The sequence below is a fragment of the Pseudomonas sp. E102 genome (genome assembly GCF_052660185.1).
This window is the reverse complement of record NZ_CP084025.1, coordinates 2634680-3081869: the sequence shown is the minus strand read 5'-3', so window position 1 is coordinate 3081869 and position 447190 is coordinate 2634680. Positions and strand designations below refer to the sequence as shown.

The window sequence follows — 447190 nt, the reverse complement described above, 5'->3', positions numbered from 1 at the left end:
GATGGACTCGAACAATTGCTCGCTGCGCGCATGGCCCAATTGCTTGGGCTCGAACGGTTGGGCATCGATCGCGACTTCTTCGCGGCCGGCGGTCACTCGCTGCTGGTGATCAAGTTGGTGGCCGGCATTCGCAAGCTGTTGCAGTGCGACATCCATCCGGGACTGGTCTTCGATCATCCGACCGTGGCGTCGCTGGCGACGGCCTTGCGGGCGGAGGAGAACAGCCCGGGACAACTGGAGAAAATCGCCCAGGCCCGCCTGCGCTTGGAGGCGATGAGTCCCGAAGAAAAGGCTCGACTGACCGAACAGGCTCGGCAACAGCAGGCGGCCAAAGCGGCGCAGGGTCGTTGATCTGAGAGAAACGCAGTGCAGAGGGTCCCTGGCGGCGTTCCCACGCGAAAGCCTGGGAACGATGCTCAACCAACAAAAGGCCGACGCCAGCACGCGTCGGCCTTTTTTGTAACTTTCGTGCAAATGATAAATAAACTCATTCCGGTTTTTCCCAGGTGCTTCGTCTTACTAAGGAATGCGGGCGAATCGGCTCGGGCAAGGCAGCCCAGGCGCCGGTTGTGTCCAGAAAACATGTCGCTGTCGTACAGCCGGATGACCGTGCCCGGGGAGGGGTCGGTCAGCAGGTAATCCGCGCTGGCGAACGGCAGGCCCTTCGGCCCCATGGACTTTTCACTTCTATCAATAAGAGAGCACGATGTCGGCAATTCATGAGTTGAAACCGCTGTTCAAGGCACTTGTCATGTCCCGCGGCCTGCGTTCGCGGCGGGTGTTGACGGGCTTGGGTCTGGTCTGTGTGTTGCCGTTGAGCACCCAGGTGATGGCCGAAGACGTCAGTGTCAACATCCCAGCGCAACCGCTGCCGCAGGCGCTGCAAGCGTTCGGCCAGCAAACCAACCAACAAATGATCTACAACGTCGACGAGTTGGCCGGCCTGAAAAGCAACCGCGTCAGCGGCAAGATGAGCCCGCAGGCGGCCATCACCGAATTGCTCAAGGGCACCGGCGTGCGCTACAGCCTCGAGGGCAACACCCTGATATTGGTGAAGGGCTCCCCCGCGGGCCTGGAACTGGGCGCAACGACCATCAACGCCGAACAGTTGGCTGCAACGACCGAAGGCAGCAACTCGTACACCAGCAACGCCGTAACGATCGGCAAGGGCACCCACACCCTCAAGGAAATTCCCCAGTCGATCACCGTGATGACGCGCAAGCAGATGGATGACCAGAACCTGGTCAACCTCAAGGACGCTGTCAACCAGACCACCGGCATCGTTGGCCTCCAGGGCGTGGGGCAGGGCATGATCCTGTCGTCGCGCGGTTTCCAGATCGACGATTGGCAGTACGACGGTGTGCCGATCCCGCGTAATACCTACTCGCTGGGCAACTGGGCGACCCAAGACCTGATTTTCTACGACCGCCTGGAGATCCTTCGTGGTGCGTCCGGCTTGCTGCAAGGCACCGGCAGCCCCGGCGGCGCTGTCAACCTGGTGCGCAAGCGTGGCCAGAACACACCGACCGTGACCCTGAGGGGCAAGGCCGGTTCCTGGGACCACTACGGCTTGCAGCTGGACGCTGGCGGTCCGCTGAACGACGCTGGCAACATCCGCGGCCGTATCGTTGCCGACGAAGACCAGAGCAACTCATTCATCGACCACGCGTGGACCAAAACCCACTCGCTGTACGGCTCGTTGGACATCGACTTGAGCGAAGACACCACCTTGGGCTTGGCGGTCAGCCAATCCAATGGCGAATCGCGCGGCAACATCCGTGGTTTGCCGCGCTACGCCGATGGCTCGATGCCGGACGTGTCGCGCTCCACCTACACCGGCGCGCGCTGGAACCGGTCGGAAATCGATGTCACCACCTACTATGCCGATCTGGAGCATCGCTTCAATGAGGATTGGGCGTTCAAGGTGGGGGGCGTGTACATGACTGAGGACAACCAGGCGAAGAACCAGCGCGTCCAAAGAGTCGGTGGTCTCTTGCCCGATGGCAGTGGCGTGCAATATGCCGACTTCCTGACCGACTTCCAGTCTACCAAGGCCGGTCTCGACATGAACCTGACCGGCAAGTTCGAAGCCTTGTCGATGGAACAGGAGGTCATGCTGGGTGGCAACTTCTCCCAATTGGAGACGGATGATAAATATGCCCGTACCTTCAACAGCACCAGCGACTCGATCTTCGACCTTGACAATGACCGCCCGGACATCAGCTACGACAGTTTGATCGCTGCGGGTGGCATGGGCGTCCTCACCAAGTACGACGTGCGCCAGAAAGGCATATACGGCACCTGGCGCGTCAAGCCGGTGGATGACCTGACACTGATCCTGGGTTCCCGGGTCAGCTGGTACGACTTCAGCTACAAGTCGAAAAATGAACTCGCAGCCGGAATTACACGCAACACGCCAAGCTACTCAACCGAAACCGGCGTGGTCACGCCCTATGCCGGTGTCGTCTATGACCTGAGCCGTGAGTGGGCGGTTTACGCCAGCTATACCGACGTGTTCCAACCGCAGACCAACGTCGATCCCAGTGGTTCGGTACTCAAGCCCATTGTTGGCAAAAACTACGAAGTCGGCCTCAAGGGCGAGTTGATGGATGGACGGGTCAATACCTCCTTGGCTGTGTTCCGCTACGACCACGAAAACCGCGCCGTCAACATCCCTAGCTGCACTGGGGTGAACTGCTCTTCTGCCTCCGGGAAAGTGCGCAGCCAAGGCATCGAGGCCGAAATCAGCGGTGAAGTGGTAGACAACTTGCAGTTGTTCGCGGGCTACACCTATAACACGACGAAGTACCTGGAAGACACGGACGGTATCGACAGTAAGGAAGGCAAGGTTTTTAGCACCTGGACGCCAAAACACATGTTGCGCGTGTGGGGCAACTACCAGTTCACCGGCGATTGGAGCCGTGTCAGCACCGGCCTGGGCTTCACCACCCAAAGCCACACGCTGGTTTACGACTATGACCGTGAAATCCCGGGCTACACCGTATGGAACGCCCGTGTCGGCTACAAGTTGACGTCTGAGATCGATCTGGCGGTCAATGCCAACAACCTGTTCGACAAGACCTACATAACGCCGGCTTACAACCAACTCAATGGCAACAACAACTTTGGCGATCCGCGTAATTTGATGTTCACAGTGAAGTACACGCCGCAGTTCTGATTGCCTGCAAAGAAAAAAAACCGACCCACTTACGCGGGTCGGTTTTTTTATGGGATTAATTTCGCTGAAAACGCAAACCCCCGTGGCGAGGGAGCTTGCTCCCGCTGGGCCGCGAAGCGACCCCAGAGTTCCTGAACTGAAAAGCGGCGTCTGCTGCGCAGCCGAGCGGGAGCAAGCTCCCTCGCCACAGGAACCTGTGTCCTACAAAAAATGTGGCGAGCCGGACATTTCTGACGAGTCGTGTCGGTTGGTGGTTCGGAAGCGATGGGGATAGGCTTTGTCCGTCGCTGCAAAATCAGCGACCGGGTTTGGTCACCTGTTCGAAGTCAGGCGCACATGCGCAACTCAGCATCTCGGCGCTTTTGCCGTTATGCTTTGCGGCGGGCTGTGCGCGGGGCACTCTCGAGTGCGCCGGGTGCCTGACTTCCCGGTTGACCAACCTGCGTATAGCCCACCACCCTCGTTTGGTCACGAGGTGGTTAAGCTCACTATCAAGTCAGGAGTTTCAAGATGGTCAAGAACACCCCCAACCCTCCAAAAAAAGCCAAAGATCTCTCCGCCTACACCAGCCTCGACTCAGCAGAGCGTCGCGAAGCGGCCGATCGAGCACTAGACATCCACTTATCGCCCAACAAGCCAGCCAAGCCCGACACCCAGGACGGCCAGATCTTTACCGTGGTCAAAGGGCTCAACACCGAATCCATACTGACCACCCTCAGCGAGACCCTGGCTTGCGCTAATGCCATGGCCAACGACCTGGCCTTCGACCTGGAAGGCTCGCGGCGGCATGTGGCGTTGGGGCTCCAGCAATTGATCGAGCTAGGAACGCTACTGGCCAATCGGGCACTGGATGACATCGAGCTGCCCCAGCCTCCACGCTAGCCGCAGCACCGCAGCCCCCCGTGGCGAGGGAGCTTGCTCCCGCTGGGCCGCGAAGCGACCCCAGAGTTCCTGAACTGAAAAGCGGCGTCTGCTGCGCAGCCGAGCGGGAGCAAGCTCCCTCGCCACAGGTTCATTTTTTGCTCAAGAAAGCTTCTCTACCGTACTGGCCAGAAAAACCTCGACCAGCTCCCCAAGCAACCCCTCATCAAAAATCATGCTGCGATGACCCAGCGGAGAATGCACCGAACACCGCAACGCCCCCGTCAAGCTATGCTCTCGAACCAGTGCCTCGCAAAAAGCCAGCTCTTGCGGGGTTTTCTCCGCCTGTGTCCACCAGCAGCTCGGTCGAACCCTCACAGGCTTGAAAGTGAATCCCTCAAACGCCTCCAGCAACCGATCATGCACCGAGAACGCTTGGGCATTCATGACCTCTTCCTTGACGCTCTGCACGATCGAAAGCAAGTCGCCTCGCTCAGGCTCGATCTGTCCGGCTGCCCACTCATGGAACGCCTTGACCGAACTGTCCGGTCGCTCCCGTCGATAAGCCGCCGTGCGCTCCGTCAGCGAAGGGAACAGCAAGTCGAAGTATTCAATTGCTTCAAGTAGATCCTGGGAGGCCGCATCGTCTTTTTCATTACCCGCCAGATGCCGATGGCGCGGTAGCCCTGAGGGATACAGGTGTTCTGGAATCGTGCTGTCCACCAACCCGAGGAAATCAACCGTGTGCCCCTGGCTTTCCAGCATCGCCGCGATGTCGAACGCGATCGCGCCGCCGAGGGACCAGCCCATCAAGTAATACGGACCTTCAGGTTGGGCCCTGACGATTTCCTTGCCGTAGTCGGCAATCATCTCCTGCCAGGCCTCGGGGCCTGCATGGGGTTCGCTGAAGCCGCGGTGCATGATGCCGACAGTGCGCGCCCGGTTTTGCAGTCTGCGCGCCAGCGGTTGGTAGCAGAACACGATGCCGCCGCTGGGGTGCAGGCAAAACAGCTGCGGTGCGCTGGCGGGCGCGTTATTCAGGGCAACGAGGCATTGCGTCTGTTCACGGTGTTTCTGTGAGATGAACAGGGCCAACTCGGCGATGGTCGGGTTGGCCAGCAACTCTTGCAGACGCACGGTGATGTTCAGGTTCGCCTTGAGCTTGGCGATCAGCTCGATCGCCAGGATCGAATGCCCGCCCAGTTCAAAGAAACTGTCGCTGATACCCACGCGCTCGGCTTTGAGGGACTGCCGCCAGAGTTGCGCCAACGCCTGCTCCAACGGCGTGCGGGGCGCCACGTGGTTCGAATGCCGAAGCGTGAGGTCGGGTTCGGGCAAGGCCTTGCGGTCGAGCTTGCCGTTGGCGTTGAGCGGCAGGTGATCGATGAACAACAGATGGCTGGGCACCATGTAATCCGGCAGATGCGCCTTGAGCGCGATCAGCAGGTTATCCCGCAGTTCGACCGTGGCCGGTTGTGTCGGGATGACGTAAGCGATCATTTGCAGGCCTCCCGGGCCGTCGTGGGTCAGCACCACGCCCTCGCGCACGCCCGGCAGTACTTGCAGGCGCGCCTGGATCTCGCCCAGTTCAATGCGGAAGCCGCGGATCTTGACCTGGTGATCCAGGCGCCCGATGTATTCAATGCTGCCGTCGCTGAGGTAGCGGGCCAGGTCCCCGGTGCGGTACAGGCGTCCACCTGGCGATGGGTCGAACGGGTCGGGAATGAAACGGCTGGCGGTGAGGTCGGCACGCTGGTGATAACCACGGGCCAGGCCGGCGCGACCAATATACAGCTCACCGCTGCACCCCTTGGGCACCGGGTTCAGGTGCGCATCGAGCAGATACCAGGACAGGTCGACGATGGGCTCGCCGATGGGGCTCGCGGCCTCGCCGTGCAAGTCCGCCATCGACAGTGGTCGCCAGGTGACATGAACGGTGGTTTCGGTGATGCCATACATGTTGATCAATTGTGGCGCCTGATCGCCGAAACGTTCGAACCAAGGACGCAGACTGTGCACATCAACTGCTTCGCCGCCGAAAATCACCTGCCGCAACCGGTGGCTGAGGGGCTGTCCAGGCTCAGATGCAACTCGCAGCAACGACTTGAACGCCGAAGGCGTCTGGTTGAGCACCGTGACCTTTTCCTGGCAGAGCAGGGCGTAGAAATCCTCGGGCGACCGGCTCACGGCGTGGGACACGATGATCAGCCGCCCCCCGTGCAGCAGCGCGCCGAAAATCTCCCACACGGAAAAATCGAAGGCATAGGAATGAAACAGGCACCATACGTCCCGGTGGTCGAAACCGAACCACTGTTCAGTGGCCTGGAACAGGCGGTTGACGTTGTGGTGCGCGAGCAGCGCGCCTTTGGGCTTGCCGGTCGAACCGGAGGTGTAGATCACGTACGCCAGGTTGTCCGGATCCATTGGCACATCGGGATTGTGCTCAGGCCAGGCGTTGTCGGCATCGCTCGTATCCAACAGCAGGCAGTCGATGTCGGCCGGCAACGCCAGCGATTCAAGCAGATGGGCCTGAGTCAGGATCTGCCTGACGCCGCTGTCCTGGATCATGTAGGTCAGTCGGTCGGCCGGGTAGGCCGGGTCCAGCGGCACGTAGGCGCCACCGGCCTTGAGAATCGCCAGCAGGCCGATGATCATTTGCGGTGTCCGCTCGACGGCGATGCCCACCAGCACATCGGGGCCGACGCCTTGCTCGATCAATCGATGGGCCAATCGGTTAGCGTGGCGGTTAAGCTCGGCATAGCTCATGTGCTGCCCGTCGAACGTTAGCGCTATCGCCTCACCTGTGTTGGCGGCATGGGTTTCGATCATGCGATGCAGGCATTCTTCGCTATGCAGCCGGGTGGGTTGGCGGTTCCAGTCGTCCAGGGTCAGCCGCCGTTCTTCGGCGCTCAATAATTGCAATTCGCCGAGGGCGCGTTCGGGCGTCTCGATCAGCCCCCGCAACAGGTTCTGCCAATGCTCGGCCATGCGCTCGATGGTGTCCGCGCGGTACAGGTCACGGCTGTACTCGAACGTCGCGAGTATCTGCTGCTGTGAATAGTCGACATCCAGTGACACATCGAACTTGGCCTGGCCTTCACCGGTGTCGAGGAACTCCAGCGTCAGTAGATCCAGGCTTGGCAGCGATGCCGTCTGTGACCCGGTGCGCCAGTTGAACAGGACCTTGAACAACGGGTTGGCGCCCAATTGATCCTGGATCAGTTCGAGCGGGTAATCGGCATGCTCCAGCGCGGCGAGGGATTGGCCGCGCAGCGCTCGTAGGTAATCCAATGCGCTGCGGCTCGAGTCGATCCGCGCCCGGTACACCTGGCTGCTGACGAAAAATCCCACCAACGCCTGGCTTTCATGGCTGTTGCGATTGGCGTTGGGGACACCGACGGCAAAATCGTCCTGGCGGCTGTAGCGGGCCAGCAGCAATTGCCACGCACCCAGCGCCACCACGAACGGCGTGAGCCCCTGGCGTTGGCAAAAAGCGTCCAGCGCTCGCGCCAACGACGGCGCCAGCGATACGTGCACGCGACCGGCCCCGTGTTGTTGGCTTGTGTTGCGTGGAAAGTCCTGGGGCAACTCCAGGGTGGCCAAGTCGCGGCCCAGGTACTCGCTCCAGTATTCGCCACTGCGCAGGCGGGCAGCGCTTTGCAGATAGTCGCCGCGCTGGTGGATCGCGTAATCGGCGTATTGCATCGGTAACGGTGGCAGCGCAGACGAATCACCCAGCACCGCCCGGCGGTACGCCTGGGTCATGTCCTGCATGAGGATGGTATTGGACCACGCATCGGAAACGATGTGATGCATGTTGAGCAGCAGCACATGTTCGGCACGGCTCAATCTCAGCAACGTGGCCCGTATCAGCGGCGCCTGGGTGAGATCGAACGGTTGCCGGGCGTGTTGCTCGATGCGCTGCGAAAGTGCCGGCTGGCCGAGCCCGGCAAGGTCTTCGCGATGCAGGGTCAGGCAGGCGCTGCGCTCGATTACCTGAGTGGCGGCGCCGTCGATTTCAATGAACGCGGTGCGCAGGATGTCGTGTCGGTCAATGACGCGGTTCAGGGCGTCTTCCAAGGCATCGGCGTTCAGTTCGCCGCTCAGGCGCAAGGCCCGTGGCAGGTTGTAGGCCGAACGGGTCGGGTCCCGCTGCTGCTCCAGCCACAAGCGTTGCTGGGCGAAAGACAGGGGCGCGCGATCCAGCCTGCCGCGGCTGGCCAGGGCGTGCCTGTCATCGGCGACCTCATCGAGCAACAGCGCCAACAGATCATCATCTAGCAGTTCGTTCATGGTGTTCTCGCGGTAAAACAGCATTGGCGTCGGGCAGGCTCAGGCAAAGGCTGCCGGGACCTTCTCACTCACCACCCGGCCGGCCTGCATTCGCACCAGTTGATCGGCGATGTCGAAGTAACGATCGTCGTGGGAAATGACGATGATGGTTTTGCCCAGGGCCTTCAGCTCCGGCAGCAGTTCGGTGTAGAACACGCGCCGGAACACCGGGTCCTGGTCGGCGGCCCATTCGTCGAAGACCAGCACGGGACGTTCTTCCAGCCAGGCATTGAGCAGGGCCAGGCGCTTGCGCTGCCCGGTGGAAAGATCGGTGGTGCTGAAAGCGCCGTCGCGAATGCTGACTTTATGGGCGATCTCCAGGCGATCCAGGTAGCGGTTGGCATCCCCGGGTACGTTTTGATCGCCCTGCACCAGTTCATCGAACAAGTAATAGTCGGCGAAGATGGTGGTGAAAAGCTGGCGATAATCGTCACGTCGCGCCGCCGATACCGGCTCGCCATCCAGGAGAATTTCGCCGCCCTGGGGCGCATAAAGGCCCAGCAGCAATTTGATCAGCGTGGTCTTGCCGCCGCCGTTCTCACCGACGATAAACACAATGTCGCCCTGGGCGATGGTCAGGTTGACCGGTCCAAGGGCGAAGGGCTGGGTGCCGTCGACCGCGGGGAAGGCATAATGCACGTCACGCAATTCGAGCCGCTGAATTGTCGGCTTGGGGGCGCTTTTGTCGTTGAGCAGCAGGTGCGGTTCCGGCGAGGAAAACTGCTCGGCCAATTCCGCAATGCGCTTGAAGGCGATGTTGGCGCGGCTGATCACCGGCAACGTCATCACCAGGTATTCCAACGGCCCCTTCATGTACAGCAACACCAGCACGAAACCGCTGAGCACCGCTTTGTCGGTGCCCAGCCACAGCGATTGCAGCGCCAGGACCAAGCCGATGACCACGAAAAAAAGCATCGAGCCGAAGGTCTTGGCGACCACGAAGGTATTGACCGCGCGGATGTTGGTGTCGCAGATCTGCTCGGCGGTGGCTTCGATGCGCTGGCTGAACATGCGCTGGCGGCGCGGGCGATGGATGCGCAGTTCCTTGGCGCCCGCGGCGATGGCGCTGTAATGCTTTTGCAGGGCGTCTTCGGCCTCGCGGGCGGCTTCGAAACCACGAATGCCACGAGCGCGCGCCACGTACTGGATGACCGTGCCGATTACCAGCGCCACCAACAGCAGCGCAAACATCGGCAACGACAGGTAGGCCAGGTAGCCCAGGCAACCGAGGGTGACGGTAAAGGCAATCGCCAGCGGTGCGAAGGAAAACGCGAAGTTGCTGACCATGTTGACGTCGTGGGTCAGGATCGGGATCAGCCGATGACTGCGGAACCGCTCGATCTGCTCGATGGGCGCCAGCAGGACTTTCTGGCCGAGAGATTTGCGCAGGCTGGCGATGATGTTCTGGCCGACGTGGTTGGTGCCGATGTCCGACAGGATCGAGGTCAGCAGCGCTGCCACGCACAGGCCGGCGAAGGTCGCCAACACTTGGGGGGTGGGCCCCGTATCGGCGTTCAAGGCCCCGTTGATGGTTGCCAGCAGGGCCGTGATGCTCAAGCCACCCAGCATGCCCAGGAGAATGGAGCCTGCGACAATCAGCCGGAAGGGTTTGAGCAGAATGAACAGCTCAGCGATCACCCCGCGTTTTGGTTGGCTCATGAGGTTTCCCTGCTAGATGAAAAAAAGGCAAAGGCCATCGCGGGCTTTCACCGCAAGGGCTGGAGGACAGCGGCACGCCGGTTGGGGCGCGCCCACCTATGGAACGATTGGAGGGGAAGGGGATTTAACATGGAACCATCTAACCCACATCATTTGTGGCGAGGGGATTTATCCCCGCTGGGCTGCAAAGCAGCCCCAATGGAATCGCCGCGTTATCTCTGGCTGATCGGTGTTGCCTGCTTGGGGGCCGCTTCGCGACCCAGCGGGGATAAATCCCCTCGCCACAGAGCCACCATGTCCAAAGAGGTATTTGGGTGGACCTGTTGAGCTACATATCCCGGGCGACCCGAAACCCCAGCCAGTCACCGCGGGCATCGGAAAACACCGCATTGCGATTGCCCGAACGGGAAAAAACCGGCGCTTCGCCCCAGTCGTTGCCGCGGATGCGTCGCACCTTGCAGTTGCCCATCAGCGCGGCGCTGCCGTCGCTCGGCGCATCGGTGTAGTTTTCGTTGAAACAATCGGCGGTCCATTCGTAGACGTTACCGTGCATGTCGTACACGCCAAAGGCGTTGGGCGCGAAGCTGCCCGCCGGCGCTGTGAAGTTGAAGCCGTCGGCGGCGCCATAGGTATTGGCGTGCTGGGCGATGCTGTAGTCCTTGCCTTCGTCGAACGGGAAGGGGAATGGGCCGGTGCTGCCACCACGTGCGGCGTATTCGCGCAGGGATTCGCTGACGAGTCGGTACGGCTTACCGGTCTTCTTCGAAAGCCACGCCACGTAGGCAGTAGCCTCTTGGAGGTTCATGCACACCGCCGGGTGCCGGTCGGTGTATTGCTTGCGCGGGTCGCTGCCCTGGTAGTCCGGCACGCCGGCCTGGCACGCGCGGCCGGGGCGCTTGTCGCCGTCGGGCATCACGTAGCCGGTATCGCGCAGGTAGGCGAACCATTCACCCTTGAGCACCTGGAAACGGCTGATCGCAACGGGCCTGGCGAACGTCACCGGGTGCAGCGGGCCTTCGTCGGGCTCGCGGCCCACTTCGTCTTCCGGGGTGCCCATCTGGAAGGTGCCGGTGGGCAGCACGACCATTTCCGGGCAGTCCTTGCAGTCGCGAAACACCTGGCCCGGTTGCGAGGCCTGGGCATCGGAGGGCAGCAGGGCGGCGAGGGCCAACGCCGGGAGTGTCTTCAATAAAAAGCGGTTCATCGATTGCTCTCGATCAGTCATCAGAGTGTTTTGCCCAACAGCGCCAGGAAGCGATCAATCTCGGCTTCGGTGTTGAGCAGCCCCGGCGCGGTGCGGATCACCGGTCCGGCATCGCGGTGCACGGCATCGGCGACCACACGGTTTTGCATCAGGTAGGCGGCGATCTCGTCGCTCTTGCGATCCTTGACCCGGAAGAAGGTGAAGCCGGCGGACAGTTCTGGGCTCAGCGGCGTCACCAGCTCGATCTGCGGCAACGCGAGCAGGTGTTTTTTCAGGTAAGTGTTGAGCGCGCGGATACGCGCCTGCACCTCGGCCTTGCCCAGTTGCAGGTGCAGCTTGAACGCTTCGTCCGCCGCCCAGCGATGCTCGAAGGCGTGGTAGCCGCCCGGGGTCATGGTGGTGGAAAACGCCGTGGCTTCGGAGAAGGTCGGGATGATCGGCGTGACGTACCTGACCTCTTCGCTGCGGCTGCACACCACGCCGGTGCCCCGTGGGCCGAACATCCACTTGTGGGTGCCGGCGATGAAAAAGTCGCAATTCATCGCCGGGAAACTCAAATCCTCGACGCCGAAACCGTGCACGCCGTCCACCACGTACACGATGCGCTGTTCATCGCTGCGGCCCTGGTTGTGCTTGTCCACCAGGGCGCCGATCTTGCCGATGGGCAGCTTGACGCCGCTGCCTGAGTGCACCCAGGTCATGCCCAGCACGCGGGTTTCGGGACGGATGTTGCGGTCGATGGCCGTGAGGATTTGCGCCTCGCTGACGCCATGGGCGTTCTCGAACAGCTTGATCTTGCGCACCCGTGTTCCGTCCCGTTGCTTGCGCAGATCGAGAATGGTGTGGGTGGCGTAGTGTTCGTGGGCGGTGGTGAGGATTTCCTGGTCGGGCCGGACATGGACCCCGCCGTAAATCATCGCCAGGCCTTCGGTGGTGCTGCCGGTGAGGGCGATCTGCTTCGGGTTCGCTTGCAGGTAGCGACCGGCCCAGGTCCGCACGTTTTCTTCGCACGCTTCGGTGACGCCCAAGTCCCAGTCCATCAACAGCCCGGGGTTTTTATCCAGGGCGGCGCGGTGCCGCTCGATGGCCTCGCGCACCGGGCGCGGGTGGGTGGTGACCAGGAAATTGGAGAAGTGCAGGTAGTTCGGGTCCTGGTTGAACAGCGAGCGCAGCTGTGCCCATTTGTCCCGGGACAGCGGCGGCGGAGAGTCGGCCGCGGCACTCGAAGGCAGGTTTGCGGCCAATGGCAGGCCGGCGGCGACAATCCCGGCGTGCTTGAGGAAGGCGCGGCGCTCGATCATGGCTGAGCGGCCTTCTGCGCCGAGGCGATGGCAGGGCGGGCGGCCTTCTGCACCTGATCCCAGACCCGCAGGAAATTGCCGCCCCACAGCTTGGCGATGTCGGCTTCGGAGTAACCGCGGGTCAGCAGTTCGGCGGTGACGTTGCGGATGTCGCTGACGTTCTGCCAGCCTTTCACGCCGCCACCTTCGTTGAAGTCCGAACTGATGCCGACGTGGTCGATGCCGATCTTGCGCACGGCATAGTCGATGGCATCGCCCAGGTCCTTGAGGCTGGCCTTGGGTTCCTCGTCGAGAATGCCGTAGAGCTGGCCGGCGTATTCGCCGAACTTCTGTTCCGGCCATGCGGCGATGATCGGGTCGCCGGGCATCAAGGCCATCGCCAGGTTGGGCAGTGGCGGCAGGTCGAAGCGCTCGCGCAGGGCATTGAGTTTGTCCTGGGTTTTTTGCGTCAGCGGGCGCAGGTACTGGGAAAAACCAACGATCTGCACGACGCCGCCGCTGGCCTTGATCAGCTGCATTTCCTTGTCGCTGAGGTTACGCGGGATGTCCACCATCGCCCGTGGCGCGGAGTGGGACGCCACCAGCGGCGTGCGGCTCAGTTGCGCGACTTGCTCCAAAGCCTGGGTCGACATCTGCGACACATCGATGATCACGCCCAGGTCGTTCAGTCGTGTCACTGCTTGCTTGCCGATGTCCGATAGGCCGCCGAGGGCGTCGGGCGAGTCGTTGAAGAACGGCAGCGGGCGCGAGGAGTCGGCCCAGTCGTTGTTGCCGATGTAGCTGAAGCCGAACATACGCATGCCCCGCGCCGTCCACAGGTCCAGCAGGTTCAGATCGTGGCCCAGGGGATACGCGTTGAGCATGCTGATGAAAATCGCAAACTTGCCTTCGCCATGCAGGCGCCGGAAATCGTCCGGGGTGTAGGCGATGGCGACCTGGTTGGGAAAGTCCCGGACCATGCCGGTGATGATCTTGTAGCGCACCTCTTGCTGGTTGCGCGCTTCCTCGACGAACCCGGCGGTGGGCTTGTGTGGCGCGTTGGGCCCGTTCCACAGTTCGGGCCAGCCGAAGATCGTCAGCGCGGCGCCGGAGAGGCGGCCGCGATTGGCTTTCACCAGGTCGAACTGGCCCTCGCCGTCCTTGTCCGCTTCGTTGCCGGCGGTGCCGAAATCCAGCGGCACGGTGATGTGGCTGTCGAAGGACAGCAGGCGTTCGTGCAGCTCGCGCGCTTCTTTCATCACCTTGACCGAGTAGCCGGGGTTGTCCCGCCACCAATGGTCCCAGGCCGCGACGCCAGCCCCGACGACCAGCGCCAGGGCCAGGGGCACGCCGGTGAAAAGAGCCTTTTTCGAACGTGGTGTTGTCATTGCCGATCTCAGTCTGGTTCGCCTTGGAAGGACAGGCGCGGGGGCCTTTGCTATCTGGGGGGAACGAGTGATCGGGCAGGAAATTTAGATGTTCTCAGCGCCGCCATCGCGAGCAAGCTCGCTCGCACATTTGGAATGCGATCCCTGTGGGAGCGAGCTTGCTCGCGATGAGGCCCTTACAGCCTCTATAAATTTGTCAGGCCGCCCATCGTTCTAGCTTGGATAAAGCCCACCAGGGCGAATACAGGTAAGGCAATGACGATTTCTCGACGATGGTTCATGGCAGGCCTGGCGCTGACCGGTGCCGCCGTGCCTGCGGTGTATTACGGGCATCGCGAACTGACCCGGCCGGACCCGACCATCACACCCGGCGAAGCTTCCTTCGATGTGGCGGACGTCGCCGGACAGCGGCGGGCGAACACGTTGCGGGGAATCTGGACGATCCGTTTCAGCGGGCGCGATGCCGGCCTCGACGGCTTGCCGGGCGACAATCTGGAGATGTTTCTCGACATCGCCCACAAGGGCCGTGGCCTGGTGGGTTACCTCGACACCGCCGAACGGCTGCGCGGTGGAGATGAGCCGCGTTATCGGGTGCTGGGCGACCTGGCCGGCAGCGACCCGAAGCAATTGAGCTGGCGATTGATCGGTGCCGGGCATGGCACGCCAGACTACGAATTCATCATGACCCTGGACGAAGTCTGGGCCGGTTTCGGCAACGCCGGCACGGCCACCCTCAGCGGCCGGGTGTTGCGGTTGGATCGCCCGTTGGCGTTGCCGGAGCTCGACAATCAGTTCGTCGCCGTCAAACAGCGGTTCCCCGAAGCCCGGGAACGTACGCCGCTGAGCCTGAAGTTGCTGGACTGGCTGGTGTCGCCCGAGCACCGGCTGTTCCATCAACTCTGGCATGCCACGCGAGACAAATGGCACACCCTCGACGAAGACAAGCGCGACGCCCTGCGTGGCATCGGCTGGCAACCCGGGCCGCGGGACAACGAACGTGATGCTCGCGGGCCGCGCAAAGATCGCAACGGCTCGGGCGTGGATTTCTTCTTCATGCACCGGCATATGCTCGGCACGGCGCGTTCTTTCCAGCCGTTGCCGTCATGGCCACGTTTTCCATTGCCGCAACCCGAGTTGGAGCGTGATCGCCTGGGCTTTGCCCGGTATTTCGACAACGTCGACGGGACGGCACTGCCACCAACGTGGCTCGCCCGTGGTGACGAGCAATACGCCCAATGGGTCAGCGACATCAAGACCGCCGAGACCTATCACAGCAATTTCCAGGTCTGGGAATCCCGTTACCGCGACCCGCGGTATTTATCCAAACTGACCCTGGGCCAGTTCGGTTCGGAAGTGGAATTGGGGCTGCATGACTGGCTGCATATGCGCTGGGCCTCGGTGCCGCGAGATCCGTCTAACGGCCATCCGGTGCCATTCGCCCGTGATCAGGCCGACTTCGCCCAGCGCTGGTTCGAACCGGAAAACGACTTTTTAGGCGATCCGTTTTCCTCCCATGTAAACCCGGTGTTCTGGGCCTTTCACGGCTGGATCGACGATCGCCTCGAAGACTGGTTTCGCGCCCACGAACGTTTTCATCCGGGAGAAGTGAGCCGGCTCGAAGTCAACGGCGTGCCCTGGTTCGCCCCGGGCCGCTGGGTCGAAATCGCCGACCCCTGGCTCGGCCCGGACACCCATGGCTGCAGCACCACGCCGGGGCTGCAGGTCGGGCGCTCGGTGGAGATGGATCCGGAAACCATGAAGTTGGCGTTGCGTATTACGTTTGGCAGTGATGACGACAAGCTGGCGCGACTGTTTCGCCGCGTACCGCAGAGGCCTTGGTATGCACGCAATCTCAAGGTCAAGGTGGTGTGAGCCCAGGCTCGAACCGACCGAACCTGGGGCCGTGTGCAATGACTGCTTATGTGGCGAGGGAGCTTGCTCCCTCGCCACGATGGTGCTCCTCTTCAGATTTGCTTCACCCGCCAACCCCCACCCAACGCCTTGTACAACGTCACGCTCGCCTGCACCCGCGCCAGTCGCAACTGCACGTTCATGTCCTGGGCGGCGAAGAGGGTACGTTGGGTTTCCAGCACGGTGAGCATGTCTTCGGCGCCGGCCTAGTGACGCCCTGCGCCATTGCCTACAGCTACGCCAGAATCTGCCGGCTTGTGCGTCTCGGATCTCGTCGGTAGGTTGAGCTTTATCGCTGCTCATCGCATTGGCCTGTATTTCCATGCTGATCTATACTGAGCATGCATGAGCATGGTTTGTATTAAAAAATAGTTATAAAACAGTGGCTTGTGTGTTTTTTAGACGCAGGTGCTGTTTGAGGTGAGAAATGATTGTCGAGGAGCGTATCAAGAGATCAATCGCCTTGCGAAAGGACGACGTGTTTCTGCGCTCTGAATTTTCCAAGTTCGGCAGCTCCGCACAGGTATCCCGAGCATTGCGTCATCTTGTAGCTAGCGGTGTGTTGGTCAGACTTGGCGTTGGCGTCTTCGCAAAGGCTAAAACCAGTGTGCTCACCGGTAAGCCAATCCCGATACGTCCGCTTGAAGTTCTGGCTCCTCTGGCCCTGCAAAAACTTGGCGTTAAGATCACGGCGGGGCGCGCGTTGCGTGAATACAATGCCAGCGACAGTTTGCAGCTACCCGCCGGCATTGTTTTTGATACAGGCTCACGCCGTATCAACCGAAAGCTCGGCTTTGGTGGGCGCTACGTAATCTATGAAAACCATCACGCCTGAGCAGGTTGAGTTGATTGATGCGGTACTGGCTGAGGTCGACGTCGGTTTTCTGACCGCCAGCATCCTGGAAAAAGACATCCATGTAACCGATGCCTTGCAGCATCTGATTGGAATGCAGTTCCCGGGCATTCGATTAGTGTTTTGTGGCGGGACGAGCCTGTCCAAGGCCTATCGATTGATCGAGCGTATGTCAGAAGATGTCGACTTGAAGATCGTATGGGATGAGTCGAACACCTTCAGTGCTTCGGCTAAAAAGCGACACCTCAGCCAATTTAAGGCTGAGATCGCCCAAGTCCTCGCTAGGCTTGGTTTCGAAGAAACTGTGGATGCGCGTATTGCCCGGAATGAAAACCGATATTTCTCCAGTCGTTGGCAATATGCCCCCCAATACCCGCACGACGTGAGTTTGCGACCTTATCTGAGCCTCGAATTGACCGTACGAACTCCCGAGTTCGAAGTGACTCTGCGACCGCTGGAAAACTTGGTGGATAGACTTGCCGCAAGGCCTGGGTACATGGGGAGTATCCTCTGTGTCGCGGTCGAGGAAACGCTTGCAGAAAAAGTAATTTCATTCCTTCGGCGTTATGCCCAACACCAGGCCGGGGCTATGCTTCAGCCGTGGGACGAGGCATTGGTGCGTCATATCTACGATGTTTATTGCATCAGCCGTGACGATCCGGCAGTCAGCAAACGAGCCGCCAGCGGTTTCAAAACGCTGGTTGAATTCGACGCCGCTGAGTTTGGTCGACAGTTTCCTCCGTTCGCTGCCAATCCAGGAAACGTCATGCAGAGAGCCTTGGATCAAACAAGCTCGGACGCGGCGATTCGTGGCCAATATGACGCGAGGCTGATGCCGCTGATTTTTGGTTCCGTCCGCCCAAGTTTCGATGAAGCTTTTACAGTGTTTCGAGAGCACGCCGAGGCGTTAATTCGGACGCTTTGAGTTCCTGGTCAAAGTCGTTGGCCCGCTGCTTTGGATGTCATTTGGCTTCATCTTCATCCCCCGCCAACCCCCACCCAACGCCTTGTACAACGCCACGCTCGCCTGCACCCGCGCCAGTCGCAACTGCACGTTCATGTCCTGGGCGGCGAAGAGGGTACGTTGGGTTTCCAGTACCGTGAGTAAATCTTCAGCGCCGGCCTGGTAGCGGCGTTGGGCAATGTCGAAGGCGGTCTGGGCCTGGTGCAGTTCTTCGCTTTGCCATTGCCGTTGGCGGTCCAGGCCGTGGATGCCGTTCAGGGCTTTTTCGACGTCGGCGAAGCCGTTGATGATGGCGGCGCGGTAGGCCTCCAGCAGTTCTTCCTGGCGCGCGGTAGCCCGGGCTCGCTCAGCCTTCAGGCGACCATTGTTGAAGATTGGCGCGGCCAGCCCGGCGCCGAGGTTGTAGACGTTGTTGCGCAGCAACTGGTCGGCGATGTCGGCGCCGGTGGCCAGGCTCAGGCCGAGGGTGGCGGAGGGCAGCATGGCGGCGCGGGCGACAGTGATGTCGGCCTGGGCGGCGGCAAGGCGCGCTTCGGCGGCGGCGATGTCGGGGCGGCGCAGCAGCAGGTCGCTGGGCACGCCGGCATCGATGGCGGGCCAGCGAAATGCGTCGAATGGTTCATCGTCGAGTTGCAGCGATTGCACCGGTTCGCCCAACAATGCCGCGAGGGTGATCAACGCCTCGCGGGCCTGTTGCTGCACTTGCGGCAGGCGGCGTTCCTGGGCCGCCACCAGGCTCTTCTGTTGAGACAGTTCCAGGGCCGTGGCGCTGCCCGCGTCGTAGCGAGTCTGCACCAGGTCCAGCACATTGCGGGCGTTGCCCAGGTTCAATTTGGCGATGCGCTGTTGCTCGCGCAGGGACAACGCCTGGGTGTAGCTGTTGGCGACGCCGCTGAGCAGGGTCAGCTCCACGGTCGCGCGGTCGGATTGGCTGGCCGACAGCGTGCTCAGCGCACTGTCCCGGGCCGCCCGTTTACCGCCCCAGAAATCCAGCTCATAAGTGGCGCTGAGGTTGGCGTCGTAGTAATCGATGGTGCGGTTGTCCCGATCCACGTCTAGCTGGCTATAGCCCTGGCCCCGCAGCAATTCCTGGCGATTGCCGTTGAGCCCGGCGGTGATTTCCGGCAGCAACGGCGCGCCGGCGATCACCGCGCTGGCCTGGGCCTGGCGAACCCGAGCCATCGCGGCGGCCAGGTCGTGGCTGTCCCGACGCGCCTGTTCGATCAAGCGGTTCAATGACGGGCTGCCGAACTGCGTCCACCATTGTTGGTTATCCGCTCGGACACCGGGCGTATCGAGGCTCTGCCAGGCTGCGGGCGGTTGGATGCCGCTGTCCGGTGCCGACACCGGCGTGGCGCAGGCCACCAGCATCAGGCTGGCGGCCAGGAGAGTCAGGTGCGCTTTCATAAGGAGGGGTTCATTCACTGGTGAGGGCCGCGACCGGGTCGAGGCGGGCGGCCTTGCGGGCGGGCATGAAACCGAAGACGACGCCGGTGACCAGGGCGCAGCCGAAGGCGCCGAACACCGCCAGCCATTCGAAGGCCACGGCGATCTTGCCCAGCAGCAGGCCGCCGCCCACCAGCAGGGCCAGGCCGATACCGGCCAGCCCGCCGACCACCGAGAGCATCACCGCTTCGGTGAGAAACTGGCGCAGGATGTCCCGCTGGCGGGCGCCGGTGGCCATGCGGATGCCGATCTCCCGGGTCCGTTCGCGCACGGTCATGAGCATGATGTTCATCACGCCAATGCCACCCACCAACAGCGAAATCGCCGCAATGGCCCCAAGCATCAAAGACAGCGTGCCTTGGGTGCGAGCTTCGGCCTGGATCATCGCGGCGTTGTTGGTCAGCTCGAAATCCCGCTTGCCGTCGTGCAGGCGCGACAGGGTACGGGAGACCGCCTGCTCGGCCTCCTTGACCTTGCCCGCATCCCGGGCGGCGATCACCACGTATTCGGGATGACGGGTGCCGAACAGCCGAACGCTGGCGGCGGAATAAGGGATGGCGATGCGATTGTCGGCATCCGAATCCCCGGAGCTGGCGCCTTTTTCCGCGAGTACGCCGACCACCTGGAACGGCACGTTCTCGATCAGGATGTAACGGCCGATGGGGTCGGCGACGTCCTTGAGCAGTTTTTGCCGGACCTTGTGGCCGATCACCGCCACTGCCGCGGCGCCTCGTTCATCGGCGTCGCTAAAGTAGGCGCCCTCGGCCACTGGCCAATTGAAGATGATCGGGAAGTGGGTGTCGTTGCCGCCCACGTAGCTGGTGTGGTCGAGGTTGCCGAACCGCACGCTGGCGTTCTTGCCGTTGACCGGCATGATGCGTTGCACTTCGGGCAGGGCAGCGAGGGCGGCAATGTCCTGTTCGCTGATGATGCCCTTGGCGGCGCGCGGGTTGGGGGCCGTGCCGTTGAGGTAGATGATGTTCGAGCCGAAGGCGCCCATCTGGGCCATGACCTGGCGCTTGCTGCCTTCGCCCACGGCCAGCATGACCACCACCGAGGCCACGCCGATGACGATGCCGAGTAGGGTCAGGGCGGTGCGAAAGCGATTGATCCACATCACCCGCCACGCGGCCTGCACCGCGTCCACCAGCTCGCCTTTCCAGGCGCCGTTGTGTTCGCTGCCGGCACTCAGGCGTTGGCGCAGGTCCACGGCGTGCAAGGCGTTCGGATTGGCCTGCGGTGCGGCCGTAGCGGTGTCGCTGATGATCAAACCGTCGCGGATCTCGATGATGCGCTTGGCCCGGGCCGCCACTTCACGGTCGTGGGTGATCAGGATCACCACGTGCCCCTGGCTCGCCAGTTCGTCGAGCAACGCCATCACCTCAATCCCGCTCTGGCTGTCGAGGGCGCCGGTGGGCTCGTCGGCGAGGATGATGTGGCCGCCGTTCATCAAGGCCCGGGCAATCGACACTCGTTGCTGCTGCCCGCCGGAGAGTTGATGGGGGCGGTTGCCGGTGCGGCTGGCCAGGCCGAGGCGGTCGAGCAGGGCGCTGGCCCGGGCGTGGCGCTCGGCGGCGGAGGTGCCGGCATAGATTGCGGGCATCTCGACGTTTTCCTGGGCGGTGCCGGAAGCAATCAAATGGTAGCCCTGGAACACGAAGCCAAATGCTTCGCGCCGCAGCCAGGCCAGTTCGTCGCTGCCCAGGCCGGCGACGTCTTCGCCGGCGAAGCGGTACTCGCCACTGGTAGGACGGTCGAGGCAGCCGAGGATGTTCATCAAGGTCGATTTGCCGGAGCCGGACGCCCCGACAATCGCCAGGAACTCACCGGCATGAATGGACAGGTCGATGCCGCGCAGCACTTCCACCCGGGGGCTGTCGCCGCCGCCATAGGCCTTGCGAATGTCCCGCAGTTCGATCAGGGGCGTGTCCACTCAGCCTCCGCTTGCGCTGGATGGGCCGATCAGCACGCGCTCGCCTTCGCTCAAGCCGTCGAGGACCTGGGTGCGCAGGCGATCGCTGACGCCGGTACGGACGGTGCGCGGCTGGACATCACCATTGTCGGCGAGCACGCGTACCTGGTCGGCCTCTTGCAAGGCGGCGATGGGCACGGTCAGCACGTCCTTGGCCTGGGCGGCGACAAAAAACACTTGTGCGGTCATGTCGGCCATCAAGGCGCGGTCGGCGTTGTCCACGTCGAGTAGCACGGTATAGAGCACCACCCGCTCGCTGCCGCTGCGGCCGCCAGTGGGGCTGCCGCCCTGGCTGGCTTCCAATGGGCGCGGCGGCACGGGAAGGATCTGGCGAACGGTGCTGCTCCAGCGGCGACTGCCGCCGGCCAGGGTGGTGAAGTACGCGGTCATGCCCGGCTTGACGTGGCCGATGTCGGCTTCCGAGACTTCGGCCCAGACCGTCATCGGCGACAACCGGGCGATGCGCAGGATCAACGGCGTCTGCTGCTGGGCGTTGAGGGTCTGACCTTCCCGGGCGCCGACCGCGACCACGGTGCCGCCCATGGGCGCATAAATGCGCGTATAGCCCAGTTCCGCCTCGTCGCTACGCAGGCTGGCCTGGGCCTGGCGGATCTGGGCCTGCAACATGTCGATGCGCGCCTGGGTCGCGCGCACCTCGGCCTGGGCAGTCTGCACATCTTCTTCGCGGGTGGCGCCGCCGGCCTTGAGCTGTTGCTGGCGACGGAATTTCTGCTGCGCCAGGTCGTGCTGGGCGCGCTGTTCCTGAAGCTGGGCCTTGAGGTTCTCGATGGAAAATCGCCCGGCGTCGAGCCTGGCTTTTTGCGTGGAGGGGTCGATTTCCACCAGTAGCTGGCCTTCAGTCACTTCGTCGCCGGCTTCGACGTGGATCTTCTGGATCTGCCCGGACGCCTGGGCGCCGACGTCCACGTAGCGCCGGGGCTGCAAGGTGCCCAGGGCCGTTACGCTGTTTTCGATGTCGCCACGGGTGACCGGGACGGTGTCGAGCGGCGCGCGGTCCGGCACAACCACTTGCCACGCAGCGAAAGCCACGGCCGGAAGCAGGGCGAAGGTGAGAAGCCAGGCGCGTCGGGTAGGGCGGGGACGTTTCATGCAGGGTTCCGGCCGGTGATATCGGGCCCATCGCACGGAAGGCCGGGACGGGTGGCTGTTCTGGTAAACGAGCGTTGTGGGCGGGAATTTAACGAGGGGAACACCTGGTAGCGCTTGAACGACACCCACCCCGTGGCGAGGGAGCTTGCTCCCGCTGGGCCGCGAAGCGGCCAAAAACCTGAGTTCTCCCCCTGAAATGTGTCGCCTGCCCTGGGCCTGCTGCTCAGGCCAGCGGGAGCAAGCTCCCTCGCCACAAATGCAGGTTCCGATGCCCGATGACCTGAACGATTGAGCCCCGATACAAACCAAAGCTTTAAATCTATATGAGAATTACTATAAATTACGCAATTGAATCTGCCACCATCGTGCCATGTCCGTTTCAGGCATGCCGGGGGGGCACAGGGATAGCTGTCGCAGTCATTGCGCACGGGAGTCATGTTGGAAAACTACTATCGCGAACTGGTGTGTTTCCTGAACGCCAGGCTAGGCAACCGCCAGGCGGCCGAAGACGTGGTGCATGACGCTTATGTGCGGGTGCTGGAGCGCGCCAGCGATACGCCCATCGAGCAACCCCGTGCGTTCCTTTATCGCACCGCGTTGAACCTGGTGATCGACGGGCATCGGCGCAACACCTTGCGCCAGGTCGAGTCCCTCGATGTCCTGGACAGTGAAGAACGCTTCTTCACGCCATCGCCCCACACCAGCCTCGACCATGGCCAGCGCCTGGACATGCTGCAACGCGCCCTGGCCGAGCTGCCACCGATGTGCCGCGAGAGCTTTCTGCTGCGCAAGCTCGAAGGCCTGTCCCACCCGCAAATCGCCGAGCGCCTGGGCATTTCCAGGGCGTTGGTGGAGAAACACATCGTCAACGCCATGAAGCATTGCCGCGTTCGTGTGCGGCAGTGGGACGCGACCTGATTCGTCCCTCGCCGGTCGCACGGCGGTAAATTTTTTTTCATTGTCCTCGTTCCACTCAACAGACGACTCGCCGGCGCTTGAAATGCCGGCCGGTTCCCCAGGCTTTCCGCGCCCTGTTGAGGGACTTTTCCAGAGGACACTGGACATGACACAGGCAATTGCATCGCCCATCGTTCACGACTTGATCGGCATTGGCTTCGGCCCTTCGAACCTGGCGCTGGCCATCGCGCTACAGGAACGAGGGCCGGTCCAGGGTGAACTGGACGTGCTGTTCCTCGACAAACAGGCCGATTATCGTTGGCACGGCAACACCCTGGTGACCCAGAGCGAACTGCAGATTTCCTTCCTCAAGGACCTGGTGACCCTGCGCAATCCCACCAGCCCGTACTCGTTCGTCAACTACCTCAAGCACCACGGCCGCCTGGTGGATTTCATCAACCTCGGCACCTTCTATCCGTGCCGCATGGAGTTCAACGACTACCTGCGCTGGGTGGCCGGGCACTTCACCGAGCAGAGCCGCTATGGCGAAGAAGTGCTGCGCATCGAGCCGGTGCTGCGTGACCAGCAGGTCGAAGCACTGCGGGTAATTTCCCGCGGTGCCCAGGGCGAAGAGCTGGTCCGCGCCACGCGCTCTTTGGTGGTCAGTGCCGGTGGCACGCCGCGCATCCCCGATGCGTTCAAGTCGTTCAAGAACGACGCCCGGGTATTTCATCATTCGCAGTACCTGGCGCGCATGGCGAACCAGGCCTGCGTGAGCGGTCAGCCGATGAAGGTCGCCATCATCGGCGGCGGACAGAGCGCGGCGGAGGCTTTCATCGACCTCAACGACAGCTTCCCGTCGGTGCAGGTCGACATGATTCTGCGGGGCTCGGCCCTCAAGCCGGCGGATGACAGCCCGTTCGTCAACGAAGTGTTCTCGCCGGAGTTCACCGACCTGGTGTTCCAGCAACCCCACAGCGAGCGCGAGCGCCTGGTCAACGAGTACCACAACACCAACTATTCGGTGGTGGACATCGATTTGATCGAACGCATCTACGGGATTTTTTACCGCCAGAAAGTCTCTGGCATCGCCCGTCATGCGTTCCGCACCCTCACCACCATTGAGAAAGCCACGGCCACCGACGCGGGCGTGGAGCTGGCGGTGCGCAACAACGCCACCGGCGAGCTGACGGTACGCTGCTATGACGCGGTGGTGCTCGCCACCGGCTACGAACGCCAGATGCATCGCACCTTGCTGGAGCCGCTGGCGCAATACCTGGGGGATTTCGAGGTGGATCGTAACTACAAGCTGATCACCGATGAGCGCTGCAAGGCCGCGATCTATATGCAGGGCTTCTGCCAGGCCAGCCATGGCCTGAGCGACACATTGCTTTCGATCCTGCCGGTGCGCGCCGATGAGATCGCCGGCTCGCTCTATGAGCACGCAAGGCATCGTGGCCAGGGGCATTCGGTGCGAGACCTGAAGCTGGCCACGGCTTAAGTCTCACCGAGCTTGCACATTCCTCAGGAAATTCTTGAGAAACTTCCTACACTCATCTTACGTCCCTCTCGGTAGCCCCGGGAGGAACGTAAACGGTTCGCTGTTCCCTCGCATTGGCAGTCCGAACCGATCAGCCGGTCGCTGAAGTAGCGTTCCGGGCCGATTTCGCCAAGCGAAACCTGATCGAATGATCCTGTTGCTGCGCACGGGCCTGGCGGCGATATGGCTGGGTCTATCCTGTATGGCGCCACAGGTGGGCGCTAAACCCGAGTCGCTGCAGGTGCTCGGACGATCCACTGTGAGCGATTATTCGGTGAGCCTGGACGAAGCCGACTGGGCCTGGCTGCGGCGCAAGGGCACGTTGCTGCTGGGCACCTCGGCACCGGATTATCCGCCGTTCAGCATCACCGGCAATGGCAACGATTACGAAGGCTTGACCGCTGACTACGCCCGGTTGATGGGGCAGTTGTTGCACGTCGAGGTGCGGGTGCAGCGGTACGCCTCGCGGGATGCATCGCTCCAGGCCCTGCGCAGCGGGGAAATCGATATGCTCGGCACCGCCAATGGCTTCGAGGCCAGCGATCCGGGGCTGGCGATGTCCCAGGCCTATGCCGATGACATTCCTACGCTGGTGGCCAGGGTCGATGCCGGCGAGGAACTGCCCGCGGACCTGGCGGGCAAACGGGTGGCGATGCTGTATCACTACTTGCCCCCGGATAAGGTCGAGGCTTTTTATCCCGACGCCACTTTGCAGTTGTTTCCCTCGACCTTGAGCGCCATCGGCGCCGTGGCGTTCGGCCAGGCCGACGTCTACCTGGGGGATTCGATCAGCGCCCACTACCTGATCAGCAAGAACTACCTGAACAATGTCCAGTTGGTGGATCTTTCCCGCATGGAAGTGCAACCGTTCGCCTTCGCGGTCAGTCGTGGCAACAAGCAGCTGTTGCGCATCGTCAATGCCGCGTTACAGGCCATCCCCATCGGCGAATGCATGGGCATCCTGCGGCGTTGGAATGCCGGCGGGGCAAGCGTGCCGGGCCAGCAGGCGTTGCATTTCAGTGTGAATGAACAGCGCTGGCTCGATGCCCATCCGCGAATCAAGGTGGCTGTCAGCGAAAATTTCCTGCCGTTGACGTTTTTCGATGAGCACGGCCAACTCCGCGGCATCGGGGCCGATGTGCTGGCCAGGATCAGCTTGCGCACCGGCCTGAAATTCGACATCCAGCATGGCGATTCGGTGGATGACCTGGTCGGCAGGATCACCAGCGGCAAGGCCGACGTTCTGGCAACCGCGATTCCCAGCGCGGAACTCGAAGATGAGTTGCGCTTTACCCGTCCGTACCTGACGAACCCCTTCGTGCTGGTGGTGCCGGTCAAGGCGAATGACTCGCTGACGATGGATCGGATGGCCGGCAAACGGCTGGCGCTGGTGCGCGGGAACATGCTGCGCGAATACCTGCTGGAGCAGTTTCCCACGGTGCAGTTGGTGCCGGCGCAGAACCTGGCCGAGGCCATGTCCATGGTCGCCACAGGCGCGGCGGACGGCGCGATCAGTTCGCTGATCAGCGCTCGCTACATGATCTCTCGCCAGTACCGCGAGAAGCTGAAAGTCACCAGCACCGTCGGCACGGTGCCCGCCCGCGTCGCGCTGGCGACCAGTCATGACGCAGCGCAGCTCTATTCGATCCTGGACAAGGGGCTGCTGAGTATTTCCCCCGAGGAAATGGATGAGCTGACCAACCGTTGGCGCAGTGAAGTGGTAATCGATGACAGCTACTGGCTGCGCCATCGCACCGCGATTGTCCAGGGTTTCGCCATCGCCGCCTTGCTGTTGCTGCTGGCATTGGGCTGGGTTGTCTACCTGCGGCGCCTGCTCGAGCAATTGCGCGTGGCCAAGGCGAGCGCCGATGATGCCAACCGGGCCAAGACCACGTTCCTGGCGACCATGAGCCACGAAATCCGCACGCCGATGAACGCCGTGATCGGCATGCTGGAAATGGCGCTGAAAAAAGCCGAGCAAGGCGTCATGGACCGGGCCGCCCTTGAAGTCGCGTCGAGCGCCGCCCAAGGCTTGTTGGATTTGATCGGCGACATTCTCGACATCGCCCGCATCGAATCGGGGCGGCTGTCGCTGACACCTGAGCGCGCCAACCTGCGCACGATGGTCGAGGCCGTGGCGAGGATGTTCGAGGGCCTGGCCCGGCAAAAACAATTGAACCTGCGACTGGATGTGGACGCGGCGAGCAATCAGGACGTATTGATCGACCCGATGCGCTTCAAGCAGGTGCTCTCGAACTTGCTGAGCAATGCCATCAAATTCACCGAGCAGGGCCACGTGCGCCTGGTGCTGCGAGCCGAACCGGGAAAGGGAGGGCAGCGCCTGGCCATCCGTCTGCGGGTCGAAGACACCGGCCGCGGAATTTCAGTCCACGACCAGCAACGCTTGTTCAGCCCCTTCGCTCAAGTCGGCGACAGCACCCAGGCGGCGCGCAGCGGTTCGGGGTTGGGGCTGGTCATCAGCCGCACCTTATGCGGCATGATGGGCGGCACATTGCTGCTCGATAGCGTGCCAGGACAAGGTACGCAGGTCGAGATCCGCCTGGAGTTGCCATTGCTTGAAACGGTGGGCGAAGCGCCGGTGGTGCAGACCGAGCCGGTGATGCCCGCACGGCCGTTGAACATCCTGGTGGTCGATGATTACCCGGCCAACCGGTTGTTGCTGGTCCAGCAAATAAACTACCTGGGCCACCGGCTGCGGGAGGCCGAAGACGGTGCCGAGGGGTTGCGGGCGTGGCGCGCCGGGCAGTTCGACGCCGTCATCACCGATTGCAACATGCCGCGGATGAGCGGTTATGAATTGGCCCGCGCCATTCGCGACGACGAGCGGGACCGAGGCCTGGCGCCGACCACGATTCTCGGCTTCACGGCCAATGCCCAGCCCGAGGAAAAGGCCCGTTGCCTTGCGGCGGGAATGGACGATTGTCTGTTCAAACCCATCGGCTTGAACCAATTGAACGCGCGTCTGGCATCGGTCGTGCCCAACGGTGCGGTGGAACCGCGTGTTGCTGACGCAGACTTCGACCTGACCAGCCTGGAACAACTGACTGGCGGCGACTGGGTTTCCACCCAGGGCCTGTTGCTGGAACTGATCGACAGCAATGGACAGGACAAGGCGCGGTTGCAGACATTGTTTTCGCGCCATGACGTGTCCGGGCTGTCCGATCTGGCGCATCGGATCAAGGGCGGGGCCAGGTTGATCCAGGCACAGCGCTTGATTGCCGCTTGCGAAATACTGGAAAACGCCTGCCGCGCGGGCGAAACGTCATCGCTCGCTGCTGCGGCGGATGAGTTGCACGAGGCGATGGAGCACCTGACTGGGCGGCTCCAGGCTTACATGACAAGCAAGCCCGTTGCGCAAGGCAACGCCGGCGCCATCGACCCTACGCGCGACCGGCATTGATAGAAAACGCACACTGCCGCAGGTCGACAGGCGATTTTTCTTCCTGTTTTTGAGATTTGTCCTACAGCGTGCCTAAAGACCTTCCTCTAGCCTGACGCGACTTAACGTTCCCGAGCCGGTTCGTACCTGCCGCGTTGCCATTGGAATGCCTGCCATGCCAAATAAAGCTCTACGCATCATGATTGCCGATCCTGAGCATTATCATCGACTGCAACTAGAACGCCTGTTTAATCACCAAGGCTATTTCCGCATCGCTCCGGTGAGCGACGTGCATGAACTCCTGACGTTGGTGGACTGCGGCTGTGAGCCGTTCGACCTGGTCATCGTCAATGCCAGCGTGGCGGATGACGCCTTGGACCTGCCCGGATTCTTCCTCGACAACCCTCTGGTTCGTCATGCTTTGATCTACAACGCCCAGCAGGGTACCCCGGCGACTCGCCAGCCTTTTCTCCAGGTAAGCAACGCCCGACTGCCCGATGCGATTTCCGTGCAGCGCCTGATGAAAAGCGTCGATCCAGCGGCCAACGAGCCGGTTCCGTCCTGGGCTCGCACCGTCGGACAGCGTCACGGAACCTGACGGCACCGCTGGTCCGCACTGTCAGATCTTACAGGTGGCTGGGTCAGCCATTTGTGTCACCGTCGATGCGGTCATGGCGTCGGCGCCGTTTGCATTGTCCCCGGGGAGTTGCCTTGAAAAACGTATTGATTGTGGACGATCACCCCGTCATCCGGGGGGCGCTGCGGCTTGTATGCCAGAACGAGGGATTCAGCCAGGTCACTGATGTCAGCGGCGTGGCCGATGCGCGGGCATGTATCAAGCAGGATATCCCGGACGTGGTGATCCTGGACCTGGTCATGAATGGTTTCGATGGCTTGGACCTGCTTGTCTGGATCACCGGCCAATTTCCCGGTTGCGCTGTGCTGGTGTTCACCTCCCAGGATGCCCAGCATTTCTGCAACCGCTGCATTTCTGCCGGGGCCAGGGGGTTCGTGACCAAGAAAAGTGACCTGAAGGAGCTGATAAAGGCCATCCACGCCTTGAAGTCCGGCTATTCCTATTTTCCGCAGATGTCCGTCAGGCTGGACTTTCAACAACGTTCCGAGCAGAAAGCACTCGAGAGTCTTTCCACCCGGGAGCTATCCATCCTGCGGATGCTGGCGATGGGCATGCGTGGCAAGGACATCGCCGAGACTTTGTTCCTCAGCCCGAAGACAGTCAGCACCTACAAGACCCGTTTGCTGGAAAAGCTCGGCTTGAGTTCCCTGGTGGGCCTGTCGGAATTTGCCAAGCGTAATCAGCTTTGAGCGTCAGAACCGAGTTCGCCCTTGCAGTGTCGATCGTCGTTCCATAGGTAGAACGCTAAGGCCGGTTTTTGCAGTCTGGTGCGTTATTGGTATGGGTTTTAAGCTGTGTCCATCAAATCTCAACCTTTGATTTGGAGACGCAGCTTGAAAAAGATCATAGGCCTCTATACCAGTCCAAGGCCGCATTGGGTTGGCGACGGCTTCCCGGTCCGTACGCTGTTTTCCTACGACAACCTGGGCAAGCACATCAGCCCGTTCCTGCTGCTGGACCACGCCGGCCCCAGCGAATTCACGCCCACCACCGAGCGCCGTGGCGTCGGCCAGCATCCTCATCGGGGTTTCGAAACCGTGACCATCGTCTACCAGGGCGAACTGGAGCACCGCGACTCTACCGGCAGTGGCGGCAAGATCGGCCCCGGCGACGTGCAGTGGATGACCGCTGCCTCAGGAATCATCCATGAGGAATTTCACTCCGAAGCGTTCGCCCGGCAGGGTGGCTTCATGGAGATGGTCCAGTTATGGGTCAACCTGCCAGCCAAGGACAAGATGGCGCCGGCCGGCTACCAGACCCTTCTCAAGCAGGACATTCCGAACATCACGCTAGAAGACGCGGCCGGCAGCGTGCGGGTAATCGCCGGGCGCTTCGAGGGGCACCAAGGCCCGGCGAAAACCTTTACACCCATCGACCTCTGGGATATCCGCCTGAACGCCGGAAAAGAGCTGACCCTGGACCTGCATGACGGCCACAGCAGCGCGTTGGTCGTGCTGCGAGGTTCGATCCAGGCCAACGGCCGCGAACGGGTCGAAGCCGGGCAACTGGCACTGTTTGATCGGGTAGGCGACCAGTTGAGGGTGCAAGCCAACAACGACGCGGTACTGCTGTTGCTCAGTGGCGAGCCGATCGATGAGCCCATCGTCGGCCATGGTCCGTTCGTGATGAACAGTGAGCAGGAAATCCACCGGGCCTTCGAGGATTTCCATTCCGGGCGCTTCGGCCGGATGGATGGCTAGTCAAGCAGCAACGCGAATCCATTGTGGGGGTGATCTCTACAGCCGCTTGAATCTGTGCCAATCTTCGCCAATCGCCTTCCTGGAGCTGTCCCGATGCTCGCCCCGATCACCGACCATCCGCTGCTGTGTGCCCTGGCATTGCTCGTGCTCGATTTGCTGGCGTGGCGGCTGGTCAGTGCCGAACGGACCTACTGGAAAATCGGCGTGCGGCTGGCGATTTTCATGTTGTTCAGCATGCTGCTGTTCAACGAAGGCCTCAACCCCATGCAGACCGCACAGTGGGTCGACGACGTACCTCGGCACCTGGCGGCGACCGGCCTGCAGATTGCGTGGTGGTTGTTCGCCGCGCGAACCCTGACGGTGATGATCGGCGCGGTCATGATGCAACGGGTCGGCCATACGGGACGGCTGTTGCAGGATCTACTGGGGGCGGTGATTTTCCTGGTCGCTGTCATCGCGGCGCTGGCTTATGTGTTGGATCTGCCGGTCAAGGGCGTGCTCGCGACGTCCGGCGCAATGGCGATCATCGTCGGCCTGGCCTTGCAGAGCACCCTCAGCGATGTGTTTTCCGGCATCGTGCTCAACACCACCAAGCCCTATCAAGTCGATGACTGGATTTCCATCGACGGCACCGAGGGCCGGGTCACCGACATCGACTGGCGGGCCACGCGATTGCAGACCTCCCAGGGCAGCATGGCGGTGATTCCCAATTCCTTGGCGGCGAAAGCCAAGATCGTCAACTTCAGCCGTCCCAGCGACATGCATGGCTTGTCCATCAGCCTCCAGATCAGCCCGCATGCCCGCCCACAAAAAGTGATCGAAGCGCTGGAGCGGGCAATGATCGGCTGCCGGGCGCTGCTCGCCAGCCCGGCGCCCAGCGTCACGCTCAAGAGCGCCGGCAGCGCCGGAGCGGAATACGAGATCAGCGGTTTTGTGGCCTCGATGGGGCAAAAACGCGAAGTCCGCAATCAACTGTTCGATCTGGCGTTCCGGCATCTGCATGCATCGGGCGTGAGCCTGCTGTCTACTGGCGAAAGCGCGGCGGCCGTGGCGGTGTCGCGTCCTCGGGCATTGCTGGAAAGCTCCAGCATCTTTTCCACGCTGCGCCCGGACGAGAAAGACACGTTCAGCCAGAACATGACCCTGCAGACGTTCCGCGCCGGCGACGTGATCCTGGCAGCCGGAGAGGTCAGCGACCACCTGTTCATCATTGAGTCCGGCGTGGTCAGCGCGAGCCTCATGCGTAATGGCCAGCCCATCGAGGGCGGGCGCATGGGGCCGGGTGAAGTCATCGGCGAAGCCGGGGTCGTCGCCGAGCAAGCGGCGTTGGCGAGTTTCACCGCGAAGACGTTCTGCACCCTGTATCGCATCGAGAACAGTTACCTCAAACCCTGTCTCGAGGCCCGTCGCGACATCGGCGACGCCATGAAAAACCTGTTGGACGTACGCATCCACCTGGCTCAGAACCTGACCCGTGACATACCCAAGCCGGTCGCCAAGAAGCGCTTTCTGCAATGGTTGCGCAGCCGGGCCTGACCTATCTCCACCGGCAGGCAACGACGCTTCATTGGTCACTCGAACTTCCCCACAATTGGCTATTTGTCCTGCGCCAGTGCAGGGCTAACGTAGCGCCACACCCAATTGTTCAGGAGTTCCCCCATGCAACCGCGTATCGATTTTTATGCCGCTTCCCCTGATGCCTACAAAGCCATGCTGGCCCTGGAGAACGCGGTCTCCAGATTGGGCCTTGAAAAGTCCCTGATCGAGCTGGTGAAGCTGCGCGCTTCGCAAATCAATGGCTGCGCGTTCTGCATCGATATGCACACCGCCGATGCGCGCAAGGACGGCGAGACCGAGCGGCGCCTGTATGCCGTGACCGCCTGGCGCGAGGCGCCGTTTTTCACCGGCCGTGAACGCGCCGCGCTGGCTTGGACCGAAGCCCTGACGCGCCTGAGCGAGACCCATGCGCCCGACGCCGACTACGAGCTGCTGAACGAGCACTTTACGCCCAAGGAAATGGTCGACCTGACCGTGGCGATCAACGCCATCAACGGTTGGAACCGCTTGGCGGTGGGCTTCCGAAAAATGCCGGAGGTCTGAAAGGCGAGGTAATGCTCCCACAAAGGGTATCAACAGCCTCTCAGGCTCCAGTCATCCCGCGCCGGGAACTTCGCCCGTTTGATCTTCTTCTACCTACAACAGGCGGCGTCAGCCGTCTTTTGCAAAGGAGTCGATCATGCAAGTTCAAGTCAACAGCAACCATATTGAAGGCAGTGCCCGTTTGCAGGAATGGGTTGGCAGTACGGTGGTGGACGCGTTGCAGCGTTTCGAAGATCAGCTGGCCCGCGTCGAGATTCACGTCAGTGATGAAAATGCCCAGAAGGGCGGTGCCGCCGACAAGCGTTGCCAGATCGAGGCACGCGTACAGGGCCACTCATCGTTGTCGGTCAGTCACAAGGCCGAGAGCCTGGAGCTGGCCGTGGAGGGCGCTGCCGAGAAAATGCTGCACGCGCTCGATCATCAGATCGGCAAGCTCAACCCCGCCGTCGAATCGATGGGCCGCGTAACCGCACCCGTCGATGAGGCGCCGCCGGAGATGGTGGACGCCATGCTGGAGGAGGACTTCCTCGAAAACCAAGAGGCTCGTGGTAAAGAATAAAGGAGACGATCATGACCGCTCATCAACCCTTCAGCCGGCAGGTGCTGGCCGAGCTCCTGGCGTTCGACGAACAGCCGAGCCTTTCGTTGTACATGCCCACCCATCGCACATTCCCCGAGCGTAGCCAGGACCCGATCCGCTACAAGAACCTGGTGCGTGACCTGCAAACCCAACTTGAACAACAGCACCCTGACATGGACTGCGCGCCGTTGCTGGCTCCGTTCCTGGCCTTGGTGGAGGACCAGGGTTTCTGGAATTCCAACCGCGACGGCATCGCGGTGTTCGGTGCCCGTGACTATTTCAAAGTCGTTTCGGTGAGCCAGCGCTTGCCGGAATGCGCGTTCGCCAACAGCCATCCTTATCTCAAGCCGTTGTTGCGCCTGGTGCAGTCCACCGAGCGTTACCAGGCGTTGTGCCTGACCCGCAACGAGATCTGGTTGTATGAAGGTTCCAGCGAGCAGTTGGAGAAAATCGAGCTGGCCGATCCGGTCCCGCGCAACCAGAACGAGGCGTTGGGCGATGAGCTGACGTCGGGTGACCAGCAGGGCTTCCCCAATGGTTTCAGCCGCAGCGGCGAGCGTGGCGATGCGATGATGCATGAGTCCGCCGGTGGCGGTAAGCAGGACGAAATCAACCTGGATCGCGAACGGTTTTTCCGCGCGGTGGACAAAGCCATCCTGCAACATCACTCGCAGCCTTCGGGCCTGCCGATGATCCTGGTGGCCTTGCCGGAAAACCAGGCAGTGTTCCGTGCCGTCAGTCATAACCAGCACCTGCTGACGCAGGGTATCGAGGGCGATCCTTCGCGGTTGAGCGTCGAAGAGTTGCGGGTCCAATGCGCCAAGCTCATGGCCCACAGTCACGCCGACCAAGTGGTCGATAGCCTGAATCGCTATGGCGTCGCGGTCGGCCAGGGACGCGCCCTGGACAAGCTGGCCGACATCGCCAAGGCCGCTTGGGAGGGCCGTGTCGCGATGTTGCTGGTGGAGGCGGAGCGCCAGGTGCCCGGCCAGCTGGACCCGGACAAAGGCCGGTTGATCATCGACGAGACGGGCGATGAACAGGCTCCAGATGTGCTGGACGAACTGATCCTCGCGGTGACGCGTCAAGGCGGTGAAGTGGTCGTGGTGCCGCCCGAGCATGTCATGCCGACCGACACCGGGGCAGCCGCGGTGTGCCGGTTCTGACCGATACGTGATGTAAGCCGAGCCCTGTGAGAGCTTGGTCGCGATGGCAGATTGTCAGTCATCCCTCGATGTCGACTGACCCGACGCCATCGCGAGCAGGCTCGTTCGAATGCGAAGCCTCTGGCACAGCGCATTCACCGGTTTACGACTGCTTCGCAGCCGAGCGGGAGCAAGCTCCCTCGCCACGGGGACGTCTCAAGGCTTCAGACTTTCAATACCTTACCGCTAAACGCCACCGCCACCAGCGATAGCGCAATCAAGCCGAACGCGATGCCCAGGCTGCTGCCATGGGCGACGAAGCCGATCAATGCCGGCCCCGCGAGAATGCCGGCATAACCGATGGTGGTAATGGCCGGCACGGCGATGGCTTCGGGCATCAGCGTCTGTTTGCCAACGGCGGTGTACAGCACCGGCACGATGTTGGAACACCCGGCACCGACCAATGCATAACCCAGCAGCGCGGCTTGCCACATGGGCGCGACGGTCGCCATCAGAAATCCCGCGGCGGCCATCGTTGCGCCGTAAATGATCACCCGCTTGGCCCCCAGTCGATGCACCACCGAATCGCCCGTCAGCCGGCCAATGGTCATGGTCAAGGCAAACGCGGCGTAACCCAGCCCGGCATAGGCGCTATCCACTGCGCGTTCAGCGGTCAGGAACACGGCGCTCCAATCCAGCACCGCGCCTTCGGCCAGGAACACGATAAAGCACAGGATGCCGATAAACAGCACCACGCCGTGAGGAATGGCAAACGCCGGCCCAGCACTTTCACTGCCATAGGGCAGCAGGTGCGGCGCTGCCTTGAACAGCGCCACCAACAGCACGCCATTGACGACAAGCGTCGCCGCCAGCGGCGAAAGTCCCAGGCCGAGCAGGGCGCTCACACCGGCGGCGCCAATGATCCCGCCGAGGCTGAACATGCCGTGGAAACCCGACATCATGGTCTTGCCGCTGGCGCGCTCGACGATGACCGCTTGCAGGTTCACCGTCGAGTCCACGGTGCCGAGCCCGGCGCCAAACAGGAACAACGCCGCCACCAGCCACGGCAAGGAACTCATGGTCGCCAGCAATGGCAGCGCCAGGCAGACCAGAAGCGTGCCGCCACTGAGTACTCGACGGCAACCGAACCGTGTCGCCAGCGCGCCGGAAATCGGCATCGCCAGGATCGATCCGACTCCAAGGCATAGCAGCAGCAACCCGAGGGTGCCTTCATCGAGGTTCGCCCGCACCTTGGCATAAGGCACCAGCGGTGCCCACGCGGCGATGCCGATTCCGGCGATGAGGTAGGCGACACGGGTGGACATCTGCTCCAGGCGCCCTGGAACAAAGGTAGGTGGAGGGGTGATAGCGGTCATGAATCGTCCTTGGCGTTCGTGCGGTGCGGTCAAGCGGGCAGGGAGGCGCCTATGCTTGCATATCCACTGACCGCACCGCGACCCCAACGTGCCAAGGCACTGGACGTGTCCTGTCGGAACCCGCGCGAGTCATCGCGCGTGATACAACCTGAGGCTGATCACATGGTCAGCCTCCACCTCGAAATACACCAGGGCGGTGGGGAAGTCGGATTCTGCATCGAAGCATTCGACGACCACATTCCGGGCCGACGTTCCATGAACCGACAAGCGTAGGGCTTTGCGCAGCAACCGCTTGATCTGAGGTTGGACCGGGATGGGCGGACGGCCCTTGCGCACCCGCTCGCAAAAGTCCAGCGTCACTTCCCGGGGCGTGGGCGGCGGTGGCGAGGCGAGGCCCGCTTCTGCAAACAACCGATTGAGCTGATCGGCCGCGGAGACGGCTCGCGGAAAACCCGCGAACGCCGAGGCCTGTACCACCAGTTCAATCATCTCTCCCGGCGCCAACCCTGATGCGAGCCCGGTTTTCAAATGCACGCTAAGGGGAGGACCGACCATTCCGGCCGCCACGATGGCGGCCAGCGTTGCGCCTTCTCGCAGGCGCGGGTCAAGGCCGGGACGACTCTGCAAATGACCGTACACCACACCGACGGCGAGTTCGCCAAGCGCCGGAGCAGTGTGGAACAACGCGTCGAGGCGCGCGCCGCCGTCGGGTACCAGTTCGATGAAGTGTTTTCGGCCTTCGCTGTAGAGCTCTGCCATGGGCGTTGAGGTGCGCTTGTTTTTCATGATGAGTCCTTGTCCGGGCGTGACTTGCCTACGTTACGAGCTAGCCAGCCAAGTCGCACCTGTCGGACCTTACAGGTGACGCCCCGGTGTTTTGCGTGTACCAAACCGGCGTTGCAGCATTTCCATCGGCAGATCCGATTGACGCTGGAGGATGTGCAGAACCGATGACAGGGTTATTGATACTGTATCCGTGTGTGCTCGGGCGGTGGATTGGCCTAGAGTAGCGACTTCCCCAGGCTTATTCCGGACCGACGCATGGCACAGTTCTACGACGCACGCGGCAATGTTTATGGAGTCGTTTCCCCGCAGCAAATCCGTGCCGAGGGGATCGATCTTCCGCCGTCTGCCGTCCAGGCAGCGCGAACGCGCCAAGCCTGGAGTTGTGCCGCGGTGCAGGCTTTTTGCGCATGGGCGCCGGGCGAAGCGCCGCCGGATGCCAAGGCCCATCGCAGTGATGGCCTGCTGATTGGCCCGTTCCAGGACGAGCCGTCATTCGATGTGTTGATCGTTAATACCGATGGAACGCTGGCCGAGCGCAGTGGCAATGGCTTGACGATTTTTTCCCTGGCCCTGCAAGAGCGAGGTCTGCTGCCGGAGGACATGGACTTTTTGCTAAGGGTCCATCACGACAAACCCGAAGGTGTCTCACCGCTGCAAACGACGGTTCGCGCCGCCGAGTTCGAAGGCGTGCAAGGGTTCTGGCTGGATCTGGGCAAACCGCTGTTCGGACCCCGTGCCGTCGCTGCCCAAGGGGTGGAAAAAGTGACGTCCGGCCGGTGCGAAACAAGCCGGGTGCCTGCGCTTCATGCGTTGGATCCGGCGTGGGGCAATAGCCAGTTCGTGCGTATCGGCAACCCCCACTGCGTGACGTTGGTCGATGACGTGGAGGCATTGCCGAGTCTTTCACAGATGCGCGCGCCGTTGCTGTCGCAGAGCCTGACCGCCATTGCCTATGCCACCCCCGGCGGGGCGGGCGATCCTTGTCCGGCGGGGATCAATCTGCAATGGGCGTGGCGCGCGGGCGAAGGGCAAGTCGCGGCGCGGGTGTTCGAGCGGGGCGAAGGCCCTACCGCGTCATCAGGCACCAGCGCCAGCGCCGTGGCCAGTGCCGCCTGGCGGTTGGGGTGGGTGAGGGCGGGGGTGGTGAGGGTGGTGATGCCCGGCGGTACGGCGCCGATCCTGCTGGAGGAAGAGGCAGGCGAGCTGGTGCGGGTCAGGTTGTTTGGCGCGGCGCGGCCGATGACGTCTTCGCGAGCAAGCTCGCTCCCACAGTAGATCTCCAGCGGGCGCAGATTTCAGGTATCACACCAATCCACTGTGGGAGCGAGCCTGCTCGCGATGGCGTCAGCTCAGTCGCATAGATATCAACTGACAGACCCCTATCGCGAGCAAGCTCGCTCCCACAGTAGATCTCCAGCGGGCGCAGATCTCAGGTATCACACCAATCCCCTGTGGGAGCGAGCCTGAACTGGTCAAGTAATCTTGGACACCGATTAAGGTTCACGCCGCCAACCTTTCCTTCGCGACCGGCGACCGGTAGTCGTTGTAGCTGTGAGGCCTGCTGATGTTGTAGCGCGAGACATAGCGCTGCACGTCTGCCCGGGCCTCATGTTCCAGTTTGTAGCCCGTTTCAGGAACCCACTCTGATTTCAAACTACCAAAGAAACGCTCCATGGGGGCGTTGTCCCAGCACTCGCCTTTACGGCTCATACTTTGCCTAAACCCGTGTTTCACAAGCTCGTTTCGGAATTTATGACTGGTGTACTGACAACCTTGGTCTGAATGAAACAACACATCCTGGGGGTGGCCGCGTAGCTCAACCGCCATGCGTAGCGCTTCGCAGGTCAGGTTGGCATCAGAAATCATCGAGAACGACCAACCCACGATCCTCCGAGCGTACAGATCCAGAACGGCGGCGAAGTACATCCACCGCTTGCCGACCTTGATGTAAGTCACGTCGCCACACCACACCTGGTTAACCGCCGTTACATCAAATTTTCGCTTGAGCACGTGCGGCGCCACCAATGCCTCAACGCCCGGCGACTTGTACTTATGGCGCCTGCGCTGACGACTAGCGATGCCAGCTTCGCGCATCAAACTGCGAGCCATATAACGTCCGATACGATGCCCTTTGGCTTTTAGCTCCTTGGACAAAGTACGTGCGCCGGCCGACTCTCTGGACGCCCTGTGGTGCCTGACCAGCGCGGCTTTGAGCTTGTCCCGTTCAGGATTTGCTCTGCCTTGGCGCTGGCGCCAGGCGTAGAAACTACTGCGGTTGATCCCAAACGCCCGGCAACACCTTTTAACGCCGTATTGCTCGTCCAGCTCATCGATCAGCGTGAATGATCTTTGGCGTCCAAAAGCAGGAGAGCACTGGCCTTTTTTAGGATTTCAATGTCCAGGTCTTTCTCCCTGAGTAGGGCTTTGAGCCTCTGGATTTCTCGCTGATCAGCGGTAATCGCCTTGGCCCCTACCGGGGTCGAACCCAGGCGTTCTTTTTGCACTTGATCGACCCAGCGGCGCAGAGCAGTGGGGCCGATATCTAGGCTGGCACAGACCTCGGTAACCGGCTGGCCTTCATCCAGCACCATGCTGGCAGCCTTGAGCTTGAACTCACTCGAATAAGATTTACGCATATCCAAACACCTCAGATTTGGGCGCTATCATAGCGCCCGATTGAAGTGTCCAAAATCATTAGGCCAGTTCAGCCTGCTCGCGATGGCGTCAGCTCAGTCGCATAGATATCAACTGACAGACCCCTATCGCGAGCAAGCTCGCTTCCACAGTAGATCTCCAGCGGGCGCAGATTTCAGGTATCACACCAAGCCACTGTGGGAGCGAGCCTGCTCGCGATGGCGTCAGCTCAGCCGCATAGATATCAACCGACAGCCCCCTATCGCGAGCAGGCTCGCTTCCACAGGTATAGGGGATTTCAGGTCAACTGCGGCCCGAACTCTACCACCGGCATCTGCCGCTTCATCAGCACTTCGCCTTTGCGAATCGAGTAAAGCGGCAGGCCCTGGCTGCGGATCACTTCGTAATCGCTGTCGGCCGAAAGGACCAGCAGGTTCGCCGGACGCCCAGGCTCCAGCCCGTAGCGCTCGCCCAGGGCCATGGCCTTGGCACTGTTGTCGGTGACCAGGTCCAGGGCGCTTTGCAGGTTGCGATAGCCGAGCATATGGCAGATGTGTAGCCCGGCTTCGAGCACGCGCAAGATGTTGCCATTGCCCAGCGGGTACCATGGATCGACGATCGAATCCTGGCCGAAACACACATTCATTCCGGCTTCGAGCAGTTCATTGACCCGGGTGACGCCGCGACGCTTGGGGAAGTTGTCGAAGCGTCCTTGCAAATGGATGCTTTCAGTCGGGCACGATACGAAGCTGATTCCAGAGTGGCCGAGCAGGCGGAACAGCTTGGCGCAGTAGGCGTTGTCGTAGGAGCCCATCGCCGTGGTATGGCTGGCGGTCACCCGCGCGCCCATGTCGCGACTGCGCGCTTCTTCGGCGAGCACTTCGAGGAAGCGCGAGTGTGGGTCGTCGGTTTCATCACAATGCACGTCCACCAGGCAGCCGGTGCGCTCGGCCAGGTCCATCAGGAACTTCACCGAACTGACACCCTGGTCGCGGGTGTATTCGAAATGCGGAATGCCCCCCACCACGTCGGCGCCCATGCGGATCGCTTCTTCCATCAGCTCGCGGCCGTTGCGGTAGGACTCGATGCCCTCCTGGGGGAACGCGACGATTTGCATGTCGACCAGATGGCGGCTTTCCTCGCGCACTTCGAGCATTGCCTTGAGCGCCGTGAGCGCCGGATCGGTCACGTCGACGTGGGTGCGCACGTGTTGGATGCCATGGGCGGCCAGGGCCTGGAGAGTCTTCTTGGCGCGGGTCTTGGTGTCTTCTTGGGTGATGGTGGCCTTGCGTTCGCCCCAGCATTCGATGCCCTCGAACAGCGTGCCGCTCATGTTCCAGCGCGGTTCACCGGCGGTCAGTGTGGCGTCCAGGTGTATGTGCGGCTCGACGAAAGGCGGCACCACCAGGTTGCCTCCGGCATCGATGTCTTCGGGGCCCAGGCTGGGGGCTTCGGTCTGGCGGGCGATGCTGGCGATCAGGCCGTTTTCCAGGTGCAATTCATGCAAGCCTTCGCGGTTGCGCAGGCGGGCGTTGATGATGTGCATCAGGCGAATCCTTTAGAGGTCTTGTAGGGGCGCGTCAGCGGTGCGAGTGCCTGTCACGCCGATCAATAGCACATACGTTAGCGCGCCGGTGGCGATTCCTACCAGCGGTGCGATCCATGGCGAGTTGAACGCCGCAACGGTGCCGACGGCATAGGCACCCAGCCCAGGCCAATTGAACGCAGGCAGTTGCGCCTGCGCCAAGCGAGGATAGCGCCCACGCCAGCGGAAGAAGAAGTCGGCCATGATGACCCCGCCAATCGGTGGAATCACGGTGCCGAGCAGGATCAGGTAAGGCACCAGCAAATCGTACATGCCCAGCAACGCCAACAGGGTGCCGATCGCGGCGCCGACCAGCGTGACCGCCCTGCGTCGGCGAGTGCGCAGCAGGTTGCAACCGGCCACGGCGAAGTTGTAGATGGTGTTGTCCTGGGTGCTCCAGATATTGAGCAGCAGCATTGCCATCGCGGCCATGGCGAAGCCCTGCAACAACAGGACTTCGACGACGTCGGGCTGCTGGTAGACGATGGCACCGTATGCGCCGATCAACACCATCAGGCCATTGCCCAGGAAAAAGCCGATCAGGCTCGCCAGCACCGCGACCTTCGCCGAGCGGGAAAAACGTGTCCAGTTGGTCGCCTGCGTGGCGCCGCTGACGAACGTGCCGAAAACCAGGGTGATTGCCGTAGACCAATCCAGATTACCCGTTGGCACAACCGCCAGCAGGCCATCGAGGCCGCCGACCTTCTGCGTCGCGACCCACATCGAGAGCATCAGCAACAACAGCATGGCCGGTACGGCGATGTACGACAGGATCTCCAGCCCGCGATAGCCGATATAAGCCGTGGCGCAGAATCCCAGGCCGAACAGTACCATCAGCCCCAGCACCGTGCCCTGGCCCAACTCGAAGTACTTGCCCAGCACCACCGCAGCGGTGGCCGTGCCCCAGGCGTACCAACCGATCTGGGTAAAGCCCAGGATCAGATCGCTGAGCTTGCTGCCTACTTCGCCAAAACAGAGGCGGCCCATCAACACTGAATTGAGCCCGCTCTTGAACGCGATGTAACCCAGGCCCGCGGCATAAAGGCCCAGCAACAGATTGCCGATGACGATGACGCCGAGCATGTCCGCGAAACCGAACGCCACGCCCAGCTTGCCACCGGCAAACATGGTGGCGGTGAAAAACGTAAAGCCCAGCAGCACCATGGCCGTCGAAGCCAGGCCCTTGCGTGCGCTCATCGGGACTTCACTCAAGGGGTAGTCATTACCGGGATCGTTCTGGGTCATGTGGCGGGTCCTTGCGGAGAGAGAAAAAGCGCAAGCGTGCAGCGGCCGTGCCAAGCGAGCGATCGCCGGTTATTTATAGACAATCCCGTTGGGTTGGGTGGGTTTCGAGGAACAAAAGTGGTGCAGGGATGGTTCACGTTGGAACACGGAGGGGCCGTGTGGGAGCGAGCTTGCTCGCGATAGCGTCAGGTCAGCCACATTCCCATCAACTGACGAATCGCTATCGCGAGCAAGCTCGCTCCCACACCATAAAGATTTCAGGTAGGGGAAAGCGGCCCTAAGAACCGCAACACCGCCGCAACGATGGCTTCCGGCGCATCCTCCTGAACCAGATGTCCAGCGTTCGGCACGGCCTGAAACAGCGCCCCCGGAATCATCTTGTGCAGCGCGCGGCCACGCTCGATGGGGATCCACTGGTCATCTTCACCCCACAATATCTGGGTCGGGCAGCGTACGCTGGGGTACAGCCCTTCGACCTCACGGGTGTAGCGCTCGTCCATCTGCGCAATCTGCCGGTAGAAGGCCGCCTGGCCCGGATCGCCAAGCCACGGCTTCACGTAGGGCGCCAGTTCTGCGTCGCAGATGTCTCGTTTCATCGCGCCGCGGACATAGGTCGGCACGATAGCGCGCTGGATGTAATCGGGCAGGCCGCTGAACGCCGCTTCATGCTGGCGCACATGCTGGACGAAAGGCGAACCCCAGGGCGACAGGGCCACCGGGTCGATCAGGGTCAGGCTTCGGTAATCCTTGCCATCGAGCAGATGTGTACGCAGCGCGGTGGCGCCGCCAAAGTCATGGGCCACTACGTCTGGACGCTCCAGGTTCCAGTGTTCCAGCAATTGGGCAAGCAGTGTGTTCTGCACGCCCAGGGACACGTCGGCGTCCGGTTGCGCAGATTGGCCATAACCCAGCAGGTCGAAGTAATGCACTTTGTGCGTGGCGAAGAAGAGCGGGGCGATGCGGTGCCACACATGGGAAGAAAAGGGCGTGCCGTGGACAAACACCAGCGGCGGGCCGTCGCCGTGGATGGCGTAGCGGACGGGGTGTCCGTTGAACTGGTAGACCTGATCCAGCGGCCAATGGGTCATGATCGTATCCTCTTGGCATGTTTAAGCCAGAGAGCATAGACACAAAAGCTGCAGCTCCCTCGCCACAGCAGGTTTGGTTACTCTCCGTGATAGATGCAGCCGCTGGTGCAGGTCTCGTGGATGCGAATGGCGCTGAGTTCCGGCAGCAGCGGCTTCAACTCATTCCAGATCCACTTGGCCAGGACTTCGCTGGTCGGGTTTTCCAGGCCAGGAATGTCGTTGAGGTAGTTGTGGTCCAGGCGCTCGTAGAGCGGCTTGAAGATCGCCTTGATTTCCGAGAAGTCGCGAATCCATCCCGTGTGCGGGTCGATGTCACCGCTGAGGTGGATAGCCACCTTGAACGAGTGACCGTGAAGACGGCCGCACTTGTGGCCTTCGGGTACGTGGGGCAGGCGGTGGGCGGATTCGAAGGTGAATTCTTTGAAGATTTCCACAGGTTCAGGCTCTTTAAGGTAGCGGTCGCGAGGCAGGCGGCGGAGTTTATCAGGTTGATCCGTGTGATGCGCGAGCATGCTGACTAAAGGGTCAGCAAACGCTCGCCCCATCCACCGTTGGCTGTCAGTTCAAGGAACTCATCGCCGAGCCGGCGGCTTTCGTCCATCGCCGTGCGCCAGTATTTACGGCGGCTCGGGTCATCGCCCATGAAGCGCTTGAAGTCGTTGCGATCCGGCAGTTTGCCGTAGGGCAGGCGAGCCAGGTATTCGCGCGATGGCGCGAGCAACAGCACGTTCTGGAGGCGTTCGGCGTTGCCCCTGCGCCATGGCAGGCCCTTGTCGAACCAGCCGGGAATGACCCGATCGGTGAAGTGTGGATAGAGGACTATGTCGTCGCCGCTGTAGGGCAGGTCGAGGTGATAGTCCAGCAGACCGCCGTCGCGGTAGGTGCCGGCGCCGGCGCCGGGGAGGTCGCGCACGCCTTCCATTACCATCGGGATCGAGCCCGACGCCAGCAACGCCTGGCGCAGGTTATCGGCGGCCAGCGGCACGAAGCGCGACGGGAAGTCTGTCAGCGGATTCAGCGGAGGCGCCAACCGAGGATCGTGTACGATCAGCCGCTCAAAATGCCGCGACAAGCGTGCGCGGCCCCGCAAGTTGTCGGCAATCACCGACGACAAGCCCAGGCCCAGCCGGCCACGGTGGTCCAGTGCCAGCAAGCCGTGGCTCTTGACCACCATGATATTGAGCCGGTAGAGCGGGTTGTCGAGGATCGTCAGGTCCCGGCCTTCCAGCAGGTCGTCGAGCATGCGCTGGGAGCTTTGGCTGACGCCGGCCATGGTCACGCCTTTGGCGAAGCTCTGTTCGTTATACAAAGTGCCCAGGCGCCGGATACCCTCGGCGGCGTTCGGCAGACAGGCGCTGGCAAAGCGCCAGGAGCCAACCGAAGCGCCGATCAGCGACCGCTCTCGCGGCGCGGCGGGGAGCCATTCGCCGAACAGGGCCAGGTCCAATCCCTGGATGCCCAAGGCTTTCGGGCCACCGGCGGCACCCGGCAGGATGCCAACATCGGCGGCCTTGAGGCCCGCCTCGCGGATACGCTTGAAGGCGCGGGAGCCGGCCTTGACGGTGAGGGCTGGGAATTTGATATGGATGGCGGTCATACCGGTCTCTGATACTGGCAAGCGATGAATTATAACGACACAAAACCCCGTAGGAACGAGCTTGCTCACGATAGCGTCAGCCCAGTTGCATCGATGGCAACGCAAAAACCGCTGTTGCCAGCAAGCTCGCTCTCAATTGATGTGTGTCCAATGATGGCAATTCAGTTTCAGTTAAGTTCATCCCGATAAAGTTTCCCGGTGAAGATTATAAGAAGGAGATAATCCGTGAACCGCCTGACTGCCTTTATTCTCGTGACGCTCATGGCCTTTGGCGCTGGCCTGGCTCAAGCACGAGATCTCCATCGCCATGAGATCAAAAAGCTGGTGGACGCTGGTACCATCCTGCCTTTTGACAAGCTCAACGAAGCGGCCCTGGCCGAACACCCTGACGGCACCGTGATTGATTCAGAGCTGGAAGATGAATACGGCAAGTACCGTTACAAGGTGGACCTGCGCGATGCGGATGGCATCGAATGGGAACTGGAACTCGACGCCGTCAGCGGCAAGGTGCTCAAGAATCATCAGGATACGTAATGAAGCTTAGTTTACGCGCCCGCAGCCGCTGGGCGCTGGCGCTGCTGGCGTTCTGTTCACTCGCCATGGCCCGGGACCTGGACCAGGACGAGGCCCTGCAACTGCGCCAACAGGGCGTGATCCTGCCGCTGGAGCAATTGCTCCAACAAGCGCTGGACCGCCATCCTGGCGCCAAGTTGCTGGAGGCCGAGCTGGAGGAAAAGCACGGCGTCTATATTTATGAGGTCGAGCTGCTGGATACCGACGGCGTAGTGCGCGAACTGGACCTGGAGGCCGCTACCGGCCGTTTACTCAAAGATAAGGAAGACTGATGCGCCTGCTCCTGGTGGAAGACCACGTTCCCCTGGCCGATGAGCTGATGGCCGGGCTTGCGCGGCAGGGTTATGCGGTGGATTGGCTGGCCGATGGTCGTGATGCGATCTACCAGGGCAGCAGCGAGCCCTACGACCTGATCATTCTGGACCTGGGCCTGCCGGGCGTTCCTGGGCTTGAGGTGCTGACGCAATGGCGAGCCGGTGGCCTGGCCACGCCGGTGTTGATCCTCACCGCCCGCGGCTCCTGGGCCGAGCGCATCGAAGGGCTCAAGGCCGGGGCCGATGATTACCTGACCAAGCCCTTTCACCCCGAAGAACTGCACTTGCGCATCCAGGCGCTGCTGCGTCGTTCCCACGGCCAGGCCAATCAACCGACGCTCCAGGCGGCCGGGTTGCACCTGGATGAAGGGCGCCAGTGCGTGATTCGTGACGGAGCGGAGATCCAGCTGACCGCCGCCGAGTTCCGCTTGTTGCGCTATTTCATGTTGCACCCCGAGCAAATCCTCTCCAAGAGTCATCTCGCCGAGCACCTGTATGACGGAGAAACCGAGCGCGATTCCAATGTGCTGGAAGTCCATGTCAACCACTTGCGGCGCAAGCTGGGGCGCAGCGTGATCGAAACCCGTCGCGGCCAGGGATACCTGTTCGGCGGGCAGACGCAGTGAGATCCATCCAACGGCGCCTGAGCCTTGGGCTGATCGGTGTGATGGTCGTGGTCGGCCTCGTCCTGGCGCAGACCAGCCTGTGGCTGTTCGAACTAGGCTTGCAGCGTTATCTGGAAGCGGGGCTGCGTAACGACAGCGAGAACCTGTTGGTAGCTTTGGTCCGTGGCCCGCAAGGTTTGCAGTTGGACGAGCGGCGCTTGTCACCGGCGTATCTGCGGCCGTTTTCCGGGCACTATTTCCGCATCGATTTCGCCAACGAGCATTGGCGCTCCCGCTCCCTGTGGGACCAGGAACTGCCCCGGCTCGACCATCCGGGCCTGCACAGCAATCTGCAACTGGGCCCCGAAGGCCAGAGGCTGCTGGTACTGCGCACCGACTATCGGCGCTTGGGCCAGGCAATTTCCATCAGCGTGGCCCAGGACTACACGCCCGTGCGCGACAGCTTCCTGAGGATGCAGCAGGTCGGCTTGGGGCTCGGCCTGGCCGGGTTGCTGCTGATCCTGTTACTCCAGCGCCTCACGGTACATCGCGCGTTGCGTCCGTTGGAAAAGGCTCGGGAGCAGATTGCCCAGTTGCAACGCGGGCAGCGCTCGCAGCTCGATGAGCAAGTGCCCAGGGAGCTGGAGCCACTGGTGGCGCAGATCAACCATCTGCTGGCCCACACCGAAGACAGCCTCAAGCGCTCACGCAACGCCCTGGGCAACCTGGGCCATGCCTTGAAGACCCCGCTGGCGGTGCTGCAAAGCCTGGCGTCGAACGAAAAGCTCGACCCTTATCCGGAACTGCGCAAGTTGCTGCTCGAACAACTGGAGCAGGTTCGCCAGCGCTTGAACCGCGAACTCAATCGCGCCCGGTTGTCCGGTGATGCGTTGCCCGGGGCGCACCTGGACTGCGACGCCGAACTGCCGGGATTGCTGGCGACGCTGAACATGATCCATGGCGAGCATCTGCATCTGGCCTACGTCGGGCCGCCCGGCTTGCACCTGCCTTGGGATCGTGAAGACCTGCTGGAACTGCTGGGCAACCTGCTGGACAACGCGTGCAAATGGGCTGACGCCGAAGTGCGCCTGAGCGTGAGCGAGACGGTCGAGGGCTTCAGCCTGGTGGTGGAAGACGATGGGCCGGGCATCCCCGCGGAGCGCCGCGACCAGGTATTCAGCCGAGGCACGCGGTTGGATGAGCAAACCGACGGCCACGGCCTGGGGCTGGGCATCGTGCGCGACATCGTCGACACCTGGGGCGGGACGCTGGCGCTGGGTGACAGCGAGTGGGGCGGCTTGAAGGTCGTGATCGACTTGCCCAAGCGCTGAAACACGCTAATGGTGCCGCTGAGCCCTGGGGGAGCGAGCTTGCTCGCGATAGCGTCAGTTCAGCCAAATGAATATCAACTGACCCACCGCCATCGCGAGCAAGCTCGCTCCCACACTGGATCGGCAGTGAATGCGAAACCCGCCGCATGACCCTTGCAGCTTGCCGCCGCTTCCTGCAAAGTCGCGACCTTTTTGTCCGGTGGCTTTCCATCGCTGTGCTTTGAGGTAACGATGATAAATGCAGTAATTGCGGCGGTTGGCGTCATGCTGGTGCTCAGCCTGTCCCGCGTGCATGTGGTGATCGCGCTGATCGTCGGCGCATTGGTGGGCGGCCTGACGGGCGGCCTGGGGATCGAGGCGACGCTCAAGGCGTTCAATGCAGGCCTGGGCGGCGGCGCTACGGTGGCGTTGTCCTACGCATTGCTGGGTGCTTTCGCCGTGGCGATCGCCAAGTCCGGCATGGCTCACGCCTTGGCCGACAAAGCCCTGGCCATGGTCGACCGCCAGGACGCCGCCGGCGGCACGGGCGTCAAGTGGGTGCTGATCGGCCTGCTGGGTACCGTCGCGGTCGCTTCACAGAATATCCTGCCGATCCACATCGCCTTCATCCCGCTGCTGGTGCCGCCACTTTTATATGTACTGACCAAGTTGCAGATGGACCGCCGGTTGATCGCCTGCGTCATGACCTTCGGCCTGATCACGCCCTATATGTTCCTGCCGGTGGGCTTCGGCAATATTTTCCTTAACGAGATCCTGTTGGCCAACGTCGCGAGAAGTGGCGTGGACGTCAGCGGCATCAACATCACCCACGCCATGGGCATCCCGGCGCTGGGCATGGTGTTTGGCCTGGCGCTGTCGTTTATCACCTATCGCAAGAAACGCGTCTATGACCTGAAGAAAATCGCTCGCGCCGAGCAGGTGGCGGTGCGCTATAACCCGCTCAGCCTGTTGGTGGCGGGGTTGGCGATCGCGGCGGCCTTTGCCATCCAGCTGCTGCTCGACTCGATGATCATCGGCGCCCTGGCCGGCTTCCTGATCTTTTCTGTCTCGGGTGTGGTGCGTTGGCGCGAGACCGATGACCTGTTCACCGAAGGCATGAAGATGATGGCGATGATCGGCTTCATCATGATCGCCGCGTCGGGGTTCGCCGAGGTGATGAAAGCCACCGGTGAAGTCCAGAGCCTGGTTGAAACCTCGGCGGCCTGGATCGGCCACAACAAGGGCGTCGGCGCATTGCTGATGTTGCTGGTGGGATTGTTGGTGACCATGGGCATCGGCTCGTCGTTCTCCACGGTGCCGATCCTGGCGACTATCTTTGTGCCGCTGTGCCTGCAACTGGGTTTCAGCCCGCTGGCGATCGTCTGCATCGTCGGCACCGCCGGCGCCTTGGGCGATGCCGGCTCGCCTGCCTCGGACTCGACGCTGGGCCCGACCTCCGGCCTGAACATCGACGGCCAGCATCACCACATCTGGGACACCGTGGTTCCGACCTTCATCCATTACAACCTGCCGTTGCTGGTGTTTGGTTGGGTGGCGGCGATGGTGTTGTAGGCCAAGACCGCGTTGCGTTCATCGCGAGCAGGCTCGCTCCCACATTGGATCGCATTTTCCTGTGGAAGCGAGCTTGCTCGCGATGGGGCCCTTGAATTCAGCGACCCTGCCAACTGACTGTTCACCTTGTCCTACAGTTTTGCCGTGGGCTGCCGTTAACCCAGCTAACCACACCATAAAACCTACAAGAGTGAACAGCATGCGCCTGAGCTTGAAGGCTAAAGTCCTGTCCCTGGCAATACTGCCGGTATTGCTGTCCGCCGTGATCATCAGCCTGACCACTGCGTTCATCTTGAAGGAACAGGCCAGCAAAGAAGTCCAGCAAACCCGCGAGCGCCTGCTCAGCGAGGCCAAGGCCACCCTACAGAATTATGTCGCGGTCGGGCTGACGGCCATCAAGCCGCTCTACGATGCCGCCGCGCCCGGCGATAACGAGGCGCGTGCCCAGGCGATCAAGTTGCTGTCCAATATCAGCTACGGCAAGGACGGCTATTTCTTCGGCTACGACTCCGAGACCATTCGTCTGTTCAAGGCCAACAGCCCTGATGGTGTGGGCAAGAGTTTCAAGGACAACCGCGATCCGAACGGTGTCTACGTCAACCGTGACCTGGTGAAAGTCGCCAAGGACGGCACGCATTACCTCGAATACAGCTCGCCGCTGCCGGGCAGCAAAGACCTGGTGCCGAAGCTCGGCTACACCGAATACTTGTCCAAGTGGGACCTGGCGGTGGGCAGCTCGGTGAATCTGGATGGCATCGAAGGTCAGGTGGCGTTGGTGGAAGCCAAGGTCCACGATCGGCTGCAAGGCGTGATCCTCAGCATCGTCGGGATTGCCGCCGTGGTGTTGCTGGTGATCGCGGTGGTGGGCCTGGTGCTCGCCAACACCATCCTGCGTCCGTTGCACCTGATGAAGGACAACCTCGACGACATCGCGGCGGGAGAGGGCGATCTGACCCGGCGCCTGGCGATTACCAGCCAGGATGAACTGGGCCAACTGGCCGGTTCGTTCAACCGTTTCGTCGACAAGATCCACGGCCTGGTGCGGCAGATCACCGACATGACCTCGCAGCTGACCGGGCTGGTGACGCAAGTCTCCGAGCAAGCCCAGCGTTCAGAGCAGGCCATGGAACGCCAGCGCCACGAAACCGACCAGGTCGCCACCGCGATCAACGAGATGTCCTCCGCCGCCCAGGAAGTCGCCCGCAGTGCCCAGGGCGCCGCCGTCGCGGCCCAGCAGACCGACGAAGAAGGCCAGTCGGCCAAGCGCGTGGTGGCCGGCAGTATCCAGCAGATCCATGCGTTGGTGAACGATATCCGCAGCAGCGGCGTGTCCTTGGACAGTCTGCAACAGGACGTGGCCTCGATCGTCAGTGTCCTGGGAGTGATTCGTTCGATCGCCGAGCAGACAAACCTGCTGGCCCTTAACGCCGCCATCGAGGCCGCGCGGGCCGGCGAAGCGGGACGCGGTTTCGCGGTGGTCGCCGATGAAGTCCGTGCCCTGGCCAGCCGGACCCAGCAAAGCACCCAGGAAATTCAAGGGATGATCGACCGGTTGCAGTCCGGCACCCATGCGGCGGTGGAAGCGATGCGCCGTTCCAGTGAGGCCGGCGACGGCACGTCGGAACGGGCCAATGAGGCCGGCGCTTCACTGGACACCATGGCGCAGCTGATCGGCACCATCAACTCGATGAACGCCCAGATCGCCAGTGCCGCCGAAGAACAGACCGCGGTAGCCGAAGAAATCAACCGCAGCGTTCACCAGATCGCCGTGGCCGTGGACAGCGTTGCCGACGAAACCCAACTCGGCGCCCAGACCTCCCGCAGCCTGGCCGACCTGGGCCAGCGCCTGGGCAAGCTGGTGGGGCAGTTCCGGATCTGATTCGGGCAGCAGGAGCTGCCGAAGGCTGCGATCTTTCGCTTTCGATCCAGATGTGCCGCCTGGCTTGCCAGGCCCTATCGGAAGCGGAGGATCGCAGCCTTCGGCAGTTTCTGTCGGTCATCCTGTGGGAGCGAGCAAGCGCGCTCCCACAGTTGTTCTTCGCCGCCTGCATTGCCGGATCAGTGCCTGGGCTATGGCTCGCGCACCCTGTATCAACACGCCGAACGGCACATCCACCGCAATGTCGGGTCGAAAAGCGGCGGGGTAGGCCACGTCCGGCCAGGCGGTATTGATTTGTGTTCATGGCGCGCAGCAGACGCGACGGCACTCCGGCGAGTCCTGGCGGACTAATGTGTATCTGCCAAGGACATGGAAAGCAAATGAACCGCAAGAACCTCCAAAACAAATCGCAGATGTTGCTGCTGATCCTGGTCAGCATCGCCTTCGTCTGGATCCTGCTGCCGTTCTACGGAGCGGTGTTCTGGGCCGTCATCCTGGGCATCGTCTTCGCGCCGCTGCAGCGGCGGCTGCAATTGAAACTCAACTGGCCGCGCAACCTCACGACGCTGCTGACCCTGACCAGTTGCATGCTGATCGCTGTCTTGCCGGTCATCGTCATCAGCACCTTGCTGGTCCAGGAAGGCGCGGCACTCTACAAGAGCCTGGAAAGTGGCGAGCTGGACGTTGCCGATTACCTGGCCCGCTTCAAGGAAGCATTGCCCCCGTACTTCCAGCACCTGCTGGACCGTTTTGGCCTGGGCAACCTGAGCGGGTTGCGGGACAAGATCGTCAAGAGCGCGATGCAGGGCAGCGAATTCTTCGCCACCCAGGCGTTCAGTTTCGGCCAGGGGACGTTCCAATTCCTGGTGAGCTTTTTCGTGATGCTCTACCTGCTGTTCTTTTTCCTGCGCGACGGTCCGGAACTGGTGCGCAAGGTTCGCTTTGCCGTGCCATTGGCGGAGCACCAGAAGCGCCGCCTGCAGTTGAAATTCAACCGGGTGGTGCGGGCGACGGTGAAAGGCAACCTGTTGGTAGCGATTACCCAGGGCGCACTGGGCGGCTTGATCTTTTGGGTGCTTGGCATTCCGACAGTGCTGCCCTGGGCGGTGCTGATGGCGTTCCTGTCGCTGCTGCCAGCCGTGGGAGCGGGCATCGTCTGGGCGCCGGTGGCGGTGTATTTCCTGCTGTCCGGGGCGATCTGGCAGGGCGTCGTGCTGACCCTGTTCGGTGTATTCGTGATCGGCCTGGTGGATAACTTCCTGCGGCCGATCCTGGTGGGCAAGGACACCAAGATGCCCGACTACATGGTCCTGGTCTCGACACTGGGCGGGCTGGCGGTGTTTGGCCTGAACGGCTTCGTCATCGGCCCGTTGATCGCGGCACTGTTCCTGTCGTGCTGGGCGTTGTTCGTCGAAAATACGCCTCGGGTGCAATTGCCTTAGGCGCGCAGCAGATAGGGACCGATGCGTTGCGACATGGCCTGGGCAGCGGGCAGTGAAGTCAGCGGACCGCTGATGGTCACGCCGTCCTGCACCAGATACCAGCAAGCCAGCAGGCCTCGTTCCCTGAGCGGGGCGGGGACGGCGCTGCCAATGACAGACATGATTTGAACCTTGGGCATGGGAAACCTCCATCAATCGATGGGGCTACCTTACGTCTCATGAAGGATGGGGAAAAATCAACGGCTTCAATAGTAGGAATCGATGCCGCTCAATCGACCACCAGGTCCAGCATATGCACCACTTCCTGCTCGTTGAGCAGGCCCTTGCGGACCAGGCTCTCCGCGAGCAGGGAGAGGAACTTGGCGCTGCGGTGGCCTTCCAGGTGCTTGAGCTCGGTCAGTGCGTTGTACACCTTGCTCGAGGTGCACAGTCCCACGATGCGGTGAGGGTTTTGTGTTGGCATGGTTTCGTCCTTGTTGTTATGAAGCTGCAATGGCGGACCGGGACAGTTTGCGGCACGGCCATGACGCTCAGGTGACAGCTTGGGATTGGGAAAAACAAAGCAGGATTCAGACCATGATGCCGCATTGGCGCCAAATTATTGTTCTGGTAGCGACCTCAGACAGGCGCTCTACGGCCTTCAGCGGGCTCTGACCGCCGAAAGGCGCCCATAAAAAAGCCCCTGAATCTTTCGATTCAAGGGCTTTGATTTTTGCTGTCTGGCTCCACGACCTGGACTCGAACCAGGGACCCAGTGATTAACAGTCACTTGCTCTACCAACTGAGCTATCGCGGAATGACGCGTATGTTACTGATTGGAAAAGAGAAGTCAAGCTTGGGTTGATGACTGGGCGGGATTTTCCTGGTTGAGGTGTTCAGGTAGCAAATGTTACTGCTCCACACATTACCGGCCGGACGCTGACCATTGTGGCGAGGGGATAAATCCCTGGCCACAGGGGGCACCCAAAAAAAACGGGAAGCTCGATGGCTTCCCGCTTTTCATCCAGCGCCGGGGTGTCAGATCACCTGGACGATGGCCTTGGTTACCGCATCGATGTTGTTCTGGTTCAGCGCGGCCACGCAGATGCGGCCGGTGTCCAGGGCATAGATGCCGAACTCGTTGCGCAGGCGCGTCACTTGTTCAACGGTCAGGCCGGAGTAGGAGAACATCCCGCTCTGGCGTGCGACGAAGCTGAAGTCGTGGTGCGGCGCGGCCTTGGCCAGCATGTCCACCATCTGGTCGCGCATGCCGCGGATGCGCAGGCGCATCTCGGCCAGTTCTTCTTCCCACTGGGCCCGCAACTCAGGGCTGTTGAGCACGGCGGCGACGATGCTGGCGCCGTGGGTTGGCGGGTTGGAGTAGTTGGTGCGGATCACGCGCTTGACCTGGGACAGGACGCGGGCACTTTCTTCCTTCGACTCGCTGACGATCGACAAGGCGCCGACGCGCTCGCCATACAGCGAGAACGACTTGGAGAACGAACTGGAGGCGAAGAAGGTCAGGCCCGACTCGGCGAACAGGCGCACCGCCGCGGCGTCTTCATCAATACTCTTGCCAAAGCCCTGGTAGGCCATGTCCAGGAACGGCACGTGGTTCTTGGCCTTGACCACGGCCAGCACGTTTTTCCAGTCTTCGGGGCTCAGGTCCACGCCGGTCGGGTTGTGGCAGCAGGCGTGCAGCACAACGATCGAGCGGTCGGGCAGGGCGTTGAGGTCTTCCAGCAGGCCGCTGCGGTTCACGTCGTGGGTGGCGGCGTCGTAGTAGCGATAGTTCTGTACTGGGAAACCGGCGGTTTCGAACAGGGCGCGGTGGTTTTCCCAGCTTGGGTCGCTAATGGCCACGACCGCGTCTGGCAGCAGTTGCTTGAGGAAGTCGGCGCCGATCTTCAGCGCGCCAGTGCCGCCCACGGCCTGGGTAGTGATGACGCGGCCCGAAGCGATCAGCGGGGAGTCCTTGCCAAACAGCAGGGTCTGGACCGCCTGGTCATAGGCGGCGATGCCGTCGATCGGCAGGTAGCCACGGGACACGTGCTGAGCCACGCGAATCGTCTCGGCTTCAACCACGGCGCGCAGCAATGGAATGCGCCCTTCCTCGTTGCAGTAAACACCTACGCCCAGGTTGACCTTGTTGGTACGGGTGTCGGCGTTGAAAGCTTCGTTGAGGCCCAGGATGGGGTCGCGTGGTGCCAATTCGACAGCGGAAAACAGGCTCATTAGTGCGCGGCTCTGAATGGAGAGTGAGGGGACGTGTCGCGCTCCAGCCGGATGCACTAGAGCGGTGCACAAACGGGGAGCTAGTATAGAGGCCATCACCGGGCAGGGCGACAGGCTAATCGGTCTTTACCGTAAGTATTTTCGTTTTTTTTCGACCGTTAGTCCCTTCGCCGCGTCAAAGTCTGCAAGGCGTGTAGGACGCTCGTCTTGAAAGCGAAGGCATTCACCTCCACATTGTGTGAATTCCAGCTTTTTCATCGGCCGACGTCAGTCAATTCGGTCTTCCTCGTTCCCGTCGGCTGGCCGACAGGAGTGAACCCAGGGGTTATGTTATGTCTGAATTCCAGCTAGTCACCCGCTTCCAGCCCGCCGGCGATCAGCCGGAAGCCATCCGCCTGATGGTCGAAGGCATCGAGGCCGGGCTGGCGCACCAGACGTTGCTGGGTGTGACCGGCTCGGGCAAGACTTTCAGCATCGCCAACGTGATCGCCCAGGTGCAGCGCCCGACGCTGGTGCTGGCGCCGAACAAGACGCTGGCGGCGCAGTTGTACGGCGAGTTCAAGGCATTTTTTCCGAACAACGCGGTGGAATACTTCGTTTCCTACTACGACTACTACCAGCCCGAAGCGTATGTGCCGTCGTCGGACACCTTCATCGAAAAGGACGCCTCGATCAACGACCACATCGAGCAGATGCGGCTGTCGGCGACCAAGGCGTTGCTCGAGCGCAAGGACGCGATCATCGTCACCACGGTGTCGTGCATCTATGGCTTGGGCAGCCCGGAAACGTACTTGAAGATGGTGCTGCACGTGGATCGGGGCGATAAGCTCGACCAGCGCGCCTTGCTCCGGCGCCTGGCGGATTTGCAGTACACCCGCAACGACATGGATTTTGCCCGGGCGACGTTCCGGGTGCGGGGTGATGTGATCGACATCTACCCGGCAGAGTCGGACCTGGAAGCGATCCGCATCGAGCTGTTCGACGACGAAGTGGAAAGCATCTCGGCCTTCGATCCGCTGACCGGCGAAGTGATCCGCAAGATGCCGCGCTTCACCTTCTATCCCAAGAGCCACTACGTAACGCCACGGGAAACCTTGCTGGGCGCCATCGAGGGGATCAAGGCCGAGCTGCAAGAACGCCTGGAATACCTGCGTTCGAACAACAAGCTGGTGGAGGCCCAACGCCTGGAGCAGCGGACCCGCTTCGACCTGGAAATGATCCTGGAATTGGGTTACTGCAACGGCATCGAGAACTACTCGCGCTACCTCTCGGGCCGTCCGGCGGGCGCGCCGCCGCCCACTTTGTACGACTACCTGCCGCCTGACGCCCTGCTGGTGATCGACGAGTCCCACGTCAGCGTGCCGCAAGTTGGCGCCATGTACAAAGGCGACCGTTCGCGCAAGGAAACCCTGGTGGAATATGGTTTCCGCCTGCCCTCGGCACTGGATAACCGGCCGATGCGTTTCGACGAATGGGAAAGCGTCAGCCCGCAGACGATTTTCGTCTCGGCCACTCCTGGCAATTACGAGGCCGAGCATGCCGGTCGCGTGGTCGAGCAAGTAGTGCGGCCGACGGGGCTGGTGGACCCGCAGGTCGAGGTGCGCCCGGCACTGACCCAGGTCGATGATTTGCTGTCGGAAATCACGAAACGCGTGGCCTTGGAAGAGCGGGTGCTGGTCACCACGCTCACCAAGCGCATGGCCGAAGACCTCACCGATTACCTGGCAGACCATGGCGTGCGGGTGCGTTACCTGCACTCGGACATCGACACGGTGGAGCGGGTCGAGATCATCCGCGACCTGCGCCTGGGCACTTTCGACGTGTTGGTGGGCATCAACCTGCTGCGCGAGGGCCTGGACATGCCGGAGGTGTCGCTGGTGGCGATCCTCGACGCTGACAAGGAAGGTTTCCTGCGCTCCGAGCGCTCGTTGATCCAGACCATCGGTCGCGCGGCGCGAAACCTCAACGGTCGCGCGATTTTGTATGCCGATCGCATCACCGGGTCCATGGAGCGGGCTATCGGCGAGACCGAGCGCCGCCGCGACAAGCAGATCGCCTTCAACCTGGCCAATGGCATTACGCCTAAAGGCGTGTTCAAGGACGTCGCCGATATCATGGAAGGCGCCACGGTGCCTGGCTCGCGCAGCAAGAAACGCAAGGGCATGGCCAAAGCCGCCGAGGAAAGCGCCCGCTACGAAGCCGAACTGCGCTCGCCGAGCGAAATCACCAAGCGTATCCGGCAATTGGAAGAGAAGATGTACCAACTGGCCCGTGACCTGGAGTTCGAGGCCGCGGCGCAGTTGCGCGATGAGATTGGCAAGTTGCGCGAGCGGTTGCTGACTGTCTGACTCTTGCAGTGGCTTCGAAGGCCTCATCGTCGGAACGCCGCCCGGAGCAGGCTCGCTCCCACAGTGGACCGCATCCAGTCCAGACAACTCGGTTTCCTGTGGGAGCGAGCCTGCTCGCGATGAGGGCGACTCGGTCTGGCAGGCTTTACTCAAATCGGCCTCTCACTGGAGCCTGCCCACCATCGCCTGTTACCATTCACCCCCTGTTTGATCTTCGCTTTTATCTTCTTTCCGAGACATGCCATGACCACCGTCCGTACCCGCATCGCGCCTTCGCCCACTGGCGATCCCCATGTCGGCACCGCTTACATCGCCTTGTTCAACTATTGCTTTGCCAAGCAGCACGGTGGTGAGTTCATCCTGCGGATCGAGGACACCGATCAGTTGCGCTCGACCCGCGAGTCGGAACAGCAGATTTTCGACGCCCTTCGCTGGCTCGGCATCGACTGGAGCGAAGGCCCGGATGTTGGCGGCCCGCATGGCCCGTATCGCCAGAGCGAGCGCGGCGAGATCTACAAGCAGTACTGTCAGCAACTGGTGGACATGGGGCACGCATTCCCTTGTTTCTGCACCGCCGAAGAGCTCGACCAGATGCGCGCCGAGCAGATCGCCCGTGGCGAAACCCCGCGCTATGACGGTCGCGCGCTGCTGCTGTCCAAGGAAGAAGTCGCCCGTCGCCTGGCCGCTGGCGAGCCCCATGTGATCCGCATGAAGGTGCCGACCGAGGGCGTCTGCGTGGTGCCGGACATGCTGCGTGGCGATGTCGAGATCCCATGGGACCGCATGGACATGCAAGTGCTGATGAAGACCGACGGCCTGCCGACGTACTTCCTGGCCAACGTGGTCGACGACCACCTGATGGGCATCACCCACGTCCTGCGCGGTGAGGAGTGGCTGCCGTCGGCGCCGAAACTGATCCTGCTTTACGAGTACTTCGGCTGGGAGCAACCGCAGTTGTGCTACATGCCGCTGCTACGCAATCCGGACAAGAGCAAGCTGTCCAAGCGCAAGAACCCGACCTCGGTGACCTTCTACGAGCGCATGGGCTTCATGCCCGAGGCGATGCTCAACTACCTGGGGCGCATGGGCTGGTCGATGCCCGACGAGCGCGAGAAGTTCTCGCTGCAGGAAATGGTCGAACACTTCGACCTTTCGCGTGTTTCCCTGGGCGGGCCGATCTTCGACGTCGAGAAATTGTCCTGGCTCAACGGCCAATGGCTGCGCGACCTGCCTGTGGAAGAGTTCGCCGCGCGCGTGCAGAAGTGGGCGTTCAACCCTGAATACATGATGAAGATTGCCCCGCACGTGCAGGGCAGGGTCGAGACGTTCAGCCAGATCGCGCCATTGGCCGGGTTCTTCTTTGCCGGTGGCGTGACCCCCGATGCGAAGCTGTTCGAATCCAAGAAGCTTTCGGGCGACCAGGTGCGGCAGTTGATGCAATTGATCCTCTGGAAGCTCGAAAGCCTGCGCCAGTGGGAAAAGGACAGCATCACCGCGACGATTCAGGCAGTGGTCGAATCCCTGGAGTTGAAACTGCGCGACGCGATGCCGCTGATGTTTGCCGCCATTACTGGCCAGGCGAGCTCGGTGTCGGTGCTCGATGCCATGGAAATCCTCGGGCCGGACCTGACCCGTTTCCGCCTGCGCCAGGCCATCGATCTGCTCGGTGGCGTGTCCAAGAAGGAGAACAAGGAGTGGGAAAAGCTGCTGGGCGCGATCGCTTAAGCGGCTGATGGAGGAGGGCGTGCCCCGGTTTTCCGGGGTTTGTCGGTAAGTGATTGTTATCCCGGCAAAAAATTTTCAAATTCTTTGAAAATAAATTTGACAGCCCTCCGATACGCCCTTAAGATTCGCCCCGTCCTCAGCGATGAGGGGCTATAGCTCAGCTGGGAGAGCGCTTGCATGGCATGCAAGAGGTCGACGGTTCGATCCCGTCTAGCTCCACCAATTTACACTTCAAGGCCTGGCCACACCGGCCTTGAAGCGATCAACTCTCAGCGTTGATCAGTTGTATAGAAGGGTTTGCGTCCCCTTCGTCTAGTGGCCTAGGACACCGCCCTTTCACGGCGGTAACAGGGGTTCGAGTCCCCTAGGGGACGCCAGTTTTACAGAAGCGATGTTGCAAGATGTCGCTCCGCCGCGAGGCGAAAAATCCGGGGCTATAGCTCAGCTGGGAGAGCGCTTGCATGGCATGCAAGAGGTCGACGGTTCGATCCCGTCTAGCTCCACCAATCTCAGGTTCAAGGTCTGGCCACTCCGGCCTTGAATCGATCAGTTCTCAGCGCTGATCAAGTAAGAAGGTTTGTGTCCCCTTCGTCTAGTGGCCTAGGACACCGCCCTTTCACGGCGGTAACAGGGGTTCGAGTCCCCTAGGGGACGCCACGATTACCCGCTCTGCGGGATTTTATAAGGGTCATTCAATTCTTGAATGGCCCTTTTGTTTGCCTGGCGTTCAGCCAATTTCCTATTCTCCTGAAAATACTTCTGACCGGCGGTCAACATTTCGCTTGCGAAAATTTATTATGAGAATAATATTTCAATCGTAATATTCGGAGGCAACGATGAGCGATAAAAAAGCACAGACCCGCGAACGCATTCTCAAGGCCGCCAGCGATGCGCTGATCCAGCGCGGGCCGGCCGAGCCGAGCGTGGGCGAGGTGATGGGGGCGGCCGGGCTGACGGTGGGTGGTTTCTACGCTCATTTCGAAAGCAAGGACGCCTTGATGCTGGAGGCGTTCAAGCAGTTGCTGAACCGCCGCCGTGGCTTGATCGCTGACATGGATGCCGAGCTGACGGGTGAAGAACGGCGCGCCTTGGTCGCGGCCTTCTACTTGTCGCGCAAGCACCGCGATTCAACCGAGCAGGCGTGTCCGATTCCGGCATCGGTCGGCGAGCTCGGGCGGCTGCCGGATGCATTTCGTGAGGTGCTCAATGAGCATATCGAGCTGATGGTCGCGCAATTGGCCGCCAGCCCCGAAGACGCGGACAAAGCCCTGGCTGACATTGCCTTGATGGTCGGCGGCCTGGCGCTGGCACGGGCATTGGGCCCGGGTGAGTTATCGGATCGTTTGCTGCGCGCCGCCAAGTCGGCGGTGCGCTGAGCTAAGGCGCAAGCCCTGGAGATGAGCATGGACAGGTTGAGCTGGATTCGTGGCGTCAATGGCACCCTTGGTTGGATAGCACCGCGCCTGGTGGCGAAGAAAATGCGCAGGGTCTTCATGAGTCCACGCAACCTGCCACCGAGGGCCTGGGAGTTGCCATTGCTTGCCTCGTCCGAGCGCATCACCTTGCGCTTCGGCCTGTCTGCCTTGCGCTGGGGCAAAGGCCCGGCGGTCCTGCTGATGCATGGCTGGGAAGGACGGCCGACGCAGTTCGCGGCCTTGATAACCGCGCTGGTGGATGCCGGTTATACCGTGGTGGCGCTGGACGGACCGGCCCATGGTCGCTCGCCGGGCCACGAAGCCAACGTCCTGTTGTTTGCCCGGGCGATGCTCGAAGCCGCAGCTGAGTTGCCACCGCTGCAAGCGGTGATCGGTCACTCCATGGGTGGCGCCAGTGCCATGCTGGCGGTCCAGTTGGGCTTGCGGACCGAGACGCTGGTCAGCATCGCCGCGCCTGCGCGGATCCTCGGCGTGCTGCGTGGGTTCGCCCGGATGATGGGAATGCCCGCCAGGGCCCGCTCGGCGTTCATTCGCCAGGTGGAGCAGGATGTGGGCATGCAGGCTTCGAAGATGGATGTTGCGCAATACCAACTGGATATTCCAGGGTTGATTGTCCATGCCGAGGACGATACGTCGGTTTCGGTCAGGGAATCGCAACTGATCCATGAAGCCTGGTTCGACAGTCGCTTGCTGCGGTTGTCCGAGGGTGGACACCAGCGAGTCCTGGCCGATCCCCGTGTCATTGATGGCGTGTTATCACTGCTGGCGGGGCGCAGCTTGCAAGCGCGGCAATCGGCTTGAGCTTCCGTTACACTGCCCCGATCCAAATTCGACCGGGAGAGGGGCATGGGCTGGGATCGGGCAACGCCGTTCATTATTGATCTTCAGGTCAATCCAGAAGATATCGATGGGCTAGGCCACGCCAACAACGCGGTGTACGTCACCTGGCTGGAGCGTTGCGCGTGGCGGCATTCCCAGCGCCTGGGCCTGGATCTGGTGGAATACCGGCGACTGGATCGGGCCATGGCGGTGGTGCGGCATGAAATCGATTATCTGGCGGCCGCCTACGAGGGCGACGAATTGCAGTTGGCGACCTGGATCGTCGACTGGGACCAGCGCCTGAAAATGACCCGGCATTTCCAGCTGGTCCGTCCCAGTGATAACACCACATTGCTGCGGGCCCAGACCACTTTCGTTTGCATCGAACTGTCTACCGGCCGGCCCAAGCGCATGCCGCCGGAGTTCATCGAAGGTTATGGCGTGGCGCTGAATTCATCTGACCTCTTTATAGACTGACCCACCGCCATCGCGAGCAGGCTCGCTCCCACAGGGTTTGGTGGTGGATTCCGGTTTTGTGGGCGCCTTGGAGTCGGTGTGGGAGCGAGCTTGCTCGCGATGGCGGCGGCACATCCAGCATCTTCCCAAGCTGATACACCGCCATCGCGAGCAGGCTCGCTCCCACAGTGATTCGTGGTGGATTCCGATTTTGTGAAGGAAATCCGCTAAACTGCTGCACGTTTTTTCGTTGAGTGTGTTTCCCATGCAAATTGCCTTGGCGCCCATGGAGGGGTTGGTCGACAACATCCTGCGGGACGTCCTGACCCGTGTTGGCGGCATCGATTGGTGCGTCACCGAGTTCATTCGCGTCAACGACCGTCTGCTCACGCCGGCCTATTTCCATAAGCTTGCCCCTGAACTGTTGACCGGTGCCCAAACAGCGGCGGGTGTGCCCCTGCGTGTGCAGTTGCTCGGTTCCGACCCGGTATGCCTGGCGGAAAACGCGGCGCTGGCCTGCGAGCTGGGCTCCGAGGTGATCGATTTGAATTTCGGGTGCCCGGCCAAGACAGTGAACAAGTCACGGGGCGGGGCGGTGTTGCTCAAGGAGCCAGAGCTGCTCAACGAAATCGTGGAACATGTCCGTCGTGCGGTGCCCAAGCACATTCCGGTTACGGCGAAGATGCGCCTGGGTTTCGACAGCCCGGACGGCGCGCTGGTCTGCGCCACGGCGCTGGCCGAGGGCGGCGCGGCGCACATCGTCGTGCATGCGCGGACCAAGGTCGACGGCTATAAGCCACCGGCCCACTGGGAGTGGATTCCCCGCGTCCAGGAAGTGGTCAAGGTGCCGGTGTTCGCCAACGGCGATATCTGGTGCGTCGATGACTGGCGTCGGTGCCGGGAAATCAGCGGTGTCGCAGACATAATGCTCGGCCGTGGACTGGTCTCCCGTCCCGACCTGGCGCGGCAGATCGCCGCCGCCCGGGCGGGTGAAGAGGTTATCGAGATGTCTTGGGCCGACCTGCAACCGATGCTCCAGGATTTCTGGGTACAGGTAGTGGAGCAATTGACCCCTCGCCAGGCGCCGGGTCGCTTGAAGCAATGGCTGGCCATGCTGACCCGCAATTACCCCGAAGCCGTGGAGTTGTTCGGCGCGCTACGGCGGGAAACGGAACTGGATGCGGTGGGCCATTTATTGGGTGTGCAGCGCACCGAAGCGGCCTGAAAAAAATCTCAGGAAAAGCTCTTGAAAAGTTTTTGGCGGACCCTAGATAGGGGGTACGCGATGCCGAATTCGGGTCGCGGAGACAAAAAACCTTGCTGAACTTTCAGGAGATTTGAATCATGAGTACTGCATTTTCGCTGGCCCCTCTGTTCCGTTCCTCGGTGGGCTTCGACCGTTTCAACGACCTGTTCGAAACCGCACTGCGCAACGAACCGGGCAGCAGTTATCCACCTTACAACGTGGAAAAACACGGCGATGACGAATACCGCATCGTAGTCGCCGCTGCCGGGTTCCGGGAAGAAGACCTGGACCTGCAAGTGGAAAAAGGTGTGCTGACCATCAGCGGCGGCAAGCGCGAGGCCAGCAACGACAGCGTGACCTACCTGCACCAAGGCATCGCCCAGCGGGCGTTCAAGCTGTCCTTCCGGTTGGCGGATCATATCGAGATCAAGGCCGCCGGCCTGAGCAACGGTCTGTTGAGCATCGACCTGTTGCGCGTGGTACCGGAAGAGGCGAAAGCCAAGCGCATCCCGATCAACGGTGCGCAGCAAAAACCCGCGCTGGAGAATTGATCCATCGCAATTGAAGAAGGGCGCCGAATGGCGCCCTTCTTCGTTTTTGAGATCGGTGGAAGATTAATCGTGGCGAGGGGATTTATCCCCGCTGGGCTGCGAAGCAGCCCTAAAAGCCGTCGCCTCGGCGTGTCAGGCTAAACAGCGTCGTCTGTTCTTTTTTGGGGCTGCTTCGCAACCCAGCGGGGATAAATCCCCTCGCCACAAAAGCCCGTCTTGTATTGCGGTTCAGAATTAGGGCAACAACCGCTCAAACGCCTCCAGCGGCAACGGCCGGCTGTGCAGGTAACCCTGGTACAAATGACAATCGAGCCCCTGCAGGAACTGCAATTGTTCCAGCGTTTCCACCCCTTCGGCGATCATTTCCAGGTTCAGGCTACGGGCCATGGCCACGATGGCGCGGATGATTTCGGCGTCGTTGGGGTCGCTGGTGGCGTCCCGCACGAAGGATTGATCGATTTTCAACGTGTCGACCGGTAGGCGTTTGAGGTACGTCAGCGACGAGTATCCCGTGCCGAAATCATCCATGGCGAAGCTCACGCCCAGTTTCTTGAGGCGACGCATCTTGCCGATGGTGTCGTCCAGGTTCTGGATTACGATGCCTTCGGTGATTTCCAGTTTGAGCACGCAATAGGGCAGGCCGTGACGGGAGAGGCTGCTTTCGATGCGTTCGACGAAATCACTCTGGCGAAACTGCCGTGGGCTGATGTTGACGCACAATTTGAAGCGCTGCGGATCGACCTTGCCCTTGGCGATCAAGTGCTTGAAGCCGTTGCAGGCTTCATCAAGGATCCAGGTCCCGACCTCCAGGATCAAGCCGCTGTCTTCCAGTACCTTGATGAACTCGTTGGGCGACTGCGCACCCAGGTCCGGATGATTCCAACGGACCAGGGCTTCGGCGCCGATGATGCGGTTGTCCCGGGCATCGATCTGGGGCTGGAAATGCAAACTGAACTCGTTGCGAGCCAGGGCCTGGCGCAAGTCGGTTTCCATGCGCAGTCGCTCGCTCGCGGCTTTTTGCATGGTGGCGTGGAACATCTGCGAGGTGTTGCGCCCCGAGTCCTTGGCGCGGTAGAGGGCAATGTCGGCGCGCTTGAGCAGGTCGGTCGGGGTGGAGCCGTGGTCCGGAATCAGCGCCATGCCAATGCTGGGGGTAACTTGAAGCCGTTGGCCGTCCAGGAACATCGGTTCCGAGAGCAGGTCACGCAGGGTGTCGGCCAGGTTCTGTACCTGTTCGCTGACCGCGGCCCGTGTGCCTTCGAGGCCGCTGAGCAGTACCACGAACTCGTCGCCACCCAGCCGCGCCACGGTGTCTTCGAGGCGCACGCTGGCTTCGAGGCGTGCGGTGATGATCTTCAGCACCGTATCGCCCACCGGATGGCCGAGGGAGTCATTGATGTGCTTGAAGTGGTCCAGGTCGAGGAACAGCAGGGCTCCGCGAAGGCTGTGGCGCTTGAGCAAGGCGATCTGCTGGCTCAAGCGGTCCATCAACAACGCCCGGTTGGGCAGGTTGGTGAGTGGGTCGTGATAGGCCAGGTGGCGGATCTGCGCTTCGGCGTTGCGCAGCAGGCTGACGTCCCGGGCTGTCAGCAGCAGACAGGCGGTCTCGTTGAGCGTGATGGGTTCCACCGACACTTCCACCGTGAGGATTTCCCCACGCTTGTTGCGCCCGAGCATTTCCTGATGCACGACCCGGCCCTTGAGCTGTAGCTCTGCCAGCAGCGCCGTGCGTTGTTTTTCCTCGGCCCAGATGCCGACTTCGTACACTGTGTGGCCGACCACTTCGTCGGCGCGATAGCCGGTGAGGCGGCAGAAACCGTCGTTGACCTCAAGGTAGCGGCCGCTTTCGCATTCAGTGATGGTGATGGCGTCAGGGCTGGAGTGGAAAGCCTTGGCGAATTTTTCCTCGCTGGCCTTGAGCGCCACCTCGGAACGCTGCTGCTGGGTGATGTCCCGCAGGGTGGTGACGATGCAGGGCTGGTTGCCGACGTGGATCTGCCGGCTGGAAATCACGCAGGTCAGCGGCTGGCCGTTCTTGTGGTGGACGACGATGGCAACATTGCTCAGCGATTGCTCGCGGATCACCCGTTCGATGCGTTGCAGGCTGCTGCCGGACGCATCCCAAAGACCAATCTCGTCGGCGCTGCGGCCGATGACGTCGCTGGCCGCCCAGCCGAAGGTCTGGGTGAAGCTGGAGTTGATTTCCAGGAATCTGCCATCGTCCTGGTGGGTCACGCAGATCGGGTCGGGGCTGACCTGGAACAGTGTGGCGAATTTTTCTTCCGATGCCGCCAGGCTCTGTTCGCGCTCCACCTGATCGGTGATGTCGAGCAAAGTGCCGGCCATGCGCAAGGGGCTGCCGTCGTCGTCGCGGTAGAGGCGGGCGCGGCTCTCAAGATAGCGTGAGCTGCCGTCCGGCAGCTGCACGCGATAGGTCAATTGATAGTTGCCCGCCGGGCCTTCGCGCAGGCTGCGGTAGGCGTTGCGCATGTTGTTGCGTTCTTCGGTGGGTACGCCCTCGAAAAACGCGTCGAACGATTCATGAAAGGCTTTGGGCTCCAGGCCATGGAGCTGCGCGGCCCGGGCCGAACCGTAGAGCATGCCGCTGGGAATGTGCCAGTCCCAAGTGCCCAGTTGCGCCGAGTCGAGGGCCAGGTCCAGGCGTTCCTGGCTGTCCTTGAGGGCCTGTTCGGCGAGTTTGCGCTCGGTGGTGTCCAGGAACGTGCTCAGCAGGTACGGTTGGCCTTCGAGTTCGACTTTCTGCGCGCTGAGGATGCCGTTGTGGACCTGGCCGTTACTGGCCCGGAACTCCACTTCCATGCTCACCAGTTCGCCTTTGGCCTTGGTCGCCTCCACCAGCTTCGCCCGTTGCCTGGGGTCGACCCACAGGCCCAGTTCCAGAGTGGTGCGGCCAATCACATCGTGAACCGGCCAGCCGAACAGGCTTTCGAAATACTGGTTGGCTTCGCTGATCAGGCCGTCCTCCTGGCGGGTCAGCAAGACCATGTTCGGGCAAAGATGAAAAAGCGTGGCGAAGCGTTTTTCCGAGCTGCGCAGCGCCTGTTCCCGTTCGCGCTGGTGAGTGATCTCGCGAATGACCCCGATCATGCGTGGACGGCCATGTTTGTCGGGCAATACGCTGCCGCTGATTTCCAGCCAATGCAGGCTGCCGTCGGGCCAGACGATTCGGTGGTGCATGGCCTGCTCGAGCGGTGCGCCGGCCACCGCCGCGTGAAACGCGCGCATGGCCCGGGCCCGGTCCTCGGGCAGCAACAGATCGAGGTAGTCCACGTCGGCGGGTAACGGTTGGCGCGGATCGAAGCCGAACAGTGCCTGGGTGCCTCGGGACCAACTGATCTGCCCGGTATCGATGTCCCACGACCAGGCCCCCAGCCGCGCTCCGTTCAGGGCGGCCAGCAGCTGTGGCGCGCTGTCCCAGCTTTGCTCGGACCGCTTCGGGTCGAGCGCCTGGATACGCGGCAGGGGCGGAAGATGGTCGGCGGGTTTGGGCATTCTCTAGCGGGCCTTGGGCGGGTGGGTGTGATGCACAGGCGTAGTGGCCCTATAGGAGTAGCACAACTTATGCCCTTGTCCCTGGCAGATCGATTTGTGCGTCCAGTAGAGCCATGAAAGCCCGTGCTGCATTCGACAGCGTCCGTTCGGTGTGCACGATATAGCCTAGCTGGCGACTGAGCTGTATGCCCGGCAAAGGAATGCGCGCCACCTGTTCGTCGAGCATGGTGCGCGGCAGGACGCTCCAGGCCAGGCCGATGGAGACCATCATCTTTATGGTTTCCAGATAATTCGTGCTCATGGCGATGTTCGGTGTCAGGCCTTGGGCTTCGAACAGTCGCTGGACGATGTGATGGGTGAAGGTATTGCCGCCAGGGAACACCGCCGGATGCAAGGCGATGTCCGCCAGGCTCACTGCGCCGTTTTCCAGCAGCGCGTGTTCCGGCGCTACGACGAAATCCAGCGGGTCGTCCCACACCGGCTTGGCCCTTACCAGTGCGTGGGGCTCGGGGGCGAGGGTGATGACGGCGAGTTCCGCGCGACCGTGAAGGATTTCCTCGTAGGCCACTTCCGAATCAAGGAACTGAATATCCAATGCCACCTGTGGGTAGCGTCGGGTGAATTCCCTTAATAAGGAGGGCAGGCGATGCAAGCCGATGTGGTGACTGGTGGCGAGGGTCAGCCGCCCGGTCACTTCGCCGGTCAGATTGGTCAGCGCGCGGCGGGTGTCGTCGAGCACGTTGAGAATCTGATAGGCCCGGGGCAGCAGCGCCCGGCCGGCTTCGGTCAGGCCAATTTCACGGCCCAGCCGGTCGAAGAGGCGCACATTGAGCTGTTGTTCCAGCCCGGCAATACGCTTGCTGATAGCGGGCTGGGTGAGGTGCAGGCGCTCGCCGGCTCCGGAGAAACTGCCGGTCTCGGCGATGGCAATAAAGGCGTTGAGGTTGGCTAAGTCCATGGCCGTACCGGTCGAATTCCTGTTGGTTATGCAAAGCATGAAAAATATGAATTTGAGTTATTTAATGTAGCCTCATAACATCAGCCTCACAAGCCAAGGGGTCATTTACTCACTCAAGACCCAGGGCATAGAAACAAGCTGATGAGGAAACCGTGTGATGGCCGGCAAAACGCTCTACGACAAGCTCTGGGATTCGCATTTGGTCAAGCAGCGCGACGATGGCTCGGCGCTGATCTACATCGATCGTCACATCATCCATGAAGTGACTTCGCCGCAAGCCTTCGAAGGCCTGCGCCTGGCTGGGCGCAAGCCTTGGCGCATCGATGCCAACATCGCCACCCCGGACCACAACGTACCGACCACCCCGGAGCGCAAGGGCGGCATCGAAGCCATTGCCGACCAGGTCTCGCGTCTTCAAGTCCAGACCCTCGACGACAACTGTGATGAATACGGCATCGTTGAATTCAAGATGAACGACGTGCGCCAGGGCATCGTCCACGTCATCGGCCCGGAGCAAGGCGCGACCTTGCCTGGCATGACCGTGGTCTGCGGTGACTCCCATACCTCGACCCACGGCGCATTCGGCGCCTTGGCCCACGGCATCGGCACTTCCGAGGTCGAGCACGTGCTGGCCACCCAGTGCCTGGTCGCCAAGAAAATGAAAAACATGCTGGTGCGCGTCGAGGGCAAGTTGCCGTTCGGCGTGACCGCCAAGGACATCGTCCTGGCCGTGATCGGCAAGATCGGTACCGCTGGCGGTAACGGCCATGCCATCGAGTTCGCCGGCAGCGCGATCCGTGACTTGTCCGTCGAGGGCCGCATGACCATCTGCAACATGTCCATCGAAGCCGGCGCGCGCGTCGGGTTGGTGGCCGCCGATGAAAAAACCGTCGAATACGTCAAGGGCCGTCCGTTCTCGCCCAAAGGCGCGGAGTGGGACATGGCGGTCGAAGCCTGGAAAGACCTGGTCTCTGACCCGGACGCCAAATTCGACACCGTGGTCGAGCTCGATGCGACGCAGATCAAGCCGCAAGTCAGCTGGGGCACTTCGCCGGAAATGGTCCTGGCAGTGGACCAGAACGTGCCGGATCCGGCCAAGGAAACGGACCTGGTCAAGCGCGACTCCATTGTCCGTGCCTTGAAGTACATGGGCTTGAGCGCCAACCAGGCGATCACCGACATTCAGCTCGACCGTGTTTTCATCGGCTCCTGCACCAACTCGCGGATTGAGGACCTGCGCGCCGCGGCGGTCATCGCCAAGGGCCGCAAGGTCGCCTCGACCATCAAACAGGCCATCGTGGTGCCGGGCTCGGGCCTGGTGAAGGCCCAGGCCGAAGCGGAAGGGCTGGACAAGATTTTCCTCGAAGCCGGTTTCGAATGGCGTGAGCCGGGTTGCTCGATGTGCCTGGCAATGAACCCGGACCGCCTGGAGTCGGGCGAGCATTGCGCCTCGACGTCCAACCGAAATTTCGAAGGCCGTCAGGGTGCCGGTGGTCGTACGCACCTGGTTAGCCCGGCGATGGCCGCTGCGGCAGCTGTCAACGGCCGTTTCGTCGACGTCCGCGAATTGATCTGAAGGAGCGCAGCATGAAAGCTTTTACCCAGCACACCGGTCTTGTCGCGCCTTTGGATCGTGCCAATGTCGACACCGACCAGATCATCCCCAAGCAATTCTTGAAATCCATCAAGCGCACCGGCTTCGGCCCGAACCTGTTCGACGAATGGCGCTACCTGGATGTCGGCCAGCCGTACCAGGACAACTCCAAGCGTCCGCTGAACAAGGACTTCGTGCTCAACGCCGAGCGCTACCAAGGCGCCAGCGTGTTGCTGGCCCGTGAGAACTTCGGCTGCGGCTCGAGCCGCGAGCACGCGCCGTGGGCCCTGGAAGAGTACGGTTTCCGCAGCATCATCGCGCCGAGTTACGCCGACATTTTCTTCAACAACAGCTTCAAGAACGGCCTGCTGCCGATCATCCTCAGCGATGCCGAAGTGGACGAGCTGTTCCAGCAGGTCGAGGCCAATCCTGGTTATCAATTGCAGATCGACCTGGCCGCGCAGACGGTGACCCGCCCCGACGGCAAGGTGTTGGGTTTCGAGATCGATGCGTTTCGCAAGCATTGCCTGCTCAATGGCCTGGATGACATCGGCCTGACCTTGCAGGACGGCGAGGCAATTGCCACGTTCGAGGCCAAGCATCGGGCGAGCCAGCCTTGGTTGTTTCGCGATGCTTGATGGATTGATGTAGGCAGTACCGGCCTCATCGCGAGCAAGCTCGCTCCCACAGGTGTTTGTGAACACCCAAAATCCCTGTGGGAGCGAGCCTGCTCGCGAAGACGGCGGCACTGACACCACAAGGCTATACCCAAAAAGGAAGTCCCCATGACCAGCACCGCCCACAGCCAAGTCGTCCAAAAGCAATTCGGTGAACAGGCCTCGGCCTACCTGAGCAGTGCCGTGCACGCCCAGGGCGCCGAGTTCGCCCTGCTACAGGCCGAGCTGGCCGGTCGTGGCGATGCCCGTGTGCTGGACCTGGGTTGCGGCGCCGGCCATGTGAGTTTCCACGTGGCGCCGCTGGCCGGTGAGGTGGTGGCCTACGATCTGTCCCAGCAGATGCTCGACGTGGTGACGGCGGCGGCTGCCGAGCGTGGCCTGGGCAATATCAGCACGGTCCGTGGCGCCGCCGAGCGGTTGCCGTTCGCCGACGCTGAGTTCGACTTCGTGTTCAGCCGCTATTCGGCGCATCATTGGAGCGACCTCGGCCTGGCATTGCGGGAAGTGCGCCGGGTGCTCAAGCCGGGCGGGGTGGTAGCGTTCATCGATATCCTGTCGCCTGGCACGCCGTTACTGGACACCTACCTGCAAAGCATCGAAGTGCTGCGCGACACCAGCCATGTGCGCGACTATTCGGCCGCCGAATGGTTGCGCCAGGTCGGCGAAGCGGGCCTGCACACTCGCAGCACGTCGCGCCAGCGCCTGCGCCTGGAGTACCAGTCCTGGGTCGAGCGCATGCGCACCCCCGAGGTGATGCGTGCGGCGATTCTTGAGCTGCAGCGTTCGATGGGCGACGAAGTGCGTGAATATTTTCAGATTGAGGCCGATGGTTCGTTCAGTACAGATGTGCTGGTGCTGTGGGCCGAGCGATAGGATTTTTACCGGTCGGCCCCAGGGGTTGTGCCGAAAACCGAACAAACGAGGAAAGCATGAGCAAACAGATTCTGATTCTCCCAGGTGACGGCATCGGCCCGGAAATCATGGCCGAGGCGGTCAAGGTCCTGGAGTTGGCGAACGACAAGTACGGCCTGGGCTTCGAACTCAGCCACGACGTCATCGGTGGCGCGGCCATCGACAAGCACGGCGTACCCCTGGCCGATGAAACCCTGGACCGTGCCCGTGCCGCCGATGCCGTGCTGCTGGGCGCCGTGGGCGGCCCGAAATGGGACAAGATCGAACGCGACATCCGCCCGGAGCGCGGCCTTCTGAAGATTCGTGCGCAACTGGGTCTGTTTGGCAACCTGCGTCCGGCGATCCTTTATCCGCAACTGGCTGACGCGTCGAGCCTGAAGCCGGAAATCGTCTCGGGCCTGGACATCCTCATCGTCCGCGAACTGACCGGCGGTATCTACTTCGGCGCCCCGCGCGGCACCCGTGAGCTGGAAAATGGCGAGCGCCAGGCCTACGACACCCTGCCATACAGCGAAAGCGAAATCCGCCGTATCGCCCGGGTCGGCTTCGACATGGCTCGCGTGCGGGGCAAGAAACTGTGCTCGGTGGACAAGGCCAACGTGCTGGCTTCCAGCCAACTGTGGCGCGAAGTGGTCGAGCAGGTGGCCAAGGATTACCCGGACATCGAACTGAGCCACATGTACGTCGACAACGCGGCGATGCAACTAGTGCGTGCGCCGAAGCAGTTCGACGTGATCGTCACCGACAACATGTTCGGCGACATCCTGTCCGACGAAGCGTCAATGCTCACCGGTTCCATCGGCATGCTGCCGTCGGCTTCCCTGGACGCCAACAACAAGGGCATGTACGAGCCGTGCCACGGTTCGGCGCCGGACATCGCCGGGCAGGGCATTGCCAACCCGTTGGCGACCATCCTGTCGGTGTCGATGATGCTGCGCTACAGCTTCAACTTGAACGATGCCGCCGACGCGATCGAAAAAGCCGTCAGCGTGGTCCTGGACCAAGGCTTGCGCACCGGTGATATCTGGTCGCAAGGCTGTACCAAAGTCGGTACGCAGCAAATGGGCGATGCAGTAGTCGCCGCGCTGCGGAATCTGTAATCTTTCGGGCCCACCGCCTCGACGGTGGCCCACTTTTGTATAGGTGTAGTTGCGATGAAACGTGTAGGTCTGATCGGTTGGCGCGGCATGGTCGGTTCCGTGCTCATGCAGCGAATGCTGGAAGAGCAGGATTTCGATCTCATTGAGCCGGTGTTCTTCACCACTTCCAACGTGGGTGGCCAGGGCCCGTCCGTGGGCAAGGACACCGGTGCGCTCAAGGATGCCTACAGCATCGACGAGCTCAAGACCCTCGACGTGATTTTGACCTGCCAGGGCGGCGACTACACCAGCGAAGTCTTCCCGAAACTGCGTGAAGCCGGCTGGCAGGGTTACTGGATCGATGCCGCTTCCAGCCTGCGCATGCAGGACGACGCGGTGATCATCCTCGACCCGGTCAACCGCAAGGTCATCGACCAGCAGCTGGATGCGGGCACCAAGAACTACATCGGCGGCAACTGCACCGTCAGCCTGATGCTGATGGGTCTGGGTGGCCTGTTCGAAGCGGGCCTGGTGGAGTGGATGAGCGCCATGACCTATCAGGCAGCCTCCGGTGGCGGCGCCCAGCACATGCGCGAGCTGATCAAGCAAATGGGCGTGACCCACGGCGCCGTGGCTGACGAGCTGGCGAACCCGGCCAGTGCCATCCTGGACATCGACCGCAAGGTCGCCGAAGCGATGCGTAGCGATGCCTACCCGACCGAGAATTTCGGCGTGCCGCTGGCCGGCAGCCTGATCCCTTGGATCGACAAGGAACTGCCGAACGGCCAGAGCCGTGAAGAATGGAAGGCCCAAGCCGAGACCAACAAGATCCTGGGCCGCTTCAAGAGCCCGATCCCGGTGGACGGCATCTGCGTGCGCATCGGCGCCATGCGTTGCCACAGCCAGGCGCTGACCATCAAGCTGAACAAAGACGTGCCGATCGCCGACATCGAAGGCTTGATCAGCCAGCACAACCCGTGGGTCAAGCTGGTGCCGAACAACCGTGAAACCAGCATGCAGGAGCTGAGCCCGACCAAGGTCAACGGCACCCTGAACGTGCCAGTGGGCCGCTTGCGCAAACTGAACATGGGCTCGCAGTTCGTCGGTGCCTTCACCGTTGGCGACCAACTGTTGTGGGGCGCGGCCGAACCGCTGCGCCGCATGCTGCGGATTTTGCTCGAGCGTTGATCGATTGTCGCTGTGAAAGAACCCGCGCCTTGTAAGAGGTGCGGGTTTTTTATTGGGGCAGTTTTTGGGTGTCTGGACCGGCCCCTTCACGAGCAGGCTCGCTTCCACAGGTTTTGTGTTCACTGAAGATCCAATGTGGGAGCGAGCCTGCTCGCGAAGGGGCCGCCACAGTCACCACAAACTTCCCGCCAATTGCCTGCCCACCCACCACCCGGTAAAGTGCCGCTCCCCACGTTTTACCTGAGGTAGACCCATGAGCCAGTCCTTTGATATTGCCGTGATCGGCGCCACCGGTACTGTCGGCGAAACCCTCGTCCAGATTCTTGAAGAGCGCGACTTCCCGATCGGCAACCTGCACCTGTTGGCCAGCAGCGAGTCAGCGGGCAGCTCGGTGATGTTCCGGAGTAAAAACGTGCGGGTGCGCGAGGTCGATGAGTTCGATTTCAGCAAAGTCCAACTGGCGTTTTTCGCGGCGGGGCCGGCGGTCACTCTGAGCTTCGCTCCGCGCGCCACGGCGGCCGGCTGCGCGCTGATCGACCTGTCCGGTGCGCTGCTGGCCGAACAGGCACCGCAGATCGTACCGGAGGCCAACCCGCACGTGCTGGCGAACCTGTCCAGGCCCGTGCAGGTCAGCAGCCCCAGCCCCTCGGCGACGGTCCTGGCCGTTGCCTTGGCACCGTTGCGCCAATGCCTGGATATCCAGCGCGTGAGCCTGACTGCCAGCCTCGCCGTATCGGCCCAAGGCCGCGTCGCGGTCACTGAACTGGCGCGCCAGACGGCGGAATTGCTCAACGCCCGTCCGCTCGAACCGACGTTCTTCGACCGGCAGATGGCGTTCAACCTGTTGGCCCAAGTGGGTAGTCCCGATGCGCAGGGCCATACCCCACTGGAAAAGCGACTGGTGAGTGAGCTGCGCCAAGTGCTGGAGCAACCTTTGTTAAAGATTTCCGCGACTTGCATTCAAGCCCCGGTGTTTTTTGGCGATAGCTTTAGCGTGACCGTGGAGTCTGCCGGTCCCGTCGACCTGGCGAAGGTCAACGCCGCCCTGGAAGCGGCCCCCGGCATCGAGCTGGTGGAGGCGGGTGATTATCCGACGCCGGTGGGTGATGCGGTGGGGCAGGATGTGGTCTATATCGGCCGCGTGCGCGGCGGCATCGATGATCCGTCGGAGCTGAATATGTGGCTGACGTCGGATAACGTGCGCAAGGGCGCGGCGCTCAACGCGGTGCAGGTGGCTGAGTTGTTGATAAAAGACCTGCTGTAAAAGATACTTGGCAACAATTTGTCGAATGGTTCTAGCTGGGCGCTATGCTTGGCCAGAGTGCTGAAGGCGAACCTCCCTCCCGGGGACTGCCTCGGGCATGAGTGAAACGATCGCGCGCACCGTCGCTTGGGGCTGCGCGCAATGCCTTACGGCAGCGGCATTAACACCTTCTCGCTGGCCGAGGAATGTTCAAACAAAGGAAGAGGCTATGGTTCAAGTTCGCAAACTGGTGTTAGCAATAGCGGCCGCCTCGGCGCTGTCCTCCGGTATGGCGCAAGCGCTCGGGCTGGGGGAATTGACCCTCAAGTCGCCGCCGAACCAGCCTCTGGTGGCCGAGATCGAACTGCTCGATGTCCAGCAACTGACCGCCGCCGAGGTGGTGCCGAGCCTGGCCCCACCTGAAGAATTCGCCAAGGCGGGCATTGACCGCCAAGCCTTTCTCAATGAATTGAGCTTCACACCGGTGATCAACGCCAACGGCAAGAGTGTCCTGCGGGTGACTTCCAGCCGGCCGCTGACCGAACCGATGGTCAAATTCCTCGTGCAGGTGATGTGGCCCAACGGCCGCTTGCTGCGCGACTACAGCGTACTGCTCGATCCGTCTAAGTTCTCGCCGCAGGCCGCTGACGCCGCTCGGGCGAAGCCGTCCCAGGTGGTGTCTTCGCCGGTCACCGGGGCTACCAAGCCGTCCCAATACACCACGACGCCGCGCGATACCCTATGGGAAATCGCCGCCAAGGTGCGCAACGGTGGTTCGGTGCAGCAAACGATGCTGGCGATCCAGGCGTTGAACCCGAACGCATTCATCGACAGCAACATCAACCTGCTCAAGACCGGCCAGGTGTTGCGCCTGCCCGATCCGGTGCAAAGCACGGCATTGCCGCAGCCCCAGGCCATTGCCGAAGTGGCCGCTCAAAACGCCGCCTGGCGCCAGGGGCGTCGGAGCGGGGCGGGTAACGGACGCCAGCAGGTGGACGCCACCCGGCGTGGCGGTGGCGATAACGCACCGGCCCAGGGCGCGGCTCGCGATAACCTGAGCCTGGTTTCCGCCGAGTCGGCGAAAGCGGGTGCCAAAGGCAAAGGCGCAGCCGGTGATGCCCAGGCCCTGAGTAACCAACTTGCCGTGACTCAGGAAAGCCTCGATTCGGCTCGTCGCGACAATGAAGAACTGAAGAGCCGCATGGCCGATCTTCAGAGCCAGCTGGACAAACTGCAGCGCCTGATCGAGCTGAAGAACAACCAATTGGCGAAAATGCAGGCCGAAGGCGTCGCGGTCCCGCCCACTGGCGAAGCCACCCCGGCGATGTCGGCGGAACTGACCCCCGCGCCAGCGGCACAAGCACCGTCCGCCGCCCCGGCACCCCAGGCCACCCCAGAAGCGACCCCGCCGGTTGAACCGGCGCCGGCCGCAGCCGACGAGAAAAAATACAACGACCTGCTGACCAATCCGATCCTGCTGGGCCTGATTGGCGGCGGTGCGTTGCTCCTCTTGCTGCTGCTCCTGCTGCTCGCTCGTCGCCGCAAGGCCCAGCAGGAAGCCGAGAAACATCTGCGCATGGCCCGAGCCCTCGAGGAGGAGGCCGACTTCTCCCCGGAGCTCGATCTGCCCCCGAGCAGCTTCGAGGGCATTGAAGTACCACCACCCAGCGTAAAGCTCGAACCCAAGCCAGCCCCCGCGCCAGCCCCTTGGCCTGCCCCGGTGGTTGCGCCCGTGGTCGTCACGCCCCCCATAGCCGCACCGCTGGTAGCACCGGCCGCGGAGCGTTCGGACGACGTGCTGCCCCAGGCTCAGTCGCACATCGATCGTGGTCGCTTGAATCAGGCCGCCGACCTGCTTGAACAAGGCATCAAGGCCGAGCCCCAGCGCAGCGACCTGCGCTTGAAGCTGATGGAAGTCTACGGCCAGCAGGGCGACCGCGACGCCTTTGTCGCCCAGGAGCGGCAGTTGGTCGCCAATGGCGACAATTACGCCCAGGTCGAACAGCTCAAGAGCCGTTTCCCGGCCATGGCGGTCGCCGCCGGTGCAGGCCTGGCTGCGGCAGCCGTAGCCGCTGAGTTGGATGCCCAGTACGTCAAGGAGCTGTTGGAAGACAAATCGCCGACCGACGACCAGCTCGACAGCGCTTTTGATCTGAGCCTGGAGGACATGGACACCGCTCCGGTCGCGCCAGCCCCCGAGCCGCTTGCCGAACTGGATGCGTTTCCGCAAGACGATGACCTGAGTTTTGAATCGGTGCTCAAGCAACAGACCGAGGCCAACGAAAGCCTCGACGATCTGTCGGAGTTCGATCTGGACCTGGGCGCGGATGCTCCGGCACCCGCCTTGGCGGATGAAGACTTCCTGCTGGACCTGGACGACGATCTCAAGGGGTTGGACATTCCAGCGGCCGAAACGCCCGCGTTGGATGACACGCCGGCCGACGATCTTGAACTGCCGGCGGATTTCGATCTGTCCCTGGCCGACGAGATGGACGCCCACGATCAGCCTAAGGATGCCTTCGAGTCCGAGCTGGACGATGTCAACGCCGAGCTGGATCGTCTGTCCGACAGCATAGGCCAGCCAACCTTCACTTCTGAAGACGCCTTGGCGACTGCCGACGACGAGCCGGACTTCGATTTCCTCAGCGGCACCGACGAAGTGGCAACCAAGCTCGATCTGGCCCAGGCCTACATCGACATGGGCGACAATGACGGCGCCCGGGATATCCTCGGCGAAGTGCTCAGTGAAGGCGATGCCACGCAGAAGAGCGAAGCGAAGGAGATGTTGTCGCGCCTGGCGTGAGTCAGCGGTTAAACAAAAAACGGCAGCCGGGGAGGGCTGCCGTTTTTGTTTGCAGGCCTTTTGTAACGTCTGGGCTGGCGCCATCGCGAGCAAGCTCGCTCCCACAAGGATTCGCGGTGAGCGCAGAATCCATGAGCACCCGAGAACCCTGTGGGAGCGAGCTTGCTCGCGATGGCGCCAGTCCATTCCCCACAGTGCCCACCTGTTGCACTAGCATCCCGCCCAGCCGGCTTTATAATGCCCGCCTTTGCGTACCTCAGCAGGCTGTAATTCCTTGGCAAACATAGACAACCCGGCCGCCGAAATGGCGGCCGACGGCTTTTTCCGAATCGCCTTGGGCGTTGAATACAAAGGCTCGCGCTATCGCGGCTGGCAGCGTCAGGCCTCCGGCGTATTAACGGTGCAGGAAACCCTTGAAGACGCGCTGTCCAAAGTCGCCGATTCCCCCGTGTCGCTGCATTGCGCCGGACGAACCGACGCCGGCGTGCATGCCTGCGGCCAGGTGGTGCATTTTGACACCCAAGTCGAGCGCTCGATGAAGGCTTGGGTGATGGGGGCCAATATCAACCTGCCGCACGATGTCAGCGTCAGTTGGGCAAAGGCGATGCCCGCGCATTTCCATGCGCGCTTCAAGGCCATCGCCCGGCGCTATCGCTACGTGATCTACAACGATCAGATCCGCCCAGCGCACCTGAATGAAGAAATCACCTGGAACCACCGTCCGCTGGATGTCGAGCGTATGGCCGAGGCCGCGCAATACCTGGTCGGCGTCCATGATTTCAGCGCTTTTCGCGCGGGGCAGTGCCAGGCCAAGTCGCCGATCAAGGAACTGCATCACCTGCGCGTGACCCGTCACGGCAAGATGATCGTGCTTGATATCCGCGCCAGCGCCTTTCTGCACCACATGGTGCGCAACATCGCCGGTGTGCTGATGACCATCGGCGCGGGTGAACGGCCGGTGGAATGGGTCAAGGAAGTGCTCGAAAGCCGCATTCGCCGCTCGGGAGGCGTGACCGCGCACCCGTTTGGCCTGTACCTGGTCCAGGTTGAATATCACGACGAATTCGAGTTGCCTGAGCGTTACATCGGGCCACATTTCCTCACGGGGTTCTCGGAACTCGACGGCTGACGCCCTCCGCTGCATTTGTTACCATCCGGGACTTCCACGGATTTGCCTGAGGTTTTATCCACCATGTCGGTCGTTCGCAGCAAGATATGCGGAATCACCCGAGTCGAAGACGCCTTGGCGGCGGTCGACGCCGGTGCGGACGCCATCGGGCTCGTGTTCTACGCCAAGAGCCCGCGGGCGGTGACGGTGCAGCAGGCACGAGCGATCATTCAGGCGCTGCCACCCTTCGTCACGCCGGTCGGCCTGTTCGTCAATGCGAGTCGTTGCGAGCTGGGCGAAATCCTCGATGCGGTGCCGCTGGCCTTCCTGCAGTTCCATGGCGACGAGACACCCGCCGATTGCGAGGGTTGGCATCGACCGTACATCAAGGCGTTGCGGGTCAAGGCCGGCGACGACATCGCCGCCAGTTGCAAAGCCTTTTCCGGGGCCAGCGGTATCTTGCTGGACACCTACGTGGAGGGCGTTCCGGGAGGGACCGGTGAAGCGTTCGACTGGACGTTGGTGCCGCAGGGCCTGGACAAGCCGATCATCCTTGCCGGCGGCCTGACGGCGGACAACGTGGCTGACGCCATCGCCCAGGTTCGACCCTACGCGGTGGACGTCAGTGGCGGGGTGGAGCAGGCCAGGGGCATCAAGGACCCGGCGAAGATCCGGGCGTTCATGGCGGCTGTGCGCAGCAGCCAGTCGTCAATGTGACGGCTGGCAGACTGCCGCCGTCCATACCTGCACTGTTCAAAGCAGGCAGGCGCCGCCTACGGGTGGGCCGATAGCGTAGTGGCAATCGCAGTGCAGCGGTTGCCGGGATGGCGGGGGATGGTTGGGCTGGGCGCAGGTCATGTTTCGCACTGACCGCGACGATCCTCGTTCCTCGCCGCACAATGAATTTGAGCTCAAGGGCATACGCGGGGCCGCGAACCAGAGCGTTCGGGCCGCCGGTACTGGAGAAAGAAGCATGAGCAACTGGTTGGTAGACAAACTGATCCCTTCGATCATGCGTTCCGAGGTGAAGAAAAGCTCGGTGCCTGAAGGTCTGTGGCACAAATGTCCATCCTGCGAAGCGGTGCTGTACCGTCCCGAGCTGGAAAAGACCCTGGACGTTTGCCCCAAGTGCAACCACCACATGCGCATCGGCGCGCGTGCCCGTATCGATATCTTCCTGGACGCCGAAGGCCGTGTTGAGCTGGGTGCCGACCTGGAGCCCGTGGACCGCCTTAAATTCCGCGACGGCAAGAAATACAAGGATCGCCTGACCGCTGCCCAGAAGCAGACCGGTGAAAAAGACGCCCTGGTTTCCATGAGCGGCACCCTGTTGGGCATGCCGGTGGTGGTGTCGGCCTTTGAGTTCTCGTTCATGGGCGGTTCCATGGGCGCCATCGTCGGCGAGCGCTTCGTTCGCGCCGCCAACTACGCTCTGGAAAACCGGTGCCCGATGATCTGCTTCGCCGCCTCCGGTGGCGCGCGGATGCAGGAGGCCCTGATCTCGCTGATGCAAATGGCCAAGACCTCCGCGGTACTGGCGCGCTTGCGTGAAGAAGGCATTCCGTTCATCTCGGTGCTGACCGATCCGGTCTACGGCGGTGTGTCCGCCAGTCTGGCGATGCTGGGCGACGTCATCGTCGGCGAGCCGAAAGCCCTGATCGGCTTCGCCGGTCCGCGTGTGATCGAGCAGACTGTGCGTGAAAAGCTGCCGGAAGGTTTCCAGCGCAGCGAATTCCTGCTGGAACATGGCGCGATCGACATGATCATTCACCGCCAGGAGCTGCGTCCACGCCTGGGTAATCTGCTGGCGCAACTGATGGGCCTGCCGACGCCGACCTTCGTCGCCACGCCAATCGAGCCGATCGTGGTTCCGCCGGCGCCTGCTGGCCTATGACCGAACGTACCCTGGGCGACTGGCTTGCCTACCTCGAGCAGTTGCATCCATCGGCCATCGACATGGGGCTGGAGCGCTCGCAAGCGGTAGCGTCCCGCATGGGACTGGCCAAGCCGGCGCCTCGGGTCATCACGGTTACCGGCACCAACGGCAAGGGGTCGACCTGCGCCTTTCTGGCCTCGCTGCTGCGGGCCCAGGGATTAAGTGTCGGCGTCTACAGTTCGCCGCACCTGCTGCGCTACAACGAGCGGGTGCAGGTCAACGGTGTCGAAGCTTCCGACGCCGATCTGTGTGAAGCCTTCGCGGCGGTGGAAGCCGGGCGGGGCGAGACTTCCCTGACCTATTTCGAGATGGGCACGCTCGCGGCGTTCTGGCTGTTCGCCCGTGCCGGCCTGGATGCGGTCGTGCTGGAAGTCGGCCTGGGTGGTCGCCTGGATACCGTCAATCTCGTGGACGCGGACATCGCGCTGGTCACCAGTATTGGCGTGGATCACGCCGATTACCTGGGCGATACCCGCGAGTCCGTGGCTTTCGAGAAGGCCGGCATTTTTCGCCAGGGCGCGCCGGCACTCTGCGGCGACCTCGATCCGCCGCAACCGTTGCTGGATAAAGTGCGCGAGCTGGGCTGCCCGTTCTTCCTGCGTGGGCGGGACTTCGACCTGGCCATGACGGAGCGGCACTGGCAATGGCGTGGCAGCGATGCTCGGGGCAACCCGGTCGAGCTGCGTGACCTGCCGCAGCTGGACTTGCCAATGGAGAACGCCGCGCTGGCACTGCAGGCCTACCTGCTGCTCGGGCTGCCGTGGGACACCGGACGGATTATCCAGGCACTGCAGGCGACTCGCGTTGTCGGTCGTCTTGATCGCCGCTCGATCGATTGGCAAGGCAAGCGCCTCGACGTGCTCTTGGATGTCGGTCACAACCCCCACGCGGCGCAGTACCTGGCTGAACGCCTGGCGCGTCGACCCGTGGCGGGCAAGCGGCTGGCGGTGTTTGGCCTGCTGTCGGACAAGGACCTGGATGGCGTTGTCGATGCGTTGGATGCTAGTGTCCAGCACTGGGCCGTGACGCCACTGGATTCGCCGCGTTCGCGTCCGGCCAGCGAGTTGCAGGCGGTGTTGCAGCATCGTGGCGCTTCGGTGGAAGCTTATGGCAGCGTGGCCGACGCGCTGGAAGGGCAGTGCGCCCTGGCGACGGCAGACGACGAGATTCTGTTGTTCGGATCATTTTATTGCGTTGCCGAGGCCCTTCAATGGTTGGCCCGGCGCTCCACGGAGGAAGCTGCAGATGGCATTGCTGGATAAGGCTTACAAGCAGCGCATGGTTGGGGCCCTGGTGTTGGTGGCCCTGGCGGTGATCTTCCTGCCGATGCTGTTTTCCCGGCAGGACGAGCAGCGCCAGGTCACGGTTGATGCGCCGGCCGCGCCCCAAGCGCCTGCGGTGCCGCCCGTGCAAGTCGAGCCCGTGCCAGTGCCCGAGCCGCAGGCACTGCCCCAGGAGCCGGTGCCGAGCGACGCGGAATTGGCTGAACAATCCGCCGCGCCTACCGCGCCGGTCGGGTCCACGCCCACAGCGCCCGCATCTGCCGCTGTCGCGCCTGCCCCGGCGGCACCCGCCAAGCCTGCTGTAGCGCCAACGCCCATCCCGGCGACGCCGGCGATCAAACCGGCGCCAAGCCAGCCGATCACCGCTGCCCCCAAGCCAGACACCACCCAGAGCCGCGTCGATGCCAACGGCCTGTCGGTGAGCTGGTCGGTGCAACTGGCCAGCCTGACCAGTCGAGAAAGCGCGGAAAAACTGCAGAAAAGCCTGCGCAGCCAGGGCTACAACGCCTATATCCGTTCCGCCGATGGCAAGAATCGGGTCTTTGTCGGTCCGTTGATCGAGCGTGCCGAGGCCGACCGCCTGCGCGACTTGCTCAATCGCCAGCAGAACCTCAAGGGTTTTGTGGTTCGCTTCCAGCCAGAGCGCGGTTGACAGCCATTTAGCCGATTTGAATCACGCAGCTTACCGACAGCCCTGTGCTCTGCTAAAATGCGCCGCCTTATCCGTCTGTAGGCTGCACCGTGCCATTTACCTGGGTTGACTGGGCGATCGTTGCGATCGTCGCCATCTCCGCATTGATCAGTCTGAGTCGCGGCTTCGTCAAGGAAGCGCTCTCGCTGCTGACCTGGATCATCGCGGGAGTCGTGGCCTGGATGTTTGGTGGCTCGCTGTCCCAGTACCTCGCCGGATACATCGAAACACCCTCGGCCCGCGTGATCGCGGGCTGTGCCATCTTGTTTATCGCCACCTTGCTGGTGGGCGCAATGATCAATTATCTGATCGGCGAACTGATTCGCGTCACCGGGCTTTCCGGGACGGACCGGTTCCTGGGCATGGCTTTCGGCGCGGCGCGTGGCGCCTTGCTGGTGGTCGTGGCCGTCGGGCTGTTGAGCCTGGGGCCGGTACAGCAGGATACGTGGTGGCAGGAGTCCCGGCTCGTGCCACAATTTCTATTGGTCGCAGACTGGTCCAAGAACCTGATCCTGGGTTGGAGCAGTCAGTGGCTTGCCAGCGGTATCAGCGTACCCGCTGAAATACCGTTCAAGGAACAGCTCTTGCCGATGGCCAAAACGCCGCAGTGAGTGTTGTTCAGTTCAGATCCATTAAGTAGGGGTTGCGTCGCATGTGTGGCATCGTCGGTATCGTCGGTAAGTCGAACGTCAATCAGGCGCTGTATGACGCGCTAACCGTGCTCCAGCACCGCGGCCAGGACGCTGCCGGTATCGTGACCAGCCATGACGGCCGGTTATTCCTGCGCAAGGACAATGGCCTGGTGCGCGACGTGTTCCATCAGCGTCACATGCAGCGCCTCGTCGGGCATATGGGTATCGGCCATGTGCGTTACCCGACAGCGGGTAGCTCGACTTCGGCCGAAGCCCAGCCGTTCTATGTCAACTCGCCGTACGGCATCACGTTGGCGCACAACGGCAACCTGACCAATGTCGAGCAACTGGCCAAGGAGATCTACGAATCTGACTTGCGCCACGTCAACACCAGTTCCGACTCGGAAGTGATGCTCAACGTCTTCGCTCACGAGCTGGCCCAGCGCGGCAAGCTGCAGCCGACCGAAGAAGACGTGTTCGCCGCCGTGACCGACGTGCACAACCGTTGCGTGGGTGGCTACTCGGTGGTGGCGATGATCACCGGCTACGGCATCGTCGGTTTCCGCGACCCGCACGGTATTCGTCCGATCGTGTTCGGCCAGCGTCACACCGACGAAGGCGTCGAGTACATGATCGCCTCCGAGAGCGTGTCCCTGGACGTGCTTGGTTTCACCCTGATTCGCGACCTGGCCCCGGGCGAAGCGGTCTACATCACTGAAGACGGCAAGTTGTTCACCCGCCAGTGCGCGACCAACCCGAGCCTGACGCCGTGTATCTTCGAGCACGTCTACCTGGCCCGTCCGGACTCGATCATTGACGGTATCTCAGTCTACAAGGCGCGCCTGCGCATGGGCGAGAAGCTGGCCGACAAGATCCTGCGCGAGCGTCCGGACCATGACATCGACGTGGTCATCCCGATCCCGGACACCAGCCGCACCGCGGCCCTGGAGCTGGCGAACCATTTGGGCGTGAAGTTCCGCGAAGGCTTCGTGAAGAACCGCTACATTGGCCGCACCTTCATCATGCCGGGCCAGGCTGCACGGAAAAAATCCGTACGCCAGAAGCTCAACGCCATTGAACTGGAATTCCGCGGCAAGAACGTGATGCTGGTGGACGATTCCATCGTGCGCGGTACCACCTGCAAGCAGATCATCCAGATGGCCCGCGAAGCCGGCGCCAAGAATGTCTACTTCTGCTCGGCGGCCCCGGCCGTGCGCTACCCGAACGTCTACGGCATCGATATGCCGAGTGCCCATGAGCTGATCGCTCATAACCGCACGACCCAGGAAGTGGCCGACCTGATCGGCGCCGACTGGCTGATCTACCAGGACTTGCCGGACCTCATCGAAGCGGTGGGTGGCGGCAAGATCAAGATCGAGCAGTTCGATTGTGCGGTATTCGACGGCAAGTACGTCACCGGCGACATCGACGAGGCCTACCTGAATCGGATCGAGAACGCGCGTAACGATGCGTCCAAGGCCAAGACGCAGGCGGTCAGCGCGATCATCGATCTGTACAACAACTGAGTCACGAACCGGCCCCGAGGGGCCGGTTTGCGTTTAACCGATTACAGGAGTGGCAGCATGAGTCAGGATTGGGATGCCGGTCGGCTGGACAGCGACCTTGAAGGCGTAGCGTTCGATACCCTGGCGGTTCGCGCGGGCCAGCACCGTACACCGGAAGCCGAACATGGCGATCCGATGTTCTTCACCTCCAGCTACGTGTTCCGCACGGCCGCCGATGCCGCGGCGCGCTTTGCCGGGGAAGTGCCGGGCAACGTCTACTCGCGTTACACCAACCCGACCGTGCGGGCTTTCGAGGAGCGTATCGCCGCCCTGGAAGGCGCCGAGCAGGCCGTGGCGACCGCCACCGGCATGGCCGCGATCATGGCGGTGGTGATGAGCCTGTGCAGCGCTGGCGACCATGTACTGGTGTCGCGCAGCGTCTTCGGCTCGACCATCAGCCTGTTCGAAAAATACTTCAAGCGTTTCGGCGTGGAAGTCGATTACGTGCCCCTGGCGGACCTGTCCGGTTGGGATGCCGCGATCAAGGCCAATACCAAGCTGCTTTTCGTCGAGTCGCCGTCCAATCCGCTGGCCGAACTGGTGGACATCACCGCGCTGGCGGAAATCGCCCATGCCAAGGGCGCCATGCTGGTGGTCGACAACTGCTTCTGCACACCGGCGCTGCAACAGCCGCTCAAGCTGGGCGCGGACGTGGTGGTGCATTCGGCCACCAAGTTCATTGACGGCCAAGGTCGTTGCATGGGCGGTGTCGTTGCTGGTCGTGGCGAGCAAATGAAAGAGGTCGTGGGCTTCTTGCGCACCGCTGGGCCGACCCTCAGCCCGTTCAATGCCTGGATCTTCCTCAAAGGCCTGGAAACCCTCGGCCTACGGATGAAGGCTCATTGCGCCAATGCCCAGGCCCTGGCCGAGTGGCTGGAGCAGCAGGACGGTATCGAGAAAGTGCATTACGCCGGCCTCAAGAGCCATCCGCAGCACGAACTGGCCTTGCGTCAGCAGCGCGGTTTCGGCGCGGTGGTGAGCTTCGAGGTCAAGGGCGGCAAGGAGGGCGCCTGGCGTTTCATCGACGCGACCCGGTTGATCTCCATCACCGCCAACCTCGGTGACAGCAAAACCACCATTACCCACCCGAGCACCACCTCCCACGGTCGCCTGTCGCCCCAGGAGCGTGAATCGGCGGGTATCCGTGACAGCCTGATCCGCGTGGCGGTCGGCCTGGAAGACGTGGCGGACCTGCAAGCCGACCTGGCCCGCGGGTTGGCGGCCTTGTGATCGAGCTGGCTACGCCGCCGAGCGGTACTCATGGCCGGGTAGCCCTGGTGACGGGCGCCGCGCGGGGTATCGGCCTTGGGATTGCCGCCTGGCTGATCTGTGAAGGTTGGCAGGTGGTTCTCACCGACCTGGACCGCGAGCGCGGTTCCAAGGTGGCGAAAACCTTGGGTGACAATGCCTGGTTCATCGCCATGGATGTGTCGGACGAGGCCCAGGTTGCCACCGCTATCGCTGAAGTGCTCGGCCAGTTCGGGCGGCTCGACGCGCTGGTGTGCAACGCCGCCATCGCCGACCCGCACAACATCACCCTGGAAAGCCTGGACCTGGCGCATTGGAACCGGGTCTTGGCGGTGAACCTGGGTGGGCCGATGCTGCTGGCCAAGCACTGCGCGCCTTACCTGCGTGCCCACAACGGGGCCATCGTCAACCTGGCCTCGACCCGCGCCGCGCAGTCGGAACCGGACACCGAGGCCTATGCGGCCAGCAAAGGAGGCTTGCTGGCCCTGACTCATGCCCTGGCGATCAGTCTAGGGCCGGAGATTCGGGTCAACGCCGTCAGCCCTGGTTGGATCGACGCGCGAGACCCATCGCAACGTCGAGCGCAGCCGCTCACCGATGCCGATCACGCCCAGCATCCGGCGGGCAGGGTGGGTACGGTGGAGGACGTGGCGGCGATGGTGGCATGGCTGCTTTCGCGCAACGCCGGTTTTGTCACGGGGCAGGAGTTCGTGGTGGATGGCGGCATGACCAAGAAAATGATTTATGAGTAAGGAGCAGCTGCAAGCGGCAAGTTCAAGCTGCAAGCAGCGTGGTGCGGGTCCGGTGCTTTTTACTTGTAGCTTGGCGCTTGTCGCTTGAAACTGTTTCTGAAAAAAATCCAACCCTGCTATTGACTTAGCTTCGGTACCTGCGTAAATTTCGCGGCCTCAACGCAGCAAAGGGTGATTAGCTCAGCCGGGAGAGCGTCTGCCTTACAAGCAGAATGTCGGCGGTTCGATCCCGTCATCACCCACCATGTTTCTTGAGAGTCTTGCGAAAGCAAGATGGAAGCTGTCAAAAGCATCCACCGACGCGCAGCGGTAGTTCAGTCGGTTAGAATACCGGCCTGTCACGCCGGGGGTCGCGGGTTCGAGTCCCGTCCGCTGCGCCATATTTTCCGAAGCAGGTTCGCCTGGTTCGAGATCCAAGCCCGCGGGTTTGGATCAGACGAGTTTAATGGACGCAAGTCCACAGCGATACGCAGCGGTAGTTCAGTCGGTTAGAATACCGGCCTGTCACGCCGGGGGTCGCGGGTTCGAGTCCCGTCCGCTGCGCCATATCTGCTTCGAGGCCCACTGAACGCCTTGAAGCTAAGAAGAAAGCTGAAGAGCTTCTTCCAATCGATAGCAAAGACCCTGGTCGAAAGACCGGGGTTTTTTGTGTCTGGCTGAACAGTATTGGGCCTACAACCGTGGCGAGGGAGCTTGCTCCCGCTGGGCTGCAAAGCAGCCCTGTGTCGGCCGCTTCAGAACCCCAACCGATCCCGCAACCCGTAATACCAAGCCCCCATCGCCGCAAATGGCGTGCGCAGCAATTGACCGCCGGGGAAGGGGTAGTGCGGCAGGTCCGCAAACGCGTCAAAACGCTCTGCTTGCCCTCGCAATGCCTCTGCCAGTACCTTGCCCGCCAAATGCGTATACGTCACGCCATGACCACTGCAGCCTTGGGAATAATAAATGTTATCCCCCAGCCGCCCGACTTGCGGAAGACGCGACAGAGTCAGTAGGAAATTTCCGGTCCAGGCGTAATCGATCTTCACATCCTTGAGCTGCGGGAACGCTTTGAGCATCTTCGGCCGAATGATCGCTTCAATGTTGGCCGGATCCCTTGCGCCATACACCACGCCACCACCGAAAATCAGGCGCTTGTCACCCGTCAGCCGGTAGTAGTCGAGCAGGTAGTTGCAATCTTCGACGCAGTAATCCTGAGGCAGCAGGCGATGGGCCAACTCGTCCCCCAGCGGCTCAGTGGCGATCACTTGCGTACCGCAAGGCATCGACTTGGCCGCCAACTCCGGCACCAGATTGCCCAGGTAAGCATTGCCCGCCACGATAATGAATTTGGCCCTGACCTTGCCCTGCGGCGTATGCACGACCGGACTGGCACCGCGCTCGATGCGCACCGCCGGCGACTGCTCGTAGATCACACCACCCAGTGACTCCACCGCCGCCGCTTCGCCCAGCGCCAGATTGAGAGGGTGGATATGCCCACCGCTCATATCCAACATGCCGCCGACATACTCCTCGCAAGCCACTACCTCGCGAATACGCCGCTGATCCAGCAACTCCAGCTGTGTATGACCGAAACGCTCCCATAAACGCTTCTGCGACTCCAGATGACCCATCTGTTTAGCGGTGAGGGCCGCGAATACACCGCCTTCCTTCAGATCGCACTGAATCTGATACTTAGCCACCCGCTCACGGATGATCCGCCCACCCTCGAACGCCATGTTGCCGAGCAACTGCGCTTGCTGTGGACCGACGCTGCGTTCGATCACATCAATGTCGCGGCTGTAGCTGTTGACGATCTGCCCACCGTTGCGACCCGAAGCGCCGAAGCCGACCTTCGCCGCCTCGACGATCGTCACTTTAAAACCGTGCTCCAGCAGAAACAGCGCGGAAGACAACCCCGTGTAACCCGCACCGATCACGCAGACATCGGTTTCGACATCATCCTGCAGGGCAGGGCGCGACGGCGTCGCATTGGCCGATGCGGCGTAATAGGACGCTGGGTAGGATGTGTTCGCCATTCTGGAACCTCTGTTTTATATTTTTTACGAATGCAGCGATCCTACCCGAGATAAAAATCCGCCGCCAGCCACCACAAAATCCTTGTCGCTTCGGCGCAATTAAATATTTTGCATATTCATAGGCTTAGGTGAAAAAAAGGTGTTGACACCCCTTTGGAATTCCGTAGAATGCCGCCTCACAGCAGGCACGTAGCTCAGTTGGTTAGAGCACCACCTTGACATGGTGGGGGTCGTTGGTTCGAGTCCAATCGCGCCTACCAAACAAAATCCGCTCTGCTGGGCGGTCTAGAAGGGCTCACCGAAAGGTGGGCCCTTTTTTGTTGGCTGCGATTTTCAAAACTTTTTCAAAATTTTTGCAAAACCCCACCTCACAACGCCAATTCGGCACCCACCTCGACGTATTCAATCGTCTGCTCGCCGTGTCCCTTCTGGTAGTGCTTCGTCATCTTTTCGTCTGCATGACCAAGCAGCGCCTGGATGTATTCCTGGGGGAAGTTCTGCTGCTCATAGAGCCACGCGCCTAAAGCGCGAATCTCGTGAAAAGTGGGGCGCTCTCCTGCTGGCATATAGTCATAGGCGTGCGCCTCGTCCCTGGCCTTGCTGAATTCCTTGGTCAGGTAATCCGGCGTCACAGAGGTCCAGTGATCCTTCGCATTGATCTGCTCTCTGCGCCTCGCCTTGGGCTTGTAATGGATCAGGTAGGGGGAAGCGACGGGTGAGCGTAGGCACTCTCCTACAACCTCGCGTAGGGCGGCCCCCATCTTGATTTTGAGGTGAACCGGATTGCTGTAACCCTGAGTTTTTCCGGGCGAAACGGTCAGCGTGTTTTCATCCATGTTGGCGGCTGATTTCTGCCAGGTCACGATGTCCTCGCGCCGCTGGAGGCTAGTCAGCGCTAGGCGGATGGCGCGCTTTAACCATGGAGGTGTAGTTGCGGCGTTGATTATGGTTTTCAGCCCTTCGAGGGTGTGACGTTGTCGCTTCTTCTCCGCCTCCTTTTTCACCAGGGTTAGCTCGGCCACATTTCGCTCTGCGAGGCCTTTCGCCACGGCAAAAGCGAATATCTGTACCCAGAGACCGCGGTGCTTCGTGTAGGCGTTGTTGCTGAACTGGTCCAGGTATTCAGCCATGGCAAGCACGTCCAATTGCCCAATCAGGCGTTCGCCAAGGTCTCGCTGATACCGCTGAAGCTTGAACTTGATCTCCTCTAGTGTGCGAGCTGCGTAGCCTTTGTCCTTAAGCCATTCGTCCTGAAAACGCTGCAATAGGATGTTGATCGTCGGCAGACGCTCGCCAGTCAACACGGTGAGTAGCGCGCCGTCGTCGACAACCAGCGCCGACAGTTTCAGATTCGCCGCCCGCGCTAGCTTTATTGCTTCTTCCAAAGGACGGTTGATGCTCGTCACCAATCCGGTGATGGGATTGCGGTACCGCCAATATTTTCCGTTGGGGTAGAGGTTCGGCGGCAACTTTCTATTTTTCAATATGCGTGGCCGAGCCGCCATCAACCAATCTCCATCATTTGTGCGAGCAGCGGGTCGTTTGCTCCCATGACTGCTGCTTGCAGGTCTACAAAGTACATCCCGCCCTTGATCTCCCCGATCACTTCCCCCTCCTCGATCCATCTTTTGAGCTGCTGGACGCTAGGTTTGCCGCCTGCGTACCGTAGTTTTCTGTACTCGCTCACCTCCATGAGGCGAGGGAGCTTTACTGTCATTTGGGCAATGATTTTTGCCATGATGATGCTCCATGCCGCGCGCAGCGGCGGAAGGTTGTGATGATATGGAGTGATGTTCGGGAAGGAGAGCAGGCAGCCAAAAAGACCGTTTCGGCTGGTAACAGATTGCCTTTGGCGGAATACTGGTGGCATTCTGCTGCTAGACGAATTGGGCCATGCGAGAGGATTGTAAAATGACAACTAACGCAAACGAAGCAATGCTTGAACAACTGAAAAATGAAGCCACCAAAATGGGCATTGACCCAGATTTGGTTCGTTTGGAAGACATCAGCGTCATGAAGCGTGCCGAAAAAATACGTGTCAAATGGCGCGACATTGAAATTGAAGCCCCCGCGCCATCCCAGGAAACATTTGATTCCTGGTTTGAAGAAAATGGGAAGGTAATAGCCGGTGCTGTTGTTGCTTTAGCCGGTGTTACGATTGGGCTTATAGGGGCTGCAGCGCTTAAGCGATAAGTCGACTATTGAAAGCGGACGAGGTATCGCCTACAGAAAAATGCCCCAGCTCAATTTGAGTGGGTTTTACAGGTGGTTTGTGAGTATGAGAAGTGCTGATGTGGAACGTATTCGTAGCAGATCAGCATATACAGAATGAGCAGCATGGACGCGGAATAATGGACGTGCAGATGACGGCAGCATCAAACACAACACAGAGACCTACCATTCTACAATACAGTTATAAGAGCTTTGAGGTCTCAATTCGATTCGATTGGACCGAGGAGCTTCCATTTCCTAAAGCCTTTTACGTCACTCTCCAGCAGTCACATACGGCCTCCATAGAGGAGACAAGAGAGGATGGCGCTTGGGTCAATTATGAGGAGGCTGCCGAGCAAGGTAAGCGGCTTGCAGAAGGTTGGGCGGACCAAATAGAGCGTGAGGGACTAGCGGGTAACAGATCTTGTTGAGCTGCTCTTGGTGGTGGAAATTGGATGCTCGATGGGGCTGATGGTAATCATCTTCCTGTACGAGCTCACTGATCTGGCAACTTACAACGAACCTTTGAATCTCTTGCCAACGGGCTTGATCTCGACTGATCCGATGCGCTCCGTGGTGAAAGCGCTATGCTGGCAATTTTATAAAGGGTGGAGTTGAATAGCCGATTCACGAATGGAATACGGGACGGTTTATGCAGTTCAAGCGCGGCTTCAGCATCCTCGGTTTCGCTATGATTATCGTTATGGCGGCTGGGTGTAAGTCCTACACTGAGAAAGCAGCGGAGGGGCTACCTAACTCCGAAACCGCAGGTATTCGGGCGATAGAGAAGACGCTCACGATTGCCAGCGTAGATGGAGCAGACACTCTGTATGCGTTGTACACGCAGCGTACAGAATATCGCTTGTCGCCGGGAAAACACCGTCTGGAAGTGAAGAAGTGGACGGGAACACGAGCGACGAGGCCAATTTTTCGGGACGTTTACCTAAAAGCCGGGCGTGAGTACGGTCTCAAATCGATGCCAAGCGAAGACTGGTGGGACTTTAAGATCGAGGATATGGAATCCGGTGAACGGATAGATAAACCGATCACCCCTTAAGGATGGGGCGACGATGGACCCCTACGACCTCCTAGAAGAAGTCAACGACGACCAATCTTTTCTTAGATTTGCCCATGCTCTGATGGCAGATAGAGCGGCAGCCTCGGCAGATAGCACAGATTGGGAAAACGATACGATAGATGGTTTCTTGGAATCTGCCGTTGCGTGGGCAAAAGCCAGCGACTTTGGTATCAGGCAGGGGCTTGATCCGTCTAACCCTTGGCGTCAGTTTGCGGTTTTTCTGTACTGCGGAAAGATCTGTGAATGACCCGTGCGTTTGAGGGCTGTTGGAAAAAAAGCTCCTATTTAGCGTTAAGTGCCAAGTCTCTAAGCCTTCTCTCCGTCGCGTGGTCGAACCGGTCCAGAATTAGGTCGGCTTGATCCCCGGTGATGGCTCCCGCGCAGGTTAGGCCGATCACAAATCCGTGAGCTTTTGCACCGCTTTTGACGGCCAGGATCATCGATCCAGCGGTCTCGATGTCTTTTAGTATCTTCTCAGCGGCGCGCATCGCCCCGGCTGGTAGGTTGAAAGGTTCGTTAGACATTTGGTACTCCGCACACGCAAGTTTGCCCTTCGCCGGGCCGGGGCGTCGTCGCCCTCTGATGCCATCGACCAATTCGACGAAGTAGGGTTTCAGAAATCCTTAGCTTTTGGCGCCTGACGGGGTCGCGTTTCCGATAGGCTGCCCATCTGCCGGCTGGCACGACAAACGGCTCGCCAGCGACCTCATCCTAGGAGGAACCCAACCCGTTTGCCTAGAATCCAATTTGGAAACGGGAGGTGGAAGTGGAATGAAGTGCAGTTGCTGGATTTGTTGGGGCGACGCGTATCGCAAGGGTCTATGCGGTGACTGGGATGATGTCACTTGCCTAGAGTGTGGACATTACATAATTAGTCGCCGTTTGTTGAAGGATTACCTAGGTAGTAAATTTGACGTAGAGCGCATGCGAGACACTTTCGCTTTCGTTAGCGCTCAGGGTTGCATTCCGCTGGTGCACAGGTACAGCGCCGTATTTGCCAACAAAATGCCGCCACTAAAGCCTTCTGGGAAATTGATCGGCTGGCCTATCACCTTAAACAAGCTGGCAGTACAGCGGGGTGAATAGATGATCTGTCATGGCGAGCCCAAATAGGTATCAAGCGGCTAATCTGACCTGATTCCAGGCGCCGACGGCAGAGAATAGCTTCGCGACTTGTCCCTCTCCCAGACACACATCGTCGGGTATCGCAATCCAGCCAGACGCCACCAGATGGTTCGGATTGCAGCTCTTGCGGAGCTCCAGGTAGTAATGCTCGATAGCATGCGTAAGACTTTCCACCTTGTAGACGCCTTGTGGCGATATCTCCACTGACTTGATGTACTCGGCTCCGCGGTCGTCTCGGCACATGCCGGCGATATAGATTGTCCAGTTGTAGGCGAAATCGAAGATTGCGTTTGCGATTTCAAGCGTTCGGATCTGGCGGCAACTTTTCCAGTTCATCATGACCTGCGTGCCGCTCGGGTCAATGTTTACCACTGCGACATGGTTGGTCCTGAGCAATGCCCGGCATTTTCGTTCGGCGCGGGCGACGTTGTTATTCGCTTTACGTTTGCTCATGGCGTGTCCACCGCTTTGCGCCTCGTACTCCGCTTGGCGTGAGGCCGCGATTTGCGTCTCCGCTTCAGGATTGTTTCCGGGTCTATACGGGTGGAGCGGGGCGGTCGTATCGGATTGAAAGGCGGTGCCTCCAATTGAACGACTCGTCCGCCCTCCTGGAGATATTTGGTGATCTGATCATCGATCGATTCTGCATTCCGCCGCTGCAGCTCGATCAGGCTGAGGTGATTGCTAATCATCTTTGCCTCACTTAATTCGGATGGAGCTATCTCCACGTTCCAGGTGCGCCCAGGACGGTTCGGGCAGAAGTTCATGCTCGACGTCTTCACCAGCTTCGATCCGTTTCCGGACGGCGTCGTTGTGATCGCGGATTTCTTTGAGTTTGGCGGCGATAGCGTTCTTATCGGGCGCAATGCTGGTTTTCACGGCAATGAGCTCATCCGGCACGGCGTCCTCGTTGTCCACGATTACCTTCTCTTTGCCGAGGGCCAGGGTAATGGTGAAAAGGGGACGCTTAATGGTTTTGAGATCTGCCGCTTCCATGTTTCGGCGAAGGTAGTCGGTGATCTCGGCCACGCTGTTGTTCTTGATGCGCTTGAGCTCGGTGAGACGCTCAATCTCGTTTTCAATCGCGGCCACATCGCTTTCAATGTTCCGGCGCAGCATGACGACATTGTCGGCCTTCACTTCGAACTCGCCTTGGATCTCTTCCAGGGCGTGCTGTAGGGCCTCTTTAAGTCCCTCATCATCGACGTCGGCCATCGCTTGGATCTCGGCGAGCTTGCCGGAGAGTGCGTATAGCTGGGTCATGCAGCTGACTCCTCTTCGAATTTCGCAGAAAGGTCTTTCAGTTCTTTGGCGATGCGCCGGACCGCCGTATCGTCTTTACGCGCGGTCAGGCGTCGAACTGCGTGGTCATGGATCTTTTTGAGTTCTTGCAGCGACTGGGCACCTTGCATCGTCTCGACAACCGACCTGATGTAATCCAGCCGTTCTTGCTTCTGGCGTTCCTCTTCCGCGACCTTGTCTTCAGCTTTGATCATCGCTACCTCATCGCGCACCGCATCGACATAGGCGGCGTCCTCATAGAGGCCCATGTGGATGTCGGCTGCAAACCCGAGGGGTTGGAGGCACTTGCCGATAGCATCGGTCAGCGACTTTTTCGCAGCCTCCCAATCAGTGACGATCTTCCCCTGTTGGAGATGGACGAAAGGGGTGTGGCCGTAATGCTCGACGGTGCATTTCTTACCATCTTTGCCCACGTACCAGAGCTGAATTTTCAAAGTATGCAGCTTGGCGTTAATACGTGGAGCGTCCGGCCATTCCTTGGTGGGAGCCTGAAGAGGGCCGCCTTCGTCGAAGCGATCCTCAAGGACGGTCCAACCCCAACCCTCGCCGCACGGGCCGAACACTTCCGTGGCCTTGCGCATCAGGTAGGTGGGTTTAATGGCGGTGCCTTTGAAACCGCCCAGGCCAGTGAAATTCTTTGTTGCGCTGGGATCGGTTACGTTGACCTGATCCCAGATGCGGGTATTGGACATAACTATTCTCCGCGCGACCGACGAGGGGCGCTGCGTACAGAGCTGAAGTTATTGGGCGACGCGATCAGCCAGAGCGCTGAGCAACATCAAGAAGAAGCAGAAGGCGATGGTTGAGAAGGATCCACGCCAGATGAGAATGCGCCGGGCGCGCTGACGGCTGGTCATCTTGGCCGAACCCTCACAGCGATTCGCCGGCCCTGCATGGTTGCTGTGAGGCGCCGTGGGAGATCTGCGACGCGTTCGTCACGACTCCGTCCGATCACCTCATTGAACGGCATGCCATAGCCGATGATGGCTATCCTGCGCTGGATGTCATCCAACTGTTCATCGATCAGTGTTTTTACTGGTGCAGTGCTCATCGCGCCTCCTTGCGCTTCCGGCTGATCTTCAGCAGGCGTGCGCTGTAGTGATGGAATTCCTCGGGTGTAATCCCGCCTGACGTGAAGTGGCGGACAATCAGGCCCTCGGCGAGCGTGTCGTCTAAATCTTTGCTTTGAGACTCTTCGAGCGCTGCTAGGGCTTGGTCGATTGCGATGTGAGGACTCACAGTTCGTTGTCCTCTGCTTGAGCAATCAATGCGTCATCAGCCAGGGGCTCAAGTAGCGTTTGAGCGATCTCGCCGCGCTTGCCCAACGGGTGATCGCTCGGGCCAAGGAGCTCAGCGATCGCGTTCTTGTCGGGTCTGCCATTGTCCAAAGAGAGCATCAACCAACCCAGCGCCGGAGAATGCACCTCGCAGTCTGCGAGCCGGTTGTTCACGTGCTCATCGATAGCCAGAGCGAGCTGAGCCCTGGTTACCGTCCGAGGCCGGCGCATACGGCGTTGGACTTTAACGTCCACTCCAGCCAGCAGACTTTCGACGGCGTTGTACAGCCACTCGGCTCGTGCATTTTCCCAGCTGTCCTCGCTAATCATCGAAGGCGACTGGACGATTTTTAATGGTTGGCTGATTTTCAATGCAGCGGTCATAGAGGCCTCCGTCTGGCGAGGTGTTGAACTGAAACCTGGCTGCGGGTTGGCAGCGCGAGGAGTAGCTAGGAGCGCGCTGTAGAGGGCGCGCCGGATGACTTTTCAGTTGTTTTCCCAATGCACCCGGAGGTCCAGGTGCATCAGTGAAAAAGCTGTATCGCTCGCGCCTCCTACCGGGTCATTCGCCAGTTCGGTCAACACCTCGTCCGCCGTCGCAGTTCTGCGCGTTGGTAGCCTTTCAGGGCTATCGGATCGCCGGTCGCCAGTAGTCGCGGCGCGATTTTGTTCACCTGACTTCCTCTCGCCCCACAGGTGTGGCCGGGGCTGACCTCCCAGCGTTGGCTGGGTAATCGTTTATGGCGCGCGTTATTAAAGAGCGGCGGGTCTGTTGAGGCCCTTCGCGGCCGTGAACAGCTGCGATGGGATAAATATGAACCAAATGTTCATATGCGGTCAAGTACCAAAAGTACATATTTTGCGCGACGGACGCCGCACCGTTGAAAAGCGCGAGCTGACCGCTCCAACCGTTTACGCGCTAAACCACCTTCGTTATAGTTTTTTACTGGTTGAATATACAGTGCTTTGGAGCGACGATGACGGAAGTGACTAATCTGTGCAATGCGGAAGGGCGGCGGCTGAATGGGATGGAACGGCTGGGGTTGCGAGTGTCTTCGATGATCAACCACCCGGTCGCACAAATTCGGCGGTGGGTGACGATCCATCGTTTGGACCGAGATAGTGAGCAAGATTGGGATGAAATAATGGGTTTGCTATCCGAAACGGACGGCATAGACATGACGTATAACGATGACGGGTCGGTGACGTTGAGGTGGGAACCTAGCTGCGAAGGCGACAGCTCGGTCGTTATCGAAACGGAAGAGGATCTGGCTCCCTTTTAACGGGGAAGGAAAAGCCCGCTCAAGGCGGGCTTTTTTAAGCCTCGGTGATGAAGAGGCGGTGTAATTCTCCATCCTTGAAAACCGGTCTGGCTCTAACCTTCAATTTGTCGTGGCGGTTCAAAGCTTGGGTGTAAGGGTTGTTTGGCTGAGTGAGCGCCACATCATCAATTTTTCCATGAAACGTACCGAGATAACCTTCAATCTCCACCCGACACACACCGCTATCAACACTTAATGAGTAAATGCGAGTTAGTAGATAGTCCCCGGGGCCTCCGACAACTACGTCACCATCCGAGCGGATTGCCAATGCTTCGGGTTCTGAAATGATCACCGGATGGTCTGAGTCGGAGAACTGGGTGATCTGATTGCAGCTTTTTCCCACTGGTGCTAAGGCTGCTCGCATCGGCGATTTCGCCGCCTCAGTTAGACCCGGGATAGATAGCATCATCTTTTCGTGAAGAAGGCTAAGATTGTCGTTTGCCTTGATCAGTCCATTTGCGAGAAGCGTGTTCAATTCCGAAGACGCTTTCGCCTGATCCTTGATGACGTCGACCAGTTCCTTCACGTTTGATGTTCCCGACAGCGCTTCTTTGATGTGCCCCATCACTTTTGCCACAAGCCAGTCGAAGGCTTTTTTATATACATCGTTGAATGCCGGATATTGATGGGTAAGTGCTGTAAGTATAACCAGTGTTGAGTCGAATGAGCCCTCCCTAGGCGGGGCTGAAAAGCACCGTAGGTCAGATTGTTGCCTGCCGGAAAGTACCTCACCATGGAGGCAATAATGACTTACTAGCCGGTACAGACGGGCTGAACCGTCTACGGAGCGTGCGTACTGCGTCGAGTCCAGGAGATGCCTATCCGCATCGCCGCCGTCGTATTTAACATCCATGTGTCCGGCGATGCCGGTCATAGAACCCCATTTCATCTTGTCGTCCCTGGGTTTTCTTAGTAGTTCGCTAAACGAGATGGGCGTTCCATACCAACAGAACGCGAGCCTGAATGTAGGTGTCCTCCGCTCTAATCGTTTCAGGAGGGTGGAGCGCGTTGTCAGAAATCATCTTTAACCGACCTTCGCCCATCCATTGGAGCCGCTTTATGTACAGGTGCCCATCCCAAGAGAACATATAGATCCCGTCCCCTATGAACTCACGGATGCTTATGTCTACTAAAAGCGGGTCGCGGTGCTTGATGGTGGGAGCCATCGATTGGCCCCAGCCGGTCACTATTTTCAGATGAAAGTGTTCTTTGAACTCAACGCCCATTTCGCGCAAATGCTGAGGACTGACGCGCACATCCTGTAGCAATTCTGGATAGTCGTGCGGAATCTGTCCGCCACCCATTGCTGCGCGAACGTCGTAATGTGCAATCCAGACTTCGTCACCGACGGCGCCCGGACGGTAATAGTCGATTTCGAGCGCGCCGCCATCGTACCCCTCAGCTACCGCAAGAAGGCGCCGCCGTGCATCATCCGAGAGCCCTTTTCCCTGCTTGGCGAGCATGTTGCGAACGACCTCCGCAGCAGAGGCTGCGGGCGCGTGAGTTTCATGGGAATTAGCGTCTAGCGTTTGCCGTATGAGCGGGTCGTCACCCACGCCATGTTGCAGCCACTCGATCTTCACACCCAGGGCCGTCGCAATCGCGCTCATCTTGGCGGGCCCGGGTAACGACTCGCCGTTGAGCCATTTGCTTGAAGCTTTGGGCGTCACTTTCGCAATCTCTGCCAGGCGAGCGCCAGCCCCCCATTGGTCAATACCATGAGCGGATAACGCCTTTTTTAGGCGAGCAACAAATGCAGCGCGGATTTCTTCTATATGAACCATCGGTTCAGCATCGCATGCTCTTGCTTGTACTTTCAGTTCCGACATAATATGTACTATAAGTTCATAACTGCTCGGAGGCTTTATGCGGCCACTCAGAAGATCAATTGACGCCGCTGGCGGTGTTTCAGCGGTTGCTCTGGCTTGCGGTAAGACCCCGCGCGCTATTTACAAGTGGCTCGTTGCGGACGCATTACCGCGCACCGAATACACCGGTGAGACCCAATACGCCGAGAAAATTGCCGAGCTGGCCGCGTCCAACGGCAAGCCGTTCCCGTCCGCCTGGCTGCTTGCCGAGGCGCACCCAAACAAATCTGCTGCATAACTTTTCGATAGCCAAGGAGGAATTCCCGTATGGGCTTTAAAGACCCCCTCAACCAACGCAGAGACATCGCTCGCAAGATTCGTCTCTATCCGCTCCTGGATCGGCAACTGCAACGTGCCGCCGACAAGAGCCGCCGCGAGTACGCAACCTACCTATTCGAGATGCTTGAGTGGGCCGCCGTAAACGGCGCCATCGAAGCACTGATGCCGGAGGAACTGAAGGATATCGCGGGCTAGAGGCCCTCAGGAGGGCACGATGCAATTTACTGAAGAGAACGTGCCGCCCGAGATCCGAGCCAAGGTTCATCGACTCATGGAAGCAAGAGGGTGGACGTTCGAGGAGGCGGTGAACGAGATCCTGCTTGAGGCAATCGCCTCAGGCGCAACGGCCATCGTTGGAAGGCGTAAAGCACCGATTTTGACCCTGGTGGGACTGAAGAGGCCCTCAACTGGATAGTTTGAGGCCCTCACTTAGGGCCTGAAGAGGGACTCACTTTCCTCCAGACGTAAAAAAACCACCGGGCAGGGTGGTTTTTCACAGCGGTACAACAAGAAGCAGAGCAAATGATGCGCTATCCAAATCACTCGATCAATACCCCGGCCAATGTCGCGACACATATTGGCGGTGACGAAAAGGTGTCGCGTAGAACCCTGAACAGTGGCTTGCGTCCGGTTACCCAACGCCGGGCATTGCGAGGTGCAGCGTGAGCATGGGACTTATGGTTGCCGCGATGAAGATTCGTGTTGGCAATCCGTTGCGCAAACTGGTGCTTATCAAACTGGCCGACAACGCCAGTGACCTGGGGGAGTGCTGGCCTTCGTACCAGCATATTGCTGATCAGTGCGAGATCAGCAAGCGCTCTGTCATGAACCACATAGCCGCGCTCTGTGCTTGTGGTTTGCTGCGCAAGGAAGTCAGAAAGGGTGGCCCAAAGGGTAACTCTTCAAACGTCTACTACCTCACCCTAGGTGGTGAACCTCCTGCACCAGGGGTAGTGCAAGAAATTCACCAGGGTAGTGCAGCAGATGCACCCCCTAGTGAATTTGCTGCACCAGGGGGTAGTGCAGGAGCTGCACCCAGAACCAGTCACTCTTTTGAACCAGTCAATGAACCGGTCATTGAACCAATTGCGACCCAGGCTGCGGCCAAGGTCGCGAAGGGCCAAATCGTTCCGTTCACTCCCCAGCAACCGCGGTGCGAGATTCCCGCCGACATGCCAGGGCCAAAAGACCAGTCCTGCAAAACCTTCAAGGCTTGGGCGAACTACGCCATGGCCTACCGTAAGCGGTACGACGCATGGCCGGTGTGGAACGCCAGAGTCGCAGGGCAGGTCGGCAAGCTGGTTGATCGCCTTGGGGGCGATGTCGCTCACCACGTCGCCGCGTACTTTCTGACCATCGATGACTCGCGGTTGATCAACGGCTGCCACGGCATCGGTGACCTGCTCACCAAGGCTGAGGCCTACCACACCCAGTGGACAACCAATCGCCGGATGAACCTGACCACGGCTCAGCAGATCGAGCGCAAGCAAGCCAACCTCGCCGCCGGCCAGGACGCTGCTCGCCGGATCATGGATCGCGAAAGGAGGAAAGCCAATGAGTTCATGTGAGCGCATGACCTCCGACCAGATCGCGCAGCTGGCCCTGGCAATCACCGCCACTGCCGAAGTGCTTGGTCAGGCCCTGACCGCAGACGCGGCTGAAATGATGGCTGACGATCTTTCGGAATACCCCGTCCCGGTGGTCGCCAGTGCTCTGAAATCCTGCCGACGGGAGCTGAGCGGAAAGCTGACCTTGGCCGCCATTCTCCAACGCGTCCAGGCTGCCGACGGTCGTCCTGGCAAGGACGAAGCCTGGGCCATCGCGATAGCCACCAGTGATGAGTTTGAGACCGTGGTGCTTACCGATGAGATCCAGCTCGCCCTGGCCGCTGCGAAGCCTGTCCTCGACGCCGGGGACAAGATCGGTGCCCGGATGGCGTTCATCAGCGCTTACGAGCGTTTGGTAAGCCAGGCCCGTGAAGAGGCCAAGCCGGTTAACTGGCATGTCTCTGTGGGATTTGACGCGAGCCGTCGAATCCAGGCAATCACCAAGGCGATGCAGATGCAGCGCATACCGCAGGAACGGGGACAGAGGTATCTCGCTGACCTGAGCGTTGAACCGATTACCGAGGACGGACGCGCCTTGGCCGGGTTGATCACTGGAGCAGTAGCCGGACCGGCGCCGAAGCTGCGCGAAAAGCTAGGAATGGTGAAGAAGTCGATGTTGAAAATGCGGGCGGCAAACGCCGAGAAGCAGGATGAAATGCGGATTGAGGCAGCAAGTGAGTTGGCGGATCGCCGGGCATTGTTGATGCAGCAAGTCCAGGAGTTGGAAGCGAGGAGGGCGGCTCAATGACCGACAGAATCAGCGTAAATTGCCAATCCAAACTCACCGAGGCAATCACCAGCCTGACCACTATGTACCGTGAGAAGAAGTATGTGGTCGTGTCCCTCCGCCCAGGAAAGGACCGGACGTTGGACCAGAACGCCCTTTGGTTCGCGATGTACAAGCGGATTGCAGAAATGACCGAGATCGGCGATGCGGCAGACGCTCGTCGTTACTGCAAGCTGCATTTTGGCGTGCAAATCCTGCTCAACGAAGACGCCGGCTTTCAAGCGGCGTGGTACCGGGTTATGCGTCACCTGCCTTACGAGGAAAAGCTCGCAATGATGGGCGACCACAAGTTGTTCGGTCCTGACGGCTTTCCAGTGACAAGCCTGTTCAACCGTGCCCAGGGCATCGCCTACACGGATCGCATCGCCTCGTATTTCACGCGCCAAGGCGTGGTGTTCTCCGATTTGCTGAGCGAGGAGGCGGCATGACGACTTTCGAGGAAATCGGCCACTGCCCAACTGCCAACCACCGATTCTGGTCGGAAAGGGCTCGCTTGAATCTTGCCTGCTATCGATACACCGGAGCGAGCTCGGCAGATCGCCGATTGGAGCGCGCCGGGTTCCTCAGGAATATGGCTCATCGCCGCGCGCAGACATACCTGATGCGGATGGAGGCGCCGATGGACCTATTCGAGGTGGTTGCATGATTGCAAAGCAGCCCAAGCCGAAGAAGTGCAAGAACCCTGCATGCGGCGTCAGCTTTCCGCCAAGACGTTTAGGCCAAGTGGTTTGCAGCCCGGCATGTGCAGTCTCTTTGGTCCAGGTCAAACGGGAGCAGGAACGTAAGTCACTGGCCCAGCTAGAGCGCCGAGCGATCAAAGCCGCCAAGGAGCGAATCAAGTCACGCTCTCAGCACATGAAGGAAGCACAGGTTGCGTTCAATGCCTGGGTTCGACTGCGCGATGCAGGGCTTCCTTGTGTGAGCTGTGGCCGGCACCACAACGGGCAATGGCATGCAGGTCATTACCGCACAGTTGGAGGCAGCCCCGAGCTTCGCTTTGAGCCGCTGAACGTCTGGCGTCAGTGTGCGCCGTGCAACAACCACCAGTCCGGCAACATCGTGAACTACCGAATCGAGCTGGTGAAACGGATTGGTGAAGAAAAGGTGGCTTGGTTAGAAGGGCCTCATCAGCCCCGCAAGTACACCATCGAAGAGTTGAAGACCATCAAGGCCAAGTATCGAGCAAAGGCCAGAGAACTGAAGAGGGCCGCAGCATGACCTATCGCAACGTTATTTCTGCAGTCGTCCGGGCGCTGGCCGCCGAAACCATCAGCTCAGCAGGGGGATGCGACTTTGAACCTAAGGTGCAAAGCGGCAAGCATGTCGGCGAGATGGTGGGGAGGGATGCTGCGTTTCTCACGGACTGTTGGGTATTCGGGCGGCTGCATAGATCTCTTTCTCCCGCGCAATGGCGTGTGTTAGTGGCGAAGTACTCCACCCACACCGAGCGCAAACACACCGCCATCGCTGAGCTGACAAAGACTGTGCGCTCACCAGCGCCTGAGCGATTTAGACATTGTGCGATCGTTACATGGGCGTTACCCAAGCCAGCTGGAGTCAGTGGCAAACGTTCGACAACCGTGCTGCCAGCAGCGTGGTACGAGATGGATAATTGGTCCGAAGAGCCTCATCCGATCAAGACGCAGGAGCGGTGGCGGAGGGATATACGTAAGGCGCTGGAACGCGAAGTTGATGAGGCTTTAGTTGCTGCCCAAACGCTGTTGGATGCAGAGGGACTTATTGAAACAAAAGCCGCTTGACTTGATTTGAGCCAATGAGCCATTATTTACCCATCCTGCCGTTCCTGCGTATTGATAGGGATGATAGAAAGAGCCCAGCCATAGATGCTGGGCTTTTTGTTTTTATGATTTACTGGTTGATAGGTTGGACTGCTAAAATCTGGCGCCGATACTATGGTTCGGCCGAAACATAGCCGGTTAGCGGGAGAAAATGAGAGAAGAGTTTGAAGCTGTACGTAAGCCCCATGAGCTCGCTAGATCCAAGCATGGCTATTTAGACGCAGCAACTGAGCGTGGGTGGGTCCTCTGGCAGAGGGCTTGGCATGCAGCAATGTCAATTAGATGCCCAATACTCACGCAACAACCAGATACTGCGAATTTGACTGAAAAAGAAATTGATTTTCGTCAAAAAGCTATTCCAATAGTTTACTGAACCTCCTCTTTAAAGCAGGTCGAGCACTATCGAGGATCTCTGCATCCGCAGAGGCCTTTTCGTTTCCGGCTCCACCACACCCATTGCCCTGGTGGGTACCGTTGGGGCTGACTTACACAGAGTCCCTATGGCTTTTGCTTCGGCAATGCGCAAATTGCGGGGGCTCATTCGTACCTGTATCCCGCTGGCCGTCTCCAAAAGGCTTGTATATTTCTGAAGTAACACTGGACTCAGTCGAGCTCGCCATAGGCTCAGCCACTTGGTTGACCGGTGCTGGGAACGTGGCGCTCGGTAGTTCCATATGGTTAAGCTTGGCGCCTGCAGAAATTGTATCGAAGTCAGTTACGCTACGCGGCTGAAATCGACAGCGGTCTGAAACTTCCGCGGGAGTTGTACTGGCCGGCTGACCATGAGACGTTCTCGCATCAGCTTCGGAACGTTCACTAGAGGCCGGGACACCAGCCGTGTAATTCTCGTCTAGCCACGCTACCAACTGCACTGCGCGATAGGGTGGTCGCCCTGGAGCCGCTTCCAACCGGAGCGCAATGCGTTCCCTGTTCATGTCGTTGACCTGGAATCCACGCAGAACAAGATATTGATCAATAAAGTCTTCGACATCCCACGCCTCGGTGATCGAGGCGAAGATGCCCTCGATCTTTCCGGAGTAGCGCTTTTTATCTGAACGTTCCCAAGGCATGATGTAGACCTTTAATATCAGAATGATACTGTGGTGGCATGCGGTGTGCTTGGCAATATGTCATTCCCGCGAGCAATTACTGGCCAATGACGGCTGAAGAAAGATCACCTGTCCTCCTCATTCCCTGCGCAGCTAATGTGTTGGGTTTTGCGTACCGAGGGGAAAGATTCCAGCGGACATTTGAGACTCCATGGCTCCGTGCTACTGTTCTGACAGCTGACAATAGTTGAGCGTGCAACATCACGCTGAAAGATACTCCACATGCTATCGCTGCGAGTGTCCAGGCATCGCCGTCACTCATCTGGCTTGCAGTGTGAAGCGTGACCCTTTTTACGCCGCCGAACACATAGTGGATCTCGTAAGTGTTAAGAGTTTGCACCTTCAGCTGGCTCCTATTAGGCAGTCGCTAGCCATGCTTAAGTTTCTGACCCATTAGGGGTTTTACCGCTCGACCGCTTAGGGGCCGACGCGCTCAGAAATAGATTGCGCAAACTTAAAAAAATTCAGTGCGGCCGCCTTTCCGCATAATCATTAGTCCCTGATCACCTCGGCCTTCGCCGAGTTTCGTATATATCCCCCCGAAAGGGAGGAAGCTGAGATACCGAAGATGCCAGACAAACCAGACACTTGGGCGATAGCGCTTGCGTGGTTGAGCCAGCATTCGCCAATCCTCTATGCGGCTGCGTTGTCCTGCGCTATGGCCGTCCTGCGAATCACGTACGGTGGTGGCACAAGGCGCCAGATGATCGTAGAGGGCGCCATCTGTGGCGGCCTGGCCCTGACGATCATCAGCGGACTTGAGTTCTTCTCGCTGCCCCAGAGCATGGCGACATTCGTTGGTGGCTGGGTTGGTTTCCTTGGGGTGGAGAAGATTCGCTCCATTGCTGACCGGGTGACTGATTTCAAGCTCCCTGGCCGCAAGGCCGAGTAGCGCGATACACGTTTCGCGCATCAGCAAACTGTGTCGCGATATGGGGCAAAACCACTACCACCTGGTGTATTGATCATGAAGCTGCTTGAGAGCGCCCTGATATACGGAGGCAGTGAGTTTAGACCTGAGCCTTCGCATGACGTCCTGAGCGGTAGAGCTTACCTTCTCGGTGTTTCTCCCGGTTCGCTCCGCCCATGCAGATGCTGCCTTCAATACAGCTTTTTCATCAATGCGCTGGGACACCTGTTCATTTCCTTTTTGAACACAGCTGATCTTAGTTGAACGGGCGGGATGGGGAGAAATGAATCGACCAATGCCGCCAGCAGCTTTACTCGACCTGTCCGATCTTCCCGGCCTAGGCATGCGCCTGGTCCCTGCGCCAGAAGTGTGGGAATGGCTCCAGGCCGAGATCCTTGCCGACACCGGTAGCATTCACAGTTTAGACCATGCTCACCTACTGGATGCAGACGTCCGGGTCATGTGGGCGTCGGCGAGCTTCAACAAGCAGGGCCGCACAGTCCTGGGCCAGGCCGAGCAAGTGGCGTTCCGTGCCGGTGGCTGGCAGAAGGCCCGGATGGAGCAGCAGATGCGTGATTGGTTCGGCGATGTGCCGAGCTTCATCATCACCCTGGCCGCCGATTACTGCGCCCAATGCAGCGACCTAGAGTTCTGCGCACTCATTGAACACGAGCTGTATCACCTAGCTCACGCGACCGACAAGTACGGTCAACCAGCATTCACCCAAGACGGTAAGCCGAAGATAAAGCTTCGAGGCCACGACGTGGAAGAGTTCGTCGGTGTGGTCCGCCGCTACGGCGCTACGCCTGACGTTCAAGCTCTGGTGGATGCTGCAAACAGCCCTGCTGAGGTGGGGAAACTGAACATAGCGAGGGCCTGCGGAACCTGTCTCCTCAAGTCGGCCTGACACTTGACCAGACTTTGACGGAATAAACCCATATGGCAGCCCTGAAAGATGAGGTAAAGCGCTTCATTGTGCAGTCCCTTGCCTGTTTCGATACGCCAAGCCAAGTGGCGCAAGCAGTCAAGGACACCTTCGGCCTCGAAGTCAGTCGGCAGCAATGCGAGTTCTACGACCCCACGAAATACGCAGGGCGCGACTTAGCGCTGAAGTGGCGGACGGTGTTTGAGGACACTCGCAAGCGCTTCAGAGAAGAAACGGCAGAGATCCCCATCGCCAACCGAGCGTTTCGCCTTCGCGCCTTGAACCGCTTCGTGGAGAAGGCCGAGAGCATGAAGAACATCAGCCTCGCGATGCAGATCCTGGAGCAGGCGGCGAAAGAGACGGGCGATATGTACGTCAACCGCTCGCGCAAGGAAGAGCCGGACGACGAGCCGGCGGTTCCCACTCGTATCCAGGTGGACGTAGTGGATGCGAGGAAGCCGAATGCCGAGCCTTAACGTTCCCCAGGCTCAGTTCCTCACGTTGCCCAACAAGTTTCGCGCTTTCGTTGCTGGATTCGGTTCCGGCAAGACCTGGGTGGGTTGCTCTGCACTGAGCAAGCACTTCATGGAATGGCCGAGCGTAAACGCTGGCTACTTCGCACCGACCTATCCGCAGATCCGAGACATCTTCTATCCGACCATGGATGAGGTGGCCTATGACTGGGGACTGAAGACCAAGATCAACCAGGCGAACCATGAGGTTCTCATCTATAGCGGTCGGCAGTACCGGGGAACGGTGATTTGCCGGTCGATGGAGAAGCCTCAAACCATCGTGGGCTTCAAGATCGGCCATGCGCTAGTGGATGAGCTGGATGTGCTGTCGTCCGTTAAGGCGCAGCAGGCTTGGCGAAAGATCATCGCGCGGATGCGGTATAGCGTTCCTGGGCTGAAGAACGGGGTAGACGTCACCACGACGCCTGAGGGCTTCAAATTCGTCTATCAGCAGTTCGTAAAGCAGCTTCGCGAGAAGCCGGCGCTGAGCGGCATGTACGGCTTGGTCCAGGCGAGCACATTCGACAATGAGTTGAATCTGCCAGACGACTACATCCCGTCGCTGATGGAGTCGTATCCCGAGCAACTGATCAGGGCCTACCTGAACGGCCAGTTCGTAAACCTGACATCCGGCTCGGTGTACCACGCTTACGACCGGAAGCTGAACCAATGCTTCGACACCGTACAGCCTGGAGAGCCTCTGTTCATCGGTATGGACTTCAACGTCGGCAAGATGGCGGCGATTACTCACGTCAAACGCGACCAGGGCCTGCCCAGAGCAGTCGATGAGCTGATAGATGGCTACGACACGCCGGACATGATCCGCCGCATCAAGGAGCGGTACTGGGAGCACAACGGTAACGACTTCAGGAAGACCTGCGAGATCCGTATCTACCCGGACGCCTCCGGTGATTCTCGCAAGTCGGTCAATGCCAGCATGACGGATATCGCCATGCTCAAACAGGCCGGCTTCACGGTCATTGCTCCCGCCGCTAATCCACCAGTGAAAGACCGGATCAACGCCATGAACGCCATGTTCTGCAACGCCCAAGGCGAGCGGCGCTACTTGGTTAATCCATTCAAATGCCCGACCTATGCCGACGGCCTGGAACAACAGGTTTGGGCAGCCAATGGTGAGCCTGACAAAACACAAGGAAACGACCACGCCAACGACGGCGGCGGTTACTTCATTCACCGCGAATACCCGATCGTTAAACCGGTCACTTCAATGAAAATGGGATACGCCCGATGAGCAACGACGTCTCCTTCAAACGTGCGGATTATCTGGAGGCTTTGGACCGCTGGGCGACCGTACGCGACGTCTGCGCCGGTCAGCACCGAGTAGTGGATCGTTTGCCGTATATCAACGCTCACGACAAGTCGCCGGAGAACGTGGACCGAAACAAGGCTTATCGCGAGAGAGCCGTGTTCAAGAACGCGACCGGGCACACGCGCAATGGGCTACTCGGTTTGGCGTTCCACAAAGACCCGACACTGACCGTTGCGCAGAAGCTTGAGTACCTTCAGGACAATGCCAACGGCTCCGGCGTCAGCATCTATCAGCACTCCCAAGGCACGCTAGAAAAGGTGCTTGAGGCTGGCCGGCATGGTCTGTACGTCGATTACCACCCCGATGATGGCATCGGCGGTCGGGCGGTCATTCTGTCGTACTGCGCCGAGGACATCATCAACTGGCGTACCGGCATGGTGAACGGTCGCAGTGTGCTCACTTTGGTTGTGCTGCGGGAGTGGCCCGAGATCGAAGATGGTTTCGGCTTCAAGGTGATCGAGCAATATCGAGAGCTGGCCCTTGAGGGGGACGGTTTCGTCTGTCGTGTATGGCGAAGATCCGGGCCAAAGGGCGGCGGGCCGCTGGTTGTGATTGAGGAGTTCAAGCCTGCGGGCGGTAACGGACGCCTGAAGGAAATCCCGTTCACCTTTGTTGGTGCGCAGAACAACGACCCGAGCATTGATGAGTCGCCCCTGTACGACATCGCCATGATCAACCTTGGCCACTATCGGAACAGCGCTGACTACGAAGACAGCGTCTTCTGGTGTGGACAAGCTCAGCCCTGGATTTCCGGCCTGGATGAGCAGTGGCGCGATTGGATGGAGACGAGCGGCGTCTATGTCGGTTCCCGCGCTCCGATGATGCTGCCAGTTGGTGGTGCCTTCGGCTATGCGCAGCCACAGCCGAACACGCTGGTGAAAGAGGCGATGGCCGACAAGAACCAGATGATGATCGAGCTCGGTGCTCGCATGGTTGTGGCGTCGCTCACAGCCAAAACAGCGACTGAATCCCGGGGCGACCAGTCTGCATCGACGTCGGTCCTAGCCGGTTGCGTGGCAAACGTCAGCGAAGCCTATACCCAGGCGATTATGTGGTGTTGCCAGTACATGGGGGTAAGTGATGCGAAGGTCAGCTATCAGATCAACCAAGAGTTCGTCGAGCTGACGGCTGATCCTCAGATGATCACCGCGCTGGTTGGGCTATGGCAGAACGGCGGCTTCGCCAAATCCGACCTACGAGCCTATCTCCGCAAATTGGGCCTTATCGCACCAGAGCGCACCGATCAGCAGATTGACGGGGAGTTGCTGGAGCAGGCCGATGGCCTGGGCTTGGATGACGAGGAACAAATAGATGGCGGCAAACCAAGCGATCCTTGATGCCACGGTTAGGCACGCTGTCTTTCTCGAAAAGCTCAAGGCCGGAGAAGTCGGCAAATTCGCTCCGTTCCTCAAGGAGATCGACCGATCGATCCGCGACCGACTCACGCGTAGCGACCTCTCCGAATACAACGTCAGGCGTCTGGAGGCGCTGCTCAAGGAGGTTGATAGCCTGTTGCTGGGCATATTCGATCGCTTCAGCAATCAGCTGAACCTCGACTTGGTGGATATCTCCAATTACGAAGCCGAGTTCGAGGTGACAAGCCTTGCCAGATCGGCACCGGTCGGCGTGGCGTTAGACGTGGTTGCTCCGACGGCGGCTGCGATTCGTACAGCAGTGCTGACAAACCCTCTCAGCGTGCGCGGCACGGGTGGCGGAAAGCTGTTGAAAGCCTTCATCAAGGGTTGGACTGCGGCTGAGCGAGAGCGCGTCACTGGCGCGATACGCCAGGGCTTCTTCGAAGGGCTTACGAACTTCCAGATCATCCGCAACATTCGCGGTACCAAGGCGACGGACTACAAAGACGGCATTCTCGCAATCACCAATCGAAACGCGAGCACAGTGGTGCGCACAGCGATCCAGCATGTCTCGTCGCAGGCGCGCATGGAGGTGGCACGGGCCAATACGGACGTCGTGACGGAAGTCGAAATGGTTGCCACTCTGGATAGCAAGACAAGTCAGCAATGCCGATCCATGGATAAGCGGCGTTTCCCGGTCGATTCTGGGCCGCGTCCGCCGTTCCACCCGAACTGCCGAACCACATTCATCCTGCTGACCAAGCTCAGCGAAACCTTCGGTAAGGGCGCTACACGGGCCGCTGTGGGTGCGGACGGAGCAGGGCAGGTCAGTGCAAGCCTCGACTATTACCATTGGCTCCAGCAGCAGCCCGCTTCGTTTCAGGACGTGGCGTTAGGTCCGACGCGAGGCAAGCTCTTTCGTGAGGGCGGTCTGACAATCAAGCGTTTTGCGGAGTTGCAGCTAGATCGCAACTTCGCGCCTATGACCCTGGCGCGCATGAAGGAGTTGGAGCCGTTAGCATTCGAGTTGGCAGGGATCTGATCGTATTTTCAGCACCCTTTCCTCTGGGTATCCAGATCTGCCATGTGTTGGTAATACGCATCTTTCCAATCAGTGACGAGTTTTTCGTATTCCTCAACTACAAAAACAGGTTTTACAAATGATTTGTAATCTGACACCCGGACCGTCATCCAATCAGCTAGCTCCCCGGATTTCTTCCCCAGTTCTGTGTCGTCGAGCAACATCAGTGAGTACCCAGCTTTAGAAAACGTCTCCACGTAAGCAGGTTTTTTCTCTTGGAAGTCTGGTGAAGCGCTGCCGCTTGCGAGCGCGGCTAATGAGGAAATAAAAGCGTCACTTTTTGCCCTGGCATATTCCTCTCTTTTGTCCAGTCGGCTTATGCAGCTGAGCCTTTCACTTGACCTAGTGGTTTGTGCGCTGCTGATCCAAGAGGTGACGTTTGTCGCTACTACCCCAGCGAGAGTGAGCGCAGATGACAGAACTGCAATCTTTAACGCGTTCTTTAGGTCTTTCTCTTCCCGACTGTTTGACTCTTTTGATGCCATTCCAGTTGTCCCTTTAAAAGGCGGCATTGAAGACCTTCTGAATTCGAAACGCAACGTAACCCGCATCGGCGGGTTTTTTTATGCCTGCAAAGCGGGCTACACATACCCAAGGGGCCTAAACGTGGCAGAAGAAAACGAAATCGACCTGGAAAATCCGGCAATCAAGGCCGCTATCGCGACTGCCGTGGAAGCCTCTGTGACCGGGTTGAAAACCAAGAACACCGAGTTACTGGGCAAGCTGAAGGAAACCACCAAAAAACTCAGCCAGTTCGAAACTCAGTTCGAAGGCCTGGACATCAACGCGGTGAAGGGGCTGTTGACCAAAGCCGGCGAGGATGAAGAAACGAAACTCCTCACCGAAGGCAAGATCGACGAAGTGTTTTCCAGGCGCACAGAGCGCTTGCGTGGCGACTTCGAAAAGCAACTAAAGGCGGAAAAGGAACGTGCTGACAAAGCCGAATCCTTCGCGAGCAAGTTCCGGGACAAGGTCCTGGGCGACTCCATCCGTTCTGCGGCCATCAAGGCTGGAGCGCTTCCTGAGGCAGCGGAGGATCTGATTCTGCGCGCCAAAGGGCAGTTCACGCTCAATGAAGAGGGCGAAGCAGTTGCGATCGACAAGGAAGGCCAGGCCATCCTTGGCAAAGACGGTAAGACCCCTCTGACGCCGCTCGAATGGGCGGAATCCTTGCGCGAAAGCGCACCTCATCTGTGGCCTAGGGCTTCAGGAACCAATGCCCCGGGCGGGGGTAGCGGTAATGCCGCGCTGAAACGCTCCGAAATGACGCCTTCGGCCAAGCGTGAGTTCATCACGAAGCACGGCCAGGACGCCTACCTGAAATTGCCTAAATAATGGAGTAACCCATGCCGACTACCGTCAACACGGACATGATCGTTTACAACGATCTTGCCCAGACCGCCTACCTGGAGCGCATCCAGGATGTGATCGATGTGTTCAACGCTTCTTCCAATGGCGCTCTGGTGCTGGATAACGAGCTGATCGAAGGTGACTTGCGCAAGCGTGCTTTCTACAAGCTCGGCGGCTCCATCGCACACCGTGACGTCAATTCGACTGCAACGGTGGCCGGCCAGAAGATCGGCTCTGGTGAGATGGTCGGTGTGAAGGTGCCGTTCAAGTACGGTCCTTACGAAACCACTGAAGAGGCGTTTAAGCGCCGAGCGCGTTCCCCGGAGGAGTTTTCCGAACTGGTGGGGATTGACTACGCCGATGCGGTTCTCGAAGGATACATCCAGTACGCGATGGCAGCCCTGAAGGCAGCTATCGGTGCAAATCCGAACATGGTTGCCACTGCCAGCTTCGCCACCGATGGCAAGAAGGCGCTGACCAAAGGCATGCGCAAGTTTGGCGATCGCTTCGGTCGTATTGCGCTGTGGACCATGGACTCGGCGACCTACTTCGACATGGTCGATCAGGCCATTACCGAAAAGGTCTACGAAGAGGCGGGTGTGGTCATCTACGGCGGCCAACCTGGAACCATGGGCAAGCCCGTTCTGGTCTCGGACACGATCCCAGCGGAAACCATCTTCGGCCTGCAAGCCGGCGCGATCAAAATCACCGAGTCTCAAGCTCCGGGCTTCCGTTCGTACCCGATCAACACCCAGGAAAACTTGGCGATGGGCTTCCGCGCCGAAGGGACATTCAACCTGGACCTTCTGGGTTACAGCTGGAATGACTCTACCGGTGGTGTGAACCCTAACCTGGCTGCTATCGGAACCGGCGCTAACTGGACCAAGTACGCAACCAGCGACAAGGTTACTGCAGGCGTCTTGATCGACCTGTCCGCGCCTTAAAGGCGTTCACCTTTAGCCAGCGGCCTGTAACGGGCCGCTTTTGGAGAGCGGCATGGAGCTTACTTATTCGGCGCAAACCAGGGACTTCGATCCGGACAAGCGTTATCGCAACCCCGTTTATTTCGAGAAGCCGGAGTCGGGCGTAACGAAGGTCACAGTAATCGGCGATTGGCCGGTCGTCGTCGATGCCTACAGGACCGCCAAGGTTCAAGTGGATGTTGTCGAAGCCGGTGGCGCAGTGGAAAAAGATCCGGCCAAAATGGGAGTGGCGGATCTGAGGAATTGGCTCACTGCCCAGGGCATTGAGTTCGATCCGAAGGCGCCGAAGGCTGAAATCGTAAAACTCATTCCTGCGAGCTGATTCCATGACACTCATCATCGAGGACGGCACTGGTAAGCCTGATGCCGAAAGCTTTTCGAGCGCTGAGGATTTAGTCCGTTACGCCGCGAAATTCGGCGTCGCCATCCCTGCGGATACCCCCGCGCAAGAAGCACTGCTTCGCCGGGCCGCCTTGGCGATGAATGGCATGGCCTGGAAAGGGCAGAAGATGTCTAGCGATCAGGCCCTGGCGTGGCCGCGCCGGGGTATTCAACTGGATTGTGAGATCAAGCCAAACGACTACCTTCCGGCGCGCATTCCTTACGGCCAAATGGCTCTCGCAGCGGAGATTCATCGCGACGACATCGATCCTATCGAGACGCGCAAGGGCGCGGTTATTCGGGAGCGGGTCGAAGGCGCCGTCGAGACTGAGTACGCGACGATTTCTAATACCAGCGGCAGGCTGCTTCCGGCTGCTCCGGATAGGCCAAGCCGCACGCAGTTTGCCGACTACCTGCTCAAACGTGGGTTGTTCGCCGTAAGGGCTTAGCCGATGAGCGAGTTTTACGACCGGATGGCAGCAACGGCCTTACGGCTGATCACACAGTACGGCCAAGCAGTTACGCTGCGCGATGTTCAGCCTGGGGGATACGATCCTGACAATCCGGAAGGCGCGGAGGTCATCCTCGAGCAAATAGCCCAGGGCATCCTGCTCGATTTCACCGGCTTCGAGTTTCAAGCCGACACCCTGATAGTGCGTGGCGACAAGAAGCTGAAGATTGCGGCGTTGGGCTTGGATTGGAAGCCGAAGCCAATGATCACTGCCGAGATCCAGGGGAATACCTGGACGGTGATCAACGTTAAGGAGGTCAACCCAGCCGGCACGCCGCTGATATACGAATTGCAGGTCCGTTCATGAACACTTACGCAGGCCGGCAAGGCAGCTTTTCGCTCCAACTGGCCGAGTTTGCCAAACAGGCCCAAGAGGCGGTGGACGCTAGCCTTCGCGAGATCATCATTGAAATCGGTAACTCGCTGATTCGAATGTCTCCGGTAGATACCGGGCGATTCCGTGGCAATTGGCAGATGTCCATCGATGCGCCGCCGGAAGGGACGCTTGGAGTGGTTGATCCGACCGGAGCGGCAGCAACAGCACGCATCGCAGAAGGGTCGATTTTCTTCCGGGCAGGAACCACGGCATTCATCGTGAATAATTTGCCTTATGCGATACCGCTAGAGTACGGCCATTCCGATCAAGCTCCGGGGGGCATGGTGCGAATCACTCAGGCGCGTTTCCAGCAAATTGTCCTGGAGGCCATCAGGAACCATAAAGTATGAGCCACAACATCATCGCTGCAGCGTTCGAGTCGCGCCTGCTTGCCTGGGCCAAGGCTAGAGCCAAGCCACTGAAGGTTGTGGTTGAGAACGAGGCATATACGCCAGGCGCCGCCGAGACGTATCTCCGAGCCTTCACGCTGCCGTCAGTCACGGCCAGCAATACGCTAAGCGGCGATCACCGCCTCTATACCGGCATGTTTCAGGTGAATATCGTGACGCCGTCCGGGAAGTATAGGACCGAGGCAAGCGGCATCGTGGATGAGTTGGCGGCTTTGTTCCCCTTGAATCTGCGCGTTGCTAGCACCGGATTGATCGTGTCAGTGATGACGCCGGTTGCGCCCGGCCCAGGAATTCCAGACGGCAACAGTTTCACGGTATCTGCTTCGTTCCAATATCGGTCCGACACCAACTGAGCGACGTCGCGCTAGAATCGATTCCTGAACAGACGTAATCGGACTCCTCGATGGATGATGCAACGAAGGCGCGCTTACAGTGGCTGGATGAGTCAGCCGACGATCATGGTTGGAACAACCGTGAGGAGATCAACGCTAGCGAAAAATGTATTTGCAGCGCCTGCGGTCAATGGTTGAAACCGGACCAAATCACGAAGTGGCACAACGAAAAACACGCCTGTTGTCCTCATTGTGGGCTGACCGGGGTTGTCGTTGGCTCCGCATCAGGGCTGCCCCTTGAGGAATACGAGAGCTGTCGAATTCCTGAGTAGCAGTCCATCCAAAATTCGCCCGTTGGGCAAACCCTGAACCCGCCATTGAGCGGGTTTTGTCATTTCTAAACAGAGGGAAATACATGAGCGCCATTCTCCCCAACGGCTCCATCCTTGAAATTGCTGCCACATTCAGCCCACCGACTCCAGTGACCGCCATCAGTAACGCTAACCCTGCGGTGGCAAATGCCGCTGCGCACGGCCTGTCGAATGGCGACATTCTGGTGGTTACTTCGGGTTGGACTCGCCTGAACGACAAGGTTGTTCGTGTCGCCGGTTCTGATGCAGGCTCGTTCGAACTGGAAGGCATCAACACCACCAACACCACGGTCTATACCGCTGGAGCGGGGGCAGGAGCTGTCCGTGCTGCGAGTGGTTGGGCGCAAATCAGCCAAGTCACCGACAGCAACAGCTCTGGCGGTGAACAGCAGTTCACCACCTTCGGCTTCCTTGAAGAGTCGGACGACCGTCAACTGCCGACGACGAAGTCTCCGATCAGCATGGCTATCACCGTTGCTGATGACCCATCGCTTCCTTACGTTGCGGTTTGTGAGGCGGCTGATGAAGATCGCGAGCCTCGCGTTGTGCGGCTGACTTTGCCCAATGGCTCCGTCATCTACTACCACGCATACGTGTCGATCACGTCTACTCCGACGTTGTCCCGGAACAGCATCATGACCCGGACTGTCACGCTGTCTCTGGCCGCTCGCCCAACCCGATACGCTGCGGCGGTGTAAGTCATGGCAAAGATCAAGATTGCTCAAAACCCGACCTTCAAAACGAAGGTCGCCATCCCGCGCGTGGGCGCTGATCCGGTCAGCGTTGAGTTCGAATTTAAGTATCTGGATCGCCTGGCCCTGGCTGCTCACTTCGACAAGTGGAACGCCGTCCGTGAGGATCATGCGAAGAAGGTCCAGGAGGACGGTCTCTCTTGGCATGAGGCCACGGTGGCAGAAATAGACATCCAGGTCGGCCAGCTCAAGGACATCATTGCCGATTGGGCCTTTGACGAGAAGCTGTCGGATGAGTCGCTGACAGCGCTTGTCACCACCTGCGTTGGCGCACCGCAGGCGGTGCTTTCTGCCTACCAAAACGCCTATCAGTCGGCCCGCTTGGGAAACTGACCGGCGCCGCTCGCGTCATGTACGAGCCGGGGCCATCCGAGGCAGCCCTAGCAGCCTTCGGCATGACGTTAGACGACATTCCCGAGACTGAATACGAGGTTTGGCCGGACAACTGGCGGGCTTTCCTGCTGTTCGAGGCAATGTCGACTCAGTGGCGAACGGGAATGGGCGGAGCCTCTGGCTTGGACTACAGCGCACTCCCGCCAGTGGCAAGCATGCTGGGCATAACGCGGCGCGAATTATCAGAAGCCTTCCACGACATCCGTGTCATGGAAGCAGAAGCCATGCTCGTGATGAGCGAATCGAAATAACGGAGCCTGAATGACTTCTATTGCTGAACTCGGCATCAAGGTTGATTCGACTGATGCTGCGCAAGCGCGCTCCGATCTCGATAAGCTCACCGCTGCGGGTGCCCGCGCAGAAAAAGCCGCTGAGGGTGTTGCCAAGGGCGCGGACAAGGCATCGGAATCGATCAAGAAGCAGAAGGATGAGCTGAGCGAGCTCCTCGGCGAGATTGATCCGACGGTGAAGGCCCTAGGGCGGCTTGACGAGCTTGAAAGCAGGCTAGCGAAGCAGAAGAAGCTCGGCGCGCTCGATGCAGCTACCTTTAGCGAGTATCAGGCCAAAATTGAGCAGTCTCGGGCGAGCCTCGGGGGCTTCGACGACTCGCTGACTCGCACCGGTAACACGGCTAAGCAGACGGCTGCTGCGTTGCGTGGAGTCCCTGCTCAATTCACTGATATCGTCGTGTCGCTCCAGGGCGGTCAGTCTCCGATGACTGTTCTGCTCCAGCAAGGCGGCCAACTCAAGGATATGTTCGGCGGCATTGGTCCCGCCGCGCGAGCCCTAGGCGGATATGTCCTTGGCCTTGTTAATCCCTTTACGGTTGCCGCTGCGGCTGTTGCTACCCTCGGATACGCCTTCGTTTCAGGCAGTGAAGAGGCGGTCGAGTTTCAGAAATCGATCATCCTTACCGGAAACGCTGCGGGCACTTCGGCTGACGCTCTGTCCAACATGGCGCAACAGGTGGCCGCAACCGTCGGCACAACTGGCGCAGCGTCGGAGGTACTGGCAAATCTTGCTAGCAGCGGCAAGATTGCGAGCAGCAGTTTTGAAGGGGTTGCGACCGCGGCGCTGGAAATGGAAAAGGCCACTGGCCGGGCCGTGGAGGAAACGATCGCCGAGTTCGTGAAGATCGGAAAAGACCCAGTCGCAGCCGCGAAAGAGCTCAACGATCAATACAACTTCCTGACGGCAACGACGTATGCGCAAATCGTCGCGCTGAAAGAGCAGGGCGACACTATCGGCGCGGCCAAACTGCTGACCGACACCTATGTCGATACCATCAAGAGTCGTAGCAGTGAGGTCACGGAAAACCTCTCAATCTGGGAGCGTGGATGGAAAAGCCTAAAGGGAGAAATCTCGGCCACGGCTGATGCCATAAAAAACATCGGACGTGATCAGACCCTGGCTAGCCAGATCACCGAGGCGCAGCAACGTGTGGCAGCGGCCCAGAGTGCCCTAAATGGCATGCCGGACGACACCGATGCCCAGGCCAAGCTGACCAATTCAAAGCTGGAACTGGATTTTCTCATCCAGCAGAAGAACACCCAGGACGCCATCGCCAAAGCTCAGGGGTTGAGCGCACAGAGACAGCGTGAAGGCATCGACGCGAGAATCCGCGTGAAGGCCATCAGCGACTCCAGCCTTTCCAGCGAGGAGAAGCGCAACGACCTTATCAAGGAGTACAAGCGGGAGGTCGAGGCGCTGCGCAGGGCAAACCCCGACGATCCGCTGGTTCAGGAAGCTGTCGTCGCGAAGACGATCCAGAACATTCGGGACCGGAACAAAGACCCGAAAACCGCGACGTCGTCCATCAACCTCACCGACTTCAACGACTCGAAAAATCAGCTAACGCTGATCCTCAGCGAATACAAGAGCGCTCAGAGGGAGCTGGAAGCAGCGCAGAAAGCCGGCCTGCTCACACAGGAAGACTATCTCCTCAAACGTAGAGCCCTTATCGGCAATGAGCGGGATGAGGTAACCGCAGCTTACCAGGCGGAGATCGCAGCTCTCGAGGCATCGAAGAGCCAAGCCAGCACCACAGCCGCCCAGCGCATTCAGTTGGACCAAAAAATCGCCGATGCCAAAGCCAGCATGATCAAGGCGCAAAAGGAGGCTGACAGCGAGCTTGAGGTGATCGCAACGAATGAGCAGGGGAGGCTTGCGAAGCAGGCCCAGGCCGTCAAATCCTATACCGACGCGTTGGATCAGCAGAACGCTGCCCTGCGCCGTGCTGGAAGCCGTGCCGCAGACGGAGTCGGGCTTGGCGACCGCCAAAATGCGATCAATAGCGAGCTGAACGGCATCGCTGATCGTGCGAATCAGCAACGGTTAGATCTGGCTCGAGACAAGGCCGACCAGGCGCGGAACATGAGCGCTGAGGAATACAGAGCCAAGCTGGACGCGATCAACCGAAGCGAACGGGAGATGAGCGAAACCGTGCTCAGCAACTACGAGCAGTTGTCTGAAGCTCAGGGAAACTGGAGAAACGGCGCAACGTCTGCGTTCAGCAACTATCTGGACAGCGCGCGTGATGTGGCTGGACAAACCAAAAGCCTATTCACCAATGCTTTTAGCTCCATGGAAGATGCTTTGGTCAGCTTCGCCATGACTGGGAAGCTGTCATTCTCGGACTTTGCAAAGTCGGTATTGGCAGACATGGCTCGTATGGCTGCCAGAGCGGCTACGTCCTCTGCGCTCAGTTCGTTGTTTGGCATCGCTGCATCCGCTGTTGGCTCCTATTTCGGCGGCTCTGCTTCCGCCGGCTCGACGCAGGCTGGTTACTCCGGTGATCTGTCGGGCTTCACTCCGGGAAGCATTCAGGCCAAGGGTGGTGCGTGGTCTGGGGGCGTGCAGATGTTTGCCGACGGTGGGGCTTTCACCAATTCGGTAGTCAGCAAGCCTACCGCCTTCGGTATGGCTGGCGGCGAGACCGGAATCATGGGGGAGGCCGGGCCGGAGGCAATCATGCCGCTGACCAGGACAGCAGGTGGCAAGCTCGCCGTGATGGCGGTAGGTCGCGGCCAGAACTCCAGCACCAACCAGGTGGTAATTCAGCAAAACATCGCCGTGCCGGATGGGCAGGGTGCTGGAGGCGCTGATGAGACCACCAGTCAGGCCGTTGCCCAAGCTTACGCCCGGGCGGCCAAGCAGGGCGCTCAAGAGCAAATTGCTCGCGACTTGAGGCCTGGCGGCCAAATCTGGCAAGCCATCAACAAACGGTAATCCCCGCTTCGACGGGGTTGTGTTTTAGGAACATACAGCATGGAAACTTTCACCTGGGCTCCGGATAAAGAGCCTTCCGGTACGGTGAGTTTTCGCCGCAAGTCAGCAAAATTTGGCGACGGATACGAGCAGGTCGCTGAGGACGGGATGAACAATAAAACCCAGTCTTGGCCGCTGACATTCACTGGACCAAAGTTACGGATCGCTGAGATCAAGGCATTCCTGGATGCGCATAAAGGCGCTATGGCTTTTAGCTGGACGGAGCCTTTCGGGGAATCATTGCTGGTCCGGTGCAGCGAGTATCAACCTCGGCATGCAGGCGGTGGTGTTTACCGGTTGGCCGCAACTTTTGAACAGGCATTTCACCCATGAGCATTGTCCCGATCAACATCGGTGGAGGCGCTAACGACGGGACAGGTCAGAGTCTCCGCTCGGGTGGGGAGACCATCAATTCCAATTTTGCAGAACTCGATGTTCGGACAACTGCTGCACAGCTGGCCGCTGATAAAGCGGGTGAGACAGCCTCGCTCGCTGGGGAAGCAGCAACGGACGCCAGAGCCAGAGCTGACGCAGCCCAGGCGAAGGCTGACGCAGTCGCTGCCGAAAAAGGACAACCCAATGGGATTGCCACTTTGGATGACAGCGGCACCGTCCCTGCCAGTCAGTTGCCCAGTTACGTCGATGATGTACTGGAGTTCGAAAGCGAGTCCGCTTTTCCAGCTACAGGCGAAACAGGGAAAATCTATGTCGCCGCTGACTCCAATGATCAGTACCGCTGGAGCGGCACCCAATACATTCTCCTCTCCGCATCGCCCGGCTCGACTGATGCAGTCCCGGAGGGTAGCGTCAATAAATATTGGACCAATGCCAGAACCGTTGCGAGCGTGCTCACCGGACTCCTCACGACAAACCCGGCTGTGGTGGCTGCAACAGACACTATCCTTGCGGCCATAGGAAAGCTGCAACGGCAAATCAGCGATGCAGTAGCCTCGCTCGGGAATAAGGCCGCGAAAGGGGCCAATAGCGATATCACCTCGTTATCAGGACTAACCACGGCGCTTTCGATTGCCCAGGGCGGTACCGGGGCGACTACGCTCGCAGCCGCTCAAGCTGCACTTGGGATTAACTCAGCGATCAACCTTCCTACCGGGACGAACCTTAACAATATTCAGGCCACAGGCTTCTACATGCAGCAGGCGAACGCTAACGCGACGTTGGCCCTGAATTACCCTGTCGCAGCCGCAGGATCACTTATCAGCGTGCAGCTCGGAAGCAGCATCACCACTCAGACGTACACCGTGTACAACACAGGTGAGCAATACGTGCGATCCAGGTATGTAGCTGCCTGGAGCGATTGGAGATTGACCATCACTGACGCGACTGTGGGATTTGCCTATGCCTACCCGAACGGCGGAACAGAAGCAGCTCCCGCAACGGTGACGATCAACAGCCGTTACACGGTAGCCAACCCGTTCCCTGGGCACGAGGTGATTGTACAGGCGGAGATCCTGATCGGAGGCAAGTGGGGCGATGCTGGTTGGTTCTACAGCTCTGGCGGCTACGGCACCAAGGGCTCACAACTGGACTTGAACACCTTGGTCGTTCAGACGGGGGCGAGCCGAGTTAGCTACACATCCAACGCCAGTGGCGACCCCTTTGGACAAACAGCCACAGGACTGACGTCCGCAACTTGTCGCTTAAAAGTCTGGAGAGTCCATGCATGACCTTGTGCGTTTACGCTGAGATTGGCAGCAATTTTCAACAGGTGGGTGGGGACTGCCCTAATGGTTGGATTCAAATGAATGGTCAGCGTCCCGATGATGAGAAGACCCTGCTTTACACCGCATCGGAGAAAGGCGAGTGGGTAATCTCCGATAGAACGTTGCTGGAGATCCAGATGAAAAGGGAAGCGGATTGGGCATCCTCTGAGATGGTCGTCGTGGCCGAACAGCTCGTGATGCTTGAAGACTCTGACCCTGCCGCCTTGCCTGGGACAGAGCGGCAATGGCGGGACTATCGAATCGCGCTCAGAGCCTGGAATGAAGGGCACCCTGATTTCCCAGACGAAGCAAAGCGCCCAAAACGGCCCATCTGATCTCCACTCGCCTGATTTTAATTTTTTCTGAGGACACTCCATGCCGATTACGGCTGATATCCAGACGCTGGAGCCTGGCGCTTGGGTGGAGCTTTTTGAGCTCGATGCAACGATGCTGGGCGCCGAGCTGTACCGCTTCCATGGTTACCCACAGCAATCCTCAATATTTTGGCAGGGCAAAGAGTATTCGCCTTGGCCGATTAAAGCTGAAGGCTTCGAGATGACGGGGCAGGGGACGCAACCGACGCCGACTCTTTCCGTGGGCAACGTTGACGGCTTTATCACTGCGCTGGTTTTGTATTTCGAAGATCTCGTCGGCGCGAAACTGATTCGCCATCGAACCCTGGGCAAGTATCTCGATGGGCAGCCCGAAGCGGACCCAGAGGAAGAACTTCCACCAGATATTTGGTATGTCGAGCGCAAGGCTGCCGAGGACAACGAAGTTGTCCAGTTCGAACTGGCGACGGCCCTGGATTTCGCTGGAGTCCAACTACCTCGTAGACAGATCGTAGCCAACGTGTGCTGGTGGCTTTCCTGTGGCGGCTACCGAGGTCCGTATTGCGGCTACAACGGGTCACCCGTTGCCGACGAGAACGATGTCATCGTCACTGACGCAGCCAAGGATAAGTGCGGCGGTCGCTTGACTAGCTGCAAGCTACGTTTCGGCGAAAATAACCCCCTCCCATATGGCTCTTTCCCCGCTGCGGGGCTGCTCCGGACATGATCTATGAACAAAGCAAACAGAGCGGCAATCGAGGCACACGCCATCGACGAGTATCCGCGCGAGGCGTGTGGGCTGTTGGTGAGGGTAGGTCGGAAAGAGATCTACGTTCCATGCCGCAACATCGCCTCGACGCCGAACGAGCATTTCCGCTTGGCGCCTGAGGATTACGCAGCCGCTGAAGACAGGGGCGACATTTCCGCGGTGGTACACAGCCATCCCGATTATCCTGCCACACCGAGTGAGGCTGATCGCGTCTGCTGCGAAGCGTCGGGCTTGCCCTGGCACATTCTCGAAGTGCGAAAAGGCGATGACGGTGTAGTGCGAGCTGGGAATTTGATGAGCTTCGCGCCGGTTGGGTATCAGGCACCTCTGATTGGCCGCAAGTTTGTCCACGGTGTGCATGATTGTCTCAGCATCATCCTGGATTTTTACCGTCGTGAGATGGGTATCGATCTTGGCAGCTATGAGCGGGAAGACGGTTGGTGGGATAAGGGCGGCAATCTCTACCTCGAAAATTTGCCCGCGGCTGGCTTCGAAAAGGTATCCGCACCACAGCACGGCGACATCGTGCTGATGCAGATCCGTTCACCGGTGCCCAACCATGCGGGGATATACCTGGCCGACGGTGTGCTGAGGAGTGAGCCAGAGCACTACCCGGCGCCCGGATCGATTCTTCATCACCTCTACAACCGCGACAGCAAGCGGGATGTGTACGGCGGGTACTGGTCTGAAGTCACCGTTGGTTACTGGCGTCACCGGGACGCAAAACCTTTGCTAAAACAGCCCTGAAATCCTAACGAGGTCATCGTTTATGGTGGGCCATGGCAGGACATGGTTAAAGGTCATCGACCCACCTGCCCGGGTTGATTGCAAATTTTTCGTGAGCTGTCAAATAGCTTGGCATTTCGCTTCATCTTCCAATCATGTGAGCGAAGCATCGCGTTACTACATCGCGATTCGTTGCGGTGCTGGGATTCGTACACCGGCCAACCGGTGATATCTTGGTGCCATCTTTCACAGGAGTGGTATTGATGAACAGAGGCGCAACGTTGCTGTCGGTTATTTTGGGGTTGGGGTCGATGATTGCATCTCTTGCCCATGCGGAATGGATGAAGTCAGAAATCAAAGACGAAATGCGCGGCACAAGCACTATAGTCTTCAGCCAAACATCATCCCCTCTGGCTGGCGACGGACCTAGCGTTACTTTAATGGTTTTAGATGATAAAGATGGAAAGCCGGGTGTAGTGTTTAACTTGAATAGTGGTCGAACTGAGGGGTGCCCCGCCGCCGACAACTCCTTTTGTAACGTGAATGTCAAATTTGACGAGGGAAAAATCACCGAGGAGCTTTTCGCGACGACAGATGGCAAACAACTGATCCCATCACAGGTAGTGGCGTTCGCCGGGTCAGTTTCGATCGCAAAAAAATTGTTTATAGAAGTGGAGTTGCAGGGAGTTGGGACTCGTCAATACAAATTCATTGTCGGCGATCTTGATATCCCCGTAGATCGGGCTCCTTCGGTAAAGCTGCTAGGGTACGAGTTGGGCCGCAAATATTCTGACGTTCCATCGCCGCTGAAAAAAGTTAAGGCGAACGGTCTAGACGTATGCTACGAAGGAGAGGGCCTTACTGGCTTATTCAGCGCGGAACCGGTAAATAAGGCAACCCTCTGTTTCTTTAACGGCGTTTTCTACAGTGCGGTCATCATTCCCGGAACTAAGGCTAGTTATGTTTCTGGAGAAAAATATCTGACCAAAATTTTTGGAAAACCTGACCCTGAGGCCCTCTATCCTTCTTGGCCTAACAAAGGTGACACTCTCTTAAATAAAAATACTAAGCGTGCAGCTTATTTCACGTTCAGTCCGAATTCCTATTACGACCCTCTAGTAATCACCGATGAGATTGTTTCTCCGCTCGTGCCATAGTGCTAGGGCGTGTCTTTCTATGAAGGAGAAATGAAATTAGCCCTAATGCTCCGTTAGGTCGTCTTGTCTGCCTGCGCTAGCAGGCAGACTCCGATCAACCGAAGCCGATCCGGTGCCGCCGTCTAAGCTTTTTCGCATTTCAGGACGCCCTTTGGTGGTAAATCTGTGTTGGTAGTGACGCACGGTGAGGGCTGCGTTAGCACTGGCTGTAAGACTCCTGTGAACATCAACGGACGCCGAGCTGCAGAAACCGGCTCAGGCGAGACCGCGTAATTCCGTGTGGCTCTAGGTGACCATATATTGTCTCGGCATCGTCCTGCGGAAGCGGCCTGAATGAACTTGACTCCACCATAAGGAGCGGCAGTTCAGGATATTCAAAGACTAAATGATGAGCATGGATGTATCACTCACCACGCAATAATAAAAGCCGCCTTGGGCTGTTTTTTTCGTTCGGAGGAAAAATGTCGCAGTTGCTTGAGAAGATGCAAACGGTGATTGTGTCCAAGCAGTTAGCTGAAATCACTGGCAAGCGCGAGCACCGTATTACGACCGGAGCAGGCTGGCGCGACATCATCGGTTATTTCAAGCAGTTTGCTGGTTTCGAAAAATTTATGCTTGAGAGCAAGGATAAGGGCCTTCGTTTTGCCATTTTTAATGGCAATAGGAACATTGGAGAGGACGACCTCGGAAAGCCTACGGGGAGGGATGTCATCCGAATCGTTCCAGTTATTGAGGGTTCAAAGCGTGCCGGGGCGCTACAAACCATAATCGGTGCCGTACTTATCGTGGTTGGCCTCGTCTACAGCCCGCTTCTGCCGGTCGGCATTGCCATGGTTGCCGGTGGGGTGATGCAAATGCTCAGTCCCCAGGCAAAAGGTCTGGGCACCCAAGACAGCCCAAACAACCGACCCAGTTATAGCTTCAACGGCCCGGTTAATACCAGCGTCCAAGGCAACCCTGTCCCGCTGCTGTATGGCCGCATGATTGTCGGCAGCGCCGTGATCAGCGCGGGTATTTACTCCGAAGACCAGATGTAACCGAAGCATCCATCACGAGGCCCGCCATTGAGCGGGCTTTTTTTCGCCCAAAGGAAAGTCATGACCCAGCTAGCCATAGCCGGACGCAAGGGTGGTGAGTCGAAGCCGCGTCCTTCCGTTGAGGCTCCGGACAACCTGCAAAGCACCGCTTTCGCGCGAATTCTCGACCTGGTGAGTGAAGGTGAGATTCGAGGCTTGGCGAACGGCATGCAGTCCATTTTTCTTGATGAAACACCGCTGGCAAACCCGGATGGAACGCTGAACTTCAGCGGCGTCAGCCAAGAGGTGCGAACCGGCAGTCAAGATCAACTACACATCTCGGGCTTCCCCGCGGTGGAGAGCGAAATTGCCGTCGGTGTTGAGCTCCGCTCCGACCAGCCTTGGGTGCGCGCGGTAACCAATCTTCAACTCTCGGCAGTCCGGATCAGACTTTCCACTCCACGTCTTGCACGGACAAACACCACAAACGGCGACACCAACGGATACACGGTCCGATACAGGATTGAGCTGTCCACCGACGGCGGTCCCTTTGTGTCCGTGCTAGACGCGGCTTTCAGCGGAAAGACATCGACAAAATACGAACGATCACACCGCGTCGACCTTCCTAGCGCGACCAGAGGCTGGACCGTGCGCGTGATCCGTCTGACGGCCAATGCCACCAGCTCCGCGATATCAGACACCACCAACGTTGAGGCAATTACAGAGATTATCGACGCGAAGCTGAGATACCCAGGTTCGGCCATCGTCGGCCTGCAATTCGATGCGTCGCAGTTTCAATCGATTCCGACTCGCTCGTTCGATTTGTATGGCCGCATCATCAAGGTTCCAAGCAACTATGACCCAGAGACGCGCACCTACACGGGAGTCTGGGATGGCACCTTTAAAAGCGCCTGGACAGATAATCCTGCCTGGATTTTTTACGACTTACTGCTGCATTTCCGCTATGGGCTCGGCCATCTGCTGAACGCGGGGCAGGTGGATAAATGGGAGCTGTATCGGATCGGTCAGTATTGCGATCAGCCAGTCCCCGACGGAAAGGGCGGCACCGAGCCGCGTTTCACCTGCAATCTGTACCTTTCGGTCCGCGCTGATGCGCTGCGCGTGCTCCAGGATCTGGCGACAGCGTTCCGTGGGATGGCGTACTGGGCTGCCGGTTCCGTCATGGCCGTGGCCGATATACCAGAGGATCCTGTTTATACCTACTCGAATGCCAACGTCATCGACGGGAAATTCAACTACACCGGATCTGCCAAGAAGACGCGCTATACCGTTGCCCTGGTGAGCTGGAACGATCCTTCGGATTTTTACCGGCAGAAGGTTGAGTACGTAGACGACCAGCCCGGAATCGCTCGTTACGGCATCCAGCAAACCGAAATCACAGCTACAGGATGCACGTCTCAGGCTCAGGCGCAGCGCGTTGGTAAATGGGCATTGCTTACCAGTCGTCTGGAGACAGAGAGCGTCAGCTTTTCCGTTGGCTTGGATGGCACCTTGGCGCGGCCTGGTCAGATCATCCGGATCGCGGATAACGACAGGGCTGGGCGCCGAATTGGTGGCCGGCTGCGTTCTTCAACGCTCGACACTCTCGTCCTCGACGCGGATGTGACGGCCTTTCCGGGCGACACCATCACCCTGATTATGCCCAACGGTAAGGCTGTGTCTCGAGCCATCAAGTCTGTGGGTTATCCGCTGACTTGGGACAGCTCCGGCATCACGTGGGACAACGGCAACATCACTTTTGATACCACGGGTTTTCCGGCTGAGGTACAACAAGTTGTGCTGTCGGAAAGCCTCGAGGCGTTGCCACCGCTTCACTCCATGTGGGCAATCGACTCACCTGCCTTGGCGGTGCAACAGTTTCGGGTGATGTCCGTAGCGGAAGATTTTTCGGACACGGAAATCAAGTTCACCATCAATGCTGTACGGCACAACTCGAGCAAATACGGTGCAATCGACAACGGCAGCCGTATCGAGCGTCCACCAATCAGCGTCGTTCCCCCAAGCGTTCAGAAGCCGCCAACGAACGTGACACTCAGTAACGACCATTTCGTCGATCAGGGTAGCGCGATCAGCGTCATGACAATTACCTGGGAGAGGCCAGAAGCGGCAATCGCTTATGAGGTGTATTGGCGCAAGGATGAAGGTGATTGGATCTTTGCAGGCCGTACCGGGACGACATCAATTGACGTCAGCGGGATCTATGCCGGGAGGTACACGGCGAAGGTGCGAGCGATCAACTCGCTCGATATCGGCTCTGTTTTCGCAACCTCTGCGGAGACGGTGCTGAACGGAAAAACTACGCCTCCGCCTGAAGTCTCCTCGTTCATTGCCGAGTCGATCGTGTTCGGTATCAAACTGAAGTGGGAGATTCCTCAGGGCGTAAGCACTGCGGATCTGCAACGGACGGAGATCTGGTATAGCGAAACCAACCAGATCGTAGATGCCACCAAATTCGGTGACTACACCTACCCACAAACTGACTTGACCATCATGGGACTCGCTCCCGGAAAAACCTATTTCTTCTGGGCACGCCTGGTTGATCGGGTCGGAAATATGGGCGCTTTCTTCGGCCCAGTCTTTGGACAGTCGTCGGCTGACGCAGGGCCAATCCTGGACTACCTGAACGATAAGATCACGGAAACCCAGCTCAGCAAGCACTTGCTCGAGAAAATCGATTCCGGCGGCGCCCAGATAGAGATCGACGCTCTCAAGAGCGAGCTTGCCGCGATGTACAGCATCAAGACCCAGCTTACTGTTGATGGGAAACCCTACCTTGCCGGGATCGGGGTTGGAGTAGAAAACGACGAAGGAATCATCACCAGCCAAGTCCTCATCGCAGCCAGCCGCTTCGCGATAGTCGATCCCAACGCTTCGGAGGTCTTCTATCCGTTCGTGGTGCAGAACAACACCGCTTACATCAAGGCGGCGTTTATTCAAGACGGATCAATCACCAATGCGAAGATCGGCGACACCATTCAATCAACCAACTATGTCCCTGGGGTGTCGGGTTGGAGGCTCAGCAAGACGGGGGGAATTGAGTTCAATGGAGCGGTCTCGGGTGGAGGCAAGCTCACGATCAATAACCAAGTTGTTCAGGTCTTCGATCAGGCAGGGCAGCTTCGAGTGCGTCTGGGGATCTGGTGATGCCAGCAGGATTAGAGGTTTACAATGCTGACGGCTCGGTGTCCTTCACAACCGACACGATCACGGGGCGATACCTAGGATCGTTTTTCACCGGAACGGCAAATGGTTCTGTTTTTGTGCCTGGGTTTGCAGGGGGAAGCCCATGGTTTTTCTCTGCAAAAGGGGTAGGTGGAGGTGACACCACGGTTGTTTGCGTGCCATTCATCACCATTAATGGGACCACCATTTCGTGGAGCTTTTCCGACTTCAGGGGGCAGGGCACCACTGCGAATGCCCCTAGGGTCGGGTGCCAGGTTTTCTATGGAGTTAGGTAGATGCCAATAGGGCTTCAGGTATTCAGGGACACCAACACCCTTCAGATCGATTCAGATGTCCTGACGGTTTCGTTTTTGGGCAAATTCACTATATATGGTTGGACCCGTGGCTCGACCATTTATAGGGCTGCTTTAAGCCTGCCCAAGGCAACCAAGTTTGTCCTCTTCGGTGAGACGGCGGCTTCATCGTCCATTGCAGTTAGGAGCGTTGTTCTTACTGCCAGCAGCGCTGATTACGAGTTCTGGTCGAATACTGCCGACAGCGTCGTGTGCTACTGCTTTGGCGATGCTCCTGTTGTCCCGTCGCGTTGTGGCTTGCAGCTTTTTGACTCGGCAGGAAACCTCACCTTCGACTCGAACAACAAAATCCTCAGGATTTCCGCAGTGTATGAAACCAGTTCGGACACGCAGTCGTTCTCATTGCCGGTCGTGATTGGCCGTACCTACGCCTGTGGGATCAGCAACTATGACACGCGATATCGCCAGAATCAGGTAGGACAAAATCTCGCGTTCATGGTGATGATTCGGTCGGTCAGGGTGTCAGGTGGAACTGTCACGTCGGGGCTTCTAGCGAATCAAGGGCCGCCGACAACCAGCCCGCCTGCCAATTCACCGATTGGGCCAATGCCCGTGATTATGGTCGCAGACGTTACCGGCTTCTAACTCGTTCATCTCGCTCAACCCAATTCCAAGCCCGCCGAGAGCGGGATTTTTTTTGCCTGGAGAAATGTAAATGACTACAACAGAAAAGGATCGCGACATCCTCGCGCGCACGCTGTGGGCCGAAGCCCGCGGGGAGGGGCTGGCCGGCCAGGTTGCCGTGGGCTGCGTAATCCGCAATCGCGTGAATGATCGCAAGGACCGCTCCTGGTGGGGAGAGGGCTATGCAGGGGTTTGCCTGAAACCCTACCAGTTCAGTTGCTGGAACAAGAACGACCCGAACTATCCCTATTTGAGCGGAGCCAAGCCAATCCCGCCGAAGCAGTTCGCCCAGGCACAGCGGGCGGCGGATCTGGTGATCTCCGGCGCGGAGCCTGATATCACCAATGGCGCGACCCACTATTACGCGACCACGTTGCCGAATCCTCCGATCTGGGCCAAGGACGCCACCCAGACTTTCCGCCTCCGGCACCACATCTTTTTCAAGGATGTGCCATGAGTCCCGCCACGCTGAAGTTGTTGGTCCTGGGCGCGCTGGCGTTGCTGCTGTTCTCCGTAGGAGCGGGGTTCGGTGGGTGGCTGGCTGCTGCCCACTATAGGCCACTGCTGGACGCATCGAACAAAGACCTATCCCGGGCCACTCTGGCCCGTGACAACCTAGAGTCGTTGGCCGACGAGCAAGGCCGGAAGCTGGGCGAGCTTGTTCTGGCGGGTGAGTTGCGGGAGCGAAATGCCGCATTGGCGCAGGATAAGGCCAGGGAAGAGGCCCAGCCAGACTACGCGGTAGCCAATCGCCTCCTGCAGGAGCGAACCGGCGGCGCCCAGTGCACCGCGGCTGAATCCATCATCGATCGGGAGCTTGGCTTATGAAGGCGATGCTGCTGATTGGTGTGCTGGCGCTGGCGGGATGCGCCGGTCGTGAGCCTGAGATTCGAACGGTCCGGGTGGAGATTCCCGTGCAGGTGCCATGCAAGACCGAGGAGGTGGCGGCACCGCTCTGGGCAACTGATGGGCTTAAGAAGTCCGACTCGCTCGAGGTGAAAGTCCGGGCGCTGCTGGCTGAGCGCCGGCAGCGCATGGGCTATGAGCGGGAGCTTGTCGCAGCAGTTTTAGCATGTCGGTAACAGGTTAATATCACTGACGACTAGGTGGGACCTATTCGGCAGGTAGGTTTGTTAAGTGTTCCTCCGTCATAGGTGAGCTTCTGCACAGCACCGCGTGTACTTTGTGGGCAAGCATTCCCTCGATAAAGCGGCTGTGAAGGTCGTACTTAGCAGCTTGAGCACCTACAACGCTGCTGTGGTATCCCATTTGGCGTACGTACCTAGTAGTGCAGTCGATCTCGATCATGGTGTAGGAGGTAAAGTAAGAGCCTACGCGGCGAATAACTGCCTGGACGGTAGGCCCGGTCTCAACAGAGGAAATGATGGAATACTCTGAATCATCATCATACGACCATTTGTAATCCAGCTGCATACCTGCAGCTGAAGGGAACGATAGGCAAGAAGTTAGAATAAAGGTGGCGACTCTCATTTTGATCTTCCTTGAAATAGGCTGCAGGCCATCAAGCCTTTTGTAGCGTAGGCGCTGCTAGAGCCAAGGTTGATCGATTGGGTGTTTTGGCGACGAGTGTCAGATGGGTAAACCGGCGACAGGGCGAGCTAGCTCGGCCCCCTTGGTTGCGCGCGTTGCCGATAACGTGGCTAACCTTGAGCCACTCGAAGGCATCGGCCGGTTCGCCCTTCTGCAGCACAATCTGCTCCGCGCCCTCCTGCGGCTTGGCTGGGTCAGCCACCGCGGGCGGTTTCTGCGGATTCATGGAGGAAAAGAGCCCAATTCGAGCCAGCGCATGCTCAACGAATTATCGCCATCACCGACGACGGTGATCGGGCCGTAATTAACTTGCGCGCTTGTCACGCAATATGCGGGAGCTGATGCCCAGACATCGATTAGCCCACCCATCCACAGCATGGAACATTTTGGTGATGATAGGCTCCACCGCAGGACGACGTTGAGGAAGAGAGGATGGCTGGATTGAATAAGGAACAGGCGCTTAATGTGTGGAGAGAGCTCCTTCGAAGGCCGGAAGGCCGAGCAGACGCCGAAAGACAGTACGGCCTTCTCCTCCGAATTGCTGACGAATATAGGCAGAAGGGGATAATCGATAACGCTGAATGGCGCAGGCTTGCTGAGGAAGCTGTAGCGTTCTACGCCTGGTCCATCAAGGATGAATCGAACAAGGGTTAGCAACAAAAAAAACAGAAACCCGCCTAGTGGCGGGCTTTGTATTGCGCTGGGGCGGTGGTGCTGGATTGATTACCAATATTGCACAACGGTTTCGCTCTGTGGGTTTTCAATCCCTGTCGAGCTAGCTGAATGTCCTCAAATATATGCTTAGCGAGGCTTTTCAATCCAGCTCCCCCTCGATAGTCACTTCGGACCAGTCCCACTACCGCAAATGATTCCCCGGTCTCACCTGTTACCGTAAGTGAGGCGGAACCGTCACCCCATAAAACACATTTGACCATGCTACCTGGTAGCAAGCGTCCCAAGGCATCCTCAATTTCCGCCCTACTTAGTCTATCCATGGCGCAGCCTCGGTTCGTAGGGACCAGAGGATAAGCCAGAAATACAGTTAGTAATATGGTGGCGCGGTGCCTCTCTGGGGTCAGCCGGTGCCGCCGGGAATCCGCCCGATCATCGGCCAGCGGTCGTGTATGAATGCATATTCCGGAGGAGGGGAAGTGGTGACTATGTACACGCGCCGAGCATCGCCTTCACCTAATATTAGGCATTCAAGCCCAAAGCCCTCGTTCATATCGAACCAGTGCGACACGCGATCCGCATCTTTCTCCATGTATCGCTGCACAAGTCCCAGCGCTCGCTGCGGGTGATACTTTTCCCATCCCCCTCGTTCCACCGTCTCTAGTTTTGCCCACCCACCTGATGGGCCTGTGCCTTTCTCCTCTCGACGGCGCCCCCATCGCACCCACCCAAGATCCGTCCCGTCCTGCAGTACCACGGGAATTGCTGCCTTGGGGTTCGGGAAATACACCCTGACCCGTTCATAGGCTCTATTTTTGTCCGCTGCCTCAACTCCGCCGCACATCTTGCACCCCGGGTTCGCTGGTTATTTCCAATGGACCTCGACGCTCCAAGGGAAGTTTACCTGGGCATTTCGGTCTTTCGACGAACCCTAAGCCGTTGCAAGATAGGCAGTCGTCACGCTCGCCAAACCGGTCCGAGCACGACGAACACAGGACGAACCTCGCCAGCTCCGCAAATGGCCTGAGCTTTTCCATCAGCACCAAATTTCGATTTTCGCGTGCGACTTGCAGGGCATCGACAAGCCAACGGTAGACGTCTGGATCTTCAATGGGGGTGTAAACCACTCCCAGGATCATTCTGGCTGTCTCGACCAGATCAAACTGGCGACCATCATCCAAAGTGAGGACAAGCCCCTCAATCACGCCCGTAGTTGGCGACGCGCTGTAGATCAGCTTTAGCTCTTCACCTTGGCGATACACTTTTCCGTCGTAGGGACGGATGCGGCGGCCCTCGCTTTTCTCTGAAAACGTTGATTGACGAATCGTGCCCAGGTTTGAGATGCCGTCTCGCGCGACAAGGTCGTAGTGAGACGCGCTGTGATAAAGGACCGTCGTCGATTGCAGCTCTTCCACTGCGAGCCAGTATGCGGAGTTCGCTAGTTCGTCCATGCCAAACTGTTCGTCTGGATCAATCAACCGCTCCTCGGCGAGCCTCGCGCTTGCCGAGAGCAGGCTGGATCGATACGCCTCAGGGTTCTGTAACTGGAAGTCCTGATCGTCGAGCGTATCGCGCCATTGCTTGATTCTCAGGGCTTTGGCTTGTTCAAGATTCATGGGGGGCGCTTGCTTAATGCTGTATGTGTATACAGTATCCGAGGCAGGGCAATATCTGCGAGGGCTAGGCGACGAGCTGCATCGGCCTGCAGCTGTCGGCCAAAAACGGTCACTCGAACGTTGACTGACATGAAATATTCGATATTCGAATAAATGTCATGCATTGGCCGCCACTTCTGCCTCAAAACACTCGGACGTACCTTTAGTTGCGAGTGACGCACGGTGACGTCAAATCCGTTTAATAACCTACCTGCGAAAATACTATGACGATTAAAATCCACGGCGACTTGGGCTCGGGCAGTCTTCGTCGTGTCACGACTGCGGCAAAGCTCATGGGTATCGAGATCGAGCGAATCAATGTCGACCTCTTCAAAGGCGAAAGCCATACACCTGAGTTTCTGAAGCTCAACCCGCATGGTCTGACTCCGGTTCTTCAGGAGGGCGAAACGATCCTCTGGGAGTCTTCGGCAATTAATATCTACCTCGCTGAAAAGGCCAACTCCCCCCTGCTTGGGAAAACGGCGAAAGAGCGCTCGGAAGTCTTGCAGTGGATGTTCTGGTCAGGCGAGCAGTGGCGTGTCTTCTTCGTGCTGCTCTTTGATGAGCGTGTGGGTGCCCGGGCGATGGGCAAACCCCAGAACATTGCTGTGATCAATCTTGCCTTGAGCAAGATTCGCGCGGCGGCTCAGGTTCTTGATACGCACCTCGCAGATCGGCAGTTCATTGTCGGCGATGAACTCACCTTGGCTGACATCGATATCGCCGCGCCGTTCTCCCAGATCAACCGATCCAAGCCGCCACTTGAGGAGTTCCCTAACCTTTATGCATGGCAACAGCGCCTTCTGGATACGGTACCGGCGTGGGCGGAAACCAAGGGGGAGCTAGACGGCCGAATGGATGCATTCTTCAGCGCCGTTGGCCTTACGTTTTGATTGAATCTGGAGGCGGGAGGGGATCAGTCCTCTCTCGCATCCCTTACCGGCTAATGAAACGCTCCTGCGTATATGCAGGACTTCGCTATCGTAAATGGTTGTGATCGAAGAACGTCTTAAATACATGGAGTGCCTGCGGGAGTAACACCTTCAACTCACGCCGTATCGCGTAGCTGCAAGTTGATCTTCGACGAAGGCAATGAAAGCGCGGGCGTTGGAGCTCGCGTGGCGAGCCCCGTTTGGCAGCACCATCCACAAATCGAGGCTTTGCATAGTCCAGTCGCTAACTACTTCAACGACCTGTCCGCTCTCCAGCTCATCCTGAACGATCCATTCACTTGCCACTGCCAAGCCCATACCGGCCAGTACCGCAGCCCTCAGCCCCTCCAGCGCACTAACGCGCATCCTGGGCTGGAGCACCACCTCAATCGAAAGGTCATCCTTGGAAAATGCAATATGTTCGCCGCCTTCGCCCCGAGACAAGACGATGGCTGCATGCGTCTCGAGGTCGCTCGGCTTTTTAGGCCTGCCATGCTTTTCCAGATAGCTGGGAGACGCAATGACGACACGACGACATTGGCCTATTCTGCGCGCTGTCAGGTTAGAACTGGCCAACTTACCCATACGTAGTGCGACCTCTGCTCCCTCTTCCACAAGGCCAATGTTTCCATCATCCAGGAGCATGTCGATGGTCAGGTCAGGGTGTCGCTCCAAAAATATGGGCAGTCTTGGGATAATGTGCTGGCTCATGAACGTGATGGTGCCGCTTACCCGCAACCTACCGGTCAACGGCGCGTTCTCACCTTTGACCGCTCTTACGGCCCGGTCGGCCTCATCCAACGTACGGATCGAGTGCTCATAGAATTTCTGTCCCGCATCGGTCGGCGTCAGGCCGCGTGTCGAGCGCAGAAAAAGCTGTGTCCCCAGCGCTTGCTCGAGCTGCGCAACTGCCTTGGATACCGAGGGCTGGCTCAGGCTCAAGTCTTTAGAAGCAGCGCTGAAAGACTGCGTTTCGTAGACTCGCACGAACGATCGCATCACATGAATCAAGTCCATTGGCTATTCGAGTTCTGCATATATGGGAAAGGTAGCGCTAGGATACGCCTATTGAGGGAAACAATTGCAGACGCGTACTCGACGACCCAGCAGATCCGCTATCAGGCAATTGCGGCGGAGATTGCTGGGGATGCATAGGCGCTATCGAGGCGGAAATGGGATGCGCAGAGTCGCTCGCCTACGTACGCAAAGAATATGAGGCAGGACTTCGGCCTGGCTGGATTGATCCATTCACGCCCTGGTTTGGAAGCTGCGTTACGACCGCTTCGGGTCGGAATCTGCCGGTCGCGAGTGACTGCTTTCGACCAGAAGCGGCCCTTCGCACTGCGAGCGATCTGACGATAAAGGCCCGCGATGCGAAATTGGCGTTTTGAATAACATAGTCTTTGTGTGTATCTGTATGTGGGTCAAGTGTTGGGCGCTTGATCATTCGCACTCGCAGCGATCGAAGCGACGGCCTCCTTGAGAAATGCCAACAGGCGAGGATGGAGCCAGGTGCCTACGCGCAACTCTTCTTCGGATTCCTCGGCATGGCGCATGGCCTGGATGGCCGCATCGTCCAGCGCAAGCTTGCGCCGCATGTCAATCCACAGCCTGGCCATACGCTGCACCTCAGCGTTCGTAGGTGAACGACGAGCTTTGCGCAGGGCATCCAATCCATCGAGTAGCCGCGGCCACTCCCGCATTACCCCGATGTAAGTGCATCGCAGGTGTTTATATGCGCTGGGAGCCAGATACTTGCGATAAATCAGCAGGCGATGCTCGCAGAACGCACTTAAAATGTATTCTCCCAGTTGGGGAGAAAACCCTGTATTAGACAAATCCGCTCCTCGCAAAGAAAGCAGATTGTCCACGCGCACGAACATTCCAGCGTTTGACTGCGTGTCTTTTTCCACCAGCGCTATCCAATTGCGTGCCGCGTGGCGAGCAACCGACGCGCGAGGAGACACTCCCTTTTCAAATAGCTCCCGGAGGCCGTCAACAGGCTCCTGCCAAGCAGCCGCGAATCTTCCGTTGCTTCCCAGCAAAGGCAAACTCCGATCCTCTTCACTGAGATGGCTGCGATAGAATGCCATGGCTTCTAGCGTACGCAGGCACGCAGCCTCAGACGGCTCGTCCTTCTCAAGCATCGCTCGCTGTAGCCGGTCCAGCTCGGCGCGAAGCGTCTGCTGACGTGATATTTCGGCATCGATATGGGTCAGCTGAGCAGACAGGACTTCCGGAGCTGAACGCATTCCGCCTTCCAGGATCTGGCGGATTTCATCAAGAGCAATCCCCAGCTCGCGAAGCGCCAGGATGTTGTTAAGCCTTTGGATGTCCGCCTCTCCGTAAAGACGGTAGCCCGCATCAGAGCGAACGGACGGTTTAAGCAGTCCGACGCTGTCGTAGTGGTGCAAGGTGCGAACCGAAAGCCCCGACCGTTTGGAAAGTTCGCCGACTTTTAGCCGCACAGCAATGTCTCCCTCATATAACCGATTTTCAAATGCTCGTTAACCGACCGTGGCTCTGTACAGACGCAAGCCGCCATCCACGGTTTGAAGTCCGTCCCGCCGGCGGATGAAGTATCGTGCGTTGATGGCTTTAGCATCCAGGCATTCCACCTCGCAGAACCCGTCGCGAAGGAGCGTCGCCTTTAGTTCAGCGGGATCAAAATCGCTTAGCCACGGCTCGCCCGCCGCCGCGAATGATCGCGCAGCCATAGCGTCCATCCATTGCTCGACCGGTGACAGCGAGCCGGGCGAAACTCGCGCATCGAACACAATTTCGCTTTGGGATGGATAACGGGAAACTTGGCGCATGATGGCCGAAGCGACGGGGGTTTCCAGGTAAGGAAGTACGCCCAGGCAGCTGAAGAAAGTAGGAAGTCCTGGGTCAATTCCCTGGTCACCGAGAAGTCCCGACAAAGAGACTTTAGCAAGGTCTGCGGGAACAAAGGCGACATTAGATGGGACGGTGACGCCGCTCTCTTCCAGACGATCCAGTTTCCATTGCTGGATCTCCACTTGATCCAACTCAACGCATCTGACGCTATCAGGGATGCGAAGAGACAGCGTGTCCAGACCTGCTCCCAGAATCACGATTTGGCGCAGCCCCGCGTCTATGGCGAGAGCAACTCTATCTTCCACAAGCCTGGCGCGTGCAACGACAGCGGCGCGCAGTGTACGGAGCATGGGAGCGTTATAGGCATAGGGGTCGATGACCGTTTCCCGTGCCAAGCTGCTGCCCAATACATCGAACGCATGCCGATCATGCAGTAGGGTGGGCTCATCCAGAAGTTGGTGGGTCGCACGAGCAAGGGCCATGGTGAGTGCTGACCGGCGGCGCGGGATACCATCGAGAACGGCTTGTTGTTTCATCATTCCATTCCATCTCATACGTTTGGTTGACCATGCGAATGGTCAACCCTCCCGTAGCGTGAGGGTCAAGTCTGCGTTCGCATTCTTTTGATGAGTCAGCCCCACCCTGCAGCGGATAGCTATTGAGATGCAAGCTTTGCCAGCCAACGCAATTTCTCACCGTATGAGTCCGGCAAACGCAGCTTCCGAGACGCCTGAAGGTCTCGTTTAAACCACCGGCCATGCCATGGGACACCGACTTTGCGGAGCGAATCCGTGCTTATATTCCTCGCTCAATATCGCCGCTAACCTCTGATCTAAGTCGGTGGAGGCTATAATGTGAAAGCCCATGCGGGCATAGAAGGGGGCGTTCCAGGGCACGTTTTTGAATGTCGTAAGCGTTACGAAACCCAGTCTACTCGAACGTGCATAGTCCTTTGCCGCCTCAATCAGATTCCGCCCTATACCCTGACCTTGCATCGATTGGATAACTGACAGTTCATGGATGTGAAGATCATTGCCGCTGTGCTCAGCGCTGAGAAATCCTTGGGGTCGATGTCCGACATCGAGTGCAACCCAGCATGTCGATAACGCAATGAGTTTGCGATGATGTTCAATGGACATCGGAAGCGATTCAGCCAGCCAACTCAACTCATCAAACATGCGAAATGCTTGAGCAGCGGAGGTTTCAATGGCGGGCAAAAGTGGCGCATCTTCCGGTATAGCAAGGCGGATAATCGAAGGCATGTGTCGTCTATCGTGGTAATGGAACAGGCTTGTGGCCTTAACGTGGCTCTGCATCACGTTGCGGGGAAGCTAGTCCAGTATTTTATACATACGTTTCCGCGACACTTCGGAGAGCTCAACGTCTAATGGCCGGTATCGGGGAGAGGATACTGATTCAGAAGCTACGCAGCATGAGCGTGACCGAGGTCGGCATCGCGACCCGCCAGATTTCCAGCAGAATCCTCGCTCGGGATCGGATAGTTTCTGCAATGTCTGCATCTGGCCGAACTGTGCCATTCGTGGAGGGCAGAAAACGGGCACATCGCGCCCCGGCCCCATTTCGCATTGATTGGATCTCGAGGCAGGCTGGTATCCTAGACTTGGAGCAAACCGGGGCATATAACGGAGATGGTTACCTTACTTGGAGCTCATTCAGAAGGAATAAAAGTGAGTCTGGCGCTCCGGCGTGCGCTTTAACTGAGCGATGCTGATCCCAAGACATTGCATCCTCGGTGCAAAAGTCCCCCACACAATCCATGTTCACTTCGTCATCAAGCAGCCCAATCGGAATCCAGAAGTAAGGCGCATCTCGAAGGGCATTAGGGACAGTAGAGCCACATCGCATACAGAAATCGTTTCTGTACCCACTTGGTTTACGCCAGCTGCTTACTTCGCCTTCTCCTGCCTCCCACCGAAAGTCACTGTCTTTGACAATGGTTGCTAGATTATGGCCAACCCCGGTTTGTTTACGGCAAAGAGAACAATGGCAACGATAAAAAAATCTTGGTTGGACGTTAAGGGAAAATCGAACAGTTCCACAAAGGCATTGCCCTGACAACATACCTATTTCCTTAAAAGAAAAAATCCCAAGTCGTCCATCATCGCCCTAAACGTTGTGCTCGGGAAGGCGTGAAGAACCGCTGCCATTTCTCAGGCCGCTTCATACGCTTCCATTTACGCATGTCATCCCTGCTGCGCCAGCAGCTCACGCGCATGTCACCACTGAACTGGCACGTTGAATTGCAAGGATTCTCGATGTCTTTACCCCTTACCTATCGCGAGCGGTAGCTGTGGAAGCGTTCTCTAGCGAAGGGCAGCAATCGGCCAGGAGCTGCCTGTCGCCTCCGCGATCAATGAGCGACTCTGTAGGGGCAGGGCTGCGGCCTTGAATTTAACGATACAATCTCTTCCAACCAGACCAGTCTGTTCCTGTATTACTTTCGGGAAAGCAGCCAATGCCATGGCACCATTGTCCTATCGTCCTTGAACGTGGACAGCTAAGCTGCAGTACAGCAGGACAGTGGGGAGATAAACCGAGCAGGGCTAGGAGGCGGTCAAGTTGCGGGAGGGTGCAGCTTAATTGAGCGGAAAGGCGACAGTGAATGAAGTGCCGTCCTTGTCATCGGAGCTGACCGATACCCGGCCGCCATGTGCCTTGGCGATTTCCCGGACGATAAACAACCCAAGACCGACGCTGCGTACGCCATCTTCGGGATCCGCGCCTCGGATCATCGGCTCGAATAATCGGGTCATCAATGATGGCGCAATTGGAACACCATAGTTTTTTACCGATACATAGGCAGTTTCATCATCCACAGTTGAAGTAATCGTGATCGGCCGCTCCAGGTCACCATAGGTCACGCTGTTCCCAATAAGGTTACCGAGGAGTTGGTGTACTCGGTCCGCGTCAAGCTGCGCAGAGCCTGTCCCATTTGCGTGGTGAACAAGTTTGGCGTTGGGAAACGCAACGCGCAGTTCCTCGACGCTTCGGCGGATAAGATCATGAAAATCCACGGCACGAGGAGAGACGATGATTCCTTGTCCGACCCTGGCCAGGGCCAAATCCAACAGGTCCGCGATCAAGCGTTCTGCACGGTTAGCTGACTGCATTACGTAGCCGAGTATCTTGATTTTCTTAGGGAGGCTCTCGCTGCGTGCGAGCGCGTCGGTGCCCATTTTGATTGCCGTCAGTGGATTTTTCAGGTCGTGGCTTACTATTGCGACCATTTGCTCGGCAAATGATGCACGTTGCTGGGCTTTCTCGAAAGCCCTGCTCAGTTCCGCTTGAGCCAGACGGAGCTCCGTTTCGGCAGCCGTTTTCTGCTGCAGTAGCTCTTCGGCGAGCCTCCGGGCTTTAATTAACTCCCTTTCATACTTGTCTCGATCATACAATGTGAAGAGTGCAAGTTCGTGCTCTACACCGTTGGTCCCGTCGCGCCTGATCCCGTTCACGAGCATCGTGACTTTGCTCCGATCACGATGCAGCAGGTCGAGTTTCACCTCGGCGACAGAGCCTTGCAACTTCATCAGTGGCGCCCAGTGCGTCTGATGAAAGATGCGCCCGCCCATTGTGAGCAGATCTTGAAAGCGCTTGTTCCGAAGCTCTTGTGCGCTGAAACCGATACAGTGCCTGAACGTAAGGTTGGAGCGCAGTATGGCCCCGTCCTCTGTCGTCACTACCAGCCCGCATGGCGCCTCTTCATAGAGTCTTTGCGGGTCGAGCAGTGGTGGCTTACCGTGCATTTAACCCTTTCCAAGGCTGTACAAAGCTTCCTATGGCATCAGCGCAGGCGCCCGGCGCGCTCATGTGAGGGCAATGACCCACATTATCCACTAGGACGAGCGTGCTGTTGGGCATGGTGTCGCGTAAATAATCGCCGACGGCAATGGGAGCGATCAGGTCGTCGGTAGACTGAAGGATCAGGGTCGGCGTAGCCAAGCCAGCAACGTCTCCTCTGTTGTCCGACATGAAGGTCACTCTTGCGAAGTGCTTGGCGATCTCAGGGTCGGTACGGCAGAAGCTATTAGTTAGCTCAGCGCCTAACTCGGGCTGCCCAGGCGCACCCATGATGACCGGTGCCATATTGCTAGACCAGCCGAGGTAGTTGTCATCTAGAGTGTCGAGGAGTGATTGGATGTCTTCGAGCGTGAACCCACCCACATAGTTGTCGGAGTCGATATAGCATGGAGATGGGCCCACCATGATATGAGCAGCAATGCGACCGGGTACTTGCCGGTCAGCTAAGACGTCAATCATCGCGCTTACGGAATGGCCTACCAGAATCACTGGCCCGATGGCGAACTGGTCAATGATTTCGTTAAGGTCTAAGGCGTATCCGTCCAGCGAGTTGTACTTTGTCCGGTCATACGCGCTGATGTCTGACCGGCCGGCGCCGACGAGGTCGTACACGACGATCCTGAAATGGTCCACGAAATGGCCTATGAGATAACGCCACATGGTTTGGTCGCAGCCGAAACCATGGGAAAAAATCAGCGTGGCTGGACCTTCGCCTATCACGTTCAGGTTGTTGCGATGTTTAAGATCCATGTGCATATCCAGACAAGGTAATGACCAAGTCCCTCGGAGTGTATATAGGCAGGGTCGATAGGTCATTTATTAAGTTCATCGAGCATTCGTCCGCGAGGGGCTATTGATATAGACGCTGGCCTTTGTGGTACGGGTTTGGCCACGGGGTCGGGTGTAGATTATCGCGGCGGCTGTACGTACCCCAGCGACCTGGGTAATTTTCTACCGCACCGATAGCTTGTTCCTCCAACACGATCAAAGGCGCTGGCAGATAACCTGTTTGGGCGGTTGTACCAGCAGGACGCTCGCACCGTAGCCCGATAGCGTCTGATTCGCTCGCGGGAGTGGCCCAGACACAAGGATGTTTAGCTTGTAGGGCACCCCGGAAACCAGCGTATGAAGCCGATACCAGGAATGAATAGTCAACACGACTCAATCCTATTGTTTCCCTGCGACCAGTCTCCTACTAAAATCTAGAATGAGACCCGCAGCGCGCAGGCTGTTGATCCGGAGCACACCATGTGTGACTAGGCGTCAACGTTGATAACTTGCTTGAAGAGCTGATGTCATGCGCTTTCGGTTTCCAAGAGTTTCCCGAAGCGCTCAGGAGTACGACATGCTAATCTTGATGAGCACACGCTCGATACGTTTCCTCGCGCCGTCTATTCGTGCGACAGCGACGGCTGGATCCTCAGATACATCACGGAGGTGCCTCGGCTGTGGCGCAGTGTGCTCGGACTCAGGCGTAATGGGGATCGTGACCGCGGCTCGTATAGCTGCTCTTGCCGGAAGGGGCGCCTCTCGACTGACGAAGACCCGGTGGCAACGGTGCTCTAAACTGCTTTGAATCTAGGCATGTTGGCAGTAAATTTATAGGTCCAGACGACACGCGGCTGGTGGCTATGGTTAATATGCGCGCATTCGAAGATAGGCACGGCAAAATACAATAAGTGATCGATTATTTGCTGGACGCCTCCGCGCTTCATGCCGTGACGCAGGAGCTGGTGTGTAAAGACACCGATTCGAAAGATTCCTTCAACAACGGTACGGTATGCCTGCACGGCGTCAGCTGTGACGGTGTAATTCTGGGTGAAGTTTTTGAATTAACGCGACATGGTTTGGGGTTGCGTTTGATGACGCGTTGTATAGAGCGTCGTCAGGACAAAAGGATTGAGCTCCCGTTTCTTGCTGCAGGGATGGTTAGCCGCATCTCATTCCCTATCGGAGCGAACTACCTGTGAACGCTTTAAATGGAATCAGGGTGCTCGTTGTCGAGGATGAGGGCGCAGTCGCCATGTTGATCGAGGATATGTTGGAGGACTTCGGATGCGTGGTCGTTGCGTCCGTTGCCCAACTCGGGAAGGCGTGCGACGTCGCTCGCTCGATTGAGGTGGATTTGGCGATGCTGGATGTAAACCTGGCCGGCCAGTTAGTCTTCCCCGTCGCCGAGATTTTACGCGACCGCGAAATCCCCTTCCTCTTTAGTTCGGGATACGGTCGCGCCGCACTCCAGGGCGAGTTTGCCTTGCGGCCCGTATTGCAAAAGCCGTTTTCGCAAGACGAACTGAAGGAAAGAATTGCTGTTGCGCTGGCATTGACACAGGGAAAATCTATGAGAGCTAGTTGCGCTGAGCCTCGATAGTCCAATACTTCTGCTTTTCCTCAATGCTGCCTGTTTCATGAAGCTGGCCGCAGAGCAACTGCTTGACAAAAAAAACAGCTCTGGCGCATATCTTCGTTGAATCAAAGCTGCTGTTCCTCAGCTGCTTATGGCTGGAGGCGTGATGCCTTGAGCCAGGAATTCTGCTCATAGGTCTGAAGGCATGCAGGCGATATCTGGTAGCCGCTAGCGAGCGCAATGTGACAGGGGACAATCTTCGTGCGGAACTTCGTGCGGAACGGCCTCGATTGGCCGATTGTGTTGAAGAAGTCGCCTATGGTTTGCGCATCAGGAAAGTACGCTTCCGAGATTGATTTTTTATTTTTGGCAGACGCTCCAGGACTCGGATTTCTCGCAGCAGCGAAAAAAGGCTTTTTTCCCCTAAGCAGCAGTTTGGGCAGACCGACTTTTCCAACAAAATCGGCCGAAAGCGATCATTCAGGCGTCATTAGAACCGCGAGCGCCATCTTGATGAACTCTTCGTTCATTTCGATCGTGTCTAGAGCCCCCCGTACGTTGTCGGCAACTTCAACTGAGCCGCGCGCCTCCACCCAGTTGGACAGTTCAAGAATGGCTGCCTCCAGGGCAAGCTGATTTTCATTGATTTTGTGTAGCAGCGAAGGGATTAGGTCGTGATTTGGCATCGGCAGCTCCTGGCTCATGGGTCAGATTAGCAGCGCATGGGGATGGGGGCCAGTTGGGCCGAGGGAGGAAAATACTGTAGGAATATACAACGCTAACTTATTGATTTTAAAAGGGGTCTATAGCCGTTTTTCGCAGTGCATTAGACGAAAGTTTTTCTTTTAAAATCAATAGGTTAGTATGGAGGTACGGTCACCTTGACATGGTGGGGGTCGTTGGTTCGAGTCCAATCGCGCCTACCAAACAAAATCCGCTCTGCTGGGCGGTCTAGAAGGGCTCACCGAAAGGTGGGCCCTTTTTGCGTTTGGGGATTCATGCAGAACGTTCACAAAATATCGGGTTCGTTCACACCGGGCAATGTGAACGCCGCATTAGCGCGTTTTCCGAGGTGATTTCTCCCGTTCATTCCCGCCGAACCGCCGTTCATCCCCCTCGTCTTGAGTGTCCTGTGCTGTACGGATACTGTTCATTTGTACAGTATTTTGGTGTGACAGCAATGCAAGACAATCTAATCGATGACAGTGGTTTTGAGCTTGGTCTACCTAGCCGTGAGGAAATGCTTAAGCATCAAGTGGACATACTCTGTTCAGACCTGGAGCTGACCCGCCGTAACCTCAGAGCAGCCCACAGGGAGCTTGCAGGGCTGATCGTCATGTACCGGGGGGCACTGAAAGAGATTGGGACATTGAAAGCTGAGAATGAGAGGCTGAGGTGGACGCTGAGTGATATTTACCTCAGACAGAGCCAAGAGGCGACGAAGAACATGGGGTATGCCTATGGGGATCACGGAAAGAAATAGCTAACCCCCTCGCAATATGGGACTTATCCCCATATTTTTGACGCGTCCATCGCCAGGAATGAACGATGTTTTCAAGTCATCGTAATTGTTGAAAAAAGGTCTGCTTGAGCTATCTCGCGGTCTACAGAGCAGTTTCACGTTTCGCACACAAATTACGCACAGGCTTATCCACAGGTAGCACGTTGATTCATGCCCAAAAACGCATTATCTTGTATCTCGGCGGCGAAAAAAACCTACATGTTGGGGTTTGCCGTTAGCTTCTGACCTCGAACGAGGTGCTTAGAAAAGTCTGCGAATGGTCGTGTTCTAGTTGTGGAGACCGAAGCACAACCATCCGCACCAACTAAAGCTAAACAGTAGCGACTACGTTAGCCCTAGGGGGACTGCATTGAGCCAAACATTGACGTGATCGTCAACAGCTCTCTGCTGGCCGGCAATCCTTGGGGCTGACAATTCTATCCTTTACTACAAAGGTAAATGTCATGTCGAGTAATACAAAGCAGTCCTCTACCAGGGTTGCCAAGCTGGCTTCCGAAACCCTCCGCGATCCTCGTGCCTCTGCAATCGCCAAGAGTCTCGCTGCATCCACGTTGGCCCAGGCCAACACTGGAAAGCAAACGAGTGCTGAGATGGAAGCGAAAGCGGGTCGAGTGCTTCAGAGTGAGAGGTACAGCGAAGAGACGAACACCCTTGCTGGTTCGGTCCTATCTCAAGCCAACAAAGCGAGGGGGGAATGAGTCATGACCATTTTTGTAACCTTAACGGTGGACTTGAACGGTAACGTAACTCAGTCAGCGAGGGCTAAGTTTTACGAATATCTCAAGGGTCAAAACTATACGAAGCACAAGCTCACAACCTTGTGGACTGCGTGGTTCAATCCGGCTACTACGATAGACAGCGCGGTCAGTTACACAAAGGCGACCGTAGCGGCTGCGGCACGTGCTGCGGGAATCTCTAATTATGAGGCGTTGGTAATGCCGGGAGAGCAGAGACCGACAGAATGGCGGCAGTAATATTTTTTAAAGTCTTGACGTGATGCAAATCCCCGCTTCGGCGGGGTTTTGAATCTCACTCAATTTTCGCCACGGTCCCAAGCACTACCAAAACACCTTCTGCCTGTCTTCCGTTTTGAGTCCAAACTCGTTTCTTTCGCCAGCATTTCCTACCCTAAATCCTCCGATTTCTCGGATGTTGGCAGAGGAATTTCTTCGATGCTGAACCAATCCAGCGCATCCTAGGGCATCACTAGACATTCCTTTATGGATGTATATCCAGTATTTAGTAATCCGCTGTGTCTGGTATGCATATGAATCAAAGGCTTGCTCCTATTAGTGAATAGAGGCGGATCGCGTTGATGTCATGTCACTATGGCATCAAGCCCCCTATGTGTGTAACGATAGCTATTGGACGCCTCGCATGTGGCGAAATCTCGCACCCAGTCAGGGACCGATATAAAAATATGAAGCCCATAAATGTATTTATTTCTTACAGTTGGGACGGCGAAGATCATCGCGCTTGGGTGCAGAAATTAGCAAATGATTTAGACCAATTCCAAGAGTTGCATGTCACTTTTGATATGTTCGACCTTGATAACTTTTCTGATAAAAACCTATTTATGGAAAAGGCTGTCCAAGAAGCGGATATAATCATAGTTGTAACAACCGAAATCTATCGTCAGAAAGCAGATAATCGTACAGGTGGTGTGGGTATAGAAACTCATCTTACGACTATCAGGCATTGGGAGGAGTCCGAAGGTGGCGGGCCGAGCAAAATCTTGGTTGTTTCTCGAGAAAAATTCAGCACGCCATTTTATCTAAAAGGTAAAATAAGGATTGACTTTCATGATGATGATTTGTATCAAAAAAGCCTTAGTTTTCTTCTGAAGTCTCTGACGAAGACATCGAAGACCCCAAGGCCAGAAAAGAATAAGTCAATCGAGCAAGGTGCTCAGAATTATACGTTTACTCGTGCGGAAGATATCTTAAAGCTAAATTATTCTAAAAGAACGGCCATTATTGATTCGGCCGCTGGAACAGATTTTTCAGTTGGGAATAGGGTGAAGTTCGAGCTATGGGAAGCTAAAAATCCTTTCAGTTCTTTTTTCTTAATATTATATCCAAATATCACAATCGGTCAGACAATTGGACGGTTCTGTGAGATTGTCAAAGAGAAAAACATAAAAATTAAGGAGTTGGTGTTGCTGCGCCCCTCGAAAGGGGACGAGTCACTTGTTCAACGCACGATTCAGAAAAATAATCTGGATATAAAAGTAGCAGAGTTGACGTACTCCGAATTCGTGTGGGAGTACTGTATAGATGAAAGCTTGAGAACTTCTTCTCCAGTTAGGGCCAATAAATTTTACACTGACCAGACTATCATGCATATGAAAGACGCTTCTGGTGAAGTGGTAAAAAGTGACTCTGCAATAACATATTTGGTGGAAAAGCTCTCTTCGGAGAGCGCATCTTCAGGGCAATTAGTCATCGCCACTGGAGGGATGGGAAAAAGTACTTTATGTCACGAGGTGGCAATTGCTCTCAACAAGAAATTGGCGGGGGGTAGTTCGGTAATTCTCATTAAGGCTGAGTCGCTGCGAAATAACCTTTCTATAGAATTGCTGTCCAATATTGAGATTAAAAGTGTCTATGATCTTTACGAGCTTTATACGCAGATTGGAAAAATGGAGGCTGTGTACGATCGCAACCAGTTTGAGTTATGTTTGCTCTGCGGAAGAATAATTATTGTCATCGACGGTCTTGATGAATTTGTATCTATTCTGCAGGAACGATTCGATTTGTCGGCATTTTTGGCATCAATCCATGATTCACACCAGCAGATGGGCAGAAGCCAGGTTTTACTAACCTCTCGAAATATGGCGTTTATCGAGAGTATTGCTCTGGATGAAGTGGGTATTCATTGCCACGAATTGTTGGGGTTTGATGAAAGCTCAAGAGATAAATACATTAGAAAGCGATTTGGTCGATATCATAAGGCCGAAGAAGTAGCTGAGATGTTTAATAAATATATTCAACAAATGGAAAAATTTGGAGATCGGCATAAGCGCATCGTTCCATTTTTCATTGATATTATTTCCACGATTTTTGAAGAGCAATTGGAAAACCGTGAGAGGGTGTCGTTTGAAATATCCTCAGAAGATAAGGATTATGCTTGTAACTCTACTTTAACTGACTTAATGATATTTTCAGTTTTGAGGAGAGAGAAAACACGCCATGATATTGAACTGGAAACCAAGGAGTTCATTGACCTATTTTCGGAGCTTGCTGTTGAGTATGGTGAAGCCATGCCGGTCGAGAAGCTTCGTGAAAAACTGATGATTTACTTTGATGATAGTGCTGATACATTATTTTCAAAAGTTGTGGTGAACCCTTTGCTTGTACAAGAGGGCGACATTCTCAGATTTAGATATCAATTTCTAAATGATTACTTTAAATCTTTGTACGTTATTGCGGGAATATTGAGGGCGTCTTTCAGTAAGGACATGATCCAGTGTCTAGCTAGCTCGAAATCAGCCGATCATCTATCTGTTTCTGAGGTCGTCAATTATTTTGGCCGTAGAATGGATGAGTTCCACAACGCAGCAAAAGAGATGATAAGGACGGCACGTAGCGTTCTGGCTCGAAAGGAAGTAGAGCCAAAAGAAATAGAATCTATCAAGAAAGCCATAGGTTCTTTATTAAGTTTGTACGCTAAAAGTGGCCAGTTTTCTAGGAAAGATTTGTCTAGAAAGGTTAGGGATATATATCAAGTTGCTCCGGACTTAGAGGTGGCTGGTAAACTAGAGAGTCTGTTTATTTATGGTGATTTCCCCTCACTAGATTTCTCGAATATTCAAATTTGGAATAGCGGATTTTTCAGCTATGAAAATTTTGTAACCTCGAAATTTACGAATTCAAAATTCTATTATAGTGAGTTCTCCAGTACCGGCGGTACTTATACGTCTGAAAGTTTCGATCCGGAAATGTTTGATAGTACATGCAAGCTCGGCGATTTGAATGAAACTGTAGCTTTTATCACTGGTTCTGCAAAGAGTAATAAAGCGCTTTGTGAGACAGAGCTTAAAAGGTTTTTGAGGAGTTTCTACAAAGGATCGTCATTCGTAGACCAAAAAATGATTTACATGACTTTTTCCGATCGCGTAGAAAAGCTAGGAAAGCGAAATTTCAATTTACTGGTTAAGTATGGTTTGATCGAAGTCCAGATTGAAAAAAACGTTGATAAATTTTATGTGATAACCTCAGAGTATCAGGATAGTGTTTTTAGGTTTCTGACGGATAATTTTGCTGACGGTAGAATTCGGTCGCTAATTGATTATATAAAATCTTGATGGTTTTTGATTTTTGTTAGTTTTATTTCGAATGATACTGGCTAAGAGCGAGGGTCCTGTACGGTTAAGTGGATTGGCTGAGAAGCCCCTCGCTAGTTTTTACCCTCAGGTTGAGAGCTTTCCACACCGCTGCGGCTTCGAGATAACATAGCCAGCATACTTGAGGGTGCGGAACTATCTCCAAAGCTTTGATGACTTTGCCAAATGAGTATCAAAAGCTGAATTGCTGTGCTCTCCATACCGGCTGGTCGGACCACGACAAACAGGAGGTGTAGCTTTGCGGGGCAAGATGATAGTTGGACGTGCACGGCCTGTTGCTACCTTATGGTCTTATAGACCAGTTGCTCAAAAGTGCTTACATAGACGGCGCTAACGCTGATCTGAAGTATGATGCAGCACCTTAACAATACATACCAACGCACATTTTTGGCTAAATGTATACTGGTTTGCTATAGAGCTGACTAGAGATATAAGAAAAACCTCACCAATTAAAATGCCTTCCTTGTTGTCTAGGTGTCGTCCGAAAGACAACTTTCAAACTCCGTAATCAAGGCTAGCAGATCGATTCCCAGTACGTTGCATAGGTCCCGAAGTTGCACAACATCCAAGCGTCTTGATCCGGTCTCCACATCGCTCATGAAGGATTGTGGACGCCCGAGTGCCGTTGAGCAGGCGACCTGAGTTAGTCCGGATTCCTTCCTATGCTTCTTGATCAGCGTCAGTAGCACGTCGTATTCGTGTCGATAAATGGTCTTGGACATGGTTGGCCGGCTCGGGAGGGCAGCCATGTAAGCTATATCTGCTTTTCAGATATCTGAATTTGGGATAATCTCTGAAGGTACGGGTATGGGCCGGTGCCGGCTATCCGTGATTCTGTGCGCTCTGAACACTTGTTTCACCTGTGCGGCCAGAAACGAAGAAATTCTCTGAGTAACGGTTAAATTCTGAAGGAAATCGCTATGCGGAACTTTGGTTATTTTTTGCTTGTAGTAGGAGTGCTTTGCATTGTCGGTGCGTTGGCTATGGATGTCTCGGTATCGGCTGGAGCAAGGCGAGTCAACAATATTGGACTTATGGCTGATCGGCAAAACTACATTCTTACAGGCGGCTTGATGCTACTCGTGGGGGTAGTTATGGCTATCGGCGGAAAGCGTCAAACGGGAATCGTCGGTAGCTACAGTGATGGTCGAGCATGTCCGATTTGTGCAGAAACAATTCGCTGTGCTGCTGTGAGGTGCAAGCATTGCGGCTCAGAAGTGGAGAGCATTGCGAATGAAAATGGGCTTAATGTCCGTCCCGTAGTAGAGCCTATGAACAGGGAAACGGTAAAGCTGTGGGTAGCTCGCAGCAGTCTGCTTACAGTTTTTTTGGGTATTATTGTTTTCTCGTTATTAAGTAAGTGACGAGTCTCTGCTGAACATAAAGATATGCGAAGGCCACATCTGTGGCCTTTGTAATGATTGGTATCATCTAAAGCAACGGACAGTCAACCCATTGGGAACCATCATATCGCTGTAGTTTCAACTCAGTAAGTTGAATGCACCCTGAGATTGCAAACCAATCGACTGGTGAGCCTCCCCGTCTCTTGCCCACAATCTCCAGTTTTCGGCGGGCTGTGCTGGTGATTCCGGCGTACTTGCAAGCGCTAACCCAGTTCATCAGGCGCGGATCATCACTAGCAAGAGAAAAGCGGACACAACCAAATTTAGCTAGTTGCTCAGAAAAGGTCAGTAAGCGTAGACCGTGATCACTATGCACCATCTTAGTTGCAGTTCTTTCCCAACGCTGAGCCTTAGAGAACCATAATAACGGAGGTTCATTCTCGGCACCTGCATTGCTTGGGAGCAAAGCCTTTGATGCAAGGATCAGCGGCAGGTGGTGATTTTCAGTTGTGTAATGATGAACCATTTCCTTGTCAGTCACTAATTTCCCCCTTTTTTCAGTTTGTGACACTGCGCAGTGCAGTGCAGTAAATTAAAGTGCTCGAACACAAGACTATTTTACATGTGACGGATCTTATCTCGTGCAGTGATCAGCCCCCTATTTCGGAATCTCGATTTAAATCGAATCCGAATGTTTGAGGGTTTAGAATCCCTGCTCAAAGACCAGAAATAGCTCCACTGGGTTTAACCTGGACCCGTTCTGGCAGACCATCCGCCGTCCAACATTCTAGGAATCCCTGAGTGGGTGTAGCAGCAGGTGAATGGTTGTGAGTGTGCGTAGAATCGCCTATGCGGGGCTTTAGCTGAGTACCGGTGTCACTCACGCATTCAGGCTTTATCGTCGCTCACAGAGCATTGTGAAAAGGGGAGCCCAAGACGTTCAACAGTGCGCTTTGCTTTACAGTCATTGGTGAGAACTCCGAGCCTTGACCTATTCCTTCATCGCACGCTGTACAGACGACAGTGATACACCAAGAGACTCAGCTGCGGCTCTGTAGCTCTTACCACTAGCGATGAAAGCACGGATATCTTCATTGGATACCGCCTTGGTGCGTCCCTTGTAAACCCCTTTGGCCTTGGCGATAGCGATACCTTCCCGTTGACGCTCCCTAATCATAGAGCGTTCAAATTCTGCAACAGAACCCATGATCTGGAACAACAAGTTTTGTGATGCGTCCTGCTCGTCACCAGTGAACAACATATTCTCCTTGTGGAACCTGATTGCAACCTTCTTGGCATTAATCTCTTCTACCAATTTCATCAAGTCACTCAGGGAGCGAGCGAGACGGTCAATGGAATGAACATGGATGCAGTCCCCCTCACGCACAAACTCGATCATTTGTTGCAGCTGGGGACGGTCTGTTGTGGCTCCGCTCACTTTGTCTGTGAATGTCTTGGCAAAGGTCAGGCCGTCAAGTTGACGCGCGGTGTGCTGGTCAGCCGATGAAACCCGGATGTACGCAACGTCAACCATTTTGTGTGCCTCTGTAGTCATTGGGTCTAGAGGTTCACAATTTGCCTGTGTATCAGACTGAAAGCAACCCTATGACTACGCTTTTCTGTATTCACCGATTAGTGGTCATGGATTAAACCCTATGAATACATCTTAGACTTGCCTTATCCGGTTGATAGCGGCGGTGATGGCGCTAGCATTTCTGTCGATTGTTTCCAGCGACGCCATCACATTTTCATGCGCTTCGGGTGAACCGGTTGACTTTGTCCACAAAGAAACTTCTTCGATTGCAGCAGCTAAAGCGTGCTGGTTGTGCAGCAACATTGTCAGAGCGTCAGCGATGGCAATGTTTGCGTGGTTGTCTGGCATGGCTGTCATCCTTGAAGGTGATGTATAGATCGTAGCTCAGCTCATGGGTGGTGGCGTGTAGTGGCATCTGAGGTAAAATCGATAGACCGGTCATGGCTGACGCCAACGCCGTGTAGCGGAGGTCACAGGCGGTTTATGATGGGCGAACACCCTTCGCTGGGTTTATTCCTGTTTTCCTTGCAGATTTCAATCGAATTGCATTCCATCTGTGAGGGAATTGGAGATAAAGCTAGACGCGCTTAACTCAATACGCCCACACCCCTATATGGAATGCGGCCTGTAGGTCAGGTAGGCGCGCAAATTCAGGTTTGATGGTGTAGTGGTGATCCTGATACGTTCCTGAATGTTCACCTGTTGTATTCTGTGTGAGGCACACAGGAGATTGTCATTCAGGAAGTTACTTCTAGAGTTTGTCAACTCTAATACAAAAGAGATGTCCGCCAGTGAGCCGAAGGTGAATGCTTTTACAGAGGTGGATAAGCGAAGCCCACCAGCTTGTGATCTCCTTCTGTGAATACAGGATAGGTTATTACTGTCGTAACGACAGAAGAGTTGTTCTACAAGATCATGCTTTTTAATTAGAGGGGTCTTGCCCCTCTCTTCTTTCTTGTCTCTAACACCTTGCCTGTGGTTACTATCACAGAATATTCTATTCAAAGCTTCGCTTTAACAGTCGTTCGCTTCGCTTCTCTCTTATCCGACCATAATTAAAATTGCGATCAATCCTGACGGGACGACCGCAGTGCTTCGCCATACCACTCGCCTCGCTGGCTCTAAGGTATGGTGGTCGCGGACCAGCGATTCGTCGCTGGCGGGTTACACAAGCCTCCCCTCAACTTTTTCCAACCAGCCTTGAGATGTAACGAAGTCTAGGAACGGATCAGTGCGTGACGGCTCCGGGTAATACTTCAGACTGTTTGCATTGGAACGATGACCACCAGACGCATTTGCATGTGATCGCAGTACAGGCGCATCAGATGTCCCTTCAAGTGCGTCGGTGAGCGCTACAGAGCGTTCCAGCAGCATATCCAGCGGTTCCCCGCCATAACCCTTCACTGCCAGTTTCAGCAAATGACGTTTCGCTGCATACAATTGTTTGCGTTGGGCAACGTCAGCCTCTTCGCTGTCTTCTCTCCAGCGTGTGGCGTGAAGCTCCATAAACTGGTGCGTGCAAATTTCAATTCGGCTCATCAGATCGGCGGCAGCGGCTTCCAGAAATTCCCGACCCGCAGTCGGTGCTTCCTCATCAACCCAATCCATCACGAACAGGGCATTGCAATCTTCCTGTGCCGCACCGAGTCGCACCTTTTCTCGGACACGCTTGATGACGTTGCTGTCATAGTTGCTGACATACCGGCCTGTAGTGCTGTCCCAAGTACTGCCATACTCCTGGTGCAAGATGTCGCGTAACTCGTAGTCACGAATGCCATGCGACCTTATAGCCAGCTGATACACACGTTCTACTGATTTATCGAATGGGGTATTGATCGACTTAACCTTCGCAATTCCTCTGGTCAGGCTCTTGACTTTATAATCTGTCAGGCCAGTTTTCTGCACAATCTTTTCGATGGACATTCCTGCTTGACGTAGCTCGATAGCGTGTTGCTCTGTTGCATTGCTCATGGATTGTTCTCCCTTTTTCAAATTCAAGTCATAGGCATTCCTCTCGGTAGCTGCCAGATGAGTTTTGGTGAGTGGCAGACGGAAAAAACCACTCTCAGTTCTCCGCCGCCGTCGAATGGAACCATTCTCTAAAAATGGCGTCAAGCACCTTTGTGTTCTCTAAACAAAAAATTAGTTCTCTAAATAAAAATCAATTTTCTGAATGAAAGGTGCTCCACCCGCATCACTTAATCAGGAATAACAAGTTCCGCAAAAGTAGCGTCAACTTCTGCTTGAATGTCGGCAAGAAGTTTGGCTTGTTTAGCTTCTTCACGCTTACGCTCTTTATCTTGAGCGGTTTGGATCAACTGCGCAGTAAGTCGTTGCTTGTAACGATCACGTTCAGATTCCAACCAAGCAACGTATGACTGTTTTGTTTGAGCGTCGATGATTGCAAGGTCTTCTTGTATCAAGTGGTCTGGTTTACGCATAAAGCAGTGGTGTTGCAAGTTTGTACTGGTAATAGGGTATTGCTTGCTTAGGGAATAGCCTTCAGCGGTTAACTCGATTACCTTGACAATCATGTCATATAAAAACTCAGCGAACACATGCGTATGACTCTCTTGGGAAGAATGGTATTCCGCATGGCGAGCAGTAATATGTTGGCTTAGTTCTTGCTCGTTGTACTTTGGTGGTACGCCTTGGATTGTAATACGGTCGTTTGTCTTGTTGGTCATTATACTGGCTTCCTTTTTCTGTGGATGAGTTGAATCATGTTGGTGATGAGGGTTGTGCGGTAACGTTCTTCGTCAGCACTGAGCTTGTCAGTGTTGGTGGCTTTGGTGCTCTTGGTCGTGGTGATTGAATTGTCAGCATTTTGGAATATAGCAATTTGAGCCTTCAAGTCAGCCATCGTCAGAAGTTGTTGTTGTATTTTTCCCTGAACTGATTGTATTTCTTGTTGCTTTGCTTGTTCTTTCTCACGTCTTGCAAGTGCTCTGGTAAATCCAGTCATGAAGTAATCTGGATTAGCACTCATAGAAGTTCGTCCTGCGCTTGACGCAATACTTCAACACCGTACTCTGTTGTAAGTTTGTCAATGCTATCTGTAGCCCTTCGATATTCTTGTTTGTCACCTGTAGTAACCGCCGATTGCTGGACATACAGACAATGCTTGATTTGAGCAACAGCGAGCAGACGCTCTAACATTGGTGTGGTAATTGTATTGAATTCTTTCACTTGGTTTTCCTTATTGGTTTGTTGTATTGGAAGTGGTGAGGTATGACTTATTTGGTAAATCCAGCCCTTATAAACCGTGGCTTGTAGAGGCGCCAAAACGACATGGCATAGGGTAGCCAGGGTACACAGTACCGCCTCTGTAATCGCGTTGCAGGAGCTTCTACCGGTATCTATCGGTATCTGCTTAGATAAGCCTTGGCTACCAATGTACCGGTGAAGAATACTTCCGACAGGTCGTGATGGTCGGCATTTGGATTACATTCTATCCAGTGCCGTATAGTTGACTCACGGTCAGTTGGTACAGCTGATTCACGTTCATTGACGTAGCGAGTGGTTACTGGTTTAACCTTACTAGTCTTACCATTGCTCACTTGGTCTGCAATGAATCCAGAACGTAACATTAGGTCACCAATGTCGATGAGTGTCTGACATTGACGTGACATTGAAAGCAGGTGTTGAAGCGACTTGGCGTTGGCGAGAATGTATCGGTGTGTTGCGGTGTCAGTTGGGTTCTCAGTTTGATTGGTGACATTGATAATCAGGTTGGAACCACGGTAGAGTACAATGTATTTGTTCAATTTCTATTCCTTGTCGATAGTGATCCTCTACTTCTGGTTAAAGTCTTTAGGATTGAATGGGTGTGTTGTGCTGTTATATGTTTGTTGTTACTGTTTTCTTCTAGTCAGCTTTTCTGAGATTGTCCAGAACTTGACTGATCATAGTCTGGAGAGTGTGTTTGTAGTTGGTGCGACCTGTCATCGACATGATTAATTGCAGTTGCTCAACGGCCTCGTCGTTCAACTTGATGATCATTGTGCACATTCGCTTTGCACTGCACGATCAACCACAAACTTGTTGAATGATACGCCAGCAGCATCAGCAGCTGTGGTAACAAGTGCATGGTTAGTAATGCTGAACATGATTCGTTCTGGAATCATCGTAACCTTAGATTGTCTCCATGCCACGTTCCTGCATTTACTTGAACAGGTGGTGCAGTGACTGCGTTTGTTAATTAATGGAATATTGCACGCACGACAGAGTCGTGTAGTCATAGGAATCTACCTCGATAGTTATTGTAGTTGAAAGTGTTTACGAAATGTCCAGGACGGACAAAGCAAAAGCCAGACCTATGAGGAATGGCTCTGGGAATTTAGTAGTGAAGGATCGACCTCGACACTCACTTACTAAAGAAGGAGGGCAGAAGTAAATGAGTTACCGACAGTGAATGGCTTACACTGGAAACGGCTGAAGTCGTTCAACTCCACGATAAGAACATGATAACACGAATTATTCTCATTTGTCAATATCTGTCACAACTGATTTTGACACTTTTTTCAACTTTATTCTTCAAAGTCAAAATTGAAGAGTTGGGTAACGAAAGATGTCTCAGTGCTTCGACTATTGCTTTGATAGGAATACGGCTTCCGTACACACCGAATGTTACGGCAGAGTCTTCGTGACCGGCTATACGCTTGATTAGTGAGTCCTGTACGCCGACGTCCCGCAGGTCATCGATCATTGTGTGGCGGAAGCAGTGGAATGTTTTCTTGGGATCGGTGATGCCCATTTTGATCCGATACCAACTGAACCATTTAGATGGGGAGAGGCAGCCAACCCCAATTCATCATGGCTGCCCGCCCGGTTTGATCAGTCGATTAGGTGCAGTACGTCCCTGACATTCAGGTGGGAGTAGCGCGCTACGGATCGTGTATCTCTATGCCCTGATACGATCATGATCTGGGCGTTGTTGAATCCCTTTTTCGCGACGTTCGTGATTCTGGTGTGCCTGAGTTGATGCAGCCTGACGCTACTATCTAAACCTGCCTTTACGCGTGCTAAGCGCACAGCCTGAGTTACGGCGTGCGGTGTGACGGTGAACACTTGACCGTTAGGGTGACGTCCCACAGTGGCCCAAAGTTGGGCGAGGTGGAGAATTTCAACAGCGCGGCGGGTGAGGGGGACAGACCGTGTGCCGTTCTTTCCGTCGATCACATCTGCAATGCGATCACTGAGGTGCAGGCAGTCTTTCGTTAGCTTCAGGATTTCAGAGCGTCGCATCGCAGTTTCGTATGCTAGTTCTACGATGAGTTTCATGGTGGGAGAGAGCTTTTCCAGCAAACGCTCAAGCTCACTTGCCCTGATCACCTTGTCCGAAGACCGGTCTGGCTTTGGAAGTGCGATATCACTCACAGGATTATGAATGTCGATCAGCAGGCCGCGTTTGGCAAACCGGTAGAACCGCGACATGAATGCGAGCTGAGTTCTGCACGTGGAAGGCTTGACCTTCCTCAATCGCATGATCTTGAAGTCGTTGATCATCTGCGGCGTGATTTCGTGAATGGGCTGAGTGAAGTGCCTACCTAGGTGTTCGACGATTTTCAGCGCGTGGTCGTAGCTACCTTTCCCCTTGAGCATGGTTTCGCAATAGGTCATGCCTAGCGTGTAGATGGTGTGGTGCTTGGGATCCATCGTCACGGCTTCAAGCTGATTGGCCCATGACTGAGCTTCGGCTTTGGTAGTGAAGGTTTTTGACTGCGCAGATTTACCCTTTACCCGTACCTGAGCGTTCCAGTTGCCGGACGGAAGTAAGCGTATATTGGCCATTTTTGACGCCTCATAATGTGAATGGGCGTTCTGTGAAATCCAAGAGCACCAGGGCTGGGAGCTTGCTCCTAGCAGACCTTGACATGGTGGGGGTCGTTGGTTCGAGTCCAATCGCGCCTACCAAACAAAATCCGCTCTGCTGGGCGGTCTAGAAGGGCTCACCGAAAGGTGGGCCCTTTTTTGTTGTCTGTTGCGGCTGGGTTTGTTTTGTTTCCAATCAGCGAACTTCGAATACATAGGGATATGGTCATGCGAGTTGTCACTCTCGTAACGCTTTTTGGTGTCGGACTTGCGGGTTGTTCTGGAATTCCTTCAGTTCCATACGAAGAGCCTGCTCAATCCGAGGCAATTGCGCGTATTCGTGTCATCACCAACTCCGATGTGTACGGCGATAGCATCGTTGGCAGTTGTGCTCCTGCTACCCGGCACAAGATGGCTCAAGCCGGACGTTTCGGGCGTGACGGGACGGCGAACATCAACTATCCGCAGTACCCTCTTAATTCGGCAAGCATTGGCATGCCGAAACGAGTTTCGCCTACTCTTGCCCAGTACATCCCTGCCATTCGGATGGGCGAAGGGGCATACAAAGAGGTCGTAGCCGAGTATCGCGTCAGGACTGACCTTCCATTTCAACTTGCGACCCTGGGCGCGACCATAGGTGGCAATGGCAGCACTTACTGGTCCTGCGGTGGCCAGGCACTCGTTTATAAGCTGGAGCCAGGGAAGGATTACGAGGCTTTGGTTGGGGTGGGCACCAGGCCAAACAAAGATGGCGAGCAAGCGCTTCTCTGCGTGTTAGCGGTTCTCGAAGTTACCACTTTGCCTGGAACCTCAATTGTGATTCCCCGAAAGTTGGAGCCTGCAGCGCCTCCGCAGGTGGTTTGCAAAAACTGACGAGCTCAGCCGGCTGCCGAATCCCCCTAGGAAAAAAGACGAAAAAGGGGACAGATTTACTTTCGCTGCGCTGTGAGTTCCGTCAAATGGATTCGCTTGGTTGGATCAGGAGCCGGCTAGAAGGTGAACTCGGCCCATGTCCCTCTTTTCCCACCAAATGGTTTTCGCGTGCTCGCGGATGATTAATCTGCCTTCACCGTAAAAGGGGCTGAATCCGCTGATATCTTTACCATCCACGAACCCGACTGTCTGAACGAACTCGCCGATGCATAGGTATCTTCCATAAACTGGAAATAAATCATCTTGCCGTCACGTACCTTGGCATGGATGGAAAACGGTGATGTGAATACGTGTCCCACTGCCACGGATCGGTAGGTGAACTTGCCGAAAACTGCAACATCCTCACCGGATGCCATTTTAGTGCTGATGGTGAAGTCTTCAATCTTCCAATAATCCGATACCTGCATGAATAAGGAACTAAAGGCTTTCGGGCCCTTGTTAGTTCCGGTCCAGGGCATGATTTTTTTTAATTCTGGATTGTCGAAGTTGAGAGAAACGTAAGTTGCGTCCGGAGCTGCCAGCTTCGCTGCAGCGGCTTCAACCTTATCGGGCGCGGTATTGGCCAGAAATTCCATGACTACCGATAGCGCAGCAGCAGCCTTCGCTTCGCTAGTGGACGGTGCCGCCACAGCGTTAGCAGTCGAAGCGTCAGGTGACAAATTGGTCTCAGACATGGTCATGTGCGTTCTCCGTTTTTAACTATTGTTTGCAGTACGTTGGGGGGACGGGGCGATGGAGGACTGGCTCTTGGATTTCCTCGACACAGGGTAGCGGCGGCTGCTCGAGCCGCCGCTACTGTCCACCCGAAGGTGAGGCCGGTCTTAGTTGGCGCCTTTTGCGACGGGTTTCTCCGGGTTGAACCCGTCATAACTTTGGAAAACTTCCATGAAGCCCGGGACGGTTTCCTTACGAGCCCAATCGCGCTGGAACTCGCAGTACAACTGGACGCGGCTGGTCATCTTGCCGCCGGCTTGCTCAATACGACGGAGCCCAGCCTCGTGGGCCGCCACCGAGGTACCGCCCACTGCGTCCACGGGGACATATACTTCGTAGCCTTCCAGAAGCGCATCAAGCGCAGGGAACGCCAAGCACACCTCTGTCCACAGCGCGGTCACGATAAGTTTGCGACGTCCGAGCGCTTTAACAGCCTGTTTGAATTCGACATCTTCCCAAGCATTCACGGTGGTGCGGTCGTAGATCGGAAGGTGACCGAGGACGTCCTGCAATTGCTCAATCGGTGGTTTGTTGAGGCCGGACGAGACATTCACCGTCGTATGAACGACTGGAACGCCATAACTCACCGCCGCTTTTGCAAGGCTGGTGATGTTAAAGACCAGTTCCTCGCGCGGCATCGAGCGGATGGAGGAGACCTGAATCGGCTGATAATCAATGATCAGAAGTGCTGAGTTCTGAGGCGTGATGAGATGGTCGGTATGTGGATTACGCATCGTTTCGCTTGTCATGGATAGCTATCCTTGTTGGGTGAAATGGAAGATCAGCTCATGCCTGTTTTCTTTAGGCGAAGCCGGTCCAAACTCGACATACATATGTCGAATGCCTTGGAGTGCTTTAGCTTTTTTAAGGGGCGGGTCGTGGTTTGGATCCGTGCGGCTCAGGGTGTAGCGATCAGGTAAAGCGAGGCTTTATGCGGGGCGCATCGGGCGGTATAGCCCCAGGCTCGACAGTGCGAGCCCCAGAACCCAGAACAGTGGGCCCGACAGGCCGGGCCACATCGAAACATAGCCGGGAAAGAGCATGTAAAAGATGAAACCGAGATCGACCACGCTGATGACCAAGAGGTTGATCCACCACCCGCGAACGTCGTTACGCCAGTTCAAGACGATTGCGACGATGAGCGCGATAATTGAAAGCCAGAAGAGATTCCAGGCGTCCTGCAGCACGCGCCCCCGAGGCATGCCTTCAGCCATGGATTGGCCGAGCTGATAGATGGACCAAGCGGCATTGACGTGTAGCAGAGCCCAGATGATGTACGCCAAAGCGCCCGCTTGGGCGAGTCGAGAAGTGGTGTTCGCGGCGACGTTCGGATGTGGCATGAGAGTCCTAGGAATATGGCGCTAGCAGTGGACGCAACGGTCTGACCGAGGGCAAACAACGAAGCCCCCTGAATCGTGAATTGCCCGACGTGCCTTGCGACGGCAGAAATCGAACTGCGGCAAAAGTACGCCAGTTCCAGTTCTCGAAAAACTACCAATCCAAGGATTGACTGTTCTCGTTTGGAGCACAATCGGGAAGTATTCAATAAACGGGCTATTAGTTGATTCCTGATGCTGCGGCCCGCACAATCCGCCAATGGCTGACCGATTCGAAGATATGCGGGCGTTTGTTGCTGTCGTCTCAGCCGGCGGGTTTGCTGCGGGCGCGGAACGCCTCGGCATCGTCAAGTCGGCGGTGAGTCGCCGAGTTCGGGACCTCGAGGACAGGCTTGGGGCGCGGCTATTTGACCGGACGACGCGCCGTGTCCAGCTCACGGAAGCGGGCCGTGATTTTCATGATCGCGCCGTCGAGTTGCTTGCGGGGCTTGAAGAGGCAGAGGAAGCCGCTTCGAGCGCAAGCAAGGCGTTGAGGGGGCGTATCCGTATCGCCGCTCCGGTCTCATTCACAGCGCACTGCCTGGCACCGGCAATAGGCCAGTTTCTGAACCGCCATCCCGCAGTCTCGGTCTCCATCGACACCGATGATCGAACGGTCGATCTGATACGCAACGGCTTCGATCTCGCGATCCGCATCGCGCGGCTTCCAGACTCATCTCTCGTGGCTCGGCGGCTCGTTACCATCCGGCACGTGTGCGTCGCCAGTCCGGCACTTCTAGAGCGCCTCGGGATACCGCAAAGTCCCGTTGAATTGTCGCGCTTTCCGGGCGTGACTTATTCTAATGTCGAGGACGCTCACTATTGGAAATTCACCGGCAACGTCGTGCCATCAGTGACCAGCCGGCTCGACTTCGCCAACGGCGATGCCATTCGCGAAGCGGCCATCGCAGGGCTTGGCGTAGCGGTACTTCCAACCTTCATCGCCCATGACGCGGTACGGCGCGGAGCGCTTTCTATTGTGCTCGCGCAATATATGCGACCACCAATCGCAATGTATGCGGTGCATCCGTCAATGCGTAATCAAACCGCGCGAGCGCGGGCATTCATCGACTTTCTTGTCGATACGTTTGGCGGTGAGCCATTCTGGGATCGGGATCTGCTTGACAGTTAGGTTTGGAGAAAAGGGGACACAGAAAAAGGCAGAAAGGGGACGACAGAAAAGACTACAGATTTATTTTAGCTTCGCTGCATTACGAGTCGCTATTAATCGATTAGCTTGGATCAACGGCTGCACGGCTAGAAAATAAATCCGACCCCTTTTGTCCGAAGCAAATAACTCAAGTTATAACGAGATTTAATTTTGACGAAAAATTCTTATAGAAATGAGAAGGCGGCCTGCTGGGAAATATGCTTTGCTTAGTCCTGTAGTGCATCGGATAAAGGCGATTGACTATCGTTTTTTATAAAGCTTCCGCGCGTTAGTATTTAAAAAATTATAATCGAGGTTTTAGTCATGCTCTCTTATGTCAGAATTTTTTTGATAAAAATATTAATAGCTGCCAGTTTCTTTTCCGTGAGCAGTGTTCATTCGGCCGACATTAAAAAAGAAAAAAATTGTTACGACGAACTGGCAGGACTTGACGAATGGCCGCTCAAATCCGGACTAAGCATTAGAAAGGATGCCCTTGGAAATTTGCATGCTGCTTTCGGTCGAGATAAAGGTAAGTGTTACTTGTAATATTTAGAAGGAGCAATCGTATGGGATGGAGAGAAAGCATATCCAAATGGCCTCAAGGTGAGTATAAGGCCAGAAGAACCTAGTTATTTTACAGTGCTACTTGCGTTTGGAGATGATAATGGGTGCAGCGACTTGATGACTTGCTTGAAGAAGTCAGGCCAAAGCGAGTCGCAGGCGCATAGAAACAGTGTGATTGTAAATCTTAATAATTATCCAGGATTTAGCTTTCATTTAAATCAACCCCCTCCTGGCGCATCGAATCGCGACGCTTTGCATCTCCTTAAGTATGAGGAAAAGACAACGAGTGGCGCCGTACAAAGAATATTTGAATGCCACGGTTTAAGGTCAAAAAGCGTCAGTCGACCCAGCGAGACAAAAATTGATCAGATGAGCGAAATGAATTTTTCCGAACTAAGCACTATCGATTTTTCAAATAATAAAAGTTATTGCGTACTAGAATTCCCCTCTTTCCGTTTCCGTGCTGGGGGAGGGCGGCTGACATTGAATATTTATCAGCTAAACGAAGCTGCACAAGCAATGCCACACATAGAAAACTATCTTTCTAATGCAATAAAATAGGGGTGCATATGAGTTGCATATTTTCTGAGGCTGAGAAGAATAGGATTTTAGAGGCTGTGTCAGTGAGTTTAGGGCTGCTTTTTCAAGCAGGGAGAGCTTTACCCTATACAGCCGTTTAGGGGAAAAAGGGGACAGATTTACTTTCGCTGCGCTGTGAGTTTCCATCAAATGGATTCGCTTGGTTGGATCAGGAGCCGGCTAGAAGATAAACTCGGCCCATGTCCCGCTTTTCCCACCAAATGGTTTTCGCGTGCTCGCGGATGATTAATCTGCCTTCACCGTAGAAGGGGCTGAATCGGCTGATGATTGCGGTCAAATCTAGTTGTACCTACGCATCAGAAAATGTCTGATATCGCGCTGGGCTTCTTGAGCCGTTCTGTAACCCGTGGTCGGTATCCATTCCGTTTTCAAGCCGCGGAACACGCGCTCCATTGGCGCGTTGTCCCATAAACACCTCAATCATCCACTCGTCGCAGACATAGCACTTCCTGCCCAAGCAAGCCCTCTCAAATGTATGCGCAGAACTGCGCTGCAGACAGGAGAGAGATTATGGTGATTGACAATAACGGTCCGGAAGCGCCATACCCAGGGCCAAGTGAGGAAGCGCCTGATACAGGCAAAGGACATGGATCTGGTCTTGATCAGGCTGAGTCTGAGCCAAAGCAGGGCACTGGCGAGAGGCCAGAGGATTGGAATCCGCCGCCTGGGAATCCCGGATCCGACCAGGATGCCCAGACGAATCGTGGCAACGGCGGTGCGAAGTAAGCTACAGCGGATGCTGATGATTCCATGGAACCCGGCCACAGAGCCGGGTTTTTATCATCTGACAGGTGGACGATTGATATGGCGTAGTCACTGAGCGAAGGTCAGCCAGTTGAAACTTCCGCCATTACGAGACGATCTCCTAAACATCAATGAACAGGAGATCAGTCATGAAGTGCTATCTATGCGCGATGGAAGCGAAGCGGTCCGAAGCGGATCAAAGTGGAGAGCTTGTCGACTGCGGTGACTGCGGCACCTACAAAATTTCAAGTCTTGTGCTCAAAGAGTTGGAGAACAAGAAGTTCGATTATTCTAAAATGCGCGATGACCTTCACCGTCAGCGGCAGTTTAATGCTACTTCTGTCGCCGAGATCAACACAGAGACGGCCATCTGGGCTTGAGTGGCGCGCTCTTCGATGCTTATGCGCGCTTTCGGCTAGCAGGTGGTATAGGCCGCAACGCAAAAGGCCTCGAACCACCCTGAAAGAAGCGTCCATGAACATGCCAAAGAAACAGCCAGATAACAAAACGACAGCAAGCGCTGCCGAAATCGAGCGATCTATCCAGGCGCTCAACAAGATGGCTGAGCGCCTGTGGGGAGATGGCCGGGAAGCTGAAGCACAGGCGCTGTTAAAGGCTCTGGATGCGTTAAACCGCGCCCTTGATCGTATAAGAATCGGGGAAAGCCGTAGAGTGCTCCATTGAAGGCCTGATGTGATGCCGGGCTTCTTTGTTTTATCGTCAGGCGTGAGTCGCTCGTTCAAACACCTCGTTCGCCCATTGGTTCAGGCTTTACCCGCCAATAGCTCCTTTCTTCGTGCGTTCCGACTCAACCAACATTCTGCCCCAACACCCACTCACTGAAAGCCCTCACCTCAACCTGCCGCTCCCGCCCCGGTACGCACACCACCGTATATCGCGCACCCGCCAAGCGAATCTCGGGCTGATAACCAACCAGTTGCCCGCGTGCAACCGCTTCCGCAACCAGCACATTACTGGCAAGCACCAGCCCATGCCCGGCGACCGCTGCCTGCAGAGCGTGCTGTTCCTCGTCATAGCGGCGCAGGCGCGCGTTTTGCAGCCAACCCAGGGTGCCGGACTTGGCGCACCATGCAGCCCAGTCCACCGTGACGTTTGTGCTGCTCAGCCAGGGGACGTCAATCAGTTCGATGGGCGAGCCCGCTGCGGGTGGTTGCCAGTCGGGGTGGCAATACGCGCCGAAATATTCTTCCAGTAGAGGTTGCTCGAGCAGTTGAGGATCCGAGGTGAAGAGGGCGCGGATCGCCAGGTCGATGCTGGCGTCACGTCGCAGGTCGATCACGTCGTTGCTGCTGTGCAGCCTGAGGTCGATCTCAGGATGTCTTCGATGAAAATCTCCGAGCCGAGGTATCAGCCACAGGCTGGCGAACGCTGGCGTTGTGCTCACCACCAGCGATTGTGCGGTACATGATGGCGATAGCGTTTGCAGGCCATGTTGGATATCGAGCAGCGCGCGGTGCATGTAGGGCTGGAGGCGTTCGCCGTCCGCGCTCAGCCGCACATTTTGACTGGAACGCTCGAACAGTCGCACGCCGAGAAACGCTTCAAGGCTTTTGACCTGATGGGAGATCGCCGCCGGGCTGACGTTCAGTTCCTGGGCCGCCGCCTTGAAGCTGCCCAGCCGTGCGGCGGATTCGAAGCCGCGCAAGGCGGTAAGGGGCAGTTTGGCGAACATGGGCGGGGAAGTTACTCAGGTTGAGCGAGGCTCAATTTAGCTCAATTGTGGGCCGGCGCTCAACTTGCCAGGCTGTGGTTCCCTTCCGCCATTCGTGGAGACAATCGATGCAAGGCGCCTCTCGCAAAATTCTTCAGGCCGTGCTCTATGAGGCCGGTGGTGTGCTTTTTGTCGCGCCATCCCTCGCGCTTATCTATGAGCAGGGAATGGGCTATTCAACCCTGCTGTCCTTGGTGATTTCCGCCGTTGCGCTGGGCTGGAACATGCTTTTCAACGGCCTGTTCGAATGGTGGGAGCGTCGTCAACCCAACCGCCATCGCAACTGGCGGCGCCGACTGCTTCATTCCCTTGGGTTCGAGGGCGGCTTGACCCTGATTCTGACGCCGGTAATTGGAGCCTGGTTGGGTATCGGCCTGTGGTTGGCGCTGGTGACGAATCTTGGATTATTTGTGTTTTTCTTTTTTTATTCGCTGGGTTTTCAGTTGATATTTGATCGAGTGTTCGATGTGCCACTTTCGGCGCAGTCAGATCAGGGATCTACGGCGCAGTCCGCTCAGCACATGGCCGGAACACCCCAGCACTGTCGCGCATCTACCGAAAAACGCACAATCGGAGTGCTCGGCAGTGGATGTGTACAGGATCGAGTTCGAGAACGACCGTTGGACACTTTATAAATCCCATGGCTACAAACCGATCCGCCAAGCGGACAGCCAAGGCGAGTTGATCGATCATGTTCTTGCCTTGACGCAGGGAGAGGGTGTCGTGGTTCGGTTCATTGCAGACGGCGGTATACGCGAGGTGAGATTGGGGGATGTGCAGGGGGACGAACCGCGTTCTGATTGAAGTGCCAGCGCCATGGTCTGCCCAACCCCATATCAATGAGCGAGAGGGCACACCAATGGCCGACGAGGAAGGGAAAAGGGGACGGTTTTTTTTGCCGCTGCTGTAAAACTTCGATGTAGGAGATTTCTGAAAATGTCCTCAAGCGCGCTAATCAGGCCCACCCTGGCGACCCGCAACACACAGCGTCTGATCGATCAAGTCGGATAGTGGTTATTCGAGTCGAAATCCATCCTGAATTTCGGGCTGATATCGAGTTGGCACTCGCAGCCCATCCTTTTGCACTAAGACCGGATAATTAAAGTTTTTACCGTCTGCATGGTTAGCAAAGGTCAGACACTTCCGAGTTACATGGGGTGTGATCAGCCATATCACGAGCCGGCAGCGGCTCGATCCGGCCAACTTCGCCATATTCATATCGCTCTACCACCCCAAAAGTTCAGGGCTTCCGATCGGCAAGCCTAAAGAAAATGCGACATAAAGCGGCCGCAGTTGGATGCCGCTTTAGTCTACGTACAGGGCGAGCTTTACGAAGACCGATACATGATCCTGGCATTCGCGCCGTATGAATCCCCTTTGCCAATTTCTTAGCTCAAAACCCTGGTCTGTTCCTAGTCTTTCGCCGTCCCTTTTTGGGGGCGGCTTCGCCACTCAGCGGGAGCAAGCTCCCTCGCCACGGGGTTTGTGGTGTCGCGGCTCAGGCAGCCAAAGGCCAACCAATGCGCGCTGCGCGGCGCAGGCTCGCCTTAACAACCAAGCGATGAAATGGCGCAATCACGAAGATATAGGCCCGGCCCAGACGGTTGTGACACTGGACCACGGTTGAGAAAACCAGTTGGCGACTACCTTCCTGCTCTACCTCTCCAGAGCACAGGATCGATATGCGGAAGTCGAGGTGCTTGTCGTCCTCTCCCAGCACGATTTCAGTCTGGTCGGTGCTGTAGACCTTGAAGATTTGAATACGATGAGCAAGTGTTGCCAAATGCCTGGCTGTCTTGAGCCCAAAACAGGCAACGACAGTGTCTCGGACTTTCATGAGCCATCCGATCCAGGATGGCTGGTGGGAAAGGATGAATCGGGCGAGCACCTCTGGATCGCTGGATGTGCCCGCAGGGAGGCGAATCGCAAAAGCGTCCGCCAGGTTCGTCGACTTGTAAAGGTGGGTGACGCCGGACCTCGAGGGGACGGGCACGGACATAATGAGCTCAAATTCTCGGGGCATCGGAGATCTCTTCCTGAGTGCTAACTACCAATTAGATGACATGCCTTGTCGCGTTTCTTGTTGGGAGGCGGCCACTTCTCCTTGTCGGATACTGAGCCCGATCAGCGCATCATACAGCGCCTGCTGCCCGGCGGGCAGGACAGGGAGCAGCGTCGCGCGGCGCTTGTCGGCATCGAACCAGGACTCAACCAACCATCCCACCAGATAGAGCGCCGAAAGGCATCCGCCAGCGGTTGCGACGTTGCCCTGGCATACAAGAGGCTGGTCCACGGGCTCAAGCCCAAGGGCTTGCAAGCCCGATCGTGCATCCGGGTGTGTCGTTGCTCGGCCGCTGAGCAGCCCAAGCCGTTGGAGAATGAAAGTGCCGGCGCAGATGGAGCCGATTCGCTGGCGTTTCGGGTCAAGTTCAAACGACGGTAGGAAATCCGGGGAGGCCAGTGCGGCGGGTATTCCTTCCTTGCCGCTGGCGAACAATACCGCGTCGGCACCATTGGCCTCGGAAAGCGGACCGTGCACCGAAACAGGCAGGCCATGCGCCGATCGTACGACAGGGCTGGAACCCAATATTCGGACGTGCCAGTCCTCGGTGTTGCGGCCTAAGATGTCCCACATCAGGAATAGGTCGATATCGGTGAATTGGTCGAAAGCAACCAGGACGATTTTCTTCAAGGCGAGCTCCATGAAAAGTGCTGGCGTGCAAAACGCAACGGCCATCTTTGCTGGTGTTCGCAGGGTATCTATCGGTTGCGCGCCATACACAGTCTGTATGGTGCTAAATAGGGAGTGAAATAACGAATGGAAAAACTAACGCGTCACCATTGGATCGCGGCAGGTTTCGAGGCCCTCGATCAGACAGGGCATATTGGCGTGTCAGCCGAGAGTCTATCGCGCCGTTTGAATGTGACCCGCGGATCGTTCTATCACCATTTCCGCAATCGCGATGATTTTGTCCGCACCTTGCTGGCCGCTTGGGAAGAAGACTACACGGAGCGCATGCTCGCTTTTGCGGCCCAGGGTCGTAGCGCGGGCGAAATCTTGAAACGCTATTTGAATATTGCCGCTGAGAAACAACCTGGGCGGGAAGTCTCCATCCGAGCCTGGTCGCTGCACGATCCGTTGGTGGCCGAGTTTCAGCAGCGTGTAGACACACGACGATTGGACTTCGCGATACGGACATGTCGTCGCTTGGCCCATAGGCCAGGCGAAGCAGAAGTGATGGGGCAGGTGGCCCACCTGTGCCTGATCGGGGGGCAACAGGCAGGGCTGCGGCGCGATGCCGCTCGTTTCAACCGTTTCGTGCATCGAGCTTTTTCACACTTCGAAGGGGCTCTCCCACCGTGGCGATCCAGGTCGTGAGAAGCATAAACAAGGGACGTCCGTGATCTGATAGCGTCGTGTAAAAGGGCCATGAATGGGCCGTTTGAATGGGCAAACCATGTGTTCCGATGTCTATTCGGAATGAGGACCGTTAATGCCGTACAACTACACGAATGGCCGCTACCTGGTCTTTGGGATCCCAGCTCCAATCCGATGTACCTCCGGGCCCTCTCGATACTCAGCATGACGATCTCCATGAATGCTGGAGCGACGTTATCAAATGCATGGGGAGAACATTTGATCGTTCTTGCGGTTTCTGCTTTCTACGCCAGCGCGTATGAAAAAAGCCTTCAATAGCGGCGGTCGCTGTCTATTTCCGATAATCTTTCACGCCGGAACCCGGATCACCCACGCAACTCAAGGAAGAGACATGAACAGGACGCTCTGTACCGCACTGAGTCTTTCGATTATTGCGTCATCTGCCGGGTGCGCCTCACAAGCTGTAAAGGAACCGTTTAAAGCGCCCCAGATTTACGGTTATACCTTGGGTCAGCCGCTTTCCAGCGATGAGTTCAAGGCGCTTTCCGCTACCGGAGGCGAGTCGCTCACGGGCTCCAAGATTTACAAGCGCGTCGATGAGCAAGGCGATACCTACGAGGTCTTGCTCGATCATCAGATTCGCCCAGATCTCATTACGAAGGCGAGTCGTGCTTTTGTCAGTCAGCCTGAATGTGAGGCTGAATTTGAGGTACAGGTCGCACAGTTGAAGCAGCTCCTTGCCAGTCACGAAGACCGTACGCCAGTGATGGGTGATCGTTATGTCAGCTTGAGCACCACGCAATGCAATGTTGACCGGTATGATCAATCCCAAACCTATCGTTATGCCCTGATCGTGTCCGTGGACACCGTCGCCGCTCCCTTGAAACGAAGCCTGGGCGATAAGATCCACGATGCCTACGGGGCCGTCGGGATGACTGTGTTCGTCATCGCCCTGTTGCCGTTTGCGTTGGTTGCTTTGGCCGTTGATAAGGCCACCGATTGAGTTTCGTTCGGTCTCGGTTTTCTGTAGGAGAGGTAGTCCGCAAGGCCCCTTCTTGGAAAACCGCTGCCTGCACTGGGTTAGCTCATTGGTCAAAGGACATGGAATGCTCATTGTTTTCAGCGGTCTTCCCGGCACCGGCAAAACCACTATCGCCCATGATCTCGCCGCTACGACAGGCGCCGTGTACCTGCGGATCGATACGATTGAGCGGGCGGTTAGAAACTCGGGGGCGCTTGCGCAAGATGTGGGGGCGCAGTGGCTACAGGATCGCCAATGAGCTTGCCCTGAGTAATCGGCCTGGGGTGGATTGGCAGAAACATCAGGTGCAACCAATACTCCACCCCAATAACCACTCACTAAAAGCCCTCACCTCCACCTGCCGCTCCCGCCCCGGTTCGCACACCACCGTATATCGCGCGCCCGCCAAACGAACCTCAGGCCGGTAATCAATCAACTCCCCCCGCGCAACCGCGTCCGCAACCAGGCCATCCTCTATGAAGCTGGTGGTGTGCTGTTCGTGGCCCCGACGCTGGCGCTGACCTACGAACAAGGAATGGGCTATTCAACCCTGCTGTCCCTGGTGATTTCCGCCGTTGCGCTGGCTTGGAACATGCTTTTCAACGGCCTGTTCGAGGAGTGGGAGCGCCGCCAACCCAGCCGCCATCGCAACTGGCAGCGGCGGTTGCTGCATTCCCTTGGATTTGAAGGCGGCTTGACGCTGATCCTCACGCCGGTGATTGGCGCATGGTTGGGCATCAGCCTTTGGTTTAAAGTGACTCGTGTTAACCAGACTCAATATGTAGCCAACGCATGCCCTACGGAGCACCGTAGGGCCAATGCATCATTTTTTAAGTTGTTCGCGAACATCGGCCACCATCGGCCCAGCAGCCTTCACCGCTGCCTTGAGTACTTCTTCAGTCACCCCGAACTCATTCGCCCAGTACTTCAACTCCCAAGCTTCGGTAATGTTGATGCGGTTCCTGTCCTGCGGCCCGCGGTTGCTCAGGTCATCTGCCATTGTCGAGTTCCCTATGTAAGGCCTGGTATCGCCAGGCGACATGGGGTAGACAATTGGGAGGCGCTATCTGCGCAATAAAATTGCCCAAATTTCCACGACTCGGAAACAAAGAGCCCGCACACTCATAACGAGGCGCGGGCTCTTGAGACCCAAGCCTGCATTCAGAGACGCATGCCTTTGAACGGGTTCCAGCCTTGCTCGCCTTTCACTTCCTTGAGGTAGTACGCGTAGTTGGTCATCAGCGCATACATCATCGACATGGCGATGCTCAGACCCGTGCTCAACGGCCGCGGAAATTCCATCCCAATGATGGCGAAAATGACGCTCAAGGCGATGTTGATCGCCAGGAAAATACCCAGCAGGGCCAGGTTCTTCTTCCAGAGGCCCAGGACGAACAGGTAGATAGGGCCGAAGAAAAATGCGATCACGTTTGCATTGATCAGTATTTTTTTCTTGAAGCCAGGCAGCGCCTTGAAGGCTTCCTTGTAGCGCGGGTCGCTTGGCGCACCGTAGGTGTTAAAGAAGTCGAAGCGTTCCTGCCACTTGGTGCTGTATTTACCAGTGCTTTGTACTTGTTCAGTCGTGCTCATTTTCAAGGTTCCTGTTTTCCATAATTAATTTTTCTTTCTTCCAAGAAATCCTGTGCTCTGGTTTAGAACATTGGCTGCTTTGGTCTATTTGTCGAAAACGCACGTGAATCTTTCAGAGGCGCCCATTTTGCCGCTTTAAGGCTGGAGGTGTGGAACATTCCGCACTGGCCGCTTGTGCGGTCGCCTGGTCTGTGACGGGCTTCACTCTATTGATTTGCTGGATTGCCCGCTAAAAAGTTCTCGGCATACAGAATCAGCCTCATACTCCCAGTTTTACGCCGTGGAAAACCAGAAGAGGCGATGTTTTGTCGAACGATCAATCCAATCTGTATGAGCTGACGCTGAAGCAAGTCTACGACGGTTTCAAGCAACTGATCCCCATCTCTCTTTTTGTCGTCGTGTTCGGTGTTGCTTTCGGCCTGGCGGCTGCACAAACGGGCCTGAGTGACACGTCAGCCGTGCTCATGAGCACGCTGGTTTTTGCCGGCGCTTCTCAATTTGCCGCGCTGGATCTGTGGGGCCAGCAAGTGCCGGTCGTTCCGCTGATGATCACTGTTTTCGCCATCAACGCCCGGCATTTGTTGATGGGCGCGACGCTTTATCCGTGGTTACGGGAGCTACCCGTTGCCAAACGATACGGTGTCATGTTGGTTGTTTCGGACGCCAACTGGGCCATGGCGATGCAGGCGTTCAACCGGGGCAAGCCGGGACTGGGGATTTTATTCGGTGGCGGCATTGCACTCTGGATCACTTGGATCCTGGGAAGTTGGCTGGGACTTCATTTTGGCAGCGTCATCGAGAACCCGGTCAGTTTCGGGCTCGATATGGTGATGGGCTGTTTCTTGTTGGCGATGGTCGTGGGTGGGAAGAAGAACCTGCGCATGTTCATCATCTGGACCGTGGCGGCATGCTCATCGCTATTGGCCTACTGGTATTTGCCGGCTAACAGCCATGTCGTGGTGGGTGCTCTGGCGGGGGGCGTTCTGGGCGCAGTGTGGATGGAGAAACAACAATGAACATTGAAACGGCGGGTTATGGCACCTTGCTTGTCATCTTGATCATGGCCGCAGTAACCTTGGCCACTCGGTGGGGCGGTGTTTTCGTGATGTCGTTCGTGCCGATCAACTATCGGGTGCAGCAGTTCATCACGGCCATGTCCGGCTCGGTGTTGGTGGCCGTGCTGGCTCCGCTGGCGGTTAAAGGTGACAACGGCGCACGCCTGGCTTTGCTGGCCACCGCAATCGTCATGCTGACGCTGAAAAAACCGCTGCCGGCAATTGCGGCCGGCATACTTGCAGCGGCTTTAGCCAGACAGTTTTGAACGGCCGAGTCGCCCGCTTACAAACGGGCGACGGCGCCCTGTCAACAGTCAAAAACTCAGCGCAGCCGCCTCCCCGAACGAGTGATCCTGTATACCCGTCATGAAGTGCAGCGACATCTCCTGTGGCGCCTCGATGGGCGGAATTTCAAAACTTCCCACCACCTGTCCCTGAAGCGCACTCAACCGCATCGACTCTTCTTCCTTTAACTTTGCCATTCTCGCGTGGTTCGCTGCGATTTCGTTGAGAGTTGACACGGTACATCTCCGTTTGCTGACCAAGCATTGATAAATGTGCTGCCGCGTCAGAATCATGTCGTTCTTGGCTGCTGAGACAGGCCAGTGCAAACCCTGAGCCAGACATGGCCGCCTGTAGATTCCAACATTTAACAGGTGACGAATGGTGGGTAGACGCGCATCGACGCTGGCAACGATGCAACCATGCCTCAAGAATAAGTCACTGATAATACAAGCCGAGGCTCCGGCGGGGTTAATCTGAATCGGTGCGGTAGACGCTTGTCCCCTGTGCTGATTGCCTGTTCATCACGACCACACCGACACCGATCAGGCTGGTAACCACCGCCAGCAGCACAATCACCTCCTGCGTCCCCACCGGTGCCGCCAACACCGCGACGAGCAAGCCCGCGAACGGTTGCGACAGGTTGTTGAGCAGCGTAATCACGCCGACGGTCTTGCCAAAGTCCTGTGGGGGAATGACCTGCTGACGGATGCTGCGCATGTACACGTTGAACATCTTGTCGAAACCGACGATCAGCAGGAAACCGACGACGTAGCCCCAGATGTTCGGGCTGAGCGCGGTGATGAAAGCGCCGAGGGCAATCAGCGTGTAGGAGAGGGCGCCGAGAAGTTTCAAAGGCAAGGTGACCCGGGCCAGGAGAAACAGGATGACGATGGTGGTCACGGCACCGGCCGCCTGCAGCCCGGCGTAATCATCTTTTCCGGCGCCATAGTGGCCGATGACCATGGCCGCCGACGTGGCGAGGGTGACGCCGATGATCAGGTTGACGCCCACCGCCAGGCTGATGACTTTTTTCAGTTCCGCCAAGTTGCGGATGTGACCCAGGGCAATGCGCAACGGGTTCAACCAGAGGTCGTGGTGTTGCTCGAAGGACTCAAGGGTGACCGAGCTGGTGCGTTGCCAGTACAACATGGCCAGGTCTGCCAGCAGGAACAGTCCGGCGATCGCCAGCAGCACCCAGTGCCACGCCCACACTTCAAGCAGCAGCGCTGCGACCAGCGGGCCCAGTACCAAGCCGGTCTGGTCGGCGATTTGCGAATAGGACAGCGTCTTGGTGTAGGTGTAGTGCTTGAAGATGTAAGGCATGACCACTTCGCGGGCCATGATGCCTTGGGTAGTCAACACGCCACAGAGGGCCGACAGGGCCACGATCCAATAGACACCGCCAAAGACGCCATAGAGCAAGACTGCGACGCCGCAGGCTGCGGCGCGATAGACCTGGCTGATGTGCAGGATGCGAATCGGCGGAAACTTGTCGCACAGCGCGCCGCAGATCGGGAACGCCAGGTAGCGTGGCAAGGATTCGACAAAGAACGCCAGGCCCGCCCAGGAGACGCTGTTGGTGGTCTGGAAGACAATCAGCGGGACGATGAACAGCAAGATCTGATCGGCCAACCGCGAGAGGAACATCGAGACGAAAAAAGCCAGGTAATCCTTGCGCATGAAGCTCCTTGATTGCGGTGTTCAGGGGTTTTCCGGTCCAGGCAAGCGACGCGCAGCGTGATATGGAACTAATATCACCGTCAGTCTCTATATCTTTACAGGGGATGTCCCTTCTTCGAGAGAACTGCCATGTTCAAATCGCGCTCGTTGATTGCCGCAGTGACCTGTTTCGCCCTGGCGGCCAGCCCTGGCATTGTTGTCGCGGACCCGGGAAACGGCAAGGGAAACGCTCAATTTGATCAAGGTCCCGGTCAAGGGCAAGGAGGCAAGGGCGGGCAAGGCAACAAGGGGCGGCAAGGGAATCCTGGGAACAAGGGCAACCAAGGTGGTGGCGATTGGCATAACGGCCCCAGCATCGATCGTGGCGGCATCCTGGGTGTGATTGGCGGTTATCGCGATTATTGGAGCCCCGGCCCGGCATTGCCGCCGGGCATTCAGAAAAACCTGGCCCGAGGCAAGCCGTTGCCCCCCGGCATTGCGAAGAAGCTCGATGGCCGGCTGTTGGGACGCTTGCCGCACTATGACGGTTATGAATGGCAGCAGGTCGGCTCGGACCTGATCCTGGTGGCGATTGCCACTGGCATCATTTATGAAGTGCTCAACGGTGCGTTCGACTGAGCCGGTGCTTCCAGTTAGGAAATGAAACCTGTGGGAGCGAGCCTGCTCGCGAAAGCGGTGTGTCATTCAGCATTGAGGTTGGCTGACCCGACGCCTTCGCGAGCAGGCTCGCTCCCACATTTTTTCCAGGTGTTCTCGGGTAGCGCATTTCCCCCTGCGGGAGTGAGCTTGCTCCCACAGGATTTGTATCAGCTTTCCAGCTGCCGCAGGCGTTTGTACAAGGTATTGCGGCTGACTCCCAGCCGTCTCGCCAGATGCGAAATATTCCCGCCCACGGCCTGCAACTGGCGGTTCAAGTCTTCAGCATCGTTGAGGTCCACCGTAAGTGGTTCGGGCGTTTCCACCGGCTCCATGTCCAGGTCGACAAAAAAATCGTCGGGCAGGTGCTCTGGGCGGATCGGTTGTTCCTCGGCCATCGCCAAGGCGACTTGCAGCACGCTGCTGACTTGCCGCAGGTTGCCGGGCCAAGGATGCCGCTCGAATAAATCCGTCACTTCACGGCTCAGGCCGGCCCATTGGGTCGGTTCGCGGTGATGTTCCCAAAGGCGTTTGAACAGCGCCTGCTTGTCGCTGCGTTCGCGCAGGGGCGGCAGTTCGAGGGTCAGGCCGCCGATGCGGTAGTACAGGTCCTCACGAAAACGCCCCAGTTGCACCTGTTCACGCAACGAACGGTTGGTGGCGGAGATGATGCGAATGTCCACCGGGAACAGCTCGGCGCTGCCCACCGGTTGCACGCAACGTTCCTGCAGGACCCGCAACAGCCTGGCCTGGGTCGGCAGGGGCATGTCACCGATCTCGTCGAGGAACAACGTGCCGCGATCCGCTTTGCGGATCAGGCCGATGCTGCCTTTTTGATTGGCGCCGGTGAAGGCGCCTTTTTCATACCCGAACAGTTCCGATTCCACCAGCTCCGCTGGAATGGCCGCGCAGTTGACCGCAATGAACGGCTGTTGGCAGCGCGAGCTGGCCTGGTGCAGAGCCTTGACGAACACTTCCTTGCCGACACCGGTTTCGCCGTGGATCAGCAGCGGAATATCTTTTTCCAGCAAACGCTCGGCCTGCCGCACGGCTTTTTCCACGCGGCTGTCGCCGAAGTGCAGCGAGTTGAGGCTGATGCCGGTATTGGCCGGTGCTGGCGTGGGCGAGGGCGCCGGTTCGGCGAAGATGCGCGGCTTGACCGAAACCTGTTTCGGTCGCCTGAGCACACACTGGAACCGATTGCGTCCGGAGGCCTGCAAGGCGAACGGCAGGCCGTCGGGCTGGTTCAGCAATTCCATCAGCGAGACCTTGAACAGGCTTTCAATGCTCACCCGCGACAGGCTTAGGCCCAACAGGTTGTCGGCGCGGCGGTTGGCCGAGAGCACTTGGCCGCTTTCATCGAAGATCAGCAGCCCGGCCCATTGGCTGTCGAGGTTGTTCAGGCCGGTGTTGAACGTCAGCTGGAAATGTTCACCGCGAAACAGGTTGAGGATCAGCCGATTTTCCACGGTCTGGCTCATCATCTTGACCATGCCCAGGGTATGGGAGGGCGGCAGGTAGCTGTCGCTGGAGACGTCCAGCACGGCGATGACCTTGCGCTCGGCATCGAAGATCGGGGCGGCGGAGCCGGTCATGAACCGGTTGGCCTTGAGGAAGTGTTCATCGTGTTCAATGTGAACGGCCTGCTCGCAGGCCAATGCTGTGCCGATCGCGTTGGTCCCGGTGCAGCGCTCCATCCAGCTCGCCCCGGCGCTGAAGCCATGGGCCAGTTTCGGTTCGATGAAGCGCTGGGTGCCCCAGGACGTCAGGACCTGTCCTTGATTATCGGCCAGCATGATCAGGCAATTGGAGTTGCTCAGGATGTTCTCGTAGTACGGCAGCACTTCCTGGTGAGTGGTCTGCACCAGTGAATGCTGGCTCTCCAACAACTGGGCAATACCTTCGGCCGGCAGTTGGTCGAACGCGGGCACGCTCTGGTGGTTCAGGCCAAAGGCACGGCAACGGGACCAGGAAGCCTGGATGATGGCCTCGTGGGACAAGGCAGGAGCAGGTGCGGCCATGGGGCACTCTCGCAGGTGCTGTTTTTATTGTTGTGGCAAGTCTCGCACAGAGTCCTTGTGCTGGGGCAGGCCCAAAACACCACATAGGTGTTCGGCCCTTGTGGGAGCGAGCAAGCTCGCTCCCACAAGGGCATGGCAGGCTAGCCGAAAGCGTTCATTGAGTGTTGTTCAAAATTGTTCATTGTCAACCGACTGGTTGTTCAGTTGTTCATTCATGGTTGTTCACTTGTGTTCATCAGTGAACGTCTTTTTTCAGTGGATCAAACGAAATACCAGCTTTATCAGTGATTTATGATTTCTGGCACGGCTTTCGCTTTCTTACTTGGGTCGCTTGACTCCAAATAATAAAAAGGCCGAGCCATGTCATTAAAGCTTGAGCACATCTGTCGCACCGTCGAAGGCCAGACCTGGATCGACGATGCCAATCTGAATTTCGAACCCGGATCCTTCAACGTTTTGCTGGGCCGCACGCTGTCCGGCAAGACCAGCCTCATGCGCTTGATGGCCGGGCTGGACAAGCCCGACAGCGGCCGCATCCTGATGAACGGCGTTGACGTCACCCAGCGCCCGGTGCGGTTGCGCAACGTGTCGATGGTCTACCAGCAGTTCATCAATTACCCGACCATGACCGTTTTCGAAAATATCGCCTCGCCGTTGCGCCAGGCAGGCGTGGCCGAGGAGATCATCCAGGGCAAGGTCCTGGAAACCGCGAAAATGCTGCGGATCGAGAAATTCCTCAAGCGCCATCCTCTGGAATTGTCCGGAGGCCAGCAGCAGCGCACGGCCATGGCGCGGGCCCTGGTCAAGGACGCCGAGTTGATCCTGTTCGACGAGCCGCTGGTGAACCTGGACTACAAGTTGCGCGAAGAGCTGCGCCAGGAAATGCGCGAGCTGTTCGAGGCCCGTCATACCATCGCCGTCTACGCCACCACCGAGCCTAACGAAGCGCTGGCCTTGGGCGGCACCACCACCATTCTTCACGAAGGCCGGGTGATCCAGAGCGGCAAGTCTTCTTCGGTCTATCACCAGCCACAAACCGTGCTGGCCGCCGAACTGTTTTCCGAACCACCGATCAACCTCATGCCGGGGCGTATCGCCGGCAATGAGGTCAGCTTCGCCAATTTCGTGCATTTCCCGCTGAACGTCGACCTGCGCCCGGTGGGCGAGGGCGAGTTCCGTTTCGGCGTGCGCCCCAGCCATATTTCCCTGGTGCCGAGCAACGACGATGACCTTGAACTGGCGGTGACCGTCGAGGTGGCCGAGATCAGCGGCTCGGAGACATTCCTGCACGTGCGCAACGAACATTTCCTGCTGGTGCTGCATTTGCCGGGGGTGCATGAATACGACGTGGACGCGCCGATCCGCATCTACATTCCGACCCACAAACTGTTTGTCTTCGACGCCGAGGGCAAGCTGGTCCAAGCCCCGGGTCAGCGTATTGCGAGGGTTGCCTGATGGCCGAAATTCGTTTGCAGAACCTCGCCCACAGCTACACCAGCACCCCGGCGAGCCCCGAGGACTACGCGATCCGCGAGATGAACCACATCTGGGAGCAGGGCGGTGCCTATGCGCTGCTCGGGCCTTCGGGCTGCGGCAAGTCCACCTTGCTCAACATCATTTCCGGCTTGCTCAGCCCTTCCGAAGGGCAAGTGATGTTCGACAGCAAAGTCGTCAACGAACTGTCCCCGGAGCGGCGCAACATCGCCCAGGTGTTCCAGTTCCCGGTGGTCTACGACACCATGACGGTGTTCGACAACCTGGCATTCCCGCTGCGCAACCAGGGCATGGCCGAGGCGCGGATCCACACCAAGGTGCAGGAAATCGCCGAGGTCCTGGACCTGCAGAATCTACTGGATAAAAAGGCCCGCAACCTCACCGCCGACGAGAAACAGAAAGTCTCCATGGGCCGTGGGTTGGTGCGCGACGATGTGTCGGCAATTCTGTTCGACGAGCCGCTGACGGTGATCGACCCGCACCTGAAATGGAAACTTCGGCGCAAGCTCAAGCAGATCCACGAGCAGTTCAACATCACTATGGTCTACGTCACCCACGATCAGTTGGAGGCCTCGACGTTCGCCGACAAGATCGCCGTGATGTACGGCGGGCAGATCGTGCAGTTCGGCACACCCCGGGACTTGTTCGAGCGCCCGAGCCACACCTTCGTCGGCTACTTCATCGGCAGCCCGGGAATGAACCTGATAGATGTCACGGCGCAGCCCGGTGGCGTTGGCTTCGGGTCGACCCATTTGCCCCTGTCGCAAACCTTGCAACGGAGTGTCGCCGAAGCCGAGGGCAAAAGCCTGAAGGTGGGCATCCGTCCGGAGTTCGTCCACGTCTGGGATGGCCCTTACGACGACGCGATGCGCGCTGACGTGGTCCACGTCGAAGACCTGGGCACCTACAAGATCCTGACCCTCAACCTCGATGGCGCTCCGCTGAAAGTGCGCCTGGCCGAAGACAAGCCGGTGCCGGAAGGCACGGCGTACATCAGTTTTCCGGGCCAATGGCTGATGGTCTATGCCGATGAATATTTGCTTGAACCGGTGGGCGAGGTGCAGCCATGAACAAGGTGCAGAACAACAAGGCCTGGTGGCTGGTGTTGCCGGTGTTCCTGCTGGTGGCCTTCAGTGCCGTGATCCCGATGATGACCGTGGTCAACTATTCGGTGCAGGACATCTTCGACCAGTCCAGCCGATATTTCGTCGGCGCCGACTGGTACAAGCAGGTGCTGCTCGATCCACGGCTGCACGATTCGCTGTTGCGCCAGTTCATCTACTCGGCGTGCGTGCTGCTGATTGAAATTCCCCTGGGTATCGCCATTGCCCTGACCATGCCGACCAAAGGCAAGTGGTCGTCCCTGGTGCTGATCATCCTGGCGATTCCGCTGCTGATTCCGTGGAACGTGGTCGGCACCATCTGGCAGATTTTCGGCCGCGCCGACATCGGCTTGCTGGGCTCCACGCTCAATGGGCTGGGCATTAACTATAACTACGCGGCCAACACCATGGATGCCTGGGTCACCGTGTTGGTGATGGACGTCTGGCACTGGACGTCGCTGGTGGCGCTGCTGTGCTATTCGGGGCTACGGGCAATTCCCGACGTCTATTATCAGGCGGCACGGATCGACCGGGCGTCCAACTGGGCGGTGTTCCGGCACATCCAGCTGCCGAAGATGAAAAGCGTGCTGCTGATCGCCGTGATGCTGCGCTTCATGGACAGCTTCATGATCTACACCGAGCCGTTCGTCCTCACCGGCGGCGGGCCGGGCAACGCTACCACGTTCCTCAGCCAGACCCTGACGCAGATGGCCATCGGTCAATTCGACCTGGGCCCGGCGGCGGCGTTTTCCCTGGTGTACTTCCTGATCATTCTGTTGGTGTCCTGGCTGTTCTATACCGCCATGACGCACGCCGACGCCAACCGTTGAGGCCCGCAAAATGAGCAAGAGAAAGCTGATTCCACTGCTGATCTACATCCTGTTCCTGCTGGTGCCCATCTACTGGCTGCTGAACATGTCGTTCAAGAGCAACACCGAGATCCTCGGCGGCCTGTCCCTGTGGCCGCAGGATTTCACCTTCCAGAACTACAAGGTGATCTTCACCGATCCGAGCTGGTACACCGGTTACCTCAACTCGCTGTACTACGTGAGCCTGAACACGGTGATTTCCCTGGGCGTTGCGTTGCCGGCGGCCTATGCGTTTTCCCGCTATCGGTTCCTGGGGGACAAGCATCTGTTCTTCTGGCTGCTGACCAACCGCATGGCGCCACCGGCGGTGTTCCTGTTGCCGTTCTTCCAGCTGTATTCGTCCATCGGCCTGTTCGACACCCACATCGCCGTGGCCCTGGCTCACTGCTTGTTCAACGTGCCGCTGGCGGTGTGGATCCTCGAAGGGTTCATGTCCGGGGTGCCAAAAGAAATTGACGAGACTGCCTACATTGACGGCTACAGTTTCCCCAAGTTCTTCGTCAAGATCTTCATCCCGTTGATCGGCTCCGGCATCGGTGTCACGGCGTTTTTCTGCTTCATGTTTTCCTGGGTCGAACTGTTGCTCGCGCGCACGCTCACCTCGGTCAATGCCAAGCCGATCGCGGCGGTCATGACGCGCACGGTGTCGGCGTCGGGTATCGACTGGGGCGTGCTGGCGGCGGCGGGGGTGTTGACCATCCTGCCGGGCATGCTGGTGATCTGGTTCGTTCGCAACCACGTGGCCAAGGGCTTTGCCCTGGGCCGGGTCTGAGGAGTCGATGATGGAATGGATGAACTGGACCGTCCCGACGGCGGCGTTTTTTGGTGTCATCGCCTTGTTGTTGATGGGCATGACCACATGGGAACTGCGTTCGCCGAGTATCCCTCGGCGTGGTTTCCTGCCGATTGCCACCACCCGTGGCGATCGGTTGTTTATCGGTCTTCTCGGTAGCGCCTACCTGCATCTGCTGGTGATCGGCGCCACCGACTGGAGCATCTGGATAGCGTTCGCGTTGTCTTTGGTGTGGCTGTTGGCAGTGATGCGGTGGGGCTAGTCGCTCGACGATCAGGCTCTTAAACCCAAACAGGAGGTCTCTATGTTCGATAAAAACAATAAGCTGCGACATAGCGTTTCATTGGCAGCCGCGCTGGCACTCAGCGGGCTGAGCGCTACGGCCTGGGCCGACGCCTATGAAGACGCCGCTAAAAAATGGATCGGCAGTGAATTCAAGCCGTCGACGCTGACAGCCGAGCAGCAGCTCGAAGAGTTGAAGTGGTTCATCAAGGCGGCCGAGCCGTTTCGCGGGATGAAAATCAACGTGGTGTCGGAAACCATCGCCACCCACGAGTATGAATCCAAGGTGCTGGCCAAGGCCTTCAACGAAATCACCGGGATCCAGCTGACCCACGACCTGCTGCAGGAAGGCGACGTGGTGGAGAAGCTGCAGACCCAGATGCAGTCGGACAAGAATATCTATGACGGCTGGGTCAACGACTCGGACCTGATCGGTACGCACTTTCGCTACGGCAAGACCGAGTCGATCACCGACCTGATGGCCAACGAAGGCAAGAATTTCACTTCGCCAACCTTGGACCTGAAGGACTTCATCGGCATTTCCTTCACCACCGCGCCGGACGGCAAGGTCTATCAACTGCCGGACCAGCAGTTCGCCAACCTGTACTGGTTCCGCGCCGACTGGTTCGAGCGTGCGGACCTGAAGGCCAAGTTCAAGGAAAAGTACGGCTACGAGCTGGGTGTGCCAGTGAACTGGTCGGCTTATGAAGACATCGCCAAGTTCTTCTCCGAGGACGTCAAGGAGATCGACGGCAAGCGCGTCTACGGCCACATGGACTACGGCAAGAAAGACCCGTCCTTGGGCTGGCGCTTCACCGATGCCTGGTTCTCCATGGCCGGCGGCGGCGACAAGGGCCTGCCCAACGGTTTGCCAGTGGACGAGTGGGGTATCCGCGTCGAGGACTGCCATCCAGTGGGCTCCAGCGTGACCCGTGGCGGGGACACCAACGGCCCCGCGGCCGTGTTCGCCACCACCAAGTACGTGGACTGGATGAAGAAGTACGCGCCACCGGAAGCGGCGGGCATGACCTTCTCCGAATCCGGCCCGGTGCCGTCCCAGGGCAACATCGCCCAGCAGATTTTCTGGTACACCGCTTTCACCGCCGACATGACCAAGCCGGGTCTGCCGGTGGTGAACGCCGACGGCACGCCGAAATGGCGCATGGCGCCTTCGCCACGCGGTCCGTATTGGGAAGAGGGCATGAAGCTGGGCTATCAGGACGTGGGTTCCTGGACGTTCATGAAGTCCACGCCTGAGAAACAGCGCCTCGCGGCCTGGCTCTACGCACAGTTCGTAACCTCCAAGACCGTGTCGCTGAAAAAGACGATCGTTGGCCTGACGCCGATTCGCGAATCGGACATCAACTCCCAAGCGATGACCGACCTGGCGCCGAAGCTCGGTGGCCTGGTGGAGTTCTACCGCAGCCCGGCCCGCGTGCAATGGTCGCCGACCGGGACCAACGTGCCGGACTACCCACGCCTGGCGCAGTTGTGGTGGAGCCACATCGCCGAAGCGGCCAGCGGCGAGAAAACTCCGCAACAAGCCCTCGATGGCTTGGCCAAGGACCAGGACGCCATCATGACGCGTCTGGAACGCTCCAAGGCTCAAGCCACCTGCGCACCTAAGATGAACCCTGAGCGCGACGCGCAATACTGGTTCGATCAGCCGGGCGCACCGAAGCCGAAACTGGCGAACGAGAAGCCTAAAGGTGAAACCGTGAGCTACACCGAGCTGCTGAAATCGTGGGAAGCGGCGCGTAAATAACGTTGCACGGCAATGAAAAAACGGCACCGAAAGGTGCCGTTTTTTTTCGCGAGTTTGAACTCAAAACCAATCCCCCGTGGGATTTGCGCATCAACCCGCCTTGGCGGCGCTTGCTTGAGCGTGTTTGGCCACCGGTGTTGGCTGGGGTTTCATCAACGCATCCAGCGCTTGGCGATACGTGCGGCCCGCCAGGCTCATGCTGTTGTTGTGCGTGGCTCCTGGCACCAACAGCAAACGCTTGGGTTCACGGGCGGCGTTGAACAACTGCTCGCTGAAACGCGGCGGTACGTAGCGGTCGGCGGCACCGTGGACAATCAGCAGCGGCATGTTGATCTGGCCGATCTTGTCGATGGAATCGAACTTCTGCGACAGCAACCAGCGCACCGGCAAGGATGTGTCCGCCATCGCAGTGGCGACATCACCCAACGACGTAAACGTGGATTCGATCACCAGGCCCCTGGCCGGTACGGCGCTGCCACTGCTCGCGGCTTTCTGAGCCAGATCCGCAGCGAGATCAACCGCGACGGCACCGCCCAGTGAATGACCGTAGATCAGCCGCAAGGCCGGGTCCGGTTGCAGCGTTTCGAGGCGCTCCCAGGCGATTCGCGCGTCCTCGTAGACACTGGATTCCGATGGCAGGTCGCCCTGGCTTTTGCCGAAGCCACGGTAATCGATCGCCAGCACCGAATAGCCCAAGGCCCTCAGCTGCTGGATGCGAAACAACTGGCCCGTCAGGTTCCAGCGCACGCCGTGCAGGTACAGGATGGCCGGCGCGTCCTTGCGTTCGGCCGGCCACCACCAGCCGTGAATGTTTTCCCCGGCCCTGAGCTGCTTGGGCTTGAGATCGAATTCCTGCACACCGCTGGGAAGGCCACCGAACCAGCTCGCCGTCCCCGGCTCGATGCGAAACACCAGCTCGCGCTCCTTGTGTTGCAACACTGCACAGCCCACCGGCAAACCGGCCACTATCGCGACCATGAACGACCAGGCCAGCCAGCGCTGTTTGAGACGAGAGAATAAAGAAGGCATCGATGCGATTCGCTACGGGTAACAGAAGTTGCCTTTTAGCAGATTCGCGCAGGGGCGCGCAGGAGTTTCGGACAACTTGCCACTGGGTGCCTCGCTCTGCCTTGGGAGGGCGAGTGCAAGCCGATCGAACTCTCGCCGTTTCGTCCCACTCGAAACTCAATATCCATCCTTACCGAGGACGACGCCATGACGAACGAACATTCCAAAGGACAAACCCAAGCCGACAATCATGCACCCGCCAAGGATGCCACCGGCGCCCCGGTGCCAGTGGTGGAGCGCGACGTTCACCACCCCGATCCGGCGACCGACAAGGTGGATAAGACCATCACGCCCAAGTCGATCAAAAGCCACGAGCAGGATGCCGAAAAACTGCAGGACGAGGTGGCCCAAGTGGAGAAAAAGCTCGACCGCTAGGCGAGCCTGTCATTCGTCCGGAGGGCCCTTTGCGCAACTGGAAATTACTCCACCCGTGTGCCTTACTGCCTGTTCCTTAGGGGAGGGCGACGGGATGCGACGTAGAAGCGCACAGTATTGGCTTTGGGTGAACAGTCGGCTGCCGGGCCGCAACCATGAAGAAATCCTCGACGACGGCACCCATGTCGAGGTCCAGGCGAGGATCAATCACCAGTCCGTCACGCAGGTCTTCGTCTGTGTCTATCGTCCGAACGGCGCCGTTTGGGTCGAGCAATTCCATGACCGGAGCATGCGCGAGCCGCTGTGCCAGGCGTTGGAGTGGGGCTTGGGCCGGGCGCGGGAAATCGTCGCCGGTACGGCAGGTTTCAAGGCACCGCACAAGATCCAGACGACCCTGGGCCCCTTGATCAAGGACGAATGCGCCTTGGCCCTGCGGCGCATGGACATGAGCGATGAAGAACGACTCCGGCTCAAGGCTCGGGATGCATGGGCTGAATACGTCAACGCCAAGCAAGCGATGCTCGCATTGATGCGTTCGGCCCGGGTCGATGCCGACGTATGGGAGGAGCAAAAACGTCGACTGCGCGAAGCCATCGATCGCCGCGCCTCGCTGGCGCGGGCAAGCCTGCACCACTGACACACGCCCCTCCGTGGCGAGGGAGCAAACTCCCTCGCCACGTGCCCCTTCAGTGCACATCCCCAAATTCAACCAGCGCCAACCTGCGGCCATTCCCGCCATACCCGACCTTTGGCACCCCCGCCAGGCGCCGCTGAAGCACTTGGGTCAATGAATTGCCAGGCGCCAGGCTGGCATCGCCAAAATCCCCGTCCAGTTCCAGTGGATGGACAATCACTTCCAGCGAGCCATGGACCGGCGGTGCGGCGTGGTGCAGGTCCGCCGGGGTGCAGACGTAATCGGCGGTTGCGCCGCAGAGCTGGCGCAGACGATGGTTGAGCAGCGTCTTGAAGATGCGCTTGGGCACGCTCAGGTTGGGGCCGAGGTTGCGTGCCAGGCGCATAGGCACGCCTTGTCGCGCTGCGAAGCGTGCCACCAGTTCTCCGACGGGCCAGATGTTATGCACGTGTTGATGCGAGTCCAGGTGGCTGGGGCGCAGGCCGCGGTCCAGGCAATGCTGCCATTGCGCCTGAAGTTCTGCTTGCACCGCTGCCAGATCGGCCGCTCCCAAGTGCAGGCAGTAGCGTGACAGGTTGAGGTCGAATTCGCCGTTGGCATTGCAAAACCTCCGTCGCGCCCTGATTGCCTGGCTTAGTGGCGGTCCGTAGCTGAGATTGAAATGCAACCCGATGCGTCCTTCAAGCAACGGGTGCCGGGACAGTTCACAGGCCTGGTCGAAGGCCGGCATGTTGGCCATGGCGGTGGCGGAGCTGATGACGCCTGCTTCGAACGCCCGCAGGATCAGTTCGTTTTCACTGAGGCTGAGTCCGAAATCGTCAGCGTTGATGATCACTTGGCGAGGCATGTGTGTTTTCCTGGCGCTTGGAAGAGGACGAGGCCGTCGTCGCGGTCGGTCTGGCCCGGCGCTTGCCTAGCCAAGGCTTCAGGCTTTTCCATAGCCGCAAGGCGAATCCCATGAGCAGGCCATCGGGCTGCCAGGAATAAAAACTCCAACGCCAATGTTCCAGTTGTCCGGTCATACGTTCGTGCAGTTGATGGCTCGAATTTTCCAGGCTGACCCGTGAAGCGTCGATCCACCGCCAGTTGTCGTCCAGCCCCCAGCGAATCCATTCCTCGAGTAATACGCGGCCGCTGCCCAGGTCGGCGTGCTGCGGCAGGAACGCCAGGTTGTAGTCATATAGTCGCCCTTGATCCAACAGGCCCAGGCGATAGCTGATGCATTCGCCGTTCAGCTCCAGCGTCACCACCCGCACCAGGCCTTGGGCGGCGAGGGCGGTGAAGGCATGGTTCATCCATTGCCGACGCCTGGGGTCGGCGAAGATGCCGACGCCTTCCTCGCCTTTCCAGCTGGCGGCCTCCACCTCGGCAAGGGTCCGCAGCAGCGGCCCCATGCCGATGGCGTCCGGCGTGATGCGGCGAATCTGTGCACCACACGCGGCGATTCGCTTGCGCGCCCGGCGCAACTTGTAGCGTGGGTCGCCGGAAATTTCCTGGTGATCGCTGGCACTGATCAAGTGCACCGGAACCCGGCAACTGAGCCGCCGCTCCCCGGTGGAGCTCATCGCCATCCATGCACTGAGCACGCTTTGCTCGCCCACCGGCTCGACCACTTCGTTCAATTGCAGCAGCGCATGCGGTAAATACTGGCGGATCTGCGTCAGCGCCTGGCCCATGCCGTCGGCGTCCAGGCGCGCCAGTAAGGCGATACGGTCGGCCAAGGGGTAACCCAGGTGATGCAAGACCCGGAACCGCAGGCCGCCGACACGCTCCTGTCCGCTGATCAATGGCAGGCACAGCAGCAGGTCCTGGTCCTGCCAGCCCAGCAGAACATGCAACTGCTGGTCGGGCAACAGCGCGAACTCCGATGCTTGCAGCCAGGCCAAGGTGTTGAACGGCGTTGCGTCGGTCACCTGTGCGCGCAGCTGTTCAAAAGCCGTTACAGGGAAATCCGCCGCGCTCAGAGAGCCATACCATTGGAACCGGATCGCCATGAGCATCAAGCCGTCGCAGTCGATGCAACCGGCCGAGCCGGTTTACGGAAGGCGTCCAGTACCGAGCCGGTGTAGAACGTATCGCGGAAAAACCGAAAGCGTCCAAACAGGCAGTACACATGGGTGATCTGCCCACGCTCCACGAACTCCATGCGTATATGCATCTTGATCGCCGGGGTGTTTTCCAGGTCGCAGACATCGACCATCTTGTTGCACCCCTGGTCAGCCATGACTTTCCAAACGTCCGCCTGGACATCCGCCGACAGCTGCGAACCCCAGTAGGCACGGGTCATCTCTCCACCGAACTGAAAGTATTCACCGGGCTTGACCGGAAACCAGCAGCGATAGAAGTGGCGATCGAAATAGTCTCGCGTGCTCGCCCAGGCAAACCCCACGGTATTGCCCTTGTCATCCAGGTACATGAACCCTGTATAGCCTTCGGCTGCCAACTCGCGCATGGTTTCGACACGGTCGCCGAAATGCGTGGCGAAGGCATCGGCATTGCTGACGGTGATGAACTCGCGGCGCACCGGTGGGTAGGGCCGCAGGTTATGCGGTTTGAGCGGGATCCTTACATCGTGTTCGAGCCATACCAGTCGCGAATGGAAGAACACGAAGCGGCGTACCAGCAGTTTGATAACCGAGCGCAAGCCTTTTTTCCGAATGCGATCGCGCAATTTTTGCAGAGCTTTCATGGTGCCTCCTGACGGGTGGCGGGTTGAGGAAAAACAGAGGCCGTCCAACTCAGAGCGAACACGGTTTCACCTGGCAAAAGGAAACCGAGTTGGCCGGCTTTGCATTCGAATGGAACGTTGCGGCTGATGTTGTCCGGGCCGAAATAAACCAGGGCAGCGCCGGGCTGCGGACAGGTCATGCCGTCGAGGCTGACTTGATGGGCCCGGACGCTTTTGTTCACGCCAAGCAGGCTGCGCTCCAGGCCGTTGGCCATGGCCAGTGCATCGACCTCAAACGCATCGTTGTCCATGCGCAGCACCTGGCCGAGCCAATGCTGTTGGATGAATTGCTGGACCAACCCCACCGGCTTGAGCTCGAAGCGTTGGTTGTCCAGTATCCGCACCATGCCCTTGGGGTACTCCGGTTCGTCGGCGGACATGAACCAGTTGAGCATGTCCAGCCAGCCGTCGGCCGAGGCGTTGATGGCCACCGACGTCCACCACAGGGCGGCGTAATGGGTTTCCTGGTCGTAAGGGCTGAGGCTTGATCCGCTGGACATATTCGTCTGGTCCAGCAGCAAGGCTTTGCGCGGCCGGCCCTGGTTGTCCAATCCCACCAGGTTGGCGGCCCGACGAACACTGTTGCGATAGACGCGGGTCGCCAGCAGGTCGCGGATCATCCATTCATGCCAGGCCAGGGCGTCGATCTGGGCGCTCGATGTTTCCAGCAGCCGTCGTGCCCAGTCGATGCCACGTTTGTCTGCGGCGTTCTCGGCCAATGGACCGTTGGTGAACCGCGAACTGGCCGGTATGGCGATGCGGACGCCGGCGCGGCTGTTGGCAGGGTTGGCGCGGACCTGGGCGGACAGGCTTTGGAACACCTGCTGGAAACTGTCGAAGTCGGGATAGTTGAGGTTCGGCTCATCGGCAAAGCTGAGATAGTGGATGCCTTTGCCGCCCAGGGCGCGGGTCGATTCGAGCCAGGCTTGCAGGCCGTTGCCGCTGGTCCGGTCGGCTTGCAGATCGGCCCTGCGCTGGCTGCCAGCGAGCAGAGTGATGTCTTGGGTGATGCCAAAGCGATCCTGGTACAGACGTCGAAACGCGTCCTCATGATCGGCCTTGGCCGCCGTGACATCGACGAGGCTGTAATAGCTGGCCGCCCGGGGGTTCAGCGCATCGAGCACGGCGTAGCTGGAGGGCGGAGGCAGTACGTAGGGCAGGGACATCCCCAGCTTTGGAGTCGTGCCGAGTACATCGGCGTGAAGCGTCAGGTGGGTTCGCCCCGGATCCTGGCGCAGCGGCTGCAGTTGCGCCGGGTCCTGGGCGAACAGGTTGGCGGTGCCGTCCAGCCAGAACGCTGCCTTGCCGTTGCCTTGCAGATGCAGGCGCCAGACCTGGTCCGCGTCCGCCACCGGCAGGGCCACTGTGTCGAATTGCCAATAGGCCCGGTAGGGCTTGAGGTTCAGTTGCACCTGCTTGCCATCGGCAACGCGCCGGGCTTGCAGCGCACGCACGCCGCCGTGGAATTTGCCGGCCAGCACAGCCTGTTCGCCGGCTGCGACTTTGAAATAAAGCTCATCACCATCGTGTGTTTCCGAGCTGAAGTGCACTTTGGCCGGGGCGAACAGCGCGCGGGTGCGGGCATCGTGTTCGACCGTATAGCGCCGGAAACTGTAGCCGGGGATCTCCAACCGATAGCTGGCCGCCCCGGGCAACAGCGGCCATTGCTGCTCGCCGCGCACTTGGGCAGCCTTGACCAGGCGCTCACCCACTAACCGGCCTTGGCCGTTGAGCAGATACAGGTGTTCGGTATTGGCCTCGGCCTGCCAGGCCGGAACCCAGCGGACGGTCACTTGGTCCGGGCGATCGGTTTGCAGATACAGGCTGCCGTCGCGGATGTTGGTCCAGTGCATGGACGCGCCATGGACCGAGGTGGCCAATACCAGAAGACATAGACCCGCGGCCATTTTCCTCTGTGGGAGCCAGCCTTCTCGCGAAGAGGCGGTTAGCTTCATCATCACAGCAAGCTGACCCACCGCCATCGCGAGCAAGCTCGCTCCCACAGGGGAACTCGGCTGGACGCAACCGGCGCCTGTGGGAGCGAGCTTGCTCGCGATGGCGGTCTGGCGGGCGACGATATTCACGCGGATTTCCCCAACAACATCTGGCGCATCGGCAGCAAATCGCTGGGCAGGATGATCAGTGTCTGCCACAGCGCCACACCGCTGAGACGGCAGTACATCGTCAGCAGCGCCAGGGTCACGCCCAGGTAAGCGATCGAGGAAGCGGCGGCAGCGCCGACGATGCCGTAGCGCGGGATCAGGATCAGGTTCAGGGCCAGATTCAGCAGCGCGCCCACGCCCATCAGCAGTGAAACGGTGCCGGGACGGTTCTTGCCCAGCAGGTCCAGGCGCAAGATGCTGGCGTAGCACAGGCCGAACAATCCCGGCAGCAACGCCAACAGCGCCGGGTACGCCGGTTGATAGGCGGTGCCGAACAGGGTGATGATCAGCCATTCGCCAATCAGCGCCATGCCCAGGCAGGCACCAAGCATCACCGTAGCAGTCAGGCGCAAGGCCAGCGGGGTCAGGCGCTGCATGTCGGTGTCTTGCTGGAGCAGGCGTTTCATCAGCGGCGTGGTGACCGCTTCGGGCACGATCAGCAGCAGTTCGGCCGCGGCGCTGGCCATGGCGTAGTGACCCAGCGCCGTGCTGCCCAGCAATGCGCCAATGAACAAAAAATCCGAGCGCAGCATCACTTGTTGGAACAACAGGTCCGGATGACTACGGGCGCCATAACGCAACAGTTCGTTCTGGCCGGTGCGATCCCAGCGCAGGGTGACCACATGATCGCGCCGCAACCACATCCAGCCGGCCAGCACCACCAGGCTCAGGCCCGCCAGCCAACTGATCAGCGCCGCCTCCAGCGCCGTGTCTTGCCACATCCAGAACAGCGCTACAAACAGCAGCAACGGCGCCAGGGATTCCATCAGTCGCAGCGCATTGAACGCGCCTACGCCGCCGGAAGCATTGTGCAATGTCAGCAGGCCGCTCTTGAGCACCGTCAGGGGGACGGCCAGCAACAGCAGCCAAGCCAGCAATCCCAGCTGCGCGGTGATGTCCAGCTCAGCGCCGAACTCACGCGCCAGCGCCACCACCAACAGTGTCAGCAACCCGGCCAGCAGACACCCGAAAACCAACACCTGGCAAAGCAACAGACCCATGGAGCGCTGCTGCGCCGCCTGGTAACCCACCGCGGAATTGAGGCCTCCACTGGTGGCGGCGCTGATCAGGTCGGGCAGGGTGCTGAGCAGCGCGAACAGTCCGCGTTCGCTGGGCCCCAGGATTCGTGCCAGCAACACATTGCGCAACAGCCGCAGGCCGATCATCGCGAGGCGCGTGCCCATGCTTAGCGCCAAATGCTTGAGATAGTGTGCACGGCTCATGGACGGGCTCCTCGGCGAATGCGCCAGGCGAGCAATTCAGGGTGATGGGCGTTGCGCTGGCTGACGCCGAAACGCGGCAGGTTCAACGGGTCGCCGTCGTGGCGATACAGCCCGGCCTCGGTGCCCAGGGCGAACGGAAAACCGTGGGCCGCCACCTGCTCGCGTACGCGCACATCATTGTCACCGTTGGGGTAGCAATACACCGGCAGCGGCTGGGCGCAGCCATTTTCCAGCGCGGTCCAACTGCGGGTCAGTTCTTCATGCAGGCGCTGATCGTCCAGCCCGGTCAGAATCGCGTGGCTGGCGCCATGGGGGCCGAAACGAATCAGCCCGGAATCTTCGAGCATGCGCACCTGGGGCCAATCCAGCGCCTGGGGTTGCGAGCCTTGCGGGCAGGCTTCGGTGAGATCGCTCAAAGTGCTTGGTTCGAGCGTCTTGAGGCTTTGCAGGTAATGCAGCAGCGCCAGGCTGCGGCGCTCGTCGTCGATGTCGTCGAGCAGCACCGGCAACGGCCGGCCGACGTGCTGCAAGTGCTCGATCAGCGAATGCCGCGCCACTTGCCCGTGGCTGCCCCACAGGGTTTCGCCGATGCTTTCCCACCAGAAATGCTGGCGACTGCCGACGAAATCGGTGGACAGGAAAATACTCGCCGGCACCTGGTACTGACGCAGCAGGGGAAAGGCGTTCATGGCGTTGTCACGCCAGCCATCATCGAACGTCAGGGCCACCCGAGGACGGTCCGGAACGCTTTCCGGGTCGGCCAGCAGCAAGGTCATCAAGGGCACGCATTCAAAATGCCGTTGCAACCAGATCAACAGGTGTTCGAACGCTTCGGGCCCCACGCACAGTTCATTGCGGTGGGGCAGCTCGGCGGCGCGGTCGTTGTTCAATACCCGGTGCAACATCAGGATGACGCCGGCGCCACGCAATGGATGGCGACCCATGGACGTGTTCAGGTACAGCCAGCCGCCGGTGCGCTTGAAAACATGTTTGATCGACATCGGCCACACTCCTTAGCGGTTTTGGTCGGGATTCCATTGGCTGTAGCGCTGGCCTCGCAGGAATTGCCAGAGCCCGATGCTCATGCCGGCCAGTGTTACCAGCACGAACGCGGCCAACCGAAATGGCCGAGGCAAGCGGTGGCCTGCGTCGAGCAAGCCGATCAGCGCTGTGGCATAACCGAGCAGTTGCGCCACCAGCGTCAGGCGATAGAACGGATGGTCATTCCACAGCCAGGCGTTGCTCAGCAGCAACGGCAACAGCAGCACCGGCGCCAGGCGGCGGATCAATTTGTGGCTGATCAGGCCAATGGCGTAGAGCCCATGGCGCAGCGGGTTGAGCAGTTCCCGGCGCTGGGCCAGGCTCTGCAATCCGCCGACAGTGACGCGCTGACGACGACGAAACTGCTTGTCGGCTTCGTCCACGCCCTGGTCGGTCACCCGCGCTTTGGGTGCATAAACAATGGATTTGCCGGCTGCCGGCGCGCAGGTGCTTAGGAAAAAATCATCGTTGACCTGGGCCGGAATCGGCTGGAACAAAGCCCTGCGCAAGGCCAGCAAGGCGCCGTCGGCCGAGACCATGCAGCCGGTGCGGCTTTCCACCCGGCGCAGCCACCCTTCGTAGTGCCGATACAGACTGTCGCCGAGGCTCAGGCCCTTGCCGGGCACGGGGATGACCATGTGCCCGGCACAGGCGCCGACTTCAGGATCGCCCAGCGGCGCCAGCAGGTGGCCGAGGGTGTCGTGGGCCCATTGGTTGTCGGCATCGGTGAACACCAGGATCTCGCCGTAGCTATGGGCCACGCCGGTATTGAGGGCGGCGGCCTTGCCCTGGCGTGGCAGGTCGAGCACGGTGATGCGTGAGTCGCCGATTTTGCGCGCACAGGCCACCGTGTCGTCGGTGGAGCCGTCGCTGGCCAAGATGATTTGCAGCGAGCGTGCCGGATAATCCTGGGCCAACAGCGTGCGCAATTTCGCTTCGATGTGCCGTGCCTCGTTGTGGGCGGCGATGACAATGCTGACGTCCATCGGCAGGGGCTTGCCATAGCGCCGTAGCGGAAACAACGGTGTTAGCAAGGTCAACAGCACGGGGTAGCCGAGGTAGGCGTACACCGGCAGCAACAGGCAAGACCAATAGATGAATTCAGCCACGGGCGGGTCTCCTGACGTTCCATTGAAAAAGATTGAGCAGCAACGCGGCGCCGGTCAGGTGCAGGCGCACCCCGTGCAAGGCCCACAGTTGCAACGCCAGGCGCGGGTCGCGCTGGCTCTGGCGCAGGCTGAGAAACAAGGCCGGCAATGTGCTGATGAACAGTAGCGTCAACCCCAGGCGCACCTGGCCCTGGAGCAGGGCGGTGAGCGCCAGCAGATCCAGGCCCCAGGCGCCAACGGACAAGGCGGGAAAGCGCAGCAAGCGCAGGCTCGGCCCATGGCTGCGCAGCAACTGCCAATGGCTGCCCTGGCGCCACAGCTCCTTGCTCATCCATTCGCGCCAGCTGCCTTCGTAACCCCAATGCAGGGCCAGGCTTTCGTTCACCAGCAACAACTGCGCACCGGCTTGGCGCAAGCGCAGGGAAAAATCCTTGTCTTCACCGGTACGCAGGGTCTCGTCGAAGCCGCCGACCTGTTCGAACCAACGGCGGCGCATCAACAGATTGGCGCTGGGCAGCCACTGCACTCGATGCAGCGGACGGGCGCCCGGACGTTGGCTGCGGCGTTGCCAGGCCTGGGCGAACCAAGGCGCGTGTCGGGGCGTGTCCAGGTCCAGTCCCAACACATCGCCCTGACGGCCCTCCATTTCGACGAGCAGCTTCAGCCAGTCGGCGGGCATTTCCATGTCTGCGTCGATGAATGCCAGCCACTCACCGCTGGCAACCGCCGCGCCACGGTTGCGCAGGGCGCCGATGTGAACGCCGGGCACAATCAGCACCCGGGCGCCCAGTTCGTTGGCGATGCGCGGCCCATGATCGTCCGAGCCGTTGTCGACCACGATCAGTTCGCATTCCAGTTGCGCCTGGCGAGCAGCTTGCTGCGCGGCCAGCAGGGTGCGGCCGATGTGGCGGGCCTCGTTGAACATCGGGATGACGATACTGACGCGGCTCATGGGCGGGCCTCCCGTGGCGCGGATTGTTCGGCGTCGTAGCGCAACACACTGGTCAAGGCGAGCATGATCCACAGCAACTTGTGGTTCGGCGCGCTGAGAAACATCAGGAACAAGGCCAGCGCCAGGAAACTCATCCCCAAATGTGTGAGCAGGTCGGCCTGTGCCCAGTCCCGACGCTGGAGCCAGAGTTGGCGCGCGCGCACCAGGTTGTAGAGGCCAAGACCGATCATGCCGACAAACATCAACCCGCCCGGTACGCCGATCTCGCTGAATATTTCCAGGTAGGTGTTGTGAGCGCGACGGTACAGGTCGCCCAGTTTGCGGTTGGCCGAGAAGGCCTTGGCATAACCGGTCGGCGCGTAGTGCAGGGGAAACGTCCCGGGCCCTGAACCGAGGATGGGGTTCTCGCGGATCATCTGGCTGCCCACCAGGATGTAGGAGGCGCGGCGGCCCAGGGATTCATCCTTGTGAGCGCTGGCGCCGGCGCTGAGGATGCTCAACGATTGGATGCGTGCCACGTAGCCGGCGGGCATCACCGCGATCGCCAGGGGAATCATCAGTGCCAGCCCGAGCATGGCGAAGCCCAGGTGCCGTGGACGAATCCGCGGTAGCTGCGCGCGGTAGTGGTACAAGCCGATCATCAGGCTGAGCAGCAACACCACCAGCCCGGAACGCGATTCAGTCTTGGTCATGCCGCCCAGCAGCAGGATGAAACCGCCGCCCCAGAACAGCCGGTGCAACAGGTTCGGGCTGCGCAGTACCAGCAACAAGGCCAGCGGTATGGTGAACGCGATCAGCAGCGCAAAGGAGTTCGGGTCTTCCAGCAGTCCGGACGCGCGGCCCTGGTCCTGGTATTTGGCCGAGAACATCGCGAGTACGCACGTGGTGGACACGCTCACGGTCATCAAGCGGGCAAACAGGTCCAGGTTCAGCTCGCGTCCGATCAACAAGGTGATCACGAACAGAATCAGCCCTACCGTCAGTTCCCGCAGATGGGTCTGGGACAGGTCCATGTTTTCCGACAGCAGCAGGCTCAGGCCATACAGCGCCATGAAGCCGACCAGCGGCTTCCAGATATTGCTGCGCAGGCGCGTCGCCGGAATCTGGTGCAGGGCCAGTTGCAGTGCCAGGATCAGAATCAGCGCCAGGCCAAAGAACTTGCTGCCCGACAATCCGTTTTCCTTGAACAGCCCTTCGAATGGCACCAGCGCGGCGATGCCCAGCAGGCCCCAGCCGGGCTTGCGGTACAGCACGGCGACGCCGACCAGGCCGAACACCGCGCCGGGCGCCAGGAACGGATAAGGACTGGCCAGCAATGCCAGGCAGACCAGCCCCAGCAAACTGATGATCGAGAGCGGGACGATCATGGTCGAGCCTCCCGTGCCGTGCGGATATAAAGTTGCGACCAGCGTTCGGCCAGCGTGCGCAGGTCGTAGCGGTCGCGTTGGGTGCGCCGGGCGTTGTCGGCGAGGATCCGCGCCAGGGGCGGTTCGCTGAACAGCGTTTCGATCTGGCGGGCCAATTCGTCGCTGTCGGCCGGCGTGGCCAGCAGGCCGTTGTGGCGGTCCTGCAGGATGTCGGGAATGCCGCCGACGCCAAACGCCACCACCGGCACCCCGGCTTGCATGGCTTCGAGCAGGATCATCGGCGTGCCTTCGGTGCGTGAGCTGATCACCAAAGCGTCGAGGCGGCTCCACCAATCATTCATGTCGGTTTGATAACCGGGCAACTCGATGCGCGTCGGCAACCCCGCGTCGGCGATGCGCTTGAGCAGCGGCTGGCGTTCCGGACCGTCGCCGAGCATGACCGCATGCAGCGAACCATGGCGCTGGCAGAGCGGGATCATCGCGTCGAGGAACAGGTCAGGGCCTTTCTCGCTGCTCAAGCGACCCACGTACCCGACCCGCCAGCGCTGCCTGTCGTCACGATGGGGCAGCGGTGTCGTGACGGCCGGCAAACCGTTGGGAATGACGTCGAGCTTGTCCGCCTTGACGCTGGCCTTGCGGTGCAATGCCGCGATGCTTTCGGCGACGCAGACCACGCGCTTGACCGGCGCGGTGCGGCACAGTTGCAGGCTCAACCAGGTGTAGAAACGCTGCTTGGTGCTGCGCGGCGTGAAGCCGTGCTGGGTAATCACCAGGGGCAGGCGCAACAGCGTGGCCGCGGCCCAGCCGAACAGCAAGCCTTTGAAGTTGTGGGTGTTGATCAGCGGCCGGTCCGCGCGACGTTGCCGCAGATGCTGCAACAATTCGCCCAAGCTGGCGCAGTGTCGGCAATCCACCCCGGCCTGGCGAAACCGCGTGATCAAGGTCGGCGGCGCCGCCAGGAACAGCACTTGGTGCTGTCCCGGTGTCGCCAGGCAATGATCGAGCAGCATCCGCTCGGCCCCATAGAAGCCGCCGCTGTCGAGCAGATGAATGATCGACAGGGGGCTGCTGCGGTGGGACGGGCCGAACGGCGCGTTCAATTTTTCACCCAATGGACAAGGCTTGGCAGGCTCCAGTTGCGGTGCGGATTGACCTGTTCGGGCGACTGCTCATTGATCACCAGCAAGACCGGCAGGTCCAGTTGCTGGCTGATTTGCGCAGGATGCTTGAAGCGATGGTCGAAGAACTCACGCACGTAGACCAGAGCGATCGCCAGCAGCAGCCCGCAGAACAAGCCGAACGGGATAATCAGCATCGGCTTGGGAAATACCGCCGCGGTGGGTTCGAACGGGGGGCTCAGGACACGGGCGTTGGACAGGTCATTGTCCAGCGAGCGCGCGGAACTGGCTTCGGCGAACCGTTGGGCATAGGTGGAGAACGCCGCGTGGAGTGCGTTGATCTCGGTGTCCATCTGCCGCAGCTTGCTCTGGGTTTCCTGTAACTGGTGGATGCGTTCCTTGAAGGCCGCGATGCGCTCGACCTTCTGGTTGATCACCGAGCTGACGACGGCCAGGTCGGTGGTGCGTTCCTGGATGCGGTTGTTCACCACTTTGAGGAACTGCTGGCGTGTGCGCATGATCTGTTCGCGGGCCAGCAGCATTGGTTCGCTGCTGGGCTGGAAGATCGCCAGGTCGTTCATGTAGCGGCTGACCTGGCTGGTCAGCTGCTCACCCAGTTGCCTGATTTCCCGGTCCTCGAAAGCGATGTTGTCCACGGTCGTGGTGAAGGTGAACGGGAACGTGTAGTCGTTGAACCGCGAGCTGTTCGCCGCTGCCAGGCTGGTCTTGAGGTAATCGAGCCAGCGTTGGCTTTGCAGCAGGCGATCCTGGTACAGGTTCAGGGCCTGTTCTTCGGTATTGATGGCGTTCAGGCGAAACGTGATTTCTTCCTTGGGATCGGAGGAACCGACGCCTTCGAGCAGGCCGAGCCGGGTGCCTTCCAGACCGTCGAGGCGCGTCTGGTATTGGACTTTTTTCTGCTCGTAGAAGGTCTGGGGCAATTCGATCGATTGCAGGTCCTGGCGGCCGGTGAGGTAGTTTTCCAGCAGCTGCGCGACGAACCGGGTGCCCTGGGCGGGATCGCCGAAGCTGTAGATGATGGAGATGACGTTCGAGCCGGGCAGGGTCTCGATTTTCAGGTTCGCGATGGCCTCGTCGGTGAGGGTATCGAGCATCGTGTCGCGTACCGGATCGACTTCCAGCCCGAGGCCGTCGCGCAGCGGATTGATGACGTATTCACGCAGTGGCTGGGTGATGTAGCGCTTGAGCGGTTCGCTCACCCATTTATTGAGGGCCCCTGGGCTCGGGGTGTATTCACCCTGGTCGCGCAGGGTCTTGATGGTTTCGCGAATCAACGCCGGTGAGCGCAGGATGTTGCTCTCGGTTTCCATGTCCGCCAGGGACGGCGGAATGAAAGTCGCGTTTTCCTGGTTCAACGAGGTAGTGGCGTCGCCTTGGGAGAGTTTTTTCGACTGGACGATCACTTGGGCGGTGATGTCGAAACTCTGCTTGAGCATCAACGGCAACACCAGAGCGATCACGGCGAAAACCAGGAAGACGCGCTTCACCCACTGCTTGTTGGCGAAGAAGATCCTGAAAAACTCGTGCAGATAATTTTCCTTGGGGTTCATGTCGGTCACCTGAGTCTCAGTTGTCGCTGCCTTTGTTGTCGACGCGGTAGCCGAAGCTCAACCCCGTGCCCTGGAACAGCACCACATCGGCCAATTGCCTGGCCAGTTCACCGGCACTTGCAAGCTTGGTCTTGGGCACGAACAGCATGTCTTCCGGTTGCAGATAGGCGATCTGCGACGCGTCGCCGCTCAAGGCTTTCTCCACGTCGTAGTGGCGGGCTTCGACCTGATTGCCGTTGCGGCGCATGATCACCACGGAGTCGAGCCGGGCCTTGACGTTCGTGCCCCTGGCCAGTGTCAGGGCCTCGAGTACCGAGATTGGCCGGCGGATCGGGTAGGAGCCGGGCTGGGCCACTTCGCCGAGGACATAGATTTCGTTGCCGGCGGTGGACTTGAGCAGCACGTCCACCGTCATGTGGCCGGGCAGTTGGGCGTAGCGCTCGTTGAGGAAAGTCTCCAGCTGGCTGACGGTCATGCCTTGCAAAGGCACGGCGCCAATTTCCGGGAAGCTGGCGTAGCCATCCCTGCCCACGGTGATTTCCCGGCTCATGCCCGTGCCAGGGTGAGTCAGGGTGTTGCGCAGCTTCGTCTCGCCGGAGAGCGGGCTCGTCACCAGTACGGTCAATTGGTTGCGATTGGGCTGGAACAACATCTTCTGGTCATAGGCGCGCTGCACCGCCAGGCGCGCCTCGTCGGTGGTCAGGCCGCCGACTTTCACCGAGGTGTTGGCGCCCGGCAGTTCGATACTGCCGTCGGGCATCACCTGTTGCGTGCCGTTGAGCTGGCTGGCGGCGGTGAAGTTCAGGGCAACCTGGTCGCCAGGCTGCACGCGATAAGCCTGGGAAGAGGTGGTGCCGATGTGGAATATCACGTCCAGCACATCCTGGGGCCGCAAGGTCTGCTCGACCTTGGGCATGTCGGTGGCCTGGGCATTGGCCGGCGCCGCGGTGAGGATCTGCACCGGCATCGAGCGGGTATCGGTGTTGCTGGAGCAACCGGCAAGCGGCAGCAACAGCAGGACAAGCATTCTAGCGTTCATCTCGTCATCCTTTTGCAGGCTTACAGGTTGTTGTAGAGCCATTTGGGCATGTAGTACTTGCGGCGGTTGAACACGCTGCCGACCACTTTCGCGCCGGCCTGGGCCAACCTTTGTCGGGTGGCCTGGGCCACTTCCCAGCGGGTGTCTTCGCCGCGCACCACCAGCACCACGCCGTCCACCTGGGTGCTGATCACCAGCGTGTCGGTGGCCGAATACACCGCGTCGGCGTCGATCACCACGAAGCGGTACTGCGCCGCCAGTTGCCGGAACAGCGGGCGCAATCGCTCGGGGCTCAGGCGTTCGGCGTTGTGGCCGAGGCGGCCGTGGGGCAGTACGTCGAAGGGCAGGCTCGACACCTGTACTACGCAGTCCTGCAACAACGGTGGGGACAGGCTGTTGAACAACAGGTCGCTGAAGCCGCGCTCTTTCTGCAGCGAGAGCTGCTGGCTGAGGTTGCGCGGCGACTGGCTGGCGTCCACCAGCAACACCCGGCCATTGCTCATCTGCGCCAGCTGAGCGGACAGCGCCATGGCGCTGGTGCTCGTGCCGGTGCCGGTGTTGGCCGCTGTCATGAGAAGGATCCGCAGATCCGGGTCGAGCACGGTCGAGGTCAGGTTGGTCTCGCTCGGGCTGGCTATGGTCAGGATATTCGTCGAACCGTCCATTTAACTCGCTCCGTGGCCGCTGAACACTTTGAAGGGGGTAATCATCAGGATCTTCAGATCCAACAGCAGGCTCTGCTCGGCGATGTAGCTGAGGTCCAGTTCCACGCGCTGGTCGAAGTCGATATTGCTGCGCCCGGAGATCTGCCACAGGCCGGTCAGGCCGGGGTAGATGCTCAGGCGCACCAAATGGTTGTCCTTGTAGCGATAGGCGTTGAACGAGGTGGGCCGCGGGCCTACCAGGCGCATGTCGCCGGTCACTACATTGATCAGGTTCGGCAGTTCATCGAGGCTGCTGCGTCGCAGGAACCTGCCGATCGGGGTAATGCGCGGGTCGTTGTCGATCTTGAAGTCGATGGCGTCGGCGCCGTGCTTGTTGAGGTGGCGCAGCGACTCTTTCAGGGCCTCGGCATCGACGACCATGGTGCGAAACTTGTACATGCCGAACACGCGCCCGCGATAACCGGTGCGTTTCTGCACGAAAAAAACCGGGCCAGGGCTGGAAAACTTGATCAGCAATGCCAGACCCAGCAGCAGCGGGGTGAGCAGTACCAGGATCGCCAGCGCGCCGAGGCAAGCCACGACCCGATTGGTCCGCGAAACCGTCCAGGGCCGACCACCGTCCCGACCGGTGAGCCAGCCACGGCCCTGGCGGTGGATGGCGGCATCCAGGCGTCGGCGATGCTCGGGGTCGACACGTTTGTCGCGTCCGGAGGTGCTGATCGGAATGTCTTGTTCATGTCGGGTCATAGACTCCTCCGCTGAGGTACGGCCGCAAGCGGCGTGTGAACGATGGGTTGCGCGTAGTAATCGAGGAACCAGTCGACGAAGCGACCCAGGCCGTCATCCAGTGCAATGCACGGTTGGAAACCGGTGGCCCGGGCCAGGTCGCTGGCATCGGCGCAGGTGTTGAGCACGTCCCCCGGTTGCAGGGGCAGCAGCTCGATCCGGGCGGTGCGGCCCAGATGTTTTTCCAGCAGCGCCACGTAGGTTCGCAACGCCACCGGGTGCTGTCCGCCAATGTTGTAGATGCGCCATGGCGCCAGGCTGGTGGCCGGGTCCGGTTGCTCGCGATCCCAGTGGGGCGTTGGCTGCGGCGCACGTTCGATCAACCGGGCGATGCTCTCGACGATGTCGTCGATGTAGGTGAAGTCGCGTTCGTGCTCACCATGGTTGAACAGCCGCAACACTTGGTTTTGCGCGATGGCCGTGGCGAACTGGATCGGCGACATGTCTGGCCGGCCCCACGGGCCGTACACGGTAAAAAAGCGCAGGCCGGTGCACGGGATCCCGAACAGATGGCTGTAGCTGTGGGCCATCGATTCGTTGGCCTTCTTTGTTGCCGCATACAACGACAACGGATGATCGACGCCGTCCCGTACCGTATAGGGCGTGCGCTGGTTGGCGCCGTACACCGAACTGGAAGAGGCGTAGATCAGGTGCTTGACCGGATGACGGCGGCAACTTTCGAGAATGTTCAGAAACCCGGCGAGGTTGCTGTCGACATAGGCGCGGGGATTGTCCAGCGAATAGCGCACGCCGGCCTGGGCGGCGAGGTGGATCACCACCTCCGGGCGATGGCTCTGGAACAGTCCGTCGATCGCCGAGGCGTCGGTCAGGTCGATACGCGCCAAGGGAAATGCGCCGACCTGGTCACGCACCCACGCCACGCGGTCGTGCTTGAGCTGCGGGTCGTAGTAATCGTTGAAGTTGTCCAGCCCGTACACGTGATGGCCATCGCGCATCAACCGCAAGACGCAGTGGGCTCCGATGAATCCGGCGGCGCCGGTCACCAGGACGTTCACGCTTGTGGCCCCGGGGCGCTGGGCACGGTGTGGCGCAAGCCGATGCCACGGTACAGCAGCCCGGCGGCAGCCAGGTGCTCGGGGTTGTAGAGGTTGCGGCCATCGATGATGACCCGGGCGCGCAGCTTGCTCGCCAGCAGGTCGAAATCCACCACGCGAAAATTCTTCCACTCAGTGCAAATCACCAGGGCATCGGTGTCCTCAAGCGTGTCATCGCGGGTGGCGCACAGGTTCAGGTCTTTGCGATAACCGTACAGGCGCCGGCATTCGGACATGGCTTCCGGGTCGTAGGCCTGCACGCGCGCGCCTTCGCGCCAGAGGGCTTCCATCAGGTAGCGGCTCGGGGCTTCGCGCATGTCGTCGGTGTTGGGCTTGAAGGCCAGGCCCCAGATGGCAATCGACTTGCCGGCCAAGCCGTCCGGAAATTGCTGCGCCAGCTTCTCGAAAAGGATGTGCCGCTGGCTGTCGTTCACATCGGTGACGCTGCGCAGCAGGCGCAGCGGCATGCCGCTCTGTTCGGCCGTGTGCAGCAGGGCGCGCAGATCCTTGGGGAAGCACGAGCCGCCGAAGCCGCAGCCCGGATAGATGAAGTGATAGCCGATGCGTGGGTCCGAGCCGATGCCTTTGCGCACGGCTTCGATGTCGGCGCCCAGGCGTTCGGTGAGGTTGGCCAGTTCGTTCATGAAACTGATGCGGGTGGCGAGCATGGCGTTGGCGGCGTACTTGGTCAGCTCCGCGCTGCGGTTGTCCATGAACATCAGTTTTTCGTGGTTGCGGCAGAACGGCGCGTAGAGCTCGCCCATCTGATCCCGCGCCAGTTGATCGCTGGCGCCGATGATGATGCGGTCCGGGCGCATGCAATCGGCGAGAGCGCTGCCTTCCTTGAGGAACTCCGGGTTGGATACCACACGCACATTCAGCTGTTTAAGGCCCCGACGAGCCAGCGCCTGGCGGGCGCACTCGGCGACTTTATCGGCTGTTCCGACCGGTACGGTCGACTTGATGATCAGGGTGCGGTCACTGTCCATGAAGTCGGCGATCTGGCGGGTCACCGCCAGCACATGGCTCAGGTCCGCCGAGCCGTCTTCGTCGGCTGGCGTGCCGACGGCAATAAAAATCAACTCGCCATGGTTGACCGCATCGCTGGCCTGGCAACTGAACAAAAGCCGGCCGGCCTTGATGTTGTCTTCCAGCAATACGGACAGCCCAGGCTCACTGATGGGCGGTACGGCTTGTTGCAGTTGACGGATCTTGTTCGGGTCGATATCGACGCACAGGACGCGGTGCCCGACGTCGGCCAATGCCGCTGCCTGAATCAGCCCCACATACCCCGTGCCAAATACGCTCACGTCCATTCTAGGCGCGCCTCTCAAACCGGTTGATGTAACTCGGATGAAACTGTTTAGAGGGTATAGCGCAGCTTCAAAAAAACGTGTCAGCAAAATGACAGTTGTCAGTGTTGGCAAATCTCGACGGCTTAGGGCTTTTTGATATCAAGTCATTGACTGACTTGGAAAAGCGCCATTTTTAAAGGGCTCTGGAGACGTTTAAGTAACCGATGAACGGTATATATCCATAGATTTTTATGTTTTTGATGCGTCAAAGGTGTCACTTTTGAGGTAACTTTTTTTTGACGCTGCGACCGATCAGTCTCTTTCTTGCGCTTTGAAATCCCGCTGCTAGTGTGCAGAAAACGAACCTTCCATCCGCCGCGCCACCGCCGAGAAAAACATGACCCGATACCTCAAGGAACTGCTGCTGTTGCTGTACCTTTTCAGGGGGCATGACTATTACCTGGAGCGTCTCGCTGCGCTGGGTCTTGGTTTTGCAACGGTGCTGTTCGGTGCGATGTTCCTTGTGCTGGTGCTTGCGTTGTGGATGAGCGCCTACATCCGCCAGACGTTGGTGCGGCATCTGTTTGCCTTGACACTGTTTGCCTCGGCGGTGTTCTTCGAGGTGTATACCCGGGTCACCGACAGTTACCTGACCTACAGCCAGTTCGTGTCGCTGGTGTATTCGGGCGGCTTTATCCAGGAGGCGGCTTATCAGTATCGAGAGGTGATTCTCAGCGCGATGGCGGGCGGCCTGTTGCTGCTGTTGGGCATCGGGCTGAAGCCTCGGCGGCGTTTACCATTGCCCGGTTATGTACCGGTCGCCGCGCCGTTGCTCGGGGTATTGCTGCTCAGTGGTGTGCTGTTCGCAAGGGCGGGCGAGGGCGCCCGTGGTCTACCTGTGATGTATACGCCGCTGGCCTATCTGAACCTGTTTGCCTACGAGGCGCTGCACGACACCGTCGGCGTCCGCGAGCCTGTCAGCTTGGCTCGCCGTTCTCCTGCGATCGAGCACGATATCGTGTTGATCATCGACGAAAGCATCGGTGGCAACTATCTCGATATCAACACCCCGTTCGGTGTGAACAGCGGCCTCAAGACCCCGCCGCCTGGGGTGGACATCTTCAATTACGGTTATGCCGCTTCCATCGCCAATTGCAGCGCCGATACCAACATTACCCTGCGTTATGGCGGTACGCGGGCTGATTACGTGCGTATCAACAGCACGCAGCCGTCAATCTGGCAGTACGCCCATGTCGCGGGCTTGCATACCGTCTATATCGATGCCCAGCGCACCGGCGGCAACTTGCAGAACCTGATGACCGAACAGGAAAAACAAGACATCGACCAATTCATCCAATTCGACCAGGTCCGTGTGCTGGACCGCGACATGGCAGCCGCGGCGCAGTTGATCGAGCTCTTGGGCAATGACCGGGCCGAACTGGTGGTGGTGAATAAAGTAGGGGCGCATTTTCCGGTCCACGACAAATACCCCGACGAATTCATGAAACACCGTCCGGCCTTGCCCCGGGGGCGGTTTCAGGACGTGGCCGACACCGGCCAGCGCGACGGCTTCAACGGCCAGCAATATGACTGGTTGCTGTATCGCAATGCGTACCAGAACACGCTCCTATGGAACGTCGGCGAGTTCTTCCGGCGCCTGTTGCGTCAAGGCAATCTTCAGAATGCGGTGCTGATCTATACCTCCGATCATGGCCAGGATCTGCACGAGCGTGGCAATCCCGGGCTCAATACGCATTGCGGCGGCGACCCGGTGGAGGAGGAGGGGCTGGTGCCTTTGGTGGTCATCCAGGGCAGTCAGCTGCGCACCTTGGACTGGCGCGGCGCCTGGGCGCAAAACAAGGATCGTTCCAGCCACTACAACATCTTTGCGACGCTGCTTGAGTTGATGGGCTACGACCCGGCGGCGGTCGTGGCGCGCTATGGAAAACCCCTGAGCCAACCCACCGAGGACGACTTCACGTTCAACTACCGCTTCAACGCGCGGCTGGGGGCCAAGCCAGCCTGGAAGCACATCGATCTGGGCAACATCGTCATACCGAAACCGGCCCAGACCGAGATGGCGGCGGGGCATTGAGCGAGCGCCTATCGGGTGGTAGCGATCGGCGTGGTTGGCGCTGGGTCGTACAGCAGCGTGAAGCCCAGGTCGCGGAGCGCGCGGCCAATGAAACGCGAGCCGACATCGTTCAAGTGCGCGTCATCCCGGTAGAGCAGTTGTCCGTCGATGATCGGGCTGCACAGGCCGACCGGGCAAATCACCTGGTTGGGATCGATGAAGCGCACCTGGGGCAGCCTGGCGCGTATCTGCGTCCAATAGGGCGCCGCGGCGTCCAGCCGCGTTGAACACTGCCGAAGAGGAGCGAACATCAAGCGGCGCACCGGGCACGTCGCGGCGTTGTCGATTGGCTGATTGCTGAGAACGACGATGACTTGGCCGGTCCGGTCCGCCACTTGCCGGATGCTTGCCTCGATGACGGCTCCTGCTGCCGGGTCCCGGGGCCAGGCGCCGGCGAGCACCACGTAGGGATACCGGTTCCGCTCGATCAACTGCAACACCTGCTCATTGCGCGCCACGCAGCGTGCCCCGTAACCCGCCGACATCTCGGCGGCGTGGCCGAAGATGGGTGGGCACTTGTCGAGGGTGTAATCCATCAAGGCGATGCCGTTGGGTTCGGCCAGGACATCGACCATGCCGGTGAAATGGTTGGCGAAAGAGTCTCCGACCATCACGCCGTCGATCTGCGCCTTGCGTGCCCCGAGGTGGCACGCCGGATCGGGCGCGGCGTTGTAGCGCGCATTGGGCATGTGGCAGCGCTCACGCAGTTTGTTCGGTTCGGTCAGGCTCATCGCTTCAAGGATTGACACCTGCGGTACGAAACGCTGTGGGAACCCCTGCCATTGCACGCTCAGTACAGCCAGCACGGCCAGCCCCAACGCTGGAACCATGAACCGACGGCCAAATGCGCGGGTGAACGGCAACAGCGCCCCGGTTCGTCGAAAGGGGACTTCGACAAAATGCCAGGAACACCAGGCCAGTAGCGTCGCCACTGCCATCAGGCCCAGCCCCAGCGGGAGCGTGATGTTGATATCCAGATATCTCAGGTACGCAATCAAGGGCCAATGCCAGAGGTAAAGCGAGTAGGAAATCAGACCAACAAATACCATCGGCCGGTTGGTCAGCCAGCGCGAGCGTGTTCCGCCGCTGCCAGCGAGGATCAACAGCGCCGCCCCCAGGCAAGGTATAAGCGCATTGAGGCCGGGAAAGGTTGTTTCCGGACTCAGTGCAAACAATGAATAGGCAATCGATCCGGCTCCCGCCAGCGCCCAGATCCGGCCCACCCCGTCACTGAACGTACGTGGCTGCGCGAGATAAATCGCCAACGTCGCCCCCAGCAGCAGTTCGAAAAAACGTGTGGGCAGCAGATAGTAGGAGGCAGAGGGAACGAGGGTCGTGGCGTACTGCGAAACGCCAACCGTCACGACAACGCCGATGCACACCAGCGGCAGCAAGTAGCGGGGTGCCCATCGACACAGCATCAGCATCAGCAGCGGCCAGAGCAGGTAGAACTGTTCTTCGATGCCCAGTGACCAGGTATGCAGAAGTGGGGCTTCGCTGGCGTCCGCCGCGAAATAATTTCCGTACTTCATCCAGATATAGATATTCGAAACACCGAGCAGGGAGGACAGCGCGCTGATGTTCAGTCGGGTCAGGTCGACCGGAGACAGGACGAAGATCCCGGCAATCACGCTCGCCACCACCACCGTCGTCAGCGCCGGTACGATGCGGTTGATGCGCCGCTGATAAAAACGCTTCATGGAGAAGGTGTTCTGTTGGATCTCGCTGAACACCTGGGACGTGATGAGGAACCCCGAGATGACGAAAAAAATGTCCACCCCGACGAAGCCGCCTGGTAAGAGGCTGGCGTTGAGGTGATGGATAAACACGGCGATCACCGCAACAGCGCGAAGACCATCGATATCGGGGCGATATTGGGTGTGAGGCATGGCGGCGATCGTCCGTGAAAGGAGGAATCCTTGATGCGTCATGTTAATGACGATTGCGCCGACAGCCTTTAACGGCGCGCGTTAGTTATTGATCAATAGCAGAAAATTGACGAAGCGCAAGATTATCCGGCGCGTCAGGCAGGGGTGGCGACCAGTGGTAACGGAAACTGCCGATGACGTCGGCCAATGGCCGTGGCCCTCGATTCCGCTATCCTGAGAGCCAATGGTTTTACCCAATGAGCCTTTCAATGCTTGAAGTTCGAGAAGTATTCAAAAGCTACCCAACCCCCCAAGGTCTTTTGCCGGTGTTGCAAGGCATCGACCTGACCTTGCCCCCCGGCAGCAGCTTGGCGCTGATGGGCGAATCGGGCAGTGGCAAGAGCACCTTGTTGCACCTGGTTGCCGGCCTGGACAAAGTCGATCGCGGCTGTATTCGCAGCGGCGGGTATCGGCTCGACGGCATGAGTGAACATGAGTTGGCGAACTGGCGGCGCACGGAAATCGGCCTGGTGTTCCAGCAGTTCAACCTGATCAGCAGCTTGCCGGTGGAAGACAACCTGGCGTTCCAGGCGCGCCTGTGTGGGCGTTTCGACGCGGCCTGGCAAACGCATCTGGTGCAGCGGCTCGGGCTGTCGCAACTGCTGCGGCGTTATCCCGAGCAGCTTTCCGGCGGGCAGCAACAACGGGTCGCCCTGGGCAGGGCCCTGGCGTCACGTCCGCCGTTACTGTTGGCCGACGAACCCACTGGCAATCTGGACGAAGCCACCAGCGACGAAGTGCTGAAGCTGTTGCTGGAATTGCTCGACGGCAGCCCGACCAGCCTGTTGATGGTCACCCATAGCCAGCGGGTGGCGGCGCGCCTGGCCCATCGGGTGGTATTGCAGGGCGGGCGCCTGGCAGAGGCGACCCAGGGGTGATGATCGTTCGCCAGACCCTCAAGGCGCTGCTCAGCCATTGGCGCCGGCACCCGGTGCAGTTTTTCAGTGTATTGACCGGGCTTTGGCTCGCCACCAGCCTGCTGACCGGTGTGCAGGCGTTGAACAGTCAGGCCCGCGACAGCTACGCCCGGGCCAGTCAGTTGATCGGCGGCGAACCCCAGGCCAGCTTGAGCGCCCCCGGCGGTGGCACGTTCGCGCAGCAATGGTTCATCGACCTGCGTCGCCAGGGCTGGCCGGTGTCGCCGGTGTTGCAGGCGCGAGTGACGCTCCAGGGGCACGAAGACCAACGCCTGCAACTGATGGGGATCGACCCGGTGTCGCTGCCGCCGGGTTCGGCTTTGGCGGGGCAGGCGCGGGAGATTGCCGAGGTGGTGGAATTTTTCACAGGTGCCGGCCACACCTGGATTGCACCGCAGACATTGCAGGCCCTGGGGTTGAAGGAGGGCGACCGCCCCCGCACCGTTGACGGCCAGGCCCTGCCACCCTTGCACGTGCAGCCGGACATGGCCCCGGGCGTGCTGCTGATGGACATCGGTTTTGCTCAAGCGCTACTTCGGATGCCGAACCAGCTTTCACGATTGGTACTGCCCAGCACCTACACCGCCGCCTTGCCCGAGGCCTTCAACGGGCTGTTGCAATTCAAGCGCGCCGAGGACGAAAACAACCTGTCGCGCCTGACCGAAAGCTTCCACTTGAATCTCGACGCACTGGGGTTTTTGTCCTTCGTGGTGGGCCTGTTCATCGTCCATGCCGCCGTTGGCCTGGCCTTGGAGCAACGCCGCGGCCTGCTGCGGACCCTGCGGGCTTGCGGCGTCAGCGCGCGGGTGCTGATCACCAGCCTGGCGCTGGAACTGGGCGCACTGGCCCTGCTGGGCGGGATCGCCGGCGTGCTCAGTGGTTATTGGCTGGCCAGCCTGTTGTTGCCTGATGTAGCGGCGAGCCTGCGAGGTTTGTACGGCGCCGAAGTCCCCGGACAACTGAACCTCAGTCCCTGGTGGTGGTTGGGCGGTATCGGCCTGGGCCTGCTCGGCGCTGTACTGGCCGGCGCCCAGAGCCTGTTGCGCGCCGCTCGCCTACCGTTGTTGGCCCTGGCCAATCCCCAGGCCTGGCACCAGGCCCATGCGCGTTGGTTGCGGCGCCAAGGTGGGGTGGCGCTGTTGGCGGCGCTGGTCGCCGCGTTGGCGCTTGCCTGGGGCGACAGCCTGGCGAGCGGTTTTGTCCTGATGGCCGCATTGTTGCTGGGCGCGGCGTTGGCCTTGCCGGTGTTGCTCAACGCCGTATTGAACCGACTGCTGCGCCGCAGCCGTTCGGTGCTCGGCCAATGGTTCCTCGCCGATTGCCGTCAACAACTGCCGACGCTGAGCCTGGCGCTGATGGCGCTGCTACTGGCGTTGGCGGCGAACATCGGCGCTGGCAGCATGACGTCGGGGTTTCGCCAGACGTTCAGTGACTGGCTCGAGCAGCGACTGACCGCCGAGCTGTACATCAACCCGCAAACGCCGGCCCAGGCAGCCGAGCTGCACGACTGGCTCAACCAGCAACCCACGATCACCGCCGTGTTGCCCAACTGGCAGGTGTCGATGCCGTTGCAAGGTTGGCCGACGGACATCTACGGCATCATCGATCACTCGTCCTATCGCCAGCACTGGCCGTTGCTGGAGTCCGCCGGTGACCAAGCCTGGCAGCAACTGGCAACAGCCGACACGCTGATGCTCAGCGAACAACTGGCTCGGCGCCTGAAGGTGCGGATCGGCGACCGCTTGAGCTTGCCGACCCCGCAAGGGCCCTGGACCCCAAGGGTTGTCGGGATTTATGCCGACTACGGCAACCCCAAGGGCCATGTGCTCATCAACGCCGAACATTTACGGGCGCATTGGCCGCAGCTCGCACCCAATCGCTTCAATCTGCGTATCGAGCCGTCGGCGATTCCCCCGATGTTGGCGGCGTTGCAAGACCGCTTCAACCTGGATGACAACCGCATTGTCGATCAGGCTCGACTCAAGGGCTGGTCTACCCAAGTGTTCGAACGCACCTTTGCCGCCACGGCGGCGCTTAACAGCTTGACCCTGGCGGTGGCTGGCGTTGCGCTGTTCATCAGCCTGCTGACCCAGAGCCAGAGTCGCCTCAGTCAGTTGGCGCCGTTATGGGCATTGGGAATCACGCGGCGGCAATTGATGCTGCTCAACCTCGGACAAACCTGGCTGCTGGCGTTGCTGACGCTGCTGCTGGCCCTGCCGCTGGGCATTGCCCTGGCCTGGTGCCTGGACGCGGTCATCAATGTCCAGGCCTTTGGTTGGCGCCTGCCATTGCGCATCTTTCCGATGCAGCTGGCGCAGTTGTTGGGCCTGGCGATGTTCGCCACGCTGCTGGCATCGGCCTGGCCGCTCTATGCGTTGTACCGCACGCGGCCGGCGGACCTGCTGAGGACTTTCGCCCATGAGGATTAGAATCGGCCTGGTGTTGCTGGCGCTGCTCGGCGGTTGTGACAACACAACGCCTCCGGACAAGGGCTTTGCCGGCCTGGGTACCGAGGCTGTCGCCTTTACGCCGGTGGTACCTGGGCGCGTGTTCAGCTTTCCAGCCGATCATGGTGCGCATGAAGGCTTTCGCATCGAGTGGTGGTACGTCACCGCCAATCTCAAGGACGTCGAGGGGCGGGATTTCGGTGTGCAGTGGACGCTGTTCCGCAGCGCCCTGGATGCCGCGCCTCCGGCCAGCGGTTGGCGCAACCAGACGATCTGGCTCGGCCATGCCGCCGTCACGTCCGCCACCGTCCATCACGCCGCCGAGCGCTACGCCCGGGGTGGAGTGGGGCAGGCCGGGGTGCGTACCACGCCCTTCGAGGCCTGGATCGACGACTGGCGATTCGGTACTCAAGCCGCTGGCCCGGACCCGCTCGCAGACATGCAGTTGCAGGCGCGCGGGCCGCGCTTCAGCTACGACCTGCGGCTGACGTCGAACCGTCCACTGGTGCTGCAGGGCAACCAAGGCTTCAGTCAGAAATCCGAGCAAGGCCAGGCCTCGTACTATTACAGCCAACCGTTTTTTCGAGCCGGTGGTCACTTGGAAATCGATGGCCAGCGCTATCAGGTCAGTGGCCCGGCCTGGCTCGACCGGGAATGGAGCAGCCAGCCCTTGACGGAAAACCAGACCGGGTGGGACTGGTTTTCCTTGCACCTTGACAAAGGCGAGCACGTGATGCTCTACCGCATGCGCCACAAGGACGGTGAGCCGTACCTCACCGGCACCTGGATTGACGCCCAAGGCCAGGCGACGACACTGGCCGCCAGCCAAATCAGCCTCACGCCGCTGGACACCGCCGAGGTTGCGGGAAGGCCCATGCCTGTGAGCTGGTCAATCAGGATTCCCGGCAAGCAATTCGATATCACCACGCGAGCCCTGAACCCTAATGCCTGGATGAGCCTTCGCATCCCGTATTGGGAGGGGCCGGTGCAACTGAGCGGCAGCCATGGTGGCACCGGTTATCTGGAGATGACGGGGTATTGATTCGTCGGAACTCCCTGCGTTCATCGCCCCTCATACCTATGAATGCCTCGCGGGAGTCCGTCATGAGCGATGACATCAAACAACCGTCGCTGGCCAACTGGCAGCGGCTATTCGACGACAAGGCCTATTGGCAGGAGTCGCCTGATGCTCATTTCACCGAGCTGATGCGGCTCGCCGACGACCTGTTCGGCCTGGGAGGGATTGACCTGGACCGGTGGCAAGATTTGAAAACCAAGGCCGAGGAGCTCCACCAACGCTCGCCAGATGCCAACGTTGCCGAGGAAATGGCAGACCCCGACGCTTGATACCTTTCAAGCCAACCCAAGGAGTTCGTGATGAAGTCCAGCCATGATCAAACCCAGCAGAACCCCGATGCCCCGGCCTTGCCCGGTGAAGTGGAGCGTGACAACGACGCTTTGCGGCCCAACGACCCGGCCAAGCGCGAACAGCAGCAGGGCAACCCCGATGCGCAGGAAACCGACGCGCAGAAAACAGCAAGGCGCAAATAACGCCGCCGGGAGCAGGCTGCCTTGCCATCCTCATGAAGAATAATTTAAGCCTGGCTCACGCACATCCCTCGCAAGCTCCACTATCATTGTTTGCGTTCGCCCAGTGCCAGGCTCTTTACCAGTGCATGGAATGCCGAGGCCGTCGCACTGGGCGAACACCCGTGAGGCTTAGCTTGTGACGGGGGTGCGCCAGTCATCGGAGCCCGAAGTGCCGCTCACCTCGTGGGTCCAGGTGATCTTGCGGTAGGTGAAGTGGACGTCCTCCAGATGGGTGAAGTGGCTGTTGCCAGGGTCCTGGCAATTAAGCATGTAGTCGTTCATATCAACGATGATCGCGTCTTCCAGAGTGGTGGTGTAGTAGTGTTCCTGGGTGCCCGCGGCCGAGGTGCGATACCACTGGATTTCGACTTTCGTCAGCCGTTCGCCGCTGGTCAGGGCTGCCTGGAGCAGCGGCGAGGCCTTGTCGAACACCTTCGTGATGACCAAGGGTTTGTGTATGCGCTGGCCGGTTGGCTGCCCGGACTGAGGGTCGCGGGGGATAGTCACCTGGTGCTGGAAACCCTGCACCATGATCTGGTCTTCATGACCTTCCTGATAGGTATTGCCCACCGAGTCGGCGGTGAACGCTCCGGCGGTGATCAGACCTTGTTTGGTGCCTTCGATGGACATGTAAGCGGGGGTAGCCAATGGATGCTCTCCTTCCTGGATAACGGGTGCCGGGGCGGGAATCGTCCCGAGGCGGCTGACCGTTATCAAGAGCTATGCCATCTTTAGAAAATGTTTAAAAATCAATCAGTTGTAGGTTTTCTGCGATTGGGTATAGCGGAAAAGTCGCGAAATTCACGCAGAAGGTTGCACCGCGCTCCACGTTCCATTGCCCACGCAGCGCAGGGCGCCTGCCTCGGGCAACGAACAGCAACGACAGGGCATGGCCGATGAGCTGTTGTGCCATTTCCTGCTCTTTATTCGTGGCTCGCTTGCTGAGCGCCCAACGCCAACAGGCATTCCTCGAGGGAGCGCTTTTGTGTCTCGGCGTACAACCCCAACTCATCGATGGCCGGCCGTCCCAGTGCAGTTTCGAACGCTTGTCGATTGGATTGCCCTGCGTAGTGACTCTGGGCGGCGTCGCCAAGGTTCGACTGGAATATCCCGGCGGCGCTGACCGGCAGGAAATCTTCGTAGACCAGCGGTTCGGCGCGCAGATAGCCCTGTTCCAACAGGCGTTCCAGCGAGACATTCGGTTCCATCGCGCCTTTGGCGGCAAGCCCCGCCGGCGTCACGAAATAGCGGAAGTAAGCCAGCGCCTGTCGGCGCAATGATTGGTGATCATCGGGAAACTGAGCAAAGTGTTCGGCCATCAGCGCGTTGTAGCGTTCGGCATTGGCTTCATTGGGAAATTCGCCCAAGGCATCCCGCGCAGCATTCAACAGTTGGTCGTAGAGCGCCCGTCCTTTTGGCGTAAGAGCCGCGCCACGTTGTTCGATTTCCCCGAAACGGGCGCTGTGGCTGCCCTGGGATTGGGGTTGGTCAGTGAACGCGACGGGTTCATCGAGCGCCTTGAAGCTGGTCTGGCGCAGCAGGATCGGGCACCGACGACGCGGTGGCCCCTCGACCACCGCTTTGGGCGTGATGCCATGCAGCGGCATCTGGGCCTGGACGACGTCGATGTCCAGCGTCCGCGGTGTGAGGTGGTTGATGTGCGGCCCCTTGAACGCCACGACATCGGCGATCAGGCGATGCTGGGCGCTGAGTTGTCGGTATTGATCGGCGGTAACGGTGGCGCTGTGGTGCCAGCGAAAAGTCTCCAGCGCTTGCAGGACAAAATCGTCAGCCTGGGGTTGCGTCAGGCCGCCCTGGCGTTCGGCCAGATCGATCAGTTCAAGGGCGCCCGGGGTGAAGATTTTCCGTCTGGCCAGCACCGACTCGGCAAAGGTCCGCAGCTCGCTGTTTTCGATCAATTCCAGGCGCAACAGCGACGTAAATACTCGGAACGGGCTTATTTGCAGCGACTTTTCATGAACGGCGCGGAAGGCCGTTGAGTGCACTGGCACCCCAGCCGGCGTCAGGTCGTAGTAACCTACCGGCTGCATGCCCATGACCGCGAACAGCCGGCCCAGCATCGCCAGTTCCGGGGCGGTGCCGACGCGGATCGCGCCATGGCGTTCCATGTCCAGGCGTTGAAGTTCGCCGGTGCTGCTCAGGTGCTCGGCCAGTGATGGGTCGTTGGCCAGTGCCTGGGCGTTGGTTTGCTCCACGAGGTTCATCAATGCCCCATACAACGGGACCTCGTCGCGGTACATGTCGGACATCGCCTTGGAGAAGCGTTGACGGATCAAGTCGGGGCTGACGAAGCTCATCGTAAGGATTCCTGGCGAGGGCTGTGGGAAAGTTGGACGAAAGATCGCAGCCTTCGCCAGTGCCGGCAAACGAAGAATCTTCAGGACTTCATTCTGCCAAGGACTGATGGGTGGCTCATTTCAGCCCTGCATCTTCCTCACTGCCCTAATCCCTCAAGAAAGTCCCGATACAGCGCCGCGGTCTTGCCGGGTTTTTCAACCATGGGCATGTGCCCCACGCCTTCCCAGATTTCCACTCGCAGGTCGGCGATGCCCTTGCTCCACACCGGCACACTGCTGACGTCGATCAGCCGGTCCTTGCGTCCCCAAAGCAGTAATGACGGTGCGCGGATATCGTCCAGGCGAGGCTCCATCGCCGGGCTGGCGCGCAAGTCGACGAAAATCTCCGCCAATTCCTCCCGGCGCTGCTCGTAACGCTGGGCCAACGCCGCGAGTACAACGCTGGGCAGCCACGGCGGGGATGCCATGGTCATGGCGTAGAAGGGCGCAAAATCATCACGGGAATGGACCAGAAACGGGTTGTGGCCGGCGGCCAGGTGACGCTCCATGTCGCTGGGCTCGGGAGCAGTGACGCCGGCCGGGTCGATCAGCGCGAGGGTCAGCACTCGTTCAGGCGAAGTCGCCGCCAGCCACGCCGCAAGGTGGCCGCCCATGGAGTTGCCGATGACGTGGACCTTGTCCAGGCCGCAGGCATCGAGCAGTTCGATGACTCGCCGGGCCTGGGTCGGGATGTCGTAGCCGCCGCCGGCCTTGAAGCCGGTTTCGCCATGGCCGGCCAAGTCGGGTATGACCACCCGGTACTGGTTGACGAAGTGCCGGGCGAAGCGCAGCCACAGGTTCTTGTCGGCGCTATAGCCATGCAACATCAGGATGCTGCCGGAGGCTTCGTAAGGCCCGCCTTGCCAGGTCGACACGGTCATTTCGCTGATGGGCACGGTGATTTTGTGCAGCCGATAAAGGCGCGCTTCCAAGGCCATACCCAGGTCGTACAACACATGGCCGATGCCTGGATACGTCAGCCAGCTCCAGACGATGAACACGGCAAGGACCACCCACAACACCAGCATGTCTTTACCTCCATGGGTCATGGTGGATTCGACCCGCCTCCTGAGTCGGCGGCGTCATTACGTAAGTGAAGCTCAAACCTGGGGATACCGCGACGACGGGGCGGGTTTGCTGTGAATCACGCGATGTCGGCCAGCGAATCTCCTTTTTCATATATAGCCAAGATTCATGGAAAACGTTGAAAGCGTCAGTGGTCGAGTCGGCCGGCGGTAGCGCACTGGCTTCTGTGGCAAGGGAGCTTGCTCCCGCTGGGCTGCGCAGCGGCCCCAAAAGGGGCTGGCGTGGTGATCAGGGACACCACGTCGGCCGTTCAACGATTGCTGCGCAGCCGAACGGGAGCAAGCTCCCTCGCCACAAAACCGAGTTCGCTTTTTGATTGTGGCGTTTAATATACCCAAACCTCCACCCGCCGATTCCGGACCCTTCCTTCGTCTTCGCTGTTGGCCGCCACCGGCATCAACGCGCCGAACCCGCGTACCTCGCGCAAGGTCACGCCGTATTTGACCAGTTCGCGCCGCACCGCCATGGCCCGAAGCCTGGACAGCAGGTCGGCTCGCGCCGGGTCGTCCTTGAGGTCGCCGAAACCTACCAGGGTCACGCGCCGGTCGGCCTTGCCGTGCTGCTTGATGTAATCGAGTACGCGGCCCAGGTCTTGTTGGGCCTTGTTGTCCAGGCTGGCACTGCCTTCTTCGAAACGAAAATTCACCGTCAAGCGCTGGGCATGGCGGCTCAGGGCCTGATAACCCTCTGGCATCAGCGCGTTGGGGGTGACGGACATCGCTTGTACGGTCTGGGCAATGAACCCGTTCGCTGCAACGATGGCCTGGCCCTGTTCGCTTTGGGTGAAATCGACCAGAGCCTCGGCCCAGGGATTGCTTTGCAGAGGGGGTAGGTAAAAGAACAATCGTCGGGACAGGGGATAGTCCTCGGTGGCAATCAGGTTGTTCAGCGGCAACATCGGCTGGGAATCGCCGTCGACAATTGCCAGGGGCTTGGCCTGCCTTACGTAGGGCAAGCCGATAAAACCGATACCCTGCGGGTCCTGGCTGACAGCGTCCGACAACTGCTCACTGGATTCGAAGCGCCGAGCTGTAGGATCCAGCTTTTTCCCTTGTCGGTTGAGTACCAGTTCCTTGAAGGTATCGTAGGTCCCGGACTGCTCGTCCCGCGCATACAGGTGGATTGCCCCGCCGACACTGCCCACGGCTTCCCAGGTTTTCGCCTCGCCACTGAAAATGCGCGCCAGTTGCCGGGTGTCGAGCTGTCGCAACGGGTTTTGTGGATGAAGAATGATCGCCAGGCCGTCGATGGCGATGACTTGCTCGGCGGTAGGACTTTTCAGGTCTCCAAGGGCCGCCAGGTCGTGCAGTTCGCTGTCCTTGACCGGCCGGGAAGAGGCGGCCAGGTCGGCGTTGGCTTGCTTGAGGGCGGTGAATCCGGTGCTGGAGCCGTGGGCGGCGATCTCGACTGAGACTCGCTGGCCTTCGGCGGTTTGTCCGACGATGCGTTGCTCGTTGTCGCGGCCGGTAATTTCAGTGCTGACCTTGAGCAATCCCTGGTCTTCCATCAGGCCTCGGACCAGGGCCGGCCCCAACGCCGCGCCAATGGTGTTGGAGCCCTGCAGGCGCAGGGCGGGGCCGTGTTCAGGAATGGGCAAACGGCCGGCCCATGCCACGCACGGCAGCCAGAGGCCCAGGAAAAACACAACGCACAGCCGCATGCCGGCCACCTTCTGACCTTGGGAAATGCCGGAAGATTAAGTCAGTCGGGTTACTGAAAGATGACAGCGGTGCGACGCCGGCCAATAACCGGCGCAGCAACTGTGGCAGCGAGCCTGCTCGCGATGACGGCAGCACAGTCAGTATTGATGTGGCAGATAAACCGCTATCGCGAGCAAGCTCGCTTCCACAGGGCAGCCTTTGGAGGGAATCCGAAGGCTGGGATTCAGTTCAATTCCAACCAGATCGGCGCATGGTCCGACGGCTTTTCCATGCCCCGCAATTCATAGTCCACGCCGGCGTCCTTGACCCGTGGCAGCAAGCCCTGGGACGCCAGGATCAGGTCGATGCGTAGGCCGCGCTTGGGTTCGTCTTCGAAACCACGGCTGCGATAGTCAAACCAACTGAAGCGGTCGGTGACGTCCGGGTTCAAGTGGCGGAAGCTGTCCACCAGGCCCCAGTTCTTCAGGCGAGCCATCCATTCGCGCTCTTCCGGCAGGAAGCTGCATTTGCCGGTCTTCAACCAGCGCTTCATGTTGTCCGGGCCGATGCCGATGTCGCAATCCTCGGGGGAAATGTTCACGTCGCCCATCACCACGACCGGTTGGTCGTTGCTGAAGCGGGCTTCCAGCAGTTGTTGCAAGTCGCTGTAGAAGCGCTCCTTGGCTGGGAACTTGGTGGGGTGATCGCGGCTTTCACCTTGTGGGAAATAGCCGTTCATGATGGTCACCGGCACACCGTTGGCATCGGCAAACGTGCCCCAGATGAAGCGCCGCTGGGCGTCTTCGTCGTCGGTCTCGAAGCCTTTGTGCAAGCTCAGCGGAGGCTGGCGAGAGAGCAGGGCGACACCGTAATGGCCTTTTTGCCCGTGGTAGTGCACGTGATAACCGAGGGCTTGCACCTCGGCCAGTGGGAACTGTTCATCGTGGACCTTGGTTTCCTGCAACCCGATCACGTCCGGCTGGTGCTTGTCGATCAGTGCCGCCAACTGATGGGGACGGGCTCGCAGGCCGTTGATGTTGAAGGAGACGATCTTCATGGTCGGCTGTCCTGGCAAAACTGCGATGCTAGCTGACATGTGGGAGCGGAGCCAGCGTGGCAGTAGGACAAATGCACTGCTAATGTCCTTGGCATGTAGGAACGATCGCAACCCTGCCGGGTTCGTAGTCAATAAGAGCAGGGCCTCACCGAGCCCGCCCAGGAGACGCAACGCCATGCCTGAAACCGCCACTGCTGATATCCACATGCTCGACAGCGGTTATTCCCGCGAAGCGCGTTCATTGCTGTATCAGGCTTATCGCCACGAGCCGACCTTCAGCTACCTGTTCGAGTCCGAGCGTCCCGGTTACGAGCAGCGGGTGCGGGCGACCGTGCGAGAGCTGGTCAAACAGCATTTCTTCCAGGATCTGCCGGCGATCGGTCTGTTGGTGGACGATCGCTTGATCGGCATCGCGCTGATTGCCCCACCGCAGCGCCGCCTGGGCATTACCGAAAGCTGGGCCTGGCGCCTGCGCATGGTCTTGAGCACCGGATTTCGCTGTACCCGGCGGTACTTGGAGTACCACGCCGCGGTGCTGGCCTGCCTGCCGTCGGAGGCGGTGCACGTATTGCCGTTGTTGGGGGTTCATCCGCAATTCCAGGGCAAACACTACGGTGAGCAGTTACTCGAAGCAGTGCATAACTGGTGCGCCGTGGACGAGCATTCCCAAGGCGTGGTGCTGGACACGGGTAATCCCCGTTACCTCGAATTTTATAAACGCCAGGGTTACGAGGAAATTGGCGAAGTCGCCGTAGGACCGATCCGCGAGCATGTGTTCTTTCATGCGAACCCGCAGGTTCTGCGGAGCGCGACGGCTTAATCAGACGAACTTTTGGGAGTCGTCTGGCTCTATCAGGCTCCCAACCTCGTGATAGCATCCGCGCCATGAACTTCCCAGGACGAATGACCGGTGGCGCGCTCTTGCTGTCTCTCAGCTGCGTGGCGCTGGCACAAAGTGAATTGGATGTGCGGGTCAAACCGTCCAATGATGAACTCAAGGCCAACATAGAAGGCTACATCGGTGGTGTGGGCGACCGTGATGAAGAAGCGTTGCTGCGCTTCAGTCGCGGCGCCGAAGAGCAGGCGCGCAAAGCGGCCCAGGCGCTGGGCTACTACCAGCCGCAGATCGACAGCGAGGTCAAGGCGGGCAAGGCGCCGCGCCTGATCCTGACCATCGACCCCGGCGAGCCGGTGCACTTGCGTCATGTCACGATCCGCATCGACGGCCCAGCGTCATCGCTCGAGGGGTTTCGCGTGCCCGGCGGCGCGGGCCTCAAGCCAGGCGCTGTGCTCAATCACGGTCGATATGAAGACGCCAAGCGGACGATCCAGAACCAGGCCTCGCGCTATGGTTTTTTCAGCGGACGCTTCGTCAGCCAGACGTTGCGCGTGGATCCGCAGGCCGGTATTGCCGATATCGAGTTGATCTACGACAGCGGCCAGCGCTACGCCCTGGGGCCGGTCAGTTTCGAAGGCGACACGCCCTTCGACGAAGACCTGCTGCAACGCATGGTGCCGTTCAAGGCGGGCGCGCCCTACGACTCCGAGCTCATTGCCGAACTCAACCAGGCTTTGCAATCGAGCGGCTATTTTGAAGGTGTTCGCGTCGATGCAGCACCCACCGCGGCCACCGACAACGTGATCCCGGTAGCGGTCAAACTCGATACTCGCAAGCCGCGCACCATGGGCCTGGGCCTGGGTTTCTCCACTGACGTCGGGCCACGGGCCAAGGCCAACTGGACGCGTCACTGGGTCAACCCGCAGGGGCACAGCTACGGCTGGGAAGCGGAAGTCTCGGCGCCCCGGCAGAACGTCGGCCTCTGGTATGACGTGCCGCTGGACCCGCCGCTGACCGACAAGCTGCGCTACGCCGGCGGCTATCAATATGAAGAACTGGCCGGCACCGACACCCTCAGCAAACTGCTGACCGTCGGGCCGGAATGGCACAGCAAGTTGCCCAGCGGCTGGCAGCGGGTGGTGTCGCTCAAATGGCAGCGCGAGGAGTACCGTCTCGGTGACGATTCGGGCCTGAGCACGTTGCTGATGCCGGGTGTGAGCTATTCGTACCTGCGCAGCGATAACCGTATCGACCCGCACAATGGCTATCGGCTGCAATTTGACACCAAGGTCGCCAAGGAGGGGTTGGGGTCGGACAATAACCTTTTGTACGGCACCGCCATGGTCAAGGGCCTGACCACCGTGTTCGACAAGCATCGCCTGCTGGCGCGCGCCCAGATTGGCGGCAGCGCCACCAATGGCTACAAATCGATTCCGCCGTCCCTACGGTTCTTTGCCGGCGGCGACCAGAGCGTGCGCGGCTACGACTACCAGAGCTTGTCGCCGGAGAACTCCGAGGGCGACCGTATCGGCGGCCGCTACATGGTGGCCGGCAGCCTCGAGTATCAGTATTCAGTCGCGGAAAAATGGCGGGTCGCAACCTTTGTTGATCAGGGCAACTCTTTCAACAGTCTCGAGCTGCCGAGCCTGAAGACCGGCGTCGGCGTCGGCGTGCGCTGGGTGTCGCCGGTCGGCCCGATCCGCCTCGACCTGGCCCACGCGCTGGACGACGACGGCGGCATTCGATTGCACTTTTCCATGGGGCCAGAGTTGTGAATCGCGGTTTGAAGATAACGTTGCTGGCCCTCGGCGGGTTGCTGGCGACGCTCGTGCTCATGTCGAGCATCGTGTTGGGCACGGCGTTCGGAAGCCGCTGGGCACTCGGCCTGGTGCCGGGCCTGACCGTGGAGAATTTCCAGGGGCGGTTGGGCGGCCAATGGAGCGCCGACCGGGTGCTGTGGCAGCAGGACGCCAGCCGGGTGGAGCTTCATCAGCCGATCTTCGCCTGGTCGCCGTCGTGCCTGCTGCGCATGACCCTGTGCATCGATCAGCTCAAGGCCGACAACGTTGCGGTGCAACTGCCGGCCTCTGCCGACGAGCCGAGCAGCGGTCCGATCAGCCTGCCGGACCTGGACTTGCCCCTGGCGATCGAACTGGGCGACGTCCAGGTGGGCAGCCTGTCGTTCAACGGCAGCGAGCAACTCAAGGGCCTGCAACTGGCGGCGCACTGGACCGCCGAGGGTTTGCAGATCGACTCGGTGCAACTGCAACGCGACGAACTGAGCCTGAAACTCTCCGGCCTGTTGCAGCCGCATGGTGATTGGCCGCTGAGTGCCGCGGGCCAGCTGACTTTGCCGGCACCGGGTGCGACGCCTTGGGCGCTGGATCTGAAAGTCGATGGCGAGTTGCTCAAGACCCTCAATCTGGCCGCCGACAGCAGCGGCTATCTGCAAGGCCGCCTGACCGGCGAGCTGCAACCCCTGGCGGATAACCTGCCGGCCAAGGTGCGCATCACTGCCGATGGCTTCAAGGCCAGCGCCGATTTACCGGACACGCTGCTGCTCGACCAGGTGGAATTGACCGGCGAAGGTGACCTCAAAAAGGGTTACCAGTTGCATGGCAAGGCGAGCCTTCGCGCCGAAAAAAAACCGGTGGCGTTGCTGTTGCAGGGCAAGGTGGACGCCAATGGTGCGCAGATCGCCGGCCTTGATCTTGACGCCGGCGACCAGCAAAGCCTCAAGCTCACCGGGCGGTTGGATTGGCGCGAGGGCCTGAGCGCCGAAGCGGAAGTGGCTTGGCTGGATTTCCCCTGGCATCGCCTCTATCCGCTGATCGAAGAACCGCAAGTCACGCTGCGCAGTTTCAATGGCGAGGTCTCGTACACCGATGGCCAATACCTCGGCAACTTCCAGGCGGCGTTGGACGGTCCGGCCGGGGCGTTCAGCCTCGACAGCCCGTTCAGTGGCGACCTGACGCAAATCCACCTGCCGCAGCTCAAGGTCGCCGCCGGGGAGGGCAAGGCCGAGGGGCACTTGAGCCTGCAATTTGCCGACGGCATCGCTTGGGATACGGCGCTGCAATTGTCGGCCATCAACCCGGCGTATTGGCTTGGCGAGCTTCCCGGCACGCTGGCCGGGCCGTTGCGCAGTAAAGGCGCGATGAAAAACGACCGCCTCGAACTCGACGCGGACCTGGACCTCAAGGGCAAGCTGCGCGGCCAACCGGCGCTGTTCCAGGCCAAGGCCAACGGTGCAGGCGAGCAATGGAACCTCGGCGCCCTGGACATTCGTCTGGGCGACAATCGCATCAACGGCACCGCAAGCCTGCAACAGAAGCTCAGCGGTCAGATCGACATCAAGCTGTCACGGCTGGCCCAACTCTGGCCGCAATTACGTGGCCAAGTCTCCGGACGCGTCGACCTGGCCGGCACGCTCAAGGCGCCCCAAGGCAAGCTCGGTGTGCAAGGCACGCAGTTGGCTTTTCAGGACAACCGCCTGCAAAGCCTGAACCTGGACGCGACGCTCGACAGTGCGCAGCGGGGCAAGGTCGACCTGAAGGCAAGCGGCATCCGGGCCGGCGAAACATTGCTGGGCGTGTTGACGGTCAGCGGACAGGGCGACATCAAGCAACAGAGGCTCAATCTCGACCTGCAAGGGCCCCAGTTGGAAACCAACTTGGCTCTTGATGGTTCGCTCGACCAAGGCAACTGGCGCGGACGCCTTGCCAAGGGAGATGTACAAGTCGGCGGGCAAACCTGGCGCTTGCAGGCGTCGGCCAAATTGGAGCGCCTGGCCAACGGCACGCTGAACTTCGGTGCTCACTGTTGGCGATCCGGCCCGGCCAGCCTCTGCGGCGAGGATCAGCGCCTGATGCCGGAGCCGAAGCTGCGCTATCACCTCAAGCAATTCCCCATCGAAAGCCTGGCCCAGTGGATGCCCAAGGACTTCGGCTGGCAGGGCCGGCTCAATGCCGACCTGCAATTGGACTTGCCGGCCAGCGGCCCAAGTGGTCGAGTGTTGGTGGATGCCAGCGGCGGTACGTTACGGATTCGAGACAAAGAGCAGGGCAAGGGGCAATGGTTGGATTTCCCCTATCAGACCCTGACGCTCAACAGCCGCCTGACGCCCACGCGCATCGATACGGACGTCAATTTCGTCGGCGAGAGGCTGGGTGAACTGACGCTTCAGGCGCGAATCAATCCGTTGCCGGCCAGCAAACCGTTGAGCGGCACCTTCCGGCTGAGCGGTCTGGACCTGTCGGTAGCCCGGCCGTTCGTGCCGATGGTGGAAACCCTGACCGGCCGTTTGAACGGCAGCGGCACGCTGTCCGGTGGCTTGCTCGCGCCCCAGGTCAACGGCAACCTCGTGCTCAGTGACGGCGAAGTCTCCGGCCCGGAGCTGCCGGTCAGCCTCGAAGCCCTGCAAATGCGAGCGATGATCGCTGGCGAAACCGTACGGCTCGATGGTGATTGGAAAAGTGGCAAGAGCGGGCAAGGGCGACTGACGGGAAACATCGGCTGGGGCGAGGCCCTGACCCTGGACCTGGCGCTCAAGGGCTCGCAACTGCCGGTCACCGTCGAGCCTTACGCGGTGCTGGATGTCGCGCCAGACCTGAACATCACGATGCAAGGGGAGCGGCTTTCGATTGCGGGCAAGATCCTGGTGCCCAAGGGCGAGATCACCATACGCGAGCTGCCGCCGTCTACGGTCAAGGTTTCGGATGACACGGTGATCGTCGGCCACCAGACTGAAGAGGGCGAGGTGCCGATGGCCATGGCGATGGACATCGACGTGATCGTCGGCCAGGAAAAACTCGCCTTCTCAGGTTTCGGCCTGACGGCCAATGTGCAAGGGCAGGTCCACATCGGCGACAACATGGACACACGCGGCGAGCTGTGGCTCAACGACGGCAAATACCGAGCCTATGGGCAACGGCTGACGGTGCGTCGGGCGCGATTGTTGTTCGCCGGGCCGATTGACCAGCCCTACCTGGACATCGAGGCGATCCGCCAGACCGACGATGTGATCGCCGGCATCCGCCTGAGCGGCAGCGCCGAACAGCCAGCCACGCAGATTTTCTCGGAGCCGGCCATGAGCCAGGAGCAGGCGTTGTCCTACCTGGTGCTGGGCCGGCCGTTGAGCACCACGGGGGAGGACAACAACATGCTCGCCCAGGCAGCGCTGGGCCTGGGCTTGATGGGCAGCTCCGGAGTGACCACCAGCCTGGCCAACAATCTGGGGATCGAAGATTTCCAGCTCGACACCCAAGGCAGTGGCAACGACACCAGCGTGGTCGCCAGCGGCAACCTGTCGGAAAAACTCAGCCTGCGCTATGGCGTGGGTGTGTTCGAACCGGCCAATACCATCGCGTTGCGCTACAAGCTGAGCAAAAAGGTCTACCTCGAAGCCGCGAGCGGCGTCGCCAGTTCGCTGGATATCTTCTACAAGCGCGATTTCTGATTCCTTCCCAAAAAACAGAATCCCCTTGTGGGAGCGAGCTTGCTCGCGATAGCGCCATCAGATTCAGCATGTTCGTTGACTGATACACCGCTATCGCGAGCAAGCTCGCTCCCACATTGGGTCACCTTCCTGCACCTTGCGTGTTCATGCGTAGCTAACTAACTATTTGTTTGACATTTGCTGCCTAGGCAGTAACATCTCGTCATACATTCACTGCCTAGGCAGCAAAAGGTGGTCAGATGAAGCATTTCACCCCAGACGAATTCCACAATTGCCATCTCGGCATGCTGCTCGGCCGTGCCGCGATGCTCAAGGATCGGATCATCGACACGCACATGGAGCCCGTCGGCATCACTGCCGCGCAGTTCAAGGTGCTGATCATCATGGCCCAGCACGGCATCGACACGCCGGTGGAGCTGTGTCGTTACCTGTCGCTGGACAGCGGCTCGATGACACGAATGCTCGACCGCCTGGAGCAGAAGGGCTTTCTGGTTCGCCAACGCTCGGCCCAGGACCGACGGCAGGTCCGCCTGGTGTTGACCGAGGCCGGCCAAGCGCTGGCTGACCGCCTGCCATTCATCGGGGCCGACGCCATGAATCAACTGGCCGGTGCCATCAGCCGCGAGGAGCTGCAAACCCTCGAGAACATCCTCAAGAAAATACTGCTCGCCGCCGGTGATCCCTTCACCGTCCTGCGATTGGGGGAAAAATGAAGCGTCAAACCTTGCGTACCGGCCTGAGCCTGGTGCTATTGGCCATGAGCCTGGCCGGTTGTGCCAGCTACAGTGGCCTGAATACCGAAGGTGTCAGCCTCGAGGCCAAAAGCCTCCAGGCAGGACAATCGCTGACTGGCGTCACGTTGTCGCCGGCCTCGTGGCCCAAAAGCGATTGGTGGAAGAGCCTCGGCGATCCGCAACTCGATAGCCTGATCCGCGAAGCGCTGCGTGACAGCCCTGACATGCAGATCGCCAGCGCCCGTGTTCACCAGGCCAGCGCCGCTGCCTACGCCGCCAATGCCGCGCGTCTGCCGTCCCTGGACGCCAGCGGCAGCGTGAGCCGTTCGCGCCTGGCTCGCGACCAGGACCCGCAAGGGCAGGGCGGCGCCTACAGCACCTTGCGTTCGCTGAGCGTGGATTTCAACTACGACTTCGATTTGTGGGATGGCCAGCGCGCTGCCTGGGAAGCTGCCCTCGGCCAGGCCCGCGCCGCCGAGATTGACCGCCAGGCCGCACAGCTGACCCTGGCCGCTGACGTGGCCCGGGCCTACAGCGACTTGGGCCAGGCCCATATCATTTATGACCTGGCCAACGAAGACCTCAAGCGCACGCGGCAAATGCTCGACCTGGGCAAGCGCCGACTCAGCGCCGGGATCGACAGCGAATATCAGTTCCAGCAGACCGAAAGCCTGGAGGCCAGCGCCGATGCGACATTGATCGACGCGGAGAAGCGTTTGCAAAGCGCCAAGATCGCCTTGGCGGTGCTGCTGGGCAAAGGGCCGGATCGTGGCAACGAAATCGCCCGGCCCCACGTGTTGCAGGCCAGCGCGGTCGCCTTGCCGTCGAACCTGCCGGCCGAGTTGCTGGGGCGTCGTCCGGACCTGGTCGCCGCGCGGTGGCGGGTGGAGGCGGCTAGCAAGAACATTGAGGCCGGCAAGACGAACTTCTACCCCAACCTCAACCTGAGCGCGGCGGCCGGGGTGCAATCGTTGCTGGGTGACGCGATGTTTGGTTCAGCGAGTCGCTTCTTCAACGTGGCGCCGACGGTGTCGCTGCCGATTTTCGACGGTGGACGTTTGCGGGCGGACCTGGACGCCCGGGACGCCGACTACGACCTGGCGGTGGCGCAATACAACAAGAGCCTGGTCGCGGCACTTGGCGATGTCAGCGACACCATCAATCAGTTGCGTGACATCGGCCGGCAGATCGGCGCCCAGCAGCACGCCGTGGATATCGCACAGAACTCCTATGACACCGTGGTCCAGCGCTACGGCTCCGGCATCGGCAATTACCTGGACGTGTTGAGCATCGAGCAGCAGTTGCTCCAGGCCCAGCGCCAACTGGCAACGCTCAATGCCGAGCAGATTGATTTGTCGATCCAGCTGATGCAGGCCCTGGGCGGCGGCTTCGACACCCAAACCGTGGCTTCGGCCGCACCGGCCGCCACCGCGCCGGCTCACTGATTCGAGGTATTTGTCATGGCAACTGCCGAAACAACGCAACAAACGCCACAGGACAGCGGCAACCCACGCAAACGCAAGGTCATGCTGCTCGCCCTGGCCGTGATCGTCATTCTCGGTGGCCTGGGCGTCTGGGCCTGGCACGAACTGTATGGGCGCTGGAGCGAAAGCACCGACGATGCCTACGTCAACGGCAACGTCGTGGAAATCACCCCGCAGGTCACCGGGACCGTGATAAGCATCGGCGCCGATGACGGCGACCTGGTGCGCGAAGGCCAGGTGCTGGTGCAGTTCGACCCGAACGATGCCGAAGTTGCGCTGCAAAGTGCCCAGGCCAACCTGGCCCGCACCGTGCGCCAGGTGCGTGGCTTGTACAGCAATGTCGATGGCATGAAGGCGCAAGTCCATGCGCAAGAAGCCGAAGTGCAGAAGGCCCAGGAGAACTACAACCGACGCAAAAACCTGGCGGCGGGCGGGGCGATTTCCCAGGAAGAGCTGTCCCATGCCCGGGATGACCTGACCTCGGCGCAGAACGCCCTGGCCAATGCCCGGCAGCGGCTCAAGACCACCAGCGCCTTGGTGGATGACACCGTGGTGTCGTCCCATCCCGACGTGCAAGCGGCCGCCGCGCAACTGCGCCAGGCGTACTTGACCAATGCTCGCAGCACCTTGATCGCGCCAGTGACCGGTTACGTCGCCAAACGCACCGTTCAGCTCGGCCAACGGGTGCAACCGGGCACCGCGTTGATGGCCGTGATCCCGCTGGACCAGTTGTGGATCGACGCCAACTTCAAGGAAACCCAACTGCGCGACATGCGCATCGGCCAACCGGTGGACATCGAGACCGATCTGTATGGCAGCGATGTGAAGTACAGCGGCACGGTCGACAGCCTGGGCGCCGGGACCGGCAGCGCATTCGCCTTGCTGCCGGCACAGAACGCCACCGGCAACTGGATCAAGATCGTCCAGCGGGTGCCGGTGCGCATTCATATCAATGCCCAAGAGTTGGCCAAGCATCCGCTGCGGGTGGGGCTGTCGACCCAGGTCGACGTCAACCTGCATGACCAGAGCGGGCCGGTTCTGGCCCAGCAGCCACCGCAAAAAGCCACGTTCAGCACCCAGGTCTACGACCGCCAGCTGGCCGACGCCGACGCGATGATCACGCGCCTGATTCATGAAAACAGCGCGGCGGCGGGCAAGACCGCGCAGCGCTGAAGCAGCGCTATCGGCCTCTGTGGCGAGGGGATTTATCCCCGCTGGGCTGCGCAGCGGCCCTAGAACTGCGACCCGGTACAGCGGCTAATTCATCTAATCATACAGGGCTGCTACGCAGCCCAGCGGGGATAAATCCCCTCGCCACAGGGCGTAATTCCATTCCATCGGTGCGCCAGTGATTCACCACCACCGCTTCATAGGATTCTCGCAATGAGCAATAACGCGTCCTTCACGCCGCCCAGCCTGTTGCTCAGCACCATCGGGTTGTCGCTGGCGACGTTCATGCAGGTGCTCGACACCACCATCGCCAACGTCGCCTTGCCGACCATTTCCGGCAACCTGGGCGTGAGCTCGGAGCAGGGCACTTGGGTGATCACTTCGTTCGCGGTGAGCAACGCCATCGCGCTGCCATTGACCGGCTGGTTGAGCCGGCGGTTTGGCGAGGTGAAGCTGTTTCTGTGGGCAACGATGTTGTTCGTCCTGGCCTCGTTCCTGTGCGGAATCTCGACATCGATGCCCGAGCTGATCGGCTTTCGTGTGCTTCAAGGGCTGGTGGCCGGGCCGTTGTATCCGATGACCCAGACCTTGCTGATCGCCGTGTACCCACCGGCCAGGCGTGGCATGGCCCTGGCGTTGCTGGCGATGGTCACGGTGGTGGCGCCGATCGCCGGGCCGATCCTCGGCGGCTGGATCACCGACAGCTATAGCTGGCCTTGGATTTTCTTCATCAACGTGCCCATCGGCATCTTCGCGGTGATGGTCGTGCGCCAGCAGCTCAAGGCGCGGCCGGTGGTCACCAGCCGCCAGCCGATGGACTATGTCGGCTTGATCACGTTGATCATTGGTGTCGGCGCGTTGCAGGTGATTCTCGACAAGGGCAATGACCTGGATTGGTTCGAGTCGAACTTCATCATCATTGGCGCACTGATTTCGGTGATCGCCCTCGCGGTGTTCGTGATCTGGGAAATGACTGACGGCCACCCGGTGGTCAACCTGCGGCTGTTCGCCTATCGCAACTTTCGCATCGGCACCATTGTGCTGGTGGGCGGTTACGCCGGTTTCTTCGGCATCAACCTGATCCTGCCGCAATGGCTGCAGACCCAGATGGGCTATACGGCCACATGGGCCGGCCTGGCTGTAGCGCCGATCGGTATCCTGCCGGTGTTGATGTCGCCCTTCGTCGGCAAATACGCCCACAAGTTCGACCTGCGCCTGTTGGCCGGGCTGGCCTTCCTGGCGATTGGCCTGAGTTGCTTCATGCGCGCCGGGTTCACCAACGAAGTGGATTTCCAGCACATCGCCCTGGTGCAGTTGTTCATGGGCATCGGCGTTGCGCTGTTTTTCATGCCGACCTTGAGCATCCTCATGTCCGACCTGCCGCCTCATCAGATCGCCGATGGCGCGGGGCTGGCGACGTTCCTGCGGACCCTGGGCGGCAGCTTCGCCGCATCCTTGACCACATGGATCTGGATCCGTCGGGCCGACCAGCACCACGCGTACCTGAGCGAAAGCATCAGCACCTTCGAGCCGGCCACGCGCGAGACAATCAACCAGCTCGGCGGGGCGAGCACGCCGGTCTATGCCCAGCTCGACCAGATCCTCACCAGCCAGGCGTACATGCTCTCCACCGTGGATTACTTCACGTTGCTGGGCTGGGCATTCATGGGGTTGATCCTGCTGGTGTGGCTGGCGAAACCGCCGTTCACGGCGAAGGCGGGGCCTGCTTCGGCAGGGCATTGACTGGGTAATGCAGTTTCAATGTGGGAGCGAGCTTGCTCGCGATTGCGGACTCATACCCAACATTTTCGTTGGCTGATACACCGCTATCGCGAGCAAGCTCGCTCCCACAGGGAATTTATATTGGATCGGGGATTGCGTCGGGTGCCGGCAGTTGTGGCGGCGGGGCAAACCCGAACGGCGCCAACGCAAACCCTTGTTCATCTACCTGCAACGCCCACCCTTGCTTGTCCCAATCCCCCAGCACGATGCGTCGCGCTGCGTGTTCGCCCAGTTGCAGCTTATGGATGGCGGGGCGGTGGGTGTGGCCGTGGACCAGGGTCTTCACGCCGTACTGCTGCATGATCAGCGGGATCTCTTCGGGCGTGACGTCGACGATGTCGTTGGCTTTCATCCGCGTCTGCGTGCGGCTTTCGCTGCGTAGTTTGCGCGCCAGTTTCTGGCGGCTGCCCAGTGGCAGGTGGCGCAGGATGAACAGCGTGACCGGGTTGCGCAGCCAACGGCGCAGCTTCATGTAGCCGATATCCCGCGTGCAGAGGCTGTCGCCGTGCATCAGCAATACAGGTTCACCGTTGAACTGCACGACGCTCGGATCCTTGAGCAAGGTGCAGCCAGCCGCTTTGCAGAACGCCTGCCCGAGCATGAAGTCGCGATTGCCGTGCATGAGGAAAATGGCCGTGCCGCTGTCGCTCAATTCGCGCAGGGCCTGGCAGATGGAACGCTGGAACGGCGTCATGGCATCGTCGCCGATCCAGGCTTCGAAAAAGTCGCCCAGGATGTACAACGCTTGCGCCGCACGGGCGCGTGTGGCGAGCAGATCCAGAAACGCCCGGGTGATGTCCGGGCGCTCCTCTTCCAGATGCAAGTCTGAAATCAGCAATATCACTCAATGATCTCGGCTTTCTCGATGATCACGTCTTCTGCCGGGACGTCCTGATGACCCGCCTTGGAGGTGGTGGACACGCCTTTGATCTTGTCGACCACATCGGTGCCGGCGGTGACTTTACCGAATACCGCATAGCCCCAGCCCTGGACGTTCTTGCCGCTGTGGTTCAGGAAGCTGTTGTCGGCCACGTTGATGAAGAACTGCGCGGAGGCCGAATGCGGCTCCATGGTGCGGGCCATGGCGACGGTGTATTTGTCGTTGGAAAGACCGTTGTCGGCTTCGTTCTGGATGCTTGGGCGCTTGTCTTTCTTTTCCTTCATGCCCGGTTCGAAACCACCGCCCTGGATCATGAAGTTGCCGATGACACGGTGGAAAACGGTGTTTTCGTAGTGGCCGGCCTTGACGTATTCAACGAAGTTGGCAACGGTGATCGGTGCCTTTTCGGCGTTCAGTTCCAGGACGATGTCGCCATGGTTGGTGGTCAGTTTGACTTGGGTCATGATTACTACTCTTCAAGGAATTCGTGGGTTTGGGGGGCGCGGGCGCCCGCAACCGGTCTGGCCGCAATCGCCAGGTGGGCAGTTTAGCGTGCCATGCACGAATTTCGAGGCTGTTTTTCATCGGGTCATCGATTAAATTCAATCGTTTGCCGGCTCGGCCTGTCAGGTGCTTGACAGCATCGGCTATGATACGGGCTTTGATTTATCAGGCCGCACCCGGCCGCGCACTTGTATGTTCAAGGATCCTATGAGCAAGCCCACTGTCGACCCTACCTCGAATTCCAAGACCGGCCCGGCCGTGCCGGTCAACTTCCTGCGCCCGATCATCCAGGCGGACCTGGATTCGGGTAAGCATACGCAGATCGTCACCCGCTTCCCGCCGGAGCCCAACGGCTACCTGCACATCGGTCACGCCAAATCCATCTGCGTGAACTTCGGCCTCGCCGAGGAGTTCGGTGGCGTCACGCACTTGCGTTTCGATGACACCAACCCGGCCAAGGAAGACCAGGAATACATCGACGCGATCAAGAGCGACGTCAAGTGGCTGGGTTTCGAATGGGCGGGCGAAGTGCGCTATGCCTCGCAATATTTCGACCAGTTGCATGACTGGGCGGTCGAGCTGATCAAGTCCGGCAACGCCTACGTGTGCGACCTGACCCCGGAGCAGGCCAAGGAATACCGTGGCAGCCTGACCGAACCGGGTAAGAACAGCCCGTTCCGCGACCGCAGAGTGGAAGAGAACCTGGACTTGTTCGCCCGCATGCGCGCCGGTGAGTTCCCGGACGGCGCCCGCGTGCTGCGCGCCAAGATCGACATGGCCTCGCCGAACATGAACCTGCGCGACCCGATCATGTACCGCATCCGTCATGCCCATCACCACCAGACGGGCGACAAATGGTGCATCTATCCGAACTATGACTTCACCCACGGCCAGTCGGACGCCATCGAAGGCATCACGCACTCGATCTGCACGCTGGAATTCGAAAGCCACCGTCCGCTGTACGAATGGTTCCTGGAGCACCTGCCGGTGCCGGCCAACCCGCGCCAGTACGAATTCAGCCGCCTGAACCTGAACTACACCATCACCAGCAAGCGCAAGCTCAAGCAACTGGTGGACGAAAAGCACGTCAACGGTTGGGATGACCCACGCATGTCGACGTTGTCGGGCTTCCGCCGTCGTGGCTACACGCCGAAGTCGATCCGCAATTTCTGCGAGATGATCGGCACCAACCGTTCCGACGGCGTGGTGGACTTCGGCATGCTGGAATTCAGCATCCGTGACGACCTCGACCACAGCGCGCCGCGCGCCATGTGCGTGTTGCGTCCGCTGAAAGTCGTCATCACCAATTACCCGGAAGGCCAGGTCGAGAACCTCGAACTGCCGTGCCACCCGAAGGAAGACATGGGCGTACGCGTCTTGCCGTTCGGCCGGGAAATCTACATCGACCGTGAAGACTTCATGGAAGAGCCGCCCAAAGGCTACAAGCGCCTGGAGCCTGCCGGCGAAGTGCGCCTGCGTGGCAGCTACGTGATCCGCGCCGACGAGGCCATCAAGGACGCCGACGGCAATATCGTCGAGCTGCGTTGCTCCTATGATCCCGACACCCTGGGCAAGAACCCGGAAGGTCGCAAGGTCAAGGGCGTGATCCACTGGGTGCCGGCCGCCGCGAGCGTCGAGTGCGAAGTGCGCCTGTACGATCGCCTGTTCCGTTCGCCGAACCCGGAGAAGGCCGAAGACAGCGCCAGCTTCCTGGACAACATCAACCCTGGCTCCTTGCAAGTACTCACTGGTTGTCGTGCCGAGCCTTCGCTGGGCAACGCACAGCCGGAAGACCGTTTCCAGTTCGAGCGCGAAGGTTACTTCTGCGCGGATATCAAGGACTCGAAACCCGGTGCTCCGGTGTTCAACCGTACCGTGACCTTGCGCGACTCCTGGGGTCAGTGATCAAGTCTTAAGGGAAACCCTGTGCTTACGATCTACAACACGCTCACCAAGAGCAAAGAAGTCTTCAAGCCGCTGGATGGCAACAAGGTGCGCATGTACGTCTGCGGCATGACCGTGTACGACTATTGCCACCTGGGTCATGGCCGCAGCATGGTCGCCTTTGACCTGGTGACCCGCTGGTTGCGTTTCAGCGGCTACGACCTGACCTACGTGCGCAACATCACCGACATCGACGACAAGATCATCAATCGCGCCAACGAAAATGGTGAAGCGTTCGATGCGCTGACTGAGCGCATGATCAAGGCCATGCACGAGGACGAGGCGCGCCTCAATATCCAGAAGCCGGACCTGGAGCCCCGTGCCACCGATCACATCCCGGGCATGCTGGCGATGATCCAGACCTTGATCGACAAGGGCTATGCCTACGCACCGGGAAATGGCGACGTGTACTACCGCGTCGCCAAGTTCATGGGCTACGGCAAACTGTCGCGCAAGAAGATCGAAGATTTGCGCATCGGCGCACGCATCGAAGTCGACGAGTCGAAGGAAGACCCGCTGGACTTCGTGCTGTGGAAAGGCGCCAAGCCGGGCGAGCCGAGCTGGGAGTCGCCATGGGGCGCCGGGCGTCCGGGCTGGCACATCGAATGCTCGGTGATGTCCACCTGCTGCCTGGGCGAGACTTTCGACATTCATGGCGGCGGCAGCGACCTGGAATTTCCGCACCACGAAAACGAAATCGCCCAGAGTGAAGCGGCCACCGGCAAGACCTACGCCAATGCCTGGATGCATTGCGGCATGATTCGCATCAATGGCGAGAAGATGTCCAAATCCTTGAACAACTTCTTCACCATCCGCGACGTGCTCGATAAGTACCATCCGGAAGTCGTGCGTTACCTGCTGGTGTCGAGCCACTACCGCAGCGCCATCAACTATTCGGAAGATAACCTCAAGGATGCCAAGGGTGCCCTGGAGCGTTTCTACCATGCGTTGAAAGGCCTGCCGAGCGTGCCACCTGCCGGTGGTGAAGCGTTCGTGGCCCGGTTTACCGAAGTAATGAACGATGACTTCGGCACGCCGGAAGCGTGCGCGGTGCTGTTCGAGATGGTGCGTGAGATCAACCGCCTGCGCGAGAGCGATCTCGATGCGGCGGCCGGCTTGGCGGCGCGCTTGAAGGAACTGGCCAGCGTTCTGGGTGTGTTGCAGCTCGAAGCCGATGACTTCCTGCAGGCCGGAGCCGAAGGCCGCGTCGACGCTGCCGAGGTCGACGCGCTGATTCAAGCACGGCTCGCGGCGCGGGCCAACAAGGACTGGGCCGAATCCGACCGCATCCGCGACCAGCTCACTGCCATGGGCGTGGTGCTGGAAGACGGGAAGGGCGGGACGACCTGGCGTTTGGCGGACTAACATCTCTTAGAACGCGCAATACCCACTGTGGGAGCGAGCAAGCTCGCGATGGCGAAGTGTCAGACGAAAATTTTGTCGACTGATACATCCCATCGCGAGCAAGCTCGCTCCCACAGTTTTTTGCATCTCAATTGATTCTGACCGATCGCTCGACATCCCTGACGGGAGCCTTCCCATGCTTTCCGTTGATCTGTCGCGGCCACCCATCTGGTGGCGTTTGCCTTCGAGTTCTGGGCGGTGCTGACCTTCGGCATGACCCGTGGCGTGCGCTTGGGCTGACCGGCGCTAGCGCCTGCTTCATCGCCATTAAAACGAAACGTCTGACAGCCATGGTGTGGGGCATGCCAGTAGTATCGGTTCCGGGTTGATTGGATTTACAAGGCGGGATTGGACAGGGTGCGGCTCGGTCGGCATGCATCTTTAGCCAGCCATTGCGGCGATGCAAACGGGCTGGCTGCGGACTGCGGCAGGGCTCAGGGCGTTTGCGGTTTGTCAGGGGCAGTGAGGCCGGCCTGGATGCGCTGATAAATTTCTTCGCGATGCACCGCAACGTTTTTCGGGGCGTTGATGCCGATCCGGACCTGTTGGCCGCTAACGCCCAGAATGGTGATCGTGATGTCGTCACCAATGTTTATGCTTTCACCGACTTTGCGGGTGAGTATCAGCATGGTGTTCTCCTTGATTGCTTTATAGGGCACCTGATTCAGACAGTGCAGATGTCGGTACTGCTTATAGATTAGTGCTAAGTGTCACAATGTGGGTGCCTCTTTCTGACGTGCAGATGCTGCATTAATTCCCAGGGTGCGACTATACAGAGACGTTGGAGAGGATTCTCGTGTTTTGCGCACTGTTTAGGGCGTTTCCGGCGAAACTGGATGCTAAAATCCTCGCTTCATGTCTTGCGGGGGAATCGTTGTGCGTAAATTGGCTTGGGTAATTGCGGTACTGGCGCTGGCGGGATGTGGGGAAGGGCGCGACGTCGAAGCACCCAAGCCGAAGCCGGCGGCGACCTCCACGCCGGCAGTCGCGGCGCCGCAGTGGGCTGTCGAGGTGCGAGGCCAGACGCCCCAGGCGGTCAGCGACCTGACGGGCTGGCTGATCGAGCACAGCTTCATGTCCAGTGTCGTCAGGGAAAATGGCAAGGATCGGGTCCTGGTCGGGCCGTTGGGTTCCGAGGCTGAAGCTCAGGCGAAACAGGAGCAGATCAATGCTGCGCTGGTACGAGCCAAGAAGCGCAACATCGAGACCTTGGTCGTGGACTTTCCGCCAGCACGATAATCAGACAAAACCAAACCTGTGGGAGCGAGCTTGCTCGCGATAGAGCCATTGCCAGTCAGCGTCAATGTTGCGGGTCCACCGCTGTCGCGAGCTCGCTCCCACAGTTGAGCTGTGCCGTTCGTATAGGCCAGGTCAGCCGCAGGCCTTCAGGTCCACCGGTCCGACGAATTCGTTTCCACGCCCCATCACGCATGCCACGCTCTGGTTGCGCTGGCGCTCCCACGCTTGCACCGGGTAGGTCTTGTCCCAGGCTTCGTACAGGCGCCGGTCCTGTTTGGAGAGCCGCAGGCCATATTGTTTGCTCATGTAGAAATAGGTCCTGGCGATCATCCCGCGGATGGAAGGGCGGGGCATGACTTTTTTGGCCTTGAAGTCCACCTGGGTCAGGCACGAGCCGTATTGGCCCTTCTGCACCGGCAACCAGCCGAAGCTGAAGTTGCTGCGATCGCCATTGACCTCGCCAATGCTGGGCACCAGGTTGTGAAGGTCGGCCTCGGCCCGTTGGTAGACCGGGTCGTAGCGAGTGCAGTTCTTGCGCCCACCTTGTTGCCAGCATTGACGCTGATGGCCGATATGCCAGGCCGGAACGATATGTTCCCACTCGATGCGGGCGGCGCGACTGGCATTTTTGCGGGGTACATAACCGCAGGCGGCGAGGTTCACGCGGTTGCCGGTGTATTTGCAGCCGCAGTAGAACTCGGTGGATTGGGGGGCATAGAGCTTCCAGGCGACTTTCTTGGCTTCGTTGAAGGTACGGGGCGCTCCAGCCTGTGCGCCCATGGCAACGAAGACGAGCAATAAAACCAGACAGCGGAAATTCATCAAGCTCAATCTTCCTTCGGCACAACCCAGAAAACCTGCACGCCGCCATCGTCGCGATAGGCGAGGGTGACGTTGTCGTTCTCGTCGATTTCTGCCAGCAGGCGTTCCCATTCCTCCACCGGCTCATCGGGCAGGCGAAAGATCAGAGCGGCCTTGGCATTTTGTGCGGTGGGCGCGTTGATGATCTTCGAGACCCGTAGACCGAGTCGTGCATAGGAGTCTAAGGGGGTAGTTGCAGCGGAGGGCATGGCCACAGGATTATCCTTATTAAGCTGTACGTGCATACAGTATTTAACCGTAGGCATTTACGCAACTGCTTAAATTTCAAGAAAATCGTCTGACAGCGCTTTTTTCATTTTGATGTAGGACGAAGGTGATTTTTTACCGGACCTGGTAATGGGCCCGTGGGGCGGACGATGAAAAAAGCGGTGCCCGACCGGGCTCGGTCGGGCGGGGGAAATCAATATTCCCAGAAAATTCGCTGCAACTCCTTGCTGTCTTGGGTCTTGGTCAGGGCAACCATTGCCAGGATACGGGCCTTTTGAGGATTCAAGTCGTGGGCTACGACCCAGTCGTATTTGTCGTCAGGCTGTTCGGCGTTTCGCAGTACGAAACCACCTGCGTTGGCGTGTGACGAACGAATGATCTGCACGCCTTCCTTGCGCAAGGCCTGCAACGACGGAACGACTCGCGAAGACACCGAACCGTTGCCGGTGCCGGCGTGGATGATCGCCTTGGCGCCGGATTGGGCCAGGGCCTTGTACGCGGTGTCGCTGACGTTGCCGTAGGAGTAGGCAATTTCCACGTCCGGCAGGCTCTTGATGGTCTTGATGTCGAACTCCGAACCGGAGGTGTGGCGCTTGGCCGGCAGGCGGAACCAGTAGGATTTGCCTTCCACTACCATGCCCAACGGGCCCCACGGGCTTTTGAATGCTTCGGTCTTGATGTTGATCATCTTGCTCACATCACGGCCCGACTGGATTTCATCGTTCATGGTCACCAGTACGCCCTTACCGCGCGCTTCCTTGCTGCTGGCGACCGCCACGGCGTTGTAGAGATTGAGCATGCCATCGGCAGACATTGCGGTGCCGGGCCGCATCGAGCCGACGACAATGATCGGTTTGTCGGTTTTCTCGACAAGATTCAGGAAATAAGCGGTCTCCTCCAGCGTGTCGGTGCCGTGGGTGATGACGATGCCGTCGACATCCTCGCTGTCGGCCAGCTCGGCGACACGGCGTCCCAGTTGCAAAAGGTTTTCGTTGGTGATGCTCTCCGATGCGATCTGCATCACCTGTTCGCCGCGCACGTTGGCCAACCGGCTGAGCTCCGGTACGCCGGCGATCAGTTGTTCGATACCAACCTTGGCTGCCTGGTAGGTGGCGCTGTTGGCGGAGCTCGCGCCGGCGCCGGCGATGGTGCCGCCCGTGGCGAGGATGACGACGTTGGAGAGCTTTTGCTCAACCGGGTTTTCTTTCGCCTGAAGGGCGCTGGGCAGGAGCAGCAAGAGGGCCAAAGCGCCCGGAACAAGAGTCTTTAAGGCAGATGTCATTATTTTTCTCTCTAGTCATGAGGATTCATCTAGATGCTCCGGCAGACCTGAATGCCGAGAGCACTCCTCTCAGAGCACGATCCGTACCACTGCTGCGCAAGCGTGGGTCTACCTTCTAACGCCTTGAAAATCAAAACGATGTGTATTTGAGAAGATGCCCCTTCGGTGGATGCATGGCCGGATTTCCGAACATCAAGCTGTTTGCTGTTCGGTTAACCGGAGCAGAACGGTCTGAAGGAAGGTTGGGTTGTGAGGCTAAAGAAAACGCGCCAATGGACGATCTACCTTGTAGGAATTCATTCATGGAGCGAGACATGAGCTTTTCAATCGGCTTTCCAAATGCCGCCGCCGTCACCATCGGCGGTAAATCCGCAGCGACGTTGAATGCCTTGAGCGAGGCAACCGCCGATGCTGCCGACCAAGCCCTTGGCGAAACGCAAGCGCCCGGTAAGGTGCGCGCGAACCTGCATACCGACGCCGAGAGCAAGACCGAAAAAAGCGACAGCACCCAAAGCATCGCCATGAAAGTCCTGCTCAAGCGCATGCAAGAGCTACAGCAGCAACTGCGTGAGCAACAGCAGCAGCTCGCCGCTGCGCAGGCGCGTCCTTATTCCACGCCTGAAGCCAAGACTGCCGCGGTCATGGCCATCCAGGGACAGATCGCCGATACCACCGGTGCGCTGCAGGAAGTCACGGGCAGCTTGATCAAGGAATTGGCGAAGGATTCCAGTTCTGGGACGTTGGTCAACACCACGGCTTGATCCACAATGTTCCGGATAAAACCGGAGCGTTGACAAAACGCCGATGCTTTACCATAGTTCATTCCACGCAAACGTTTGCGCAGTCGTCGTATGACGATTTTTGCTCACAATAATCATAAAATCGGAGTGAACCCATGAAGCTGCCATTCGCTGGTCGCCTGCTCGCCGTTGCCATGCTCGCGACCGCATCCGCTGCGCTGCCTTTCTCCTCGGCGCTCGCCCAGACTCCCGAAAAACCCAAGGTTGCCCTGGTCATGAAATCCCTGGCCAACGAATTCTTCCTGACGATGGAGGATGGCGCCAAGGCTTATCAGAAAGAACACTCCGCCGACTTCGACCTGATCTCCAACGGGATCAAGGATGAAACCGACACCGCCAACCAGATCCGCATCGTCGAGCAGATGATCGTGTCCAAGGTCGACGCGCTGATCATCGCGCCTGCCGATTCCAAGGCCATGGTTCCGGTGATCAAGAAAGCCGTCGATGCCGGCATCACTGTGATCAACATCGACAATCAACTCGATCCAGCGGTGGTCAAGAGCAAGAACATCACCGTGCCTTTCGTAGGCCCTGACAACCGCAAGGGCGCTCGCCTGGTGGGTGAATACCTGGCCAAGGAGCTCAAGGCTGGTGACGAGGTGGGTATCATCGAAGGCGTGTCGACCACCACCAACGCCCAGGCGCGCACCGCGGGCTTCAAGGATGCGATGGAGGCCGCGCAGATCAAGGTCGTTTCCCTGCAATCGGGCGATTGGGAGATCAACAAGGGCAACCAGGTTGCCTCGTCGATGCTCAGCGAATACCCGAACATCAAGGCGCTGCTGGCCGGCAACGACAGCATGGCGGTAGGTGCGGTCTCGGCCGTGCGCGCGGCTGGCAAGGCGGGCAAGGTGCAAGTGGTCGGCTACGACAATATCAACGCCATCAAGCCGATGCTCAAGGACGGCCGTGTCCTGGCCACAGCCGACCAGTTCGCTGCCAAGCAGGCTGTGTTCGGCATCGAGACCGCATTGAAAATGCTCAAGGGCGAAAAAGTCGACAGCGGCGCCAACGGCGTTATCGAAACTCCGGTCGAGCTGGTGACCAAGCAGTAATCCTGGCGACACAACGGCGCTCGCCCGTCCGGGCGGGCGCATTGGAGAGTTTGTTATGTCCGTTCGCGACCCGAACGCTGTCCTGTGCGTCAGCGGTATCGGCAAGACCTATGCCCAGCCGGTACTGAGCGATATCAACCTGACGTTGATGCGCGGTGAAGTGCTGGCGTTGACCGGTGAAAATGGCGCCGGCAAAAGTACCTTGTCCAAGATCATCGGTGGGCTGGTCACGCCGACGACGGGGCAGATGCAGTTCCACGGGCAGGATTACCGTCCCGGCAGCCGGACCCAGGCGGAAGAGCTGGGCGTGCGCATGGTGATGCAGGAACTCAACCTGCTGCCGACTCTTTCCGTGGCCGAGAACCTGTTCCTCGACAACCTGCCCAGCCACGGCGGCTGGATCAGTCGCAAGCAATTACGCAAAGCGGCGATCGACGCCATGGCCCAGGTGGGGCTCGATGCAATCGATCCCGACACGCTGGTCGGTGAACTGGGCATCGGTCATCAGCAGATGGTCGAGATCGCCCGCAACCTGATCGGCGATTGCCATGTGCTGATTCTCGATGAGCCGACCGCGATGCTAACGGCCCGCGAAGTCGAAATGCTCTTCGAGCAGATCACCCGCTTGCAGGCCCGCGGCGTCTCGATCATTTATATCTCCCATCGCCTTGAGGAACTGGCGCGGGTGGCCCAGCGCATTGCGGTGCTGCGCGACGGCAACCTGGTCTGCGTCGAGCCGATGGCCAACTACAACAGTGAGCAGTTGGTGACGCTGATGGTCGGTCGGGAGCTGGGCGAGCATATCGACCTGGGCCCGCGCCAGATCGGCGCCCCCGCGCTGACCGTGAAGGGCCTGACCCGTTCCGACAAGGTCCGCGATGTGTCGTTCGAAGTTCGCAGCGGTGAAATCTTCGGTATTTCCGGGCTGATCGGGGCAGGGCGCACAGAGCTGTTGCGGTTGATCTTCGGCGCGGATGTAGCCGACAGCGGTACGGTGGCACTGGGCTCGCCAGCCAATGTGGTCAGCATCCGTTCCCCGGCCGATGCGGTGGCCCACGGCATTGCCTTGATCACCGAGGATCGCAAGGGCGAGGGCTTGCTGTTGAGCCAATCCATCGCCGCCAACATCGCGCTGGGCAACATGCCGGAGATATCCAGTGCCGGCCTGGTCAAGGGCAGCGCGGAGCAGGCCTTGGCGCAGCGGCAGATCGACGCCATGCGCATCCGCAGTTCCAGCCCGACGCAGCTGGTGTCCGAATTGTCTGGCGGCAACCAACAGAAAGTGGTGATCGGCCGTTGGCTCGAACGCGATTGCTCAGTACTGCTGTTCGACGAGCCGACCCGTGGCATCGACGTCGGCGCCAAGTTCGATATTTATGCGTTGTTGGGTGAACTGACTCGCCAGGGCAAGGCGCTGGTCGTGGTCTCCAGTGACCTGCGGGAACTGATGTTGATTTGTGACCGGATCGGTGTGCTTTCCGCCGGGCGCCTGATCGACACATTCGAGCGCGACAGCTGGACCCAGGATGACTTGCTTGCCGCCGCGTTCGCCGGCTACCAGAAACGTGATGCGCTGCTCAACGAAGCGGCGCCTAGGGATCTCTCATGAAAACCGCACCTGCCGTCGGCAAATCCAATGGCAACTTTTATGGTCTGGGCACTTACCTGGGCCTGGCTGGCGCCTTGCTCGCCATGGTCGCGCTGTTCTCGGTCCTGAGCAGCCACTTTCTTTCCTACGACACCTTCAGCACCCTCGCCAATCAGATCCCCGATCTCATGGTGCTGGCGGTCGGCATGACCTTTATCCTGATCATCGGCGGCATCGATTTATCGGTGGGCTCGGTGCTGGCGTTGGCGGCTTCGACAGTCAGCGTGGCGGTGCTGGGCTGGGGCTGGAGCGTCTGGCCATCGGCCTTGCTTGGCATGGCCGTGGCGGCATTGGCGGGCACGGTCACCGGTTCGATTACCGTGGCATGGCGTATCCCGTCGTTTATCGTTTCGCTGGGTGTGCTGGAAATGGCCAGGGGCCTGGCGTACCAGATGACCGGCTCGCGGACCGCCTATATCGGCGACTCCTTCGCCTGGCTGTCCAATCCGATTGCCTTCGGTATTTCGCCTTCGTTCATCATCGCCTTACTGGTGATCTTTGTTGCCCAAGCGGTGTTGACCCGCACGGTGTTCGGGCGCTACCTGATTGGCATCGGCACCAATGAAGAAGCCGTGCGCTTGGCCGGCATCAACCCCAAGCCCTACAAGATCCTGGTGTTCAGCCTGATGGGCTTGTTGGCCGGTGTTGCGGCGCTGTTCCAGATTTCTCGCCTGGAAGCGGCGGACCCCAACGCAGGCTCGGGGCTCGAGCTGCAAGTCATCGCCGCCGTGGTCATCGGCGGCACCAGCCTGATGGGCGGGCGCGGCTCGGTCATCAGCACCTTTTTCGGCGTGCTGATCATTTCGGTGCTGGCGGCAGGCCTGGCCCAGATCGGCGCGACCGAGCCGACCAAACGCATCATCACCGGCGCGGTGATCGTGATTGCAGTGGTGCTCGATACGTACCGCAGCCAGCGCGCCAGTCGGCGGGCTTGAACCATGGCGACGATCAAGGATGTGGCGGCGCTTGCCGGGATTTCCTACACGACCGTGTCCCATGTGGTGAACAAGACGCGGCCGGTCAGTGACGAGGTGCGGCGCAAGGTCGAGGCCGCCATCGAACGGTTGGACTATGTGCCCAGCGCCGTGGCGCGCTCGCTCAAGGCCAAGACCACGGCCACCATTGGCCTGCTGGTGCCCAACAGCCTCAACCCGTACTTTGCCGAACTGGCTCGGGGGATCGAGGATTACTGCGAGCGCAATGGCTACTGCGTGATCCTATGCAATTCCGACGACAATCCGGACAAGCAGCGCAGTTATCTGCGGGTGCTGCTGGAAAAACGTATCGACGGATTGATCGTGGCGTCGGCCGGGGGCGATGTCGGCCTGGCCGAGGGCCTGACCAACGTGCGTACGCCCATGGTGATCGTTGACCGTGGCCTGGATGGCGTCGATGCGGACCTGGTCCGTATCGACCATGAATATGGCGCGTACCTGGCCACCCGGCATCTGCTGGACCTGGGCCATCGCGACATTGCCTTCATTGGCGGGCCGGCGGACACCAGCGTGGCACAGATGCGCCTGGCGGGTTATTGCCGTGCGCTGAAGGAGGCGGGGATCGAGCTGCCCGTCGAGCGCATGCTCGAGAGCGATTTCACCAGCATCGGCGGTTACCGTGCGGCGGCCCAATTGCTTGGGCAACGGCCGCCCAGCGCGATTTTCGCGGCCAACGACATGATCGGCATCGGTGCATTGCGCGCCGCCGCCGAACGCAATGTGCGCGTGCCCAGTGAGCTGTCGATCATCGGTTTCGACGATATTCAGATGAGCCGTTATGTCTACCCGGCGCTGACCACTGTGGGGCAGTCGATCCTGGACCTGGGCGAGATGGCGGCCGAGGTGTTGCTGCGGCGCATCGCAACGCCGGGGCTTGCCACTGACCAGCGGATCGTGACGCCCAGCATTGTCTTGCGAGAATCGACTGCACCGGTGCCCGGTACATTCGCCCAATACCGCTGAACCGAATTGATGAGTAATGATGTATGCCAGCAAAAGTAGTGGTGATAGGCAGCCTGAACATGGACCTGGTGACGCGTGCGCCGCGTCTGCCTCGTGGTGGGGAAACCCTGATTGGCGAGTCGTTTTCCACCATCCCGGGGGGCAAGGGCGCCAACCAGGCGGTGGCCGCCGCGCGCCTGGGTGCGCAAGTGTCCATGGTCGGTTGCGTCGGCAATGACGCCTATGGACAGCAGTTGCGTGGCGCGCTGCTCGCCGAGGGCATCGATTGCCAGGCGGTCAGCGTGGTGGAGGGCTCCAGTGGCGTGGCGCTGATCGTGGTCGATGACAACAGCCAGAACGCGATCGTCATCGTTGCCGGCGCCAATGGTGAGCTGACGCCCGGCGTCCTCGATAGTTTTGATGCGGTGCTGCAAGGCGCCGATGTCATTATCTGCCAACTGGAAGTGCCGGACGCCACCGTAGGGCATGCGCTCAAGCGCGGCCATGAGCTTGGCAAGATTGTCATTCTCAATCCGGCACCGGCCTCCCATGCCCTGCCGGGCGACTGGTACGCCTACGTCGACTACCTGATCCCCAACGAAAGCGAAGCGATGGTCCTCAGTGGCCTGGCCGTGGATTCCCTGGAGACCGCCGAAGCCGCCGCGACGCAGTTGCTCGCGGCGGGTGCCGGCAAGGTCATCGTAACGCTGGGTGCCCAAGGGTTGCTGTTCGCCAACGGAGCGAGCTTCGAACACTTCCCCGCGCCGCGGGTCAAGGCGGTTGACACCACCGCGGCAGGCGATACGTTCGTCGGCGGTTTCGCGGCGGCCCTGGCGAACGGTAAGGACGAAGTCGAGGCCATTCGTTTCGGGCAGGTCGCCGCTGCGCTGTCGGTCACTCGCGCGGGCGCCCAGCCCTCTATTCCTGCATTGTCGGAAGTTCAGGCGTTCGAATCATGAAAAAGACTCCTTTGTTGAACATCGCCCTGTCACGCCTGGTCGCTTCCCTTGGGCATGGCGACAAAGTGGTGATCGGTGATGCCGGGCTGCCGGTGCCGTCACACGTCGAACTGATCGACCTTGCGTTGACCCATGGCGTCCCCGATTTTGTCAGTACCTTGAACGTGCTGCTCAGCGAGATGCAGGTCGAAAGCCATGTATTGGCGCAGGAAATTATCGACAAGCAACCGTCAGCCCTGGCGACGTTGGAGGCGCTGCACGCCGAAGGCGTCTTAGGCGCGCGGGCGTTGGTCAGCCATGAGCAGTTCAAGGTGCTTACTCGCGAGGCGAGGGCGGTCATTCGCACCGGAGAATGCTCACCGTACTGCAACGTGGTGCTGATCGCGGGCGTCACGTTCTAGATATTCACAACCTGCACAAGGAGTGCGCCATGCACCGCTATGCTCAAAAAATGCATCAACTGTTGCGGAGTCTGCTGCTTTTGTCATTCATCACGGCTACAAGCGCCCAGGCGGCAGAGAAGATCGACTTGATCATCGACACCGATCCGGGCGCCGATGATGTGGTTGCGCTGTTGTTCGCGCTGGCATCCCCCGAGGAGTTGCACGTTCGCGCGTTGACCACCGTGGCGGGGAACGTGCGCCTGGACAAGACTTCCCGCAATGCGCGCCTGGCCCGTGAGTGGGCGGGTCGCGAAGAGGTGCCGGTCTATGCCGGCGCGCCGAAACCGTTGATGCGCACGCCCATCTACGCGGAAAACATCCACGGCAAGGAGGGTTTGTCGGGTGTCACGGTGCACGAGCCGAAGAAAGGCTTGGCTGAGGGCAATGCCGTCAATTACCTGATCGACACGCTTAAGGCGGCCAAGCCCCACAGCATCACCATTGCCATGCTCGGCCCGCAGACGAACCTGGCCTTGGCGCTGGTCCAGGAGCCCGGGATCGTCCAGGGGATCAAGGAGGTGGTGATCATGGGTGGCGCGCACTTCAACGGCGGCAATATCACGCCGGTGGCCGAATTCAATTTGTATGCCGATCCTCAGGCGGCGGAGATTGTCGCCAAAAGCGGTGTGAAGCTGACCTACCTGCCCTTGGACGTGACCCACAAAATCCTCACCAGCGATGCGCGCCTGAAGCAGATCGCTGCGCTGAACAACAACGCGAGCAAGTTGGTCGGCGGTATTCTCAACGAATACGTCAAGGGCGACATGGAGCACTACGGCATGACGGGCGGGCCGGTGCACGATGCAACCGTGGTCGCCTACCTTCTCAAGCCGCAGCTGTTTAGCGGGCGTGCGGTCAACCTTGTGGTGGACAGCCGTGAAGGCCCGACTTTCGGCCAGACCGTCGTCGATTGGTACGACGGCCTGAAAGCGCCAAAGAACGCTTTTTGGGTGAAGGATGGCGATGCCCAGGGGTTCTTCGATCTGCTGACCGAGCGATTGGCGCGGCTCAAGTAACGCATCTCAAGGCAACTCCGCAGGCGTTTGCCTGCGGGAACCTTATACAGTTGTCTCGATGATGCTCGGATAGCGCTCGAACGCTTGCTTGACGAAGTTCTGCGCGGCCTGCGTCCCGAGTTCTTTCACCAGCAACTCGATGCTGAGGATCGCCAGTTCTTCCGGGCTGCCTGGGCTGTATGAGCTGTGGCCCTGCGCCCATTTTGCATTGATGGTAGCTTCGATGCTGACGGTGCTCATGTCGGGGGCTCGCAGGTTGGGAAATCTGTAGGCTGAGTTAAGCATTTTTGGAGTGGGTTTGGCAGTGCGACTTAGGCATCAGGCGAGCACTGTGCGACACTCGGTTTTTTATTTTTCCCGGGGCTCCTACGTGCAGATCGATTTGAAGGATCCTGAGGCGTTCACCCTCGAGGCCGTGCGTGATTTGCTCGCGTCCGCCAGTGATGACGAACATACCCAGTTGCGTGTGACCAAGGCTGGCATTGCCTATCTTTCGTCGGGTGTCGTAGGCGGTGCCGACATCGCAGGTTTGTTGTTTCGGCTTGAAACCTGGGCGAAGGGTTCGGGGTATGTCGGAAACGTTGCGGCGAGCGATGAGGTCTGGGTGATGCAAATCTACAATGCATTGAAAGACAACTGGCCGAACCCGCCCTTCGATTACATCGACATCTACTGAGCGCCATTCATATTCAGTCACGATTGAGCGGTGAACAGCTGGGCAGGGCTCAGGCAAACTGCCGTTTTTCCAGTTGAGGGCACCATGATGGCCTTGGCGTTGAAACCAAGTTTCGTTTGGGTTGTCGCACGCTCTCTGCTATTTCACTGAAAAAGGAGGCTTCATGCCTTGGAAGCTCGCGTCACTGAGTACTTTGCTGGCCGCTGCGCTCTTGAGCGGTTGCAGCAGCACCTCTGAATCGACCCCTGATCCCGTGACGGCCGAAACCGGGCATAGTCGCTGCGAGGCGAAGGCTGCCGAGTTCGCGATTGGCAAGCAGGCCTCGCCCCAGTTGCTGGAGCAGGCGCGGAGCCGTTCCGGCGCGCAAAACGCCCGTATTCTCAAGCCCAACGACATGGTGACGCTTGAGTACCGCTCCGATCGCTTGAACCTCAATACCGATGCCAACCTGGTGGTCAACCGGGTCAATTGCGGCTGATTGGTTTTAAGCTGACCATAAAAAACCCCGTCACATGGACGGGGTTTTTTTAGCGCGCCGGGAAATTACTCTGGGCGAACTTGTGCAGCTTGCATACCCTTTTGGCCTTTCTCAGCCACGAAGGAAACAGTCTGGCCTTCTTTCAGGCTTTTGAAACCGTCGCTTTCGATAGCTTTGAAGTGTACGAACAGGTCGTCACCGCCACCTTGAGGAGTGATGAAGCCGAAGCCTTTTTCATCGTTGAACCATTTAACGGTGCCGGTTTGGCGATTAGACATGGTGTATCTCCAAGAAACATATATTTTCAGTGTACTGTGCTGCTCAGGCCAACTGGGCACACCCGGGTATCATAGTCGAAATGTTCGATTTGGGAGCCCCCCGGACGAGCTGTTTGCCAATCAGTCGTGTTTTCTTTACCGTCTGAACGGGCTGGAAGCCCCGGTTTCAAAGGCTTTCAGCCGAACGTAAAGACGATAAAAAAAGCTGAAAAACCTGCAAAAATCGTAGGAAAAAGCGCTTATTCAAGCCTTTTTACCCCTGTCGGGCGCCTTCCTGACGCCCAAACCGTCATTTTTTCGCAGGCGGATTCGCCTTGCATTTGGCGATCTGGCCGAGGGCTTTCTGTTGCAGTTCAGGGGTGGCCTTGTTGTCCATCAGAGCCTGGATATCACTGGCCGGATAGGATTTGATGGCGTCGGCGCCACAGGCGCAGTGTGACTTGGCCGCTGCCGCGCCGATCTGTGGCGTTGCCGCCTGGGTGCACTGGGCCATGTATTTTTCGCGCTCGCCCTTTGGCCAGTCGGCATGGGCGGCAATCGGGAGCAGCAGGGCGAGGGGGGCGACTACTGCGAATAACGTATTCAGACGCATGCTGAGATGCTCCTTTCGGGTCGATGTCTTGGTATCTGAGGGGTTGCGGGCGCTTCAGTTCAGCACTTTGGCATAAAAGCCCCGCTTTTACGTTCGCTTCAACGCGAGCGCGGCGATGACCGTTCATCTGTGTTAGCATGCCGGGCTCGGGTATTTTCAGGCTCCGGATGACGACAGGTCCCGGCGGCGGCAAATGTTCGATTAACCCTGATTTGAATCCCAGTCACTCTGGTTCGGTTTTCCCGGTTGGCCGCAAGGCTCCTGCCGCTGTAAGGCAGGCGTTCGTCATTGAATGGCCTGGACTGGATCTTGTACTGGCTCATCCCAACCCACGTGACCTTTGGTAGGGGTCACCACTAGGAGAGGAGGCGCCATGCCAACTATTACTCTTCCCGACGGCAGTCAACGTTCATTCGACCACCCGGTTTCCGTAGCCGAGGTCGCCGCATCCATTGGCGCGGGCCTGGCCAAGGCCACCCTGGCCGGCAAGGTCAACGGCAAACTGGTCGACGCCAGCGATGTCATCGACAGCGATGCCACGCTGCAAATCATCACGCCCAAGGATGAAGAGGGGCTGGAGATCATTCGTCACTCCTGCGCGCACCTGGTCGGTCATGCGGTCAAGCAGCTGTACCCGAGCGCGAAGATGGTCATCGGGCCGGTCATCGACGAAGGCTTCTATTACGACATCGCCTTCGAGCGTCCTTTTACCCCGGACGACATGGCCGCGATCGAGCAGCGCATGCAGCAGCTGATCGAGAAAGATTACGACGTCATCAAGAAAGTCACCCCGCGCGCCGAAGTCATCGAAGTCTTCAAGGCCCGTGGCGAGGACTACAAGCTGCGTCTGGTGGAAGACATGCCGGACGAGCAGGCCATGGGCCTGTACTACCACGAAGAATACGTCGACATGTGCCGCGGCCCGCACGTGCCGAACACGCGTTTCCTGAAATCCTTCAAGCTGACCAAGCTGTCCGGCGCCTACTGGCGTGGCGACGCGAAGAACGAACAGTTGCAGCGCGTCTACGGCACGGCCTGGGCGGACAAGAAGCAGCTGGCGGCCTACATCCAGCGTATCGAAGAGGCTGAGAAGCGCGATCACCGCAAGATCGGCAAGCGCCTGGGCCTGTTCCATACCCAGGAAGAATCCCCGGGCATGGTGTTCTGGCACCCGAACGGCTGGACTCTGTACCAGGTGCTGGAACAGTACATGCGTCAAGTCCAGCGTGAGAACGGCTACCTCGAAATCAAGACGCCGCAAGTGGTCGACCGCAGCCTCTGGGAGAAATCCGGGCATTGGGCCAACTACGCCGACAACATGTTCACCACCCAGTCGGAAAACCGCGACTACGCCATCAAGCCAATGAACTGCCCGTGCCACGTGCAGGTATTCAACCAGGGCCTGAAGAGCTATCGCGAGCTGCCGATGCGCCTGGCCGAGTTCGGTGCTTGCCACCGTAACGAGCCATCGGGTGCGCTGCACGGCATCATGCGCGTGCGGGCATTCACTCAGGACGACGCGCACATTTTCTGCACTGAGGAGCAGATGCAGGCTGAATCCGCCGCGTTCATCAAGCTGACCATGGACGTCTACCGGGACTTCGGCTTCACCGAAGTTGAAATGAAGCTGTCCACTCGTCCGGAAAAACGCGTCGGTTCCGACGAACTGTGGGATCGCGCCGAGGCCGCCCTGGCCGCCGCCCTCGACAGCGCGGGGCTTGCGTACGAGCTGCAGCCGGGCGAGGGCGCATTCTACGGTCCGAAGATTGAATTCTCGTTGAAAGATTGCCTTGGCCGCGTCTGGCAATGTGGTACCTTGCAGCTCGATTTCAACCTGCCGATCCGTCTGGGCGCTGAATATGTGTCCGAAGACAACAGCCGCAAGCACCCGGTCATGCTTCACCGCGCGATCCTCGGTTCCTTCGAGCGTTTCGTCGGGATCCTGATCGAGCATTACGAGGGTGCGTTCCCCGCGTGGCTGGCCCCGACCCAGGCAGTGATCATGAATATCACTGATAAACAGGCAGATTTTGCCGCCGAAGTCGAAAAAACTCTCAATCAAAGCGGATTTCGTGCCAAGTCCGACTTGAGAAATGAAAAGATCGGCTTTAAAATCCGCGAGCATACTTTGCTCAAGGTTCCCTTTCTCTTGGTTATTGGAGATCGGGAGGTCGAGATGCAGACTGTCGCTGTGCGTACTCGTGAAGGTGCTGACCTGGGCTCGATGCCCGTCGCCGAATTCGCCGAGTTTCTCGCGCAAGCGGTTTCCCGGCGTGGTCGCCCAGATTCGGAGTAATTATTATTAAGCGTGAAATGAGACAAGATAAACGAGCTGCACCGAAAGCCCCGATCAACGAGAATATCTCGGCACGCGAGGTTCGGTTAATTGGCGCTGATGGCGAGCAGATTGGCATCGTCTCGATTGATGAAGCGCTTCGTATTGCTGAAGAAGCCAAGCTTGATCTGGTGGAAATTTCCGCGGACGCAGTCCCACCCGTTTGCCGGGTGATGGACTACGGCAAGTCGATCTTCGAAAAGAAGAAGCAGATTGCCGCGGCGAAGAAAAACCAGAAGCAGATTCAGGTAAAAGAAATCAAGTTTCGTCCAGGGACGGAGGAAGGGGATTACCAGGTAAAACTGCGCAACCTGGTACGTTTCCTGAGTGACGGGGACAGGGCCAAGGTATCCTTGCGATTCCGCGGCCGTGAGATGGCCCACCAGGAGCTGGGGATGGAACTCCTCAAGCGGGTTGAACAAGACCTGCTCGAGTACGGTTCGGTCGAACAGCATCCTAAGATGGAAGGACGCCAGCTGATCATGGTCATCGCCCCGAAAAAGAAGAAGTAATCACCAGGGCACGGCAGGCCTTGCGATTATGTTTATCAACTGAATGCGGAGTATCCGAACATGCCAAAGATGAAAACTAAAAGTGGTGCTGCTAAGCGGTTTCTGAAAACTGCTAACGGCATCAAGCACAAGCACGCTTTCAAGAGCCACATCCTGACCAAAATGTCGACCAAGCGTAAGCGTCAACTGCGCGGTAGCAGCTTGCTGCATCCGTCTGACGTGGCAAAAGTCGAGCGCATGCTGCGCCTTCGTTAATTTTTGGATCAAGAATAGAGGAAGTAACTCATGGCTCGTGTAAAGCGTGGCGTCATTGCCCGTAAGCGTCACAAGAAAATTATGAAACTTGCTAAAGGCTACTACGGTGCGCGTTCCCGCGTATTCCGTGTTGCCAAGCAAGCCGTAATCAAGGCAGGCCAATACGCCTACCGTGACCGTCGTCAGAAAAAACGTCAGTTCCGCGCTCTGTGGATCGCTCGTATCAACGCTGGTGCTCGTACCTACGGTCTGTCCTACAGCCGTTTCATCGCCGGCCTGAAAAAAGCGTCCATCGAGATCGACCGTAAGGTTCTGGCTGATCTGGCAGTGAACGAAAAAGCGGCGTTTGCTGCGATTGTCGAGAAAGCTAAAGCCACCTTGGCTTAAGTACCCCCGGCAGTCACCGGGGCTCACCTCTGTGGGCCCGGGTGCCAAACGTCATAAATAGGGGAAGAGCCTTAAAGCTCTTCCCCTATTTTGTATCTGGAGTCTGTACATGGAAAACCTGGACGCGCTGGTCGCTCAAGCACTAGAGGCTGTGCAAAGCGCTGAAGATATCAATGCCCTGGAGCAAATCCGGGTTCACTACCTTGGCAAGAAAGGCGAGTTGACTCAGGTGATGAAGACCCTGGGGAACCTGCCGGCCGAAGAGCGTCCGCAGGTTGGTGCGCTGATCAACGTCGCCAAGGAACGTGTCACAGAAGTCCTCAATGCGCGCAAGGCGCTGTTCGAGGAGGCGGACCTGGCGGCCAAGCTCGCGGCCGAATCCATCGACGTGACCCTGCCTGGCCGTGGCCAGACTTCCGGTGGCCTGCATCCGGTGACCCGGACGCTGGAACGCATCGAGCAGTTCTTCACCCGCATCGGCTATGGCATTGCCGAGGGTCCTGAGGTCGAAGACGACTACCACAACTTCGAGGCGCTCAACATCCCAGGCCACCACCCGGCCCGGTCGATGCATGACACCTTCTATTTCAATGCGAACATGTTGTTGCGCACCCATACCTCTCCGGTACAGGTCCGCACCATGGAATCGCAGCAGCCGCCGATCCGCATCGTCTGCCCAGGCCGTGTGTACCGTAGCGACTCCGATATCACCCATTCGCCGATGTTTCATCAGGTCGAAGGCCTGCTGGTGGATCGCGACATCAATTTCGCTGACCTGAAAGGGACTATCGAAGAGTTCCTGCGGGTGTTCTTCGAAAAAGAACTGGCCGTGCGCTTCCGCCCTTCGTATTTCCCGTTCACTGAGCCATCGGCCGAAGTCGACATGGAATGCGTGATGTGCAGCGGCAAGGGCTGCCGCGTCTGCAAGCAGACGGGCTGGCTGGAAGTCATGGGTTGCGGCATGGTTCACCCGAACGTGCTGCGCATGTCCGGGATCGATCCGGAAGAATTCTCGGGCTTTGCCTTCGGCATGGGCGTGGAACGCTTGGCCATGCTGCGTTACGGCGTGAACGACTTGCGTCTGTTCTTCGACAACGACTTGCGGTTCCTCGCGCAATTTCGCTAGTCGTAACGAACCTTTAGGAGAGCAGGATGAAATTCAGTGAACAATGGCTGCGCGGCTGGGTTAGCCCGCAGGTAAGCCAGGACGAGCTGGTTGCTCGCCTGTCGATGGCCGGTCTTGAGGTCGATAGCGTGACGCCGGCCGCCGGCGCATTCAGTGGCGTGGTGGTGGGGGAGGTGCTGAGCACCGAACAACACCCTGACGCGGACAAGCTGCGGGTTTGCCAGGTCAGCAGTGGCGGGGAAACGTTCCAGGTCGTGTGCGGTGCACCCAACGTGCGTCCCGGCCTGAAGATCCCGTTTGCCATGATCGGCGCAGAACTGCCGGGTGACTTCAAGATCAAGAAAGCCAAGCTGCGCGGTGTCGAGTCCAACGGCATGTTGTGCTCCCAAGCCGAATTGCAGGTTGGCGAAGGCAACGACGGCCTGATGGAATTGCCGGCGGATGCGCCGGTCGGCAAGGATTTTCGTGAATACCTGGGCCTGGACGATGCGAGCATCGAAGTCGACCTGACGCCGAACCGTGGCGACTGCCTGTCAGTGGCTGGCCTGGCCCGTGAAGTCGGCGCGTTGTACGCCACCCCGGTCACTCGTCCGGTGGTTGCGAGTGTCCCGGCCGTGCATGACGAAGTCCGTCCGATCGAAGTCTTGGCGCCGAGCGCATGCCCGCGTTACCTGGGCCGCGTGATCCGCAATGTCGACCTGTCCAAGCCGACCCCGCTGTGGATGGTCGAGCGCCTGCGACGCTCCGACGTGCGCAGCATCGACGCGGCCGTCGACATTACCAACTATGTAATGCTTGAGCTGGGTCAGCCGCTGCACGCATTCGATCTCGCCGAAATCAACGGTGGCATCCGCGTGCGCATGGCTGAAGAAGGTGAAAAGCTGGTGCTGCTCGATGGCCAGGAAGTGGCCTTGCGCAGCGATACGCTGGTGATTGCCGACCATACCCGCGCCCTGGCGATTGCAGGCGTGATGGGCGGCGAGCACAGTGGCGTCTCTGCCACCACCCGTGATGTATTCCTTGAAAGCGCCTTCTTCGACCAGATCGCCGTCGCCGGCAAGGCTCGTTCCTACGGCCTGCACACCGACGCCTCGCACCGCTATGAGCGTGGCGTGGATTGGCAACTGGCCCGTGAAGCCATGGAGCGCGCCACTGGCCTGCTGCTGGAAATCACCGGTGGCGAAGCCGGCCCGATCATCGAAACCGTCAGCGAACAGCACCTGCCGAAGATCGCGCCGGTGACGCTGCGTGCCCAGCGCATCACCCAGATGCTCGGCATGGAAATGGACCCGGCCGAAGTCGAGCGTCTGCTCAACGCCTTGGGCCTGACCGTCCGGGCCGAGGGGGAAGGGCAGTGGCAGGTCGAAGTGCCGAGCCATCGCTTCGATATCTGCCTGGAAGTCGACCTGATCGAAGAGCTGGCCCGCTTGTACGGCTACAATCGCCTGCCGGTCCGCTATCCCCAGGCTCGCCTGGCCCCGCAAGCCAAGGCAGAGGCCCGCAGTGACCTGCCGGAGCTGCGTCGCCTGCTGGTGGCTCGTGGGTATCAGGAAGCGATCACCTACAGTTTCATCGATCCGCGTCAGTTCGAATTGTTCAGCCCAGGTGTTGAGCCACTGCTGTTGGCCAACCCGATCTCCAATGACATGGCCGCCATGCGCTCGTCCCTGTGGCCGGGCCTGATCAAGTCGCTCCAGCACAACCTGAATCGCCAGCAGGACCGCGTACGCCTGTTCGAAAGCGGCCTGCGTTTTGTCGGTCAGTTGGACGGCCTGAAGCAAGAGCCAATGCTGGCCGGTGTCGTTTGCGGCAGCCGCCTGCCGGAAGGCTGGGCCCAAGGTCGTGATGGCGTGGATTTCTTCGACGTCAAGGCCGACGTGGAAGCGGTGCTGGGCTTTGCTGGTGCGCTCGGCGCGTTCACCTTCGTGCCTGGCAAGCATCCGGCGTTGCACCCGGGTCAGACCGCGCGCATCGAGCGAGACGGTCGTGAAGTCGGTTATGTCGGCGCGATCCACCCTGAGTTGTCGAAGACGCTGGGTCTTGATCGTCCAGTCTTCGTTTTCGAGCTGGTCCTGGCTGAAGTCGCCCAAGGAAAAATGCCGAAATTCCAAGAGTTATCGCGCTTTCCTGAAGTGCGTCGCGACCTTGCCTTGATAGCCGATGTCGGCGTTGCATCCAGTGCCGTACTGGCAGTAATCCGTGAAAATGCAGGCGAATGGCTGACGGACCTCAGGCTATTTGACGTGTATCAAGGTAAAGGCATTGATCCGCATAGAAAAAGCCTTGCAGTCGGCTTGACCTGGCAGCATCCATCGCGCACTCTTAATGACGATGAGGTGAATACCGCAACGCAGAATATCCTCACCTCGCTCGAACACAGGTTGAACGCCACGTTAAGGAAGTGACGTATGGGGGCTCTGACGAAAGCTGAGATGGCGGAACGTCTGTATGAGGAGTTGGGCCTGAATAAACGGGAGGCCAAAGAATTGGTCGAACTGTTTTTCGAAGAAATCAGGCACGCTCTCGAAGACAACGAGCAGGTCAAATTGTCCGGATTCGGCAATTTCGACCTTCGGGACAAACGCCAGCGGCCTGGCCGCAATCCGAAAACGGGAGAAGAAATCCCGATCACGGCTCGCCGTGTGGTCACCTTTCGTCCAGGGCAGAAGTTGAAGGCCCGAGTTGAGGCTTATGCTGGAACCAAGTCATAACGACGAACTACCCGTCATCCCGGGCAAACGCTACTTCACCATTGGTGAAGTCAGCGAGCTGTGTGCGGTTAAACCGCACGTGCTGCGCTATTGGGAGCAGGAGTTTCCTCAACTCAATCCGGTCAAGCGCCGCGGAAACCGACGGTATTATCAGCGCCAGGACGTGCTGATGATCCGGCAGATCCGCGCGCTGCTGTACGACCAGGGGTTCACCATCGGCGGAGCGCGCCTGCGCCTCTCCGGTGACGAGGCCAAGGACGATACAACCCAGTACAAACAGATGATCCGCCAGATGATCGCCGAGCTCGAAGATGTACTGGTGGTGCTCAAGAAATAAATTTCTGCTTTTAAATACTTCCAGTTTTCAAAAGCTTGCGATATATTCCTGAGCGTTCCGTTGAGAAGCGGAACAAGATTCACGCCTAGTCGGGGCGTAGCGCAGTCCGGTAGCGCACTAGCATGGGGTGCTAGGGGTCGAGTGTTCGAATCACTCCGTCCCGACCATATTTACTGAGTAAAATCAGGCACTTAAGCCGATCAATTAGATCGGCTTTTTTGTGCCCGCGCAAAACATGCGCAAAACTCGCGCAAAACTAACCCGTGATTTCGCTGATATTCAGGTCGGGGATTGCCTCTGACCACACGATATCTGCGTGATCCTTCTGGTAGTTTCTGGTCATGCTCTCGCTTGCATGGCCGGCGATTGTCTGTCCATCCTTTCCGGCTTTCTGATACAGGTGCAGCGACAATGCTCGCACTTCGTGGAAGCCCGGCATTTCCTCTTCCTTCCAGCCTTTGTAACAACCTGCCGCTTCCCGGGCCTCTTTGAACGCCCGCGTCAAATAACGCTCTTCCACCTGTGTCCAGTGATCCTTCGTCTGCGCCTGCTTCTGTTTCAGGCGATCCGGGCGGCGATGGACAAGGTAAGGGGAGGCGATATCATCCCGGCACCGGCTGATCACAGCCTGGAGTTCTTCGGTGACCTTGAACCGAATCCAGGCCGCGTCACTGGCCTTGGCCGTCTTCTGCTGCACCACGTACAGAAACCCCTCCCGAACCCCATCGAATCGCATGTTGAGTATGTCGGTACGCCGCTGCGCGGTGATCAGCGCCAGATCGATTGCGTTCTGCAGCCAGGCAGGCGATTTTTCTCGAATGGCCTTCAGACCCTCGACGGTGTGCCGCTTGCGCTGCTTCTTCTCGATCCGGTTGATGGTGCTGGCCGCCGGGTTATCCGGGCATAAGCCCTTGGCCGCTGCGTGGTTGAAGATGTCGATCAGCAGCGCCCGGCACTGATTTGCCGTGCGCGGAGTTAGCGCATCCAGCATTTCGGCAACCATGCGGATCGTGATTTGATCCAGGGCCTTGCCTTCGAAGTGTTTTCGAAAGCGGCGGAAGTGGACTGCGTACAGGCCCAGGGTTCCCTTGGCAAGCTCGCGCGGGGGAAGCACCTTGGCTTCGTAATGGTCCAGAAATCCGGAAAAGGTTGCGGATGAACTGCCTAGCACCGCGCCCACTAGGTCTGCGCCGCGCATGAACTCCAAATTCAGTTGCTTTGCTGCATCGATCGCTTTGACCCGGTCCGAGCCGAACGGGAACCACTTGCCATCAGTAGGGCGGCGATATCGATAAGTCGAGCGCCGCGCATCGAAGTAGAGGTTCTGCGGTAGGTTTTTATTCGCAGGTTTGCGCGGCCTTGGCGCCATCATGCAGCTCCTTTCAGTACCATCGCCACCAGGTCATTGCCGGCAGACTTTGAGAAAGCCGCCCAGTCAACATACCAGAGCTTGCCTATCTGCTCGCCTGGTAGCTGGCCGTTGCGGATGTGATTGCGAATCGCCTGGGGGCACGGCGGCGTACCGTTTTCGCCCCAGCGACGGCGCTGAAACTCACTGATTTTGATCAGCTCTCTTTTCATGATGATGCTCCGTGCCGCGCCGGGCGGCATAAAGAATTACGCGGGCCGCGCTTTCTGGATGATGTAAATGGCGATGCAGCCCGTGGCTGCGAGCCAGACCATCGTGCCGAAGCCGGCGGTGATCAGTGCGGCATCTGAGCCGTGCTCGACCATTTGGGGCGCGGCATAGGCGAACCACAGCAGCGTGATCAGCAGGTAGAGGAGGGCGCTGATCAGGATCTCGAATATTTTTTTAGCGGACATGTGTGTGCTCCATGCCGCGCGTGGCGGCAGAAGGTGGTTAGGGGCTACGGGTTTTTGATCTCTGTCCAGCCGCCGCGCCGGTGCGTTTCGTGGTAGGTGTCGACTCCGCGGTGCCTGCCGTTGCTGATGCGACAGATCTTGCACGTCCGGCAATCTCCAAAGTCGCCATACTTCACTGCCTGAAACCGCGTCCAGCGATGGCCGAAAGGCTTGCAGATCAAGGTCCGCCCCGTGATCACAATGGCGTTCCAGAGGCGTGGATGAGCTGAGTGCAGCTCGTTGTGGATGTGGTTCAGTCGCATTCCGAGGCGCCACCGGAGCGGCCGGCTTTTGCCGCCTTTGCGCAAAGGCTCAGTGATGAGTTTTCCGATTTGTTTGAGCACAGGAATTCCTCGCCCGCCGTTCACCGGCTGGCACATATGGTTTAATAGGAAAAATTCTTGAATGGAGTCGAGCGATGGAAAAGGCTTTCAAGCAGCCAATGTTTGTAGTGGGGCTACCGCTTACAGTTTGTGGCTTCGTATTCGGACTTACTGGTCTGCTCGCGAGCGGAACCTTTGCCTATGTCGCGCCGGGTCTATTGATACCTGGCGTGGTTTTCATGCTGATAGGTTGGCTGCAACGCAATAAGTAAGACGCCGTTCACCGGCAGGCTGTAGGTGGATTGGGGTTAGGCTTGTTTAGTACGGAGGTAGCGCCGGCACTGACATTGCGCATCGTCGCAGTGCAGCTCACCAACCCACTCAGGGAATTGGTCGCCCTCGAAGCGCTCTATGCGGGAGTGGTTCAGGCCGCTCCGCTTCACATCTCTTACAAACCGCTGCAAGTCTTTGGCGTTGTCATCGCGTTCCGGGCTATCCCAGCGACTCATTACCAGAAGCCCGCAACTTGTCTTTCCGTGGTCCATCCAGCCGAGACACTTCGGGAAATCTTTCATGGCCTCGCCCCCCTGTATATCAGGTGGGCCATGTAGAGCAGGGGGAGGATCATGGCGTCACCCGGCTGCGGGCCTTTATCCATGATTCCACCTTGCGTCGACTGTAGGACAGGAACGCCGGGGCCAACCCTGCGTCGAGCGTCCCGCGGATGTGGTGGCGAGGAAATCCGTCGGCGATCATGTGAGGGGCAGGCATTGACGCCTTGTCGCTGAGCACCGAAACCTTGCGAACTTCATAACGCGCCGGGGCGAACGCGTAGTGCGGATACCAGATTGTTTGCCCGGCGCGCAGGCTTTTGATTGTTGGCTTGTGGTTCATGGCTGTGGCTCCTTGCTCATGGCGGCGGACATCGCTTCATCGCACATGTAATCCATTTTCTCAGGAGTCATCTGACCCCATGAGTGCGGGAACGCCTGGAGGTCATTCGCCAACACACTGAAAAAACGCCACCGCTCGGCGTCCTTGCGCAGCGCCTCGTTCTCCGCGATCAGAGCCAGGACGGCGGCGGGGTTGGCGGCTCGGTAGTAGGCCTCGGCAGCGCCAAACTCATGGCCGATTCCGTAAAACTGGACGCCAATGGCTACGCCGTCATAGTTGCAATAATCCGCCTCAAGTTCGACTTCTCCACTCCCTCCGCAATGTGGGCATTCGATATAGCCGTTTCCTGATTTCTCTTCGGCGGTATCGAATTTTTGCGGGGTAGCCGCCTCGGCCAGCCGCTTCAGTTCGGTGTAGTCAGTCATGGCGTCACTCCACCCCGTTCAGGTAGCAAGGCTCCGTGGCCTCGGCCAGCCACTGTCGGAGAGATCCTGCTGGAGTACCGGGTGCATCTTCGTCCTGCCACTGCTGGTCAAGCTCCGAATCGCCCGTCAGAACCACGTCGTAATCGTCGGAGTGCTCACGCAGCCAATCGCCGTTGTATTCAGCCAAAACTGCTAGGGCCTGTTCCGGGTTCTGTGCGGCAACCCAGTCTTGATCGCCGACTTGGTAGCAGAGCAGCGGCCCATCCTCAGGCTCGAAGGTGTAGCTTTTGGAATTCATGGCGTTGTCGATGGCCTTGTCCAGTTCGGTGCCGAACAGAACGTCCTCATGGCCGGCCAAGCCAACGACAATCCATTGTTCTTCCGGAAGCGTTACGGGCGCGCTGGCTTTTGGCTCGCGAAGAAAGCGGTACCGATCAGCAAGCGGGCGATCTTCGTCATGACTTCGCTTGAGGCCCTCGACGTTTGCGAGCAGAGTCGACAAGGAGTGATTGCTGCTCAGGCCGAACACGTTGTAGATACGGGCCAAATCTGGGTGAACTTGAGACATGAGTCGTCCTTGCCGCTATAGCGGCTGACTTTGAAGGGGGAGGGGTTAGAAGAGAGCGAGGATTTTTGCGTGAGCGCGCGCGGCGTTCATTTCGGCTTCAGTTGCTTGGCGACCTGACACCCACATGCCATCGGGATGGCGACGGAAAGTCCAACCGTAGTGAGCGTTCGCTTCATCGATCATGATTGCGAACGTGCCGCAGGCGGTTTCGATCATGCCCTTGATAGGCGCCTCTTCTGGGCGGAGCGGCTCAGACTGCACCAAGCGCATTTCCTTGGGCGCCAGGGTCGGGTCGACCACAACGGGCAAGCCGAACGCAGTGGCGGGCCGCTCCAACCCAGCGGAGGCTTTGTCGCAAAGCTCCAGGACCCAGTCGATCCACTCCTTTCGCTGACGATACCGCGGCTCATCGTCGCCAATAACCGTGACCTTGTAGGCCGGGCTGCGGTTGATTGATCGTACAGCACTGATCACGTCCTTCAGCGAGGCGCCCAGATCGTCGTTCCGCTGATCCGCTGCGTTCAGGCGCAGCTGCAGGGCGTCACGCTCGGCGGTGACACGGTCGAAGTCGGCCTCACGCACGCAGCGGATGTTTTGAGCCTCATGGCTCCAGAAACTTGTCACGCTTTCCATACACCCTCCTGGGGCTTAACGCTGAATTTGTAGGCGGCATAGGGAACAGCCGCGTTGAGGGCTATCACGACCATCAATAGGAAGATCATTACGGGGCTCTTTGCCGGGGCATGCCCGGACAACTGGTGTGATACGTTGAAGTGCGGTATTTGTTCGTTACGAGAAAATTTTAATTGGCGGCTTGAATGGATACTCTTTGGATACCGTTTCTACTCGGCGTGGCTGGCGCGGCATTTGCCGCGTATTTCGCGATTGTGAGAACTAAAAGGGAGAAACTCTGGGCTGAGCGATATGAGCGAATAGCATCCGCTCTTGCGAAAACGAATTTGATCCAACGCTATCTCGACAGCGAGGTGAATGGAGAACATCGTGTCCATGGGCTCACTCTGCATGAGAAAGCTCAGCTTGATTTAAATTGGCCTATAGCCAGATACGAGCTAGCTACGGATATCACCATGTTGCAGATGCTTTTTACCAAGTCAGACTTCGATGAAACTCATAAGCGGTGGGTAGCGTTACAGAAAACGCTGTTTTCGCTGATTGAGGATTCGATGCCTCACGATGCCCATGACTACGTATCCGCTGCTCGCCCTAAGGCGGAGAAGCTTGAGAAGGCGCTCATAGCTCTAGCAAGAGCAAAGTGCTTGGGTTTTTTTTGACAAAGCTGGCGGGTTAGGCGGCCGGAGCAGAATCGCGGAACACGTCCATCTGCGCCGCGCCGTCGAGCCAGGCCGCCGCGATCCGGCGTTCAGCCATGGCGGCATACTCTGGGTTGAGTTCGCAAAGGATGGACTTGCGACCCTCCTGCATGGCGACCACCGCCGTGGTACCGGCGCCGCCGAACGGGTCAAGCACGACTCCACCACGCGGGGCCCCGGCCAGAATGCAAGGCCGGATCAGTTCGGGCGGGAAGGTGGCGAAGTGGGCGCCTTTGAATCCTTGGGTCGGCACCGTCCAGACGCTGCGCTTATTTCGGGTGTCGAGCGGGTAGGCGCTTTCTTCGCGATCCGGGCGGTGCGTACCGAGTGATTGCCCAGGTATCGTCTGCTCTCGCTTGGAACCCTCGCGCTTGAAACTGTCCCGCTGACTCCGGACCGCTTTCATGGGGCCGTTTGCCTTTCCAGGAACTCGATCGCTACCGAGTTGTTGCTCGAGATCCTGAGCGAGTCTGACAACCGAACTCAGCGCTACCGGCTCGCGTATCGCATCCTGGTCGTAAAAATAGCGCGGGCACTTGCTCAACAGAAACACGTACTCATGGGATTTAGTGCAACGATCCCTTGTGGATTCAGGCATAGGGTTCGGCTTGTGCCAAATGATGTCCTGACGCAGATACCACCCGTCATCTTGCAAGGCGAAGGCCAGGCGCCACGGGATGCCCATCAGGTCCTTCTGTTTCAACCCAGTCGGTGGCGCCCGACGCTTGCCCCGCAGCACAGCTCCGCGCGTGGATTGGGAAACCATGTCGTGCTTTCCTGCCGATCCGCCCGGGGCATAACCGCCGGCGATTGAGGCGTACGTGTCGCCCATGTTCAACCAGAGAGTGCCGTCGTCACGCAGCACCCGTCGCACCTCCCGGAACACTTGCACCAGGCGAGAAACGAATTCGGCTGGCGTTTCCTCCAGCCCGATCTGGTCGGACATGCCGTAATCCCTCAACCCAAAGTAGGGCGGGCTGGTCACGCAGCACTGCACTGACTGATCAGGCAAGGTCCGCATCATGTCGATGCAGTCGCCGACCAGTATCTGGTGGGAGGGAGTCATAGTTGATTTCCAGTCAGGCGCCAGCCTCCGGTGACCGGTGGTGGCAATTTGGTTTGGGTTGGGGTATTACGGGTGACCGGCATGGGGCCGGATCACTGGAGATTTGATATGAGCTATCCGCTTGATACCGCTAATAAACTGCTACTTGCCTTCGAACTATCGAACTCGGAAGGAGGACACAGAGGGGCCGCCGGCAAGATAGATCACATTCTGAGCGGCATAAACAAAGAGGATTTCAGCGATAAACCCCGAGCTTTGTTGGATAGCATAGCGGAGATGTCTCAAGCTATTCAGGACGGGACCGCAAGCGAAAAAGACGTGGATGAGTACGCTTGTTTGGTTCGTGACTTATTTGAAGCATGCCGACCGAATCTGAATGTCGCACCTGGCGCCAAATAGTTGTTGACGATGGGGTATATGCAGTACGGGGGGAGGATGTGTCACGCTCGCACGTCACGCTATATGAATATGCTCCGCCAGCTGCTCGTCAGTCATGCGGTCGGCGCCGCGAATGAATCGGGAAATCAGGCCTTGCTCTTCGTCGATGCCGCACCTGGCCATGACTCGTTTCAGTGCCGCGTCATCGTTGTGATAAAGCTTCGTGACAATCTGCCGTGACAGCAGAGCAGCCTCCCTTTCCTTCGCGCTCAGCTTGTCCCGCTCGCGCTGTTCCCGCTTGCGTTCGGTTGCGCTCTTCGCCATGGCCTACCCCTTCTATTCCACTGGCCGGCAGTGCCAGCCAGGTCTGTCGTTTGCGTTGTTGGGTGCGAAGCCGTCTCACGCTGCAACCTTCTCCTGGTTCCAGGCTCCGACGGCAGCCAGAAGTGCAGATAGTCGCTCCTCGGGTACCGGCGTATCGCCGGGCACCGCCAGCCAGCCCATGCCGATCCGGTGATTCGGGTTACAGTCGGCCTTCACCTCTTCGTAGAAGTGCTCAAGGACATCCGAAAGCCGTTCCACCAGGTGGACGCCATCCGGCCTGACGTCGATTGACTTGATGTACTGGGCGCCGTCCTGGCGCACGCAGATTCCGGCGATGTAGATCGTCCAGCGGTGCGCGACATCGCAGAGCGCGTCTGACACCGGTCGTGAAAGGATCTGCTTGCCATTCTTCCAGTTGATCATCACCTGCAAGCCGCTAGGGTCGATGTTGATCACGGCGGCGTGATTCGTGTTGACCAGGGCCCGCATGCTGCGCTCGATTTGGACTCGCCGATTGCACGGCTTGCGCTTGCTCATAGCGAGTCCGCCATCTTGCGTAGGGCGCGGCGCTCGGCGAGCGAAAGGCGCTTTGGCTTGCGCTTGAGGACCGTTTCAGGGTCTATCCGGGTGGAGCGGGGCGGCGGAATGGGATTGCGTGGCGGGCTTGGCAGCTCGCTGACCTGGCCGCCGGCCGCCAGGAACTGGGCGATCTGTTCGGATATGGCGTCCGCCTGTGGTCGATGCGCCTCGACCAGGCTCAAATGATTGCTGATCATGCTGCTTTGCTCCTCAGCTTCTGCTCGTAGTCGTCCACCAGCAGCTTGAACTGCCACAGGTCTTCCTCGAGCTTTTCGATGTAGTCGTCGTCGCGCTGGAACTCTTTCCACCAGAGCTGGCGGCCGACGATCTCCAGGGCGGGGCAGTACATGCCCACATGCCAGAACTTGCGGCCCGTGATCCACATGCAACCCTGGACCTGATCCATGATCCCGCTGGCGTCGTTGTCGATGTGAAAGGCGCGCAGCTTGTCCGGGGCCAGGAAGCACTTGTATTCGCTGCCGCCGTCTTCGCCGATCAGGCCGTCGGCACTGGCGCCGAACGCGCCGTCATCGGTGGTGACGAAGCCGGCGCGCTGGACCATGAGGCCGGTCTGGATTTCATGCTCCATGCGGGCCATGGGCTCCAGTTCGTGGCCGCGCTTCATCTGCCAAGTCTCGAACCCGCCATCCAGTGGTTCGCCGCTGATGCGCTCTACCGCCAGACCGAAGGCGTAGTTCATGGCTGCCTCGGTTGGCTGGCCGACGGGCTGGCCCAGCAGCGCCAAGCGTACCGATTCGGCTTTGGGCACGGACTTGTAGCCGGCCTCGGCCATTGCTTCCTTCTCGTTCATGCCAGCCTGTACAGCGGCGACGTACATCGCTTGCTTGTCATCCAGGCCGCCGACGCGGGAGCGGGCCACTGCGAACATGCTGGCGGTGATGCAGCCGGCCCGCGCCCTGTGCCATTGTTCGCTGCCTTGTTCGCATTCGATGAGGTTCATGCTGCCTCTCCTGCGGTTGGGGCTGGTGCCTCGAGCTCGGACTTTCTGGCGTTGACCGCCGACTTGAACAGTTCGTACCCAGCGACGTCTTTCGCGCTCTTGAAAGCGCTGACGCCTTCGGTCCAAGTTGATTGGAGCGTGTCCAGCGCCTTGCAGGCTTTGGCCTTTGCAATCCAGTGGGCCGCCAGTTCCGGATCGGTCTGCGACACATCCTTGATCTGGCTGAGGCCTTCGTCCGTCTCGGTGTTGAGATAGTGGATTGCTTTTTCCAGACGGTCGGTCTTCGGCCAGTACTTGTAGGCCTGCTTCACGCACGTCTTCTTGGTCATTTCGCCAGGATCGGTTACCCATGGGCAGACCTTCGAGTTGTCCTTGACGTAGGCCTTCCACGCCTCGGAGCGATCACGAATGGCGATGACCTCGTTCATGCTCATGGGGTGGGTGAGGTAATCCCCTTCGGCTGTTTTAACGACCACGTAGACGCCAACCACTGGGCCGCGATCCGTGGAGAACGGCTTGGTCTTGTGCGTCGGCGCCTGGTCAACGCCGTTCAGCTCGAACACATCGTTCTCGTAGACCAGCTTCGCCTGTCCCCATCGCACGGACCCAGTGGCCATGGCCAGGTCCATCAATCCCATGTAGGAGATATCGAGACAGATCTTTCCTTTGCGAGGGACGAAGTAGGCCTGCTTCTTCGCCGGGTTCAGGCTCAGGCCGATGGAAGCGATATTGGTTACCGCGTCGATTACGGCCTGACGGTTCTGCAAGGCCACCCTGAGCGTGTAGCTGTTGCCTTCCAGTATCTGGATGGCGAAGCTTGCCTCACGGTCGAAGTTCAGGCTCGGCTCGGCCTGGACGGCCAGGAAGGCGTCACGGCAGGCGTAGATGTCGCCCGTGACGAGCGCCAGATCATTGGACATGACTGTTCTCCGCGCCACCGGAGAGGGGCGCTGTGGAAGGGTTATTCGGCTGGAGGGGCTGGGAGTGGCTGCCAGTGCGTCACGCCCCGGCTCAGGTACATTTTCGTGTAGAGCTGGGTTCCTGCCTCGTCCAGGCCACAGGTCACATCACCGAAGTAGTCTTGGATGTGAACCATATCTATGCCGCCTTTCGGCCATGCATGGCGTTCGGCGTGCGGCGAGGTTCCGTCGGCGTAGGCCAGTACGGAGTCATCTTTCAGCTCGGGCAGCCTGTCGCTAACTTTGATCCAGTTGTCCACGGGGATTCCTTGCCGCGACGTGCGCAGCGCTTGAAGGTGTGAGTTAGGAGGTGATGCGATCGGCGAGGGCGCTGAGCAACATCATGAAAGTCCAGAAGGTGATGGCCGAGAACGACCCGCGCCAGATCAGGAAGCGCCTGGCGCGCTGACGGGCAGTCACCGAAGCACCTGCGATATCTGAGTGACCGAGCAAGCCTTGGAGCGCTCCTGTACTACGGTGTAGGCCAGTATGGTGATGAGCATGGCGGAGGCGAAGATCCAGGCGAGGGCTTTCATGTGGTCACCTGCTTGCGCCAACCCGCGTCGTAAAGATCAATGCAGACTTCTTCATGAATTCGTAGCTGGGTCAGGTGATCCACGCCGTGTCTGCCGCCGGGATAATCCTTGATGGCACCAACCATCAGATTCAGCTCGGCGACGCGAGCCTCTTCGGCGATCTGCTCTGGCGTGCGGATGGGCCGGAAACAACCGTATGCGCCTTGAGAGACTTTCAAATATCTGAACTCAGGAGGCGCATAAAAGGTGAAAGCAGCCACCTCGAAAGATCCGCTCATGAAGTGGGCTATCACCGTCACTTGGTCGCCAACGCGCGGGTCTGTTGGCAAGGTTTCCTCGGGATTGAACCCGGCAAACTCGCACACCGTCCCAACAGGCGGCAGGCCTTCGCCGGTCCATGCCAGCTGTTCCGGCTGGTGATGCACGGTAAAAAACTGCCCCTCGCGGAAGGCGCGGAATTGGCCATGAGTTTCATGCTCAAAGACATCGCCAGCACGTCGATACCAGCCGCTGTGTTTGGCGTGCTCGCCGAGGCCTTCCAGCCAAAGCGGGAAATCTTCCGGCGCCTTGCTCCAATCGATGTTCATGCCTTCACCTCGTAAGCGACAGTCCACTCCCCGCACAGGCAGACCCGGCGGCTCCAGGCGTGGACGTTTTCGATACCGGCGTCGTAGGCCAGCGAGAGGGCGCCAAGCCAAGACTTGTGGGTAAATGCCAGGGTCATGCTGTTCATTCGGCCTCCTTGCGCTGCCTGGTCAATTTCAGGAGGCGCTTGCAGTAGTGGTTGAACTCTTCAACGCTAATGGCGTTGCCTTCCATCATCTTGGTGATCATGTGCAGCACGACCTTTTCGGCGCCTGGCGGGCTGTCTGGGTGCTCCAGGCTTTCCAGCGCCTCGTCTATCAGGATGTGAGGGCTCACAGTTCGTTGTCCTCTGCCTGGGCGATCAGGGCGTCATCGGCCAAGGGCTCAAGTAGGGCCTGTGCGATTTCGCCGAGCTTGCCGAAGGGGTGGTCGCTTGGGCCGATGAGTTCGGCGACGGCGTTCTTGTCGGCCCGGCCATCTGCCGACAGCAGCAGCCAGCCCAGGGCCGGCGAGTTGACCTTGCAGTCCGCGAGCCGGTTGTTCACGTGCTCGTCCACGGCCAGGGCCAGGTCGGCCACGGTGACGGCCCGGGCTTGATTCCAGCGGCGCTGGAACTTCACATCCACGCCCCGCAACAGGCTCTCAACCGCGTTGTACAGCCACTCAGCCCGAGCAACCTCCCGAGGGCTCTCGCTCACCATCGGAGGCAACTGGCCGTCGTGCATGGCCTGACAAGTCTTCAGTGCAAGGTTCATTGTTGCCTCCAGGGTGGCGGGTCAGTCGGTGTAGGCGATGTACTTGAATTTGCCGCCGCCGAAACTTTCGAAACGTCCGCCGAAAGTGCCGATCACCAGCTTTCGCACCTCATCGATGGTCGTGCCTTCGGGATAGACGCCTTCGCAGATTTGGGACGAGTAGGTGTGCGGCTTGATCCTGTAATCGATCTTCGTCGGGTCCAGGGGCCGAGGCTCCCAGCTCCGATAGTTGCCGGTGGCCTTGTCGATGTTCACGACGTAGTCATTGACGATTTCGTCGTCGGCCTCATCCCATTCGCACGCATCACAGAAGTGGCGTGGCGCCGTGCAGGCGGAGCATGGTGGGCTGATGTGGCAGCTGCAGTTCTCTGCCTCTCGCATTTGAATGGCGCCCTTGCAGCCGTTACGCTGGCAGGTGTCGCCTTCGCAATATCCAAAATCGCTCATGGCGACCTCCAGTGTTTGGGGTTAGGCGGTGGCCGTGGCTTCTTCGAGCTTTCGAGATAGCCAGCGAATGCGGTCTTTCGCGGCAGTCAGCCAGGCGATAGAGGGGTGATAATCGGGATCTTTGCTGAGGATCTTTTCGATGTTCAGCGGCTCATTGCCGTGCATGAACACGCCATTCGCCAGCTCATCGTCGGTCAGGTGACCCATTGCCAGTTCGGAACGCTCGCCGTCGTAGCGGCCTGCGTGCGGGTCTGGCTGGCCTTCAGTGCGCCACCGCGCCGACGGTGTGCTTTTCGGTCCGTTCTTCATGACTCTCTCCATCTGGTTGATCCAACAAATTCCGGCTGCACACGATCCTTCCGCTGGTTGCCGTTGGGCGCGGTGTCATGTGCATGCGGGATTGGTCGGTTGTCTGTGGGAGCGGGGTGGTGGGGAAATCGTCGTTTTTGAGCTGATTCCGTCCTGTAACACCCGGTTTAGAGCGTTTTCATGGTGGTGGGCTTTGTGGGAGCGAAGTGGTTCCGCATGTGCGGGCAGAATCCAATTTATCCCCGGCAGGTAGGGTAAGGATTCGGGCCCCTGCCGTTTGTTGCTCGCATGAATTGGTGCTGGTTACGTCTCCAGCGCGGGCTCTCACCGCCGTGTTGCCTCGTTGTCCAGATCGCGCACCAGATCGTCGATTCACACAGGCTTACCCGCGATGGCGGCACCCATATGGTCGTTTCAACTGGCCGGAGGGATAAAGCTATGAAGAACTCTGCCCCGTAACGCTCTGGCTGGTTCCGTTGCCCACGGTTTCCTTGGGTGATGCAGGTGGGCGGTTATAGGCCGCAGTTTCGTCCGCATCGGACTGCTCTCAGGCTTCCGGTGGAGGTTCTTGAAAGATCTCAAGCCTGCCGTGAAAGGTGGAGAGCAGTCCGATGCGCTCTCCATAGAGAGGATCGGGCAGTTAACGACAGGCTGTCGTTGGCGCTGGCTGTCAGTTGCTCGCGGCTTCGGCTGCCTCAAACTCGCTGCCGAGGATTTCCGTCAGCACGCCGTTGGGCTTGGCAGAGGTGCTGATGTAGATGCAGTCAGGCGTCACGACCTGCTTGTAGCCGTTGAAGAAAAGCGCGCCGCCGCCAAGGCCCATGGCGTCCAGGAACGGCTCCAGGTCGGCTTTATCCTTGGGCTTGTTCGCCTTGAATTCTTCCTGAAGCTTTTCCAGTTCGAGCTTCAGCGCTTTCCGCTCTTCACCCTTTGTTCCTGGCGGGAGAGACGAGCGCGGAAACTGAGAGCCATCAGCCTTCGGATCTGGCTTTGTCCAAAGCGGCTGCGGCATCGGAGGTTTGAATTTCAGGCCGTAGAAGTTACGACCGCTGTGCACACTGGTTTGGAACAGTGCGGTGGCACCTGCAAAGCGCTTGGCGAACTCTTCACCCAGCACCTGCAAGCGATCCGCGCTTTCTCTGTACGTCTTCCAAGCCGCCAGAACACCGGCATCGCTTGTCTTGTAGTAGGCCATTTCGACTCTCCGTTGTTTGGCTTTCAAATACCTCCCGGGGTGTGAGAGGCATTTGTAAAGCCAGATGGCCGACCTGAAACAGCATGGGCCATCTGTTTGTTGCTCAGAACCTCATGAGCGGATCATTTCCTCGGGGTCAAATCCGAACTCACGGCAAAGCGCGGCGGCAACGCCAGAGCCCACACCGAACGCATCACGCACAAGCGCCCAGCGATATTGCCCATGCTTGGTTCGGTATTTGCTGGGGCCCTTGAGGTTTCGAATGGCGCTCCGGATAAGGTCACGCTCGTCGATCTCGCATCCGCTCAACTTCATCACTTAGGCATCCTCCGGTTGTTTTCCCAATGCACCCGGTCACCCAGGTGCATCAGTGAAAAATTCCTTTCTCCACCACGCGCATCGCCCGATTCATATCTCTGGCCGGCGTCACACATTTCATGGACGGTGTTCTTCGCCGGCTGGCTTGCGTGGTTTCGCGTACTCACATCTGGTGAGCACGGCCAGTTCCAGAGCTGGCATGGCATCGACTATTTGTTGCTCGCACTTACCGGATGAAACCCGGGTTAGTCGATGGCGAGGATCCTGAGCTGTTAAAGAGCGGCGGGTCTGTTGAGGCCCTGGCGAGTCGCTGTGGCGTCTCGATGGATGAAATATAGGGTAGCCTTTATTTCGAGTCAACAGGTTTACCTTTATTTTTTCTCAGGCAATAAAAAACCTGCCCAAAGGCAGGTCTATTTTTCGAAAGGAGAGGCTACAGCTTCGAGGCGCCTTCGCTGAGCTTCTGGTTTCGCTCGTTTGCCGACTTCTGCTCCAGCGCTCTGTTTGTCAGTGACGCCGCGCTAGTGTTGATATCCCCAGCATATTTTTCCACCAGGATGGTGGTATTCCGCCCGGACCAGGATAGCCGCTCGTTAGTGAATGAGGCGCCGGCCTTGGTCTTGATTATTTCACTGGTGCGTTTGGAGGGCTCTCCATACTTCGTGATGAACAGCTGGGCCAGCTTCTCAAAATCATTTACGTTCGCAGTAAGGTAAAAGTACTCGACGCCCCCATCCCTAACCTTGGCGTGAAGGCTGTAGTTATAGGAGAGGCCGATTTGTGGCTTCCCTTCGATACCGTAAAGCCCCTGAAAGGGCTTTTCGTAGCAAAGCGCTTTCTGCTGAAAACCGATAACGCCAGGAGCACAGGAGGGCAGATCGTTGACGATATTGCTGTTGAAGTTGATCCCAAGGAAGCTGCTCGGCTCCTGAGTCCATTGAGCCTCTTTTTGCGGCTTGCTTGCAGCCTGAGCGCCAGCGCTTAACGCCAGCAAGCCCAAAAGTGCCACGCCCGATCTGGTCATTCTTTCGTCCTTAAATATGAGATTACTTTCGCTTCGGCGACCGCCTTACGGTAGACCACCAAAATACACGCCCCAGCATTCTGACTTCGTCTCTAAACTGTTCAGCGCTCATAACCTCATCAGGATATTCGTCAGCGTTCTCGCTGCGAATCCTGACAGCGCCAGCCGGCAGTCGATGCAAATACTTCACTCGAAGCATTCCACCGTGGTTGAAAGCATAGATCTCGCCATCAATGATCGACGTGTCTTGGGTGTCAAAACCGATAGCGGCGCCGTCCAGTATAAGGCGCTCCATGCTTTTTCCTTTTACCCTGGCGCACGCAGCGCTCTTGCAATCTACACCAGCGGCCCGGAGCGTTGCGTTACTGAACCTCAGCTTCCGGTCAGCAACCTCAACTACTTCGGTCATTCCCGCCCCTCCGGAGAATTCAACCTCGGCATAATATGGAACCTCGCAATCATCCTCTTCCAGTGGATCGCCGTCGTCCCAGCCGGACAGCTCGCCCAGCAGTTCCATATTCGATTCTAGGACCAGCTCAGCGTCCGCCATTTCTAGCATCGGCTGTTTCGTCCCAACCGTAATATTCCATTGATCGTTGGGAAACTGGGTTCCTTCCGAAAGCCAGACAGGATTCACGCCGCAGATTTGCGCGAGCCTCACCAGGTGCCCGCTTGATCGCGTAAGCCCTCGCTCAATCTCGGAAATTGATGCCTGTTTTAGGCCGGCGCGCTCAGCCAGCTCGACCTGCGTAAGGCCAGCTTTTTTGCGTGCGTATTTGAGACGGTCTTTAAGTTCCATAGCGGGCCAATTTAAAGGTTGGCCTTTGAACTTGCAAAAAGGTATACCTTTGCCATAAGATAAAGGTATCCCTTTATATGGGCGGAGAATCATGAACAATCCCTTTGAAAAATTGGTCGAGCATTTCGGTTCGCAGAACGCTACGGCTGCAGCTCTCGGCGTAAAGCAGGGCACGGTCAGCGGCTGGGTTCGCGGGCTGCACGGCTGTGCTGCCGAGGTCGCTATGCGGGCTGAGATCGTCACCAACGGCGCCATCAAAGCTCGCGACCTTCGCCCAAGCATTCCTCAACAAGCTGCATAACCCTTTCGAACAACCAAGGAGCAAACCCCGTATGCACGCAGATCCAGCCAACAAACGAGACGCAGTTTGCAAGCTTCGCTTTACGCAGCGAACCAAACGACAGCTGCAAATGGAGGCAAAGATGGCAGGCATGCAGCTCGCCACTTACTTGTTCGAGCTGGCGCAGCTGGGACGAGCCCACCGAGCGGCAGAAGTTGTACGTGAGATCCACGGGGTAAGCGACCAAGACAATCATAAGACGGCTTGAGGGCCCTCAGGAGGGTTCTATGCCCGAATTTGACTGCGAATTTAGTTCGCTCCCTGAGGGGGCTCAGCAGGAGATTCGAGAACTAGCCCGAGAGCTTGGATGGAGCCTTGATTTGGCGACTGAAGAGTACCTGTTGGCAGCCAGCTCTATAGCTGCGTCAGGCCGGGTTGTTCAGAACTCCCGCAAAGCCCCAGTACTGGAGCTTGTAGGACACAAAAAGGGCCTCGAACGGGGCTAATTGTGGAGGAAGAAGGGCTTCTACTTTCTTCAGGACGAAAAAAAGCCGGGGTAGTGACCCGGCTCTCTTAAACATCTCTGTGGGACGAATTATATGCACACCACAACATCAACAATCAATACCCCGGCCAATGTCGCGACACGATTCGCCGGTTCTGAAAAAGTGTCGCACAAAATGAGCAGCTTCGACTTGCTCGAATTGGTCAACACAGCCCGCACTGAGTTCGGAGAAAGCGAGGTTCGCCGCGCCGACTTCACCGCCCGGTGCCGTGATGAGCTGGAGGGGGAATACTACGAAACTTTCGTAGTAAGGAATCAACGTGGTCCTGCCTCTGAAGGGCTGATGCTGACGAAGGATCAGTGCCTGCTTGTTTCAATGCGTGAGTCGAAAGCCGTCCGCCGTTCCGTAGTCGCGAAGCTCAACAGCTTGGCGCAGCCTCAGCAGCTCTCCACCATCGAAATCCTGCAGATCGCCATGGAGTCTGAAAAGGCCCGCTTGCTACTGACCGCCCAGGTCGAGCAGCAGGCCACCAAGATCCACTCCCTGGAAAACCTGTTCAAGGAAGGCATGACCCACACCCAGTTCTGCAAGGGCCTGAATGGGGTCAACGTCATGCAGGTTGGCAAGTACCTGGAAAGCCGTAACTGGCTCTACAACGAGAGCAAGTCTGGTCTTCGCCACCGAGTTGGCTCATACGCCCGCGACAAGTACATGACTGAGCACCAACACGAAGTCACCCCGCACGGTAAAGACGCCTTCATTTCCTACACGCCCGTTCTGCTGAAGAAGGGCGCCGCCCGGCTGTACGACCTGTACCTGGCCGGCGAGCTGCCAATGAAGAAGACCTGGGACGGCCTGTTCACCCACGACAAAGCATTGCGAGGTGCAGCGTGAGCATGGGCCTTATGGTCGCCGCGATGAAGCTTCGCGTCGGCAATCCATTGCGCAAGCTGGTGCTGATCAAGCTGGCCGACAACGCGAGCGACGTAGGCGAGTGCTGGCCGTCCTATCAGCACGTCGCCGACCAGTGCGAGATCAGCAAGCGCTCCGTCATGAATCACATCACAGCCCTGTGCGAGGCGGGATTGCTGCGCAAGGAAATCCGCAAGGGTGGCCCAAAGGGGAACTCATCGAACGTTTACTTCCTCACTCTGGATGGTGGTGCACCTCCTGCACCAGGGGTAGTGCAGCAGGTTCACCAGGGTAGTGCAGCAGATTCACCCCCTAGTGAATCTCCTGCACCAGGGGGTAGTGCAGGAGCTGCACCCAGAACCAGTCACTCTTCCGAACCAGTCATGGAACCGGTCATTGAACCAATTACGCCCCAGGCTGGCGCCGAGGTCGTGATGGGCCAGGTTGTGCCGTTCGCACAACAACCGCCACGCATCGAAATTCCAGCCGACATGCCTGGGCCCAAAGACCAGACCTGTAAAACTTTCAAGGCCTGGGCGAACTACGCGATGGCCTACCGCAAGCGCTACCAGTGCTGGCCTGTGTGGAACGCTACTGCTGGCGGCATCCTCGGCAAGCTGGTTGACCGACTTGGCGTCGAAGTTGCCCACAGCGTGGCTGCGTACTACCTGACCATCAACGATGCCAGGGTCGTCAACGATTGCCACAGCCTGAACAACCTGATCGCCAAAGCCGAGGCATACCACACCCAGTGGGCCACTGGCCGCCAGATGAATGGCCGCACTGCCCGCCAGATCGAAGACACCCAGGCCAACGTAAACGCTGCCCAAGAAGCCAGTCGCAGCATTCTCGAAGGAGGTCAGGCCAATGCTTTCCTTCGCCGAAACCGCTGAGCTGAGCATGGCGATCTGCGCCACTGCTGAAACCCTTGGGCAAACCCTGAGTGCTCCAGCAGCCAAGCTGATGGCCGAGGATCTGGCTGAGCACCCGATGGACGTGATCGCCAACGCACTGTGGGCCTGCCGCCGGGAAGTCACTGGCAAGCTGACCCTGGCCGCCATCCTGCAACGCGTCCAGGCCGCCGACGGGCGCCCGGGCAAGGACGAAGCCTGGGCCATCGCCATGACCACGAACGACGAGTTCGAAACCGTGGTGCTGACCGATGAAATCCAGTTGGCCTTGGCCGCTGCCAAGCCTGTGCTCGACGCTGGCGACAAAATCGGCGCGAGGATGGCCTTCATTAGCGCGTACGAGCGTTTCGTGGGTCAGGCAAGGGATGAGGCAAGGCCGGTCAACTGGCACGTCTCTGTGGGCTTTGACGCCAATCGCCGCATTCAGGCCGTCACCAAAGCCATGGAGCTAAAGCGAATCCCCAAGGAGCACGCCCAGAAGTACCTGGCAGACATGAGTGTCGTGCCTATCACCGAGGACGGCCGCGCCATTGCGGGATTGCTCACTGGCACGGTCACCCGGCCAGCCCCAGCCCTGCGCGAAAAACTGCATCTGGTTAAGTCCTCAATGGTGGAAATGCGCGCCGCCAGCGCTGAAAAAAAAGACGAAATGCGGATTGAGGCTGCCAACGACTTGGCGGATCGCCGCGCGCTGCTGATCAAGCAGGCCCAGGAATTGGAGCAACGGACATGAAACGAGCATCCCCAGTACAGCTACGCCAAGCCCTTGAGGTGGCGCCAAAGACGGTCATTGTCGAGCGCCACCGGTACGTTTCCGACTGGTTCGAAACCGACAAAGTCGAAATGGACCTGGAGCACACCACATACGAGTTCCAGTATCGCTTCGGTCCTGATTGGTATCTCGAGGCCAAGCGCTACGACCCGAGCACCGATACTTGGGTGTCCGTCGAATGGTCGCGCGGCAACTCGTTCAACCTTTCCGCTCCTGCCTACGCCTTGGCGGCTCTGGGCGGCCGTGTGACGAAATTCACCTGCATCAGTGCCGGGATGCAGTTCCACAAGGCATTGGCCGAGCTTTTGGTCCGGGCAAAGCAAATGAAATCCCGAGCATACAGCCAGGCCGCTGAGCGCATGGCATTGATCGCGGAAGCGCAGGAGAAGCGGGTATGAGAGATATCAAAACGCGTGAAGGCTTCGACCTCTGGGACAAAGCCCACGATTTGCCGCGCTTCAACTTCTGGCGCGGTGGCGAAGATGAGAAGGGCAGCGTTATCCGCGTCCCAGACAAGCATGGACACTGGGTCAACTTCAACGACCTGACGACCCTGGTCGACCAGTATCAGGACGAGATCAACAGCCTGCGCGAGCGCCTTGCGCGCCTTGAGCTGAAGGCGGTGAAGCCATGAGCCGGTACGGTGAACTCCAATACAGCGAACTGAAGCACATCGACCTTGGTGAATTCGTTGACTGGGTGTGGGCGCTCAAGGCAGAGCGCGACGAGCTCCGCGCCGAGAACGCCGGCCTCAAAACCGGCTACCAAGCCTACGAGCAGGTGAATGCTGAGCTGAAGGCTGAGGTTGATTCGCTTACCCGAGAAGCTGACAGGCAATACACAACCATTGAAGCGTATCGCAAGGATGCCGAGCGGTATCAATGGCTGGTCAAAAACGCCAGCGTCATCTTGGACAAAAAAGCCGCATATCAGGCGGTAACAGGCTTCATCAAGTTCGACACCATGCCCGCTCGCACGGAAACCGAGTCAGCCATCGACGCCGCCATGGCCAAGGGAGAGCAGTCATGATCGAGATAGTTATGCGCAGCCGCGACGACACCAGCCGCCTCCGTGGCGTGCTCGACGGCACAGACTTCACCAAGCCCAAGAAAATCATCATCAAGGATCTCGACCGCAGCGGTGAGCAGAACAAGAAGCTCCACGCCTCGCTGACCGACATCGCCAACCAGGTGGAACACGCCGGCCGCAAGTGGGACGTGCTCATCTGGAAGCGTCTGCTCACTGCTGCATGGCTGCGCGAGGCCGGTGATCAGCCGCAGATGATTCCAGCGGTCGACGGCCACGGGTTCGACGTGATCTACGAACGGACCTCGAAGTTGACCGTGAAGCAGTGCGCAAGCCTTCTAGAGTGGATCGAGGCATTTGGCGCCGAGCACGGTGTTCGCTGGACGCAGAAGGATTTGTGGGAGGGGCGTTACTGATGCTTGTAGCCAAACAACCCCGCGCCAAGAAATGCCGCGTCGCATCGTGCAGGGCCTCATACGTCCCAGCGCAGCCATTTCAAACCTGGTGCTCGCCTGACTGTGCACTAGCGATCATCCGCCAGCGACAGGAGAAGCAGCGCAAGTCGTTCGCCCAGCGCGAGCGCCGAGACATCAAGGTCCGCAAGGAAAAGCTGAAGAGCAGGGCGGATCACCTTAAGGATACGCAGCACGCATTCAATGCCTGGATACGGGCGCGTGATGCTGGGCAGCCATGCATCTCATGCGGCACCACCGCCGACGTTCAGTACTGCGCAGGGCACTACAGGACAACCGCTGCCTGCCCAGAGCTCCGCTTCGAGCCCTTGAACGTAAACCTTCAATGCAACCGCAATTGCAACATGGGCAAGTCCGGGAACCTGCTGGGGTATCGACCGGGCCTGATCAAGAAGATTGGCATCGAGGCGGTCGAGTGGCTGGAAGGCCCTCATGAGGCCAAGAAGTACACCATCGAACAGCTGAAGGCGATGACCGCCGAATACCGGGCCAAGACCCGCGAACTGAAAAGAGGGGAAGCTGCATGAAGCTGATCAACGCAAGGCAAGTATGGACCGAGGCTCAGCACGAATCGAACGCTTCGATCAGCGCAGCAGCAATCGACAAGGCGGCATCCGCACCAGTGAAGAAGGGCGCCCGCATGCGGCGCCATGAGGCTGTGTTCGCAGCTCTGGGCGAGGACAAGGAGGAGCGCATCCAGGTTGTTCGCCAGAAAATCAGCATCAGCGAGACGCGCCGGACGCCAGTTGGCCGATCCACCGCCCGCGCCGCGCACCTGGCGACCATTGGAAAGGTGCTCCGGGCAATCGACACGCTGCCCTTCCAGGTCCAGCAGTTCGGCCACTACCTGTACCACCCCGCGATGAACATGCGGCATGTCATGAACGCTGTGCTGTTGATCACCGCCAAGGCAGCTTTGCCGGATCTGACATCCGCCAAGCGGGTGAAGGCCCAGTACTTGGTCACCATGGCGTTGCAGTCTTACAAGGGGGAAGTCCACGGTGCGGCTGAGTGGGGGCCGGCCCGGGTGGCGGCCGAGATGGATACCTTTTTCGGCGTATCCATAGAGCCGAAGCACTGGAATCGCGACTGGCAGACCTTGTGGGAATCCCTGAAAGAAGTGATCAAGGAAGTGGATATTCAGGCTCAGCAGCCAATCTGGCAGGTGATTCACGCGGAAAAAGAACAAGAAGCGGCATAATGATATTGACATGGTGGGGTTTTGAAGGTACTTTTCCCATAGTGCACAAGTAACGCGAAACGCACACGAAACCCTGAACCCGGCCAAGCGCCGGGTTTTTATTTGAGTGCGAAGCTGAATATGGCAAAGTGATGCCTCAAGCCATTGGAGGGTTTCATATGTCTCGTTTTGTGCAGCTTCGTGAAGAAAGGAATAACCAGCGTCGAGCATTAGCGGATTATTATAACGACCTACAAGGAGTAGCCGGCGTCATCCGTCAGGGATTTGAAGATTACTTAGATCTTCCTGAAGAGACGTATCTCGACAACAACCGGGATGAACAACGCTATGTCCAGATCGGCAGGGTAGAGAGCGGAGCGTTCAAGCGCTGCACTCTCCATGATCTCCCCGGTGAAGATTCTTGGCTCAGTTTTGCTGTTGCGCTGACTATTGACTCGGCGTCGAACTCTTTCCCTAAGCAGATTATCCACACATCGCTAAAACTCAAAAAGGAGAGCGGTGGCTACCTTGTAACCTCCGATGAGCTAGGTAACTCGGTGCGTGCCTCAAGCTCGCATGGTAGTCCGGATTTTTCCGGCCTTTACGAAGATATCTATCAAGCGATAAAAAAGTATTTTAGCTATCGTCCTTGACGCCTATCACGTGTCTCGGCATTTGTGCTGGGTTTATGTCACCAAATCCCTCGTAGCCTCTGTCTTGTCACGCTGATGAGGGACCTATTCAGGGCCTCTGCACTCGCAGGGGCTTTTTTGTGCCCACCGGAATGTAAAAAGCCCCGACAGATTCGAGGCTTTTTCGTTTCGGCGCGGAGAAAAGAGAGGGCGACTCCAGAGGGTGCGGGAACACCCAAGGGAGACGCCAGATCGCAGAACACGCCTGCAAGCCAGCCAAGGCCCTCACTGCTCGCGCGAGCGGGGCGGAGCCTAGCAGAAACGACAAGGCTTTGCAGATGCTTAAAGATTGCAGATGTGGAAAGTGCAACAGACTACTGGCCCGTGTGGGCGAGTACACCCAGCTCCAGATCAAGTGCTCCCGGTGCGGGACGTTGAATCATGTGAAGGCCGCGAGCCTCGAGCCATCGCCATTGAGCGACATGAAAGCGGAATCCTCCGCGAACAATCATTCGACTTAAAGGTGACAACATGGAACCGGTAACTATTGGTGCAAAGCACTTCTCCTCCAACGTTTATCAGGCCGCTCAGATCATCAAGCCATCTGACAACGTGGCTGGTGTAATCATTCGGACTGGCGTTTTCTCTGGGCCGGCAGGTTCATTCATCTCAACTGGCACAGCGGCAGCAACCTCCAGTGTCGACTCAACCAAGCCATTTTTGATGTATCTGCCGACGTCTAACGTATTGCAGCAACTTCAGTACCCTATTTACCTGCCACCAGGGTATGGCTTGTGGGCCCACAGTAGTTCTTCCGTCTTTGTCTTTATCACCTACGACCTGCTCGCATAACGGAAAGGGTCGCTTCTGCGGCCCTGTTCCTTCCAATTCAGGGCCTCGACATGACCGGGGCCTTTCGTTTTCAGCTTCACCACACCCATCGCTCTGAGCTGGGAGTGCTGCTGGGGCTGATTCAACTTCGCCGCTGCTCCCCAGCGTTTGGCCGATCACACCGGCCTTTTTTCTTCCATACATGCACAGTCGGAGTCGAGCGCATGGAATTACTTCATCGCCTGTTCGAAAAGCTCGACTGGGCATTTGCTGGATTGATTGGTGCGATCGCCGCCAGCTTCTGGCACCGCGATGACCTGGTAGACCGAAAGGCCTGGGCCATCTTCATTTTCTCGGGTGCTGTCTGTGCCCATTACCTGACGGGCCTGATCAGTTCCTATTTCGGAGTGGTCGAGCCGCGCAGTGTTGCCGGTGTCGGGTTCCTCCTGGGAACCTTCGGCGGATCGCTGATCGCCGCCATCACCCGGGCCATCAAAGCCGCTGACCTCTGGGCGTTCATCCGCCAGCGGTTCGGGGGAGGCAATCCACCATGAATCTTGAACTGATCAACTCCATCGCCTGCGGCATGATTGCCTTGTGGGCGTTCTGGTGCGTGGTGAGCGGGAAAGTGAAGGACGGCATCCTTGGGAAGCTGATCTACTCGACGATCGCCATCAGCGCCTACGTGGTCACCACTGGGCACAACAGCTTCCTATTTGGCCCGACCACCGCCGGGCTGACCTTGCACATCGCTCTGGCCATGGCCGGCATCCGCCATCTGTTCATGGTCACCTACTGGCAGCGGGTCAAGGGCTGGATATGTCGGCACCTGAACTGTGAGCACTGCATGGGCTGCGAGAAAAAGCGGTAGAGCGCGACACGTTTCGCGCATGAGCAAATTGTGTCGCGACATGGGGTCAAAAGCACTACCACTTGGTGTATTGATCATGAAGCTGCATGAGAGCGCCCTGATATTCGGACGCAGTGAGTTTCGACCTCAGCCTCCGCATGACGTCCTGAGCGGTAGAGCTTACCTTTTCGGTGTTTCTCCCGGTTCGCTCCGCCCATGCAGATGCTGCCTTCAACACAGCTTTTTCATCAATGCGCTGGGTCACCTGCATATTTCCCTTTTGAATACAGCTGATCTTAGTTGAGCGGGCGGGATGGGAAGAAATGAATCGACCAATGCCGCCGGCAGCTTTACTCGACCTGTCCGATCTTTCCGGCCTAGGCATACGCCTGGTCCCCGCGCCAGAAGTGTGGGAATGGCTCCAGGCCGAGATCCTTGCCGACACCGGTAGCATTCATAACTTAGACCATTCCCACCTACTGGATGCAGACATCCGGGTCATGTGGGCGTCGTCCAGCTTCAACAAGCAGGGCCGCACAGTTCTGGGCCAGGCCGAGCAAGTAGCGTTCCGCGCGGGTGGCTGGCAGAAGGCCCGGATGGAGCAGCAGATGCGTGATTGGTTCGGCGATGTGCCGAGCTTCATCATCACCCTAGCTGCTGATTACTGCGCCCAATGCAGCGACACCGACTTCTGTGCCCTGATTGAGCATGAGCTGTATCACCTGGCTCACGCGACCGACAAGTACGGCCAGCCAGCTTTCACCCAGGACGGCGCACCGAAGATCAAGCTCCAAGGCCATGACGTCGAAGAGTTCGTCGGTGTGGTCCGCCGCTACGGTGCGAGCCCTGACGTTCAAGCGTTGGTGGATGCTGCAAACAGTCCTGCTGAGGTGGGGAAATTGAACATTGCGAGGGCTTGCGGTACCTGTCTGCTCAAGTCCGCCTGACTCTAGACAGGCTCTAGACGGATAAGAATTTATGGCAGCCCTGAAAAATGAGGTGAAGAGCTTCATCGTTCAGGCTCTGGCGTGCTTTGACACACCCTCGCAGGTGGCAGAAGCCGTCAAGAACGAATTCGGGGCAGTGCTGACGCGCCAGCAGGTTGAAAGTCACGACCCGACGAAGGCATCCAGCAAAGGGTTGGCCGCTAAGTGGGTCACCCTTTTCCATGACACCCGCAAGCGATTCCGCGAAGAGACTGCCGAAATCCCAATCGCTAATCGTGCGTATCGACTTCGCACACTTGGGCGCATGGCCGAGAAGGCCGAGAACATGAAGAACATGGCGCTGACTGCCCAGTTGTTGGAGCAGGCAGCCAAAGAAGTGGGCGACGTTTACGTGAATCGCCGCCTTGAACCTGAAAAACCTCTGGGCTCCCAAGCGGACCAGCAGCACGCTGTTGCTGAGTACACCCTGGAGCCTGATGAGAATGTCCCCGCTACCCCGCACCTATGATGCTCCGGTCAAGCTCACCCCGAAGCAGGCGAACATCTACGTCTGGGGTTACCAGCGGAATGCACGCTTCCGTGACGCGGTGTGTGGTCGCCGGTTCGGCAAGACCTTCCTCGGCAAGGCAGAGATGCGCCGTGCTGCCCGGCTGGCTGCTGAGTGGGGCGTGAGCGTCGAGGATGAGATCTGGTATGCCGCTCCGACTCAGAAGCAAGCCCGTCGAGTCTTCTGGCGCCGCTTGAAGCAGGCGATCCCCCGTGAATGGAGAGAATGTAAGCCGAACGAGTCGGACATGCTGATCACGCTGAAGAGCGGGCACCTGATCCGCTGCGTCGGCCTGGAGAACTACGACGACCTGCGCGGCTCCGGCCTGTTCTTCGTCCTGGTGGACGAATGGGCCGACTGCAAGTGGGCGGCCTGGGAAGAAGTCCTTCGCCCGATGCTTTCCACCTGTGAATATATAGTCCCTGGCGTGGGAACGTGCAAGGGCGGCCATGCGTTGCGCATTGGCACCCCAAAGGGCTTCAACCACTGCTTCGACACATATCGCGATGGGCAGCCAGGCGGCGAACCTGACCACAAAAGTTGGCTATACACCTCGCTGCAGGGCGGCAATGTCCCGGCTGAAGAGCTTGACGCCGCGCGGCGCAAGATGGACCCGCGCACGTTCCGGCAGGAATACGAGGCCAGCTTTGAAAACTACGCCGGAGTCGTCTACTACACCTTCAGTCGCAGCGAGAGCCGGACCAGCGAGCGCATCAAGCCCGGAGAGGCGCTGCATATCGGCATGGACTTCAACGTCATGAAGATGGCCGCGGTTGTCTACGTGGTGCGCGAAGGCCTGCCGCTGGCTCTGGATGAGTTCCATTCAGTGCGTGACACGCCAGAGATGATCGAGAAGATCCAGGCGCGCTTCCCAGGTCATGGCATTGCGGTCTATCCCGATGCCAGCGGCCAGAACACCAGCAGCAAGAATGCCAGCGAATCCGACCTGTCCTTGCTGCGAAAGGCTGGGTTCACGGTGATCGTGGACAGCCAGAACCCGGGCGTAAAAGACCGCGTGAATGCCGTCAATGCCATGTTGCTGAACGCATATGGCGAGCGACGGCTGAAGGTCAATACAGACCAATGCCCGCAACTGACCCTGTGCCTGGAGCGGCAGACCTATGACAAGCACGGCGATCCCGACAAGGACCCTAAAAAGGGTCACGACCACATGAACGACGCCGCCGGCTACTTCATCGCCAAGCGCTACCCAATCAACGTGGAAATGACCACTAGCCAACCTCTGAGAATGTAACCATGAGCGATAACCCAAGCGACACGCTGCGCGCCGTCGACGCCATGCGCGCCTACTGGGATGTGATCACTCCGCTCATGGGCGGGACCATGGCGATGCGCGCGGCAGGCAAAAGCTTGCTTCCGCAGTATCCTGCTGAAGACGATGAGTCGTACAAGGAGCGCCTGCGCCTCTCTACGCTGCTGCCTGCCTACTCGGAGACGGTCGGCAACATGACTTCCCGGGTGTTCGCCGAGCCTTTGCAGGTCGGCGACGATGTGCCAGGGCAACTCGTAGAGATGACCGCTGACATCGACCACTCCGGCAACGACCTCAACTCATGGGCTGTTGAGTTCTTCCGCGAAGGGTTGAGTCACGGTCTGTGTCATGCGCTCGTTGACCACTCTCGCACAGAGGGTGTGCGCACCCAGGCGGAAGAGATTGCCGCTGGAGTGAGGCCCTATGCCGTTCTGGTGAAGCCTGAGCAGGTGCTGGGCTGGAGGGCCAAGGGCGGACAGCTCACGATGTTCCGCTATATCGAGATCGTCGAGGAGGAGGATGGTGAGTTTGGCGCGAAGTGCGTCGAGCAGATCCGTGTTCTTGAGCCTGGAGCCTGGCGGACGTACCGCAAGGCGGAAAAAGGCGGATGGGGATTGCACGACGAGGGAGCCAACAGCCTGGCATACATCCCTCTGGTGACCTTTTACACCGGACGGACCGGCTTCATGACGGCCAAGCCGCCGCTCTTGGAATTGGCCCACCTCAACGTCAAGCACTGGCAAAGCCAGAGCGACCAGGACAATATCCTTCACGTCATCCGCGTGCCAATCCTGGTGCGCATCGGCGTGCAAGCCACATTCGACAATCAGGGCAAGCCAGTCCCGCCGGAATTCAAGGTGGGCACTGGTTCGCTGACCGACTTGCCCAAGGATGGCGACCTCAAGTACGTCGAACACACCGGGGCGGCAGTAAAGGCGGGCAGGGAAGCGCTGCAAGACCTGCTCGACGAGATGCGCATGGCCGGGGCCAAGCTGCTCACGCCAGAGAAGAGCGCCACCAAGACCGCAACCCAGGCGGACGAGGAGGCAGCGCAGGAGTTGTCTCCGCTGGCACGGATGGCGAACCACTTTGCTGATTGCCTGGCCCAACTTCTCCAGTTCATGGCCGATTACCGTGGCCTGGGTGATGGCGGCACGGTCGAGATGCGCGGCAACTTCGACGTCGACTACATGCCCGAAGTGTCGCTGCCGACGCTCGTTGCGATGGCAAATGCCGGGATGCTCTCCAAGGAAACCCTGTTCGCCGAGATGCAGCGCCGCGGCGTCATCAGTGATGAATACGACTGGACTCAGGAACTGGCGAAGATCGAAGCCCAGGGCCCCGCACTCGGTACGCTGTGATGAAAACCGCCAACGAGAAGCTACTCGACAAGCTGATCGGGCACGAGGTTGACCTGCAACACCTGAGCAATGCCCAGGTCGTGGTGATCATCAAGATCCTCAACAGCAAGGACGCCGAGATGCGTGCCGCGCTGATCGAGGCAATCGACAACCTCGGCACCAATCTGTCGGCGGCTTCGGTGGATTCGGCTCTGTCCACTGTGCTGCGCCTGAATCAGTCCACTTTCGTGGAGATCAGCCAGGCGCTGGACCAGGCCACCGACGGCTTGATCAGCTATGAGATCGCCTTCCAGCAGGGCGCACTCCAGGCGGTGATCCCTGCGGCTGTGCAGGAAGCCTTCCCGATTGCGGCCGCTCAGTTCAGCCAGGTCAAGGCCATTGCTCAGGCCAGGCCGTTCCAAGGGCGACTGCTCAGGGAGTGGATGAGTGGCATCGAGTCTTCTCGCGCTGCGTCGGTGCGCGATGCTGTGCGGTCTGGCGTGGTCGAGGGGCGAACTACTGCCGAGATCGTCCGCAACATCATGGGCACCCGGGCAGAGAAGTACGCCGATGGCATCCTGCAGAAGTCGCGCCGGGAGATCGAGGCCGTTGTCAGGTCTGCGGTATCGAGCACGGCTGAGGCCGCCAGCGACAAGGCGTACGAGGCGAACAGCGACATCATCAGCCACGTTGAGTGGATCAGCACGCTGGATACGCGCACCTCGACCACCTGCCGCATCAGGGACCGGCTGCCGTACACCCTAGGTACTTATCTGCCAATCGGGCACAAGATCCCCTGGCTGGCCGGGCCCGGGCGAATCCACTGGTGCTGTCGCTCCACCAAGCTGCCGATACTCAAGAGTGCGGCAAAGCTCGGATTCAGCGATGGCGCCACACGCGCATCCATGGACGGCCAGGTGCCGCAATCGACGACCTACGCCGAGTGGCTGGGCCGGCAGTCTGCGGCGCGTCAGGATGAAGTCCTCGGACCGGAGCGCGGAAAACTCTTGCGGCAGGACAAGCTCAAGCTCGACGATTTTTACAACGACAAAGGCAAGTTCCTGACACTTGAGGAGCTCAAAGAAAGGTTGGTAGGAGGCGTCAGAGGTTGAAAACCCGATGGCCGGCCTCATGTAGCATTGTGCCACTTCAGGCGCCCACTCAAGGCCAACCATCATGACAGAAGAAAACATGCACTATCTGCGCTCCGCCAAAATCTATGCGCGCGGAGATGAAACAACCAAGGTGCTTGATCAGCTCGCTTCAATTCCTGGTTACACACTCGTTCCTGCTGGTTACAAAGAAGGTCTTGTGCGGACGCATGATTTGCAAACTCCTACTGGAGACACCATCGTGCTTGTCAACGATCCCAATGATCCGTCCGTAGTAGTTGCTGCTCAGGTCCTTGAGCAAGATCGAAATCCAGGCCACATCCCGTTTCAAAGCGATGAGCTGGTGATCTTCGCCAAGGCCGCTAACAAAACTGACAAGGTCAAAGTGACGGTAGTTGCGTCCACTCATGATCTGGAGACGCTTGGTAAAACCAAATGAGTTAGTAATACCCGATGTTAGCCCCGGCATTCGCTGGGGCTTTTTTTTGCCTGCGGTTCGGATGGACGGGGCGCGACAGGGCCGGATGGCTCACCAACTGGCCGGATGGCCCAGAGAGACGAGATGAAACTGAAGACTGTTGAAGTGGATGGCAAGCAATACGCTGAGATCCAGGATGGCAAGCCCGTTTATGTCGAAGACGACGGTAAAGAGGTCGCTTTTGATGCGGTGGGCACTCGCAGCACCATCACCCGCCTGAACGCTGAGGCTAAATCTCACCGGGAGCGCGCTGATGGATTCGAGAAGGTCGCCAAGGCCTTCGAGGGTATCGACGATGCCGCTGCGGCCAAGAAAGCTCTGGAAACCGTCGCCAACCTCGACGCCAAGAAGCTGGTGGATGCCGGTGAGATTGAGAAAGTGAAGGGCGAGATCAGCAAGGCCTTCCAAAGTCAGTTGGACGAAGCCAACGGCAAGGCGCAGACACTCGAGCAGCAACTGTACTCCGAGAAGATCGGTGGCAGCTTCGCACGCTCGCAGTTCATCGCCGAGAAGATGGCGATTCCCGCGGACATGGTTCAAGCCGCATTCGGTAGCAACTTCAAGATCGAGGACGGCAAGGTTGTGGCCTATGACGGCCAAGGCCAGAAAGTTTTCAGTCGTGCGCGCCCGGGTGAGCTGGCCGACTTCAACGAAGCACTTGAAACCCTCGTTTCGCAGTACCCCCATCGTGACCACATCCTGAAGAGTTCCGGCGCCAATGGCGGCGGCGCTCCCAACGGCGGTGGCCAGAACAAACCCATGAAGGGCAGCTTCGGCGGCTCCAAGGCTGAACGCCTGGAAGCCATCAAAGGCCTGACCGCAAGCGAATAAGGAGGCCCAATGGCCCTTTCGAACATGAAGGTATTCAACGAATACCTCAAGCGCACCACCATCGAGACCTTGGCGCAGGACGTTGAGAAATTCAACGCTGCTTCGGCAGGTGCCATCCGCCTGACCACTCAAGGCATCGACGGCGACTTCCTGCAAGAGTCGTTCTGGGCCGGCCTGCACAGCGCCCAACGCCGCGTTGACCGTTACGCTGCCAACGGTAACCAGGCTGCGACCCCTCTGGCCCAAAAGCAGTACGACTCCGTGAAGATCGCGGGCGGTTTCGGCCCGATCTTGTGGGAGCCTTCCCAGCTTTCCTGGATCCAGAAGAACCCGGAAGAAGCGCTGGAAGTCATCAGCCGCAACCTGTCCGAAGCCATCATGTCGGATCAGCTGAATACCGCCATCGCTGCCCTGGCGGCTGCGATCGGTAACCAGCCGACCTCCACCAACGATGTCTCGGCTACCGCAGGCGTGACCTACATCGCCATCAACAACGCCCATGCGCTGTTCGGTGATGCCTCGCAACGCCTGGTTGCTCAGGTCATGACCGGCGCCATGTACCACAAGCTGCTGGGCCAAAACTTGGCGAACGCCGAGCGTCTGTTCCAGTTCAGCGGTGTGCAGGTGGTCGACATCCTCGGCAAGGCGGTGATCATCACCGACGCCGCGGCTCTGTACGAGGCCGGCACCCCGAACAAGCAGAAGGTGCTGAGCCTGGCCGATGGTGCTGCGGTGGTGATGGATGGTTCCGACCTGATCACCAACATCGAGACCTCCAACGGCAAGGAGCGCATCGAAACCACCATGCAGGCCGATTACACCTTCGGCCTGGGGCTCAAGGGCTACACCTGGGACACCGCCAACGGAGGCAAGTCGCCAACCAGCGCCGAGCTGGCAACCGGCACCAACTGGGACCTGGTTGCGAACAGCATCAAGGCCTCGGCTGGCGTAATCACCATCGGCGACGCCGCTCAGTAATCAAACAGCGCCCTTCGGGGCGCATTCCCAGGAGAAGGGCAATGTCCGAGAAGATCGTTTACGAGAAACACCCTGTCACCGCCGAGCGCAAGGCTGAACTGCGCCAGAAGGGATACAAGATCATCGATGCCAAGTTCGCGCCGGATGACTACAAGCACCCGGAGCCAATGAAGAAGGGGTCTTCAAATGGTGACAAGCCGTCCAAGGGCCTGCGGATCGAGGAGATCAAGGCGAAGCTGACCGAGAAAGGCATCCCGTTCGACGATAACGCCGAGCGTCCAGCCCTGGCCGAGCTGCTCGACAAGCCGCAGGAGTAAAGCCCCCGTGACGACCTACATCACCGTGGCGGACGTGGATGCCCTGCTTGGGCCGACATGGACCACCGAAGACAAGAAGCCGCGCGCGGTGCTGATGGCGAACACCTGGCTTACCAATCTCGGTCTGCCAGCGTTCGACCCGATCCCGGATGACGTGATCCAGGCCGGCGCCGAGGTTGCCACGGAGGCAGCCGCCGGCAGGATCTACGGATCGCAGGAAACCGGCGTGACGGAGAAGTCTGTTTCTGCCGAAGGCGTGTCTAGCAGCACGTCGTTTTCAGAATCGTCCAGGACCATTAGTGCTGGCGAGTCGTTCGCCCTGGCGCTGCTGTCCCATTACCTTGGCTCAGGCCAAGTGAAAGTCGTGAGGTGCTGACATGGGGTTGCGAGACGACCTACAGAGAGACCTGGGAAAAGCGTTCGATACCGATCTGGCTGATGCCGTGAGCCCCGTTGTGGGCGTGCGCAAGGTTCAGGGTGAGTACGACCCGGACTCAGGCACGACGCCCGAGACCATCACCAATTACGCCGGTCGCGGGGTGCTTGGCCGATACCTTGCAAAAGAGATTGATGGATCGCTGATCCAGACCACCGACGAAAAGCTCACCATCCTGCAGAACGAACTGTTCATCACTCTGCTGGGCGATCCCACCGAAACCCTGGCCATCCCGGAAATTGGGGACGTCATCGGCGGTAAGCGCGCTATGAATGTCCGTCAGGACCCAGCCGGCGCCACTTGGACCGTTCAACTGAGGAAATAGCCATGGCTCGCGGGTCGCACATGACGGAGCGCTACGGCGGTAAGAGTGGCAGCTTCGAGCTTCAACTCGCTGAGTTCGCAGCGCAGGCAAAAGGCGCTATCGATGCCAGTCTGCGGGAAATCATCATCGAGCTTGGCGGGTCGCTGATCCGCATGTCGCCGGTGGACACGGGGCGGTTCCGCGGGAATTGGCATCTATCGATCGATGTGGTTGAGAGCGTCACGTTTGACGACCCTGATCCTAATGGGCAGGAAGCGATGGCTGCGCTCGTATCCGCTGTAAGCGACTTCACCGCCGGTCAGGCCGCCTACATCATCAACAATCTGCCATACGCCATTCCGCTTGAATATGGACACTCAAATCAGGCTCCGCAAGGCATGGTCAGGGTTACGCTGGCTCGCTTCCAGCAGATCGTCAACGAAGCCATCAGGAACAACCAGGTATGAGCCACAACATCATTGCTGCGGCGTTCGAGTCGCGCCTGCTGGCGTGGGCCAAGGTTCGCACCAAGCCGCTGAAGGTGGTGGTGGAGAACGAGACCTACACGCCAACCGATGGTGTGACTTACCTTCGTGCCTTCACGCTGCCTGCAATCACAGACAGCAACACGCTGAGCGGTGACCACCGGCTGTACACCGGCGTGTTTCAGATCAACATCGTTACCCCATCCGGCAAGTACCGGACCGAGGCCAGCGGCATCGTCGACGAGCTGGCTGCGCTGTTCCCGTTGAACCTGCGCATCCCGCGCGACGGACTGATCGCCCTGGTAATGACTCCGGTTGGGCCAGGCCCAGGAATTCCAGACGGCAACACCTTCACGGTGTCCGCCTCGTTCCAGTACCGAGCCGACACCAACTAATTCGCCCGTTGGGCAACCCCTGAACCCGCCATTGGGCGGGTTTTGTCATTTCTGCACAGAGGAAACACAACCATGGGCTTTCGACTCCCCAACGGCGCAACCCTTGAAATTGCCGCAACCTACGGCGCTGCCATCCCAGTGACAGCGCTGAGCAATGCAAACCCGGCTGTGGCGACTGCCGCGGCTCACGGCCTTACTGACGGCGACATCATTGCTGTGACCTCGGGCTGGACCCGTCTCAACGACCGCGCCGCCCGGGTATCCGACAGCGATACCGGTACCTTCGCGCTGGAAAACATCAATACCACCAACCTGCAGCCATACCCGGCGGGCTCCGGCACTGGCTCGGTGCGTGAGGTGACTGGTTTCGTCGAGATCTCGCAAATTACGGACGCGACCACCAGCGGCGGCGACCAGCAGTTCCTGACGTTCGGCTTCTTGGCTGACGATGATGATCGCCAGATCCCGACCACTAAGAACCCGATCAGCATGTCCGTTACCGTGGCCGATGACCCGGCGCTGCCGTACGTGGCCGTGGTCGAAACTGCCGACGAGGACAAGGCTACCCGCGTATTGCGCCTGAACCTGCCGAACGGTGACAGCATCCTCTACAACGCCTACGTGACCATTACCTCCACCCCGGCCCTGTCTCGCAACAACCTGATGACCCGCGTCATCAGCCTGTCGCTGGCCGGTCGCCCAACCCGCTATTCGGCGGTGGTGTAACCCATGGCGAAGATCAGAATCTCCCAGAACCCGACCTTCAAGACGAAAGTCTCCATTCCCCGCGTGGGCGGTAAGCCTGAAGAGGTGGAGTTCGAGTTCAAGTACCTGGATCGCCTGGCTCTTTCCGCGCTATTCGACAAATGGAACAGCGCACGCGACGAGCACGCCAACAAGGTCAAGGAGGATGGCTTGAGCTGGCAGGAGGCCACGGCCTCGGAGATCGGCATTCAGGTAGCCCAGCTCCGGGATATCGTTTCGGGCTGGGCCTTCGACGAGAAGCTGTCGGATGAATCCCTGACGGCACTGGTCACCACATGCATCGGCGCGCCTCAAGCCGTTCTGGATGCGTACCAGAGCGCCTACAACCCGGCCCGCCTGGGAAACTGAGCGGCGCCGCCCGCGTCATGTACGAACCGGGGCCGTCCGAGGCGGACCTGGCGGCCTTCGGCATGACGCTCGCCGACATCCCAGATGAAGAGTATGAGGTCTGGCCGGACAACTGGCCGGCCTTCCGCCTCTTCGAAGCGATGTCGACTCAGTGGCGCACGGGCATGGGCGGGGCCTCTGGCCTGGATTACACCGCACTCCCACCGGTCGCCAGCATGCTGGGCATCAAGCGGCGCGAACTCTCAGAAGCCTTTCACGACGTCCGCGTCATGGAAGCAGAAGCCATGCTCGTGATGAGCGAATCGAAATAACGGAGCCCGCATGACTTCTATTGCTGAACTCGGCATCAAGGTCGATTCGACCGATGCTGCGCAGGCGAGCTCCGACCTCGACAAACTCACTGCGGCGGGTGGCCGGGCGGAGAAGGCTGCCGAAGGCGTTGCCCGTGGCGCTGATAAGGCCACGGCCTCGATCAAGAAGCAGAAGGACGAGCTGGGCGACCTGCTCGGCGAGATCGACCCCACCGTCAAGGCCCTGGGCCGACTGGATGAGCTCGAAAGCAAGCTGGCAAAACAGAAGAAGCTCGGCGCGCTCGACGCATCGACCTTCAGCGAATACCAGGCCAAGATCGATCAGTCTCGAACCAACCTGACCCGGTTTGACGACTCGCTGACCCGCACCGGTAACACCGCCAAGCAGACAGCAAACGCACTGCGTGGCGTGCCCGCACAGTTCACGGACATCGCTGTGTCGCTGCAAGGCGGCCAGAACCCGCTGACTGTTCTGCTCCAGCAGGGCGGCCAACTGAAGGACATGTTCGGCGGCATTGGCCCGGCGGCGAAAGCGCTCGGCGGTTACGTGCTCGGCCTGGTGAATCCGTTCACCCTGGCCGCCGCCGCAGCTGCTGCGCTGGGTCTCGCCTACTACCAAGGCAGCAAAGAGGCGGACGAGTACAACAAATCGCTGATCCTGACCGACAACTATGCTGGGACCACGGCGGATGGCCTTGCATCCCTGGCAAAGCAGGTCAGCTCAACGGTTGGCACGACCGGCGCAGCGGCGGCGGTTCTCGCTCAACTGGCAGGTAGCGGAAATATTGCGGCCTACAGCTTTGAGGAGATCACCAGGGCCGCCCTGACCATGGAGGAGGCGACAGGCAAGGCTGTCGAGGAAACGGTTGCTCAGTTCGCCTCGATCGCCAAGGAGCCTGTTGCCGCGTCGATCAAACTCAATGAGCAATATCACTATCTGACGGCCTCGGTCTACGAGCAGATCGTGGCCCTGGAGAAGCAGGGCGAGCAGGCGGCCGCCGTAAGGTTGGCGACCGATGCGTTCGCCGATGCGATTCAGTCTCGCGGCGATCAAATCACCCAGCGGCTGGGACTTATCGAAGGCGCCTGGAATAAGGTCGCCAAGGCTGCAAAGTGGGCCTGGGACTCGGCGCTTGACGTTGGCCGAGAGAAAACCTACGAAGAAAAGCTGTCTGACCTGGAGCTGCAAGCTCAAAACGCCGCACGCCTCGGCTCTGGATCTCGCGGCAGCGGTGCGCGCGGAACGACGCAGATCGATGCCGACATATCTTCGCTTATGCTGGAGGAGCAAGAGCGCCGTAACCGCGCCCAAGCCAAGCAACAGGACCAGCAGCGCCAGGAGGCGGCTCTCAGTGGTATGCAGCTCATTGCCCGCGAAGCTGATTCGGCACAGACCCAGGTCCAGAAGCTCGAGAAGAAGCTTGTCGAGCTGGACAAGGCACGCCAGAAGAACATCGCCAACAACACGTACTCGCCTGATCTACAGAAGCAGTACGAGACCGCAGTCGGAGGCGTCAACAAGCAGATCGCGGATGCCAATAAAAAGGCCGCCGGTCCGGCAGGTGCATTAAACCTGACCGAGTTCAACAACTCGAAAAACCAGCTGTCGCTGATCCTCGGCGAGTACAAAAACGCCCAGAAGGAGCTGGTGGCGGCGCAGAAGGCCGGACTGGTCAGCCATGAAGACTACCTGCTCAAGCGCCAGGCCTTGATCGGCAACGAGCGGGACGAAGTCACGGCTGCTTATCAGGCCGAGATCGCCGCGCTCGAAGCGACGAAAGGGAAGGCCAGCACTTCGGCGGCCCAGCGCATCCAGTTGGATCAGAAGATCGCCGACGCCCGGGCCAATATGGTCAAGGCGCAGAAGGAGGCCGACAGCGAGCTTGAAGTCATCGCGACCAACGAGCAGGGCAGGCTCGCCAAGCAGGCCCAGGCCATCAAGAGCTACACCGATGCCCTGGATCAGCAGAACGTCGCCCTGCGGCGCGCTGGCAGCCGTGCAGCGGACGGCGTAGGCCGTGGTGATCGTGAGAACGCCATCAATGGCGAGCTGAACGGCATTTCCGACCGAGCCAACCAGCAGCGCCTGGACCTGGCTCGCGACAAAGCGGATAAGGCGCGCAACATGAGCGCCGAGGAATACCAGGCCAAGCTGGACGCCATCAACAAAAGCGAGAAGGACCTGAGCGAAACAGTGCTCAGCAACTACGAGCAGCTGTCGGAGGCACAAGGCGACTGGCGCAAAGGTGCGACCTCGGCCTTCAGCAACTACCTGGAAAGCGCGCGCAACGTTGCCGGCCAGACGCGAGACCTATTCACCAACGCGTTCAGCTCAATGGAGGATTCGGTAGTCAACTTCGCCATCACCGGGAAGTTCTCGTTTGCGGACTTCACCAAGTCGATTTTGGCGGACATGGCGCGGATCGCCACCAGGCAGGCCAGTTCAGCGCTTCTCAGCAGTCTGGTGGGGGCTGCGACCAACTACTTCACTGGTGGCGGCGCGACCTCCGCAGGCTCGACCCAGGCCGGATACTCAGGTGACCTATCTGGCTTCACCCCAGGCAGCATTCAGGCCAAGGGCGGTGCCTGGTCGGGCGGCGTGCAGATGTTCGCCAATGGAGCAGCCTTCACCAACTCCATCGTCAGCAAGCCGACGGCGTTCGGCATGGCTGGTGGCGGGATTGGCGTAATGGGCGAGGCGGGGGAGGAGGCGATCATGCCTTTGACCCGCACGGCCGGCGGCCAGTTGGGTGTGAGGGCCATCAGCAGCGGCGGGAGTGGCAGCGGGAACGTCTACAACTTCCCGGTCGCGGTTTCTGTCCAGACCACCGGTGACGGCGGCGCCACGACCACGGAGGACACGACGCAGCTTGGCAGGGGCATCCAGCAAGCAGCCAAGACCGAGGCGGAAACGGCAATTGCTCGTGGCTTACAACCAGGCGGCGCCATTTGGCGCGTTATCAACGGGAGGGGCTGATGGCTATCGAAACGTTCACTTGGCCCACCCAGCACGGAGACGCACCCGAGATCAACTATCGGGTGCGCACCGCGCAGTTCGGCGACGGCTACAAACAGGTCGCCGGCGACGGTCCGAACAACAAGGAAGACTCCTATCCGATCACTTACACCGGGTCACGCGCCAGGGTGCAGGAGATCATGGACTTTCTCGACCGGCACGCCGGCGAAAAAGCCTTCCTATGGACCACGCCGCTGGGTCAGCTTGGCCTTTTCACTTGCGTCAATCCCATACCAACCCCGGCTGGGGGCGGCGTCTTTAAACTCACCGCCACGTTCGAGCGTGCATTCCATCCATAAGGGGCAACCATGCCGCTGATCAGTGACATCCAGGTTCTAGAGCCTGGCAGCGAAGTGCTGCTCTTTGAGCTGGACGGCTCCGACTACGGCGCGGACATCTTGCGCTTCCACGGACACGCCATTCCGCATACCCCTGCCGAGTTGCTCGCCGCCGGCTCGGCAGCCGATGAGCTGCCGGCCAAGCCGATTTACTGGCAGGGCAACGAGTACAGCGCCTGGCCGATGCAGATCGACGGTATCGAATCCAACGGTGACGGCACCGCTGTCCGCCCAACGCTGTCGGTGGGTAACGTCAATGGCCGGATCACTGCCCTGTGTCTGGCTTTCGATGACCTGCTCGAGTTCAAGTTGACCATGCGGCACACGCTGGGCACTTACCTGGACGCCGAGAACTTCCCCGGCGGCAATCCGCAGGCAGACCCAACTCAGGAGACGATCGAGGTCTGGTACATCGACCAGAAGACGAATGAGGACGGTGAGACGGTCACCTGGGAGCTTGCCAGCCCGGGCGACGTGGGCGGCGAGTCCATCGGCCGCCAGGCTACAACGCTGTGCCACTGGTGCCTCACTGGCGGCTACCGCGGCCCGAATTGCGGCTACACCGGGCCGTACGTAGACAAGGACGGCCTGCCCACTGACAACCCTGAGCTGGACGAATGCGATGCCACGCTGGGCCGAGGATGCATCCCGCGATTCGGCGAGGGCAACGCCCTGCCATTCGGGGGATTCCCCGCTGTGTCTCTCATAAGTCGGAGCTGACCATGCGTAAGCACATTTTGAGCGCGATCCAGGCGCACGCGGCGGCCGAGTACCCAAAAGAGTGCTGCGGGCTGCTGCTGGCCCTGGGCCGGAAGCAGCAGTACTTCCCCTGCACGAACACCGCGACCGAGCCGAACGAAGAGTTCCGCATCGATCCAGAGGAGTACGCTGCGGCGGAAGACCTGGGCGAGGTGATCGGCATCGTTCACTCGCACCCAGACGCCACCAGCCGGCCGTCGCCGCGTGACTTGGCGATGTGCGAGGCGACCGGTTTGCCCTGGCACATCTTGAGCTGGCCGGAGGGCGACTTGCGTACGGTGGTGGCTACCGGCGAGACGCTGCTACTCAAGCGACCATTCGTCCACGGCGCCTGGGACTGCTGGCAGGTGTGCGCCGATTGGTACAAGCGCGAGTGGGGGTTGGAGTTCGAGGCCTTCAAGCGCGCCGACGGCTGGTGGGAGAGCAAGGACAGCGCCAGCCTGTACGAGGTGAACTACGAGGCTGCCGGGTTCTATCGGGTCGATCAGCCGAAGCGCGGCGACATGATCGTGATGGAGGTGGGGCGCACGGTTCACCCGAACCATGCCGGGATCTTTCTTGGTGCCGATCCGGCGCTACCTGGGGAGGAAGCCGAGACCTTCGGGCCTGGGCCGTTCCTGCTGCACCACCTATACGGCAGGCCGAGCGAAATCATCGTCTTTGGTGGGCCGTGGCTGGACAGAACACGCCTGATCCTCAGGCATAAAGATGCACGACCAACCAAATGACGCGGCGAAGTCCGCAGGAGATGAGTATGAACAAGGTTTTTGGAGTGGCGGAACGTGAAAAGGTAAAGATTGCCAGCGGCAATTCCAGGCGAGGTCTGGCAGACCGCTGGCGCGTAATCATGAAGAAATGCGAGCGCAGCGGTAAGCTTTATGCGGCCGGGATCGGGGTTTTAATTGATCCCTGCGATTAAGCTGTCGACAAAACTGTCATGCAGCTCATTGTCGATGTTTTCGTAACCGCGCGATTTCAGAGTAGCTAGATCCTGCGCGAGGACTCTGGCAATTCCTGGGTTGCCTTCGGTTACTCGCTTACTCAGCGTGGTCACGGCGTTTTGATTGAACAGGATCAACGTTCGTACAACAATTTCAAGTTCGTCCAGGCGTTGCTCAGCAGTTTTGCTCATTTCACTCTCCTTGCGTAACGCGCCGAAATTGGCGCAATCCCAGTCCTTGGGCTTGCAGGCAAAGGACTGGGTGGGGCCCTCACTGCTTGTGTTTTCTCTTTTCGTCTTTTGAGTTGAAAGAAATTTTTCGAGTGTTTTTATTGATAATAAACTCGTAATAGAACAAGCTCTTAATTACGTGATGCAGATAATGCATTTCTCGAAAGGCGATAAGTAGCATTCTCATGAACTCAAGAAAAAACATCTCTTGCGGCTTCTCTTGTTTCAGGCCTTCTTTTTCAGAAAAATATTGAATTATTTGGGTCTTTTCATCATATTCTGTCGCGTAGTGAGCGATTGCATTTCTTGCTCCAGTGTTCAGAGCTGCATCGTCAAATTTGAACCAGCAATCATCGAGGTATTTGAATTTTTCAGAAAGAGTTTTGTCTGCGAATTTTGAAATTGAGGATAGTGCACCTCCATCTTTTGGCTTGAATTTATTGTGGTTTTGGCGGTGTATAATGTTGTTTATAGCGGCTACCAATGAAAGCTGTTTGCCAAGTATTTCAGTTATGTCTTTGTAGAGGTCTTTGTACTCGTTAAAATCCTTCGTTGAGATTTTTCCCGAAATTCTGTTGTCCGGTTGTTCTTCGACGAAGTCCATGAAAAGAGCAGGTCTGAGTGCTATCTCTGCATTGAGTATGCGTGGATAAATTTCTAAGCAATCGCGCTGGAGATTAGCGAGAAAATTAGTACTGATAATCTCGTCCATGAAATCATCGAAGGCTTGTTTGTTTTTTGTCCCGATATCTACCACCAAGTCGCTAATTTCGCTAGTGAAGTTGGCAGTGGAGATTGGATCAATGAACGGGAGAAAGGTTGTGCTGATCAAGCGATAGAGAGCGAGGTTTATATCCTCCATTGCCAATGTGCGCTCTAGCTTTTCTTCCGTGAATTCTTCCGCTTTTTTTACAAAGAGCTTCTTATTTTCGCCGTAGTATAAGCGCAATGTTCTTTTGAGGTCTTTAGACTTCTCATGAAGCTCATTCAAGTGATTGAGTCTTTGCTGGAAATGAAGGTAATCACTCTCCCTCGCACCTTCTTGAGGGTCCTTTCTCATTTTCTGTATAGCCATCAGATATGGGGTATGGCCTGGAACATAAGTGGTAGACCACACTGGAAAGTCTAAATGAAGATCAATGAAAGGATTTCTCCCGTCGAACATCCCGTAACGTTTTTCGGGATCGTTTATAACGCCATTTAATTTGAAAGATGGGGAGTCATTGAGGAAGAGTGTGATCTCAATCAGCGCATCGCAATGTGGGCATGGAAAGCTAAGTGGTTGTGTTTTTCTGTTGGAAAAACCGATGCGGCAGTCGATATCGCCTTCACATGTTTCACAAGTAAAAGTTCCTACGTGGTTCATTGCTTTCCTTGCTTCTTTCTTTAATTGATTTTAGCTAGCGGCGACGCCATAGCTGAAGGCATTACGCTACTATGCCGGCATCTAGGTGCGCCACTGGCTTTCCATCCACGCTGGATGCCCGGACAGTGCCGCGCTACAGTGCATCCTTTCCCACAGGAGTGACCTGCATGAAATTGATCGTAGGAGCGCTGGCGGTAGCGCTGTTGGCGGGGTGTGCGACCTCTCCCGTTCCTTCCAGTGAGGCGGACCCGGTCCCATCGTCCAGATTATTTGCGTTCCAGGCTCCGACGCCAGGTGGTGCGACGCTCGTCGTCACTCGAGACAAGGGTTTCGTGGGCGGAGGCTGCAATACGGCGGTGAGCATTGACGGTCGCCGTGCGGCAGAAATCGGTACCGGCGAGACCGCGAAATTCCGCGTTACTCCAGGTGAACACATTGTCTCGGCATCATCCTGCGGGAGCGGCCTGAAAGAGCGGGAAACCGAAATCAAGGCCGGCAGCACGAAGAAATTCAGGATATCCATAGACTCATCGATGAGCATGGACTTATCACCCACTATGCAATGACAAAAAGCCGCCTCCGGGCGGTTTTTTTACGTCCGGAGAAAAGCCTTGGCAGCCACACTCAGCATCAATCCAGCCATGACCACCATTCTTCTTTCTGGCCCGCTTATCAAACTCTTTGGCCGGGTTCACCATCGTGAGCTTGGCAGCAAGTCCGTAGGGGAGGCCTTCAAGGCGCTCAAGTGCACCCTGGAGGGATTTGAGGCGGCGATCAGGGACCTTGAGCGAAAGGGCATGCGCTTCGCGATCTTCCGGAACCGGCAGAACGTGGCCGAGAAGGATTTTGCTCTCGGCGGCGCACAAGAGATTCGCATCGTCCCGGTCGTGTCCGGGAGCAAGCGGGCTGGTATTCTCCAGACGATTATCGGCGCCGTGCTGATCGTCGCCGGCTCCTACTTCGGGCAGACCTGGGCTGTACAACTCGGCGTCGGCCTCGTCGCCGGCGGCGTAATCCAGATGCTCAGCCCCCAGGCCTCTGGCCTCAAGCAGAGCGCTGGACCTGAGAACGCCCCGTCCTACGCCTTCGGTAGCGCCAAGAACACCACCGCCAGCGGTAACCCGGTCCCGATCTGCATCGGCGAGCGCCGGTGGGGCGGGATGATCATTTCCGCATCGATCTACGCCGAAGACAAAGCGTAACCACACAGCAGCAAGCAGGCCGCCCATGAGGCGGTTTTTTTCGCCTGGAGGAAAGCATGGGCGCAGCACGCAAGATCGATATCCACGGCGAGAAGGGCGGCAGCAGCAAGCCGAAGTCACCGACCGAAGCCCGGGACAGCCTGCGTTCTACGAACCTGGCGAAGCTGCTGATCGCTGTAGGGGAGGGTGAATTCGAAGGCGTGCCGACGGCGGCCGACATCTACCTGGATAACACGCCGATCAAAGACGCCAGCGGCAACGTCAACTTCCCGAACGTGAAATGGGACTGGCGCTCGGGCTCGGTCGATCAGACCTACATCCCGGGAATTCCGTCGGTCGAGAATGAGACCTCGCTGAACATCGAGCTGCGCAGCGATGCGCCGTGGGTCCGGTCGGTCACGAACATCCAACTCTCTGCGGTGCGCCTGCGGTTCGCCTGGCCCGCGCTTCAGCGCCAGGATGATCAAGGCAACATTGGCGGCTACCGGATCGAGTACGCTATCGACGTGTCCACCGACGGCGGGCCTTATCAGCAGGTTCTCGCCGATGCCGTTGATGGGAAGACTACCACCCGTTACGAGCGCTCGAACCGCGTTGACCTGCCGGAGGCCACCACTGGCTGGCTGATCCGCGTCCGCCGCCTGACACCCAACCAGAACAGCAACAAGATCGCAGACACCATGTTGATCGCCGGTTTCACTGAGGTGATCGACGCAAAGCTTCGCTACCCGAACACTGCGCTCCTGTACATTGAGTTCGATGCCGAGCAGTTCACCAACATCCCGGCCGTCACCGTGAAATGCAAGGCCCGGAAGTGGCAGGTCCCGAGCAACTACGACCCAATCGCCCGCACCTACACCGGCACTTGGGACGGCAGCATGAAGCTGGCTTGGACGAATAACCCTGCCTGGATCACGTACGGGATTTGCACCGAGGATCGTTTCGGCCTGGGCAAGCGCATCAAGACGTTTATGGTCGACAAGTGGGAGCTGTACCGGATCGCGCAGTATTGCGACCAGCTTGTTCCGAATGGCCTGGGCGGTACCGAGCCGCGCTTCCTCTGCGACATGAACCTGCAAGGCAAGGCCGACGCCTGGACGCTGCTGCGCGATATTTCTGGCATCTATCGCGGGATGACCTACTGGGCCCAGGGCCAGTTGATCATGCAGGCCGACATGCCTCGCGCCCAGGACTTCGACTACGTCTTCACCCGGGCAAACGTCATTGATGGGAAGTTCTCCTACGGGAGCGCCTCGGCCAAGACCCGGTACACCCGGGCCCTGATCAGCTACGACAACCCGGCCAACAACTTCGACACCGACGTCATTCCGTTTTCGGACCTGGACCTCCAGCGCCGCTATGGCGACCGGCCAACCGAGCTGAGCGCCATCGGCTGCACGCGTGCCTCCGAGGCCCAGCGCCGGGGCAAGTGGGCGATCCTCAGCAACAACCTGGACCGGACCGTTACCTTCAAGACCGGCATGGAGGGCGTGATCCCGCTACCGGGACACATTATCCCCGTGGCGGACTCGCTGCTGGCCGGCCGGGAAATTGGCGGCCGTATCTCAGCAGCGGCCGGTCGCGTTGTAACCCTTGATCGCGACACCCTGGCGAAGGCGGGCGATCGGCTGATCATCAATCTCCCCGGCGGGCGCGCCGAAGGCCGCACCGTGCAGAGTGTCGCCGGTCGGGCGGTGACCGTCACGGTGGCCTACAGCGAGATGCCTCGGGCACAGCTTCAATGGGCGCTCGATGCCGATGATCTGGCGATTCCGCTTTATCGCGTGCTGAGGACAAAGCGCACCACCGAGGGTGACTTCGAAATCAGCGCCCTGCAGTACGAGCCGAGCAAGTTCGCCTTTATCGATACCGGCGCCCGACTGGAAGAGCGTCCAATCAGCGCAATACCGATCAGCGTGGTCCCGGCGCCTGCGAGCGTCACGCTGACGTCGAACTCTGTCGTCTCCCAGGGGTTGGCTGTCGCCACTATGACAATCACCTGGCCCGCCGTTGAGGGGGCTGTGGCGTATGACGTCGAATGGCGCAAGGACAGCGGCAACTGGATCAAGGTCCAGCGCGCCGGCACGACCAGCGTAGACGTAGAGGGCATCTATGCGGGTGCCTACGTGGCTCGCGTGCGTGCGGTGAGCGCTTTCGACATCTCGTCGATTTGGCGTAACTCGATATTGACCAACCTCTCGGGCAAGGAGGGCTTGCCGCCTGCGGTTTCGTTCCTGACGGCAACTCCGTTGCTGTTCGGCATCTACCTCAAGTGGGGTTTCCCCGCTGGCGCCGAAGATACACAGCGCACGGAGATCTGGTACGGCCCAACCACCGATCAGGAGGCATCGACCAAACTAACCGATTTGGCGTACCCGCAAAGCGATTTCTCCCTGCTTGGTCTGGCCGCCGGGGTGACGTTCTATTTCTGGGCGCGTCTGGTGGATCGGATCGGTAACATTGGGCCGTGGTATCCGGTAGGGATTGGCGTCCAAGGCCAGTCCAGCGCTGAGGCTGGGCCAATCCTCGACCTGATCGCCGGCCAGATTGGCGAAACCGAGCTCAGCGACCAGTTGCGCGAGGAGATCAATAAGATCCCGGGTCTTCAGGATCAGATCGACAACATCGCGGATGCACTGGAATACGACCCAACGGAAACCTACCTACAGGGCGACACCGTACGGGTTGGCCGCAGGCTGTACCAGGCCGAGCAGGATGTGCCCCTCGACACGCCGCCCCCGAACCCGACTTACTGGGTCGACATTGGGCAAGTGCTGGAGGAAGCGAACGCCCTGGCGGCGCAGGTCTCGAAGAACACGCTCGACATTGAGATTCATGAGGATCAGATCACGGCCCAGGCCACGAAACTGGACGGCGTGTACATTCAGGTCAACCCCGCGCTCGCGGGCGACACTGATGGCTTCGCCGGCTCGGACCAGGTCTACGTTGGCGTTTGGTCGGAGCAATCGGCACGCCTAGAAGACGGGGCCGCAACGGCCAAGCGGATAGACACCGTTCAGGCCGAAGTGAACGAGACAAGCGCAACCGTTCAGACCGTAAGCCAGGCCGTTGCAACGCTGGACGGCCAAGCATCGGCGATGTGGTCGGTAAAAATGCAACTGAACGCGAACGGCCAGTATGTCGCGGCGGGAATCGGCCTCGGGATCGAGAACGTCGGCGGAACGCTGCAAAGCCAGTTCCTGGTCAGCGCCGACCGGTTCGCCATCGTCAACACCATTGCCGGAGGCGCCATCTCGGCACCGTTCGCGGTGCAGGGCGGCCAGGTGTTCATGAACTCGGCGTTCATCCAGGACGGCACTATTACAAACGCCAAGATTGGCGGGGCACTGCAATCCACGGACTACATCGCAAATACCCAAGGTTGGATGCTGCCTCGCTCCGGACCGTGGCAAATGAACGGTACCAACGGTGCAGGCCGCCTTCAGATATCCAATACAGCCATCCAGCTCTACCACGCCAACGGCGTGCTGGGCATCGACATAAGCCTTTGATATGACTGGACTCACTGTAAAGAATGCCGCTGACGCCGTTATGGTCGACATGACGATGAAAATCAGCCAGCGGCAAGGCTATCTCGATACAGGCTCTGTGGATGGATCGGCAGCCTTGCCAGCGCTACCACCAGGGAAAACCCGCTTTTACATAGTTGTTCCGTTGGTTGATTTGCAGCTGGAAAAAGGAAAGAAACCAGGCATCACGATCACAGGTAATTCGATGACCTGGGTTTATTCCTACGCCACTAATGGCTGGGGGTATTTCTCTGCAAACTGCCGTATTTACTATGGGTACTACTGATGAAAGTGACGAAAGAAACGGGAGAGCTTCTGTTTGATACTGATTTAATCTGCTACGGGCTGGTCAAGAGTGGGTATCTGGCCTATCAGCAGACTTGGAGTCGGAGGACGTTAAGGTCGGCTCAGCTTGATCCCAACAACGGCGCTAATTGGTTTCCCGTCACTGTCACGTATGACCCTGCTCACAAAACAGACTCCCTTTATGGTTTTACCTTGCATAACGCGAGATCGCCCATCGTTTTTTTGGTTGGATCTGGATGTCTTAATGGGACATCATTGTCAGGCAATGCAATAACCTTTCTGTTTTCTAATGCCGATGCGTCGACAAAATTTTATTGCTTTGACTTAATGGCGGATAATATCCTTGGGTCCCCCTACATGAAGACACGGAATGTTAATGGAGAGATAACTTTCAATTCGTTGCAGCCTCCGCTGAATGTTGTTTATGCAATCCAAGCTCCTGCACCACCAGCTCCTTCAAATGGGCGGTACGGGTTCACTTATGCTGGTGGATATAATTACAACCTAAACAGCGGTCCTATTAACGAGTACAACCTTTCTCGATTAGTATCTAGGATCGATATACCGTTGGCGGCGGGTTACGAGTACGCGGCATATCTGCCTTGGAGTAGATCCGTGGGTATATATGATGCGTCTGATCTAGGTGGGTTCCCGGCCTACGCCCAATATGGCGGAGCGGAGGGGGCGTTTGGTGGCGTTGGTAGTATGTCTTTTATCTTTGGTGCGAGCGCAGGAACCACTACCTCAAGGCCTCAAACCTCCAATACCTATTTCTTCAGCCTGCCTGTAGATCGGTTTCCCGTCGCCTTAGTTATCCGGACCAACAATCTTCCATTTCCGTACAACTGATGCACTTAGCCTGCTCGCTTCGATTGTTTCAATCGTGAAAGCAGATTATTTTCGATTTTATTTGGTAACTATATATGTCCAAACAGGTCATTAACCTTGGCACTGCTCCTACAGGCGTGGGCGGCGATACACCACGAAGTGCTTTTACCAAGGCGCAAAGTAATTTCGATGAGCTTTATGCGGCGCTAGGCGCTTCCGGCTCTCCGGCCGCACTTCCTGCCGTAATTCCCATCGCAAAAGGAGGGACCGGCAATGCTACCGGAACCGCGACAAAGCTTGCCGCTGCTGCGATGGTCGGCACGGTCAGTCAATCAGGCGGGGTTCCGACGGGGGCTATTATTGAGCGCGGAAGCAACACCAACGGGAGTTTCGTTAAATTTGCTGATGGCACCATGATTTGTTGGCATCTCGCCTCACTGGGTTCAATTCCTGTAACAAACGCTGCCGGAGGAGTCGTTTATTCTGTCGCGCAATTAGGCCTGCCCTTTCCGTTCCCTTTTGCGGGAAGTCCATCTGTTCTAATATCATCGATTTCCAGCGGTGGCCTTTCTTGGATATCAATGGGATCTGCGCTCCCAACTTCGTCATCGACTCAAAACTATTTTGTGCTGGCTCCAGTCGCAGCTACTATAGCGATCACTGTCATGATGATCGCAACAGGGAGGTGGTTTTGATGAGAATTATATTGAGCCCTCAACGTCGTGATGAACCGTTCGAGGTGGTTAAAAATGGAGATGTTTTAACTGTTAACGGCGAAACCTTTGACTTTTCAAGAATTAGTGAAGGCGATACGTTGCCGCGTGATGCAATTTTGTCAATATGGTTTCCCGGTAATGTCGACAGGGTTAATGGAGAACTGACCTTAACTTTGTTGTTCCCGAACCCGTGGAACTATAGCCAAGAGCAAGCATTTCCAGTTCCATTGGAAAACGTTCCTGATGGGCCGGTTGTTTTCCCAGGTCCATTGCCAGAACCAGAAAACACGGAGGTGGCTTGATGAATATCGACTGGTTACAACTCATCACCAAGGCCATGAAGGACGCCGCAGCGGCTGCCGCACAGCTGGCCGCTGCGAAACTGGATCTGTCAGCCAGGAACAACAAGGCGGCCGAGCAGATCGCACGCATCCAGGACCGGATCGATACGATCGGTTTCGGCATCGAGATCGGCGAGGCCACGCCAGAAGAAGAGGCGGAGCAGGCCGCATTGCTGCTCAACCTTAAGGCCTGGAAAACCTACAAGTACGCCCTGGGCAAGGTCACGGTTCAGCCGACTTGGTATCAGGCGCCGGTCTGGCCGGTTGAGCCGCCAATTCCTGAAATCATCGCCGCGCCGATGCTGGGCTCCGCCGAAACCATCTAGCCCGAAACTGCTACCGCAACCCGCCATCGAGCGGGATTTTTTTTGCCTGGAGAAAAAGCTATGACCGCAACCGAGAAGGATCGCGACATCCTCGCGCGCACGCTGTGGGGTGAAGCCCGTGGCGAGAGTTTCGCCGGGCAGGTGGCCGTGGCCTGCGTGATCCGCAACCGCGTGAACGATGGAAAGGATAAGTCCTGGTGGGGCGAGGGCTACGCCGGTGTGTGCCTGAAGCCGTACCAGTTCAGCTGCTGGAACAAGAACGACCCGAATTATCCCTACCTGAGCGGCGCCAAGGAGATCCCGCCGAAGCAGTTCGCCCAGGCGCAGCGGGCGGCGGACCTGGTGATCTCTGGTGGTGAGCCCGACATCACCCACGGCGCGACCCACTATTACGCGACCACGATGCCGAAGCCGCCGGCATGGGCCAAGGACGCAACCCAGACGTTCCGCCTCGGGCACCACATCTTCTTCAAGGACGTGCCATGAATCCCGCCAGCCTCAAACTGCTGATCGCCGGTGTGGCCGTTGCGTTGATACTGGCGATCAGCGCGACGTGGAAGATCCAGGATTGGAGGTATGGCGGTCGGCTGGCTGAGCAGGCGGGACTGCACCAGTCCGACCTGGACAAGATCAGCAGCGCGGCCACCGCCCAGGCCCAGGTCGAGCAAAGCAAGCGCCTGGCTCTGGAGCAGCAGTTGTCTGCCAGCGAACAAACTCACTATAAGGAGCTGAGCAATGCCCAGCGTGATCAAGATCGCCTGCGCGATCGCCTTGCCACTGCTGATGTCCGGCTGTCAGTCCTCCTTGCCGAGGATCCAGCCAGTTGCAACGCAGTGCCTGCCACCGCCGGCGCCGGCGGCGTGGTTCATGGAAGAGCAAGAGCCCAACTTGACCCAGCGCATGCTCAACGAATTATCGCCGTCACCGACGCCGGCGACCGGGGGCTGATCGCGCTGCGGGCGTGCCAGGCCTACGCTAAAGAAGTGAGTCGGCGATAGGCCTGATCAGCTCCGGGCCCTGGTTGCGAACATTGCCAATGGCGCGGTCCACCTTGAACCACTCGAAGGCCTCGGCCGGTTCGCCCTGGTGCAGAGCTATTTGCTCGGCGCGTTCCTTCGGCGTGGCCGGGTCAAGCCATTCCCGGGCAAGCTCTGGCGTCAGCACCACGGGGCGGCGGTCGTGGATGTCGACCATGCCGCCCGCGCTGTCGGCGGTGATGATGACGAAGCCGTCGTGCTCGCCCGGCTCCCGGCCGGCGGTGGGGAACTGGCCAATGGCTGCGCATAGGACTGGTGCCTGGTCCCGCCGACGGATCAGGTAGGGTTGCTTCTTAGGACCACCCTCGTCGACCCATTCAAACCAGTTGTTGATCGGCGTGATGGCGCGGTTCGGCCAGATCGGCCGGTAGAACGGGCCGTGGGCGACTTTCTCAACCCGGGCGTTGATAGGTGCAGCGCGATCCTTGGCCCAGTGCGGTCGCCAGCCCCATCGCACCAGGTCAGCATGCAGTGTTTCGTCTTCCTGATGGAGCAGGGCAAGCTGTTGCGACGGCGCGCCGTTGTACCGGCCCAGGGGCTGATCACCAATTGTGCTGATCAGGGCGTCGGGCATGAGGCTCAGTACAGCCACGAAGTCGTGGATTCCGGTGTATTGGGAGAGTCGTCCGCACATATAAACCCCTCAGGTGATCCGATTCACTCATTGCCCGAGTATCACATCAGGAAGGCTGTCGCCCTCATATACCTTCAGTCGATTGTATAACTCGGCAATCAAGGCGCTCTGGCCTGCAATCTTCGACCTCGCCGCGTTCGTTAAGGTCGTGTGCTCCAGATAATGGTCGCTCAGAGTCTTCTCCACCGCCTTCAGCTTAGCTCGAAGCTTCGCGCATTCTTTGGCTTCAGCGGCGTGCATTTCGATCAAGCCGAAAATGTCCTGACGCGCTTTACGCAACTGGGTAGTGAGTTCCTGCACCTCGTTCTCTAGCATGAGGCAAGAGTGCTTGTACATTTCCAGGGGGGTGGGGGTGCCCAGCCAGTCGCTGGTGTCTTCGATTTCATACGGGTCCATGACCATGCCTTGCTTATACTGTTTGGATATACAGTAATCGAGGCGCGATGATCTGGGCGAGGGCGAGGCGACGAGCTGTAGGGTTTGGATTGTGTTCGGTGGCAGGACGCCGGGGAGGGGTGCGCAAAACCTCCTCTGGAGGCCGCGTGTTTTCGTTTGCGTAACCACAAAAAAATGGATATTTTGGGGCTCAGGAAATGGCGTGTTTTCCTTTTAAAACAATTGTTTGGGCTGCTACAGTCCCCAGCATGGGGTGCTAGGGGTCGAGTGTTCGAATCACTCCGTCCCGACCATACAATCCAAAAGGGTTGCGAGATTTAATTTCGCGACCCTTTTTTATGGTTGTTCCCAACCCCTCAATACAACGGCTTCAGATGAATCTCAGGCCATGCGTGATAAGCCTAGACGCCCACCCTGGACCAGAACTCTTCCGCGGATTGGCTGAGTGGCGCCGTCGGGCGGGTCAGGTGAATTTCCAGAGGGATATCCCAACTCTCGTCCAATGCCCTGACTAAGCGCCCGTCCAGTATCTCCTGCTCGGTGAGGCTTTTGGGTAGCCATGCGACTCCTTTGCTTTCCAGCGCCATCGACATCAGCACCGCCGCGAGGTGGCTGCTGAAGAGGGGCTTGAGGTGGAGGTAGTCTTCCTTGCCCTGCAATCGATGAGCAACGATGCGCCCCAATCCTGATTCATGGGTGTAGGCGAGGTAGGGCAATGCCGCTGGGGTGGTGCCAAAGTTGGCAGAAGCACTCGCCAGGGGAACCAGGACGTCTTCGCCAACTTTTTTACCCGTGAACTGGTCAGGCGCCAGCAACGGAGGAACGTCGGGATGACGGTGACAGAGTAGAAACTGAACCTGTCCGTGTATCAGCATTTGCTCACAGACGGCCATGCTACCTGAATGCAACTGCACGGCCTCGATGGGGGCGCCGTGTTCTGCGCCGCGAAGCCATCTTGGGAAAAAGGTAAACGACAGGGAATGGGTTGCAGCGAACTGCAGTGATCTGGCGGCCATTCCCGCCACTTCCTGAGCCTCGTTGCGCATTCGGTACAAGCGCCGCGCGGCTTCCTGGGCGCTCGGCAATATTTGCCTCCCCGCTTCGGTAAGCGTCGCGCCATGAGGCGTGCGGATGAACAGCTGTACGCCCATCCAATTTTCCAACGAGCGCACTCTGCGACTGAACGCTGGCTGAGTGACGTGCCGCGCTTCAGCCGCCCGAACAAAGCTCCCATATTCCGCGAGTGCTGAAAGGTCTTCGAGCCAAACGAGTTCCAAGGGCCATGCCTCCTGTGCATAGGGTGCGGCATTAATAGCATTGGGCGGGAAAGATCGCAAAGCCTAACGTGGGGCTACAAACAACAAGAGGAACCCCTCATGCGCATCGTCGATATTCGTGAAAAAACCGTTTCCATTGCGTCCCCAATCGCCAACGCCTACATCGACTTCTCCAAAATGACCTGCTCGGTCGTCGCTGTGGTCACGGATGTGATTCGCGATGGCAAACCCGTGATCGGATACGGTTTCAACTCCAATGGCCGCTACGGCCAGGGTGCCCTGATGCGTGATCGTTTCCTGGCGCGTGTCACCGAAGCTGAGCCCGACTCCCTTGTCGATCATGAAAACGACAACCTGGATCCGTTCGCGATCTGGAAGACCCTGATGACTAACGAGAAGCCAGGCGGACACGGAGAGCGCTCCGTCGCAGTTGGCACCATCGACATGGCCGTATGGGATGCCGTCGCCAAGATTGAAGGCAAACCGCTCTATCGTCTGCTGGCTGACCGCTACCGCAATGGCGTGGCGGATGACAAGGTCTGGGTCTATGCAGCGGGTGGCTACTACTACCCTGGCAAGGATCAGACAAAGCTCAAGGCGGAAATGCAGAGCTATCTGGATCGTGGCTACGATGTGGTCAAGATGAAGATCGGTGCGGTGCCACTGGACGAAGACATCCGTCGCATCGAAGCGGTACTTGAAGTGGTGGGGGACGGTCGTCGATTGGCGGTCGACGCCAATGGTCGCTTCGATCTTCAGACGGGTATCGCTTACGCGGAAGCCATCAAAAAGTACAACCTCTTCTGGTACGAAGAGGTCGGCGATCCGCTTGACTACGCATTGCAGGCTGAGCTGGCCAACCACTATGAATTGCCCATGGCCACCGGTGAAAACCTGTTCTCCCACCAGGATGCTCGCAACTTGTTGCGCCACGGTGGCATGCGGCCCGATCGCGACTTCCTCCAATTCGACTGCGCACTGTCTTATGGCCTCGTGGAATACCTGCGCACCCTTGAAGTCATGGAAGAGCTGGGCTGGTCTTCCCGTCGCGTAGTGCCCCATGGCGGTCACCAGATGTCCCTGAACATCGCAGCCGGCCTGCACCTGGGCGGTAACGAATCATACCCAGACGTGTTCCAGCCATTCGGTGGATTCGCCGATGGGATCAAGGTGGAAAACGGCTACGTCGGTCTGCCGGATATTCCGGGTGTGGGATTCGAAGCCAAGTCTGCCTTGTATGCAGTCATGCGTGAGCTGGGCGAAGGCTGATCACCCTCAAGCTGCGGCCTGCGAGAGCAGGCCGCAGAACCAGGCGCCACCCACCGGCGCCAGCCCACAGCCCATCACAAAAATAAAATGAGGTGCTTCCGTGGAAAATTCCAAGTCCCGCTGGTATAGCCAGCTGTACGTGCAAGTGCTGATCGGTATCGTGATCGGCGCAGCAATCGGTTACTTCGTTCCTGATATCGGAGCCAAGCTCCAACCCTTTGCCGATGGCTTCATCAAACTGATAAAGATGCTATTGGCACCCATTATTTTCGGCACTGTCGTGGTCGGCATAGCGAAGATGGGCAACATCAAGGAAGTCGGTCGGATCGGTGTGAAGGCATTGATCTACTTCGAAATCCTGTCCACCATTGCTCTGGTTGTCGGTCTTATCGTCGTCAACATCGTGAAGCCTGGCGTGGGTATGAACATCAATGCCAGCGCGCTTGATGCAAGTGCTATTGGCAAATACAGCCAAGTTGCGAATGAACAGGGCGGCACCGTTGAGTTCTTCCTCAATATCATCCCGCAGACTTTCATTGGTGCGTTCTCCAATGGCGTCATGCTTCAGGTCATCCTGCTTTCGGTATTGATGGGAGTTGCCCTGGTTCAAATGGGCGAAACCAGCAAGCCGTTGATCAATACCATTGACCTGTTCTTGCAAGGCCTCTTCAAAATAGTTGCGATGGTCATGCGCTTGGCGCCGATTGGTGCTGGGGCCGGTATGGCATTCACTATCGGCAAATACGGAATTGGGACCTTGTTCTCACTCGGACAACTGCTTGTCGCGCTCTATGTCACGACGTTGATATTCATCGTGGTCGTGCTGGGTACGGTGGCGAGATGGTCGGGCATGCCGCTGCTGCAATTTCTGCGTTATTTCAAGGATGAAATCCTCATCACGCTGGGCACCTGTTCAACCGAGGCTGTGTTGCCGCGAATGATGGTGAAGCTTGAAAAGCTTGGCTGCAAAAAATCAGTAGTGGGGATGGTGCTGCCTACGGGATATACCTTCAACGCTGACGGCACTTGTATCTATCTCACCATGGCCGCCATTTTTATTGCCCAAGCCACCAATACGCCGCTGACTTTCGTGGACCAGATGATCCTGCTTGGCGTGTTCCTGCTGACGTCCAAAGGCTCGGCTGGCGTGGCGGGCGCTGGGTTTGTGACATTGGCGGCAACGCTCACGACCATCCACTCCATCCCGTTGGTAGGCCTCGTTTTGCTCTTGGGGATTGACCGGTTCCTGAACGAAGCGCGGGCTGTGACCAACCTCATTGGCAACGGCATCGGCACCATCGCCATTGCCAAGTGGGACAACTCTTTCGACGTCGAGGCCTGCGAGCGTGAAATCGCCGCAATGAAGCAAGACAAGGCTGCGAGAAAGGCATTGTTGGCGCAAAAATAATCGATAAGGCCTCCGGTCATTCCGCTTCAGCGGCATGACCGGCTCTGGCCTCCAGGCTTCGTTCCAATGAGGCCATCCGCGTCATTTGCCCCCCGTCACATCAAGAAATGTCCCGGTCACAAACGACGCCTCCGCGCTGGCCAGCCATAGAATGGCCCGCGCCACTTCCTCCGGCTGACCGCCACGCCCCATGGGGATGGAATCCTTGACCCGATCGACCCGTCCCGGCTCGCCGCCGCTGGCATGCATTTCGGTGTAGATATGCCCGGGGCGGATGCAGTTGACGCGTATGCCTTCTCGGGCCACCTCTTTGGCGAACCCGATGGTGAACGTCTCCAATGCTCCCTTTGATGCCGCATAGTCGACGTATTCATTGGGGCTGCCGAGGCGCGCCGATGCCGAGGAGATATTGATCACGACTCCGCCGGGGCCGTTGTGCCGGTGGGACATGCGTTTCACTGCCTGCTGGGCGCAGAGAATCGGGCCGATGGAATTGACTGCGAAGATGCGCTGCATGCGTTCGAAGCCGAGGTCCTCCAGGCGTGACTGAGCCGACAGCACCCCGGCGTTATTGACCAGGACGTCGATGCGTCCGAACGAGCGGTCGATGGCTGCGAATAGATCGGCGACCTGCTTCGGGTCCGAGCTGTCGGCGCGCATGGCCAGCGCGCGCCGTCCAAATGCCTCCACATCCGCCACCACGGTCAGTGCCGCGGTCTCGTTGGCGATATAGCTGATGGCGACGTCGTAGCCTTGTGCGGCGGCCAGCCGCGCGGTGGCGGCACCCACGCCGCGGCTTCCACCGGTTATCAGGATCAAGGGCGCCTGCGGGATGTCAGCCATTGGGAATATTCTCCTGGGCAGTTGATGGGTCAGCCGATGATGAAGGTGCCGCTGGCGATCACGATGCACGCCAAGACCCGGCGGGCGGTGAGCGTCTCGCCAAGAAACAGGTAGCCGATCAATACCGCGAACAACACGCTGGTCTCGCGCAATGCCGATACCGCGCCCAGAGGCGCTTCGTTCATGGCGTAGATGACAATTGCATAGGCGATCAGCGAGACCAGCCCGCCGACCGACGCGGCGAGTATCCCGGGCCGGACGGAGAATAAGCTGCGGGCGTCGCGCAGGCCGATGTACACGAGAGGCATCAGCACACCCCACGCGGCGCACATCCACACCGTGTAGGCGAGCGGCGCGCCGGAAAGCCTGGCGCCCATGCCGTCGACGACGCTATAGGCCGCGATGAAGCAACCCGTTCCCAGCGCATAGGGCAGGCTGGGAACCGACAGGCTGCGTCCACGGAAGGCCAGGGAAATGATGCCGCCGGACACCAGGCCGATACCGAGCAGCTCACCAGGGGTAATGTTTTCTCCGGCAAAGATCGCCGCCCCCAGGGTGATCAACGCCGGTGATGATCCGCGGGAAATCGGATAGATCTGCCCCAGGTCGCCGACCCGGTAGCTGCGCACCAGAAACAAGTTGTAGCCAACGTGCAGCAACGCCGAAAGCAACCCATAGCCCCAGCTGGCCGGTGCCGGTGGCACCATGAATATCGCGGCGATGGCACAGACGATGGCGATGACGATACACATGACCGTCATTGACCAGAGTCGATCGGCGCCGCCACGCAGCAAGGCATTCCAGCTGGCATGCAGGAGCGCGGCGAAAAGGACCAGCAGGACGATATGGGTAGGCATGGTCGCCATTCTAGGCAGCGCGACGGCCGGGCGACAGAGAAGTCTCCTCATTGGTTCATGAGCAAAATCTCATGTATCAGTCGTAGACGTGTTGAACCTTCAACGCCTCGCTGGCCAGCCATTGGCGGAAGCTGACGATGTGCGGTTGCGATTCGATGCCCTTGGGACAGACAAAATAATAGGCAAGCGGTGACGCAAACGGCACATCGAACAGCCGCACCAGGCGGCCGTCGCTGATTTCGGTTTCAACGTGGCCGCTACGCACCAAGGCAACACCTTGGCCGAGCAACGCGGCTTCCACTGTCATGTTGGTGTCGCCGAACCTGACGCTCTCCTTGAGCGGCGACAATTCCAACCCAACCTTCTGAAACCAGTCCTCCCATTTTGGTACCAGCTCGGCGCCGTCACGGGTCAGCAGCGGGTAATGCAGCAGTTCGGCGGGGCTGTGTGGCATGCCCAAGCGCTGCAGCAGATCGGGGCTCGCCACCGGAAACACCTGCTCGCCGAACAGGAATTCCGAATACAGGCCGGGATAGTTGCCTTTGCCAAGCCGGATCGCAACATCGGCTTGGGCGTTGGAGAAATGGATGATCTTATCGGTGGTGTCCAGCGCGACCAACAGTTCCGGATAATGGCGGGAAAGCCCCGGCAAGCGCGGCAGCAGCCATTTCAGCGCGAAGGAGTACGTGGTGCTGACTTCGAGCCTGACCCTGCCTTTCTGCTCGCGCAGATCGCCCAGGGTCGCTTCCAGGCTCATGAAAAATTCCCGCACGATGGGCGCCAGCGTAGCCCCCGCTGCCGTGAGGGTCAGTGACTTGCCACGCTCGAACAACTGCAACCCCCAAAGCGCCTCCAGGTGCTTGAGCTGGTGACTGACTGCGCTCTGCGTCACGTGCAGCTCCTGCGCGGCCGCGGTGAACGTGGGGTGTCGGGTTGCGACTTCAAAGGCACGCAATGTGGCGGTCGGCGGCAGGTTTCTCATGTATAGGTATCCCGGCGATTCGGCGCAAAAGCAAATCATGAACATTAGCTCATGATATAGCCAGGCCTGGAGTCGGGGGCGCTTTCTACGCGATGGTCCGATGGGTAGGCAATGATTGCGGTTCAGGTATTCAGCTATGAATGGGCAAGCTCACCCCAAAAGCCACAAAAAAGCCACCGCAGACTTTGTTGAACCGGCGCCCGGTTCGAGCCAGCCAAGGCCTGGCCCGGTGAGCTGCGCTGGCGACAAAGTATTCAACGATGAATTCGACCACGGCGTAAGTCAGCGCAATGGTGAGTGTCTGCGCAATGATATTGCGGTGCGGATCAAGGAAGGGCGGGATGAACGCGGTGAACAGCAGCAGCGCCTTGGGATTGGAGATGGCCGATACCAAGCCTTGGCGGAACAGCGACCACCGTCGAAAGCCTTCGTTACTCGTCGCGTCGAGACTGACGGGCGGGGATCGCCACAGACCGAAGCCCAACCAGATCAGGTAGAGCCCGCCAACGATCTTCAGTGCCGTGAACCAAGTGGCGGATGCCTGGATCAGCGCACCCAGCCCCAATGCGCAAAGCGAAAGCACGACTGAAAAGCCGAGTACGCCGCCTGCGATAGTGAACAACGTCTTGCGGGTTCCATGGATTGCCCCATGGGTAAGCGCCAACAACGCATTGGGGCCTGGCGCTACCGCAATGCCGCAGCAGGTGAGCAGATAGAGCAACCAAGTCTCAAATGGCATGATCCAGTCCAGGTGTGGTGATCCCGAGCACATCCTGCGGGTGAACAGCGATCATGGAAAGCGCTTAATCCACTTCACCGCCATTTGGCTAACCGATAGAGGGAACCGCGGCGGCGCAGCGGTGACCTTGGAACCGTCAGGCCTTGTACCGCTCAGCCACCGCCGATTGCTTGATCTGCCCCAGCAACCCTTGGCGCGCGGCCTGCAACGCATCCCAGCGAGCGCCGTCCTGCAGTGGCGGAATGGTCACCGGTTCGCGACGATCGAAGCCGATCAGCGCCGCGTCGACCAGATCGTCCACTTCCATGATTTCACTCAGCGTATTGACGTCGATGCCCGCGCGTTCCCAGATTTCGGTCCGGGTAGCCGCCGGCAGGACGGCTTGGACGTAGACGCCCTTGGGGTTGAGTTCGAGGCTGAGCCCCTGGGAGAGGAACAACACGAATGCCTTGGTCGCGCCATATACCGACATGCCGAATTCCGGCGCCAAGCCGACCACCGAGCCAATATTGATGATCGCGCCGTCGCCGGCCTTTGCCAGGCGTGGAGCGACGGCGCTGGCGAGCCGTACCAACGCGGTGGTGTTGAGCGAAACCAGGTGCGCGACGCTGTCGGTGGTCTGTTCGATAAAACTGCCGGATTGGGCCGCGCCCGCGTTGTTGATCAGGATGCCGATACGGTCGTCATCTCGCAGGCGCGCTTCGACCCGGTTCAAGTCAGCGGATTGGGTGAGGTCGGCCTGGAGCACATCGACGGTAATATGGTGTTCGTTGCGCAGCTCGGTTGCCAATGCTTCCAGCCGGGCGTTGTCACGGGCCACCAGCACGAGATCGTGGCCGCGTTGGGCAAAGCGCTTGGCATAGACAGCGCCGATACCGGTGGAAGCGCCAGTGATGAGGACGGTTTTGCGAGTGGTCATGGTGTCGGTCTCTTCAGGGATTAAGACGTGCGATCAACGGCGGGGTTTTTCGCCGCCGTTGGCGGTCCACATCGAGCTTAGGGGGGGCGTGTGGGTTGGTTGTTAGGATGATGACCGAAATCTAAGATGTCAATGAATTTGATTATGGTCGGCATCTATGTATGATGCGAGGCATGATTCGAGCGGTACGAGGTGATGAAAAATGAGAGTGACTAAGGCTCAGGCACAGGCAAACCGGCAACATATCGTCGAGACGGCGTCTGTTCTGTTTCGTGAACGTGGCTTTGACGGCATCGGTGTGGCGGACCTGATGGCCGCCGCCGGCTTCACTCACGGTGGTTTCTACAAGCATTTCGGTTCGAAAGCCGACCTGATGGCGGAAGCCGCCGCAGACAGTCTTTCGCGCTCGTTGACCAGCGCAAGCAAACTGGATGTCGCGGGTTTTTTCGCCATGTATGTCTCGCGCGAGCACCGCGATGCGCGGGGCAACGGCTGCACGATGGCGGCATTGTGCGGCGACGCGGCGCGTCAGGACGATGAGGTGAAAACCACGTTTGCCACTGGATTGGAGGGCACCCTGGCTGCACTGGAGGAAAAGCTCGGGGCGACAGAAGAAGGGGGCCGGGCAGCGATGATCAACCTGTTCGCCCAGGCCGTCGGCGCAGTCATGCTGTCGCGGGCCTGTCCGGATGATGCTCCGTTGGCGGATGAGATACTGCAAGTCTGCCGTGATCGGATCCTGGCGTTATTGCCCGCGTCCGAACCCGTGTAAAGCCAGCGGTAGCGCAATGCGCTACCGCTGGCCGGATCAGAAAATGAACTTGAACAAGGCTATGACCACGATCAGGCCGATCAGGAAAATGATCCCAACGGTACCACCAAGAAATTTCAACATAGGAACGCTCTCATCGGATGGGCTTAGTTTTCTAGACCCTTGGCGCGCGCGCGCGGTTCGTTAAATTTTCGCAATGAATCGATGCTATGAGGGGCAGGGCTGTCAGTGCACCGCGAGGGACCTCGGGATGGAAACGTGTTCGAATTTCGAAACGGTCTTGATCCAGTAGCGCCGGTATTCGGTCTTGTCCGGTGCCAGTGGTTTATGGCTTGACCAAGGGTGTTCCGCCTTCAGACTGGCTCGATAAGCTTCCCATTCCTTCTGCTCGGCCACTTCCCGGGCCTTGGTTCGGTCATCGAACCAACCCAGGACGTACGCATCGCTCTGGTCCGTACCGCTCGCTATCAGCAGATATATGTCTGTCATTACCGGTTCCCGCCGCCATCCAGCTACCCAGTCGCTGGGCTCTTGTCATGGGTATCGGCCGCAGGCCCGGTTTTTTAAGCAGATTGATAAAAAACGGGTCGAGGCGCCACCGATCAAACATCCTTCGTTTGGGCCAGATGTGTCATCAGCCGTTCGCGAAAACGCCTGACACTTTGCCGCTCAGACGTCCGGCCCAACGGGCCCAGGAGGCAGAGCTTGGCATCAGTGCGTAAGAGGGTTGGGGTGGGACGGACCAGGTTGCTCGTCTGCAAGTGATCGCCGAGCAACCGCGACCGGGCCAGGGCGACACTTTGGGCGACCCATGACTTGCTCTCATTGGTCCTTTCGCGACCTCGGGGAGAGGAGGGAACGGCTCGTCAATCAAATGTACTTAGGTGTACATTTAGCGGTCATCCGAGTACATTCGCGTTACGTATGTTCAATAAGGTGGATGCAAGATGCCCCAGGTGGGAAAGGCGCGTGGCAAGGCCCAGGACGCAGGTTGGCGAGGGTCGCCCGAAGGGTGGCTGGAAGCGGCCTATGAGGCTTTGAAGGAGTCCGGCATCGATGCGGTCCGGGTCATGCCGTTGGCCAAACGCCTAGGTTTGTCACGCACCAGCTTCTATTGGTTTTTCGAGGATCGCGAACAGTTGCTGGCGGCCTTGCTGTCGCGCTGGCGCGAAACCAACACCGGGGGTTTGATCCGGCAAAGCGAAAGCTACGCCGAGAGCATCTCCGAGGCGATCCTGAATGTTTTTGAATGTTGGCTCAATCCGCGATTGTTCGATTCTCAGTTTGAATTTGCGGTGCGCAGTTGGGCGCTCCAGTCCGCAGACGTCGCGCAACAGGTCGCCATTGTCGACGAGCAACGTATGGGCGCCCTGGCAAGCATGTTCAAGCGCTTCGGCTACGACAGCCAGGGGGCCGACGCACGGGCTCGGACGATTTATCTGACGCAGATCGGCTACATCACCATGAACACCAGCGAGCTGATCACCGTGCGCTTCCAGCGCATCCCGCATTACGTGAGCATTTTCACCGGCAAGGTGCCCAAGCAGCGTGAGCTGGATCGGTTTTATGGCAAATTCGGCTATGCCGAAAAAGAGTCAGGGGTGTTCGTGCCGCTGATGGAAACCTTTGAAGAAACGGCTGAAAAATGAATGAAGTGACGCTGGGAATCGTCGGCGGAACGGGGTGGTTGGGCGCGGCGATTGCCAAGGCCGTGTTGGCGAAGGCCTGGTTGCCGGCGGGTAATCTGATTATTTCCAATCGCTCAGGTGCCCATCCATTGGCGAAGCAAGGCGTTTGCCTGGTCACCGATAACCAGGCACTGGCGGATCGCAGCGACGTCATCATCATCGCAGTAAGACCCGAGCAATTCGCCAGCCTGACCCTCGACGCATCGGGCAAGACGGTGATCTCATTGATGGCCGGGATCACGGCGCAGGCAATCGCCGCACGGACCTTGGCCTCAAGAGTCGTGCGGGCGATGCCCAACGCGGCGGTGGAAATCGGGCAGTCCTTTACGCCTTGGTATTGCGCTGGCGCGGTGGAACCGATGACGAAGACCCTCATTCAGCAGTTGTTCGAATGCGTGGGCACTGCTGCAGAGGTCCAGCAGGAAGACTTTATCGATTATCTCTCCGCGCTTTCGGGCACCGGCCCGGCCTTTCCTGCCTTGTTGATGACAGCGTTGGCGAATCAGGCGATGGCAGCCGGTATCCCCGGCGAGATTGCGCAGCTTGCCGCAAGCAATGTCGTGATCAACAGCAGCCAGTTGCTGGCCACCCGCGACGCCCAGCAAATGATCGATACTCTGGTTGCCTACCGCGGCGTGACAGCCGCCGCCTTGCAATCGATGACCCAGGGGCATTTCGAGGCGCAGGTGGGAAGGGCATTGCAAGCGGGCGCCGCCGTGGCGCGCAAAGGGCTTCAAGCCTGACCCCAAGAGTCCCGCGTCCGCAAAACCCTTATGGGAGCGAGCTTGCTCGCGATGACGGCAGCCGGTCCTACATCCCTGTGACTGAGGCACCGCTATCGGGAGCAAGCTCGCTCCCACTTCAGTTTTCAGCAATTGAAAAGATCATGTTGGGCACGACTTCAGATGTCCTTGACCAGCCGCAGCGCATCATAGATGGCCGCGTGGGTATTACGCGCCGACACCGCGTCGCCGATCCGGAACAACTGGAAGCGGCCCTCGGGGTTGGTCACGATGTTCTGGGGGTTCCCTGCGATCAGGTTGTGCTGTTCGACCGCGCCGTTGTTGCTCGAATATGGGCGCAGTTCGAAGTACAGATCGTCCAGCGGCAGGGTGCCATGGTTGACCACCACCTGATCGACCACGCGCTGCTTGTGCACCTGGCCGTAATCGCTACCGAAGTGGGCAACCAGCTGCCCGTCGCGTTGCTCCACCGAGTCGACCCGATACGTGACCGTGAACGTGACGTTCAGGTCTTGCAGGCTGCGCATGTACGGCACCAGGTTCATCGCCATCACCTCCGGCGAAAACGACCGGTCCGGCGTGACGATCTCCAGTTTCGCGCCGCTGTTGGCGATGACCTCGGCGGCCTGGAGCGCCGCGTGGTCGCCGGCGTCATCGAAGATCAGCACGTTCTGGCCAGGCTTGACATCGCCGCAGATGATGTCCCAGGTCGACACCACCAGCTCATTGCCTAGCTTGAGCACCTCGGTATGGGGCAAGCCGCCTGTGGCAACGATCACCACATCCGGTTCTTCGGCCAGGACCGTCTCGGCTTCGGCCCAGGTGTTGAAGTGGAACCTTACGCCCAGCCGTTCGCACTGCGTCATGCGCCAATCGATGATGCTGATCATCTCGCGCCGCCGTTCGCTTTGCGCGGTCAAGCGGATCTGCCCCCCGGGCTGATCCGCCACTTCGAACACCGTGACGTCATGGCCGCGTTCGCCGGCCACCCGTGCTGCTTCCAAGCCCGCCGGGCCGGTGCCGATCACCACCACCTTGCGCTTGACCGATGCCTTGGGAATCTCATGGGGCATGGTGGTTTCGCGGCCGGTGGCGGCGTTGTGGATGCAGTACGCCGCGCCGCCCTGATAGATACGGTCCAGGCAGTAGTTGGCGCCAACGCAAGGACGGATCTCTTCTTCACGTTTTTCGATGATCTTGCGCACGATGTGCGGGTCGGTCATGTGGGCGCGGGTCATGCCGATCATGTCCACCTTGCCAGAGGCGATGGCGTGTCGCGCCGTGGCGACGTCCGGAATCTTGGCCGCATGGAACGTCGGGAAACCGGTTGCCGAGCGGATCTCCCCGGCAAAATCCAGGTGCGGCGAGTTGCGCATGCCCTGGATCGGTATCACGTCGGTGAGGCCCGCATCGGTATCGATATGACCGCGCACGACGTTTAGGAAATCCACCAGGCCGCTGTCCTTGAGCATGTGGGAAATCTGGATGCCGTCGCTGAAACCAAAACCGCCGGGAAGATCCTCGTCGCCGGTGTAGCGCACACCAAGGAGGAAGTCCTCGCCGCAACGCTGGCGGATACCGCGCAACACATCGAAGGTAAAGCGCATTCGGTTTTCCAGGGAACCGCCGTAGGGCCCATCAAGCTCATTGGTCAGTGGCGACCAGAATTGATCCATGAGGTGCCCGTAGGCCTGCAACTCCAGGCCATCAAGTCCCGCGGCTTTCATGCGCTCGGCGGCATCGACGTAATCCTTGATGATGCGGTCGATGTCCCAGTCTTCCAGCTTTTTCGGAAACGCCCGGTGGGACGCTTCGCGGCGATGGGACGGCGAGACAACCGGCAGCCAGTCGGCCTTGTCCCAGCGCGTGCGGCGTCCCAGGTGGGTGAGCTGGATCATCACCGCCGCGCCGTGTTCGTGGCACTCATCGGTCAGGTCTTTCATCCATTTGACCACTTCGTCCTTGTACGCCAGCACGTTGTTGAATACCGGCGGGCTATCCCGAGAAACGGCAGCGGAGCCGGCAGTCATGGTCAGCGCCACGCCGGCCTTCGCCCGCTCGACATGATAGGCACGGTACAGATCCTTCGGCATGCCATCGACGGGATACGCGGGCTCATGCGAGGTGGTCATGATCCGATTCTTGAGCGTCAGATGCTTGATTTTGTAGGGCAGCAGCAGAGGATCGCTGGACATGGTGTTGCTCCGGGAACAGAACATCAGGCTGGGTTTTGACATAACGGTATGTTGAATGTTCAGGTGTGTCAACGAGTGAGACACAGGTGTACATTTTTCTTGCGTGGCAGGAAAACCAGGATTACCATCCAGTCGAAACAGGGGGATTCGGCACGTGCGGCCGCTCGCCTGCATCAGCGTGGTGGCGCGATGGGTGCCTCCCGCGCAGCGGTGGATTCAGGGTTTGCCCCCAACGGTCTGGAGGCTGGGCGGATTACCTGCTGAGGGCGGATTCGTTCGAGGCTTTGCCGGCACGCGAGAAAGCGCTGTGAATGAGCCGGTCATTGCGGTTGGAAACGCCAAAGGGCGGAGGAGGGCCGAAAACACAAGTCCCTGTATTTTGATAACTAGAACTCACCGGATGGCCGCTTGCGGTCGTGATGGAAAATGAATGCTTCTGCTGCCCTGCCAATAACTATTAATACAGTCTGCGGAGATGCACATGATGACGTCATCCAGTAAAAATTTTATCGGCTGGTTTGCAGGCCTTGCATTTGCCTGCGGCAGTCTGATCGCTCAGGCCGATGAACCCGCGCCCATCCGCATCGGCTGGGTGAACTGGTCGGATACGGAGATCGCGGTGAAACTGGCGAACACCGCGTTGCAGGATCACCTCAAGCAACCGGTCAAGTTGGTGCTGGCCGATATCGGCATCCAGTTCCAGGCCCTGGCCAACGGCAATATCGACCTGATCCCGATGGTCTGGCTGCCCAGTACCCACAAGTCGTTCTATGACAAGTACAAGGACAGGCTCGAAGACCTCGGCGTGCTGTACGAAGGCCGGATCGGCATGGCGGTGCCCACCTCCATTCCAACCAGCGAGATCGCCAGCGTCGAAGACCTCAACAAGCCTGAAGTGCGGGAGAAACTCGGCGGCAAGATCCTCACTTCGGAAGTGGGCAATGGTCAGTACAAGCTGACGGAAAAAGCCATCGAGCAATACAAGCTCGACGGCTACAAGATGGTCGCTTCTTCAGAGTCCGGGATGCTGAGTGAATTGGATCGCAACCTCAAGCGTGACAAATGGTCACTGGTCAACGCCTGGAGCCCGCACTGGATGTTCGCCAAATGGCCGCTGCGCTACCTGGATGATCCGAAGCAGATTTTCGGTGGCGCTGAGCAGATCCACGCCTTCGCACGCAAAGGTTTCAGCGCGGAGCACCCTGATGTGGCCCGATTCTTCGCCAACTTCAAGATTCCGAAAGCGGACCTTGAGAAGTTGATGGCGGACGCCCGTGACAGCTCGGCGGACAAGGTGGTGGCAGAGTATTACGCAGCCAACAAACCGCGTTTCGAAGCGATGTTTGGCAGCCAGACGGCGTCCGCGACACCAGCCCAGTGATGGCCGTTGCTGTCCGATAGCTGTTGCAGTCCGGTGCCCTTGGTCGAGAGCCAAGGGCGCTGCTGGATGAGTCCTTGTTCTATTCAGAGGCTGAGCGATGACGGTCACGACATGGGATATCAAACTTGATGAAGAACCGCCCGTCAGGTTGAAGTCGGCCTCGACCGAGGCTGGTGCGCGCGGTGCATGATCATGACGCCCCGCGACCGCGCTTAGGTATCGTCCTTTGCCTTCTGTCCATGCTGATCTTTGCAGCTCAGGATGGGGTCACCAAAGTGCTAGTCAAGGAGCTCCCGATCGCACAATTGGTGATGGTGCGTTATTGGGTGTTCCTGGCTTTTGCTGTCGGTTATAGCGCCTATCAGGGCAGCCTATGGACCGCGTGCCGAAGCCGCCATCCCTACCAGCAGATCATTCGTGCGCTCATTGGCGTGGGTGAGAGCGCCTTGTTCGGATTGGGGCTGCGCTATCTGGGACTCGCTGAAATGCATGCCCTGTACGCGGTATTCCCCTTGATGACACTGGCGTTGGCGGGGGCGTTTCTAGGGGAGTTCATTGGCGTGCGTCGATGGGTTGCCGCCGCCATTGGCTTCACGGGGACGCTGGTTATCCTTCGTCCCGGCTCCAGTGTTTTCGAACTGGCGGCGCTGATTCCGCTGTTGTCTGCCTTGGGTTTTGCGATTTTCAGCGTGCTGACCCGACGAATCAGCCGGGGGGACTCGTTCGCGACGAACATGCTTCACATGGGTTTTTTCGGCGCGATAGCAATCACCTTGTTGGGTCTACCAGGTTGGGTAGCACCGAACCCGGCGCAATGGGGCCTGATAGGTGTGCTCTCCATGACCGGTGTGGTGGCCCAGCTGTTATTGCTTCAGGCGCTGAAGGTTGCAACGGCAGCCACACTTCAACCGTTCAATTATTCTCTTCTGGTGTTCGCTACGCTGATTGGCCTATTGGTATTCGGCGAGCTGCCCGACACATGGACAGTCGTAGGGGCCTGTCTGGTAATTGCGGGCGGGATGTATGCGATCAAGGCAAAAGGGTAGTGATTCCATCAAACCCATAATCCTGTGGGTAGCGAGCCTGCTCGCGAAGAGGTCGGCACATTCAGCTTCTTCGCTGATTGTGGCGACGCTTTCGCGAGCAGGCTTCCCACATTTGATCTTCAGTGGACTTAAGCCCAGTTTAGAACTTGAAGCGTCCCACCAAGCCCTTGAGCTGTCCGGAGATATCCGTCAAACGCCCTGAACCGGTTTGTGCGGTGTGAGCAAACTCTTCAACCAGCTGCGCGTCGGAGTGGATCTGCGCGATGTGCCGGTTGATGTCTTCGGCCACTTGGTGCTGTTGTTCCGCAGCGGTGGCGATCTGCGTGTTCTGGTCGCGGATCGAGTCCACCGAGGTGCGGATCTTGTCGAAACTGTCGCGGGCCTGCTGGATGCGCTCGACGCTGGTTTGCGACACGTGCAGGCTGTTCTGCATCTGTTGCGTCACTTCCTGGGTGCGCCGGGCGAGGTTGCCGAGCAAGCTGTCGATCTCGCCGGTGGAGTCAGCGGTGCGCCGCGCCAGGGCGCGTACTTCGTCGGCCACCACGGCAAAGCCGCGGCCTTGGTCGCCGGCGCGTGCGGCTTCAATCGCCGCGTTGAGGGCCAGCAGGTTGGTCTGTTCGGCGATCGAGCGAATGGTGTCCAGGATCGTGTTGATGTTCTTGCTGTCCTGTTCCAGCGCCTGCATGGTCTGGGTCGACTGCTGCAATTCTTCACTGAGCCTCAACACGCTGCCCGTGGCTTCGCCGATGTGGTGCTGGCCGTCGTGTACATCCCGATAACCGGTGTCCGCGCTGACGGCGGCCTGGCTGCACGAGCGGGCCACTTCGTTGGCGGTGGCGACCATTTCGTTGAACGCGGTGCTCACCAGCTCCACGGCCTGGCGCTGGCGCCCGGCGGCTTCGTTCATGTTCTGTGCGACGTCGCGGGTGTCCGCGGCTGCGGTTTGCAGGTCGGAGGAGGCGCTGCCGATGCGTTGAACCAGTTGCGCAATCATGCCCAGGAACTGGTTGAACCAGCTTGCCAGGGTGGCGGTTTCATCCTTGCCCTGTACAGCGAGTTGGCGGGTGAGGTCGCCTTCACCTTCAGCGATTTCCTGCAGGCCGTTGGCAACGCCGCGGATCGGCCGGACGATAACGCTGGCGAAGCTGGCGCCGACGATCGCGAAGACCACGGCCAGCGCGGCGGCGATGATAGCGATCAACCAGGTCAGGCTCGCGGCTTCGGCCATTACCTCGTCACGCTTGATCAGGCCGATGAACCGCCAGCCCAGGCTTTTAGAGGTGACGATGTTGGCCATGTACGGCACGCCGTCGATCTCGATCTGAGTAGCGCCATCGCTGCTCTTGGCCAGTGCTGCGTAGTTGGGACCGAGGTCGGCCAAGGGTTTGAAGTTGTGCTTGGCGTCGGCGGGGTCCACCAAGACGTTGCCGCTGCCTTCCACCAGCATCAGGTAGCCACTGTCGCCCAGCTTGATGTTCTTCACCAGTTCGGTCAGTTGCTTGAGCGACACGTCCAGGCCCACCACGCCAACCAGCTTGCCGCTGGCATCGGCGACGGTGTGCACGATGCCGATCAGCGACACGTCGTCGGGGGCCCAGTAATAGGCATCGGTCTTCACGGTAGTGCCCGGCGCGGCAACGGCAGCCTTGTACCAGGGGCGCTGGCGCGGGTCGTAGTTGGAGATTTTCGGATCATCCGGCCAACTGGCGTAGCCACCGTCCGCCAGGCCCAGGGATAGGTAGGCGGTGGTCGGGTGGCTCTTGGCGAACCGATCGAAGATATCCAGCAGTTGTTTGTTGTTCTCGGTAAGAGGAATTTGCGCAGCATCAGCGCCGGAGTAGTTCTTCAGGTCTTTGGCCGCGACGATCCGCGGGTCCTTGGCGAAGAATTCAACGTTCTGCATGATGCCGTCGAAGAACTGCTTCATGCCGTTGTCGATCTGGCGGATTTCGCGGCCGCTGCTGTCCAGGAAGTTGGCTTGTGCCGCATCGCGCAGGTTCATCACCACGAGCACCGCCACCAGGATAACCGGGAGGCAGGCAATGGTTGCGAACGCCCAGGTCAGCTTCTGTTTGATATTCATGACTTCTCCCGCGGGTATTTATCGGTATTGGAACGGCGGAAACATTAGCGGTGAGCATTGCGAACTCTGGAACGGAAAGCGCCCATGCCTACATCCACGCTATCGACCAAGGTCGTATTCCCTTGAGAGCACCATTTGTCGGACGTCGTTAATGCCGATGGTTATGTCGCGGGAACACAAGCCGCTCCTGCGGTTAATCCGCAAGATGGCATGCTCCGGGCTTTGCGCCGGCTCCCCACCAGATCGCCTTCCTGCATCCGAGGCCCCATGCCAAGCGCATTCGAAAGCGTACTCAAGAACAAGAACATGGCTTATCGGCCCCAAGGGACTGCGTCGGTCAGCCAGGCGCCGGTGCGCGTCGCGTTTGTGCTGATGGACAACTTCTCGATGATGTCCTTCACCGGAGCGGTGGACGCACTGGTCACCGCCAACCTGATGAACGACACGCCACTGTATGAAGTGCTGACGGTAGGCGCTTCGGGCGGGCAGGTGACGAGCGACCTGGGAATCGTCATCTCAACCGATCTTGAGCTGGCGCAGTTGCCGGACAACCTGGACGGGCTGATTGTCGCCGGCGGCTTTCGCGTGAAGCTTGCGGGTACGCCATTACTGCGGCGCAAGCTGCGCGCCAATGCGGCTTGCGGGGCGTTGTTGGGCGGGTTGTGGAATGGCGTGTTTTTCGTGGCCGAGGCGAACCTGCTCGACGGTTTCGAATGCGCGGTCCACCCGGAAAGTCGCGCAACGATGGCTGAGATGTTCCCTGGCGTGAAAGTGTCAAGTCGCGCTTATGTCGTGGACCGTGAGCGGGTCAGTTGCGCGGGCGCCAACAGTTCGCTGCGCATGATGCTCCAACTGATCCGCCGCACGGGCGGGGAGACGCTGGTGGGAGCCATCGAAGAGATCCTTCGCTGCGATGAGTCAGGGGATGACGCCTCGGACCTGCCGCCAATCTTCGTCGAGACGGACCCGACGCTGCCGGAAAGCCTCAAGCTGGCGCTGGAACTGATGTGGCAGAACGTCGAGGAGCCGTTGACGATCGATGAGCTGGCGGCGTGCGTCAAGGTTTCCAAACGCCAGCTGGAACGGCGGTTCTGCCGGTTTCTCGGCGCGACCCCGACGCGTTATTACCTGGAGCTGCGCCTGACCCGTGCACGCCAGCTGATCCAACAGACCAACCGCTCCGTCACCGAGATCGCCGTCGCGACGGGTTTCGTCAGCTCACCGCATTTCCAGCGACGCTTCCGGGATTTTTTCGGCGTACCGCCTGGCAGCTATCGCTCGACGTTTGGACGCAAGCAGATATCGCCGTGAGCCTTGTCAGGCGGTACGCATTTTTGGTCGTCCAGCAGATTTTCGGTTGGCACTTCTTCCATTTGCGAGGCGGTCAGGGTAGTGCCTTTGCAGAGCACCTTGCCCACTTCGCCAGCGATCGAGCCCTCGACGATGCGGCCCTGCATCTGGTCGAAATCAGCCTTTTCCAATCCCTCGACGCTGTTATACATGCCCATGTGACGGACATTGCGACTGGCGCAATCAAGTTCAAGCTTTGTGTAATTGGTGAAATAGGCACCGGTTCTTTTTACCGTGGCCTGTACAGCCGAACCACTTTCAACGAACGAGACGATGGCGTATTCGGCATTCGAATCATCGTAGCTGTACTGAATTTTATGTACGTCCGCTGCGGCTGGGTAAGCGGTCAGGACGGCGACCAGTGAACCAATCCTTTTCATTTCTTTCTTCCGTGATTGGCCTGCAACAAAGAATGATGGCCAAGTGAGATCATTCTGCTTGGCTTGTCGGCCCGAGTCAACATTGCAAGATGATGACAAAGCTGACCGTTGGTCGGGCGGCGACGATCGTGCGGAACTTTAATCTTTTGATACATAACTCGCAATGGAAGGAACATAGTCCACCAGCAACGCGACGACAATTGCGCCTGCGGAAATCAAAAACAGCAGCCCATGATGCCCGCCGGTGGCGTTGAACAGCGCCGAATACGCAAAACCCGCCACCGCCTGAAATGTGGCGAATGAAACGGTCGCCCGGCTCCAGGCGACTTGCTGGCCATGATGGTTCGGTACCAGTTCATGCACCCGGGCCAGGGCCAGCGGCACGATGCCCGGTGGGAACGAACCGATGACCACAGCCAGCAGCGCCAACGCCAGGAATGAATGGGCGGTCGCCAGCAAGACAAGGGCAGTCGCCTGCACGGCCAGCACCCATCGGATGCTTTTGCGCGCGCCCAGGTGGTCCGCCAGGAAGCCATAGGTCACCGGGCCGATAATCGCCCCCAAGCCGTACATCACCCATACCAGCGCACCGACATGGGCGCCGGCCTTGAGGCCGCGGGCGACATAGTCCACCAAAAACACCATCGCCGGGACCAACCCCGCCGCCATGAATGCGTACTGTGCAAACAATTGATGGACGGCGCGGGGCATGGGTGCTTTTTGCGGGTCATGTTTCACGCTCACGGCTGCCTGGGGCAGATCCTGCGGCCAGCCGAACCAGCTCAGCCCGGTCAGGACCAGTGACAGCACGCCGAGCCCGAGCCAGGTGGCTTCGAGGCCGAGGCTCAACAGCGGCGGCACAAGGGTTCCGGAGCCGGCGATGCCCAGCCCGATGCCCAGGAAAATCGCGCCACTGGCCAGCCCCCGGCGGGCGGCAGGTACATGGGGCAGCACGGTGGCCGCCACCAGCACCATGATCGCGCCGCCGGCGATGCCCGACAGCAATCGCCAAGCGAAATACCAAGCCACGGACACAGGAAAGGCACAGGCAAAAAACGCGGCCGTCACGGCCAGCATCATCAGCCGCAAGGCGTTTTTATGGGACAGTCGACGGGCCATCGGCCGGCCGAGCAGGGCGCCGATCAGGTATCCGACAAGGTTGGCGGCCCCGAGGTAGACCACGTCGCCGGGGCTGAACCAATGCGCTTGGATCAGCGGCGGAATCAAGGGGGTATAGGCGAAGCGCGCCAGGCCAATGCTGACGAGGCTGGCACAGAGGCCAGCGAAAATCGGTAGCCAGATGCCCGTGGAAGGTGAAGCGAGCGCCGCGGATGATGTACGCATGGTAGCGATCCCATAGAAGGTTTATGGCGCCCAGCATATCGGCTATCGTTGTTGCGTTTATGCAGCGATTGCGCGGCGCAGCGATGCAATTCTGCATCGATAGGAGGACGGATGAATTGGGACGATGCGCGGGTATTCCTGGCGGTGTGTCGGGAGTCGACCCTGCGAGGCGCGGCGCGTGTGCTGGGGGTGGACCAGGCGACTGTGGGCCGGCGTATCGCCGCGTTGGAGAAATCCCTGAGCGCCGCGCTGTTCCTGCGCACACCCGACGGTTATGCCCTGACGTCAATGGGCGAGGCCGCGCTCAGGTCCGTGGAAAAAATGGAGCAGTCGGCCCTGGAACTGGAGCGTCGGATACAAGGACTGGACGATCGGCTGATGGGCAATGTGCGCGTCGCCACGACTGATTCATTGGCGATCGACTTCCTGATCCCGGCCATTGCCCGCCTGCACCAACGTCACCCGGACGTGCGCGTGCAGTTGGACGCCTCCACGCAGATCATCAGCCTGGTCAAGCGCGAAGCGGACGTTGCCGTGCGCAACACCCGGCCAGAAAACCCTGACCTGATCGCACGGCGGATCGCGCGCTGGCCGGTGGGGTTGTTCGCGGCGCGCGAGTATGTCGATGTCCATGGGGAGCCGACGCCGGGCAGCGCGTTCGAGGGCCATGACCTAGTTGTCTACCAGCCGTATTTGCAGGCGCAAAAAGATTTTACCCTGGTCGCCGAGCCGGTCAGTCGCGGGCGGATCGTTGCCAGCCTGAGTTCGAGCCTGTTGGTACGTCGCTCGATTGCGGCGGGTATCGGAGTGGGGGAAATCCCGGTGTACATGGGCGAACGCGACGGGTTGGTGCGCCTATGGCCTGAGCGCACGCGACCGCTGCCGTACGAGGTCTGGCTGGTGACCCATGCGGACTTGCGCCACACGGCGCGGGTGCGGGCGGTGATCGATGAGATTGTCGCGGCGTTTTCCCAGGAAAACGAATAACGCTGGATAAGAGAACCTGTGGGAGCGAGCAAGCTCGCTTGTATGGTAGGACTTGAAGGGAGGAGGAGGGACAAGGCTCGATTCTGACTGTTCGCGCAGTACAGACCGTGGGAGATTTCACCCCTCCTCCTTTCACCCAAGCGCCGATAAAGAATGCATCTGGCCTAGACCGACGATAGGAACAAGCCTGCGCCTCTGGGTGAACCCTTCAAGTGTTCAAACCTTAGCGCGGAGGATTTTCAATGGCAATGCCGGTTTCTGTCGCAAAGCCGATCGTGGGGGTTGATGTCGCCAAAGATGAGTTGGTGATTTATCACGCAGAAACAGATCGACTGGAAGCGATCCCCAACACCAAAGCTGCGATCAAGAAGTGGCTCAAGGAATTGCCTGCGCCAGTGGATGTCGCCATCGAGGCCACCAATATCTATCACCAGGACTTCGCCGACCTGGCTTATGCGCAGGGCTGTGTGATCTACATGATCGGCGGCTACGAACTCAGCCATTACCGCAAAGGTGTGAAAGTTCGCGCCAAAACCGATGCGCTGGATGCTCGGTTGTTGGCTCGCTACTTGAACAACGAAGGCCACCAGTTGCACCCGTGGACCCCGCCATCGCCCCTGTATTGCCGGCTTATAAGCCTTTTCCGGCGCCGGGCAGCCTTGGTTCAGGCGCGTGTCAGCCTCAAGCAAAGTTGGTCGAACGAACCGTTGCTCAAAACGGCCTTTGAGAACCAGATAAAGGCCATGCAGCGACTGGAAATCTTGCTTGAGAAAACAATCCAGACGCAATTGGATGCAGCCGGTCTGGGCAGTCAGCTCAAGCGCTGCATGAAAGTTGAAGGAATCGGGCTGTTGAGCGGTGCGCGTTTACTTACGTCGTTTCAGCGTGGAGATTTCAGAAATGCCGATGCCTTCATCGCTTTCCTAGGGCTGGACCTGCGCATATCGGACTCGGGAAAAAAGAAGGGACGCCGCTGCCTGTCTAAGCGAGGTGACCCGGAGGCGCGCCGATTGATGCACAACGCCGCGATGTCGGCGAGCCGCACAGCGGCGTGGAAGGGTTTTTATGGGGCTCTGCGGGCTCGAGGGCTAAGCACAACCGAAGCATTAGTGGCACTGGCCCGCAAGCTTGCCCGAGTGGTATTCGCCCTGTTGAAGAACCAGAGCGAATACTTACCAAAAGGCATCTAAGGGCTAGCCATGCACCATAGAATCTCCCACAGGATGTCCCGCACACTGGCCTCACGGCATTTGCGGCAGTTCCTGCGGCCGCAGGTCAAATACCAGCACTTCGGCATCCTGGCCATTGCCCAGCGTCAGTACCTGTTCCTGGCGCACCCGCACGCCATCGCCTTCGTGCAACGGCACGCCATTGAGCTCTACGCTGCCCCGGGCCACGTGGACATAGGCATAGCGATCGGCAGCCAACGCCAGCGTGGCGCTTTCCTGTCCGTCGAACAGCCCGGCATAAACCCGCGCGTCCTGGCGAACGTGGAGCGATTCCTGGGCCCCGTCCGGCGAAATGATCAATTGCAGGCGGCCACGTTTCTGCTCGGTACTGAAATGTTCCTGCTGGTAGCGCGGCGTGGCGCCCACCACGTTGGGCACGATCCAGATCTGCAGGAAATGCACCGGCTCGTCGGCGCTGTGATTGAATTCACTGTGCGCTACGCCACTGCCAGCACTCATCAATTGCACATCACCGGGGCGAATGACCGAACCGGTGCCCAAGGTGTCCTTGTGCTCCAGTGCCCCTTCGAGCACGTAGGAGAAAATCTCCATGTCGCGGTGTGGGTGCTGGCCGAAACCTTTGGCGGCGGCGACCCGGTCGTCGTTGATCACCAGCAGGTCGGAAAAACCCTGTTGATTGAGGTCGCGGTAGCTGGCGAACGAAAAGGTGTGGAACGACGTCAGCCAGCCGTGACGGGCAATACCGCGATCAGAAGCTTTGCGTAGGGTGAGCATGGAAATTCTCCTGGTTCAGTGGGCGGTGGCCGTGGCCGTTCGCCGGGTTCAGAAGAAGGTTAATGGTTATCGTATTGTTCAATAAGCAGGTGAATAGGGAAATACTGTCCGTTGTGAGTGGACAATCTCGCAGCGGGCGCTTCGCTTGGTCATAATGCCAACCGATGATCCTTGTGCAAGCGAACAAGCTCGCTCCCACAGGGTCCGGCATGTTCTTCTCGACTTGGCGTCTTCCCATGAAAACCGTAGCAATGGCGCTGTTCCCCGATTTCCTGCTGCTCGACATGGCCGGGCCGCTTGAAGTGTTTTCCATCGCCAACCGTTTTCTTGCACCCGACCAGCACTATCAGTTGCTGACCCTGGGCACCGAGCGAGGCCCGTTGCGGGCGTCCAACGGTGTGACTGTCCATGCCGATATCCATATCGACCAGGCCTGGGCCGCCTACGACGTACTGCTCGTGCCGGGTGGTCCCGGTGCCTATAACGACCGGCACCCGGGCTTGCACACATGGTTGCGGGCGGCGGCGCCAAGGGCCACCTGCTATGGCTCGATTTGTACCGGCGCGTTTGTGCTCGGCGAAGCGGGGTTGCTCGATGGACACCGGGTTACCACCCACTGGCACTACACCGAGCGCTTGATCCAGCGTTTTCCCAAGGCATTGATCGAGACCGACAAAATCTTCTTGCGCGACCGACGGCTGATCACCTCCGGCGGTGTCACGGCCGGCATCGACATGGCCTTGGCCATCGTCGCCCAGGACCACGGCCGCAAAGTCGCGCTGGACGTCGCCAAAGTGCTGCTGGTGCTGATGAAGCGCCAGGGCGGGCAAGCGCAGTTCAGCCCGCTGGTGGCGACCGTGGCGGCCCAGGAGTCGGCGGTCACGCGGGTGCAGAACGACGTGATGGAGCATCTGGAGGAGCCCTTCACCGTGGAACGCATGGCGGCGGTCGCGGCCATGAGCACCCGGCATTTTGCCCGGCTGTTTGTCCGCGAAGTGAAGATGACGCCCATGGAATTCCTTCAAGGGGCGCGCATCGATCGGGCGCGTCAGTTGCTCGAATCCACCGACTTGCCGCTCAAGACCGTGGCGTTTCGCAGTGGCTTTGGCAGCGTGCGGCACATGCGTCAGCTGTTCAGCGAAAAGCTTGGCCTGACGCCGATCCAGTACCGCCAGCAGTTCAGTTGAGCCTCGGGTGTCCGTCCAGGGCACCGTGATGTCCGTGATGGGGCCTGTGCCAGCATTGTTATCGGGCGCAGGGCTGCCAAGATTACCGCGAACCCTCTGGAAAGGATGCGCGAGAGCCAGGGCAGACGCGTGCGGCGCTTCGCAACGACATGCCTGGACCGGTCATCTGGCGCTGGATCGCTCATGAACAGTTTCGTCAAACCCTGCACCGGGCCAACGGTGTGCTTTGGCCCGTTCGTCTTTCACCGACAGCAGCGGCTGGTCTCTCGCGAAGGTCAACCTCTGGCATTGGGCGGTCGCGCCCTCGACATCCTGCAGATACTGGTCGCGCACGCCGGCGCTTTCGTCAGCAAGCAAGCGCTGATCGACCAGGTCTGGCCCGACAGCGTGGTCGAAGACATCAATCTGCGGGTGCACATCGCCGCGCTGCGACGGGCCTTCGGCGAGACGCGCGAAGGCAATCGCTACATCCTCAATCATCCTCGCCAGGGCTACTGCTTTGCGGTGCCCCTGACCCTGGAATCCGTGGGCGAGTCATCGAGCGCGGAGCCCTCCGAACGGCACAATCTGCCCGCCCGGCTGAGCCCGGTAATCGGTCGCGACAAAATCCTGGGCCGGCTGTTGGTGGAAGTGCCGCGCCAATCCCTCACCACCGTCACCGGCCCGGGTGGCATCGGCAAGACCACCGTGGCGTTGCGGGTGGCGGAACTGTTACTGGAGCACTTTGCCGATGGCGCCTGGTTTATCGACCTGGCCGGCATCGGCGACCCGGCGCAGGTTGCGCTGCGGATTAAGCATGCCCTGGGCCTGGCGGACGGTTGCCTGGCCCAGCAGCTGCAAGCCCGTCGGATACTGCTGGTGCTCGACGGTTGTGAACAACTGATCGATACCTGCCGGGAATTGGCCTTGACGTTGCGCGCAGGGGCGCCTGGCGTATCACTGTTGGTGAGCAGTCGGGAAATCCTCAACCTGGCCGACGAAAATGTCGTGCAACTGTCCGGTCTGGGGATGGCGTCGGCCGATGAGTCCGATTATGTACTGGGGTGCCCGGCGGTGCAGTTGCTGGTCGAGCGAGTCGGCGCCCGCCAGCAGGGTTTCCAGCCGGGAGAACGCGACCTGGCGGCCCTTGCGCAGATCTGCCGGCGCCTCGACGGGTTGCCGCTTGCCCTGGAACTGGCAGCGGCCCAAGTCAATGTGCTGGGCGTGGCCGGGGTCCTGGAGCAGTTGGACCATGGTCTGTCGCTGCTGAGCCACGGACGTCGAACCGCCGTGCCTCGCCACCGTAGCCTGGAAGCTGCCCTGGATTGGAGCTTCGAGCGCTTGAGCCACGATGAGCGAACGGTGTTCCAACGCCTGGCGGTGTTCGAAGAACGGTTCAGCCTCAAGACCGCCCTGGCGGTGATCAGCTGCCCTGAAGTGGAAGCGGGACGATTGCCCTGGTTGTTGTCGCGGTTGGTCATCCAATCATTGGTGATGGTTGAGCAACGCGCCGAAGGGACGCGTTTCCATCTGCTGCGCACCACCCGCGCCTATGCTTTGGAGAAACTGCGTCACAGTGGGCAGTGGCCGCTTTGGCATCGGCGTTACGCACTGCAACAGGCGTGGCAAACCCGGTCAAGACCCGAGGTGCCCATCCAGCGTACGCAGCAGCGCGTCGGCTTGCTTTAGGTCGGGCGTGTCGAAGCCCTCATTGAAACGCCGATAGACGGGGCGCAGCAGATCCGCGGCGGCCTCATCCTGGCCACGCCGTTGCCACAGCCGCGCCAGGGAAAAGGCGCTGCGCAATTCCCACGCCAGCGCGCCTTGCTGCCGGGCGACGGCCAGGGCGGCGAGCAGTTGCTCTTCGGCTTGTTTTTCGGCCGATGGGTCATCCTGCGCCAACAGGGCTTCGGCGCTGGCTCGCAGGATCTCGGCGCAGCACCAGCCTGCGGCGCCGCTATGGGCGCGTTCGATCTGACCCGGTCCCACGGCATCCGCCCGCAGCGTCACGACGATGTCCTGCATCAAGCCGCTCTTGGTCGGGCAGGCCTCCAGGGACGCTCCATCGAACGCGTTCTCGTACTGGCAGGCCCACTCATGGAACAACATCACCGAATGCTTCCGGGCCTGGTGTTTCAACATGCCGAGCCGTTCCCGTGCGATTGAATGTTCACCGGTGTAATGGGCGATCAAGCAACCGCTGATCACCAGCGTGTAGCAAATCGAAAGACCGTGATTGATCTGCAGGGCAATCTGCAGCGCGAGATTGGCGGTGCGCCGGGCTTTATCGGCGAACCCTTGCAGCCAGAGGATGCGCGCCAGGATTGTCAGCGCCGCCACGCTCTGTTCGTACTGCACGCCAAAACCGTGGGTGAAGCGGCCCAGATGGCCGTTCTGGGCCAGGCGCTGGATGACCTGTTCGGCATCGCGCCGCGCCGCGCCCTGGTCGCCAATGAAATGCAACGCCAGCACCCGCAGGCGCTGGGTGCTCAGGGACAGCACCGGGTCGCCCGGGGGGCCCAGCCGGTCGAAGTCCTGGCATTGTTCCAGCGCCTGTTGGTAGCGGCCGCAACTGAGGTTGACGGCCATGTGGCCGGACACGGCCCGCAGCTCACCGGCCAGGTCGTGGCACTGCCGGGCCAGGCGCCGGGCCGTGACGAACGCCTCGACCGTGGCCGGCGTGCCGCCCTCGGTGTGGTAGTTGAGACTGGCGTGGGCCAGTTCCAGCGCAAGGGTCAACCTGGGGCATGGCGAGGCGGTGCCGTGCAGCAGGGCCCGGGCTTTGCTCACGTAAAGGCCATGTTCCTTGAGCAGCGACAGCTCCTGCCAGAGGGGCAGGCTACGGGCCGTCAAGCGGATCGCCACGGCGTGGGAGCCGTGGGCAGCCAGCCCCCGGTCCAACGCCGCACGGATGTCGTCTCGGTAGGACGCGTAGCGCGCGATCCAAAGCTGCGTCGGGGTGGTTTCCCAATCTTTTTCAGCCTGTTCCATCAACGTCAGGCAACGTTCGGCGTGTCGCGCCTGGCTCGCGGCCAGTTCGCCTGTCTCCAGCAGTTTTTCCAACGCGTAGCTGCGCGTGGTGTCCAGCAGGCGGTAGCGCACCTCGTCGTCACCGATCTCCACGTTGAGCAGCGACTTGGCGACCAACTGGCTGACCGATACCAGCACCTGGTCGGGCGCGACATGCTGGCCGACGATGACGGCCGCCGCCGAGGCGAGGTTGAAACTGCCCATGAACACCGCCAGGCGCCGCAGGCAGGTCTGCTCGCAGGCAGTGAGCAGCGCGAAGCTCCAGTCCAGCGTGGCGCGCAGGGTCTGTTGTCGCGGTGCGCTGGCGCGCTTGTCATGGTCGAGCAGTGCGACGCTGTCTCGCAGTTGCCGGCACAACTGCTCCAGCCCAAAGTGCCCGACCTGGGCAGCGGCCAGTTCGATGGCCAGGGGAATGCCGTCCAGGCGCTGGCAGATGTCGACGATCAGCGGCACCTCATGGTCGGTCAGCTCGAAGTCGTCCTGGCTGGCCATCGCACGTTCAGCAAACAGTTGCAGCGCTGGATATTCCAGGGCCGGATAACCTTCGATGACCATCCCCCGGGGTGGGATCGCCAGTGAATCGAGGCGCTGCACATGTTCGCCTTCGGCGCGCAGGCCTTCGCGGCTGGTGGCCAGGATATGCAAGTGCGGTGCGGCGCGCAGCAGCGTCTCGCAGAGCAGGGCCACGGCGTCGACCAGATGTTCGCAAGTATCGATCACCAGCAGCAGATGCCGTTCCTTCAGGGGCCGGACGACGGCTTCCAAGGGCTCGCCGTCTTGTGGCGACAGCTCCAACAGGGCGCAGAGGTTGGGCGCGATCATGGAAGGGTCATTGAGCGAGCCGAGGTCCAGCAGATACGTGCCGTCGCGGTAATGGCCGATCAGCCGCTCGGCGACCCGCAACGCGACGGTGGTCTTGCCGATGCCGCCGCTGCCGACCAGGGTGATGAAGCGTTTTCGCGGCAACTGGGCGACCAGGCTTTCCACCAGCCCCTGGCGCCCGATCACCCGGGTTCGGCGCGGCGGCAGGTTGCGCGCCAGGGCAGGGTGGGGGATACGTGCCAGTGGCTCGGGCGACTCGAAAGTCACCGGCGCGACGAAGCTGTAGCCGCGCTGCGCCACGGTGACGATGTAGCGCTGGCCTGCCTGTCCATCGCCCAACGCCTTGCGCAGCGCCGCCACGTGAACCCGAAGGTTGGTGTCTTCCACCACGCTCTTGGGCCAGACACGGGCGATCAGTTGCTGCTTGCTCACCACTTGGCCTGCGTGTTCGAGCAACACCAACAGAATCTCCACCGCGCGCCGACCCAGGCGCAACGGCTGCCCGCCCTCCAGCACCAGGCGCTGGCGGGGATGAACCCGGTAAGGGCCGAAATGCAGCGTCTTTTCGACGGGCAGGCTGAGGTACTGGCTCATGGCGCGCTCATTGTTCTGTTCCCTGGAGATGGCTGTACCTGAGCATATTCGTCAGGTTTTGTGACAAGCGCAACGGTGAACAGCCTTATCCAGAGCCATCGACAGATACAAATCCCCCCTACAAAAGCAATCTTCATTGGGGCTTTTAACACCACCGTCCCGAAAAAATTAACAACGTTTAACTCACGCACATACACCCCCTGACCGGACCATGGAGCAATCCACCCACCTCAAGGAGTCATGTCATGAGCACATTCATCACCCGCGACGGCACGGAGATCTACTACAAGGATTGGGGTACTGGTCAACCGGTGGTCTTCAGTCACGGCTGGCCGTTGAACTCCGACAGTTGGGAGGCGCAGATGATGTTCCTGGCGTCCAATGGCTACCGGGTGATTGCCCACGACCGTCGCGGTCATGGGCGTTCCAGCCAGCCGTGGGACGGCAATGACATGGACACTTACGCCGACGACCTGGCGGAGCTGATCGAACGCCTGGACCTGAAGAATGCCGTGTTGCTCGGCTTCTCCACCGGCGGTGGCGAAGTGGCCCGCTACATCGGCCGTCACGGCGCCGCCCGCGTCGCCAAGCTCGGCCTGATCTCGGCTGTCACGCCGCTGATGCTCAGGACCGCGGCCAACCCCGGTGGCTTGCCTGTCGAAGTCTTCGACGGTTTCCGCCAGGCCTCCCTGGCCGACCGTTCTCAGCTATACAAGGATGTAGCCAGCGCGTTTTTCGGCGCCAACCGTCCGGGCGCCAAGGTCTCCCAAGGCATGATCGACTGGTTCTGGATGCAAGGCATGCTCGCCGGCCACAAGAACACCTACGACTGCATCAAGGCGTTCTCGGAGACCGATCTTTCCGACGACCTGCGCAACATCGACGTGCCGACCCTGGTGGTCCATGGCGATGACGACCAAGTCGTGCCGATCGAAACCGCCGGCATCGCGGCCGCCAAATTGCTCAAGAACTCGCAGCTGCTGGTTTACCCGGGCGCGCCCCACGGCCTGACCGATACCCATAAGGACCGCTTGAACGCGGACCTGTTGGCGTTCATCCAGGGCTGACGCAAGCAAGCTAAGACCTGTGGGAGCGAGCCTGCTCGCGAAGGCGGTGGCTCAGCTTGCATCGATATTTGCCGTGCCGGCCTCTTCGCGAGCAGGCTCGCTCCCACAGTTAAAACAGGAACAACACCCATGAACCGCAATGATCTACGCCGTCTCGACATGAACCTGCTAGTGATCTTCGAGGCGCTGATGTTCGAGAAGAACCTGACCCGCGTTGCCGAAAAACTGTTCATGGGCCAGCCGGCGGTGAGCGCGGCGCTTGGGCGGCTGCGGGATCTGTTCGATGACCCGCTGCTGATCCGTCATGGCCGGGGCATGGAACCGACGCCTCGGGCCCTGGCGATCCTGCAGGAATTGCAGCCGGCCATGGACACGATTTCCGGTGCGGTCAGCCGGGCCAAGGCGTTCGACCCGTCCACCAGTTGCGATGTGTTTCGCATCGGTCTGTCCGACGATGCCGAATTCGGCCTGTTTCCACCCTTGCTGAGCCAACTGCGCGAGGAAGCACCGGGCATCATCGTGGTGGTGCGCCGGGCCAATTTCCTGCTGATGTCGTCGCTGCTGGCCAGCGGTGAGATCAGCGTCGGCGTCAGCTACACCACCGATCTCCCTGCTAACGCCAAGCGCAAGAAACTGCGGGACATTCCTTGCAAGGTCTTGCGTGGCGACAAGCGCCCGGGTCCGTTGACCCTGGACGAATATTGCTCGCGGCCCCATGCGATGGTTTCGTTCTCCGGCGACCTGAGCGGCAACATCGACCTGGACCTGGCCCGCATCGGCCGGGCGCGCAAGGTCGTGCTGGCGGTGCCGCAATTCAGCGGGCTGCGCGCCTTGCTGGCCGGCACCGAGCTGATCGCCACCGTGCCGGACTATGCCGCCTGCGCACTGGTGGAAGGGTGCGCGTTACGCGCCGAAGATCCGCCGTTCGAAATCAATGCCGCCGAGTTGTCGATGGTCTGGAGCGGCGTGCATGACAACGACCCCGCCGAGCGCTGGCTGCGCTCGCGCATTGCGGCCCACATGTCCCAACCGCTGCCGGCCGCCGCTTCGACGGACCCGGCCGGAGCCCACCGATGAATACCACTGACGAAAGCCGCTTGCAGGACGTTGGCCTGCTGTTGCTGCGCCTGAGCGGCGCGCTGTTCCTGTTATGGGTGCATGGCTTGCCGAAATTGCTGAATTACAGCGCCGAGCTGACCCGCATCGAAGACCCGTTCCACCTCGGCGCGGCGACCACGCTGGTCTTGGCGATTTTTGCCGAGGTGCTGTGTCCCTTGCTGATCATGGCCGGCGTGCTGGTGCGGTTGGCGTGCCTGCCCATCCTGTTCCTGCTGGCCGTGGCGCTGCTGGTCGTGCATCCGCAGTGGAGCCTGGAAGAAGGCCAGTTCGGCTGGTTGCTGTTGATCATATTTACCAGCGTGTTCATTGCCGGCCCTGGACGTTTGGCGATGAACGCGCGCTTTGCTGGAGTGCTGCGTCATGCCTGAGTCCCAAACCCTCGGATCCACCGCGAGCCCGGCGGTACCCGGTTTCGATGAAATCGTCACCCTGGTGGTCAAGCACCGGATCAAAGCCGGGCAGAACGATGCCTATGAGGCCTGGTTGCGGCGCATCGTCACCGTGGCCGGCCGGTGGCCGGGCCATTTGGGCGTCGACGTTGTGCGGGGCAAGCAGGACGGACTGTCGTTGTTTACCTGCGTGCTGCGTTTTCGCTCCACCGAGGCCATGCAACGCTGGCTGGATTCCTCCGAGCGTCGTGAATTGGTGGCCGAGGCAGCGCCACTCTTGGCCGACGGCGACAAGATCGAGGTCGGTTCCCATAAGGAATTCTGGTTCGCCCCGCTGGCCGATGCCGCCACGCCGCCACCGCGCTGGAAGCAATCGGTGGTGACGCTGCTGGTCATCCTGCCGCACACCTTGCTGGTGCCGTTGCTCTGGGGCCCGCTGCTGCAGCTCAACGCATTTCTGTCCAACTACGTGGTCGCCACGTTTCTTATCACCGTGACCATCGTGCTCTCGGTGGTGTACGTGTGCATGCCGTTGGCGACCCGGTTGTTCGCGCCCTGGTTGGAATCCTCCAAAACCCACGAACACCTGGAGCCCGGCCATGGCCAATAACGACGACCCAACCGATCCACTGCGCCGCCAGTTGCTTGCCGCCGGATCCTTGCTCAGCGCCGCCGCCGCTTTCTGGCCGCGCCTGTCCCTTGCTTCTTCCCATTTACAAGGAAACCCGATGAACGCCGATCTGATTCTGTTCAATGGCCAATTCCACACCGTCGACCGTGAGAAGCCTCGCGCCAGCGCGGTTGCCATCAGCCAGGGCCGCTTCGTCGCCGTGGGCACCGACGCCGAGGCCATGGCCCTGCGTGGCAGCGGCACCCAGGTCATCGACCTCAAGGGCCGCACCGTCATCCCCGGCCTCAACGATTCGCACCTGCACCTGATCCGTGGTGGCTTGAACTACAACCTGGAGCTGCGCTGGGAAGGTGTGCCCTCGTTGGCCGATGCCTTGCGCATGCTCAAGGACCAGGCTGATCGCACGCCGACCCCGCAATGGGTCCGAGTGGTGGGCGGCTGGAACGAATTCCAGTTCGCCGAAAAACGCATGCCGACCCTGGAAGAACTCAACCAGGCCGCTCCCGATACGCCCGTGTTCGTGTTGCACCTCTACGATCGTGCCTTGCTCAACCGCGCCGCGCTGCGCGTGGCCGGCTACACCCGTGACACGCCGAACCCGCCGGGCGGCGAGATCGTGCGTGACAGCAGGGGGGAACCCACCGGCATGCTGGTGGCGCGCCCCAACGCGATGATCCTTTACTCGACGCTGGCGAAAGGGCCGAAACTGCCGCTGGAGTACCAAGTCAACTCCACGCGCCAGTTCATGCGCGAGCTCAATCGCCTGGGCCTGACCAGCGCCATCGACGCCGGCGGCGGCTACCAGAACTACCCGGACGACTACGAAGTCATCGAGCAGTTGGCCCGCGAGCAACAGTTGACGGTGCGCATCGCCTACAACCTGTTCACCCAGAAGCCCAAGGAAGAACTCACCGACTTCAAGAACTGGACCGGCAGCGTCAAGCTGCACCAGGGCGATGACTTTTTGCGGCACAACGGCGCCGGCGAAATGCTGGTGTTCTCTGCGGCAGACTTCGAAGACTTCCTTGAACCGCGCCCAGACCTGCCGCCGGGCATGGAACAGGACCTGGAGCCAGTGGTGCGTCACCTGGTGGAACAGCGCTGGCCATTCCGCCTGCACGCGACCTACGACGAATCCATCAGCCGCATGCTCGACGTGTTCGAGAAGGTCAACCGCGACATTCCGTTCAACGGCCTGCCGTGGTTCTTCGACCACGCCGAGACCATCACGCCGAAGAACATCGAACGCGTGCGGGCGCTGGGCGGCGGTATCGCAATCCAGGACCGCATGGCTTTCCAGGGTGAATATTTTGTCGATCGCTACGGCGCCAAAGCCGCCGAAGCCACACCGCCGATCAAGCGGATGCTCGCCGAAGGCGTGCCGGTGGGCGCTGGCACCGACGCCACTCGCGTCTCCAGCTACAACCCGTGGACCTCGTTGTACTGGATGGTCAGCGGCCGCACCGTCGGCGGCCTGTCATTGCATGAAGAAGGGTTGCCGCGCCTGACCGCGCTGGAGCTGTTTACCCACGGCAGTGCCTGGTTCTCGTCGGAGCAGGGCAAGAAAGGCCAGATCAAGGTCGGCCAACTGGCGGACCTGGCGGCCCTGAGCGCGGATTTCTTCAGCGTCGAGGAAGAAGCCATCAAGTGGATCGAATCGGTGCTGACGGTGGTGGACGGCAAGGTGGTCTACGGGGCTGGCGATTTCGAGAAACTTGGCCCAGCGAGCGTCCCGGTGTTGCCGGACTGGTCGCCGGTGGTCAAGGTCCCGGGCCACTGGCGCCCGACATCGCCCTTGCAGGCGCAAGTCCACCAGTGCAGCGGTCCTTGCACGGTGCATTCCCATAGCCACGAGCGGGCGCGCCTGTCGAACGTCCCGGTCAGCGACTTCCAGGGTTTCTGGGGCGCGTTTGGCTGTTCGTGCTTTGCCTTCTAAGTAACAACACTTTTCTCCTGTGGGAGCGAGCTTGCTCGCGATGGCGGCGCAACATTCAACATCGCCGCCGCCTGACACTCCGCCATCGCGAGCAAGCTCGCTCCCACAAGGTTTCGTAACATCCATCCCAAAGGAGTCACCCCATGAGCAACGTTCCCGCCTACAACCGTCTGAACAAAGACGACGCGGTCGTCCTGCTGGTCGATCACCAGACCGGTCTGATTTCCCTGGTCCAGGACTTCTCGCCCAACGAGTTCAAGAACAACGTGTTGGCCTTGGCCGACCTGGCGAAGTTCTTTGAACTGCCGACCATCCTGACCACCAGCTTCGAACAAGGCCCCAACGGCCCGATCGTGCCGGAACTCAAGGAAATGTTCCCGGACGCGCCGTACATCCCCCGTCCAGGTCAGATCAATGCCTGGGACAACGAAGACTTCGTCAAGGCGATCAAGGCCACCGGCCGCAAGCAACTGATCATCGCCGGCGTGGTCACGGATGTCTGCGTGGCGTTCCCCACCCTGTCGGCGCTGGCCGAAGGCTTCGACGTGTTTGTCGTCACCGACGCTTCGGGTACCTTCAACGAAACCGTGCAACAAGCCGCCTGGGTACGCATGACTGCTGCTGGCGCGCAGATGATGAACTGGTTCTCGGTGGCCTGTGAGCTGCACCGCGACTGGCGCAACGACATCGAAGGCCTGGGCAACCTGCTGTCCCAGCGCATTCCGAACTACCGCAACCTGATGAACAGCTACTCGGCACTGACGGCCAAGTAAGCTGTCCATGCTTGACGACGCCCGCTTTTGCGGGCGTTTTTGTGCCCGGCATCAGAGCCTTGCAGCTGACCCACCGCCATCGCGAGCAAGCTCGCTCCCACAGGTTTTGTGACGACTCGAACATTGTGGGAGCGAGCTTGCTCGCGATGGCGGCGGCACATTCAACAGCTAGGCAATCAGACTCACCAAGACCACAATGCCCAACTCATCCCCCTGACTGTCCACCCACGGAATGACAATGAACCCCTTCGAAGAGATGCGCATCTTTGCCCAGGTCATGGAGTCGGGCAGTTTCACCGCCGCAGCGGACAAGCTCGGGCTGTCCAAGCAATTCGTCAGCCGCAAGCTCATGGAGCTGGAGCAACGCCTGGGGGTGCGCCTGCTCAATCGCTCGACCCGTCGGCTGGATGTCACGCCGCTCGGCCAGCGCTACTACGAAGCGGCGTTGCGCCTGCTCAGCGAAGTCGAGCAAGTGGAGCAGGGTATCAGCGGCCAGACCAGCGAGCCGCGTGGGACCATTCGGCTCAGCGCGCCGTTGTCATTCGCCGTGGCGCACCTGGGCAGCCTGCTGCCGCTGTTCTTGCAACGCTACCGGGATGTCAGCGTCGAGGTGGACCTGAGCGACCGCTCGGTTGACCTTTTGGGGGAAGGCTATGACCTGGCACTGAGGATCGGCGTGCTGGAGGATTCAACGCTGATCGCCCGGCGCATCGCGAGCATCGAACGGGTGTACTGCGCCAGCCCGGCTTATCTGTCAGACAAAGGCACACCCATACGACCTGAAGACCTGCGCAATCACGACTGTTTGCCTTATGGACACAGCCGTCAGGTGCAGTGGCGTTTCGAGGGGCATGGCAAACCGCTGGTCCTGGAAGTGGTGGGACGGATGCGGGCCAATAACGGCGACCTGCTCAGGGACGCGGCGATTGCCGGGATGGGGATCACGTATCTGCCAACCTTCATCCTCGGCGATGCGCTAAAGGATGGTCGCCTGGTCAAGGTGCTGGAGGGGTTTGAAACCGAGCCGTTGACGCTGTCGGCGGTCTATCCGCAACATCGCCAGGCTTCGCGACCGGTGCAGGCGCTGGTGGAATTCTTGCGCGAGCAGATGATATGAAGGCCGCGACGCTTCAACCCGATCGGTGGTTGAAGCGTTCGCGGCCATGGATCAAGCGGCGAGGTTGGCGCTGCTCAGTTCTTTCTTGTACTGCGCTTTCATGGTTTCCATCTGCTCGCCCAAGGCGTCCAGCTTGGCCTTGCCCAGCACCTTCTTGGCTTGAGGGAACATTTCTTTCTCTTCTTCCTCGATGTGGTGCTCCAGCAGCTCTTTCACCACTTTGACGCGGCCCGCGAATTCAGGCTGGGAAGGGTCGGTGGCTTTCAGGTCGGGCAGCACCAGCGAATCGACGGTGCGGTGCTCTTCCTTGGCTTCGTAATACATCTCGGCTTCTTCCTTGCCGCCTTCCTGCTTGAAGGCCGGGTACAGGATTTCTTCTTCCAGGCGGGTGTGGATGGTGACTTCCATTTCCAGCTTCGCCAGTAGCTCGGTGCGTTTCTTGACCGCGCGATCAGTGGACTCACTCAATTGAGTGAGAATGGCTTTGACGCGTTCATGGTCGGCTTTCAACAGGTCGATGGCGTTCATGTGCTGCTCCTCGGTCATTCACGGATGCGGGCCGGCTTCGAGCGCCGACGCCACGTAACATGACAGGTGCATCCGTCGTGCCAGCCGAGCCGCTTTATTAATTACTTAAAAATCAGTGGTTTATCTTTTTTGCCAGTTTCGCTATCGTGCAGGCTGCAAGAGTCACCATCAAAACGCGTTGCACTTTGCGCTGCCAAGGCCGTCAGCCGTTGTCGATCGATTGCCTGACCCGTTCCGCCAGTGCCAGGCAGGACGTCAGCCCCGGGGATTCGATACCGAACAGGTTGATCAGCCCCGGCACCTTGTGCTCGGTTTCAGCGCTGATAAGAAAGTCCCGGGCCGGTTCCCCCGGGGCGGAGATTTTCGGGCGAATACCGCTGTAGGCGGGTTGCAGGCTCCGGTCGGGCAAGCCCGGCCAGTAGTTTCGAATGGCCTGGTAGAACGCTTCGGCCCGGGCCGGATCCACTCGGTAGTCTTCTGCTTCGACCCATTCGGTGTCAGGACCGAAACGCGCCTGGCCCGCCAGATCGAGCGTCATATGAATGCCCAGGCCAGCGGCTTCTGGCGCCGGATAGACCAAATGGCGGAATGGTGCCCGCCCGGCCAGTTGGAAGTAGTTGCCCTTGCACAGGTAACCATCGGGAATCCACTGCCGGGCCAGACCCTCGATCCGGTGGGCGAGGGCAGGGGCCTGGAGGCCGGCGGCGTTGATCAGGCGGCGGCACGACAACGTCATCTGCGCCGTGCCGCCCAATGTCAGGCTGAAGCCCTCGTCGACAACACGAGCCTCTAGCAAGGGCGTGCGAAACACCACGTTGGCGCCCGCCGCCTCGGCATCCCCCTGCAATGCCAACATCAAGGCGTGGGCGTCGACGATACCGGTAGAGGGCGAGTACAGCGCGCCAACGCAGGACAGCTCCGGCTCCAGCGCCTGTGCCTGCTTTTTATCGAGCAGGCGCAGGTCGTCCACGCCGTTGAGCAGGCCGCGCGCCAGAAGCTTTTCAAGCTCGGCCAGTTGTGCTTGGTCCTTCGCCACGATCAGTTTGCCGAGCCGGCGAGTCTGGACGCCGTGGCTGGCGCAGTAGTCATACAGTCGTCGCCGGCCTTCGACACACAGCTGCGCCTTGAGGCTGCCGGGCGGGTAATACAGCCCAGCATGGATCACTTCCGAATTGCGCGAGCTGATGCCCGCGCCGATGGCATCGCCTGCTTCGATCACCAGCACTTCATGCCCGGCCTGCGCCATCTCCCGCGCCACGGCCAGGCCGACGACGCCTGCGCCGACGACCATGCAATCAATATCCACATTCAACGCTGGATCTCCTTCAAAGGCACAATAGCGCTTGAGCATAGTCCCTTCTGCAGGAGTGCATCTGTGACAGAGAACTTGCTCCCGCTGGGCTGCGCCGGTAGAAGCTGTGTAGGAGCGGTGTAGGAGCCAGCTCCTACAGAATCGAGCGGGAGCAAGCTCCCCGCCACGGTTCTCCCAAATTCAAACTTGCATCCCAAAAAAAATGCCCGCATCTCACGATACGGGCATTTTGTCATCGATGACGCTTCAGCTATCAGCCGGTCAGACCAGCCTGCTGAACCAGGGTCAGCAACGGCTGCGGGTATACACCCAGGAAGAACGCCAATACGGCGATGGCCAGCAGCATGACGCCGCCTGCCTTTTGTTCCCAGTGCAACTCGGCATCGTGGCGACGCAGGTTCGGTTCCATCAGGTACAGCGTGACCATGACGCGCAGGTAGTAGAACACGCCGATGGCACTGCCCAGCACCAGGGAGCCGACCAGCCACCATTGGTGAGCCTCGACGCCGGTGGCAATGATGTAGAACTTGCCGATGAAGCCGGCGGTCAGCGGGATGCCGGCCAGGGACAGCATCATCACGGTCAGCACGGCGGTCAGGTACGGACGGCGCCAGAACAGGCCACGGTATTCGTACAGGGCATCGGCGTCGCGGCCGTTGTACGGCGAGGACATCAGGGTGATCACGCCGAAAGCGCCGAGGCTGGTGATCACGTAGGTGACCAGGTACACGCCAATGGCTTCCACGGCCAGGCCCTTGCTGGCGATCAGAGCGATCAGCAGGTAGCCGAAGTGGGCGATGGACGAGTAACCCAGCAGACGCTTGAGGTTGCTCTGGGTCAGCGCCAGCAGGTTACCGAACAGGATCGACGCGATGGCGATGATGGTCAGCACGTTACTCAACACGCCGCTGCTGGCCACTGGCGAGATCTGGAACAGACGCACCATGACCGCGAACACCGCCACCTTCGATGCGGTGGCGAGGAACGCCGCCACGGGCGCCGGGGCGCCTTCGTAGACGTCCGGGGTCCAGAGGTGGAACGGAACCAGCGACAGCTTGAACGCCAGGCCGATCAGCATCATGCCCAGGCCCAGTTGAGCGATCGGGCTAGGCAGGCCGGTGGCCGCCAGGGCCTGGCCGATACCGACGAAGCTCAGGGTGCCGGCTTCAGCGTAAAGCAGGGCCATGCCGAACAACAGGAACGCGGAACCGGCGGCCGACAACACCATGTACTTGATGCCGGCTTCCAGGGAGCGCTTGTTGAAGAAGGCGTAGGCCACCAGGCCATAGACCGGCACCGACAGCAGTTCCAGGCCGATGAACAGGCTCGCCAGGTGCTGTGCGCTGACCAGGACCAGGCCACCGGCGGCGGCCATCAGGATCAGCAGGTACAGTTCTTCGCGGTTGCCCGGGTAACCCGAACCCCCATCACCCAGATAGGCGTGGGCGAGGGTGACGCAGGCGAGGGTGGCGACCAGGATCAGCGCCATATACAGGCAGGCGAAGCTGTCGATCTGTATCAGTGGCGTGACCGCCAGGGGCGCGACTTTCAGGGCCGGCAGGATCGACAGCAGGGCCAGGTTCAGCCCCGCCACCGACAGCAGGAAGGTTTGTGCGTGATTGCGGCGCCAGGCGATCGCCAGCATCACCACGATGATCGTGGCGCTGGTGATCAACAGCGGCGCAAGCGCGATAAAGTGTTGAATCGTGAATTCCATAGCGCTCTTACCGGGCCGAAGCGAGTTGAGAGAAGGCGGTGCCGAGCCACTGCTGCACGCCATGCATCGTGGCGGCGGAAGTGTCGAGGAATGGCTGCGGATAGACGCCGAGGTAAACCAGCAGCACCGCAAGGCCAAGCACCATGATCAGTTCGCGACCGTCCATGCCGCGCAGCACTTCATCGGACTTGGCCGGACCGAAGTAGGCGCGGTGGATCATGATCAGCGAGTAGACCGAACCGAACACCAGGCCGGACGTGGCAATCGCGGTGATCCATGGCGCGCTGACGAACGAGCCGATCAGGATCAGGAACTCGCCGACGAAGTTGCCGGTGCCTGGCAGGCCCAGGGAAGCGGCTGCGAAGAACAGGCTGATGGCCGGCAGGTAGGCGATGCGCGACCAGATGCCGCCCATTTCACGCATGTCTCGGGTATGCAGGCGCTCGTACAACTGGCCGCTGAGGATAAACAGCGCCGCAGCCGACAGGCCGTGGGCCAGCATCTGGATCACCGCGCCTTGCAGGGCCAACTGGCTGCCGGAGTAGATCCCGATCAGCACGAAGCCCATGTGCGAAACGCTGGAGAACGCGATCAGGCGCTTGATGTCGGTCTGGGCGAAGGCCAGGAACGCACCGTAGAAAATACCGATCAGGCCAAGGGTCATTGCGATCGGCGCAAACTCGGCCGAGGCGTTCGGGAAAAGCGGCAAGGCAAAGCGCAGCAGGCCGTAGGCCGCTGTCTTCAACAAGATACCGGCCAGGTCCACGGAACCGGCGGTCGGCGCCTGGGCGTGGGCGTCGGGCAGCCAGGAGTGGAACGGCACCACCGGCAGCTTCACCGCGAAGGCGATGAAGAAGCCCAGCATCAGCACGTACTCGGTGGTGCGCGACAGCTCTACTTTCAACAGGTCGGCGTAGTTGAAGGTAATCACGCCGGTGTTGTTGAAGTTCACCAGGACCAGGCCAAGGATCGCCACCAACATGATCAGGCCGGAAGCCTGGGTGAAGATGAAGAACTTGGTCGCTGCGTAGATCCGGGTCTTCTTGCCGTCCGAAGAACTGTGACCCCAGAGCGCGATGAGGAAATACATCGGCACCAGCATCATTTCCCAGAAGAAAAAGAACATGAACAGGTCCAGCGCCAGGAACACGCCGACGACACCGCCCAGGATCCACATCAGGTTCAGGTGGAAGAAACCGACGTGACGCTGAATCTCTTTCCAGGAGCAGAGCACCGAGAGAATACCCAGCAAGCCGGTCAGCAGGATCATCAGCAGCGACAGGCCGTCGAGGGCCAGGTGCACGCTGATGCCGAAGCGCTCGATCCAGGCGTGCTTGAATTCAAGTGCCCAGGTCGGATCGGCGCCAGGGGCCGGTGCGAATGAATAGTCGCCGGTCGCCCACAGCCAGAGGCCGAGCGCGAGTTCCAGGGACATGGTCAGCAGCGCAATCCAGCGCGGGAGGGTAGAGCTGGAACGCTCCGCCATCCAGCACAGCAGGCCGCCGATGAAGGGGATCAGGATTAGCCAGGGCAGAATCATGACGGGCTCGTTTCCTTTCGCAAGTTCGCAAGGTTCATATCAGACCGCTACCAGCACGATGGCGCCGATAACCAGCACGGCGCCAGCCGCCATGGAAGCCGCATACCAACGCAGTTGACCGGTCTCGGTACGGCTCAGGGCAGTGTGGCCACCCTTTGCCATGCGCGGGATCAGGCCAATGGTCTGGTCGAGCGGGTCTTTGCGCAGAATGTGGCTGATCGCAAGGTATGGCTTGACGAACAGTTTGTCGTAGATCCAATCGAAGCCCCAGGCGGCGAACCACCAGGCCGAGAGGAAACGCCCGATGCCGCTGTTGGCGATGGCCGTGACGAAGCGACGCTTGCCGAGGAACAGCAGGGCAGCCAGCAGGATACCCGCCAGGGCGATGGCGCCCGAGGCAATCTCAAGGCTGTGCTTGGCTTCGCCGCCGGCATGGCCGACGCTTTGCGGCAGCACATCGGCCAGCGGTGGGGTGATCATGGCGCCGACGAAGGTCGACAGCACGATCAGCACCGACAGCGGCAGCCAGTGGGCAATGCCGTGGCCGGCGTGGGCTTCGGTCTTGGCTTCACCGTGGAATGCGATGAAGATCAGGCGGAAGGTGTACAGCGAGGTCATGAACGCACCCACCAGGCCGGCATAAAGCAGACCCTGGTTACCGCTGGCGAACGCTTCCCAGAGGATCTCGTCCTTGGAGTAGAAGCCGGCGGTGACCAATGGCAGGGCCGCCAGGGCCGCGCCACCGACGATGAAGCTGGCATAGGCCAACGGCAGTTTCTTCCACAGGCCGCCCATCTTGAAGATGTTCTGCTCGTGGTGGCAGGCAACGATCACCGCACCGGAGGCAAGGAACAGCAGGGCCTTGAAGAAGGCGTGGGTCATCAGGTGGAAGATCGCGCCTTCCCAGGCACCGACGCCCAGGGCCAGGAACATGTAGCCGATCTGGCTCATGGTCGAGTAGGCGAGGATGCGCTTGATGTCGGTCTGTACCAGCGCGGCAAAACCGGCCAGCACCAGGGTCACGCCGCCAACCAGGCCGACCAGGTGCAGGATGTCCGGCGCCAGGGCGAACAGGCCGTGGGTACGGGCGATCAGGTAGACACCGGCGGTGACCATGGTCGCCGCGTGGATCAGTGCCGAAACCGGCGTCGGGCCCGCCATCGCGTCCGCCAACCAGGTCTGCAGCGGCAGTTGCGCGGATTTGCCGACAGCGCCGCCCAGCAGCATCAGGGTCGCCAGGACGATCCAGAAGTCGCCGGCCTTGAAGTGCTCGGGCGCCTTGACCAGCAATTCCTGGATATTCAGCGTGCCCAGCTGCTGGAACAGGATGAACAGGCCGATGGCCATGAACACGTCGCCGATGCGGGTCACGATGAAGGCCTTGAGCGCGGCGTTACCGTTGTTGCGGTTGCTGTAGTAGAAACCGATCAACAGGTACGAGCACAGGCCCACGCCTTCCCAGCCGAAGTACAGGAACAACAGGTTATCGCCGAGCACCAGGAACAGCATGCTGGCGATGAACAGGTTGGTGTAGGCGAAGAAGCGCGAGTAACCGGCTTCACCGCGCATGTACCACGAGGCGAACAGGTGGATCAGGAAACCCACGCCGACCACCACGCCGAGCATGGTCACCGACAGGCCGTCCAGGTAAAGGGCGAAGTTCGGCGTGAAGCCTTCCACCGCCATCCACTGCCACAGCACCTGCACGTACGCGCCACCTTCCGGCGGGGCGACGTTGAATTGCCAGATCACATACGCGGTAACGATGGCAGACAGGCCGATGGAGCCCACGCCAACCAGCGCCGAAAGGTTTTCCGACCAGCGTCCACGGGAGAACGACAGCAGCAGGAAACCGATGAGGGGAAATATGAAAGTCAGGAAAAGAAGGTTCATCCGCGCATCTCGCTGGCAGCGTCAATATCGAGAGTGTGGAAGCGGCGATACAGCTGCAACAGGATCGCCAGGCCAATACTGGCCTCGGCGGCTGCCAGGCTGATCACCAGGATGAACATGATCTGTCCATCCGGTTGCGCCCAGCGAGCGCCCGCAACGATGAAGGCCAGGGCGGAGGCATTCATCATCACCTCCAGGCTCATCAGCACGAACAGAATGTTGCGGCGGACCATCAGGCCGACCAGACCGAGACAGAACAGGATGCCGGCAACCGCCAGACCATGCTCGAGAGGGATAGCAGGCATGTGATTACTCCTTCGCCTCATTACGGCCCAAATGGAACGCCGTGACGACTGCGGCAAGCAGCAGCATCGAGGCGAGTTCGACCACCAGCAGATACGGGCCGAACAGGCTGATGCCCACGGCCTTGGCGTCTACGGTGGTGTGGCCGATGGCCTGGCCGCTCTGGTGGGCGAACAGCACATACAGCAGTTCTCCCAGCAGCAGGGCGGCGAGAATCACCGGCCCCGCCCAGATGCCAGGCTTGAGCCAGGCGCGTTCCTGTTGGATCGCCGCCGGGCCGAGGTTGAGCATCATCACCACGAACACGAACAGCACCATGATGGCGCCGGCGTAAGCGATCACTTCCAAGGCACCGGCGAACGGCGCGCCGAGGGCGAAGAAGGTCATGGCCACGGCGATCAGCGAAATGATCAGGTAGAGCAGGGCGTGCACGGGGTTGGTGTTGGTGACCACACGAAGCGTGGACACCACCGCGATACCCGATGCGAAATAGAAAGCGAATTCCATCTTTCTTCCTTAAGGCAGCAAGCTCTTCACGTTGATCGGTTCGGCTTCGTTCTGCGCGGCGCCTTTCGGCTTGCCGGCAATGGCCATACCTGCAACACGATAGAAGTTGTAATCAGGGTTTTTACCGGGACCGGAAATCAGCAGATCTTCTTTCTCGTACACCAGGTCCTGACGCTTGAAGTCAGCCATTTCGAAATCCGGCGTGAGCTGGATCGCGGTGGTCGGGCACGCTTCCTCGCACAAGCCGCAGAAGATGCAGCGCGAGAAGTTGATGCGGAAGAAGTCCGGGTACCAGCGACCGTCTTCGGTCTCGGCTTTCTGCAGCGAGATGCAGCCTACCGGGCACGCCACGGCGCACAGGTTGCAGGCCACGCAGCGCTCTTCGCCGTCAGGATCGCGGGTCAGGACGATGCGCCCGCGATAACGCGGCGCCAGATAGACCTGTTCTTCCGGGTATTGCAGGGTGTCGCGCTTGCGAAAGCCATGGCCGAAGATCATGACCAGGCTTCGCAGTTGGGTACCGGTACCCTTAACGATGTCGCCAATATATTTGAACATGGGTCAAATCCTCACTGAACCGCGGCCGCGGGCGCGTTCATCAAAACGATCGCAGCGGTCACCAGCATGTTGATCAGGGTCAGCGGCAGGCAGAATTTCCAGCTGAAATCCATCACCTGGTCGTAGCGTGGGCGCGGGATCGAGGCGCGCAACAGAACGAACAGCATGATGAAAAACGCGGTCTTCAGGGCGAACCAGACGAAGGACAGTTGCGGCAGGATGCCGAACGGACCGTGCCAGCCACCGAAGAACAGCGTCACCAGCAGTGCCGAGATCAGGATGATGCCGATGTACTCGCCTACGAAGAACATGCCCCATTTCATGCCGGCATATTCAATGTGGTAACCGTCGGCCAGTTCCTGTTCCGCTTCCGGCTGGTCGAAGGGGTGACGGTGAGTCACGGCCACGCCAGCGATGAAGAAGGTACAGAAGCCGAAGAACTGCGGAATGATGAACCACAGGTTCTGGGCCTGGTACTCGACGATGTCGCGCATGTTGAACGAGCCGGCCTGAATCACGATGCCCATCAGCGACAGGCCCATGAACACTTCATAGGACACGGTCTGGGCCGAGGCCCGCAGGCTGCCGAGCAGGGCGAACTTGTTGTTACTCGACCAACCGGCGAACAACACCGCGTACACCGACAGGCCGGCCATGGCGAAGAAGAACAGCAGGCCGATGTTCAGGTCCGCCACGCCCCAGGTCGGGGTGATCGGGATGACCGCGAAGGCGATCAGCAAGGCGCTCATGGCCACGACCGGTGCCAGGGTGAAGATCACCTTGTCGGCGAACGGTGGCGTCCAGTCTTCCTTGAAGAACATCTTCACCATGTCGGCGGCGATCTGGAACATGCCGAACGGGCCGACGCGGTTCGGACCGTAGCGGTCCTGCCACCAGCCCAGCAGGCGACGTTCGACGAAGCTCAGCAACGCGCCGCAGACCACCACGGCCAGCAAGACCACGATGGCCTTGAGGACCGTCAGGATCACGGCGATCACTTCAGGGGTGAACCAGCTCATTGCGCTGCCTCCTGCAGACCGTCGACGGTTTTGCCGAAAATCGCCGGTGGAATACCCGCCAGGCCAGCCGGCAGGGCCACCAGGCCGGCGCCCAGTTCTTCATTGATGCGCAGCGGCAGACGCAAGGTCTGGCCAGCCACGTTCAGGCTCAGCAGGGCACCGTCGTTGACGCCCAGGCGATCGGCTTCGGACTTGGCCAGCGACACGTAGGCGGCCGGGATGCGCTCCTGCACAGGCTCGGCCTTGGAAGAGTTCTCTTCGCTGCCGAACAGGTGATGGAACGGCACGACCTGCCAGGTGCCCGGTGCCGGGTTGAAGGCACGTGGGACGCTGGCGAACCAGCCCAGGCCATCGCCCTGGCTTTCGATCAGGCGAGTGCCCGGATCACCGGCACGCAGGTGGCCGCCGACTTCGTCCTGGAACTTGTTCCAGGCCTGCGGCGAGTTCCAGCCCGGCGACCAGGCGAACGGCACTTGCGAGCGCGGTTCGGCGGAGCCCGAGTAACCTTCCATGGAGAAGGCGAACGCGGTGTCCTTGTCCTGCGGAGTACGCGGTTCGTGGACGCTGATATTGGCGCGCATCGCGGTGCGACCGGAGTAGCGCAGCGGTTCGCGAGCCAGTTTCAGGCCCTTGATGCGGAACGCGGCGGACGGCGCGGCGTCGACCACACCGGCCAGTTGCGCAGTGCTCGAGGCAACGGCGGCCGTGACGTGGTCCAGTTGCGTCCAGTCGATCGGCTGGTTCAGCAGGGTGGCGCGCAGGGCGTGCAGCCAGCGCCAGCCTTCGTGGACCAGAATGCTGGCGTCCAGGTATTGCGGGTCGAAAACCTGGAAAAAGCGCTGGGCGCGGCCTTCCTGGCTGACCAGCGTACCGTCGCCTTCGGCGAAGCTTGCCGCCGGCAGCACCAGGTCGGCGCGGTCGGTGGTGGCGGTTTTCTGATGGTCGGCGACGATCAAGACCTTGGCGGCGCTCAGGGCGGCATCGACCTTGGCATTGTCGGTGCGGGTGAACAGGTCGTTCTCCAGCACGACGATGGCGTCGGCGTTGCCGTCGATCACCGCTTGCAGCGCCGCGTCGACCGATTCGCCACCAAGCATGGCCAGGCCGAGGCTGTTGGCCTCAGGTACAACCAGGCTGATGGAGCCATTTTTTTCGCGTAGCTTCAGTGCCTTGGCGATGTTGGCCGCGGCTTGGATCAGCGCCTTGGAACCCAGGGAGGTGCCGGCGATGATCAGCGGACGCTTGGCGGCCAGCAGGGCGTCGGCGATGCGTTGGGCGAGGGCGGCTGCTTCACTGTCCAGGCCGTCGACGGCCGGGGCGCTGGCATCCAGGGCGTGGGCCACGGCAAAACCGATGCGCGCCAGATCGTCCGGAGCGGCGTGGACGCATTCTTCGGCCACGTCGTCGAGCTTGGTTTCAGCGAGGCTGGCGATGAACAGCGGGTTCAGCGCGTGCTGGCCGATGTTCTTCACGGCGGCGTCGAGCCATGGCTGGACACGCATGGCGTCGGCCATGTCCTCGGCCTTGCCCTTGACCGACTGGCGCAGGGCGAGGGCCATGCGGGCGGCGGTCTGGGTCAGGTCTTCGCCGAGGACGAACACTGCGTCGTGGTCTTCGATGTCGCGCATCGTCGGCACGGGCAGTGGGCTGTCCTTGAGCACTTGCAGCACCAGGCGGATGCGTTCCAGCTCGCCGGCCTCGATGCCACTGTAGAAGTGCTCGGCGCCGACCAGCTCACGCAGGGCGTAGTTGCTTTCCAGGCTGGCGCGAGGCGAACCGATGCCGACGATGTTGCGTCCGCGCAGCAGCTCGGCGGCCTTGTCCAGGGCTTCGTCCAGGCTCAGCTTGGCGCCGTTTGCGAGCAGCGGCTGGCGCGGGCGATCCTTGCGGTTGACGTAGCCATAGCCGAAACGGCCACGGTCGCACAGGAAGTACTGGTTCACCGAACCGTTGTAGCGGTTTTCGATGCGGCGCAGTTCGCCGTAACGCTCGCCCGGGCTGATGTTGCAACCGCTGGAGCAGCCGTGGCAGATGCTTGGCGCGAACTGCATGTCCCACTTGCGGTTGTAGCGCTCGGAGTGGGTCTTGTCGGTGAACACACCGGTCGGGCAGACCTCGGTGAGGTTGCCGGAGAATTCACTTTCCAGGGTGCCGTCTTCAACGCGACCGAAGTAGACGTTGTCGTGGGCGCCGAATACGCCCAGGTCGGTGCCGCCGGCGTAGTCCTTGTAGAAACGCACGCAACGGTAGCAGGCGATGCAGCGGTTCATCTCGTGGGAAATGAACGGGCCGAGATCCTGGTTCTGGTGGGTACGCTTGGTGAAGCGATAACGGCGCTCGTTGTGGCCGGTCATCACGGTCATGTCTTGCAGGTGGCAATGGCCGCCTTCCTCACAGACCGGGCAGTCGTGAGGGTGGTTGGTCATCAACCATTCGACGACGCTGGCACGAAACACTTTCGCTTCTTCGTCGTCGATGGAGATCCAGCTGCCGTCGGTGGCGGGGGTCATGCAAGACATGACGATCCGACCACGCTTGTCGTTCTCGTCGGTGTACTGCTTGATCGCGCACTGGCGGCAGGCGCCAACGCTGCCAAGGGCGGGGTGCCAGCAGAAATAAGGAATGTCGAGGCCCAGCGACAGACATGCCTGTAACAGGTTGTCTGCGCCATCGACTTCAAGCTCTTTGCCGTCTACGTGGATAGTGGCCATGGTTCAAAGTTCTTCGTTGGCCCGGTGTCAGCGGGCGTGGCTAATGGAATCTTGTCGTTCGTCCGATTCCAAACAGCCTCGGTAAAGAGGCGTCATCGAACGAAAGGCGAAGGGCACGGACCCTTCGCCTTTTTAAGCGTCGTTACGCGCCGACCATGGTCGGCGAGACCACCTGATTGAGATCGTCCGCGCGGGTTGGCGCGATGCCGGCCTCGAATTCAGGGCGGAAGTATTTGATGGCGCTGCCCAACGGCTCCACGGCACCCGGTGCGTGAGCACAGAAGGTCTTGCCTGGGCCGAGGAAACCCACCAGGCCCAGCAGGGTCTCGATGTCGCCGGGTTGGCCTTGGCCTTTCTCGATGGCCATCAAGAGCTTGACGCTCCAGGGCAGGCCGTCGCGGCAAGGGGTGCAGAAACCGCAGGATTCGCGCGAGAAAAACTGCTCCATGTTGCGCAGAAGCGAAACCATGTTGACGCTGTCGTCCACCGCCATCGCCAGGCCGGTACCCATCCGGGTGCCCACCTTGGCGATGCCACCGGCATACATTTGTGCGTCCAGGTGTTCCGGCAACAGGAAACCGGTGCCGGCGCCGCCGGGCTGCCAGCACTTGAGCTTGTAGCCGTCGCGCATGCCACCGGCGTAGTCTTCGAACAGCTCGCGAGCGGTGACGCCGAACGGCAGTTCCCACAGGCCAGGGTTCTTGACCTTGCCGGAGAAGCCCATGAGCTTGGTGCCCATGTCTTCACTGCCGTCACGGGCCAGGGATTTGTACCAGTCGACGCCGTCGGCGATGATCGCCGGAACGTTGCACAGGGTCTCGACGTTGTTCACGCAGGTCGGCTTGCCCCACACGCCGACGGCGGCGGGGAAGGGCGGCTTGGAGCGTGGGTTGGCGCGGCGGCCTTCCAGGGAGTTGATCAGCGCGGTTTCTTCACCGCAGATGTAACGCCCGGCGCCGGTGTGGACGAACAGCTCGAAATCGAAGCCTGAGCCCAGGATGTTCTTGCCCAGCAGGCCAGCGGCCTTGGCTTCTTCCACGGCACGGTTCAGGTGCTTGGCGGCGGTGGTGTATTCGCCACGCAGGAAGATGTAGCCACGGTAGGTCTTCAGCGCGCGGGCACTGATCAGCATGCCTTCGATCAGCAGATGGGGCAGTTGCTCCATCAGCATGCGGTCTTTCCAGGTGTTGGGTTCCATCTCGTCCGCGTTGCACAGCAGGTAGCGGATGTTGATGGACTCGTCCTTTGGCATCAGGCCCCATTTCACTCCGGTGGGGAAGCCCGCGCCGCCACGGCCCTTGAGGCCGGCGTCCTTCACGGTCTGGACGATGTCATCGGCGGCCATGTCGGCGAATGCCTTGCGCGCGGCGGCATAGCCGTTCTTCGCCTGGTATTCGTCCAGCCATACCGCTTCGCCGTCGTCACGCAGACGCCACGTCAGGGGATGGGTTTCGGCCGAACGCTGGATGCGGTTGGCGGGCCCGAAGGAAGTCAGGGTCATACGTAGCCCTCCAGCAGTTTGGCGACGCCGTCCGGCTTGACGTCACCAAAGGTGTCGTCATCGATCATCAGCGCCGGTGCCTTGTCGCAGTTGCCCAGGCAGCACACGGGCAGCAGGGTGAAGCGGCCGTCGGCGGTGGTCTGGCCCAGGCCGATGCCCAGCTTGCTCTGGAGCTCGCCGACCACCGATTCGTGGCCGCCGATGTAGCAGACCATGCTGTCGCAGACGCGAATGATGTGGCGGCCTACGGGCTGGCGGAAAATCTGGCTGTAGAAGGTAGCGACGCCTTCGACGTCGCTGGCCGGGATGCCGAGGATCTCGCCGATGGCGTAGAGTGCGCCGTCAGGCACCCAGCCACGTTCCTTCTGGACGATCTTCAAGGCTTCGATCGACGCCGCGCGCGGGTCTTCGTAGTGATGCAGCTCGTGCTCGATGGCCGAGCGCTCGGTTTCGCTCAGGGCGAAACGGTCAGTCTTGATAAGCGTGCTGTTCATGCTTAGCGGTCCACGTCGGCCATAACGAAATCGATACTACCCAGGTACGCGATCAAGTCCGCGACCATGCTGCCTTTGATCACCGAAGGGATCTGCTGCAGGTGCGGGTAGCTTGGGGTGCGAATCCGGGTGCGGTAGCTCATGGTGCCGCCGTCGCTCGTCAGGTAATAACTGTTGATGCCCTTGGTCGCTTCGATCATCTGGAAGGATTCGTTGGCCGGCATGACCGGGCCCCACGAAACTTGCAGGAAGTGGGTGATCAGGGTCTCGATGTGTTGCAGCGTGCGTTCTTTCGGTGGCGGCGTGGTCAGCGGGTGGTCCGCCTTGTACGGGCCTTCCGGCATGTTGCGCATGCACTGCTCGATGATCTTGACGCTCTGGCGCATTTCCTCGACGCGAACCATGCAGCGGTCATAGGCGTCACCGTGAGTCGCCAGCGGGACTTCGAACTCGAAGTTCTCGTAGCCGGAATACGGGCGCGCCTTGCGCAGGTCGAAGTCCAGGCCGGTGGCGCGCAGGTTCGGGCCGGTAACGCCCCATTCCAGCGCTTCCTTGGTGTTGTAGGCGGCCACGCCTTCGGTTCGGCCGCGCAGGATGCTGTTCTTCAGGGCGGCCTTGGTGTATTCGTCCAGGCGCTTGGGCATCCACTCGACGAAATCCTTGACCAGCTTTTCCCAGCCGCGCGGCAGGTCGTGGGCCACGCCGCCGATGCGGTACCAGGCCGGGTGCAGGCGGAAACCGGTGACGGCTTCGATCACGGTGTAGGCTTTCTGGCGGTCGGTGAACGTGAAGAACACCGGCGTCATCGCGCCCACGTCCTGGATGTAGGTGCCCAGGAACAGCAGGTGGCTGGTGATACGGAAGAACTCGGCCATCATGATGCGAATCACGTTGACACGGTCCGGCACCGTGATGCCCGCCAGTTTTTCCACCGACAGGACGTACGGCAGGTTGTTCATTACCCCGCCAAGGTAGTCGATGCGATCGGTGTAGGGGATGTAGCTGTGCCAGGACTGGCGCTCACCCATTTTCTCGGCGCCACGGTGGTGGTAGCCGATGTCCGGAACGCAATCGACGATCTCTTCGCCGTCCAGCTGCAGGATGATGCGGAACGCACCGTGGGCCGAAGGGTGGTTCGGGCCCAGGTTGAGGAACATGTAGTCCTCGTTGGCACCGGAACGCTTCATCCCCCAGTCTTCAGGCTTGAAGCGCGCGGACTCTTCTTCGAGTTGCTGCTTGGCCAGGGTCAGGCTGTACGGGTCGAACTCCGTGGCACGGGCCGGGAAGTCCTTGCGCAGCGGGTGACCTTCCCAGGTCGGCGGCATCATGATGCGCGTCAGGTGCGGGTGGCCGGGGAAATCGATGCCGAACATGTCCCAGACTTCACGCTCGTACCAGTTGGCGTTCGGCCAGATGCCGGTCACGGTCGGCACGCTGAGGTCGCTTTCGGACAAGGCGACCTTGATCATTACGTCACTATTACGCTCCACCGACAACAGGTGGTAGAACACGGTGAAATCGGCACCAGGCAAGCCCTGGCGCTTGGTGCGCAGACGCTCGTCCACGCCATGCAGGTCATAGAGCATGACGTACGGCTTGGGCAGGTTGCGCAGGAAGGTCAGGACTTCGATCAGCTTGGCGCGGGCAACCCAAAGCACCGGCATGCCGGTGCGGGTCGACTGGAGCGTGAACGCCTCTGCGCCAAAACGGTTGTTCAGTTCGACGACCACATCCTGGTCGTCTGCCTTGTAAGGCGGGATGTACAGAGCACTGCCTGTAGTCATGGTTATTTATCGCTTTCGGTCAACGTAAAGAATGAAGCCAGGTTCTCGTTTCTTCTACAGAGCAGAGCTGGATCAGACTTCGTCGGGGCTGCGCAGATTCGTGACTGCGATTCGCTGTTCGCGGCGCTGTTCCTTTTGCGACGGCATGTCGGCGCGATAGACGCCTTGATCACCGACGACCCAGGACAGTGGGCGACGCTCCTGGCCGATGGATTCCTGCAGCAGCATCAAGCCTTGCAGGAACGCTTCGGGGCGGGGCGGGCAGCCGGGCACGTAGACATCCACGGGGAGGAATTTGTCGACCCCCTGGACCACGGAGTAAATGTCATACATGCCGCCGGAGTTGGCACAGGCGCCCATGGAAATGACCCACTTGGGTTCCAGCATCTGTTCGTACAGGCGCTGGATGATGGGGGCCATTTTCAGGAACGGCGTACCGGCGATAACCATGAAATCCGCCTGGCGCGGCGATGCCCGGATCACTTCGGCGCCAAAGCGCGCGATGTCGTGGGGCGCCGTGAAGGCGGTGGTCATTTCCACGTAGCAGCACGAAAGGCCGAAGTTGTACGGCCAAAGGGAGTTCTTGCGACCCCAGTTGACCGTGCTGTTCAGCACGTCTTCGAGCTTGCCCATGAAGATGTTCTTGTGGACTTGATCTTCTAACGGATCGGCGACGGTTTCCCGCTTGCCGATCGGATACTGCTCGTTAGGAGCATCGGGGTCGATCCTGGTGAGATTGTATTGCATTGCCAAAGCCTCATTGTTTCAGCTTCGCTTGCCGCTTGCGCCGAGCTTCCGGAGCCCAATCAAGAGCTCCCACCCGGTAAAGGTAGACAAGACCTGCCAACAGAATTGCTATGAAAACGAGAGCTTCGACGAATCCGGTCCAGCCGCTTTCGCGGACGGACACAGACCATGCAAAGAGAAAAAGGGCTTCGATATCGAAGATCACGAAGAGCATCGCGACCAGATAGAATTTGGCTGAGAGCCGCAAGCGGGCGCCACCGGTAGGCAGCATGCCGGACTCGAACGGTTCATTCTTGCTGCGGCCCCAGGCTTTTGACCCGAGCAGGCTCGACACGCCGAGCATGAAGGCACACAGGCCGACGACGCCCAGAAGGAAAATGGCAAAGCCCCAATTGTGGGCCATGAGTCCTGTCGCTTCGGGCATGCTGGAAATCCTTAACAGAGAGCAAAGGTCTCTGAGCTTCAAAAAGAAATAACGCAGTGACGATATGTCGCAGCAATCAATCGCGGTGATTTTATGGCTAAACACCGGGCAAGTAAAATTCCAATGGCGAAATTATTTATTGGGATAAGGACATAGCGCGCCTCCGTGACCCCGCAGCCCCGGCGGGGCGGGGATTGGCTGTTAAATTCTCAATCGAATTTCTTATCGTTTGTAACAATGATGATGATTCTCAAATGATAATTGTTATTGTTTGTGGCAGTGTTTCTATCGGATCTTGATGTTGTAACTGAGAACCTGCCTTGCCTCGTCGCAACTGCTGTTGTCGGCGGCGGCCGTTTTACTCCTTTTCAGACTGCCCGATACTGCGTTCGATCAATTTTTTGTCGGAGCGCATCGACGAAATGTGGTGTGGCGCTCTGGCGGCGACTCCTTATGCAGGGCCGCTCCTGTGGGAGCCAAGCTCGCTCGCGATGTCACAGATGCGGTCCCGAGGCAGACAGCATTGTCGTTCGGCGCAGGTGAGTCAGGCTCCCACAGGTGCGGACTTGCTTCTATAGAGTAGGTCGCTTCAGCGAAACCGCGTGGAGAAACGAGGTGGCTTTCCTTGGCTGGCTCTGTAGTGCCTTATTTGTGCTTGTCCCCCCGGTGACCCCATGTCTCCGGCTGGCTATGGCAACCATAGCTCAGCCACAAAGCCGCAGGACCTTTGAATCGTAAAGACTCGGCGTATGGCAATGGAGTCATCCCGTTTCTGATGCTTCCCGTCATTCGGTTGAGATCAGTGCTTGGCGCCGGGCCATTCAAGGCAAGGTCGGTAGCACTTGCGGTGTCTTCAATATTGGTCCGAGTGCAGATTAGATAAATCAAAAATAAAAGTGCGGTTTTGATGCTGCGATCAGGATCTTTTAGAAACATCCAGTGCGGAATAATACAAGCTGGTGATAATTGTAAGTAATTTCCTACGGAATATTGAATTTTGTATGCCGGAGTGTTCCTGGGCTGTAATTTTGCGGGATATTAGAGTTGATTGTTGGGCGAGGGCTGAGCGAGGCTAATGCCCGAAGGTATAAAGGTATTCTTGTTTGGCTTTCCATTCAAAATGCAAGGAAGTCTCGTATGTCGGAGAAAATAAATAATTACATAAATACAGCCCGCTCTGTTGAGATTGGCAACCCTTCTTGGGCTCTTGCACAGATATCTGGTTTGACTGATTTAAGTATTCGGCATGTTCAGCGGGGCCGGATGGAAGATCAGAATGGTCATTCCTTCATAAATATGTGTTCTTGCTCATATCTCGGCCTTGAGGTCGACGAGCGTCTGGCTCAGCGTGCGGCGGATTATGTGATGAGCTGCGGTACGGTGAATTTACCCACCTCTCGCATCAGAATAAGATTGAAGGAGTTCGACGAGCTGGAAGACCGCTTGTCGGCGCATTTTGACTGCACAGCATTCACGGCGACGTCCTGCAGTGCGGGTATCGTTGCTTCTTTACCCCTGCTCGCAGCCGGTATGTTTACCGAGGGACAGCGGCCGTTTTTGATTTTCGATAAGCATGCCCATTTCGCCTTGAATCAGGTCAAAGCTATTTGTGGTGATGAAACTCAAGTTGTGACGTGCAACCATAATGACGTTGATTTTATCGAGGACATGTGCAAGCGATATCCACTGGTGGCTTACGTTTCTGACGGAGCCTATAGCATGGGAGGGAGTGCGCCAGTTGAAAAGCTTTTGATGTTGCAGGATAAGTATGGTTTATTTCTTTATTTTGATGACTCTCATTCCTTGAGTGCCTACGGCGAGAAGGGCGAAGGCTATGTTCGAACTTTTACGCCGGAACTGAATCCGCGAACAATATTAGTCTATTCCTTGGCAAAAGCTTTTGGAGCCAATGGTGGCGGTATTTTTATGTCCAGTAAAGCTAAGTACCACCAGGTTTTTAGGCGTTTTGGCGGGCCGATGTCCTACTCTCAATATGTTAATCCAGCCACAATGGGCGCGGCAATGGCCTCTCTGGATATCCATGAAACCGGTGAACTGGCCACGCTGCAAGATAGGCTCAACTCCAATATTCGACTTTTTGACAGCGTGTTTGCTACTGATCATGCCGGGTCGCGTCTACCGATTCGGGTTATTCCACTCGAAAGCCCGGATATGGCTATAAGCGTTTCCGAGGGTGTGTTCAAGCGGGGATATTATTCATCCGCCGTGTTTTTCCCTATCGTGGCAAGAAATAAATCTGGCTTGCGCGTAATGATGCGTGCCGATATGTCGTCGAGCGATATTTTGGGCTTTTGCTCCGCAGTCAAAGCCGAGATTGAAATGGCCAGCCTGCTCCCGAAATCTGCAAATATATAGAGGCCGTAATGTCTAATCTCGTACCAAGAAGCTTGTTGTACTGCTCCGCTTTGCATCCTGAACAGTATGTTAAAAGTGCCTTGGCTGATGTCATGGTCATAGATTTAGAGGATGGCGTTCCGGTATTGCAAAAAGCCCAAGCCAGGACATTTGTGGCACAGTTTTATAATTCCAGTGTTATACAGCGCACGGCCCTGCGCATTAACCCGCTGCGTGATAATCAGGGATTGCTAGATTTGCTTTTAGTGCAGTCACTTAATCATCGCCCGGAATTCATCATTATGGCTATGACCGAAGCGGCTGCTGAAATAGACGTTGTTCGGGCCAATTTGAGCCGTAGCGAAGAAAGTCCAAAAATATTGGTTACGGTCGAGACGCCGGGATGTTTGCGTAATATTCATGACATTGCTTCCAGCGCTGACGGACTGATTTTTGGTTCGGCGGACTATGCGGCCAGCCTAGGTGTCACGATTGGAGGGTGGAACAATATGCTGCATGCGCGCGCGAGTATCGTGTCCGCTGGTAGCGCGGGGGGCATACCTGTGTTTGACACAGCTTATTTCCAACTCGATAACGAGGCAGGCCTCCTGCAAGAATGTAGCGATGTTCGTAATATGGGTTTTAGTGGCAAGACAGCCGTACATCCAAAGCAAATTCCTCTTATCAATGAGATGTTTACACCGTCCAATGCTGAGTATGAACACGCACTGGCAGTTGTGCAGGCAGCGGAGAATAGCGGCGAAAAGATTACTAAATTGAAGAATCTTATGGTCGGGCCCCCGTTTGTAAAACAAGCAATAAAAGTGATACAGCGGGCTCACGAGTTGGGGCGATAAGGAATAGTTTATGGAACCGATGGTTTTGGCTCACGACCGGATTGGTGAGAACCGATACCGCGAATCGCATGGGTTGTATTTCGAACAATTTGTGATAGGTGATATTTTCGAGCATCGGCCCGGTCGTACCGTGACAGAGCTCGATAATATATGGCAGTCATTAATCAATATGAATAACCATCCTGCTCATATTGATCTTGCTTATGCGCAACAAACTGAATTCCAGAAACTTCTATTTAACAGTTCGGTTACGTTGTCAATTGTCAGCGGTATGACGGTGGCGACCATGAGCGCCCGAGCGATCGCGAATCTGGGTTGGGATGAAATTCGTTTGCCTTGTCCGGTTTATGTAGGCGACACCCTGTACGCGGAGAGTGAGGTCGTTTCCAAGCGTGAGTCCCGGTCGCGACCCGGACAGGGGATTGTCACTATCAAGGTTATCGGTCGTAAGCAATGCGGAACACCAGTGATTACCTACTTACGCACATTTTTAGTTCCGAACAAAGACGCTGCGCAAGATTATCCTATCGGGTAGGTAGTCTTTTTAGAATTTGATCAAAACAAACAGGAATGTGTCATGACCAAGCTTGCTGTTATTACTGGTGGAAACTCAGGAATCGGTGAAGCCTGCGCATGGCGTTTTGCAAGAGAAGGATACGAGGTCATCGTTTGTGGGCGACGCCGGGCGCAGAACATAGCGTTGTGTGAACGCATTCTAGACGCGGGAGGTCGAGCTTACGGCTATGAGGTTGATTTGCGCGATCCTCAGGCCCTCGGAGATTTTTTTCGAAGGGTGGCAACTGATCACTCATCGGTGAATTGCCTTGTGAACAGTATTGGCATCGAGGGCTCTTCATTCACGCGGACTGAAGACTATTCCGACGCTGTTTTCGAGGATGTCATGGCAACCAATGTCAGGGCTCCATGGCTGTGCATGAAAGCTGTATTACCCCAAATGCGAGCCTTGGGTGCCGGCAGTATCGTCAATGTGGCTTCGCTAGCAGGTCTTCGGGCGAGTGTTACGGGTGGTTTGGTTTACTCCGCAAGCAAACATGCTTTGGTGGGGATGAGCAGGGCTGCGGCAAGGGAGTATGCGCCTTATGGCATTCGCATTAACGCAGTGTGCCCGGCGTTTGTCCGCACCCCCTTATCACAGGACATCCTGGGCGGACGTCTGGATGACGTTGGTAGCTCTCACCCATTGAATCGTATCTGCGAGGCGGAGGAGGTCGCCAGCGCGGTCTATTGGTTGAGTTCACAGGAAGCGTCGTTCATCACCGGCATCGCCATGCCTGTGGATGGAGGCACTCAGGCATGAAGGTCAGCTGCTACAGAAAGCCGGTTCAAACATTGCGGAACGAGGAATTAGCATGCTGCTGCTAAACCGCGAAGATATTGGACAGTGTGTCAATTTTCCAAGGCTTGTCCAAGCACTCGAAGACGCTCATAAGGCGTTCGCATTGGCCTCGCCAGTGGCTCCACAGCGTCTGATCATCGCTCATGAACGGCAAAACGCTTTTTCACTGTTTATGCCAGCGTTTCTTCCAGCGAGCCAGACGCTGGGAGTCAAGATTTCATCGTTTCATCCCGGTAATGCGGCGCGCGGTTTGTCGGCCGTCAACGGGGCGGTGCTGTTGATGGATATTGAAACCGGGCAGCTACTTGCTTTGCTTGACAGCACGGCTCTCACTGCCACCCGTACCAGCGCCATGAGTGCATTGGCGACGGACAAACTGTGTCCGCGCGTGCAGCTCAACTTGGCGGTTATCGGCGCGGGGGCACAAGCTGCAGCTCATATAGAGGCAATAGCGACGATTCGTGAGTTAGGGGAGATCAAAATATTTTCGCGTCGGTTCTACCAGAGTGAATTGCTGGCTGAACGTCTTTCCACTGAGCTGTCGTTGTCGATTACTGCGGTCCGAAATATAGATGAGGCGCTCAAGAACGCAGATATCGTATGCACGACGACGTCCCATGATGGCTCGCAGCCTTTGATTAGTGCGCACCAACTGAAGCCATCCGCCCACGTGAATGCTATTGGCGGCAGTTCCAAGCTGGCATGTGAAATCGATCCTGAGGTGTTGGCTATTGCCCAAGTATATGTCGATCATCTAGGGGCTGCTCGATGTGAGTCGGGAGAAGTAGCGCAGGCTTTGGCGCGGTCCCTGATTGGGGAGAAAGATATCCAGCAGATGAGTGAATTGGTTACGGATAATCCTCCATCTATACCGCTAAAGCGTGGATTAAGTTATTTCCGCAGCGTTGGGCATGCCAGTCAAGATATGGTGGTCGCTGCTTTAATTTATAAATATGCAATGGATAATCAGGTCGGCTTTAGCTGCGACTATATGTGTAACTAGCGCCTCGGGTAATGGATGCTCTGAAAAGATTTATAACCGACAGGGAAAGATAGGTGTATATGAACATTCTGATGATTGATTCAATACGAGCGGATTATGTTGAGGCTGGTGAGTATTCCAGGGAGTCAGAGCTAAGGCCATATTTGCTAGAGGTTACATCCAATCCATCCGATGACCAATTAGCTTGGGCGGATGGAATTGTTGCCTTTCACTCGGTTGTCATCGATAAACCCTTAATTGCCAAAATGCATCGCTGTCGCGCGTTGGTGAAAGCAACCATCGGTGTAAATGACGTCGATATCGAGGCCTTGAGCGCAAAGGGTATCTTGCTTTCCAATATTGGTTCGGTGGGCGTCGAGGAAGTCGCTGAGCATGCGATGGCTCTTATCCTTTCAGCCCAGCGAAAGCTTTACGATTACGCCGCAGATATTAGGCGAGGTGGTTGGAACTGGAGGTCGCATTCCGGTGAGGTCAAAGCTTGCAGTGATACTGTCTTGGGCCTAATCGGTTACGGGGCGACCGGACGGGCGTTGGCCCATAGGGCGGCTGCCATGGGCTATCAAGTTTGCTATTACGATCCTTGCGTTGAACGATGCGTTGAGGGCATTGCGCAAGGTGAGTCATTGGAGTCATTGCTTTCCAAGGCAGACGTCATATCGTTGCATCTGCCTCTTACCCCCGACACCCGACACCTGCTCAACGATAGGTTTTTTTCACGTATCAAGCGTGGCGCAACACTGGTCAATACGGCGCGTGGTGCAATCGTAGATACTGACGCGTTGCTCAGGGCGTTGAACTCTGGGCATGTTTCAACGGCCATGCTAGACGTCCTTGAGGAGGAACCAGCCCCTCCACAAGCGCTTATCGATCATGAGCGCGTAGTGCTGACCCCTCATGCGGCGTTTTACAGCAAACAGTCCCTAGTAGAGTTAAAGACCAATGCTTTATCAGCATTACTGGGGCTGTTGCGGGGCGAAAGAGTCGACACCGTAATCAATCCAGGTTGCGCACAGGTGGAGGAGAAGGGGTATGCCTGAGTTAAAACTAGCAGATACTGAGTCCTTGAAGTCTGGTTTGCCAGCCTGGTTCGACTTGGCTATAGGGAACAGCATTCTTCAATACGGCCAACGCTTGGCAGCGCGGCAGTTATTGGTCAATACCCTTGGCAACATTGCGATACGTAGCAACTGCCCGTATTGGCGACGAGAGGTGGTCTATACCAAGCATCGAGGAGTGTCGCTGGAAGAGTGTGATCTTGAGCATCTGGCGGTCTTGGACCTACAGTCCAACAAGCTATTGCATGGTCGTTTTCGGCCCAGTATAGGACACCAGATGCACCGGGAGATCATGCGTTGCCGCTCCGACGTCAATGCCACTGTGCATCTTCATCCTAACGACGTCATTTCCTTTTTTGCTGTCATGCGATGGCAAGAAATGGAATACGTTTCGAATGACACCGCGCTTGTAATGGGTAAGCCGCCTTGCATCCTTGGTGAAGGTGTCAACATTGAGCTGGATGTGAGCGCCATCAGGCAATGTGCTCATGACACCAATTGTATTGTAATGCCAGGACACGGCATCACCAGCTTTGGGCGCGACTTATCTGAGGCTTTTCATCGTGCAGTGGCGTTTACTGCGGAAATCACTCGGCTAATTACTAGCCAATGTTTGTCGGCAGCGACAGGTAAATCAGTGTTGTATACCAGCGAAGAACAGGTACGGCAAATGTATGAGCTAGGTGAGCAGGTGATTTACGGGAGTCCGCTAAAATGAAAATTAATCAAGATATACGGCGGTCCGCGTCGTGGGAGGCGCCTGAACGCGATCTATCGTCAATTTTGCTGGATTTAAACGAAAATCAGTTTCTAGACGGTTTTCTAACAGAGTTTCTTGCTGCCGAACTAAAGGTGCAGGATCTGTTTACTTATCCAAACTATCAATCGCTGTTGGCCGAGCTGGCAGATTACTGCAAAACTTCGACTGACAATTTGCTTCTGACCAATGGAGCGGATCAGGCGATCGATTTGGTAGTACGCTTACTGTTCTCTCAGGGGGACCGGGTGGTCATCCCTTCTCCGGTGTTTTCCTTCTACTACCAAATGCTCTCCGTGGCTGGCGTCGAACCGGTGATTGTGGGATTTGAGAGGCAGGCACAAAGTTTTACGCTTTCGACCAGAGTTGTTCTCGATGCTCTGCACAACTGCCAAGGACTGATCCTATGTAACCCCAATAATCCTTTAGGGTTGCGAATTGACACTGAGCAACTGAGGATTTTGATTGAGGCTTGTGTGGAGTTGGACAAACCACTGATTGTTGATGAGTGCTACTTTGAGTATTTACAACATACCTGTCTCGACCTATGCGGAGCCGTTAGGCATTTGTTTATAATTCGTTCGTTTTCCAAGTATTTCGGTCTGGCGGGGCTGCGCCTGGGTTATGTCGTCACACATTCGGAGTCAATTAACGAGTTGTTGAAAGTGCGAGGGCCGTGGGATGTAAATCACGTTGCTGTGAAAGCAGCCCTTTTCTGTCTGAATAACCGTAAAGCATTGGAGCGAGCCCACTGCGAACTAGCCCGTGTGAAGCGCGAGATCATCGAATTTTCGCGGGCTTATGGAATTATTGTTTTCGATAGCGAAACAAATTTTTTGCTGCTGGAAGATCAGCGTGACGGTCGTCTCGCGAAGGCTTTCGCCAAGGCAAATATTCGCATATGCGATTGCTCAAAATATCCTCACAGTTTCGGATTGCTTGAAAACATTTTGCGCGTGGTCGTTCCGGCGCCTTCTGATCTCCAGGCATTTAAAATGGCGATAATGCAGGGAGTCGGTGATCAGGAACGCAGGATTGATGGAAAGGAAACCCTTCGGTAGTGAGATCTTTGGTAATAATGACCAATTTGAACAGCAACATGCGCAATGTGGTGGTGCTTCGATTGCTGTTCGTCATGGCGAATGCTTTGGGCCCTTTTGCGGCGTTATTTTTGCAGCGCCATTACCATTTCGATAGTTCCGAGGTCGCAGTGGTAATAACGCTGGTCGGTATTTTTTCTTGTCGGAAACTTGTTTGGAGGCGTATTGGTCAAGCATTATTCGTTCAGAATATTGTTGGCAAGTTCATCTTTTTGTTCGTTTGTATGCTTGCTGGGCGCGATGTTGCTTGGGGCGCCGGTTGCATCCGTTGCAACGGTTTTGCTGTTCATGTTTTTTGCAGGGCTGGTTACCCCCGTGTTCAGTCTGTTGACCTCTTTGGCGGCTAACGATAGCAACCGCATCGTTTTTTTTGGGTATCTGCATCTTGCCAGCAATCTGGGGGGAGCCCTGCTATTTGTCATTGGCGGATACTTGCTGGGGCTGGGCAGCGTTTACCTCATTGTTTTTGCTACGCTTGTGAGTCTGTTATGTCTTGCCTCAAGTGTCTCTCTTCGGCTTCCGACAAATCACCATAGCGCTGATGCAACAGTGGAATCCTCGAAGGGTTTGATAGTTAACCTGCCGAGGATTGTGGTGCTGGCAGGGGCCATGTTTTTTGCGCTGGCGGTACTGGATGCGCAGCGTGAGTACCACTTGCCTTTATGGCTTACGGAGCTAACGGCAGGTGAGGCAGCGAGCCTGTTCGGTGCGGTAGGTATCGTCAACGCCTTGCTGGTGATATTGCTGACGCAGCCATTAATCGCATTAACATCGCGTTTAGGGCCACTCACAAATTTCGCGCTTGCTGCGATTTTTTACAGTATTGGCTTTGGCGCCTATGCCATCTTCGAACATACGGTCCTGATTCTTTTGTTTGTATTTTTTTGGACACTGGGCGAAATTCTGAGTGTGACCTATATCACTGCCCTCATTTCACAGAAGGTTTCTTTGACTTCCCAAGCAGCGCTTTTTTCGTTTGTGCCGGTTGTGCTGGCTGGCGCGCGAATAGTATCTGTCGGGCTTGGGGCCTCGCTGATTGCGGGTGTTGGTTTTAAATTGAGTTGGGCGTTTTATGGCGGACTGGGTATCGTATTAGGAGCAATCTTTTTTTGGATTGGCGCTCGTTCAAAGAAATTATCGCGACGTAGCGGGGCAGAAGCTAAAGGTACAGTCTGAAATACGCTTCCAAATCCTTAGAAGAAAACGGGCCATTTCGAACGTTGAGATTGAAAGTTGAGGACTATCTATGCGATCAGAATACGATGCGGCCTGGGTTGAACGCGCTGCGCAAGCCTATTGGCGTAATAGCGATACATTTAAGACCGTCGAAGACGATCATCGACCGAAGTTTTATGCCTGCTCCATGTTGCCTTATCCATCGGGAAAGCTGCACATGGGACATGTACGCAACTATACGATCAACGACATGTTGGCGCGTCATTTGCGGATGAAAGGTTTCAATGTGTTGATGCCGATGGGTTGGGATGCCTTTGGATTGCCGGCGGAAAATGCGGCGATGAAGTCCGGCGTTTCACCCGCGCAGTGGACACAACTGAATATTGCCGACATGAAGTCGCAAATGCAGCCGCTGGGATTTGCCTTCGATTGGTCGCGGGAGGTATCCACTTGTGATCCGCAGTATTACAAGTGGAGCCAGTGGTTTTTCCTCCAGTTGCTGGAAAAGGGTGTTGTCTATAAAAAAACCCAAACCGTGAATTGGGACCCGGTCGATCGAACGGTTCTGGCCAACGAACAGGTGATCGACGGTCGGGGATGGCGTTCGGGGGCAGTCGTTGAAGAGCGCGAGATCCCTGGGTATTACCTACGCATTACTCAATATGCCGAGGAGTTGCTCGGCGCGATCGAAACGCTGGATGGCTGGCCGGACAGGGTGCGCGTCATGCAGCGCAACTGGATCGGCAGAACCGCGGGTGTGCGCCTGGCATTTTTCCACCAGATAAAAGACGTTGCCGGGCGACTGATCGAAGGAGGTGAGTTGTGGGTGTTCACGACGCGAGTCGACACGCTGATGGGGGTGACGTTCTGCGCCATCTCCCCCGAGCATGTCCTAGCTAAGCGAGCCCTGGAACTCAACCCCGATCTTGAACCATTGGTGACGGCGTGTCGGAACAAGGATTTTGACGAGGCGCTTGGCAAAATGGGTGTCCCTTGCGGCTTCAAGGTTGAGCATCCGTTGAGCGGGGAGCCTATCGAGTTATGGATAACCAACTATGTACTCGATAAATATGGTGAGGGTGCGCTGATGGGGGTGCCCGCCCACGATGAGCGTGATTTCGAATTCGCTCGGCAATATGATTTGCCCGTTCGCCAAGTCATTGCCCATGAAGGGGATGTTTACGATCCTCGTAACTGGTCCGATAGCTACGCTGGTTGTGAGGGCCGCCTGGTGAACTCAGGCATATACGATGGGCTATCCGTCGCTCAGGCGGCCCAGGCCATAACCACTGCACTGGTGGAATGTGGGAAAGGTGATCGACGGACTACTTGGCGCCTGCGCGATTGGGGAATCTCTCGACAGCGGTATTGGGGGACCCCCATTCCGATCATCCACTGCAAGCTATGTGGTGACGTTCCGGTGCCTTATTCGGACTTGCCGGTCGTACTTCCTGATGAATGCATCCCGGACGGCAGTGGGAACCCGCTACTTACCCATGACGGGTTTCGCCACGTAGCCTGTCCGTCTTGCTTGGCTCCTGCACTGCGTGAAACCGACACCATGGATACCTTCGTCGATTCAAGTTGGTATTTCATGCGCTATTGCGATCCAGACAATCACGCGTCCATGGTCGGGCCTGGCAGTCGCTATTGGATGCCGATCGATCAGTACATCGGCGGCATCGAACATGCTGTGCTGCACCTGCTCTATGCCCGGTTCTGGACCCGGGCGATGCGTGACGAAGGCTTGGTCGACTTCAGTGAGCCGTTCAAGAGTCTCTTCACCCAAGGAATGCTGCTCCGCGAAAGTTACTCCCGGAAAAAGGCCGACGGCAGCCGCCAATGGTTCTACCCCGCGCAAGTCGCTGTCGAATATGACCACAAGGGCCGCCCGATCAAGGCGATATCGCTGGGGGATGGTTTGCCAGTCGATATAGGCGGTGCGGAGAAAATGTCCAAATCCAAGAACAATGTTGTCGAGCCAAAGGAGATTATCGTCAAGTTCGGGGCCGACACTGCTCGATTGTTCACGATTTTTGCTGGTCCGCCTGACCAGGACACGGTATGGAGTGACAGCGGCGTGGAGGGCGCCTATCGCTTTTTGAGCCGGCTCTGGCGCTTCGCCCACGATTGCGGAACTCGGTTTGACGCGAGCGATCAGCTTGGGGAGTCTGCCGAGTCGAAACGTGTGCGGCATGAGGTTCATCGTCTGTTGCAGCAGATCAACAGGGACTTCGAGCGGCTGCAATACAACACCGTTGTCTCGGGCGCGATGAAAATCCTCAAGGTGCTCGAGGGTGCCAAGACCGCAAATCCGACAATTGTTCGTGAGGGTATGGCTATCCTATTGCAGGTTTTGTATCCGGTAACACCGCACGTTTCTCACGTTTTGTGGGAAGAGTTGGGTTATGCGGGCGTTATCCATGACAGTTCATGGCCAATGCCGGACGGGGACGCGCTGACGCAGGACGAAGTAAAGATGATCGTGCAAGTCAACGGAAAAGTGCGCGGCGAGATCATGATCGAATCCGATGCCGACCATGAGGCGATACGGCTACGGGTATCGTCCGATGCGCTATTACACAAGCGTCTGGAGGGGGCTGTCAGGATGGTTGTGGTGCCAAACCGCCTGGTGAATTTTATAGTCTGAGGTCCTGCAAGCTGTCAGTGCAGGAAATGGCGGATATCGGAATTGCGGGTGCCGCAATCTCCCAAACAATAGAAAAAAAGCCCCGAACCAGTCGGGGCTTCAAATCGTCGGCTTTGCGGTTAGTTTTTATTCGGTCCGCAAGTGCCGTTTGCTCGATGGATCAGTGGAACTGTTCTTCTTCGGTCGAGCCGGTCAGCGCGGTCACGGACGAGGTGCCGCCCTGGATCACGGTGGTCATGTCGTCGAAGTAGCCGGTGCCGACTTCCTGCTGGTGGGCCACAAAGGTGTAGCCTTTGGCGGCGTCAGCGAATTCCTGCTCTTGCAGCTTCACGTAGGCGGTCATGTCGTTGCGGGCGTAGTCGTGCGCCAGGTTGAACATGCTGTGCCACATGTTGTGAATGCCGGCCAGGGTGATGAACTGGTGCTTGTAGCCCATGGCGGACAGTTCGCGCTGGAACTTGGCGATGGTCGCGTCGTCCAGGTTCTTCTTCCAGTTGAAGGAAGGCGAGCAGTTGTACGACAGCAGTTGGTCCGGGTATTCCTTCTTGATCGCTTCGGCGAAGCGACGGGCTTCTTCCAGGTCCGGCTTGGCGGTTTCGCACCAGATCAGGTCGGCGTACGGGGCGTAGGCCAGGCCGCGGGCGATGGCCTGGTCGAGGCCAGCGCGTACTTTGTAAAAGCCTTCCTGGGTACGGGTGCCGGTGACGAACGGCTGGTCGTACGGGTCGCAGTCCGAGGTCAGCAGGTCAGCGGCGTTCGCGTCGGTACGGGCCAGGATGATGGTCGGTACGCCTGCAACGTCGGCCGCCAGGCGAGCGGCGGTCAGCTTCTGTACGGCTTCCTGGGTAGGAACCAGTACCTTGCCGCCCATGTGGCCGCATTTCTTCACCGAGGCCAATTGGTCTTCGAAGTGAACGCCGGCGGCACCTGCCTCGATCATGCTCTTCATCAGTTCGTAGGCGTTCAGTACGCCGCCGAAACCGGCTTCGGCATCAGCCACGATAGGTGCGAAGTAGTCGATGTAGCCTTCGTCGCCCGGGTTCTTGCCGGCTTTCCACTGGATCTGGTCGGCGCGACGGAACGAGTTGTTGATGCGCTTGACCACGGTTGGAACCGAGTCCACTGGGTACAGCGACTGGTCAGGGTACATGGATTCGGCGGAGTTGTTGTCCGCGGCCACTTGCCAGCCCGACAGGTAGATCGCCTGGATACCGGCCTTGACTTGCTGCACAGCCTGGCCGCCAGTCAGGGCGCCCATGCAGTTGACGAAGTCTTTCTCGGGGCGGAAGGAAGGCTTGGCGCCCTGAGTGACCAGGTTCCACAGCTTCTCGGCGCCCATTTTCGCAAAGGTGTGTTCAGGTTGAACCGAACCACGCAGACGGACGACGTCAGCAGCGGAATAATTGCGCTTCACGCCTTTCCAGCGCGGGTTTTCAGCCCAGTCTTTTTCAAGGGCTGCAATTTGCTGTTCGCGTGTCAGTGCCATGGAGATAAACCTCGTCGCATAGGTCTGGAGTGGAAAATTCCTGCTCCTGCCGACCAGGGGTTGGCGTACAAGTCGGTTCAGGCGGGGAGGCGACGGGATGAACGATGGGCTCGAGGGGAAAGTGAGCAGGTAGAGGCGAACTGCGGGCGCATTCGGGCGTCGTGGGCCTTTATACGAACTCAGAGTGATGCCGGGTTACCTAGTTACGCTTCCGTCCCTCGGGACAACTTCGTTCCAGTCGCAACCTCGTCAAACACACCTTGTGGGCGGTACAGACACGAATCGGCTCGCAGGGTAGTTGCAAGCATCGACCCGAAGGCCCTTGCCAGGGCCCCTGATTAGCGGGAGCGAGGCCATCATGCCCTCGGTTTTTTGGCTCGTCAAACGTTTTGTAGTGCTTTTTTTCAAGCACTACATCTTTGGTCTAATACGACTCATCAGTCAGTTTTTGGTGCTTCAGTTCAGGGTGTCGACCTTCACCCGCAGAATCATGTCATCCCGGCCTTGGGTCGAGTAGCTGCGGGTCAGGCCTTGTTTGTCGGCTTGAGTCTGGCGGTTCACCCCAGCGAGGGTGATCCATTCGCCGAGGCGCCCGCTGACGGTTGTGTCGGTGCTTTGCACGTTCACTACATCTGGACGTTCCTGGCTCATGCGGTCACGGTTGGTGCTGATACTCAGGTGAACGGTCTCGCCAGTGACACTGGCGGTGACATAAAAACCTTGGGTGACGTTGCGGTATTCGGTCTGGCTTTGCATGCGACCGTAGCCGTCGGTCTGGTTGCTGGTGAATGGCACGCTCTGACCGACCTGGATGAGCGCCGGCTGGCCTTCGCTGGCCTGGATCTGCTGCACGCCGCCCTCACGGCTGGCGGTGCTGCGGTTGATGATGCGCGTCTGGCTGGGCGCGGCGCCGTTGATCGAGTAGCCCTGGTCACCTTGCAGGTTGTTCTCGTTGGTGTCGACAGTGATCAGCAAGCGCTTGGGAGCGGTGTCCAGTTGCGCCAGGAATTGGCGGAGTTCTTCGATCTTGCCCGGTTCGGCATTCACGATCAGTTGGTTGCCGTAGGCGCTTACCTGGCCATCCTTGCCGAGGAAATTCTGTGCCACCGGCAGTAGATCCGCGCTGGTGCGGTAGTTCAGCGGTACGATTTCGGTTGCGGCCATGACTGACAGGCTGCAGCCGAGCAGCAGGGTGGTCAGCAAGGTGCGTAGGGACATGTCCATTTCTCCGCGAGACAAAGGCTAGATATTGCCAGTTTGTCGGCCCCGGGTGGGGCAAGTTGAATGGTAGACGGCAAAACGCCCCGGCATCGGTGGATGGCGGGGCGTTTTGTGATGCTGATAATGTACTTGTGGCGAGGGGATTTATCCCCGCTGGGCTGCGAAGCAACCCCAATCAAGCTAATTTCGTCAACCTGACACACCGCAGTGACTGATTTGAGGGTTGCTGCGCAACCCAGCGGGGATAAATCCCCTCGCCACAGGGTATTGTGTTGCTGCTTCCAGCGGTTTCAGGCCGAGCGCCGCACCATGTCCACATGGGGAATGCCGGCCTCGAGGAATTCCTCGCTGACCACTGCAAACCCCAGTCGCTCGTAGAACGGCGTGGCATGGACCTGGGCGCTGAGCATCTGCTGTTGCAATCCGCGTCTCTCGGCCTCGGCGATCACTGCATGCATCAACGCATCGCCGACCTTCAGGCCGCGCCAGTCCTTGAGGACCGAGACGCGACCGATATGGCCGTCAGTCAGCAGCCGCGCGGTACCGATGGGGAAGTCGCCTTCGAAGGCCAGGAAATGCACGGCGTCCTGGTCATCCGAATCCCACTCCAACTCTGGGGGTACGGATTGCTCGGCAATGAACACCGTTTCACGAATGCGCCGGATCTCGGCGTTATCCTTTTGCCAGTCTGCGACACGAACGTGAATTTTATTCATCGGCGAACCCCAGGCTGCCTTGTTTGACCAATTCGTGGATAAGGCCGCGGCCTTCTTCATCGTCCAGCCATGGGCCGAGGTTTTCGATGTGCAGCGCGTCGGCGGCGCAGATCATCTTCAGCAGGTCCCGCAGCTTGCCCGGCAGATAACGGCTCTGGCCGCTGGCGAACAGTAGCAGGTCGTCGTCGACTTCCGACCAGGCCAGGCGCGCGCTCGGGTTGCGGATGATCACGGCACCCTGTTCCAGGCCAGCCAGCAGATCGTCTTCTTCCAGCTCCGGGCCTACCACCAGTTCCGGGTAGCGTGGCTCGGTCATGAACTGGCCGAACCAGGTCAGCAGCAAGCGCTCATCGCTCATGTGCTCGGCCAGAAGGCCCTTGAGGCGGTCCAGGGCGTCGTGCTGGATCTGGTGCGGGTCCGCGACGGGGCGTGCGTCGGCGTCGGTGTAACGCTCTTCGTCCGGCAGGAACTGGCTGAGGAAGTCGGTGAAGTGGGTGAGCACTTCGGCTGCGCTCGGCGCTCGGAAGCCGACCGAGTAGGTCATGCAGTCATCCACGGCGACACCGCAGTGGGCCAGGCGCGGTGGCAAGTAGAGCATGTCGCCGGGTTCCAGGGTCCACTCGTCGGTGGCCTCGAAATCGGCGAGGATGCGCAGGTCCGCATGGGGCAGCAGCGGGCTTTCGGAGTCGCACATCTGGCCGATCTTCCAGTTGCGCTTGCCATGGCCTTGCAACAGGAAAACGTCGTAGTTGTCGAAGTGCGGACCGACACCGCCACCCGGGGCGGCGAAGCTGATCATCACGTCGTCGATGCGCCAGCTCGGCAGGAAGCGGAAATGCTCCAGCAGCTCGCTGACTTCGGGGACGAACTGGTCGACCGCCTGCACCAGCAGCGTCCACTCGCGCTCCGGCAGCTTGCTGAATTCATCTTCGGCGAACGGGCCGCGACGCAACTCCCAGGGACGCTCGCCGTGCTCGATCACCAGGCGCGATTCAACCTCTTCTTCCAGCGCAAGGCCGGCCAGTTCGTCGGCATCGATCGGGCTTTCGAAGTCAGGAATCGCCTGGCGGATCAGCAGGGGTTTCTTCTGCCAGTAATCGCGCAGGAACTCCCGTGCCGTGATGCCGCCCAGGAGTTGCAGTGGAATGTCAGGATTCATGTGTAACCTATTGAAAAAATATACTTTTCAGACGCGAATAAAAACGCCCGGCGCGGCCGGGCGTCTCAAAGGTAAAGCGATGTGTCAGATGCGCTTGGCTTGTGCCGCCGCGTTGCCGATGTAGCTGGCCGGGGTCAGCTTCTTCAGCTCGGCCTTGGCTTCGGCAGGCATGTCCAGGCCATCGATGAAAGTCTGCAGCGCTTCAGGGCTGATGCCCTTGCCACGGGTCAGCTCTTTGAGCTTCTCGTACGGGTTTTCGATGTTGTAGCGACGCATCACGGTCTGGATCGGCTCGGCCAGGACTTCCCAGCAGGCATCCAGGTCGGCGGCGATCTTATGCTCGTTCAGTTCCAGCTTGCCGATGCCCTTGAGGCTGGCCTCGTAGGCGATGACGCTATGGGCAAACCCCACGCCCAGGTTGCGCAGCACGGTAGAGTCGGTCAGGTCGCGCTGCCAGCGGGAAATCGGCAGCTTGCTCGCCAAGTGCTGGAACAGCGCGTTGGCGATGCCCAGGTTGCCTTCGGAGTTTTCGAAATCGATCGGGTTGACCTTGTGCGGCATGGTCGAGGAACCGATCTCGCCGGCGATGGTGCGCTGCTTGAAGTAACCCAGGGAGATGTAGCCCCAGATATCGCGGTCGAAGTCGATCAGGATGGTGTTGAAGCGTGCGATCGCATCGAACAGCTCGGCGATGTAGTCGTGCGGTTCGATCTGGGTGGTGTACGGGTTGAAGCTCAGACCCAGTTCGTCTTCGATGAAGGCGCGGGCGTTGGCTTCCCAGTCGATGTCCGGGTAGGCCGACAGGTGGGCGTTGTAGTTGCCCACGGCGCCGTTGATCTTGCCCAGCAGGGGCACGGCGGCCACCTGGGTGATCTGGCGCTCCAGGCGGTAGACGACGTTTGCCAACTCCTTGCCCAGGGTGGTCGGCGAAGCCGGTTGACCGTGGGTGCGCGACAGCATCGGCACGTCGGCGAAGCGGATCGCCAGCTCGCGAATGGCCTGGGCGATCTGGCGCATCAGAGGCAGCAGCACATCGTCACGGCCTTCGCGCAGCATCAGGGCGTGGGACAGGTTGTTGATGTCCTCGCTGGTGCAGGCGAAGTGGATGAACTCACTGACGTTGGCCAGTTCCGGCAGCTTGGCCGCCTGCTCCTTGAGCAGGTACTCGATGGCCTTGACGTCGTGGTTGGTGGTGCGCTCGATCTCTTTGACGCGCTCAGCGTGCTCCAGGGCGAAATTGTCGGCCAGAGCGTTCAGCACTGCGTTGGCTTCGGCGGAAAAGGCCGGAACTTCACCAATGCCAGGGTGGGCGGCCAGGCGCTGGAGCCAGCGCACTTCAACCAGGACACGGGCACGGATCAGGCCGTACTCGCTGAAAATAGGGCGCAGGGCCTGGGTTTTGCCGGCGTAGCGGCCGTCTACAGGGGAAACCGCAGTGAGCGAAGAGAGCTGCATGGGGTGTTCTCGGACAGTCGGGCAACGAAATGGGGCGCGTATCATACATGAAAATCAGCGCCGGTCCGTCGCCAACTGACCGGCGTGTTACGCGTAAAGAGGTACAAAAGCAGGTCGAGGCGACTTATTCGTTGCGCATCAACGGGTAAAGCTCTTTCAATAATTTGCGTCGGCTGATCACCAGTTGCCAACGATGGCCGCCCAGCTGCCGCCACAGCCGTGCCGAGCGGATCCCGGCGAGCAGCAGGGCGCGGATCTTCGAGGCGTTGCTCGGTTGCTGCAGGTTGCGCATGTCGCCATGCACCTGGATGCGCTGGCGCAGCGTGCTCAAGGTGTCCTGGTACAGCGCGCCGCATGCGGCGATCACGTTTTCGTGGGACGGGCCGAAATGCTCGACCTGGGATTGGATCTGCGGCAAACGATTGCCGATGGTTTCCAGCAGGTCGTCACGCTTGGCCAACTGGCGCTCCAGGCCCAGCATCGACAGGGCGTAGCGCAGCGGTTCGCGTTGCAGGGCGCTGGGGTCGCGCTCCAGGGCGCCGATCAAGGCGCGGTAGCCTTCGCGCAGGTTCAAGTCGTCGCCACCGTAGACCTCCAGGGTGTCCTTGGGGTCGCGTACCAGCAGGCTGCCGAGCATGCAGCCCAGGCCGGCCTCGGTGGCCTGGCCGGTCTTGGCGATCCGGTCCACCAGCACGGCGGCCAGGAAGACGCCGCCCAGCGCCGTCAGTTGTTCCTGGATTGGCGTCATGCCTTGCTGCTCCATGGCTCGGCGACTTCGATCACGCCGCCGCCCAGGCAGATTTCGCCGTCGTAGAACACCACCGACTGGCCGGGCGTGACCGCGCGCTGCGGGTCATCGAAGGTGGCGCGGTAGCCTGTCTCGGTTTTTTCCAAGGTGCAGGCCTGGTCGCTCTGGCGATAGCGAACCTTGGCCGTCAGGCGGCGCGGTTCGCTGAGGTCGATCGGGTTGACCCAATAGATGTCCGAGGCGAGCAGGGCGCCGGAGAACAGCCACGGGTGGTCGTTACCCTGGCCAACGATCAGCTCGTTGTGCTCCAGGTCCTTGACCAGCACGTACCACGGCTCTTCGCCGGCGTCCTTCAACCCGCCGATGCCCAGGCCTTGGCGCTGGCCGATGGTGTGGTACATCAGGCCATGGTGGCGGCCGATGACCTCGCCTTCGGTCGTCTTGATCTCGCCCGGCTGCGCCGGCAGGTATTGCTTGAGGAAGTCGCTGAAACGGCGCTCGCCAATGAAGCAGATCCCGGTGGAGTCCTTTTTCTTGGCGGTGGCGAGTTGGTGCTTCTCGGCGATCGCGCGTACTTCGGGCTTTTCCAGCTCGCCAACCGGGAACAAGGTCTTGGCGATCTGCTCGCCGCCAACGGCATGCAGGAAGTAGCTCTGGTCCTTGTTCGGATCCAGGCCCTTGAGCAGTTCGGTACGGCCGTCGATGTCGCGGCGGCGCACGTAGTGGCCAGTAGCGATCAGGTCGGCGCCGAGCATCATGGCGTAGTCGAGGAACGCCTTGAACTTGATTTCGCGGTTGCAGAGGATGTCCGGGTTCGGTGTGCGACCGGCCTTGTATTCGGCCAGGAAATGCTCGAACACGTTGTCCCAGTACTCGGCGGCGAAATTCGCGGTGTGCAGCTTGATGCCTATCTTGTCGCACACGGCCTGGGCGTCCGCCAGGTCGTCCATGGCGGTGCAGTATTCGGTTCCGTCGTCTTCTTCCCAGTTCTTCATGAACAGGCCTTCCACCTCATAACCCTGCTCGATCAGCAGAAGGGCGGAAACGGAAGAGTCCACGCCACCGGACATGCCGACGATGACGCGTTGCTTTGGGGTGTTCGAAGAGGCTGGATCACGCATAGGAATTCAATGAGTGTCTTGAAAAAGGACGCGATTCTATCAGGCCCGGGCGCGCAAGGCTAAAGAGAAGGGCGGATAAGCTCCAGGCTATGGCGATGGCCGGCCAGGTAATCGTCGATGCAACGGATGATGAGCTCGCTGCGCCAGCGGTCGCGCTGCTCGAGCAGTTCGTCGCGGGTCAGCCATTTGGCGCCTAGGATGCCATCGTCCAGTTGATACTCGGGGTGGAGTTTCAGGGCCTTGGCGGCGAAGCAGACCCGCTGGTAGGTCACGCCGTTGCTGGGGGCGGTGTACAGATAGATGCCTGTTACGCTGGTGGGCTCTACGTCCCAGCCGGTTTCTTCCAGGGTTTCGCGCACGGCGGCCTCGATCAGTGTTTCGTTCGGATCCAGGTGGCCGGCGGGCTGGTTGAGCACGGCGCGCCCGCCCTTGGATTCCTCGACCATCAAGAAGCGGCCGTTGTCTTCAACAATGGTGGCGACGGTGATGTGGGGGTTCCAGTCCATGGGGAGTCCTCGATTTCAGGTTGGAATGCCGGCCTCTGTGGGAGCGAGCTTGCTCGCGATAGCGGTGGGTCAGTCAATATCAATGTCGAATGCTACATCGCAATCGCGAGCAAGCTCGCTCCCACAGGGGAATATATTGTCAAGGGGAAATAGGGTATGCCAGAAACACAAACCCCGGCACAAGGCCGGGGTTTGTGGTGCTTGCTTACAACCTTACACCAGCGCAGCAATCGCCGCGTTGAAGGTGGCGCTTGGGCGCATGGCCTTGCTGGTCAGCTCGGGGTTGGCGAAGTAGTAGCCGCCGATGTCCACGGGCTTGCCTTGCACGGCATTGAGTTCGGCAACGATTTTTTCTTCGTTGTCGGTCAAGGTCTTCGCCAGGGTGGTGAATTGCGCCTTGAGGGCTGCGTCGTCATCCTGAGCGGCCAGTGCCTGGGCCCAGAACAGGGTCAGGTAGAAGTGGCTGCCGCGGTTGTCGATGCCGCCGACCTTGCGCGAAGGCGACTTGTTGCGGTCCAGGAACTCACCAGTCGCCTGGTCGAGGGTCTTGGCCAGCACCAGCGCCTTGGGGTTGTTGTAGGTCGCGCCCAGGTGTTCCAGGGATGCGGCCAGGGCGAGGAACTCGCCCAGGGAATCCCAGCGCAGGAAGTTTTCTTCCAGCAGTTGCTGCACGTGCTTGGGTGCCGAGCCGCCGGCGCCGGTTTCGAACAGGCCACCGCCGTTCATCAGCGGCACGATCGACAGCATCTTGGCGCTGGTGCCCAGTTCCATGATCGGGAACAGGTCAGTCAGGTAGTCGCGCAGTACGTTGCCGGTCACCGAAATGGTGTCCTTGCCTTCGCGGGTGCGAGCCAGGGTGAACTTCATCGCGTCGACAGGCGACATGATGCGGATGTCCAGACCGCTGGTGTCGTGGTCCTTCAGGTACGCCTGGACCTTCTCGATCATCACGCCGTCGTGGGCGCGCATCGGGTCGAGCCAGAAGATCGCCGGGGTGGCGCTGGCGCGGGCACGGTTGACGGCCAGCTTGACCCAATCCTGGATCGGCGCGTCCTTGGTCTGGCACATGCGGAAGATATCGCCAGCCTCGACGGTCTGCTCCAGCAGGGTTTGACCGTTGTTGTCCGAAACACGAACCACACCGTCAGCCTTGATCTGGAAGGTCTTGTCGTGGGAGCCATACTCTTCGGCTTTCTTGGCCATCAGGCCGACGTTCGGCACGCTGCCCATGGTGGTTGGGTCGAAGGCGCCGTGTTGCTTGCAATCTTCGATCACCGCTTGGTAGATGGTGGCGTAGCAGCGATCCGGGATCACAGCCTTGGTGTCGTGCAGTTGGCCGTCGGTGCCCCACATCTTGCCGGAGTCACGGATCATGGCCGGCATCGAGGCGTCGATGATGACGTCGCTCGGTACGTGCAGGTTGGTGATGCCCTTGTCGGAGTTGACCATCGCCAGCGCCGGACGAACGGCGTAGACCGCCTGGATGTCGGCTTCGATCTGGGCCTGCTGCTCGGCAGGCAGGGCCTTGATGCGCGCGTACAGGTCGCCGATGCCGTTGTTCAGGTTGAAGCCGATCTGCTCCAGCACCTCGGCGTGCTTGGCCAGCGCGTCTTTATAGTACTCGGCGACGATCTGACCGAACATGATCGGGTCGGAGACCTTCATCATGGTCGCCTTCAGATGGACCGACAGCAGGACGCCTTTTTGCTTGGCGTCTTCGATTTCAGCGGCGATGAAGTTGCGCAGGGCGTTTTTGCTCATCACGGCGCAATCGAGGATCTCACCGGCTTGTACGGTGGTTTTTTCCTTGAGGACGGTGGCAGTGCCGTCCTTGGCGATCAGCTCGATCTTCACGGTGCCCGCGGCGTCGATCAGGGCGGCTTTTTCGCTGCCGTAGAAATCGCCGGCGCTCATGTGAGCCACGTGGGATTTGGAGTCGGCAGCCCAGGCGCCCATTTTATGCGGGTGCTTGCGAGCATAATTCTTGACCGACAGCGGCGCGCGGCGGTCGGAGTTGCCTTCGCGCAGGACCGGGTTCACGGCGCTGCCCTTGACCTTGTCGTAACGGGCGCGAGCATCTTTCTCGGCGTCGGTGGTCACGGTTTCCGGGTAGTCCGGCAGTGCGTAGCCCTGGGCCTGCAATTCCTTGATCGCGGCCTGCAGTTGCGGCACCGAGGCGCTGATGTTCGGCAGCTTGATGATGTTGGCTTCAGGCGTGACGGCCAGGTCGCCCAATTCGGCGAGGTGGTCGGCTACGGCTTTGTCACCCAGTTGCTCGGGGAAGCTGGCCAGGATGCGTCCTGCGAGGGAGATATCGCGGGTCTCCACGGCGATATCGGCCGAAGCGGTGAAGGCTTCGACGATCGGCAGCAGCGAATAGGTGGCGAGGGCAGGCGCTTCGTCGGTGAAGGTATAGATGATCTTCGAGCGGGTGGGCATATTCGGATTAACTCTCTTCTTTGCTAAAGCATGCGCAGAAACTCGAGGGGCGCCGGGTAAGCGCGTTCGTTCAAAGTCATCCGTGAGCCGAATGTCGAGGTTTCTTCGCGGTGATGTTGGGTGCATCAGTCGAGCGTCAAGCGGTCGGGCCGCGGTAACGGTCCGGCTTTAAAGTGGCGGAAAGTCTCGTGATAGAGCCGTCAGCCGTCGTGACCCTGTGGTCAGCGGCGGCATTATACATAGGTAGCTGGCGATCTGCCGACGGTTCATAGACTTCCGTACACGTCCATTGGTCTAAACGTCGCAGGCCGGGGGGTTGGACTATGCTCGAATTTGGCGCTTTTCCCTTGGTTTTCAGGCTTGTACGCGGCGAACTTGATTAAATTGCCGGGGATGGGCCGAACGTAGGGTTTGCGTGCCGATACAACTGGGGTACGCTCGAACGCAGCCAGATGTTCAATCCAAGCAATGGAGTTCAGCATGGGGTATCAAAAGATTCAGGTTCCGGCCGTCGGTGACAAAATCACCGTCAATGCAGACCATTCTCTTAATGTTCCCGACAATCCGATCATCCCTTTCATTGAAGGCGACGGCATTGGCGTTGATATCAGTCCGGTCATGATCAAGGTGGTGGACGCTGCGGTCGAAAAGGCCTACGGCGGCAAGCGCAAGATTTCCTGGATGGAAGTTTATGCGGGCGAAAAAGCGACCCAGGTCTACGACCAGGACACCTGGCTACCCCAGGAAACCCTGGACGCGGTCAAGGATTACGTGGTTTCCATCAAGGGCCCGCTGACCACGCCGGTCGGTGGCGGTATCCGCTCGCTGAACGTTGCATTGCGCCAGCAGCTCGACCTGTATGTCTGCCTTCGCCCGGTGCGCTGGTTTGAAGGCGTCCCGAGTCCGGTCAAGAAACCGGGCGATGTGGACATGACCATCTTCCGCGAGAACTCCGAGGACATCTACGCCGGTATCGAGTGGAAGGCCGGTTCGGCCGAAGCAACCAAGGTGATCAAGTTCCTCAAAGAGGAAATGGGCGTCACCAAGATCCGTTTCGACGAAGATTGCGGCATCGGCGTCAAGCCGGTCTCCAAGCAGGGCACCAAGCGCCTGGCACGCAAGGCCTTGCAATATGTCGTCGATAATGACCGCGATTCGCTGACTATCGTGCACAAAGGCAACATCATGAAGTTCACCGAAGGTGCCTTCAAGGAATGGGCCTACGAGGTGGCGGCCGAAGAGTTCGGCGCGACCCTGCTCGACGGCGGCCCGTGGATGCAGTTCAAGAATCCGAAGACCGGGAAGAATGTTGTGGTCAAGGACGCCATCGCCGACGCCATGCTCCAGCAGATCCTGCTGCGCCCGGCCGAATACGACGTGATCGCGACCCTGAACCTCAACGGCGACTACCTCTCCGATGCCCTGGCGGCTGAAGTAGGCGGTATCGGTATCGCGCCGGGCGCCAACCTGTCCGACACCGTGGCAATGTTCGAGGCCACCCACGGCACCGCGCCTAAATATGCGGGCAAGGACCAGGTCAACCCGGGGTCGTTGGTCCTCTCGGCGGAAATGATGCTGCGCCACATGGGGTGGACCGAGGCGGCCGACCTGATCATCAAGGGCACCAACGGCGCAATTTCGGCCAAGACCGTGACCTATGACTTCGAACGCCTGATGGACGGTGCCAAGCTGGTGTCGTCTTCCGGTTTCGGCGATGCGCTGATTTCCCATATGTAAGCGAAGCCTGAACACAAAAATGCCCGGTTCGAGTGATCGAAACCGGGCATTTTTTATGGGTTGGGGCCGGGCTCTAGTGGTCTTCGGTTACCCGCGGCTTGAGGCGGACCTTGATCGGTGCTGGCTTTACGCTGGCCTCGGTGCTGTTGGGGTCGACGTCCACGGCAACCGGGCAAATCTCAACGGCATGTGTACCCTTTGGCCCTTGTATCATGCAGAACGTCACCGGCTGACCTGCCTTCAGGGTTTTATAACCTTCCATCTGGATCACAGAGTAGTGAGCGAAGAGGTCTTCGTCCTTCCCGTCTTGGATAATAAAACCATAGCCCTTGGCGTTGTTGAACCACTTGACCTTTCCCTTGACTCGCATACTGGTGGTACCTGACATACCATTTTCCCTCTGCAACACACCCCTGCAACGGAGTATCATCCTGATCATCCGCTGTCGATCAAATAAGAAATCGGATTGACTTTGCGGACCTTTTTAACCCACGGTGGGCTCTATTGGTTGTAACACCGATTCACCGTTAGTCAAGGTGATCGGGCGGTAGCGGTTGAAATCGCTCGCAAGCGGCCCCATCACTGTATTTGCCAACTAAACGAACCTTTCTTTCCATGCATGCAATCAGCCAGATTCGACTAACATTCAATCAGGATCGCCCGGATCAACATGATGACGATTCAGCGGGCATTGCTGTTCAGGAATCAAAGCCCGCTTTACAGGCTCCACCGATGTACAAGGTGGTTTTGTTCAACGATGACTACACACCGATGGATTTCGTCGTCGAAGTGCTCGAGGTGTTTTTTAACCTGAATCGCGAGCTGGCGACCAAGGTCATGCTGGCCGTTCATACAGAGGGACGGGCAGTATGTGGTGTGTTTACCCGCGACATTGCGGAGACCAAGGCCATGCAGGTCAACCAGTACGCCCGGGAAAGCCAGCATCCGCTACTCTGTGAAATCGAGAAGGACGGTTAACGCCGACCACTTGGGTATGAGGTGAAGCCATGTTAAACCGCGAGCTCGAAGTCACCCTCAATCTTGCCTTCAAGGAGGCTCGTTCGAAGCGTCATGAATTCATGACCGTCGAGCACCTGCTGTTGGCCCTATTGGATAACGAGGCTGCCGCCACCGTTTTGCGTGCCTGCGGCGCAAACCTCGACAAACTCAAGCATGACCTGCAGGAGTTCATCGACTCCACCACGCCACTGATCCCCGTCCACGACGAGGATCGCGAAACCCAGCCAACCCTGGGATTCCAGCGTGTGCTGCAGCGTGCTGTCTTTCATGTGCAGAGCTCGGGCAAGCGCGAAGTCACCGGCGCCAACGTGCTGGTTGCCATTTTCAGCGAGCAGGAAAGCCAAGCGGTGTTCCTGCTCAAGCAACAGAGCGTTGCGCGTATCGATGTCGTCAACTACATCGCCCATGGCATCTCGAAAGTGCCGGGGCATGGCGATCATTCCGAAGGTGAGCAGGACATGCAGGATGACGAGGGCGGCGAGTCTTCTTCATCAGGCAATCCGCTGGACGCGTATGCCAGCAATCTGAACGAACTGGCTCGCCAGGGCCGTATCGACCCGCTGGTCGGGCGCGAGGCGGAAGTCGAGCGCGTTGCGCAGATCCTGGCCCGGCGCCGCAAGAACAACCCATTGCTTGTAGGCGAAGCGGGCGTGGGCAAGACCGCGATCGCCGAAGGCCTGGCCAAGCGCATCGTCGATAACCAGGTGCCAGACCTGCTGGCCAACAGCGTGGTGTATTCCCTCGACCTGGGTGCCTTGCTGGCCGGTACCAAATACCGGGGCGATTTCGAGAAGCGCTTCAAGGCGTTGCTCGGCGAACTGAAAAAACGTCCGCAGGCGATCCTGTTCATCGACGAAATCCACACCATCATTGGTGCCGGTGCTGCGTCGGGGGGCGTGATGGATGCCTCCAACCTGCTCAAGCCGCTGCTGTCCTCGGGCGATATCCGTTGCATCGGCTCGACCACGTTCCAGGAATTCCGTGGGATTTTCGAGAAGGACCGTGCATTGGCCCGGCGTTTCCAGAAGGTCGACGTGTCGGAACCTTCGGTGGAAGACACCATCGGTATCCTGCGTGGCCTGAAAGGGCGTTTCGAGTTGCACCACAGCATCGAATACAGTGACGAGGCATTGCGCGCTGCCGCCGAACTGGCGTCGCGCTACATCAACGATCGGCACATGCCGGACAAGGCCATCGATGTCATCGACGAGGCGGGCGCCTACCAGCGGCTGCAACCGGTGGAGAATCGAGTCAAGCGCATCGACGTGCCGCAAGTCGAGGACATCGTCGCGAAAATCGCGCGGATTCCGCCAAAACACGTCACCAGCTCCGACAAGGAATTGCTGCGTAACCTGGAGCGTGACCTGAAGCTCACGGTGTTCGGCCAGGATGCGGCCATCGACTCGCTGTCGACCGCGATCAAACTGTCCCGCGCGGGGCTCAAGTCGCCGGACAAGCCGGTCGGTTCATTCCTGTTCGCCGGGCCTACCGGTGTCGGCAAGACCGAGGCGGCGCGGCAGTTGGCCAAGGCGCTGGGGATCGAGTTGGTGCGCTTCGACATGTCCGAGTACATGGAGCGTCATACCGTATCGCGTCTGATCGGTGCGCCTCCAGGCTATGTCGGTTTCGACCAGGGTGGTCTCTTGACCGAGGCAATCACCAAGCAGCCTCACTGCGTGCTGTTGCTCGATGAGATCGAGAAGGCGCATCCGGAAGTCTTCAACCTGCTGCTGCAGGTCATGGACCACGGTACGCTGACCGATAACAACGGGCGCAAGGCGGATTTCCGCAACGTGATCATCATCATGACCACGAACGCCGGTGCCGAAACCGCCGCGCGCGCTTCGATCGGTTTCACCCATCAGGACCACTCGTCCGATGCGATGGAAGTGATCAAGAAGAGCTTCACGCCTGAATTCCGCAACCGCCTGGACACCATTATCCAGTTTGGTCGCCTCAGTCATGAGGTCATCAAAAGCGTGGTGGACAAGTTCCTTACCGAACTCCAGGCGCAGCTCGAAGACAAGCGTGTGCTGTTGGAGGTCACCGATGCGGCGCGCAGCTGGCTGGCGGAAGGTGGTTACGATGTGACGATGGGCGCAAGGCCGATGGCTCGCTTGATTCAGGACAAGATCAAGCGTCCGCTGGCCGAGGAGATCCTGTTTGGCGAACTGGCCGAGCATGGCGGTGTGGTTCACATCGACATCAAGGACGGCGAGCTGACCTTCGACTTCGAAACCACGGCCGAGATGGCTTGATCGTTAGCTGCAGCAAAATAAAAAGGCGCCGAAAGGCGCCTTTTTGCTGTCCAGCCCAAATCCTTGTGGGAGCTAGCTTGCTCGCGATGGCAGAGAATCGGTCAACATCAATACCGACTGTGACGACGCTATCGCGAGCAGGCTCGCTCCCACAGGATCTGTGTAATGTGGATGGTTGGAGCAAATCCCAGGCAAACAAAAACGCCCGACATGAGTCGGGCGTTTTGTATTGACTTGTTAGCGAGCGCGGTAAGTAATGCGCCCTTTGCTCAAGTCATAGGGCGTCAGCTCGACGCGCACTTTGTCACCGGTAAGAATACGAATGTAGTTCTTGCGCATCTTGCCGGAGATATGCGCGGTTACGACGTGCCCATTTTCCAACTCCACACGAAACATGGTGTTGGGCAGGGTGTCGACGACAGTGCCTTCCATTTCGAAGCTGTCTTCTTTCGACATGCAGTAAAGCCCTCGGTATCCAGTGAATGGCCCGGTGCAACTGCGCCAGGCAAAAGCGGCGTGCATTGTGCCCGAAAAAGGGGGGGCAAGCCAAGGGGTTCTTAGGAGTAACTCAATGAATGCGGCGCATGGATAAGGCGCAAACTACGAGCGGCCCCTAGTTCAGGACAACCCACCGCTGGTTGATCAACAATTCAATGGGCCGATATTGGGTCTTGTAGTTCATTTTTTTGCAGTTCTTGATCCAGTAGCCCAGGTACACCGCTTCCAGGCCCAGGCGCCGGCATTCGTTGATCTGCCAAAGGATCGCGAACCGTCCCAGGCTGCGCTTTTCCTCGTTGGGCTCATAAAAGGTGTAGACCGCCGACAGGCCGTTGGGCAGCAGGTCGGTGACGGCGATGGCCACCAGCCGCCCGTCGAGGCGGAACTCATAGAAGCGCGAGAACGGCAGGTCGCGCACCAGGAAGGTCGAGAATTGGTCCCGGCTGGGCGGGTACATGTCGCCATCGGCGTGGCGCTGTTCGATGTAGCGCTGGTACAGGTCGAAATATTCTTCGCTGAACTGCGGTTTGGCCGGGCGCACCTGCAAATCGGCGTTGCGCTTGAAAATACGCTTCTGCTGCCGGTTCGGGGTAAAGCGGGCCACGGGAATGCGCGCCGGCACGCACGCATTGCAATGCTGGCAATGGGGCCGGTAGAGGTGATCGCCGCTGCGACGAAACCCCATCTCCGACAGGTCTGCATAGACATGCACATCCATGGGCTGGCTGGGATCGAGGAACAGGGTCGTAGCCTGCTCCTCTGGCAGGTAGCTGCAAGAGTGAGGTTGAGTGGCATAAAACTTCAAGCGCGCCAACTCGGTCATGATCAACCCTCGGGATAAACTTCAATTCAAGTGTAAGCCAGGAGCGCGAATATCGCTCAGCAAACCCAGGTGGCATGGTTGGGTTGGTCCAGATGGGCCTTCAAGTAAGCCGCGAACTCGGTTCGCGGAATCGGCCGCGCGCCCAGGCTATGCAAGTGCTCGGTGGGCATCTGGCAGTCGATCAGGACGAAACCCGCCTCCTTGAGGTGTTGGACCAGGGTTGCGAAGCCGAATTTCGACGCATTGTCGGCGCGACTGAACATGGACTCGCCAAAAAACAACTGACCCATTGCCAAGCCATACAGGCCGCCGACCAGCGTGCCTTGATCCCAGACTTCCACGGAATGGGCGAAGCCGCGTCGGTGCAGTTCCAGATAGGCGGTCTGCATGGCGTCGGTGATCCAGGTGCCATCGGCATAATCCCGGGGCGCGGCGCAAGCCTGGATGACCCCGGCGAAATCCCGGTCGAACGTCACTTCATAGCGCTGCTTGCGCAACAGCTTGCCCAGGCTGCGCGATACATGCAGCTCGTCGGGAAACAGTACCGTGCGCGGGTCCGGCGACCACCACAGGATCGGCTGGCCTTCGGAGAACCATGGAAAGCAGCCGTGGCGATAGGCCTGGATCAAGCGGTCGGCGGACAGGTCCCCGCCGGCGGCGAGCAGGCCGTTGGGGTCGCGCATGGCTTTTTCCAGTGGCGGAAAATCGAAAGTGTTGCGTTGTAACCAAGTCAGCATCGTTGTCCGGGCTTGCAGAAGGGGAGGGCGGGACTCCAGATCAGCCAGAGCCCGCCTAGAGGTTAACCGTCAAACGGCCGGGATGTCATCGAGATACTTCTCTGCGTCCAGGGCGGCCATGCAGCCGGCGCCGGCCGAAGTAATGGCCTGGCGATAGACATGATCGGCCACATCGCCAGCGGCAAACACGCCTTCGATGTCGGTGGCCGTGGCATTGCCGTCGCTGCCGCCGCGCACGATCAGGTAACCATCGCGCATCGTCAGTTGGCCCTGGAACAGGTCGGTATTGGGTTTGTGCCCGATGGCGATGAAGACGCCGGCCAGGGACAACGTGCTGGTTTCACCGGTCTCGCTGTGCCGCAGGCGCGCGCCGGTCACGCCGCTGGCATCGCCCAGGACCTCGTCCAGATTCTGGTTCCAGTGCAAACGGATATTGCCATTGGCGGCTTTCTCGAAGAGTTTGTCTTGCAAGATCTTTTCCGAGCGCAACTTGTCCCGCCGGTGAATCAAATGCACCTCCTTGGCGATATTCGACAGGTACAGGGCTTCTTCCACGGCGGTGTTGCCGCCACCGACCACCGCCACCACCTGGTTTCGGTAGAAAAAACCATCGCAGGTCGCGCAGGCTGAAACACCTTTGCCGGCGAAGGTTTCCTCCGACGGCAGGCCGAGGTACTGGGCTGAGGCGCCGGTGGCGATGATCAGTGCGTCGCAGGTGTAGGTGCCGCTGTCACCGATCAATTCGAACGGACGTTGTTGCAACTTGGCGGTGTGAATATGGTCGTAGACGATCTGCGTGTCGAAGCGCTCGGCGTGCCGTTGCATGCGCTCCATCAGCACGGGGCCGGTCAGGCCTTCGACGTCGCCGGGCCAGTTATCGACTTCGACCGTGGTGGTGAGCTGGCCACCGGCCTGTATGCCGGTGATGACAACGGGTTTGAGGTTGGCACGGGCCGCATAGACAGCAGCACTGTACCCTGCAGGGCCGGAACCGAGAATAATCAGGCGTGAATGCTTCGCTTCGCTCATAAAAACACCTCATAAGCCTTTGTCACAAAAGAGAATGCATGCTCAAATTGGCGCCCAAGACCCCCTGATCATGGCTATGCTGTCGCCAAGCGTGCGGGCAATGCCTTGGGCATGACAAACCCGTACAATGCTTGGGTTTTGAACGCAGGATGAGCGAAAGATCAAATCTTCAGCGACTCCTGTGGTTTTCCGGACGCATGCCACAGTGGTAAAAGTAGTACCGGTTGAGCACATTCACTTTTTTTACCTGCTCGTCATGGGCAGTTTTTCATAGTCATTCAACAGATGGACGCGCCTTGGGCGCAGGAAAAGAAGCGTTTTGAAGAAATCCACCGCAGCACCCAAGACAGTCGTTCCGCTCTGGCGCCAACAATTGCACTACCGGCTCAAGGAAGGTGCGTTGATCGCCATCGGTGCCTTGTGCCTGTTCCTGATGATGGCCTTGCTGACCTACGGCAAGGACGATCCGGGCTGGAGCCACAACAGCAAAATCGAAGACGTGCAGAATTTCGGCGGTCCGGCCGGTTCCTACAGCGCCGACATCCTGTTCATGGTGCTTGGCTATTTCGCCTATATCTTCCCGCTGCTGCTGGCGATCAAGACGTACCAGATATTCCGCCAGCGCCATGAGCCCTGGCAGTGGAGCGGCTGGCTGTTCTCCTGGCGCCTGATCGGCCTGGTCTTCCTGGTGCTGTCGGGAGCCGCGCTGGCCCATATTCATTTCCACGCCCCCACTGGCCTGCCCGCAGGGGCGGGTGGCGCACTGGGTGAAAGCCTCGGCGACCTGGCCCGCAATGCCCTGAACATCCAGGGCAGCACGCTGCTGTTCATCGCCTTGTTCCTGTTTGGCCTGACGGTGTTCACCGACCTGTCGTGGTTCAAGGTGATGGACGTCACCGGCAAGATCACCCTTGACCTCATTGAATTGATCCAGGGCGCGCTGAACCGTTGGTGGGCGGCGCGCAACGAACGCAAGCAACTGGTGGCGCAACTGCGTGAAGTCGACGACCGCGTCCATGACGTGGTGGCGCCGACGGTGACTGACAAACGCGAGCAGGCCAAGGTCAAGGAGCGCCTGATCGAACGCGAGCAGGCCCTGAGCAAGCACATGTCCGAGCGCGAAAAGCAGGTGCCGCCGGTCATCACCATGGCCCCGGCCAAGCCGCCGGAGCAAAGCAAGCGCGTGCAGAAAGAGAAACAGGCACCGCTGTTCGTCGACAGCGCGGTGGAAGGCACCTTGCCGCCGATCTCGATCCTCGACCCGGCCGAGAAGAAACAGCTCAACTATTCCCCCGAGTCCTTGGCGGCCGTCGGGCATTTGCTCGAAATCAAGCTTAAGGAGTTCGGTGTGGAGGTCTCGGTGGATTCGATCCACCCGGGCCCGGTCATCACCCGTTACGAAATCCAGCCGGCCGCCGGCGTGAAGGTCAGCCGTATCGCCAACCTGGCGAAGGACCTGGCGCGCTCCCTGGCCGTGACCAGCGTGCGGGTGGTGGAGGTGATTCCCGGCAAGACCACCGTGGGCATCGAGATTCCCAACGAAGACCGGCAGATTGTGCGCTTCTCCGAAGTACTGTCGACGCCGGAATATGACAACCACAAGTCGCCGGTCACCTTGGCCTTGGGTCACGACATCGGCGGCAAGCCGGTCATCACCGACCTGGCGAAAATGCCCCACCTGCTGGTGGCCGGTACCACCGGCTCCGGTAAGTCGGTGGGCGTGAACGCGATGATCCTTTCGATCCTGTTCAAGTCAGGCCCGGAAGACGCCAAGCTGATCATGATCGACCCGAAGATGCTCGAATTGTCGATCTACGAAGGCATCCCGCACCTGCTTTGCCCGGTGGTCACCGACATGAAGGACGCGGCCAACGCCTTGCGCTGGAGCGTTGCCGAGATGGAGCGCCGCTACAAGCTGATGGCGAAGATGGGCGTGCGCAACCTGTCGGGCTTTAACGCCAAGGTCAAGGAAGCCGAGGAAGCCGGTACACCGCTGAGCGACCCCCTGTATCACCGCGAAAGCATCCACGACGAAGCGCCGCTGCTGCATAAGCTGCCGACCATCGTCGTGGTGGTGGACGAATTCGCCGACATGATGATGATCGTCGGCAAGAAGGTCGAAGAACTGATCGCCCGTATCGCCCAGAAGGCCCGTGCGGCCGGTATCCACCTGATCCTCGCTACGCAGCGACCATCGGTGGACGTGATCACCGGCTTGATCAAGGCCAACATCCCGACCCGCATGGCGTTCCAGGTGTCGAGCAAGATCGACTCGCGGACCATCATCGACCAGGGCGGCGCCGAGCAATTGCTGGGTCACGGTGACATGCTCTACATGCCGCCCGGCACGAGCCTGCCGATCCGTGTCCACGGCGCGTTCGTCTCCGACGATGAAGTACACCGCGTGGTGGAAGCCTGGAAATTGCGCGGCGCGCCTGAATACAACGACGACATCCTCAACGGTGTCGAAGAAGCAGGCAGCGGTTTTGAAGGCAGCAGCGGTGGAGGCGGTGATGATGACGCAGAGACCGACGCGCTTTATGACGAAGCAGTGCAGTTCGTGCTCGAAAGCCGCCGTGCCTCGATTTCCGCCGTGCAGCGCAAGCTGAAGATCGGCTACAACCGCGCCGCTCGCATGATCGAGGCCATGGAAATGGCTGGGGTCGTGACGGCCATGAACACCAACGGTTCGCGCGAAGTGCTCGCGCCTGGCCCGATGCGCGACTGATTACCCGGGCGACGTGACGATGCGTCGCTCGAACCCCCACGAATTCATGAGGACTCCCATGCGCCTGATTCGCATGTTGCTGTTGCCCGTACTGGCCTTGTCTACTTTTTCGGCCCACGCCGGCGAAAAGGACGTGGCCCGCCTGACCCAATTGCTGGGCGGCTCCCAGACCCTGACTGCGCGTTTTTCCCAGTTGACCCTCGACGGCAGTGGCACCCAGCTGCAGGAAACCGCCGGTGAAATGGCCCTTCAGCGTCCTGGCCTGTTCTATTGGCACACCGATGCTCCCGCCGAACAACTGATGGTTTCCGACGGCAAGAAAGTCTCGCTGTGGGACCCGGACCTGGAGCAGGTGACCATCAAGACTCTTGACCAGCGCCTGACCCAGACGCCAGCGTTGCTGCTGTCCGGTGACATCTCGGAGATCAGCCAGAGCTTCGACATTACCTCCAAGGAAGCCGGCGGGGTGATCGACTTCACCCTCAAGCCCAAGACCAAGGACAGCCTGTTCGACAGCCTGCGCCTGTCGTTCCGCAACGGCCTTGTCAACGACATGCAGCTGATCGACAGCGTTGGCCAGCGCACCAACATCCTGTTCACCGGGGTCAAGGCCAATACGCCGATCGCCGCGTCCAAGTTCAAGTTCGACATCCCCAAGGGTGCGGATGTGATCCAGGAATAAAAAAACTGGGACAGTACCTGTGGGAGCGAGCCTGCTCGCGATGGCGGCGGATCAGTTGGAATTGATGTGACTGACCCACCGCTATCGCGAGCAGGCTCGCTCCCACAATGGATTGTGGTGTTCAATCAACTAACTGATCGGCAACAGGACCCTGCGGAGGTTTTGTAGTAATCATGGACCTGTTTCGAAGCGCCCCGATTGCCCAGCCATTGGCCGCCCGCTTGCGCGCGACCAACCTGGATGAGTATGTCGGTCAGGAACACGTGCTCGCTCGCGGTAAGCCTCTGCGCGAAGCCTTGGAGCAGGGTGCCTTGCACTCGATGATTTTCTGGGGGCCGCCGGGCGTGGGCAAGACCACCCTGGCGCGGCTGCTGGCGGAGGTTTCTGACGCGCATTTCGAAACGGTCTCGGCGGTGCTGGCCGGGGTCAAGGAGATCCGCCAGGCCGTGGAAATCGCCAAGCAACAGGCCGGCCAGTACGGCAAGCGCACCATCCTGTTCGTCGACGAAGTACACCGGTTCAACAAATCCCAGCAGGACGCTTTCCTGCCCTATGTGGAAGACGGCACGCTGATATTCATCGGCGCCACCACCGAAAATCCTTCGTTCGAACTCAACAACGCCTTGCTGTCGCGGGCGCGGGTCTATGTGCTCAAGAGCCTCGATGAAACCGCGATGCGCAAGCTGGTGCATCGCGCGCTGACCGAAGAGCGGGGCTTGGGCAAGCGCCAGCTCAGCCTCAGCGATGAAGGTTTCCAGATACTCTTCAGCGCCGCCGACGGCGATGGTCGACGGCTGCTCAACCTGCTGGAAAACGCCTCGGACCTGGCCGAAGACAACAGCGAGATCGGCGTCGAGCTGCTGCAAAGCCTGCTGGGCGATACCCGCCGACGTTTCGACAAGGGCGGCGAGGCGTTCTACGACCAGATCTCGGCGCTGCACAAGTCCATCCGCGGTTCCAACCCCGATGCCGCGTTGTATTGGTTTGCGCGGATGATCGACGGTGGTTGCGATCCGCTGTACCTGGCTCGGCGGGTGGTGCGCATGGCCAGCGAGGACATCGGCAACGCCGACCCTCGGGCCCTGAGCCTGTGCCTGGCGGCCTGGGACGTGCAGGAGCGCCTCGGCAGCCCGGAGGGCGAGCTCGCCGTGGCCCAGGCCATCACTTACCTGGCCTGCGCACCGAAGAGCAACGCCGTGTACATAGGCTTCAAGGCCGCGATGCGCAGCGCCACCGAACACGGCTCCCTCGAAGTACCGCTGCACCTGCGCAACGCACCGACCAAGCTCATGAAACAGTTAGGTTATGGCGATGAATACCGCTATGCCCACGATGAGCCCGACGCTTATGCCGCCGGCGAAGACTATTTTCCCGAAGAACTCGAACCCCAGCGCTTCTACCAGCCCGTACCTCGAGGCCTTGAGTTGAAGATTGGCGAAAAGCTCAACCATTTGGCCCAGCTGGACCGATTGAGTCCACGACAGCGGAGAAAACCGTGATCCCCTTGATTCTCGCAGTCTCCGCTGGCGGCGTTGCCGGTACGTTGTTGCGTTTCGCCACGGGTAACTGGATCAGTGCAAATTGGCCGCGGCACTTCTATACCGCGACGCTGGCCGTTAATATCGTGGGCTGTCTGCTGATCGGCGTTCTTTACGGCCTGTTTTTGATTCGTCCCGAGGTGCCCATCGAGGTGCGCGCGGGGTTGATGGTCGGCTTTCTTGGCGGCCTGACGACTTTTTCATCTTTTTCACTGGATACGGTGCGCCTGCTGGAAAGCGGGCAGGTGCCGCTGGCCCTGGGCTATGCGGCCATCAGCGTGTTCGGCGGGCTGCTCGCCACCTGGGCCGGCCTGTCCTTGACCAAACTTTGATAACGAGAGACCGACATGCTCGATTCCAAACTGTTACGTAGCAACCTTCAGGACGTAGCGGACCGCCTGGCTTCCCGTGGCTTTGCCCTGGACGTCGCGCGCATCGAAGCGCTGGAAGAACAGCGCAAGACCGTCCAGACCCGCACCGAGGCCCTGCAGGCAGAACGTAACGCGCGCTCCAAGTCCATCGGCCAGGCCAAGCAGCGTGGCGAAGACATCGCGCCGCTGATGGCCGATGTCGAGCGCATGGCGGGCGAGTTGAGCGCCGGCAAGGTCGAGCTGGACGCGATCCAGACCGAGTTGGATTCGATCCTGTTGGGCATTCCGAACCTGCCTCACGAGTCGGTGCCGGTCGGTGAAGACGAAGACGGTAACGTCGAAGTACGCCGCTGGGGCACGCCGAAAACCTTCGATTTCCCCGTGCAGGACCACGTGGCCCTGGGCGAGAAATTCGGCTGGCTCGACTTCGAAACCGCCGCCAAGTTGTCGGGCGCGCGTTTTGCCCTGTTGCGCGGGCCGATCGCCCGTCTGCATCGGGCGCTGGCGCAGTTCATGATCAATCTGCACGTCACCGAGCACGGCTACGAAGAGGCCTACACGCCGTACTTGGTCCAGGCCCCGGCCCTGCAAGGCACCGGCCAGTTGCCAAAGTTCGAGGAAGACCTGTTCAAGATCGGTCGCGACGGCGAAGCCGACCTGTACCTGATCCCCACTGCCGAAGTGTCGCTGACCAACATCGTCGCGGGCGAAATCGTCGATGCCAAGCAACTGCCGATCAAGTTCGTTGCCCATACGCCGTGCTTCCGCAGCGAAGCCGGCGCGTCGGGCCGTGATACCCGCGGCATGATTCGCCAGCACCAATTCGACAAGGTCGAAATGGTGCAGATCGTCGAGCCGTCCAAATCCATGGAAGCCCTGGAAAGCCTGACCGCCAACGCCGAAAAGGTTCTGCAACTGCTGGAGTTGCCGTATCGCACCCTGGCGCTGTGCACCGGCGACATGGGTTTCAGCGCGGTCAAGACCTATGACTTGGAAGTCTGGATCCCGAGCCAGGACAAGTACCGCGAGATTTCGTCGTGCTCCAACTGTGGCGACTTCCAGGCCCGCCGCATGCAGGCGCGTTTCCGCAACCCGGAAACCGGCAAGCCGGAACTGGTCCACACCCTCAACGGCTCCGGCCTGGCGGTGGGTCGTACGCTGGTGGCGGTGCTGGAGAACTACCAGCAGGCTGACGGCTCGATCCGTGTGCCCGAGGTGCTGAAACCGTACATGGGCGGCATCGAGGTCATCGGCTAAATGGACTATTTGCCACTGTTCCACAACCTGCGCGGCAGCCGCGTGCTGGTGGTTGGCGGCGGGGAGATTGCCTTGCGCAAGTCTCGCCTGCTGGCCGATGCCGGCGCATTGTTGCGGGTGGTCGCACCCGAGATCGAACCGCAGTTGCGGGAACTGGTCGGTGGCAGCGGCGGCGAATGTGTCCTGCGGGGCTACGTGGAAGCGGACCTGGACGGTTGTGGCCTGGTCATCGCCGCCACGGATGACGAACCGCTCAATGCCCAGGTCTCGGCGGACGCCCACAAGCGCTGCGTGCCGGTCAACGTGGTGGACGCGCCGGCGCTGTGCAGCGTGATCTTCCCGGCGATCGTCGATCGCTCGCCCCTGGTGATCGCGGTGTCCAGCGGCGGAGATGCGCCGGTGCTGGCGCGGCTGATCCGCGCCAAGCTGGAAACCTGGATTCCGTCGACCTACGGGCAGTTGGCCGGTTTGGCGGCGCGCTTTCGCAATCAGGTCAAAGGCTTGTTTCCCGATGTCCAGCAACGGCGGGCCTTCTGGGAAGAAGTGTTCCAAGGCCCCATCGCCGACCGCCAATTGGCCGGGCAGGGCGCCGAAGCCGAGCGGCTGTTGCGGGAAAAGATTGACGGCCAGGCGCCGAATGCGCCGGGTGAGGTCTATCTGGTGGGCGCCGGGCCGGGTGATCCCGACCTGCTGACGTTCCGCGCCCTGCGCCTGATGCAACAGGCGGACGTGGTGCTGTACGACCGTCTGGTGGCGCCGGCCATCCTCGAACTGTGCCGCCGCGACGCCGAACGGGTCTACGTCGGCAAGCGCCGCTCCGAGCACGCCGTGCCCCAGGACCAGATCAACCAGCAACTGGTGGACCTGGCCCGGCAAGGTAAACGTGTGGTGCGGTTGAAGGGCGGCGATCCTTTTATCTTCGGTCGTGGTGGCGAAGAGATCGAAGAGCTGGCGGCCCATGGCATCCCGTTCCAGGTGGTCCCGGGCATCACTGCCGCCAGTGGCTGCGCGGCCTACGCCGGGATTCCGCTGACACATCGCGATTATGCCCAGTCGGTGCGCTTCATTACCGGTCATCTAAAGGACGGCACCAGCGACTTGCCATGGGCCGACCTGGTGTCGCCGGCGCAGACGCTGGTGTTCTATATGGGCCTGGTCGGCCTGCCGATGATTTGCAACGAGCTGATCAAACACGGCCGCGCGGCGGACACGCCGGCGGCGTTGATCCAGCAAGGCACGACGTCTAATCAACGGGTCTTTACCGGTACTTTGGCGGATTTGCCACGGCTGGTGGCCGAGCATGAGGTGCATGCGCCGACGTTGGTGATTGTTGGCGAAGTGGTGCAGTTACGCGAGAAGCTGGCTTGGTTTGAAGGGGCTCAGGGGCAGGTTTGAAGACCGCGTCGCCTCCTTCGCGAGCAGGCTCGCTCCCACAGGGGCTGTGTGCAACCACAGATTTTGTGGTTCAAGACGAATCAAATGTGGGAGCGAGCCTGCTCGCGATTGGCCTTCAGAGGCAATAAAGATTGCGGATCAGCTTTCAGCCCGAAGCCAAATCCCTTTCCCGCTCAACCTCTCTCGATCGTGGGCCACCGTGAAATCCTGCTCCGGCCCCTTGGGCACGATCCCATTCGGGTTGATGGTCTTGTGGCTGCCGTAGTAGTGCCGCTGGATATGGGTGAAGTCCACGGTCTCGGCAACGCCCGGCCACTGATACAGCTCGCGCAGCCAGTTCGACAGGTTCGGGTAATCGGCGATGCGGCGTAGGTTGCATTTGAAGTGGCCGAAATACACCGCGTCGAAACGAATCATCGTAGTGAACAAGCGAATATCCGCTTCAGTCAGGTATTCACCCGCCAGGTAGCGACGGGTTTGCAGCAAGGCTTCCACTCGGTCCAGTTCGGCAAACAATTGATCGAAGGCTTCTTCATAAGCGGCCTGGGTCGTCGCGAACCCCGCACGGTATACGCCGTTGTTCACCGCTGGGTAGATGCGCTCGTTCAACCCATCGATCTCGTGGCGCAGGTGCTCGGGATACAGGTCCAGGTCGTTGCCGGTCAGGCCATCGAACGCGCTGTTGAACATGCGGATGATTTCCGCCGATTCGTTGTTGACGATGCGCCGTTGCTGTTTGTCCCACAAGGCCGGAACGGTCACGCGACCGGTGTAGTCCGGCGTGTCGGCGGTGTAGCGCTGGTGCAGGAAGCTCAGGTTGTCCAGTTTGTCGCCGGTCGAGCCGTGGGCCGTGTCGAACGTCCAGCCGTTTTCCAGCATCAGATAGCTGACCACTGAAACGTCGATCAGCGCTTCCAGGCCCTTGAGCTTGCGAAAGATCAGCGTGCGGTGCGCCCAGGGGCAGGCCAGGGAGACATACAAATGGTAGCGCCCGGCCTCGGCGGGGAAACTGCTTTTGCCGTCGGCGGTGATCCAGTCGCGGCGTTGCGCCTGCTCACGCTGGAAACTGCCGTCCTTGCTTTCATACCACTGGTCCTGCCAGCGACCCTCGACCAACAAACCCATCTGAACGTCCTCTCTCAATAATCATTGGAGACGAGTCTATTCCGATAGGTTCGAACTAATAGCGCAAAGGTTGGGCGTCGATGATCGACTAAATCGATCTATCGCGCGCATCCCAATACTGCCGGGCCTTGTCGAACGCTGCTTCTCGGGTCAGGCCCAAGCCGCGCAAGGCCAGGGCCATGGTGGCGATCAGCGCCAGCTGCGGATAACTGTCCTCGAGGTCACCGCGCCATACCGCTTTCAAATGCTCGGGGTCGAGGCGCTCCGGCTTGACGTGGCGCTGTTCGGACAGTCGCGGCCATTCTTCATCCCAACTGGCGCCGCCGGTGGTGCCGTACAAATGGCTGTCGGCGTCGGGGTTGATCTCGATCTCGCCGCCGTCGCCCTTGATCACGATGCTGGTGTCGCCCAGCAGTCCGCTGGCCTCGCGATGCACGGCCTGGTAGCCGGGATGGAAGATGCTTTGCAGGCCGCAACGCGCACCCAACGGGTTGAGAATGCGCGCCAGGGAATGAATCGGCGAGCGCAAGCCCAGCGTGTTGCGCAGGTCGATCATGCGCTGCATTTGCGGCGCCCAGTCCACCAGCGGCATGAAGGCCAGGCCGCCGTTGTCCAGCGCCGCGCCGACCTGCTGCCAGTCGCGGCACAAGGGGATGACCAGCAAATCCAGCAGCTGTTCCGTGTAGAGCCGGCCCGCCGTGTGGGCGCCGCCGCCGTGCATGAAGATTCGCACACCGTTTTGCCCGAGGCATTTGGCGGCCAACAGATACCAGGGCAGATGACGCTTCTTTCCGGCGTAGGTTGGCCAGTCGAGGTCTACCGCCATGGCCGGGATAACCAGGCGCTGACGCAGGGCGTCGGTAAACCCGGCCATTTCCTCAGCGCTTTCTTCCTTGTGCCGCAACAGCATGAGGAACGCGCCCAGTTGGGTTTCTTCGACCCGCTCATCCAGCACCATGCCCATGGCCTCCCGCGCTTCGTCACGGGTGAGGTTACGGGCGCCGCGCTTGCCCTTGCCAAGGATGCGCACGAACTGGGCGAACGGGTGTTCGGCAGGGGTTTGGAGGGTCAATGCTGGAAAGTCGGTCATAGGCAATTCGTCGGTTTGGGCAGGCCCGCCAGCTTGGCGGCGAGTTTGGCGGGAGTGCCTTTGAACAATCGGTTCAGGTGCAGGCTGTTGCCTTTATCCGCTCCCAGTTTCAGCGCGGTGTACTTGATCAGCGGGCGGGTGGCCGGAGACAACTGGAACTCAGCGTAGAACGCGCGCAGCAGTTCGAGGATTTCCCAGTGTTCGGGGCTCAGCTCGATGTCTTCGGCGGTGGCCAGGGCCGTGGCCACGTCGGCGGACCACTCATTGAGATCAGCCAGGTAGCCATCCTTGTCCAGCGCAATGCTGCGCTCGCCCACGTTCAGGGTCTTCATAGCCAGCTGTTGACCTTGTCGTGCTGGATCGAGAGCTCGACGAAGGCCGCATAATCGATGGCCTCGGCCCAGTCCGGAATGCGCAGGGCGCGGGCCTGTGCATCTTCGGCCAGGATGAACACCTTGGCGCCGCCGGCCCGCAGCGTGTCGAACGGCACGGTACCGGTTCGCAGCGCATACGTTGCGTCGCCGCACAGCAGCAGCGCGTCTTGGCTTCCCAGGATCCGCAGGCAACTGGCGAGGCGGCTGTCGCCGAAAGGGGAATGAGACAACACATGCAAAGTCGACATCAGAGGGTAATCACCTGGTCGTAACGGTCAATGAGCGCGGCGATGTCCGCAGCGCCCAGCGCTTTGAGGTCGTCCAGCGCCAGGGCATCGACGGCGAGACCGCGCTGTGCGGCGCTGTCGGCGCAGACGAACAGGTCTTCGACGCCAAACATCGGCAACGCTTGCAAGTTGGCGCTCAAGTCTTTTTGCCGGACGGCCTTGGCATCCTGACCGGCGGCGAGCTGGAACACGCCGTCATCGAGAAACAGCAGACCGATGGGCAGGTCGAAGGCGCCGCCGGCCAACACGATGTCCAGCGCTTCCCGGGCACCGGGGCCGGACCAGGGGGCCTGGCGGCTGATGAGCAACAAAGACCTGGCCATCATGTGCCTCCAAAACAGATCAAGCGGTCGGCGTCCTGGATAGCATCGTGCAACTGGCCCAGCCCGGACAACGCCCACGGCGCTTGGACACTGGCCGCCGAACGCTGGTAACGCTGGGCTTCTTCCTCGTTAAGCACGCCACGGCGCAACGCCGCCGCAATGCACACCACGCCGTCGAGCTGGTGCTCGCTGACGAAGGCGCGCCATTGCTGGGGCAGGTCTTGCTCGTCCTGGGGCGTGACGACGCTGTTGGCGGCGTTGTAGACGCCGTCCTGGTAGAAAAACAGCCGCACGATCTCATGCCCACCGGCCAAAGCTGCCTGAGCAAACAGCAAGGCGCGGCGCGAGGAGGGCGCGTGGGCGGCGGAAAACAGCGCGATGGCGAACTTCATGACAGACCCGATCAGCGAAACTGCGGCCATGATAATGCTTTATGGGCGGTGGGGCGATTCTCAGAGCATGCGTGAGCAGCTGGCCCACAGCCTCAACCTCAGGGCTCGAGGCCATACAGCTCGCAATACTCCGGCCATTCCATTCCTGCCATCTCTGCCACTTCCTTGTGAACTTCCATGCGTTGGGCCTGGTAGTCCTCGGCTGAATCGGTCGTCAGCAGCAGCGTCAGTTCCCAGGCGAACAATCCGGCGCTCTCGGCCTCGGCTTCAAAGGCTTCATGCAACCGCTCGGCGCGGTACTGCGCGGCGGTTTCGCCCTTGGCCTGGGCCAGCAGCGGGTTGAGGTTGTCCAGTTCGTCGCGCAGCTCGGGGCGTTGCTCGAGAAAAATCTGCAGGGCTCGTTCGTGTTGCTGTTCGGTTGTCGCCATGGTCGCTCCTGGGTCAATGATCTGACAGGTTGCGTGAATAGATAGCCGTTGTCGCGCGCAAATTTCAATCATGGCGCACGGCAACGAGGGGCGCAGTGCTACAGTCGGTTTTTTTCCAGAAGAGTGAATGCAATGCGAATGCTGATGGTGGCCGTGGCCGCAACCCTGCTGGCCGGCTGCGCGGGTTCGGCGATGGAGCAGGCCCGGACCCAAGCCCCCTACAAGACCCTGTCCTCGGACAAGCCGGAACAGAACGTTGCCCAATGCGTGAAGTTTGCCTGGGAAGACGAAGCGGCGTTCGGGGTCGATGCCGGCGCCTATCTGCAGCCCGGCAAGCAAGGCGGCTCGACGGTGTACACCCGATCGGCCGAGTCGTTTGTGGATCTGCAAGCCAGCGCCACGGGCACGGCGCTGAATTATTACGCCAAGCATGATGATTTTGTCGCCAAGCGCCGGTTGGCGGCGTTGGCGACGTGTCTCTAAGCCGATAAACCGAGGCGTTTGCCTTCGCGAGCAGGCTCGCTCCCATAGGTTGAGCTTAATTCTCGAGATCCAGGCGCTTCTGGAAAAAGTAGCGCCGGTGACCCGGCGGATAGTCGTCGATCTGGCCGCACTGGGTGAAACCCTGTCTGCGATAGAAATCCGGAGCCTGGAAGTCGAAGGTGTCGAGCCAGATGCCCACGCAATCCTTTTCCCTGGCCAGTTGTTCGGCCATGCGCATCAATTCCGAGCCCGTGCCCTGGCCGCGCGCCTGTTCGGGCACCACCAGTAATTCGATATAGAGCCAACGAAAAAATACCCGGCCATACAGGCCGCCGACGATTTCATCGTGCTCGTCGCGCACCAGCCAGGCGACCGCTTCCGGTGCGCTTCCACCGGTCTGGGCGGTGTTATAGGCGCGTAGCGGCGCGAGGATGGCCTGGCGCTCTTCATCGGTTGGAGCGTCCGTGCGTTCGATTCGCAGCGTCATCGGCGATGTCCTTGTGCGGGGATGATCAAGCACGCGAGCCTACAGGAAACGAGCATATTGTTTAAACCGAGCCATACTCCTGTGTGCTTTTGAAGCGATCCCGACCCTAAAACAAGAAGAGACCGACTCATGAAGTTCCAATCCCTGGCCCGGACCCTCGTCGCCACCTCGCTTTCCCTTTACTGTCTGACTGCCCACGCCGCGTCCCAGGCCCCGGTTGCCGCCGAGAACGGCATGGTGGTGACGGCCCAACACCTGGCGACCCATGTCGGCGTCGATGTGCTCAAGAACGGTGGCAATGCCGTTGATGCGGCAGTGGCGGTGGGCTACGCCCTGGCGGTGGTTTATCCCGCGGCGGGTAACCTGGGGGGTGGCGGTTTCATGACCTTGCAGATGGCCGACGGCCGCAAGACCTTCCTGGATTTCCGTGAAAAAGCCCCCCTGGCCGCCACGGCCGACATGTACCTGGACAAGGCAGGCAATGTCATTCCCGAGCTCAGCACGCGCGGCCATTTGGCAGTAGGCGTACCCGGCACCGTGTCTGGCATGGAACTGGCGCTGAAAAAATACGGCAGCAAACCCCGGGCGGAATTGATCGCGCCGGCGATCAAGTTCGCCGATGACGGTTTTGTCCTGGAACAGGGCGACGTGGATCTGCTGGAAACCGCCACGGATGTCTTCAAGAAAGATGCGCGCGATTCCGGCGCAATCTTCCTGCACAACGGCGAGCCGATGCAGGTCGGCCAGAAGCTGGTGCAGAAAGACCTCGCCAGGACCCTGCGGGAGATTTCCGACAAGGGTGCCGACGGCTTCTATAAAGGCTGGGTCGCCGATGCGCTGGTGACGTCCAGCCAGGCCAACAAAGGCATCATCACCCAGGCCGACCTGGACAAGTACAAGACCCGTGAACTGGCGCCGGTCGAGTGCGATTATCGCGGCTATCACATCATTTCCGCGCCGCCACCCAGCTCAGGTGGCGTGGTGCTTTGCCAGATCATGAACATCCTCGATGGCTATCCGATGAAAGACCTGGGTTTCCATTCGGCCCAAGGCATGCACTACCAGATCGAAGCCATGCGTCACGCCTATGTCGACCGCAACAGCTACCTGGGCGACCCGGACTTCGTGCAGAACCCCATCGATCATCTGCTGGACAAGAATTACGCCGCGAAACTGCGCGCCGCCATCGAGCCGCAGAAAGCCGGCGACTCCCAGAAGATCAAGCCCGGCGTGGCGCCCCACGAGGGCAGCAACACCACCCATTATTCGATCGTCGATCAATGGGGCAACGCGGTCTCTGTCACCTACACCCTCAACGACTGGTTCGGTGCCGGCGTGATGGCGAGCAAGACCGGGGTGATCCTCAACGATGAAATGGATGACTTCACCTCCAAGGTCGGCGTGCCCAACATGTACGGCCTGGTGCAGGGCGAGGCCAATGCCATCGCGCCGGGCAAGGCGCCGCTGTCGTCCATGAGCCCGACCATCGTCACCAAGGACGGCAAGACCGTGATGGTTGTCGGCACGCCGGGCGGCAGCCGCATCATCACGGCGACTTTGCTGACCATCCTCAACGTGATCGATTACGGCATGAACTTACAGGAAGCCGTCGACGCGCCGCGCTTCCATCAACAGTGGATGCCGGAGGAGACCAACCTGGAAACCTTCGCGGCCAGCCCCGATACCCTCAAGTTGCTGGAAAGCTGGGGCCATAAGTTTGCTGGGCCGCAGGACCCCAACCACATCGCCGCGATCCTCGTGGGCGCGCCGTCGTTGGGCGGCAAGCCGGTGGGCAAGAACCGTTTCTACGGTGCCAACGACCCGCGTCGCAACACGGGGTTGTCGTTGGGCTATTGACCGTTCAACGAGGGATCAGGCTGCGCGGGTCAGTGGAAGAGAGCGCCCTTGCCATGAAGGTCATTGACCGTGGATGAGGCGATTGGCGCGGCGGCGCGCGCATTGGCGGCTGGTGATCCCGTGGCGGCGCTCAATCGTGTCGCCCTGCGCAATGATGCCCCGGCCCTCGCGCTCCGCGGCATCGCCATGGCGCAGTTGGGGGACCTGGAAAAAGCCAGGAGCCTGTTGCGCCGGGCAGGTACGGCCTTCGGATCCACGGACGCCGTGGCACGGGCGCGCTGTGTCGTGGCCGAAGGTGAAATCGCCTTGGCCTCTCGTGACCTGTCCTGGCCGTCGAAACGCCTCGACGCCGCCCGTACGGTGCTCGAAGCTCACGGCGATCGGGCCAACGCCGGTCATGCACGGATCATCGAGATCCGCCGCCTGTTGCTGATCGGTCGACTCGACGAGGCGCAACTCAAGCTCATCGGCCTGGAGCCCGTCGGCCTGCCGTTGGCGTCCTGGGCGGTGTGCCAGTTGGTGGCTGCGGGAATTGCCATGCGGCGGCTGCAAGCGCAAACCGCCCGTGAGGCTTTGGAACGGGCCGGTCAAGCCGCGCAACAAACAGGGATCAGCGCGTTGAACGGCGAAATCGACAACGCCTGGCGGATGCTGAGTACGCCCGCAGCCCGGCTGATCGCTCGAGGCGAAGAGCGTTTGCTGGTGCTGGAGGAGGTGCAATCGCTGCTGGCCGGCCCGGCGCTGGTTGTGGATGCCTGCCGGTTCGGTATCCGCTGCGCGGGCGTCCAGGTCGTGCTTGTACGGCGGCCGGTGCTGTTTGCCCTGGCCCGTGGGTTGGCCCAGGCCTGGCCCGGCGATGCGTCGAGGGAAGCGCTCATGACCCAAGCCTTTGGTTTGAAATTGACGGACGAGACCCATCGCGCCCGGTTGCGGGTTGAAATGGGACGGTTGCGAGAGGCGCTGCGCCCAATGGCTGGCGTAGTCGCAACCCGGCGCGGTTTCAGGTTGTCGCCACACCATGCTCACGAAGTCGTGATCCTGGCGCGGGTCGTTGAGGAACCCCACGGGGCGGTGCTGGCATTGTTGGCGGACGGTGAAGCCTGGTCCAGTTCGGCCCTGGCGCTGGCCTTGGGCACCAGCCAGCGCAGCGTGCAACGAGCCTTGGAAAACCTGGCTGCTTGCGGCAAGGCGCAGTCGTTCGGTCGCGCACGGGCCCGGCGCTGGACAGTACCGTCAATGCCCGGATTCGCGACCGTATTGTTACTCACTGCACTGCCGTTCGATGGTTAGGATGCAAGCACACCCACCGATGAGGCGATGTGAGATGAAACGTTCAGAGGCACAAATCCTGCGTGAATACGGCCCGTACCCTGGCGTCGATTGCGTCCACGGCGTGAGCCATGACGGCGAGCGCGTCTGGTTCGCCTCGGGCGAAAAGCTTCACGCCTTCGATCCCGCCAGTGGCCAGACCGTGCAAACTCTCGACGTCCCGGCGAACGCCGGGACCGCGTTCGATGGCCAGCATCTGTTCCAGATCGCCGGCGACAGCATCCGCAAGATCGATCCGCGCACTGGCCAGGTACTGGCGACGATTCCGGCCCCCAACAGTGGCGATGACTCCGGGCTGGCCTGGGCCGAAGGTTCGCTCTGGGTCGGTCAGTACAAGGCGCGCAAGATCCTGCAGATCGATCCGGCCGACGGCAGGATTGTGCGTACGATCGAATCCAACCGTTTCGTCACGGGCGTGACTTGGGTCGATGGCGAGCTGTGGCATGGCACCTGGGAAAACGACGATAGCGAATTGCGGCGTATCGATCCGCAAACGGCGCAAGTACTGGAAAGCGTGACGATGCCGCCGGGGACCGGCGTGTCGGGGCTGGAGTCCGACGGCGCGGACCGATTTTTCTGCGGCGGGGGTGGCAGCGGCAAGGTAAGGGCGGTGCGTCGGCCGGCTCGAGATTGAACGACCTGCACAGCCCCCCGTGGCGAGAGAGCTTGCTTGCGCTGGACCGCGCAGCGGGCCCAACTTCTTGGGCCTGCTACGCACCAGAGCGCCAGTCAATCAGTTCAATCGTGTGCAGCCACCGGCGCCTTGACCCGCTCGGCCTTGCGCCAGGTCAGCAATACGATGCCGGTCACCACGATCGCGCCGCCCAGGATCTGCCCCGGGTTGAGCATCTGGTCCAGCACCAGCCAGCCGATCAACAGTGTCGCCAGCGGCTCGATGTTCATCACCGGGGCGTTGCGCGGCATGTCCAGGCGTGGCACGCACATGAACAAAACGATGAACCCCGTCCCATAAAGCACCACCAGGGTGGCGAGCGCGAACCAACCGGTGCTGCTGGCGGGCAGGTCGAGGCCGCCGGGCAGGGCGCCGGTCAGGCCGGCGAGGTTGACGCTGCTGAACACAATGAAAATCGTCAGCAGGCTGCGCACCGATCCGCGCACCTGGGACAACTTGTGATCGGTGATCCACAACGCACAAGCGAAGACGCACGCGGCGCAGAAGGCCAGGCCAACCCCCAACAGCCACTGCGGGCCGACGTCTGCCTGGGAGGCCAACCGCGTCGGCACTTCCAGCACGAACACCAGACCCACCAGGATCATGCCCATCAGTGCCGCCGTCCGGGCGGTGGGGCGCGGGCCGCCTAGGGCCCAAGTCAACAGGGCCAGGAGGATCGGGAACACGTTGCCCACCAATAGCGCCAGCGCCACCGGAACCCGGGCCACGGCGGAATACAGGCATAGGCTCTGGGCGCCGATCAGCACGCCCAGCAGCAACTGCCAGCGCCAGGCGCCGGCGGGCAAGCGAAGGCTTTGCCGTTGCCACAACACCATCGCCGCCAGTACCAGCAACGTTCCGCCCGAGCGCAGCAGGATCGCCAGCAGCACGCCGGCGCCATCATCGAACGCCGCCCGCGCGGCGACATGGTTGCCGGCAAAGGCGCACCCCATGCAAAGCAGGACAAGCACGGCGATATGGCGGGGAAAGGGAACAGGGGTATTGGATGCGGCGGTGGAGCGGGTCATGGCAGGACATCTCAAAGGGGAGTGAATTAAGCCCTTCAAAGGGCTTTTTGATTTTGTTGTCGTACAACCTGGGTCGGATTTTTAACCCATATGGCAGGAGCGAACAAGCCTGGCGCAAACCCTGATTCGGTACAGATCAGTAATACCGGCGTGTTCAAGGCGGTTTCGCATCGTCGAGGATCAGGCCGCAAGTCCCATGATGCCACCGTGTTTTACACCTTGTACGATGTCCTATCAGAGAGTAAAACAATCTTCCCCGTCCAATAATAATTAACGGAGACGTACGATGGATGCTTCGCAACCTGCAACCGCCGATCAGGGGCGCCGGATTTTCCTGAAAAAATCCCTTGTGGTCTCGGCCGCCGCCGCGACGCTGGGAAATCTTCCCGGGCTCGCCCAGGCCGCGCCTTTGAGCCAGCGCTATCCAGACCCTCTGATCAATATCCTCGACCCCAGCTTCATGGACTTGCGCATCTTCAATGCCAGCGTCGAGAAGCTCGCCGATGGCTTGCGCTGGGCGGAAGGGCCGGTGTGGATCGGTGACGGTCGTTACCTGCTGGTCAGTGACATCCCCAACAACCGCATCGTGCGTTGGGACGAAGTCACCGGAGGTTTGTCGGTGTACCGCGAGAACTCGAACTTCTCCAATGGCATGTGCCGCGATCGCCAAGGACGGTTGCTGGTCTGTGAGGGCTCGACCACGTCCACCGAAGGGCGGCGTATCACCCGTACCGAACACAACGGCACCATCACCGTGCTGGCCGACAGTTTCGACGGCAAGCCATTGAATTCGCCGAATGACATCGTCTGCAAGCGGGATGGCTCGATCTGGTTCACCGACCCGCCGTTCCAGACCGGCAATAACTATGAGGGGCATAAAGTCACCCCGGCGCAGCCCCACGCGGTGTACCGGATCGACGGCGCGACCGGCAAGCTCAGCCGGGTGATCGACGATTTGGCGGGGCCGAATGGCTTGTGCTTTTCCCCGGATGAAAAAATCCTTTATGTGGTCGAAGGGCGGGCCAAGCCGAACCGTCTGGTCTGGGCGATCACGGTCAAGGACGACGGCACCCTGGGCGAGCGACGCAAGCATATCGAAGGGCTCGACTATGCGGCCATCGACGGCATCAAGTGCGACGAGAGCGGTAACCTCTGGTGCGGTTGGGGCGGGAATGGCGACCCCAAGGCCGACCTGGAGAAACTTGACGGCGTGCGGGTATTCAATCCCGAGGGCAAGGCCATCGGGCACATTTCGTTGCCGGAACGCTGCCCCAACGTCTGCTTCGGCGGGCGAGAAGGCAACCGGCTGTTCATGGCCGGCAGCCACTCGCTGTACTCGCTGTTCGTGAACACCCGAGGAGCCACCTTCGCCTGACCCTCAGGCGCCATCAATGACTGGCTGGGGGCTTGAGTTGCCATTGCGATTGCTGCGCAATCGAGCGGGAGCAAGCTCCCTCGCCACGAACATCTAGCTTTCATCGATAAAGGGCGTCCCCGACGCCCCCGATTTCAACCCAACTTCACGTTCATGGTGATCTGCGCCGTGAATACTTTCTTGCCCTGCGCATCATGAATGTCCACCGGCACGACCTTGTCGCCTTCGGTCTGCCAATCCAGCTCGTCGCCGTTCGCGACCGCCGTCACGTCGCTCTTGGCCTTGGCCAGGTATTGCACGGTCATGCCTTTGGGAATCCACCGGGCGTCGTCGGGGATGGAAACGTTGGTCATCATGCCAGCGGCGAGCTCGGCGGCGTTGCACATGGCGATGGCGTGGACGGTGCCCAGATGATTGGTGATTTCCTTGCGAAACGGCACCTGCACGGTCGCCGCGCCTTGGCGCAACTCTGTGACCAGCGGGTTGATAGTGGAAAAGTACGGTGCCATCTGACAGGCCATTTTGCTGAAAGCATCCGGACCTGCGCTGTTGAACATACCGAGAACCTGATTCATGTGAAGCCTCGCTGACAAGTGGGGTTACGGAATAGTGTTCTAATAAAGAATAATATTCTGTAACAGAACGGTATTCTGTCGGCGGCGAATCTGTCAAGCTGTGCCCACTTCGTCACGGGCAGCCAGTGCCCGGTCCCATCCAAAAAACCGGTTATGCCAAGCATGGAAACAGCAGATCTACTCGAACGCGCCTTCCCCGGCAGAAGGGCTGAACTCAAGCGCGATATCTTTCGCAAGGCCCTGGCGCTGTTCAACGAGCAGGGCATCGAGGCGACCACCATTGAAATGATCCGCACCGAATGCCAGACCAGCGTCGGTGCCATCTACCATCATTTCGGCAACAAGGAAGGCTTGGTGGCGGCGCTGTTCTTCACCGCCCTGGACGATCAGGCGCGTTTGCGCGAGCAATATCTGTCCGAAGCAACCACCGCCGAGCAGGGCGTGCAGGCGTTGATCCATAGCTACGTCGATTGGGTGGACAGCCAACCCGAATGGGCGCGTTTCCAGTATCACGCGCGCTTTGCGGTGACCAAGGGACCGTTCAAGGACGAACTCGCCAGCCGCAACACCTCACGCAACGGTCAGCTTTGGCAGTGGTTGAGCGCGGCAGAGCAGGGCGAGGCGCTCAAGCGCTATCCCGCCGAGTTGATGTTTTCGTTGATCATCGGCGCGTCTGAAAGTTATTGCCGGGCATGGCTGGCGGGGCGGGTGCCCTCCAGCCCGAAGGCGCACCGGGAATTGTTGGCGCAAGCGGCGTGGCGTTCCATCAGCGCTGACTGAGCGATCACTGCGGGCAGCTCCACAATTCCACGGCCGGTTGTTGTGCATCGGGCGGTCCCAGCCAGTGCGCCATGGGTTGGCAAACGCCGGCATGACACAGTTGATAATCACCGGCCTGGGGCGTGCGACCGAGCTTCAACGGTTGCAGCGGTGGCAGTTCGCGGTGATATCGCCAACTGCCATTTTCCAGCCGTGCGCCTTCGGGAATTTCCATCCCAGCGCCGTTGCCCTTGACCCTGGCCTCACCCAGGATCAGGCCCTGTTCGCTGACCCGGTAATCCTCCTCCCAACGGATCTTCTCGATGGTGTGGTTCCAGGCCAACGTAAACTCGCTGAGTTCAAGTTGTGCCCAGACCACGCCGGACAAGCCCAGGCACAAGCCAATCACGCCAAGGCTCGCCCGACACGCCGGGCGCGCCAGAGGTGTTGCCCGATCAACAGCGCACCCAGGGCGAAGCCGATTTCATCGGTCAGCGGCAGGGCAACCACCAGCAATGCACCGGCGGCGAAGCACATCAGACGCTCCCAAATGGGCATTTTCTGTTGCATGTAACCGGTAGACGCCATGCCCCATAGGCCGATTGCCAGCAACGTCTTGACCAGCATGTAGGCAGTCATCCACAGGTTGTCGCCCTGGAGCATCAGCGCCGGGTTGTACACCGTCATGAACGGAATGACGAAGCCTGCCAGGGCGATGCGCACCGCCCAGAAGCTGATTTTCAGGCCGCTTTCCCGGGCAATGGGCGCGGCGGCGAAGCAGGCCAGGGCCACGGGCGGGGTCAGGTCGGCGAGGATGCCGAAATAGAACACGAACATGTGCGACACGATCAGCGGCACGCCCAATTCCAGGAGCGCGGGCGCTGCAATCGAACTGGTGATGATGTAGTTCGGAATGGTCGGGATGCCCATTCCCAGCACCAGGCAAGTGAGCATGGTCAGCAGCAGCGACAGGAACAGGTTGTCCTTGCCAATCGCCAGGATGTAACCGGCGAAGGTGGACGCCACGCCTGTCAGCGACACCACCGCGATGATGGTGCCGACCAAGGCGCAGGCGATCCCCACCGGAACGGCGTGCCGAGCGCCGTCCACCAATGCGTGCAGGCAGATGACCAGGGTTTCCCGAGTGCCTTTCATGAACCAGCAAGCCACTACCAGCACGCCGATCACCGCGAACACGATGCCGATGCCCATCCGGAAGAATCCGACGCACAGAATGCCCAGCGCGACCCAGAAGGCGCAGCGCAAGGCGTAGCTCGAGACTTTGAGGATGATCGCCGAGCCGAGAATCACGATGGCCGTCAGTGCCAGCCCGACCATGCCGGAAAACAACGGCGTGCGTCCGGAAAACAGCAGGTACACCAGCACCCCCAGCGGGATCAGCAGGAACCAGCTTTCCTTGACCGCGCCCCAGGCGCTCGGGCATTGATCCTTGGGCAGGCCCTTGAGGTCGGAGCGCTTGGCTTCCAGGTGAACCATCCAGAACACCGAGCCGAAATACAGGCACGCCGGGATCAACGCGGCCTTGGCGATTTCCACGAACGGCACGTTGATGGTCTCGGCCATGATGAACGCCACCGCGCCCATCACCGGCGGCATGATCTGGCTGCCCATGCTCGACGTCGCTTCCACGCCGCCGGCGAACGCCGCCTTGTAGCCAAAGCGTTTCATCAGCGGAATGGTGAACTGCCCGGTCGTCACCACGTTGGCGATACCCGAGCCGGTGATGGTGCCCATGAGCGCCGATGACACCACCGACACCTTCGCCGGACCGCCAAGCTTGTGACCGAACAGGCCCATGGCGAAATCGGTGAACAGCTTGATCATGCCGGCCTTTTCCAGGAAGGCGCCAAACAGGATGAACAGGAAAATGTAGGTGGCCGATACGTAGGTCGGCGTGCCGTAGAGCCCTTCGGTGCCGAAGGACAGTTGGTTGACGAGCTGATCGACGCCGTAGCCGCGATGGGCCAGGTCGCCTGGCAGGTGTTCGCCGAACAGGCCATAGGCCAGGAACAGGCCGCAGATGATCGGCAGCGCGATGCCCATCACCCGCCGCGCCGCCTCGAACACCAGCACGATCAGGACGACGCCGACGACCATGTCGGCAGTCGTCAGGTCGCCGGAGCGCTGGATCAGGTCGGCCTCGAACACCCATTGATAGAGCGCCGTGGCCATCCCCGCCAGCCCCAACGCCCAGGCCAGGGGTTGCCATGGCCTTTGCTTGCCGTGGGCCGGGTAGCTCAGAAACACCACCCACAGCAGAAAGCCCACATGCACCGCCCGCAACACAATGCTGGAAACTGGTGAGAAGGCTGCCGTGATGATTTGAAAGATGGAAAACAGCAACGCCACGTAGAACAGCGTCTTGGGCCAGTCCCGCGGGTCCGTGGCGATGCCGTGCTGGTCTTCACTCATGAGATGCCTGCCTGTTGTCGACTTGCGGATGCGAAACGCAATGCTGCAACGGCGCCGAGCGCCGTTGCAGTCCAGGGGCTATAGCGCGCCCACTTCCTTGTAGTAGCGCTCGGCACCGGGGTGCAGGGCGATCGGCAGGTTTTTCGCGGCGTTCTTCAGCGAGATGTCCTTGGCCGCTGAATGGGAGGTGCTCAGGCGGGTGAGGTTGTCGAACATCAGCTTGGTCATTTGGTAGGCCACCTCGTCCGGGACATCCTTGTGTGTCACCAGGATATTGGTGATGGCCACGGTGGGCACGGCCTCAGCCTGGCCGTCGTAGGTGTTGGCGGGGATCATCGCGCTCTGGTAGGCCGGGTTGCCGATTTTTTCCACCACGTCGGTGGGAATCGACACGTAGTTCAGCTTCATCGTTGACGCCAGGTCACGAATCGCCGCCATGCCCAGGCCAGAGGATTGCAGGGTGGCGTCCAGTTGGCGGTTCTTGATCAGGTCGACCGACTCGGCGAAGGGCAGGTATTGGACCTTCATGTCGTTGTAGGTCAGGCCGGCCGCCTTGAAGATCGCCCGGGCGTTGAGTTCGGTGCCGGATTTAGCCGCGCCCACGGAGACGGTTTTGCCCTTGAGGTCTGCCAGGGTCTTGATCCCCGATTCCTCGCTGGCAACGATCTGGATGTAATTGGGGTAGGCGCCCGCAATCGCTCGCAGTTTGGTGAGCGGTGCCTTGAAGCCGGCATCCTCCACGCCGTTTTTCGCATCGGCGACCGAGTCGCCCAAGGCCAGCGCCAGCTCCCCGCGCCCGGCTTGCAGCAGGTTGAGGTTCTCCACCGACGCCTTGGTGGCCTGGACCGACGTTTTGGAGCCCTCGATGCCGCTGCTGTAGATCTGTGAAAGCCCGACCCCGATCGGGTAATACACTCCGCTGGTGCCCCCGGTCAGGATGTTGATGAACACCGGTGGAGCCGCATGAGCGGCGGTGGTGACCGCCAAGGCTGCGGCGGCGGCCAGGAAGGTGAAGCGCTTGTTGACTCGCATTGGGAACTCTCCGTCTTGTTATGGCTTTATGCAGAGTCCCCCCACTGTAGTCGAAACGTGCTTGATGGCGAATAGGCAGTTAACGGTATGTCGGATTAAACAAGGTGGCTGCCTGGCGCCGCGCTGCTGCCGCGCACGGTCAGCTCGAACGGTAGGCGCACGTGTCGCTGGGTGATGGGCTTGTTCTCGATCAAGGCGATCAACATGTCCACCGCTTTCTGGCCGAAGGTTTCGGCCGGTTGGGAGATGGTCGTCAACGGCGGGTCGCAATACGCGGCAAACGGAATGTCGTCAAAACCCACCAGGGAAATATCCTCGGGCACCCGCAACCCCGTCTGCTTGATGCGCTTGAGCGCGCCGATGGCCATTTCGTCGTTCTCGCAGAACAGCGCGCTGGGGCGTTCGGTCAAGGCGAGCATTGTCCCGGCTCCTTCGTAGCCGGCCTTGAGGGTGAAATCCCCGTGGCAGATCAGTTCAGGTGCAAGGGCGATACCGGCGTTGCGCAGGGCGTCCTGGTAACCGGCCACACGGTCCAGGGTCAGAGGGCTGCTGCGCGGGCCTTTGATGATGCCGATGCGCCGGTGGCCAAGCCCGATCAGGTGCTCGGTCATGGCGCGCGCCGCGCTGCGGTTATCCAGGCTGATGGTCGGGTAGGGCGCGTCCTTCACCACTTCACAGGCGTTGACCAGCGGTAGCGCGTCGGTGCCGGGAGGCAGGGAGACGAAGGGGTCGCCGGCGCGCAATTGGATCACGCCGTCGGCCTGATGGGCGTAGACCAGGGCAGCGAATTCCTGCTCGATGGCTTCGCGGCCCTGGGTGTCGCACAGCAGCAGCCGATAACCGGCCGCTTGCGCCGCTTGTTGGGCGCCGCTGATGACGCGGGCGAAAAAAGTGTTGGCGATTTTCGGCACCAGGATCACCAGGTTGCCGGTACGCCGGGAGCGAAACTGCACCGCCATCAGGTTCGGTCGATAACCGGCTTGCAGCACGGCTGCGTTGACCTTGTCCCGCGTCTGGGGCAGCACCCGCTCCGGGGACTTGAGTGCTCTGGACACGGTTGCCACCGACACGCCGGCCAGCCGGGCCACTTCACGGATATTGGACAAATTCACCTCGATTCGGCGCCTTGAAAACAGGCATGACCGCGAGCTTACCGCAGGTTCGATAGCTGACAAACGCTCATTGGCGATGCAAGGGGTTTGACACGGGGCAAAACCGAGCCTAGATTCCCGTCATGATGTAACCGGTTACATTAACGATCCGGACAGAAGAGAGTCGCGATGAATCCTGTAGCACCCAAAATAAGAATGGGCTTCGTTGGCGGTGGGGAGGGTGCGTTCATCGGCCAGGCCCATCGCCAGGCGGCGGGCCTGGACGGCGGTTTCGAGCTGGTGTGCGGCGCGTTCAGCCGCGACCCTCACAACAATCGACAGACCGGTGATGCCCTGGGGCTCGCCGCGTCCCGTTGTTACCACGACTGGCAGCAGATGCTCGACGCTGAAGCGTTGCTGCCGCTAGACCAACGCATGGAATTGCTGGTGATCGTCACGCCCAATCACCTCCATGCACCGATTGCCAGCCAGGCGTTGAAAGCCGGTTTCCACGTGTTCAGCGAGAAACCCGCCGCGCTGAACCTCAAGCAGTTATTGGCCCTCAAGGACGTGTTGCAAGGCAGTCGTTGCCTCTACGGCCTGGCCCACACCTACCTGGGTTATCCGATGGTCTGGCAGGCCCGTGAAATGGTTCGCTCAGGCCTGATCGGCAAGGTGCGCAAAGTATTCGTCGAGTACCCCCAAGGCTGGCTCAGCCAGGACGTCGCCGCCCAAGGCAACAAGCAGGCCGAGTGGCGCGATGATCCGGCCCAGTCCGGGTTGGGCGGTTGCATCGGCGACATTGGCACCCATGCGTTTTCCCTGGCGGAGTTCGTCGCGGACCAACCCATCCAGCAACTCTGCGCCACCCTGGGCACCCATGTTCCGGGGCGGCAGTTGGACGATGACGCAGCGATGCTCTTCAAGATGAAGGACGGCGCCACCGGCGTGTTGCTGGCCAGCCAGGTCTGCACCGGCGAAGAAAACCCGCTGAAGATCCGCGTCTATGGCGACAAGGGCGCGCTGCAATGGCGCCAGGAAGAGCCGTCGAGCCTGATCCACCGCGCCTTCGACCAACCGCTGCGCATTCTGCGCGGGGGTGTCGGCCAGCCTTGGCTGTGCGAGGCGGCGACTCAGCGCATGCGTCTGCCGGCGGGACATCCGGAGGGTTATCTGGAGGCGATGGCCAATCTGTACGGCGATTTTGCCCGGGCCATTCGGGCGCGGGTGGAAGGGCCGGACGTTCCTGGCGTACCCGGCATCGAGACCGGTTTGCGCGGCATGGCGTTTATCGAGGCGGCCCTCATCAATCACCGGGGCGACACAAAGTGGACCGCGCTGGAAACCGGAGAATCGCAGCTGTGATCACACACGACCACACACCAGGCGGCCTGCGCGGGCCGGCGATCTTCCTGGCGCAGTTCATGTCCGATGAAGCGCCGTTCGATACCCTGGCGGACATCGCCCGATGGGCCGCCTCACAAGGCTACAAGGCCATCCAATTGCCGACCTTGGGCACGCGTTACATCGACCTGGCCCGGGCCGCCGAGAGCCAGGATTATTGCGATGAACTCACGGCCACCTGCGCGGCGGCCGGCGTCGAGATCAGCGAGTTGTCGACGCACCTGCAAGGGCAACTGGTGGCGGTGCATCCGGCGTTCGACGCGCTGTTCGATGACTTCGCCCCGGCCCACCTGCGCGGCCAGCCTCAGGCGCGCACCGAGTGGGCCATCGAGCAATTGAAACTGGCGGCTCGCGCCAGCCAGCGCCTGGGCCTGAAGGCCCACGCGACGTTTTCCGGAGCTTTGTTGTGGCCCTACATGTACCCGTGGCCGCAGCGGCCCACAGGACTGGTCGAGCAAGGTTTCGCCGAACTGGCCCGGCGCTGGCTGCCGATCCTGGACTGCTTCGACGCGGCCGGCGTGGACCTGTGCTACGAGATCCACCCTGGCGAAGACCTGCATGACGGCGCCTCGTTCGAGCGCTTCCTGCAAGCCGTCGATCATCATCCACGGGCCGCCATTCTCTACGACCCCAGCCACCTGCTGCTGCAACAGATGGACTACCTGGGCTTTATCGACCGCTACCACGGGCGCATCCGGATGTTCCACGTCAAGGACGCCGAATTCCGCCCCGACGCCCGCTCCGGTGTCTATGGCGGCTACCAGGGCTGGGTGGACCGCCCCGGCCGGTTCCGTTCCCTGGGCGATGGGCAGATCGACTTCAAGGCGATTTTCAGCAAGCTGACCCAATACGGCTTCGACGGCTGGGCGGTTTTGGAATGGGAATGCTGCCTGAAGGATTCGCAACAGGGGGCGGCCGAAGGCGCGGCGTTTATCCAGCGGCACATGATCACCAGGACGGCCAAGGCGTTCGATGATTTTGCCGGGGTCACGGCGGATGAGGCATCCAATCGGCGGTTGTTGGGGTTGTCTGGGTAACGGCTGATCGCAGAAGCCTTGTGGCGAGGGAGCTTGCTCCCGCTGGGTGGCGAAGCCGCCCCAAATACAATGTTCCAGGCAGACCGCGTTGCCTGGTTTTACGACTGCTGCGCCCGAAGCATTGGACCGGCCGAGCGGGAGCAAGCTCCCTCGCCCAAAAGCAGGCCACAAAAAGCAGGCGGCAACAGCAGCGCACGACTTTGTTTCAACAAAAACAACAACAAGACGGTGACGGTCATGACGACGATGTACGCACGCCTCAGCACGATGATGTTCCTGCAATTCTTTATCTGGGGTGGCTGGTTCGTCACCCTCGGCACGTTCCTGTCCAACACCCTGGGCGCCAGCGGCGAGCAGGTCGGCAGGGCCTTCGCCACCCAGTCCTGGGGCGCGATCATCGCGCCGTTCGTGATCGGCCTGATCGCCGATCGCTACTTCAACGCCGAGCGCATCCTGGCGGTGTTGCACCTGGTGGGCGCGGTCTTGTTGTACCGGTTGTATTCGGCGGTGGACTTCAGCGCGTTCTACCCGTTCGTGCTGGCTTATATGGTGATCTACATGCCGACGTTGGCCCTGGTCAATTCCGTGGCCTTCCGGCAGATGCGCGACCCCGCGCTGGAATTCTCGCGGATTCGAGTCTGGGGCACCCTCGGTTGGATCCTCGCCTGCGTGGTGATCAGCTATGCGTTCGCCTGGGATTCGCGCGAGTCGATCTCAGCGGGCGGCCTGCGCAATACTTTCCTGATGGCCGCGGTCGCTTCGCTGGTCCTCGGGCTCTACAGCTTCACGCTGCCCGCCACGGCACCGCTCAAGGAGCAGGCGAGCACCAGCGGCATCAAGCAGTCCCTGGGGCTCGATGCGTTGGGCCTGCTCAAGGATCGCAGCTACCTGGTGTTCTTCATCGCCTCGATCCTGATCTGCATTCCCTTGGCGTTTTATTACCAGAACGCCAACCCGTTCCTGGCCGAAACCGGGATGACCAACCCGACGGCGAAAATGGCCATCGGGCAAGTCTCCGAGGTGCTGTTCATGTTGCTGTTGCCGCTGTTCATCCAGCGCTTCGGCATCAAGTTGGCGTTGCTGGTGGGCATGCTGGCGTGGGCGTTGCGCTACGTGTTGTTTGCCTATGGCGATAACGGTGAGCTGGCATTCATGCTGTTCATCGGCATCGCCCTGCACGGCATCTGCTACGACTTCTTCTTTGTCTCGGGGCAGATCTACACCGACGCCAAGGCGCCCAAACACCTGCGCAGCTCGGCCCAGGGCTTGATAACCCTGGCGACCTATGGCGTGGGGATGTTGATCGGTTTCTGGGTGGCGGGGCAGGTGACCGATCACTTTGTCGTGGCAGGCGGGCACGATTGGAAAAGCATCTGGCTGTTCCCGGCCGGTTTTGCGCTGGTGGTATTCGTGTGTTTCCTGCTGACCTTCAGCGGTCGGCAAGGGGTCGTGGCACCGTCCGAGGCATGAGCAAGGGCAGAACGTCAGTCACTTGTGACTGACGCTCAGCTTGGTGTACGTCACTTTTCCGCCTTCGTTGGAGTAACCCTTGTTGTCCAGCGTGTAGACGCCGGCCTTGAAATAGAAGTCGTAGCCGTACCAGGACTTGTCGAGCTTCACCTTTTTGCCACTGTTGCCGATCAGCACCGAGAGCTGGCCTTGCTTGTCCATCTGCAGTGTATAGGAGAAGGACTTGTTCAACGGCACCTTGGGCACGGTGTAGATCACCGGGCTTTTCTTGTCCTTGGGCTTGACCCGGTATTCCACGTCAATGTTGCCGGTGCCGTTTGCATAGCGGTAAACCAGTTTCAACAACGGCGTCGGCGCATTCTTGGCGTGAATCTGCGCCACCACTACACGGCCTTCCGAAGGCACCTGGTTGACCGTCAATTCACCCTTGAGGGTGTTGACGCCACTGTTGTAGCGCCAGTTGCGGTGTTTCCCGTCCCGGCTGGTTTCCCGCAGTTCTGAGCGCGGGTAATCGCTGTTACCGGTATGAGAGCCGGTGACGGGGGCCCAGAAGACAATCCTCTGGCCGTTATTGTCGAAATACTTGTTTTTCAAACTCGGCATGGCTTTGGTCGCCACGACCTGCGCGGGCGTTTGCACCGGCAGGGTGACGCTCCAGACCGTCACGTCAATCATGATGAAACCCTCCAACGGGACCGGCCGCTATCTGGCGGCCGGCAAGACAAAAAACAGCCATCCGTGGCGTAGTCTTGATGTTATCGACGAGGGTCTGTTTCGCTGGAGGCGTACCTGACGGATGGCTCTGTGATAAGCCCCTCAGGCCGAAAAACCGGGCAGGTTATCCTGTGTCATTTTGTTGCTGATCGGGTAGAGTACGCGCCGCCCGAGAGATGGATCCCGGGCGTTTTCCCATGGAGCGTCAAATGAACCACCTCAGCAAAGTTGTCGCCTGCGCACTGTTCGGCCTGGTCCTGGCGGGTTGCACCGGCACCCCGATGAAGACCCAGCAATACGACAGCAGCCAATACACCGTCGTCGGTCACAGTGAAGCCAAGGCCACCGGCCTGCTGCTGTTCGGCGTGATCCCGATTCGCCAGAACAACCGTTTCGTGCGCGCCCAGAACGCAGCGATCCAGGCCAAGGGCGGCGACGCCATGATCAACACCCAAGTCCAGGAAAACTGGTTCTGGGCCTGGGTCCTGACCGGTTACACCACTTCGGTTTCCGGTGATGTGGTCAAGCTGAAGAACGTTCAGTAAACCCAAGCGTTAAAGGTAGGCGAGCTTACCTGTGGCGAGGGGATGAATCCCCTCGCCACAATAGCCCCCGATCATGCCTCCTCTTTCAGCGTCCTCCCACCACCATGTGACTGAACGGCGCCACATACGCCTGCAATGTCACCAATCCGCCCACCAGAATCGCCAGTACCACCGAGTGGAAAAACACGTAGCGCAGGATTTCTCCTTCGTGGCCGTACCACCGTGTCGCGGTGGAAGCGACCACGATCGACTGGGCGTCGACCATCTTGCCCATCACCCCGCCTGAACTGTTCGCGGCAGCCATCAGCACCGGGCTGATCCCCAGCTGTTCCGCCGTGACCCGCTGCAGACCGCCGAACAGCACGTTGGAAGCGGTGTCCGAACCGGTCAGCGCCACGCCAAGCCAGCCCAGCAGGGTGCCGAACATCGGATAGAAGATGCCCGTCGCGGCGAACGCCAGGCCCATGGTGGCGTCCAGGCCCGAATAACGCGTGAGGAAACCCAACGCCAGCATCGCCACGATGGTGATCAGCGAATAGCGCACCACCCAGAGCGTTCGCAGGTATTGGCGCACCAGTTGCGGGATGGAATAACCCATCAGCAAGCCTCCCACGATTGCCGCCAGGAAGATGCCACTGCCGGTGGCGGTGAACCAGTTGAACTTGTAGACCGCTTCCTCGGTTTTAGGCTGGGGCACTACGGGCGGGACTTTTTCGATCTGTTGGTGGATGGTGCCGAAGGTCAACAGCGGCGAGAAGATCGGATTCGCCTCGCGCATCGGCTTGCCTTGGGGGTCGAGCCTGGCCGATTGCGTCTGCGGGTCGATGGCCGGGCGGGTGTCGAAAATGTTCTTGAAGCCCTGGGTGCCCCAGGCGAATACGAACACCGTGAGGATGATCCACGGCATCCAGGCGCGCAGCACGGCGGGTCGAGCGTCATTGGAAAACGCGGCGCTGGCCACTGGTGTTTGTTGTTCGCTGGCGTCAATCTTCGAGTCGTCGTGCCGGCCGGTCAGCGCCGCCGAGGTGTGAATCGTGGCCGGTTTCCAGATTTTGAGAAAACCGGCCAGGCAGGCCATGGATATCAGCGCGGCAATCACGTCCACCAGCATCGGCCCGTGGTAGTTCGACACCAGAAATTGCGGGATAGCGAAGCTGACACCGGCCACCAGGATTGCGGGCCATACTTCAAGCATCTTGCGCCAGCCGGCGAACGCCCAGATCAGCCAGAACGGTACGATCACCGAGAAGAACGGCAGCTGCCGGCCGACCATCATCGACAGCTCCATCTCATCCAGGCCGGTGACCTTGGCCAGTGTAATGATTGGGGTACCCAGCGCGCCGAAGGCCACGGGAGCGGTGTTGGCGATCAATGCCAAGCCCGAAGCGGCCAGCGGCGAAAAGCCCAGCCCGATCAGGATCGCCCCGGTTACCGCCACCGGCGTGCCAAAACCCGCCGCGCCTTCGAAAAACGCGCCGAAACAAAAGGCGATCAACAGCAACTGCAAGCGGCGGTCATCGGTGATGCGCGCCAGGGAATCCTGCAGGACCTTGAACGAACCGTTCTCGGTGGTCAGTCGGTGCAGGAAGATAATGTTGAGCACGATCCAGCCGATGGGCAGCAGCCCGTTGGCCGCGCCATAAAGCGCCGCTGAACCGGCCATGTCGGCGGGCATGCCGAAGGCGAAAATCGCGATGAGCAACGCCGAGGCCAGGGCATACAGCGCCGCCAGGTGTGCCTTGACGTGAAAGAACGCCAGGGACGCCAGCATCACCACCACCGGGACCGCCGCCAGGAACGTCGACAGCACCGCATTACCGAAGGGATCGTAGACTTGTTGCCAGACCATGTTCCACCTCTGCTTTTTATTGTTGGAAGCGCAGGCCCCGGGGGGATTGGCAGAGAAGTATAGGCGGGGATTTGTCGCTGGATTGTCCGCGACTCCCTTTGTGGCGAGGGGATTTATCCCCGCTGGACTGCGCAGCAGTCCCAAGTTCTTTGCCATTGCAGAAATCTTGGGGCGGCTTCGCCACCCAGCGGGGCGGTGCGACGTTTCGCTAAATCCCCTCGCCACAAAGAGAATGTGCAACGGCTATCGCGCTTCGACGTTTTCCAGCGCGCGGTTGGCGAGCATCGCGCCCAGTTCGATCAACTGCAGGATGCCCAGGGCAACGTGTCGTCGCGAGCCGTCCAGGTCGAACGCCAGGTCGTTGATCATGGCATCGGCCGAGGCGAGGGTTTCGCTGAGGTTGGCGAGCAGGGCTTCGGTGTCGATGCCTTCATTCACGGTGAACAGCCGGCCTGGGTCAGTTTTCGATTGGCTGGACTTGGGCTTGAGGTAGAAGTCGAGGGCGCGGTCGGCGGCTTCGTCTAAGTCTTTCGAGTCGGCTGGATCGGTGTCGGGAGGGTTGGGGGTTACTTTGAACATAGTGAAGTTCTCATGTGGAATTTAGAGAAGCTTTCGCCCTCGCTACCAAACGAAGGGTGGCGGCCATACGAAGGTTGGTAGACCGGTCCACATGAACACCGGCGCGCCCGAAGACGCCCTACGCATGGCCACCATTGATACAGATGCGCAAGGGCACCTCAAAAGTGAAGCTGTGCGTCATGTAGAAGCCGGGCTACCAAACCCGATCGCTGATGTTCAGCGACCGAGCAACAGTAAAGCCCGGCCCCAAGGCGCACAAGCCGGCGGATTCTGGCGTAGTTGTAGGTAAGGGCGCAAGGCGACGTAGCCCGAACCCGAAGGATCCTACAACCGAATAAACACAGCCCTCTGTAGGCTGAAAAGATGGGTTAACACAGAACCCGCCACAAAAGCACCTCGCTTGTTTGAGGTCTGCCGCTCAGCCCTTCGCCGCCATCGCCGTCACTTCCACCCGCATCCCTTCAACCGCCAACGCCGCCACGCCGACAGCCGCGCGCACGGGCCAGGGCTTGGCAAAAAAGCGTTTGTAGACTTCGTTGAAGGCCGCGCGGTCGGCCATGTCGGTGAGGTAGATGGTCAGGTGCAACACGCGGTCCATGGAACTGCCGGCGCGTTCCAACGCGGTCTTGAGTGCCTGCAACGTGCATTCGCTCTGCGCCGTGATATCGCCCAGTTCCAGGCTGCCGTCGGCGCGGGTGGGGATTTGCGTGGAAACCAGCAGGCCGCCGAAGCCGGCGACGTCCGAAGAGATGGAGTCCGTGTCCGGGTCGGGAGTGAACGTGATGTCTGGGTTCGCCATGGAAGTCTCTTGCTCGTAAAAGAAAAAAGGCCAGTCACTTCAAAGCGACTGGCCCGCCAGTTTAGCGCCGATTATCGAGCTGTCAGCGATTTCCGCAACTGGGGCGGATAACGGTCACCGGCGACCCTGGACCATCCGCTTGGCGGTCAGCACGTGCTCCAGTTGCGGTTCGTCGACGGCCACGTGTGCAGCCATGTGTCGTGCCTGTTCCCAATCCAGGTCAGGGCGCAACCACTGGAGGGCGTTTTCGCCAGTGAAGGCCAGCAGTCGCTGCTGTTGATTGGCTATGTCGCCATAAGTCACCAAGGCCAGCCCGTCGCAACCGTTGGGCGTTTCACTGGCCTGGGCCAGGGCGGCGAGAAAGATGGGCGACGACTGCCGCGAAGTCGTATAGCTCAGGCGGTTGGCCTGGGCGGGCGCGATGGTGTCCGAGGCGGCTTCATACCAGCCGTCCACCGCTACCAGGACGCGGCCGTCGCGCTTGATCCGGTCAAACACTTTGGAGCGCATCACCAGGTGCAAGGGCAGGTGGGTCAAGGGCGGCATCGTGCCCATCGACCAGACGGGCGACCACCCCCAGCGCACCTTGATGCTTTCCAGGCGCCCGCCACGGTTGCGGATGGCGCTGACCTGCATGTTCGGCTTGATCACGCTTTGTCGGTCATGAAGCGCGGGAGCCACCGCGGCGTGAAGGCTGTCGGCGGACAAGCTTGATTGGTTGGCGCCGAAGGGCTCGCGCTGGGCAAAGAACGCCAGGGAATCCTTGGAAGAAACAGGCTGAACGAAACATTCACACATCGCGAAAACTCCAGGCAGATTTGTACGACACCCCCCGCCGTGAAAGCCCTCGGACCGCTTCGTTTGCGGTGGGCTGCGGCGGTGTTATGTACCTCCGAGCCGGCGCGCCAGCCCTTGGTTCGAAAATCCTTGTCGCGACCTGATGAGCGGAAAATCAAGCGGCATTTCATCCACTTATGCGACCGCTCATCGTCTGCGTGGAGAGCTGCGCATTTCTCCAGGGTCGTTCGTTTTGTGCCCCAGCGCCGTTGCTTCGACGGTGCTTCGCGTGGCCTCTGATGAAGGAGATCGACCCATGACCAAAATCGATAATCTGCTGGATAACAAAGGGACGCCCCTCGACAAGCAGACCTTTACCTGGCGTGAGCTGGCCGGCAAACCGATCAGCAAACTGGACGACGATGCGTTCACCCGTGTGCGGGTGATATTGATGAACGGCGTCGAGTCCGACGCCCTGCGCCTCAAGCATTTCGGTGCGCGTTTCCACAAGGAGCTGCAACTGCCCCTGGCTCAGGTCAGGCGTGCCGAACACCATCAGATGACGGCCATCAATTGGTTGCTGTCGGCGGATCATTCCCCCCTGGAAACCACCGTGGCCTACGAACAGGTCGCCATCGAAGTCACCGCCGCGGTGGCCCAGAACGAGCCGGATCCTTACCAGGCGCAGACATACCGCTTCGGTTTGCTGGAAGATTTCGACCACCTCTACCGTTACGCCGCGATGCTTGATCGCCTGGAAGGCAAGGACGCCAATAACATCCTGCAAGGCTACACGGACATCGTGCCCGGCCGGCCCACCAGCGAGCACCACCGCGCCCCCGGCGATGACCTTCGAGACAACTATCAGAAGGACAGCGCCGCACTGATCACCAAAATCCATGCCGCGCTGATTACCGGCGCGGAATACCAGACCCACGATTACTACATGAACATCGGCCCGCTGTTCGCTGACCCGGTGGCACGGGCGTTGTACGCCGAGATTGCCTCGGTGGAGGAACAGCACGTCACCCAGTACGGCTCGCTGCAGGACCCCAGCGAATCCTTCATGGAGAAGTGGCTGGTGCATGAGGCAATGGAGGTCTACACCTACGCCAGTTGCGCCGAGCAGGAAGAAAACCCGCGCATCAAAGCGATGTGGGAACGCTTCCTCGACTACGAACTGGGCCACTTGAACCTGGCCTGCGAGTTGTTCAAGAAGCACGAACGGCGCGATCCCGCCGAAATCCTGGCCGGTCCGCTGCCACGCATGATTGCCTTCAAGAGCCAGCGCGATTTTGTCCGCGAGACGTTGTCCCGGGAAGTCGACCTGCGCGCCCATGGCATCGACTACGTGCCCAAGGAGCGCGAAGGCCATGCGTCCCTCGACTACCGCGCCCAGCTCAACAGCGAAGGCGTGCCCGCCAACATCGCCTCGGCCGGCTACACCTTCAAGCCCGGCTCCGAACTCAACCCAGTGGGAGAACAGCAATGAGCGAACGCCAAGTCACCATCGGCATGAATCGTACCGGTACCCAGATGTCTCCCGAGGACACGGCTCGCCAACTGGAAGCCACCCGACTGTTCCCGGCGGACGTGCCCGGCGACATCAGCGACTACACCGCCGAACGCGAGCGCGCCATTCGCGAGGCCGACCTGATAGGCTCGGTGCCGGCGCCAGGCTCGGTCAAAGGCATGGTCAAGACCGCGTTGGACAAGACCATCGGCAAGGCGCCGGAAGTGTTGCTGGACAAGCTCGGCGAACGCCTGGCCTTCGAGCGCACCGGCGTGAGGCTGTATGAGGCGATGGTCGCCAAGGCCACGTCCGCGCCCGGTGCCGACCCAGCATTGGTGGAAACCTTGCGTCAGATCCAGGCCGAGGAACTGGAGCACATGAACATTGTGCGCGAAGCTATCGAAACCCTCGGCGGCGACCCGACGGCCATGACGCCTTGCGCGGACGTGGCAGGCGTCAAGGCCATGGGCGTGCTGCAAGTATTGACTGACCCACGCACAACCGTCTCGCAATCGATGAGCGCGATCCTGACCATCGAACTGGAAGACAACGCGGCTTGGGAACTGCTGATCGAGCTGGCGCACAAGGGTGGTCATCCGCTGATCGCCAAGCGCTTCGGCCATGCGCTGGAACAGGAGGAAACGCACTTGGCCACGGTGCGCAACTTCATCAAGCAAGACCTGCTTGCGCAAGTGAGCTGAGCTTGCTTGTAACTGGCTCCACCCTGGTTGACCCGGGGTGGGCCGCTGGTTCGAACTTCAAAAGGACAACCGCCCGTGAGTGAAACCGACCTTGAGATGGAATTGAAAGCCTGGCGGCTTTTGCTCGAAGACGACGCGTATCGCCTGGACTTTCCCGAGGATTATCGCGACACGCTGATTCGGCGCGCCGATGAATTGGTGTTGCATCAATTTATCAGCCTGGAGGACTGGCAACTGCTCAAAGATGCGGCCGATCAGGCGTATCAGCAGACCGTGGAGATGCTTTCGAGGAACCAGCGCGATTGTTTGAATGTGAAGGGGATGCGGTTGCCTGGTGGCTGAATGCGAGGGCCTCGTCGCGAGCAGGCTCGCTCCCACACTCGTCCTTCAGCAGCAGCGCAACCGACGTCAACACTGCCCCCTATGGGAGCGAGCCTGCTCGCGATGAGGCCGGTACATCCAGCATATTCCTTCACTGAAACCCCGCCATCGTCGGATCGCCGCACGGAGCAGGCTCGCTCCCACATTGGATCTCCCCATTTGGATTCATCCCTGTTCAACACTCGGCCAGACCACCTCCTTGCGCTCGGCCCGAGGGAAGTTCAGGCACTGCCAGCGCCAGGCATCCTCCAGCATCCGCTCAAGCCCATGACGGGCGCTCCAGCCCAGTTGTTCGGCGGCCTTGCCAGGGTCGGCCCAGCACCGGGCGATATCGCCCGGGCGACGCGCCTCAAAGGCCAGCGGCACCGTCTCACCGGTCACGCGCTCGAACGCGCTGACCACCTCCAGCACCGAATAACCACGCCCAGTGCCCAGGTTCCAGATGTGTACACCGGTCTGCCCACGCAGAAACTCCAGCGCCCGCAGATGTCCCTCGGCCAGGTCTACCACATGGACATAATCCCTGATCCCCGTGCCGTCCGGCGTCGGGTAGTCGGAACCGAATATCCGCAGCACCTCCCGCTCACCGTTGGCTACCTGCAACAGGTACGGCAAAAGGTTGTTGGGCGTCTGCGTCGGCGTCTCTCCCAGTAGGCCGGAGCAATGGGCGCCGATGGGATTGAAATAGCGCAGCAGGCCGATGGACCAACGAGAGTCCGAATTCGCGGTGCAACGCATGACATGCTCGGCCATCAGCTTCGACTGGCCATAAGGGTTGGTCGGCTGTCCCGTTGGGCAGGTCTCGGCGATGGGCATCTGTGGGCAATCGCCATAGACCGTCGCCGATGAACTGAACACCAGGTTGAACACGCCGGCTTCGGCCATGGCCTGGCACAGCGTCACGCTGCCACTGACGTTGGTATCGAAATACCGCAGCGGCTCGCGCACGCTTTCGCCCACGGCCTTGAGCCCGGCGCAGTGAACGACGGCTTCGATGGGGTATTCCTTGAACACGTTATCCAGCGCCCGTCGGTTGCGCACGTCGGCATAGACAAAACCGGGCTCGCGTCCCGTCACGTCCGCAATGCGCTGCAGTGTCCCCCGGGAGCTGTTGCAGAGATTGTCCAGGATCAGCACCCCGTTGCCCTGGTTCATCAACTCGACCGCCACATGGGCACCTATGTAGCCCGCACCACCTGTTACCAGAATCATCACTCAATCCCTCTCGGTTGTCCCTGTCCTGATGTCTCATGGGCGAGACACTCGGCGTTGATCGGCGGTCTCGCTTCGGCAGTGGTGCGCGTGGGAGACATCAGCCTGTTCTGTTGAGTGTGGTGGTGTGCGTCAGGAGTTCAGAGCAGTTGACTGATCGGTGCGTGCAGTTTGTCGGCTGGCTTCAACAAGTTTTGGAACGGCTTTGGAACCGGTTTTCTCCAACGTCCACAAGGCCAAGCGCGAGGGGAGTCTTCAGGTCTTGTTTGCCAGGCGGCCAGCGCCAGATTCCGGTGGGCCCAGCATCGATCTCTAGAAAAGGAACGTCACATGAATCAACAAGAACAACTTCACCCCAAGCAGAGCGCCGCTTCCACCACGAGCCTGCGACCCACGCTGTTGTGCCTGTCACATTTGCGCTGGGGTTTCGTCTACCAACGGCCCCAGCACGTGATGTCGCGATTGGCCAGGGACTACGACGTTCTGTTCTTCGAGGAGCCGATTTTCGAAGGGCGGCAGACCGCGCACCTGGAACACTATGGGGTGGCCGAGGGCGTGACGGTGCTGGTGCCCAGGCTTCCGGAAGGGCTGGATGAAGCTCAGGTGATCGATGCCCAGCGCGAGCTGCTGGACGCCTGGCTGGCGCAACACTGGCCGAGTGAGCTGATGCTCTGGTACCTCACGCCCATGAGCCAGGTCTTCACCGATCACCTGGAGGCTAACGTGGTGATTTTCGATTGCATGGACGAGCTCTCGGCCTTCAAGTTCGCCCCGCCCGCGCTGGTGGAAATGGAGCGGCGGTTGATGGCAAAGGCCAACGTGGTGTTCACCGGCGGCTACAGCCTGTGGGAGGCCAAACGCCAGCACCATGACAACGTCCACGCCATGCCCAGCAGCGTTGATGTCGCGCACTTTGCCGCGGCCCGACAGCCGATTCCGGACCCGGCGGACCAGGCCGCGATTGCTCATCCGCGGCTGGGGTTCTTCGGGGTCATCGACGAGCGTTTCGATATCGACCTGGTGAGGGAACTGGCTACCCAACGCCCCGAGTGGCAGATCGTGCTGATCGGGCCAGTGGTCAAGATCGATCCGGCTACATTGCCGCGCTCGCCTAATATTCATTATTTGGGCGCCAAGCAATATGAGGAGTTGCCCGCTTACCTGGCGGGTTGGGACGTGGCGTTGATGCCGTTTGCCCTGAACGAATCCACGCGCTTCATCAGCCCCACCAAGACGCCCGAATACCTGGCGGGCGGTTGCCCGGTGGTGTCCACGCCGATCCGTGATGTCGTCAACGGCTACGGCGGCAGTGGCGTCGTTGCCATTGCTGATTCACCCCAGGCATTCATCGAGGCGATCCAGGCCGCGCTGGACCTGCGCACCCAGCCAGGCGTGATTGCGCAGTACGCCGATAAAGCCCTGGACGGCATGTCCTGGGACAAGACGTGCGCAATGATGAAGGAGCAGATCGAATGCCAACGATAACCCTCGAGACCCTGGACAACTCACTCGATGCCACGCCGTACGACTACCTGATCGTCGGCGCCGGTTTTGCCGGCAGCGTACTGGCCGAGCGACTGGCCGATGGGTTGGGCAAGCGCGTCCTGCTGATCGATCGTCGCGATCACATTGGCGGCAACGCCTACGACCATCTGGACGAGGCGGGGGTGCTGGTCCATCGCTACGGCCCGCACATCTTCCACACCAACGCCCAGCGCATTATCGATTACCTGTCGCGGTTCACCGAATGGCGGCCCTATGAACATCGGGTCCTGGCCCAGGTCGACGGCCACCAGGTGCCGATTCCGATCAACCTGACCACCCTCAACACGCTGTTCGGCTTGTCCATGGATGAAGCCCAGGCCGAGGCGTTCCTGGCGCAGCGGGCGGAGCCGGTCGAGACGATCCGTACCTCCGAGGACGTGGTTATCAACCAGATCGGTCAGGAGTTGTACGAGAAATTCTTTCGCGGCTACACCCGCAAACAATGGGGCCTGGACCCTTCGCAGCTGGACAAATCGGTGACCTCGCGAGTGCCGACACGCACCAACACGGACGATCGGTATTTCACCGACCAGTTCCAGATGATGCCCTTGCACGGCTACACGCGAATGTTCGAGCGCATGCTCGACCATCCGAACATCGATGTGCTGCTGTCCACCGATTTCAAGGCTGTGCGCCAGCGCATTCCACATCGCGAACTGGTCTATTGCGGGCCCATCGATGAGTACTTCGACCACTGCTTCGGTCGGCTGCCGTACCGCTCGTTGCGTTTCCAGCACGAAACCATGGATCAGGAGCAGTTTCAGCCGGTGGCGGTGGTCAATTACCCGGACGAGGCCGTGCCCTACACGCGTATCACCGAGTACAAGCACCTCACCGGCCAGCAACACCCGCGCACCAGCGTGACCTACGAATTTCCCTGCTCCGACGGTGACTTGTACTACCCGGTTCCGCGTCCGGAGAATGCCGAGTTGTACAAGCGGTACAAGGCGTTGGCCGATGAAACGCCGGGGGTGACTTTTCTCGGGCGGCTGGGCACCTACAAGTACTACAACATGGATCAGGTGGTAGGGCAGGCGCTCGCGTTGTACCAGCGTATCGCCGAGCAAGAGGGTGTTCAGGCGAAGGCCCACGAGGTCGAGCCAGGTTGATGCCTGGCTCCGCCTTTGCGTACAGGAGACCGCAACGTGCAGGACAGGATCTTCAGCAGTTTCATGATGGCCGGCTACGAGTGCTCCACCCAGCGCCGCGCCGATGGGCGCCGATTGGACATGCTCGCGGCGACTCGCCACGACCGCTGGGCAGGCGAGGATTATCGCCAGCTCGCCAGGTTGGGCATCCGTTGCGCCAGGGATGGCCTGCGCTGGCATCTGATCGAGCAGCAACCGGGCCGTTACGACTGGAGCAGCTTCCTGCCGATGCTGCGCGCCGCCCGGCGTTGCGATGTGCAAGTGGTATGGGACTTGTGTCATTACGGCTATCCCGACGACCTGGACATCTGGCGCCCTGCTTTCGTGGAGCGGTTTGCCCGCTTCTGCGCCGCCGTGGCGCGGTTGATGCGCGAGGAGGGGATCGAGGTCCCGTTCTACTCGCCGATCAATGAGATTTCTTTCTGGAGCTGGGCCGGCGGCGACGTCGGTTATTTCAACCCAGGCGCGCAGCGTCGGGGTACTGAACTCAAGCATCAGTTGGTGCGCGCAAGCATCGCGGCCATCGAAGCGATTCGAGAGGTCACGCCCGGTGCGCGGTTCGTCCAGTGCGATCCACTGATCAACGTACTGTCCTCGACTCGGCGAGCCGAGGACATCGAGGCCGCCGAGGCGTATCGACAATCCCAGTTCGAGGCCTGGGACCTGCTGACCGGCAGAAGCTGGCCGGGGCTGGGCGGACGAGAGGAGTACCTGGATATCGTCGGGGTGAACTTCTATCCCCATAACCAGTGGTTCCTCCATGGCAATCGGATCGAGCCGGGCAGCCCCGAATATCGCCCGTTGGTGGGCATGCTCAGCGAGGTCCACCAGCGCTACCGCAGGCCGATGCTACTGTCGGAAACCGGTGCCGAAGACACCGCCCGTGTTCCGTGGTTGAACTACATCGGCGAGCAACTGGCGCTGGCCATCGAGCGGAAAATTCCGATGGAGGGAATGTGTTGGTATCCGTTTCTCGATTACCCGGGCTGGGACGATGACCGCTACTGTCCCACCGGTGTGTTCGGTTACGCCGACAATGAGGGAAGCCGCGCGTCCTTCCATCCGCTGCTGGTGGCGATCACCGCGTTGCAGGCGCGCTTCGCCTCACCCGTGGCGATGGCACAAGTGCCATGAACAGCCAGCAACCCCATGGGCTGCCGTTGCCCAATACGGCGATCGCTTTTCTCTGGCGCTACGTCACCCTCAGGCCGTGGCATTTCGCGACCTTGTTTTTGCTGATTATCGGCGCCGCGAGCTGCGCCGTGGCGGTGCAGTTCGGTATGAAGCTGTTGGTGGACGCGATGGCCCAGGGCAGGGAGGCCGCCGGGCATGTGTGGCTGCCGTTCACAGTGTTCATTGCCTTGATCGTGATTGAAAACGTGTTCTGGCGCTCCGGTGGTTACCTGGGTTGTCGGACGGTGGTCGCCAGTTGCGCGGACCTGCGCATCGACCTGTTCAATCACCTGACGGGCCATCCAATGCGCTATTTCTCCCAGCATTTTGCCGGGGCCTTGGCCAATCGGATTTCCTCGGCGGGCGCCGCGGCTGGGTCCATCTACGGTGGGCTGGCCTGGAAAATCATCCCGCCTTGCGTCGATTTCATCGGGGCCGTGGTGGTGTTGTTCACCGTGCGACTTTCCATGGGCATCGCGTTGATTGGCGCCGTGGTCGTGGTGGCAACCTTGATCACAGTGATGGGCCTGCGAGGCCGCAGTCGCCACATCGACTTCGCGTCCCAGGCCGCGCGCGTCGGCGGCGAGCTGGTGGACCAGGTTTCCAACGTCTGGACGATCAAGGCTTTCTCCGCCCGGCATCGGGAACGGCGTCGACTGGAGCAAGCGATAGGTGTCGAGGCCAAGGCTCAACGCCGCAGTTGGATCTACCTTGAAAAAGCCCGGGTCCTGCATGACATCTGCCTGTCGATCATGGCCGGCGGCATGCTCGGCTGGTCGATCCTGTTGTGGCAGGACGGGCAGATCACCCCGGGCGATGTGGTGATGGTCAGTGCATTGTCGTTTCGCATCCTGCACGGCTCGCGGGACCTGGCCCTGGCTTTGGTGGATACTTCGCAGCAAATGGGCGTGATCGCCGAGACCCTGCGCATCATCGTCCAGCCGCACGCCCTCAGCGACACCCCGGCAGAACTGGCGCCGGGGCGCGGCAACATTCGCTTTATCGACGTCAGCTACAGCTACGCCGACGGTCGGGGTGCGATCAAGCACCTGTTCCTCGATATTCCCGCCGGACAGAAAGTCGGCATTGTCGGCCCTTCGGGGGCGGGCAAGTCGACGCTGGTCAGTCTGGTCCAGCGCCTTGACGATGTGCGCAGCGGGGTGATCCTGATCGATGACCGGGACGTGCGCTCGGTCAGCCAGGACAGCCTGCGCAGACAGATCGCCGTGGTGCCCCAGGAACCGGCGCTGTTCAATCGCACCATCTACGAGAACATCGCCTATGGTCAGCCCGATGCCACCGAGGAACAGGTGATCGACGCGGCCCGCCATGCCTATTGCGAAGAGTTCATCCGTGGCCTGCCGGACGGGTTCAATACCCTGGTGGGTGAGCGCGGCGTGATGTTATCGGGCGGTCAGCGCCAGCGCCTGGGGTTGGCGCGGGCGTTCCTGAAAAACGCGCCGATCCTGATCCTCGACGAAGCCACCTCGGCCCTGGACACGGAATCGGAAGCCAAGGTGCAAATGGCCCTGGACGACCTGATGCGCGGCCGCACCGTACTGGCAGTGGCCCATCGGTTGTCGACGGTCGCAAGGTTCGATCGGATCCTGGTGCTGCAGGCCGGAAGAATCGTCCAGGACGGCGCGCCCGATGAACTGCGCCAACGCGCAGGGCCGTTCCAAACGCTGTGGCAGGCCCAGGGGATGGAGTTGGGCAAGCGCTAGCGCCTCAATGTGCCACCGCAAGGCAGTGTTGTTTGTTGAATTTAGCCACACTCGCGATAGCGGTGGTTCAGCTTGCAGAGATGTTGGATGTGCCGCCGCCATCGCGAGCAAGCTCGCTCCCACAGGGGGGCAGTGTTGTGTCTTGAATTTGGCCACACCGCAGGACCTATTGTGGGAGCGAGCTTGCTCGCGATAGCGGTGGTTCAGCTTATGGAGATGTTGGATGTGCGGCCGCCATCGCGAGCAGGCTCGCTCCCACAGGGGGGCAGTGTTGTTTGTTGAATTTGGCCACACCGCAGGACCTATTGTGGGAGCGAGCCCTGCTCGCGATAGCGGTGGTTCAGCTTGCAGAGATGTTGGATGTGCCGCCGCCATCGCGAGCAAGCTCGCTCCCACAGGGGGCAGTGTTGTTTGTTGAATTTGGCCACACCGCAGAACCTATTGTGGGAGCGAGCCCTGCTCGCGATAGCGGTGGTTCAGCTTGCAGAGATGTTGGATGTGCCACCGCCATCGCGAGCAAGCTCGCTCCCACAGGGGGCAGTGTTGTTTGTTGAATTTGGCCACACCGCGGGACCTATTGTGGGAGCGAGCTTGCTCGCGATAGCGGTGGTTCAGCTTGCAGAGATGTTGGATGTGCGGCCGCCATCGCGAGCAAGCTCGCTCCCACAGGGGGGCAGTGTTGTTTGTTGAATACGGGCACGGCGCGGGGCTTCTTGTGGGAGCGAGCTTGCTCGCGATAGCGGTGGTTCAGCTTCCAGAGATGTTGGGGGTGCCACCGCCATCGCGAGCAAGCTCGCTCCCACAGGGGGCAGTGTTGTTTGTTGGATGCGGGCACGGCGCAGGGCTTTTTGTGGGAGCGAGCCCTGCTCGCGATAGCGGTGGTTCAGCTTCCAGAGATGTTGGGGGTGCCGCCGCCATCGCGAGCAAGCTCGCTCCCACAGGGGGGCAGTGTTGTTTGTTGAATACGGGCACGGCGCGGGGCTGTTTGTGGGAGCGAGCCCTGCTCGCGATAGCGGTGGTTCAGCTTGCAGAGATGTTGGATGTACTGTCGCCATCGCGAGCAGGCTCGCTCCCACAGGGGGGCAGTGTTGTGTCTTGAACCTGGCCACACCGCAGAACCTATTGTGGGAGCGAGCCCTGCTCGCGATAGGGGTGGTTCAGCTTATGGAGATGTTGGATGTGCCGCCGCCATCGCGAGCAGGCTCGCTCCCACAGGGGGGCAGTGTTGTTTGTTGAATTTGGCCATCCCGCAGAACCTTTTGTGGGAGCGAGCTTGCTCGCGATAGCGGTGGTTCAGCTTGAAAAAACAGCCTGGGAAGTGGCCGGAAGATGCTTGCCCTCGCAGGGGCAGTTGGGAAAGACTGACGCATTTCCATGCCACGCGACGAGTGCTTATGACTGTCCGATCAGCTACTGAAATCACCTCACAAGTTTCCCGTGCGCTCGAGGTGCTGAAGCGTCATCTTGGTCAGGGACTGCGCGCCGTCGTCTTGTTCGGTTCAGCGGTGGACGGTGGGCTCAAGCCCAACAGCGACATCGATCTGTTGGTGTTGGTCGACCTGCGATTGCCTGACTCCGTGAGGCATGGGCTGATGAAGGATCTGCTGACCGTCTCGGCCTGGCCGCCGACCGATTCGCTCCGGCCGTTGGAGGTGACAGTGGTCGCCCTGGATGCGATCGTCCCGTGGCGATATCCGCCGGTACGCGAGTTCCAGTTCGGGGAGTGGTTGCGCGAGGACTTGCAGGCCGGGCATTTCGAGCCTGCCATGAAGGACCACGACCTGGCCATCCTGTTGACCAAGGCAATGCAGCACAGTGTTTGCCTGTTCGGCGCCCCTATCGATGAAACGCTCAGCCCAGTGCCGGCGGCTGATCTGAGGCGGGCGTTGTACGACACCACCACGCAATGGAATGAAGACACCGATTGGCACGATGAACAGTGCAACGTGGTACTGGCATTGGCGCGCATCTGGCTCACCCTCGAAACAGGCACCATCGCGCCCAAGGACCAGGCGGCCGCATGGCTCCTGGAACGTTTGCCCCTGGCCCATCGGTCCGTGCTGGAAACGGCCCGCGCCGTCTATCTGGGGTGGGCGGCAGATGATCTTGCTGGCAAACCCCGACAGGTGAGGGCGTATGTGGAGCATGCGCGACAGGAGATTGACCGGCTCTATTCCCGGCTGCGCACCGACGTCTAACCGCCCCGGTTCTGATTGACAAAGTCCACGAACGCCCGCAGCGGCGAGGGTAGGTAGCGGCGGCCGGGGTAGTAGAGGAACGGCCCGGTGAAATGCTGCCACCAGGGTTCGAGTACCGGTTCGAGCAGGCCGCTGTCCAGGTGTGGCCGCAGCCAGTCCTCGAACAAATGAACGATGCCCATCCCATCCACCGCCGCCTGCACCGCCAGGTCCATGGCGCCGCCGATGCGCACGATCAACGGGCCGTTCGGCTCGACGCTGATGGTTTCCCCGTCCCGTTCGTACTCCCAGAGCGGTAGGGCCCCGCTGGGAAACTTGCCGGCCAGGCAGGCGTGCCGCAGCAGGTCCCGCGGGTGCTCGGGTCGGCCACGGGCGTCGAGGTATGCCGGTGAGGCGGCGGTGGCGAAGCGCTGCAAGCGTGGGCCGATGGGAATGGCGATCATGTCCTGCTCAAGGCGTTCGTCGTAGCGAATGCCGGCGTCACACCCGGCCGCGAGCATGTCGACGAAACTTTCCTCGGTGACCACTTCGAGGCGGATGTCAGGGTAGCTTTTGAGGAACGGCGCGATGATCGCGGGCAGCACCAGCCGGGCGGCGCTGACCGGTACGTTCAGCCTGAGGGTGCCCGAGGGACGATCACGAAAATCGTTGACCACGTCCAGCGCGGATTCCACCTCGCCCAAGGCCGGCACGATGCGTTCCATCAGGCGCGCGCCGGCCTCGGTCGGCACCACGCTACGGGTGGTGCGGTTGAGCAGGCGCACGCCGAGCCGGCTTTCGATGCGTCGCACGGCATCGCTGAGGCTGGAGGCGGATTTGCCGCTGATCCGCGCGCCTTCACGAAACCCGCCCGCGTTCACCACCGCCACGAAGGACAGCAAGTCCTGGATATCTGTCGCCATTGTTCTCTCCACCGTACAGCCCGTTCGGATTGCACCTGATTATCAGCGGAGTGGTCAACGCCTATAGTCGGCCCAGGCACATTTAATCCAAGGGGTACGAGATGAGCAGGGCAGACACCGCAGGGACTTTTCAACTGGGCGATCGTACCGTCAAGCGCATGGGCTACGGCGCGATGCAACTGGCGGGCCCCCAGGTTTTCGGGCCACCCAAGGATCCGGCGGCGGCCATCGCCGTGCTGCGCGAAGCGGTGGCGGCGGGCGTCAACCATATCGACACCGCTGACTTCTACGGGCCCCATGTCACCAACCGGCTGATCCGTGAAGCGCTGCATCCTTACGCCGACGACCTGGTCATCGTGACCAAGGTTGGCGCCGTCCGGGGTACGGATGCGTCATGGAACCCGGCCCACAGCCCGGCCGAGCTGACCCGCGCTGTCCATGACAACCTGCGCAACCTTGGCGTGGATGTGTTGGAGGTGGTCAATCTGCGCGCCTGGGGCAATTTGCATTCGCCAGCCGATGACGACATCGAGGAACAGTTCTCGACGCTGGCCGAGTTGCAGCATCAGGGCCTGATCCGCCATCTGGGCTTGAGCAACGTCACCGCGGCCCAGGTCAAGCAGGCCCAGGGCATTGCGAAGGTGGTCTGCGTGCAGAATCACTACAACCTGACCCATCGCGTCGACGAACAACTGATTGTAGAGCTGGGCAAGCAAGGCATCGCCTACGTGCCGTTCTTCCCACTGGGTGGGTTTACGCCGCTGCAATCGCAAACCCTGTCGGATGTCGCCGCGCGCCTGGACGCTTCACCGCTGGGTGTCGCGTTGGCCTGGCTGCTGCAACGTGCGCCGAATATGTTGCTGATTCCCGGTACGTCATCCGTGGCGCACCTGCAGGAAAACCTTTCGGCAAGTGAACTGCGAATTCCCGCGCAGATGCTGGCCGAGCTTGACGCCATGCTGTAGCGACAGGCGCCGCGCGGCGGTGTGCCTGGTGCCTGAAAAATCGAACAGGCTCCGGCCGGACGATGTCCCAGATTTATCGTCGTCAGGCAAGGATTTCGTCATGGCAGACCCTGGTATTCCCGGCCATCGCTGGGCTGATTCGACATGGGCTTTTTTACGCGAGGGCTACCCGTTCATTCGCAAGCGGTGCGCCGCCTATGGCAGCCCGGTTTTCCAGACCCGGCTGCTGGGTCGGCGCACGCTTTGCCTCAGCGGGCTGGAGGCGGCGGAGCTGTTCTACGACGCGCGGCGCTTTGTCCGAACGCCCACGTCCACGCCTGCGCCGCTGCGCAATATTCTGCTGGGGGCCGGTGGGGTCCAGGGGCTCGACGGAGCCCCTCATGCGCGACGCAAGCAATTGTTCCTCGAACTGCTGGACAAGGAAAACGTCCAGCGTTTGACCCAGGTTTATGAAGCTCGCTTGAGCGAGGCCACGGCAAGACTTCCAATGGGCGAGGCGTTCGAATGCCTGCCTTGGATCGAGGCCCTGTTGTGTCGGTCGGTCTGCGAATGGGCCGGCGTTGCGACGATGAGCGACCAACAAATGCACCGGCTGACCCGGCGGTTGGCCTCGCTGATCGACGGCAGCGGTCGCCTGGATTGGCGCATGCCGGCCGCGTGGTGGCGGCGCAAGGCCTGCGAAGCCGAGGCCGCGCGCTGGATCGAAAACTGCCGGCGAGGCGCCCACCCTGCGTTGCCGGAGTCCCCCCTGCACAAGCTTGCCCAGCATCGCGATGAGCAAGGGCAATTGTTGGCGCCACGGGTAGCGGCCGTCGAATTGCTCAACATTCTGCGCCCGGTGGTCGCGGTGGGGCGCTTCCTGTTGTTCGGGCTGATCGAGCTGGAGCGACAGCCGCGATGGCGCACCTCCATCGCCCGCAACGAAGGCGCGGCGTGGGCCTTCGCCGAGGAAACGCGGCGCTTCTACGCGTTCTTTCCGATGGTGGCCGCGTTCGTGCGCGAGAGCTTCGAATGGCGCGGCTATCGTTTCGACAAAGGCACCCGGGTGCTGCTGGACCTCTTCGGCAGCAACCGCGATGCGGCGCATTGGAAGGCGCCGGACAGTTTTTCGCCCGAACGTTTCGGCCAATGCCCGATGAAAACGTCGGTCATCAGCCAGGGCAGCGGCGAGTACACCTACCACCGTTGTCCTGGCGAGCCGTTGACCTTGTCGTTGATGCAGGCAACGTTTGAATATTTGTGCCGGCACCTACAATGGCGTTTGGACGTGAAGGCCGTCGATTTCCAACGCCTGCCCATGTTGCCCCGAGAGGCCGTGCCGATGACCGTGACGGGTCATTGGGGGGACGAAAAGACCAGTGCCTGACCGTCGTCCGGGATGAGCAGCCGTTCCGCAACCCCCGCCCGCTCGGCGGCAGCGCGCAGTGCCTCTCGTGTCGTCGGGCAATGGCTGATGGCTTCCAGGTGATTGGCCACCACGGTCCCACGAGACAGACGGGTGAATTCCAGGGTTTCTTCCATGCCCATGATGATGTCGTCGCCGATATCGAAACGTGCCCCGCCTGCCGGTACGACGCTGACCTGTGGCTGATGGCGCAATACGAAATCGCACACAGTGGGGGTGAGCACGGTATCGCCGGTGAGGTAGACGCTGGGCTCGTCGGGCAACTCGATCAGGTAGCCGACGCCGTGCTCCATCAGCTTGCCCACCAGGCCCCGTCCGTGGGTGCATTTGACGGACCGTATGCTGCCACCCAGGAACGCGCCGGGTTGCTCGTGATCGTTGGCGAGCGGTTGGACGTTCAAGCCTCGCCTGGCGAGGTACCCGGCGTCGCGGGGCGTGCAGATGACCGGGATCTGGCGTTCTCGCAGCCAGTGTTTCGCCGCCCGATCGAGATGATCGAAGTGGCCTTTCTGGCAGTGCGTGATCAGACAATGAGTCACGGTTTCAAGAGCGCTTGCCGTGGACGCCGGCAGCTCCACCAGCGGATTGCGCTGGGTCGCGCCGAACAGGCGAAGCGGCGGCAGGGCGCCTTTGCCGGCCAGCATGGGGTCGACGAGCACGCGGTACGGGCCGAACTCAAGGATGATCGTGGCGTTGCGGATCTGTTGGATTTTCATGGAGCGTTCCTTGTTGGGCGAGCGTTCCATGGTGCCGATCCCGGGCGATGGGCATAATGGCTGGATCTGACATCCTTGATTCAATTTGAGCCATGCCGAAAAAACTCCGCGTCGGTTTGTTGCTGTTTCCCGGTTGCATGCCTGCCGGCCTGTTTGCCTTTGCTGATTTGCTGCACGCGGCCAACCGCCGCAGTGGTCGGGTGCTGTTCGAGGCGACCTATGTCGCGCTGCAAGCCGGCCCGGTGACCTGCGCCCATGGCATCGGTCTTCAGGCTGAGGAGTCGTTGGGCGAGGCCGACCTGGATGCGCTCATGGTGCCTGGTTTCTGGGCCGAATCGGCCGAACAGGTCAAGGGTGTGCTTGCCGGCCAGGCTCCGCTGTTGAAAGCGCTGTCAAACCGCCCCCGGCGCTTGCAACTCTGGGCCTACTGCACCGGGGTCTGTCTGCTGGCCGCCTGTGGCCGATTGGACGGGCAGGGCGCGACAGTCACCTGGTGGTTGGCGCAGTCGATGCAGGAGCAGTACGGCAACGTGCGCTGGCAGAGCGAACAGAACTGCGTGTTCAACGAGCGAACCGCCACCGCGTCGGGGGTGAACGGTTACCTGCCCATCGCCGAGCACCTGATCGAACGTAACGTCAGTCACGATGCACTGCGCGATATTACCCGGCTGATGGTGTTGCCGCGCCCGGCCGTCCCTCACGTGGCGTTTCAGGGGATTGCGCTGATACAGCAGCCCGACGGATTGCTGCGCCGGTTGCATGGCTTGATCGAGCAGATGCCGGCGGAGCAGATCACGGTCAAGGCGCTGGCGAGTCGGCTTGCCATGTCCGAGCGCACGCTGGCGCGCAAGGTTGGCGACGCAACCGGCCAGACCGTCGCCGCGTATGCCCGGTGCATCAAGTTGAATCAGGTGGGCGAACGCCTGACATTGACGTCGCTGCCCCTGGCCAGCATCGGCGCCGAGCTGGGTTTCAGCAGCAGCTCCAACCTGCAGCGGATGTTCAAGGCGCTGACAGGGCTGACGCCGGTGCAGTACCGGCGCCAGTTCGGGCGGGTGTGAAGCTGGGGCGCGTCAGCTGCGCGCCTGCTCCTTCTCGTTTCGGTGATGGTCCGGCCAGCTGTCGACCGGGTGCGCGCGGTCCTCGTTGAACATTTCCGTGAGCAGCGCATTGGCGCGGCGGTAGGCGTCGTGCCGGAACTTGAGGTCGTCTTCCGGCTGGGCGACGATTTCTTCTAGCATCTGCAGGTTGAGACGACGGAACTGGTCGGCGCGTTCGCGCGCCTCGTATGCGCCGACACCCATCTGCACCAGCGCGCGTCGACCCAATGACAGCGCGCTTTCAAAGGTCTCCCGCTCGGCGCTTTCCACGCCCAACTGCCGCAGGGTGATCAGGTGCGCCATGTCCCGCGCCCGCACGATCAGTTTCAATCCGGGGAAGTGTTCCTGGGCCATTCGGGTCAGCGTCAGGTTGTCCTGCTGATCGTCTATCGCATTGATCAGCACCATCGCCTGGGCCGCGCCGGCGGCGTGGAGCAGATCGAGGCGCGTGGCGTCGCCGTAGAACACTTTTACGCCAAACTTGCGCAGCGTCTCGATGTTGTCGGGGTCATGGTCGAGAACCACCACCTCAACGCCGCAGGACATCAGCAAGCGACCGGCGATCTGCCCGAAACGACCGAAGCCGGCAATGATCACCCTTGGATTCTGCTGGTCGACGAGATCGGATTGCTGGTTGTCCTTTTTGGTGGCCGATTCCACGCGGTCCAGCAGCAGGATCAGCAAGGGCGTCAGGCACATGGACAGGGCGACCGCCAGCGTCAGGCTTTTGCCCCACTGGTCGGTGAGGATGCCGGCCAACGTTGCAGCGCCGAACACCACGAACGCGAATTCACTGCCCTGGCCGAGCAGCACCGCTTGCCAGGAGCGCTGGCCGGCGGGCACGTTCAGGAAGCGGCTGACGGTCTTGATCACCAGCAGTTTGATCAGGATGAAACCCAGGGTCAGGGTGATGACCTTCAGCGGTGCGTTGATCAGCGTGCCGAAATCGATCGACATGCCCACGCCGATAAAGAACAGCCCCAGCAGCAGGCCCTTGAACGGCTCGATGTCGCTTTCCAGGGCGTGGCGGTATTCGGAACTCGCCAACAGCACGCCGGCGAGGAACGCGCCCATGGCCATCGACAGGCCGGCCTCTTCGAGAAGAAAGCCGAAACCGAACACCAGGAACAGCGCCACCGCACTGAAAATCTCCCGCAGGCCCGAGCGCGCGGCGAAGCGCAGCAGCGGTCGCGTCACGTAGCGCCCCAGCAGCACGACGACGCTGATGGCGGCGACAATTTTGACGATCGACAGCGCCAAGGCCATGCCTGACGGGGTTTGGCCGTGGGCCGACAACAACGGGATCATGGCGACCAGGGGAATGGCCGCGATGTCCTGGAACAACAGCACCGCAAAGCTGCTGCGCCCGACGGCGGTGGCGGTCAGGTTGCGTTCGCTCATCGCCTGCATGGCGATGGCGGTTGAGGAAAGGCTCAACGTCAGGCCGACCAGCAGCGCCGCCGTCCAATTCAGCCCCAGGGCCGCGCAGAACGCGGCGATTGCACCGCCGCAGGCCAGCATCTGCAGGGCGCCGCCGCCGAACACCATCCTGCGCAGCGCCCACAATCGCTTGGGGTCGAGCTCTAGACCAATGATGAACAGCATCAGGACGACGCCGATTTCGGCGAACTCCAAAATAGCTTTTACATCGGTGATGAGCTTGAGGCCCCACGGGCCGATCACGCAACCGGCCAGCAGGTAACCCAGCACCGGGCCCAGGCCGAAGCGCACGGCAATCGGCACGATCAGCGTCGCCGAGGCCAGGTAGATGAGCATCTCGATCAGGCTGTGCGTCTGCATTTCAATCTTCCTCCCAAGCGGCCAGGCGTGCGCCGTAGTGTTCGATTTGTGCCCGTTGAGTGTCGGACTCGGCGGCGTAGGCGCCGTGCACGGCGACCGGCTCGAGCCAGCGCATGTGGCAATAGAGCGCCGTGGCATGGAGCGGCTGGGCCAGCGCGGAAAAGTCCGGGTACGCGCCGATCTGGAAATGCTCCCGTTCGCCACCCGTGCTCACGGCCCACAACAGGCGCTTACCGTTGAGGGCCGTGGCGCCTTTGCCATAGGCCCAGCCATGGGTGAACACTTTATCGATCCACAATTTCAAGAGAGGCGGCATGCCGTACCAGTACATCGGGTGCTGGAGGACAATCAGGTCAGCCTGCTCGGCAGCGCGCTGTTCGGCCTCGACGTCGATGTTGAAGTCTGGGTAAAGCTCGTAGAGAGACCGTATGACCACGTCTGGGTTGTCGGACGCGCGCTTGAGCATCTGTTGGTTGACCCGCGATTGGTCGGGGTAGGGATGGGCGTAAACGATCAGGATCATCGGGGCGGTTCCGCGCGACAGGGCCAGGTCAAAAGGCCGGACATCCTACCGAGTAAGGCACGTGTTGTTTAGGACATTGTTCGCCGCAATGCCGTGCCGAGGTCAATTGAGCGGCAGCGAGACCCTGACCTCGAGACCACCGTCCCTGCGGTTCCTGAGCATCAGCGTTCCGCCATGCTCCAGTACCGTCGCCCGTGCCGCCGACAGGCCCAGGCCGACGCCGCCGGTGTTCTTGTTGCGCGAGCCTTCGATGCGAAAGAACGGCGCGAACACTTGCTCCTGATATTGGAGCGCGATGCCCGGCCCGCGATCGACGATGCGGATCTCGACGCAGTCGGCGAAGGACTTCAACCGCACGCCCGGTTCGCTGCCGTATTTCGCCGCGTTGTCGATCAGGTTGCTCAGCGCGCGCTTGATCCCGATGGGCCGGCCGACATACACGAACCGCTGGGCGCCTTCGAAGGACACTTCGGTGCCAGCGTCCCGGAAATCGTCGACGACGGTGTGCAGCAGTTCCGCCAGGTCGAACGCCGTGGCGTGTTCCAGGCGCGCTTCGTCGCGGAAGAATTCCAAGGCGGCGTTGACCATCGCCTGCATCTCGTCGACGTCCCGGAACAACCTCGATTGCTGTTCGGGGTCCTCTATGAATTCGCCGCGCAGGCGCATGCGGGTCAGGGGGGCTCGCAAGTCGTGGGAGATGGCGGCGAGCATCTGCGTGCGGTCCTGGACGAAGTGCTTGAGCTGGGCCTGCATGGCGTTGAACGCCAGGATCGCCTGGCGGATTTCGAAGGGACCTACGACCGGGATCGGCGGTGCCCGGAAGTCCACGCCAAAGCGTCGGGCGCCCTCGGCAAAGCGCTCCAGCGGTGTGGCGAGGTGTCGCGTGGCGATCAGGGCGACGATCAGTGTCGACAGCATGATCAGTGCGATGATGATCAGGTTGCGCGCCCATTCTCCCAGGCCCCAGCTGCGCGAGGTCACAGAGACGGTTACCCAGGAGCGGTCGGACAGTTCGATGATTACGGCGTAGCGCCTGGCGGGGTCATCGGCTGGCCAGTCTCCTGGTTCGTAGGCGTCGATCCGTGCGTCGGGCCTGCCCAACTGCCGATGGAGGAATGCCGAGCCTTCGCTGAACTCCGGGTCGTCGATCACCGGTAACCGCGCATCTTCATAGCGCCGCAGCCACTGGACGCTGAACGCCTCGTCACTGGCCGCCACGGCAATGTCGGGTCGTTGTGCGGGCTTGACCGAATCAATGATGCGGGTAATCGCTGCGGCCTTTTCCATCAGGCCGGTTTCCATCAGGGGAGGGCGCGCCCAGGCGCCGGCCAACAGGCTGAACAGTTCGTTGAGCGCCAGCAACGTCAGCATCGCCACCATTGTGGTCAGCGCGATCCAGCGTGCCACGGTGTCCCGTGGTCGATGGACCTTCGTGGGCCCGGTGGTCATCGCTTCACCACGTGGGGACTGAACAGGTAGCCACTGTTGCGAACGGTGCGGATCATCGACGGACCGGTGACGTCGCTTTCCAATTTGCGCCGCAAACGGCTGACCTGGACATCGATGCTTCGGTCAAACGCATCGAAGGTCTCACCACGGGCCAGGTCGAGCAGTTGCTGGCGGGTGAGCACCCGGCGTGGATGTTCGGCGAAGACCAGCAGTAATTCGAATTCCCCGGTAGACAGCGGAATCATGACCTTGTCGGGCGAGCGCAATTCGCGACGGGTGACGTCCAGTTGCCAGCCTTCGAACTCCAAGGTCGGCCGGGCGAGGTCGCCCGGGCTGCCCCTGGCTTCGCCGGTGCGCCGCAGGACGGCGCGCACCCGGGCCAGCAATTCTCGGGCATCGAAGGGCTTGGTGAGGTAGTCGTCGGCGCCCATTTCCAGGCCGACGACACGGTCGCTCAATTCACCCATGGCGGTGAGCATGATGATCCCGACCCGGTGCTCGTTGCGCAGGC

The 447190-nt window shown here is 59.5% G+C and carries 454 protein-coding genes, 10 tRNA genes and 9 pseudogenes (2 of these 473 cut by a window edge); 270 read left to right on the top strand and 203 right to left on the bottom strand.

What is annotated here, in order from left to right; genetic code table 11:
* From DOCECA_RS14085 to DOCECA_RS14075, 3 genes are all read left to right on the top strand, one after another.
* Positions 1 to 351: the 3' end of a non-ribosomal peptide synthetase gene (locus DOCECA_RS14085; protein ID WP_445570703.1), read on the top strand. Its footprint begins 2862 nt before the window's first position; only the last 351 of its 3213 coding nucleotides appear in the window; the start codon falls outside the window, past its left edge; it ends in the stop codon at positions 349 to 351.
* A 355-nt stretch (positions 352 to 706) separates the two neighbouring features.
* Positions 707 to 3178 (top strand): TonB-dependent siderophore receptor, encoded by a 2472-nt coding sequence (locus tag DOCECA_RS14080; RefSeq protein WP_445570702.1) that lies wholly within the window; start codon positions 707 to 709, stop codon positions 3176 to 3178.
* A gap of 510 nt (positions 3179 to 3688) precedes the next feature.
* Complete coding sequence (locus DOCECA_RS14075) at positions 3689 to 4060, top strand: DUF6124 family protein (RefSeq protein ID WP_434606950.1); 372 nt, start codon at positions 3689 to 3691, stop codon at positions 4058 to 4060.
* A 141-nt stretch (positions 4061 to 4201) separates the two neighbouring features.
* On the opposite strand, the gene DOCECA_RS14070 is transcribed toward DOCECA_RS14075, so the two are convergent.
* From DOCECA_RS14070 to pvdM, 5 genes are all read right to left on the bottom strand, one after another.
* The gene (locus DOCECA_RS14070; RefSeq protein WP_445570701.1) at positions 4202 to 8332 is read right to left on the bottom strand and encodes an amino acid adenylation domain-containing protein; all 4131 of its coding nucleotides are present in this window, start codon (positions 8330 to 8332) and stop codon (positions 4202 to 4204) included.
* A 39-nt stretch (positions 8333 to 8371) separates the two neighbouring features.
* Entirely contained in the window at positions 8372 to 10030 is a 1659-nt protein-coding gene (locus DOCECA_RS14065; RefSeq protein WP_420767847.1) for a cyclic peptide export ABC transporter, read from the bottom strand.
* 328 nt (positions 10031 to 10358) lie between these two features.
* The gene (pvdO, locus tag DOCECA_RS14060) at positions 10359 to 11234 is read right to left on the bottom strand and encodes a dihydropyoverdine dehydrogenase (protein ID WP_434606943.1); all 876 of its coding nucleotides are present in this window, start codon (positions 11232 to 11234) and stop codon (positions 10359 to 10361) included.
* 20 nt (positions 11235 to 11254) lie between these two features.
* Complete coding sequence (gene pvdN, locus DOCECA_RS14055) at positions 11255 to 12535, bottom strand: pyoverdine-tailoring periplasmic protein PvdN (protein WP_445570700.1); 1281 nt, start codon at positions 12533 to 12535, stop codon at positions 11255 to 11257.
* Positions 12532 to 13902 carry a pyoverdine-tailoring dipeptidase-like protein PvdM gene (gene pvdM / locus DOCECA_RS14050; protein ID WP_445570699.1) on the bottom strand — a complete coding sequence of 457 codons (1371 nt, stop codon included), beginning with the start codon at positions 13900 to 13902 and terminating at the stop codon, positions 12532 to 12534. The genes pvdN and pvdM overlap by 4 nt, the downstream gene beginning before the upstream one ends.
* Positions 13903 to 14157: 255 nt before the next feature.
* Here pvdM and pvdP point away from each other — a divergent pair, with 255 nt between their 5' ends.
* Entirely contained in the window at positions 14158 to 15774 is a 1617-nt protein-coding gene (pvdP, locus tag DOCECA_RS14045; RefSeq protein WP_445570698.1) for a pyoverdine maturation tyrosinase PvdP, read from the top strand.
* Positions 15775 to 15866: 92 nt separating this feature from the next.
* Here the strand turns inward: pvdP and DOCECA_RS14040 are convergent.
* Positions 15867 to 16019, bottom strand: a pseudogene (locus DOCECA_RS14040) (RND transporter); the annotation flags it as partial.
* A gap of 221 nt (positions 16020 to 16240) precedes the next feature.
* On the opposite strand from DOCECA_RS14040, the gene DOCECA_RS14035 reads away from it, so the two are divergent.
* Both DOCECA_RS14035 and DOCECA_RS14030 read left to right on the top strand, forming a co-directional pair.
* Positions 16241 to 16648, top strand: a complete 408-nt coding sequence (locus DOCECA_RS14035) for a DUF6088 family protein (protein ID WP_445570697.1) — start codon at positions 16241 to 16243, stop codon at positions 16646 to 16648.
* Positions 16629 to 17591 carry a nucleotidyl transferase AbiEii/AbiGii toxin family protein gene (locus DOCECA_RS14030; protein WP_445570696.1) on the top strand — a complete coding sequence of 321 codons (963 nt, stop codon included), beginning with the start codon at positions 16629 to 16631 and terminating at the stop codon, positions 17589 to 17591. Before DOCECA_RS14035 ends, DOCECA_RS14030 begins: the two co-directional genes overlap by 20 nt.
* Here DOCECA_RS14030 and DOCECA_RS14025 read toward each other — a convergent pair.
* Genes DOCECA_RS14025 through DOCECA_RS14015 form a run of 3 tightly spaced genes read right to left on the bottom strand, consistent with a single transcriptional unit; the run spans position 17574 to position 22158 of the window.
* On the bottom strand, positions 17574 to 19037 hold the full coding sequence (locus tag DOCECA_RS14025; RefSeq protein WP_445570695.1) for an efflux transporter outer membrane subunit: 1464 nt from the start codon (positions 19035 to 19037) through the stop codon (positions 17574 to 17576). The genes DOCECA_RS14030 and DOCECA_RS14025 overlap by 18 nt on opposite strands.
* Positions 19038 to 19047: 10 nt before the next feature.
* A complete protein-coding gene (locus DOCECA_RS14020) occupies positions 19048 to 21009 on the bottom strand; it encodes a MacB family efflux pump subunit (protein WP_434648422.1) in 1962 nt (653 codons plus the stop codon).
* Positions 21010 to 22158: an efflux RND transporter periplasmic adaptor subunit gene (locus tag DOCECA_RS14015; protein WP_445570694.1), complete on the bottom strand. Its 1149-nt coding sequence runs from the start codon at positions 22156 to 22158 to the stop codon at positions 21010 to 21012.
* 435 nt (positions 22159 to 22593) lie between these two features.
* Between DOCECA_RS14015 and DOCECA_RS14010 the strand changes: the two genes are divergently transcribed.
* The 10 genes from DOCECA_RS14010 to DOCECA_RS13965 all read left to right on the top strand — a co-directional run bounded on the left by DOCECA_RS14010 (position 22594) and on the right by DOCECA_RS13965 (position 34178).
* A complete protein-coding gene (locus DOCECA_RS14010) occupies positions 22594 to 23076 on the top strand; it encodes a sigma-70 family RNA polymerase sigma factor (protein WP_420767837.1) in 483 nt (160 codons plus the stop codon).
* A gap of 145 nt (positions 23077 to 23221) precedes the next feature.
* On the top strand, positions 23222 to 24556 hold the full coding sequence (locus DOCECA_RS14005; RefSeq protein WP_445570693.1) for a lysine N(6)-hydroxylase/L-ornithine N(5)-oxygenase family protein: 1335 nt from the start codon (positions 23222 to 23224) through the stop codon (positions 24554 to 24556).
* Positions 24557 to 24743: 187 nt separating this feature from the next.
* On the top strand, positions 24744 to 28016 hold the full coding sequence (locus DOCECA_RS14000) for a transporter substrate-binding domain-containing protein (RefSeq protein ID WP_445570692.1): 3273 nt from the start codon (positions 24744 to 24746) through the stop codon (positions 28014 to 28016).
* A gap of 154 nt (positions 28017 to 28170) precedes the next feature.
* Entirely contained in the window at positions 28171 to 28593 is a 423-nt protein-coding gene (locus tag DOCECA_RS13995; protein WP_420767834.1) for a response regulator, read from the top strand.
* A gap of 113 nt (positions 28594 to 28706) precedes the next feature.
* Positions 28707 to 29321 carry a response regulator gene (locus tag DOCECA_RS13990; RefSeq protein ID WP_420767833.1) on the top strand — a complete coding sequence of 205 codons (615 nt, stop codon included), beginning with the start codon at positions 28707 to 28709 and terminating at the stop codon, positions 29319 to 29321.
* 144 nt (positions 29322 to 29465) lie between these two features.
* Positions 29466 to 30332, top strand: coding sequence for a pirin family protein (locus DOCECA_RS13985; protein WP_445570691.1), 867 nt, complete (start codon positions 29466 to 29468; stop codon positions 30330 to 30332).
* 93 nt (positions 30333 to 30425) lie between these two features.
* Positions 30426 to 31868 (top strand): mechanosensitive ion channel domain-containing protein, encoded by a 1443-nt coding sequence (locus tag DOCECA_RS13980; protein ID WP_420767831.1) that lies wholly within the window; start codon positions 30426 to 30428, stop codon positions 31866 to 31868.
* 123 nt (positions 31869 to 31991) lie between these two features.
* Positions 31992 to 32432 carry a carboxymuconolactone decarboxylase family protein gene (locus DOCECA_RS13975; protein ID WP_434648405.1) on the top strand — a complete coding sequence of 147 codons (441 nt, stop codon included), beginning with the start codon at positions 31992 to 31994 and terminating at the stop codon, positions 32430 to 32432.
* Positions 32433 to 32568: 136 nt separating this feature from the next.
* Positions 32569 to 32991 (top strand): HPF/RaiA family ribosome-associated protein, encoded by a 423-nt coding sequence (locus DOCECA_RS13970; RefSeq protein ID WP_420767829.1) that lies wholly within the window; start codon positions 32569 to 32571, stop codon positions 32989 to 32991.
* Between the two features lie 11 nt (positions 32992 to 33002).
* Entirely contained in the window at positions 33003 to 34178 is a 1176-nt protein-coding gene (locus DOCECA_RS13965; protein ID WP_434648402.1) for a baeRF3 domain-containing protein, read from the top strand.
* A gap of 203 nt (positions 34179 to 34381) precedes the next feature.
* Here the strand turns inward: DOCECA_RS13965 and DOCECA_RS13960 are convergent, their stop codons facing one another.
* Entirely contained in the window at positions 34382 to 35533 is a 1152-nt protein-coding gene (locus DOCECA_RS13960) for an MFS transporter (RefSeq protein ID WP_434648400.1), read from the bottom strand.
* Positions 35534 to 35662: 129 nt separating this feature from the next.
* A complete protein-coding gene (locus DOCECA_RS13955; RefSeq protein WP_434648397.1) occupies positions 35663 to 36319 on the bottom strand; it encodes a carboxymuconolactone decarboxylase family protein in 657 nt (218 codons plus the stop codon).
* A gap of 255 nt (positions 36320 to 36574) precedes the next feature.
* Here DOCECA_RS13955 and DOCECA_RS13950 point away from each other — a divergent pair, with 255 nt between their 5' ends.
* Positions 36575 to 37594 (top strand): diaminopimelate epimerase, encoded by a 1020-nt coding sequence (locus DOCECA_RS13950; RefSeq protein WP_445570690.1) that lies wholly within the window; start codon positions 36575 to 36577, stop codon positions 37592 to 37594.
* A gap of 225 nt (positions 37595 to 37819) precedes the next feature.
* On the opposite strand, the gene DOCECA_RS13945 is transcribed toward DOCECA_RS13950, so the two are convergent.
* From DOCECA_RS13945 to DOCECA_RS13915, 7 genes are all read right to left on the bottom strand, one after another.
* A complete protein-coding gene (locus DOCECA_RS13945; protein ID WP_434611621.1) occupies positions 37820 to 38644 on the bottom strand; it encodes an IS3 family transposase in 825 nt (274 codons plus the stop codon).
* Between the two features lie 8 nt (positions 38645 to 38652).
* Positions 38653 to 38955 carry a transposase gene (locus DOCECA_RS13940; RefSeq protein ID WP_014717988.1) on the bottom strand — a complete coding sequence of 101 codons (303 nt, stop codon included), beginning with the start codon at positions 38953 to 38955 and terminating at the stop codon, positions 38653 to 38655.
* A gap of 296 nt (positions 38956 to 39251) precedes the next feature.
* Complete coding sequence (gene codA / locus DOCECA_RS13935) at positions 39252 to 40499, bottom strand: cytosine deaminase (RefSeq protein WP_434559839.1); 1248 nt, start codon at positions 40497 to 40499, stop codon at positions 39252 to 39254.
* Between the two features lie 12 nt (positions 40500 to 40511).
* Positions 40512 to 41783 carry a cytosine permease gene (gene codB / locus DOCECA_RS13930; protein WP_420765665.1) on the bottom strand — a complete coding sequence of 424 codons (1272 nt, stop codon included), beginning with the start codon at positions 41781 to 41783 and terminating at the stop codon, positions 40512 to 40514.
* Positions 41784 to 42040: 257 nt separating this feature from the next.
* Positions 42041 to 42871: an alpha/beta fold hydrolase gene (locus DOCECA_RS13925; protein WP_434648391.1), complete on the bottom strand. Its 831-nt coding sequence runs from the start codon at positions 42869 to 42871 to the stop codon at positions 42041 to 42043.
* A 77-nt stretch (positions 42872 to 42948) separates the two neighbouring features.
* Positions 42949 to 43305, bottom strand: coding sequence for a 6-carboxytetrahydropterin synthase QueD (gene queD, locus DOCECA_RS13920; protein WP_025212792.1), 357 nt, complete (start codon positions 43303 to 43305; stop codon positions 42949 to 42951).
* Between the two features lie 83 nt (positions 43306 to 43388).
* Positions 43389 to 44468 (bottom strand): patatin-like phospholipase family protein, encoded by a 1080-nt coding sequence (locus tag DOCECA_RS13915; RefSeq protein ID WP_420765667.1) that lies wholly within the window; start codon positions 44466 to 44468, stop codon positions 43389 to 43391.
* A 225-nt stretch (positions 44469 to 44693) separates the two neighbouring features.
* Here DOCECA_RS13915 and DOCECA_RS13910 point away from each other — a divergent pair, with 225 nt between their 5' ends.
* The 8 genes and pseudogenes from DOCECA_RS13910 to DOCECA_RS13875 all read left to right on the top strand — a co-directional run bounded on the left by DOCECA_RS13910 (position 44694) and on the right by DOCECA_RS13875 (position 52163).
* Positions 44694 to 45002, top strand: coding sequence for a PepSY domain-containing protein (locus tag DOCECA_RS13910; protein WP_434559833.1), 309 nt, complete (start codon positions 44694 to 44696; stop codon positions 45000 to 45002).
* On the top strand, positions 45002 to 45313 hold the full coding sequence (locus DOCECA_RS13905; protein ID WP_420765669.1) for a PepSY domain-containing protein: 312 nt from the start codon (positions 45002 to 45004) through the stop codon (positions 45311 to 45313). Before DOCECA_RS13910 ends, DOCECA_RS13905 begins: the two co-directional genes overlap by 1 nt.
* Positions 45313 to 45981, top strand: a complete 669-nt coding sequence (locus DOCECA_RS13900; protein WP_434559831.1) for a response regulator transcription factor — start codon at positions 45313 to 45315, stop codon at positions 45979 to 45981. The genes DOCECA_RS13905 and DOCECA_RS13900 overlap by 1 nt, the downstream gene beginning before the upstream one ends.
* Positions 45978 to 47291, top strand: a complete 1314-nt coding sequence (locus tag DOCECA_RS13895; protein WP_420765671.1) for an ATP-binding protein — start codon at positions 45978 to 45980, stop codon at positions 47289 to 47291. The genes DOCECA_RS13900 and DOCECA_RS13895 overlap by 4 nt, the downstream gene beginning before the upstream one ends.
* 234 nt (positions 47292 to 47525) lie before the next feature.
* The gene (locus DOCECA_RS13890; protein WP_420765919.1) at positions 47526 to 48842 is read left to right on the top strand and encodes a Na+/H+ antiporter family protein; all 1317 of its coding nucleotides are present in this window, start codon (positions 47526 to 47528) and stop codon (positions 48840 to 48842) included.
* A gap of 82 nt (positions 48843 to 48924) precedes the next feature.
* A pseudogene (locus DOCECA_RS13885) lies at positions 48925 to 49815 on the top strand (cache domain-containing protein); the annotation flags it as partial.
* Between the two features lie 84 nt (positions 49816 to 49899).
* Positions 49900 to 50721, top strand: a complete 822-nt coding sequence (locus DOCECA_RS13880) for a methyl-accepting chemotaxis protein (protein ID WP_371914218.1) — start codon at positions 49900 to 49902, stop codon at positions 50719 to 50721.
* 380 nt (positions 50722 to 51101) lie between these two features.
* The gene (locus tag DOCECA_RS13875) at positions 51102 to 52163 is read left to right on the top strand and encodes an AI-2E family transporter (RefSeq protein ID WP_420765672.1); all 1062 of its coding nucleotides are present in this window, start codon (positions 51102 to 51104) and stop codon (positions 52161 to 52163) included.
* On the opposite strand, the gene DOCECA_RS13870 is transcribed toward DOCECA_RS13875, so the two are convergent.
* The 4 genes from DOCECA_RS13870 to DOCECA_RS13855 all read right to left on the bottom strand — a co-directional run bounded on the left by DOCECA_RS13870 (position 52160) and on the right by DOCECA_RS13855 (position 54377).
* Positions 52160 to 52342, bottom strand: coding sequence for a hypothetical protein (locus tag DOCECA_RS13870; protein WP_434606899.1), 183 nt, complete (start codon positions 52340 to 52342; stop codon positions 52160 to 52162). The genes DOCECA_RS13875 and DOCECA_RS13870 overlap by 4 nt on opposite strands.
* Positions 52343 to 52431: 89 nt before the next feature.
* Positions 52432 to 52626 (bottom strand): hypothetical protein, encoded by a 195-nt coding sequence (locus DOCECA_RS13865; protein ID WP_420765674.1) that lies wholly within the window; start codon positions 52624 to 52626, stop codon positions 52432 to 52434.
* Between the two features lie 257 nt (positions 52627 to 52883).
* A tRNA-Asn gene (locus DOCECA_RS13860) sits at positions 52884 to 52959 on the bottom strand.
* Positions 52960 to 53180: 221 nt separating this feature from the next.
* On the bottom strand, positions 53181 to 54377 hold the full coding sequence (locus DOCECA_RS13855; RefSeq protein WP_445570689.1) for an amino acid aminotransferase: 1197 nt from the start codon (positions 54375 to 54377) through the stop codon (positions 53181 to 53183).
* Positions 54378 to 54709: 332 nt separating this feature from the next.
* Here DOCECA_RS13855 and uvrB point away from each other — a divergent pair, with 332 nt between their 5' ends.
* From uvrB to DOCECA_RS13800, 11 genes are all read left to right on the top strand, one after another.
* Positions 54710 to 56725: an excinuclease ABC subunit UvrB gene (uvrB, locus tag DOCECA_RS13850; RefSeq protein ID WP_434606894.1), complete on the top strand. Its 2016-nt coding sequence runs from the start codon at positions 54710 to 54712 to the stop codon at positions 56723 to 56725.
* Between the two features lie 243 nt (positions 56726 to 56968).
* A complete protein-coding gene (gene gltX / locus DOCECA_RS13845) occupies positions 56969 to 58450 on the top strand; it encodes a glutamate--tRNA ligase (protein ID WP_039593947.1) in 1482 nt (493 codons plus the stop codon).
* Positions 58451 to 58596: 146 nt separating this feature from the next.
* A tRNA-Ala gene (locus tag DOCECA_RS13840) sits at positions 58597 to 58672 on the top strand.
* A 79-nt stretch (positions 58673 to 58751) separates the two neighbouring features.
* Positions 58752 to 58827 (top strand) — tRNA-Glu (locus tag DOCECA_RS13835).
* Between the two features lie 53 nt (positions 58828 to 58880).
* Positions 58881 to 58956 (top strand) — tRNA-Ala (locus DOCECA_RS13830).
* 75 nt (positions 58957 to 59031) lie between these two features.
* Positions 59032 to 59107: transfer RNA gene (locus DOCECA_RS13825), tRNA-Glu, on the top strand.
* Between the two features lie 179 nt (positions 59108 to 59286).
* Positions 59287 to 59826, top strand: a complete 540-nt coding sequence (locus DOCECA_RS13820; protein ID WP_039593946.1) for a TetR/AcrR family transcriptional regulator — start codon at positions 59287 to 59289, stop codon at positions 59824 to 59826.
* 27 nt (positions 59827 to 59853) lie between these two features.
* Positions 59854 to 60687 carry an alpha/beta fold hydrolase gene (locus tag DOCECA_RS13815; RefSeq protein ID WP_434606891.1) on the top strand — a complete coding sequence of 278 codons (834 nt, stop codon included), beginning with the start codon at positions 59854 to 59856 and terminating at the stop codon, positions 60685 to 60687.
* Between the two features lie 45 nt (positions 60688 to 60732).
* Entirely contained in the window at positions 60733 to 61182 is a 450-nt protein-coding gene (locus tag DOCECA_RS13810) for an acyl-CoA thioesterase (RefSeq protein WP_434606889.1), read from the top strand.
* Between the two features lie 244 nt (positions 61183 to 61426).
* Complete coding sequence (locus tag DOCECA_RS13805) at positions 61427 to 62386, top strand: tRNA dihydrouridine synthase (protein WP_445570688.1); 960 nt, start codon at positions 61427 to 61429, stop codon at positions 62384 to 62386.
* A gap of 119 nt (positions 62387 to 62505) precedes the next feature.
* A complete protein-coding gene (locus DOCECA_RS13800) occupies positions 62506 to 62958 on the top strand; it encodes an Hsp20 family protein (protein ID WP_420765681.1) in 453 nt (150 codons plus the stop codon).
* A 234-nt stretch (positions 62959 to 63192) separates the two neighbouring features.
* Here the strand turns inward: DOCECA_RS13800 and DOCECA_RS13795 are convergent, their stop codons facing one another.
* Positions 63193 to 66471, bottom strand: a complete 3279-nt coding sequence (locus tag DOCECA_RS13795; protein ID WP_445570687.1) for a PAS domain S-box protein — start codon at positions 66469 to 66471, stop codon at positions 63193 to 63195.
* Positions 66472 to 66538: 67 nt separating this feature from the next.
* On the bottom strand, positions 66539 to 67429 hold the full coding sequence (locus tag DOCECA_RS13790) for a LysR family transcriptional regulator (protein WP_420765683.1): 891 nt from the start codon (positions 67427 to 67429) through the stop codon (positions 66539 to 66541).
* A 157-nt stretch (positions 67430 to 67586) separates the two neighbouring features.
* On the opposite strand from DOCECA_RS13790, the gene leuC reads away from it, so the two are divergent.
* The 19 genes from leuC (at position 67587) to DOCECA_RS13695 (ending at position 86686) form a co-directional block, all read left to right on the top strand.
* Complete coding sequence (gene leuC, locus DOCECA_RS13785; protein WP_420765684.1) at positions 67587 to 69005, top strand: 3-isopropylmalate dehydratase large subunit; 1419 nt, start codon at positions 67587 to 67589, stop codon at positions 69003 to 69005.
* An 11-nt stretch (positions 69006 to 69016) separates the two neighbouring features.
* A complete protein-coding gene (gene leuD, locus DOCECA_RS13780) occupies positions 69017 to 69661 on the top strand; it encodes a 3-isopropylmalate dehydratase small subunit (protein ID WP_431144911.1) in 645 nt (214 codons plus the stop codon).
* Positions 69662 to 69808: 147 nt separating this feature from the next.
* Entirely contained in the window at positions 69809 to 70573 is a 765-nt protein-coding gene (locus DOCECA_RS13775; protein ID WP_445570686.1) for a class I SAM-dependent methyltransferase, read from the top strand.
* Between the two features lie 56 nt (positions 70574 to 70629).
* The gene (gene leuB / locus DOCECA_RS13770) at positions 70630 to 71712 is read left to right on the top strand and encodes a 3-isopropylmalate dehydrogenase (protein ID WP_063320312.1); all 1083 of its coding nucleotides are present in this window, start codon (positions 70630 to 70632) and stop codon (positions 71710 to 71712) included.
* 54 nt (positions 71713 to 71766) lie between these two features.
* On the top strand, positions 71767 to 72879 hold the full coding sequence (gene asd, locus DOCECA_RS13765; protein ID WP_420765686.1) for an aspartate-semialdehyde dehydrogenase: 1113 nt from the start codon (positions 71767 to 71769) through the stop codon (positions 72877 to 72879).
* A 253-nt stretch (positions 72880 to 73132) separates the two neighbouring features.
* Positions 73133 to 74143 (top strand): aspartate-semialdehyde dehydrogenase, encoded by a 1011-nt coding sequence (locus DOCECA_RS13760; protein WP_445570685.1) that lies wholly within the window; start codon positions 73133 to 73135, stop codon positions 74141 to 74143.
* A 208-nt stretch (positions 74144 to 74351) separates the two neighbouring features.
* Entirely contained in the window at positions 74352 to 76925 is a 2574-nt protein-coding gene (locus DOCECA_RS13755) for a FimV/HubP family polar landmark protein (protein ID WP_445570684.1), read from the top strand.
* 304 nt (positions 76926 to 77229) lie between these two features.
* Entirely contained in the window at positions 77230 to 78054 is an 825-nt protein-coding gene (gene truA / locus DOCECA_RS13750) for a tRNA pseudouridine(38-40) synthase TruA (protein ID WP_434564131.1), read from the top strand.
* A 63-nt stretch (positions 78055 to 78117) separates the two neighbouring features.
* Entirely contained in the window at positions 78118 to 78750 is a 633-nt protein-coding gene (locus tag DOCECA_RS13745) for a phosphoribosylanthranilate isomerase (protein WP_420765689.1), read from the top strand.
* Positions 78751 to 79006: 256 nt separating this feature from the next.
* Positions 79007 to 79927, top strand: coding sequence for an acetyl-CoA carboxylase, carboxyltransferase subunit beta (accD, locus tag DOCECA_RS13740; protein ID WP_420765690.1), 921 nt, complete (start codon positions 79007 to 79009; stop codon positions 79925 to 79927).
* Positions 79924 to 81231 (top strand): bifunctional tetrahydrofolate synthase/dihydrofolate synthase, encoded by a 1308-nt coding sequence (gene folC, locus DOCECA_RS13735; RefSeq protein WP_434606876.1) that lies wholly within the window; start codon positions 79924 to 79926, stop codon positions 81229 to 81231. The genes accD and folC overlap by 4 nt, the downstream gene beginning before the upstream one ends.
* A complete protein-coding gene (locus DOCECA_RS13730) occupies positions 81215 to 81904 on the top strand; it encodes an SPOR domain-containing protein (protein ID WP_434648362.1) in 690 nt (229 codons plus the stop codon). Before folC ends, DOCECA_RS13730 begins: the two co-directional genes overlap by 17 nt.
* An 89-nt stretch (positions 81905 to 81993) precedes the next feature.
* Complete coding sequence (locus DOCECA_RS13725) at positions 81994 to 82554, top strand: CvpA family protein (RefSeq protein WP_039593931.1); 561 nt, start codon at positions 81994 to 81996, stop codon at positions 82552 to 82554.
* A gap of 41 nt (positions 82555 to 82595) precedes the next feature.
* The gene (gene purF, locus DOCECA_RS13720) at positions 82596 to 84101 is read left to right on the top strand and encodes an amidophosphoribosyltransferase (protein ID WP_305495814.1); all 1506 of its coding nucleotides are present in this window, start codon (positions 82596 to 82598) and stop codon (positions 84099 to 84101) included.
* Between the two features lie 57 nt (positions 84102 to 84158).
* Positions 84159 to 85370: an O-succinylhomoserine sulfhydrylase gene (locus DOCECA_RS13715; RefSeq protein ID WP_434648359.1), complete on the top strand. Its 1212-nt coding sequence runs from the start codon at positions 84159 to 84161 to the stop codon at positions 85368 to 85370.
* Positions 85367 to 86140, top strand: a complete 774-nt coding sequence (locus DOCECA_RS13710; RefSeq protein WP_434648356.1) for an SDR family oxidoreductase — start codon at positions 85367 to 85369, stop codon at positions 86138 to 86140. The genes DOCECA_RS13715 and DOCECA_RS13710 overlap by 4 nt, the downstream gene beginning before the upstream one ends.
* Before the next feature lie 169 nt (positions 86141 to 86309).
* Positions 86310 to 86385 (top strand) — tRNA-Val (locus DOCECA_RS13705).
* Between the two features lie 58 nt (positions 86386 to 86443).
* Positions 86444 to 86520: transfer RNA gene (locus DOCECA_RS13700), tRNA-Asp, on the top strand.
* 89 nt (positions 86521 to 86609) lie between these two features.
* Positions 86610 to 86686 (top strand) — tRNA-Asp (locus DOCECA_RS13695).
* Between the two features lie 188 nt (positions 86687 to 86874).
* Here the strand turns inward: DOCECA_RS13695 and DOCECA_RS13690 are convergent.
* Positions 86875 to 88158: an NAD(P)/FAD-dependent oxidoreductase gene (locus DOCECA_RS13690; RefSeq protein WP_445570683.1), complete on the bottom strand. Its 1284-nt coding sequence runs from the start codon at positions 88156 to 88158 to the stop codon at positions 86875 to 86877.
* A gap of 183 nt (positions 88159 to 88341) precedes the next feature.
* Here DOCECA_RS13690 and DOCECA_RS13685 point away from each other — a divergent pair.
* Positions 88342 to 88418: transfer RNA gene (locus DOCECA_RS13685), tRNA-Val, on the top strand.
* A 108-nt stretch (positions 88419 to 88526) separates the two neighbouring features.
* Here the strand turns inward: DOCECA_RS13685 and DOCECA_RS13680 are convergent.
* Together DOCECA_RS13680 and DOCECA_RS13675 are read right to left on the bottom strand one after the other, a co-directional pair.
* Complete coding sequence (locus tag DOCECA_RS13680; protein WP_030142010.1) at positions 88527 to 89663, bottom strand: tyrosine-type recombinase/integrase; 1137 nt, start codon at positions 89661 to 89663, stop codon at positions 88527 to 88529.
* Positions 89663 to 89896 (bottom strand): hypothetical protein, encoded by a 234-nt coding sequence (locus tag DOCECA_RS13675; protein ID WP_434559807.1) that lies wholly within the window; start codon positions 89894 to 89896, stop codon positions 89663 to 89665. Before DOCECA_RS13675 ends, DOCECA_RS13680 begins: the two co-directional genes overlap by 1 nt.
* A 173-nt stretch (positions 89897 to 90069) precedes the next feature.
* Between DOCECA_RS13675 and DOCECA_RS13670 the strand changes: the two genes are divergently transcribed.
* From DOCECA_RS13670 to DOCECA_RS13660, 3 genes are all read left to right on the top strand, one after another.
* A complete protein-coding gene (locus DOCECA_RS13670; RefSeq protein ID WP_434559805.1) occupies positions 90070 to 90351 on the top strand; it encodes a hypothetical protein in 282 nt (93 codons plus the stop codon).
* Between the two features lie 670 nt (positions 90352 to 91021).
* A complete protein-coding gene (locus DOCECA_RS13665; RefSeq protein ID WP_434559803.1) occupies positions 91022 to 91426 on the top strand; it encodes a hypothetical protein in 405 nt (134 codons plus the stop codon).
* Between the two features lie 13 nt (positions 91427 to 91439).
* Positions 91440 to 91694, top strand: a complete 255-nt coding sequence (locus tag DOCECA_RS13660; RefSeq protein WP_434559801.1) for a DUF7660 family protein — start codon at positions 91440 to 91442, stop codon at positions 91692 to 91694.
* Positions 91695 to 91728: 34 nt separating this feature from the next.
* Here DOCECA_RS13660 and DOCECA_RS13655 read toward each other — a convergent pair whose 3' ends face one another.
* The 7 genes from DOCECA_RS13655 to DOCECA_RS13625 all read right to left on the bottom strand — a co-directional run bounded on the left by DOCECA_RS13655 (position 91729) and on the right by DOCECA_RS13625 (position 95535).
* On the bottom strand, positions 91729 to 91971 hold the full coding sequence (locus DOCECA_RS13655; RefSeq protein WP_420765703.1) for a hypothetical protein: 243 nt from the start codon (positions 91969 to 91971) through the stop codon (positions 91729 to 91731).
* Between the two features lie 592 nt (positions 91972 to 92563).
* A complete protein-coding gene (locus DOCECA_RS13650; RefSeq protein WP_434559799.1) occupies positions 92564 to 93025 on the bottom strand; it encodes a hypothetical protein in 462 nt (153 codons plus the stop codon).
* A 246-nt stretch (positions 93026 to 93271) separates the two neighbouring features.
* A complete protein-coding gene (locus tag DOCECA_RS13645) occupies positions 93272 to 93835 on the bottom strand; it encodes a siphovirus Gp157 family protein (protein ID WP_445570682.1) in 564 nt (187 codons plus the stop codon).
* A complete protein-coding gene (locus DOCECA_RS13640) occupies positions 93832 to 94566 on the bottom strand; it encodes a hypothetical protein (protein WP_445570681.1) in 735 nt (244 codons plus the stop codon). Before DOCECA_RS13640 ends, DOCECA_RS13645 begins: the two co-directional genes overlap by 4 nt.
* A 161-nt stretch (positions 94567 to 94727) precedes the next feature.
* Positions 94728 to 94925 carry a hypothetical protein gene (locus DOCECA_RS13635; RefSeq protein WP_030142001.1) on the bottom strand — a complete coding sequence of 66 codons (198 nt, stop codon included), beginning with the start codon at positions 94923 to 94925 and terminating at the stop codon, positions 94728 to 94730.
* Entirely contained in the window at positions 94922 to 95113 is a 192-nt protein-coding gene (locus DOCECA_RS13630) for a hypothetical protein (RefSeq protein WP_445570680.1), read from the bottom strand. The genes DOCECA_RS13635 and DOCECA_RS13630 overlap by 4 nt, the downstream gene beginning before the upstream one ends.
* Positions 95110 to 95535 (bottom strand): hypothetical protein, encoded by a 426-nt coding sequence (locus DOCECA_RS13625; protein WP_420765707.1) that lies wholly within the window; start codon positions 95533 to 95535, stop codon positions 95110 to 95112. The genes DOCECA_RS13630 and DOCECA_RS13625 overlap by 4 nt, the downstream gene beginning before the upstream one ends.
* A 593-nt stretch (positions 95536 to 96128) precedes the next feature.
* Here DOCECA_RS13625 and DOCECA_RS13620 point away from each other — a divergent pair.
* Positions 96129 to 96434 (top strand): DUF1654 domain-containing protein, encoded by a 306-nt coding sequence (locus DOCECA_RS13620; RefSeq protein ID WP_434627717.1) that lies wholly within the window; start codon positions 96129 to 96131, stop codon positions 96432 to 96434.
* A gap of 34 nt (positions 96435 to 96468) precedes the next feature.
* Here DOCECA_RS13620 and DOCECA_RS13615 read toward each other — a convergent pair whose 3' ends face one another.
* Complete coding sequence (locus DOCECA_RS13615) at positions 96469 to 97362, bottom strand: DUF7946 domain-containing protein (protein ID WP_445570679.1); 894 nt, start codon at positions 97360 to 97362, stop codon at positions 96469 to 96471.
* 31 nt (positions 97363 to 97393) lie between these two features.
* Positions 97394 to 98257 carry a LexA family transcriptional regulator gene (locus DOCECA_RS13610; protein WP_434628587.1) on the bottom strand — a complete coding sequence of 288 codons (864 nt, stop codon included), beginning with the start codon at positions 98255 to 98257 and terminating at the stop codon, positions 97394 to 97396.
* Positions 98258 to 98339: 82 nt separating this feature from the next.
* Here DOCECA_RS13610 and DOCECA_RS13605 point away from each other — a divergent pair, with 82 nt between their 5' ends.
* The 10 genes from DOCECA_RS13605 to DOCECA_RS13560 all read left to right on the top strand — a co-directional run bounded on the left by DOCECA_RS13605 (position 98340) and on the right by DOCECA_RS13560 (position 102774).
* The gene (locus tag DOCECA_RS13605) at positions 98340 to 98579 is read left to right on the top strand and encodes a hypothetical protein (protein ID WP_434706727.1); all 240 of its coding nucleotides are present in this window, start codon (positions 98340 to 98342) and stop codon (positions 98577 to 98579) included.
* A gap of 29 nt (positions 98580 to 98608) precedes the next feature.
* The gene (locus DOCECA_RS13600) at positions 98609 to 98815 is read left to right on the top strand and encodes a hypothetical protein (RefSeq protein ID WP_445570678.1); all 207 of its coding nucleotides are present in this window, start codon (positions 98609 to 98611) and stop codon (positions 98813 to 98815) included.
* A gap of 19 nt (positions 98816 to 98834) precedes the next feature.
* The gene (locus DOCECA_RS13595; protein ID WP_434706726.1) at positions 98835 to 99035 is read left to right on the top strand and encodes a hypothetical protein; all 201 of its coding nucleotides are present in this window, start codon (positions 98835 to 98837) and stop codon (positions 99033 to 99035) included.
* A 107-nt stretch (positions 99036 to 99142) separates the two neighbouring features.
* Positions 99143 to 99286 (top strand): hypothetical protein, encoded by a 144-nt coding sequence (locus DOCECA_RS13590; RefSeq protein WP_434676610.1) that lies wholly within the window; start codon positions 99143 to 99145, stop codon positions 99284 to 99286.
* Entirely contained in the window at positions 99283 to 100188 is a 906-nt protein-coding gene (locus tag DOCECA_RS13585; RefSeq protein WP_445570677.1) for a helix-turn-helix domain-containing protein, read from the top strand. The genes DOCECA_RS13590 and DOCECA_RS13585 overlap by 4 nt, the downstream gene beginning before the upstream one ends.
* Positions 100175 to 100975 (top strand): hypothetical protein, encoded by an 801-nt coding sequence (locus tag DOCECA_RS13580; protein WP_445570676.1) that lies wholly within the window; start codon positions 100175 to 100177, stop codon positions 100973 to 100975. Before DOCECA_RS13585 ends, DOCECA_RS13580 begins: the two co-directional genes overlap by 14 nt.
* Positions 100972 to 101442, top strand: a complete 471-nt coding sequence (locus DOCECA_RS13575; RefSeq protein WP_445570675.1) for a hypothetical protein — start codon at positions 100972 to 100974, stop codon at positions 101440 to 101442. Before DOCECA_RS13580 ends, DOCECA_RS13575 begins: the two co-directional genes overlap by 4 nt.
* Positions 101439 to 101660: a hypothetical protein gene (locus DOCECA_RS13570; protein WP_445570674.1), complete on the top strand. Its 222-nt coding sequence runs from the start codon at positions 101439 to 101441 to the stop codon at positions 101658 to 101660. The genes DOCECA_RS13575 and DOCECA_RS13570 overlap by 4 nt, the downstream gene beginning before the upstream one ends.
* Positions 101657 to 102232, top strand: coding sequence for a recombination protein NinG (locus DOCECA_RS13565; RefSeq protein WP_445570673.1), 576 nt, complete (start codon positions 101657 to 101659; stop codon positions 102230 to 102232). The genes DOCECA_RS13570 and DOCECA_RS13565 overlap by 4 nt, the downstream gene beginning before the upstream one ends.
* Positions 102229 to 102774 carry a hypothetical protein gene (locus tag DOCECA_RS13560; RefSeq protein ID WP_445570672.1) on the top strand — a complete coding sequence of 182 codons (546 nt, stop codon included), beginning with the start codon at positions 102229 to 102231 and terminating at the stop codon, positions 102772 to 102774. The genes DOCECA_RS13565 and DOCECA_RS13560 overlap by 4 nt, the downstream gene beginning before the upstream one ends.
* Positions 102775 to 103298: 524 nt before the next feature.
* Here the strand turns inward: DOCECA_RS13560 and DOCECA_RS13555 are convergent.
* On the bottom strand, positions 103299 to 103883 hold the full coding sequence (locus tag DOCECA_RS13555; protein ID WP_445570671.1) for a hypothetical protein: 585 nt from the start codon (positions 103881 to 103883) through the stop codon (positions 103299 to 103301).
* A gap of 76 nt (positions 103884 to 103959) precedes the next feature.
* Positions 103960 to 104229 (bottom strand): hypothetical protein, encoded by a 270-nt coding sequence (locus tag DOCECA_RS13550; RefSeq protein ID WP_445572171.1) that lies wholly within the window; start codon positions 104227 to 104229, stop codon positions 103960 to 103962.
* A gap of 252 nt (positions 104230 to 104481) precedes the next feature.
* On the opposite strand from DOCECA_RS13550, the gene DOCECA_RS13545 reads away from it, so the two are divergent.
* The 6 genes from DOCECA_RS13545 (at position 104482) to DOCECA_RS13520 (ending at position 109996) form a co-directional block, all read left to right on the top strand.
* The gene (locus DOCECA_RS13545; RefSeq protein ID WP_420765921.1) at positions 104482 to 104814 is read left to right on the top strand and encodes a phage holin, lambda family; all 333 of its coding nucleotides are present in this window, start codon (positions 104482 to 104484) and stop codon (positions 104812 to 104814) included.
* 301 nt (positions 104815 to 105115) lie between these two features.
* Positions 105116 to 105739: a putative metallopeptidase gene (locus tag DOCECA_RS13540; protein WP_445570670.1), complete on the top strand. Its 624-nt coding sequence runs from the start codon at positions 105116 to 105118 to the stop codon at positions 105737 to 105739.
* 32 nt (positions 105740 to 105771) lie between these two features.
* On the top strand, positions 105772 to 106233 hold the full coding sequence (locus tag DOCECA_RS13535) for a DUF2280 domain-containing protein (protein WP_420765718.1): 462 nt from the start codon (positions 105772 to 105774) through the stop codon (positions 106231 to 106233).
* Positions 106220 to 107521 carry a terminase large subunit domain-containing protein gene (locus DOCECA_RS13530; RefSeq protein WP_445570669.1) on the top strand — a complete coding sequence of 434 codons (1302 nt, stop codon included), beginning with the start codon at positions 106220 to 106222 and terminating at the stop codon, positions 107519 to 107521. The genes DOCECA_RS13535 and DOCECA_RS13530 overlap by 14 nt, the downstream gene beginning before the upstream one ends.
* Complete coding sequence (locus DOCECA_RS13525) at positions 107518 to 108936, top strand: DUF4055 domain-containing protein (RefSeq protein WP_445570668.1); 1419 nt, start codon at positions 107518 to 107520, stop codon at positions 108934 to 108936. Before DOCECA_RS13530 ends, DOCECA_RS13525 begins: the two co-directional genes overlap by 4 nt.
* Complete coding sequence (locus tag DOCECA_RS13520; protein WP_445570667.1) at positions 108911 to 109996, top strand: minor capsid protein; 1086 nt, start codon at positions 108911 to 108913, stop codon at positions 109994 to 109996. Before DOCECA_RS13525 ends, DOCECA_RS13520 begins: the two co-directional genes overlap by 26 nt.
* 8 nt (positions 109997 to 110004) lie before the next feature.
* Here the strand turns inward: DOCECA_RS13520 and DOCECA_RS13515 are convergent, their stop codons facing one another.
* On the bottom strand, positions 110005 to 110547 hold the full coding sequence (locus DOCECA_RS13515) for a hypothetical protein (RefSeq protein ID WP_445570666.1): 543 nt from the start codon (positions 110545 to 110547) through the stop codon (positions 110005 to 110007).
* Between the two features lie 94 nt (positions 110548 to 110641).
* Here DOCECA_RS13515 and DOCECA_RS13510 point away from each other — a divergent pair, with 94 nt between their 5' ends.
* The 23 genes from DOCECA_RS13510 to DOCECA_RS13400 all read left to right on the top strand — a co-directional run bounded on the left by DOCECA_RS13510 (position 110642) and on the right by DOCECA_RS13400 (position 130145).
* Positions 110642 to 111370 carry a hypothetical protein gene (locus tag DOCECA_RS13510; RefSeq protein ID WP_030141973.1) on the top strand — a complete coding sequence of 243 codons (729 nt, stop codon included), beginning with the start codon at positions 110642 to 110644 and terminating at the stop codon, positions 111368 to 111370.
* 11 nt (positions 111371 to 111381) lie between these two features.
* Positions 111382 to 112329 (top strand): major capsid protein, encoded by a 948-nt coding sequence (locus DOCECA_RS13505; protein ID WP_030141972.1) that lies wholly within the window; start codon positions 111382 to 111384, stop codon positions 112327 to 112329.
* 52 nt (positions 112330 to 112381) lie between these two features.
* Entirely contained in the window at positions 112382 to 112690 is a 309-nt protein-coding gene (locus DOCECA_RS13500) for a hypothetical protein (RefSeq protein WP_445570665.1), read from the top strand.
* Positions 112691 to 112694: 4 nt separating this feature from the next.
* The gene (locus DOCECA_RS13495) at positions 112695 to 113198 is read left to right on the top strand and encodes a DnaT-like ssDNA-binding protein (RefSeq protein WP_445570664.1); all 504 of its coding nucleotides are present in this window, start codon (positions 112695 to 112697) and stop codon (positions 113196 to 113198) included.
* A gap of 3 nt (positions 113199 to 113201) precedes the next feature.
* Positions 113202 to 113567: a hypothetical protein gene (locus DOCECA_RS13490; RefSeq protein ID WP_030141969.1), complete on the top strand. Its 366-nt coding sequence runs from the start codon at positions 113202 to 113204 to the stop codon at positions 113565 to 113567.
* A complete protein-coding gene (locus DOCECA_RS13485; RefSeq protein WP_420765726.1) occupies positions 113564 to 113986 on the top strand; it encodes an HK97 gp10 family phage protein in 423 nt (140 codons plus the stop codon). Before DOCECA_RS13490 ends, DOCECA_RS13485 begins: the two co-directional genes overlap by 4 nt.
* Positions 113983 to 114399 (top strand): phage tail terminator-like protein, encoded by a 417-nt coding sequence (locus DOCECA_RS13480; RefSeq protein ID WP_445570663.1) that lies wholly within the window; start codon positions 113983 to 113985, stop codon positions 114397 to 114399. Before DOCECA_RS13485 ends, DOCECA_RS13480 begins: the two co-directional genes overlap by 4 nt.
* A gap of 394 nt (positions 114400 to 114793) precedes the next feature.
* A complete protein-coding gene (locus DOCECA_RS13475; RefSeq protein WP_445570662.1) occupies positions 114794 to 115447 on the top strand; it encodes a phage tail protein in 654 nt (217 codons plus the stop codon).
* A gap of 3 nt (positions 115448 to 115450) precedes the next feature.
* Complete coding sequence (locus DOCECA_RS13470) at positions 115451 to 115834, top strand: phage tail assembly chaperone (RefSeq protein WP_030141965.1); 384 nt, start codon at positions 115451 to 115453, stop codon at positions 115832 to 115834.
* Positions 115835 to 115896: 62 nt separating this feature from the next.
* Positions 115897 to 116145, top strand: coding sequence for a DUF1799 domain-containing protein (locus DOCECA_RS13465; protein WP_030141964.1), 249 nt, complete (start codon positions 115897 to 115899; stop codon positions 116143 to 116145).
* Between the two features lie 10 nt (positions 116146 to 116155).
* On the top strand, positions 116156 to 119122 hold the full coding sequence (locus tag DOCECA_RS13460) for a phage tail tape measure protein (protein ID WP_445570661.1): 2967 nt from the start codon (positions 116156 to 116158) through the stop codon (positions 119120 to 119122).
* A 39-nt stretch (positions 119123 to 119161) separates the two neighbouring features.
* Positions 119162 to 119494 (top strand): phage tail protein, encoded by a 333-nt coding sequence (locus DOCECA_RS13455; RefSeq protein WP_420765731.1) that lies wholly within the window; start codon positions 119162 to 119164, stop codon positions 119492 to 119494.
* Entirely contained in the window at positions 119491 to 120846 is a 1356-nt protein-coding gene (locus tag DOCECA_RS13450) for a pyocin knob domain-containing protein (protein WP_420765732.1), read from the top strand. The genes DOCECA_RS13455 and DOCECA_RS13450 overlap by 4 nt, the downstream gene beginning before the upstream one ends.
* The gene (locus tag DOCECA_RS13445; protein WP_445570660.1) at positions 120843 to 121217 is read left to right on the top strand and encodes a hypothetical protein; all 375 of its coding nucleotides are present in this window, start codon (positions 120843 to 120845) and stop codon (positions 121215 to 121217) included. The genes DOCECA_RS13450 and DOCECA_RS13445 overlap by 4 nt, the downstream gene beginning before the upstream one ends.
* 40 nt (positions 121218 to 121257) lie before the next feature.
* Complete coding sequence (locus DOCECA_RS13440) at positions 121258 to 121941, top strand: phage minor tail protein L (protein WP_420765734.1); 684 nt, start codon at positions 121258 to 121260, stop codon at positions 121939 to 121941.
* 3 nt (positions 121942 to 121944) lie between these two features.
* On the top strand, positions 121945 to 122730 hold the full coding sequence (locus DOCECA_RS13435) for a C40 family peptidase (RefSeq protein WP_445570659.1): 786 nt from the start codon (positions 121945 to 121947) through the stop codon (positions 122728 to 122730).
* Positions 122731 to 122972: 242 nt separating this feature from the next.
* On the top strand, positions 122973 to 123866 hold the full coding sequence (locus DOCECA_RS13430) for a hypothetical protein (RefSeq protein WP_445570658.1): 894 nt from the start codon (positions 122973 to 122975) through the stop codon (positions 123864 to 123866).
* 461 nt (positions 123867 to 124327) lie between these two features.
* A complete protein-coding gene (locus DOCECA_RS13425; RefSeq protein WP_420765737.1) occupies positions 124328 to 124903 on the top strand; it encodes a tail assembly protein in 576 nt (191 codons plus the stop codon).
* Positions 124904 to 124963: 60 nt separating this feature from the next.
* Positions 124964 to 128047 (top strand): host specificity protein J, encoded by a 3084-nt coding sequence (locus tag DOCECA_RS13420; RefSeq protein ID WP_445570657.1) that lies wholly within the window; start codon positions 124964 to 124966, stop codon positions 128045 to 128047.
* Between the two features lie 314 nt (positions 128048 to 128361).
* A complete protein-coding gene (locus DOCECA_RS13415; RefSeq protein ID WP_420765739.1) occupies positions 128362 to 129024 on the top strand; it encodes a hypothetical protein in 663 nt (220 codons plus the stop codon).
* A 70-nt stretch (positions 129025 to 129094) separates the two neighbouring features.
* The gene (locus DOCECA_RS13410; protein WP_420765740.1) at positions 129095 to 129520 is read left to right on the top strand and encodes a cell wall hydrolase; all 426 of its coding nucleotides are present in this window, start codon (positions 129095 to 129097) and stop codon (positions 129518 to 129520) included.
* Entirely contained in the window at positions 129517 to 129891 is a 375-nt protein-coding gene (locus DOCECA_RS13405) for a hypothetical protein (protein ID WP_445570656.1), read from the top strand. Before DOCECA_RS13410 ends, DOCECA_RS13405 begins: the two co-directional genes overlap by 4 nt.
* The gene (locus tag DOCECA_RS13400; RefSeq protein ID WP_434559779.1) at positions 129888 to 130145 is read left to right on the top strand and encodes a hypothetical protein; all 258 of its coding nucleotides are present in this window, start codon (positions 129888 to 129890) and stop codon (positions 130143 to 130145) included. Before DOCECA_RS13405 ends, DOCECA_RS13400 begins: the two co-directional genes overlap by 4 nt.
* A gap of 1968 nt (positions 130146 to 132113) precedes the next feature.
* On the opposite strand, the gene DOCECA_RS13395 is transcribed toward DOCECA_RS13400, so the two are convergent.
* The gene (locus tag DOCECA_RS13395; protein WP_445570655.1) at positions 132114 to 132902 is read right to left on the bottom strand and encodes a hypothetical protein; all 789 of its coding nucleotides are present in this window, start codon (positions 132900 to 132902) and stop codon (positions 132114 to 132116) included.
* A 263-nt stretch (positions 132903 to 133165) separates the two neighbouring features.
* Between DOCECA_RS13395 and DOCECA_RS13390 the strand changes: the two genes are divergently transcribed.
* Positions 133166 to 133834: a glutathione S-transferase family protein gene (locus DOCECA_RS13390; protein ID WP_445570654.1), complete on the top strand. Its 669-nt coding sequence runs from the start codon at positions 133166 to 133168 to the stop codon at positions 133832 to 133834.
* A gap of 150 nt (positions 133835 to 133984) precedes the next feature.
* Here DOCECA_RS13390 and DOCECA_RS13385 read toward each other — a convergent pair whose 3' ends face one another.
* The 8 genes and pseudogenes from DOCECA_RS13385 to DOCECA_RS13350 form a co-directional block, all read right to left on the bottom strand.
* Entirely contained in the window at positions 133985 to 134890 is a 906-nt protein-coding gene (locus DOCECA_RS13385; protein ID WP_434701905.1) for a LysR family transcriptional regulator, read from the bottom strand.
* A gap of 407 nt (positions 134891 to 135297) precedes the next feature.
* Positions 135298 to 136341, bottom strand: coding sequence for a MerR family transcriptional regulator (locus DOCECA_RS13380; protein ID WP_445570653.1), 1044 nt, complete (start codon positions 136339 to 136341; stop codon positions 135298 to 135300).
* 39 nt (positions 136342 to 136380) lie between these two features.
* Positions 136381 to 137247 carry a class I SAM-dependent methyltransferase gene (locus tag DOCECA_RS13375; protein ID WP_445570652.1) on the bottom strand — a complete coding sequence of 289 codons (867 nt, stop codon included), beginning with the start codon at positions 137245 to 137247 and terminating at the stop codon, positions 136381 to 136383.
* 207 nt (positions 137248 to 137454) lie between these two features.
* Positions 137455 to 137973 (bottom strand): GNAT family N-acetyltransferase, encoded by a 519-nt coding sequence (locus DOCECA_RS13370; protein ID WP_445570651.1) that lies wholly within the window; start codon positions 137971 to 137973, stop codon positions 137455 to 137457.
* Between the two features lie 391 nt (positions 137974 to 138364).
* A complete protein-coding gene (locus DOCECA_RS13365) occupies positions 138365 to 138793 on the bottom strand; it encodes a GFA family protein (protein ID WP_445570650.1) in 429 nt (142 codons plus the stop codon).
* 85 nt (positions 138794 to 138878) lie between these two features.
* Positions 138879 to 138989 (bottom strand): annotated as a pseudogene (locus DOCECA_RS13360) (DUF1289 domain-containing protein); the annotation flags it as partial.
* 319 nt (positions 138990 to 139308) lie between these two features.
* On the bottom strand, positions 139309 to 140475 hold the full coding sequence (locus DOCECA_RS13355) for an ATP-binding protein (protein WP_445570649.1): 1167 nt from the start codon (positions 140473 to 140475) through the stop codon (positions 139309 to 139311).
* A complete protein-coding gene (locus DOCECA_RS13350) occupies positions 140465 to 141280 on the bottom strand; it encodes an alpha/beta fold hydrolase (protein WP_445570648.1) in 816 nt (271 codons plus the stop codon). The genes DOCECA_RS13355 and DOCECA_RS13350 overlap by 11 nt, the downstream gene beginning before the upstream one ends.
* Before the next feature lie 929 nt (positions 141281 to 142209).
* Here DOCECA_RS13350 and DOCECA_RS13345 point away from each other — a divergent pair.
* Together DOCECA_RS13345 and DOCECA_RS13340 are read left to right on the top strand one after the other, a co-directional pair.
* The gene (locus tag DOCECA_RS13345) at positions 142210 to 142500 is read left to right on the top strand and encodes a hypothetical protein (protein WP_445570647.1); all 291 of its coding nucleotides are present in this window, start codon (positions 142210 to 142212) and stop codon (positions 142498 to 142500) included.
* Positions 142501 to 142553: 53 nt separating this feature from the next.
* Positions 142554 to 142901: a response regulator gene (locus DOCECA_RS13340; protein WP_445570646.1), complete on the top strand. Its 348-nt coding sequence runs from the start codon at positions 142554 to 142556 to the stop codon at positions 142899 to 142901.
* Between the two features lie 452 nt (positions 142902 to 143353).
* Here the strand turns inward: DOCECA_RS13340 and DOCECA_RS13335 are convergent, their stop codons facing one another.
* Entirely contained in the window at positions 143354 to 143563 is a 210-nt protein-coding gene (locus DOCECA_RS13335) for a hypothetical protein (RefSeq protein ID WP_434606744.1), read from the bottom strand.
* A 494-nt stretch (positions 143564 to 144057) separates the two neighbouring features.
* Here DOCECA_RS13335 and DOCECA_RS13330 point away from each other — a divergent pair, with 494 nt between their 5' ends.
* From DOCECA_RS13330 to DOCECA_RS13320, 3 genes are all read left to right on the top strand, one after another.
* Positions 144058 to 144360 (top strand): hypothetical protein, encoded by a 303-nt coding sequence (locus DOCECA_RS13330; protein WP_445570645.1) that lies wholly within the window; start codon positions 144058 to 144060, stop codon positions 144358 to 144360.
* Between the two features lie 482 nt (positions 144361 to 144842).
* Complete coding sequence (locus DOCECA_RS13325) at positions 144843 to 145097, top strand: hypothetical protein (protein ID WP_445570644.1); 255 nt, start codon at positions 144843 to 144845, stop codon at positions 145095 to 145097.
* 722 nt (positions 145098 to 145819) lie between these two features.
* On the top strand, positions 145820 to 148705 hold the full coding sequence (locus tag DOCECA_RS13320) for an SEFIR domain-containing protein (protein WP_445570643.1): 2886 nt from the start codon (positions 145820 to 145822) through the stop codon (positions 148703 to 148705).
* A 509-nt stretch (positions 148706 to 149214) separates the two neighbouring features.
* Here the strand turns inward: DOCECA_RS13320 and DOCECA_RS13315 are convergent.
* Positions 149215 to 149466 (bottom strand): helix-turn-helix domain-containing protein, encoded by a 252-nt coding sequence (locus DOCECA_RS13315; RefSeq protein WP_445570642.1) that lies wholly within the window; start codon positions 149464 to 149466, stop codon positions 149215 to 149217.
* A 198-nt stretch (positions 149467 to 149664) separates the two neighbouring features.
* Here DOCECA_RS13315 and DOCECA_RS13310 point away from each other — a divergent pair, with 198 nt between their 5' ends.
* Entirely contained in the window at positions 149665 to 150108 is a 444-nt protein-coding gene (locus DOCECA_RS13310; RefSeq protein WP_445570641.1) for a zinc ribbon domain-containing protein, read from the top strand.
* A gap of 67 nt (positions 150109 to 150175) precedes the next feature.
* On the opposite strand, the gene DOCECA_RS13305 is transcribed toward DOCECA_RS13310, so the two are convergent.
* From DOCECA_RS13305 to DOCECA_RS13260, 10 genes and pseudogenes are all read right to left on the bottom strand, one after another.
* Entirely contained in the window at positions 150176 to 150628 is a 453-nt protein-coding gene (locus DOCECA_RS13305; RefSeq protein WP_445570640.1) for a hypothetical protein, read from the bottom strand.
* Positions 150629 to 151078: 450 nt separating this feature from the next.
* Positions 151079 to 151621: a recombinase family protein gene (locus tag DOCECA_RS13300; RefSeq protein ID WP_445570639.1), complete on the bottom strand. Its 543-nt coding sequence runs from the start codon at positions 151619 to 151621 to the stop codon at positions 151079 to 151081.
* Positions 151622 to 151753: 132 nt separating this feature from the next.
* Positions 151754 to 151969: a hypothetical protein gene (locus tag DOCECA_RS13295; RefSeq protein ID WP_445570638.1), complete on the bottom strand. Its 216-nt coding sequence runs from the start codon at positions 151967 to 151969 to the stop codon at positions 151754 to 151756.
* Between the two features lie 816 nt (positions 151970 to 152785).
* Positions 152786 to 153592 carry a hypothetical protein gene (locus DOCECA_RS13290; RefSeq protein ID WP_445570637.1) on the bottom strand — a complete coding sequence of 269 codons (807 nt, stop codon included), beginning with the start codon at positions 153590 to 153592 and terminating at the stop codon, positions 152786 to 152788.
* A 227-nt stretch (positions 153593 to 153819) separates the two neighbouring features.
* The gene (locus tag DOCECA_RS13285; protein WP_445570636.1) at positions 153820 to 154308 is read right to left on the bottom strand and encodes a hypothetical protein; all 489 of its coding nucleotides are present in this window, start codon (positions 154306 to 154308) and stop codon (positions 153820 to 153822) included.
* Entirely contained in the window at positions 154308 to 154610 is a 303-nt protein-coding gene (locus tag DOCECA_RS13280) for a hypothetical protein (RefSeq protein WP_445570635.1), read from the bottom strand. Before DOCECA_RS13280 ends, DOCECA_RS13285 begins: the two co-directional genes overlap by 1 nt.
* On the bottom strand, positions 154607 to 154810 hold the full coding sequence (locus DOCECA_RS13275) for a hypothetical protein (RefSeq protein ID WP_445570634.1): 204 nt from the start codon (positions 154808 to 154810) through the stop codon (positions 154607 to 154609). The genes DOCECA_RS13280 and DOCECA_RS13275 overlap by 4 nt, the downstream gene beginning before the upstream one ends.
* 170 nt (positions 154811 to 154980) lie before the next feature.
* Positions 154981 to 155388, bottom strand: coding sequence for a hypothetical protein (locus DOCECA_RS13270; protein ID WP_445570633.1), 408 nt, complete (start codon positions 155386 to 155388; stop codon positions 154981 to 154983).
* A 722-nt stretch (positions 155389 to 156110) separates the two neighbouring features.
* Positions 156111 to 156413, bottom strand: a pseudogene (locus DOCECA_RS13265) (hypothetical protein); the annotation flags it as partial.
* Between the two features lie 44 nt (positions 156414 to 156457).
* The gene (locus tag DOCECA_RS13260; protein ID WP_445570632.1) at positions 156458 to 157414 is read right to left on the bottom strand and encodes a tyrosine-type recombinase/integrase; all 957 of its coding nucleotides are present in this window, start codon (positions 157412 to 157414) and stop codon (positions 156458 to 156460) included.
* Between the two features lie 249 nt (positions 157415 to 157663).
* Here DOCECA_RS13260 and DOCECA_RS13255 point away from each other — a divergent pair, with 249 nt between their 5' ends.
* The gene (locus DOCECA_RS13255; RefSeq protein ID WP_445570631.1) at positions 157664 to 158308 is read left to right on the top strand and encodes a hypothetical protein; all 645 of its coding nucleotides are present in this window, start codon (positions 157664 to 157666) and stop codon (positions 158306 to 158308) included.
* A 182-nt stretch (positions 158309 to 158490) separates the two neighbouring features.
* On the opposite strand, the gene DOCECA_RS13250 is transcribed toward DOCECA_RS13255, so the two are convergent.
* The 3 genes from DOCECA_RS13250 to DOCECA_RS13240 form a co-directional block, all read right to left on the bottom strand.
* Positions 158491 to 159048, bottom strand: a complete 558-nt coding sequence (locus DOCECA_RS13250; protein ID WP_434648302.1) for a nuclear transport factor 2 family protein — start codon at positions 159046 to 159048, stop codon at positions 158491 to 158493.
* A 141-nt stretch (positions 159049 to 159189) separates the two neighbouring features.
* Positions 159190 to 159831, bottom strand: coding sequence for a hydrolase (locus tag DOCECA_RS13245; RefSeq protein ID WP_434559751.1), 642 nt, complete (start codon positions 159829 to 159831; stop codon positions 159190 to 159192).
* Positions 159832 to 160011: 180 nt separating this feature from the next.
* Complete coding sequence (locus DOCECA_RS13240; RefSeq protein WP_434648299.1) at positions 160012 to 160422, bottom strand: hypothetical protein; 411 nt, start codon at positions 160420 to 160422, stop codon at positions 160012 to 160014.
* A 256-nt stretch (positions 160423 to 160678) separates the two neighbouring features.
* On the opposite strand from DOCECA_RS13240, the gene DOCECA_RS13235 reads away from it, so the two are divergent.
* Positions 160679 to 161590 carry a LysR family transcriptional regulator gene (locus DOCECA_RS13235; protein ID WP_434648296.1) on the top strand — a complete coding sequence of 304 codons (912 nt, stop codon included), beginning with the start codon at positions 160679 to 160681 and terminating at the stop codon, positions 161588 to 161590.
* A gap of 711 nt (positions 161591 to 162301) precedes the next feature.
* Entirely contained in the window at positions 162302 to 162736 is a 435-nt protein-coding gene (locus tag DOCECA_RS13230; protein ID WP_445570630.1) for a hypothetical protein, read from the top strand.
* 321 nt (positions 162737 to 163057) lie between these two features.
* Here the strand turns inward: DOCECA_RS13230 and DOCECA_RS13225 are convergent.
* A pseudogene (locus DOCECA_RS13225) lies at positions 163058 to 163183 on the bottom strand (IS3 family transposase); the annotation flags it as partial.
* 485 nt (positions 163184 to 163668) lie between these two features.
* On the opposite strand from DOCECA_RS13225, the gene DOCECA_RS13220 reads away from it, so the two are divergent.
* Together DOCECA_RS13220 and DOCECA_RS13215 are read left to right on the top strand one after the other, a co-directional pair.
* On the top strand, positions 163669 to 163899 hold the full coding sequence (locus tag DOCECA_RS13220) for a hypothetical protein (RefSeq protein ID WP_420765760.1): 231 nt from the start codon (positions 163669 to 163671) through the stop codon (positions 163897 to 163899).
* Between the two features lie 100 nt (positions 163900 to 163999).
* Complete coding sequence (locus DOCECA_RS13215; protein ID WP_420765924.1) at positions 164000 to 164203, top strand: hypothetical protein; 204 nt, start codon at positions 164000 to 164002, stop codon at positions 164201 to 164203.
* A gap of 124 nt (positions 164204 to 164327) precedes the next feature.
* On the opposite strand, the gene DOCECA_RS13210 is transcribed toward DOCECA_RS13215, so the two are convergent.
* Complete coding sequence (locus DOCECA_RS13210) at positions 164328 to 165212, bottom strand: LysR substrate-binding domain-containing protein (RefSeq protein WP_434559735.1); 885 nt, start codon at positions 165210 to 165212, stop codon at positions 164328 to 164330.
* A 107-nt stretch (positions 165213 to 165319) separates the two neighbouring features.
* Between DOCECA_RS13210 and DOCECA_RS13205 the strand changes: the two are divergent.
* Positions 165320 to 165736, top strand: a pseudogene (locus DOCECA_RS13205) (PACE efflux transporter); the annotation flags it as partial.
* Positions 165737 to 166749: 1013 nt separating this feature from the next.
* Here the strand turns inward: DOCECA_RS13205 and DOCECA_RS13200 are convergent.
* Complete coding sequence (locus DOCECA_RS13200) at positions 166750 to 167274, bottom strand: DUF2867 domain-containing protein (RefSeq protein ID WP_186707503.1); 525 nt, start codon at positions 167272 to 167274, stop codon at positions 166750 to 166752.
* A gap of 24 nt (positions 167275 to 167298) precedes the next feature.
* The gene (locus DOCECA_RS13195; protein ID WP_445570629.1) at positions 167299 to 167943 is read right to left on the bottom strand and encodes a DJ-1/PfpI family protein; all 645 of its coding nucleotides are present in this window, start codon (positions 167941 to 167943) and stop codon (positions 167299 to 167301) included.
* Positions 167944 to 168069: 126 nt separating this feature from the next.
* Here DOCECA_RS13195 and DOCECA_RS13190 point away from each other — a divergent pair, with 126 nt between their 5' ends.
* The 4 genes and pseudogenes from DOCECA_RS13190 (at position 168070) to DOCECA_RS13175 (ending at position 170729) form a co-directional block, all read left to right on the top strand.
* Complete coding sequence (locus DOCECA_RS13190; RefSeq protein ID WP_445570628.1) at positions 168070 to 168630, top strand: TetR/AcrR family transcriptional regulator; 561 nt, start codon at positions 168070 to 168072, stop codon at positions 168628 to 168630.
* Positions 168631 to 169021: 391 nt separating this feature from the next.
* Positions 169022 to 169633: a hypothetical protein gene (locus tag DOCECA_RS13185; protein WP_434648282.1), complete on the top strand. Its 612-nt coding sequence runs from the start codon at positions 169022 to 169024 to the stop codon at positions 169631 to 169633.
* Between the two features lie 103 nt (positions 169634 to 169736).
* Positions 169737 to 169926: pseudogene (locus tag DOCECA_RS13180) on the top strand (AAA family ATPase); the annotation flags it as partial.
* A gap of 215 nt (positions 169927 to 170141) precedes the next feature.
* Positions 170142 to 170729: a PACE efflux transporter gene (locus DOCECA_RS13175; RefSeq protein WP_445570627.1), complete on the top strand. Its 588-nt coding sequence runs from the start codon at positions 170142 to 170144 to the stop codon at positions 170727 to 170729.
* 83 nt (positions 170730 to 170812) lie between these two features.
* On the opposite strand, the gene DOCECA_RS13170 is transcribed toward DOCECA_RS13175, so the two are convergent.
* Complete coding sequence (locus DOCECA_RS13170; RefSeq protein ID WP_420765766.1) at positions 170813 to 171241, bottom strand: DUF2628 domain-containing protein; 429 nt, start codon at positions 171239 to 171241, stop codon at positions 170813 to 170815.
* Positions 171242 to 171546: 305 nt separating this feature from the next.
* Between DOCECA_RS13170 and DOCECA_RS13165 the strand changes: the two genes are divergently transcribed.
* Together DOCECA_RS13165 and DOCECA_RS13160 are read left to right on the top strand one after the other, a co-directional pair.
* Positions 171547 to 172257 (top strand): AzlC family ABC transporter permease, encoded by a 711-nt coding sequence (locus tag DOCECA_RS13165; protein WP_445570626.1) that lies wholly within the window; start codon positions 171547 to 171549, stop codon positions 172255 to 172257.
* The gene (locus tag DOCECA_RS13160) at positions 172254 to 172562 is read left to right on the top strand and encodes an AzlD family protein (RefSeq protein ID WP_186707518.1); all 309 of its coding nucleotides are present in this window, start codon (positions 172254 to 172256) and stop codon (positions 172560 to 172562) included. The genes DOCECA_RS13165 and DOCECA_RS13160 overlap by 4 nt, the downstream gene beginning before the upstream one ends.
* 48 nt (positions 172563 to 172610) lie before the next feature.
* Here the strand turns inward: DOCECA_RS13160 and DOCECA_RS13155 are convergent, their stop codons facing one another.
* Both DOCECA_RS13155 and DOCECA_RS13150 read right to left on the bottom strand, forming a co-directional pair.
* Positions 172611 to 172817 carry a hypothetical protein gene (locus DOCECA_RS13155; RefSeq protein ID WP_420765768.1) on the bottom strand — a complete coding sequence of 69 codons (207 nt, stop codon included), beginning with the start codon at positions 172815 to 172817 and terminating at the stop codon, positions 172611 to 172613.
* 232 nt (positions 172818 to 173049) lie between these two features.
* Complete coding sequence (locus DOCECA_RS13150; RefSeq protein ID WP_445570625.1) at positions 173050 to 174261, bottom strand: MFS transporter; 1212 nt, start codon at positions 174259 to 174261, stop codon at positions 173050 to 173052.
* Positions 174262 to 174390: 129 nt separating this feature from the next.
* Between DOCECA_RS13150 and DOCECA_RS13145 the strand changes: the two genes are divergently transcribed.
* On the top strand, positions 174391 to 174879 hold the full coding sequence (locus DOCECA_RS13145; RefSeq protein WP_434606717.1) for an anti-virulence regulator CigR family protein: 489 nt from the start codon (positions 174391 to 174393) through the stop codon (positions 174877 to 174879).
* Positions 174880 to 174895: 16 nt separating this feature from the next.
* Here DOCECA_RS13145 and DOCECA_RS13140 read toward each other — a convergent pair.
* Together DOCECA_RS13140 and DOCECA_RS13135 are read right to left on the bottom strand one after the other, a co-directional pair.
* Positions 174896 to 175027: pseudogene (locus DOCECA_RS13140) on the bottom strand (metal ABC transporter ATP-binding protein); the annotation flags it as partial.
* Positions 175028 to 175067: 40 nt separating this feature from the next.
* Positions 175068 to 176918 carry a sigma-54-dependent Fis family transcriptional regulator gene (locus DOCECA_RS13135; RefSeq protein ID WP_434648274.1) on the bottom strand — a complete coding sequence of 617 codons (1851 nt, stop codon included), beginning with the start codon at positions 176916 to 176918 and terminating at the stop codon, positions 175068 to 175070.
* 360 nt (positions 176919 to 177278) lie between these two features.
* On the opposite strand from DOCECA_RS13135, the gene DOCECA_RS13130 reads away from it, so the two are divergent.
* Genes DOCECA_RS13130 through DOCECA_RS13105 form a run of 6 tightly spaced genes read left to right on the top strand, consistent with a single transcriptional unit; the run spans position 177279 to position 183224 of the window.
* Positions 177279 to 178373 carry an ABC transporter ATP-binding protein gene (locus tag DOCECA_RS13130; protein ID WP_420765772.1) on the top strand — a complete coding sequence of 365 codons (1095 nt, stop codon included), beginning with the start codon at positions 177279 to 177281 and terminating at the stop codon, positions 178371 to 178373.
* Entirely contained in the window at positions 178373 to 179482 is a 1110-nt protein-coding gene (locus DOCECA_RS13125) for an ABC transporter ATP-binding protein (protein WP_445570624.1), read from the top strand. The genes DOCECA_RS13130 and DOCECA_RS13125 overlap by 1 nt, the downstream gene beginning before the upstream one ends.
* The gene (locus DOCECA_RS13120; RefSeq protein WP_420765774.1) at positions 179479 to 180345 is read left to right on the top strand and encodes a carbohydrate ABC transporter permease; all 867 of its coding nucleotides are present in this window, start codon (positions 179479 to 179481) and stop codon (positions 180343 to 180345) included. Before DOCECA_RS13125 ends, DOCECA_RS13120 begins: the two co-directional genes overlap by 4 nt.
* Positions 180346 to 180355: 10 nt before the next feature.
* Positions 180356 to 181156 carry a carbohydrate ABC transporter permease gene (locus tag DOCECA_RS13115; RefSeq protein WP_420765775.1) on the top strand — a complete coding sequence of 267 codons (801 nt, stop codon included), beginning with the start codon at positions 180356 to 180358 and terminating at the stop codon, positions 181154 to 181156.
* A gap of 10 nt (positions 181157 to 181166) precedes the next feature.
* Positions 181167 to 181439, top strand: coding sequence for a DUF2160 domain-containing protein (locus DOCECA_RS13110; RefSeq protein ID WP_434648269.1), 273 nt, complete (start codon positions 181167 to 181169; stop codon positions 181437 to 181439).
* A 42-nt stretch (positions 181440 to 181481) separates the two neighbouring features.
* Complete coding sequence (locus DOCECA_RS13105; RefSeq protein ID WP_420765776.1) at positions 181482 to 183224, top strand: ABC transporter substrate-binding protein; 1743 nt, start codon at positions 181482 to 181484, stop codon at positions 183222 to 183224.
* Positions 183225 to 183314: 90 nt separating this feature from the next.
* Here the strand turns inward: DOCECA_RS13105 and DOCECA_RS13100 are convergent, their stop codons facing one another.
* A complete protein-coding gene (locus DOCECA_RS13100; RefSeq protein ID WP_434648268.1) occupies positions 183315 to 184253 on the bottom strand; it encodes an alpha/beta hydrolase in 939 nt (312 codons plus the stop codon).
* A 186-nt stretch (positions 184254 to 184439) separates the two neighbouring features.
* On the opposite strand from DOCECA_RS13100, the gene DOCECA_RS13095 reads away from it, so the two are divergent.
* Complete coding sequence (locus DOCECA_RS13095) at positions 184440 to 184667, top strand: hypothetical protein (protein WP_420765782.1); 228 nt, start codon at positions 184440 to 184442, stop codon at positions 184665 to 184667.
* Between the two features lie 94 nt (positions 184668 to 184761).
* Positions 184762 to 185304: a hypothetical protein gene (locus DOCECA_RS13090; RefSeq protein WP_434606710.1), complete on the top strand. Its 543-nt coding sequence runs from the start codon at positions 184762 to 184764 to the stop codon at positions 185302 to 185304.
* Positions 185305 to 185353: 49 nt separating this feature from the next.
* Here DOCECA_RS13090 and DOCECA_RS13085 read toward each other — a convergent pair whose 3' ends face one another.
* The 16 genes from DOCECA_RS13085 to DOCECA_RS13010 form a co-directional block, all read right to left on the bottom strand.
* Entirely contained in the window at positions 185354 to 186148 is a 795-nt protein-coding gene (locus DOCECA_RS13085; protein ID WP_434606708.1) for a ChbG/HpnK family deacetylase, read from the bottom strand.
* Positions 186120 to 187295 (bottom strand): GNAT family N-acetyltransferase, encoded by a 1176-nt coding sequence (locus tag DOCECA_RS13080; protein WP_434606705.1) that lies wholly within the window; start codon positions 187293 to 187295, stop codon positions 186120 to 186122. Before DOCECA_RS13080 ends, DOCECA_RS13085 begins: the two co-directional genes overlap by 29 nt.
* A 5-nt stretch (positions 187296 to 187300) precedes the next feature.
* The gene (locus DOCECA_RS13075) at positions 187301 to 187990 is read right to left on the bottom strand and encodes an N-acetyltransferase (protein WP_434648259.1); all 690 of its coding nucleotides are present in this window, start codon (positions 187988 to 187990) and stop codon (positions 187301 to 187303) included.
* Positions 187987 to 189882, bottom strand: a complete 1896-nt coding sequence (locus DOCECA_RS13070) for a hypothetical protein (protein WP_434606702.1) — start codon at positions 189880 to 189882, stop codon at positions 187987 to 187989. The genes DOCECA_RS13075 and DOCECA_RS13070 overlap by 4 nt, the downstream gene beginning before the upstream one ends.
* Before the next feature lie 227 nt (positions 189883 to 190109).
* Positions 190110 to 191414 (bottom strand): lipopolysaccharide biosynthesis protein, encoded by a 1305-nt coding sequence (locus DOCECA_RS13065; protein ID WP_434606699.1) that lies wholly within the window; start codon positions 191412 to 191414, stop codon positions 190110 to 190112.
* On the bottom strand, positions 191411 to 192415 hold the full coding sequence (locus DOCECA_RS13060) for a polysaccharide deacetylase family protein (RefSeq protein ID WP_420765788.1): 1005 nt from the start codon (positions 192413 to 192415) through the stop codon (positions 191411 to 191413). The genes DOCECA_RS13065 and DOCECA_RS13060 overlap by 4 nt, the downstream gene beginning before the upstream one ends.
* A 12-nt stretch (positions 192416 to 192427) precedes the next feature.
* On the bottom strand, positions 192428 to 193564 hold the full coding sequence (locus DOCECA_RS13055; protein WP_420765789.1) for a glycosyltransferase family 2 protein: 1137 nt from the start codon (positions 193562 to 193564) through the stop codon (positions 192428 to 192430).
* Complete coding sequence (locus DOCECA_RS13050) at positions 193557 to 194516, bottom strand: glycosyltransferase (RefSeq protein WP_420765790.1); 960 nt, start codon at positions 194514 to 194516, stop codon at positions 193557 to 193559. The genes DOCECA_RS13055 and DOCECA_RS13050 overlap by 8 nt, the downstream gene beginning before the upstream one ends.
* Positions 194513 to 195883: an O-antigen ligase family protein gene (locus tag DOCECA_RS13045; RefSeq protein WP_420765791.1), complete on the bottom strand. Its 1371-nt coding sequence runs from the start codon at positions 195881 to 195883 to the stop codon at positions 194513 to 194515. Before DOCECA_RS13045 ends, DOCECA_RS13050 begins: the two co-directional genes overlap by 4 nt.
* A complete protein-coding gene (locus tag DOCECA_RS13040) occupies positions 195880 to 196983 on the bottom strand; it encodes a glycosyltransferase family 4 protein (RefSeq protein WP_420765792.1) in 1104 nt (367 codons plus the stop codon). The genes DOCECA_RS13045 and DOCECA_RS13040 overlap by 4 nt, the downstream gene beginning before the upstream one ends.
* Positions 196980 to 198572 carry a GumC family protein gene (locus DOCECA_RS13035; RefSeq protein ID WP_420765793.1) on the bottom strand — a complete coding sequence of 531 codons (1593 nt, stop codon included), beginning with the start codon at positions 198570 to 198572 and terminating at the stop codon, positions 196980 to 196982. Before DOCECA_RS13035 ends, DOCECA_RS13040 begins: the two co-directional genes overlap by 4 nt.
* 16 nt (positions 198573 to 198588) lie before the next feature.
* The gene (locus DOCECA_RS13030; RefSeq protein ID WP_420765794.1) at positions 198589 to 199611 is read right to left on the bottom strand and encodes a polysaccharide biosynthesis/export family protein; all 1023 of its coding nucleotides are present in this window, start codon (positions 199609 to 199611) and stop codon (positions 198589 to 198591) included.
* A gap of 20 nt (positions 199612 to 199631) precedes the next feature.
* Complete coding sequence (locus tag DOCECA_RS13025; RefSeq protein WP_420765795.1) at positions 199632 to 200276, bottom strand: CpsD/CapB family tyrosine-protein kinase; 645 nt, start codon at positions 200274 to 200276, stop codon at positions 199632 to 199634.
* Positions 200277 to 201023, bottom strand: a complete 747-nt coding sequence (locus DOCECA_RS13020; RefSeq protein ID WP_434559703.1) for a sugar transferase — start codon at positions 201021 to 201023, stop codon at positions 200277 to 200279.
* Positions 201020 to 202078: an NAD-dependent epimerase gene (locus tag DOCECA_RS13015; RefSeq protein WP_445570623.1), complete on the bottom strand. Its 1059-nt coding sequence runs from the start codon at positions 202076 to 202078 to the stop codon at positions 201020 to 201022. The genes DOCECA_RS13020 and DOCECA_RS13015 overlap by 4 nt, the downstream gene beginning before the upstream one ends.
* On the bottom strand, positions 202075 to 203433 hold the full coding sequence (locus tag DOCECA_RS13010; RefSeq protein ID WP_434559699.1) for a UDP-glucose dehydrogenase family protein: 1359 nt from the start codon (positions 203431 to 203433) through the stop codon (positions 202075 to 202077). The genes DOCECA_RS13015 and DOCECA_RS13010 overlap by 4 nt, the downstream gene beginning before the upstream one ends.
* A 376-nt stretch (positions 203434 to 203809) precedes the next feature.
* On the opposite strand from DOCECA_RS13010, the gene DOCECA_RS13005 reads away from it, so the two are divergent.
* The gene (locus DOCECA_RS13005; RefSeq protein ID WP_434648246.1) at positions 203810 to 205507 is read left to right on the top strand and encodes a sulfatase-like hydrolase/transferase; all 1698 of its coding nucleotides are present in this window, start codon (positions 203810 to 203812) and stop codon (positions 205505 to 205507) included.
* An 8-nt stretch (positions 205508 to 205515) separates the two neighbouring features.
* On the opposite strand, the gene DOCECA_RS13000 is transcribed toward DOCECA_RS13005, so the two are convergent.
* Complete coding sequence (locus DOCECA_RS13000) at positions 205516 to 207435, bottom strand: acyltransferase family protein (protein WP_434648243.1); 1920 nt, start codon at positions 207433 to 207435, stop codon at positions 205516 to 205518.
* A gap of 248 nt (positions 207436 to 207683) precedes the next feature.
* Between DOCECA_RS13000 and DOCECA_RS12995 the strand changes: the two genes are divergently transcribed.
* The 5 genes from DOCECA_RS12995 (at position 207684) to DOCECA_RS12975 (ending at position 212389) form a co-directional block, all read left to right on the top strand.
* The gene (locus DOCECA_RS12995) at positions 207684 to 208352 is read left to right on the top strand and encodes an ABC transporter ATP-binding protein (protein ID WP_434676167.1); all 669 of its coding nucleotides are present in this window, start codon (positions 207684 to 207686) and stop codon (positions 208350 to 208352) included.
* Positions 208352 to 210820, top strand: coding sequence for an FtsX-like permease family protein (locus DOCECA_RS12990; protein ID WP_445572170.1), 2469 nt, complete (start codon positions 208352 to 208354; stop codon positions 210818 to 210820). Before DOCECA_RS12995 ends, DOCECA_RS12990 begins: the two co-directional genes overlap by 1 nt.
* Positions 210810 to 211880: a lipocalin-like domain-containing protein gene (locus DOCECA_RS12985; RefSeq protein WP_445570622.1), complete on the top strand. Its 1071-nt coding sequence runs from the start codon at positions 210810 to 210812 to the stop codon at positions 211878 to 211880. Before DOCECA_RS12990 ends, DOCECA_RS12985 begins: the two co-directional genes overlap by 11 nt.
* Positions 211881 to 211942: 62 nt before the next feature.
* The gene (locus tag DOCECA_RS12980; RefSeq protein ID WP_445572140.1) at positions 211943 to 212185 is read left to right on the top strand and encodes a hypothetical protein; all 243 of its coding nucleotides are present in this window, start codon (positions 211943 to 211945) and stop codon (positions 212183 to 212185) included.
* A gap of 30 nt (positions 212186 to 212215) precedes the next feature.
* Entirely contained in the window at positions 212216 to 212389 is a 174-nt protein-coding gene (locus DOCECA_RS12975; protein ID WP_420765804.1) for a hypothetical protein, read from the top strand.
* 168 nt (positions 212390 to 212557) lie between these two features.
* Here the strand turns inward: DOCECA_RS12975 and DOCECA_RS12970 are convergent, their stop codons facing one another.
* From DOCECA_RS12970 to xthA, 6 genes are all read right to left on the bottom strand, one after another.
* Positions 212558 to 213076, bottom strand: a complete 519-nt coding sequence (locus DOCECA_RS12970; protein ID WP_420765805.1) for an Hcp family type VI secretion system effector — start codon at positions 213074 to 213076, stop codon at positions 212558 to 212560.
* Positions 213077 to 213170: 94 nt separating this feature from the next.
* A complete protein-coding gene (locus DOCECA_RS12965) occupies positions 213171 to 213341 on the bottom strand; it encodes a hypothetical protein (protein WP_434648235.1) in 171 nt (56 codons plus the stop codon).
* A 10-nt stretch (positions 213342 to 213351) separates the two neighbouring features.
* Complete coding sequence (hglS, locus tag DOCECA_RS12960) at positions 213352 to 214746, bottom strand: 2-oxoadipate dioxygenase/decarboxylase HglS (RefSeq protein ID WP_434648232.1); 1395 nt, start codon at positions 214744 to 214746, stop codon at positions 213352 to 213354.
* A gap of 137 nt (positions 214747 to 214883) precedes the next feature.
* Entirely contained in the window at positions 214884 to 215813 is a 930-nt protein-coding gene (locus tag DOCECA_RS12955) for an alpha/beta fold hydrolase (protein ID WP_420765808.1), read from the bottom strand.
* Positions 215814 to 216196: 383 nt separating this feature from the next.
* Positions 216197 to 217531: a substrate-binding domain-containing protein gene (locus DOCECA_RS12950; protein WP_420765809.1), complete on the bottom strand. Its 1335-nt coding sequence runs from the start codon at positions 217529 to 217531 to the stop codon at positions 216197 to 216199.
* A 224-nt stretch (positions 217532 to 217755) separates the two neighbouring features.
* Positions 217756 to 218568 carry an exodeoxyribonuclease III gene (gene xthA, locus DOCECA_RS12945; RefSeq protein WP_434559689.1) on the bottom strand — a complete coding sequence of 271 codons (813 nt, stop codon included), beginning with the start codon at positions 218566 to 218568 and terminating at the stop codon, positions 217756 to 217758.
* Positions 218569 to 218743: 175 nt separating this feature from the next.
* Here xthA and DOCECA_RS12940 point away from each other — a divergent pair, with 175 nt between their 5' ends.
* From DOCECA_RS12940 to DOCECA_RS12910, 7 genes are all read left to right on the top strand, one after another.
* Positions 218744 to 219388 carry a GNAT family N-acetyltransferase gene (locus DOCECA_RS12940; RefSeq protein WP_445572139.1) on the top strand — a complete coding sequence of 215 codons (645 nt, stop codon included), beginning with the start codon at positions 218744 to 218746 and terminating at the stop codon, positions 219386 to 219388.
* Positions 219389 to 219453: 65 nt separating this feature from the next.
* The gene (locus tag DOCECA_RS12935) at positions 219454 to 221181 is read left to right on the top strand and encodes an autotransporter assembly complex protein TamA (RefSeq protein ID WP_420765812.1); all 1728 of its coding nucleotides are present in this window, start codon (positions 219454 to 219456) and stop codon (positions 221179 to 221181) included.
* The gene (locus DOCECA_RS12930) at positions 221178 to 224864 is read left to right on the top strand and encodes a translocation/assembly module TamB domain-containing protein (RefSeq protein WP_445572138.1); all 3687 of its coding nucleotides are present in this window, start codon (positions 221178 to 221180) and stop codon (positions 224862 to 224864) included. Before DOCECA_RS12935 ends, DOCECA_RS12930 begins: the two co-directional genes overlap by 4 nt.
* A 239-nt stretch (positions 224865 to 225103) precedes the next feature.
* Positions 225104 to 225577, top strand: a complete 474-nt coding sequence (locus DOCECA_RS12925; RefSeq protein WP_434648223.1) for a MarR family winged helix-turn-helix transcriptional regulator — start codon at positions 225104 to 225106, stop codon at positions 225575 to 225577.
* Positions 225574 to 227043, top strand: a complete 1470-nt coding sequence (locus DOCECA_RS12920; RefSeq protein WP_445572137.1) for an efflux transporter outer membrane subunit — start codon at positions 225574 to 225576, stop codon at positions 227041 to 227043. Before DOCECA_RS12925 ends, DOCECA_RS12920 begins: the two co-directional genes overlap by 4 nt.
* A gap of 15 nt (positions 227044 to 227058) precedes the next feature.
* The gene (locus tag DOCECA_RS12915; RefSeq protein WP_445572136.1) at positions 227059 to 228255 is read left to right on the top strand and encodes an efflux RND transporter periplasmic adaptor subunit; all 1197 of its coding nucleotides are present in this window, start codon (positions 227059 to 227061) and stop codon (positions 228253 to 228255) included.
* Positions 228256 to 228465: 210 nt separating this feature from the next.
* The gene (locus DOCECA_RS12910; RefSeq protein WP_420765817.1) at positions 228466 to 229995 is read left to right on the top strand and encodes a DHA2 family efflux MFS transporter permease subunit; all 1530 of its coding nucleotides are present in this window, start codon (positions 228466 to 228468) and stop codon (positions 229993 to 229995) included.
* A 115-nt stretch (positions 229996 to 230110) separates the two neighbouring features.
* On the opposite strand, the gene DOCECA_RS12905 is transcribed toward DOCECA_RS12910, so the two are convergent.
* Positions 230111 to 230878, bottom strand: coding sequence for a UDP-2,3-diacylglucosamine diphosphatase (locus DOCECA_RS12905; RefSeq protein WP_434648220.1), 768 nt, complete (start codon positions 230876 to 230878; stop codon positions 230111 to 230113).
* Positions 230875 to 231378, bottom strand: a complete 504-nt coding sequence (locus DOCECA_RS12900) for a peptidylprolyl isomerase (RefSeq protein WP_420765819.1) — start codon at positions 231376 to 231378, stop codon at positions 230875 to 230877. The genes DOCECA_RS12905 and DOCECA_RS12900 overlap by 4 nt, the downstream gene beginning before the upstream one ends.
* A gap of 247 nt (positions 231379 to 231625) precedes the next feature.
* On the opposite strand from DOCECA_RS12900, the gene DOCECA_RS12895 reads away from it, so the two are divergent.
* Both DOCECA_RS12895 and cysS read left to right on the top strand, forming a co-directional pair.
* Entirely contained in the window at positions 231626 to 233323 is a 1698-nt protein-coding gene (locus tag DOCECA_RS12895) for a glutamine--tRNA ligase/YqeY domain fusion protein (protein ID WP_434648217.1), read from the top strand.
* 21 nt (positions 233324 to 233344) lie between these two features.
* Entirely contained in the window at positions 233345 to 234727 is a 1383-nt protein-coding gene (cysS, locus tag DOCECA_RS12890; protein ID WP_434701773.1) for a cysteine--tRNA ligase, read from the top strand.
* Between the two features lie 473 nt (positions 234728 to 235200).
* Here cysS and csrA read toward each other — a convergent pair whose 3' ends face one another.
* Positions 235201 to 235395, bottom strand: coding sequence for a carbon storage regulator CsrA (gene csrA / locus DOCECA_RS12885; protein WP_003179932.1), 195 nt, complete (start codon positions 235393 to 235395; stop codon positions 235201 to 235203).
* Between the two features lie 247 nt (positions 235396 to 235642).
* Here csrA and DOCECA_RS12880 point away from each other — a divergent pair, with 247 nt between their 5' ends.
* On the top strand, positions 235643 to 236005 hold the full coding sequence (locus tag DOCECA_RS12880) for an SPOR domain-containing protein (protein ID WP_420765822.1): 363 nt from the start codon (positions 235643 to 235645) through the stop codon (positions 236003 to 236005).
* 132 nt (positions 236006 to 236137) lie between these two features.
* Here the strand turns inward: DOCECA_RS12880 and DOCECA_RS12875 are convergent, their stop codons facing one another.
* The 3 genes from DOCECA_RS12875 to DOCECA_RS12865 all read right to left on the bottom strand — a co-directional run bounded on the left by DOCECA_RS12875 (position 236138) and on the right by DOCECA_RS12865 (position 238376).
* Positions 236138 to 236827: an endonuclease gene (locus DOCECA_RS12875; RefSeq protein ID WP_434606640.1), complete on the bottom strand. Its 690-nt coding sequence runs from the start codon at positions 236825 to 236827 to the stop codon at positions 236138 to 236140.
* A 5-nt stretch (positions 236828 to 236832) separates the two neighbouring features.
* A complete protein-coding gene (locus DOCECA_RS12870; RefSeq protein WP_434606637.1) occupies positions 236833 to 237132 on the bottom strand; it encodes a DUF1654 domain-containing protein in 300 nt (99 codons plus the stop codon).
* 155 nt (positions 237133 to 237287) lie between these two features.
* Positions 237288 to 238376, bottom strand: coding sequence for an asparaginase (locus DOCECA_RS12865; protein WP_420765825.1), 1089 nt, complete (start codon positions 238374 to 238376; stop codon positions 237288 to 237290).
* Positions 238377 to 238690: 314 nt separating this feature from the next.
* On the opposite strand from DOCECA_RS12865, the gene DOCECA_RS12860 reads away from it, so the two are divergent.
* From DOCECA_RS12860 to DOCECA_RS12825, 8 genes are all read left to right on the top strand, one after another.
* Positions 238691 to 239137, top strand: coding sequence for a hypothetical protein (locus DOCECA_RS12860; RefSeq protein WP_420765826.1), 447 nt, complete (start codon positions 238691 to 238693; stop codon positions 239135 to 239137).
* Positions 239138 to 239271: 134 nt separating this feature from the next.
* The gene (locus DOCECA_RS12855) at positions 239272 to 240231 is read left to right on the top strand and encodes a sugar ABC transporter substrate-binding protein (protein ID WP_420765827.1); all 960 of its coding nucleotides are present in this window, start codon (positions 239272 to 239274) and stop codon (positions 240229 to 240231) included.
* 55 nt (positions 240232 to 240286) lie between these two features.
* Positions 240287 to 241840 carry a sugar ABC transporter ATP-binding protein gene (locus DOCECA_RS12850; protein WP_445572135.1) on the top strand — a complete coding sequence of 518 codons (1554 nt, stop codon included), beginning with the start codon at positions 240287 to 240289 and terminating at the stop codon, positions 241838 to 241840.
* Positions 241837 to 242814, top strand: coding sequence for an ABC transporter permease (locus tag DOCECA_RS12845; protein WP_039592822.1), 978 nt, complete (start codon positions 241837 to 241839; stop codon positions 242812 to 242814). The genes DOCECA_RS12850 and DOCECA_RS12845 overlap by 4 nt, the downstream gene beginning before the upstream one ends.
* Positions 242815 to 242817: 3 nt before the next feature.
* Positions 242818 to 243837: a LacI family DNA-binding transcriptional regulator gene (locus DOCECA_RS12840; RefSeq protein ID WP_420765829.1), complete on the top strand. Its 1020-nt coding sequence runs from the start codon at positions 242818 to 242820 to the stop codon at positions 243835 to 243837.
* Positions 243838 to 243860: 23 nt separating this feature from the next.
* The gene (gene rbsK / locus DOCECA_RS12835; protein WP_434559671.1) at positions 243861 to 244775 is read left to right on the top strand and encodes a ribokinase; all 915 of its coding nucleotides are present in this window, start codon (positions 243861 to 243863) and stop codon (positions 244773 to 244775) included.
* Entirely contained in the window at positions 244772 to 245176 is a 405-nt protein-coding gene (rbsD, locus tag DOCECA_RS12830) for a D-ribose pyranase (RefSeq protein WP_434559669.1), read from the top strand. The genes rbsK and rbsD overlap by 4 nt, the downstream gene beginning before the upstream one ends.
* 29 nt (positions 245177 to 245205) lie before the next feature.
* A complete protein-coding gene (locus DOCECA_RS12825; RefSeq protein ID WP_445572134.1) occupies positions 245206 to 246234 on the top strand; it encodes a nucleoside hydrolase in 1029 nt (342 codons plus the stop codon).
* 42 nt (positions 246235 to 246276) lie between these two features.
* On the opposite strand, the gene DOCECA_RS12820 is transcribed toward DOCECA_RS12825, so the two are convergent.
* The gene (locus DOCECA_RS12820; protein WP_434648199.1) at positions 246277 to 246474 is read right to left on the bottom strand and encodes a hypothetical protein; all 198 of its coding nucleotides are present in this window, start codon (positions 246472 to 246474) and stop codon (positions 246277 to 246279) included.
* Between the two features lie 130 nt (positions 246475 to 246604).
* Between DOCECA_RS12820 and DOCECA_RS12815 the strand changes: the two genes are divergently transcribed.
* Entirely contained in the window at positions 246605 to 246910 is a 306-nt protein-coding gene (locus DOCECA_RS12815) for a hypothetical protein (protein ID WP_420765834.1), read from the top strand.
* A gap of 163 nt (positions 246911 to 247073) precedes the next feature.
* Positions 247074 to 247388 (top strand): I78 family peptidase inhibitor, encoded by a 315-nt coding sequence (locus tag DOCECA_RS12810; RefSeq protein ID WP_420765835.1) that lies wholly within the window; start codon positions 247074 to 247076, stop codon positions 247386 to 247388.
* 65 nt (positions 247389 to 247453) lie between these two features.
* On the opposite strand, the gene DOCECA_RS12805 is transcribed toward DOCECA_RS12810, so the two are convergent.
* Both DOCECA_RS12805 and DOCECA_RS12800 read right to left on the bottom strand, forming a co-directional pair.
* Entirely contained in the window at positions 247454 to 247666 is a 213-nt protein-coding gene (locus DOCECA_RS12805; RefSeq protein WP_003179963.1) for a cold-shock protein, read from the bottom strand.
* A gap of 289 nt (positions 247667 to 247955) precedes the next feature.
* The gene (locus tag DOCECA_RS12800; protein WP_420765836.1) at positions 247956 to 248258 is read right to left on the bottom strand and encodes a hypothetical protein; all 303 of its coding nucleotides are present in this window, start codon (positions 248256 to 248258) and stop codon (positions 247956 to 247958) included.
* A 373-nt stretch (positions 248259 to 248631) separates the two neighbouring features.
* On the opposite strand from DOCECA_RS12800, the gene thrS reads away from it, so the two are divergent.
* The 9 genes from thrS to DOCECA_RS12755 all read left to right on the top strand — a co-directional run bounded on the left by thrS (position 248632) and on the right by DOCECA_RS12755 (position 256088).
* Positions 248632 to 250554: a threonine--tRNA ligase gene (gene thrS, locus DOCECA_RS12795; RefSeq protein ID WP_420765837.1), complete on the top strand. Its 1923-nt coding sequence runs from the start codon at positions 248632 to 248634 to the stop codon at positions 250552 to 250554.
* Positions 250554 to 251105, top strand: a complete 552-nt coding sequence (gene infC / locus DOCECA_RS12790; protein WP_169432615.1) for a translation initiation factor IF-3 — start codon at positions 250554 to 250556, stop codon at positions 251103 to 251105. The genes thrS and infC overlap by 1 nt, the downstream gene beginning before the upstream one ends.
* Before the next feature lie 60 nt (positions 251106 to 251165).
* Positions 251166 to 251360, top strand: a complete 195-nt coding sequence (gene rpmI / locus DOCECA_RS12785) for a 50S ribosomal protein L35 (RefSeq protein WP_002553160.1) — start codon at positions 251166 to 251168, stop codon at positions 251358 to 251360.
* A gap of 30 nt (positions 251361 to 251390) precedes the next feature.
* The gene (gene rplT / locus DOCECA_RS12780) at positions 251391 to 251747 is read left to right on the top strand and encodes a 50S ribosomal protein L20 (protein WP_039592831.1); all 357 of its coding nucleotides are present in this window, start codon (positions 251391 to 251393) and stop codon (positions 251745 to 251747) included.
* A 109-nt stretch (positions 251748 to 251856) separates the two neighbouring features.
* Positions 251857 to 252873, top strand: coding sequence for a phenylalanine--tRNA ligase subunit alpha (gene pheS, locus DOCECA_RS12775; protein WP_207964006.1), 1017 nt, complete (start codon positions 251857 to 251859; stop codon positions 252871 to 252873).
* A 26-nt stretch (positions 252874 to 252899) separates the two neighbouring features.
* Complete coding sequence (gene pheT, locus DOCECA_RS12770; RefSeq protein ID WP_434648196.1) at positions 252900 to 255278, top strand: phenylalanine--tRNA ligase subunit beta; 2379 nt, start codon at positions 252900 to 252902, stop codon at positions 255276 to 255278.
* Positions 255279 to 255281: 3 nt separating this feature from the next.
* Positions 255282 to 255584: an integration host factor subunit alpha gene (gene ihfA / locus DOCECA_RS12765; protein WP_002553164.1), complete on the top strand. Its 303-nt coding sequence runs from the start codon at positions 255282 to 255284 to the stop codon at positions 255582 to 255584.
* A complete protein-coding gene (locus tag DOCECA_RS12760; RefSeq protein ID WP_003179985.1) occupies positions 255565 to 255921 on the top strand; it encodes a MerR family transcriptional regulator in 357 nt (118 codons plus the stop codon). The genes ihfA and DOCECA_RS12760 overlap by 20 nt, the downstream gene beginning before the upstream one ends.
* A gap of 90 nt (positions 255922 to 256011) precedes the next feature.
* Positions 256012 to 256088 (top strand) — tRNA-Pro (locus DOCECA_RS12755).
* A gap of 89 nt (positions 256089 to 256177) precedes the next feature.
* Here the strand turns inward: DOCECA_RS12755 and DOCECA_RS12750 are convergent.
* The 3 genes from DOCECA_RS12750 to DOCECA_RS12740 are packed head-to-tail and all read right to left on the bottom strand — an operon-like array spanning position 256178 to position 257745.
* The gene (locus DOCECA_RS12750) at positions 256178 to 257290 is read right to left on the bottom strand and encodes a tyrosine-type recombinase/integrase (protein ID WP_445572169.1); all 1113 of its coding nucleotides are present in this window, start codon (positions 257288 to 257290) and stop codon (positions 256178 to 256180) included.
* Positions 257290 to 257502 (bottom strand): hypothetical protein, encoded by a 213-nt coding sequence (locus DOCECA_RS12745; RefSeq protein WP_367861655.1) that lies wholly within the window; start codon positions 257500 to 257502, stop codon positions 257290 to 257292. The genes DOCECA_RS12750 and DOCECA_RS12745 overlap by 1 nt, the downstream gene beginning before the upstream one ends.
* A 36-nt stretch (positions 257503 to 257538) precedes the next feature.
* Entirely contained in the window at positions 257539 to 257745 is a 207-nt protein-coding gene (locus DOCECA_RS12740; protein ID WP_445572133.1) for a hypothetical protein, read from the bottom strand.
* Positions 257746 to 258202: 457 nt separating this feature from the next.
* On the opposite strand from DOCECA_RS12740, the gene DOCECA_RS12735 reads away from it, so the two are divergent.
* Entirely contained in the window at positions 258203 to 258379 is a 177-nt protein-coding gene (locus DOCECA_RS12735; protein WP_445572132.1) for a hypothetical protein, read from the top strand.
* A gap of 352 nt (positions 258380 to 258731) precedes the next feature.
* Here the strand turns inward: DOCECA_RS12735 and DOCECA_RS12730 are convergent, their stop codons facing one another.
* Genes DOCECA_RS12730 through DOCECA_RS12715 form a run of 4 tightly spaced genes read right to left on the bottom strand, consistent with a single transcriptional unit; the run spans position 258732 to position 260627 of the window.
* Entirely contained in the window at positions 258732 to 259001 is a 270-nt protein-coding gene (locus DOCECA_RS12730; protein ID WP_445572131.1) for a hypothetical protein, read from the bottom strand.
* The gene (locus tag DOCECA_RS12725) at positions 258998 to 259426 is read right to left on the bottom strand and encodes a hypothetical protein (RefSeq protein WP_445572130.1); all 429 of its coding nucleotides are present in this window, start codon (positions 259424 to 259426) and stop codon (positions 258998 to 259000) included. Before DOCECA_RS12725 ends, DOCECA_RS12730 begins: the two co-directional genes overlap by 4 nt.
* Before the next feature lie 4 nt (positions 259427 to 259430).
* A complete protein-coding gene (locus DOCECA_RS12720) occupies positions 259431 to 259994 on the bottom strand; it encodes a hypothetical protein (RefSeq protein WP_445572129.1) in 564 nt (187 codons plus the stop codon).
* A 45-nt stretch (positions 259995 to 260039) separates the two neighbouring features.
* Positions 260040 to 260627: a hypothetical protein gene (locus tag DOCECA_RS12715; protein WP_445572128.1), complete on the bottom strand. Its 588-nt coding sequence runs from the start codon at positions 260625 to 260627 to the stop codon at positions 260040 to 260042.
* Positions 260628 to 260812: 185 nt separating this feature from the next.
* Between DOCECA_RS12715 and DOCECA_RS12710 the strand changes: the two genes are divergently transcribed.
* Positions 260813 to 261286: a hypothetical protein gene (locus tag DOCECA_RS12710; RefSeq protein WP_445572127.1), complete on the top strand. Its 474-nt coding sequence runs from the start codon at positions 260813 to 260815 to the stop codon at positions 261284 to 261286.
* Positions 261287 to 261299: 13 nt separating this feature from the next.
* Here DOCECA_RS12710 and DOCECA_RS12705 read toward each other — a convergent pair whose 3' ends face one another.
* Positions 261300 to 262391 carry a DNA-methyltransferase gene (locus tag DOCECA_RS12705; RefSeq protein ID WP_445572126.1) on the bottom strand — a complete coding sequence of 364 codons (1092 nt, stop codon included), beginning with the start codon at positions 262389 to 262391 and terminating at the stop codon, positions 261300 to 261302.
* A 108-nt stretch (positions 262392 to 262499) separates the two neighbouring features.
* On the opposite strand from DOCECA_RS12705, the gene DOCECA_RS12700 reads away from it, so the two are divergent.
* Entirely contained in the window at positions 262500 to 262790 is a 291-nt protein-coding gene (locus tag DOCECA_RS12700; protein ID WP_445572125.1) for a hypothetical protein, read from the top strand.
* Between the two features lie 54 nt (positions 262791 to 262844).
* Here DOCECA_RS12700 and DOCECA_RS12695 read toward each other — a convergent pair whose 3' ends face one another.
* The 16 genes from DOCECA_RS12695 to DOCECA_RS12620 form a co-directional block, all read right to left on the bottom strand.
* The gene (locus DOCECA_RS12695) at positions 262845 to 263093 is read right to left on the bottom strand and encodes a hypothetical protein (RefSeq protein ID WP_445572124.1); all 249 of its coding nucleotides are present in this window, start codon (positions 263091 to 263093) and stop codon (positions 262845 to 262847) included.
* Positions 263094 to 263168: 75 nt separating this feature from the next.
* Complete coding sequence (locus tag DOCECA_RS12690) at positions 263169 to 263630, bottom strand: hypothetical protein (RefSeq protein ID WP_445572123.1); 462 nt, start codon at positions 263628 to 263630, stop codon at positions 263169 to 263171.
* Positions 263627 to 263869 (bottom strand): hypothetical protein, encoded by a 243-nt coding sequence (locus tag DOCECA_RS12685; RefSeq protein ID WP_445572122.1) that lies wholly within the window; start codon positions 263867 to 263869, stop codon positions 263627 to 263629. The genes DOCECA_RS12690 and DOCECA_RS12685 overlap by 4 nt, the downstream gene beginning before the upstream one ends.
* A complete protein-coding gene (locus DOCECA_RS12680) occupies positions 263866 to 264633 on the bottom strand; it encodes a lambda exonuclease family protein (protein WP_445572121.1) in 768 nt (255 codons plus the stop codon). Before DOCECA_RS12680 ends, DOCECA_RS12685 begins: the two co-directional genes overlap by 4 nt.
* Positions 264630 to 265553, bottom strand: a complete 924-nt coding sequence (locus tag DOCECA_RS12675; protein ID WP_445572120.1) for a recombinase RecT — start codon at positions 265551 to 265553, stop codon at positions 264630 to 264632. The genes DOCECA_RS12680 and DOCECA_RS12675 overlap by 4 nt, the downstream gene beginning before the upstream one ends.
* A 41-nt stretch (positions 265554 to 265594) precedes the next feature.
* On the bottom strand, positions 265595 to 265852 hold the full coding sequence (locus DOCECA_RS12670) for a DUF551 domain-containing protein (protein WP_445572119.1): 258 nt from the start codon (positions 265850 to 265852) through the stop codon (positions 265595 to 265597).
* Positions 265853 to 266124: 272 nt separating this feature from the next.
* Positions 266125 to 266715 (bottom strand): hypothetical protein, encoded by a 591-nt coding sequence (locus tag DOCECA_RS12665; RefSeq protein ID WP_445572118.1) that lies wholly within the window; start codon positions 266713 to 266715, stop codon positions 266125 to 266127.
* Positions 266712 to 266861: a hypothetical protein gene (locus DOCECA_RS12660; RefSeq protein ID WP_445572117.1), complete on the bottom strand. Its 150-nt coding sequence runs from the start codon at positions 266859 to 266861 to the stop codon at positions 266712 to 266714. The genes DOCECA_RS12665 and DOCECA_RS12660 overlap by 4 nt, the downstream gene beginning before the upstream one ends.
* Positions 266858 to 267049, bottom strand: a complete 192-nt coding sequence (locus tag DOCECA_RS12655) for a hypothetical protein (RefSeq protein WP_445572116.1) — start codon at positions 267047 to 267049, stop codon at positions 266858 to 266860. The genes DOCECA_RS12660 and DOCECA_RS12655 overlap by 4 nt, the downstream gene beginning before the upstream one ends.
* The gene (locus DOCECA_RS12650; RefSeq protein ID WP_445572115.1) at positions 267046 to 267468 is read right to left on the bottom strand and encodes a hypothetical protein; all 423 of its coding nucleotides are present in this window, start codon (positions 267466 to 267468) and stop codon (positions 267046 to 267048) included. Before DOCECA_RS12650 ends, DOCECA_RS12655 begins: the two co-directional genes overlap by 4 nt.
* Before the next feature lie 21 nt (positions 267469 to 267489).
* Complete coding sequence (locus DOCECA_RS12645; protein WP_445572114.1) at positions 267490 to 267915, bottom strand: hypothetical protein; 426 nt, start codon at positions 267913 to 267915, stop codon at positions 267490 to 267492.
* Between the two features lie 21 nt (positions 267916 to 267936).
* On the bottom strand, positions 267937 to 268224 hold the full coding sequence (locus tag DOCECA_RS12640; protein ID WP_445572113.1) for a hypothetical protein: 288 nt from the start codon (positions 268222 to 268224) through the stop codon (positions 267937 to 267939).
* A 670-nt stretch (positions 268225 to 268894) separates the two neighbouring features.
* The gene (locus DOCECA_RS12635) at positions 268895 to 269419 is read right to left on the bottom strand and encodes a hypothetical protein (protein ID WP_445572112.1); all 525 of its coding nucleotides are present in this window, start codon (positions 269417 to 269419) and stop codon (positions 268895 to 268897) included.
* Positions 269420 to 269530: 111 nt separating this feature from the next.
* Positions 269531 to 269734 carry a hypothetical protein gene (locus tag DOCECA_RS12630; protein ID WP_198725673.1) on the bottom strand — a complete coding sequence of 68 codons (204 nt, stop codon included), beginning with the start codon at positions 269732 to 269734 and terminating at the stop codon, positions 269531 to 269533.
* A gap of 436 nt (positions 269735 to 270170) precedes the next feature.
* Entirely contained in the window at positions 270171 to 270761 is a 591-nt protein-coding gene (locus DOCECA_RS12625) for a hypothetical protein (protein ID WP_445572111.1), read from the bottom strand.
* 22 nt (positions 270762 to 270783) lie between these two features.
* Positions 270784 to 271653, bottom strand: coding sequence for an XRE family transcriptional regulator (locus DOCECA_RS12620; protein WP_445572110.1), 870 nt, complete (start codon positions 271651 to 271653; stop codon positions 270784 to 270786).
* Between DOCECA_RS12620 and DOCECA_RS12615 the strand changes: the two genes are divergently transcribed.
* The 36 genes from DOCECA_RS12615 (at position 271652) to DOCECA_RS12440 (ending at position 295832) form a co-directional block, all read left to right on the top strand.
* Positions 271652 to 271861, top strand: coding sequence for a transcriptional regulator (locus DOCECA_RS12615; protein ID WP_123587636.1), 210 nt, complete (start codon positions 271652 to 271654; stop codon positions 271859 to 271861). The genes DOCECA_RS12620 and DOCECA_RS12615 overlap by 2 nt on opposite strands.
* Before the next feature lie 578 nt (positions 271862 to 272439).
* Entirely contained in the window at positions 272440 to 273240 is an 801-nt protein-coding gene (locus DOCECA_RS12610) for a Rha family transcriptional regulator (protein WP_445572109.1), read from the top strand.
* A complete protein-coding gene (locus DOCECA_RS12605) occupies positions 273237 to 274151 on the top strand; it encodes a helix-turn-helix domain-containing protein (RefSeq protein ID WP_445572108.1) in 915 nt (304 codons plus the stop codon). Before DOCECA_RS12610 ends, DOCECA_RS12605 begins: the two co-directional genes overlap by 4 nt.
* Complete coding sequence (locus tag DOCECA_RS12600; RefSeq protein ID WP_445572107.1) at positions 274126 to 274902, top strand: hypothetical protein; 777 nt, start codon at positions 274126 to 274128, stop codon at positions 274900 to 274902. The genes DOCECA_RS12605 and DOCECA_RS12600 overlap by 26 nt, the downstream gene beginning before the upstream one ends.
* Positions 274899 to 275339 (top strand): hypothetical protein, encoded by a 441-nt coding sequence (locus tag DOCECA_RS12595; protein WP_445572106.1) that lies wholly within the window; start codon positions 274899 to 274901, stop codon positions 275337 to 275339. The genes DOCECA_RS12600 and DOCECA_RS12595 overlap by 4 nt, the downstream gene beginning before the upstream one ends.
* A complete protein-coding gene (locus DOCECA_RS12590) occupies positions 275336 to 275575 on the top strand; it encodes a hypothetical protein (protein WP_445572105.1) in 240 nt (79 codons plus the stop codon). The genes DOCECA_RS12595 and DOCECA_RS12590 overlap by 4 nt, the downstream gene beginning before the upstream one ends.
* On the top strand, positions 275572 to 275970 hold the full coding sequence (locus tag DOCECA_RS12585; protein WP_445572104.1) for a hypothetical protein: 399 nt from the start codon (positions 275572 to 275574) through the stop codon (positions 275968 to 275970). Before DOCECA_RS12590 ends, DOCECA_RS12585 begins: the two co-directional genes overlap by 4 nt.
* A complete protein-coding gene (locus DOCECA_RS12580) occupies positions 275967 to 276383 on the top strand; it encodes a recombination protein NinB (RefSeq protein WP_445572103.1) in 417 nt (138 codons plus the stop codon). Before DOCECA_RS12585 ends, DOCECA_RS12580 begins: the two co-directional genes overlap by 4 nt.
* Complete coding sequence (locus tag DOCECA_RS12575) at positions 276380 to 276967, top strand: recombination protein NinG (protein ID WP_445572168.1); 588 nt, start codon at positions 276380 to 276382, stop codon at positions 276965 to 276967. The genes DOCECA_RS12580 and DOCECA_RS12575 overlap by 4 nt, the downstream gene beginning before the upstream one ends.
* Complete coding sequence (locus DOCECA_RS12570) at positions 276964 to 277641, top strand: hypothetical protein (protein WP_445572102.1); 678 nt, start codon at positions 276964 to 276966, stop codon at positions 277639 to 277641. The genes DOCECA_RS12575 and DOCECA_RS12570 overlap by 4 nt, the downstream gene beginning before the upstream one ends.
* 158 nt (positions 277642 to 277799) lie before the next feature.
* The gene (locus DOCECA_RS12565; protein ID WP_445572101.1) at positions 277800 to 278273 is read left to right on the top strand and encodes a hypothetical protein; all 474 of its coding nucleotides are present in this window, start codon (positions 277800 to 277802) and stop codon (positions 278271 to 278273) included.
* A 311-nt stretch (positions 278274 to 278584) separates the two neighbouring features.
* Positions 278585 to 278773, top strand: a complete 189-nt coding sequence (locus DOCECA_RS12560; protein ID WP_445572100.1) for a Com family DNA-binding transcriptional regulator — start codon at positions 278585 to 278587, stop codon at positions 278771 to 278773.
* 10 nt (positions 278774 to 278783) lie between these two features.
* The gene (locus DOCECA_RS12555; RefSeq protein WP_445572099.1) at positions 278784 to 279104 is read left to right on the top strand and encodes a hypothetical protein; all 321 of its coding nucleotides are present in this window, start codon (positions 278784 to 278786) and stop codon (positions 279102 to 279104) included.
* A gap of 203 nt (positions 279105 to 279307) precedes the next feature.
* Positions 279308 to 279637, top strand: a complete 330-nt coding sequence (locus DOCECA_RS12550; RefSeq protein ID WP_445572098.1) for an MFS transporter — start codon at positions 279308 to 279310, stop codon at positions 279635 to 279637.
* Positions 279634 to 279954: a hypothetical protein gene (locus DOCECA_RS12545; protein ID WP_445572097.1), complete on the top strand. Its 321-nt coding sequence runs from the start codon at positions 279634 to 279636 to the stop codon at positions 279952 to 279954. The genes DOCECA_RS12550 and DOCECA_RS12545 overlap by 4 nt, the downstream gene beginning before the upstream one ends.
* Before the next feature lie 302 nt (positions 279955 to 280256).
* Positions 280257 to 280880, top strand: coding sequence for a putative metallopeptidase (locus tag DOCECA_RS12540; protein WP_445572096.1), 624 nt, complete (start codon positions 280257 to 280259; stop codon positions 280878 to 280880).
* A 31-nt stretch (positions 280881 to 280911) separates the two neighbouring features.
* A complete protein-coding gene (locus DOCECA_RS12535) occupies positions 280912 to 281388 on the top strand; it encodes a DUF2280 domain-containing protein (RefSeq protein ID WP_445572095.1) in 477 nt (158 codons plus the stop codon).
* The gene (locus DOCECA_RS12530; protein WP_445572094.1) at positions 281363 to 282682 is read left to right on the top strand and encodes a phage terminase large subunit family protein; all 1320 of its coding nucleotides are present in this window, start codon (positions 281363 to 281365) and stop codon (positions 282680 to 282682) included. Before DOCECA_RS12535 ends, DOCECA_RS12530 begins: the two co-directional genes overlap by 26 nt.
* Positions 282683 to 282684: 2 nt before the next feature.
* A complete protein-coding gene (locus DOCECA_RS12525; RefSeq protein WP_445572093.1) occupies positions 282685 to 284061 on the top strand; it encodes a DUF4055 domain-containing protein in 1377 nt (458 codons plus the stop codon).
* The gene (locus DOCECA_RS12520; protein ID WP_445572092.1) at positions 284061 to 285152 is read left to right on the top strand and encodes a hypothetical protein; all 1092 of its coding nucleotides are present in this window, start codon (positions 284061 to 284063) and stop codon (positions 285150 to 285152) included. Before DOCECA_RS12525 ends, DOCECA_RS12520 begins: the two co-directional genes overlap by 1 nt.
* A gap of 64 nt (positions 285153 to 285216) precedes the next feature.
* Complete coding sequence (locus DOCECA_RS12515; protein WP_445572091.1) at positions 285217 to 285591, top strand: hypothetical protein; 375 nt, start codon at positions 285217 to 285219, stop codon at positions 285589 to 285591.
* Positions 285592 to 285714: 123 nt separating this feature from the next.
* Entirely contained in the window at positions 285715 to 286461 is a 747-nt protein-coding gene (locus DOCECA_RS12510) for a DUF6651 domain-containing protein (RefSeq protein WP_445572090.1), read from the top strand.
* Between the two features lie 9 nt (positions 286462 to 286470).
* Entirely contained in the window at positions 286471 to 287439 is a 969-nt protein-coding gene (locus DOCECA_RS12505) for a major capsid protein (RefSeq protein WP_445572089.1), read from the top strand.
* Positions 287440 to 287480: 41 nt separating this feature from the next.
* Positions 287481 to 287756 (top strand): hypothetical protein, encoded by a 276-nt coding sequence (locus tag DOCECA_RS12500; protein ID WP_445572088.1) that lies wholly within the window; start codon positions 287481 to 287483, stop codon positions 287754 to 287756.
* 7 nt (positions 287757 to 287763) lie between these two features.
* Entirely contained in the window at positions 287764 to 288132 is a 369-nt protein-coding gene (locus tag DOCECA_RS12495) for a hypothetical protein (protein WP_445572087.1), read from the top strand.
* A 1-nt stretch (position 288133) separates the two neighbouring features.
* Positions 288134 to 288517 (top strand): hypothetical protein, encoded by a 384-nt coding sequence (locus DOCECA_RS12490; protein ID WP_445572086.1) that lies wholly within the window; start codon positions 288134 to 288136, stop codon positions 288515 to 288517.
* Between the two features lie 20 nt (positions 288518 to 288537).
* Positions 288538 to 288963, top strand: coding sequence for an HK97 gp10 family phage protein (locus DOCECA_RS12485; RefSeq protein WP_445572167.1), 426 nt, complete (start codon positions 288538 to 288540; stop codon positions 288961 to 288963).
* Positions 288960 to 289376, top strand: coding sequence for a phage tail terminator-like protein (locus tag DOCECA_RS12480; RefSeq protein ID WP_445572085.1), 417 nt, complete (start codon positions 288960 to 288962; stop codon positions 289374 to 289376). The genes DOCECA_RS12485 and DOCECA_RS12480 overlap by 4 nt, the downstream gene beginning before the upstream one ends.
* Before the next feature lie 72 nt (positions 289377 to 289448).
* A complete protein-coding gene (locus DOCECA_RS12475) occupies positions 289449 to 290102 on the top strand; it encodes a phage tail protein (protein ID WP_445572084.1) in 654 nt (217 codons plus the stop codon).
* A gap of 3 nt (positions 290103 to 290105) precedes the next feature.
* Complete coding sequence (locus DOCECA_RS12470; RefSeq protein ID WP_445572083.1) at positions 290106 to 290489, top strand: phage tail assembly chaperone; 384 nt, start codon at positions 290106 to 290108, stop codon at positions 290487 to 290489.
* 17 nt (positions 290490 to 290506) lie between these two features.
* A complete protein-coding gene (locus DOCECA_RS12465; RefSeq protein ID WP_434676228.1) occupies positions 290507 to 290800 on the top strand; it encodes a DUF1799 domain-containing protein in 294 nt (97 codons plus the stop codon).
* Between the two features lie 10 nt (positions 290801 to 290810).
* Positions 290811 to 293777 (top strand): phage tail tape measure protein, encoded by a 2967-nt coding sequence (locus DOCECA_RS12460; RefSeq protein WP_445572082.1) that lies wholly within the window; start codon positions 290811 to 290813, stop codon positions 293775 to 293777.
* On the top strand, positions 293777 to 294115 hold the full coding sequence (locus DOCECA_RS12455; protein ID WP_445572081.1) for a phage tail protein: 339 nt from the start codon (positions 293777 to 293779) through the stop codon (positions 294113 to 294115). Before DOCECA_RS12460 ends, DOCECA_RS12455 begins: the two co-directional genes overlap by 1 nt.
* Positions 294116 to 294124: 9 nt before the next feature.
* The gene (locus tag DOCECA_RS12450; protein ID WP_445572080.1) at positions 294125 to 294874 is read left to right on the top strand and encodes a phage minor tail protein L; all 750 of its coding nucleotides are present in this window, start codon (positions 294125 to 294127) and stop codon (positions 294872 to 294874) included.
* A 2-nt stretch (positions 294875 to 294876) separates the two neighbouring features.
* Complete coding sequence (locus DOCECA_RS12445; protein ID WP_445572079.1) at positions 294877 to 295641, top strand: C40 family peptidase; 765 nt, start codon at positions 294877 to 294879, stop codon at positions 295639 to 295641.
* 26 nt (positions 295642 to 295667) lie between these two features.
* Positions 295668 to 295832: a hypothetical protein gene (locus tag DOCECA_RS12440; protein ID WP_445572078.1), complete on the top strand. Its 165-nt coding sequence runs from the start codon at positions 295668 to 295670 to the stop codon at positions 295830 to 295832.
* Here DOCECA_RS12440 and DOCECA_RS12435 read toward each other — a convergent pair.
* Both DOCECA_RS12435 and DOCECA_RS12430 read right to left on the bottom strand, forming a co-directional pair.
* The gene (locus DOCECA_RS12435; protein ID WP_434676234.1) at positions 295812 to 296045 is read right to left on the bottom strand and encodes a hypothetical protein; all 234 of its coding nucleotides are present in this window, start codon (positions 296043 to 296045) and stop codon (positions 295812 to 295814) included. The genes DOCECA_RS12440 and DOCECA_RS12435 overlap by 21 nt on opposite strands.
* A gap of 79 nt (positions 296046 to 296124) precedes the next feature.
* Positions 296125 to 297450: a hypothetical protein gene (locus DOCECA_RS12430; RefSeq protein ID WP_445572077.1), complete on the bottom strand. Its 1326-nt coding sequence runs from the start codon at positions 297448 to 297450 to the stop codon at positions 296125 to 296127.
* A gap of 167 nt (positions 297451 to 297617) precedes the next feature.
* On the opposite strand from DOCECA_RS12430, the gene DOCECA_RS12425 reads away from it, so the two are divergent.
* From DOCECA_RS12425 to DOCECA_RS12380, 10 genes are all read left to right on the top strand, one after another.
* Entirely contained in the window at positions 297618 to 298016 is a 399-nt protein-coding gene (locus DOCECA_RS12425) for a hypothetical protein (RefSeq protein ID WP_445572076.1), read from the top strand.
* Positions 298017 to 298091: 75 nt separating this feature from the next.
* Positions 298092 to 298652: a tail assembly protein gene (locus tag DOCECA_RS12420; protein ID WP_445572166.1), complete on the top strand. Its 561-nt coding sequence runs from the start codon at positions 298092 to 298094 to the stop codon at positions 298650 to 298652.
* Between the two features lie 56 nt (positions 298653 to 298708).
* Entirely contained in the window at positions 298709 to 302164 is a 3456-nt protein-coding gene (locus DOCECA_RS12415) for a host specificity protein J (RefSeq protein ID WP_445572075.1), read from the top strand.
* 1 nt (position 302165) lies between these two features.
* Positions 302166 to 302468 (top strand): hypothetical protein, encoded by a 303-nt coding sequence (locus DOCECA_RS12410; protein ID WP_445572074.1) that lies wholly within the window; start codon positions 302166 to 302168, stop codon positions 302466 to 302468.
* A complete protein-coding gene (locus tag DOCECA_RS12405; RefSeq protein WP_445572073.1) occupies positions 302468 to 303337 on the top strand; it encodes a hypothetical protein in 870 nt (289 codons plus the stop codon). The genes DOCECA_RS12410 and DOCECA_RS12405 overlap by 1 nt, the downstream gene beginning before the upstream one ends.
* A 74-nt stretch (positions 303338 to 303411) precedes the next feature.
* Positions 303412 to 304011 carry a hypothetical protein gene (locus DOCECA_RS12400; protein WP_445572072.1) on the top strand — a complete coding sequence of 200 codons (600 nt, stop codon included), beginning with the start codon at positions 303412 to 303414 and terminating at the stop codon, positions 304009 to 304011.
* Positions 304011 to 304334, top strand: coding sequence for a hypothetical protein (locus DOCECA_RS12395; RefSeq protein ID WP_445572071.1), 324 nt, complete (start codon positions 304011 to 304013; stop codon positions 304332 to 304334). The genes DOCECA_RS12400 and DOCECA_RS12395 overlap by 1 nt, the downstream gene beginning before the upstream one ends.
* Positions 304331 to 304699 (top strand): phage tail protein, encoded by a 369-nt coding sequence (locus DOCECA_RS12390; RefSeq protein ID WP_445572070.1) that lies wholly within the window; start codon positions 304331 to 304333, stop codon positions 304697 to 304699. Before DOCECA_RS12395 ends, DOCECA_RS12390 begins: the two co-directional genes overlap by 4 nt.
* 60 nt (positions 304700 to 304759) lie before the next feature.
* On the top strand, positions 304760 to 305185 hold the full coding sequence (locus tag DOCECA_RS12385; RefSeq protein WP_445572165.1) for a cell wall hydrolase: 426 nt from the start codon (positions 304760 to 304762) through the stop codon (positions 305183 to 305185).
* Positions 305182 to 305697 carry a lysis system i-spanin subunit Rz gene (locus DOCECA_RS12380; protein ID WP_445572069.1) on the top strand — a complete coding sequence of 172 codons (516 nt, stop codon included), beginning with the start codon at positions 305182 to 305184 and terminating at the stop codon, positions 305695 to 305697. The genes DOCECA_RS12385 and DOCECA_RS12380 overlap by 4 nt, the downstream gene beginning before the upstream one ends.
* Here DOCECA_RS12380 and DOCECA_RS12375 read toward each other — a convergent pair.
* The 3 genes from DOCECA_RS12375 to DOCECA_RS12365 all read right to left on the bottom strand — a co-directional run bounded on the left by DOCECA_RS12375 (position 305675) and on the right by DOCECA_RS12365 (position 308043).
* On the bottom strand, positions 305675 to 306370 hold the full coding sequence (locus DOCECA_RS12375) for an SOS response-associated peptidase family protein (RefSeq protein WP_445572068.1): 696 nt from the start codon (positions 306368 to 306370) through the stop codon (positions 305675 to 305677). The two genes, DOCECA_RS12380 and DOCECA_RS12375, sit on opposite strands and share 23 nt — an antisense overlap.
* Before the next feature lie 27 nt (positions 306371 to 306397).
* Positions 306398 to 306766 (bottom strand): hypothetical protein, encoded by a 369-nt coding sequence (locus DOCECA_RS12370; RefSeq protein ID WP_434676245.1) that lies wholly within the window; start codon positions 306764 to 306766, stop codon positions 306398 to 306400.
* 401 nt (positions 306767 to 307167) lie between these two features.
* On the bottom strand, positions 307168 to 308043 hold the full coding sequence (locus DOCECA_RS12365) for a LysR family transcriptional regulator (RefSeq protein WP_434648193.1): 876 nt from the start codon (positions 308041 to 308043) through the stop codon (positions 307168 to 307170).
* Positions 308044 to 308142: 99 nt separating this feature from the next.
* On the opposite strand from DOCECA_RS12365, the gene DOCECA_RS12360 reads away from it, so the two are divergent.
* A complete protein-coding gene (locus DOCECA_RS12360; protein WP_434648191.1) occupies positions 308143 to 309312 on the top strand; it encodes a mandelate racemase/muconate lactonizing enzyme family protein in 1170 nt (389 codons plus the stop codon).
* Between the two features lie 100 nt (positions 309313 to 309412).
* Positions 309413 to 310720 carry a C4-dicarboxylate transporter DctA gene (gene dctA, locus DOCECA_RS12355; RefSeq protein ID WP_434559639.1) on the top strand — a complete coding sequence of 436 codons (1308 nt, stop codon included), beginning with the start codon at positions 309413 to 309415 and terminating at the stop codon, positions 310718 to 310720.
* 81 nt (positions 310721 to 310801) lie between these two features.
* On the opposite strand, the gene DOCECA_RS12350 is transcribed toward dctA, so the two are convergent.
* The 5 genes from DOCECA_RS12350 to DOCECA_RS12330 all read right to left on the bottom strand — a co-directional run bounded on the left by DOCECA_RS12350 (position 310802) and on the right by DOCECA_RS12330 (position 315060).
* Entirely contained in the window at positions 310802 to 311563 is a 762-nt protein-coding gene (locus DOCECA_RS12350) for an SDR family oxidoreductase (RefSeq protein ID WP_445572067.1), read from the bottom strand.
* A 29-nt stretch (positions 311564 to 311592) separates the two neighbouring features.
* Positions 311593 to 312420 (bottom strand): EamA family transporter, encoded by an 828-nt coding sequence (locus DOCECA_RS12345; protein WP_445572066.1) that lies wholly within the window; start codon positions 312418 to 312420, stop codon positions 311593 to 311595.
* A 76-nt stretch (positions 312421 to 312496) separates the two neighbouring features.
* On the bottom strand, positions 312497 to 313402 hold the full coding sequence (gene gcvA / locus DOCECA_RS12340; protein ID WP_445572065.1) for a transcriptional regulator GcvA: 906 nt from the start codon (positions 313400 to 313402) through the stop codon (positions 312497 to 312499).
* Positions 313403 to 313532: 130 nt separating this feature from the next.
* Positions 313533 to 314141, bottom strand: coding sequence for a LysE family translocator (locus DOCECA_RS12335; protein WP_445572064.1), 609 nt, complete (start codon positions 314139 to 314141; stop codon positions 313533 to 313535).
* 136 nt (positions 314142 to 314277) lie between these two features.
* The gene (locus tag DOCECA_RS12330) at positions 314278 to 315060 is read right to left on the bottom strand and encodes an SDR family NAD(P)-dependent oxidoreductase (protein WP_434606603.1); all 783 of its coding nucleotides are present in this window, start codon (positions 315058 to 315060) and stop codon (positions 314278 to 314280) included.
* A gap of 202 nt (positions 315061 to 315262) precedes the next feature.
* Between DOCECA_RS12330 and DOCECA_RS12325 the strand changes: the two genes are divergently transcribed.
* Positions 315263 to 315832 (top strand): TetR family transcriptional regulator, encoded by a 570-nt coding sequence (locus tag DOCECA_RS12325; protein WP_434606601.1) that lies wholly within the window; start codon positions 315263 to 315265, stop codon positions 315830 to 315832.
* Between the two features lie 36 nt (positions 315833 to 315868).
* On the opposite strand, the gene DOCECA_RS12320 is transcribed toward DOCECA_RS12325, so the two are convergent.
* Positions 315869 to 315955 (bottom strand): hypothetical protein, encoded by an 87-nt coding sequence (locus tag DOCECA_RS12320; RefSeq protein WP_442087941.1) that lies wholly within the window; start codon positions 315953 to 315955, stop codon positions 315869 to 315871.
* A 102-nt stretch (positions 315956 to 316057) separates the two neighbouring features.
* On the bottom strand, positions 316058 to 316321 hold the full coding sequence (locus DOCECA_RS12315; protein ID WP_420765848.1) for a hypothetical protein: 264 nt from the start codon (positions 316319 to 316321) through the stop codon (positions 316058 to 316060).
* A 458-nt stretch (positions 316322 to 316779) separates the two neighbouring features.
* On the opposite strand from DOCECA_RS12315, the gene DOCECA_RS12310 reads away from it, so the two are divergent.
* Both DOCECA_RS12310 and DOCECA_RS12305 read left to right on the top strand, forming a co-directional pair.
* A complete protein-coding gene (locus DOCECA_RS12310; protein WP_434606598.1) occupies positions 316780 to 317481 on the top strand; it encodes a TetR/AcrR family transcriptional regulator in 702 nt (233 codons plus the stop codon).
* Positions 317478 to 318263, top strand: a complete 786-nt coding sequence (locus DOCECA_RS12305; protein ID WP_434648185.1) for a pyrroline-5-carboxylate reductase family protein — start codon at positions 317478 to 317480, stop codon at positions 318261 to 318263. Before DOCECA_RS12310 ends, DOCECA_RS12305 begins: the two co-directional genes overlap by 4 nt.
* A gap of 158 nt (positions 318264 to 318421) precedes the next feature.
* Here the strand turns inward: DOCECA_RS12305 and DOCECA_RS12300 are convergent, their stop codons facing one another.
* Positions 318422 to 320458, bottom strand: a complete 2037-nt coding sequence (locus tag DOCECA_RS12300; protein ID WP_445572063.1) for an oxidoreductase — start codon at positions 320456 to 320458, stop codon at positions 318422 to 318424.
* Between the two features lie 481 nt (positions 320459 to 320939).
* Between DOCECA_RS12300 and DOCECA_RS12295 the strand changes: the two genes are divergently transcribed.
* Together DOCECA_RS12295 and DOCECA_RS12290 are read left to right on the top strand one after the other, a co-directional pair.
* Positions 320940 to 321839: a glycine betaine ABC transporter substrate-binding protein gene (locus DOCECA_RS12295; RefSeq protein WP_445572062.1), complete on the top strand. Its 900-nt coding sequence runs from the start codon at positions 320940 to 320942 to the stop codon at positions 321837 to 321839.
* A gap of 239 nt (positions 321840 to 322078) precedes the next feature.
* The gene (locus DOCECA_RS12290) at positions 322079 to 322885 is read left to right on the top strand and encodes a DMT family transporter (RefSeq protein ID WP_434606587.1); all 807 of its coding nucleotides are present in this window, start codon (positions 322079 to 322081) and stop codon (positions 322883 to 322885) included.
* 139 nt (positions 322886 to 323024) lie between these two features.
* On the opposite strand, the gene DOCECA_RS12285 is transcribed toward DOCECA_RS12290, so the two are convergent.
* Both DOCECA_RS12285 and DOCECA_RS12280 read right to left on the bottom strand, forming a co-directional pair.
* Positions 323025 to 323729, bottom strand: a complete 705-nt coding sequence (locus DOCECA_RS12285; protein ID WP_434564126.1) for a methyl-accepting chemotaxis protein — start codon at positions 323727 to 323729, stop codon at positions 323025 to 323027.
* Between the two features lie 204 nt (positions 323730 to 323933).
* A pseudogene (locus tag DOCECA_RS12280) lies at positions 323934 to 324788 on the bottom strand (cache domain-containing protein); the annotation flags it as partial.
* Positions 324789 to 325235: 447 nt separating this feature from the next.
* Between DOCECA_RS12280 and DOCECA_RS12275 the strand changes: the two are divergent.
* Complete coding sequence (locus DOCECA_RS12275; RefSeq protein WP_445572061.1) at positions 325236 to 326279, top strand: GlxA family transcriptional regulator; 1044 nt, start codon at positions 325236 to 325238, stop codon at positions 326277 to 326279.
* Here DOCECA_RS12275 and DOCECA_RS12270 read toward each other — a convergent pair.
* The gene (locus DOCECA_RS12270; protein ID WP_445572060.1) at positions 326240 to 326698 is read right to left on the bottom strand and encodes a hypothetical protein; all 459 of its coding nucleotides are present in this window, start codon (positions 326696 to 326698) and stop codon (positions 326240 to 326242) included. The genes DOCECA_RS12275 and DOCECA_RS12270 overlap by 40 nt on opposite strands.
* A 138-nt stretch (positions 326699 to 326836) precedes the next feature.
* Positions 326837 to 328042 carry a YbfB/YjiJ family MFS transporter gene (locus DOCECA_RS12265; RefSeq protein WP_445572059.1) on the bottom strand — a complete coding sequence of 402 codons (1206 nt, stop codon included), beginning with the start codon at positions 328040 to 328042 and terminating at the stop codon, positions 326837 to 326839.
* A 111-nt stretch (positions 328043 to 328153) separates the two neighbouring features.
* Here DOCECA_RS12265 and DOCECA_RS12260 point away from each other — a divergent pair, with 111 nt between their 5' ends.
* Together DOCECA_RS12260 and DOCECA_RS12255 are read left to right on the top strand one after the other, a co-directional pair.
* On the top strand, positions 328154 to 329029 hold the full coding sequence (locus DOCECA_RS12260) for a LysR family transcriptional regulator (protein WP_434559617.1): 876 nt from the start codon (positions 328154 to 328156) through the stop codon (positions 329027 to 329029).
* Positions 329030 to 329271: 242 nt separating this feature from the next.
* Positions 329272 to 330219, top strand: a complete 948-nt coding sequence (locus DOCECA_RS12255; RefSeq protein ID WP_445570990.1) for an IS110 family transposase — start codon at positions 329272 to 329274, stop codon at positions 330217 to 330219.
* A gap of 51 nt (positions 330220 to 330270) precedes the next feature.
* Here the strand turns inward: DOCECA_RS12255 and DOCECA_RS12250 are convergent, their stop codons facing one another.
* Complete coding sequence (locus tag DOCECA_RS12250) at positions 330271 to 330993, bottom strand: pirin family protein (RefSeq protein ID WP_445572058.1); 723 nt, start codon at positions 330991 to 330993, stop codon at positions 330271 to 330273.
* Between the two features lie 236 nt (positions 330994 to 331229).
* On the opposite strand from DOCECA_RS12250, the gene DOCECA_RS12245 reads away from it, so the two are divergent.
* Positions 331230 to 332180 carry a GlxA family transcriptional regulator gene (locus DOCECA_RS12245; protein ID WP_445572057.1) on the top strand — a complete coding sequence of 317 codons (951 nt, stop codon included), beginning with the start codon at positions 331230 to 331232 and terminating at the stop codon, positions 332178 to 332180.
* Between the two features lie 183 nt (positions 332181 to 332363).
* Positions 332364 to 333848 carry an ATP-binding protein gene (locus DOCECA_RS12240; RefSeq protein WP_434648165.1) on the top strand — a complete coding sequence of 495 codons (1485 nt, stop codon included), beginning with the start codon at positions 332364 to 332366 and terminating at the stop codon, positions 333846 to 333848.
* On the opposite strand, the gene DOCECA_RS12235 is transcribed toward DOCECA_RS12240, so the two are convergent.
* Positions 333795 to 336605 (bottom strand): ATP-binding protein, encoded by a 2811-nt coding sequence (locus tag DOCECA_RS12235; protein ID WP_434701778.1) that lies wholly within the window; start codon positions 336603 to 336605, stop codon positions 333795 to 333797. The two genes, DOCECA_RS12240 and DOCECA_RS12235, sit on opposite strands and share 54 nt — an antisense overlap.
* A 245-nt stretch (positions 336606 to 336850) precedes the next feature.
* Here DOCECA_RS12235 and DOCECA_RS12230 point away from each other — a divergent pair, with 245 nt between their 5' ends.
* The 7 genes from DOCECA_RS12230 to DOCECA_RS12200 all read left to right on the top strand — a co-directional run bounded on the left by DOCECA_RS12230 (position 336851) and on the right by DOCECA_RS12200 (position 343637).
* Positions 336851 to 337672 (top strand): alpha/beta fold hydrolase, encoded by an 822-nt coding sequence (locus DOCECA_RS12230; protein ID WP_434559607.1) that lies wholly within the window; start codon positions 336851 to 336853, stop codon positions 337670 to 337672.
* Positions 337673 to 337801: 129 nt separating this feature from the next.
* Positions 337802 to 338749 carry a LysR family transcriptional regulator gene (locus DOCECA_RS12225; RefSeq protein WP_434559605.1) on the top strand — a complete coding sequence of 316 codons (948 nt, stop codon included), beginning with the start codon at positions 337802 to 337804 and terminating at the stop codon, positions 338747 to 338749.
* Positions 338746 to 339159 carry a DoxX family protein gene (locus DOCECA_RS12220; protein WP_434559603.1) on the top strand — a complete coding sequence of 138 codons (414 nt, stop codon included), beginning with the start codon at positions 338746 to 338748 and terminating at the stop codon, positions 339157 to 339159. The genes DOCECA_RS12225 and DOCECA_RS12220 overlap by 4 nt, the downstream gene beginning before the upstream one ends.
* The gene (locus DOCECA_RS12215) at positions 339152 to 339790 is read left to right on the top strand and encodes an antibiotic biosynthesis monooxygenase (protein WP_445572056.1); all 639 of its coding nucleotides are present in this window, start codon (positions 339152 to 339154) and stop codon (positions 339788 to 339790) included. Before DOCECA_RS12220 ends, DOCECA_RS12215 begins: the two co-directional genes overlap by 8 nt.
* 118 nt (positions 339791 to 339908) lie before the next feature.
* Positions 339909 to 341747, top strand: a complete 1839-nt coding sequence (locus tag DOCECA_RS12210) for an amidohydrolase (protein WP_434564125.1) — start codon at positions 339909 to 339911, stop codon at positions 341745 to 341747.
* 143 nt (positions 341748 to 341890) lie between these two features.
* On the top strand, positions 341891 to 342520 hold the full coding sequence (gene ycaC / locus DOCECA_RS12205; RefSeq protein ID WP_014337664.1) for an isochorismate family cysteine hydrolase YcaC: 630 nt from the start codon (positions 341891 to 341893) through the stop codon (positions 342518 to 342520).
* Between the two features lie 238 nt (positions 342521 to 342758).
* On the top strand, positions 342759 to 343637 hold the full coding sequence (locus tag DOCECA_RS12200; RefSeq protein WP_434648158.1) for a LysR family transcriptional regulator: 879 nt from the start codon (positions 342759 to 342761) through the stop codon (positions 343635 to 343637).
* A 51-nt stretch (positions 343638 to 343688) separates the two neighbouring features.
* Here DOCECA_RS12200 and DOCECA_RS12195 read toward each other — a convergent pair whose 3' ends face one another.
* From DOCECA_RS12195 to DOCECA_RS12125, 15 genes are all read right to left on the bottom strand, one after another.
* The gene (locus tag DOCECA_RS12195) at positions 343689 to 344165 is read right to left on the bottom strand and encodes a hemerythrin domain-containing protein (protein WP_420765859.1); all 477 of its coding nucleotides are present in this window, start codon (positions 344163 to 344165) and stop codon (positions 343689 to 343691) included.
* A 202-nt stretch (positions 344166 to 344367) separates the two neighbouring features.
* A complete protein-coding gene (locus DOCECA_RS12190; protein ID WP_445572055.1) occupies positions 344368 to 345477 on the bottom strand; it encodes an NAD(P)/FAD-dependent oxidoreductase in 1110 nt (369 codons plus the stop codon).
* 253 nt (positions 345478 to 345730) lie between these two features.
* The gene (nuoN, locus tag DOCECA_RS12185) at positions 345731 to 347194 is read right to left on the bottom strand and encodes an NADH-quinone oxidoreductase subunit NuoN (protein ID WP_186609337.1); all 1464 of its coding nucleotides are present in this window, start codon (positions 347192 to 347194) and stop codon (positions 345731 to 345733) included.
* 7 nt (positions 347195 to 347201) lie between these two features.
* The gene (gene nuoM / locus DOCECA_RS12180) at positions 347202 to 348734 is read right to left on the bottom strand and encodes an NADH-quinone oxidoreductase subunit M (RefSeq protein WP_434559597.1); all 1533 of its coding nucleotides are present in this window, start codon (positions 348732 to 348734) and stop codon (positions 347202 to 347204) included.
* 39 nt (positions 348735 to 348773) lie between these two features.
* A complete protein-coding gene (nuoL, locus tag DOCECA_RS12175; protein ID WP_420765863.1) occupies positions 348774 to 350627 on the bottom strand; it encodes an NADH-quinone oxidoreductase subunit L in 1854 nt (617 codons plus the stop codon).
* A complete protein-coding gene (gene nuoK / locus DOCECA_RS12170) occupies positions 350624 to 350932 on the bottom strand; it encodes an NADH-quinone oxidoreductase subunit NuoK (RefSeq protein ID WP_003180046.1) in 309 nt (102 codons plus the stop codon). The genes nuoL and nuoK overlap by 4 nt, the downstream gene beginning before the upstream one ends.
* A gap of 4 nt (positions 350933 to 350936) precedes the next feature.
* Positions 350937 to 351437, bottom strand: coding sequence for an NADH-quinone oxidoreductase subunit J (gene nuoJ, locus DOCECA_RS12165; RefSeq protein ID WP_186609331.1), 501 nt, complete (start codon positions 351435 to 351437; stop codon positions 350937 to 350939).
* A 9-nt stretch (positions 351438 to 351446) separates the two neighbouring features.
* Positions 351447 to 351995: an NADH-quinone oxidoreductase subunit NuoI gene (nuoI, locus tag DOCECA_RS12160; protein WP_215005602.1), complete on the bottom strand. Its 549-nt coding sequence runs from the start codon at positions 351993 to 351995 to the stop codon at positions 351447 to 351449.
* Between the two features lie 11 nt (positions 351996 to 352006).
* Positions 352007 to 353014 carry an NADH-quinone oxidoreductase subunit NuoH gene (nuoH, locus tag DOCECA_RS12155; RefSeq protein WP_039592869.1) on the bottom strand — a complete coding sequence of 336 codons (1008 nt, stop codon included), beginning with the start codon at positions 353012 to 353014 and terminating at the stop codon, positions 352007 to 352009.
* The gene (gene nuoG, locus DOCECA_RS12150) at positions 353011 to 355725 is read right to left on the bottom strand and encodes an NADH-quinone oxidoreductase subunit NuoG (protein ID WP_445572054.1); all 2715 of its coding nucleotides are present in this window, start codon (positions 355723 to 355725) and stop codon (positions 353011 to 353013) included. The genes nuoH and nuoG overlap by 4 nt, the downstream gene beginning before the upstream one ends.
* A gap of 142 nt (positions 355726 to 355867) precedes the next feature.
* On the bottom strand, positions 355868 to 357226 hold the full coding sequence (gene nuoF / locus DOCECA_RS12145; protein WP_420765866.1) for an NADH-quinone oxidoreductase subunit NuoF: 1359 nt from the start codon (positions 357224 to 357226) through the stop codon (positions 355868 to 355870).
* A complete protein-coding gene (nuoE, locus tag DOCECA_RS12140) occupies positions 357223 to 357720 on the bottom strand; it encodes an NADH-quinone oxidoreductase subunit NuoE (RefSeq protein ID WP_445572053.1) in 498 nt (165 codons plus the stop codon). The genes nuoF and nuoE overlap by 4 nt, the downstream gene beginning before the upstream one ends.
* 2 nt (positions 357721 to 357722) lie before the next feature.
* On the bottom strand, positions 357723 to 359504 hold the full coding sequence (gene nuoC, locus DOCECA_RS12135; protein ID WP_434559593.1) for an NADH-quinone oxidoreductase subunit C/D: 1782 nt from the start codon (positions 359502 to 359504) through the stop codon (positions 357723 to 357725).
* Positions 359505 to 359576: 72 nt separating this feature from the next.
* Entirely contained in the window at positions 359577 to 360251 is a 675-nt protein-coding gene (locus DOCECA_RS12130) for a NuoB/complex I 20 kDa subunit family protein (protein ID WP_039592874.1), read from the bottom strand.
* 10 nt (positions 360252 to 360261) lie between these two features.
* On the bottom strand, positions 360262 to 360675 hold the full coding sequence (locus DOCECA_RS12125; protein ID WP_030141323.1) for an NADH-quinone oxidoreductase subunit A: 414 nt from the start codon (positions 360673 to 360675) through the stop codon (positions 360262 to 360264).
* 1137 nt (positions 360676 to 361812) lie between these two features.
* Here DOCECA_RS12125 and DOCECA_RS12120 point away from each other — a divergent pair.
* The 10 genes from DOCECA_RS12120 to leuS all read left to right on the top strand — a co-directional run bounded on the left by DOCECA_RS12120 (position 361813) and on the right by leuS (position 372985).
* A complete protein-coding gene (locus tag DOCECA_RS12120; RefSeq protein WP_445572052.1) occupies positions 361813 to 363051 on the top strand; it encodes an aminotransferase class I/II-fold pyridoxal phosphate-dependent enzyme in 1239 nt (412 codons plus the stop codon).
* Positions 363052 to 363059: 8 nt separating this feature from the next.
* A complete protein-coding gene (locus DOCECA_RS12115) occupies positions 363060 to 363887 on the top strand; it encodes an HpcH/HpaI aldolase/citrate lyase family protein (protein ID WP_434648147.1) in 828 nt (275 codons plus the stop codon).
* Positions 363888 to 363897: 10 nt separating this feature from the next.
* Positions 363898 to 364422 (top strand): MaoC family dehydratase, encoded by a 525-nt coding sequence (locus DOCECA_RS12110; RefSeq protein ID WP_445572051.1) that lies wholly within the window; start codon positions 363898 to 363900, stop codon positions 364420 to 364422.
* Between the two features lie 42 nt (positions 364423 to 364464).
* The gene (locus DOCECA_RS12105; RefSeq protein WP_445572050.1) at positions 364465 to 365205 is read left to right on the top strand and encodes an SDR family NAD(P)-dependent oxidoreductase; all 741 of its coding nucleotides are present in this window, start codon (positions 364465 to 364467) and stop codon (positions 365203 to 365205) included.
* 52 nt (positions 365206 to 365257) lie between these two features.
* A complete protein-coding gene (locus DOCECA_RS12100) occupies positions 365258 to 366247 on the top strand; it encodes an ornithine cyclodeaminase family protein (protein WP_445572049.1) in 990 nt (329 codons plus the stop codon).
* Between the two features lie 59 nt (positions 366248 to 366306).
* Positions 366307 to 367284 carry a C-terminal binding protein gene (locus DOCECA_RS12095; RefSeq protein WP_445572048.1) on the top strand — a complete coding sequence of 326 codons (978 nt, stop codon included), beginning with the start codon at positions 366307 to 366309 and terminating at the stop codon, positions 367282 to 367284.
* Positions 367277 to 368020, top strand: a complete 744-nt coding sequence (locus DOCECA_RS12090; RefSeq protein ID WP_434648135.1) for a class II aldolase/adducin family protein — start codon at positions 367277 to 367279, stop codon at positions 368018 to 368020. The genes DOCECA_RS12095 and DOCECA_RS12090 overlap by 8 nt, the downstream gene beginning before the upstream one ends.
* Positions 368017 to 369120 (top strand): pyridoxal phosphate-dependent aminotransferase, encoded by a 1104-nt coding sequence (locus DOCECA_RS12085; RefSeq protein WP_445572047.1) that lies wholly within the window; start codon positions 368017 to 368019, stop codon positions 369118 to 369120. Before DOCECA_RS12090 ends, DOCECA_RS12085 begins: the two co-directional genes overlap by 4 nt.
* A 204-nt stretch (positions 369121 to 369324) precedes the next feature.
* Positions 369325 to 370335, top strand: coding sequence for an MFS transporter (locus DOCECA_RS12080; protein WP_445572046.1), 1011 nt, complete (start codon positions 369325 to 369327; stop codon positions 370333 to 370335).
* 70 nt (positions 370336 to 370405) lie between these two features.
* Complete coding sequence (leuS, locus tag DOCECA_RS12075) at positions 370406 to 372985, top strand: leucine--tRNA ligase (RefSeq protein ID WP_445572045.1); 2580 nt, start codon at positions 370406 to 370408, stop codon at positions 372983 to 372985.
* Positions 372986 to 373145: 160 nt separating this feature from the next.
* Here the strand turns inward: leuS and aceA are convergent, their stop codons facing one another.
* From aceA to DOCECA_RS12030, 9 genes are all read right to left on the bottom strand, one after another.
* Positions 373146 to 374471, bottom strand: a complete 1326-nt coding sequence (gene aceA / locus DOCECA_RS12070; RefSeq protein WP_445572044.1) for an isocitrate lyase — start codon at positions 374469 to 374471, stop codon at positions 373146 to 373148.
* Between the two features lie 456 nt (positions 374472 to 374927).
* On the bottom strand, positions 374928 to 375689 hold the full coding sequence (locus DOCECA_RS12065) for a secretin N-terminal domain-containing protein (protein WP_434559591.1): 762 nt from the start codon (positions 375687 to 375689) through the stop codon (positions 374928 to 374930).
* A gap of 293 nt (positions 375690 to 375982) precedes the next feature.
* Entirely contained in the window at positions 375983 to 376408 is a 426-nt protein-coding gene (locus tag DOCECA_RS12060) for a GNAT family N-acetyltransferase (RefSeq protein WP_420765869.1), read from the bottom strand.
* Entirely contained in the window at positions 376401 to 377567 is a 1167-nt protein-coding gene (locus DOCECA_RS12055; protein ID WP_420765870.1) for a ribosomal protein uL16 3-hydroxylase, read from the bottom strand. Before DOCECA_RS12055 ends, DOCECA_RS12060 begins: the two co-directional genes overlap by 8 nt.
* Before the next feature lie 84 nt (positions 377568 to 377651).
* Positions 377652 to 379022, bottom strand: a complete 1371-nt coding sequence (gene purB, locus DOCECA_RS12050; protein ID WP_434606550.1) for an adenylosuccinate lyase — start codon at positions 379020 to 379022, stop codon at positions 377652 to 377654.
* Positions 379023 to 379146: 124 nt separating this feature from the next.
* Positions 379147 to 379770: a high frequency lysogenization protein HflD gene (gene hflD, locus DOCECA_RS12045; protein WP_039592880.1), complete on the bottom strand. Its 624-nt coding sequence runs from the start codon at positions 379768 to 379770 to the stop codon at positions 379147 to 379149.
* On the bottom strand, positions 379767 to 380891 hold the full coding sequence (gene mnmA, locus DOCECA_RS12040) for a tRNA 2-thiouridine(34) synthase MnmA (protein ID WP_434606547.1): 1125 nt from the start codon (positions 380889 to 380891) through the stop codon (positions 379767 to 379769). The genes hflD and mnmA overlap by 4 nt, the downstream gene beginning before the upstream one ends.
* 59 nt (positions 380892 to 380950) lie before the next feature.
* On the bottom strand, positions 380951 to 381397 hold the full coding sequence (locus DOCECA_RS12035; protein WP_434606544.1) for an NUDIX hydrolase: 447 nt from the start codon (positions 381395 to 381397) through the stop codon (positions 380951 to 380953).
* A 213-nt stretch (positions 381398 to 381610) separates the two neighbouring features.
* On the bottom strand, positions 381611 to 383836 hold the full coding sequence (locus DOCECA_RS12030) for an NADP-dependent isocitrate dehydrogenase (protein ID WP_445572043.1): 2226 nt from the start codon (positions 383834 to 383836) through the stop codon (positions 381611 to 381613).
* Positions 383837 to 384316: 480 nt separating this feature from the next.
* On the opposite strand from DOCECA_RS12030, the gene icd reads away from it, so the two are divergent.
* Positions 384317 to 385573 carry an NADP-dependent isocitrate dehydrogenase gene (gene icd, locus DOCECA_RS12025; protein ID WP_445572042.1) on the top strand — a complete coding sequence of 419 codons (1257 nt, stop codon included), beginning with the start codon at positions 384317 to 384319 and terminating at the stop codon, positions 385571 to 385573.
* Positions 385574 to 385646: 73 nt separating this feature from the next.
* Here the strand turns inward: icd and cspD are convergent, their stop codons facing one another.
* Complete coding sequence (cspD, locus tag DOCECA_RS12020; RefSeq protein ID WP_434559587.1) at positions 385647 to 385961, bottom strand: cold shock domain-containing protein CspD; 315 nt, start codon at positions 385959 to 385961, stop codon at positions 385647 to 385649.
* Between the two features lie 227 nt (positions 385962 to 386188).
* On the opposite strand from cspD, the gene clpS reads away from it, so the two are divergent.
* Both clpS and clpA read left to right on the top strand, forming a co-directional pair.
* Positions 386189 to 386551, top strand: a complete 363-nt coding sequence (gene clpS, locus DOCECA_RS12015; RefSeq protein ID WP_030141336.1) for an ATP-dependent Clp protease adapter ClpS — start codon at positions 386189 to 386191, stop codon at positions 386549 to 386551.
* Positions 386552 to 386580: 29 nt separating this feature from the next.
* Positions 386581 to 388851, top strand: a complete 2271-nt coding sequence (gene clpA, locus DOCECA_RS12010) for an ATP-dependent Clp protease ATP-binding subunit ClpA (protein ID WP_305495539.1) — start codon at positions 386581 to 386583, stop codon at positions 388849 to 388851.
* A 237-nt stretch (positions 388852 to 389088) separates the two neighbouring features.
* On the opposite strand, the gene infA is transcribed toward clpA, so the two are convergent.
* The 4 genes from infA to trxB all read right to left on the bottom strand — a co-directional run bounded on the left by infA (position 389089) and on the right by trxB (position 391938).
* Entirely contained in the window at positions 389089 to 389307 is a 219-nt protein-coding gene (gene infA / locus DOCECA_RS12005; RefSeq protein ID WP_002553999.1) for a translation initiation factor IF-1, read from the bottom strand.
* A 157-nt stretch (positions 389308 to 389464) separates the two neighbouring features.
* Complete coding sequence (locus DOCECA_RS12000) at positions 389465 to 390172, bottom strand: arginyltransferase (RefSeq protein ID WP_420765876.1); 708 nt, start codon at positions 390170 to 390172, stop codon at positions 389465 to 389467.
* A gap of 56 nt (positions 390173 to 390228) precedes the next feature.
* Positions 390229 to 390909, bottom strand: coding sequence for a leucyl/phenylalanyl-tRNA--protein transferase (gene aat / locus DOCECA_RS11995; RefSeq protein ID WP_420765877.1), 681 nt, complete (start codon positions 390907 to 390909; stop codon positions 390229 to 390231).
* A 69-nt stretch (positions 390910 to 390978) separates the two neighbouring features.
* On the bottom strand, positions 390979 to 391938 hold the full coding sequence (gene trxB / locus DOCECA_RS11990; protein ID WP_434559583.1) for a thioredoxin-disulfide reductase: 960 nt from the start codon (positions 391936 to 391938) through the stop codon (positions 390979 to 390981).
* A 319-nt stretch (positions 391939 to 392257) separates the two neighbouring features.
* On the opposite strand from trxB, the gene DOCECA_RS11985 reads away from it, so the two are divergent.
* The 6 genes from DOCECA_RS11985 to cysG all read left to right on the top strand — a co-directional run bounded on the left by DOCECA_RS11985 (position 392258) and on the right by cysG (position 399909).
* A complete protein-coding gene (locus tag DOCECA_RS11985) occupies positions 392258 to 394666 on the top strand; it encodes a DNA translocase FtsK (protein WP_420765879.1) in 2409 nt (802 codons plus the stop codon).
* 58 nt (positions 394667 to 394724) lie between these two features.
* A complete protein-coding gene (lolA, locus tag DOCECA_RS11980) occupies positions 394725 to 395348 on the top strand; it encodes an outer membrane lipoprotein chaperone LolA (protein ID WP_420765880.1) in 624 nt (207 codons plus the stop codon).
* Between the two features lie 173 nt (positions 395349 to 395521).
* On the top strand, positions 395522 to 396847 hold the full coding sequence (locus DOCECA_RS11975; RefSeq protein ID WP_420765881.1) for a replication-associated recombination protein A: 1326 nt from the start codon (positions 395522 to 395524) through the stop codon (positions 396845 to 396847).
* A complete protein-coding gene (gene crcB, locus DOCECA_RS11970; protein ID WP_207961507.1) occupies positions 396844 to 397218 on the top strand; it encodes a fluoride efflux transporter CrcB in 375 nt (124 codons plus the stop codon). Before DOCECA_RS11975 ends, crcB begins: the two co-directional genes overlap by 4 nt.
* Positions 397219 to 397233: 15 nt before the next feature.
* Complete coding sequence (gene serS, locus DOCECA_RS11965) at positions 397234 to 398514, top strand: serine--tRNA ligase (RefSeq protein ID WP_434559579.1); 1281 nt, start codon at positions 397234 to 397236, stop codon at positions 398512 to 398514.
* Positions 398515 to 399909, top strand: coding sequence for a siroheme synthase CysG (gene cysG, locus DOCECA_RS11960; protein ID WP_445572041.1), 1395 nt, complete (start codon positions 398515 to 398517; stop codon positions 399907 to 399909).
* Positions 399910 to 400047: 138 nt separating this feature from the next.
* Here the strand turns inward: cysG and DOCECA_RS11955 are convergent, their stop codons facing one another.
* The 7 genes from DOCECA_RS11955 to DOCECA_RS11925 all read right to left on the bottom strand — a co-directional run bounded on the left by DOCECA_RS11955 (position 400048) and on the right by DOCECA_RS11925 (position 403928).
* Positions 400048 to 401034, bottom strand: coding sequence for a glutathione S-transferase family protein (locus DOCECA_RS11955; RefSeq protein WP_445572040.1), 987 nt, complete (start codon positions 401032 to 401034; stop codon positions 400048 to 400050).
* 88 nt (positions 401035 to 401122) lie between these two features.
* On the bottom strand, positions 401123 to 402124 hold the full coding sequence (locus tag DOCECA_RS11950; protein WP_434648112.1) for a glycosyl transferase family protein: 1002 nt from the start codon (positions 402122 to 402124) through the stop codon (positions 401123 to 401125).
* Complete coding sequence (locus DOCECA_RS11945; RefSeq protein WP_434559571.1) at positions 402121 to 402456, bottom strand: TusE/DsrC/DsvC family sulfur relay protein; 336 nt, start codon at positions 402454 to 402456, stop codon at positions 402121 to 402123. The genes DOCECA_RS11950 and DOCECA_RS11945 overlap by 4 nt, the downstream gene beginning before the upstream one ends.
* The gene (tusB, locus tag DOCECA_RS11940; protein ID WP_445572039.1) at positions 402453 to 402746 is read right to left on the bottom strand and encodes a sulfurtransferase complex subunit TusB; all 294 of its coding nucleotides are present in this window, start codon (positions 402744 to 402746) and stop codon (positions 402453 to 402455) included. The genes DOCECA_RS11945 and tusB overlap by 4 nt, the downstream gene beginning before the upstream one ends.
* Positions 402746 to 403108 (bottom strand): sulfurtransferase complex subunit TusC, encoded by a 363-nt coding sequence (tusC, locus tag DOCECA_RS11935; protein ID WP_434611624.1) that lies wholly within the window; start codon positions 403106 to 403108, stop codon positions 402746 to 402748. The genes tusB and tusC overlap by 1 nt, the downstream gene beginning before the upstream one ends.
* The gene (tusD, locus tag DOCECA_RS11930; RefSeq protein WP_420765889.1) at positions 403108 to 403500 is read right to left on the bottom strand and encodes a sulfurtransferase complex subunit TusD; all 393 of its coding nucleotides are present in this window, start codon (positions 403498 to 403500) and stop codon (positions 403108 to 403110) included. The genes tusC and tusD overlap by 1 nt, the downstream gene beginning before the upstream one ends.
* A 98-nt stretch (positions 403501 to 403598) precedes the next feature.
* Positions 403599 to 403928, bottom strand: coding sequence for a DUF6388 family protein (locus DOCECA_RS11925; RefSeq protein ID WP_434606523.1), 330 nt, complete (start codon positions 403926 to 403928; stop codon positions 403599 to 403601).
* A gap of 132 nt (positions 403929 to 404060) precedes the next feature.
* Between DOCECA_RS11925 and DOCECA_RS11920 the strand changes: the two genes are divergently transcribed.
* The gene (locus DOCECA_RS11920; protein ID WP_420765891.1) at positions 404061 to 404411 is read left to right on the top strand and encodes a hypothetical protein; all 351 of its coding nucleotides are present in this window, start codon (positions 404061 to 404063) and stop codon (positions 404409 to 404411) included.
* A gap of 55 nt (positions 404412 to 404466) precedes the next feature.
* Here DOCECA_RS11920 and DOCECA_RS11915 read toward each other — a convergent pair whose 3' ends face one another.
* Positions 404467 to 404898: a GNAT family N-acetyltransferase gene (locus tag DOCECA_RS11915; protein WP_434559565.1), complete on the bottom strand. Its 432-nt coding sequence runs from the start codon at positions 404896 to 404898 to the stop codon at positions 404467 to 404469.
* Between the two features lie 129 nt (positions 404899 to 405027).
* Here DOCECA_RS11915 and ggt point away from each other — a divergent pair, with 129 nt between their 5' ends.
* The 3 genes from ggt to DOCECA_RS11900 all read left to right on the top strand — a co-directional run bounded on the left by ggt (position 405028) and on the right by DOCECA_RS11900 (position 408718).
* Entirely contained in the window at positions 405028 to 406755 is a 1728-nt protein-coding gene (gene ggt / locus DOCECA_RS11910; protein WP_445572038.1) for a gamma-glutamyltransferase, read from the top strand.
* 69 nt (positions 406756 to 406824) lie between these two features.
* Positions 406825 to 408045, top strand: coding sequence for a helix-turn-helix domain-containing protein (locus tag DOCECA_RS11905; RefSeq protein ID WP_445572037.1), 1221 nt, complete (start codon positions 406825 to 406827; stop codon positions 408043 to 408045).
* 34 nt (positions 408046 to 408079) lie between these two features.
* The gene (locus tag DOCECA_RS11900) at positions 408080 to 408718 is read left to right on the top strand and encodes a Vgb family protein (RefSeq protein WP_445572036.1); all 639 of its coding nucleotides are present in this window, start codon (positions 408080 to 408082) and stop codon (positions 408716 to 408718) included.
* A gap of 104 nt (positions 408719 to 408822) precedes the next feature.
* Here the strand turns inward: DOCECA_RS11900 and DOCECA_RS11895 are convergent, their stop codons facing one another.
* Positions 408823 to 409710 (bottom strand): EamA family transporter, encoded by an 888-nt coding sequence (locus DOCECA_RS11895; RefSeq protein WP_434564123.1) that lies wholly within the window; start codon positions 409708 to 409710, stop codon positions 408823 to 408825.
* Between the two features lie 361 nt (positions 409711 to 410071).
* Here DOCECA_RS11895 and DOCECA_RS11890 point away from each other — a divergent pair, with 361 nt between their 5' ends.
* Positions 410072 to 411160, top strand: coding sequence for an SMP-30/gluconolactonase/LRE family protein (locus DOCECA_RS11890; protein ID WP_420765897.1), 1089 nt, complete (start codon positions 410072 to 410074; stop codon positions 411158 to 411160).
* Between the two features lie 134 nt (positions 411161 to 411294).
* Here the strand turns inward: DOCECA_RS11890 and DOCECA_RS11885 are convergent, their stop codons facing one another.
* Entirely contained in the window at positions 411295 to 411735 is a 441-nt protein-coding gene (locus tag DOCECA_RS11885) for a hotdog fold domain-containing protein (protein WP_445572035.1), read from the bottom strand.
* Positions 411736 to 411897: 162 nt separating this feature from the next.
* On the opposite strand from DOCECA_RS11885, the gene DOCECA_RS11880 reads away from it, so the two are divergent.
* Positions 411898 to 412515, top strand: coding sequence for a TetR/AcrR family transcriptional regulator (locus tag DOCECA_RS11880; RefSeq protein ID WP_420765899.1), 618 nt, complete (start codon positions 411898 to 411900; stop codon positions 412513 to 412515).
* Positions 412516 to 412519: 4 nt separating this feature from the next.
* Here the strand turns inward: DOCECA_RS11880 and DOCECA_RS11875 are convergent, their stop codons facing one another.
* From DOCECA_RS11875 to DOCECA_RS11860, 4 genes are all read right to left on the bottom strand, one after another.
* Positions 412520 to 412903: a DUF1850 domain-containing protein gene (locus tag DOCECA_RS11875; protein WP_434559553.1), complete on the bottom strand. Its 384-nt coding sequence runs from the start codon at positions 412901 to 412903 to the stop codon at positions 412520 to 412522.
* Positions 412900 to 414927 (bottom strand): TRAP transporter permease, encoded by a 2028-nt coding sequence (locus tag DOCECA_RS11870; RefSeq protein WP_420765901.1) that lies wholly within the window; start codon positions 414925 to 414927, stop codon positions 412900 to 412902. Before DOCECA_RS11870 ends, DOCECA_RS11875 begins: the two co-directional genes overlap by 4 nt.
* A gap of 78 nt (positions 414928 to 415005) precedes the next feature.
* A complete protein-coding gene (locus DOCECA_RS11865) occupies positions 415006 to 415959 on the bottom strand; it encodes a TAXI family TRAP transporter solute-binding subunit (RefSeq protein ID WP_434559551.1) in 954 nt (317 codons plus the stop codon).
* A 95-nt stretch (positions 415960 to 416054) separates the two neighbouring features.
* A complete protein-coding gene (locus DOCECA_RS11860; RefSeq protein ID WP_445572164.1) occupies positions 416055 to 417065 on the bottom strand; it encodes a LacI family DNA-binding transcriptional regulator in 1011 nt (336 codons plus the stop codon).
* 174 nt (positions 417066 to 417239) lie between these two features.
* Here DOCECA_RS11860 and DOCECA_RS11855 point away from each other — a divergent pair, with 174 nt between their 5' ends.
* The 3 genes from DOCECA_RS11855 (at position 417240) to DOCECA_RS11845 (ending at position 420961) form a co-directional block, all read left to right on the top strand.
* Positions 417240 to 418415, top strand: a complete 1176-nt coding sequence (locus DOCECA_RS11855) for a Gfo/Idh/MocA family protein (RefSeq protein WP_445572034.1) — start codon at positions 417240 to 417242, stop codon at positions 418413 to 418415.
* A 59-nt stretch (positions 418416 to 418474) separates the two neighbouring features.
* Positions 418475 to 419491 (top strand): sugar phosphate isomerase/epimerase family protein, encoded by a 1017-nt coding sequence (locus DOCECA_RS11850; RefSeq protein ID WP_445572163.1) that lies wholly within the window; start codon positions 418475 to 418477, stop codon positions 419489 to 419491.
* 237 nt (positions 419492 to 419728) lie between these two features.
* Positions 419729 to 420961, top strand: coding sequence for a nucleoside permease (locus DOCECA_RS11845; RefSeq protein WP_445572033.1), 1233 nt, complete (start codon positions 419729 to 419731; stop codon positions 420959 to 420961).
* An 18-nt stretch (positions 420962 to 420979) separates the two neighbouring features.
* Here DOCECA_RS11845 and DOCECA_RS11840 read toward each other — a convergent pair whose 3' ends face one another.
* Entirely contained in the window at positions 420980 to 421636 is a 657-nt protein-coding gene (locus DOCECA_RS11840; RefSeq protein ID WP_445572032.1) for a polysaccharide lyase family 7 protein, read from the bottom strand.
* Positions 421637 to 421884: 248 nt separating this feature from the next.
* Here DOCECA_RS11840 and DOCECA_RS11835 point away from each other — a divergent pair, with 248 nt between their 5' ends.
* Positions 421885 to 422220: a hypothetical protein gene (locus DOCECA_RS11835; protein WP_420765907.1), complete on the top strand. Its 336-nt coding sequence runs from the start codon at positions 421885 to 421887 to the stop codon at positions 422218 to 422220.
* 85 nt (positions 422221 to 422305) lie between these two features.
* Here the strand turns inward: DOCECA_RS11835 and DOCECA_RS11830 are convergent, their stop codons facing one another.
* From DOCECA_RS11830 to DOCECA_RS11815, 4 genes are all read right to left on the bottom strand, one after another.
* Positions 422306 to 424069 carry an L-lactate permease gene (locus DOCECA_RS11830; protein WP_434559547.1) on the bottom strand — a complete coding sequence of 588 codons (1764 nt, stop codon included), beginning with the start codon at positions 424067 to 424069 and terminating at the stop codon, positions 422306 to 422308.
* A gap of 243 nt (positions 424070 to 424312) precedes the next feature.
* The gene (locus DOCECA_RS11825) at positions 424313 to 424648 is read right to left on the bottom strand and encodes a DUF6124 family protein (protein ID WP_434559545.1); all 336 of its coding nucleotides are present in this window, start codon (positions 424646 to 424648) and stop codon (positions 424313 to 424315) included.
* Positions 424649 to 425066: 418 nt separating this feature from the next.
* The gene (locus DOCECA_RS11820; protein WP_420765910.1) at positions 425067 to 425447 is read right to left on the bottom strand and encodes a RidA family protein; all 381 of its coding nucleotides are present in this window, start codon (positions 425445 to 425447) and stop codon (positions 425067 to 425069) included.
* A gap of 114 nt (positions 425448 to 425561) precedes the next feature.
* On the bottom strand, positions 425562 to 426245 hold the full coding sequence (locus tag DOCECA_RS11815) for an SOS response-associated peptidase family protein (protein WP_434606493.1): 684 nt from the start codon (positions 426243 to 426245) through the stop codon (positions 425562 to 425564).
* 295 nt (positions 426246 to 426540) lie between these two features.
* Here DOCECA_RS11815 and DOCECA_RS11810 point away from each other — a divergent pair, with 295 nt between their 5' ends.
* The 3 genes from DOCECA_RS11810 (at position 426541) to DOCECA_RS11800 (ending at position 428780) form a co-directional block, all read left to right on the top strand.
* Positions 426541 to 427716: a hypothetical protein gene (locus tag DOCECA_RS11810; protein ID WP_420765912.1), complete on the top strand. Its 1176-nt coding sequence runs from the start codon at positions 426541 to 426543 to the stop codon at positions 427714 to 427716.
* Positions 427713 to 428438: a ferritin-like domain-containing protein gene (locus DOCECA_RS11805; RefSeq protein ID WP_420765913.1), complete on the top strand. Its 726-nt coding sequence runs from the start codon at positions 427713 to 427715 to the stop codon at positions 428436 to 428438. Before DOCECA_RS11810 ends, DOCECA_RS11805 begins: the two co-directional genes overlap by 4 nt.
* A 75-nt stretch (positions 428439 to 428513) precedes the next feature.
* Entirely contained in the window at positions 428514 to 428780 is a 267-nt protein-coding gene (locus tag DOCECA_RS11800) for a hypothetical protein (protein WP_420765914.1), read from the top strand.
* Positions 428781 to 428984: 204 nt separating this feature from the next.
* Here DOCECA_RS11800 and galE read toward each other — a convergent pair whose 3' ends face one another.
* Positions 428985 to 430031: a UDP-glucose 4-epimerase GalE gene (gene galE / locus DOCECA_RS11795; protein WP_420765915.1), complete on the bottom strand. Its 1047-nt coding sequence runs from the start codon at positions 430029 to 430031 to the stop codon at positions 428985 to 428987.
* Positions 430032 to 430361: 330 nt separating this feature from the next.
* Here galE and DOCECA_RS11790 point away from each other — a divergent pair, with 330 nt between their 5' ends.
* The 5 genes from DOCECA_RS11790 (at position 430362) to DOCECA_RS11770 (ending at position 437819) form a co-directional block, all read left to right on the top strand.
* Positions 430362 to 431516: a glycosyltransferase family 1 protein gene (locus DOCECA_RS11790; RefSeq protein ID WP_434559537.1), complete on the top strand. Its 1155-nt coding sequence runs from the start codon at positions 430362 to 430364 to the stop codon at positions 431514 to 431516.
* On the top strand, positions 431504 to 432685 hold the full coding sequence (gene glf, locus DOCECA_RS11785; protein WP_445572031.1) for a UDP-galactopyranose mutase: 1182 nt from the start codon (positions 431504 to 431506) through the stop codon (positions 432683 to 432685). Before DOCECA_RS11790 ends, glf begins: the two co-directional genes overlap by 13 nt.
* A 63-nt stretch (positions 432686 to 432748) precedes the next feature.
* Positions 432749 to 433858 carry a beta-glucosidase gene (locus DOCECA_RS11780; RefSeq protein WP_445572162.1) on the top strand — a complete coding sequence of 370 codons (1110 nt, stop codon included), beginning with the start codon at positions 432749 to 432751 and terminating at the stop codon, positions 433856 to 433858.
* Positions 433855 to 435621 carry an ABC transporter ATP-binding protein gene (locus DOCECA_RS11775; RefSeq protein WP_434559533.1) on the top strand — a complete coding sequence of 589 codons (1767 nt, stop codon included), beginning with the start codon at positions 433855 to 433857 and terminating at the stop codon, positions 435619 to 435621. The genes DOCECA_RS11780 and DOCECA_RS11775 overlap by 4 nt, the downstream gene beginning before the upstream one ends.
* A 1394-nt stretch (positions 435622 to 437015) precedes the next feature.
* Positions 437016 to 437819: an aminoglycoside adenylyltransferase family protein gene (locus DOCECA_RS11770; RefSeq protein WP_445572030.1), complete on the top strand. Its 804-nt coding sequence runs from the start codon at positions 437016 to 437018 to the stop codon at positions 437817 to 437819.
* Here DOCECA_RS11770 and DOCECA_RS11765 read toward each other — a convergent pair.
* Positions 437816 to 438721, bottom strand: coding sequence for a LysR family transcriptional regulator (locus DOCECA_RS11765; protein WP_445572029.1), 906 nt, complete (start codon positions 438719 to 438721; stop codon positions 437816 to 437818). The two genes, DOCECA_RS11770 and DOCECA_RS11765, sit on opposite strands and share 4 nt — an antisense overlap.
* A gap of 101 nt (positions 438722 to 438822) precedes the next feature.
* Here DOCECA_RS11765 and DOCECA_RS11760 point away from each other — a divergent pair, with 101 nt between their 5' ends.
* Together DOCECA_RS11760 and DOCECA_RS11755 are read left to right on the top strand one after the other, a co-directional pair.
* Positions 438823 to 439686 (top strand): aldo/keto reductase family oxidoreductase, encoded by an 864-nt coding sequence (locus DOCECA_RS11760; RefSeq protein WP_445572028.1) that lies wholly within the window; start codon positions 438823 to 438825, stop codon positions 439684 to 439686.
* Between the two features lie 100 nt (positions 439687 to 439786).
* Positions 439787 to 441052: a cytochrome P450 gene (locus DOCECA_RS11755; RefSeq protein ID WP_445572027.1), complete on the top strand. Its 1266-nt coding sequence runs from the start codon at positions 439787 to 439789 to the stop codon at positions 441050 to 441052.
* Here DOCECA_RS11755 and DOCECA_RS11750 read toward each other — a convergent pair.
* Complete coding sequence (locus DOCECA_RS11750; protein WP_434648072.1) at positions 441022 to 441807, bottom strand: MBL fold metallo-hydrolase; 786 nt, start codon at positions 441805 to 441807, stop codon at positions 441022 to 441024. The genes DOCECA_RS11755 and DOCECA_RS11750 overlap by 31 nt on opposite strands.
* Positions 441808 to 441899: 92 nt before the next feature.
* Between DOCECA_RS11750 and DOCECA_RS11745 the strand changes: the two genes are divergently transcribed.
* Positions 441900 to 442868, top strand: a complete 969-nt coding sequence (locus DOCECA_RS11745) for a GlxA family transcriptional regulator (protein WP_445572026.1) — start codon at positions 441900 to 441902, stop codon at positions 442866 to 442868.
* A gap of 12 nt (positions 442869 to 442880) precedes the next feature.
* Here the strand turns inward: DOCECA_RS11745 and kefC are convergent, their stop codons facing one another.
* The 4 genes from kefC to DOCECA_RS11725 all read right to left on the bottom strand — a co-directional run.
* Positions 442881 to 444707: a glutathione-regulated potassium-efflux system protein KefC gene (gene kefC / locus DOCECA_RS11740; protein ID WP_434559519.1), complete on the bottom strand. Its 1827-nt coding sequence runs from the start codon at positions 444705 to 444707 to the stop codon at positions 442881 to 442883.
* 1 nt (position 444708) lies between these two features.
* The gene (kefF, locus tag DOCECA_RS11735; protein ID WP_445572025.1) at positions 444709 to 445230 is read right to left on the bottom strand and encodes a glutathione-regulated potassium-efflux system oxidoreductase KefF; all 522 of its coding nucleotides are present in this window, start codon (positions 445228 to 445230) and stop codon (positions 444709 to 444711) included.
* A 102-nt stretch (positions 445231 to 445332) separates the two neighbouring features.
* Positions 445333 to 446679 (bottom strand): HAMP domain-containing sensor histidine kinase, encoded by a 1347-nt coding sequence (locus DOCECA_RS11730; RefSeq protein WP_434606474.1) that lies wholly within the window; start codon positions 446677 to 446679, stop codon positions 445333 to 445335.
* Positions 446676 to 447190 carry the 3' portion of a response regulator gene (locus tag DOCECA_RS11725; protein WP_420763531.1) on the bottom strand. The gene runs 196 nt beyond the window's last position, so 515 of the gene's 711 nt are visible here — the last part of the coding sequence; its start codon lies off the right edge, out of view; the stop codon is at positions 446676 to 446678. The genes DOCECA_RS11730 and DOCECA_RS11725 overlap by 4 nt, the downstream gene beginning before the upstream one ends.

Excerpts from the sequence above, each read along its gene's own strand:
- DOCECA_RS13445 (WP_445570660.1), top strand. The coding sequence starts at position 120,843 with ATGACCTTGTGCGTTTACGCTGAGATTGGCAGCAATTTTCAACAGGTG.
- gltX (WP_039593947.1), top strand. The coding sequence starts at position 56,969 with ATGACCACCGTCCGTACCCGCATCGCGCCTTCGCCCACTGGCGATCCC.
- DOCECA_RS14080 (WP_445570702.1), top strand. The coding sequence starts at position 707 with ATGTCGGCAATTCATGAGTTGAAACCGCTGTTCAAGGCACTTGTCATG.
- pvdP (WP_445570698.1), top strand. The coding sequence starts at position 14,158 with ATGACGATTTCTCGACGATGGTTCATGGCAGGCCTGGCGCTGACCGGT.
- DOCECA_RS13025 (WP_420765795.1), bottom strand. The coding sequence starts at position 200,276 with ATGGACGGTTCGACGAATATCCTGACCATAGCCAGCCCGAGCGAGACC.
- DOCECA_RS13400 (WP_434559779.1), top strand. The coding sequence starts at position 129,888 with ATGAAGGCGATGCTGCTGATTGGTGTGCTGGCGCTGGCGGGATGCGCC.
- DOCECA_RS13665 (WP_434559803.1), top strand. The coding sequence starts at position 91,022 with ATGCAGTTCAAGCGCGGCTTCAGCATCCTCGGTTTCGCTATGATTATC.
- thrS (WP_420765837.1), top strand. The coding sequence starts at position 248,632 with ATGCCAACTATTACTCTTCCCGACGGCAGTCAACGTTCATTCGACCAC.
- DOCECA_RS13870 (WP_434606899.1), bottom strand. The coding sequence starts at position 52,342 with ATGCCCAAGGTTCAAATCATGTCTGTCATTGGCAGCGCCGTCCCCGCC.
- DOCECA_RS12710 (WP_445572127.1), top strand. The coding sequence starts at position 260,813 with ATGGATACTCTTTGGATACCGTTTCTACTCGGCGTGGCTGGCGCGGCA.
- DOCECA_RS11900 (WP_445572036.1), top strand. The coding sequence starts at position 408,080 with ATGAAACGTTCAGAGGCACAAATCCTGCGTGAATACGGCCCGTACCCT.
- DOCECA_RS11845 (WP_445572033.1), top strand. The coding sequence starts at position 419,729 with ATGACGACGATGTACGCACGCCTCAGCACGATGATGTTCCTGCAATTC.
- DOCECA_RS13005 (WP_434648246.1), top strand. The coding sequence starts at position 203,810 with ATGACCCGATACCTCAAGGAACTGCTGCTGTTGCTGTACCTTTTCAGG.
- DOCECA_RS13805 (WP_445570688.1), top strand. The coding sequence starts at position 61,427 with ATGCAAATTGCCTTGGCGCCCATGGAGGGGTTGGTCGACAACATCCTG.
- serS (WP_434559579.1), top strand. The coding sequence starts at position 397,234 with ATGCTCGATTCCAAACTGTTACGTAGCAACCTTCAGGACGTAGCGGAC.
- DOCECA_RS12590 (WP_445572105.1), top strand. The coding sequence starts at position 275,336 with ATGAGAGATATCAAAACGCGTGAAGGCTTCGACCTCTGGGACAAAGCC.
- DOCECA_RS13095 (WP_420765782.1), top strand. The coding sequence starts at position 184,440 with ATGACGAACGAACATTCCAAAGGACAAACCCAAGCCGACAATCATGCA.
- DOCECA_RS12300 (WP_445572063.1), bottom strand. The coding sequence starts at position 320,458 with ATGTCCAGCGATCCTCTGCTGCTGCCCTACAAAATCAAGCATCTGACG.
- DOCECA_RS13530 (WP_445570669.1), top strand. The coding sequence starts at position 106,220 with ATGCCGAGCCTTAACGTTCCCCAGGCTCAGTTCCTCACGTTGCCCAAC.
- DOCECA_RS12910 (WP_420765817.1), top strand. The coding sequence starts at position 228,466 with ATGAGCAATAACGCGTCCTTCACGCCGCCCAGCCTGTTGCTCAGCACC.
- DOCECA_RS13820 (WP_039593946.1), top strand. The coding sequence starts at position 59,287 with ATGAGCGATAAAAAAGCACAGACCCGCGAACGCATTCTCAAGGCCGCC.
- DOCECA_RS12650 (WP_445572115.1), bottom strand. The coding sequence starts at position 267,468 with ATGAACCTTGCACTGAAGACTTGTCAGGCCATGCACGACGGCCAGTTG.
- DOCECA_RS13680 (WP_030142010.1), bottom strand. The coding sequence starts at position 89,663 with ATGGCGGCTCGGCCACGCATATTGAAAAATAGAAAGTTGCCGCCGAAC.
- DOCECA_RS12470 (WP_445572083.1), top strand. The coding sequence starts at position 290,106 with ATGGCGAAGATCAGAATCTCCCAGAACCCGACCTTCAAGACGAAAGTC.
- DOCECA_RS13485 (WP_420765726.1), top strand. The coding sequence starts at position 113,564 with ATGAACACTTACGCAGGCCGGCAAGGCAGCTTTTCGCTCCAACTGGCC.
- DOCECA_RS13420 (WP_445570657.1), top strand. The coding sequence starts at position 124,964 with ATGACCCAGCTAGCCATAGCCGGACGCAAGGGTGGTGAGTCGAAGCCG.
- DOCECA_RS12955 (WP_420765808.1), bottom strand. The coding sequence starts at position 215,813 with ATGCTGGTGTTGTGGGTGGTCCTTGCCGTGTTCATCGTCTGGAGCTGG.
- DOCECA_RS11975 (WP_420765881.1), top strand. The coding sequence starts at position 395,522 with ATGGACCTGTTTCGAAGCGCCCCGATTGCCCAGCCATTGGCCGCCCGC.
- DOCECA_RS11955 (WP_445572040.1), bottom strand. The coding sequence starts at position 401,034 with ATGGGTTTGTTGGTCGAGGGTCGCTGGCAGGACCAGTGGTATGAAAGC.
- DOCECA_RS13245 (WP_434559751.1), bottom strand. The coding sequence starts at position 159,831 with ATGACAAGCGAAACGATGCGTAATCCACATACCGACCATCTCATCACG.
- DOCECA_RS13975 (WP_434648405.1), top strand. The coding sequence starts at position 31,992 with ATGCAACCGCGTATCGATTTTTATGCCGCTTCCCCTGATGCCTACAAA.
- leuD (WP_431144911.1), top strand. The coding sequence starts at position 69,017 with ATGAAAGCTTTTACCCAGCACACCGGTCTTGTCGCGCCTTTGGATCGT.
- DOCECA_RS12500 (WP_445572088.1), top strand. The coding sequence starts at position 287,481 with ATGTCCGAGAAGATCGTTTACGAGAAACACCCTGTCACCGCCGAGCGC.
- DOCECA_RS12570 (WP_445572102.1), top strand. The coding sequence starts at position 276,964 with ATGAAGCTGATCAACGCAAGGCAAGTATGGACCGAGGCTCAGCACGAA.
- DOCECA_RS12290 (WP_434606587.1), top strand. The coding sequence starts at position 322,079 with ATGCTGATCTTTGCAGCTCAGGATGGGGTCACCAAAGTGCTAGTCAAG.
- DOCECA_RS13385 (WP_434701905.1), bottom strand. The coding sequence starts at position 134,890 with ATGGACTTGATTCATGTGATGCGATCGTTCGTGCGAGTCTACGAAACG.
- DOCECA_RS13455 (WP_420765731.1), top strand. The coding sequence starts at position 119,162 with ATGGAAACTTTCACCTGGGCTCCGGATAAAGAGCCTTCCGGTACGGTG.
- DOCECA_RS12620 (WP_445572110.1), bottom strand. The coding sequence starts at position 271,653 with ATGATTCTCCGCCCATATAAAGGGATACCTTTATCTTATGGCAAAGGT.
- DOCECA_RS12615 (WP_123587636.1), top strand. The coding sequence starts at position 271,652 with ATGAACAATCCCTTTGAAAAATTGGTCGAGCATTTCGGTTCGCAGAAC.
- nuoC (WP_434559593.1), bottom strand. The coding sequence starts at position 359,504 with ATGACTACAGGCAGTGCTCTGTACATCCCGCCTTACAAGGCAGACGAC.
- DOCECA_RS12550 (WP_445572098.1), top strand. The coding sequence starts at position 279,308 with ATGGAATTACTTCATCGCCTGTTCGAAAAGCTCGACTGGGCATTTGCT.
- rpmI (WP_002553160.1), top strand. The coding sequence starts at position 251,166 with ATGCCAAAGATGAAAACTAAAAGTGGTGCTGCTAAGCGGTTTCTGAAA.
- DOCECA_RS13315 (WP_445570642.1), bottom strand. The coding sequence starts at position 149,466 with ATGTCCAAGACCATTTATCGACACGAATACGACGTGCTACTGACGCTG.
- DOCECA_RS12235 (WP_434701778.1), bottom strand. The coding sequence starts at position 336,605 with ATGAGCCAGTACCTCAGCCTGCCCGTCGAAAAGACGCTGCATTTCGGC.
- DOCECA_RS13995 (WP_420767834.1), top strand. The coding sequence starts at position 28,171 with ATGCCAAATAAAGCTCTACGCATCATGATTGCCGATCCTGAGCATTAT.
- DOCECA_RS12380 (WP_445572069.1), top strand. The coding sequence starts at position 305,182 with ATGAATCCCGCCAGCCTCAAACTGCTGATCGCCGGTGTGGCCGTTGCG.
- DOCECA_RS12925 (WP_434648223.1), top strand. The coding sequence starts at position 225,104 with ATGAAGCATTTCACCCCAGACGAATTCCACAATTGCCATCTCGGCATG.
- DOCECA_RS12130 (WP_039592874.1), bottom strand. The coding sequence starts at position 360,251 with ATGCAATACAATCTCACCAGGATCGACCCCGATGCTCCTAACGAGCAG.
- DOCECA_RS12310 (WP_434606598.1), top strand. The coding sequence starts at position 316,780 with ATGCCCCAGGTGGGAAAGGCGCGTGGCAAGGCCCAGGACGCAGGTTGG.
- DOCECA_RS13255 (WP_445570631.1), top strand. The coding sequence starts at position 157,664 with ATGCGAGTTGTCACTCTCGTAACGCTTTTTGGTGTCGGACTTGCGGGT.
- DOCECA_RS12750 (WP_445572169.1), bottom strand. The coding sequence starts at position 257,290 with ATGGCGCCAAGGCCGCGCAAACCTGCGAATAAAAACCTACCGCAGAAC.
- DOCECA_RS13115 (WP_420765775.1), top strand. The coding sequence starts at position 180,356 with ATGAGCAAGAGAAAGCTGATTCCACTGCTGATCTACATCCTGTTCCTG.
- DOCECA_RS13065 (WP_434606699.1), bottom strand. The coding sequence starts at position 191,414 with ATGAGCCGTGCACACTATCTCAAGCATTTGGCGCTAAGCATGGGCACG.
- DOCECA_RS13470 (WP_030141965.1), top strand. The coding sequence starts at position 115,451 with ATGGCAAAGATCAAGATTGCTCAAAACCCGACCTTCAAAACGAAGGTC.
- DOCECA_RS14035 (WP_445570697.1), top strand. The coding sequence starts at position 16,241 with ATGATTGTCGAGGAGCGTATCAAGAGATCAATCGCCTTGCGAAAGGAC.
- DOCECA_RS13325 (WP_445570644.1), top strand. The coding sequence starts at position 144,843 with ATGTCGAGTAATACAAAGCAGTCCTCTACCAGGGTTGCCAAGCTGGCT.
- DOCECA_RS12420 (WP_445572166.1), top strand. The coding sequence starts at position 298,092 with ATGACCACCATTCTTCTTTCTGGCCCGCTTATCAAACTCTTTGGCCGG.
- DOCECA_RS13285 (WP_445570636.1), bottom strand. The coding sequence starts at position 154,308 with ATGACCAACAAGACAAACGACCGTATTACAATCCAAGGCGTACCACCA.
- DOCECA_RS12410 (WP_445572074.1), top strand. The coding sequence starts at position 302,166 with ATGACTGGACTCACTGTAAAGAATGCCGCTGACGCCGTTATGGTCGAC.
- DOCECA_RS13365 (WP_445570650.1), bottom strand. The coding sequence starts at position 138,793 with ATGTTGTCAGGGCAATGCCTTTGTGGAACTGTTCGATTTTCCCTTAAC.
- DOCECA_RS11770 (WP_445572030.1), top strand. The coding sequence starts at position 437,016 with ATGACTGTCCGATCAGCTACTGAAATCACCTCACAAGTTTCCCGTGCG.
- DOCECA_RS13625 (WP_420765707.1), bottom strand. The coding sequence starts at position 95,535 with ATGACCGCTGCATTGAAAATCAGCCAACCATTAAAAATCGTCCAGTCG.
- DOCECA_RS13915 (WP_420765667.1), bottom strand. The coding sequence starts at position 44,468 with ATGACCGCCATCCATATCAAATTCCCAGCCCTCACCGTCAAGGCCGGC.
- DOCECA_RS13120 (WP_420765774.1), top strand. The coding sequence starts at position 179,479 with ATGAACAAGGTGCAGAACAACAAGGCCTGGTGGCTGGTGTTGCCGGTG.
- DOCECA_RS13335 (WP_434606744.1), bottom strand. The coding sequence starts at position 143,563 with ATGCCAAATCACGACCTAATCCCTTCGCTGCTACACAAAATCAATGAA.
- DOCECA_RS13300 (WP_445570639.1), bottom strand. The coding sequence starts at position 151,621 with ATGGTTGACGTTGCGTACATCCGGGTTTCATCGGCTGACCAGCACACC.
- DOCECA_RS12195 (WP_420765859.1), bottom strand. The coding sequence starts at position 344,165 with ATGAACGCCATCGACCTGTTGAAAGCCGACCATGAACGCGTCAAAGCC.
- DOCECA_RS13130 (WP_420765772.1), top strand. The coding sequence starts at position 177,279 with ATGTCATTAAAGCTTGAGCACATCTGTCGCACCGTCGAAGGCCAGACC.
- DOCECA_RS13880 (WP_371914218.1), top strand. The coding sequence starts at position 49,900 with ATGACCTCGCAGCTGACCGGGCTGGTGACGCAAGTCTCCGAGCAAGCC.
- DOCECA_RS13610 (WP_434628587.1), bottom strand. The coding sequence starts at position 98,257 with ATGGTTCATATAGAAGAAATCCGCGCTGCATTTGTTGCTCGCCTAAAA.
- DOCECA_RS12640 (WP_445572113.1), bottom strand. The coding sequence starts at position 268,224 with ATGAAGAACGGACCGAAAAGCACACCGTCGGCGCGGTGGCGCACTGAA.
- DOCECA_RS12730 (WP_445572131.1), bottom strand. The coding sequence starts at position 259,001 with ATGAACCACAAGCCAACAATCAAAAGCCTGCGCGCCGGGCAAACAATC.
- DOCECA_RS13390 (WP_445570654.1), top strand. The coding sequence starts at position 133,166 with ATGACGATTAAAATCCACGGCGACTTGGGCTCGGGCAGTCTTCGTCGT.
- kefC (WP_434559519.1), bottom strand. The coding sequence starts at position 444,707 with ATGCAGACGCACAGCCTGATCGAGATGCTCATCTACCTGGCCTCGGCG.
- DOCECA_RS11945 (WP_434559571.1), bottom strand. The coding sequence starts at position 402,456 with ATGAAGACCCTGAACGTGGGCGAGCGCAGCATTGCGCTGGACAAGGAT.
- DOCECA_RS13640 (WP_445570681.1), bottom strand. The coding sequence starts at position 94,566 with ATGTCCAATACCCGCATCTGGGATCAGGTCAACGTAACCGATCCCAGC.
- DOCECA_RS12335 (WP_445572064.1), bottom strand. The coding sequence starts at position 314,141 with ATGCCATTTGAGACTTGGTTGCTCTATCTGCTCACCTGCTGCGGCATT.
- DOCECA_RS12125 (WP_030141323.1), bottom strand. The coding sequence starts at position 360,675 with ATGCCCGAAGCGACAGGACTCATGGCCCACAATTGGGGCTTTGCCATT.
- DOCECA_RS13085 (WP_434606708.1), bottom strand. The coding sequence starts at position 186,148 with ATGCCTCGCCAAGTGATCATCAACGCTGACGATTTCGGACTCAGCCTC.
- DOCECA_RS13635 (WP_030142001.1), bottom strand. The coding sequence starts at position 94,925 with ATGAGCACTGCACCAGTAAAAACACTGATCGATGAACAGTTGGATGAC.
- nuoI (WP_215005602.1), bottom strand. The coding sequence starts at position 351,995 with ATGTTCAAATATATTGGCGACATCGTTAAGGGTACCGGTACCCAACTG.
- cysG (WP_445572041.1), top strand. The coding sequence starts at position 398,515 with ATGGACTATTTGCCACTGTTCCACAACCTGCGCGGCAGCCGCGTGCTG.
- DOCECA_RS13125 (WP_445570624.1), top strand. The coding sequence starts at position 178,373 with ATGGCCGAAATTCGTTTGCAGAACCTCGCCCACAGCTACACCAGCACC.
- DOCECA_RS12225 (WP_434559605.1), top strand. The coding sequence starts at position 337,802 with ATGAACCGCAATGATCTACGCCGTCTCGACATGAACCTGCTAGTGATC.
- DOCECA_RS13215 (WP_420765924.1), top strand. The coding sequence starts at position 164,000 with ATGCCAAAGAAACAGCCAGATAACAAAACGACAGCAAGCGCTGCCGAA.
- DOCECA_RS13110 (WP_434648269.1), top strand. The coding sequence starts at position 181,167 with ATGGAATGGATGAACTGGACCGTCCCGACGGCGGCGTTTTTTGGTGTC.
- DOCECA_RS12260 (WP_434559617.1), top strand. The coding sequence starts at position 328,154 with ATGAATTGGGACGATGCGCGGGTATTCCTGGCGGTGTGTCGGGAGTCG.
- DOCECA_RS13090 (WP_434606710.1), top strand. The coding sequence starts at position 184,762 with ATGCGACGTAGAAGCGCACAGTATTGGCTTTGGGTGAACAGTCGGCTG.
- DOCECA_RS12545 (WP_445572097.1), top strand. The coding sequence starts at position 279,634 with ATGAATCTTGAACTGATCAACTCCATCGCCTGCGGCATGATTGCCTTG.
- DOCECA_RS12430 (WP_445572077.1), bottom strand. The coding sequence starts at position 297,450 with ATGAACCACGTAGGAACTTTTACTTGTGAAACATGTGAAGGCGATATC.
- DOCECA_RS13595 (WP_434706726.1), top strand. The coding sequence starts at position 98,835 with ATGCAATTTACTGAAGAGAACGTGCCGCCCGAGATCCGAGCCAAGGTT.
- DOCECA_RS12995 (WP_434676167.1), top strand. The coding sequence starts at position 207,684 with ATGCTTGAAGTTCGAGAAGTATTCAAAAGCTACCCAACCCCCCAAGGT.
- DOCECA_RS13000 (WP_434648243.1), bottom strand. The coding sequence starts at position 207,435 with ATGCCTCACACCCAATATCGCCCCGATATCGATGGTCTTCGCGCTGTT.
- gcvA (WP_445572065.1), bottom strand. The coding sequence starts at position 313,402 with ATGAGAAACCTGCCGCCGACCGCCACATTGCGTGCCTTTGAAGTCGCA.
- DOCECA_RS12485 (WP_445572167.1), top strand. The coding sequence starts at position 288,538 with ATGACGGAGCGCTACGGCGGTAAGAGTGGCAGCTTCGAGCTTCAACTC.
- DOCECA_RS12695 (WP_445572124.1), bottom strand. The coding sequence starts at position 263,093 with ATGGCGAAGAGCGCAACCGAACGCAAGCGGGAACAGCGCGAGCGGGAC.
- DOCECA_RS14065 (WP_420767847.1), bottom strand. The coding sequence starts at position 10,030 with ATGAGCCAACCAAAACGCGGGGTGATCGCTGAGCTGTTCATTCTGCTC.
- ycaC (WP_014337664.1), top strand. The coding sequence starts at position 341,891 with ATGAGCAACGTTCCCGCCTACAACCGTCTGAACAAAGACGACGCGGTC.
- xthA (WP_434559689.1), bottom strand. The coding sequence starts at position 218,568 with ATGAAGATCGTCTCCTTCAACATCAACGGCCTGCGAGCCCGTCCCCAT.
- DOCECA_RS13900 (WP_434559831.1), top strand. The coding sequence starts at position 45,313 with ATGCGCCTGCTCCTGGTGGAAGACCACGTTCCCCTGGCCGATGAGCTG.
- DOCECA_RS12865 (WP_420765825.1), bottom strand. The coding sequence starts at position 238,376 with ATGACATCTGCCTTAAAGACTCTTGTTCCGGGCGCTTTGGCCCTCTTG.
- DOCECA_RS13460 (WP_445570661.1), top strand. The coding sequence starts at position 116,156 with ATGACTTCTATTGCTGAACTCGGCATCAAGGTTGATTCGACTGATGCT.
- DOCECA_RS11790 (WP_434559537.1), top strand. The coding sequence starts at position 430,362 with ATGAATCAACAAGAACAACTTCACCCCAAGCAGAGCGCCGCTTCCACC.
- DOCECA_RS13250 (WP_434648302.1), bottom strand. The coding sequence starts at position 159,048 with ATGACCATGTCTGAGACCAATTTGTCACCTGACGCTTCGACTGCTAAC.
- DOCECA_RS13220 (WP_420765760.1), top strand. The coding sequence starts at position 163,669 with ATGAAGTGCTATCTATGCGCGATGGAAGCGAAGCGGTCCGAAGCGGAT.
- DOCECA_RS12800 (WP_420765836.1), bottom strand. The coding sequence starts at position 248,258 with ATGCGTCTGAATACGTTATTCGCAGTAGTCGCCCCCCTCGCCCTGCTG.
- DOCECA_RS11805 (WP_420765913.1), top strand. The coding sequence starts at position 427,713 with ATGAGCGAACGCCAAGTCACCATCGGCATGAATCGTACCGGTACCCAG.
- DOCECA_RS13655 (WP_420765703.1), bottom strand. The coding sequence starts at position 91,971 with ATGTCTAACGAACCTTTCAACCTACCAGCCGGGGCGATGCGCGCCGCT.
- DOCECA_RS12425 (WP_445572076.1), top strand. The coding sequence starts at position 297,618 with ATGAAATTGATCGTAGGAGCGCTGGCGGTAGCGCTGTTGGCGGGGTGT.
- DOCECA_RS13235 (WP_434648296.1), top strand. The coding sequence starts at position 160,679 with ATGGCTGACCGATTCGAAGATATGCGGGCGTTTGTTGCTGTCGTCTCA.
- DOCECA_RS12060 (WP_420765869.1), bottom strand. The coding sequence starts at position 376,408 with ATGAATAAAATTCACGTTCGTGTCGCAGACTGGCAAAAGGATAACGCC.
- DOCECA_RS12215 (WP_445572056.1), top strand. The coding sequence starts at position 339,152 with ATGCCTGAGTCCCAAACCCTCGGATCCACCGCGAGCCCGGCGGTACCC.
- DOCECA_RS13970 (WP_420767829.1), top strand. The coding sequence starts at position 32,569 with ATGCAAGTTCAAGTCAACAGCAACCATATTGAAGGCAGTGCCCGTTTG.
- leuC (WP_420765684.1), top strand. The coding sequence starts at position 67,587 with ATGGCCGGCAAAACGCTCTACGACAAGCTCTGGGATTCGCATTTGGTC.
- DOCECA_RS12400 (WP_445572072.1), top strand. The coding sequence starts at position 303,412 with ATGTCCAAACAGGTCATTAACCTTGGCACTGCTCCTACAGGCGTGGGC.
- DOCECA_RS12635 (WP_445572112.1), bottom strand. The coding sequence starts at position 269,419 with ATGGCCTACTACAAGACAAGCGATGCCGGTGTTCTGGCGGCTTGGAAG.
- DOCECA_RS13600 (WP_445570678.1), top strand. The coding sequence starts at position 98,609 with ATGGGCTTTAAAGACCCCCTCAACCAACGCAGAGACATCGCTCGCAAG.
- DOCECA_RS12305 (WP_434648185.1), top strand. The coding sequence starts at position 317,478 with ATGAATGAAGTGACGCTGGGAATCGTCGGCGGAACGGGGTGGTTGGGC.
- DOCECA_RS12245 (WP_445572057.1), top strand. The coding sequence starts at position 331,230 with ATGAAAACCGTAGCAATGGCGCTGTTCCCCGATTTCCTGCTGCTCGAC.
- DOCECA_RS13505 (WP_030141972.1), top strand. The coding sequence starts at position 111,382 with ATGCCGACTACCGTCAACACGGACATGATCGTTTACAACGATCTTGCC.
- DOCECA_RS13500 (WP_445570665.1), top strand. The coding sequence starts at position 112,382 with ATGGAGCTTACTTATTCGGCGCAAACCAGGGACTTCGATCCGGACAAG.
- DOCECA_RS12000 (WP_420765876.1), bottom strand. The coding sequence starts at position 390,172 with ATGACCGAGTTGGCGCGCTTGAAGTTTTATGCCACTCAACCTCACTCT.
- DOCECA_RS12950 (WP_420765809.1), bottom strand. The coding sequence starts at position 217,531 with ATGCGGCTGTGCGTTGTGTTTTTCCTGGGCCTCTGGCTGCCGTGCGTG.
- DOCECA_RS12465 (WP_434676228.1), top strand. The coding sequence starts at position 290,507 with ATGTACGAACCGGGGCCGTCCGAGGCGGACCTGGCGGCCTTCGGCATG.
- DOCECA_RS14015 (WP_445570694.1), bottom strand. The coding sequence starts at position 22,158 with ATGAAACGTCCCCGCCCTACCCGACGCGCCTGGCTTCTCACCTTCGCC.
- DOCECA_RS12455 (WP_445572081.1), top strand. The coding sequence starts at position 293,777 with ATGGCTATCGAAACGTTCACTTGGCCCACCCAGCACGGAGACGCACCC.
- DOCECA_RS11830 (WP_434559547.1), bottom strand. The coding sequence starts at position 424,069 with ATGGTCTGGCAACAAGTCTACGATCCCTTCGGTAATGCGGTGCTGTCG.
- DOCECA_RS13320 (WP_445570643.1), top strand. The coding sequence starts at position 145,820 with ATGAAGCCCATAAATGTATTTATTTCTTACAGTTGGGACGGCGAAGAT.
- DOCECA_RS11745 (WP_445572026.1), top strand. The coding sequence starts at position 441,900 with ATGCCGAAAAAACTCCGCGTCGGTTTGTTGCTGTTTCCCGGTTGCATG.
- DOCECA_RS13790 (WP_420765683.1), bottom strand. The coding sequence starts at position 67,429 with ATGGACTTAGCCAACCTCAACGCCTTTATTGCCATCGCCGAGACCGGC.
- DOCECA_RS12220 (WP_434559603.1), top strand. The coding sequence starts at position 338,746 with ATGAATACCACTGACGAAAGCCGCTTGCAGGACGTTGGCCTGCTGTTG.
- DOCECA_RS12715 (WP_445572128.1), bottom strand. The coding sequence starts at position 260,627 with ATGGAAAGCGTGACAAGTTTCTGGAGCCATGAGGCTCAAAACATCCGC.
- DOCECA_RS12345 (WP_445572066.1), bottom strand. The coding sequence starts at position 312,420 with ATGCCTACCCATATCGTCCTGCTGGTCCTTTTCGCCGCGCTCCTGCAT.
- DOCECA_RS13410 (WP_420765740.1), top strand. The coding sequence starts at position 129,095 with ATGACTACAACAGAAAAGGATCGCGACATCCTCGCGCGCACGCTGTGG.
- csrA (WP_003179932.1), bottom strand. The coding sequence starts at position 235,395 with ATGCTGATACTCACCCGCAAAGTCGGTGAAAGCATAAACATTGGTGAC.
- DOCECA_RS14030 (WP_445570696.1), top strand. The coding sequence starts at position 16,629 with ATGAAAACCATCACGCCTGAGCAGGTTGAGTTGATTGATGCGGTACTG.
- DOCECA_RS11835 (WP_420765907.1), top strand. The coding sequence starts at position 421,885 with ATGAACCACCTCAGCAAAGTTGTCGCCTGCGCACTGTTCGGCCTGGTC.
- DOCECA_RS13340 (WP_445570646.1), top strand. The coding sequence starts at position 142,554 with ATGTTGATCGAGGATATGTTGGAGGACTTCGGATGCGTGGTCGTTGCG.
- pvdO (WP_434606943.1), bottom strand. The coding sequence starts at position 11,234 with ATGAACCGCTTTTTATTGAAGACACTCCCGGCGTTGGCCCTCGCCGCC.
- icd (WP_445572042.1), top strand. The coding sequence starts at position 384,317 with ATGGGGTATCAAAAGATTCAGGTTCCGGCCGTCGGTGACAAAATCACC.
- DOCECA_RS13035 (WP_420765793.1), bottom strand. The coding sequence starts at position 198,572 with ATGAACCCCAAGGAAAATTATCTGCACGAGTTTTTCAGGATCTTCTTC.
- DOCECA_RS13515 (WP_445570666.1), bottom strand. The coding sequence starts at position 110,547 with ATGCCGCCTTTTAAAGGGACAACTGGAATGGCATCAAAAGAGTCAAAC.
- DOCECA_RS12860 (WP_420765826.1), top strand. The coding sequence starts at position 238,691 with ATGAGCTTTTCAATCGGCTTTCCAAATGCCGCCGCCGTCACCATCGGC.
- DOCECA_RS12460 (WP_445572082.1), top strand. The coding sequence starts at position 290,811 with ATGACTTCTATTGCTGAACTCGGCATCAAGGTCGATTCGACCGATGCT.
- nuoE (WP_445572053.1), bottom strand. The coding sequence starts at position 357,720 with ATGAACAGCACGCTTATCAAGACTGACCGTTTCGCCCTGAGCGAAACC.
- DOCECA_RS13755 (WP_445570684.1), top strand. The coding sequence starts at position 74,352 with ATGGTTCAAGTTCGCAAACTGGTGTTAGCAATAGCGGCCGCCTCGGCG.
- DOCECA_RS13855 (WP_445570689.1), bottom strand. The coding sequence starts at position 54,377 with ATGAGCCTGTTTTCCGCTGTCGAATTGGCACCACGCGACCCCATCCTG.
- infA (WP_002553999.1), bottom strand. The coding sequence starts at position 389,307 with ATGTCGAAAGAAGACAGCTTCGAAATGGAAGGCACTGTCGTCGACACC.
- DOCECA_RS11765 (WP_445572029.1), bottom strand. The coding sequence starts at position 438,721 with ATGGCGACAGATATCCAGGACTTGCTGTCCTTCGTGGCGGTGGTGAAC.
- DOCECA_RS13075 (WP_434648259.1), bottom strand. The coding sequence starts at position 187,990 with ATGAAAGCTCTGCAAAAATTGCGCGATCGCATTCGGAAAAAAGGCTTG.
- DOCECA_RS13415 (WP_420765739.1), top strand. The coding sequence starts at position 128,362 with ATGCCAATAGGGCTTCAGGTATTCAGGGACACCAACACCCTTCAGATC.
- DOCECA_RS14010 (WP_420767837.1), top strand. The coding sequence starts at position 22,594 with ATGTTGGAAAACTACTATCGCGAACTGGTGTGTTTCCTGAACGCCAGG.
- DOCECA_RS13210 (WP_434559735.1), bottom strand. The coding sequence starts at position 165,212 with ATGTTCGCCAAACTGCCCCTTACCGCCTTGCGCGGCTTCGAATCCGCC.
- DOCECA_RS12705 (WP_445572126.1), bottom strand. The coding sequence starts at position 262,391 with ATGACTCCCTCCCACCAGATACTGGTCGGCGACTGCATCGACATGATG.
- nuoG (WP_445572054.1), bottom strand. The coding sequence starts at position 355,725 with ATGGCCACTATCCACGTAGACGGCAAAGAGCTTGAAGTCGATGGCGCA.
- DOCECA_RS12630 (WP_198725673.1), bottom strand. The coding sequence starts at position 269,734 with ATGAAGTTGAGCGGATGCGAGATCGACGAGCGTGACCTTATCCGGAGC.
- DOCECA_RS12700 (WP_445572125.1), top strand. The coding sequence starts at position 262,500 with ATGAGCTATCCGCTTGATACCGCTAATAAACTGCTACTTGCCTTCGAA.
- DOCECA_RS12095 (WP_445572048.1), top strand. The coding sequence starts at position 366,307 with ATGAACATTCTGATGATTGATTCAATACGAGCGGATTATGTTGAGGCT.
- DOCECA_RS12965 (WP_434648235.1), bottom strand. The coding sequence starts at position 213,341 with ATGGCACAACAGCTCATCGGCCATGCCCTGTCGTTGCTGTTCGTTGCC.
- pvdM (WP_445570699.1), bottom strand. The coding sequence starts at position 13,902 with ATGACAACACCACGTTCGAAAAAGGCTCTTTTCACCGGCGTGCCCCTG.
- DOCECA_RS13535 (WP_420765718.1), top strand. The coding sequence starts at position 105,772 with ATGGCAGCCCTGAAAGATGAGGTAAAGCGCTTCATTGTGCAGTCCCTT.
- DOCECA_RS11825 (WP_434559545.1), bottom strand. The coding sequence starts at position 424,648 with ATGTTCAAAGTAACCCCCAACCCTCCCGACACCGATCCAGCCGACTCG.
- leuB (WP_063320312.1), top strand. The coding sequence starts at position 70,630 with ATGAGCAAACAGATTCTGATTCTCCCAGGTGACGGCATCGGCCCGGAA.
- DOCECA_RS13260 (WP_445570632.1), bottom strand. The coding sequence starts at position 157,414 with ATGGCCAATATACGCTTACTTCCGTCCGGCAACTGGAACGCTCAGGTA.
- DOCECA_RS11755 (WP_445572027.1), top strand. The coding sequence starts at position 439,787 with ATGGCAGACCCTGGTATTCCCGGCCATCGCTGGGCTGATTCGACATGG.
- hglS (WP_434648232.1), bottom strand. The coding sequence starts at position 214,746 with ATGAGCTTCGTCAGCCCCGACTTGATCCGTCAACGCTTCTCCAAGGCG.
- DOCECA_RS11950 (WP_434648112.1), bottom strand. The coding sequence starts at position 402,124 with ATGACCGACTTTCCAGCATTGACCCTCCAAACCCCTGCCGAACACCCG.
- DOCECA_RS12985 (WP_445570622.1), top strand. The coding sequence starts at position 210,810 with ATGAGGATTAGAATCGGCCTGGTGTTGCTGGCGCTGCTCGGCGGTTGT.
- aceA (WP_445572044.1), bottom strand. The coding sequence starts at position 374,471 with ATGGCACTGACACGCGAACAGCAAATTGCAGCCCTTGAAAAAGACTGG.
- DOCECA_RS12370 (WP_434676245.1), bottom strand. The coding sequence starts at position 306,766 with ATGGACCCGTATGAAATCGAAGACACCAGCGACTGGCTGGGCACCCCC.
- DOCECA_RS14000 (WP_445570692.1), top strand. The coding sequence starts at position 24,744 with ATGATCCTGTTGCTGCGCACGGGCCTGGCGGCGATATGGCTGGGTCTA.
- DOCECA_RS12270 (WP_445572060.1), bottom strand. The coding sequence starts at position 326,698 with ATGAAAAGGATTGGTTCACTGGTCGCCGTCCTGACCGCTTACCCAGCC.
- DOCECA_RS11820 (WP_420765910.1), bottom strand. The coding sequence starts at position 425,447 with ATGGCGAACCCAGACATCACGTTCACTCCCGACCCGGACACGGACTCC.
- DOCECA_RS12625 (WP_445572111.1), bottom strand. The coding sequence starts at position 270,761 with ATGACCAGATCGGGCGTGGCACTTTTGGGCTTGCTGGCGTTAAGCGCT.
- DOCECA_RS12975 (WP_420765804.1), top strand. The coding sequence starts at position 212,216 with ATGAAGTCCAGCCATGATCAAACCCAGCAGAACCCCGATGCCCCGGCC.
- DOCECA_RS11920 (WP_420765891.1), top strand. The coding sequence starts at position 404,061 with ATGCGAATGCTGATGGTGGCCGTGGCCGCAACCCTGCTGGCCGGCTGC.
- DOCECA_RS13145 (WP_434606717.1), top strand. The coding sequence starts at position 174,391 with ATGTTCAAATCGCGCTCGTTGATTGCCGCAGTGACCTGTTTCGCCCTG.
- DOCECA_RS12520 (WP_445572092.1), top strand. The coding sequence starts at position 284,061 with ATGAAAACCGCCAACGAGAAGCTACTCGACAAGCTGATCGGGCACGAG.
- DOCECA_RS12255 (WP_445570990.1), top strand. The coding sequence starts at position 329,272 with ATGGCAATGCCGGTTTCTGTCGCAAAGCCGATCGTGGGGGTTGATGTC.
- DOCECA_RS13905 (WP_420765669.1), top strand. The coding sequence starts at position 45,002 with ATGAAGCTTAGTTTACGCGCCCGCAGCCGCTGGGCGCTGGCGCTGCTG.
- DOCECA_RS13170 (WP_420765766.1), bottom strand. The coding sequence starts at position 171,241 with ATGAGCACGACTGAACAAGTACAAAGCACTGGTAAATACAGCACCAAG.
- pheT (WP_434648196.1), top strand. The coding sequence starts at position 252,900 with ATGAAATTCAGTGAACAATGGCTGCGCGGCTGGGTTAGCCCGCAGGTA.
- DOCECA_RS13775 (WP_445570686.1), top strand. The coding sequence starts at position 69,809 with ATGACCAGCACCGCCCACAGCCAAGTCGTCCAAAAGCAATTCGGTGAA.
- DOCECA_RS12745 (WP_367861655.1), bottom strand. The coding sequence starts at position 257,502 with ATGAAAAGAGAGCTGATCAAAATCAGTGAGTTTCAGCGCCGTCGCTGG.
- DOCECA_RS12415 (WP_445572075.1), top strand. The coding sequence starts at position 298,709 with ATGGGCGCAGCACGCAAGATCGATATCCACGGCGAGAAGGGCGGCAGC.
- DOCECA_RS12440 (WP_445572078.1), top strand. The coding sequence starts at position 295,668 with ATGAACAAGGTTTTTGGAGTGGCGGAACGTGAAAAGGTAAAGATTGCC.
- DOCECA_RS12845 (WP_039592822.1), top strand. The coding sequence starts at position 241,837 with ATGAAAACCGCACCTGCCGTCGGCAAATCCAATGGCAACTTTTATGGT.
- DOCECA_RS13615 (WP_445570679.1), bottom strand. The coding sequence starts at position 97,362 with ATGAAATGGGGTTCTATGACCGGCATCGCCGGACACATGGATGTTAAA.
- DOCECA_RS12540 (WP_445572096.1), top strand. The coding sequence starts at position 280,257 with ATGAATCGACCAATGCCGCCGGCAGCTTTACTCGACCTGTCCGATCTT.
- DOCECA_RS13355 (WP_445570649.1), bottom strand. The coding sequence starts at position 140,475 with ATGCACGGTAAGCCACCACTGCTCGACCCGCAAAGACTCTATGAAGAG.
- DOCECA_RS13570 (WP_445570674.1), top strand. The coding sequence starts at position 101,439 with ATGACGACTTTCGAGGAAATCGGCCACTGCCCAACTGCCAACCACCGA.
- glf (WP_445572031.1), top strand. The coding sequence starts at position 431,504 with ATGCCAACGATAACCCTCGAGACCCTGGACAACTCACTCGATGCCACG.
- DOCECA_RS13605 (WP_434706727.1), top strand. The coding sequence starts at position 98,340 with ATGCGGCCACTCAGAAGATCAATTGACGCCGCTGGCGGTGTTTCAGCG.
- kefF (WP_445572025.1), bottom strand. The coding sequence starts at position 445,230 with ATGATCCTGATCGTTTACGCCCATCCCTACCCCGACCAATCGCGGGTC.
- DOCECA_RS13645 (WP_445570682.1), bottom strand. The coding sequence starts at position 93,835 with ATGACCCAGCTATACGCACTCTCCGGCAAGCTCGCCGAGATCCAAGCG.
- mnmA (WP_434606547.1), bottom strand. The coding sequence starts at position 380,891 with ATGCGTGATCCAGCCTCTTCGAACACCCCAAAGCAACGCGTCATCGTC.
- DOCECA_RS11840 (WP_445572032.1), bottom strand. The coding sequence starts at position 421,636 with ATGATTGACGTGACGGTCTGGAGCGTCACCCTGCCGGTGCAAACGCCC.
- DOCECA_RS11780 (WP_445572162.1), top strand. The coding sequence starts at position 432,749 with ATGATGGCCGGCTACGAGTGCTCCACCCAGCGCCGCGCCGATGGGCGC.
- codB (WP_420765665.1), bottom strand. The coding sequence starts at position 41,783 with ATGACCCAGAACGATCCCGGTAATGACTACCCCTTGAGTGAAGTCCCG.
- DOCECA_RS13660 (WP_434559801.1), top strand. The coding sequence starts at position 91,440 with ATGGACCCCTACGACCTCCTAGAAGAAGTCAACGACGACCAATCTTTT.
- DOCECA_RS12600 (WP_445572107.1), top strand. The coding sequence starts at position 274,126 with ATGCTTTCCTTCGCCGAAACCGCTGAGCTGAGCATGGCGATCTGCGCC.
- DOCECA_RS13350 (WP_445570648.1), bottom strand. The coding sequence starts at position 141,280 with ATGGATCTTAAACATCGCAACAACCTGAACGTGATAGGCGAAGGTCCA.
- DOCECA_RS12085 (WP_445572047.1), top strand. The coding sequence starts at position 368,017 with ATGAAAATTAATCAAGATATACGGCGGTCCGCGTCGTGGGAGGCGCCT.
- DOCECA_RS13520 (WP_445570667.1), top strand. The coding sequence starts at position 108,911 with ATGGCGGCAAACCAAGCGATCCTTGATGCCACGGTTAGGCACGCTGTC.
- DOCECA_RS13925 (WP_434648391.1), bottom strand. The coding sequence starts at position 42,871 with ATGACCCATTGGCCGCTGGATCAGGTCTACCAGTTCAACGGACACCCC.
- DOCECA_RS11890 (WP_420765897.1), top strand. The coding sequence starts at position 410,072 with ATGGATGCTTCGCAACCTGCAACCGCCGATCAGGGGCGCCGGATTTTC.
- DOCECA_RS12875 (WP_434606640.1), bottom strand. The coding sequence starts at position 236,827 with ATGAATTTCCGCTGTCTGGTTTTATTGCTCGTCTTCGTTGCCATGGGC.
- DOCECA_RS13200 (WP_186707503.1), bottom strand. The coding sequence starts at position 167,274 with ATGCCCCGAGAATTTGAGCTCATTATGTCCGTGCCCGTCCCCTCGAGG.
- DOCECA_RS13010 (WP_434559699.1), bottom strand. The coding sequence starts at position 203,433 with ATGGACGTGAGCGTATTTGGCACGGGGTATGTGGGGCTGATTCAGGCA.
- DOCECA_RS12690 (WP_445572123.1), bottom strand. The coding sequence starts at position 263,630 with ATGAGCAAGCGCAAGCCGTGCAATCGGCGAGTCCAAATCGAGCGCAGC.
- DOCECA_RS12645 (WP_445572114.1), bottom strand. The coding sequence starts at position 267,915 with ATGAGCGATTTTGGATATTGCGAAGGCGACACCTGCCAGCGTAACGGC.
- DOCECA_RS12315 (WP_420765848.1), bottom strand. The coding sequence starts at position 316,321 with ATGACAGACATATATCTGCTGATAGCGAGCGGTACGGACCAGAGCGAT.
- DOCECA_RS12935 (WP_420765812.1), top strand. The coding sequence starts at position 219,454 with ATGAACTTCCCAGGACGAATGACCGGTGGCGCGCTCTTGCTGTCTCTC.
- DOCECA_RS13150 (WP_445570625.1), bottom strand. The coding sequence starts at position 174,261 with ATGCGCAAGGATTACCTGGCTTTTTTCGTCTCGATGTTCCTCTCGCGG.
- DOCECA_RS12435 (WP_434676234.1), bottom strand. The coding sequence starts at position 296,045 with ATGAGCAAAACTGCTGAGCAACGCCTGGACGAACTTGAAATTGTTGTA.
- pheS (WP_207964006.1), top strand. The coding sequence starts at position 251,857 with ATGGAAAACCTGGACGCGCTGGTCGCTCAAGCACTAGAGGCTGTGCAA.
- DOCECA_RS11775 (WP_434559533.1), top strand. The coding sequence starts at position 433,855 with ATGAACAGCCAGCAACCCCATGGGCTGCCGTTGCCCAATACGGCGATC.
- DOCECA_RS13310 (WP_445570641.1), top strand. The coding sequence starts at position 149,665 with ATGCGGAACTTTGGTTATTTTTTGCTTGTAGTAGGAGTGCTTTGCATT.
- DOCECA_RS13060 (WP_420765788.1), bottom strand. The coding sequence starts at position 192,415 with ATGTCGATCAAACATGTTTTCAAGCGCACCGGCGGCTGGCTGTACCTG.
- DOCECA_RS11925 (WP_434606523.1), bottom strand. The coding sequence starts at position 403,928 with ATGGCGACAACCGAACAGCAACACGAACGAGCCCTGCAGATTTTTCTC.
- DOCECA_RS13960 (WP_434648400.1), bottom strand. The coding sequence starts at position 35,533 with ATGACCGCTATCACCCCTCCACCTACCTTTGTTCCAGGGCGCCTGGAG.
- purF (WP_305495814.1), top strand. The coding sequence starts at position 82,596 with ATGTGTGGCATCGTCGGTATCGTCGGTAAGTCGAACGTCAATCAGGCG.
- folC (WP_434606876.1), top strand. The coding sequence starts at position 79,924 with ATGACCGAACGTACCCTGGGCGACTGGCTTGCCTACCTCGAGCAGTTG.
- DOCECA_RS13135 (WP_434648274.1), bottom strand. The coding sequence starts at position 176,918 with ATGGCCGCACCTGCTCCTGCCTTGTCCCACGAGGCCATCATCCAGGCT.
- DOCECA_RS12810 (WP_420765835.1), top strand. The coding sequence starts at position 247,074 with ATGCCTTGGAAGCTCGCGTCACTGAGTACTTTGCTGGCCGCTGCGCTC.
- DOCECA_RS11915 (WP_434559565.1), bottom strand. The coding sequence starts at position 404,898 with ATGACGCTGCGAATCGAACGCACGGACGCTCCAACCGATGAAGAGCGC.
- DOCECA_RS13375 (WP_445570652.1), bottom strand. The coding sequence starts at position 137,247 with ATGAAACAACAAGCCGTTCTCGATGGTATCCCGCGCCGCCGGTCAGCA.
- DOCECA_RS12805 (WP_003179963.1), bottom strand. The coding sequence starts at position 247,666 with ATGTCTAATCGCCAAACCGGCACCGTTAAATGGTTCAACGATGAAAAA.
- pvdN (WP_445570700.1), bottom strand. The coding sequence starts at position 12,535 with ATGATCGAGCGCCGCGCCTTCCTCAAGCACGCCGGGATTGTCGCCGCC.
- DOCECA_RS13980 (WP_420767831.1), top strand. The coding sequence starts at position 30,426 with ATGCTCGCCCCGATCACCGACCATCCGCTGCTGTGTGCCCTGGCATTG.
- DOCECA_RS13965 (WP_434648402.1), top strand. The coding sequence starts at position 33,003 with ATGACCGCTCATCAACCCTTCAGCCGGCAGGTGCTGGCCGAGCTCCTG.
- DOCECA_RS11865 (WP_434559551.1), bottom strand. The coding sequence starts at position 415,959 with ATGCGAGTCAACAAGCGCTTCACCTTCCTGGCCGCCGCCGCAGCCTTG.
- DOCECA_RS13440 (WP_420765734.1), top strand. The coding sequence starts at position 121,258 with ATGCCGATTACGGCTGATATCCAGACGCTGGAGCCTGGCGCTTGGGTG.
- DOCECA_RS13670 (WP_434559805.1), top strand. The coding sequence starts at position 90,070 with ATGACAACTAACGCAAACGAAGCAATGCTTGAACAACTGAAAAATGAA.
- purB (WP_434606550.1), bottom strand. The coding sequence starts at position 379,022 with ATGCAGCTCTCTTCGCTCACTGCGGTTTCCCCTGTAGACGGCCGCTAC.
- DOCECA_RS12680 (WP_445572121.1), bottom strand. The coding sequence starts at position 264,633 with ATGAACCTCATCGAATGCGAACAAGGCAGCGAACAATGGCACAGGGCG.
- tusD (WP_420765889.1), bottom strand. The coding sequence starts at position 403,500 with ATGAAGTTCGCCATCGCGCTGTTTTCCGCCGCCCACGCGCCCTCCTCG.
- DOCECA_RS13480 (WP_445570663.1), top strand. The coding sequence starts at position 113,983 with ATGAGCCACAACATCATCGCTGCAGCGTTCGAGTCGCGCCTGCTTGCC.
- DOCECA_RS11730 (WP_434606474.1), bottom strand. The coding sequence starts at position 446,679 with ATGACCACCGGGCCCACGAAGGTCCATCGACCACGGGACACCGTGGCA.
- DOCECA_RS12445 (WP_445572079.1), top strand. The coding sequence starts at position 294,877 with ATGCGTAAGCACATTTTGAGCGCGATCCAGGCGCACGCGGCGGCCGAG.
- DOCECA_RS13395 (WP_445570655.1), bottom strand. The coding sequence starts at position 132,902 with ATGAATCTTGAACAAGCCAAAGCCCTGAGAATCAAGCAATGGCGCGAT.
- DOCECA_RS12505 (WP_445572089.1), top strand. The coding sequence starts at position 286,471 with ATGGCCCTTTCGAACATGAAGGTATTCAACGAATACCTCAAGCGCACC.
- DOCECA_RS12555 (WP_445572099.1), top strand. The coding sequence starts at position 278,784 with ATGGAACCGGTAACTATTGGTGCAAAGCACTTCTCCTCCAACGTTTAT.
- DOCECA_RS11895 (WP_434564123.1), bottom strand. The coding sequence starts at position 409,710 with ATGGGGTGCGCCTTTGCCGGCAACCATGTCGCCGCGCGGGCGGCGTTC.
- DOCECA_RS12110 (WP_445572051.1), top strand. The coding sequence starts at position 363,898 with ATGGAACCGATGGTTTTGGCTCACGACCGGATTGGTGAGAACCGATAC.
- DOCECA_RS13590 (WP_434676610.1), top strand. The coding sequence starts at position 99,143 with ATGATGCGCTATCCAAATCACTCGATCAATACCCCGGCCAATGTCGCG.
- DOCECA_RS12105 (WP_445572050.1), top strand. The coding sequence starts at position 364,465 with ATGACCAAGCTTGCTGTTATTACTGGTGGAAACTCAGGAATCGGTGAA.
- DOCECA_RS13185 (WP_434648282.1), top strand. The coding sequence starts at position 169,022 with ATGAACAGGACGCTCTGTACCGCACTGAGTCTTTCGATTATTGCGTCA.
- DOCECA_RS12660 (WP_445572117.1), bottom strand. The coding sequence starts at position 266,861 with ATGAACAGCATGACCCTGGCATTTACCCACAAGTCTTGGCTTGGCGCC.
- DOCECA_RS13370 (WP_445570651.1), bottom strand. The coding sequence starts at position 137,973 with ATGCCTTCGATTATCCGCCTTGCTATACCGGAAGATGCGCCACTTTTG.
- DOCECA_RS12565 (WP_445572101.1), top strand. The coding sequence starts at position 277,800 with ATGTCTCGTTTTGTGCAGCTTCGTGAAGAAAGGAATAACCAGCGTCGA.
- DOCECA_RS13435 (WP_445570659.1), top strand. The coding sequence starts at position 121,945 with ATGAACAAAGCAAACAGAGCGGCAATCGAGGCACACGCCATCGACGAG.
- DOCECA_RS12120 (WP_445572052.1), top strand. The coding sequence starts at position 361,813 with ATGTCGGAGAAAATAAATAATTACATAAATACAGCCCGCTCTGTTGAG.
- DOCECA_RS12325 (WP_434606601.1), top strand. The coding sequence starts at position 315,263 with ATGAGAGTGACTAAGGCTCAGGCACAGGCAAACCGGCAACATATCGTC.
- DOCECA_RS12360 (WP_434648191.1), top strand. The coding sequence starts at position 308,143 with ATGCGCATCGTCGATATTCGTGAAAAAACCGTTTCCATTGCGTCCCCA.
- DOCECA_RS12385 (WP_445572165.1), top strand. The coding sequence starts at position 304,760 with ATGACCGCAACCGAGAAGGATCGCGACATCCTCGCGCGCACGCTGTGG.
- DOCECA_RS11880 (WP_420765899.1), top strand. The coding sequence starts at position 411,898 with ATGGAAACAGCAGATCTACTCGAACGCGCCTTCCCCGGCAGAAGGGCT.
- DOCECA_RS13295 (WP_445570638.1), bottom strand. The coding sequence starts at position 151,969 with ATGCCAGACAACCACGCAAACATTGCCATCGCTGACGCTCTGACAATG.
- DOCECA_RS14025 (WP_445570695.1), bottom strand. The coding sequence starts at position 19,037 with ATGAAAGCGCACCTGACTCTCCTGGCCGCCAGCCTGATGCTGGTGGCC.
- DOCECA_RS12350 (WP_445572067.1), bottom strand. The coding sequence starts at position 311,563 with ATGGCTGACATCCCGCAGGCGCCCTTGATCCTGATAACCGGTGGAAGC.
- DOCECA_RS12515 (WP_445572091.1), top strand. The coding sequence starts at position 285,217 with ATGACAGAAGAAAACATGCACTATCTGCGCTCCGCCAAAATCTATGCG.
- DOCECA_RS12740 (WP_445572133.1), bottom strand. The coding sequence starts at position 257,745 with ATGTCCGCTAAAAAAATATTCGAGATCCTGATCAGCGCCCTCCTCTAC.
- DOCECA_RS11815 (WP_434606493.1), bottom strand. The coding sequence starts at position 426,245 with ATGTGTGAATGTTTCGTTCAGCCTGTTTCTTCCAAGGATTCCCTGGCG.
- clpA (WP_305495539.1), top strand. The coding sequence starts at position 386,581 with ATGTTAAACCGCGAGCTCGAAGTCACCCTCAATCTTGCCTTCAAGGAG.
- DOCECA_RS12265 (WP_445572059.1), bottom strand. The coding sequence starts at position 328,042 with ATGCGTACATCATCCGCGGCGCTCGCTTCACCTTCCACGGGCATCTGG.
- galE (WP_420765915.1), bottom strand. The coding sequence starts at position 430,031 with ATGATTCTGGTAACAGGTGGTGCGGGCTACATAGGTGCCCATGTGGCG.
- DOCECA_RS12915 (WP_445572136.1), top strand. The coding sequence starts at position 227,059 with ATGGCAACTGCCGAAACAACGCAACAAACGCCACAGGACAGCGGCAAC.
- DOCECA_RS12405 (WP_445572073.1), top strand. The coding sequence starts at position 302,468 with ATGAAAGTGACGAAAGAAACGGGAGAGCTTCTGTTTGATACTGATTTA.
- DOCECA_RS13495 (WP_445570664.1), top strand. The coding sequence starts at position 112,695 with ATGACACTCATCATCGAGGACGGCACTGGTAAGCCTGATGCCGAAAGC.
- DOCECA_RS12900 (WP_420765819.1), bottom strand. The coding sequence starts at position 231,378 with ATGACCCAAGTCAAACTGACCACCAACCATGGCGACATCGTCCTGGAA.
- tusB (WP_445572039.1), bottom strand. The coding sequence starts at position 402,746 with ATGTCGACTTTGCATGTGTTGTCTCATTCCCCTTTCGGCGACAGCCGC.
- DOCECA_RS12720 (WP_445572129.1), bottom strand. The coding sequence starts at position 259,994 with ATGTCTCAAGTTCACCCAGATTTGGCCCGTATCTACAACGTGTTCGGC.
- DOCECA_RS12090 (WP_434648135.1), top strand. The coding sequence starts at position 367,277 with ATGCCTGAGTTAAAACTAGCAGATACTGAGTCCTTGAAGTCTGGTTTG.
- aat (WP_420765877.1), bottom strand. The coding sequence starts at position 390,909 with ATGCTGACTTGGTTACAACGCAACACTTTCGATTTTCCGCCACTGGAA.
- DOCECA_RS14070 (WP_445570701.1), bottom strand. The coding sequence starts at position 8,332 with ATGAACGAACTGCTAGATGATGATCTGTTGGCGCTGTTGCTCGATGAG.
- DOCECA_RS12675 (WP_445572120.1), bottom strand. The coding sequence starts at position 265,553 with ATGTCCAATGATCTGGCGCTCGTCACGGGCGACATCTACGCCTGCCGT.
- DOCECA_RS13690 (WP_445570683.1), bottom strand. The coding sequence starts at position 88,158 with ATGGCGAACACATCCTACCCAGCGTCCTATTACGCCGCATCGGCCAAT.
- DOCECA_RS12240 (WP_434648165.1), top strand. The coding sequence starts at position 332,364 with ATGAACAGTTTCGTCAAACCCTGCACCGGGCCAACGGTGTGCTTTGGC.
- DOCECA_RS12115 (WP_434648147.1), top strand. The coding sequence starts at position 363,060 with ATGTCTAATCTCGTACCAAGAAGCTTGTTGTACTGCTCCGCTTTGCAT.
- DOCECA_RS13450 (WP_420765732.1), top strand. The coding sequence starts at position 119,491 with ATGAGCATTGTCCCGATCAACATCGGTGGAGGCGCTAACGACGGGACA.
- tusC (WP_434611624.1), bottom strand. The coding sequence starts at position 403,108 with ATGGCCAGGTCTTTGTTGCTCATCAGCCGCCAGGCCCCCTGGTCCGGC.
- DOCECA_RS13190 (WP_445570628.1), top strand. The coding sequence starts at position 168,070 with ATGGAAAAACTAACGCGTCACCATTGGATCGCGGCAGGTTTCGAGGCC.
- cspD (WP_434559587.1), bottom strand. The coding sequence starts at position 385,961 with ATGTCAGGTACCACCAGTATGCGAGTCAAGGGAAAGGTCAAGTGGTTC.
- DOCECA_RS12760 (WP_003179985.1), top strand. The coding sequence starts at position 255,565 with ATGCTGGAACCAAGTCATAACGACGAACTACCCGTCATCCCGGGCAAA.
- DOCECA_RS13565 (WP_445570673.1), top strand. The coding sequence starts at position 101,657 with ATGATTGCAAAGCAGCCCAAGCCGAAGAAGTGCAAGAACCCTGCATGC.
- DOCECA_RS12395 (WP_445572071.1), top strand. The coding sequence starts at position 304,011 with ATGAGAATTATATTGAGCCCTCAACGTCGTGATGAACCGTTCGAGGTG.
- DOCECA_RS13290 (WP_445570637.1), bottom strand. The coding sequence starts at position 153,592 with ATGAGCAATGCAACAGAGCAACACGCTATCGAGCTACGTCAAGCAGGA.
- DOCECA_RS12855 (WP_420765827.1), top strand. The coding sequence starts at position 239,272 with ATGAAGCTGCCATTCGCTGGTCGCCTGCTCGCCGTTGCCATGCTCGCG.
- DOCECA_RS12610 (WP_445572109.1), top strand. The coding sequence starts at position 272,440 with ATGCACACCACAACATCAACAATCAATACCCCGGCCAATGTCGCGACA.
- nuoL (WP_420765863.1), bottom strand. The coding sequence starts at position 350,627 with ATGAACCTTCTTTTCCTGACTTTCATATTTCCCCTCATCGGTTTCCTG.
- DOCECA_RS11870 (WP_420765901.1), bottom strand. The coding sequence starts at position 414,927 with ATGAGTGAAGACCAGCACGGCATCGCCACGGACCCGCGGGACTGGCCC.
- DOCECA_RS11885 (WP_445572035.1), bottom strand. The coding sequence starts at position 411,735 with ATGAATCAGGTTCTCGGTATGTTCAACAGCGCAGGTCCGGATGCTTTC.
- DOCECA_RS12920 (WP_445572137.1), top strand. The coding sequence starts at position 225,574 with ATGAAGCGTCAAACCTTGCGTACCGGCCTGAGCCTGGTGCTATTGGCC.
- lolA (WP_420765880.1), top strand. The coding sequence starts at position 394,725 with ATGCGCCTGATTCGCATGTTGCTGTTGCCCGTACTGGCCTTGTCTACT.
- DOCECA_RS12580 (WP_445572103.1), top strand. The coding sequence starts at position 275,967 with ATGATCGAGATAGTTATGCGCAGCCGCGACGACACCAGCCGCCTCCGT.
- nuoJ (WP_186609331.1), bottom strand. The coding sequence starts at position 351,437 with ATGGAATTCGCTTTCTATTTCGCATCGGGTATCGCGGTGGTGTCCACG.
- codA (WP_434559839.1), bottom strand. The coding sequence starts at position 40,499 with ATGCACATCATCAACGCCCGCCTGCGCAACCGCGAAGGCTTGCATGAA.
- DOCECA_RS12990 (WP_445572170.1), top strand. The coding sequence starts at position 208,352 with ATGATCGTTCGCCAGACCCTCAAGGCGCTGCTCAGCCATTGGCGCCGG.
- DOCECA_RS11810 (WP_420765912.1), top strand. The coding sequence starts at position 426,541 with ATGACCAAAATCGATAATCTGCTGGATAACAAAGGGACGCCCCTCGAC.
- DOCECA_RS13560 (WP_445570672.1), top strand. The coding sequence starts at position 102,229 with ATGACCTATCGCAACGTTATTTCTGCAGTCGTCCGGGCGCTGGCCGCC.
- asd (WP_420765686.1), top strand. The coding sequence starts at position 71,767 with ATGAAACGTGTAGGTCTGATCGGTTGGCGCGGCATGGTCGGTTCCGTG.
- DOCECA_RS12850 (WP_445572135.1), top strand. The coding sequence starts at position 240,287 with ATGTCCGTTCGCGACCCGAACGCTGTCCTGTGCGTCAGCGGTATCGGC.
- DOCECA_RS12895 (WP_434648217.1), top strand. The coding sequence starts at position 231,626 with ATGAGCAAGCCCACTGTCGACCCTACCTCGAATTCCAAGACCGGCCCG.
- DOCECA_RS13650 (WP_434559799.1), bottom strand. The coding sequence starts at position 93,025 with ATGAGCAAACGTAAAGCGAATAACAACGTCGCCCGCGCCGAACGAAAA.
- DOCECA_RS13675 (WP_434559807.1), bottom strand. The coding sequence starts at position 89,896 with ATGGCAAAAATCATTGCCCAAATGACAGTAAAGCTCCCTCGCCTCATG.
- DOCECA_RS13465 (WP_030141964.1), top strand. The coding sequence starts at position 115,897 with ATGACGTTAGACGACATTCCCGAGACTGAATACGAGGTTTGGCCGGAC.
- DOCECA_RS12035 (WP_434606544.1), bottom strand. The coding sequence starts at position 381,397 with ATGGACTGGAACCCCCACATCACCGTCGCCACCATTGTTGAAGACAAC.
- DOCECA_RS12250 (WP_445572058.1), bottom strand. The coding sequence starts at position 330,993 with ATGCTCACCCTACGCAAAGCTTCTGATCGCGGTATTGCCCGTCACGGC.
- DOCECA_RS12320 (WP_442087941.1), bottom strand. The coding sequence starts at position 315,955 with ATGTTGAAATTTCTTGGTGGTACCGTTGGGATCATTTTCCTGATCGGC.
- DOCECA_RS12480 (WP_445572085.1), top strand. The coding sequence starts at position 288,960 with ATGAGCCACAACATCATTGCTGCGGCGTTCGAGTCGCGCCTGCTGGCG.
- DOCECA_RS13105 (WP_420765776.1), top strand. The coding sequence starts at position 181,482 with ATGTTCGATAAAAACAATAAGCTGCGACATAGCGTTTCATTGGCAGCC.
- nuoN (WP_186609337.1), bottom strand. The coding sequence starts at position 347,194 with ATGGAATTCACGATTCAACACTTTATCGCGCTTGCGCCGCTGTTGATC.
- DOCECA_RS12585 (WP_445572104.1), top strand. The coding sequence starts at position 275,572 with ATGAGCCGGTACGGTGAACTCCAATACAGCGAACTGAAGCACATCGAC.
- DOCECA_RS13020 (WP_434559703.1), bottom strand. The coding sequence starts at position 201,023 with ATGACCCGACATGAACAAGACATTCCGATCAGCACCTCCGGACGCGAC.
- uvrB (WP_434606894.1), top strand. The coding sequence starts at position 54,710 with ATGTCTGAATTCCAGCTAGTCACCCGCTTCCAGCCCGCCGGCGATCAG.
- DOCECA_RS12375 (WP_445572068.1), bottom strand. The coding sequence starts at position 306,370 with ATGTGCGGACGACTCTCCCAATACACCGGAATCCACGACTTCGTGGCT.
- DOCECA_RS13940 (WP_014717988.1), bottom strand. The coding sequence starts at position 38,955 with ATGCGTAAATCTTATTCGAGTGAGTTCAAGCTCAAGGCTGCCAGCATG.
- DOCECA_RS13525 (WP_445570668.1), top strand. The coding sequence starts at position 107,518 with ATGAGCAACGACGTCTCCTTCAAACGTGCGGATTATCTGGAGGCTTTG.
- DOCECA_RS13955 (WP_434648397.1), bottom strand. The coding sequence starts at position 36,319 with ATGAAAAACAAGCGCACCTCAACGCCCATGGCAGAGCTCTACAGCGAA.
- DOCECA_RS12870 (WP_434606637.1), bottom strand. The coding sequence starts at position 237,132 with ATGCCTACGGTTAAATACTGTATGCACGTACAGCTTAATAAGGATAAT.
- DOCECA_RS13760 (WP_445570685.1), top strand. The coding sequence starts at position 73,133 with ATGAGCCAGTCCTTTGATATTGCCGTGATCGGCGCCACCGGTACTGTC.
- DOCECA_RS12535 (WP_445572095.1), top strand. The coding sequence starts at position 280,912 with ATGGCAGCCCTGAAAAATGAGGTGAAGAGCTTCATCGTTCAGGCTCTG.
- clpS (WP_030141336.1), top strand. The coding sequence starts at position 386,189 with ATGCATGCAATCAGCCAGATTCGACTAACATTCAATCAGGATCGCCCG.
- DOCECA_RS12055 (WP_420765870.1), bottom strand. The coding sequence starts at position 377,567 with ATGAATCCTGACATTCCACTGCAACTCCTGGGCGGCATCACGGCACGG.
- DOCECA_RS14075 (WP_434606950.1), top strand. The coding sequence starts at position 3,689 with ATGGTCAAGAACACCCCCAACCCTCCAAAAAAAGCCAAAGATCTCTCC.
- DOCECA_RS12665 (WP_445572118.1), bottom strand. The coding sequence starts at position 266,715 with ATGAACATCGATTGGAGCAAGGCGCCGGAAGATTTCCCGCTTTGGCTG.
- DOCECA_RS13815 (WP_434606891.1), top strand. The coding sequence starts at position 59,854 with ATGGACAGGTTGAGCTGGATTCGTGGCGTCAATGGCACCCTTGGTTGG.
- DOCECA_RS12200 (WP_434648158.1), top strand. The coding sequence starts at position 342,759 with ATGAACCCCTTCGAAGAGATGCGCATCTTTGCCCAGGTCATGGAGTCG.
- DOCECA_RS12510 (WP_445572090.1), top strand. The coding sequence starts at position 285,715 with ATGAAACTGAAGACTGTTGAAGTGGATGGCAAGCAATACGCTGAGATC.
- DOCECA_RS13795 (WP_445570687.1), bottom strand. The coding sequence starts at position 66,471 with ATGCCCAAACCCGCCGACCATCTTCCGCCCCTGCCGCGTATCCAGGCG.
- DOCECA_RS13070 (WP_434606702.1), bottom strand. The coding sequence starts at position 189,882 with ATGCACTGGACCAACATCCGCGACGGCAGCCTGTATCTGCAAACCGAT.
- DOCECA_RS12820 (WP_434648199.1), bottom strand. The coding sequence starts at position 246,474 with ATGAGCACCGTCAGCATCGAAGCTACCATCAATGCAAAATGGGCGCAG.
- DOCECA_RS12285 (WP_434564126.1), bottom strand. The coding sequence starts at position 323,729 with ATGGTCGCCACCGCCAACGAAGTGGCCCGCTCGTGCAGCCAGGCCGCC.
- ihfA (WP_002553164.1), top strand. The coding sequence starts at position 255,282 with ATGGGGGCTCTGACGAAAGCTGAGATGGCGGAACGTCTGTATGAGGAG.
- rbsD (WP_434559669.1), top strand. The coding sequence starts at position 244,772 with ATGAAAAAGACTCCTTTGTTGAACATCGCCCTGTCACGCCTGGTCGCT.
- DOCECA_RS12450 (WP_445572080.1), top strand. The coding sequence starts at position 294,125 with ATGCCGCTGATCAGTGACATCCAGGTTCTAGAGCCTGGCAGCGAAGTG.
- DOCECA_RS13030 (WP_420765794.1), bottom strand. The coding sequence starts at position 199,611 with ATGAACGCTAGAATGCTTGTCCTGCTGTTGCTGCCGCTTGCCGGTTGC.
- DOCECA_RS13280 (WP_445570635.1), bottom strand. The coding sequence starts at position 154,610 with ATGAGTGCTAATCCAGATTACTTCATGACTGGATTTACCAGAGCACTT.
- rbsK (WP_434559671.1), top strand. The coding sequence starts at position 243,861 with ATGCCAGCAAAAGTAGTGGTGATAGGCAGCCTGAACATGGACCTGGTG.
- nuoF (WP_420765866.1), bottom strand. The coding sequence starts at position 357,226 with ATGACCCTGACTTCCTTCGGGCCCGCCAACCGCATCCAGCGTTCGGCC.
- DOCECA_RS13745 (WP_420765689.1), top strand. The coding sequence starts at position 78,118 with ATGTCGGTCGTTCGCAGCAAGATATGCGGAATCACCCGAGTCGAAGAC.
- DOCECA_RS13800 (WP_420765681.1), top strand. The coding sequence starts at position 62,506 with ATGAGTACTGCATTTTCGCTGGCCCCTCTGTTCCGTTCCTCGGTGGGC.
- DOCECA_RS12490 (WP_445572086.1), top strand. The coding sequence starts at position 288,134 with ATGGGGTTGCGAGACGACCTACAGAGAGACCTGGGAAAAGCGTTCGAT.
- DOCECA_RS12840 (WP_420765829.1), top strand. The coding sequence starts at position 242,818 with ATGGCGACGATCAAGGATGTGGCGGCGCTTGCCGGGATTTCCTACACG.
- truA (WP_434564131.1), top strand. The coding sequence starts at position 77,230 with ATGGCGGCCGACGGCTTTTTCCGAATCGCCTTGGGCGTTGAATACAAA.
- DOCECA_RS12735 (WP_445572132.1), top strand. The coding sequence starts at position 258,203 with ATGGAAAAGGCTTTCAAGCAGCCAATGTTTGTAGTGGGGCTACCGCTT.
- DOCECA_RS12230 (WP_434559607.1), top strand. The coding sequence starts at position 336,851 with ATGAGCACATTCATCACCCGCGACGGCACGGAGATCTACTACAAGGAT.
- DOCECA_RS13810 (WP_434606889.1), top strand. The coding sequence starts at position 60,733 with ATGGGCTGGGATCGGGCAACGCCGTTCATTATTGATCTTCAGGTCAAT.
- DOCECA_RS12330 (WP_434606603.1), bottom strand. The coding sequence starts at position 315,060 with ATGACCACTCGCAAAACCGTCCTCATCACTGGCGCTTCCACCGGTATC.
- DOCECA_RS12295 (WP_445572062.1), top strand. The coding sequence starts at position 320,940 with ATGATGACGTCATCCAGTAAAAATTTTATCGGCTGGTTTGCAGGCCTT.
- DOCECA_RS12980 (WP_445572140.1), top strand. The coding sequence starts at position 211,943 with ATGAGCGATGACATCAAACAACCGTCGCTGGCCAACTGGCAGCGGCTA.
- ggt (WP_445572038.1), top strand. The coding sequence starts at position 405,028 with ATGAAGTTCCAATCCCTGGCCCGGACCCTCGTCGCCACCTCGCTTTCC.
- nuoM (WP_434559597.1), bottom strand. The coding sequence starts at position 348,734 with ATGATTCTGCCCTGGCTAATCCTGATCCCCTTCATCGGCGGCCTGCTG.
- DOCECA_RS13080 (WP_434606705.1), bottom strand. The coding sequence starts at position 187,295 with ATGGCGATCCGGTTCCAATGGTATGGCTCTCTGAGCGCGGCGGATTTC.
- DOCECA_RS13490 (WP_030141969.1), top strand. The coding sequence starts at position 113,202 with ATGAGCGAGTTTTACGACCGGATGGCAGCAACGGCCTTACGGCTGATC.
- DOCECA_RS11750 (WP_434648072.1), bottom strand. The coding sequence starts at position 441,807 with ATGAAAATCCAACAGATCCGCAACGCCACGATCATCCTTGAGTTCGGC.
- DOCECA_RS13865 (WP_420765674.1), bottom strand. The coding sequence starts at position 52,626 with ATGCCAACACAAAACCCTCACCGCATCGTGGGACTGTGCACCTCGAGC.
- DOCECA_RS13555 (WP_445570671.1), bottom strand. The coding sequence starts at position 103,883 with ATGCCTTGGGAACGTTCAGATAAAAAGCGCTACTCCGGAAAGATCGAG.
- DOCECA_RS13575 (WP_445570675.1), top strand. The coding sequence starts at position 100,972 with ATGACCGACAGAATCAGCGTAAATTGCCAATCCAAACTCACCGAGGCA.
- DOCECA_RS11855 (WP_445572034.1), top strand. The coding sequence starts at position 417,240 with ATGAATCCTGTAGCACCCAAAATAAGAATGGGCTTCGTTGGCGGTGGG.
- DOCECA_RS13160 (WP_186707518.1), top strand. The coding sequence starts at position 172,254 with ATGAACATTGAAACGGCGGGTTATGGCACCTTGCTTGTCATCTTGATC.
- DOCECA_RS12725 (WP_445572130.1), bottom strand. The coding sequence starts at position 259,426 with ATGACTGACTACACCGAACTGAAGCGGCTGGCCGAGGCGGCTACCCCG.
- DOCECA_RS13330 (WP_445570645.1), top strand. The coding sequence starts at position 144,058 with ATGCAAGACAATCTAATCGATGACAGTGGTTTTGAGCTTGGTCTACCT.
- DOCECA_RS13045 (WP_420765791.1), bottom strand. The coding sequence starts at position 195,883 with ATGATCGTCCCGCTCTCGATCATCAGTTTGCTGGGGCTGGTCTGCCTG.
- DOCECA_RS13050 (WP_420765790.1), bottom strand. The coding sequence starts at position 194,516 with ATGAGCCGCGTCAGTATCGTCATCCCGATGTTCAACGAGGCCCGCCAC.
- rplT (WP_039592831.1), top strand. The coding sequence starts at position 251,391 with ATGGCTCGTGTAAAGCGTGGCGTCATTGCCCGTAAGCGTCACAAGAAA.
- DOCECA_RS13715 (WP_434648359.1), top strand. The coding sequence starts at position 84,159 with ATGAGTCAGGATTGGGATGCCGGTCGGCTGGACAGCGACCTTGAAGGC.
- DOCECA_RS11850 (WP_445572163.1), top strand. The coding sequence starts at position 418,475 with ATGTCCGATGAAGCGCCGTTCGATACCCTGGCGGACATCGCCCGATGG.
- DOCECA_RS13100 (WP_434648268.1), bottom strand. The coding sequence starts at position 184,253 with ATGCCTTCTTTATTCTCTCGTCTCAAACAGCGCTGGCTGGCCTGGTCG.
- DOCECA_RS13620 (WP_434627717.1), top strand. The coding sequence starts at position 96,129 with ATGACGGAAGTGACTAATCTGTGCAATGCGGAAGGGCGGCGGCTGAAT.
- DOCECA_RS14005 (WP_445570693.1), top strand. The coding sequence starts at position 23,222 with ATGACACAGGCAATTGCATCGCCCATCGTTCACGACTTGATCGGCATT.
- leuS (WP_445572045.1), top strand. The coding sequence starts at position 370,406 with ATGCGATCAGAATACGATGCGGCCTGGGTTGAACGCGCTGCGCAAGCC.
- DOCECA_RS12475 (WP_445572084.1), top strand. The coding sequence starts at position 289,449 with ATGGGCTTTCGACTCCCCAACGGCGCAACCCTTGAAATTGCCGCAACC.
- nuoK (WP_003180046.1), bottom strand. The coding sequence starts at position 350,932 with ATGCCTGCTATCCCTCTCGAGCATGGTCTGGCGGTTGCCGGCATCCTG.
- DOCECA_RS13875 (WP_420765672.1), top strand. The coding sequence starts at position 51,102 with ATGAACCGCAAGAACCTCCAAAACAAATCGCAGATGTTGCTGCTGATC.
- DOCECA_RS13430 (WP_445570658.1), top strand. The coding sequence starts at position 122,973 with ATGAACAGAGGCGCAACGTTGCTGTCGGTTATTTTGGGGTTGGGGTCG.
- DOCECA_RS12030 (WP_445572043.1), bottom strand. The coding sequence starts at position 383,836 with ATGCCCACCCGCTCGAAGATCATCTATACCTTCACCGACGAAGCGCCT.
- DOCECA_RS13240 (WP_434648299.1), bottom strand. The coding sequence starts at position 160,422 with ATGCCACATCCGAACGTCGCCGCGAACACCACTTCTCGACTCGCCCAA.
- trxB (WP_434559583.1), bottom strand. The coding sequence starts at position 391,938 with ATGAGCGAAGCGAAGCATTCACGCCTGATTATTCTCGGTTCCGGCCCT.
- DOCECA_RS12210 (WP_434564125.1), top strand. The coding sequence starts at position 339,909 with ATGAACGCCGATCTGATTCTGTTCAATGGCCAATTCCACACCGTCGAC.
- DOCECA_RS12525 (WP_445572093.1), top strand. The coding sequence starts at position 282,685 with ATGAGCGATAACCCAAGCGACACGCTGCGCGCCGTCGACGCCATGCGC.
- DOCECA_RS12275 (WP_445572061.1), top strand. The coding sequence starts at position 325,236 with ATGCCAAGCGCATTCGAAAGCGTACTCAAGAACAAGAACATGGCTTAT.
- hflD (WP_039592880.1), bottom strand. The coding sequence starts at position 379,770 with ATGACGCCAATCCAGGAACAACTGACGGCGCTGGGCGGCGTCTTCCTG.
- DOCECA_RS13405 (WP_445570656.1), top strand. The coding sequence starts at position 129,517 with ATGAGTCCCGCCACGCTGAAGTTGTTGGTCCTGGGCGCGCTGGCGTTG.
- DOCECA_RS13730 (WP_434648362.1), top strand. The coding sequence starts at position 81,215 with ATGGCATTGCTGGATAAGGCTTACAAGCAGCGCATGGTTGGGGCCCTG.
- DOCECA_RS12065 (WP_434559591.1), bottom strand. The coding sequence starts at position 375,689 with ATGTCCCTACGCACCTTGCTGACCACCCTGCTGCTCGGCTGCAGCCTG.
- DOCECA_RS11760 (WP_445572028.1), top strand. The coding sequence starts at position 438,823 with ATGAGCAGGGCAGACACCGCAGGGACTTTTCAACTGGGCGATCGTACC.
- DOCECA_RS12825 (WP_445572134.1), top strand. The coding sequence starts at position 245,206 with ATGCACCGCTATGCTCAAAAAATGCATCAACTGTTGCGGAGTCTGCTG.
- DOCECA_RS13540 (WP_445570670.1), top strand. The coding sequence starts at position 105,116 with ATGAATCGACCAATGCCGCCAGCAGCTTTACTCGACCTGTCCGATCTT.
- DOCECA_RS13475 (WP_445570662.1), top strand. The coding sequence starts at position 114,794 with ATGAGCGCCATTCTCCCCAACGGCTCCATCCTTGAAATTGCTGCCACA.
- DOCECA_RS12940 (WP_445572139.1), top strand. The coding sequence starts at position 218,744 with ATGCCTGAAACCGCCACTGCTGATATCCACATGCTCGACAGCGGTTAT.
- DOCECA_RS12595 (WP_445572106.1), top strand. The coding sequence starts at position 274,899 with ATGAAACGAGCATCCCCAGTACAGCTACGCCAAGCCCTTGAGGTGGCG.
- DOCECA_RS12100 (WP_445572049.1), top strand. The coding sequence starts at position 365,258 with ATGCTGCTGCTAAACCGCGAAGATATTGGACAGTGTGTCAATTTTCCA.
- DOCECA_RS12530 (WP_445572094.1), top strand. The coding sequence starts at position 281,363 with ATGTCCCCGCTACCCCGCACCTATGATGCTCCGGTCAAGCTCACCCCG.
- DOCECA_RS12685 (WP_445572122.1), bottom strand. The coding sequence starts at position 263,869 with ATGATCAGCAATCATTTGAGCCTGGTCGAGGCGCATCGACCACAGGCG.
- DOCECA_RS13580 (WP_445570676.1), top strand. The coding sequence starts at position 100,175 with ATGAGTTCATGTGAGCGCATGACCTCCGACCAGATCGCGCAGCTGGCC.
- nuoH (WP_039592869.1), bottom strand. The coding sequence starts at position 353,014 with ATGAGCTGGTTCACCCCTGAAGTGATCGCCGTGATCCTGACGGTCCTC.
- DOCECA_RS13950 (WP_445570690.1), top strand. The coding sequence starts at position 36,575 with ATGGCACAGTTCTACGACGCACGCGGCAATGTTTATGGAGTCGTTTCC.
- accD (WP_420765690.1), top strand. The coding sequence starts at position 79,007 with ATGAGCAACTGGTTGGTAGACAAACTGATCCCTTCGATCATGCGTTCC.
- DOCECA_RS13425 (WP_420765737.1), top strand. The coding sequence starts at position 124,328 with ATGTCGCAGTTGCTTGAGAAGATGCAAACGGTGATTGTGTCCAAGCAG.